Source organism: Hyphomicrobium sp. (assembly GCF_041659645.1).
Lineage (GTDB): Bacteria > Pseudomonadota > Alphaproteobacteria > Rhizobiales > Hyphomicrobiaceae > Hyphomicrobium_B.
This window is the reverse complement of sequence record NZ_JBAZXX010000001.1, coordinates 171295-632667: the sequence shown is the minus strand read 5'-3', so window position 1 is coordinate 632667 and position 461373 is coordinate 171295. Positions and strand designations below refer to the sequence as shown.

Annotated in this window: 406 protein-coding genes, 5 tRNA genes, 2 other RNA genes, 4 pseudogenes and 1 riboswitch (2 of these 418 cut by a window edge); of the genes and pseudogenes, 201 read left to right on the top strand and 216 right to left on the bottom strand. The window is 59.7% G+C overall.

Annotation, left to right across the window (positions count from 1 at the left end; genetic code table 11):
* The 5 genes from WC811_RS02875 to WC811_RS02855 form a co-directional block, all read left to right on the top strand.
* Positions 1–677 carry the 3' portion of an SDR family NAD(P)-dependent oxidoreductase gene (locus tag WC811_RS02875; protein ID WP_372640775.1) on the top strand. 37 nt of this gene lie to the left of the window's left edge, so the window shows 677 of its 714 coding nt (coding positions 38–714); its start codon lies off the left edge, out of view; its stop codon occupies positions 675–677.
* 13 nt (positions 678–690) lie between these two features.
* Complete coding sequence (locus WC811_RS02870) at positions 691–1479, top strand: creatininase (protein ID WP_372640773.1); 789 nt, start codon at positions 691–693, stop codon at positions 1477–1479.
* A complete protein-coding gene (locus WC811_RS02865) occupies positions 1476–2069 on the top strand; it encodes a DUF1989 domain-containing protein (protein ID WP_372640770.1) in 594 nt (197 codons plus the stop codon). Before WC811_RS02870 ends, WC811_RS02865 begins: the two co-directional genes overlap by 4 nt.
* On the top strand, positions 2066–2944 hold the full coding sequence (locus WC811_RS02860) for a dimethylarginine dimethylaminohydrolase family protein (protein ID WP_372640767.1): 879 nt from the start codon (positions 2066–2068) through the stop codon (positions 2942–2944). The genes WC811_RS02865 and WC811_RS02860 overlap by 4 nt, the downstream gene beginning before the upstream one ends.
* A 230-nt stretch (positions 2945–3174) precedes the next feature.
* Positions 3175–4458, top strand: a complete 1284-nt coding sequence (locus tag WC811_RS02855) for a diguanylate cyclase (protein WP_372640765.1) — start codon at positions 3175–3177, stop codon at positions 4456–4458.
* 15 nt (positions 4459–4473) lie between these two features.
* Here WC811_RS02855 and WC811_RS02850 read toward each other — a convergent pair whose 3' ends face one another.
* Positions 4474–4728 carry a hypothetical protein gene (locus WC811_RS02850; protein ID WP_372640763.1) on the bottom strand — a complete coding sequence of 85 codons (255 nt, stop codon included), beginning with the start codon at positions 4726–4728 and terminating at the stop codon, positions 4474–4476.
* 288 nt (positions 4729–5016) lie between these two features.
* Here WC811_RS02850 and WC811_RS02845 point away from each other — a divergent pair, with 288 nt between their 5' ends.
* Positions 5017–5244, top strand: a complete 228-nt coding sequence (locus WC811_RS02845) for a hypothetical protein (protein ID WP_372640761.1) — start codon at positions 5017–5019, stop codon at positions 5242–5244.
* 17 nt (positions 5245–5261) lie between these two features.
* Here the strand turns inward: WC811_RS02845 and WC811_RS02840 are convergent, their stop codons facing one another.
* On the bottom strand, positions 5262–5459 hold the full coding sequence (locus WC811_RS02840; RefSeq protein WP_372640759.1) for a hypothetical protein: 198 nt from the start codon (positions 5457–5459) through the stop codon (positions 5262–5264).
* 390 nt (positions 5460–5849) lie between these two features.
* Between WC811_RS02840 and WC811_RS02835 the strand changes: the two genes are divergently transcribed.
* Positions 5850–5996, top strand: coding sequence for a hypothetical protein (locus WC811_RS02835; RefSeq protein ID WP_372640756.1), 147 nt, complete (start codon positions 5850–5852; stop codon positions 5994–5996).
* A 93-nt stretch (positions 5997–6089) separates the two neighbouring features.
* On the opposite strand, the gene WC811_RS02830 is transcribed toward WC811_RS02835, so the two are convergent.
* Complete coding sequence (locus WC811_RS02830) at positions 6090–7343, bottom strand: class I SAM-dependent methyltransferase (protein WP_372640754.1); 1254 nt, start codon at positions 7341–7343, stop codon at positions 6090–6092.
* A 159-nt stretch (positions 7344–7502) separates the two neighbouring features.
* On the bottom strand, positions 7503–9008 hold the full coding sequence (locus WC811_RS02825; protein ID WP_372640752.1) for a glycosyltransferase: 1506 nt from the start codon (positions 9006–9008) through the stop codon (positions 7503–7505).
* Positions 9009–9191: 183 nt separating this feature from the next.
* Between WC811_RS02825 and WC811_RS02820 the strand changes: the two genes are divergently transcribed.
* The 3 genes from WC811_RS02820 to WC811_RS02810 all read left to right on the top strand — a co-directional run bounded on the left by WC811_RS02820 (position 9192) and on the right by WC811_RS02810 (position 11923).
* Positions 9192–10034 carry a transporter substrate-binding domain-containing protein gene (locus WC811_RS02820; protein WP_372640750.1) on the top strand — a complete coding sequence of 281 codons (843 nt, stop codon included), beginning with the start codon at positions 9192–9194 and terminating at the stop codon, positions 10032–10034.
* A gap of 107 nt (positions 10035–10141) precedes the next feature.
* A complete protein-coding gene (locus tag WC811_RS02815; RefSeq protein WP_372640748.1) occupies positions 10142–11473 on the top strand; it encodes a glycoside hydrolase family 3 N-terminal domain-containing protein in 1332 nt (443 codons plus the stop codon).
* Positions 11474–11608: 135 nt separating this feature from the next.
* The gene (locus tag WC811_RS02810) at positions 11609–11923 is read left to right on the top strand and encodes a chloride channel protein (RefSeq protein ID WP_372640746.1); all 315 of its coding nucleotides are present in this window, start codon (positions 11609–11611) and stop codon (positions 11921–11923) included.
* A gap of 144 nt (positions 11924–12067) precedes the next feature.
* Here the strand turns inward: WC811_RS02810 and WC811_RS02805 are convergent, their stop codons facing one another.
* Positions 12068–12616, bottom strand: coding sequence for a DUF4440 domain-containing protein (locus WC811_RS02805; RefSeq protein WP_372640744.1), 549 nt, complete (start codon positions 12614–12616; stop codon positions 12068–12070).
* Positions 12617–12912: 296 nt separating this feature from the next.
* On the opposite strand from WC811_RS02805, the pseudogene rpsU reads away from it, so the two are divergent.
* Positions 12913–13197: pseudogene (gene rpsU, locus WC811_RS02800) on the top strand (30S ribosomal protein S21); the annotation flags it as partial.
* Between the two features lie 263 nt (positions 13198–13460).
* On the opposite strand, the gene WC811_RS02795 reads toward rpsU, so the two are convergent.
* The 8 genes from WC811_RS02795 to WC811_RS02760 form a co-directional block, all read right to left on the bottom strand.
* Positions 13461–14282, bottom strand: a complete 822-nt coding sequence (locus WC811_RS02795; protein WP_372640742.1) for an alpha/beta hydrolase — start codon at positions 14280–14282, stop codon at positions 13461–13463.
* Positions 14283–14301: 19 nt separating this feature from the next.
* Positions 14302–15690 carry a YiiX/YebB-like N1pC/P60 family cysteine hydrolase gene (locus WC811_RS02790; RefSeq protein ID WP_372640740.1) on the bottom strand — a complete coding sequence of 463 codons (1389 nt, stop codon included), beginning with the start codon at positions 15688–15690 and terminating at the stop codon, positions 14302–14304.
* 117 nt (positions 15691–15807) lie between these two features.
* Entirely contained in the window at positions 15808–17232 is a 1425-nt protein-coding gene (locus WC811_RS02785; RefSeq protein ID WP_372640738.1) for an NAD(P)(+) transhydrogenase (Re/Si-specific) subunit beta, read from the bottom strand.
* A gap of 71 nt (positions 17233–17303) precedes the next feature.
* The gene (locus tag WC811_RS02780; RefSeq protein ID WP_372640736.1) at positions 17304–17702 is read right to left on the bottom strand and encodes a proton-translocating transhydrogenase family protein; all 399 of its coding nucleotides are present in this window, start codon (positions 17700–17702) and stop codon (positions 17304–17306) included.
* Positions 17703–17713: 11 nt separating this feature from the next.
* Positions 17714–18856: a Re/Si-specific NAD(P)(+) transhydrogenase subunit alpha gene (locus tag WC811_RS02775; protein WP_372640734.1), complete on the bottom strand. Its 1143-nt coding sequence runs from the start codon at positions 18854–18856 to the stop codon at positions 17714–17716.
* Between the two features lie 143 nt (positions 18857–18999).
* Positions 19000–19143 (bottom strand): aa3-type cytochrome c oxidase subunit IV, encoded by a 144-nt coding sequence (locus WC811_RS02770; protein WP_372640732.1) that lies wholly within the window; start codon positions 19141–19143, stop codon positions 19000–19002.
* 183 nt (positions 19144–19326) lie between these two features.
* Positions 19327–21243: a potassium transporter Kup gene (locus WC811_RS02765; RefSeq protein WP_372640730.1), complete on the bottom strand. Its 1917-nt coding sequence runs from the start codon at positions 21241–21243 to the stop codon at positions 19327–19329.
* A 215-nt stretch (positions 21244–21458) separates the two neighbouring features.
* A complete protein-coding gene (locus WC811_RS02760; protein WP_372640728.1) occupies positions 21459–23306 on the bottom strand; it encodes a M3 family oligoendopeptidase in 1848 nt (615 codons plus the stop codon).
* Positions 23307–23848: 542 nt separating this feature from the next.
* On the opposite strand from WC811_RS02760, the gene WC811_RS02755 reads away from it, so the two are divergent.
* From WC811_RS02755 to WC811_RS02745, 3 genes are all read left to right on the top strand, one after another.
* Positions 23849–25357 (top strand): sigma-54-dependent transcriptional regulator, encoded by a 1509-nt coding sequence (locus WC811_RS02755; RefSeq protein WP_372640726.1) that lies wholly within the window; start codon positions 23849–23851, stop codon positions 25355–25357.
* A 450-nt stretch (positions 25358–25807) separates the two neighbouring features.
* Complete coding sequence (locus tag WC811_RS02750) at positions 25808–27922, top strand: murein L,D-transpeptidase (protein WP_372640724.1); 2115 nt, start codon at positions 25808–25810, stop codon at positions 27920–27922.
* A gap of 216 nt (positions 27923–28138) precedes the next feature.
* Positions 28139–29689 (top strand): DUF882 domain-containing protein, encoded by a 1551-nt coding sequence (locus tag WC811_RS02745; protein ID WP_372640722.1) that lies wholly within the window; start codon positions 28139–28141, stop codon positions 29687–29689.
* An 11-nt stretch (positions 29690–29700) separates the two neighbouring features.
* On the opposite strand, the gene WC811_RS02740 is transcribed toward WC811_RS02745, so the two are convergent.
* The 3 genes from WC811_RS02740 to WC811_RS02730 all read right to left on the bottom strand — a co-directional run bounded on the left by WC811_RS02740 (position 29701) and on the right by WC811_RS02730 (position 31801).
* Positions 29701–30630, bottom strand: coding sequence for a LysR substrate-binding domain-containing protein (locus WC811_RS02740; protein WP_372640720.1), 930 nt, complete (start codon positions 30628–30630; stop codon positions 29701–29703).
* Positions 30631–30896: 266 nt separating this feature from the next.
* Positions 30897–31193: a DUF2312 domain-containing protein gene (locus tag WC811_RS02735; RefSeq protein WP_372640718.1), complete on the bottom strand. Its 297-nt coding sequence runs from the start codon at positions 31191–31193 to the stop codon at positions 30897–30899.
* 299 nt (positions 31194–31492) lie between these two features.
* Positions 31493–31801, bottom strand: a complete 309-nt coding sequence (locus WC811_RS02730; protein ID WP_372640715.1) for a DUF1244 domain-containing protein — start codon at positions 31799–31801, stop codon at positions 31493–31495.
* Positions 31802–31978: 177 nt separating this feature from the next.
* Here WC811_RS02730 and WC811_RS02725 point away from each other — a divergent pair, with 177 nt between their 5' ends.
* The 3 genes from WC811_RS02725 to pyk all read left to right on the top strand — a co-directional run bounded on the left by WC811_RS02725 (position 31979) and on the right by pyk (position 35232).
* On the top strand, positions 31979–33274 hold the full coding sequence (locus WC811_RS02725; RefSeq protein ID WP_372640713.1) for a glycerate kinase: 1296 nt from the start codon (positions 31979–31981) through the stop codon (positions 33272–33274).
* 117 nt (positions 33275–33391) lie between these two features.
* The gene (locus WC811_RS02720; protein WP_372640710.1) at positions 33392–33790 is read left to right on the top strand and encodes a DUF1036 domain-containing protein; all 399 of its coding nucleotides are present in this window, start codon (positions 33392–33394) and stop codon (positions 33788–33790) included.
* A complete protein-coding gene (gene pyk, locus WC811_RS02715) occupies positions 33787–35232 on the top strand; it encodes a pyruvate kinase (RefSeq protein ID WP_372640708.1) in 1446 nt (481 codons plus the stop codon). The genes WC811_RS02720 and pyk overlap by 4 nt, the downstream gene beginning before the upstream one ends.
* A 45-nt stretch (positions 35233–35277) precedes the next feature.
* Here the strand turns inward: pyk and WC811_RS02710 are convergent, their stop codons facing one another.
* From WC811_RS02710 to cpdR, 4 genes are all read right to left on the bottom strand, one after another.
* Positions 35278–36015, bottom strand: a complete 738-nt coding sequence (locus WC811_RS02710; protein WP_372640706.1) for a tetratricopeptide repeat protein — start codon at positions 36013–36015, stop codon at positions 35278–35280.
* Between the two features lie 84 nt (positions 36016–36099).
* Entirely contained in the window at positions 36100–36225 is a 126-nt protein-coding gene (ykgO, locus tag WC811_RS02705; RefSeq protein ID WP_372640704.1) for a type B 50S ribosomal protein L36, read from the bottom strand.
* A gap of 200 nt (positions 36226–36425) precedes the next feature.
* Positions 36426–36500 (bottom strand) — tRNA-Val (locus WC811_RS02700).
* An 85-nt stretch (positions 36501–36585) separates the two neighbouring features.
* Positions 36586–36972: a cell cycle two-component system response regulator CpdR gene (gene cpdR / locus WC811_RS02695; RefSeq protein WP_372640701.1), complete on the bottom strand. Its 387-nt coding sequence runs from the start codon at positions 36970–36972 to the stop codon at positions 36586–36588.
* A gap of 284 nt (positions 36973–37256) precedes the next feature.
* Between cpdR and WC811_RS02690 the strand changes: the two genes are divergently transcribed.
* Positions 37257–38156 carry an N-formylglutamate amidohydrolase gene (locus WC811_RS02690; protein WP_372640698.1) on the top strand — a complete coding sequence of 300 codons (900 nt, stop codon included), beginning with the start codon at positions 37257–37259 and terminating at the stop codon, positions 38154–38156.
* Between the two features lie 568 nt (positions 38157–38724).
* Positions 38725–39537: a histidinol-phosphatase gene (hisN, locus tag WC811_RS02685; RefSeq protein WP_372641738.1), complete on the top strand. Its 813-nt coding sequence runs from the start codon at positions 38725–38727 to the stop codon at positions 39535–39537.
* Here the strand turns inward: hisN and WC811_RS02680 are convergent.
* Positions 39534–40502 carry an alpha/beta fold hydrolase gene (locus WC811_RS02680; RefSeq protein WP_372640696.1) on the bottom strand — a complete coding sequence of 323 codons (969 nt, stop codon included), beginning with the start codon at positions 40500–40502 and terminating at the stop codon, positions 39534–39536. The genes hisN and WC811_RS02680 overlap by 4 nt on opposite strands.
* Positions 40503–40770: 268 nt before the next feature.
* On the opposite strand from WC811_RS02680, the gene WC811_RS02675 reads away from it, so the two are divergent.
* The 3 genes from WC811_RS02675 (at position 40771) to WC811_RS02665 (ending at position 47993) form a co-directional block, all read left to right on the top strand.
* Positions 40771–41229: an Hsp20 family protein gene (locus WC811_RS02675; protein WP_372640693.1), complete on the top strand. Its 459-nt coding sequence runs from the start codon at positions 40771–40773 to the stop codon at positions 41227–41229.
* A 546-nt stretch (positions 41230–41775) separates the two neighbouring features.
* Positions 41776–46503: a glutamate synthase large subunit gene (gltB, locus tag WC811_RS02670; RefSeq protein ID WP_372640690.1), complete on the top strand. Its 4728-nt coding sequence runs from the start codon at positions 41776–41778 to the stop codon at positions 46501–46503.
* Positions 46504–46553: 50 nt separating this feature from the next.
* Complete coding sequence (locus WC811_RS02665; protein ID WP_372640687.1) at positions 46554–47993, top strand: glutamate synthase subunit beta; 1440 nt, start codon at positions 46554–46556, stop codon at positions 47991–47993.
* 17 nt (positions 47994–48010) lie between these two features.
* Here WC811_RS02665 and WC811_RS02660 read toward each other — a convergent pair whose 3' ends face one another.
* The 4 genes from WC811_RS02660 to galE all read right to left on the bottom strand — a co-directional run bounded on the left by WC811_RS02660 (position 48011) and on the right by galE (position 52711).
* A complete protein-coding gene (locus WC811_RS02660) occupies positions 48011–48844 on the bottom strand; it encodes an EamA family transporter (RefSeq protein ID WP_372640685.1) in 834 nt (277 codons plus the stop codon).
* Positions 48845–48891: 47 nt separating this feature from the next.
* Positions 48892–50238, bottom strand: coding sequence for a DUF459 domain-containing protein (locus tag WC811_RS02655; protein ID WP_372640682.1), 1347 nt, complete (start codon positions 50236–50238; stop codon positions 48892–48894).
* Between the two features lie 132 nt (positions 50239–50370).
* Positions 50371–51627 carry a lytic murein transglycosylase gene (locus tag WC811_RS02650; RefSeq protein ID WP_372640680.1) on the bottom strand — a complete coding sequence of 419 codons (1257 nt, stop codon included), beginning with the start codon at positions 51625–51627 and terminating at the stop codon, positions 50371–50373.
* Between the two features lie 82 nt (positions 51628–51709).
* A complete protein-coding gene (galE, locus tag WC811_RS02645; RefSeq protein WP_372640678.1) occupies positions 51710–52711 on the bottom strand; it encodes a UDP-glucose 4-epimerase GalE in 1002 nt (333 codons plus the stop codon).
* 201 nt (positions 52712–52912) lie between these two features.
* Here galE and galU point away from each other — a divergent pair, with 201 nt between their 5' ends.
* Positions 52913–53809 carry a UTP--glucose-1-phosphate uridylyltransferase GalU gene (galU, locus tag WC811_RS02640; protein ID WP_372640675.1) on the top strand — a complete coding sequence of 299 codons (897 nt, stop codon included), beginning with the start codon at positions 52913–52915 and terminating at the stop codon, positions 53807–53809.
* A 291-nt stretch (positions 53810–54100) separates the two neighbouring features.
* Positions 54101–55132 carry an SIS domain-containing protein gene (locus WC811_RS02635; protein ID WP_372640672.1) on the top strand — a complete coding sequence of 344 codons (1032 nt, stop codon included), beginning with the start codon at positions 54101–54103 and terminating at the stop codon, positions 55130–55132.
* A gap of 10 nt (positions 55133–55142) precedes the next feature.
* On the opposite strand, the gene WC811_RS02630 is transcribed toward WC811_RS02635, so the two are convergent.
* The 7 genes from WC811_RS02630 to thiS all read right to left on the bottom strand — a co-directional run bounded on the left by WC811_RS02630 (position 55143) and on the right by thiS (position 60766).
* Entirely contained in the window at positions 55143–55595 is a 453-nt protein-coding gene (locus WC811_RS02630; protein WP_372640669.1) for an NfeD family protein, read from the bottom strand.
* Positions 55596–55636: 41 nt separating this feature from the next.
* Positions 55637–56629 carry an SPFH domain-containing protein gene (locus WC811_RS02625; RefSeq protein ID WP_372640667.1) on the bottom strand — a complete coding sequence of 331 codons (993 nt, stop codon included), beginning with the start codon at positions 56627–56629 and terminating at the stop codon, positions 55637–55639.
* A gap of 176 nt (positions 56630–56805) precedes the next feature.
* Complete coding sequence (gene hemH, locus WC811_RS02620; RefSeq protein WP_372640664.1) at positions 56806–57867, bottom strand: ferrochelatase; 1062 nt, start codon at positions 57865–57867, stop codon at positions 56806–56808.
* A gap of 41 nt (positions 57868–57908) precedes the next feature.
* Positions 57909–58964, bottom strand: a complete 1056-nt coding sequence (locus WC811_RS02615; protein ID WP_372640662.1) for a CHAD domain-containing protein — start codon at positions 58962–58964, stop codon at positions 57909–57911.
* 120 nt (positions 58965–59084) lie between these two features.
* A complete protein-coding gene (locus WC811_RS02610; protein WP_372641736.1) occupies positions 59085–59687 on the bottom strand; it encodes a thiamine phosphate synthase in 603 nt (200 codons plus the stop codon).
* A gap of 26 nt (positions 59688–59713) precedes the next feature.
* Entirely contained in the window at positions 59714–60529 is an 816-nt protein-coding gene (locus WC811_RS02605; protein WP_372640659.1) for a thiazole synthase, read from the bottom strand.
* A gap of 18 nt (positions 60530–60547) precedes the next feature.
* Positions 60548–60766, bottom strand: coding sequence for a sulfur carrier protein ThiS (gene thiS, locus WC811_RS02600; protein WP_372640656.1), 219 nt, complete (start codon positions 60764–60766; stop codon positions 60548–60550).
* A 169-nt stretch (positions 60767–60935) separates the two neighbouring features.
* On the opposite strand from thiS, the gene WC811_RS02595 reads away from it, so the two are divergent.
* Positions 60936–64379, top strand: a complete 3444-nt coding sequence (locus WC811_RS02595) for an acyl-[ACP]--phospholipid O-acyltransferase (RefSeq protein ID WP_372640653.1) — start codon at positions 60936–60938, stop codon at positions 64377–64379.
* On the opposite strand, the gene WC811_RS02590 is transcribed toward WC811_RS02595, so the two are convergent.
* From WC811_RS02590 to WC811_RS02580, 3 genes are all read right to left on the bottom strand, one after another.
* On the bottom strand, positions 64338–65336 hold the full coding sequence (locus WC811_RS02590; RefSeq protein WP_372640649.1) for an FAD-dependent oxidoreductase: 999 nt from the start codon (positions 65334–65336) through the stop codon (positions 64338–64340). The genes WC811_RS02595 and WC811_RS02590 overlap by 42 nt on opposite strands.
* 37 nt (positions 65337–65373) lie before the next feature.
* The gene (ggt, locus tag WC811_RS02585; protein WP_372640645.1) at positions 65374–67119 is read right to left on the bottom strand and encodes a gamma-glutamyltransferase; all 1746 of its coding nucleotides are present in this window, start codon (positions 67117–67119) and stop codon (positions 65374–65376) included.
* Positions 67120–67184: 65 nt separating this feature from the next.
* The gene (locus tag WC811_RS02580; RefSeq protein ID WP_372640642.1) at positions 67185–67613 is read right to left on the bottom strand and encodes a cupin domain-containing protein; all 429 of its coding nucleotides are present in this window, start codon (positions 67611–67613) and stop codon (positions 67185–67187) included.
* A 183-nt stretch (positions 67614–67796) separates the two neighbouring features.
* Here WC811_RS02580 and WC811_RS02575 point away from each other — a divergent pair, with 183 nt between their 5' ends.
* Positions 67797–68063: a hypothetical protein gene (locus tag WC811_RS02575; RefSeq protein WP_372640638.1), complete on the top strand. Its 267-nt coding sequence runs from the start codon at positions 67797–67799 to the stop codon at positions 68061–68063.
* A 61-nt stretch (positions 68064–68124) separates the two neighbouring features.
* Here WC811_RS02575 and WC811_RS02570 read toward each other — a convergent pair whose 3' ends face one another.
* The 3 genes from WC811_RS02570 to WC811_RS02560 are packed head-to-tail and all read right to left on the bottom strand — an operon-like array spanning position 68125 to position 74217.
* Positions 68125–71787, bottom strand: a complete 3663-nt coding sequence (locus tag WC811_RS02570) for an error-prone DNA polymerase (protein WP_372641734.1) — start codon at positions 71785–71787, stop codon at positions 68125–68127.
* 11 nt (positions 71788–71798) lie between these two features.
* Entirely contained in the window at positions 71799–73400 is a 1602-nt protein-coding gene (locus WC811_RS02565) for a DNA polymerase Y family protein (RefSeq protein WP_372640635.1), read from the bottom strand.
* On the bottom strand, positions 73297–74217 hold the full coding sequence (locus WC811_RS02560; RefSeq protein ID WP_372640632.1) for an ImuA family protein: 921 nt from the start codon (positions 74215–74217) through the stop codon (positions 73297–73299). Before WC811_RS02560 ends, WC811_RS02565 begins: the two co-directional genes overlap by 104 nt.
* Before the next feature lie 391 nt (positions 74218–74608).
* Here WC811_RS02560 and WC811_RS02555 point away from each other — a divergent pair, with 391 nt between their 5' ends.
* The 3 genes from WC811_RS02555 (at position 74609) to otnI (ending at position 77875) form a co-directional block, all read left to right on the top strand.
* A complete protein-coding gene (locus WC811_RS02555; RefSeq protein WP_372640628.1) occupies positions 74609–75940 on the top strand; it encodes a L,D-transpeptidase in 1332 nt (443 codons plus the stop codon).
* 160 nt (positions 75941–76100) lie between these two features.
* Entirely contained in the window at positions 76101–77069 is a 969-nt protein-coding gene (lipA, locus tag WC811_RS02550; RefSeq protein ID WP_372640625.1) for a lipoyl synthase, read from the top strand.
* A gap of 17 nt (positions 77070–77086) precedes the next feature.
* Complete coding sequence (gene otnI, locus WC811_RS02545; RefSeq protein WP_372640622.1) at positions 77087–77875, top strand: 2-oxo-tetronate isomerase; 789 nt, start codon at positions 77087–77089, stop codon at positions 77873–77875.
* A 22-nt stretch (positions 77876–77897) separates the two neighbouring features.
* On the opposite strand, the gene WC811_RS02540 is transcribed toward otnI, so the two are convergent.
* The 13 genes from WC811_RS02540 to WC811_RS02480 form a co-directional block, all read right to left on the bottom strand.
* Positions 77898–78836: a CysB family HTH-type transcriptional regulator gene (locus tag WC811_RS02540; RefSeq protein ID WP_372640620.1), complete on the bottom strand. Its 939-nt coding sequence runs from the start codon at positions 78834–78836 to the stop codon at positions 77898–77900.
* The gene (locus WC811_RS02535; RefSeq protein ID WP_372640618.1) at positions 78833–79927 is read right to left on the bottom strand and encodes a sulfate/molybdate ABC transporter ATP-binding protein; all 1095 of its coding nucleotides are present in this window, start codon (positions 79925–79927) and stop codon (positions 78833–78835) included. The genes WC811_RS02540 and WC811_RS02535 overlap by 4 nt, the downstream gene beginning before the upstream one ends.
* Positions 79927–80817, bottom strand: a complete 891-nt coding sequence (gene cysW, locus WC811_RS02530) for a sulfate ABC transporter permease subunit CysW (RefSeq protein WP_372640615.1) — start codon at positions 80815–80817, stop codon at positions 79927–79929. Before cysW ends, WC811_RS02535 begins: the two co-directional genes overlap by 1 nt.
* The gene (cysT, locus tag WC811_RS02525) at positions 80817–81653 is read right to left on the bottom strand and encodes a sulfate ABC transporter permease subunit CysT (RefSeq protein ID WP_372640612.1); all 837 of its coding nucleotides are present in this window, start codon (positions 81651–81653) and stop codon (positions 80817–80819) included. Before cysT ends, cysW begins: the two co-directional genes overlap by 1 nt.
* 236 nt (positions 81654–81889) lie before the next feature.
* On the bottom strand, positions 81890–82525 hold the full coding sequence (locus WC811_RS02520; RefSeq protein ID WP_372640610.1) for a helix-turn-helix domain-containing protein: 636 nt from the start codon (positions 82523–82525) through the stop codon (positions 81890–81892).
* A gap of 230 nt (positions 82526–82755) precedes the next feature.
* On the bottom strand, positions 82756–84096 hold the full coding sequence (locus tag WC811_RS02515; protein ID WP_372640608.1) for a porin: 1341 nt from the start codon (positions 84094–84096) through the stop codon (positions 82756–82758).
* Positions 84097–84221: 125 nt separating this feature from the next.
* Positions 84222–84959 (bottom strand): RBBP9/YdeN family alpha/beta hydrolase, encoded by a 738-nt coding sequence (locus WC811_RS02510; RefSeq protein ID WP_372640605.1) that lies wholly within the window; start codon positions 84957–84959, stop codon positions 84222–84224.
* A gap of 244 nt (positions 84960–85203) precedes the next feature.
* A complete protein-coding gene (locus tag WC811_RS02505; protein WP_372640603.1) occupies positions 85204–86238 on the bottom strand; it encodes a sulfate ABC transporter substrate-binding protein in 1035 nt (344 codons plus the stop codon).
* A gap of 265 nt (positions 86239–86503) precedes the next feature.
* On the bottom strand, positions 86504–87076 hold the full coding sequence (locus tag WC811_RS02500; RefSeq protein ID WP_372640600.1) for a DUF3299 domain-containing protein: 573 nt from the start codon (positions 87074–87076) through the stop codon (positions 86504–86506).
* Positions 87077–87102: 26 nt separating this feature from the next.
* Positions 87103–88362, bottom strand: coding sequence for an ABC transporter permease (locus WC811_RS02495; protein WP_372640597.1), 1260 nt, complete (start codon positions 88360–88362; stop codon positions 87103–87105).
* A complete protein-coding gene (locus tag WC811_RS02490) occupies positions 88359–89117 on the bottom strand; it encodes an ABC transporter ATP-binding protein (protein ID WP_372640594.1) in 759 nt (252 codons plus the stop codon). Before WC811_RS02490 ends, WC811_RS02495 begins: the two co-directional genes overlap by 4 nt.
* A gap of 3 nt (positions 89118–89120) precedes the next feature.
* Entirely contained in the window at positions 89121–89705 is a 585-nt protein-coding gene (locus tag WC811_RS02485; protein WP_372640592.1) for a DUF2796 domain-containing protein, read from the bottom strand.
* Between the two features lie 158 nt (positions 89706–89863).
* Entirely contained in the window at positions 89864–90235 is a 372-nt protein-coding gene (locus tag WC811_RS02480) for a hypothetical protein (protein WP_372640589.1), read from the bottom strand.
* A gap of 452 nt (positions 90236–90687) precedes the next feature.
* On the opposite strand from WC811_RS02480, the gene WC811_RS02475 reads away from it, so the two are divergent.
* The gene (locus WC811_RS02475; protein WP_372640586.1) at positions 90688–92412 is read left to right on the top strand and encodes a sensor histidine kinase; all 1725 of its coding nucleotides are present in this window, start codon (positions 90688–90690) and stop codon (positions 92410–92412) included.
* A gap of 70 nt (positions 92413–92482) precedes the next feature.
* On the top strand, positions 92483–92716 hold the full coding sequence (locus WC811_RS02470; protein ID WP_372641732.1) for a PRC-barrel domain-containing protein: 234 nt from the start codon (positions 92483–92485) through the stop codon (positions 92714–92716).
* A gap of 206 nt (positions 92717–92922) precedes the next feature.
* Here the strand turns inward: WC811_RS02470 and WC811_RS02465 are convergent, their stop codons facing one another.
* The 7 genes from WC811_RS02465 to cbiE form a co-directional block, all read right to left on the bottom strand.
* Complete coding sequence (locus tag WC811_RS02465) at positions 92923–93729, bottom strand: response regulator (protein ID WP_372640584.1); 807 nt, start codon at positions 93727–93729, stop codon at positions 92923–92925.
* 133 nt (positions 93730–93862) lie between these two features.
* Positions 93863–94420 (bottom strand): sigma-70 family RNA polymerase sigma factor, encoded by a 558-nt coding sequence (locus WC811_RS02460; protein ID WP_372640581.1) that lies wholly within the window; start codon positions 94418–94420, stop codon positions 93863–93865.
* The gene (locus WC811_RS02455) at positions 94417–94575 is read right to left on the bottom strand and encodes a NepR family anti-sigma factor (RefSeq protein WP_372640579.1); all 159 of its coding nucleotides are present in this window, start codon (positions 94573–94575) and stop codon (positions 94417–94419) included. The genes WC811_RS02460 and WC811_RS02455 overlap by 4 nt, the downstream gene beginning before the upstream one ends.
* A 238-nt stretch (positions 94576–94813) precedes the next feature.
* On the bottom strand, positions 94814–96136 hold the full coding sequence (locus WC811_RS02450) for a cobyrinate a,c-diamide synthase (RefSeq protein ID WP_372640577.1): 1323 nt from the start codon (positions 96134–96136) through the stop codon (positions 94814–94816).
* Positions 96136–96894 carry a precorrin-4 C(11)-methyltransferase gene (gene cobM, locus WC811_RS02445; RefSeq protein WP_372640574.1) on the bottom strand — a complete coding sequence of 253 codons (759 nt, stop codon included), beginning with the start codon at positions 96892–96894 and terminating at the stop codon, positions 96136–96138. Before cobM ends, WC811_RS02450 begins: the two co-directional genes overlap by 1 nt.
* Positions 96891–97277: a cobalamin biosynthesis protein gene (locus WC811_RS02440; RefSeq protein WP_372640572.1), complete on the bottom strand. Its 387-nt coding sequence runs from the start codon at positions 97275–97277 to the stop codon at positions 96891–96893. The genes cobM and WC811_RS02440 overlap by 4 nt, the downstream gene beginning before the upstream one ends.
* Complete coding sequence (cbiE, locus tag WC811_RS02435) at positions 97274–98497, bottom strand: precorrin-6y C5,15-methyltransferase (decarboxylating) subunit CbiE (RefSeq protein ID WP_372640569.1); 1224 nt, start codon at positions 98495–98497, stop codon at positions 97274–97276. Before cbiE ends, WC811_RS02440 begins: the two co-directional genes overlap by 4 nt.
* Before the next feature lie 17 nt (positions 98498–98514).
* Between cbiE and WC811_RS02430 the strand changes: the two genes are divergently transcribed.
* A complete protein-coding gene (locus tag WC811_RS02430) occupies positions 98515–99300 on the top strand; it encodes a cobalt-precorrin-6A reductase (protein WP_372640567.1) in 786 nt (261 codons plus the stop codon).
* Here WC811_RS02430 and cobJ read toward each other — a convergent pair.
* The 6 genes from cobJ to cobW are packed head-to-tail and all read right to left on the bottom strand — an operon-like array spanning position 99270 to position 106962.
* Positions 99270–100028: a precorrin-3B C(17)-methyltransferase gene (cobJ, locus tag WC811_RS02425; RefSeq protein WP_372640564.1), complete on the bottom strand. Its 759-nt coding sequence runs from the start codon at positions 100026–100028 to the stop codon at positions 99270–99272. The genes WC811_RS02430 and cobJ overlap by 31 nt on opposite strands.
* Complete coding sequence (locus WC811_RS02420; RefSeq protein WP_372640562.1) at positions 100025–100768, bottom strand: precorrin-2 C(20)-methyltransferase; 744 nt, start codon at positions 100766–100768, stop codon at positions 100025–100027. The genes cobJ and WC811_RS02420 overlap by 4 nt, the downstream gene beginning before the upstream one ends.
* The gene (locus WC811_RS02415; protein WP_372640559.1) at positions 100765–101394 is read right to left on the bottom strand and encodes a precorrin-8X methylmutase; all 630 of its coding nucleotides are present in this window, start codon (positions 101392–101394) and stop codon (positions 100765–100767) included. Before WC811_RS02415 ends, WC811_RS02420 begins: the two co-directional genes overlap by 4 nt.
* A complete protein-coding gene (gene cobG, locus WC811_RS02410) occupies positions 101391–102662 on the bottom strand; it encodes a precorrin-3B synthase (protein ID WP_372640556.1) in 1272 nt (423 codons plus the stop codon). Before cobG ends, WC811_RS02415 begins: the two co-directional genes overlap by 4 nt.
* Positions 102659–105925, bottom strand: coding sequence for a cobaltochelatase subunit CobN (gene cobN / locus WC811_RS02405; protein ID WP_372640554.1), 3267 nt, complete (start codon positions 105923–105925; stop codon positions 102659–102661). The genes cobG and cobN overlap by 4 nt, the downstream gene beginning before the upstream one ends.
* Complete coding sequence (cobW, locus tag WC811_RS02400; RefSeq protein WP_372640552.1) at positions 105925–106962, bottom strand: cobalamin biosynthesis protein CobW; 1038 nt, start codon at positions 106960–106962, stop codon at positions 105925–105927. Before cobW ends, cobN begins: the two co-directional genes overlap by 1 nt.
* 165 nt (positions 106963–107127) lie before the next feature.
* Positions 107128–107312: riboswitch (cobalamin riboswitch) on the bottom strand.
* Positions 107313–107373: 61 nt separating this feature from the next.
* On the opposite strand from cobW, the gene cobU reads away from it, so the two are divergent.
* From cobU to WC811_RS02385, 3 genes are read left to right on the top strand one after another with little or no spacing between them, the layout of a single operon-like run.
* Entirely contained in the window at positions 107374–107895 is a 522-nt protein-coding gene (gene cobU, locus WC811_RS02395; protein WP_372640550.1) for a bifunctional adenosylcobinamide kinase/adenosylcobinamide-phosphate guanylyltransferase, read from the top strand.
* 3 nt (positions 107896–107898) lie between these two features.
* Positions 107899–108516, top strand: a complete 618-nt coding sequence (gene cobO / locus WC811_RS02390) for a cob(I)yrinic acid a,c-diamide adenosyltransferase (protein WP_372640547.1) — start codon at positions 107899–107901, stop codon at positions 108514–108516.
* Positions 108516–109988: a cobyric acid synthase gene (locus WC811_RS02385; RefSeq protein WP_372640545.1), complete on the top strand. Its 1473-nt coding sequence runs from the start codon at positions 108516–108518 to the stop codon at positions 109986–109988. The genes cobO and WC811_RS02385 overlap by 1 nt, the downstream gene beginning before the upstream one ends.
* Here WC811_RS02385 and cbiB read toward each other — a convergent pair.
* The 3 genes from cbiB to WC811_RS02370 form a co-directional block, all read right to left on the bottom strand.
* Positions 109972–110946 (bottom strand): adenosylcobinamide-phosphate synthase CbiB, encoded by a 975-nt coding sequence (cbiB, locus tag WC811_RS02380; protein WP_372640543.1) that lies wholly within the window; start codon positions 110944–110946, stop codon positions 109972–109974. The genes WC811_RS02385 and cbiB overlap by 17 nt on opposite strands.
* Before the next feature lie 35 nt (positions 110947–110981).
* Positions 110982–112472 (bottom strand): uroporphyrinogen-III C-methyltransferase, encoded by a 1491-nt coding sequence (cobA, locus tag WC811_RS02375; RefSeq protein WP_372640541.1) that lies wholly within the window; start codon positions 112470–112472, stop codon positions 110982–110984.
* 113 nt (positions 112473–112585) lie between these two features.
* The gene (locus WC811_RS02370; RefSeq protein WP_372640538.1) at positions 112586–113386 is read right to left on the bottom strand and encodes a rhodanese-related sulfurtransferase; all 801 of its coding nucleotides are present in this window, start codon (positions 113384–113386) and stop codon (positions 112586–112588) included.
* Between the two features lie 232 nt (positions 113387–113618).
* Between WC811_RS02370 and WC811_RS02365 the strand changes: the two genes are divergently transcribed.
* Both WC811_RS02365 and WC811_RS02360 read left to right on the top strand, forming a co-directional pair.
* On the top strand, positions 113619–113816 hold the full coding sequence (locus WC811_RS02365) for a hypothetical protein (protein ID WP_372640535.1): 198 nt from the start codon (positions 113619–113621) through the stop codon (positions 113814–113816).
* A 119-nt stretch (positions 113817–113935) separates the two neighbouring features.
* The gene (locus tag WC811_RS02360) at positions 113936–114457 is read left to right on the top strand and encodes a hypothetical protein (protein WP_372640532.1); all 522 of its coding nucleotides are present in this window, start codon (positions 113936–113938) and stop codon (positions 114455–114457) included.
* A 6-nt stretch (positions 114458–114463) separates the two neighbouring features.
* On the opposite strand, the gene WC811_RS02355 is transcribed toward WC811_RS02360, so the two are convergent.
* Together WC811_RS02355 and WC811_RS02350 are read right to left on the bottom strand one after the other, a co-directional pair.
* Positions 114464–115162, bottom strand: coding sequence for a Crp/Fnr family transcriptional regulator (locus tag WC811_RS02355; protein WP_372640530.1), 699 nt, complete (start codon positions 115160–115162; stop codon positions 114464–114466).
* 140 nt (positions 115163–115302) lie between these two features.
* Positions 115303–115824 (bottom strand): tetratricopeptide repeat protein, encoded by a 522-nt coding sequence (locus WC811_RS02350; protein ID WP_372640527.1) that lies wholly within the window; start codon positions 115822–115824, stop codon positions 115303–115305.
* 313 nt (positions 115825–116137) lie between these two features.
* Between WC811_RS02350 and WC811_RS02345 the strand changes: the two genes are divergently transcribed.
* Entirely contained in the window at positions 116138–117463 is a 1326-nt protein-coding gene (locus tag WC811_RS02345; protein WP_372640524.1) for an MFS transporter, read from the top strand.
* 29 nt (positions 117464–117492) lie between these two features.
* Entirely contained in the window at positions 117493–117759 is a 267-nt protein-coding gene (locus WC811_RS02340) for a hypothetical protein (RefSeq protein WP_372640522.1), read from the top strand.
* A 213-nt stretch (positions 117760–117972) separates the two neighbouring features.
* Here the strand turns inward: WC811_RS02340 and WC811_RS02335 are convergent, their stop codons facing one another.
* A complete protein-coding gene (locus tag WC811_RS02335; protein WP_372640520.1) occupies positions 117973–119232 on the bottom strand; it encodes a cupin domain-containing protein in 1260 nt (419 codons plus the stop codon).
* A 409-nt stretch (positions 119233–119641) separates the two neighbouring features.
* On the opposite strand from WC811_RS02335, the gene WC811_RS02330 reads away from it, so the two are divergent.
* The 8 genes from WC811_RS02330 to WC811_RS02295 all read left to right on the top strand — a co-directional run bounded on the left by WC811_RS02330 (position 119642) and on the right by WC811_RS02295 (position 128808).
* Positions 119642–119965 (top strand): hypothetical protein, encoded by a 324-nt coding sequence (locus WC811_RS02330; RefSeq protein WP_372640518.1) that lies wholly within the window; start codon positions 119642–119644, stop codon positions 119963–119965.
* 356 nt (positions 119966–120321) lie between these two features.
* Complete coding sequence (locus tag WC811_RS02325; protein WP_372640516.1) at positions 120322–120411, top strand: K(+)-transporting ATPase subunit F; 90 nt, start codon at positions 120322–120324, stop codon at positions 120409–120411.
* A 13-nt stretch (positions 120412–120424) separates the two neighbouring features.
* Complete coding sequence (kdpA, locus tag WC811_RS02320) at positions 120425–122128, top strand: potassium-transporting ATPase subunit KdpA (protein WP_372640514.1); 1704 nt, start codon at positions 120425–120427, stop codon at positions 122126–122128.
* A 23-nt stretch (positions 122129–122151) separates the two neighbouring features.
* The gene (gene kdpB, locus WC811_RS02315; protein ID WP_372640510.1) at positions 122152–124266 is read left to right on the top strand and encodes a potassium-transporting ATPase subunit KdpB; all 2115 of its coding nucleotides are present in this window, start codon (positions 122152–122154) and stop codon (positions 124264–124266) included.
* Positions 124267–124277: 11 nt separating this feature from the next.
* A complete protein-coding gene (locus tag WC811_RS02310) occupies positions 124278–124883 on the top strand; it encodes a K(+)-transporting ATPase subunit C (RefSeq protein WP_372640507.1) in 606 nt (201 codons plus the stop codon).
* Between the two features lie 40 nt (positions 124884–124923).
* Positions 124924–127647 (top strand): ATP-binding protein, encoded by a 2724-nt coding sequence (locus WC811_RS02305; protein WP_372640504.1) that lies wholly within the window; start codon positions 124924–124926, stop codon positions 127645–127647.
* Positions 127644–128333 carry a response regulator gene (locus tag WC811_RS02300; protein WP_372640501.1) on the top strand — a complete coding sequence of 230 codons (690 nt, stop codon included), beginning with the start codon at positions 127644–127646 and terminating at the stop codon, positions 128331–128333. The genes WC811_RS02305 and WC811_RS02300 overlap by 4 nt, the downstream gene beginning before the upstream one ends.
* Before the next feature lie 28 nt (positions 128334–128361).
* Complete coding sequence (locus WC811_RS02295; protein WP_372640499.1) at positions 128362–128808, top strand: PTS sugar transporter subunit IIA; 447 nt, start codon at positions 128362–128364, stop codon at positions 128806–128808.
* A gap of 79 nt (positions 128809–128887) precedes the next feature.
* On the opposite strand, the gene WC811_RS02290 is transcribed toward WC811_RS02295, so the two are convergent.
* From WC811_RS02290 to WC811_RS02280, 3 genes are all read right to left on the bottom strand, one after another.
* Positions 128888–128963: transfer RNA gene (locus WC811_RS02290), tRNA-Phe, on the bottom strand.
* 87 nt (positions 128964–129050) lie between these two features.
* Positions 129051–129275 carry a DNA gyrase inhibitor YacG gene (locus WC811_RS02285; protein WP_372640497.1) on the bottom strand — a complete coding sequence of 75 codons (225 nt, stop codon included), beginning with the start codon at positions 129273–129275 and terminating at the stop codon, positions 129051–129053.
* A gap of 8 nt (positions 129276–129283) precedes the next feature.
* A complete protein-coding gene (locus tag WC811_RS02280) occupies positions 129284–130018 on the bottom strand; it encodes a Maf family nucleotide pyrophosphatase (protein ID WP_372640495.1) in 735 nt (244 codons plus the stop codon).
* A 174-nt stretch (positions 130019–130192) separates the two neighbouring features.
* On the opposite strand from WC811_RS02280, the gene WC811_RS02275 reads away from it, so the two are divergent.
* Together WC811_RS02275 and WC811_RS02270 are read left to right on the top strand one after the other, a co-directional pair.
* Positions 130193–130900, top strand: coding sequence for a Crp/Fnr family transcriptional regulator (locus WC811_RS02275; RefSeq protein WP_372640492.1), 708 nt, complete (start codon positions 130193–130195; stop codon positions 130898–130900).
* A 31-nt stretch (positions 130901–130931) separates the two neighbouring features.
* Positions 130932–132212 carry an adenylate/guanylate cyclase domain-containing protein gene (locus WC811_RS02270; protein WP_372640489.1) on the top strand — a complete coding sequence of 427 codons (1281 nt, stop codon included), beginning with the start codon at positions 130932–130934 and terminating at the stop codon, positions 132210–132212.
* Positions 132213–132236: 24 nt separating this feature from the next.
* Here the strand turns inward: WC811_RS02270 and WC811_RS02265 are convergent, their stop codons facing one another.
* From WC811_RS02265 to WC811_RS02245, 5 genes are all read right to left on the bottom strand, one after another.
* Positions 132237–132743 (bottom strand): UPF0262 family protein, encoded by a 507-nt coding sequence (locus tag WC811_RS02265; protein ID WP_372640487.1) that lies wholly within the window; start codon positions 132741–132743, stop codon positions 132237–132239.
* 6 nt (positions 132744–132749) lie between these two features.
* Positions 132750–134048 carry a histidinol dehydrogenase gene (hisD, locus tag WC811_RS02260; protein ID WP_372640484.1) on the bottom strand — a complete coding sequence of 433 codons (1299 nt, stop codon included), beginning with the start codon at positions 134046–134048 and terminating at the stop codon, positions 132750–132752.
* Positions 134049–134083: 35 nt separating this feature from the next.
* Positions 134084–134557 (bottom strand): DUF2948 family protein, encoded by a 474-nt coding sequence (locus tag WC811_RS02255; protein WP_372640482.1) that lies wholly within the window; start codon positions 134555–134557, stop codon positions 134084–134086.
* Between the two features lie 99 nt (positions 134558–134656).
* Positions 134657–135949, bottom strand: coding sequence for a UDP-N-acetylglucosamine 1-carboxyvinyltransferase (murA, locus tag WC811_RS02250; protein ID WP_372640479.1), 1293 nt, complete (start codon positions 135947–135949; stop codon positions 134657–134659).
* A 115-nt stretch (positions 135950–136064) separates the two neighbouring features.
* Complete coding sequence (locus WC811_RS02245; protein ID WP_372640476.1) at positions 136065–136256, bottom strand: hypothetical protein; 192 nt, start codon at positions 136254–136256, stop codon at positions 136065–136067.
* A 188-nt stretch (positions 136257–136444) separates the two neighbouring features.
* On the opposite strand from WC811_RS02245, the gene WC811_RS02240 reads away from it, so the two are divergent.
* A tRNA-Thr gene (locus WC811_RS02240) sits at positions 136445–136519 on the top strand.
* 137 nt (positions 136520–136656) lie between these two features.
* On the opposite strand, the gene WC811_RS02235 is transcribed toward WC811_RS02240, so the two are convergent.
* The 8 genes from WC811_RS02235 to WC811_RS02200 all read right to left on the bottom strand — a co-directional run bounded on the left by WC811_RS02235 (position 136657) and on the right by WC811_RS02200 (position 145100).
* The gene (locus WC811_RS02235; protein WP_372640474.1) at positions 136657–137181 is read right to left on the bottom strand and encodes a 2,4'-dihydroxyacetophenone dioxygenase family protein; all 525 of its coding nucleotides are present in this window, start codon (positions 137179–137181) and stop codon (positions 136657–136659) included.
* A gap of 12 nt (positions 137182–137193) precedes the next feature.
* Positions 137194–137718, bottom strand: coding sequence for a flavin reductase family protein (locus WC811_RS02230; RefSeq protein WP_372640472.1), 525 nt, complete (start codon positions 137716–137718; stop codon positions 137194–137196).
* Positions 137715–139118 (bottom strand): acyl-CoA dehydrogenase family protein, encoded by a 1404-nt coding sequence (locus WC811_RS02225; protein WP_372640470.1) that lies wholly within the window; start codon positions 139116–139118, stop codon positions 137715–137717. The genes WC811_RS02230 and WC811_RS02225 overlap by 4 nt, the downstream gene beginning before the upstream one ends.
* Positions 139119–139210: 92 nt before the next feature.
* A complete protein-coding gene (locus WC811_RS02220; protein WP_372640468.1) occupies positions 139211–140044 on the bottom strand; it encodes a helix-turn-helix domain-containing protein in 834 nt (277 codons plus the stop codon).
* A gap of 299 nt (positions 140045–140343) precedes the next feature.
* The gene (locus WC811_RS02215) at positions 140344–141468 is read right to left on the bottom strand and encodes an MlaD family protein (protein WP_372640465.1); all 1125 of its coding nucleotides are present in this window, start codon (positions 141466–141468) and stop codon (positions 140344–140346) included.
* A gap of 9 nt (positions 141469–141477) precedes the next feature.
* Positions 141478–142269, bottom strand: coding sequence for an ABC transporter ATP-binding protein (locus tag WC811_RS02210; protein WP_372640462.1), 792 nt, complete (start codon positions 142267–142269; stop codon positions 141478–141480).
* A gap of 4 nt (positions 142270–142273) precedes the next feature.
* Positions 142274–143419, bottom strand: coding sequence for an ABC transporter permease (locus tag WC811_RS02205; RefSeq protein ID WP_372640459.1), 1146 nt, complete (start codon positions 143417–143419; stop codon positions 142274–142276).
* Between the two features lie 25 nt (positions 143420–143444).
* The gene (locus tag WC811_RS02200; protein WP_372640457.1) at positions 143445–145100 is read right to left on the bottom strand and encodes an oleate hydratase; all 1656 of its coding nucleotides are present in this window, start codon (positions 145098–145100) and stop codon (positions 143445–143447) included.
* A 474-nt stretch (positions 145101–145574) separates the two neighbouring features.
* Here WC811_RS02200 and WC811_RS02195 point away from each other — a divergent pair, with 474 nt between their 5' ends.
* Entirely contained in the window at positions 145575–146966 is a 1392-nt protein-coding gene (locus tag WC811_RS02195; protein WP_372640454.1) for an NAD-dependent succinate-semialdehyde dehydrogenase, read from the top strand.
* Positions 146967–147091: 125 nt separating this feature from the next.
* On the opposite strand, the gene WC811_RS02190 is transcribed toward WC811_RS02195, so the two are convergent.
* Positions 147092–147316 carry a hypothetical protein gene (locus WC811_RS02190; RefSeq protein WP_372640452.1) on the bottom strand — a complete coding sequence of 75 codons (225 nt, stop codon included), beginning with the start codon at positions 147314–147316 and terminating at the stop codon, positions 147092–147094.
* A 353-nt stretch (positions 147317–147669) separates the two neighbouring features.
* On the opposite strand from WC811_RS02190, the gene mgtE reads away from it, so the two are divergent.
* From mgtE to folE, 4 genes are all read left to right on the top strand, one after another.
* Positions 147670–149040, top strand: a complete 1371-nt coding sequence (mgtE, locus tag WC811_RS02185) for a magnesium transporter (RefSeq protein ID WP_372640449.1) — start codon at positions 147670–147672, stop codon at positions 149038–149040.
* Positions 149041–149386: 346 nt separating this feature from the next.
* On the top strand, positions 149387–150580 hold the full coding sequence (locus tag WC811_RS02180; protein WP_372640446.1) for an efflux RND transporter periplasmic adaptor subunit: 1194 nt from the start codon (positions 149387–149389) through the stop codon (positions 150578–150580).
* A 54-nt stretch (positions 150581–150634) separates the two neighbouring features.
* Positions 150635–153826 (top strand): efflux RND transporter permease subunit, encoded by a 3192-nt coding sequence (locus tag WC811_RS02175; protein ID WP_372640443.1) that lies wholly within the window; start codon positions 150635–150637, stop codon positions 153824–153826.
* A gap of 188 nt (positions 153827–154014) precedes the next feature.
* Positions 154015–154608: a GTP cyclohydrolase I FolE gene (folE, locus tag WC811_RS02170; RefSeq protein WP_372640440.1), complete on the top strand. Its 594-nt coding sequence runs from the start codon at positions 154015–154017 to the stop codon at positions 154606–154608.
* On the opposite strand, the gene truA is transcribed toward folE, so the two are convergent.
* The 12 genes from truA to WC811_RS02110 form a co-directional block, all read right to left on the bottom strand.
* Positions 154556–155356: a tRNA pseudouridine(38-40) synthase TruA gene (truA, locus tag WC811_RS02165; RefSeq protein ID WP_372640438.1), complete on the bottom strand. Its 801-nt coding sequence runs from the start codon at positions 155354–155356 to the stop codon at positions 154556–154558. The genes folE and truA overlap by 53 nt on opposite strands.
* Positions 155357–155462: 106 nt before the next feature.
* Complete coding sequence (locus WC811_RS02160) at positions 155463–155777, bottom strand: hypothetical protein (protein WP_372640436.1); 315 nt, start codon at positions 155775–155777, stop codon at positions 155463–155465.
* Between the two features lie 76 nt (positions 155778–155853).
* Positions 155854–156789, bottom strand: coding sequence for a methionyl-tRNA formyltransferase (gene fmt, locus WC811_RS02155; RefSeq protein ID WP_372640434.1), 936 nt, complete (start codon positions 156787–156789; stop codon positions 155854–155856).
* Between the two features lie 89 nt (positions 156790–156878).
* Entirely contained in the window at positions 156879–157385 is a 507-nt protein-coding gene (gene def, locus WC811_RS02150) for a peptide deformylase (protein WP_372640432.1), read from the bottom strand.
* A gap of 46 nt (positions 157386–157431) precedes the next feature.
* The gene (locus WC811_RS02145; RefSeq protein WP_372640430.1) at positions 157432–158403 is read right to left on the bottom strand and encodes an NAD-dependent epimerase/dehydratase family protein; all 972 of its coding nucleotides are present in this window, start codon (positions 158401–158403) and stop codon (positions 157432–157434) included.
* 87 nt (positions 158404–158490) lie between these two features.
* On the bottom strand, positions 158491–159855 hold the full coding sequence (locus tag WC811_RS02140; protein ID WP_372640428.1) for an MATE family efflux transporter: 1365 nt from the start codon (positions 159853–159855) through the stop codon (positions 158491–158493).
* A gap of 47 nt (positions 159856–159902) precedes the next feature.
* Complete coding sequence (gene recR / locus WC811_RS02135; protein WP_372640425.1) at positions 159903–160508, bottom strand: recombination mediator RecR; 606 nt, start codon at positions 160506–160508, stop codon at positions 159903–159905.
* 119 nt (positions 160509–160627) lie between these two features.
* Positions 160628–160948: a YbaB/EbfC family nucleoid-associated protein gene (locus tag WC811_RS02130; RefSeq protein ID WP_372640422.1), complete on the bottom strand. Its 321-nt coding sequence runs from the start codon at positions 160946–160948 to the stop codon at positions 160628–160630.
* A gap of 39 nt (positions 160949–160987) precedes the next feature.
* Positions 160988–162808: a DNA polymerase III subunit gamma/tau gene (locus WC811_RS02125; protein ID WP_372640420.1), complete on the bottom strand. Its 1821-nt coding sequence runs from the start codon at positions 162806–162808 to the stop codon at positions 160988–160990.
* A 119-nt stretch (positions 162809–162927) separates the two neighbouring features.
* An RNA gene (gene ffs, locus WC811_RS02120) (signal recognition particle sRNA small type) lies at positions 162928–163023 on the bottom strand.
* Positions 163024–163139: 116 nt separating this feature from the next.
* Positions 163140–164051, bottom strand: a complete 912-nt coding sequence (locus WC811_RS02115) for a prephenate dehydratase (protein ID WP_372640418.1) — start codon at positions 164049–164051, stop codon at positions 163140–163142.
* Between the two features lie 30 nt (positions 164052–164081).
* On the bottom strand, positions 164082–164858 hold the full coding sequence (locus WC811_RS02110) for a 3-deoxy-manno-octulosonate cytidylyltransferase (RefSeq protein WP_372640416.1): 777 nt from the start codon (positions 164856–164858) through the stop codon (positions 164082–164084).
* A gap of 124 nt (positions 164859–164982) precedes the next feature.
* Between WC811_RS02110 and WC811_RS02105 the strand changes: the two genes are divergently transcribed.
* The 8 genes from WC811_RS02105 (at position 164983) to WC811_RS02070 (ending at position 174910) form a co-directional block, all read left to right on the top strand.
* Positions 164983–165543, top strand: a complete 561-nt coding sequence (locus WC811_RS02105; protein ID WP_372640414.1) for a cytochrome c family protein — start codon at positions 164983–164985, stop codon at positions 165541–165543.
* A gap of 152 nt (positions 165544–165695) precedes the next feature.
* Positions 165696–167846, top strand: a complete 2151-nt coding sequence (locus WC811_RS02100; protein ID WP_372641730.1) for an extracellular solute-binding protein — start codon at positions 165696–165698, stop codon at positions 167844–167846.
* A gap of 5 nt (positions 167847–167851) precedes the next feature.
* Positions 167852–169777 carry an extracellular solute-binding protein gene (locus WC811_RS02095; protein ID WP_372640412.1) on the top strand — a complete coding sequence of 642 codons (1926 nt, stop codon included), beginning with the start codon at positions 167852–167854 and terminating at the stop codon, positions 169775–169777.
* Positions 169777–170898, top strand: a complete 1122-nt coding sequence (locus WC811_RS02090) for a microcin C ABC transporter permease YejB (protein WP_372640410.1) — start codon at positions 169777–169779, stop codon at positions 170896–170898. Before WC811_RS02095 ends, WC811_RS02090 begins: the two co-directional genes overlap by 1 nt.
* Before the next feature lie 2 nt (positions 170899–170900).
* On the top strand, positions 170901–172106 hold the full coding sequence (locus WC811_RS02085) for an ABC transporter permease (protein ID WP_372640408.1): 1206 nt from the start codon (positions 170901–170903) through the stop codon (positions 172104–172106).
* Positions 172106–173737: an ABC transporter ATP-binding protein gene (locus tag WC811_RS02080; RefSeq protein ID WP_372640406.1), complete on the top strand. Its 1632-nt coding sequence runs from the start codon at positions 172106–172108 to the stop codon at positions 173735–173737. Before WC811_RS02085 ends, WC811_RS02080 begins: the two co-directional genes overlap by 1 nt.
* A gap of 17 nt (positions 173738–173754) precedes the next feature.
* Positions 173755–174387 (top strand): glutathione S-transferase family protein, encoded by a 633-nt coding sequence (locus WC811_RS02075; protein WP_372640404.1) that lies wholly within the window; start codon positions 173755–173757, stop codon positions 174385–174387.
* A gap of 73 nt (positions 174388–174460) precedes the next feature.
* Positions 174461–174910: a hypothetical protein gene (locus WC811_RS02070; RefSeq protein ID WP_372640402.1), complete on the top strand. Its 450-nt coding sequence runs from the start codon at positions 174461–174463 to the stop codon at positions 174908–174910.
* Between the two features lie 3 nt (positions 174911–174913).
* Here the strand turns inward: WC811_RS02070 and WC811_RS02065 are convergent, their stop codons facing one another.
* Together WC811_RS02065 and WC811_RS02060 are read right to left on the bottom strand one after the other, a co-directional pair.
* Complete coding sequence (locus WC811_RS02065) at positions 174914–175825, bottom strand: NlpC/P60 family protein (RefSeq protein WP_372640400.1); 912 nt, start codon at positions 175823–175825, stop codon at positions 174914–174916.
* Complete coding sequence (locus WC811_RS02060; RefSeq protein WP_372640397.1) at positions 175822–177243, bottom strand: M17 family metallopeptidase; 1422 nt, start codon at positions 177241–177243, stop codon at positions 175822–175824. The genes WC811_RS02065 and WC811_RS02060 overlap by 4 nt, the downstream gene beginning before the upstream one ends.
* 222 nt (positions 177244–177465) lie before the next feature.
* On the opposite strand from WC811_RS02060, the gene WC811_RS02055 reads away from it, so the two are divergent.
* On the top strand, positions 177466–178437 hold the full coding sequence (locus tag WC811_RS02055) for a tetratricopeptide repeat protein (RefSeq protein ID WP_372640395.1): 972 nt from the start codon (positions 177466–177468) through the stop codon (positions 178435–178437).
* A 281-nt stretch (positions 178438–178718) separates the two neighbouring features.
* Here WC811_RS02055 and WC811_RS02050 read toward each other — a convergent pair whose 3' ends face one another.
* From WC811_RS02050 to WC811_RS02005, 10 genes are all read right to left on the bottom strand, one after another.
* Positions 178719–179711: a type II secretion system F family protein gene (locus tag WC811_RS02050; RefSeq protein WP_372640393.1), complete on the bottom strand. Its 993-nt coding sequence runs from the start codon at positions 179709–179711 to the stop codon at positions 178719–178721.
* A gap of 33 nt (positions 179712–179744) precedes the next feature.
* Complete coding sequence (locus WC811_RS02045) at positions 179745–180734, bottom strand: type II secretion system F family protein (RefSeq protein WP_372640391.1); 990 nt, start codon at positions 180732–180734, stop codon at positions 179745–179747.
* A complete protein-coding gene (locus WC811_RS02040; protein WP_372640389.1) occupies positions 180727–182211 on the bottom strand; it encodes a CpaF family protein in 1485 nt (494 codons plus the stop codon). The genes WC811_RS02045 and WC811_RS02040 overlap by 8 nt, the downstream gene beginning before the upstream one ends.
* 13 nt (positions 182212–182224) lie before the next feature.
* The gene (locus tag WC811_RS02035) at positions 182225–183526 is read right to left on the bottom strand and encodes a CtpF protein (RefSeq protein ID WP_372640387.1); all 1302 of its coding nucleotides are present in this window, start codon (positions 183524–183526) and stop codon (positions 182225–182227) included.
* A 15-nt stretch (positions 183527–183541) separates the two neighbouring features.
* Positions 183542–184282: a CpaD family pilus assembly protein gene (locus WC811_RS02030; RefSeq protein ID WP_372640385.1), complete on the bottom strand. Its 741-nt coding sequence runs from the start codon at positions 184280–184282 to the stop codon at positions 183542–183544.
* Between the two features lie 17 nt (positions 184283–184299).
* A complete protein-coding gene (locus tag WC811_RS02025; protein ID WP_372640383.1) occupies positions 184300–185910 on the bottom strand; it encodes a type II and III secretion system protein family protein in 1611 nt (536 codons plus the stop codon).
* A 40-nt stretch (positions 185911–185950) separates the two neighbouring features.
* Positions 185951–186751 (bottom strand): Flp pilus assembly protein CpaB, encoded by an 801-nt coding sequence (gene cpaB, locus WC811_RS02020; protein ID WP_372640381.1) that lies wholly within the window; start codon positions 186749–186751, stop codon positions 185951–185953.
* A 186-nt stretch (positions 186752–186937) separates the two neighbouring features.
* On the bottom strand, positions 186938–187447 hold the full coding sequence (locus WC811_RS02015; protein WP_372640378.1) for a prepilin peptidase: 510 nt from the start codon (positions 187445–187447) through the stop codon (positions 186938–186940).
* Positions 187448–187536: 89 nt separating this feature from the next.
* Positions 187537–187725, bottom strand: coding sequence for a Flp family type IVb pilin (locus WC811_RS02010; protein ID WP_372640375.1), 189 nt, complete (start codon positions 187723–187725; stop codon positions 187537–187539).
* Positions 187726–187930: 205 nt separating this feature from the next.
* Complete coding sequence (locus tag WC811_RS02005) at positions 187931–188101, bottom strand: Flp family type IVb pilin (RefSeq protein ID WP_372640372.1); 171 nt, start codon at positions 188099–188101, stop codon at positions 187931–187933.
* 568 nt (positions 188102–188669) lie between these two features.
* On the opposite strand from WC811_RS02005, the gene WC811_RS02000 reads away from it, so the two are divergent.
* The 4 genes from WC811_RS02000 (at position 188670) to WC811_RS01985 (ending at position 191546) form a co-directional block, all read left to right on the top strand.
* A complete protein-coding gene (locus WC811_RS02000) occupies positions 188670–189176 on the top strand; it encodes a pilus assembly protein N-terminal domain-containing protein (RefSeq protein WP_372640370.1) in 507 nt (168 codons plus the stop codon).
* A gap of 132 nt (positions 189177–189308) precedes the next feature.
* Positions 189309–189926 (top strand): TadE/TadG family type IV pilus assembly protein, encoded by a 618-nt coding sequence (locus tag WC811_RS01995; protein WP_372640367.1) that lies wholly within the window; start codon positions 189309–189311, stop codon positions 189924–189926.
* A 2-nt stretch (positions 189927–189928) separates the two neighbouring features.
* Entirely contained in the window at positions 189929–190609 is a 681-nt protein-coding gene (locus WC811_RS01990; RefSeq protein WP_372640364.1) for a TadE/TadG family type IV pilus assembly protein, read from the top strand.
* Positions 190610–190928: 319 nt separating this feature from the next.
* A complete protein-coding gene (locus WC811_RS01985) occupies positions 190929–191546 on the top strand; it encodes a TetR/AcrR family transcriptional regulator (RefSeq protein WP_372640362.1) in 618 nt (205 codons plus the stop codon).
* On the opposite strand, the gene WC811_RS01980 is transcribed toward WC811_RS01985, so the two are convergent.
* Entirely contained in the window at positions 191506–192465 is a 960-nt protein-coding gene (locus tag WC811_RS01980) for a metal-dependent hydrolase (RefSeq protein ID WP_372640360.1), read from the bottom strand. The two genes, WC811_RS01985 and WC811_RS01980, sit on opposite strands and share 41 nt — an antisense overlap.
* 240 nt (positions 192466–192705) lie before the next feature.
* Between WC811_RS01980 and WC811_RS01975 the strand changes: the two genes are divergently transcribed.
* On the top strand, positions 192706–193617 hold the full coding sequence (locus WC811_RS01975; protein ID WP_372641728.1) for a cation diffusion facilitator family transporter: 912 nt from the start codon (positions 192706–192708) through the stop codon (positions 193615–193617).
* 142 nt (positions 193618–193759) lie between these two features.
* Here WC811_RS01975 and rimO read toward each other — a convergent pair whose 3' ends face one another.
* Positions 193760–195154 carry a 30S ribosomal protein S12 methylthiotransferase RimO gene (gene rimO / locus WC811_RS01970; RefSeq protein ID WP_372640358.1) on the bottom strand — a complete coding sequence of 465 codons (1395 nt, stop codon included), beginning with the start codon at positions 195152–195154 and terminating at the stop codon, positions 193760–193762.
* Positions 195155–195225: 71 nt separating this feature from the next.
* Between rimO and WC811_RS01965 the strand changes: the two genes are divergently transcribed.
* Together WC811_RS01965 and WC811_RS01960 are read left to right on the top strand one after the other, a co-directional pair.
* Positions 195226–196257, top strand: a complete 1032-nt coding sequence (locus WC811_RS01965) for an XdhC family protein (RefSeq protein WP_372640356.1) — start codon at positions 195226–195228, stop codon at positions 196255–196257.
* Positions 196254–196865, top strand: coding sequence for an NTP transferase domain-containing protein (locus WC811_RS01960; RefSeq protein ID WP_372640354.1), 612 nt, complete (start codon positions 196254–196256; stop codon positions 196863–196865). The genes WC811_RS01965 and WC811_RS01960 overlap by 4 nt, the downstream gene beginning before the upstream one ends.
* Positions 196866–197218: 353 nt before the next feature.
* Here the strand turns inward: WC811_RS01960 and WC811_RS01955 are convergent, their stop codons facing one another.
* The 5 genes from WC811_RS01955 to WC811_RS01935 are packed head-to-tail and all read right to left on the bottom strand — an operon-like array spanning position 197219 to position 203391.
* Entirely contained in the window at positions 197219–198331 is a 1113-nt protein-coding gene (locus WC811_RS01955) for a DUF1513 domain-containing protein (RefSeq protein ID WP_372640352.1), read from the bottom strand.
* A complete protein-coding gene (locus WC811_RS01950) occupies positions 198312–199418 on the bottom strand; it encodes an imelysin family protein (protein WP_372640350.1) in 1107 nt (368 codons plus the stop codon). Before WC811_RS01950 ends, WC811_RS01955 begins: the two co-directional genes overlap by 20 nt.
* A 14-nt stretch (positions 199419–199432) precedes the next feature.
* Positions 199433–200599 (bottom strand): di-heme oxidoredictase family protein, encoded by a 1167-nt coding sequence (locus WC811_RS01945; RefSeq protein WP_372640348.1) that lies wholly within the window; start codon positions 200597–200599, stop codon positions 199433–199435.
* A complete protein-coding gene (locus WC811_RS01940) occupies positions 200596–202044 on the bottom strand; it encodes a multicopper oxidase family protein (protein WP_372640346.1) in 1449 nt (482 codons plus the stop codon). The genes WC811_RS01945 and WC811_RS01940 overlap by 4 nt, the downstream gene beginning before the upstream one ends.
* Before the next feature lie 48 nt (positions 202045–202092).
* Positions 202093–203391, bottom strand: a complete 1299-nt coding sequence (locus WC811_RS01935) for an imelysin family protein (protein ID WP_372640344.1) — start codon at positions 203389–203391, stop codon at positions 202093–202095.
* A gap of 217 nt (positions 203392–203608) precedes the next feature.
* Between WC811_RS01935 and WC811_RS01930 the strand changes: the two genes are divergently transcribed.
* From WC811_RS01930 to phoB, 8 genes are all read left to right on the top strand, one after another.
* The gene (locus WC811_RS01930; RefSeq protein ID WP_372640342.1) at positions 203609–204103 is read left to right on the top strand and encodes an Rrf2 family transcriptional regulator; all 495 of its coding nucleotides are present in this window, start codon (positions 203609–203611) and stop codon (positions 204101–204103) included.
* A gap of 236 nt (positions 204104–204339) precedes the next feature.
* On the top strand, positions 204340–205416 hold the full coding sequence (locus WC811_RS01925; protein ID WP_372640340.1) for an ATP-binding protein: 1077 nt from the start codon (positions 204340–204342) through the stop codon (positions 205414–205416).
* Positions 205417–205805: 389 nt separating this feature from the next.
* Positions 205806–206846, top strand: coding sequence for a phosphate ABC transporter substrate-binding protein PstS (gene pstS, locus WC811_RS01920; RefSeq protein WP_372640338.1), 1041 nt, complete (start codon positions 205806–205808; stop codon positions 206844–206846).
* A gap of 87 nt (positions 206847–206933) precedes the next feature.
* On the top strand, positions 206934–207926 hold the full coding sequence (gene pstC / locus WC811_RS01915) for a phosphate ABC transporter permease subunit PstC (RefSeq protein ID WP_372640336.1): 993 nt from the start codon (positions 206934–206936) through the stop codon (positions 207924–207926).
* A 2-nt stretch (positions 207927–207928) separates the two neighbouring features.
* A complete protein-coding gene (gene pstA, locus WC811_RS01910; protein ID WP_372640334.1) occupies positions 207929–208780 on the top strand; it encodes a phosphate ABC transporter permease PstA in 852 nt (283 codons plus the stop codon).
* A complete protein-coding gene (gene pstB, locus WC811_RS01905; RefSeq protein WP_372640332.1) occupies positions 208777–209562 on the top strand; it encodes a phosphate ABC transporter ATP-binding protein PstB in 786 nt (261 codons plus the stop codon). Before pstA ends, pstB begins: the two co-directional genes overlap by 4 nt.
* A gap of 41 nt (positions 209563–209603) precedes the next feature.
* Complete coding sequence (gene phoU, locus WC811_RS01900; RefSeq protein WP_372640329.1) at positions 209604–210317, top strand: phosphate signaling complex protein PhoU; 714 nt, start codon at positions 209604–209606, stop codon at positions 210315–210317.
* A 36-nt stretch (positions 210318–210353) separates the two neighbouring features.
* The gene (phoB, locus tag WC811_RS01895) at positions 210354–211061 is read left to right on the top strand and encodes a phosphate regulon transcriptional regulator PhoB (RefSeq protein WP_372640327.1); all 708 of its coding nucleotides are present in this window, start codon (positions 210354–210356) and stop codon (positions 211059–211061) included.
* Between the two features lie 69 nt (positions 211062–211130).
* On the opposite strand, the gene WC811_RS01890 is transcribed toward phoB, so the two are convergent.
* On the bottom strand, positions 211131–212111 hold the full coding sequence (locus WC811_RS01890; RefSeq protein ID WP_372640325.1) for a zinc ABC transporter substrate-binding protein: 981 nt from the start codon (positions 212109–212111) through the stop codon (positions 211131–211133).
* 188 nt (positions 212112–212299) lie between these two features.
* Between WC811_RS01890 and WC811_RS01885 the strand changes: the two genes are divergently transcribed.
* The 4 genes from WC811_RS01885 to WC811_RS01870 all read left to right on the top strand — a co-directional run bounded on the left by WC811_RS01885 (position 212300) and on the right by WC811_RS01870 (position 215234).
* Positions 212300–212962: a DUF1007 family protein gene (locus tag WC811_RS01885; protein WP_372640323.1), complete on the top strand. Its 663-nt coding sequence runs from the start codon at positions 212300–212302 to the stop codon at positions 212960–212962.
* Positions 212963–213071: 109 nt separating this feature from the next.
* Positions 213072–213461, top strand: a complete 390-nt coding sequence (locus WC811_RS01880; RefSeq protein ID WP_372640321.1) for a thioredoxin fold domain-containing protein — start codon at positions 213072–213074, stop codon at positions 213459–213461.
* A 172-nt stretch (positions 213462–213633) separates the two neighbouring features.
* Positions 213634–214128 (top strand): 5-(carboxyamino)imidazole ribonucleotide mutase, encoded by a 495-nt coding sequence (purE, locus tag WC811_RS01875; RefSeq protein WP_372640319.1) that lies wholly within the window; start codon positions 213634–213636, stop codon positions 214126–214128.
* An 11-nt stretch (positions 214129–214139) separates the two neighbouring features.
* Positions 214140–215234 carry a 5-(carboxyamino)imidazole ribonucleotide synthase gene (locus tag WC811_RS01870; protein WP_372640316.1) on the top strand — a complete coding sequence of 365 codons (1095 nt, stop codon included), beginning with the start codon at positions 214140–214142 and terminating at the stop codon, positions 215232–215234.
* Between the two features lie 31 nt (positions 215235–215265).
* Here the strand turns inward: WC811_RS01870 and WC811_RS01865 are convergent, their stop codons facing one another.
* On the bottom strand, positions 215266–215808 hold the full coding sequence (locus WC811_RS01865) for an SgcJ/EcaC family oxidoreductase (RefSeq protein WP_372640313.1): 543 nt from the start codon (positions 215806–215808) through the stop codon (positions 215266–215268).
* 576 nt (positions 215809–216384) lie between these two features.
* On the opposite strand from WC811_RS01865, the gene WC811_RS01860 reads away from it, so the two are divergent.
* Both WC811_RS01860 and WC811_RS01855 read left to right on the top strand, forming a co-directional pair.
* Positions 216385–216738, top strand: a complete 354-nt coding sequence (locus tag WC811_RS01860; protein ID WP_372640311.1) for a hypothetical protein — start codon at positions 216385–216387, stop codon at positions 216736–216738.
* A 185-nt stretch (positions 216739–216923) separates the two neighbouring features.
* Positions 216924–217052, top strand: coding sequence for a hypothetical protein (locus WC811_RS01855; protein WP_372640309.1), 129 nt, complete (start codon positions 216924–216926; stop codon positions 217050–217052).
* A 201-nt stretch (positions 217053–217253) separates the two neighbouring features.
* On the opposite strand, the gene WC811_RS01850 is transcribed toward WC811_RS01855, so the two are convergent.
* The 4 genes from WC811_RS01850 to WC811_RS01835 form a co-directional block, all read right to left on the bottom strand.
* Positions 217254–218234 carry an HAD family hydrolase gene (locus WC811_RS01850; protein ID WP_372640307.1) on the bottom strand — a complete coding sequence of 327 codons (981 nt, stop codon included), beginning with the start codon at positions 218232–218234 and terminating at the stop codon, positions 217254–217256.
* Between the two features lie 71 nt (positions 218235–218305).
* Positions 218306–219208 (bottom strand): formate/nitrite transporter family protein, encoded by a 903-nt coding sequence (locus WC811_RS01845; protein ID WP_372640304.1) that lies wholly within the window; start codon positions 219206–219208, stop codon positions 218306–218308.
* 2 nt (positions 219209–219210) lie between these two features.
* Entirely contained in the window at positions 219211–219900 is a 690-nt protein-coding gene (locus WC811_RS01840; RefSeq protein ID WP_372640301.1) for a TlpA disulfide reductase family protein, read from the bottom strand.
* 84 nt (positions 219901–219984) lie between these two features.
* Positions 219985–221754 carry an ArnT family glycosyltransferase gene (locus WC811_RS01835; RefSeq protein WP_372640298.1) on the bottom strand — a complete coding sequence of 590 codons (1770 nt, stop codon included), beginning with the start codon at positions 221752–221754 and terminating at the stop codon, positions 219985–219987.
* 59 nt (positions 221755–221813) lie between these two features.
* Here WC811_RS01835 and pyrE point away from each other — a divergent pair, with 59 nt between their 5' ends.
* Positions 221814–222392 carry an orotate phosphoribosyltransferase gene (gene pyrE, locus WC811_RS01830; RefSeq protein WP_372640295.1) on the top strand — a complete coding sequence of 193 codons (579 nt, stop codon included), beginning with the start codon at positions 221814–221816 and terminating at the stop codon, positions 222390–222392.
* A 64-nt stretch (positions 222393–222456) separates the two neighbouring features.
* Here the strand turns inward: pyrE and WC811_RS01825 are convergent, their stop codons facing one another.
* Together WC811_RS01825 and WC811_RS01820 are read right to left on the bottom strand one after the other, a co-directional pair.
* Complete coding sequence (locus WC811_RS01825) at positions 222457–223128, bottom strand: dienelactone hydrolase family protein (protein WP_372640292.1); 672 nt, start codon at positions 223126–223128, stop codon at positions 222457–222459.
* A 130-nt stretch (positions 223129–223258) separates the two neighbouring features.
* Positions 223259–224848: a phosphoenolpyruvate carboxykinase gene (locus WC811_RS01820; RefSeq protein WP_372640288.1), complete on the bottom strand. Its 1590-nt coding sequence runs from the start codon at positions 224846–224848 to the stop codon at positions 223259–223261.
* 469 nt (positions 224849–225317) lie between these two features.
* Here WC811_RS01820 and WC811_RS01815 point away from each other — a divergent pair, with 469 nt between their 5' ends.
* The 5 genes from WC811_RS01815 (at position 225318) to WC811_RS01795 (ending at position 229182) form a co-directional block, all read left to right on the top strand.
* Positions 225318–226022, top strand: a complete 705-nt coding sequence (locus WC811_RS01815; RefSeq protein WP_372640286.1) for a response regulator transcription factor — start codon at positions 225318–225320, stop codon at positions 226020–226022.
* A 26-nt stretch (positions 226023–226048) separates the two neighbouring features.
* Entirely contained in the window at positions 226049–227896 is a 1848-nt protein-coding gene (locus WC811_RS01810) for a stimulus-sensing domain-containing protein (protein WP_372640284.1), read from the top strand.
* Positions 227880–228356, top strand: a complete 477-nt coding sequence (locus tag WC811_RS01805) for an HPr kinase/phosphorylase (protein ID WP_372640282.1) — start codon at positions 227880–227882, stop codon at positions 228354–228356. The genes WC811_RS01810 and WC811_RS01805 overlap by 17 nt, the downstream gene beginning before the upstream one ends.
* Positions 228357–228465: 109 nt before the next feature.
* Positions 228466–228867: a PTS sugar transporter subunit IIA gene (locus tag WC811_RS01800; protein WP_372640280.1), complete on the top strand. Its 402-nt coding sequence runs from the start codon at positions 228466–228468 to the stop codon at positions 228865–228867.
* A 9-nt stretch (positions 228868–228876) separates the two neighbouring features.
* A complete protein-coding gene (locus WC811_RS01795; RefSeq protein WP_372640278.1) occupies positions 228877–229182 on the top strand; it encodes an HPr family phosphocarrier protein in 306 nt (101 codons plus the stop codon).
* Positions 229183–229290: 108 nt separating this feature from the next.
* Here the strand turns inward: WC811_RS01795 and WC811_RS01790 are convergent, their stop codons facing one another.
* A complete protein-coding gene (locus WC811_RS01790; RefSeq protein ID WP_372640276.1) occupies positions 229291–230703 on the bottom strand; it encodes a pilus assembly protein TadG-related protein in 1413 nt (470 codons plus the stop codon).
* A gap of 375 nt (positions 230704–231078) precedes the next feature.
* On the opposite strand from WC811_RS01790, the gene ahcY reads away from it, so the two are divergent.
* The 7 genes from ahcY (at position 231079) to trxA (ending at position 244672) form a co-directional block, all read left to right on the top strand.
* Entirely contained in the window at positions 231079–232488 is a 1410-nt protein-coding gene (ahcY, locus tag WC811_RS01785) for an adenosylhomocysteinase (RefSeq protein WP_372640274.1), read from the top strand.
* A gap of 229 nt (positions 232489–232717) precedes the next feature.
* Entirely contained in the window at positions 232718–235210 is a 2493-nt protein-coding gene (locus WC811_RS01780; protein WP_372640272.1) for an ATP-binding protein, read from the top strand.
* 11 nt (positions 235211–235221) lie between these two features.
* Positions 235222–236769, top strand: coding sequence for a tRNA (adenosine(37)-N6)-threonylcarbamoyltransferase complex ATPase subunit type 1 TsaE (gene tsaE / locus WC811_RS01775; protein WP_372640270.1), 1548 nt, complete (start codon positions 235222–235224; stop codon positions 236767–236769).
* Positions 236770–236794: 25 nt separating this feature from the next.
* On the top strand, positions 236795–237535 hold the full coding sequence (locus tag WC811_RS01770) for a nucleotidyltransferase family protein (RefSeq protein ID WP_372640268.1): 741 nt from the start codon (positions 236795–236797) through the stop codon (positions 237533–237535).
* Positions 237535–240651, top strand: a complete 3117-nt coding sequence (gene addB / locus WC811_RS01765) for a double-strand break repair protein AddB (protein WP_372640266.1) — start codon at positions 237535–237537, stop codon at positions 240649–240651. Before WC811_RS01770 ends, addB begins: the two co-directional genes overlap by 1 nt.
* 2 nt (positions 240652–240653) lie before the next feature.
* Positions 240654–244241 carry a double-strand break repair helicase AddA gene (gene addA, locus WC811_RS01760; RefSeq protein WP_372640264.1) on the top strand — a complete coding sequence of 1196 codons (3588 nt, stop codon included), beginning with the start codon at positions 240654–240656 and terminating at the stop codon, positions 244239–244241.
* 98 nt (positions 244242–244339) lie between these two features.
* Positions 244340–244672 carry a thioredoxin gene (gene trxA, locus WC811_RS01755; RefSeq protein ID WP_372640262.1) on the top strand — a complete coding sequence of 111 codons (333 nt, stop codon included), beginning with the start codon at positions 244340–244342 and terminating at the stop codon, positions 244670–244672.
* 77 nt (positions 244673–244749) lie between these two features.
* Here the strand turns inward: trxA and WC811_RS01750 are convergent, their stop codons facing one another.
* The 18 genes from WC811_RS01750 to aroA form a co-directional block, all read right to left on the bottom strand.
* A complete protein-coding gene (locus WC811_RS01750) occupies positions 244750–245349 on the bottom strand; it encodes a cysteine hydrolase family protein (RefSeq protein WP_372640260.1) in 600 nt (199 codons plus the stop codon).
* Positions 245350–245390: 41 nt separating this feature from the next.
* Entirely contained in the window at positions 245391–245786 is a 396-nt protein-coding gene (locus WC811_RS01745) for a DUF779 domain-containing protein (protein ID WP_372640258.1), read from the bottom strand.
* A gap of 82 nt (positions 245787–245868) precedes the next feature.
* Positions 245869–247389, bottom strand: a complete 1521-nt coding sequence (gene adh / locus WC811_RS01740) for an aldehyde dehydrogenase (protein WP_372640255.1) — start codon at positions 247387–247389, stop codon at positions 245869–245871.
* A 254-nt stretch (positions 247390–247643) separates the two neighbouring features.
* Positions 247644–248993: a folylpolyglutamate synthase/dihydrofolate synthase family protein gene (locus tag WC811_RS01735; protein WP_372640253.1), complete on the bottom strand. Its 1350-nt coding sequence runs from the start codon at positions 248991–248993 to the stop codon at positions 247644–247646.
* Between the two features lie 32 nt (positions 248994–249025).
* A complete protein-coding gene (accD, locus tag WC811_RS01730; RefSeq protein ID WP_372640251.1) occupies positions 249026–250108 on the bottom strand; it encodes an acetyl-CoA carboxylase, carboxyltransferase subunit beta in 1083 nt (360 codons plus the stop codon).
* A 181-nt stretch (positions 250109–250289) separates the two neighbouring features.
* Positions 250290–251120: a tryptophan synthase subunit alpha gene (gene trpA, locus WC811_RS01725; RefSeq protein WP_372640249.1), complete on the bottom strand. Its 831-nt coding sequence runs from the start codon at positions 251118–251120 to the stop codon at positions 250290–250292.
* A gap of 2 nt (positions 251121–251122) precedes the next feature.
* The gene (gene trpB / locus WC811_RS01720) at positions 251123–252364 is read right to left on the bottom strand and encodes a tryptophan synthase subunit beta (protein ID WP_372641726.1); all 1242 of its coding nucleotides are present in this window, start codon (positions 252362–252364) and stop codon (positions 251123–251125) included.
* Between the two features lie 58 nt (positions 252365–252422).
* The gene (locus tag WC811_RS01715; RefSeq protein WP_372640247.1) at positions 252423–253073 is read right to left on the bottom strand and encodes a phosphoribosylanthranilate isomerase; all 651 of its coding nucleotides are present in this window, start codon (positions 253071–253073) and stop codon (positions 252423–252425) included.
* 13 nt (positions 253074–253086) lie between these two features.
* Positions 253087–253326: a hypothetical protein gene (locus WC811_RS01710; protein WP_372640245.1), complete on the bottom strand. Its 240-nt coding sequence runs from the start codon at positions 253324–253326 to the stop codon at positions 253087–253089.
* Between the two features lie 16 nt (positions 253327–253342).
* Complete coding sequence (locus tag WC811_RS01705) at positions 253343–253693, bottom strand: LapA family protein (protein ID WP_372640243.1); 351 nt, start codon at positions 253691–253693, stop codon at positions 253343–253345.
* Positions 253694–253733: 40 nt separating this feature from the next.
* The gene (gene ihfB / locus WC811_RS01700; RefSeq protein WP_372640241.1) at positions 253734–254030 is read right to left on the bottom strand and encodes an integration host factor subunit beta; all 297 of its coding nucleotides are present in this window, start codon (positions 254028–254030) and stop codon (positions 253734–253736) included.
* Positions 254031–254062: 32 nt separating this feature from the next.
* Positions 254063–255028, bottom strand: a complete 966-nt coding sequence (sppA, locus tag WC811_RS01695; RefSeq protein WP_372640239.1) for a signal peptide peptidase SppA — start codon at positions 255026–255028, stop codon at positions 254063–254065.
* 192 nt (positions 255029–255220) lie between these two features.
* Entirely contained in the window at positions 255221–256942 is a 1722-nt protein-coding gene (rpsA, locus tag WC811_RS01690) for a 30S ribosomal protein S1 (RefSeq protein ID WP_372640236.1), read from the bottom strand.
* Between the two features lie 288 nt (positions 256943–257230).
* Entirely contained in the window at positions 257231–259000 is a 1770-nt protein-coding gene (lpdA, locus tag WC811_RS01685) for a dihydrolipoyl dehydrogenase (RefSeq protein WP_372640234.1), read from the bottom strand.
* Between the two features lie 9 nt (positions 259001–259009).
* Positions 259010–260275, bottom strand: a complete 1266-nt coding sequence (locus WC811_RS01680) for a 2-oxo acid dehydrogenase subunit E2 (RefSeq protein WP_372640232.1) — start codon at positions 260273–260275, stop codon at positions 259010–259012.
* A gap of 19 nt (positions 260276–260294) precedes the next feature.
* A complete protein-coding gene (gene aceE, locus WC811_RS01675) occupies positions 260295–262973 on the bottom strand; it encodes a pyruvate dehydrogenase (acetyl-transferring), homodimeric type (protein ID WP_372640229.1) in 2679 nt (892 codons plus the stop codon).
* 465 nt (positions 262974–263438) lie between these two features.
* Positions 263439–264074 carry a (d)CMP kinase gene (gene cmk, locus WC811_RS01670; protein WP_372640227.1) on the bottom strand — a complete coding sequence of 212 codons (636 nt, stop codon included), beginning with the start codon at positions 264072–264074 and terminating at the stop codon, positions 263439–263441.
* Positions 264071–265411: a 3-phosphoshikimate 1-carboxyvinyltransferase gene (gene aroA, locus WC811_RS01665; RefSeq protein ID WP_372640225.1), complete on the bottom strand. Its 1341-nt coding sequence runs from the start codon at positions 265409–265411 to the stop codon at positions 264071–264073. Before aroA ends, cmk begins: the two co-directional genes overlap by 4 nt.
* Before the next feature lie 235 nt (positions 265412–265646).
* Between aroA and WC811_RS01660 the strand changes: the two genes are divergently transcribed.
* The 6 genes from WC811_RS01660 to WC811_RS01635 all read left to right on the top strand — a co-directional run bounded on the left by WC811_RS01660 (position 265647) and on the right by WC811_RS01635 (position 271615).
* On the top strand, positions 265647–266027 hold the full coding sequence (locus WC811_RS01660; protein WP_372640223.1) for a TIGR02300 family protein: 381 nt from the start codon (positions 265647–265649) through the stop codon (positions 266025–266027).
* 94 nt (positions 266028–266121) lie between these two features.
* A tRNA-Ala gene (locus WC811_RS01655) sits at positions 266122–266197 on the top strand.
* Positions 266198–266337: 140 nt separating this feature from the next.
* A complete protein-coding gene (locus WC811_RS01650) occupies positions 266338–268389 on the top strand; it encodes a carbon starvation CstA family protein (protein WP_372640221.1) in 2052 nt (683 codons plus the stop codon).
* A gap of 3 nt (positions 268390–268392) precedes the next feature.
* The gene (locus WC811_RS01645) at positions 268393–268608 is read left to right on the top strand and encodes a YbdD/YjiX family protein (protein ID WP_372640217.1); all 216 of its coding nucleotides are present in this window, start codon (positions 268393–268395) and stop codon (positions 268606–268608) included.
* A gap of 50 nt (positions 268609–268658) precedes the next feature.
* Positions 268659–269756, top strand: a complete 1098-nt coding sequence (locus WC811_RS01640) for a DUF3089 domain-containing protein (protein ID WP_372640215.1) — start codon at positions 268659–268661, stop codon at positions 269754–269756.
* A 41-nt stretch (positions 269757–269797) separates the two neighbouring features.
* Positions 269798–271615, top strand: coding sequence for an ABC-F family ATP-binding cassette domain-containing protein (locus tag WC811_RS01635; protein WP_372640213.1), 1818 nt, complete (start codon positions 269798–269800; stop codon positions 271613–271615).
* Positions 271616–271691: 76 nt separating this feature from the next.
* Here WC811_RS01635 and pqqA read toward each other — a convergent pair whose 3' ends face one another.
* Complete coding sequence (gene pqqA, locus WC811_RS01630; RefSeq protein ID WP_015598624.1) at positions 271692–271781, bottom strand: pyrroloquinoline quinone precursor peptide PqqA; 90 nt, start codon at positions 271779–271781, stop codon at positions 271692–271694.
* A 151-nt stretch (positions 271782–271932) separates the two neighbouring features.
* Entirely contained in the window at positions 271933–272616 is a 684-nt protein-coding gene (locus WC811_RS01625; RefSeq protein ID WP_372640211.1) for a hypothetical protein, read from the bottom strand.
* A gap of 257 nt (positions 272617–272873) precedes the next feature.
* Between WC811_RS01625 and WC811_RS01620 the strand changes: the two genes are divergently transcribed.
* Positions 272874–273317, top strand: coding sequence for an Hsp20 family protein (locus tag WC811_RS01620; protein ID WP_372640209.1), 444 nt, complete (start codon positions 272874–272876; stop codon positions 273315–273317).
* 144 nt (positions 273318–273461) lie between these two features.
* Positions 273462–273752: a DUF1150 domain-containing protein gene (locus tag WC811_RS01615; RefSeq protein ID WP_372640207.1), complete on the top strand. Its 291-nt coding sequence runs from the start codon at positions 273462–273464 to the stop codon at positions 273750–273752.
* Positions 273753–273865: 113 nt separating this feature from the next.
* On the opposite strand, the gene WC811_RS01610 is transcribed toward WC811_RS01615, so the two are convergent.
* On the bottom strand, positions 273866–274840 hold the full coding sequence (locus tag WC811_RS01610) for a complex I NDUFA9 subunit family protein (protein WP_372640205.1): 975 nt from the start codon (positions 274838–274840) through the stop codon (positions 273866–273868).
* A 205-nt stretch (positions 274841–275045) separates the two neighbouring features.
* Between WC811_RS01610 and WC811_RS01605 the strand changes: the two genes are divergently transcribed.
* The 3 genes from WC811_RS01605 (at position 275046) to WC811_RS01595 (ending at position 279724) form a co-directional block, all read left to right on the top strand.
* Positions 275046–275131 (top strand) — tRNA-Leu (locus WC811_RS01605).
* A gap of 310 nt (positions 275132–275441) precedes the next feature.
* Positions 275442–276590: an efflux RND transporter periplasmic adaptor subunit gene (locus tag WC811_RS01600; protein WP_372640204.1), complete on the top strand. Its 1149-nt coding sequence runs from the start codon at positions 275442–275444 to the stop codon at positions 276588–276590.
* Positions 276591–276592: 2 nt separating this feature from the next.
* On the top strand, positions 276593–279724 hold the full coding sequence (locus WC811_RS01595; protein WP_372640202.1) for a multidrug efflux RND transporter permease subunit: 3132 nt from the start codon (positions 276593–276595) through the stop codon (positions 279722–279724).
* Between the two features lie 21 nt (positions 279725–279745).
* Here WC811_RS01595 and WC811_RS01590 read toward each other — a convergent pair whose 3' ends face one another.
* Entirely contained in the window at positions 279746–280915 is a 1170-nt protein-coding gene (locus tag WC811_RS01590; protein ID WP_372640200.1) for an FAD-dependent oxidoreductase, read from the bottom strand.
* A gap of 55 nt (positions 280916–280970) precedes the next feature.
* On the opposite strand from WC811_RS01590, the gene WC811_RS01585 reads away from it, so the two are divergent.
* From WC811_RS01585 to WC811_RS01560, 6 genes are all read left to right on the top strand, one after another.
* Positions 280971–281432: a MarR family winged helix-turn-helix transcriptional regulator gene (locus tag WC811_RS01585; RefSeq protein ID WP_372640198.1), complete on the top strand. Its 462-nt coding sequence runs from the start codon at positions 280971–280973 to the stop codon at positions 281430–281432.
* Positions 281433–281548: 116 nt separating this feature from the next.
* Positions 281549–281743: a DUF4089 domain-containing protein gene (locus WC811_RS01580; protein WP_372640196.1), complete on the top strand. Its 195-nt coding sequence runs from the start codon at positions 281549–281551 to the stop codon at positions 281741–281743.
* A complete protein-coding gene (locus tag WC811_RS01575) occupies positions 281740–283137 on the top strand; it encodes an AtzE family amidohydrolase (RefSeq protein WP_372640194.1) in 1398 nt (465 codons plus the stop codon). Before WC811_RS01580 ends, WC811_RS01575 begins: the two co-directional genes overlap by 4 nt.
* Positions 283138–283144: 7 nt before the next feature.
* Positions 283145–283528: an oxalurate catabolism protein HpxZ gene (gene hpxZ / locus WC811_RS01570; RefSeq protein WP_372640192.1), complete on the top strand. Its 384-nt coding sequence runs from the start codon at positions 283145–283147 to the stop codon at positions 283526–283528.
* Between the two features lie 262 nt (positions 283529–283790).
* Positions 283791–284477, top strand: a complete 687-nt coding sequence (locus WC811_RS01565) for a cysteine hydrolase family protein (protein ID WP_372640190.1) — start codon at positions 283791–283793, stop codon at positions 284475–284477.
* Entirely contained in the window at positions 284474–286054 is a 1581-nt protein-coding gene (locus tag WC811_RS01560) for a regulator (protein ID WP_372640188.1), read from the top strand. The genes WC811_RS01565 and WC811_RS01560 overlap by 4 nt, the downstream gene beginning before the upstream one ends.
* 39 nt (positions 286055–286093) lie before the next feature.
* Here WC811_RS01560 and WC811_RS01555 read toward each other — a convergent pair whose 3' ends face one another.
* Together WC811_RS01555 and WC811_RS01550 are read right to left on the bottom strand one after the other, a co-directional pair.
* Positions 286094–286675, bottom strand: a complete 582-nt coding sequence (locus tag WC811_RS01555; RefSeq protein WP_372640186.1) for a nucleoside 2-deoxyribosyltransferase — start codon at positions 286673–286675, stop codon at positions 286094–286096.
* Positions 286676–286722: 47 nt separating this feature from the next.
* A complete protein-coding gene (locus tag WC811_RS01550) occupies positions 286723–287307 on the bottom strand; it encodes a TetR/AcrR family transcriptional regulator (protein WP_372640184.1) in 585 nt (194 codons plus the stop codon).
* 134 nt (positions 287308–287441) lie between these two features.
* Here WC811_RS01550 and WC811_RS01545 point away from each other — a divergent pair, with 134 nt between their 5' ends.
* The 5 genes from WC811_RS01545 to WC811_RS01525 all read left to right on the top strand — a co-directional run bounded on the left by WC811_RS01545 (position 287442) and on the right by WC811_RS01525 (position 291407).
* Positions 287442–288410 carry an SDR family NAD(P)-dependent oxidoreductase gene (locus WC811_RS01545; RefSeq protein WP_372640182.1) on the top strand — a complete coding sequence of 323 codons (969 nt, stop codon included), beginning with the start codon at positions 287442–287444 and terminating at the stop codon, positions 288408–288410.
* Positions 288411–288816: 406 nt separating this feature from the next.
* Positions 288817–289206, top strand: a complete 390-nt coding sequence (locus WC811_RS01540; protein WP_372640180.1) for a YciI family protein — start codon at positions 288817–288819, stop codon at positions 289204–289206.
* 1 nt (position 289207) lies between these two features.
* Complete coding sequence (locus WC811_RS01535) at positions 289208–290461, top strand: RNA polymerase sigma factor (RefSeq protein ID WP_372640178.1); 1254 nt, start codon at positions 289208–289210, stop codon at positions 290459–290461.
* Between the two features lie 58 nt (positions 290462–290519).
* A complete protein-coding gene (locus WC811_RS01530) occupies positions 290520–290939 on the top strand; it encodes a VOC family protein (protein ID WP_372640176.1) in 420 nt (139 codons plus the stop codon).
* A 96-nt stretch (positions 290940–291035) separates the two neighbouring features.
* Complete coding sequence (locus WC811_RS01525; protein ID WP_372640174.1) at positions 291036–291407, top strand: hypothetical protein; 372 nt, start codon at positions 291036–291038, stop codon at positions 291405–291407.
* A gap of 44 nt (positions 291408–291451) precedes the next feature.
* Here the strand turns inward: WC811_RS01525 and WC811_RS01520 are convergent, their stop codons facing one another.
* On the bottom strand, positions 291452–292735 hold the full coding sequence (locus WC811_RS01520) for a Glu/Leu/Phe/Val dehydrogenase (protein WP_372640172.1): 1284 nt from the start codon (positions 292733–292735) through the stop codon (positions 291452–291454).
* A 132-nt stretch (positions 292736–292867) separates the two neighbouring features.
* Here WC811_RS01520 and WC811_RS01515 point away from each other — a divergent pair, with 132 nt between their 5' ends.
* Complete coding sequence (locus WC811_RS01515) at positions 292868–294526, top strand: alpha-keto acid decarboxylase family protein (protein WP_372640170.1); 1659 nt, start codon at positions 292868–292870, stop codon at positions 294524–294526.
* Between the two features lie 87 nt (positions 294527–294613).
* Positions 294614–295330, top strand: a complete 717-nt coding sequence (locus WC811_RS01510; RefSeq protein WP_372640169.1) for an MgtC/SapB family protein — start codon at positions 294614–294616, stop codon at positions 295328–295330.
* Between the two features lie 26 nt (positions 295331–295356).
* Here the strand turns inward: WC811_RS01510 and WC811_RS01505 are convergent, their stop codons facing one another.
* Positions 295357–296064: a sulfite exporter TauE/SafE family protein gene (locus tag WC811_RS01505; RefSeq protein ID WP_372640167.1), complete on the bottom strand. Its 708-nt coding sequence runs from the start codon at positions 296062–296064 to the stop codon at positions 295357–295359.
* A gap of 46 nt (positions 296065–296110) precedes the next feature.
* Positions 296111–298057 carry a primary-amine oxidase gene (locus WC811_RS01500; RefSeq protein ID WP_372640165.1) on the bottom strand — a complete coding sequence of 649 codons (1947 nt, stop codon included), beginning with the start codon at positions 298055–298057 and terminating at the stop codon, positions 296111–296113.
* Positions 298058–298386: 329 nt separating this feature from the next.
* On the opposite strand from WC811_RS01500, the gene WC811_RS01495 reads away from it, so the two are divergent.
* Both WC811_RS01495 and WC811_RS01490 read left to right on the top strand, forming a co-directional pair.
* Positions 298387–299460: an AraC family transcriptional regulator gene (locus tag WC811_RS01495; RefSeq protein ID WP_372640163.1), complete on the top strand. Its 1074-nt coding sequence runs from the start codon at positions 298387–298389 to the stop codon at positions 299458–299460.
* Positions 299461–299730: 270 nt separating this feature from the next.
* Positions 299731–299877, top strand: a complete 147-nt coding sequence (locus WC811_RS01490; RefSeq protein WP_372640161.1) for a hypothetical protein — start codon at positions 299731–299733, stop codon at positions 299875–299877.
* A gap of 54 nt (positions 299878–299931) precedes the next feature.
* On the opposite strand, the gene WC811_RS01485 is transcribed toward WC811_RS01490, so the two are convergent.
* Positions 299932–300456: an MOSC domain-containing protein gene (locus WC811_RS01485; RefSeq protein ID WP_372640159.1), complete on the bottom strand. Its 525-nt coding sequence runs from the start codon at positions 300454–300456 to the stop codon at positions 299932–299934.
* A 16-nt stretch (positions 300457–300472) separates the two neighbouring features.
* Positions 300473–300943, bottom strand: a complete 471-nt coding sequence (locus WC811_RS01480; protein WP_372640157.1) for a hypothetical protein — start codon at positions 300941–300943, stop codon at positions 300473–300475.
* A 440-nt stretch (positions 300944–301383) separates the two neighbouring features.
* Between WC811_RS01480 and WC811_RS01475 the strand changes: the two genes are divergently transcribed.
* From WC811_RS01475 to WC811_RS01460, 4 genes are all read left to right on the top strand, one after another.
* Entirely contained in the window at positions 301384–302181 is a 798-nt protein-coding gene (locus WC811_RS01475) for a cobalamin-binding protein (RefSeq protein WP_372640155.1), read from the top strand.
* A gap of 134 nt (positions 302182–302315) precedes the next feature.
* Positions 302316–302771 carry a hypothetical protein gene (locus WC811_RS01470; RefSeq protein WP_372640153.1) on the top strand — a complete coding sequence of 152 codons (456 nt, stop codon included), beginning with the start codon at positions 302316–302318 and terminating at the stop codon, positions 302769–302771.
* Positions 302772–303483: 712 nt separating this feature from the next.
* On the top strand, positions 303484–303705 hold the full coding sequence (locus WC811_RS01465) for a hypothetical protein (RefSeq protein ID WP_372640151.1): 222 nt from the start codon (positions 303484–303486) through the stop codon (positions 303703–303705).
* Positions 303706–303829: 124 nt separating this feature from the next.
* A complete protein-coding gene (locus WC811_RS01460; protein ID WP_372640149.1) occupies positions 303830–304135 on the top strand; it encodes a hypothetical protein in 306 nt (101 codons plus the stop codon).
* Here WC811_RS01460 and WC811_RS01455 read toward each other — a convergent pair.
* On the bottom strand, positions 304080–304721 hold the full coding sequence (locus WC811_RS01455) for a TetR/AcrR family transcriptional regulator (RefSeq protein WP_372640147.1): 642 nt from the start codon (positions 304719–304721) through the stop codon (positions 304080–304082). The two genes, WC811_RS01460 and WC811_RS01455, sit on opposite strands and share 56 nt — an antisense overlap.
* Positions 304722–304822: 101 nt before the next feature.
* On the opposite strand from WC811_RS01455, the gene WC811_RS01450 reads away from it, so the two are divergent.
* The 3 genes from WC811_RS01450 to WC811_RS01440 all read left to right on the top strand — a co-directional run bounded on the left by WC811_RS01450 (position 304823) and on the right by WC811_RS01440 (position 307577).
* On the top strand, positions 304823–305395 hold the full coding sequence (locus tag WC811_RS01450; RefSeq protein WP_372640145.1) for a hydrolase: 573 nt from the start codon (positions 304823–304825) through the stop codon (positions 305393–305395).
* Between the two features lies 1 nt (position 305396).
* Positions 305397–306503: an AbrB family transcriptional regulator gene (locus tag WC811_RS01445; RefSeq protein WP_372640143.1), complete on the top strand. Its 1107-nt coding sequence runs from the start codon at positions 305397–305399 to the stop codon at positions 306501–306503.
* A 78-nt stretch (positions 306504–306581) separates the two neighbouring features.
* Entirely contained in the window at positions 306582–307577 is a 996-nt protein-coding gene (locus tag WC811_RS01440) for an aldo/keto reductase (protein ID WP_372640141.1), read from the top strand.
* 78 nt (positions 307578–307655) lie between these two features.
* On the opposite strand, the gene WC811_RS01435 is transcribed toward WC811_RS01440, so the two are convergent.
* Together WC811_RS01435 and WC811_RS01430 are read right to left on the bottom strand one after the other, a co-directional pair.
* On the bottom strand, positions 307656–309269 hold the full coding sequence (locus WC811_RS01435; RefSeq protein WP_372640139.1) for a DHA2 family efflux MFS transporter permease subunit: 1614 nt from the start codon (positions 309267–309269) through the stop codon (positions 307656–307658).
* 53 nt (positions 309270–309322) lie between these two features.
* Positions 309323–310558, bottom strand: coding sequence for an HlyD family secretion protein (locus WC811_RS01430; protein WP_372640137.1), 1236 nt, complete (start codon positions 310556–310558; stop codon positions 309323–309325).
* Positions 310559–310669: 111 nt separating this feature from the next.
* Between WC811_RS01430 and WC811_RS01425 the strand changes: the two genes are divergently transcribed.
* From WC811_RS01425 to WC811_RS01415, 3 genes are all read left to right on the top strand, one after another.
* The gene (locus WC811_RS01425; RefSeq protein WP_372640135.1) at positions 310670–311317 is read left to right on the top strand and encodes a TetR/AcrR family transcriptional regulator; all 648 of its coding nucleotides are present in this window, start codon (positions 310670–310672) and stop codon (positions 311315–311317) included.
* A gap of 218 nt (positions 311318–311535) precedes the next feature.
* A complete protein-coding gene (locus WC811_RS01420) occupies positions 311536–312705 on the top strand; it encodes an HlyD family secretion protein (protein WP_372640133.1) in 1170 nt (389 codons plus the stop codon).
* Positions 312702–314309 (top strand): MFS transporter, encoded by a 1608-nt coding sequence (locus WC811_RS01415; protein ID WP_372640131.1) that lies wholly within the window; start codon positions 312702–312704, stop codon positions 314307–314309. The genes WC811_RS01420 and WC811_RS01415 overlap by 4 nt, the downstream gene beginning before the upstream one ends.
* Before the next feature lie 47 nt (positions 314310–314356).
* On the opposite strand, the gene WC811_RS01410 is transcribed toward WC811_RS01415, so the two are convergent.
* Positions 314357–314584, bottom strand: coding sequence for a hypothetical protein (locus WC811_RS01410; protein ID WP_372640129.1), 228 nt, complete (start codon positions 314582–314584; stop codon positions 314357–314359).
* Between the two features lie 352 nt (positions 314585–314936).
* Here WC811_RS01410 and WC811_RS01405 point away from each other — a divergent pair, with 352 nt between their 5' ends.
* The 6 genes from WC811_RS01405 (at position 314937) to WC811_RS01380 (ending at position 321521) form a co-directional block, all read left to right on the top strand.
* Complete coding sequence (locus WC811_RS01405) at positions 314937–315557, top strand: ribonuclease D (protein WP_372640127.1); 621 nt, start codon at positions 314937–314939, stop codon at positions 315555–315557.
* A gap of 85 nt (positions 315558–315642) precedes the next feature.
* Entirely contained in the window at positions 315643–317598 is a 1956-nt protein-coding gene (gene lptC, locus WC811_RS01400; protein ID WP_372640125.1) for an LPS export ABC transporter periplasmic protein LptC, read from the top strand.
* A gap of 66 nt (positions 317599–317664) precedes the next feature.
* Complete coding sequence (lptB, locus tag WC811_RS01395) at positions 317665–318528, top strand: LPS export ABC transporter ATP-binding protein (RefSeq protein ID WP_372640123.1); 864 nt, start codon at positions 317665–317667, stop codon at positions 318526–318528.
* A 44-nt stretch (positions 318529–318572) separates the two neighbouring features.
* Complete coding sequence (rpoN, locus tag WC811_RS01390) at positions 318573–320108, top strand: RNA polymerase factor sigma-54 (RefSeq protein ID WP_372640121.1); 1536 nt, start codon at positions 318573–318575, stop codon at positions 320106–320108.
* Positions 320109–320337: 229 nt separating this feature from the next.
* Positions 320338–320958 carry a ribosome hibernation-promoting factor, HPF/YfiA family gene (gene hpf, locus WC811_RS01385; RefSeq protein ID WP_372640119.1) on the top strand — a complete coding sequence of 207 codons (621 nt, stop codon included), beginning with the start codon at positions 320338–320340 and terminating at the stop codon, positions 320956–320958.
* Between the two features lie 98 nt (positions 320959–321056).
* Positions 321057–321521, top strand: coding sequence for a PTS sugar transporter subunit IIA (locus WC811_RS01380; RefSeq protein ID WP_372640117.1), 465 nt, complete (start codon positions 321057–321059; stop codon positions 321519–321521).
* 18 nt (positions 321522–321539) lie between these two features.
* Here the strand turns inward: WC811_RS01380 and WC811_RS01375 are convergent, their stop codons facing one another.
* Positions 321540–322337 carry an undecaprenyl-diphosphate phosphatase gene (locus tag WC811_RS01375; protein ID WP_372640115.1) on the bottom strand — a complete coding sequence of 266 codons (798 nt, stop codon included), beginning with the start codon at positions 322335–322337 and terminating at the stop codon, positions 321540–321542.
* A 142-nt stretch (positions 322338–322479) separates the two neighbouring features.
* On the opposite strand from WC811_RS01375, the gene WC811_RS01370 reads away from it, so the two are divergent.
* The 4 genes from WC811_RS01370 (at position 322480) to WC811_RS01355 (ending at position 326205) form a co-directional block, all read left to right on the top strand.
* The gene (locus WC811_RS01370) at positions 322480–323184 is read left to right on the top strand and encodes a glutathione S-transferase family protein (RefSeq protein WP_372640113.1); all 705 of its coding nucleotides are present in this window, start codon (positions 322480–322482) and stop codon (positions 323182–323184) included.
* Between the two features lie 8 nt (positions 323185–323192).
* Entirely contained in the window at positions 323193–324344 is a 1152-nt protein-coding gene (gene queG, locus WC811_RS01365; RefSeq protein WP_372640111.1) for a tRNA epoxyqueuosine(34) reductase QueG, read from the top strand.
* Positions 324341–325210, top strand: coding sequence for an SDR family oxidoreductase (locus WC811_RS01360; protein ID WP_372640109.1), 870 nt, complete (start codon positions 324341–324343; stop codon positions 325208–325210). Before queG ends, WC811_RS01360 begins: the two co-directional genes overlap by 4 nt.
* Before the next feature lie 107 nt (positions 325211–325317).
* Positions 325318–326205, top strand: a complete 888-nt coding sequence (locus WC811_RS01355) for a hypothetical protein (RefSeq protein ID WP_372640107.1) — start codon at positions 325318–325320, stop codon at positions 326203–326205.
* A 2-nt stretch (positions 326206–326207) separates the two neighbouring features.
* Here WC811_RS01355 and WC811_RS01350 read toward each other — a convergent pair whose 3' ends face one another.
* Complete coding sequence (locus tag WC811_RS01350; RefSeq protein WP_372640105.1) at positions 326208–327002, bottom strand: alpha/beta hydrolase; 795 nt, start codon at positions 327000–327002, stop codon at positions 326208–326210.
* 36 nt (positions 327003–327038) lie between these two features.
* Here WC811_RS01350 and WC811_RS01345 point away from each other — a divergent pair, with 36 nt between their 5' ends.
* From WC811_RS01345 to WC811_RS01335, 3 genes are all read left to right on the top strand, one after another.
* Positions 327039–329009 carry a glycosyltransferase gene (locus tag WC811_RS01345; protein WP_372640104.1) on the top strand — a complete coding sequence of 657 codons (1971 nt, stop codon included), beginning with the start codon at positions 327039–327041 and terminating at the stop codon, positions 329007–329009.
* A gap of 202 nt (positions 329010–329211) precedes the next feature.
* Positions 329212–329742, top strand: coding sequence for a translation initiation factor IF-3 (gene infC / locus WC811_RS01340; protein WP_372640102.1), 531 nt, complete (start codon positions 329212–329214; stop codon positions 329740–329742).
* A gap of 132 nt (positions 329743–329874) precedes the next feature.
* Entirely contained in the window at positions 329875–330249 is a 375-nt protein-coding gene (locus tag WC811_RS01335) for a Crp/Fnr family transcriptional regulator (protein WP_372640100.1), read from the top strand.
* Positions 330250–330731: 482 nt separating this feature from the next.
* Here WC811_RS01335 and WC811_RS01330 read toward each other — a convergent pair whose 3' ends face one another.
* Positions 330732–330932 (bottom strand): hypothetical protein, encoded by a 201-nt coding sequence (locus tag WC811_RS01330; protein ID WP_372640098.1) that lies wholly within the window; start codon positions 330930–330932, stop codon positions 330732–330734.
* 268 nt (positions 330933–331200) lie between these two features.
* Between WC811_RS01330 and WC811_RS01325 the strand changes: the two genes are divergently transcribed.
* A complete protein-coding gene (locus tag WC811_RS01325) occupies positions 331201–331611 on the top strand; it encodes a GtrA family protein (RefSeq protein ID WP_372640096.1) in 411 nt (136 codons plus the stop codon).
* 21 nt (positions 331612–331632) lie between these two features.
* Here the strand turns inward: WC811_RS01325 and WC811_RS01320 are convergent, their stop codons facing one another.
* Positions 331633–331980 (bottom strand): hypothetical protein, encoded by a 348-nt coding sequence (locus tag WC811_RS01320; RefSeq protein WP_372640094.1) that lies wholly within the window; start codon positions 331978–331980, stop codon positions 331633–331635.
* Positions 331981–332464: 484 nt separating this feature from the next.
* Between WC811_RS01320 and rpmI the strand changes: the two genes are divergently transcribed.
* The 5 genes from rpmI to WC811_RS01295 all read left to right on the top strand — a co-directional run bounded on the left by rpmI (position 332465) and on the right by WC811_RS01295 (position 338455).
* Positions 332465–332665: a 50S ribosomal protein L35 gene (gene rpmI, locus WC811_RS01315; RefSeq protein WP_372640092.1), complete on the top strand. Its 201-nt coding sequence runs from the start codon at positions 332465–332467 to the stop codon at positions 332663–332665.
* 98 nt (positions 332666–332763) lie between these two features.
* Complete coding sequence (gene rplT / locus WC811_RS01310) at positions 332764–333165, top strand: 50S ribosomal protein L20 (RefSeq protein ID WP_372640089.1); 402 nt, start codon at positions 332764–332766, stop codon at positions 333163–333165.
* A 214-nt stretch (positions 333166–333379) separates the two neighbouring features.
* Positions 333380–334453: a phenylalanine--tRNA ligase subunit alpha gene (gene pheS, locus WC811_RS01305; protein WP_372640087.1), complete on the top strand. Its 1074-nt coding sequence runs from the start codon at positions 333380–333382 to the stop codon at positions 334451–334453.
* A gap of 172 nt (positions 334454–334625) precedes the next feature.
* Complete coding sequence (pheT, locus tag WC811_RS01300; RefSeq protein ID WP_372640085.1) at positions 334626–337058, top strand: phenylalanine--tRNA ligase subunit beta; 2433 nt, start codon at positions 334626–334628, stop codon at positions 337056–337058.
* Positions 337059–337090: 32 nt separating this feature from the next.
* Positions 337091–338455, top strand: a complete 1365-nt coding sequence (locus tag WC811_RS01295; protein WP_372640083.1) for an NAD(P)/FAD-dependent oxidoreductase — start codon at positions 337091–337093, stop codon at positions 338453–338455.
* 55 nt (positions 338456–338510) lie between these two features.
* On the opposite strand, the gene WC811_RS01290 is transcribed toward WC811_RS01295, so the two are convergent.
* From WC811_RS01290 to WC811_RS01280, 3 genes are all read right to left on the bottom strand, one after another.
* Positions 338511–339749 (bottom strand): lytic murein transglycosylase, encoded by a 1239-nt coding sequence (locus WC811_RS01290; protein WP_372640081.1) that lies wholly within the window; start codon positions 339747–339749, stop codon positions 338511–338513.
* 100 nt (positions 339750–339849) lie between these two features.
* A complete protein-coding gene (gene mbfA, locus WC811_RS01285) occupies positions 339850–340809 on the bottom strand; it encodes an iron exporter MbfA (RefSeq protein WP_372640079.1) in 960 nt (319 codons plus the stop codon).
* 165 nt (positions 340810–340974) lie between these two features.
* Positions 340975–341532, bottom strand: a complete 558-nt coding sequence (locus WC811_RS01280; RefSeq protein WP_372640077.1) for a hypothetical protein — start codon at positions 341530–341532, stop codon at positions 340975–340977.
* A gap of 175 nt (positions 341533–341707) precedes the next feature.
* Here WC811_RS01280 and lepA point away from each other — a divergent pair, with 175 nt between their 5' ends.
* On the top strand, positions 341708–343510 hold the full coding sequence (lepA, locus tag WC811_RS01275; RefSeq protein ID WP_372640074.1) for a translation elongation factor 4: 1803 nt from the start codon (positions 341708–341710) through the stop codon (positions 343508–343510).
* A 41-nt stretch (positions 343511–343551) separates the two neighbouring features.
* Here the strand turns inward: lepA and WC811_RS01270 are convergent, their stop codons facing one another.
* Positions 343552–347511 (bottom strand): AsmA family protein, encoded by a 3960-nt coding sequence (locus WC811_RS01270; RefSeq protein WP_372640072.1) that lies wholly within the window; start codon positions 347509–347511, stop codon positions 343552–343554.
* Positions 347512–347756: 245 nt separating this feature from the next.
* Here WC811_RS01270 and WC811_RS01265 point away from each other — a divergent pair, with 245 nt between their 5' ends.
* Positions 347757–350201, top strand: coding sequence for an ATP-dependent helicase (locus WC811_RS01265; RefSeq protein WP_372640070.1), 2445 nt, complete (start codon positions 347757–347759; stop codon positions 350199–350201).
* Between the two features lie 554 nt (positions 350202–350755).
* Here the strand turns inward: WC811_RS01265 and WC811_RS01260 are convergent.
* Positions 350756–351802, bottom strand: a complete 1047-nt coding sequence (locus WC811_RS01260) for a J domain-containing protein (protein ID WP_372640068.1) — start codon at positions 351800–351802, stop codon at positions 350756–350758.
* Positions 351803–352317: 515 nt separating this feature from the next.
* Between WC811_RS01260 and WC811_RS01255 the strand changes: the two genes are divergently transcribed.
* From WC811_RS01255 to WC811_RS01240, 4 genes are all read left to right on the top strand, one after another.
* On the top strand, positions 352318–353778 hold the full coding sequence (locus WC811_RS01255; RefSeq protein WP_372640066.1) for a DUF3754 domain-containing protein: 1461 nt from the start codon (positions 352318–352320) through the stop codon (positions 353776–353778).
* Positions 353779–353801: 23 nt separating this feature from the next.
* On the top strand, positions 353802–354677 hold the full coding sequence (locus WC811_RS01250; RefSeq protein ID WP_372640063.1) for a 50S ribosomal protein L11 methyltransferase: 876 nt from the start codon (positions 353802–353804) through the stop codon (positions 354675–354677).
* A 45-nt stretch (positions 354678–354722) separates the two neighbouring features.
* Positions 354723–356531, top strand: coding sequence for an aminopeptidase P family protein (locus WC811_RS01245; protein ID WP_372640061.1), 1809 nt, complete (start codon positions 354723–354725; stop codon positions 356529–356531).
* Positions 356532–356621: 90 nt separating this feature from the next.
* On the top strand, positions 356622–356801 hold the full coding sequence (locus WC811_RS01240) for a hypothetical protein (protein WP_372640059.1): 180 nt from the start codon (positions 356622–356624) through the stop codon (positions 356799–356801).
* On the opposite strand, the gene ligA is transcribed toward WC811_RS01240, so the two are convergent.
* From ligA to mraZ, 19 genes are all read right to left on the bottom strand, one after another.
* On the bottom strand, positions 356798–358936 hold the full coding sequence (gene ligA, locus WC811_RS01235) for an NAD-dependent DNA ligase LigA (protein ID WP_372640057.1): 2139 nt from the start codon (positions 358934–358936) through the stop codon (positions 356798–356800). The two genes, WC811_RS01240 and ligA, sit on opposite strands and share 4 nt — an antisense overlap.
* 104 nt (positions 358937–359040) lie before the next feature.
* Positions 359041–359925 carry an outer membrane protein assembly factor BamD gene (locus WC811_RS01230; protein ID WP_372640055.1) on the bottom strand — a complete coding sequence of 295 codons (885 nt, stop codon included), beginning with the start codon at positions 359923–359925 and terminating at the stop codon, positions 359041–359043.
* A 221-nt stretch (positions 359926–360146) separates the two neighbouring features.
* Complete coding sequence (gene lpxC, locus WC811_RS01225; protein WP_372640053.1) at positions 360147–361088, bottom strand: UDP-3-O-acyl-N-acetylglucosamine deacetylase; 942 nt, start codon at positions 361086–361088, stop codon at positions 360147–360149.
* A 373-nt stretch (positions 361089–361461) separates the two neighbouring features.
* Entirely contained in the window at positions 361462–363009 is a 1548-nt protein-coding gene (gene ftsZ, locus WC811_RS01220; protein ID WP_372640051.1) for a cell division protein FtsZ, read from the bottom strand.
* A 96-nt stretch (positions 363010–363105) separates the two neighbouring features.
* Positions 363106–364362 carry a cell division protein FtsA gene (gene ftsA, locus WC811_RS01215; RefSeq protein ID WP_372640049.1) on the bottom strand — a complete coding sequence of 419 codons (1257 nt, stop codon included), beginning with the start codon at positions 364360–364362 and terminating at the stop codon, positions 363106–363108.
* An 11-nt stretch (positions 364363–364373) separates the two neighbouring features.
* On the bottom strand, positions 364374–365120 hold the full coding sequence (locus WC811_RS01210) for a cell division protein FtsQ/DivIB (RefSeq protein WP_372640047.1): 747 nt from the start codon (positions 365118–365120) through the stop codon (positions 364374–364376).
* A 254-nt stretch (positions 365121–365374) separates the two neighbouring features.
* Entirely contained in the window at positions 365375–366328 is a 954-nt protein-coding gene (locus tag WC811_RS01205) for a D-alanine--D-alanine ligase (protein ID WP_372640045.1), read from the bottom strand.
* Positions 366329–366367: 39 nt separating this feature from the next.
* On the bottom strand, positions 366368–367336 hold the full coding sequence (gene murB, locus WC811_RS01200; RefSeq protein ID WP_372640043.1) for a UDP-N-acetylmuramate dehydrogenase: 969 nt from the start codon (positions 367334–367336) through the stop codon (positions 366368–366370).
* Complete coding sequence (gene murC / locus WC811_RS01195; RefSeq protein WP_372640041.1) at positions 367336–368772, bottom strand: UDP-N-acetylmuramate--L-alanine ligase; 1437 nt, start codon at positions 368770–368772, stop codon at positions 367336–367338. Before murC ends, murB begins: the two co-directional genes overlap by 1 nt.
* 59 nt (positions 368773–368831) lie before the next feature.
* Positions 368832–369959, bottom strand: coding sequence for an undecaprenyldiphospho-muramoylpentapeptide beta-N-acetylglucosaminyltransferase (murG, locus tag WC811_RS01190; RefSeq protein ID WP_372640039.1), 1128 nt, complete (start codon positions 369957–369959; stop codon positions 368832–368834).
* Between the two features lie 10 nt (positions 369960–369969).
* Positions 369970–371151 (bottom strand): FtsW/RodA/SpoVE family cell cycle protein, encoded by a 1182-nt coding sequence (locus tag WC811_RS01185; protein ID WP_372640037.1) that lies wholly within the window; start codon positions 371149–371151, stop codon positions 369970–369972.
* The gene (gene murD, locus WC811_RS01180) at positions 371148–372563 is read right to left on the bottom strand and encodes a UDP-N-acetylmuramoyl-L-alanine--D-glutamate ligase (protein WP_372640035.1); all 1416 of its coding nucleotides are present in this window, start codon (positions 372561–372563) and stop codon (positions 371148–371150) included. The genes WC811_RS01185 and murD overlap by 4 nt, the downstream gene beginning before the upstream one ends.
* 37 nt (positions 372564–372600) lie before the next feature.
* Complete coding sequence (gene mraY / locus WC811_RS01175) at positions 372601–373683, bottom strand: phospho-N-acetylmuramoyl-pentapeptide-transferase (RefSeq protein ID WP_372640033.1); 1083 nt, start codon at positions 373681–373683, stop codon at positions 372601–372603.
* Between the two features lie 34 nt (positions 373684–373717).
* Positions 373718–375151, bottom strand: a complete 1434-nt coding sequence (locus WC811_RS01170) for a UDP-N-acetylmuramoylalanyl-D-glutamyl-2,6-diaminopimelate--D-alanyl-D-alanine ligase (protein ID WP_372640031.1) — start codon at positions 375149–375151, stop codon at positions 373718–373720.
* Between the two features lie 8 nt (positions 375152–375159).
* Entirely contained in the window at positions 375160–376605 is a 1446-nt protein-coding gene (locus WC811_RS01165; RefSeq protein ID WP_372640029.1) for a UDP-N-acetylmuramoyl-L-alanyl-D-glutamate--2,6-diaminopimelate ligase, read from the bottom strand.
* Between the two features lie 119 nt (positions 376606–376724).
* Positions 376725–378404 (bottom strand): peptidoglycan D,D-transpeptidase FtsI family protein, encoded by a 1680-nt coding sequence (locus WC811_RS01160; protein ID WP_372640027.1) that lies wholly within the window; start codon positions 378402–378404, stop codon positions 376725–376727.
* Positions 378394–378693, bottom strand: a complete 300-nt coding sequence (locus WC811_RS01155; RefSeq protein WP_372640025.1) for a cell division protein FtsL — start codon at positions 378691–378693, stop codon at positions 378394–378396. Before WC811_RS01155 ends, WC811_RS01160 begins: the two co-directional genes overlap by 11 nt.
* A 40-nt stretch (positions 378694–378733) precedes the next feature.
* Positions 378734–379771 (bottom strand): 16S rRNA (cytosine(1402)-N(4))-methyltransferase RsmH, encoded by a 1038-nt coding sequence (rsmH, locus tag WC811_RS01150; protein WP_372640023.1) that lies wholly within the window; start codon positions 379769–379771, stop codon positions 378734–378736.
* Positions 379768–380259 carry a division/cell wall cluster transcriptional repressor MraZ gene (mraZ, locus tag WC811_RS01145; RefSeq protein WP_372640021.1) on the bottom strand — a complete coding sequence of 164 codons (492 nt, stop codon included), beginning with the start codon at positions 380257–380259 and terminating at the stop codon, positions 379768–379770. The genes rsmH and mraZ overlap by 4 nt, the downstream gene beginning before the upstream one ends.
* A 522-nt stretch (positions 380260–380781) precedes the next feature.
* On the opposite strand from mraZ, the gene WC811_RS01140 reads away from it, so the two are divergent.
* A complete protein-coding gene (locus tag WC811_RS01140; protein WP_372640019.1) occupies positions 380782–381618 on the top strand; it encodes a DUF2189 domain-containing protein in 837 nt (278 codons plus the stop codon).
* Positions 381619–381743: 125 nt separating this feature from the next.
* Here WC811_RS01140 and rnpB read toward each other — a convergent pair.
* From rnpB to WC811_RS01080, 12 genes are all read right to left on the bottom strand, one after another.
* Positions 381744–382217, bottom strand: an RNA gene (gene rnpB / locus WC811_RS01135) — RNase P RNA component class A.
* Between the two features lie 199 nt (positions 382218–382416).
* Positions 382417–384639, bottom strand: a complete 2223-nt coding sequence (eutB, locus tag WC811_RS01130; RefSeq protein WP_372640017.1) for an ethanolamine ammonia-lyase subunit EutB — start codon at positions 384637–384639, stop codon at positions 382417–382419.
* A gap of 172 nt (positions 384640–384811) precedes the next feature.
* The gene (locus WC811_RS01125) at positions 384812–385111 is read right to left on the bottom strand and encodes a hypothetical protein (protein WP_372640015.1); all 300 of its coding nucleotides are present in this window, start codon (positions 385109–385111) and stop codon (positions 384812–384814) included.
* A 136-nt stretch (positions 385112–385247) separates the two neighbouring features.
* Complete coding sequence (locus WC811_RS01120) at positions 385248–386078, bottom strand: pentapeptide repeat-containing protein (protein WP_372640013.1); 831 nt, start codon at positions 386076–386078, stop codon at positions 385248–385250.
* A 126-nt stretch (positions 386079–386204) separates the two neighbouring features.
* Positions 386205–387851 carry a phosphoethanolamine transferase gene (locus WC811_RS01115; RefSeq protein ID WP_372640011.1) on the bottom strand — a complete coding sequence of 549 codons (1647 nt, stop codon included), beginning with the start codon at positions 387849–387851 and terminating at the stop codon, positions 386205–386207.
* Positions 387852–387957: 106 nt separating this feature from the next.
* Positions 387958–388728 carry an N-acetylmuramoyl-L-alanine amidase gene (locus tag WC811_RS01110; protein WP_372640009.1) on the bottom strand — a complete coding sequence of 257 codons (771 nt, stop codon included), beginning with the start codon at positions 388726–388728 and terminating at the stop codon, positions 387958–387960.
* A complete protein-coding gene (locus WC811_RS01105; protein WP_372640007.1) occupies positions 388725–389453 on the bottom strand; it encodes a TerB family tellurite resistance protein in 729 nt (242 codons plus the stop codon). Before WC811_RS01105 ends, WC811_RS01110 begins: the two co-directional genes overlap by 4 nt.
* 164 nt (positions 389454–389617) lie before the next feature.
* Positions 389618–389953, bottom strand: coding sequence for a DUF2852 domain-containing protein (locus WC811_RS01100; RefSeq protein WP_372640005.1), 336 nt, complete (start codon positions 389951–389953; stop codon positions 389618–389620).
* A gap of 78 nt (positions 389954–390031) precedes the next feature.
* Positions 390032–390457, bottom strand: a complete 426-nt coding sequence (locus WC811_RS01095; RefSeq protein ID WP_372640002.1) for a DUF2852 domain-containing protein — start codon at positions 390455–390457, stop codon at positions 390032–390034.
* A gap of 150 nt (positions 390458–390607) precedes the next feature.
* Positions 390608–391258 (bottom strand): TetR/AcrR family transcriptional regulator, encoded by a 651-nt coding sequence (locus WC811_RS01090; protein WP_372640000.1) that lies wholly within the window; start codon positions 391256–391258, stop codon positions 390608–390610.
* A 40-nt stretch (positions 391259–391298) separates the two neighbouring features.
* Positions 391299–391958, bottom strand: a complete 660-nt coding sequence (locus WC811_RS01085; RefSeq protein WP_372639998.1) for an extensin family protein — start codon at positions 391956–391958, stop codon at positions 391299–391301.
* Between the two features lie 531 nt (positions 391959–392489).
* On the bottom strand, positions 392490–393263 hold the full coding sequence (locus WC811_RS01080) for an alpha/beta fold hydrolase (RefSeq protein WP_372639996.1): 774 nt from the start codon (positions 393261–393263) through the stop codon (positions 392490–392492).
* Between the two features lie 103 nt (positions 393264–393366).
* Between WC811_RS01080 and WC811_RS01075 the strand changes: the two genes are divergently transcribed.
* From WC811_RS01075 to WC811_RS01060, 4 genes are all read left to right on the top strand, one after another.
* Positions 393367–393609, top strand: coding sequence for a zinc-finger domain-containing protein (locus WC811_RS01075; RefSeq protein ID WP_372639994.1), 243 nt, complete (start codon positions 393367–393369; stop codon positions 393607–393609).
* Positions 393610–393637: 28 nt separating this feature from the next.
* Positions 393638–394828, top strand: a complete 1191-nt coding sequence (locus WC811_RS01070) for an FAD-dependent monooxygenase (RefSeq protein ID WP_372639992.1) — start codon at positions 393638–393640, stop codon at positions 394826–394828.
* Positions 394822–395268, top strand: coding sequence for an NUDIX domain-containing protein (locus tag WC811_RS01065; RefSeq protein WP_372639990.1), 447 nt, complete (start codon positions 394822–394824; stop codon positions 395266–395268). The genes WC811_RS01070 and WC811_RS01065 overlap by 7 nt, the downstream gene beginning before the upstream one ends.
* 85 nt (positions 395269–395353) lie before the next feature.
* The gene (locus WC811_RS01060; protein ID WP_372639988.1) at positions 395354–396037 is read left to right on the top strand and encodes a MarC family protein; all 684 of its coding nucleotides are present in this window, start codon (positions 395354–395356) and stop codon (positions 396035–396037) included.
* A gap of 12 nt (positions 396038–396049) precedes the next feature.
* Here WC811_RS01060 and WC811_RS01055 read toward each other — a convergent pair whose 3' ends face one another.
* Positions 396050–396829 (bottom strand): gamma-glutamyl-gamma-aminobutyrate hydrolase family protein, encoded by a 780-nt coding sequence (locus WC811_RS01055; RefSeq protein ID WP_372639986.1) that lies wholly within the window; start codon positions 396827–396829, stop codon positions 396050–396052.
* Positions 396830–397010: 181 nt separating this feature from the next.
* On the opposite strand from WC811_RS01055, the gene WC811_RS01050 reads away from it, so the two are divergent.
* Together WC811_RS01050 and WC811_RS01045 are read left to right on the top strand one after the other, a co-directional pair.
* Complete coding sequence (locus tag WC811_RS01050) at positions 397011–398195, top strand: acyl-CoA dehydrogenase (RefSeq protein WP_372639984.1); 1185 nt, start codon at positions 397011–397013, stop codon at positions 398193–398195.
* A complete protein-coding gene (locus WC811_RS01045) occupies positions 398192–399403 on the top strand; it encodes a CaiB/BaiF CoA transferase family protein (protein WP_372639982.1) in 1212 nt (403 codons plus the stop codon). The genes WC811_RS01050 and WC811_RS01045 overlap by 4 nt, the downstream gene beginning before the upstream one ends.
* 10 nt (positions 399404–399413) lie before the next feature.
* Here WC811_RS01045 and WC811_RS01040 read toward each other — a convergent pair whose 3' ends face one another.
* Positions 399414–401108, bottom strand: coding sequence for an EAL domain-containing protein (locus WC811_RS01040; protein WP_372641724.1), 1695 nt, complete (start codon positions 401106–401108; stop codon positions 399414–399416).
* A gap of 854 nt (positions 401109–401962) precedes the next feature.
* On the opposite strand from WC811_RS01040, the gene WC811_RS01035 reads away from it, so the two are divergent.
* The 3 genes from WC811_RS01035 to WC811_RS01025 all read left to right on the top strand — a co-directional run bounded on the left by WC811_RS01035 (position 401963) and on the right by WC811_RS01025 (position 406425).
* Positions 401963–403522: a glucan biosynthesis protein gene (locus WC811_RS01035; protein WP_372639980.1), complete on the top strand. Its 1560-nt coding sequence runs from the start codon at positions 401963–401965 to the stop codon at positions 403520–403522.
* Positions 403523–403798: 276 nt separating this feature from the next.
* A complete protein-coding gene (locus WC811_RS01030) occupies positions 403799–406105 on the top strand; it encodes an FdhF/YdeP family oxidoreductase (RefSeq protein ID WP_372639978.1) in 2307 nt (768 codons plus the stop codon).
* Positions 406102–406425, top strand: coding sequence for a hypothetical protein (locus tag WC811_RS01025; RefSeq protein WP_372639976.1), 324 nt, complete (start codon positions 406102–406104; stop codon positions 406423–406425). Before WC811_RS01030 ends, WC811_RS01025 begins: the two co-directional genes overlap by 4 nt.
* A 20-nt stretch (positions 406426–406445) precedes the next feature.
* Here WC811_RS01025 and WC811_RS01020 read toward each other — a convergent pair whose 3' ends face one another.
* Entirely contained in the window at positions 406446–406916 is a 471-nt protein-coding gene (locus WC811_RS01020) for a CreA family protein (protein ID WP_372639974.1), read from the bottom strand.
* Between the two features lie 216 nt (positions 406917–407132).
* Entirely contained in the window at positions 407133–407396 is a 264-nt protein-coding gene (locus tag WC811_RS01015; RefSeq protein ID WP_372639972.1) for a hypothetical protein, read from the bottom strand.
* Positions 407397–407767: 371 nt separating this feature from the next.
* Here WC811_RS01015 and WC811_RS01010 point away from each other — a divergent pair, with 371 nt between their 5' ends.
* From WC811_RS01010 to WC811_RS00970, 9 genes are all read left to right on the top strand, one after another.
* Positions 407768–408628, top strand: a complete 861-nt coding sequence (locus WC811_RS01010; RefSeq protein ID WP_372639970.1) for a hypothetical protein — start codon at positions 407768–407770, stop codon at positions 408626–408628.
* Between the two features lie 89 nt (positions 408629–408717).
* Entirely contained in the window at positions 408718–409116 is a 399-nt protein-coding gene (locus WC811_RS01005) for a translational machinery protein (protein ID WP_372639967.1), read from the top strand.
* Between the two features lie 138 nt (positions 409117–409254).
* Positions 409255–409662 (top strand): Hsp20/alpha crystallin family protein, encoded by a 408-nt coding sequence (locus tag WC811_RS01000; protein ID WP_372639965.1) that lies wholly within the window; start codon positions 409255–409257, stop codon positions 409660–409662.
* A 10-nt stretch (positions 409663–409672) separates the two neighbouring features.
* Complete coding sequence (lon, locus tag WC811_RS00995; RefSeq protein WP_372639963.1) at positions 409673–412096, top strand: endopeptidase La; 2424 nt, start codon at positions 409673–409675, stop codon at positions 412094–412096.
* Positions 412097–412169: 73 nt separating this feature from the next.
* Positions 412170–413132 (top strand): cation diffusion facilitator family transporter, encoded by a 963-nt coding sequence (locus tag WC811_RS00990; RefSeq protein WP_372639961.1) that lies wholly within the window; start codon positions 412170–412172, stop codon positions 413130–413132.
* Positions 413133–413352: 220 nt separating this feature from the next.
* Positions 413353–413487: a hypothetical protein gene (locus WC811_RS00985; protein ID WP_372639959.1), complete on the top strand. Its 135-nt coding sequence runs from the start codon at positions 413353–413355 to the stop codon at positions 413485–413487.
* Positions 413488–414124: 637 nt separating this feature from the next.
* The gene (locus WC811_RS00980; RefSeq protein ID WP_372639957.1) at positions 414125–414655 is read left to right on the top strand and encodes a hypothetical protein; all 531 of its coding nucleotides are present in this window, start codon (positions 414125–414127) and stop codon (positions 414653–414655) included.
* A 195-nt stretch (positions 414656–414850) separates the two neighbouring features.
* Positions 414851–415150: a hypothetical protein gene (locus WC811_RS00975; protein ID WP_372639955.1), complete on the top strand. Its 300-nt coding sequence runs from the start codon at positions 414851–414853 to the stop codon at positions 415148–415150.
* Between the two features lie 308 nt (positions 415151–415458).
* The gene (locus tag WC811_RS00970; protein WP_372639953.1) at positions 415459–415605 is read left to right on the top strand and encodes a hypothetical protein; all 147 of its coding nucleotides are present in this window, start codon (positions 415459–415461) and stop codon (positions 415603–415605) included.
* Between the two features lie 424 nt (positions 415606–416029).
* On the opposite strand, the gene WC811_RS00965 is transcribed toward WC811_RS00970, so the two are convergent.
* Genes WC811_RS00965 through WC811_RS00955 form a run of 3 tightly spaced genes read right to left on the bottom strand, consistent with a single transcriptional unit; the run spans position 416030 to position 418256 of the window.
* Positions 416030–416221 (bottom strand): hypothetical protein, encoded by a 192-nt coding sequence (locus WC811_RS00965; protein ID WP_372639952.1) that lies wholly within the window; start codon positions 416219–416221, stop codon positions 416030–416032.
* Positions 416222–416256: 35 nt separating this feature from the next.
* Positions 416257–416922 (bottom strand): hypothetical protein, encoded by a 666-nt coding sequence (locus WC811_RS00960; RefSeq protein ID WP_372639950.1) that lies wholly within the window; start codon positions 416920–416922, stop codon positions 416257–416259.
* Positions 416919–418256 carry a hypothetical protein gene (locus tag WC811_RS00955; protein WP_372639948.1) on the bottom strand — a complete coding sequence of 446 codons (1338 nt, stop codon included), beginning with the start codon at positions 418254–418256 and terminating at the stop codon, positions 416919–416921. Before WC811_RS00955 ends, WC811_RS00960 begins: the two co-directional genes overlap by 4 nt.
* 288 nt (positions 418257–418544) lie before the next feature.
* Between WC811_RS00955 and WC811_RS00950 the strand changes: the two genes are divergently transcribed.
* From WC811_RS00950 to WC811_RS00940, 3 genes are all read left to right on the top strand, one after another.
* A complete protein-coding gene (locus tag WC811_RS00950) occupies positions 418545–418961 on the top strand; it encodes an SGNH hydrolase domain-containing protein (protein ID WP_372639946.1) in 417 nt (138 codons plus the stop codon).
* Positions 418962–419677: 716 nt separating this feature from the next.
* On the top strand, positions 419678–419998 hold the full coding sequence (locus tag WC811_RS00945; protein WP_372639944.1) for a DUF2853 family protein: 321 nt from the start codon (positions 419678–419680) through the stop codon (positions 419996–419998).
* A 1184-nt stretch (positions 419999–421182) separates the two neighbouring features.
* Positions 421183–421851, top strand: coding sequence for a response regulator transcription factor (locus tag WC811_RS00940; protein ID WP_372639942.1), 669 nt, complete (start codon positions 421183–421185; stop codon positions 421849–421851).
* 106 nt (positions 421852–421957) lie between these two features.
* Here the strand turns inward: WC811_RS00940 and WC811_RS00935 are convergent, their stop codons facing one another.
* Positions 421958–422185 (bottom strand): hypothetical protein, encoded by a 228-nt coding sequence (locus WC811_RS00935; protein ID WP_372639940.1) that lies wholly within the window; start codon positions 422183–422185, stop codon positions 421958–421960.
* Positions 422186–422951: 766 nt separating this feature from the next.
* The gene (locus WC811_RS00930; RefSeq protein ID WP_372639938.1) at positions 422952–424007 is read right to left on the bottom strand and encodes a diguanylate cyclase domain-containing protein; all 1056 of its coding nucleotides are present in this window, start codon (positions 424005–424007) and stop codon (positions 422952–422954) included.
* Between the two features lie 179 nt (positions 424008–424186).
* On the opposite strand from WC811_RS00930, the gene WC811_RS00925 reads away from it, so the two are divergent.
* Together WC811_RS00925 and WC811_RS00920 are read left to right on the top strand one after the other, a co-directional pair.
* Complete coding sequence (locus WC811_RS00925) at positions 424187–424444, top strand: hypothetical protein (protein ID WP_372639936.1); 258 nt, start codon at positions 424187–424189, stop codon at positions 424442–424444.
* Positions 424445–424765: 321 nt separating this feature from the next.
* A complete protein-coding gene (locus WC811_RS00920; RefSeq protein WP_372639934.1) occupies positions 424766–426358 on the top strand; it encodes a Na+/H+ antiporter in 1593 nt (530 codons plus the stop codon).
* Between the two features lie 103 nt (positions 426359–426461).
* On the opposite strand, the gene WC811_RS00915 is transcribed toward WC811_RS00920, so the two are convergent.
* Complete coding sequence (locus tag WC811_RS00915) at positions 426462–427367, bottom strand: hypothetical protein (protein ID WP_372639932.1); 906 nt, start codon at positions 427365–427367, stop codon at positions 426462–426464.
* A 13-nt stretch (positions 427368–427380) separates the two neighbouring features.
* Positions 427381–428820, bottom strand: a complete 1440-nt coding sequence (locus tag WC811_RS00910; protein WP_372639930.1) for a CHASE2 domain-containing protein — start codon at positions 428818–428820, stop codon at positions 427381–427383.
* A gap of 213 nt (positions 428821–429033) precedes the next feature.
* Between WC811_RS00910 and WC811_RS00905 the strand changes: the two genes are divergently transcribed.
* The 9 genes from WC811_RS00905 to WC811_RS00865 all read left to right on the top strand — a co-directional run bounded on the left by WC811_RS00905 (position 429034) and on the right by WC811_RS00865 (position 441604).
* Positions 429034–431952, top strand: coding sequence for a caspase family protein (locus tag WC811_RS00905; RefSeq protein WP_372639928.1), 2919 nt, complete (start codon positions 429034–429036; stop codon positions 431950–431952).
* A 723-nt stretch (positions 431953–432675) separates the two neighbouring features.
* The gene (locus WC811_RS00900; protein ID WP_372639926.1) at positions 432676–433212 is read left to right on the top strand and encodes a hypothetical protein; all 537 of its coding nucleotides are present in this window, start codon (positions 432676–432678) and stop codon (positions 433210–433212) included.
* A gap of 85 nt (positions 433213–433297) precedes the next feature.
* On the top strand, positions 433298–434452 hold the full coding sequence (locus tag WC811_RS00895) for a Rad52/Rad22 family DNA repair protein (protein ID WP_372639924.1): 1155 nt from the start codon (positions 433298–433300) through the stop codon (positions 434450–434452).
* 298 nt (positions 434453–434750) lie between these two features.
* Positions 434751–435812, top strand: a complete 1062-nt coding sequence (locus tag WC811_RS00890) for a glycosyltransferase family 2 protein (protein ID WP_372639922.1) — start codon at positions 434751–434753, stop codon at positions 435810–435812.
* Between the two features lie 513 nt (positions 435813–436325).
* Positions 436326–436937, top strand: coding sequence for a dTDP-4-dehydrorhamnose 3,5-epimerase (gene rfbC, locus WC811_RS00885; protein ID WP_372639919.1), 612 nt, complete (start codon positions 436326–436328; stop codon positions 436935–436937).
* Positions 436938–436960: 23 nt separating this feature from the next.
* Complete coding sequence (gene rfbB / locus WC811_RS00880) at positions 436961–438052, top strand: dTDP-glucose 4,6-dehydratase (RefSeq protein ID WP_372639916.1); 1092 nt, start codon at positions 436961–436963, stop codon at positions 438050–438052.
* A complete protein-coding gene (rfbD, locus tag WC811_RS00875) occupies positions 438052–439002 on the top strand; it encodes a dTDP-4-dehydrorhamnose reductase (protein WP_372639914.1) in 951 nt (316 codons plus the stop codon). Before rfbB ends, rfbD begins: the two co-directional genes overlap by 1 nt.
* Before the next feature lie 5 nt (positions 439003–439007).
* Positions 439008–439877, top strand: a complete 870-nt coding sequence (gene rfbA, locus WC811_RS00870; RefSeq protein WP_372641722.1) for a glucose-1-phosphate thymidylyltransferase RfbA — start codon at positions 439008–439010, stop codon at positions 439875–439877.
* A gap of 257 nt (positions 439878–440134) precedes the next feature.
* Positions 440135–441604 (top strand): glycosyltransferase family 2 protein, encoded by a 1470-nt coding sequence (locus WC811_RS00865; protein ID WP_372639912.1) that lies wholly within the window; start codon positions 440135–440137, stop codon positions 441602–441604.
* Between the two features lie 409 nt (positions 441605–442013).
* Here the strand turns inward: WC811_RS00865 and WC811_RS00860 are convergent, their stop codons facing one another.
* Positions 442014–443075, bottom strand: coding sequence for a rhamnan synthesis F family protein (locus WC811_RS00860; protein ID WP_372639910.1), 1062 nt, complete (start codon positions 443073–443075; stop codon positions 442014–442016).
* 1290 nt (positions 443076–444365) lie between these two features.
* Between WC811_RS00860 and WC811_RS00855 the strand changes: the two genes are divergently transcribed.
* Positions 444366–447281 carry a glycosyltransferase gene (locus WC811_RS00855; RefSeq protein WP_372639907.1) on the top strand — a complete coding sequence of 972 codons (2916 nt, stop codon included), beginning with the start codon at positions 444366–444368 and terminating at the stop codon, positions 447279–447281.
* Positions 447282–447388: 107 nt separating this feature from the next.
* Positions 447389–449455, top strand: coding sequence for a methyltransferase domain-containing protein (locus tag WC811_RS00850; protein ID WP_372639905.1), 2067 nt, complete (start codon positions 447389–447391; stop codon positions 449453–449455).
* Positions 449456–449767: 312 nt separating this feature from the next.
* Here the strand turns inward: WC811_RS00850 and WC811_RS00845 are convergent, their stop codons facing one another.
* Entirely contained in the window at positions 449768–450418 is a 651-nt protein-coding gene (locus WC811_RS00845) for a methyltransferase domain-containing protein (RefSeq protein ID WP_372639903.1), read from the bottom strand.
* Between the two features lie 320 nt (positions 450419–450738).
* On the opposite strand from WC811_RS00845, the pseudogene WC811_RS00840 reads away from it, so the two are divergent.
* The 4 genes and pseudogenes from WC811_RS00840 to WC811_RS00825 all read left to right on the top strand — a co-directional run.
* Positions 450739–451178, top strand: a pseudogene (locus WC811_RS00840) (helix-turn-helix domain-containing protein); the annotation flags it as partial.
* Positions 451179–451509: 331 nt separating this feature from the next.
* On the top strand, positions 451510–452841 hold the full coding sequence (locus tag WC811_RS00835) for a nucleotide sugar dehydrogenase (protein ID WP_372639901.1): 1332 nt from the start codon (positions 451510–451512) through the stop codon (positions 452839–452841).
* 209 nt (positions 452842–453050) lie between these two features.
* Complete coding sequence (locus WC811_RS00830) at positions 453051–454013, top strand: glycosyltransferase (RefSeq protein WP_372639899.1); 963 nt, start codon at positions 453051–453053, stop codon at positions 454011–454013.
* 715 nt (positions 454014–454728) lie between these two features.
* Positions 454729–454947, top strand: a pseudogene (locus tag WC811_RS00825) (transposase); the annotation flags it as partial.
* Between the two features lie 59 nt (positions 454948–455006).
* Here WC811_RS00825 and WC811_RS00820 read toward each other — a convergent pair.
* Positions 455007–456083, bottom strand: coding sequence for a hypothetical protein (locus WC811_RS00820; protein ID WP_372639897.1), 1077 nt, complete (start codon positions 456081–456083; stop codon positions 455007–455009).
* A gap of 93 nt (positions 456084–456176) precedes the next feature.
* On the opposite strand from WC811_RS00820, the pseudogene WC811_RS00815 reads away from it, so the two are divergent.
* A pseudogene (locus WC811_RS00815) lies at positions 456177–456733 on the top strand (IS3 family transposase); the annotation flags it as partial.
* 94 nt (positions 456734–456827) lie between these two features.
* On the opposite strand, the gene WC811_RS00810 reads toward WC811_RS00815, so the two are convergent.
* Positions 456828–458093 carry a hypothetical protein gene (locus WC811_RS00810; RefSeq protein WP_372639895.1) on the bottom strand — a complete coding sequence of 422 codons (1266 nt, stop codon included), beginning with the start codon at positions 458091–458093 and terminating at the stop codon, positions 456828–456830.
* 533 nt (positions 458094–458626) lie between these two features.
* The gene (locus WC811_RS00805; RefSeq protein WP_372639893.1) at positions 458627–458806 is read right to left on the bottom strand and encodes a hypothetical protein; all 180 of its coding nucleotides are present in this window, start codon (positions 458804–458806) and stop codon (positions 458627–458629) included.
* A gap of 538 nt (positions 458807–459344) precedes the next feature.
* Here WC811_RS00805 and WC811_RS00800 point away from each other — a divergent pair.
* Positions 459345–460238 carry a glycosyltransferase family 2 protein gene (locus WC811_RS00800; protein ID WP_372639891.1) on the top strand — a complete coding sequence of 298 codons (894 nt, stop codon included), beginning with the start codon at positions 459345–459347 and terminating at the stop codon, positions 460236–460238.
* A protein-coding gene (locus tag WC811_RS00795) for a sulfatase-like hydrolase/transferase (RefSeq protein WP_372639888.1) crosses the window boundary here: on the top strand, positions 460235–461373 show its 5' portion. 265 nt of this gene lie beyond the right edge of the window; the window shows 1139 of its 1404 coding nt (coding positions 1–1139); the start codon lies at positions 460235–460237; its stop codon lies beyond the right edge, outside the window. The genes WC811_RS00800 and WC811_RS00795 overlap by 4 nt, the downstream gene beginning before the upstream one ends.

The following is a 461373-nucleotide window of genomic DNA, read 5'->3' as shown; positions in this document are numbered from 1 at the left end:
CCGGCGCGGCCAGCGGCATCGGCCTCGCGACGGCGGAACTTTTCGAGAAGAAGGGCGCTCGTGTTGCGCGTCTCGATTTCGCGCCGATAGAAACCGGCTTGTCTTTTCAGGTCGACGTCACCGACGAGATTCAGGTCGCCGAAGCTATCGCCGCCGCCGACAATGAACTCGGCGGAATCGATGTCATGGTCAATTCGGCAGCGATATTCCTCTATGGCCCGCTTCTCGAAACGCCGGTCGCCGAGGCCCGCAGGGTGCTCGACGTCAATCTCATCGGCACGTTCCTTGTAACGCGCGAGACCGTGCGCGTGATGAAGAGCCGGGGTAAAGGCGGCAAGATCATTCTTTTCAGCTCAGAGCTTGCTCAGCTCGGCCGCGAGCATCACGCCGCCTATTGCGCGTCAAAAGCCGGGGTTAGCGCCATGGTGCGCTGCTGGGCGAAGGAATTCGGCCCCGACATCCTCGTCAACGCTGTCGCGCCAGGTCCGACGGACACGCCATTGCTCGATTACGAAAATCTGCCCGAGCATTGGAAGCGGCTTGAATCATCCAATCCGTTGGGACGCATCGGCCAGCCGAAAGAGATCGCCGAAGCGGTTCTATTTCTCGCCGGTCCCGGCTCGAATTTCATGACGGGGCAGGTGCTCGGCGTCAACGGCGGCGCCTCGATGGTTTGAAGGAAGGAAGTCCATGACCGACCGTATCTTTATGAATGAGATGAGCTGGACGACGTACCAGAAACGCGTCGAGGCCGGTGCGCTCATCCTGTTGCCAACCGGCGCCACCGAACAACACGGCCCGCATCTGCCGATGGGAACGGATGCGATGCTGGCGACGGCGGTCGCCGCCGACGTTGCCAAGCGGATCGACGCGATCGTCGCCCCGGTTCTCTCGTTCGGCTACAAGTCGCAACCGAAGATGGGCGGCGGCAATCACTTCTGCGGCACAACCAGTCTCGACGCCGACACGCTCGCGCATGTTCTCCGCGACGTCATCAAGGAATTCGCGCGCCACGGCGTCCGCCGCCTCGTTCTCATCAATGGTCACTACGAAAACATGATGTTCACCATCGAGGGCGTCGACCTCGCGATGCGCGAGCTCGCCTATATGGGCATTCGCGACTTCCAGGTCATGCGTCTCGAATACTGGGATTTTACGAAGCGCGAGACGCTCGAAAAAATCTTCCCCGACGGTTTCCCCGGCTTCGATCTCGAACATGCTGCGGTCATGGAGACGTCTCTGATGCTCCATCACCATCCCCATCTCGTCGATATGTCGGCGCTGCCCGACGACAAGCCGGCAAGCTTCCCGCCATACGACATCTATCCGACGCGCACGGGATGGGTGCCCTGCTCCGGCGTCCTCTCTCCGGCCCACGGCTGTTCCGTCGAAAAAGGCAAGCTGCTCGCCGGCGACTACGCGGTCGGCGTCACCGAGGCCATCCGCAAAGAATTTCCGGGCGTGAAGGAAAAATCATGAGTGAGACGCACCAGGTTCCAGCGCGCCACGGACGCGCCGTCGCTTTGAAGGCCGGACAGTCGATCAAGATCATCAACACCCACGGCCACCAGGTCGTCGATACATGGGCATTCAACGCCGACGACTTGAACGAATTCCTATCCATGGAGCACATGCGCGCCGCGATCGACCGGATCCGTCCGAAACCCGGCGACAAGCTCGTCACCAACAAGCGCCGGCCGATCCTGACTTTCGTGGAAGATACCTCTCCCGGCGTCCACGACACCTTCATCGCCGCTTGCGACATCTATCGCTACCAGGGCCTCGGCGTCGCGGAGTACCACAACAACTGCGCCGACAATCTACGTGAGGGCCTTGCCGGTTTAGGATTGACGCCGCCTGAAGTTCCCTCGCCGCTCAATCTTTGGATGAACATTCCTATCAATCCCGACGGCGGCATCGGCTGGGAAGAACCGGTCTCGAAGCCGGGCGACTATGTCGTCCTGAAAGCCGAAATGAATTGCATCGTCGCGATGTCAGCTTGCCCGCAGGACATCATCTGCATCAACAAGGGCGCGCCGACAGATGCGCACTACGAGGTCTTGGCATGAGCGCGACGACCGTCTCCGTTCCATGGGGACTCGATTCCGAAACCGGCGTGCTCCGCGATGTTCTCCTCGGAAAACCGGACTATTTCGAATGGCGCCCCGTCGGCGCCGTCTCGCGCCAGACGCTCGCTCTGGGTCTGCACTTCGATGCTCAAGCTGCCATGTCCCAGCACCGCGAGATGGTCGATGTCTTCGAGCAAGCGGGCGTCACCTGCCATTGGCTCGATGCACGGCCGGAACTGAAATACGGAGTCTTCGCGCGCGACTCGAGCGTCATGACGCCCTTCGGCGCGGTCATCACGATGTTGCAGACTCGCTTTCGTCGCGGTGACTACGCTCTCACCTTCAAGTTCTATCAAGACGCCGGCATCCCGATCTGGAACATGATCACGGCCGGACACTTCGAAGGCGGCGACTTCATGGTGGTCGAGCCCGGTTTCGTTCTCTGCGGCTACGGCGGCGAACGCTCGGAGAAGGAAGGCGCCGAGCAGATGTGCTCGTGGTTCCGCGCCGAGGGTTGGGAGGCTTACGCCGTGCCGTTCCCGCCGCACTTCGTACACCTCGATGTCTCGGTCGGCTTCATCAACAGGAAGCTGGTCGCCGTCGCACCGGACGCGCAGCAACCCTGGTTCCTCGATCTCCTGAAATCGAAGGGCTATGAGATCCTGCCCGTGTCGTATCACGATGCGACCCAGCTCGGCACGAACATCGTCGCCTTGGGCAACGACCGCGTGCTGTCGACGGCCGCGAACACCGATCTCAATGCCCGCATGCGAGCCCATGGAATTGAGGTTTACAACCCCGATTTGAGAATGTTCACGCTCGGCGGCGGCGGACCGCACTGCCTTTGTCAGGCACTGAAACGCGACCCCCTCTAGGGCGGCATCTCGAAATAATCCGCGAACGGCACAATTCTCGCCGAGGCTGGATCACGGGATACCGGCGGATGAGCGCGGTGGTGGTACGGCGTTCATTTGCCGTTCACCTCGGCCTTCGCCCTCGACTCGTTGATGATAACATCCAGGTATCGCTCTGAAATGTTGCATATAACGAGAACTTAAGGGCTCTAGGTCATTATCGGAAAAGGTTTTTCCGGTATTGTCCGCGAATGATTCTGCTCGACTACAATTCGCTGCTCATGGCGCTCAGTTTTTGTAGCGCCGGCGTGGCGCTGACATTCTTCGTCAGCTGGTTCGTGTCTCAGACGGACCGCGTTCTGATGACGTGGGCGCTCGGCTCGGCGTTCCTGGTCGTCAGCATCCTGACCTACAGCAACTTCATCTCTCGATACTCGCCCGTCATGGGTATCGTATCTTTTTCCGCCCTCGAAGTTGGCTTGGTATTTTTTCTCAGCGCTGCCTGTCAGTTCCGAACCGGCGTGTTGCCTTTCATGCAAATGGTGGCGGTCGCGCTCGTGGCAAGCATCGCCACGACCGCGCCAATGGTCCTCGGGTACGACGGCGTCTGCTACATCGTTTTCAATTTCGCAGCGATGCTCATCCTTTGCGCGACGGGATGGGAATATTGGCGTTGCCGCGCGGAATCGCCGCTTTTGATCACGACGCTGTCGACACTCTATGTGGTTGGCGGCTTGTCGTTTGGACTTTGCGCCTTCGCACTGCTCCAGCGGCAAGAGTTGGTTATGAATCGTGTGCCCGATGATTGGGCTGAAAATTTCAACCTCATTGTCTGCCTTGTCGACACCGCCGCGATTGGCGCGCTGTCGCTGGGCCTCAATCAAATTCGCGTGACGCGGCGTCACAAACGCGATGCCGAAACCGATTCCCTAACAGGATTATTCAATCGGCGGGCGTTCTTCGACCGCGCATCGGACTTGCCGACATCGACGACTATCGTCGCCATCGTTTTCGACATCGACCACTTCAAGCAGGTCAACGACATTCACGGCCACCAATTCGGCGATATGGTGCTGCAAACCTTTGCGAGTATTCTATCTGAAGCCGTTCGCGATGGAGATTTTGCAGCGCGTTTGGGCGGGGAGGAATTCGCGGTTCTGCTTCCCGACGCAACCTTGAAAACCTCGCTGATCGTCGCCGAACGCGTCCGCAAGAAGTTCGCCGAGCGGCGCTTTCTTTCTGACGATAAACTGTTCAGCAGTTCTGTGAGCGTCGGGATATCAAAAGTCGGCGACCACAAAACTTTGAACGATCTGATCGTCCAAGCAGACGCCGCTCTTTATGTTGCCAAGCGCTCCGGGCGCAATCGCGTCATTCTGTTTTCCAGTCCCGAAAGCGTGCGTCGTCAGAAAGAGGGCGCCTCCCCGATCGAATTGGACATCTCCAAAGGCGACCAGGCGAACCTTTTCGGATCGGTGGCCGAAGCCGCTCGCCAGCAATCGCAGCGCAAAGGGCGCTTGACCCGGCGCATCTAAGAAAGTCTCGGCTCGTTATCGCAGTCCACGCGGCGGGGGCGGAACCGGATTTGCGGAATAATATGGGCCGGATGCCGGAACTGGATGCGCAATCAAGCTCGGATTGGTGTCGTACAGCGCCGGGCGCACCGTCCCGGAGACAAACCAAATTCCGAAAGCGAATGCGATGAGCAGCAGAATGATCAGAGCGTCCAAAGCTCCGTCGCCGTCGCGCACATCGATGCCGAAATCAGAGTGATCGTTGCGATTGCCGTCAGAAAAGAGGGCCATGATTTTCTTCTCCGCGTCTCGTCTGCGTTTCGTCCCCGCCTCTCCCTCAGCGTCTGAAACTCTCGAAGCGTCCTCCGGCGATCCGGATCGGATAGCGTCGAGCGCCCTTATAATGTGCTCACTCAGGCGCGCGGCGAAAAGCCCTAATGGCGGCCCCGGCAATTCGAACACCGTTTCCGAATGATTAAAAACAGTCTCATCGCATTCACCACTTGCTGGGCAACGCGGTCAGGGGAACTCAACTTTCGGACGTGCGTTTGCAAATGGACGTAATCCGGAAAAATGCTCATGATCGAAAAAAGTATCGCAGTCAGCAACAATCAGCCAATCAAGCTTTTTGATGCCCAATCCCGCATTGCGCATCTCGAAGCAAAGCTTGAGCAGGCAGATTACCTGCTCGACGAGGCCCTGGGATCATCCGGCGACTACGCGGATATGCTGAGAAAAATGCAAATGGCGCAGCGGACCCTCAAAGAGGCGCTCGGCCAGGATCGCGAGCTAACGAGGTTCGCCTGATCCTCCGCAGCGAATGTTCAGTACGCGTGGGCGTGAAGATCGCACCGCTCTACGCGATAGCGATATGGCAGATCGGAGCAGTAGTGTGCGCCAGCCTTCTCAGCGGCGTCCCGGGATTCGAATGTGGCCCCGATAACTTCCGACGCCCCCCCGAAACAACCTTCATCGTCGCCCCGGCAGGATTCACACCAGACGACCACCTGAAATTTGTCCATCGTTACCCTCGTGATAGTCTTTAGATGAGTGTTTTTAGCTGCAATGCAGCATGACCTCTATTTCCGACTGCGCGCATGAATTCATTATGAACGCGGCGCTGGCCTACCATCTAAATCGGTTGAAAGTTGCGCCGCAGCATCATGCTGAAGCCGGGCGGATCCGAACTCCGCAGCGAGCCCGATTGCGCGTTTCTCCCGCCGTTGCTGGCTCATTCCCCTGAAGAACCGGGCACTTCCCCAATCCGGCGATCGTCGAGAAAGGGCGAAGCGCCGCACGGATCATACGAAAACGCAGGCCAGCAATTCCGTAGCCGCAGCTTGTATGTGCTTTCGAAGAGCCTTATGTCGCTCGCTTCGATTTTGAGAGCTTTTTTAAACTTGGGTTTCTGTATGCAAAAGCATGCCGGGAAAGTTCGTCTTTGCGAAGACGATCACCACGCGTCCGACGGATATCATGTCTTCATCTCGCTGATCTGCGTGGTCGTCGTGATGACCTGCGCCATCATCGTGGCATTCGGCATCGAGATGTTGGCCTAGCCGGATATCCGCAAAGAAGCGACGTTGTCCGACCGCCTTATCGCTTCAGTCGTCGCTTCGCATTAATCTCCGAAACAGGAAAAGCCCGACTTTTTATTCGGCCGCCACGGTCTGGTCCGTCGTCGAACTCTCACGCTCGCGCAGCTTCTCTTCCTCCACGGCGATATAATCGCGCGTGAACGGCACAGCATCAATTTTCTTTGCGAGTTGGATCTGGAAGACCATTAGCCCTCCATACCGAAATCCGGCTTCGCCCGCCGCCAGATAAAATTCCCACATCCGGCAAAAGCGCTCGCCTAAGACTTCCGCGGCCTCCGCCCGACGCGCCATGAACCGATGCCGCCACGCGGCAAGAGTTTCGGCGTAGTGCACGCGCAGGATCTCGACATCCGTAACGATGAGACCCGCGCTCTCGATGGCCGGAAAAACTTCGGCAAGCGACGGCACGTAGCTGCCTGGAAAGATGTACTTTGCGAACCACGGATTCATCGCGCTTCGCCCGTCCATGCGTCCGATCGAGTGCAGCAATGCGACTCCGTCGTCCTTCATGCTTCGGTTGATCGTGTTGAAGTATATTTCATAGTCCTTCAGGCCGACATGCTCGAACATACCGACCGAAACGATGCGATCGAACGTCTCCGAAAGTGCTCGGTAATCTTCAAGGCGAAAGCGAACGCGCGAGCTAAGTCCTCTCTCGCCAGCCCGTCGCTGCGCAACTTTAAGCTGCTCCGGTGACAGCGTCAGACCCGTCACGTCGGCGCCCGCGATGCCCGCGAGGTAGAGAGCCATTCCGCCCCAGCCGCTGCCGATGTCGAGAACTTTGGCCCCTGGCTCAATCAGCAGCTTGGCTACGATGTGCCTCTTCTTCGCAAGCTGGGCCGCCTCCAAATCTTGGTCCGGTGTTTCGAAATAGGCGCACGAATATTGGCGATCGGAATCGAGGAACAACTCGTAGATGCGATCATCGATATCGTAGTGGTGATGAACGTTGTCGCGCGACAGGCGTTCTGAATTCCGCCGCGTCCAGCGGTCGAACGCATTGCGGACCACATGGCGGATATGCCCGAACTGCGGCGGCGTCAGACTGTGGAGATTGCGGCCCAGAAGCTCCAGCAAGTCGTAGATCGAGCCACCCGATACCGTCAGCCGCCCATCGGTGAAGAGTTCGCCGAGCGCCATTTGCGGATGCAGGAAAAGATCGAGGCCGGCCTTGGAATCGTGAAGCGTGACAGTAAGCGGCAAACCGGAGCCGTCTCCCGACGTCAACCGCTCGCCGGTCGGCAGCAAGACCGTCAGGGTTCCGGTCTTGATGCACTGATTCAGAAACGATTGAAGGGCACGTTTCATGGTGACAGGCCGTCAAACACGTTCAAACGAACACTACTCGCCCGACGGTGTTTGGTTCCGACCAAATTACCGGCGGCTACAGGAACTTAACAGATTTACGACGGCTTTTCATCACTAGCCGGCATGCGGCAAATCATGGCGCTGGCGCCACGCGCAACGTTAACGCTTTCGCCGTCTGCGCCGTCGAGCAGCGGCAGGTGACGCCCCCCCGCCGTGCATTGTTTTCTCCCAGAAGAACGGCCTTGAGACGAGGTCGATAACGGCGCGGTAAGCCGCGAACGAGATCGCGAGCCAATACACGGGAAGAAAGATGACCGAGAACAATCGCGCGGCTAGTCCCATTTCCACCGATGTCGCGACGATCAGCAGCGCGGCCGATCCATAGCCCACGATCAAGTTGATGCCGAACAGCCAGAGCAGCGGATGACTGTCGGGCAGAATACGCTCCCCCAGCAGCGCATGATATCCGGCCAGAATATAGAACCACGGATGCGCCAGCATAGAGATCAACATCGCCGAGATCGTCACCTGAAAGCCAGCGAACCTCCAGGCTCCGAGATCCTGCCAAAGCCTGAACGGACGGCGCATATGCACGAGGTACGTCTGCATCCAGCCCTTGATCCAGCGCGTGCGCTGGCCAAGCCAAACGCCCCACCTGACCGGCGCTTCCTCCATCGTCTCCGAGTCGATGATCGAAACCTCATATCCGAGGCGCGCCAACCGAATGCCGAGATCGGCATCCTCGGTGACGTTGAAAGGGTCCCATCCTCCGCACTTCAGCAGCACGTCGCGACGGAAGTGGTTGGACGTCCCCCCTAGCGGGATAGGCAGTCGAAGATAATCGAGCGCCGGAAGCACCCCTCCAAAGAGCGCGGCGTACTCGAGCGTAAACTGCCGGCTTAGAAAAGAATCGTCCGGGTTCGACACGACAAGGCGCGCCTGCACGCAAGCGAGCCTCGGGCCGCCGAGAACGAACGCCAAAGCCGCCAAGCGCAACTGATCGGGATCGGGATGATCTTCCGCGTCGAAAACCGCGACGAGCGTTCCGCGGGCATCCTGCAAAGCGTAATTCAGCGCACGCGGCTTGGTCTTCGGCAATCCCGGCGGAACCGTCACGATCCGCATGTTGGCGTGAAGCCCGGTCCGCAAGAGCGCGCGGCGGGTCGCGGCATCGTCCGCTTCCGTTATGAAAAGAATTTCCAATCGGTCGTGAGGATAATCGAGCCGGCTCATCGCGTCGACGAGCGCCGACACGACGGACGCCTCGCGATAAAGGGGAGCAAGCACCGAAAACGTCGGCAGCCGGTTGTCGTAGCGCCGGTCGAGCCAACCCGGATCAGGTGGCTGCTGTGGCATGCCGACCGCGCGCCAGAGCGCCGCGATCCGTAGCGCTGAGATCATCAAAAATGGAACGGCAATGGTCAGCGACCAAAGCACGAAACCGAAATCATCGAGCAGGAACAATCCGGCGATGAGCACCGAAAGAACTAGGAGCAATGCCGCCTGCTGTCCCGGCAGAAGCGGCGACGCTGCGGAAAAGTCCGGGGCACGGCGGCGCAAATCGTTGACCGCGCGATCAAGTTGGCCAATATCGCGTTGAAAGGGCGGCTGTGGGGGAGCAAGTCCGGGCGGCACGGCATGAGGCGGCGCAACGCGAGGCGGCACGCGAACCGTTCGCGCAGTCGGAGTATTTGACCGAGCCCCCACCATCGCATGCACCCGACCGGCCCCCTCGACGACCGCCATCGTCCAGCCAGAACCGGATTATATGCTCAAAGTGCGTAAAATTAAAAGATACGGAATGGGTGCCGAACGACGGCTCAAGACCTGCGGAGCATTTGCCGAATCATGAAGATGCGTAAGGTCGTTGGCGATGTTCTCCTGGCGATCGTCGTCACCCTCACCATGGCGATCGGATCGACCGCCCCGGTGTGCGCGCAAGACCCGTCCGTATCGGATCCGGCGGCAGCCGCCGCCGCTCTGCCCCGCCGCGTCGTCATCCGATTCCTGACTGACAGCGATTTCCCGCCTTTCGACTTCTATGACGAAGACGGTGTCCTCGTCGGCTTCAACGTCGATCTCGCCCGCGCCATTTGCCTGGAACTGAACACATCTTGCGATATCAAGGTGCGTCCATGGGAAGAACTCATTCCCGCACTCCTAAAGGGCGACGCCGATGCCGTCATTGCCGGACACAAAGTCACGGCCATAGCACTCAAGCAGGTCGACTTCACGGATCGCTACTTCCACATGCCGGGCCGCTTTGCTGCCCAGAAGGACGCCGCTCAAGTCGAGATGACGCCGAGCGGTCTCGAAGGCAAGCGAATCGCGGCGGCTCGCGGAACGCCCCATGAGGCGTTTCTCAAGGCCTTCTTCCACGACAGTCCTCTCGTAATTTATGAAAATGCCGACTTGGCGCGCGAAGGACTGGCCTCGGGCAAGGCCGACTTTTTGTTCGATGACGGCATCTCGCTGGCCTTTTGGCTCAACGGGACATTATCGCGCCAATGCTGTGAAATGCGCGGCGGCCCATTCCTCGAACCGAAATTCTTCGGTGACGGCATGGCCATCGCCGTACAAAAGAACGACCCCGGAATTAGGCTCCTCTTGAACAAAGGCCTCGACCGCGTGCGCGCCTCGGGACGCTTCGAAGAACTTGTCCAACGCTACTTTCCCGTCAGAATTTACTGAGATGAATGACGATGGCCCAGAGTCGGCTCAGAGCCCCGTTGGAAAAAAACAAGCTTAATGTCGTGTCGGCGCCCAACGGCCCGGCATACGAGCTAATTTGACGAGCAATGATTTACACCCTGATCCGTGCAGTTCTGATTGCCGTGTTATCGGCGGCGCTAGTTGTGCCGCCGGGCGGATCGGCCGATGCGCGGTCTGGATATTACAAGTCGGGTTGGCGCAAATATCATAGGCGGTATTCGCCGCGCTATAGCACCCGCAAAAAATCAGCCCGCAATATCGTCGCAATGACGACACCGGCAACCGCGCCGGTTCTCCCTCCACTGCCCGTTCGGCCCCAGAAACTCCTGACACGCGACGAAATCCTGGCGAGCGACCCCGCGCGCCTGCAACGTCTCGGCAGCAGGATCATCGTCGGCTTCGATAGTTTTTCTCAAGTCAAGCCGCTGGTCGAAAAGAAAGCCATCACCGGCATCTTCATCACCGACCACAACGTTCAGGGACGAAAGGCCCAGGATGTCGCGAAGGATATCGAGGATCTGCAAACGATCCGCCGGGAACAAGGCCTGCCACGCCTCATCGTCTCGGCCGACCAGGAAGGCGGCTACGTCTCGCGCCTTTCGCCGCCGCTGAAATGGCAACCGACTCTCGGCATGCTCATCGCCAAGCTCAAGACGGACAGCGAGCGCGAACGCGCCGTCAGGCAATATGCCGATACCCAGGCACGCGAACTCGAACGCCTCGGCATCACAATGAACTTTGGTCCGGTCGTTGATCTGAGGCTCGGCACACCCGACCGCAATGACGGCGAAACCCGCATCTACTGGCGCGCCATCGACGACGATCCTTATCTGGTTGCGAAAGTGGCTGGCTGGTACTGCGATACGCTGACGAAATTCAACATCATCTGCACGCTCAAGCATTTCCCCGGACTCGGACGCGTCGCGCGCGATACGCATGTTACGTCCGCCGACGTCAACGCCAGCCAGAGCCAGCTCGAACTCAGCGACTGGTTGCCGTTCCGACGCGTAATGACGGAGCCGGGCATCGCAACGATGATCGGTCACGTCCGCCTCGACGCCGTTGATAAAACCACGCCCGCCTCGTTTTCCGACACCGTCATCAACACGGTCGTGCGGCCGCGCTTCGAGAACGACGGGCTTCTGATCACCGACGACTTCAGCATGGGCGCTGTCACCAAATCCCGCGACGGTCTGGGCGGCGCCGCGGTCAAGGCTTTAAACGCCGGCGTCGATCTCGTCCTGCTGTGCGCCGTGGACAAGAACTACGATATTATGATGTCGGCCTTGATCGAAGCCGATCGCAATGGCGAAATCTCCCTCGCCCGTGAAAGCGAAACACGCGAACGACTGAAGCGCTATGTCTTCGTCGATGATCGCGATTTGCCGCCGTCCGCGCCAGTCCAAGCTCAACAGTAACGCTGTGCGCCCGCCATCGAGCAATGAGACGTCCGCTTCCCGTCTCATGCGTTCCACGCGTGACAGCCGCCCGGCATAAAATCAGCGACCTTCCGCCCCGACACGATGCAACGCGTCGCACGAAGGAGTTCGCCAATGACCGAGATTGCATTTGGACTTTTCGTTCGCGCCACCGCGCTGATCACGATCATGGTCGTCTTAAGCGCTTGCGCCTGGCTCACTCTAAAAAAGCTGGGTCGTATGCGGCTCGACCAACCCTTTAGCACGACGGACCTGCGCACATGGCCGCTCAGGTTCGCGACTGTGGACGCTGCGATTTACGGCGCCACATTTGCTGCAATCCATACGGCTCTTGGCGACAACACAATTTCGGTCGCGGTCGCGGCGGCCGGATCGACGCTCATCGCTCTGCGCGCTGTTCCCGCATTCATTTCCAGTGCTCGAAAATAGCGCAGCACTGCCGAACTCCATTTCGAACGACCGCCACAAGAAAGGAGGTGTGATCACGTCATGACGCCAGTCGAAGAGCATGCCGGAACTTCCCCCCATCGCCTCCGGTGTGCTCTTCGGCACGCGCCCCTTGTTCGGGCGAGCCTACTGCCGCGGCGACGGGCTTTGCGCTCCGTTGTCGAACGACTCACCGACGCTTCTTGGATCGGCCGCAAGCGAATGACGCACGATTTGCCACGAGTCGCCCACCTGCTTGAATTCAGCCGTATACCGGCCGCCAAGCAGCATCCGCGTCCCCTTACGTTCCCCCGTGACGCGATAGACGACCGGGCCGCTGACGATCGCCTTGCCGCAATCGGCGGCGAGCGAGGACGGCCGGATCGATAGGCTCGGACGGTGCGCGAGAAAATCGTTGTAGTAGGCGAGGATTGTCTCCCGGCCCTTGTAGGTTTTGCCGTCCTTGGTCGCGACCAAGGTTGCATCGTTCGCATACAGTGCTGAAAGCTGCTCGGCGCTGCCGCTTGCGAAGGCGGCGCGCCATCTATTGAGCAATTGGACCATCTGAACGTCGGAAGGCTTTGCACACGGTCCGGACGTCTGTGCGCCGGCTTGTCCAGGGGCGCCCCACGCAACCGCAGTCAGAACAAGACAGAACATTCGAAGCAAAAGCCCGGCTTTCGGGTATCCCTTCACGACCGATCCTTTCCCCGCCAAATCCTTCCAACCCATTCTTAATGTTATGATTCCATCCTCATGTGAAAGCTGGTTGCCGCCGAGGCCGCGACGCCCAGATTTCGCCCGAACCGATGCTCGCCCGATCCCATTTGCGGCGAGGCCGCTACCTTGCGGAAATCCCATTCGGCCGATTGCCAATCTTCACTGTCTTTGATAGAAGGCGACTTAGAAAAAGCGCGGACACCGGCGGAAACGTTGGGAGTCGGTGTTTTTGCGCATTCAACAGACAGAATTTATTCAGAGGATACAACCGCTTGCAGGTTCTCGTTCGCGACAACAACGTTGACCAGGCTCTCAAGGCGCTTAAGAAAAAATTGCAGCGCGAGGGCGTTTTCCGCGAGATGAAGCTCCGCGGTCATTTTGAAAAGCCATCTGAGAAGAGAGCGCGTGAGAAAGCCGAAGCAATTCGTCGCGCTCGCAAACTCGCCCGCAAGAAGCTGCAGCGCGAAGGCCTTCTACCGAGCAAGCCCGTCGTTGCACGTGGCGCCGCTGGCGGTCGTGGCGGCCCTGGTGGCAACCGTGGTGGTTCGGGCGGTGGCTTCAACAGCGGCGGCGGTAGCAGCGGCGGCTTCAACAACGGTGGCAGCAGCGGCGGATTCAACAGCGGCGGTGGAAGTGGCGGCGGCTTCGGCGGCGGCGGTTTCCGCGGCGGCCAGGGTGGTGGCGGCTCTACGGGCGGCAGCGGCTTCTAAGCTGCTCCTCGCCGCAAAGCGATCAGAACGATTTAAGGCTCGCGATTTTCGCGGGCCTTTTTGTTTGTCCGCTTTTTTTGTTGTCCGTCGGCCGTCCGCCGAAGTCTGCACTAACCCGATTTTCTCGGCGGCGCGGCGCGGAGCCTATCGATCCAGGCGTTGACGTAATCGAACGACGGGCCGTCGTGAATAACATGGCCCCCGCCGGGAATGGTCTTGATCTCTTTCGGCTCGTTGGCCGCCGCAAACAATCGCCGCCCCATCTCGACAGGAACCACATCGTCGGCTTCCCCGTGCAGGACGAAGATCGGCACATGCAGGTCGCGGATGTATTTGATCGACTCGTAGCGATCCTTCAGCAGCAGACTGACCGGCAGCCACGGAAACTGATTGGATGCCAGTTCGAGAATAGACGTGTACGGGCTGTCGAGGATCACCCCCTCGACTTTCTTCTTCAGCGCCACCTGGATTGCGACGCCGGTGCCAAGCGATTCCCCATAGAGAATGATGTCTTCGGGACGAACCCCATCCTTCACCAGCGTCTCGTAAGCGAGCTTTGCGTCCGCGACATTGGCGGCTTCCGACGGCGCGCCGGTCGAACCGCTAAACCCGCGATAGGCCAGCATCAACATCCCTCGCCCGTGCTTCAGGTACTTGCGGATGGTTTCGCTTCGAAGCTCCAGCGATCCGCCGTTGCCATGGAGATAAAGCAGCGTCGGTTGCCCAGGACGGGCCTTGCCGTACCACGCAATAAGTTTCTCGCCATCCGGCGTCGGGATGATGACCTCGGAAACACCCGCGAGACCTGCCGCGGCAGGCGATGTTCGCATAGCCTCTGGAAAGTACATGAAGCGCCGTTGCGCGGCATACATCACACCCGCCGCGATCAGGTACAGAACGACCGCTCCGATCAATAGGACCTTGAAAACCAAAAACCCACCCGCGTTTGATCTAGCGCCGCTGGCGGACCAGATACCCAATCCTGTCACCTTCGCGTTCACGAATCCTTTCGAGCGCCGCCATGACGTCGAGACCGTGCAGCGGAATGCCCGTCTCTGCGACGGACTCCTGGTTGAGCTTCATCAATTCGCGATAGATCGGCTCGGCCGTTTTGTGCAGCATCGCGACGACCGCAACGGTCTTGCGCGGCATGTTGATCGGCACGCGCGGAAACACCGACGACAAGACTTCCTTGGCGCTATCCGATAAGTGCGCGGAAAACCGCCCCAGCCTGGACACGAGCCAGATCGCCGTCGTCTCTTCGAAGCGATAGTCGTACTTATCCATCCACTCGAACAGCTTATCCATCGTGAAGTCCTGCAGCCGGATGCCCGCCGTATCGCGGTAATCCTGCCATTCGGCGACGAGATCGAAGCCTGACTCCATGTCGATATCGGCAGGTGCGAACGTCAATTCCGTCGCGACGCCGACGCGGTCGAGAAAGTCCTTGTTCTTGCGCACGATGCGCGTCGGATAGGTCGGCAGCACGAACATGCCGAAGCTGCCTTGCTCGTAAGCGAGCCGGACGAGCTTTGAGCAGAACAGGTTCCGCGTATCGTCTGTCCGCATCGAGAAATCGTAGAGGATGCGCTTGCCGCCCTTGGCGCGCGATGCCGCGACGTAATCGAAAATGGACTTGGCGGCACGGGCCGCGAGATCTGGATCGCGATGACGATAGAGCACGGCGCGAACGATGTTGTGGTCGAGCGCTTTCGCTAACGGATTGATGCTCGCGCCGTCCTCGATCAGGCTCTCGACCATCCAGTGATCGCCCGCCGGATCGATGTAGACGATGCCGATGTGGCTAAACTGACTGTCGACGTCGCCGATCCGCGCGATCGCCGCGCTGTTGTGCGCCGTGCCGCGCACCAAAACGACATCGCCCGAGCGAAAGTGCTGCGCGGCGCCGCTCCGGTAGAACGCATAGTTCACAAGAGTGTTGTTGTCGGTGCCCGTAAATCCGCGAAGCAAATAGCCGCCTTCGTTCGTGCGTGGATGCCCGGTCGTGACCTCTCCGAGCATGTCGGACACGTAGCGCAGCACGCGGAAGACGTCGCGAAACCCTTGCGTCACCTCAGGCGTCATGAGGCCGAGCATCTCGTAGTGCGCCAAGTGCTCGCGCAGCCCGACCCGAAGATCGAATAGCCGGTACATCAGCTGCGGCGCGGCCCGCGCAATACCGACCACGTCATAGTCGGCAAACCGTGCCTTGGACGCCCGCTCGTAAATGAATTGGAGGTTGCGCGCCAAAAGCGCCGAGTTCGTCACCGGCGTCGCGGCGAGAATCTCAATGTGTTCGATATCGTTTTCGAACGACGCAGACGCAACGGGAGCCAACACGGAAAACCCTCAAACCCATCCTGCTCGCGACTATAGCAGACCGATCCGGCTCTGCCCCGAGCCGCAGCAATCGGCAACGAGCTGTTGCCGATCCGCCCCAATACCCCCCGAACTCGGCTAATCGGCGGCGAGAGCCTTAACAATCTCTTCCGTCATTTTCTTGGCATCGCCGAGAAGCATGACGGTGTTGTCGCGGTAGAAGACAGGGTTGTCGATACCGGCATAGCCCGACGCGAGCGAACGCTTATTAAAGAACACCGTTCCGGCTTTCCAGACCTGAAGCACCGGCATGCCGTAAATCGGTGAGGTCTTGTCCTCTTCCGCCGCCGGGTTGACGACGTCGTTGGCGCCGATGACGTAGACGGCATCCGCCTGCGCGAACTCGCTATTGATGTCTTCCAGTTCGAAAACTTCATCGTACGGCACGTTGGCTTCCGCGAGCAGCACGTTCATGTGCCCCGGCATGCGCCCCGCGACCGGATGAATGGCGTATTTGACCTCGACGCCCGCCTTCTTCAGCGCGTCGCCCATCTCGCGCAAAGCGTGCTGAGCCTGCGCGACGGCCATGCCGTAGCCCGGCACGATGATGACCTTCGACGCGTTTTTCAGAACGTAAGCCGCGTCTTCCGCCGAGCCGAGTTTGACCGGCTTCTGCTCCCCGCCGGCAGCGCCGCCCGCAGCGACCGTCTCGCCACCGAATCCGCCCGCGATGACGGACAGGAACTGGCGGTTCATCGCCTTGCACATGATGTACGACAGGATGGCGCCCGACGAGCCGACCAGCGCGCCGGTGATGATCAGAGCCACGTTGCCGAGCGTGAAGCCGATGCCGGCCGCTGCCCATCCCGAATACGAGTTCAACATCGAGACGACCACGGGCATATCCGCGCCGCCGATCGGAATGATGATCAGGACGCCGATCAGAAGTGCGAGCGCGACGACCAGCCAAAACAGCCACGCCGCCCCGCCCGACATGATGAGCGCGTAGATCATCAGGATCAGCAGGATGCCGAGGCCGGCATTAATCAGATGGCGCGACGGCAGCAGGATCGGCTTGCCCGACATCCGCCCCGACAGCTTCAAAAACGCAATAACCGAGCCGGTGAACGTGATGGCGCCGATCGCGACGCCGAGAGACATTTCCAGCAGGCTACCACCCTTGATTCCCGCAGCCGGGTTCGCCGGATCGAGCAGGATGCCGAAAGCCGACGGCGCATAAAGCGCGCTGGCCGCCACGAAGACGGCGGCAAGGCCGACCAGCGAGTGAAACGCCGCAACCAGTTCCGGCATCATCGTCATTGGAATTTCGCGCGCCGTCTTGGCGCCGATGAAACCGCCGATACCGATGCCGAGAACGATCAGAATCCACGACGTCGCCGTCGGCTCCGCGATCCCGAGCGTCGTCAGGATGGCGATAGCCATGCCGATCATGCCGTAGAGGTTGCCCTTCCGCGATGTCGCTGGGCTCGATAGCCCCCTGAGCGCCATGATGAAGAGAACGCCGGCGGCGAGATAAAGGAGTGCGGCGACGTTTGCGGACATTGGTTCGTTCCCGAGCCTGTTATCTGATGCCTGTGGCGGTTCTCATGCGGCGAGCTTCTTGAGGCGTAACGTCAGCCCTCTTTCTTCGGCGGCGCGTCTTTCTTCTTGTACATGGCGAGCATCCGGTTGGTGACGAGGAAGGCGCCGAAGATATTGACCGACGCCATCGTCAACGCGAGAAATCCGAATACCTTGGCGATGCTGCTGTCGGATTCCGTCAGCGAGACGCCGACCGCCAGAAGCGCCCCGACGACGATGACCGACGAAATGGCATTCGTGACGCTCATCAGCGGCGTATGCAAAGCGGGCGTCACCGACCAGACGACGTAATAGCCGACGAAGATGGCGATCACGAAAACCATGAATTCGTAGACCGCCGGACTGACGAGATGCCCGTCCGCCGCGAAAGCCGACGAGGCGCTGAAAACAGTGACCGCGAGCGCTGCGAGCAGAGATTGGATCAAGCGCATGACGAGGCTCCTTATGCCGTTTTCGTCGCGAGATTCGGATGTACGAGCTGGCCATCCTTGGCGACCAGCGTCCCCTTGATCAGCTCATCGTCCCAATTCACCGCGAGCACCTTTTCCTTCTTGTCGATCATCGTTTCGAGGAAGGCAAAGAGGTTGCGGGCATAGAGGCTCGAAGCGTTGACCGCGATCGTCGCCGCGAGATTGAGCGGCCCGAAAATCTTGACGCCGTTCGGCGTTTCGAACGTCGCACCGGGTTGGGTCATTTCCGTATTGCCGCCGCGCTCGGCAGCAAGATCGACGATGATCGACCCTGGCTTCATGCTCTCGATCATCGCGCGCGAAATCAGCTTCGGCGCCGGACGGCCTGGAATGAGCGCCGTCGTGATCACGAGATCCTGGTTCTTGATGTGGTTGGCGACCAGTTCCGCCTGCTTAGCCTGATATTCGGCGCTCATCGGCTTGGCGTAACCGGCAGCCGTCTGCGCCTGCTTGAATTCGTCGTCTTCGACGGCAACGAACTTCGCGCCGAGCGACTGAACCTGTTCTTTCGTCGCCGGACGAACGTCGGTCGCGGTTACCTGCGCCCCGAGCCGCCGAGCCGTCGCGATAGCCTGAAGGCCCGCAACGCCAACGCCCATGATGAAAGCCTTGGTCGCAGGAACCGTACCAGCCGGAGTCATCATCAGCGGTAGCGCCTGCCCGAACATCGAAGCGCCGTCGATAACGGCTTTGTAGCCCGCGAGGTTCGCCTGGCTCGATAGCACGTCCATCGACTGGGCGCGCGTCGTGCGCGGCATGAATTCCATCGAGAACAGCGTCGCTCCGGAACCGGCTAGCGCATCGAGACCATCGCGATCGCTGTACGGATCAATCATTCCGGCGACGATGGCGCCCGGCTTCAACGCCTTAACGTCTTCAACCGACGGACGGCGAACCTTGAGAAGAATATCGGCGCCCGCAAGGGCTTCCGCTCTGCTGACGATCTCCGCGCCCGCTGCTCGATAAGCCTCGTCCGAAAAGCGCGAGCGCAACCCTGCGCCCTGCTCGATGCGAACGAGCGCACCGAGGCCCGTGAACTTCTTGACCGTGTCGGGCGAAACCGCAACGCGCGGTTCGTCGGCCGGTTCACTGGTGACAGCTATCGTTGTAACCATGTCTCGGTCCAATTGATGGCGCCGGCCGAAGGCATATCGGACGGTGCGCTGCGCGGAATGGCCGGAAAAGAAAAGATAAAGGGGCAGTCCATCACCGGCCTGCCCCAACCTGAGATGGCCTCACGGCTTGAGAGCGCCGGGCATCAGACCAGAAAGATCTTCATGCCGATCAGGATGACGGCGACGAAGATGACCCCATACTTCAGGAAGCGCACAAACTCACGGTAGGTCTCGAGGTGCGCTGCGTAGTCCATAGCCGGACTGCCTTTTGAGGTATCGATATCCAAGGTTTCGCTCCCAGTCGTCTGTTCTGCAAATCGGTTCCCAGGTTGGTATCCCAAGACGTGGCGAGCTTCAAGGTGTCGCAGCCTCGGCTTTTGGAAGTTCGCATGACTTGAGTCAGAGGCTTGCGGGCACCGGTTGCGATCGGCCGATCGTAGGTTGTAGCAACGAGGGCGACACGTGCAGGACTAAACCGCGACTTGCGTTCCGACTTCGACGACCCGATCGGTCGGAATCTGGAAGTAGGTCGTCGCATCCTCGGCGCTTCCGGCCAACGCAATGAACAGACGCTCCTGCCAGCGCGGCATCTCCGACTTCGCCGTCATTCGGAGCGAACGCCGCGACAGGAAAAACGACGTCGAGCCGATGTCAATATTACAGTCCTTGCGACGCGCATGTTCGATGATCTTCGGAACGCTCGGCGTTTCCATGAAACCGTAACGCGCGATGATGCGGATGAAATGGTCCGAGACGCGCTCGATCGTCAGCCGCTCGTGGCGAGCGACGCGGGGCGTCTCCTCGGTCCGGATCGAAAGCAGGATATTGCGCTCGTGCATGACGCGGTTGTGCTTCAAGTTGTGCATCATCGACGTCGGCGCCGCGTAGGGATCTCCGGTCAGGAACACCGCGGTACCGGAAACGCGGTGCGGCGGCTTCGCTTCGAGCTTTCGCACCAGCCAGTCGAGATCGGCCTCGTTGCGTTTCGTGACCTTCGCAAGGACGCGCGTGCCCCGGACCCAGGTAAACATGATGATCGCGAGTAGGCACGCGATGGCGAGCGGCACCCAGCCACCTTCAAGCAGCTTTAGAATGTTGGCCGAGAAGAACGCCTGTTCGAACAGAAGCAGCGGAATAACGATCATCGCGACGCGCCACAGCGGCCACTTCCAGCACTTCCAGATGACGAAAAACGCCATCAGCGTATCGATGACCATCGCGGCCGTGACGGACACGCCGTAAGCCGCCGCGAGATTGGACGACGTCCGGAAAGCGAAGATCGCGAGAAGAACCGCGATGAAGAGAATCCAGTTGACCCTCGGCATGTAGATCTGCCCGGCCATGCTTTCCGACGTATGCCGGATTTCGAACCGCGGCACCAACCCGAGCTGGATGGCCTGCCGGGTCAACGAAAATGCGCCGGTAATAACCGCCTGGCTCGCGATCACCGTCGCAAACGTCGACAGGATGAGCATCGGGATCAGCATGAAATCCGGATAAAGGCGATAGAACGGGTTCTCGACCGCATTCGCGTCGTTCATGACGAGCGCGCCCTGACCGAAATAATTCAGCACCAGCGCCGGCATCACCAAATAAATCCATGCCGCCGTGATCGGGCGGCGCCCGAAATGGCCGAGGTCTGCGTACAACGCTTCCGCGCCCGTGCACGCGAGAAAGACGAGGCCCATCACCGTCAGGCCCAGAAAGCCGTGATGGTAGACGAACGAAATACCCTCCAACGGATTGAGAGCCTTGAGGACGTGCAGATTATCGGCGATATGCACGAGGCCGCCAATGGCGAGCACCGCGAACCACACGACCATCACCGGACCAAAAAAACGCGCGACCCGATCGGTGCCGCGCGATTGCATCCAGAACAGAATTGCGAGAACGACGACGGCGACCGGAATGACCGCACGTTCAAACTGCGGCGCGATGAGTGTTAGACCTTCCACCGCCGACAGCACCGAAATAGCCGGTGTAATCACGGCATCGCCGTAGAAGAACGAAGCGCCGGCAACGCCGAGAGCTCCCAAAAGCGGCGCGCTTCGCCGGGCAACCGTTTGGCCCAGCGCCATCAGCGCGAACATGCCGCCTTCGCCCTTGTTGTCGGCTCGGAGCAGAAGAAGAACGTATTTCACCGTGACGACGAATGTCATGCTCCAGAAGATGAGCGACAATACGCCGACCGCCGCTTCCGCAGTGGTCAATCCGCGATGCGATGCGGCGGTAATGGCTTCCTTGAAGGCGTAAAGCGGACTGGTTCCGATGTCGCCGAAGACGACGCCGACGGAGCCGAGCGCCAACCCCCAGAAGTTCTGTTTATGATGCCCCTCTCCAGCGCCGTAATCGGCGGCGGCCAGAGCAGAGGCAGGCGCTTGCGCCATTCAGGCACCTCGACCTATCGAATGAGACTGCAACGCAGCAAAGAGGCGGGCTTCTACTCTCACGTCTGGCCGATGGAAAGCGACAAATTCGCCATCCCCCCGAGTTACAGCCCCCCAAATCCTACAATGCACCTCCAAAGGATTCGTTGCACTGCAGAAAACGACCGCTTTCTGAACCGGGCTCAAGCCCCGGCCTCAGACCCCAATCCCCAGCCTCAATCCATGGTCTCCAGTTCGTCGATCATGCCCTCAATGACTTTGAGGCCCTTGTTCCAAAACTCGGGATCGCGCGCATCCAGCCCGAACGGCGCAAGAAGCTCGGAATGGTGTTTTGAGCCCCCGGCCTTCAAGAGATCGAAGTATTTCCCCACAAATCCAGGGTGCGCCTCGGCGTAAAGCCCGTAAAGCGAATTCACCAGACAGTCGCCAAACGCATAAGCGTAGACATAGAAAGGCGAGTGGATGAAGTGGGGAACATAGGTCCAGAACACCTCATAACCGGGCTTCAGGTCGATGGCCGGTCCCAGGCTCTCCGCCTGAACGTCCATCCAGAAGCCGTTGATCTGCTCCGCCGTCAGTTCACCTTGACGTCGCGCCTCGTGAACCTTTCGTTCGAAGGTATAGAACGCGATCTGCCGCACGACGGTATTGATCATGTCCTCAACCTTGGCGGCGAGCATGGCCTTTTTCTCGCGCGGATCCTTGGTCTCGCCAATGATCGCCCGGAACGTCAGCATCTCACCGAACACGGAAGCGGTTTCTGCGAGCGTCAGCGGCGTCGGCGCCAGAAGCGGACCTTGATCCCGCGCCAGCCACTGGTGCACGCCATGCCCGAGTTCATGCGCGAGCGTCATCACGTCGCGAGGCTTGCCGAGGTAATTCATCATCACGTACGGATGCACTGACGGCACCGTCGAAGCCGAGAATGCGCCCGGCGCCTTGCCGGGTCTCACTGGCGCATCGATCCAGTTCTTGTCGAAGAACTGTTTGGCGATCGCAGCCATCTCCGGCGCGAAACCGTTGTACGCGCGAAGCACGATCTGCTCCGCTTCCGACCATGTGATCGTCCGTTCCGGTTTATCGGGAAGCGGTGCGTTACGGTCCCACGACGCAAGTTTCTCCTTGCCGAGCCACTTCGCCTTCATCGCGTAGTAGCGATGCGACAACAGCGGATAAGCCGCCCGCACGCTCGATACGAGCGCATCGACGACCGGACCTTCAACCCGGTTCGCCAAGTTGCGGCTATCGGAAACGTCTTTGAAGTTGTGCCAGCGGTCGGAAATTTCCTTATCCTTGGCAAGCGTGTTTGTAATCCGCGAGAAGAGCGGCAGGTTGGCCTTGAAAACCTTACTCAAGGCTTCCGACGCCGCCTCACGCTTCTTCCCGTCAGTATCGGACAGGAAATTCAGCGTCAGTTCGAGCGACAGTTGTTCGCCCTCGCCTTTGACGTCGAACCGCAGCGCCGACATCGTCTCGTCGAAGAGCCGGTTCCAGGCCCCGCGGCCCGTCTGGGATTTCTCGGTGAAAAGCGTCTCGATCTTCTCGTCGAGCTGATGCGGCTTTTCCTTGCGGAGATCGTCGAACCACGGCTTGTAGCGCTTCAGACTTTCATGCGTCAGCGCCGCTTGGATGACGTCGTCTTCGATCTGATTGAGTTCAAGCTCGAAGAAGATGAGATCGGTGTAGAGCTTAGTCAGCGCTTCCGAAACGTCGGCATTGAACTTGGCTCGCGCGGGATCCGTTTGATTGAGAACATAGTAGAGACCAGAGAACGACCCGAGCTTGCCCGCGAGATCGGCAAGTTTCTCATAATCCTTGACCGCATTGACGAGCTTGCCGCCATCCTTGGCGAGTTCTCCGAGCCGGCCCTGATACGCCGCCTTGATGCGCGTCGCTTCAGCCGCCGCGGCCTTGAGGTCCCGCTGAATTTCGGGCGCCTCGGGGCCCGAATAGAGATCGCTCAGATCCCACTGTGGCATGTTGCCCAGAGTGTCTCGTTCCTCTGCAAGCTTGGCCGCGGATTGCGGAGCGAGATTGACGTCGGACAAAGGCCACCTGCGCATGAGCACCTCGAAAGTTGGATATTCCGGCCGGTGGCTTAGCACAGGCCGCGGAAAGATAAAATTTGCCGATTTGACGGACCGCGGAGACAGCCAGCATGCCCGCCCGGTCAACTTCGCTGTCCTCAGCGCAAGTCGCCCGCAAATCCGCCGAGCGGGACCTCCCAGAAGAGCGCCCGCCCCGCAAAAATGGCAAGCAGCACCAGCGGAATCAAGGCCACGACGTTGACACGGCGCTGGAGAAAGGCGCCTGCCCGCTTCGAGCCCGTCCCGCCTCGACTTTGGAGAAGCCAAATCGCGGTGCTTGCACGCGGACCGGTCGCACGCTGAACACCTCTACCGAAAAAAACTTTCGCGGGAGTTCAGCCTCTTATGGGTGGTCGCAGAAATTTGCATCAACGTGAAACTATCCGTTTACCGTTGTCGGGCAATCTAATGCTCGTTGCGTAAGTTCCGGGTCACCAAGTGTGTGAAGCTGGGGCAATCGGCTTCCGTTGCTCAGCATCGACCCCCGTGTCCGAGTTTAGAGTAAAAGTTGCGTGCAAATGTCAAAGCGTATTCTCATCGTCGATGACGATCCTGCCCAGCGCCGAATTCTCGAAGAAACAATCAAGCGTTTTGGTTTTGAAACCAAATCTTGCGGTTCGGGAGAGCAGGCCATCCAGGTCCTTGAAGGCCAGGAACGGTCCCTGATCGGCTTGGTTCTCCTCGATCTCATCATGCCCGGAATGGACGGCATGGCCGTTCTCGAACGCATTGGCCGCGTCGCCGGGATGCCGCCGATCATCGTGCAAACCGCCAACGGATCGATTGAAACCGCCATCAACGCGATGCGTCGCGGCGCCGTCGACTTCGTCATCAAGCCGGCTTCCCCGGAGCGGCTCGAAGTTTCGATCAAGAGCGCGCTGAAAATCGAGGCGCTGACGGACGAAATCACGCGTATCAAAAAGACCGCCGACGGCACCTTGACCTTCAACGATCTCGTTCTTCGCGGCGAAGCCATGAAGCGCGTGATCACGCTCGGCAAGCGCGCCGCCGCATCGAATATTCCTGTTCTGATCGAAGGCGAAAGCGGCGTCGGCAAAGAACTCATTGCTCGCGCCGTTCAAGGCGAGAGCGATCGCGTCGGCCGCCCCTTCATCACCGTCAACTGCGGTGCGATCCCAGAAAATCTGATCGAAAGCATTCTGTTCGGCCATGAAAAGGGGTCGTTCACGGGCGCTGTCGATAAACGTACCGGTAAATTCCAGGAAGCCGACGGCGGCACGCTCTTCCTCGATGAGGTCGGCGAGTTGCCGCTCGAAGCCCAGGTGAAGCTGCTCCGGGCTCTGCAGGAAGGTGAGATCGATCCGATCGGCTCCAAGCGGCCGGTGAAAGTCAATTTCCGCCTCATCTCGGCAACCAACCGCGACATGATCCAGCAGGTCAAGGACGGTAAGTTCCGCGAAGACCTCTACTATCGCCTCAACGTCTTCCCGATCTTTGTGCCTCCGCTGCGCGAGCGCGTCGAAGACATCCCCGAGCTTGCGCGTCATTTCATTGCCCGTTTCGCGGCCGAAGAAGGCAAGCGCGTCACCACGATCTCCGATCGCGCGATGCGCCTTCTCCAGTCCTATTCCTGGCCCGGCAACGTCCGCCAACTTGAGAATGCAGTTTTCCGCGCGGTCGTCCTCGCCGACAGCCCCGAACTGATGGTCGCGGAATTTCCCCAGATCGCCGCCCACGTCGACGGCTTCGAAACCGAGATTCCGGCAGCGCCATCGGTCGTCGAAAAGCCGAAGGCCTACACCGGACCCGCCCTACTCGGCGCCGAGAATACGGTTCCCCATACGGTCGAAATGCGGACTTCGGCTTCGGGGAGCTCGCTCGGCATTCAGGCGGTGGCGGAGGACGGCGAGATTCGCTCGCTCGAAGCCATCGAAGCCGACATGATCCGCTTGGCGCTCGGCCGCTATCGCGGACACATGACGGAAGTCGCCAAGCGCCTTAACATCGGCCGCTCGACGCTCTACCGCAAAATGCAGGAATACGGCCTCGAGCCACGCACCAACTGATCTCTTTCAAATCTTCGGGACTGCACGCAAAGCGCGAGAGCGCGGCGACGTGCACGCGGATCCGTGCCCTCGGACCGGTGCGACCTGACCGCACATGACGACGAAATTGCATTCGGGTTGGTGTCCCAGATCACCGGCCCGAATGAGAGAGCGAGCCCCTTCGCCCTCGACCGCAAAAGCCCCGGCTGCATCCGGGGCTTTTGCATTTTTGCGATACCCGTCGCCAAATCTGTCAAAGAGCAATCAATTTGAAACTTTCCGATTTCTATGATGTTGGAAGGGAGCAAATCGGATCGGGGCGCGACGCGCGCCGGGTTTTCGGCTTTCAGCGCGTTTAAGGGCACGAAGCAGCAACAGTTTCGCCACAGCGCTGTGCAATACAGCCATGTCCCGCGATCCGGTTGGTCAGACGAAATGCTGGCGCATATGTATCGCCGGGGAAGTTGAAAGGTGGATTTCGGTATGCGCGTCGCGAAAGTTCTGGCGGTCGGCCTGTTGCTGACGGCCGGCCCGGTTTCAGCAGCATTTGCGCTCGATCCGGCTAACGACCAGCCCAATGGAACCGGCAACGCTTCCGAACCCGCACCCGCAACCAACGGCGCTGCGGAAACCGCTATGGAGCATCAGCCATCGCCGGAGACCGCCGCACCTGCCGCTGCGACTGTGGCGGCTCCTTCACCGGCGCAAGCTCCTGCTCCGCAAGCCAATACGCCGGAAGCGCCGCAACCCAGCAGCACTCCCGATGCCGCCGCAGCAGCACCCGCGACGGAAACAGCCGCGCCCGCAACAACAGCAACGACGGCACCGGAGCCGCCGAAACTCATCGCCGACGATCGGCTCGTCTATCTGCCGGTCGCCGACTACATTCAGAACAACGCCAAGAAGGCATTGGCCGGCACCGATGCCGACGACCGCCAGGTCCTGGTCAAATTCTATACCTCGCGTATGGGCTCGACACTCTGGGTGGACAAGCAGGGCTATACCGCGGAGGCCAAGAACCTGATTGCGGCGCTCCAGGATGCCGACAGCTGGGGCCTGCGTTCGGCCGATTTCAAAATCCCGGACCTGAAGCCAACCGCCACTGGCGACTACAATCCCGATGACCTCACCGCCGTCGAAGCGCGTCTCTCGCTCGAAGCGATGGAGTACGCGCGCGACGCTCACGGCGACCGCATCAGCGATCCTTCGTCCCAGCTCGGCACCTACATCGACCGTAAGCCCGAGCTGCTCGATCGCAAGACCGTCATCGATGACTTGGCCGCGGCGGCAGACAAAGGCGCTTACCTGACGTCGCTCAATCCCAAGCAGGAGCAATTCCGCCGCCTGCGCGAAAAGCTCGCCGCTTTGCGCTCTTCAAAAAAGGAAGCGGAAGCGCTCAAAATTCCTGACGGTCCGCTCTTGAAGCCCGGCCAGAGCAACGCTCAGATTGCGATCCTCCGCAAGCGCCTCAAAGTCACCGCGCCCGCGCTCAAGGACGACGGCACGGCGGTCGACGACACCTATTACGACAAGGCTCTGGCGGAAGCGGTCAAGGCATACAAGGCGAGCAAAGGCATTCGCCCCGAGAACACCACCGTCAGCTCCTCACTTCGCAACTCGTTGAACTCCGGCAACGACGTCACCGAAGCACGCCTCATCGCCAACATGGAAGAGTGGCGCTGGATGCCGGCCGACCTCGGCAATTACTACATCATGGTCAACATCCCGGAATTCAAATTCCGCGTCGTGTCGGATGGCCAGGTTATTCACGAGGAACGCATCGTTTCCGGACGTCCCGATGCGCAATCGCCGATCTTTTCCGAGGCGATGAAGACTGTTGTCATCCAGCCGCGCTGGAATGTTCCCGACTCGATCAAGATCAAAGAGCTGTTGCCCGGCCTCCGCGCCGGCGGCGATCCGCTGCGCCGTCAGGGGCTTGTCGCGGAATACAACGGCCGCAAGATCGATCCGTACAATGTCGATTGGTCGCGCACCGACATTCGCAACTTCAACGTTTATCAGCCTCCGGGCGGCGGCAACGCTCTCGGCGTCGTGAAGTTCTTGTTCCCCAACAAGCATTCCGTCTATCTGCACGACACGCCGAGCAAGAGCCTTTTCAACGAGCCCGTTCGCGCCTTCAGCCACGGCTGCATGCGCGTCCGCAATCCAGTAACTCTCGCCGAGATCATCCTCGGCAAGGACAAGGGTTGGGACAAGGAGAAGGTCGACGATCTCATCAAAAACGGGCCGGAAGAGAACGAGGTTGCCCTCGATCATCCGATCCCCGTCCACGTCACCTACTTCACGGCGTGGGTCGACGACAACGGTGAGGTCCAGACCTTCAACGACGTTTACGGCCACGAAAAGCGCATCACGCTCGCGTTGGCCGGCCGCTGGAACCAGATCGTCAAGGCCGACGAGAAAAAGGTATCGCCTGAAGACATCCCCAACGACGGCTGGCGCAACGATGGTTTCGCCTCGCTGTTCGGCGATGACGATGACGAGTACGATTCTCGCGGCCGCCGCAAAAAGCACAGCGGCGGTGGTCTCGGCAATTTCTTCAAGCAGGTCTTCGGCGGCAACTGATCGCCCCGACGCCGATCGATCGCCAAGCCGGCCGGGCAATCTCGGCCGGCTTTTGCGTATCCGTGAGCCTACCGGCCTTTTTATCGCCCATTCCGAAGCCTTAAATATCCGCACGGGATAGTTACCGGCTCTTAACGGTTCGGGGTTAACCGTTAATGGCCGAGCATTTTGGCCCCAGTCGGGCTCGGGGATATTTTAGTAGGGACGGGGGAATTCGTGGCCGCTCGCCGCTCAGGGCTGGTATTCGGCGTGTTCGCGCTGATGTTGTCCGTGTGTATGCACGCCGACAATATGACGGCGGCTGGACAATCCGACGAGCGCACGATCTCGTTCTACCACATCCACACCCAAGAGCGTCTCACTGTCGTCTACAAAAGGAATGGTCAGTACATTCCCGAGGCGATGGAAAAGATCAATTACATCATGCGCGATTGGCGCAAAAACCAAATCAAGGTCATCGCGCCCGCAACAATCGATCTCGCCTGGGAAATGCACGAAGAACTCGGTTCGAAAGAGCCGATCAACATCATCTGCGGCTATCGCTCGGCCTCGACCAACGAAATGCTGCGCCAGACTCGCGGCGGCCAAGCCAAGGCCAGCCAGCATATCACTGGCAAGGCGATCGACATCACCTTCCCCGACATTCCGCTTAAGAAGATGCGCTATTCCGCGCTGATCCGCGAACGCGGCGGCGTCGGCTATTATCCGACGTCAGGCGTCCCGTTCATTCACGTCGACACCGCCAACGTCCGGATGTGGCCGCGCATGCCGCGCCAGGAACTGGCACTGCTATTCCCCAACGGCCGCTCGAAGTACGTTCCCGCCGACGGACGTCCGATCACACCGGCCGATGTTACGGTCGCGCGGAGCAGATTCGGCGAACTTGCGACGCAGGTTGCCGAGTTCTTCCATGATCGCCAGAAGCCCGGCACCTCCCGGACGATGGTCGCTTCGCTCGAACTCAGTCCGCCGAAAAAGAGCCTCAACGTCGTGGCGTCGCTCGGCCTTGGCGGCCGCGCAAAACCAGCCGACGGCTCATTGCGCCGGAACGTCAATCTGACGACCGAACCCGATCCCGCGCTTCAGCCGCCGGTACGCCCGTTCGCCCCCGCGACCACGGTTGCTTCGCTTGATGCGAACGACGAACAGCCGAGCCTGCTCGCCACACCGAAACCCGTCGATCGCTCGTCGCGCTTCACGCTGCCGTCGAAAGCCGATCGCGGCAAGCTCGACGCTCTCATTGCTTCAGCGGCGTCCATGCCGATGCCGGCGCTCGTCCAAGGGCCTATGCCCGCTGTCCGTCCGCAGAAGGCTCTGGCGGCTGCCGCCATGAATGAGAACAGCAAACCTGCAGATGCGCCGATTGCCCAGGTCGCAAGTCTTGACCCTTCCGCCGGGACCGTCAGCGACATGCATCCGGCAAGCCTCAGCGATTGGGCCCAGGCCCCTGCCTATGATGATGACCATCCGGACGAAATGGACTACCGGCCTTTCCCGCTGGCGCCATTCCTGACCGACAAGCCGATGGCCCGCGACCAGCCGCTCGCACCGATGCAAGCCCCGGATGTCGCTGCCACGCTCGAAGCTTTGGACGATATCGGCGCCATCGCGCCGATGAAGCTCAGGCCCGGACGGCAATTGGCGGAATCGATGTGGTGCGACCAGTTCCAAGGCAAAGCCGTACACGCGGAAGCGCTGAAGGAACTCGAAGATAACCGCATACCGACCGGCATAAAGAGCCGCCAGGTCCAGACCAGCGCCCGCTAAAACGCCGCGTCCTAATCCTGCAAAGCCGCAATACCGCGTTTGAGCGAGACCTGCCCGGCTTCGTTGACGAGCTTTCCCAGCGCTAGAAAATCGGCGCGCCGCGGGCTCGACCGCCGCCACGCAAGCCCGATGGACCGCGACGGCTCCGGATCGACGAAGCGCATCATCTTGATCTCGCGATTGCGGCTTTCGACGCCGAGGCAGATTTCTGGAAGCAGCGTGATCCCGAAGCCCGCCGACACCATCTCCACGATCGTCGACAAACTCGACGCGCCGAACGTATTAACGTCGTCGACTTGCTGCAGGCTGCAATACGTCAACGCCTGATCGCGAAGGCAATGGCCTTCCTCAAGCAGCAGCAGACGATCGTGCTCGACCATTTCCTTCGTCGCGCGGACGCGCCCGGAAAGCTTCCGCGACTTCGGGAGCGCCAGCAAGAACCGGTCTTCGAAGACTGTAAGCGTCTCGACGTCGGGGTTTCGGATCGGCAACGCCAGGAGCAAGACGTCCAGCTTTCCCTCAGCGAGTTCATCGGTCAAAATGTGCGTTTGCGTCTCGCGCACATGCAGCACGAGATCCGGATGGTTTTCCTTGAGCAGAGGCAAAAGCGGCGGCAGCAAATACGGCGCGACCGACGGAATGACGCCGAGCCGAAGCGTGCCCGAAAGAACGCCGCCCGCGTGCTGGGCATAATCGATGAGATTGCGCACGTCGTTGAGAAGCCTTTGCGCGCGAAGGGCAATCTCCTCGCCTTTCGGCGTCAGCTTGACGCCGCTGCGCGTGCGCTCGACCAACGCGATGCCCAGCGACGCTTCAAGATCCTGAATCTGCATAGACAGCGCGGGCTGCGTCACGGCGCACGAGTCGGCGGCGCGGCCGAAATGCTGCTCGCGCGCCAGAGCATCGAAATACCGGAGTTGCTTGAGTGTGACGTGGGCCATCAGAAGGACTAATGCCTAGGACAAGAAATCGCGATTTGTCCTTATCACGCCCGAACGCTACGGTGAACCTATAGACGCTCGGAACCAATCACTTTTCCGCGCGCAAGCTGACGGCGGCCGAAAGGCTGCCATCGCCAGCGCCGCCTGCCCTCAACGCCGAATGGGGTCGGGCGGTGCTGTTTTGGTTTTGAGTTGCGGAGAGAGCCAACCCGCCAGCAGCCGGCTCCTCGCAGGGGAGCAGCCGGCGCCAAAGGAGAGGTCTCCTCCTACTCTGCGGCCATCATCGCGTCGGCCATCGACGTCGTGTTCGGCGCCTGATCCAACATCCCGAGCGCGTGCATGTAAACTTCGAGGATGCTCTCTTCTTCCTGGCGCTCCTCGTTGCTCTTCTTACGAAGGCGCACGATCTGGCGCAGCGCCTTGACGTCGAAGCCAACGGACTTGGCTTCCGTGTACTTGTCGCGAATATCGCTCGCGAGCTGCTTCTTTTCCTCTTCGAGGCGTTCGATCTGCTCGACGAACTGGCGCAACTGATTTTGCGCCGAGGCTTGAAGCGTGCTCATGAAAACTCCTGCTATCCAGTGCCCGCCGACGCTAGCGGCGAGCGTCGGTCACAACAAGGCAGCAAACCCCGCAATCCAAAGGGATAAATTCAGCCGACCATCTTGACGTTGTATATGTCGCGTATCGATGAATTTTGATTCGCGGCGCTGTCTTTATTGCGCCGGTGCCCAACACAAGGCCCGCCCGGCGTCCGGCTCCCCGCAGGAAGTCGCCGAGCGCATTTAAAAGAACCACCGGCGCCCGACACGAGGCCGTCCCAGCGGCCGGCTCGCGAAACGCGAGTCGCTGGGACCAAACATTAATGATCCTTTGGCCGGTTTTGCTCGAAGGCCACCTGCTTATCGGGGGACGCGTCCGTCTGGTACTTGGCCTTCCATTCCTTGAAGGGCATCCCGTAGACGATCTCCCGGGCATCGTCCTTGGAGAGATCCAGCCCCTTGGCCTGAGCCGCGTCCGACATCCACGTCGACAGGCAGTTCCGGCAGAACCCGGCCAGATTCATCATATCGATGTTCTGAACGTCCGTGCGCGACTGTAAATGCTCAACGAGGCGGCGAAAAACCGCCGCTTCAAGTTCAATGGTCGTCTGCGGATCGAAAGTCTTCATGGCCAACTCCCTGACCGGCGGCGCGCACGGGTGTGCCCATACGACATAAGCACCATTACAGCCACCCGAAACCCCCGCCTATGCTGCGGCCTCTGATGCCTTGACGTGCGCGCGGCGTTTGCGCAAACCAGACCCCAATAATGAGATAACAACCAGGCATAGGCCAGTGGAGACGCTATGAAAGACGGCACGAACGGCGGCCTCCGCGCGACTTTGAGCACGCTGTTCGAAACCGCCTATCGGACGGCCCACCCGTCCGTTTGCCTGCCGTCGCACTTGCCCGCCGTTCCCGAAGGCGGCCGGATCATCGTTATCGGCGCCGGCAAGGGTTCAGCCGCCATGGCGGTTGCGGCCGAAGAGCATTACATCGCGGCGGGACAGGCCGACAAAATCTCCGGCCTCATTTCAACGCGCCACGGCTTCGGCCTTCCGACCAAGATCATCGAGATCCTGGAAGCGGGTCACCCCGTTCCCGATGCAAACTCAATCGTGGGCGCCGAACGCGCAATCGCGCTTGCGAAAAGCGCCGGTCCGAACGATCTCGTGCTGTGCCTGCTGTCGGGCGGCGCTTCCGCGATCTGGTCCGCTCCCGTGCCGGGCGTCAGCTTCGAAGCCAAGCAGGCGTTGACCAAACAGCTTTTGAAATCCGGCGCCCCGATCTCGGAAATGAATTGCATCCGCAAGCACCTTTCGGAAGTCAAAGGCGGCAAGCTCGCCGCCGCCGTTTATCCCGCCCGCCTGCTGACGCTCGCGATTTCAGATGTTCCCGGCGACAATCCCGACGAGATCGGCTCCGGCCCGACCGTCGCCGACCGTTCGACACTGGCGGATGCGCGCGCCGTCCTCGCCAAATGGAAAATCACGCCGTCGCCCGAGATCGCAAAAGCCCTTGACGATCCCAAGAACGAGACGCTGAAAACTGGCGATCCCAAGCTCTCCAATTCCAGTTACAAAATCGTGGCCGCGCCACGCGCGTCGATCGAAGCCGCCGCGACAATCGCCCGTGATCTCGGCTACCACGTCATAGAACTTGGAGACGATCTCGAAGGCGAAGCTCGCGAGGTCGCCCGCAAGCACGCGGAAATGGCGCTTGATGCCAAACGCAAGGGCGAGAAGATCGCGATCATGTCCGGCGGCGAGCTGACCGTGACAGTGCGCGGCAACGGTTCCGGCGGCCCCAATCAGGAATACGCTCTTGGCCTCGCGATCGCGCTCGACGGCACGCCGGGCATCTCCGGCCTCGCCGGCGACACCGACGGTATTGATGGCGGCGGCGGCAACGCCGGCGATCCGGCCGGTGCGATGGTTTTCCCCGATACGCTCGCCCGGGCTGCGACAGAAAATCTCAATGCCGACAAGTTCCTGGAGAACAACGACTCCACGGGTTTCTTTCGTCCCATCGGCGGTCTTATTCTGTGTGGCCCGACCCAAACCAACGTCAATGACTTCCGGGTCATCCTTGTCGATCCGTGAAATTCAAGGGACGTTGACGAAAGGCTGGAGCACCGGACCTTCTCCACCTCGAGAATTGGAGCCTCTGACTTGCTATTCCGCGATTCCCTGCGCGCAGTTTCGAGGAACGTCATTTTCTTGCTGGCCCTATGCCTCTCTGCGAGCATCGCGCACGCCGACCTGAAACTCTGCAACGCAACATCGAGCAGGGTCGGCGTCGCGATCGGCTACCAGGACACGACCGGCTGGGCGACCGAGGGCTGGTGGAATATCGCCTCGCAGACGTGCGAAACCCTTTTGAAGGGCGCATTGCCGAGCCGCTTCGTATACGTACATGCCGTCGACTATGACCGCGGCGGCGAATGGGGCGGCAAAAACGACATGTGTACGACGGAAAAATCCTTTGCCATCAGGGGGGTTCTGGATTGCCCAAAACGTGGATATAAGCGCACGGGATTTTTCGAAGTAGATACCGGCGAGGCCAAGGAGTGGACCATCCGCCTCACCGACCCCGGTCAAGGAAAAGCAGAAAAATGAGACGTAACCGGCGGGTCAAAATCGTAGCGACGCTTGGCCCCGCATCTGCTGCCCCCGAAATGGTCGAGCGGCTGTTCATGGCTGGCGTGGACGTATTCCGCATCAACATGAGTCATTCGACGCATGACGGCTCGAAGACGCTCTATAACACCGTGCGCGCCTGCGCCGCGCGCCACCGCCACCCCATCGGCATCCTCGCCGATCTCCAGGGTCCGAAATTCCGCGTCGGCAATTTCGAAGCCGGTCGCGTAAGCGTGCCGACGAATTCCATTTTTACGTTCGACCGCGATGAAACGCCCGGAACGCCAAACCACGTCCATCTCCCTCACCCTCAGATTTTTGACGCGATCCAGCCCGGACACATGCTCGTCCTCGACGACGGCAAGCTCCGCATGCGCGTCATCGAAGCGTCCCATGCACAGATCAAAGCCGAGGTCACGACGGGCGGCATTCTCGCGAGCCGCAAGGGCATCTCGATGCCCGACACGCTGCTGGCGATCAGCCCACTGACCGAGAAAGACAAGGCCGATCTGGCGCACGCACTGAAGCTTGGCGTCGATTGGGTTGCCCTATCGTTCGTTCAGCGCGCCGAGGACGTCCACGAGGTCAGGCGGTTGATCGGCAATCGCGCCGCCATCATGTCGAAGATCGAAAAGCCGTCGGCCGTCTTGGCGCTCGAAGAGGTAATCGCTGCCTCCGATGCCATCATGGTCGCGCGCGGTGACCTCGGCGTCGAAATGCCGGTCGAGAAGGTTCCCGGCATCCAGAAGAAAATCACGCGTCTGTCGCGCGCCGCCGGCAAGCCCGTTATCGTCGCGACGCAGATGCTTGAAAGCATGATTTCCTCGCCGATGCCGACGCGCGCCGAAGTTTCCGACGTCGCGACCGCAGTTTTCGATGGCGCCGATGCAATCATGCTCTCGGCCGAAAGCGCTGTTGGCCAGTTTCCGGTCGAAGCCATCCAGATGATGGACAAGATCGCGATCGAGGTTGAGCAAGATCCTGTCTACGAGCCGATGCTCTACGCGACCCAGACCGAGCCATTGCCAACCGGCGCCGACGCCATCGCCGCCGCCGCGTCCGCCATCGCCGACACCGTGAAGCTTGGTGCAATCATCTGCTACACCGCGACCGGCTCGACGGTTCTCCGCGTCACGCGAGAGCGCCCGGGCATTCCGGTCATCGGGCTGACGCCGATTGAAGCGACCGCCCGGCGCTTAGCGCTCGTTTGGGGTGTTCACACGATCCTGACGGGCGATCCGGAAAACCTCTCACACATGGTGCGTAAAGCCTGCCGCATCGCGTTCGAGGAAGGCCTAGTCAAGGCGCGCGAAGGCATCCTCATCACTGCCGGCATTCCGCTCGGCAGCCCCGGCGCGACGAACATGATCCGCATCGCCTTCATCGACGACTCCGGTGCCCCGATCGCGGAAGAGGTTTAACGACTGTCGGCTCCTATCGGAGCGCGCGGCGTAGGGGCGGCGGGACTAAATCCCCTGCCCTTCGATTTCTTTCTTCAATGCGTCGCGGGCCGTCTCGCCACCCTCGATATTGGGGTGAACCTTGAGAAGCTGGTTGTAGACTTCAAGCGCCGCTTTCTTCTCGCCCATCAGCACGAGGATTTTCGCCATGCCGTCGAGCGCGCGGAAGTTATTCGGCTCGATCGCGAGTGCGCGCCGCAAATCACCAAGCGCCGCGGGGTAATTGTCCATCCGGTATTCGATGTAGGCCCGGTGGCTCCATGCTTCGGCATATTCCGGCGAAAGCTCCACCGCCGCATCGAGAAACGGCAATGCTTTGTCGTTCTCGTTCCGCGACGAGAAAATCTCGCCGCGATCGATCAGCAGATTGGCTGTGTCTCCACCCTGCAACCGCCAGAGCCGTTCGATGGCCGCGCCGATCTCACCGGCTTGGCGGTGGTCGCCCTCCGTCGCGAGATACGCATAGAGATTATCGAGCGTTTTGGAGACGTCCTCAGGCGTCTGCGGCCAGGGCAGCCCCATCATCCCGGGCGGCCCTTTCTGTCGCGCTAAAGCGCCGGGCGAAGGGGCGACAGGGGGGGCCTTTGCGGCGGGAGGCGCCTTCTCGATGGGTGGCCGTTGCTGCGCCGGACCTGGCTCGGACGGGAAAGGCATCGTCTTCAATAGTTCGTCGTCGGCCGCAGCATTTGCCGCGCCGCCCGCAAGGGCCAAAACAACGAGAATGAGTCGCACAGAAAAAATCATGCCCCGAAGTTAATCGAGGCATGTTGCTTGGTCAAAAAGACTCTTCTGAATTCGCCGTAACGTCGCGCACGGAGCGCTGACGTCTTAGCCCTGACGGGCTTTGAAGCGGCGATGCGTCTTGTTGATGATGTAAACTCGGCCTTTGCGGCGCACGACTCGGTTATCGCGGTGCCGCGAGCGCAAGGACTTCAGGGAATTTCTAACTTTCATAACGACACCGGTTAAATATGGGCGCCGGCGGGTCTTACCACCGTCGCACCGAATGACAATTGGGTAGAGCAAGGCTTCTACCCGCGGCAATCCAAGAACACAAGGCTTTTGGCGGGGCAATTTCGCCCTTCACCTCAGGATTCTTTCGGAATTTATCAGGGATCGAAAAATCCGCCGGGAAAGGACCGCCATGGCAGTCCTGGTGGGCACTAGAGGGATCGAACCTCTGACCCCTTCCATGTCAAGGAAGTGCTCTACCGCTGAGCTAAGTGCCCGGAAGAAGCGGCTTCTAGAGGGTTAGCGATACTCAGGTCAAGCCCCGGAACGCCGCAATTCGCCGATTATCGGCGAAAGCCCTGCTTAAGCCGCCAGTAAACGGTCAACTTCCTTCACCAAGTCCTTGAGATGGAACGGCTTGGAAAGGACATGTGCGTCTTTTGGCGGCTGATTTTCGCTATTGAGGACAACCGCCGCAAACCCGGTGATGAACATGATCTTGAGATCCGGATCGATCTCGCTGGCGCGTCGCGCAAGCTCGATCCCATCCATCTTCGGCATGACGATATCGGTGAGAAGAAGCGTGAACGGCTCGGTCTTGAGACGCTCATAGGCCTCCTCGCCGTTTTCGAAGGCGACAACGTCGTAGTTCGCCTTCTCCAACGCTTTGACGAGAAAGCCGCGCATGGAGTCGTCATCCTCGGCAAGCAGGATACGACGGATCGGCAGGCTAGATGGCTTGGCGGTCATGACTACTCTGATGTGCGCGAAAATCCCCAGACGAGGAATACCCCATAACTCGTCGAATGCAAACTTGGCTCAACTTAGGTAAACGGAGCATGAAACTGTGGATAGCAACACACAAGATCGTGGCGAAATACGTATTTACCCCGAAACGCGCTTTACCTCCGCAAGCACCAAGCAAACTCAAACATGCCAAAGTCTTGCATGGACTTCGCGCTGCCCTATAGGCAATGTATCCACTTCCACGACGAAATTTTGCAGCCGGGATCTGAACGAGACAACGACGAGCCATGCCCGACGATAGATCCCACGAAGTCCCGAGCGCTTTTTTCCCGTCCTACGACGTCCTATCGCCTCGGACACAAGGCGTGCCCTTTGTTTTTTCGTCTCCCCATTCCGGGCGGCTATATCCGCCGGAATTCTTGGCGATTTCCCGCCTCGATCCGAAAACGCTTCGCCGCTCCGAGGATTGCTTCGTCGACAAACTCTTCCGCCCGGTCGCAAGTCTTGGCGCACCGCTGATCAGCGCCCGCTTTCCGCGCGCCTACCTCGATCTCAATCGCGAACCCTATGAACTCGATCCCGAGTTGGTCATCGAGCCGTTGCCCGCCCATGCCAACACCCAATCGATCCGCGTCGCCGGCGGATTGGGCACGGTTGCCCGCATCGTCGCCGATGGCGAGGAGATCTATTCCTCGCGGCTAAGCCTCTCGGCAGTACTCTCCAGAATCGAACAGCTCTACTTTCCGTTTCATGCCGAGCTTTCGCGACTCGTAACCCAGACGCGCGAGACGTTCGGCTACGCGGTTCTGATGGATTGCCATTCCATGCCGTCAACGGCGATGGCGCCGGGAGGCGCCCAGCGCCCCGACATCGTCATCGGCGATCGCTTCGGCGCGTCGGCGGATCCGCGTCTGACGCTGCTCGTGCGCGATGAATTCCAGCGCCGCGGATTTAAGGTGCAACTGAACCGCCCCTATGCCGGCGGTTACATAACCGAGCATCACGGCCGCCCGGCGCGCGGAACGCACGCCATCCAGATCGAGATCAATCGCGGTCTGTATATAAATGAGCTGACGTTCCAGGAGAACTCGGGCTACCAGCGCCTCTCGGAGGCCCTGATTGACATCGCCACGTGTCTCTTCAGCGAGGTCCCGGCCCTGCTCGACTATCGCGCGGCGGCTGAGTAAAGCGCGGCGTTTCCCAACTCCCGGATTCAACGCCGGGGTTAACCATAGAAAAAGGGCCGTCCGAATTTCACGAACGGCCCAAGTCTAGGGAGGAAACGCCCAAGGAGGGCTGCGAAGCGCGAGCCAAGCTCACATATCGCACTGCAAAAATTAAAGGTGCAGCGCATCACCAACAAATGCGATTAATGCACATCTGATCATCAGAAAACGCAGGCCTAAATATCGGGATAGGCAATGCCCAGATGCGCCGCAACTCGTGCGCGCAGCGGGTTCCCCAATAAAGAAAGGCCGTTCGAAAGCCGAACGGCCCAAGTCTAGGGAGGAAACGCCCAAATTGGGCAGCAAGAACGAAGAAGCGTGTCAACGCACTTGCACAAGAAGGATGAGCCGCTTCGGACGTCATCGCAATCTCTACGCGTATTGCACTGACACATTGGAGCGTGCATGTAACCAGCTCGCCACAACTTACGTTACTAATATGTATCTGCTTCAACATTGCCCTAATTCGAAGTAACTTCGAATGTCCGTTGGGGCACTAGGCAAATGATTGAAATCACAGGGTGAGCGCGTGTCGGGAAGTGTGCCCGCTGCGGAATTCCAAGCCATCGTCCGCGTGGCACAGGAGCTGGCCGATATTTCAGGCTCCGTTATCCTCAAGCATTTTCGTAAACCGATGCCTGTGGAAAACAAAGCGTCAGGCGGCGCTTTCGATCCGGTGACGAAGGCCGACCGCGGAGCCGAGAAGGCGATCGTGCAGGCGCTGTCCACCCGTTTCCCCGATCACGGCATCATCGGCGAGGAGTTCGGCACGCGCCCGGGCACGAGCGCCTACAAATGGGTCATCGACCCAATCGACGGCACTCGCTCGTTTATTATCGGCTCGCCCCTGTGGGGCACGCTGATCGGAGTGCTGAAGAACGACGAGCCGGTTTTCGGCCTTGTGGATCAGCCCTTCACAGGCGAACGCTTCTGGTCGGGCGACAAGGCTGCCTACCACAACATCCGGGGTGGCCGTCCCGCCCGCATCAAGACGCGCGAATGTCTCCGGATCGAAGATGCCGTCTTTACGTCTACACACCCGGATCTCTTTGAGACCAACGAGCAGATAGCGGCCCTCACCGCGCTCAAATCGAAAGCGCGCCTGACGCGCTACGGCGGCGACTGCTACGGCTATTGTCTTCTCGCGGCAGGCTTCGTCGACGTCATCATCGAGTGCGGGCTGAAACCCTACGACATCGTCGCCATCATCCCGATCGTCGAGCGCGCAGGCGGTGCGATCACGACATGGACCGGTGGCGATCCGTCGTCTGGCGGCGACATCATCGCGACGGGCGACCCTCGCCTCCACGAAGACGTCCTGGCCTTGCTCAACAAGCTCTAGAAGCTTCCCGACGGTGTCGCCTCGATGCCCATATAAGCATCGAAAGCCGCCCAAAATCTCTGCCGAATTGCGTCCGTCTCGTGCAGGATTTCGTGCCGCGATCCCGGCATGAGAATATGCCCGCCCGATTTGAGATCGACGGCGAAATCCTCGATCGCCTGAGTCGAAACGATGTGATCGGCGCCGGCCGCGAACAGCATCATCGGCACGCACACGTATTTCGGGTAATCGGGCCGCGAAAGCATGGCGCAGCTTCTCAGCGCCGCCCGCAGCCAGCCGATCGTCGGCGATCCAAGCGCCAGGTCGGGCGCCGCTTCGATGATCGATTTGATGCGCGACCAGCGAACATAATCCGTCGTCAACCGGTTGGTCTCGAAGTCTGTGAGGTCGTTGGGATGATTGCCGCCACCCTGGACATACGCCGTCGCCAGTCCGAACATCGATGCCGTCGACGCGTAGGCCATGGCCAGCGACCGGGTCGCCCCGAGCATCCGCCTGTGAATATCGATCATCGGCGACATCAGGATCATGCGCGCGAACGGGCTCGACTCGTCCTGCGCCCCGCGCAGCAGAATGTTGCCGCCGAGCGAATGTCCGAGTCCGATCAGCGGCTCCGGCAGCGTCGGCCGGACGATCTCATCGATAAAAATCGCGAGATCACGGTCGTATTCGGTGAAAGCCACCACATGGCCCTTATGCGGGTTCGACAGCATCCGCTCCGACCCGCCCTGCCCCCTGAGATCGAAAATAGCGACGGCAAATCCCCGCCGCCTCAGATCCGCGATCACCTCGAAGTACTTCTCGATGAACTCGCCACGCCCCTGCACGATGCAGACCGTGCCGCGCGCTGGCCCGCGCGTCGCATGCCACAACGCCGCGCGAAGCTGCAAGCCGTCGTAGCCGTCGAAAGCCAGAACATTAGCGCCGCTCGGAACGGGATTGATCGAAAGGGATACGAGTTTCATCTGCCGCTCTTCATGCCCCAGTTGCGAGGCAAAAAATGTTCAAGGAAGAAACGCGAACCAACGCGATAGCACACGATATTGGCGGCCCGTGCGTGACGGCGCACTTATTAACGGCCGGTGCGCGACTGCACACATATTAGCGACATGTCCTCTTGAAGCGGTTTTTCCGCTTCCTACTTTTTGAGTGTGGTTGCCGCGAAGCGGGACCGCACTTGGAAGTCCGAGCCAACCGGCCGGTCTACATGTCGCTTCTCATGGAGGATATGTCATGCGACACGCTGAATTTGCCCCCTTTTATCGTTCCGCCATCGGCTTCGATCGCCTGTTCCAGGCACTTGATCGATCTGCCGGTTTCGACAGCGAATCCACCTACCCGCCTTATAACATCGAACGCACCGGCGAGAACGCATACCGGATCACATTGGCCGTGGCCGGGTTCTCACAGGACGAGTTAAAGATCGAGGTCAAAGACCAGACTCTTTCGATCGTCGGCGAAAAGACCGCGGAGTCCGGCGACAAGACTTTTCTTCATCGCGGCATTGCGGCCCGCGCGTTCGAGCGCCGCTTCCAGCTTGCCGACCACGTCGATCCGACAGGCGCCAAATTCGAGAACGGCCTCCTGCACGTCGATCTCGTCCGCAATGTTCCGGAGAGCAAAAAGCCGCGGACGATTGCCATCGGCGGCGCGGAACCAGTCCAACAGCTTGAAACCAAAGTAGCGGCTTAACCCCGCGTCTCCAGCATAATCTCCAACGGCAGCTGTGCTTCGGCAGAGCTGCCGTTTTGCGTCCGGAAAGCCGGAGCGCGACCGCTGAGAAATTTTGTTGCTCAAGCATCGCTCGGCACTTGCCAAAACGATCATCACAACGCCCGCGTGTTACCGCTTGTGCCGCAGTGTCAAATCTGTAGAATTTGCTAGATAGGTCAACATTGCTGTCCTTTATGCGCCCGCAGGGGCGTCACTTAAGAACAGCGCGGACGTGAGCAATCGGCCGTGGCGTCGCTTTGCGGCCTCTAAGTGGCGGCGTGGGAGACATTCAAGTGATTGAATACAGGATATGCGGTTTGCGGGGCCGTGCAATCGGCGGCGGGCTTCAATCCATGAGCCGCCATCAGGCCATAACGCGCCCTGACCGAAAACGACGGTACCGGGCGTAGTAGTCTTCTATCGACGATATTGCGCGAAGGTCGAAAAGCAAAGCAGCCTTCGACCTGCCACCCTTCCGAATAACGAAGTTTTGAATTTGAGCCATTAGGCCATACGAGGCGAGAAATGAGCGAAGGTTATCTGTCTCCGCTAGAGGACGAGATCGGCACGGGAAGCCGTCCGGCGGCAGCAGGCCTTTTTGACCCGGGACACGAGCAAGACGCGTGTGGCGTCGGCTTCATCGCGAACCTGAAGGGCCGCAAGTCGCACAGCATCGTTGAAGGCGCCCTGCAGATTCTCGAAAATCTCGAGCATCGCGGCGCTGTCGGCGCCGACCCGCTGTCGGGCGACGGCGCCGGCATCCTGATTCAGATCCCGCACGACTTTCTGGCCGCCGAAACGAAATCCCTCGGCTTCGAACTGCCGGAGCCCGGCCAGTACGCCGTCGGCCATATCTTCATGCCGCGCGATGAGCGCTTGCGGGCACACTGCGAGCGCGTCTGGGCGCGCTGCCTCAAGGAAGAAAAGCTTGAGCTGATCGGCTGGCGCACGGTCCCCGTCGAGAATGGTTGTCTGTCGGACATGGTCCGCGACGTCGAGCCGGTGCACCGTCAGGTCTTCGTCCGCCGTCCCGCAGGCATGGCCGATCAGGAAGAATTCGAACGTCACCTCTTTATCGTGCGCAAGGTCGTTTCAAACGCGGTCCACGACGCCTACAAGGGCCGCGACATTGGCCACTACACCGTTTCGCTGTCGACACGCACCCTCGTCTACAAGGGGATGTTCCTCTCCTTCCAGGTGAAGGCCTATTACAAGGACCTCTCTGACCCCCGTCTGGTGTCGGCGCTGGCGCTTGTGCATCAACGCTTCTCGACAAACACGTTTCCGTCCTGGAAGCTGGCCCATCCTTACCGGATGGTCGCGCACAACGGCGAAATCAACACGCTGCGCGGCAACGTCAACTGGATGGCGGCACGCCAGGCTTCCGTGTCCTCGCCGCTCTTTGGCGATGGCATCTCGAAGCTTTGGCCCATCTCTTACGAAGGCCAATCCGATACCGCCTGCTTCGACAACGCCCTTGAATTCCTCGTCATGGGCGGCTACAGCCTTTCGCACGCAGCGATGATGCTGATCCCGGAAGCCTGGGCCGGCAATCCGACGATGGATACGAAGCGCCGCGCCTTCTACGAATATCACGCCTGCCTGATGGAACCGTGGGACGGCCCCGCCGCCATGGCCTTCACCGACGGCCGCCAAATTGGCGCCACGCTTGACCGCAACGGCCTGCGCCCGGCACGCTACCTCGTCACCAAGGACGACACCGTCATTATGTCTTCGGAATCGGGCGTGTTGCCGGTCGAAGAACAGAACATCGTCAAGAAGTGGCGGTTGCAGCCGGGCAAGATGCTACTGATCGACCTTGAGAAGGGCTGCATCATCTCGGATGAAGAGCTCAAGGCCGAGATCGCCGCAAGCCACCCCTACGAAAATTGGCTGAAGCGCACGCAGATCAAGGTCTCCGACCTGCCCCTGCCGACGAAGACAGCCACGACAGCCAAGTCGAACGTCGCGCTGCTCGATCTGCAGCAATCGTTCGGCTACACGCAGGAAAGCATCAAGTTCCTTCTGACGCCGATGGCGGAGAAGGGCGAAGAAGCGACGGGCTCGATGGGCACCGACACGCCGATTTCGGCCCTGTCGTCGAAATCGAAGCTCCTGCACACCTACTTCAAGCAGAACTTCGCGCAGGTGACGAACCCGCCGATCGACTCGATCCGCGAAGAGCTGGTGATGAGCCTTGTCTCCTTCATCGGTCCGCGTCCGAATATTCTCGATCTGCAGGGAACTTCGAAGCAGAAGCGCCTCGAAGTCGATCAACCGATCCTGACGAACGAAGACCTGGAGCGCGTCCGCGGCATCGGCGCCGTCAAGGACAACGACTTCGAATCGATCACCATCGACATCACCTATCCGGCCGACAAGGGCGAAGGCGGTATGGGCCCCGCCCTCGACGGCATCTGCGCCGAGGCGGAAGAGTATGTCCGCGCCAAGGAGTTCAACATCATCATCCTGTCCGACCGGCGCGCCGGTCCGGACCGCATCGCCATTCCGTCGCTGCTCGCAACGTCGGCCGTGCATCATCACCTGATCAAGCAGGGCCTCCGCACCTCCGTCGGCCTCGTCATCGAGACGGGCGAAGCGCACGAGATCAACCAGTTCTGCACGCTCGCGGGCTACGGCGCGGAAGCGATCAACCCCTATCTCGCATTCGAAACGCTCTACACCATGATCCCGGAGCTTCCCGAGGGAACCACTCCGGAAATGGTCAAGAAGCGCTTCATCAAGGCCATCGGCAAGGCCGTGATGAAGGTCATGGCGAAGATGGGCATCTCGACCTATCAGTCCTACTGCGGCGCTCAGATCTTTGACGCCGTCGGCCTTCGTTCGAGCTTTGTCGACCGCTATTTCACCGGCACGCATACGCCGGTCGAGGGCGTCGGCCTCCGTGAGATCGCGCGCGAAACCGTTGAGCGCCACCAGATGGCGTTCGGTGACGTGCCTGTACTCGCGAACGCCTTGGAAGTCGGCGGCGAGTACGCCTACCGTGTCCGCGGCGAAGCCCACATGTGGCGGCCGGTGACGGTTGCCGACCTGCAGCACGCCGTCCGCTCGACCGACAACAAGGATGCGATGGCCGGCCGTATACCGCAGAAATTCCGCGAGTATTCCAAGGCGATCAATGACCAGTCCGAACAGTTGATGACACTGCGTGGCATGTTCCGCTTCCGCTCTCCGGAAAGCTTTGGCCGCAAGCCCGTTCCGATTGAGGAAGTCGAGTCCGCGGCCAGCATCGTGAAGCGCTTCGCGACCGGCGCCATGAGCTACGGTTCGATCAGCCGCGAAGCGCACACCACGCTTGCAATCGCGATGAACCGCATCGGCGGCCGCTCGAACACCGGCGAAGGCGGCGAGGAATCCGATCGCTTCAAGCCGATGGCGAACGGCGACTCGATGCGCTCCGCAATCAAGCAGGTCGCCTCCGGCCGTTTCGGCGTGACGACCGAATACCTCGTCAACTCCGACATGATGCAGATCAAGATGGCCCAGGGCGCAAAGCCCGGCGAAGGCGGTCAGTTGCCCGGCCACAAGGTCGACGCGACGATCGCTAAGGTCCGTCACTCGACGCCGGGCGTGACACTGGTCTCACCGCCGCCGCATCACGACATCTACTCGATCGAAGATTTGGCGCAGCTCATCTACGATCTGAAGAACGTCAATCCGAAAGCCGACGTCTCGGTAAAGCTAGTTTCCGAAGTTGGCGTCGGCACCGTCGCGGCGGGCGTCGCCAAGGCGCGCGCCGACCATGTGACGATCTCCGGCTTCGAAGGCGGCACGGGCGCTTCCCCGCTGACCTCGATCAAGCACGCCGGCTCTCCGTGGGAAATCGGTCTCGCCGAAACCCACCAGACACTCGTCGGCAATCTGCTTCGCGGCCGTATCGCTGTTCAAGTCGATGGCGGCATCCGCACCGGCCGTGACGTCGTGATCGGCGCCCTTCTCGGCGCCGACGAATTCGGCTTCGCAACAGCGCCCCTGATCGCCGCCGGCTGCATCATGATGCGCAAGTGCCACCTCAACACCTGCCCGGTCGGCGTCGCGACGCAAGACCCGGCTCTGCGCGCCAAGTTCTCCGGTAAGCCCGAGCACGTCATCAACTTCTTCTTCTTCGTCGCCGAAGAAGTTCGCGAGATCATGGCCCAACTCGGCTTCCGCAACTTCAACGAAATGATCGGCCAAAGCGATCAGCTCGATAAAGATCGCGCCATCGAGCACTGGAAGGCGCGCGGCCTCGACTTCACCAAGCTGTTCCACAAACCGCACCCGCCGAAGGGCGTCGCGATTTACAACAGCGAGCGCCAAGACCACGGCCTGGACAAAGTTCTCGACGTCACCCTCATCGAACTGGCGAAACCGGCGCTCGAGTTGAAGCGCCCGGTAAAGGGCGAAGTCGCCATCAAGAACGTCAACCGCTCGACCGGCGCGATGCTCTCGGGCGAGGTCGCCAAGCGCTTCGGTCATACCGGCTTACCAGAAGACACCATCTGGATATCCTTCAACGGCACCGCCGGACAGGCGTTCGGCGCCTGGGTCGCGCACGGCGTCACGCTCGATCTGATCGGCGAAGGCAACGACTACGTCGGCAAGGGACTTTCCGGCGGCAAGCTGATCGTCCGCCCCGATCCGAAATCGAGCATCGTGCCCGAAGAAAGCATCATCGTCGGCAACACAGTGCTCTACGGCGCCATCACCGGAGAGTGCTATTTCCGTGGCGTCGCCGGCGAGCGCTTCGCGGTGCGCAACTCGGGTGCGTATGCTGTTGTCGAAGGTACCGGCGATCACGGCTGCGAATACATGACCGGCGGCGTCGTCGTCGTCCTCGGCGAGACCGGACGCAACTTCGCGGCCGGTATGTCGGGCGGCATCGCCTACGTCCTCGACGAAAGCGGCAAATTCGAAAACAACCTCAACAAGGATATGGTGCAGCTCGAAGCCATCACGGCCGACCCGGGCTCGCTACAGAAGCTCGCACAGCAGGGCGGTGACGTCGCGATTGCCGTCAGGAACGTCATGATCGACATGCGCGAGCAGGACGTCGAACGGCTGCACACGCTGATCTCGCGCCATGCTCACTACACCAACTCACGCCGAGCTCAGGAAATCCTGAAAAACTTCGCGGCCTACCTGCCGAAGTTCAAGAAGGTGATGCCGGTCGAATACCGCCGCGCATTGAGCGAGCTGGCCAAGGCCCGCGAGACAAATCGCGAGGCAGAACTTGCGGCAGTAAAGCAATAGCGATCGCTTCGGTATAACGCGGATAGACAGACGAAAGAAGAAATAGACGAATGGGCAAGCCGACTGGTTTTCTGGAAATCGACCGCGCCGACCGCAAGTACCGTCCGGTCGAAGAGCGTCTGCAGCACTATAAGGAATTCGTCGTTCCGCTGTCCGAGCCTGAGACGAAAAAGCAGGCGGCGCGGTGCATGGATTGCGGCATTCCCTATTGTCACAACGGCTGCCCGGTCAACAATCAGATCCCCGATTGGAACGACCTCGTCTACCGTGGCGACTGGAAAGATGCCGCCGAAAACCTGCATTCGACCAATAACTTCCCCGAGGTGACGGGCCGCATTTGCCCGGCGCCATGCGAAGCGGCCTGCACGCTCAACATCGACGACGTGCCGGTGACGATCAAAACGATCGAATGCTCGATCGTTGACCGCGCCTGGGATGAGGGATGGGTGCAGCCGCTGCCGCCCGACAAGAAGACAGGCAAGAAGGTCGCCGTCATCGGCTCGGGCCCCGCTGGACTGGCTGCTGCTCAACAGCTTGCTCGCGCCGGCCACGACGTTCACGTCTACGAGAAGAATGCCCGTCCTGGCGGATTGCTGGTTTACGGCATCCCCGACTTCAAGATGGAAAAGGCCGTCATCGCCCGTCGCGTCAAGCAGATGGAAGCCGAAGGCGTCACCTTCCATTGCGGCATCCACGTCGGCCAGGATCTCTCCGCGAAATACCTTGAATCGAAGCACGACGCCGTGCTGATCGCGATCGGCTCCGAGCAGCCTTTCGACTTCTTCGCCAAGTCGCCGGGCCGCAACCTCGACGGCATGCATTACGCCATGGATTTCCTCCCGCAGCAGAACCGCCGCAACGCGGGCGAGCCGCAGAAGCCGAAGACGAACGAGATCTCGGCCAAGGACAAGCACGTCATCGTCATCGGCGGCGGCGACACCGGCTCCGACTGCATCGGCACGTCTTTCCGCCAAGGAGCCAAGAGCGTGACGCAGCTCGAAATCATGCCGATGCCGCCCGAAAAGGAGAACAAGTCACTCTCCTGGCCACACTGGCCGCTGAAGCTGCGCGTTTCCTCGTCGCAAGCCGAAGGCGCCAAGACCGAGTATTCGATCTCCACCACCGGCTTCTCTGGCGAAGACGGCAAGGTGAAAAAGCTCAACTACACGCGCGTCAACGCCAACCTGCAGCCGATCAAAGGCACGGAAGGCGCGCTCGACGCCGACCTCGTATTGTTCGCGATGGGCTTCTCGGGTCCGGTCGAGACCGACATCGTCAAGGAGTTCGCGCTTCCCGTCGTGCCGCGTGGACGCTTCAAGGGCCTCGACGCGACGGACAAGGACTATAAGCTCGGAACCTCGCCAAAGCTGTTCTGCGCCGGCGATATCCGTCGCGGCCAGTCGCTCGTCGTCTGGGCGATCCGCGAAGGCCGCCAAGCAGCCCACGCCATCGACAAGTTCCTGATGGGCTCGACCGTCCTGCCGCGCTGAAGCGATCGACCGTTGTTTTAGGCAAGACGTAGCGCGACCGCACCAAGACCAATAAGGCCAGCGCCGATCAAGCGCGCTGGCCCAAGACGCTCCCGCAAAACGATCCCGGCGATTGCAGTCCCGAAAAGGATTGACGTCTCGCGGAGCGCCGCGACCATCGCTATAGGCGCCGTCATCATGGCGCCGAGCACGAGCGCATAAGAGAGTACGGTCGCGGCTCCGCCAAACACCCCGGTTCGCCATTGCCTCCGAACAACACCGACGAACGCCTCACGCCTCGCGAAAACCACCCATGCCATCAGCGGAAACCCCGTTAGCATGAAAACCCAGGCAGCATACGCCGTCGGAGACCCTGAGAGGCGCGTCCCGGCGCCGTCGATCAATGTGTAGCTAGCGATCACGATCGCATTGAGCAACGCCAGATAGATACCACGCATATCGCTTGCCTTGCCTTCCTTCACCATCGTTATGATACCGACACAAATCAGCCCGACGCCCATCCAAGCCGGAATGGAGAGCTTTTCTCCGAACGCAGATACGCTCGCGAGCGCCACGAGAAATGGCGCCGTTCCACGCATCAGCGGATAGACTTGTCCCATATCTCCGACGCGATACGCCGAGCCCACCAGCGCAAAATACACGATATGAATGAGGACGGAGGAGGCGATAAACGGCCAGCATGGACGCGCCGGAGAAGCGAGAAATGGAAGAACCATCGCAGCCGTCACGGACGCTGATGCAGCGACCATAATTGTCATAAGCACTTTGTCGTCACCGCTTTTGACGACAGCATTCCATGATGCGTGCAGCGCCGCAGCGAACAATACGATAGCAAAAACCGAAAATGACATCAGCTACGCAGGACTTTTGTTGAGCCGGGGGGCCGCTTGTCGGGCCATCATCCGCGCGGCTGCGGCTCGGCGGGCTTCGCGTCGCTGGTGGTATCGGGCTTCGGCGGCCAAGTCAGGTCGTCGGCCCGCCCCGGTTTCGGCTGAAGGCGTTCGCCTTTGACAAGCAGCCGGAAATACGGCGCCTGCGTCGGTGACAGGCGGCCACGGTCCCTGTTTCCGGACGGCGAAATCGAGCTCATCAAGGTGATGCCGCCAGCGATCTGATCGACCAACATATCCCCGCGCTGGCCGGATGCTTCCCGCCGCGCCATCAGCGCCACGACCGACGCCGGAATGGCGGGACGCACGATCTGGATCGTCTGAGTTTCTTCCCGGCCATTGCCGCCAACGACCCTCAAAACGATTTTGCCGTCGTCTTGCTTCTGATCGCCCGAACCATCGGTTGTTGACGACGCGGACGTACCGCTGAGACCGCGCGCCCGCACGACTGGCGGCGCCGAACCCTTACCCTCAGCCACCGGCGAGGACGGTGCGGGTGTTTTCACGGCATTACCCGGATTGATCTTATCCTGTTCCGCTTCCGCACCGAGCAGCGGAATGTTCCGGTTCGTCTTGGCTTGAATGAGATCGGGCCGCAGCTCTTTCTCGACGAAATGCGCGAGTTTCCGATTACCCGGATCGGTAAAATTCACACCGTCCCTGAGACGCAACAGACGGATGGCGCCCTCAAGGTCCGGGCCGTAAGCCGAGTAGGCGCCGTTTTCATCCGTGAAGCCCTGGTAGGCATCGATATATTTGTAGCCGTTGAGGTAGGCGCGTTCGCGGATCACATCGTTGATGCGCTGCGCCAGATCGTTGGCATCCGAGCGCGCAAGGTTCGGCAGTCCGACCCAATAGACGGCCGCGTTGCGCGTCTTGAATACGCGCATCAGCCGATCGACGCGTCGCGTGTATTCGATCATCCAGGCTTCGCTGCCTATCGGCAGGCGCTTGCCATCCTCTCCCTTGATCGAAATGCGGTCTTCCTGCCCGGTCATCACGACCGCGATATTGAAAGACTGGCTCGCGATCGCCTTTTCAAGGCCCGCGATTTTTGCGTCGAAATTCGGGATGGCGATGCCCGCAATCGGCGTCACCTGCTGCTGGATGTTCAACCTCGCGTCGGTGCCGAAGGCGGCATCGAGCCCCTTGAGTAAGCCCGGCGCGAAGTCGTCGCCGAACACGCTCACTTGATAGACGTCATTGTCTGGAAAGGGAGTAAGGAACGTCCCGACCTGATCGTCGTCCCCAGCTAACGCCGACGGCGCGAAAAGAGCCGGCGTCGCCAGCACAGCCGCCAGCACGACGGCGAGCGCCACGCCCAGGAGGCGGAGATGCCGACAGAAGGCGCTCATGCCGTCAGATGCCTTTCGCGAATTTGAAAGCGGCCAGAAAACCACCCGTAAAATGGCCAGTGCTCAACGATTCCAGCAACCAACATACAGCTTCGGGGCCGACGCTCCAACGGCGCAATCGGCCGGACCTTTTCAGCGCCCCGCGGCCTGCGATTCGGCGTGCGCCAGCACCCTCTCTGACGGCCAGCAATCGATTGAAAGACCGTTGGCCTTCTCATACAGCCCGATCTGTTTGCGCGTATTGGAGCCGATCTTCCCGTCGATCTTGTCCATCGGGTAGCCGAGTTGCTTCAGCCGCGATTGGACACCCTCGACGGTCCGCGTCTTCGGCTGAGAAAACGACTTCCAAGCGGTCACGAACTCACCCCCGCCCCTAATCCGGTCGCCCAGATTACCGACGAAAAGCGCGTAGAGATCCGACGTGTTGTAGAGCCTGATCACGCGGAAATTCTGTGCCGCGAGAAATGCCGGGCCGTAAGCACCCGCAGGCATCATCAGATAGGCGTCCGACGCCAGCTCAGCTTTCGTGAACGGATTTCCGCTCGCCTTCTTGAAACCCATTCTGACCCAGTCGCCGATGGGCCGGGCGTCGGGCGGACCTTCCAGCGAGCAGTCGGCGTGCGGCGGTGCGACCACTTCGTATCCCCAGCGCGCGCCGCGAACCCAGCCTTTGCCTTCCAACTGCTTCGCCGTAAATGCCAGCGCGTCAGCGACCGAACGCCAGATATCGATCTTACCGTCGCCATCGCCGTCGATCGCGAATTTGAGGTATTCGGTCGGCATCGCCTGCGTCAGGCCGACGGCCCCGGCCCACGATGATTTCATATCGGACCGGGGAATGCCCTGCTGCAGCATCACGAGCGCAGCGATCAACTCCTCGCGGAAGCGGTCCTTGCGTTTGCCGGTATAGGCGAGCGTCGCCAGCATGCGGATCGCGTCGTTCGGCGGATGATAGGTGCCGTAAGCCGTTTCGCGTCCCCAGATCGCAACGAGCGTGTAGCGGTCAACGCCCGTCAGCCCCTCGATGCGTTCGAGCGCCGCCTTGTGTTCGGCGAGGAACTTGCGCCCCTGCACGGCGAGGCCCTGCAGATACGATTTCGATAGATAATCGACGGCGGTCTTCGTGAATTCGGCCTGTCCGCTGTTGTCGATCTTCGGCCGTCCGGGAAGGTCGAGATCGGGAATGGTCAAGTCCGGCTCGACGCCCGCGAACGCGGTGTCGAAGGTCTTCCGGCTGACGCCCGCGACCTTCGCGTCCGGCCACAAGCCCTCGATAAAGGCGCTGAACTCCGTGCTGGGTTTCGCAAAAGCTGCGCTGGACGCCATCGCACACACCGCAGCGATCCAGGTGACCGCCAAGATTACGGAATATGGTCTATTCAAGAGCATTGCGACGCGGCTTCCTCGAATGTAGCGAACTCTCGCATCCCACCCTGTGGCGAATGGCGGATTTTCAGGGCGGTTTTGCGGCTCAGTCCGCGATCTCGCCGGCCTTCAACGCGTCGAGCCGCCGTTCCCAGTTAAAAGCCTGCGCCACAATCTGTTCCAGATTGTCATGTTGCGGCCGCCAATCGAGCCTATCGCGGATCTTTGCGGAAGCCGCGACAATGGCCGCCGGATCGCCAGCGCGACGCGGCGACAACAACACTTTAAAGTCCACGCCCGAGACGCGCTTCACGGCTGCAATGACCTCAAGGACAGAATACCCCTTCGAGTATCCGCAATTGAAAAAGTCCGACACGCCGCCCCGGCGCAAATGATGCAATGCTACGGAATGCGCATTCGCGAGATCGCCGACGTGAATATAATCGCGCAGGCAGGTTCCATCTGGCGTCGGATAGTCGATGCCGAAGACCTCCATTTGCGAGCGTTTCCCGAGCGCCGTCTCGCACGCGACTTTGATCAGATGCGTTGCGCGCGGCGTCGATTGTCCCGAACGTCCTTTCGGATCGGCGCCGGCGACATTGAAATAGCGAAGCGCGATGAAGCGGAAATCGTGAGCGCGCGACGCGTCCGACAGCATGATTTCCGTCATGAGCTTCGAGGAACCGTAGGGCGACATCGGCGCGGGCGGAGCAGTCTCCGATACCGGGTTTTCTTCCGGGTTGCCGTAAACGGCGGCAGTCGAGGAAAAAATGAAATTCTTGACGCCGGTTTCTACGGCGGTCGCAATCAGGCCCCGCGATTTAACCGTATTGTTGAGATAATAGCCGAGCGGATCAGAAACCGAGTCCGGAACCACGACCGATCCGGCAAAGTGAATGATCGCATTTACGTTATGGGAAAGGATCGTTTCCCTGACGAGGGCGTTATCTGCAATATCTCCAACCACGAGCGTGGCGCGCCCATCGACCGCCCAGCGAAATCCCGTGGACAGATTATCGATGACGACGACATCTTCACCCGCATCCAAAAGCTCCAGCACCATATGGCTGCCGATGTAGCCCGCGCCTCCCGTAACAAGCACGCTCATAGTTGCAATCGCCCCCCGAGTTCTATACCCACGTCCACGGATGTTTCTGCCCGATGGCCGACCCAGACCTAATGGAGACCGCCTATTTGTGCAAATAGCTCTTTCGAATTCCAGCGCAACAATGGTCTCTCCGTACAAGCATTAAATCTAAATCGTCAGTAATTGAACTTAGAGCGCAACCCTGCGCCCTTGGAGCAGATGATGAGTGCCGTGAAGAAGCCAATTCGCAAAGCCGTTTTTCCAGTCGCGGGTCTGGGGACCCGGTTTCTTCCGGCCACCAAGGCCGTCCCGAAGGAGATGCTAACGGTCGTCGACCGCCCCGTGCTTCAGCACGTCGTGGATGAAGCGCGCGCCGCCGGCATCGAGCACTTCATATTCGTCACCGGACGGAACAAGGGTGTCATCGAGGATCACTTCGACAAACAGTTCGAGCTTGAATCGACTCTCGCCGCCCGCGGCAAGAAAAAAGAACTTGAGGCACTGATGCGCGATCTGCCCCAAGCCGGACAGACGAGTTTCACGCGCCAGCAGGCGCCCCTCGGTCTCGGTCACGCCGTATGGTGTGCGCGAGAACTGGTCGGCAACGAGCCGTTCGCGCTGCTGCTTCCCGACATGCTCCACCACGGCCGCACGTCTTGCCTCGCCGACATGATCGACGCTTATTCTCGAACCGGCGGCAACCTCATCGCCGTCGCGCCGGTGCCGGAAGACCAAACGCATCAATACGGCATCGTCGGTGTGAAAGACGTCAAGGCGAAGGTTTCTTCGATTACTGAAATGGTCGAAAAGCCGAAGCCCAGCACGGCCCCGTCGAACCTGCACATCACTGGCCGTTATGTTCTCCAGCCCGAGGTCTTCGATCTGCTCGAAAAGCAGGAGCGCGGCGCGGGCGGCGAAATTCAGCTGACCGACTCGATGATCGCCATGATGAACGATGGCGAGCAGCCGTTTCATGCCGTGCGCTTCGATGGCGACATCTACGATTGTGGATCGAAGCTTGGCTTCCTGACTGCCAACGTCGCACTAGCACTCGAACGCGCCGATCTGGCGGACGATTTCAGGCGCGACCTGAAACGCCTCATCGGTACGGGCACTTAAACCAGGCCTCGCTTGATTCTGCGCGAGCGGCACGGGGCGAATCATCGTCTTCGGGCCACTCAGCATTGGCCGATCGCGCAAATTTGGTCTCGTCCGCGCGGATCCCACGCGCAGACCTTGGCGCAAAACGCCGCAAAGACGCGTCAACGCCCTAAATTCCGTTGGTTAATGCCACAGCAAAGGCCCTGCGGACTTGCAACCGCTGCAAGAGAACGCGAAAAGTGTTAATGCCGTAGCGACAGCTTCCTTTTGCTGGCGCAGCGGTGCACTTGAGCGGGGGACACAGAGCGGATGCAGAAGGTCATTCCATTCCAGCTGCCTGAAGGCGAGCGGCGAGGACCGGCAAGCGAATCCGACGAAACCACACCGATTTCTTCCGCCCTCCGAACGCTCAATCTCGGAGCCGAGGGCCTCGTTCAACTCGCGCGCGAAGTGGCGGGTCCCATGGCGGCGGCGTTCGACGATGCCGTTCAAAGACTGAAAGCCGTCAGCGGCCGCGTTATCGTGACCGGCATCGGCAAGAGCGGTCACGTTGCTCAGAAAATCGCCGCGACGTTTGCTTCAACCGGAACGCCAGCGTTCTTCGTTCATCCGAGCGAAGCCTCGCACGGCGACCTCGGCATGATCACGCAGTCGGATCTCATCCTCGCATTTTCATGGTCCGGCGAAACCGTCGAGCTCAAGCCCATCATCACGTATTCGCGCCGCTTCGCCGTGCCGTTGATCGCAGTGACGTCGCAGCAAAATTCGGCGCTCGGACAGCAGGCTGACATCGTGCTTCTACTGCCGCGCGTGAAGGAAGCATGCCCGCACGGCCTCGCACCAACGACCTCGACGACCATTCAGCTCGCGATCGGTGACAGTCTGGCGATCGCCCTGCTTGATGCCCGCGGCTTCACCGCCCACGATTTCAAGGTTTTCCATCCCGGCGGATCGCTCGGCGCCAACCTGATGTACGTCGCCGATGTCATGCATCGCGGCGACAGCCTGCCCTTGATCGCAAGCGGCGCTTCCATGTCGGACGCACTCGTCGCGATGACCGAAAAGAGTTTCGGTTGCGTCGGCGTGATCGATGCAAAGGGCAAACTTATCGGTGTCATCACCGACGGCGATTTGCGTCGCCACATGGGACCGAAGCTGCTTCAAACGAACGTCGAAGACGTGATGAGCGCAAAACCGAAGACGATCGCTCCGACGTTGCTCGCGTCGGCCGCGCTTGAACTCATCAATTCATCGCGGATTACAGCGTTGTTCGTGCTCGAAAAGCAAAAGCCGGTCGGCATCGTCCACGTTCACGATCTGCTTCGCGCGGGCGTTGCCTAGCAATCGCGGCTCATATCCGCGAGACGACCAGCACCGTTCCGTCGGTGCCCGTAACTTTGACGTTGGCACCCTTGGGGCCATCTTCGCCCTCCGCCACCCAGACGGTATCGCCGACGCGAACTTTCCCACGCCCGTTGACGATCGCATCTTCGATCGTCACGACGCGTCCTACGTACTGCGTTCCACGCTCATTGAGACCCGGGACGTCAGGTTTCGCAGACTCTTCGCGGCTCTTCTGCCGAACCCAGAACACCACTGCCAACGCGATCAGTGCGAACGCGATGAGCTGCCATTCCCAGCCGATCGGCGCGGCCAACGCAATGACGCCGACGATCGCCGCCGATAGCCCGAACCACACGAAATGCACGCCCGGCACGATGGATTCGAGAACGAGCAGGGTCACGGCCAGCGCGAACCAAAGCCAAGGCCCAAATTGCTCGATCAATCCTGTAACGCTTTGCATCGTCGCCCCTAGCTCGCTGGTAGAGCAGCCCCTTTAACGTCCTATGTCGTAGGCACGGAACCCGAACGCGGCCCCCGCGGGGGCAGTCCCTGCGGCTTCGCGGCTGACCCGTCGCCACCAAACGCCTCGGCGGCGATTGCGGCGATGCCACCGAGCGACCCGATGACAGACGACGCTTCGAGCGGCATCATGATGATCTTCTGGTTCGGCGACTTTGCCATGGCTTCGAGCGCCTTCATATAGTTGTTGGCGACGAAGTAATTGATGGCCTGAACGTTGCCGTGGGAGATCGCTTCCGAAACCAACGTCGTCGCTTTCGCTTCGGCTTCGGCGGAACGTTCGCGTGCTTCTGCGTCGCGATAAGCAGCTTCGCGGCGGCCCTCGGCTTCAAGAACAACCGCCTGCTTTGCGCCCTCGGCCTTCAGAATGGCGGCCTGGCGAAGCCCTTCGGATTCCAAGATCTGGGCGCGCTTTTCGCGCTCGGCTTTCATCTGCCGCGCCATGCTGTCGATGAGATCGCGCGGCGGCGCAATATCCTTGATCTCGATGCGTGTCACCTTCACGCCCCAAGATTCTGTCGCAGCGTCGACGACCTGCAAGAGCCGATGATTGATTTGGTCGCGGTTCGACAGCAATTCGTCGAGATCCATCGAACCCATTACTGTGCGGATGTTCGTCATCGTCAGGTTGACGATCGAATGGTCGAGATTTTCGACTTCGTAAGCGGCTTTGGCCGCATTCAAGAGCTGATAGAATGCAACGCCATCGACCGTGACCATAGCGTTATCGCGGGTAATGACATCCTGACTCGGAATGTCCATCACCTGCTCTTTCATGTTCAGCCTATGCGTCACTCGCTCAAGAACGGGAATGAGAATATGCATGCCGGGCGTCAGCGTGCGTGTATAGCGCCCGAGATTCTCGACGGTAAAATTCGAGCCCTGCGGAACAATCTTGACCGTGGACCAGAGCCCCCAGATCGCTGCCGCCAAAAGAATGAACCCAAAGGACTCAAAACCGCCAAAGCCGGTCATTTCCGTTCTCCATCGCGAGCGAATCAAAATGAAAATAGGAATTCGCCGGTCCGGTTTAAGTCCCGGAAACAAACAATCGGTAAAGATTTGGAAATGTGGCGATATAAGACAGCAAAAAGCGGGAATTGAACGGCAATTAGGATTCAGGAAGGAAAAACCGGCGTCTTGCCCTTGATTTAAACCCAGCCCGAAAGTTCGCGCCGGACCACCGCCTCGATGGCATCCATTCCCTCGGGACTGTCATTTAACGCAAGCAGATAAGCGAATTTCTCGCCGCCATTCGATTCAAAAATATGCCGGTTCTCGCCGTTGAGCTCTTCCAGAGTCTCCAGGCAATCGGCCGAAAATCCCGGCGCGACGAGCGCGATCTTTTTAATTCCCGATTTGGCAAGTCCTTCGATAGTTTTATCCGTATAAGGTTGCAGCCACGGATCATTGCCGAACCGCGATTGGAATGTCGTCAGCCAGCGATCGTCTGCAATTCCCAATGTCTCCCGCAGGAGGCGGGACGTTTTCTGGCAAAAACAATGATACGGATCGCCCGCCGCAAAATATTTCTGCGGCATGCCATGAAAAGTCGCGATGATTTTCTCAGGCTCGAAGTCGAGCTTCGCAAGTTGCGCTCGCATTGATCGCGCCAGTGCATCGATATAAGCCGGATGATCGTGATAGCTCGGTGTTGTGCGGACCGCCGGCTGCCAGCGCATTTTCATCAACGCGCGGAAAGCCTGATCACACGCCGTCGCGGTCGTCGCCGCCGCGTACTGCGGATAAAGCGGTACGAGTAAAATGCGATCGCAACCCTGCTCTTTGAGCGCCAAGATCCGGCTTTCCGTCGTCGGACTGGCATAGCGCATGGCCCAATCGACGACGATGCGCGGATCGTTTCCAAGCCGCTTCGCCAGTTGCTCGGCCTGGCTTCGCGTAATCGTCTTCAGCGGCCCTTCATTTTTCTCGTTATTCCAGATCGTCGCGTAATCCCGTCCTTTGCGGGACGGGCGCGTCGTCAGAATGATGAGATTGAGGATCGGCCACCACTTCCACTTCGGCTCCTCGATCACCCGATCGTCCGACAGGAATTCCTTGAGATAGCGGCGCATCGGCCAGTAACTGGTGCCGTCGGGCGTGCCGAGATTGAGCAGCAGCACACCGACACGACCCAGCGCAACCGGCGGGTGCGCGTCGGGAAGCGCAACGGCTTCGCTCTCAAAGCGTCCCTGTTTCGGAATTTCGTTCATTCGCGCTCCCGATGCCGGCACTCAAATGCGCTCTTAGCAGGTCAGGCCCGGCGCTGCGATGGGGCCGGCGTCTCGGAATCCGTTGCCAATCTCGGCTTCGCCCGTGCCGGCCGTTTCTCCACCGCCGAAGCCTGAACTTCAGCCGCAACCGGCGCACCACCCTCGCCCGCAGTTGCTATTTGGCTCGGCGCGGCCTGAACTTCAAGTCGCGGATCGAGTGGACGGCTGCAACGCCAATAGGCGGCGACGCGGCTGACGAAAGCTTCGGGCTTTTCGGCGAAGAGCCGCTTGCTTCGATATTCGGCCGTGGCGCGCAAAATCTGCTGCTGACGCCGGCAAACGGCGACGGCGGTTTCCTTTTGCTCCTCAGACATCGCCACAGAATGCGAAGCCGCCACTACGAGCATCGCCAGATCGTGATCATCTCCGAGCAGCTGAGAAAGATCCCGCGCCGCGTGCACTCGGACAGCGAATTCGTCCGGCCACGCCTTCGCGAGCAACGACATTTGCCGCCAGTGCCACTGCACCGCCTTGCGCAGGTCGTGAAAATTTTCGTCCGTCGGCTCTTCGTAAGCGTACTTCGAAGCTTTCCGCCCTTGGCGGTAACTTGCCTCAAGACCACCTGCGAGCGCCGCAAAGCCTCGCTTGTTGAACTTCGTGCGCGAAAACTTTTTCGCTTCTTGGAGCAACAGCATGCGCGCCCGCGCGGCGATATCGGCGTCGAGCGCCTCGGCTTCCTCAGGCGCATGCGACCCAAGACTTTCCTTGAGTGGGTCGAGCGCCGACGCGGTGTCGGGAGTTTCGTGCGAAAGCTTGCTGATGGTTTCCAGCATGACGGTCCGGTCGCGTCGCGCGGACAGCAGCTTGGCGATGTCACCGAGCGACTTCGTACGCCGCAGCGCCTTGCCGCTGCCGATGGCATCGGCGGCGAGACGCACGAGCGACCGCAATCTCTTCAACGATTTGCGGCATTCGTGGACGTTGCGGGGGCCGACCTCTGGCCCAGCCAGCTCAGCCAAAGACGCATCGAGCTGTTCGCGCGCAATTCGGCGAAAGCCTTTTTCGACTGGTTCGTTGATCTTGAATCGATACGGCATACGCGGGAACGGCTCTGAACTCGGGATCTAGGTGGAAAACCGATATCGTAAATTCGAACCACACAAAACTGTCATAAACGATCAGCGCACGAGGTCCTGGTTAACACGAAACTAGCCGGATTATCGAGCTTGCAACTGTCGCAACCAATCTTCGATCCGCGCGTCCGGATCGGACGATGTTAAGAAGTCGGTAATGACAGCCAGACTATCGGCGCCCGCATCGAGAACACCCGCCGCCCGTTCAGGCGTCAATCCGCCGATCGCAACGAGCGGCAGAGTCCCGATTTTCCGTCGCCATTCTTTAATTTTATCAAGACCTTGCGGTGCCCATGGCATGGCCTTGAGTTTCGTTTCGTAGATCGGCCCCAACGCCACGTAATCGGGTTCCGCCGCCAGCGCGAGATCGAGTTCCGCCTCGTCGTGCGTCGATACTCCGAACTTGATGCCCGCGAGCTTGATCGCTTCAAGATCGGCGTCACGAAGATCGTCTTGCCCCAGATGGATGAAGCCGATGCCCGTATCGAGCGCGACCTCCCAATAATCGTTGAGGACCAGGGTGCAGCCATTCTCGGCGCAAACGACAGCCGCCCGTTTGGCTTGCGCCGCCACATCGTCCGGGGAAGCATCCTTGATGCGAAGCTGCACAAGCTTGACCCCAAGCGGCACGATGCGTTCGAGCCAGCCGATATCGGGCACGATGGGATAGAAGCGCTCGAGCATGATTTGCGAAGACCTCAAGATGCGCCCGATCAATCGAGATCGAAAAACGGCGTGCCCGCGACAGGCGTTGACGGCACGGCCATATCGCGTGCCGGAATGAGCCCGGCTTCAAAGCCGATGCGCCCCGCCTGGATCGCAGCGGAAAAAGCCGCCGCCATCCGCACCGGATCCGCCGCCTTCGCAACGGCGGTGTTAAGCAGCACCGCGTCGTAGCCTAGCTCCATAGCCAAGGCCGCGTGCGATGGCGCACCGATGCCCGCATCGACGATGAGCGTCACGTCGGGAAAATACGCCCGCAAACTCTTCAGCGCTTGCGCATTCGCCAACCCGCGTCCGCTGCCGATCGGTGCGCCCCAGGGCATGATGACCTCGCATCCGGCCCGCTGCAGTCGCTCGGCAACCGAAAGATCTTCCGTCGTATAGGGGAGTACCTTGAAGCCATCGCGCGTCAACGTTCCGGCAGCCTCGACCAAGCCGAAGACATCCGGCTGCAAGGTATCGTCGTTGGCGATAACTTCGAGTTTGACCCAATCCGTACCGAAAAGCTCACGCGCCATCCGCGCCGTCGTGATGGCCTCTCCCGCGGTTCGGCACCCGGCCGTATTCGGCAGCACCCGCACTCCGAGATCCCGGATGATTTCGAGAAACCGCTCTCCGAGCTTTCCGCCGGCCGCCTCCCGGCGCAACGACACCGTGACGATGGCCGCTTCCGAAGCCTTCACCGCGCCTGTCAGGATAGCCGGCGACGGATAGCCCGCCGTTCCGAGCAACAGCCGCGACGCGATCGCCTCGCCGTAAATGGCAAGACCCTGCGCCGGGTGCAGCTTCTCATCGCGAATATTCATATCGACCGAAAGGCCCTTCTAGCCGCCTTGACGGGCGGAAACGATTTCGACGCGATCGCCGGCGTCCAGCGCCGTCGTAGCACGGCGCGCCTCGGGCACGAACTGCCCGTTGAGTGCCGTTGCGACTGTGGCATCGCCAAGCCCTTGCTCCTCGATGAGTGCCGCCAGAGTACGCGCCGCGCTTTCAGCCTTCCGGCCATTGACGACAAGCTCGATCCTGGCCTCGTGTTGTACCATCGACTTATCTTTTGAATTGGTTGTCGGAAATGGGGAATTTCAACGCCGTTTACCAGAGCTTACGCCGAATTTTTACCGCATATGATCCACAAGGGTCAAAGATCTCTCGCCAATCCGCCGCATTGCTTCGCTGAAATCCCGCCGCCCGCATTTCAAGGACCGTTAGCACATGTTCGCTCGCCTGCTGTCGTCTCGCCGCTTCGCCCCCCTGTTCTGGAGCCAGCTCCTGGCGGCGCTCAACGACAACCTGCTCAAGAACGCGCTCGCGATGCTCGTCGTCTATAAGCTCGCGATGGAGAACGGGCCAGCCTTGGGGACGCTCGCGGGCGCCGCCCTGGTCCTTCCGTTTTTTCTATTCTCCGCGCTCGCTGGACAACTCGCGGACAAATTCGATAAGGCCAAGGTTGCCGCTCGCGTCCGGCTGATCGAGATCCCGATTGCCGTTGTCGCCGCCGCCGGTTTCCTTTTGCCGTCGGTGCCGCTGCTGTTCGTGGCGCTCATTCTGTTCGGAACTCTGAGCGCGTTTTTCGGACCCGTGAAATATGGGCTCCTTCCATCTCACCTTGAGACGAAAGAGCTTCCCTCCGGCAACGCCCTGATCGAAGGCGCGACCTTCATCGCAATTTTAATCGGCACGGTCGGTGGCAATTTCGCGTCCGGTAGCCATGCGGAACTAATTGCCGTCGCCGGTACGATCGTCGTCATTTCCACTCTTGGTTGGCTTTCGGCGCGCCTGATTCCGCCCGCGCCGTCATCCGTGCCTGACCTGAAAATCGATACGAACATCGTCACCTCGACGGTCACTCTGCTAAAGGACCTGCGTCGCGATAAGCGCATCTGGCAGGGCGCGTTGATCACGTCATGGTTTTGGCTTGTCGGGGCCGCCGTGCTGGCGCTCCTGCAAAACCTCATCCCGCAAGTGCTCAACGGCGCGCCTTCCGTCTATACGCTGGCGCTTTTTACGTTTGCCGTCGGCGTCGCTTTCGGTTCGATCGTCGCCGCGCGCGCCAGCGCCAACCGACCCAATCTTGCGCTGGTCCCTATCGGCGCGCTTTTGATGGGACTTTTCCTGCTCGATCTCGGCTGGCTCGCATCGGGAATGCAGCGCGCCGCGACACCGATGACGCCGCTTGACGTTATCTCGTCCGTCAACGGCCTGCGCATGCTCGTTGATCTTGCGGGCGTCGCCGTCGCGGGCGGTCTTTTCATCGTCCCCTCGTTCGCCGCTGTCCAGGCCTGGTCGCCCGTCGACCATCGCTCGCGCGTGATTGCCGGATGTAACGTGCTATCGGCCGCGTTCATGACCGTCGTCGGCTTGCTGATCGCCGCACTGCAATATGAAAAGATCCCCGTCGCTGCTCTCTATGCCGGGCTCGGCATTGCCAACATCGTCGTCGTCGCGCTTGTCCTGCGCGCCTGGGGCACCGAGGGCGTGAAGGACGTCAGCATGTTCCTGTTCAAGACATTCTTTGGTCTCGAAGTGCGGGGCCTGGAAAACCTTCCGAAGGCCGGCGAGCGGGCGATCATCGCGCCGAACCACGTCAGCCTCCTCGACGCGGGTCTGATGCACGCGTTGGTGCCATCGCACACCGCTTACGCCGTTGACACAATGATCTCGCAAACATGGTGGGCAAAACCGTTCCTAAAGCTCGCGCAGTTCTACGCCATCGACCCGACGCGCCCGCTCGGCATGCGCAGCCTCATTCAGGCTGTGAAGGACGGTACGTCCCTCGTCATCTTTCCCGAAGGCCGCCTCACTGTTACGGGCGGCCTGATGAAAGTCTACGACGGCACCGCGATGATCGCCGACAAGGCGGACGCACCTGTCATTCCCGTACGCATCGACGGCCTCGAACGCTCGCACTTCGGCTATCTCAGCAAATCTCAGACGAAAAAGGCCTGGTTCCCGAAAACAACCGTAACCATCTTTCCACCAATCTACCTGAAGATCGATCCGGCGCTTCGCGGCAAAGCCCGGCGTCAGGCGGCGGGCTCCGCACTCCAAGACATCATGACCGACAGCGCTGTCCTGACAACGCCGATCGATCAAACACTATTCGATGCCCTCGTTCTCGCGCACAAAACGCGTGATACCGGCAAACCCGTCATCGAAGATCCGCTCGGCAGCAAGCTGACCTATAAAAAATTGATCGTCGGCGCCCAGGTTCTCGGCGCTAAGATTGCGCCGATGCTCCCCCCCGTCGGATCATCCGTCGGCGTGCTGCTGCCGAACTCAGCGGGTGTCGTCGCGACATTCTTTGCGTTGCAGACGATCGGACGCGTTCCCGCGATGCTGAACTTCTCGGCTGGAACAGCCAATGTCCTCTCGGCCTGCAAGGCGGCGAACGTATCGGTGGTTCTGACGTCGCGCGTCTTCGTCGAAAAGGGACACTTCGAATCCCTTGTCCAGGCAATTGGAGGCGTCGCCCGCGTCGTCTACCTCGAAGACATTCGCGCGACGATCACCTTCGCCGACAAGGTCAAGGGTTTGCTGCAAGGCGGACGTCAGCAGGTCGAGGTCGACTACAACGCTCCAGCCGCAATCCTCTTTACGTCTGGCTCCGAAGGCACGCCAAAAGGCGTCGTTCTCTCGCATCGGAACATCCTCGCCAATTGCGCTCAGACCCTCACTCGGGTCGCTTGCAATGGTACCGACAAAGTCTTCAACGCCCTTCCGGTCTTCCACTCGTTCGGATTGACCGCAGGCGTGTTGATGCCGCTCGTCGCGGGCGTGCCGATTTATCTTTATCCGACGCCGCTGCATTATCGCATCATTCCCGAACTCGTCTATCAGTCGAACGCCACGATCATGTTCGGCACAGATACGTTCCTCTCGGGGTACGCGCGCGTCGCGCATCCTTATGATTTTGCCCGCGTCCGCCTCGTCGTCGCAGGGGCGGAAGCCATCAAGGACCGCACACGCCAACTTTACATGGACCGTTTCGGCGTGCGCATTCTGGAAGGCTACGGCGTCACCGAGACGGCGCCGGTCCTTTCGCTCAACACACCGCTTGCCAACAAAGGCGGTACCGTCGGCCGTCTGTCGCCGCTGATGGACTCAAAGCTTGAATCCGTCCCCGGCATCGAGAAAGGCGGCCGCCTCTTCGTTCGCGGACCGAACGTGATGCTCGGCTATCTTCGCGCCGAGAACCCAGGAGTGCTGGAGCCGCCCGATCACGGCTGGTACGACACCGGCGATATCGTCGAGATCGATCCGCAGGGCTTCATCACCATCAAAGGCCGGGCCAAGCGCTTCGCCAAGATCGGCGGCGAGATGATTTCTCTTTCGGCGGTGGAAGCGCTCGCGGCCGAGCTTTGGCCACAGCACGTTTCAGTCGTCGTCTCGGTCCCCGATCAGCGCAAGGGCGAGCGCTTGCTCCTGCTGACGACGGACGCCCATTGCAAACGCGACGACTTCCAGAAATTCGCACGCCAGAAAGGCGTAACGGAGTTGACGGTTCCGGCGGAAATTCTTGTCGTCGGCAAGGTCCCGCTGCTTGGCTCCGGCAAGCCCGACTACGTCGCGTGCCTGCAGTTGGCGAAGGAAATCGTTGCCGCGAAGTCGGCGTCATCAGGGGCGGCTGAACAGCAGCCCCTCACGCCGGCCGTCTGATAGATATCGTTGAACTTCGCGAGCCATGACCGGCGCGAGCAGGAAACCGTGCCGGTAAGCCCCGTTGACGCGGATCACGCGTCCGCCGCTCTCGACGACGATGCGCGGCACGTTATCGGGAAAGGCGGGCCGTACGCCCGCTCCCATCTCAAGCACGGACGCTTCTCCGAACGACGGATGCAGCGCATAGGCCGATCCTAAAAGATCGAGCGCCGACTTGAGCGTCATCGGACCGTCGTCCTCACGCTCGACGACACTCGCCCCGACGACGAACCGGCCGCCGCCTTGCGGCACCACGTAAATCGGCTGCCGGGGATGCAAGAGCCGGACAGGCCGCGAAAAGCTGATATCCCGCGTTTGGATCAGCACGCGCTCGCCGCGCACTCCCCTGAGCGACGCAAGATCTGCTTGCGCCCCGATCCCCCGGCAATCGATGATCACGCCATCCGTGCGTTCATCCCACTTTGTACCGAGAAGAACTTCGCCGCCCAACGTGCGAAATTCGTCGAGAAGCCAGCCGAGCGCCTTGCGCGCATCGAGATGGGATTCGCCAGCGAAATAAAGTCCGCGCTCAAACCGCCCAGCGAGCGCGGGTTCAAGCTCACGGATGCGCGATGCGTCAACGGCGACATGCCCTTCGGTCATGCTGGCGAACCGCGCAAGATCGCCCGCATCGCGCCCATGTGCCACCACGAGTGTGCCGTTGTCGACGGTGCCGGGATAACCTTCACGCCAGATACGAAGCGCCTCGCGACCGAGATCGCGCACGATGATCGGCGCACCTTCCGCCTCGCATTCCGGCGCGATCATCGCCCCCGCCCAACGGCTCGACGCCTGCGCGAACGGAGTGCTGCTCTCCTCGATCAAGCGAACACGATGCCCTGCGCGCACCAGCATGTAGGCCTGCCAGAGACCGAAAATACCCGCGCCGACAACGCTGATCGATGAATTGTTCAAGCTTGAAACTCTTAGCGGGCTTCTACTTCCATAGACGTCAATCGCCGAGCGCGACACCCTCGCGGCGCGGATCGGCGCCGCCTTCGAGAACATCGCCGCGACGCGCGACCGTGTTGACGCCAGACGTCATCGTCGCGCCGGTAATCGCCTGACCATAGGACGTTAGCTCGTAGGCAGGCCATAGGATCGGCAGCGAAGATTCGATCAGAAATGGGCCGCCCTGGCTGCCGAAGTTGGTCAGCGTCGACGCTTGTTGCGCATTAAGATCCCAGTCGATCATCGCGACAAGCGTCTTCACCACGTAAAGAATGATTTGCGAACCGCCCGGCGATCCTGTCACAATCTCCGGCGTGCCATCCGCACCGAGAACAATCGTCGGCGCCATCGAGCTTCGTGGCCGCTTGCCGCCTTCCACTGCGTTGGCGACGGCGACACCGTTGGCATCGACGGGCATGAAGGAAAAATCCGTCAACTCGTTGTTGAGCAGGAAGCCTTTCGCCCAAAGATGTGAACCGAACGCGCTCTCGATCGTCGCCGTCATCGCAAAGGCATTACCCTCGTCGTCAATGATCGAAACCTGCGTCGTCCCCGGAACTTCATAAGTGGCATCGACGCCGAATGTCTTTTTTGCAAGTCCTGGAGGCAGACCCGCCTCGGCTTTCTGCATCGCCTTGCTGGGATCGATGAGCTTCCGCCGCTCGGCAAGATACGCGTCATCGAGCAAGCCCGACGGAAGCGCGATGCGATCCGGATCGGCGATGTATTTATTGCGGTCGGCATACGCGAGCTTCTCGGCTTCCGCGATGATATGCAGCGCCGGTGCGGTCATCGCCGCCGCCGGACCGTGCACCTGCGGAAAGGGCTCGATGAGTTTCAGCACGGCCCCAACAGTCAAGCCGCCCGACGACGGCGGCCCCATCCCGCAGACTTGGCGTCGGCGATAGCTAACGCAGATAGGCGGCCGCTCCTTTGCCGCGTACCCCATCAGGTCGGCAGCCGTCATGTCGCCGTGAATGCTCTTTGCGCCTTGCACCGACGTGACGATCGCGTCCGCAATATCGCCCGAATAGAAAGCGTCAGGACCGTTGTCCGCGATCGCGCGAAGCGTCGCCGCGTATTCCGGATTCTTCAGCACCCCCCCTTCGGCGCGCGGCTTGGTACCACCTTCGTAGAAATAGTCACGGGCTCCCAGCGCGAAGTTTTGAGGATCGTCGTCGCGCAGCAAAACAGCGAGCCGCGGCGAAACGGCAAAGCCATTCTCCGCGAGTTTGATCGCCGGTTCGAACAGCGTCTTCCACGGCAGCTTGCCGTGCTTTTCATGCGCCGCGTAAAGGGCGCGAAGCACGCCCGGCACACCGACGCTAAGCCCGGAGAGCACGGCATTCTCGAATGCCATCGGCTTACCGTCGCTGGTCAGGAAGCGATCGGGCTTCGCGGCGGCAGGCGCCGTTTCGCGGCCGTCAAACGTCGTCACCGAGCGCGCTTTCGCATCCCAGATGGTAATGAACGCGCCACCGCCGAGGCCCGACGATTGTGGCTCGACAAGACCGAGCACCATCTCCGTCGCAATTGCGGCATCGACCGCCGAACCGCCCTGCCGCAAGATTTCACGCCCGGCCTCCACCGCAGGTGGCTCCGCCGCGACGACCATATGGCGTTTCGCGGTAACGAGAGTTTTCTCGGTTGTTCCCGAAGCGGCCTCGGGCGCCGGCCGGAACTCCTGCGCCGACGCCCCGCCGGCGACAAGAAAACACGAAACAGCGAGCAAAATTCGAAACGTCATTCCATCTCCAAATCGGCCAGCTCCAAGTTGGAGTTTGTCATAGCGCGCTAAAAAAGCGGGCGCGATCAATAAGTCCGCTGCACGAAGCTCTCGGGCGTGCCGTCTTCGGGGTTGACGAAAATGATGTCATTCGGATCGCGGCGCGGTGTGTCGACAGATAGGAATACCATCGGCTCCTCAAGAATATCGGGAAGCGCGTGGATCGTCCCTTTCTCGAAAAACAAAAGCTGCCCCGGCCCGAACTCGGCAATCGCTGTGGCGTCTTTCATCCAAAAAGTCCCGCGTCCCGAAAAAACGTAGAGATATTCGTCGCACGTTGCGCGAAAATGCGGTGGCGTCGGCTTGTAGACGCGAAATACGCGGGCGCTCGCGGCCTCGCGATTCGTAAGATAGCGATCGACAAGCAGGGTCGTAGCGGACGGCGGAAACGAGGCCGCCACCTCGCCGATGTCGAATCGCCCGGTCGAAACGGGCGTCTCGGACTTTTCCGTCATGAACCAAGCTCCATACTTACGGCCACCGCCGATTATGTCGAATGCCTTCGGAGAGGATCGGCAGTGGCAATTCCGGCACGGCCCACAATTCCTTTGTTTATAGCACAGCAAGATCCGCTGTCTTTCGCTCGCGCCTCGACTAGTTTCCCGCCTCGGGAGATCCATTATTTGGAGGGGTGAGAAATGCGCTCGTTGAAACTCGGGTTCGCAGCTGCTTCGATCATATGTGCACTTTCGGCGACGGCTCAAGCCGGTGACTGTATCAAGGTCGCGGCCATCGGCGACGGCCTGACGCACGACCTCGCGGTCATCATGTCGACCCACGGCCTCGCAAATATCATTGAGGCCAAGGGCCGCGCCGGGAAAGGTCCCGTCCACACGCGCTGCGCGCCGGGCACGTTCGGCGAAGAGTGCACCTCCTCGCAGACGGCCTGCACCAGCGGCAAGTAATCGATCGCTTCTGATCGGCAACATCGTCGCGCCAAACCTTTTCGCACCATGATGTTTGCTGTCAGTGGAAATCGCGCGACTTTGGGATGATCCGCACGTTGCGCGGATGGCGCGGCTTCGGCGCACGTGAAAACCGCGGATGAACGCGCTCCCCGTCTTTGCGGCTCGGATGCGCGGAGCCAGGCTCGGGATGCAGGACTTCATCGGCATTCGCGACCGGCACGGTCATATCCGCCGCCCATTCCGAGAGGCGAAGCAGCCAGTCGCTTCTATCGATCAGTCTTGCAGCCACGACGTGGATGATATCCGCGTGCTCTTCCTTCTGCTTTTGAACGCGCCCCTCGATCAGGATCAACCGCGACGTCATCACGACCTTGCGAAACCGTTCGAGCAGCTTCGGCCAGATGACGACATTGGCGATGCCCGTCTCGTCCTCAACGGTCATGAACACGACATTGCCCGAGCCCGGCCTCTGCCGGACGAGCACGACACCCGCCACCCGCACCCGCGCGCCGTTGTTGGCCTTCCCAAGTTCGTCGCACGAGAGCACGCGGTCGCGCCGAAAATCGTCGCGCAGGAACGACATCGGATGCGCTTTGAGCGAAAGCCGCAGCGTCTGGTAATCATTGACGACGTGCTCCGAGAGCGCCATCTCGGGTAGGCGCACCTCAGCTTCCTCGCCTATGTCCCGCGCCTCGCCCCATGCAAAAAGCGGCAGCGGCGGCGCATTGGCGAGCGCTTTCACCTCCCACAAGGCCTGCCGCCGGTCGAGACCGAGCGAGCGAAACGCATCCGCCGCCGCAAGCTTTTCGAGCATGCCCGCACTGCCACGCTTTGCAGCGTCCGAGACTGACTGAAACCGATCTCTAGTCCCGAGCGTCAGCGCTTCCGGCGAAGGCGAAATAAGCGTCGGCATTTGTGCTTTGCGTCGCCTACGCTGTTTTTTCGAAGCGTCCTCCGGAACCTCGTGAACCTCTTTCTCGCTGAGGCCGTCTACGAGACGTAGTCCGAGCCGCAAAGCCGGCCGTCCTCCATCGGGATCGTCTTCCAACGTCGAATCCCAATCCGAAAGATTTATGTCCGCATCGCGGACCTCGACATCATGCTCACTCGCATCCCGCACGATTTGCGCTGGAGCATAAAATCCCATCGGCTGCGAATTCAAAAGCGCGCACGCGAACACATCTGGGTAATGGCATTTGATCCACGCTGAGATGTAGACGAGCAACGCAAAGCTCGCCGCATGACTCTCGGGAAAGCCGTATTCGCCGAAGCCTTTAATTTGCGAAAAGCAACGCGTTGCAAAATCTTCCTCATAACCGCGCGCCACCATCCGCGAGATCATTTTATCTTCCAGAAGCCCGATGGTGCCGACCCGGCGAAACGTCGCCATCGCGCGCCGGAGATCGCTGACCTCTTTGTCGTTAAACTCTGCAGCAACCATCGCAAGGCGCATGGCCTGCTCTTGGAAGAGTGGGACCCCGAGAGTTTTGCCGAGGATAGTTTTGAGTTCATCCTTATCGCCGCCCTTGGGAGATGGATAGTTCACTTCCTCCGTGCCGGAGCGACGCCTTAAATACGGGTGCACCATATCGCCCTGGATCGGCCCCGGCCGCACGATCGCAACCTCGATAACGAGATCGTAGAAGATGCGCGGCTTCAGACGCGGCAGCATGTTCATCTGCGCCCGACTCTCGACCTGGAACACGCCAAGCGAATCCGCGCGGCACAGCATGTCGTAGGTCGGCTTGTCTTCGCGCGGCACGCTGGCGAGCGTGAGCTTTCGCCCATGATGCTTCTCAATCAGCTCGAACGCCTTACGCACGCACGTCAGCATGCCGAGCGCCAGCACGTCGACCTTCATCAGCTTGAGCGCCGCGATATCGTCCTTGTCCCACTCGATGAAGGTACGATCCGCCATTGCCGCGTTGCCGACCGGCACGACCTCAACCAGCGGTCCGCGCGTCAGCACGAAGCCGCCGACATGTTGCGACAGATGCCGGGGAAAGCCCATCAATTGCTGAGCGAGTTTCATGGCGGCAGCGAGCGTCGGATCCGTCGGATCGAGACCTGCGCCGCGGACGTGCTGCGTCGGCGGAACGCCGCCCGCGTGCGTACCCCACACCATCCCTGAGAGCGCCGAGATCGTATCTTCCGACAGTCCGAACACTTTACCCACATCTCGCACAGCCGAGCGCGAGCGATAAGAAATAACGGTCGCGGCGAGCCCGGCGCGATGGCGCCCATAGCGATTATAAATCCATTGAATCACCTCTTCGCGCCGCTCGTGCTCGAAATCGACGTCGATATCGGGAGGCTCGATACGCGCCGACGAAATAAAACGCTCGAACAGCAGATCGACCTCGACCGGATTGACCGCCGTGATGCCGAGGCAATAGCAGACGGCCGAATTCGCCGCCGAACCGCGCCCCTGGCAGAGAATATCCTTCGACTTCGCGAACGCGACGATATCGTGGACGGTGAGAAAATACGGCGCGAAATTAAGGGTGCCGATCAGCTCAAGCTCGTGTTCAACCGTCTCGCGCACCTTGTCGGGAATGCCTCCCGGAAAGTGCACGTCCGCTCCCACCCAGGTCAGATCGGAGAGATGCTCTTGCGGTGTCTTGCCGGGCGGCACCGGCTCGTCGGGATATTCGTATTGAAGGTCGTCGAGCGAGAATTGGCAGGCTCCGACGATATCGAGCGTGCGTTCAAGCGCCACTTCATGCCCGCGGAAAAGCTGCGCCATTTCTTCCGGGCTTTTGAGATGCCGCTCGGCATTGGCTTCGAGCCGAAGACCGGCTTCGCGCAGCGTCGTCTTCTCGCGAATGCAGGTGACGACATCCTGCAACGGGCGGCATTCGTGATGATGATAAAGAACGTCGTTGGTGGCGACTATCGGCGCACCGCATCGCTCACCCAGCGCGGCGAGCGCTGCAATCCGCGCGCGATCATCGCTGCGATACGTATGCGACGCAGCGAGATAGAGCGGCGCGACGCCCACCGCCGCTTTTATTCGCAGCAACGACGTTTCGAGCGCCTCCCTCTCCCCGTAGGGGGCCGCCACCAACTCCGTCGATTGATGCGATCCTTCACTCTGTCCCTCTTCCCGTGAAGAACGGGGAGAGAGAATAGCGGCATTCCCCCCTCCCCTTGACGGGGAGGGGTCGGGGGTGGGGTGAAAGGGTCCATCGTTAAAGCCCCCCACCCCTAACCCCTCCCCGCGAGGGGGAGGGGAACCAGAGCATCTGCGGGTCAATTCGAACGGAAGAATCTTCGCGCCATGAGTTTCCTCTGCGCGAGATGGGAATTGCGCTTCCCGCCAATCCCAATCCTCCGGTGGAAGCGCAATGCAAATCTGACCCTCGGCGTACTTGGCAACGTCTGCGAGGTAGAGCGTGCACTTTCCCTTGTCCGCACGAAGCTGTCCCTCGGACAACAAACGGCACAGCCGTCCGTAGGCTGCTCTATCGCTCGGATAGACAAGCAAGCTTGGCGCATCTTCGAGATCGAGGCGCACCCCGATCACGAGGCGAAGCCCCGGCTCCGTCTCCGTCGGCTTCGCCGCCACATGCGCCCTCACGACGCCCGCGAGCGAGTTGCGATCCGTCACCGCGATCGCCGAAAGCCCCAACTCGATCGCCTGTTCGACAAGATCGTCGGCGTGGGAGGCTCCGCGCAGAAATGAGAAGTTCGTCGTCACTTGCAGTTCGGCGTAACGCATCGGCTCGACCATCACGCAAAGAGCCCATGCAGGAACCACGACGGCCGCTCGCGCGCCTCTTCGCCCTCATAAAGGCCATGCCGGAAGACCCAGTACATGGCTCCTTTCTGATCCTCTATTCTGTAATAATCGCGCGTGCGCGGTTTCTTCTGCCCCTCGTCGGCGTAGAGCGTCAGCCACCACTCCGGCGCGATCCGTTCCGGGCCTTCAGCGCGCACCACGCGACGCTCGACACGCCGCCAGATGAAGCTCTTCGGCGGATCGGCCGGAACGCCCGCCGTCACCTCGATCGGCTCGGGACGCGACAGCAGGAAAGCCGGTCGCTCCAAGCGCTTCGGAGGATAAGGCCAAGGCGGCGCATAAGATGAAACGCGCGAAGCCCCCTCTGCCGCCAGCGTTTCGAGCGCCGGCAAACGGATCTCGGCACGTTCGGGAATGTGGCTGCCGTTCGGGCGCAGCACCGTGATTGCGTCCTGCCCGAAGCGATTGACGAGACGATCGACAAGCTCCGACGGATCGCGAAACGGCGAGCTTTGAGCCTCCATGAACCGCTTCTGCGTCGCGCCGCGCTTGCCAGCGCGCACGGCGTCGAGCCTGAGCAGATCCACCCCGAAGCCCGCGTCGATGTTCGGAAACTTCTCCTTGAGCAGCGCAATCATGTGGCGCGCGTCATGAGACGGCGTGCTCATCGCCGCCGTGATCGTCCCCGCCGTGCCGTCGGCGCGATAGAACGTCAGGCGCAGAACGCGCACACCGAGATCCTTCGCTGCGAGCGCCACAGCCAATTCGACCGCAAGCTCACCCGCGAAAGCCTCCAAGGCTTCCGACGAAATCAGCGGCTCGGCGAAGACACGCGCGACGGAGAGAACCGGCGGCGGTTGCATCGGCCGTCGCGGCTCCTCCTCTTCGCCAAGCACCTGATCGAGCCGCACCAGAACGGCGGAAGCGACATCCGATGAGCGGAACCGCCGCGCCAAGCTATCGCGCGGAATGTCGTAGAGCTGACCAATGTGCCGGAGCCCCAGCCGCTTCAGCAGCAGCACGCGCGAAGCTTCGAGCCGCAATGCTTCGACCGGAAGCAAGCCGACCGCCTCGCGCGTCTCGGAAGCGGGCGTCATCACCCATGCGGCTTCGGGCGGGCAGCCGAACCGGGCGAGCGCATGCGCCGCCCCGAGCGTGTCTGCAAGACCGATCTGCACGGCGACACCGAACGATTGCAGGCGGCGCGCCATGTCGTCGAGCAACGCTTCCTCGCCACCGAAAAGATGCGCGACGCCGGTGATATCGATCCACAGGCCGTCGCGGCCATCGATGTGCCGATTGGGACCGTAGCGGCCGGCCCAGCGCGCAAGTTTCAAAAGCGCGATCCGGTCTTTTTCGGGCTCGGCCAAGCGCGACACGAGATCCGGATGCGCCGCCCGCGCATCCGCGAGCGAGATGCCGGCCTCGATCCCGAGGCGCGCCGCTTCCCCGTTGACGGCCGTGATCGCGAGGCCGTGCGCGCCGCCTTCAATAAGGGCGAACGGTTGGCCCGAAGGCTCCACCGCCGGTTCCGCGCGCTTGAGCCGGAAGATCGGCCACGACGGCAGCCAGATCGAAACGACGCGTTTCATCACTCCACTCCACAAGCATGGCAGGTTGCGCGGCGCTTTCCGGGCGCGCCTTGCAGCGTTCGAGGGCAATCGAAAACCGCGTGGCACCCGGCGCCCGTGAATCGAAGGCATGCGGCGCGCTCGGCTGCCGTTTGACGCGCCATCGCGTTGCCGTCGCCGCGGCAGGTTCAGACGCTGGGTTCGTGACAAGAAGGCAAGGCGTCGCCGCCTCTCCCGCAGCAAGGCTGAGACGGCGAGACGGCGTCAGATCCGCTTCGTCAAGGGCACCGATGACGATGGCCACGCTTTGCGCCCTGAGACTTTCCTCGATCGCATTCAGCGCTTCGCTGGCGCGCGCCGTCTCGACGATGAGGAGGCGCGACGGATCAAGCCCCAGGCGGGCAAAGCCGACCGCTGACGGCGAACCAAACTCGCCCGCAAGGGAGCGCGGCCAACACCATAGAACCCAAGGCTGCACGTTTCCGCCCCGTCCTGCCCCCCTCAGAGCGTCAACCCGGCGAACGGCGAGGCGGGCGGCAAAACCAATCCCAGCCATCCAGTCGGCGGCCGACGCGCCCTCCTTGGTCGAAGGCGCACCCTTGATCTCATGCAGGGCGTTCGGCTCAAGCCCGGCAGGCAGAAGCGCATCTAAAACCGGACAGCCAAGCCGCCAGCCACCTCCTCCACGCGCCCGCCCGGGAGAAGAAAAAGACGCCGGGACGCTCTCAGGGGCCGGTTCGGGAGACGACGCCCGTGATGCCCATGCCCCTCGCCGTGGCGCATGCCGCTCAAGGCTCAAAATACGTGAGCGCAGCCCTTCGATGACGGCATCCTTCACGGCATCCGAGGGCGAGGCCGGCCTGCCACATGTGGTTTTCTCACCCAAAGAAACCTCGTGGTTAATAGAAGCCGCCGGGGAAACGGCTCACGAAAGTCCGCAAAAATGTTCCTTATTTGTTCTATTCTCGAAGCCGCTCCGCGTCAAGCTGGTTCAGACAAAGAACGAACATCGGCGGCTCCGTCATCGAACCGCAACACGCAGTGCAAAAATTTCAAAAACCCCTGGAAAGTCAGCAGCCCGAGCACAATCATTAACGCAGTGTGACTTCCCTGCTCTGCCGAGACAAACGGCACTGAATTATACCGGCTCTTCATTATTCGAAGCACAGGATGACAGTCTCGTTCTGCGCCAAGTTGTTTTTTTGTTTACCAAACCGGAGCATCCCCCGATGAGCCTGCCACGCCGTATCAGCGGATTAGCCGTCGCCGCCCTCATTATGGCTGGCGGGCTGATGTCCGCGTCTTCGGCCAAAGCCGAAGATCTCGTTGATTTCCTCTGGGGTGGCAGCGCCGAATACGGCGGTGGTCGCAGCGTCGTGACGTTCGACCCGAAGTACAAGCCGGGCCAAGTCATCGTTTCGTTCTCCGACCGTCGGCTCTATTGGATCACCAAGCCGGGTGAAGCACTGACCTATCCCGTAGCCATCCCGACGGGCGAGGCCCGCTGGCAGGGCGTGACAAGCGTGACGTCCAAGCGCGTCAACCCGCCGTGGACTCCGACCCCGGACATGGTCCGCAACAACCCGCGCCTGCCGCGTTGGGTGCCCGGCGGACACCCGATGAACCCGCTTGGCATTCGCGCCATGTACCTCGGCACCAGCGCCTACCGCATCCACGGCACGGACGCCCCCTGGACTATCGGCCAAGCCGTTTCGCACGGCTGCATCCGTATGACGAACGAAGACGTGCTCGATCTTTATCCGCGCATTCCGGTCGGAACGCGCGTTACGGTCACTTGGCAGCAATTCTCGACCCGTACGATCTCGAACGGCGAGGGATACCAGCGTTACGGCGACAAAGACTCTAATCCGAGAGCCGGCATCGCGACTCCGGTGAGCACGCAATCGGCATCGGCCGAACCTGCCTCCTCGAACGCGTCGTCCTCAGAGTCTTCGGCCTATTCTTATCGGGCTTACGGCTCGGGCAAGGCGCAGTCGGCGCGGACGGTCTCGAACCAATCCAGCGGCGGCATCGAAAACCTGTTCTTCTGGGATCAGCCGAAGCAATCGACGGCGGCGGTCGAGGCTCCGGCACAAGATCAAGCTTCGCCCGACACTTCGAAGGCTGACGCATCGAATGATCAAGAGCAGGCTTCACGCGACGCGACGAAGGACGACGACAACGACGACATGTTCGCCGAGCAGAACCTGCCATCCAAGAAAAAGACGGTCGCCGAAACCTACAAGCCGGAAGCGTTTGAAAAGCCTTCTAAGAAGGTTCACGAGGCAAGCACCGAGACCGTAGACAAGGGCTCGCTGTCGGAAATTCCGAAGAAGAAGGCAGTCAGCACCGCCGTTCCCGCTAAGAAGAAGCCAACGACGACGGCCGCTTCGCACGTCCCCTCCGTTTCCGATCCCGAGGTCAGCCCGGCAATGGCTGTTCCGGACCCGGTGAAGCCCTCGCCGACGAAGACATCGGAAGTGACGCCTTCAGCCACCAATGCATCGGCATCGAGTGCCGAAGTCGTCCACGTCCAGAAGGCATCCGTCCAGGTGCAATAATCCGGACGGTACGGATATCGAAATTCAGGGCGGCTCCAGAACGAGCCGCCCTTTTTCGTATTCGACGCCCCCAAAATTGCGCCCACCAGACCCTCATTTGGGCTGTGTTGCTTTCCCATGGTCGCGGCGGCTATGCTGATCGCAGTTCCTTATCTGCCCGATGGCGACATTGACCACCCTGCTCGATAGCATCGGCGCGATGCCGCGCCCCCGACACCCTGAGAAAGTCGCGCGCTCCGAGACGCCCGCGCTGCCGAAGCCGAATTGGCTGCGTGTCCGCGCTCCGGGCTCGCCGGGCTACGATGAGACGCGCTCGATCGTCCGCGAGCACCACCTTCACACCGTCTGCGAAGAGGCGGCCTGCCCCAACATCGGCGACTGCTGGCAGAAACGGCACGCGACCATGATGATCATGGGCGGCGTCTGCACGCGAGCATGCGCGTTCTGCAACGTCGCGACAGGCCTGCCGTCCGCGCTCGATAGCGATGAGCCCAAACGTGTCGCCGACGCCGTCGCGAAGCTGGCGCTTGAACATATCGTCGTCACATCCGTGGATCGCGACGACCTGAGCGACGGCGGCGCCGCCCACTTCGCCGAGACCATCCGGGCCATCCGCACGGCCGCACCCGAAACGACGATCGAAGTCCTGACGCCGGACTTTCTCCGCAAGGACGGCGCGCTTGAAATCGTCATCGAAGCCCGCCCCGACGTCTTCAATCACAACCTCGAAACCGTGCCCGGGTTGTATTTAAAAATCCGTCCCGGCGCGCGCTATTTCCATTCGCTGCGGCTGCTGCAGCGGGCGAAGGAAATCGATTCCAGCGTCTTCACGAAATCGGGCATCATGGTCGGCCTCGGCGAAACGCGCGAAGAGGTCTTGCAGGTCATGGACGATCTGCGCTCCGCCGACGTCGACTTCCTCACCATCGGCCAATATCTGCAGCCGACGCGCAAGCACGCCGAGGTCAAGCGTTACGTCACGCCGGAAGAATTCGAAGGGCTGGAACAGGCCGGCCGCGCCAAGGGCTTCCTGCTCGTCGCGGCTTCACCGCTGACCCGATCCTCGTTCCACGCAGGCGACGATTTCCGCCGCCTGAAAGCCGCCCATCGCGCCCGCGTCGCGCCGTAACGCAGCCCGAGAAACCGATGCCGAAGTTTGCAGCCAATCTCTCGCTGCTGTTCAACGAACTGCCGTTTCTCGATCGCTTCGAGGCGGCCGCCGCGGCGGGCTTCGACGCCGTCGAATTCATGTTTCCGTATGAATTCGAGGCCGACGATATCGCCGCTCGCCTCAAGGCCAATGGCCTGCGCCTGGTCCTTTTCAATCTGCCCGCAGGCAATTGGGCGGCCGGAGAGCGTGGCCTCGCGATCTATCCCAATCTCGTTAGCGAATTTCGCGACAGCGTCGACCGCGCATCGAAATATGCGACAGCGCTCGGCTGCTCGCAGCTCCATTGCCTTGCTGGGGTCGCTCCTGGCGGGGCCGACATCCGTGCGATGCGTAAAACCTACGTCGAAAATCTTCGCTATGCCGCGGAAAGACTAGCTAGCGACGGCATCACGCTTCTGATCGAAGCGATCAACACCCGCGACGTGCCGGGCTACTTTCTCGATACGACCGCCAAAGCGGCCGATATCGTCGAAAGCGTCGAAGCACAGAACATCCGCCTGCAATACGACATCTATCACATGCAGATTATGGAAGGCGACCTTGCGCCGACGATCGATAAATACCTGCCGATGATCGCGCACATTCAAATCGCCGATACGCCCGGCCGCAATGAGCCAGGAACCGGAGAGATCAACTATCCCTTCCTTTTCGATCATCTCGATCACATCGGCTACAAGGGTTGGGTCGGCTGCGAATACCGCCCGCTGTCGTCGACGTTCGATAGCCTTGCGTGGTTCCGTGCTTTGAAGCCGAAATCCGTCTGACCAAGCCTCGGCAAGGCGGACGTTACGCGGTTGCTTCGGCCGGAGCAGCCGTACCGGCCTTGACAACTTTCTCCGTCAACGCCGGCGCGCACAGTTCGACGAAGCGATAGGCAAACCCACGCAGAAAACGGCCGCGTCTGAGCGCGATACGTGATGTCGATTTCGGAAAGAGATGCGTCGTATCAAGAAGCTTCAATCCCGTATCGCGAGTGGCGTCGTAGGCCATCGACGCGACGATGCCGATGCCGAGTCCGACCTCGACATACGTCTTGATGACGTCGGCATCGAGCGCGACCATGACAATATCGGGCGTGAGATTTGCCGAGACGAAGGCCGCATCGATCGCGGGACGCCCCGTGAAACCTTCATGATAAGTGATGATCGGCCACTCCGCGATTTTATCGAGCGTCAGCGGCTCGCCGTCATCCAGCGGGTGACCTTTCGGCACGATGACGCCATGGTGCCAGGAATAGAAAGGAAAGGACGCGTGTTCGGGCGTATCTTCGAGCGATTCCGTCGCGATGCCGATGTCGGCCGTCCCATCGCTCAACATCGCCGAAATCTCTTTCGGAGTTCCTTGATGCAAAACGAGGTGCACGTTCGGGAATTCCTTGCGGAATGCCGAGATCGGCCCCGGCAAAGCATAACGCGCCTGCGTATGCGTCGTCGCAATCGTGATTTCGCCGCGATCCGATTTCGCGAATTGATCCGCAAGCCGCTTGATGTTTGCTGTGTCGAGCAGAATGCGATCGACGATAAGCGCCAGCTCCTTGCCGGGCTCCGTCAGACCGAGCAGCCTTTTGCCCCGCCGCACGAAGAGCTCGACGCCGAGTTCGTCTTCTAGATCTTTGATGTGCTTCGAGACGCCCGATTGCGACGTATAGAGCGCGTTCGCAACCTCGGTCAGATTGAAATTCCGGCGCAGTGTTTCTCGAATAATACGAAGCTGTTGGAAGTTCACGGCGCGTGGCTACCATTCTGATTTGAAAAGACGCTCAACTTGCGTCCTCTGAGCTTAACACGTTGTCCGGTCGAAAGGCCCAGCGATTGCAGTTCGGAACCTGAAACTTCGACCTCGAAAAACTCCTTCCGGCCCTCCCGCGCCTCGCCGTTGGCGACAAGTTCGACCCGGACGATCGGTCCGTTGCCGATAATCCGGTTAACGCGCACCGATACGCCATCGTCGGCATTGGCGTCCGCGACGATCTCGGTGTCTTGCGGCCTGCTGAAGGCGATCACCTCCTGACCGTCACTAAACCGGTCGCGATCGATACGAAGTCTCTCGTCGCCGACGTGGACATAGCCGCCCTCGACTCGGCCGCGAAACTCGTTCACCGCTCCGATGAATCCATAAGCGAAAGCCGTAGCCGGCGTCTCGTAGATCTCCTTCGGTGAGCCGATCTGCTCGACCCGCCCCTTGTTGATCAGCACGATCCGGTCCGACACTTCGAGCGCTTCTTCCTGGTCATGTGTAACGAAAATCGATGAAATGTGCAGTTCGTCATGAAGCGTGCGCAGCCAGCGCCGGAGTTCCTTCCGAACTTTAGCGTCGAGCGCGCCGAAAGGCTCGTCCAGCAGAAGCACGCGCGGCTCGACGGCGAGCGCACGCGCCAACGCGATGCGCTGTCTTTGGCCGCCTGAAAGCTGCGACGGAAAGCGGTTCGCGACCCATCCAAGCTGCACCAGATCGAGCAAACGCGTGACCTTGGCGCGGATCTCCTTCTCGCTCGGACGCTCGCGGCGCGGACGCACGCGCAAGCCGAACGCGATGTTCTCGAAAACCGTCATATGGCGGAAAAGCGCGTAATGCTGAAACACGAATCCTACACGCCGCTGACGAACGTCCTTGTCCGTCGCATCGGTACCATCGAGCAGAATGCGCCCGCTATCCGCGTATTCGAGTCCCGCGATCACCCGCAGGAGCGTCGTCTTTCCGCATCCCGACGGCCCGAGCAGCGCAACGAGTTCTCCATCGGGAAAGTTCAGCGAAACGTCATCGAGCGCCTTGAACGCGCCGAACGCTTTGTTGACGCCTTGAACCTCGATACTCATCAGCCTTGCTCCTGGGAAAGGTGTCGCGCGCGCCATTCGACGTAAGTCTTCAGCAGCAGCGTCACGAGCGCCAGAAGCGCAAGCAGAGACGCCACCGCGAACGCGGCCGCGAATTGGTATTCATTGTAGAGAATTTCGACATGCAGCGGCATCGTGTTTGTCTCGCCGCGGATGTGCCCGGAGACGACGGATACGGCGCCGAACTCGCCCATCGCGCGGGCGTTGCATAGAATAACGCCGTAGAGCAGCGCCCATTTGATGTTCGGCAGCGTCACGCGCCAGAATGTTTGAAAGCCGGAAGCACCGAGCGAAATCGCCGCTTCCTCTTCGTCGCGCCCCTGCGCCTGCATCAGCGGAATAAGTTCACGCGCGATAAATGGGAACGTGACGAAGATTGTCGCCAGCACGATTCCCGGCACGGCAAAGATGATCTTGATATCGTGGTCGCGCAACCACGACCCGAACCATCCCTGTAATCCGAAGACGAGCACGAAGACCAATCCAGCAACGACCGGCGACACGGAAAACGGCAGATCGATAAACGTGATCAGCAGATTTTTGCCGGGAAATCGGAATTTCGCCACCGCCCACGCCGCCGACACTCCGAAAATGAGGTTAAGCGGCACCGAGAGCGCGGCCGCTATCACGGTGAGCTCGATGGCCGACAGCGCGTCGGGCTCGACGAGAGCCGCGAAATACGTGTCGACGCCCTTGCGAAACGCTTCGGTGAAGACAGCCGCCAGCGGCAGCAGCAGAAAGACCGTGAAATAGGTGAGGCCGAGCCCGAGCACGACGAACTTCACCCAACCCGAATCCCGTGTTGCCGGATTGGCTTCAAACTTAGCTGCCCCATCGAGGCGCGCGTCGAACGTGGCAGCGACAACGGCCATCAGATTGCCCTCCCGGTGCGGCGAGCCGTCCAGGCCTGCAAGCCATTAACGATCAACAACAGGACGAACGAAATCACCAGCATCACCGACGCCACGGCGGTCGCGCCCTTATAGTCGAACTGTTCAAGCTTCGTGATGATGATCAGCGGCGTGATTTCCGAAACCATCGGAATATTGCCGGCGATGAAAATCACCGAGCCGTACTCTCCGACGGCCCGCGCGAACGCCAATGCAAAACCGGTCAAAAGCGCGGGGAACAATGCCGGAAAAACCACACGTTGAAATGCTTGCCAACGCGTCGCCCCGAGGCTGGCGGCCGCTTCCTCGAATTCCGTTTCAAGGTCTTCAAGAACCGGCTGCACAGTGCGAACGACGAACGGCAAGCCGATGAATGTCAGCGCGACGAGGACGCCTGGCGGGCCGAACGCGATCTTAATTCCAAGCGGATCGAGCAAGCTGCCGATCCAGCCGTTCTTCGCATAAATGGCGGTGAGCGCGATGCCGGCCACCGCCGTCGGCAGCGCGAACGGCAGATCGATCAGGGCATCGACGACCTTGCGGCCTGGGAATGTATAACGCGTCAAACCCCAGGCCAGCAGCAGCCCGAAGACCGCATTGATCGCAGCCGCAAGAAGCGACGCGCCGAACGTCAGCTTGTAGGACGCGACCACGCGCGGAGAAGCAACCGCCGCCCAGAATTCCGGCCACGTCATTGTCGCCGTTTTGATGAAGACCGCCGACAGCGGAATGAGGACGATCAGGGACAGGTACACAAGCGTGAACCCGAGCGACAGCCCGAAACCCGGAAGAACTCTTTTGCTCACGCCCCGCGCCATGACTGCGTCCGCCCTAAGCCAAAACCGTGACGGCAATGACGAATCCGGAGGCCGCGAGAACGCTCGCCCAGGCAAGCGCCGTGCCGACGTTTAGAGTGTTGAAGATCATCGTCTCGCGCCTCCGTTAAAGCGAACAACACGCACACTATGCGAGAGGCACTGCGCCTCTAACCAAGAAGAGCTGCTAAGCATTTTCGATTTCAGAATGAGGGTGGATTGCTCTTTTCGTCGGCGCGTTAGACCTGCCGCCCGCGGGAATGCGTTCCCTCGAAAGAGGTCAAGACGAGGAAGGCTTTCGCGTCGTCGTCGCCAAGATTGAGAAAGCGATGCGTAGTATCGGCATTAAATAGAATTGCGTCGCCGTGGCGGAGCCGCGCCGGAGAATCCTCTCCGATCGTCACCTCGAGGTCTCCCGACACAACCGCGAGGTTTTTCTTACAGCCGGACGGCAAAGGCGCGAAGACTTCATCGTGCCGTGGCCCAATCGTCACCTCATAGATCTCAACACTCTGCGGATCGCCCCATGGAAACAATGCCCTACAAACGAACCCGCCTTCGCTCGACGCGACGATCGTGGCCCTATCGCGCGGAATAATAACCGTCCCGCCGCTTCCCGGATTGGCGATCAGGCCCGCGACCGACACCTTCAGCGCCTCCGCGATTCGCCCAAGGAGATTGATCGTCGGCGCACTTTTGCCAGTCTCGATCTGACCGAGCATGGCCCGGCTAACTCCGGAAATATGGGCCAACTGCTCCAGCGAAAGACCGTGCTTGCGCCGCAAATTCCGGAGGTTTTCACCAACGATAGCCGATAGCTTCGCAGGCAGCCCCTCCGCACTCTGACGAGTCCGATCGTCGTCTTTTCTCGCCATCGCAATCGCCATCACACCGCTCGCAGCTGCCTGAGCCTCTGCAAATACGGATAGCGGAGCGAGGATACCGGCGGAACGAAGAAGAAATGCTGAGCTTATGAGACGCCTGGAATGGCCTGCGAGCTTTGCTCAAGCGGCACTGCGCCTTGAAACCGAAAAGCGAGAAGGAGGACACTTAAGTCCCTCTTCTCGCAGGAGTCTGACGGGAGGGTCAGATGATTGTAGATCGATTAGAAGTTGATCTTCGCGCCTGCAATGACTTGCTGCATCGCCGAAAGATCTGTCGCTGCCGTGTTTTGCGCGCCTCCGACGGTAACGTTGCCATCCACGTGCTGATACACGAGATACATCGTCATCTCAGCAGCCTCAATGTTCTGCGCGGCACCAACCGCCCAGGTGTTGATGCTCGAGCCCTGCGTCTGGATCGTACCGGTAGCTGTAACGTTCGAACCGCCTTCGTCACGACGATATTCGCCGAAGAAATTGGTTTTGCCGAGAGGCAGCCACTTCTGCTCGATACCGCCCTGGACGAGCCAAGTCAGATCATTTTTGTCGACCAGATCCGCATTGACTGTCACAGCTTCCGCACGCGTGTCGTTGTGTTGATTGCCATAGCCGCTGTAGACGTACAGACCGGTAGGAACATGCTGCAGCTGTGCGGCAACACCCCACCACTCGCAGTTCATTCCGTTATAGGGCGCGGACGATGAACCTTGGCAAGGCGTTGAGGCACCGTCGGTCGAGTTGCCATAACCGGCACGGGCGTTGAAGTTGAAGTCGCCGAAGGTCTGCTTGTAAGCGACAAGCATGTCCCAGATGTCGTCCTCGCCCCAGCTGGCAGAGACTGTGAAACCGGCAATCGTCGGCGTATCATAGCGGATGATATTGCGGCGTCCGCTATCTCCCGGCGTAGAGTTGTTGAAGCCGCGCAGCGCATCGCTCCACCGCAACCCGCTCCCGCCGCCGACCTGGCCGCCAGCCTTGTTGCGCAGGAAGAAGTTCTGATAGTAATCAGGCGCGCCTTCGGCGTCATAGAAGTTACGAGTCATCGTCGTGTCGGCGTCGTCCAGCAAATGGTACGTCGTCGTGCTATCCTGGCCGACGGTCACCTTACCGTAGGTGCTGCTCTTCAAATACCAACTGCTCTTACGCACCAGAAGAGTGTTCGCACCGGTCGAACCATCCGGACTGTTTTGATCGAAGCGCGAACTATTGCCGCCCCAGACGCCGATCTCCAGTACATAGCCCGCAGACCAATCCGGCGTAATCTTGGCTTCGCCGACGAAGCGAAAGCGCGACTGCTCAACCGGGTTTGTACCGACATATGCGTTGCTCTCGTGGCCGTCGTCCCACCAGATCACGTTCTCGTTCACCCAGCCGGAAATCGTCAGGCTGACCTTGCGATTTCCTTTACGGGCCGTCGTCGCTTCGAGTTCCGCGACACGCTCCTCGAGATCGGCGCAGCAATCGCCGCCAAGATCAGCAGCAGTCGCGGGCATCGCCCATCCGCCAATCAACAGCGCCGCGGCCCCATACCGCCAAGCACCCTTCAATCCCCACACCCCATTCATCGACTTCAGACCCCCGTCCGTTCGAACAGATTTCGCTTCTGCCTAGCGCTTTGATTTCTAGTGGTTACTTTCGTTAGGAACGCCGTTCCGTGTCAATTATTCAGCAGATGAGATTCCTCCTTCTGTCATAGTGGAGTGGCTATCTTGCAACCCACTATGTTGGCTTCCGGCCCATGCACCGTCCAACCTGCGGCGCGGAGAAGAGCTGCGGCTCCGCCAAGGTCACGGCGGTCGTTTGGTCCGCCCGACCGGGCAAAGGCATACTGCTTACGCGCGAGCGAATGTCGTTGTGGCAACCGCGACTGAGACAGGCTCAAAGCCGCAAGTCTTTCAGACGCCGAACGAAATTCGGCGGCACGGCGCAACCGTTCGAGCAACGCCAGCCCCTCCGGCCAAGGCCCGAATCCAGCTTCGGAATTGATGTGCCCAGCCTCGCCCAGATTGACCAAATCGGCACCCCAAAGGCGCGCCGAGCGCTCGACCGCGTCGAAAGACATCCAACGATCGTTGGTGCTGCCAACGACGACGACGGGAAAACTCAACCGTTTCGTCGGGAGAAATTCAGCCACCCCAAAGTGCTCCGGGTCCGCCGGCGCGACAATCAGCAAGCCGCTGATTCGCTCCGCGTGGTCGCTCGCGGCTTGTACGGCGGCAAGGGCTCCGAATGAATGGGCGGCGATAAAAATCGATCCGCTCGATCGCACAATTTCGCGTCGCACGCGTGCCGACCACTCGGGCAGATGCGGGTCGTTCCAATCGCGTTGCGCGACACGAACACTACCGGCGACGCGATGCTCGAGCCACGTCTGCCAATGGGTCGGGCCGCTCGATCGAAGTCCGGGAACGATAAGAGTTGTCGACATGGGAAACAGTCCTTGAATGCTGAGCCGTGATGGGCTCGCTGGTCGGTCGCTCTGAAAATCCGTGGCTGGTCAGCGAAGCAATTTCGCTGCTCACAAAGGACGCGCCCCACAACAGTTCCCGTGCTCGAGCATTCGTGCCGGCATTGTCTTGGTTTCCATGGCCATCAAGGTCCGTCGATTGATCTGTTTCATGCGCCACCCGTTCCTGGGGAGCGGGCGGCGCATGACTTGAGGTAACGTAGGCTTAGCTCTTGTTGCCGGGCGTATAGATCTGATCGAAGATGCCGCCGTCACCAAAGTGCTTGGCCTGCGCATTCTTCCAACCGCCGAACACATCGTCGATGGTGAATGTCTGCACCGGTGCGAACTGGCTCGCATACTTCGCGGCGATTTTTTCATCACGTGGGCGATAGTAATTTTTCGCCGCGATCTCTTGGCCTTCTTCGCTATAGAGATGCTTCAGATACTCTTCCGCAACATCACGCGTGCCGCGCTTATCGACGACTTTGTCGACGACCGCGACGTTCGGTTCCGCAAGAATGGAGATCGAGGGCGTCACGATCTCGAACTTGTCGGGACCAAGTTCCTTGAGTGAGAGATATGCTTCATTCTCCCACGCGATCAGAACATCACCGATGCCCCGTTCGACAAAGGTCGTCGTCGAGCCGCGTGCGCCAGAATCCAGAACCTTGGTGTTCTTGTAGATCTTTGAGACGAAATCCTTCGCCGTCTGCTCATCTCCGCCGGGTTGCTTCAAAGCATAGCCCCAGGCCGCGAGATAGTTCCACCGAGCTCCACCCGACGTCTTCGGATTGGGCGTCACGATCTCGACACCGCTCTTGACGAGATCCGGCCAATCCTTGATGCCCTTCGGATTGCCTTTGCGAACGAGGAAGACGATGGTCGACGTGTAAGGCGCGGAATTATCAGGAAGCTGCTTGATCCAATCGGCGCGAACGAGATCGCCGTTCTTGTGAAGCGCGTCGACGTCGGCCGCCAAAGCCAGCGTCACGACATCTGCGTCGAGACCATCGATGACGGAGCGCGCCTGCTTGCCCGATCCGCCGTGCGACTGCTTGATCGTAACCGTGTCGCCGGTCTTGTCTTTCCAGTATTTCGCGAAGGCCTGATTATAAGCCTGATAAAGCTCTCGCGTCGGATCGTAGGAAACGTTGAGCAGCGTGATATCTTTGGCGTAAACTAGGCTGGAAAATCCGACCAGCCCCAAGCCCAGCGCGGCGCCAATTGCCGATCTGCGCGTCAGATTGTTGAATGACATTATAGACCTCTCAAGTGTGCGTTGACTTGAGAGCGACCCTATCGAGCGGCGGGTTATCCACGAACGAAGAAGAATTGCTGAGCTTATCAGAGCGGGTTCACGCCGAAACGGCTGAACTACAAAATCAGAATAACTTAGGATCGCAATCCTAAAGAACCCGAATCATAGGATTTCCGTACTGACATCCGGGATATAAGAAGAGCGCTAAAAGAGCTTCGCGCGACTGTCTGGAGACGTTCGCAGCCGCCCGAAGCTCCGCATTTTCCTATTGCTTGCGCGGCACGACGCTATCGGCCGTAAGCGTATATCCCGCATCCGCCAGGCCGGTGAACGCGGCGCTTGTGTTGATCTTACCCGTCACCGTGACCGGATCGAACTGGCCGCCGACCTCGAACCCCTTGTCCGCCTTCACGTAGATGATCTGGTTCGCGGGCGGCGGCGGAACGTGAATGCAAGCGCCCACGAACGGCACAAGCAAAAACTCTTTAACGGTCGTCGAATCGAAATCGAGAGGCACCACGTAGCCACCGATCGAAACATCCTTCCCGTTGAGTTCCGAAACGATCGCGGGCGGCCGGTCATCGCCCGGCTGATGCCGCTTGACGGACATGAACTTGCCTTCGGGCAGCGGCGGCGGCGGCGGTCCCGCATCCGTGACCGGCGCCGATCCGCCAAAGAACGTTTTCGACTTCAGCACGGTATCCGCCGGCATCGTCTTCGGAATGAGATCCGCCCACTTGAGTTGCCGAGGCGCCTCCGCCGCGACGCCCGACGACAGTCCCCCGATGAGTGCGAGGGAAAGCAGCCCCCTCAGCGCCGTTACGAAATATGTTGCCATGTTCTCCTCCTATCGAGGGTTCCATTTCAGATTCTTACCATCATGCCGTCGGCAAGCGAGAGCCGATACGCGCGAAGCGCCGGCAACAGACCGGCAAGGAAGCCCGCGACGACAATCGCGGCCAGCTTCAGCCATTCGTCGGCCCTCGGTGGATCGATCGGTAAACTCAAACCATACGCGTGATCGATGTAAGGTCGCGCCAGATAGAGCCCGACATATAGACCGACCGTGCCGAGAACGACACCCGCCAGCGTCAGCAATCCGCCTTCAGCCGCGAGCAACCCGAGCACCGTTGTTGGCGTCGCTCCGACGGAACGCAGGATTGCCATCTCGCGACGCCGTTCATTGAGCGTCGTCAGGATCATCGTCACCATCCCGAGAAGCGCCGTCGCGACGACCATCGCCGACACGACCGATAGCGCCGTCTCCGCCGTTCCGACGAGGCCCCACAACTCTTGCAGCGCCACGCCTGGCATCACCGCCGAAAGCGGCTCCTCCTGATAGTCGTTGATCCGCCGCTGCACCTTGAACGTCGAGAGTTTCGACTTGAGACCGACCAGCGCCGCGGTGATAGCTCGCGGCGTTAAATCCATCTTGCGAGCTTGGTCCGCCGATATGCTCTCGCCCGGAACCGGAGCGCCGTTCTGCCAATCGATGTGGATCGCTTCGATGGCTTCGAGACTGACATGCACCGTCCGGTCGATCGGCGTTCCCGTTTTCGCGAGAATTCCCGAAACATGGAATGGCTTGTCCTCATGTTCGACGAACGAGATCGAGCCAACGCCATGCGCCACGATGATCTTGTCGCCGACCTTATACCCGAGCTGCTCAGCGACATCCGACCCGATCACGGCATCAAACAAATCCTTGAATGGGACACCCGCCGAAAACGCCATGCTCTGGCCGTGGCGAAATTTGTAATGCGTGAAATAATCCGCGTTGGTGCCAAGCACGCGAAAGCCATGGTGGCTGTCACCCAACGACATCGGCACGATCCACGAAACCTCGGGCATCTTGGCGATGTCTTGATAGCTTTTCCAGGTCACGTTGTTGGTCGCGTTACCGATCCGGAAAACGGAATAGAGCAGCAGGTTGAGGCTGCCGCTCCGGGCGCCGACGATCAAGTCGGTTCCCGAAATGGTGTCGGCGAAGCTCTCGCGCGCGCCGGTGCGAACTTTTTCCACCCCGAGCAGCAGCATGACGCTCATCGCGATTGCCAATACGGTCAGCAGCGCCGTCACCCAGCGATTGAGCAGCGATTGAAATGCAAGACGCACAATCATCATGAGTGGCCACCTCGCTTCGAGACGGCGATATCCTGTAACCGCACGACACGGTCAAAATGCGCAGCAAGCCCCTCATCGTGGCTAACCATGATCACGCTCGCCCCCGCCTTCTCGCTTTGCGTGAAAAGAAGCTTCAGAAAGGCGCCCTCGGTGTTGCGATCGAGCGCCGACGTCGGTTCATCCGCGACGATAATCTCCGGCGCGCCGATCAATGCCCGCGCCGCCGCCACGCGTTGCTGCTGGCCGACGCTTAGGCTCGCGGTGCTGCTCATCGCGATCACCGCCTCATCGAGACCGAGGGCGAGCAGCAAACGCTTAGCGACGTCGTCGATGGATGCCTCGCGCAACGCGTTGGCCCGCCGCAGCTTGGAGAACCGCAACGGCAGCAGCACGTTGTCGATCAACGACGCGTAGGGCAGCAGATTGAACATCTGGAAAATGATGCCGAAGTGATCGACCCGAAACCTGTCGCGTGCGCCGCCGCCAAGCTTCGCCATGTCCGTTCCTGCAATATCGATCCGGCCTTCGTTCGGAACGACGATACCGGCAAGCAGACTGAGGAATGTGCTCTTTCCGCTGCCGGATGGACCAAGCAGCAGAAGTTTCTCACCGCGACGGAGCGCGAATTTCGCGATCGTCAGCGTGAACGGAGACGGCCCCGGCCACGAATATCTGACGTCGGAGAATGAAACCGCGTCGAGAGAGCTTACACCCTCTCGACCAGCTTCCGGTGAAGTCACCACGAGTTCGTTCATCGTCTACATCACGCCCGTGAGATCGAGCGTCGGCTTTGCCCGCGTCATCTGCGCCTGCGTTTGCCCCTTCGTCGTCGTGACATTGACGTTCAGCAGTTGCCCGCCTGCGAAGTCGGTGAAGTATGCCGTCTCCATGCCTGTGACGCTATCCGGCGCCCCGCACGTAATCGTGTACGTGGCGTGGAATTCGGAATGCTGCGGCTCGCCCGGCTTGTCGTCATCGTCGTCTTTCTCACCGGGTTGATGCGTCTCTTTGCGGTTCTCCACATTCGCCGTCTCGGTCTTGCACTTGGCGGCGTCCGGCAGCTTGAACACATTCAGCACATCCGCGAGTTTCGCCTTTGCCTTCTCTACTGCGGCCTTCTGATCGTCCGTCGAAGCAACGTGCTCGAAGCCGACGATATCCATGCCGGGCGCGATCAGTTCCATCTCAATTTTGTTGCCCTCGATCGCAATATCGAGCGTGCCCTGGCCGTGGACGTGCGGACCGAGTTGTCTATGCGCAGCTTCTTCAGCCAGCGCCGGCAACGCGACGAGGATGGCCAACGATGCCAGAGCTGATTTGGCTGTCGATGTGGCTTTCGCCATGAGCGTATTCTCCAAAGGGTTATGCGTCGCCGCACGCAACGGGTGCGCCACGCTGGCCGGTATCCAAGCTGCGGCAGCGGTGCCACCCAGCCTGACCGGCCTTGAGACAAAAATATCCGAATGCAATTGGCGCGGTGGTTGCCGCGCGCTTTCGCTGCTCAACCGAGATCGATACGCGGCGGACCCCGCGCCCGGGATTCGGCCCGGCGCGCGACGCGGAACTGCGGCGGCTCAACGGCCTTCAACCGCACTCCGGTAACCATCGACGGCGTGGGCACACTGAACAAAGCGGGCGTCAGCGACGTTGCTGCGATCGCCGTCGCCCAGCATAGGACGCAGCCGTCGTGATCTTTCTCGAGAGGTGCGCACGGACGCCCCTGCGACGGCGCGCACATGCCGGCGGTTAGCGCCCGTGCCTGAATGCCCGTGCCGCGTGCGACGTGGTGATGGAAATCCGCGACACAGATCTGCACGCCGAACGCTAAGAGCGTCAGCCAAAGCAGCCTGAAGCGGAAGTGGGAGACGAACATCGATCCCCTAGCGTCTTGCCAAGCGCAGAGTTCGGCTGATCTTGTGTCACAATCGTGGCGACAGCGGATGACAAGGCCGCAACAAATGATCCCTGACGAATTCGAAAGCGTAAAATGCCACATCCCTTGGGGCGATGGGAACCATCGGAACGATCGCGCATTTCATTTTGCGGTGAATTCTCGCAGGCCGTCACGGCGATAAGAAGCAAATTGTGAATAACAATCAACCAACGAGGTCGGCCGGACCTCGCCTCGCTCGAGAGCTATCCGATATTTTCTTCCCCCGGGCACCCGCTAGGCGGCTCGCTTATGCCCTTTGCCTAGTCATCCTTCTGCCTTCCCTCAGCTTCGCGGCATACCTGCTCAGGCAAATGCACGCCCAAGAACTGAGCGCATTGCACCAATCCGCCCAAAGCCGCGCTCTTCTGGCGGCGTCGCTCTTCGACGAGCAAATGACGACACTCCTCGGAAGCCTGAAGGATCTCACCGGAACTCCCGCCGAAGCAACCGAAAGTGTCCGATCCGACCTGGACCGGAAAGGCATTCTGCTGCTCACACGGGACGACAATCTCGACCTCCTGTCGCCCGCGAGCGGCGCGGATACCGCGATCGTCAGCTTGGATAGCCCCGCGCGCACTGCGGCAGCCGCCGCTTTCGCGACGCTCGCACCCCAAATCACACGCTACGGCGCCGACGCGAACGGCGGCGTTAACATCTGGATTGCATCGGCTGAAAAGAACGCCAAGCCGGTTCTACTCCAGGCGCGTATCCCTTCGTCTTACCTTGCGTCCGCCTTCAAGAATTTCGTTTCCGATGGGCCCTGGTCGATCGCAGTCGTCGGCAAGGACGGCGAGATCTACGCGCAAACCACGGGCGAGGCCCCAGCGGCATATCACACGGAAGCTGTAGGCAACCCATCTCTCATTGAAGCGTTTGCTTCTACTGCACAATTCGATTGGCGGATCGAAGCCGGATTGCCGTCCGAAGCCGTCGAGCGGCACACCCGGCGAAACTGGATGACCTTCGCGGCGATTTCTTCTTTGCTCGCCTTTGCATCGTTTACGGGGGCGACAATGTTAACATGGAGCCTGTTAGAAGAATCACACTCGAACAATTTGAAACAAGCGCCAAGAATGCCATCGCCCATCGATCGCCGAACGCAAACTCAGCATCCCCCATCGTCCGGCGGCAATCCGGACGGGGATCGCATGCGGGCCGCCCTCAAAGCAGGGAATGTTGGCGTCTGGGAATGGACCGTCCAATCCGGTCTGGTCCATTGGGACGCGGAAATTGCCAACATTTTTGATGGAACTCCAGGCGGCGATAAACAGAACGCACGCAACCTCGTCCGCCATATCGAGCCGCATGATCGCCGCCGCCTGCTGAGGGCGATCAGAACCAGCATCGCTGCTTCAAAACCGCTTGTAGTTGAAATCCGCGTCCGAGCCCGTGACGGCGAGGTCCGCTGGATCGCCGTGCGCGGCGCCGCAACAAAAATGAAGGGCGGCGAACCATCAAGGCTTTCCGGGGTCATAATCGACATCACCGATCAAAAGCTTAATCTCTCGCGCACGGATGCGCTTCTGCGCGAGGTCTCGCACCGGTCCAAGAACCTACTGGCGTTAATCCTCGCCATGGCGCGCTTGACCGCCCGCGACGCAATCAACGTAAAATCGCATTTGAAGGACTTCGCGCTCCGCGTCGCCGGCCTCTCCGCATCGCAAGATCTGATCGTCGCCTCGGATTGGCAGAGTGTCGATTTCGCGACGCTGGCGTCTGCTGAAATCGGCGCCGTGGCCCGTACCGACGCTGGCCGCGTTGCTGTCTCCGGTCCGCCGCTTTTCCTCACCCCCGAAGCCGCCCAAACACTCGGCATGGTCTTGACGGAACTCGCATTGAACGCCGTCGAGCACGGCGCTCTCTCGTCCGCGACCGGTGAAGTTCACCTGTCATGGACATTCCCAAGCGATGATACCGTCTCGATTTCTTGGCGCGAAACCGGCGGTCCGCCGTTCGTCGTCGACGGACCGAATGGTTACGGCAGATCGGTCGTCGAGAGATTTTCGACCCAGGGCCTCAAGCTTGCCGTCCACGCCGCGACGGACCACGACGGCTTCAGATGGACATTGTCCGGCCCCCTCGCCAACATCGGCACCCGCTCAGAAAGACTGGCGTGATCCGTTAAGCTCCATCCGGCCCCCGCACTAAACAAGCAAGGCAGCAGGTGAGCAAAGCACCGCAAGCGTCATCGGCCTTCCGTTCGAAAACACCAACGGCGACAAGTTCGGCGATATCAACTACCTCGTGCTCGACAATGCCGGAAAGATCAGTACGGCGGTCATCGGCGTCGGCGGCTTCCTAGGTGTCGGTGAAAACGACGTCGCCATTCCTTATGGCGGGTTGAGATTCGACAACAAAAATGGTCACCGCGTCGCCGTCAGAGACGCGGCCAAAGAAAGCCTGACGAGCGCCCCGAAATAAGCTTGGACGGAAAAATCCGCAATGCAGAAAATCGAGGATCGCGCCACCGGGCTGACCAACACCGCATCCGGCACCGACACGAAAAGCTCGACGGCCAACTGATGCGTCGAATCACCGGCAATAAATGCCGGAACAAAAAAAAGGGCGCGGACACATCACCGTGACCGCGCTCCATTTCTTTTCGGACGCTAAAAGTCCGCCAATCGTCAAGCCGCGCGTTGACCGGCCTTCTTCGACTTCAAACCAAAGAACAGCGATTGGCTGATCATCGCCTTGACGACTGCGGGCTCGAACGGCTTCGTAATGAGAAATACGGGTTCAGGTTTGGTCCCGGTCAACAACCGCTCGGGAAATGCGGTGATGAAAATCACGGGAACGCTAATGCTCTCTAGAATTTCGTTCACGGCCTCAAGGCCCGAACTTCCATCCGCGAGGTGAATATCGGCGAGCACCAAGGACGGCTTCTTCTTCGCCACTTCATCGACCGCTTCCTGATGCGTGCGCGCAACGCCCTGAACGCGATGCCCGATATCGACCACGAGCGCTTCGAGATCCATCGCAATCAGAGGCTCGTCTTCGATAATGAGCACGTCGGCCGAGAGTTGCTCGGCAATTTCCGCCCCGGCCATTTGCAAGAGTTCCGTCACATGTGCAGGCGTAACATCCAGCACTTGCGCCGCTTCCGCAGTCGAGAAACCCTCGACGGAAACGAGAAGGAAAGCTTGCCTCGGCAACGGCGTTATCGCTTCGAGCCGGCGCTCCGGCAGGGGCTTGTCAAGTTGCGTTGTGTCGTCGGAAACCCGGTTGACGGATAGAGAATTCCAAACTTTCGTGAATGTTCGATACAGCGCCACACGCGGGACGATGGACGTATCGAACGCGCCGGCATCGGCAATCAGCGCTTCGAGAACAGCCGCGACGTAATTATCGCCAGATGCTTGACTGCCTGTCAGCGACCTTGCGTATCGGCGGAGATAAGGGAGATGGGGAGCGATAGAATCGGCAATCGACATTGTACACCTCGTAAGCTCATTGATTGGCGGGACGACGATCGCGCTCTGGAGCACACCGCCATCCCCGTTTGGGCGTTACGTCCGCGAATTGAATCTGAACTCTATCTGGTCGGGCTTCTGGAAAGCTACCTCTTCATCCTCGACTGACAGAGCGCGTAATTCCGGCGAATTCGCTGTTCGGATTGAAAGTCTCGCCCTCTTCGAAACCGAGCGCCTTGTTCAGCGCGACACGCGCACGATTGACCCGGCTTTTGACGGTCCCGACCGCCGCGTTGGTGATTTCCGCCGCTTCCTCGTAAGAAAAGCCTTCCGCGCCGACGAGCAACAAAACTTCCTTCTGGTCGTCGCTCAAGACGCCGAATGCTTTCTTGAAGTCGACGAGATCCATATGGACCTGCTGTTCGGGAAGTACCGACATGCGCTCGGCCATCGCCCCGTCGGCGTCCTCCACCTCACGACGCCGCTTGCGCAGTTCGCTAAAATAGGTGTTGCGCAGAATAGTGAAAAGCCAAGCCTTCAGGTTCGAACCTTTTTCGAAGCTGTCCAGATTGGACCAAGCCTTGACGAGAGTATCCTGCACAAGATCGTCCGCCCGCGTCGGATCCCCGCACAGGGAGTTCGCAAACGCACGCAGATTCGGTACCGCACCGATCAGCAGAGCCTGCAGGCCATCGTCGTCACGCTTCGTCACGACTCTCCTCCCCGCCCCTGCTCTTCCCGCCGCTTTAGCTTTTGCAGCAGGTCGACGAACCGGTCAGGGACCGGCTCGTTGATAAGTTCAATATATGCTTCCCTCAGGCGCTGGCCGATCTGCCCTTGCAGCTCGGTCGGTAAGGGTGCTTGCATCGTGACTGAATCCCCCCGCTTGGGGTCACTGCCGGTGCCCATTGTAAAAAGACCTTAATTGACGGATTCTGTGGTAACTTTAGTTCGTACTCCCGGTTCCCGACAAACCTTCCAGACCTAAATGCGCAACGATCGGAAAAGTTCCGGACCCGAGCCGGCAAGCAATTAAACCACACAATTTCAAATGGCCTGCCACCTCCGGTTGGCGTCTATCCCAACGCCATTTTCGAACAGTAGCCTAATTATCGATGAAATGAAAAAATGATCCGGTTGCGAGGCCCCGGCGGCTTCCACCGTCTTCCAGCAATTCGCCGTCGGAATTCTCCAATTTGAAGAGCGCCGCGTCAGGTGACGCAAGAACGCGCGCGTAATGGAATTCATGGCCTGTCAGAACGTCGCCAGCCGACCCTAACGGGCAGCCCCCGACGAGTTCGGCCCGCCGGTATCCGAGGTTCATTTTCCGCACGGCAAAAGACGTCTCAAGGCCCAAAAGCCCGAGCATCTCGTGTCGCTCGCCATCGCCGTCCACGAGTCCGGCGCCGAGCACCATATACCCGCCACACTCACCATGAACGGGACGTGACCGCGCGAAATCCGAAATCGCCGCCTTGAAACGCCCTGCATTCGCGATTGCGCCCGCGTGAAGCTCTGGGTATCCGCCCGGCAGCCAGACGACATCGGCGGTCGCGTCAGGCGCTTCATCCGCCAGCGGCGAGAATGGCAGTAGCTCCGCTCCGGCTAGCCGCCAGCCGGCAAGAAGATGCGGATAGACGAATGAGAACGCCGCGTCGCGCGCAAGGGCGATGCGTTGCCCAGGAGGGCGAACTCTCGCGCGATTTCCGGAAGCGATGAAACCCGGTGTCGCAAGGCTCAGGATCTTGCCGACATCGATGTTCGCTTCGATGAAATCCGCCAGCGCATCGAGGCGGTTTTCGATCTCGGCCGTTTCCTCCGCTTGCACGAGACCCAAATGCCGCTCCGGCAAAACAACGGCATTCTCACGCGGCAGCGCTCCGACGACCGGAAGACCCGCGCGCTCCAAAGCGTCCGTCGCGAACCGGACGTGCCGCGGGCTCCCGGTCCTGTTCAAGATGACGGCGGCGATCGTCACGCCTGCACAAAAATCGCGAAAACCGCGCGCGACGGCGGCAGCCGTCTGCGATTGCCCGGAAATGTCGAGCACCAGAATAACGGGCCATCCCGTTTTGGCCGCCAGGTCGGCGCTGGCACCGTTTCCCCAAAATCCTGGCCGCGACACACCGTCGAAGAGACCCATCAGCGCTTCGCACACGACGATATCCGCGCCGCTTGCCGCGTCCGACACAATGCCCGCCACCCGATCCCAGCGCATCGCCCAGCTATCGACGTTAAACGACGACCGCCCTGCGGCGACCGCATGAAACGCCGGATCGATATAATCAGGTCCGCATTTGAAGGGCTGAACCTGAAGTCCGCGCCGCACGAGCGCGCGCAGGAGCCCAAGCGTAACGGTCGTCTTCCCTGAGCCCGAACGCGGTGCCCCGATCATGATTCCGGACGGCAGCGTCCAGGTATCCGGCATCACGCGCCGCCTCGAAAACGGCGCCGGTAGTCGACGCTATAAAGCGCGCTCTCGCGAAAATCGTCGCGGCCCAGAGCTTCGCCGACAAGAATCAACGCTGTTCGCTCTGCCCCCACCTCGCCTGTTTGCGCGACAATCGTCTGCAGCGTGCCGCGAATGACCTGCTCGTCCGGCCACGTGGCCCGGTAGACGACCGCCGTCGGACAATCCGGCCCGTAGAATGGCAGCAAGCGGCGAACGACATCCCCAATCACATGAATTGAGAGATGCACAGCTAACGTCGCCCGCGTCGCAGCAAATGCTTCGAGCTGTTCCGACTCGGGCATCGACGACGCCCGTCCCGACGTTCGCGTCAGAACCACCGACTGCGCGACCTCCGGAAGCGTCAGCTCTCGCCCGAGCACCGCAGACGCCGCGGCAAACGACGGCACGCCCGGCGTGATCGTATAGGCGACGCCAAGCTGATCGAGACGGCGCAACTGTTCGCCAAGCGCACTCCAAACCGAAAGATCGCCAGAATGCAGCCGCGCGACGTCCTTGCCTTCGTTCGTCGCCGTAACGATCCGCGCCATGATATCATCGAGCGTCATCGGCGCTGTGTCGACGATTTCCGCCGCCTGCGGACAATAGGTCAGCAGCGCTTGCGGCACGAGCGATCCGGCGTAAAGGCAGACCGGGCATTTTGCGATGAGATCGCGGCCGCGAACGGTAATGAGATCAGCTGCACCCGGACCCGCGCCGATGAAATGCACCGTCATTCCGCGCCCTTTCGTTCGTCAGCCGATTGTGCCGCCGCAATCGTGATATTCCCGGCGATGCGCCGCGCCATGATGAGCTGCGAGCCTGCGCCCGCCCCGACGAGCGCCGCCGCTTCCGCAATCGACGCGACGCCAAAAAGCAAGAGCGTTCGCTCCGAGCGAGTCAGGCAATCTCCGCTTCTCGCCCGCATGGCGTCCAACGCGACGGACCGATAATCAAGGCCCGCCTCGCCGGCTGCATCGCGGACGTGATGTGCGAAGATCGCAACGTCGAACGTCGCGACCACATCGGCGCCACCTACGGCTTCCCGCGCTTCGGCGAGCGCTGTCGCGAAATCATGCTTATGCGCTTGGCTATTAGCGCCGATGCCAATGGCGATCATGCGCCACCCAGCGGTTTTTGCGCGACCCATTGCATGATCGGAAGCGCGGGCCGCCAAGTCGTTCGCGACCCGACCGGCTCCGCGCGCTCGACGCTTAGACGCGTCAGTGTTCCCCCATGGGCATAGTACGCGGCGAGCAAATCGGCTTCGGATTCGATTGTCACCGCGTTGGCAACGATCCGCCCCCCGGGCTTCAGCGCCGTCCAGCACGCCGATATGACTTTGCCTGCCGCGGTTCCGCAGCCGATAAAAATCGCGTCCGGCTGCGGCAATTGCCGAAGCGCGTCAGGCGCCGGTCCGATCTCGATGTAAAGATGCGGCACCCCAAGAGAAATGGCGTTCCGCATCGCCCGAGCCGCCCGATCTTCATCGCGCTCGATACCGATGGCCTTGTTCGATGGATGCGCCAAAAGCCATTCGATCCCGATCGAGCCGCTCCCCGCCCCGACATCCCACAATAGTTCTCCCGCGCCCGGCCGAAGCGACGACAGCGTGACCGCGCGAATTTCGCGTTTCGTCAATTGCCCGTCGTTCTCGAAGTAGCTATCGGGCAATCCAGCGTCGAAGGGTATAGGCCGCGCGTCCGGACCGGCGATAACATCGACGCCGACAATGTTCAGCGGATCGACGTCAACAAAATCGAAAGCTTCGGCTCGCGTCCGGCGAATGCTCTCACGGCTGCCGCCGAGCGCTTCCATCACGATCACCTCGCTCCGGCCATAGCCCACGGCCGTCAGCAGCGAAGCCACATCTCGTGGCGTATCGCCGTTGAGCGCCAAAGCCAAAATGCGGCGCCCCTGATGCAGATGCCGACGAATGAGCGGCGTGAAGCCGTTCATGTTCAAACCCAGCGTCGTCACATGCTGTAACGCCCAACCGAGGCGTGCCGCCGCGATCGAAAAGCTCGACGGCGACGGCACGATCAGCATCTCTTCAAGAGGAATAGACCGCGCCAACGTCGCACCTGCGCCAAACCAGAATGGATCGCCGGACACGAGCACGACGACAGGCGTCCCGCGCCGCGCCAAAATTGTCGTTGCCGTGGCTTCGAGGGGCTTTTCCCATTCCGCCTTGTCGCCGGGCGTGTCTCCGACGAGGTCGAGATGCCTCCGGCCGCCGATAACAAGTTCCGCCGCATCGATCAGTCGAATGGCAGCATCGCTTAACCCTGCGCGGCCGTCCTCTCCGATCCCGACGATGGACAACCAGCGCCCGCTCATGGCATGGGGCTTTCATGATGACGGTGACAACAGGCAGCCCGCTGCGCATTCTGCTTCTCGGCGGAACGACCGAAGCGACGGCTCTCGCCACGCATCTCGCACGCGTTGACGGCGTTCAAGCTACGCTGTCTCTTGCGGGCCGCACGGCCAATCCCGCCGCGAGCGCGTTTTCGGTGCGCATCGGTGGCTTCGGCGGGGTCGAAGGCCTCGCCAATCATCTGCAGCGCGAAAAAATCGATCTTCTTGTCGACGCGACGCATCCCTTCGCCGCGCGCATCAGCGCCAACGCCATCGCCGCGAGCATCGAAACCGGCGTTCCCCTCCTCGCTGTCGAACGTCCGCCCTGGACGCAGGTCGATGGCGACGATTGGATCGAGCATGACGGCATCGAGGCCGCGATCTCCGCGCTGCCCCACAAGCCGCAAGACGTCTTTTCCGGTCTCGGTCGCCAGGCCATCGACGCCCTTCGGCGCGCTCCGCACCATCGCTATCTGATCCGCGTCGTCGATCCCATCGAACTTCCCGCGAACCTTGCGCACGCCAAAATTATCACCGCGCGTGGACCGTTCCACACGGAAGACGACATCAAGATCTTCACAGAGCATCGCATCCGTTACGTCCTTGCCAAGAACGCGGGCGGTAGCGCCGCTTATTCCAAAATCGAAGCCGCACGCAAACTCGGTATCACCGTGCATATGGTTCGCCGCCCCGCGCTCGGCCCGCGCCCGACCGTCGCGACCTCCGACGAAGCCCTGAACTGGATCGAAGCGCTTCATCGAACGCGCTCCGACCTTGGCGTATAGACCCAGGCCCGCCCATCGCCTGACGTCACCTTCCGCGTCGCCTGCGATCCAACCATAACCAGCGTGCGCATGTCGCACGCCATGTCCCCGGCTCCCGCGAGCGTCGTAACGTCGATCTCCTCGTCCGGCCGCCCGACGGCACGAGCGAACACCACGATCGTTTCGTCGGGCAATACCCGGCGCAAAATATCAAACGCTTGGCTGATCTGCTGCGGCCTTGCTTTCGACGCCGGGTTGTAGAGCGCGATCACGAAATCCGCTTCCGCTGCAAGCCGCAAGCGCTTCTCGATTGTGGCCCAGGACTTCAAATTATCCGAGAGCGAGATGGCGCAGAAGTCATGCCCCAACGGCGCGCCGATCCGCGCCGCAGCCGCGAGCATCGCTGTTACACCGGGCTCGACGCGAATATCGACACCGTCGGCTGATGCTGGATTTTTCTCGACAGCTTCGTAAACGGCCGCCGCCATTGCGAAGACACCGGGATCGCCCCCCGACACAACGGCCACGCGGCGGCCGCTAGCAGCCAGTTCCAACGCACGCTCGGCCCTCGCCAGTTCTTCGCGATTGTCGGACGATTCTAAAACCTGCCCCACGCGCGGCGTCAGCCGATTCACATACGGCGCATACCCAAGGACGATATCCGCGCCCGCGACCGCCTCCGTGGCTGCCGGTGTAATCCAGTCCTTCGGTCCGGGGCCGAGCCCGACAATCGTCAATTGCCCGTTCATGCGATGCGCCGTCCGCGACCGCCCGGAAGCAGGATGATCGAGAAATAGGGAACCGCGCAATCACCGAGGTCCGACAAGCGAGCTACGCGTTCGCCCGCCATCGTCCCACGCTCGACGTAGATCGCGTCGTCAAACCTTCCAGCGGTTCGAAGCGCGTCTTTGATTTTCTCGATGTTGTGCCCGACCTTCATGATGACAGCCGCATCAGTTTCCGTGAGATGCTTCGCCAGGACGCTTTCTTCCAGCGTGCCCGGCAAAACCGTCATCACATCGTCGCCATATGTGATAGGTGCCTGCGCCGCGGTCCAACAGCCCGACATACCCGTGATACCCGGAATGACCATCACCGGATGCGTGGCTTTGATACGATCGTACATATGCAGAAACGATCCATAGAAGAATGGATCGCCTTCGCAAAGGAGCGCCACATCGCGACCGTCTTGCAAGTGAGCGACGATCGCATTCGCGCTTGCGGCGTAGAAATCGCGGATCGCCGAAACGTAACCGTCCTCGCGAAAATCGATCTCCGTCGTAACGGGATACTCGAAAGCGGCTTCGATAATATCGGCCCGGATATGCGCGTTCGCGATCGTGCGCGCATGACCCGAGCGCCCCGCCTTACGAAAATGCGCGACAACGGGCGTTGAACTCAAAATACGCGCCGCTTTCAGCGTCATCAGCTCGGGATCGCCAGGCCCCAGGCCGACGCCGAACAATGTCCCGGATTTCACCTCGTTCATTCGGCCTCGCTTGCGAGCGCGTTGACAGCCGCAGCCGCCATGGCGCTGCCGCCCTTCCGGCCTCTGACGATCGCGAACGGAACACGGCCGTCGGCGGCCAGCGCGTCCTTGGATTCCGCCGCGCCGACGAAGCCGACAGGCATGCCGATGACAGCGGCAGGTTTGGGCGCACCCTCGTCGAGCATCTCCAACAGCCGGAACAGTGCTGTCGGCGCATTTCCGACGACAACAACCGAACCCGCAAGCTGCGGCTTCCAAAGCTCCATGGCGGCCGCGGTGCGCGTATTACCGATCGCCGCCGCCATTTCCGGAACGCGCGGATCGCGCAGCGTGCAGACGACGGAATTTTCCGCTGGCAGCCGCGTGCGCGTGATGCCGTCAGCGACCATCATGGAATCGCACAGGATGGGCGCACCGGATTTCAACGCTGCTTCGGCGGCGCAGGCGAACGTCGGCGACATGACGATGTCGCGCGCGATATCGACCATGCCGCAGGCATGAATGATACGTACGGCAACTCGCTCTTCCTGCGGCGACAGATCTGCAAGGTCCGCTTCGGATCGGATGATCGCAAAGGACCGCGCATAAATCGCCGCGCCGTCGCGAATGTAGTCTTGCACCGTCATATCGTGGGCTCCAAGATCAAGCGGGAGATCGCCACGCCGATATCATCGGCATCGATCGTCTCTTGCACGCTCGATGAACTCGCCGAACCGTTCCTGATGATGTCGTAGTGGCCGCCGCGACCGACGAGCGTGAAGTCTGCTTCCGCGCGCCTCGCACAGCCTTTCTCGCACCCCGAGATATGCACCGAACAATCGCGTAACGCGCTGCCAAAAGAGTCTGCGAAGCGTTGCGCGTCCCGGCGCGTATCGGTGCTTGAATTCTTGCACGCAGGCGAACCGGGGCAGACATCCATAGCCAGGCGGACGTCTCCGGCACGCGTGATCAGCCCCGCGGCATCCGCACCGCGAAGCAATTCGTCCGCCCGTGTCGAGTCCAGAGACGGCAGCACTAAAACCCGCTCGGAACCGGCATAGATCTCGTTTGCATTCGCAGCGGCCGCCGCATCGCAAAGCAAATCGAGTTGGGCGGCGACGATGCGTCCAAACGGCAAGCCCGCGCCGACACCGAATACAACGTCGCCGTGCGAGAGCAAACCGACACGGCCGGCATGCTCGCCGCGCTCCGCCACTGACGGAACCGGCGCTTTCAATCCCGCCATCGCAAACAACGTCGCGACGCCGAGGCGAGCAACCGCATCACGCATGCGCCGGAAGCCCGGGTCATTTTCCTTAAGTTCGTTGAACGCAAGCGCAAGGCCCAAAGCCGATTCGACAATATGGTCGCGCAAGATCTCGCAACGAATGTTGGCGGCGCCATCGAGGCTGATCATTAGGCAGTCGCCGTCCGCCGAAACCATGATGTCGGCGTTTCGGCCGCCGACTTGCGGTGCCGCGACGCCCGAGAAGCTGAAGCCGAACTTTCCAGGCAGCGACCAAAGTCGCCGGTCGCGAACCAGGGCATTCTCCAACAGCGTCGCGAGACCACGAATGTCCGCACGCGCCGGATCGAGCCCGCTCAACGGATCGACAACGACGTTGCGCACGGACTCAGCTTCCACAGACGCATCAAGCAATCCAGCTTCGTCGAGCGCCGCGAGGGCATTGTCGAAGGTTTCCTCTGCGACGCCCCTGATTTGCAGATTGCCGCGATTGGTCAGGTCGATTTCACCGGAACCGAAACGCGCCGAAACGGTCGCAATCGCGCGCAGAGATGACAGCGAAAATGCGCCCGCACGCGGCCTCACGCGCACCAGCAAACCATCGCCCGACCGCATTGGCCGAAGCGCGCCGGGACACCAGCCCTTCCGCAAATGTTCCGCTGACGTCATTCTGCCGCCTCGCGCGGCGAAGCCTTTTTGCGGGCGATTCCTTCGAGATCGTTCCGGCGCGGTTGCCAGAGCCCGCGCGCAATGGCTTCCTCAAACCGGCGACGCATGGCGTCGATAGCACCCGGGTTTTCGCGGGCCAGGAACGCCGCAACCGTCGGGTCTCCGAGATAAGCCTCGTAAAGACGCTCGAAGCCACCGCTATCAACCGAATGCGCCGTCGCCGCGAACGCGAAGGCGGCGTCGACGCTTTGCGCCATCTCCGCCCCGCCGCGAAATCCATGCCGCATCTGGCCTTCGATCCAGCGCGTATTCGCCGCGCGCCCATGAATGACCCGCGCGCATTCTTCCTGAAGCGTACGAACGCGCGGCGCTTCGGGGGTCGCCGTATCGCCGTGATAAAGCGCGACACGATCATTGCCGAGAGCCGCAGCGGCTGCTGCGAAACCGCCTTCATGAGCCGCGAAATCGCCGCCGGTCAGAAGATCGATCTCACTGTGATCCTGCACATGAACGAAAGCGTCGGCCGACCTGACGCGGTCTTCAAACTCCCCGCGAGCTACGGTCAAGCTTTCGCCCCTGAATGCAGCTTCGGAATTTTCAATATAAGACCGGCCGAGTTCCTCGCGCTGCCGCCAGTCCCCGCGATCGATGTGCTGCATAACTCCGGCGCCGAAGCTTCCGCCTGCCGGTCCGAAGATCCGATCCAGCCGCGATTCCGCTTTCGCCGCCGCGCGCAACGGATTGTCGCCCGCATCCTCCTGTAGTCCGGCCACGAGCGCCACCGCGCTATCGAAAAGCGCAAGCTGCGCGCCGAACATGTCGCGAAATAGCCCGGAAATACGCAACGTTACATCCACCCTCGGGCGGCCGAGCTCCGCGAGCGCTTCCGTCTCAACACCGGTCACACGATAGGAGCGTTGATCCCAAACCGGGCGAACGCCGAGAAGTGCCAGCACCGTCGCAAGTTCTTCCCCGCCTGTACGCAGCGTCGCACTGCCCCAAAGATCGAGTACGATCGCGCGAGGCCAGTCGCCATGATCGGACAAATAACGATCAAGGATTGCTTTCGCCGCGCGTCGTCCATTCACCCATGCCGTCGGCGTCGGCACGCTGCGCGGATCGACACTGAAGAGATTGCGCCCGGTCGGCAGCACATCGGAGCGGCCACGGCTCGGGGCGCCTGCTGGACCAGGCTCGATGAATCGGCCCGCGAGAGCGCGAGCAATCGCACCGAGCTCCGTCTCGTCGAGCACGTGCAGCCCGTCGCGAATGGCAAGCTCTTTCACGTCGCAGAGAAAGGCGTCGATCCGCATCAGCGCTTCGTTCGTCGCCATCCCGGCTTCGAGCCCGCATCGCTCGGCAATGCCCGCGCGAACAGCGGCATCGACGATCTGGGGGGACAAAACATTGCGCCGCCTAGGATCGAGACCTTCGGCGGACGAGAACTCATCGACGAGCCGCTCGACCTCGCTCAACGGCCCCGACAATCCCGCCTCCGTCATCGGAGGCGGTTTATGCCCGAGCGTCACGGCCGCGATCCGCCGCTTCGCCTGCGCGGCTTCACCCGGATCGTTCACGATGAACGGATAAATCATCGGCAACGCCCCGAGGAGCGCACGCGGGGCGCACACTTCGCTGCCCGCGATGGCTTTTCCGGGCAACCATTCGAGCGTACCGTGCGCGCCGAGATGAATGAGCGCATCAATCTTCGCAACTGTCCGCAGCCAAAGATAGAACGCGACGTAGCCATGGCGTGGTGGCGTCGAAGGATCGTGATACTGCGCCTTGCGATCGAGCGTTTGCCCGCGCTCCGGCTGTAGTCCGATCGCGAGATTTCCCGCAAAGACCGTGCGAAAATGAAATGCGCCATCGACAATGGCATCGTCCTCCGCGGCATCGCCCCAGGCTGCGGCGACGCTCTCGCGGAACGCTGGCGGAAGCGCTTCGAACGCGGCGCGGTACGCTTCGACCGGCCATGACACCGAGCGCGCCGGATCGAGCCGCTCGATCAAATCGCGCGACCCAGCTGGAAGATCGGCGACGGCATAGCCCGCGCTTTGCAAGCACGACGCAATTTTGCAGGCACTTTCGAGGCTATCGAGCCCCACGGCATGGGCGATCTGATCGGGCCGCCCGGGATACGTCGAAAGCAGCAAGCCGACTCGAACCTCGTTACGCGGCGATGCCCTGAGCTTCGCCCAACGCGTAGCAAGATCGGCAACATGCACGACGCTCGGGACATACGGCACATGCCGCAACAGCGACATGCCGAGATCGCGCCCCAGCTCGTCTTCTTCCTTGAATGAGATGATGCCCGCGAACAGGCGGCCATCGAGTTCCGGCAACACGACGTGCATCGCCAGATCCGACGCCCCAAGGCCACGCTGCGATTTTTCCCAAAGTGCGAATGTCGAATTGGCGAGCGCAACCTGAAGAACCGGACAATCAGCGCCGTCAAGTGGCGATCCCTCGGAGCCGTCGCGGGCGGCAAACGCTGTCGCATTCACGATGACGCCGGGCTCGATGCGCCGAAGTTCGTGCTGTAGCCATGCCGCCGCATCCGTGGCCTTCAGGCTCGGCAAATAGAATGCCGTTGCCGCGACGCCTCGATCTTCGAGCGCGTCCAGCAACGCATCGATCGGCGCAACGTCTCCAGCCAGCAGATGCGAACGATAGAAAACCACCGCCGCCGTCCCGATATCGGCCGTCGACGACACACTCGTTCGATAAACTCCGAAACTCGGAATGTCTCGCGGAGCAGGAATTTCGCCGTCAGCGGCGCGCTGTCCCAGCATGGCATTCAGCGCCACGCGCGTATTCTCCACGCCGCCCGCGTCCAACAGCGCTTCGACCCGCGCGAGATCGTCAGACTGAAGCGTCGACAAGGCCGAAAGGCGAATGTCAGGACGGCCGTCACCCGGAACGATCGCGAGAGCAATTCCAAGCTCATGGCATCGCCGCCCCAATTGTTCGCCGCCGTAACGCCAATAATCGAGACCGCCGAGCAACCGCACGAGCACGGCCTTCGTCCCCTTCAGCGTCGTATCCGCGAAAAGATCGACGGACATCGGATGCCGCAATGCGTTGAGATTGGCGATCCGCAAGCTCGGCCGCGCGTCGCCCATCCCACGAGATGCCGCTGCGGCCATCGCCAGATCGGAATCCGAGAACGACAGGAAAACGATATCGGCGGGCGCAAGTCCGAGATCCTGAGGCGCTGCGGCCTCGTCCAGATCACGGCTCTCGCGAACGACGATATGCATCAAGCGGCGCCCGTCAGAGTCCGGGTTATGCCATCGCGATCGAGGCCCTTCTGACCGATCACGACCAGCTTGCCGACGCGGCGCTCTCCCGATTGCCACGCTCGTTCGTAACGCGTGTCGATCCGTTCGCCGACGCCTTGTAGCAGCAGCCGCATTGGCTTGCCGTCGATCGCCGCGAAGCCTTTGACGCGAAGGACGTCGTGATCGTTGGCGATCGCCTTTGCTCGTGCCGCGAGATCGGCCGGTGAGGCAAGTTCCGGCACTTCGACAATGAACGTCTCGAAATCGTCGTGATCGTGATCCGGCTCGTTGTCGTGATGCGATGGCCGCGCCGCGAGATCGTTTTCTGCCGCGGCCGAAAGCCCGAGCAACACATTCGCGGGGACCCGGCCTTCGCGCGTCGCGACGATCTTGATGGCGCGCGGCACACTGCGCCTGATCTCGTCTGAAATTGCAGCCGCGTCTTCCGCTGAGAGCAGATCGGTTTTGTTGAGCACGACGAGGTCGGCGCAGAGAAGCTGATCCTCGTAGACCTCTTCCAATGGATTTTCATGATCGACGGACGGATCCGCCGCGCGTTGCGCCGCGACCTTCGCCGGATCATCGGCAAATCGCCCGGCCTTCACAGCCGGACCATCGACGACCGTCACCACGCCATCGACCGTCACGCGATTTCGAATATCTGGCCATTCGAAGGCCTTCACCAGCGGCTTCGGCAAAGCCAAGCCGGAGGTCTCGATGATGATGTGATCCGGCGCAGGCTCGCGCGCCAGCAACGCTTCGAGCGTCGGTATAAAATCCTCGGCAACCGTGCAGCACAGGCAACCGTTCGTCAGCTCGATGATGTTTTCATCCGGACAGTTTTCAACGCCGCACGAGCGGAGGATCGCCCCGTCAACGCCGACGTCGCCGAACTCGTTGACGATGAGCGCCAGACGCCGCCCTTCGGCATTCTCGATCATGTGGCGCACGAGCGTCGTCTTGCCCGCACCCAGAAACCCCGTGACGATCGTAACGGGCACCTTGCGCGCGCTCATTGGTCAAACTCCTGACGGTTGCGGTTTGACCCAAATGCGCCAAGCCGCATCGTCGCGGCTTCGGCAAGTGAAAAAGGGGTGAAATCCTGAAGGTCTAACGCGCACCGCTGTGCGCCGGATAATTTGACGTCCATCTTAACCTTTCTCGCCCCACCGGCGATGGATTGGAGAGTCTCGAGTGACGGCAGGTCTCCTGGCTCGCGGGTCTTGGCATCCGGCGACCTTCCCGAGCTCGCGCCCAGTGGCTGTTTCGCCCGTGCTAACCGCTCACAGTTGCGGGGGCAGCTGCGGAGTAAATACCGCATTCCCTTTGAACCCTCTTGCGAGGGACCGTCGTCTCAATCGATAAGTGACCGCATAACCGACGTCAATCTCCAAGCGGGCCTCGGCGGTCCGCCTGAAAGTCCCATAATGGTCACATCGCACCTACCGCCGCTGACCCTCGTTCTTGGCGGTGCCCGATCGGGCAAAAGCGCTTATGCCGAACGGCTTTTGACCGGCATCCCCGGGCCTTGGGCCTATATCGCCACGGCAGAGGCGTTTGACGACGAAATGCGCGAGCGGATCAAGCTGCATAAGGGTCGCCGGACCGGCTGGGTTGACCACGAAGTGCCCCTCGATATTGCCGATACATTGGCAAACCGCACGGCTGAGCTTCCGTCCCTCGTCGATTGCCTGACACTATGGCTGTCGAATGTGATGCACGCCGAACGGCCGGTCGCGGGCGCGACGGACGCCCTGATCACCGCGTTGTCCAAGCGGGTCGCCCCCTGTGTGCTAGTCTCGAACGAGGTCGGCCTCGGCATCGTGCCGGAGAACGCCCTTGCGCGAGCGTTCCGTGACGAAGCCGGGCGCTTGAACCAGAAAATCGCAGCCGCTGCGGATAGGGTCGTATTTGTCGCCGCCGGCTTGCCGTTGACTTTGAAAGGTTGAGACGTGACGGGCAATGCCACAATAGACGATGCCGAACGCCACAAAGCCAAGATGGCGAAACGCAAAGCCGTTCAGGACGCCGAGGTCGCATCGAAGTCGATCGAAAAAGGCGTCCTTCTCGTCCACACCGGCCCAGGCAAAGGCAAATCGACGGCGGCTTTCGGCCTCGTGCTGCGCGCGCTCGGACACGGCTGGCGCGTCGGCGTCGTGCAATTCATCAAGGGCGCCTGGCAAACGGGCGAGCGCGACGCGCTGCAACGCTTCGGCGATCAGGTCTCCTGGCACACGATGGGCGAAGGCTTCACTTGGGAAACGCAAGATAAAGATCGCGACATCGCCGCCGCCGCCCGGGCTTGGGCCAAGGCGAAAGAATTGATGGTCGATCCGTCCATTCGCTTGCTTGTGCTTGACGAACTCAACATCGCGCTGCGCTACGACTATCTTCCGCTCGACGACGTTGTCGAAACTCTGCGAAATCGCCGCTCCGATCTCCACGTTGTTGTCACCGGACGCAACGCCAAGCCGGAATTGATCGCGCTCGCCGACGGCGTCACCGAAATGGGCGCGGTGAAGCACCACTTCGCAGCCGGTATAAAAGCCCAGGAGGGCATCGAGTTCTGATGCCCGCCCGCGCGTTGATGTTTTCCGGCACTGGCTCCGATGTCGGCAAATCTCTGATCGTCGCCGGTCTGTGCCGTCTCTTCGCCAATCGCGGCATTCGCGTCGTCCCGTTCAAGCCGCAGAACATGTCGAACAACGCCGCCGTGACGGCCGACGGCGGCGAGATCGGCCGTTCCCAAGCGCTGCAAGCCCGCGCCGCCCGCGTCGCACCGTCCGTCCATATGAATCCGGTGTTGCTGAAGCCCGAAACGGAAACCGGCGCGCAGATCATCGTCCAGGGCAAGATGCGCGGCTCGGCCAAGGCACGTGAATTTCAGTCGAAGAAGAAAGATCTTCTGCCCGCCGTGCTCGAAAGCTTCGAACGCTTGAAAGCGAGTGCCGATCTGGTTCTCGTTGAAGGTGCAGGAAGCGCTTCCGAAATCAATCTTCGCGCCAACGACATCGCCAACCTGGGATTTGCACGCGCCGCCGACGTCCCCGTCGTCATCATTGGCGATATCGACCGCGGCGGCGTCATCGCCAGCGTCGTTGGAACCCGCACCGTACTCGACCCTGACGATGCCGCGATGATCCGCGGCTTCATCATCAACAAGATGCGCGGCGACCCGACCCTTTTTGCCGACGGCATGACGGCAATAGCCCGGATGACGGGTTGGGCGCCGCTCGGCCTCGTGCCGTTTTTCCCCGACGCCCGGAAACTACCTGCCGAAGATGCCCTCGGCCTACGCGATCTCATGAAATCGTCGAAACTGGACGCTCAGACAAAGCTGCGCATCGCCGTCCCGCTGTTGCCCCGCATTTCAAACTTCGACGACCTCGATCCACTGCGCAACGAGCCCGGCATCATCGTCGAACTGACCGAACCTGGCCGCCCCATCCCGGCGGATGCCGACCTCGTTCTGCTCCCCGGCTCGAAGACGACAATCGATGATCTCGCAGCCCTTCGCGCCGATGGCTGGGACATCGACATCAAGGCCCATGTCCGTCGCGGCGGACGCGTGCTTGGTTTATGTGGCGGCTATCAAATGCTCGGAAAGCAGATCGCCGATCCGAACGGCATCGAGGGGCCGCCGAGAACCGTCGAAGGCCTCGGCTTACTCGACATCGAAACTGAATTCGGGACGGAGAAAACGCTCGAACGTGTTTCCGGCACGCTGGCGGGTTCGAACGCGCCATTCGAAGGCTACGAAATGCACGTCGGCAAAACAAGCGGACCCGATGCCTCTCGTCCGATGCTGACCTTTCCCGACGGCCGCCGCGACGGCGCCACATCGCCGGATGGACGCATCGCCGGATGCTACGTTCACGGTCTTTTTTCGTCCGACGCCGCCCGCAAGGCATTGCTCTCAAGCATGGGCGCCGAGCTTTCGCCCGCCAACTACGAAAACGAGATCGACAATATTCTCGATCGCTTCGCCGAGCATCTCGCGAACCACATCGCCATCGACGATCTGCTCAGGCTGGCAAGATAATCGCGAGCAGCAAGAGCGCGCCAGTCATGATGCCCCATGCCGTCGTCGTCAGCCGTAGCGCCGCTCGGACATCTTCCGCCGTTGCGTCGCGCCGACCGTCGCCCATGTAGGCATCCTCGACCCGCGTTTCGCCGTAGGTCTTCGGCCCGTTGAGCTTCAGTCCCAGTGCACCCGCGATTGCACTTTCCGGCCACCCCGCATTCGGCGAGCGATGCTTGGAAGCGTCGCGTGCCACGGTCTCCAGTGCGCCAGCCACCGACGCACCCTGGGTGAAGACGCTGGCAATCGCCAGCAGCACCGCCGTCAGCCGCGACGCTGGCAAGTTGACGAGATCATCCAGCCGCGCCGCCGCCCAGCCGAACGCCTCATGCCGCGGCGTCCGATGCCCGATCATGCTGTCGGCCGTATTGATGGCTTTATAAACGACAAGTCCCGGAAGCCCGAAAATCGCAAACCAGAATACCGGCGCGACGATGCCGTCGGAGGCATTCTCCGCCAAGCTCTCGATGGCCGCGCGGGCGACGCCATGCTCATCGAGCGTCTTCGGATTACGTCCGACGATACGACCAACGGCTTGCCGCGCGTCGTCGAGACCATATTGATCGAGCGACCGCGCGACCGCCACGACATGATCGTAAAGGCTTCGGCTCGCGATCAGCGTCGACGCCAAAAGCGCAATGAAGAACGCGCCAAATGCGACCCGATCGAAAACCTGCTCCACCGTCCAGGCGACTGCACCGGTGACGACGATAAGAATACCGAGCGCTAGAATGCCCTTGTTGCGTCTGACAGTGGCGCTGTCGCTCTCGATATTGAGTTTTCGATCAAGGAGCGAAATCAGACGGCCGATCCACGACACGGGATGGCCGATGCGCTGATAGAGCCAGTCCGGATAGCCGAAGGTCGCTTCAAGAGCGAGCGCTCCGACCACAACGAAAAGTGTTTGCGCTGCACTCACGGCCTTACGCTAAACGATTGCTGCAGCCGGGAAGCTCATTGCCGCCCCGGAATTGCGTCCAACGCCGCAACAATGGCTTCCGCCTGCTCCGCCGCATCCCGGACGGTCGCATACCGCAACGCTTCCCCGACCATCACAAGCACTGGTCCATCGGGGTGCGCCGCTTCAAGCTCCGCTGCGATCGCGCCAATGGTCGAAATGAAAACCCGCTCATCCGGTCGCGTCGCGTTCGCAACCGCGATCGTCGGCGTTTTCGGATCGAGGCCATGCACCAGCGCCACCTCGGTGAGTTCGGCAAGGGTGCGCTTCGGCATGTAGATGATCGTCGTCGCGGCGCCGTCCGCGACCGCGCTCCAATCGATGTCTTGCGGCAGATGCCCGCGACGGTCATGCGCCGTGATGAATTGCAGACGCCGCGCGTGGTCGCGATTCGTCAGCGAAACCTTGAGGCTCGCGGCTGCCCCCTGCGCCGACGTGACACCCGGAACGACGCTGAGCGGAATGCCTGCGTCTTGGCAGGCCTCGATCTCTTCACCCGCCCGGCCGAAAATCAGCGGATCGCCGGACTTCAGCCGTACAACGCGCAAGCCTTCGCGCGCCAGAGACACCATCATCGCGTTGATGTCGGGCTGCTTGCAGGATTGCCGATAACCTCGCTTGCCGACGTCGATCATCCGCGCGCCGGGGCGAACGAAATCGAGAATTGGCTTCGCGACAAGATCGTCGAACAAAACCGCATCGGCGGTTTGCAACGCCTTGAGCGCCTTGAGCGTGATAAGCTCCGGATCACCCGGCCCTGCACCTACCAGTATCACCGAGCCGAGCGAATTGTCAGCCTGCTGCGTGACTTCGGCATCCGCTCGCGACGGGGCCGATCCCGTGTCCCAGTACCGCGTCTCGAAAGGCGTGCGCGGCTGCCAACCGAAGCGCTCAAGTTCCGGATCGAGATGCTCTTCCTCCGGCCAACCCAGCAGCAGATAGCCGACGAGCTTCCACTCCGGCGGCGCATCGAGCGCCTTCGAAACTTCGGCCGGATCGATGATCGAAACCCAGCCAAGCCCAAGGCCGGCTTCCCGCGCCGCAAGCCAAAGCACCGTCACCATGCAGGCGCAAGAATGATCCAGCGTCTCGGGCATCGTCTGCCGCCCGAGCCCATGCCCCTGAAGCGCGTTTCGATCGCAAAAGACTGCGAGATGGATCGGCGCGGCGTCGAATCCGGAGAGCTTCAACCGATTGTAGAGATCGGACTGATCGCCAGCGTAGCCGCCCGCCGACCGCTCGCGCGCCGTCTCGAAATTCTTGACGATGGCCGCCCGCGTTTCGGGCGATCGCACATTGACGATCCGCCACGGCTGGCTGTTGCCGACCGAGGGCGCCAGATCCGCAAGCCGCAAAAGCCGGTCGATGAGTTCGTCCGGCACCGCGTCGGCGCGGAAACGCCGGACATCGCGGCGCCAGCGGACGAGTTGCTCGAGTGAGCCCCGGCCGTTCTGATTAGGATTGTCGTCGGGATCGCGGAAGGTCATCGTCGTAAATGCGTTCGATTAAAAGCGCCCACAGGCCATTCTGACCTATAGCACCATTCCGCGCCTGCCGCGCAAGCGCCAGATTGTCTAGGGGTTTTCTGAGCTTACGTGCCTTATAATCGACAGCGGGAGCAAAGCCTATCGGGGCTATCGCTGTCCTGCTTGATCGGAGAGCCGCATCGCGAGCAGAGCACGTGCTGCCCCTGCCGAACGCCATGCTCCAACGCGACGCGCTCGTCGAAGACGAAGCACTCGCCGCGCCAGAGGCTCTCCTCGGGTGCGATGCGTTCGAGATAACGCAGAATGCCACCGTGCAGTTGGAAGACGTTCGTGTATCCCTCGTGAAGCAGGAACGCGCTCGCCTTCTCGCAACGTATGCCGCCGGTGCAGAACATCGCGATCTTCCGCGTGCGGTCATCTGCCAGCGTACGGCGAGCATAGTCGGGAAATTCGTTGAACGACCGCGTCTGCGGATTGCGCGCGCCTTCGAACGTGCCGACATCGACCTCGTAGTCGTTACGCGTGTCGATGACGACCACGTCCGGATCCGAAATCAGCGCATTCCAATCTTCCGGCTCGACGAGTTGACCTGTCGCGACCGCAGGCTCGGCCTCGGGCACGCCGAAGGTCACGATCTCGCGCTTGACCTTCACCTTGAGCCGCTGAAACGGATACTCGGCGGCCTCGGAAAATTTGACGGCGAGATCGGAAAAACGTGCATCGGCCGTGATCGCCGAAAGCAGCGCTTCAATCGCGCCATCGGTGCCGGACACCGTTCCGTTGATGCCCTCGCCCGCGATCAGGATCGTGCCCTTGATCCCCTGCGCCGCGCACACCTCAAGAAGGGACGCCTGAAGTCCAGACGGATCTTCAATCGAAACGAATTTATAGAAGGCGGCGACTTTAACGGCCACGCGACGAGCTTCCGTCAATTGAGTTTGCATACGGGGAGGAATGCGCCTTCGTCCGCGTTTCCAGACAAAAGACACCCTCCCAATACGGTCCGCGTCCCCGCCACGCAAGAGCCCAACGCCCTAAGCCTCTAAAACTTTAAAAAATGCGGCACATTTCTTGATCCGCATCAACGTATTGGAATGCCCCGCGGGCTACGAAAGAGTTGGAAAATGCCTGATTGGAGCCTTCGGCATGGTGAACCTTCTTCTTAGACCCGTCATGCTCGTGGCTGCAGTCATTGCAGGCTGGTTCGTCGCCCGGGACTCAGTCAACTTTACCGTCATCCAGATGGTCGTCTCGCTCTTCCTGATCACGCTTATCGTGGCCATCGCAGCCTTCTGGGAAACGCTCTCGGACTGGGTGACGAACAAGAAGAAAATCAAAAGCTGAGCACCACCGCTCGAAGGCTTCGCCAGCGAGCAGCGCTTCGGCGTCTCGTTCGCAATTTTTAATCATTCTGTTAGTATCCACGGCCAGACTATACCGCTTACGTCCCGAACGGATGCCCCGTGGATTTGCCAAGCCTCGCTCGCGATATCGACAAATTAGCGACAGCGGACGCTATCGTTGCGGATAGCTACATTCGATACGCGTTCAGAAAAGGCGCACTTTATTTCCTCGCCTGCCTCCTCGCGATGACGAGCCTCGTTCTTCTTGGCTTGGCGCTGTATTGGCAGCTGGAGCAAAGCCTCGGACCGATCGGGGCCGCCACGTTGGTCGGCATCGTCGGCTGTCTGCTCGCGGGCATCGTCGCGGTCGTCGCGACGATTCAGCACCCCGGCCGCGAATTCTCGGTCGCAATGGAAATGCGCAAATCCACCATCACGATGCTGGAGCAGAATGTCGGCTCGGCGTCCGCTGGCGCGTTGATCTATCCGGCAAGCGAGGCCTTGATCAGTTCCGTCATTCTGCCACTGATGGGCACCTTGATCCGAAACCTCAAATCGCCGCGCGGCAAGCCCGCCGAAACACCGGCCGAGCTGAATACAATTGCCGACCCTCAACCTGCGGCCGAGGGCCCGAAGACCTGAAGCTCGTTATTGTCCGGCGAGTTCCGCCAAGCGGTCGCTATCCAAAATGTGAACCTCGGTTCCACGCACAACCTCGATGACACGCATGGTCCGCAGCTTGGTGATTGTCCGGCTGACCGTTTCGATCGTCAGCCCCAACAGATCGGCAATATCGGAACGGCGCATCGACAGCTTGACGACATTTTCGCCGCCCTCAGACGTTGCTCGCGCCGACAGCCCAAGCAGAAAACCTGCCAGCCGTTCCATCGCGCTCTGCTGACCGACCGACACGAGCAAACTGCGAGCCGCCGCAAGTTCGGCCGATACCGCCTTGTAAAGCCGCAGCGCCAACCCAGCATCGCGGGAAGCTTCCTGCTCAAGCGCCGCCGCCGAGAGACAGCGAACCTTCGCCGCGCACGTCGCCTGGGCGTCGAAGATGTGCTCGCGCAGGGTTCCTAACCCGATGTAATCGCCAGGGTAGGCAAATTCGATAATCTGCCGCCGGCCGTCGCCAAGAAGCTTCGAAAGCGCGATCACGCCCTCTTCGATGCGAAAGACATGCGTTCTGGGATCGCCATCGCAGAAGACGTGCTCCTTGGCCTCAATGCGGCGGATCGTGCCGCGCTCGAAACGATCAGCGGATGCCCCGCTCAAAGCGGCAGCACCAGAGGCGGCGATCGGGCCTCCAAAGGAATTGGTCCCGATGATCTGAGAAGCACCCAGCATATCCGTCCTCCTGTATGGCCGTTTGTCGGCGGTACACGAGAAGATCTAGCTGCCGTTCGTCCGCCACATATGCAGTTGGCGTAACGGTTTGTAATAGATTGTAACGGCGAAAAATTTTCCGCAAAATGAGTATGTTAGGGCTACTCTCCGACCAGGGACACCACCCCGAGCCGCTTCAGGCCCTCAGAGGCCGCTTGAAGCATCGGTTCCAATACCAAGGCCGCTCGATAGTCAGCGATGCTGGCGGTTCGATCGCCAAGCATTTCATAAGCGATCCCCCGGTTCAAAAGTGCCGGCGACATATCCGGCGCGAGCGCAATCGCCTTCGAATAGTCGTCGGCCGCCTGCTGCGCCTTTCCCAAATCGAGATACACATTGCCTCGATTGTAATAAGCGAAATTATTGGCGGAGTTTGCGTTGATGGACGACGTGAAGTCCGCAATCGCCTTCTTCATGTCGTTTCGCTGGGCATAGGCGATGCCGCGGTTCATGTAGGCGGTCGAGAGCGGATCCCCGAGCATCGTCCGCGCGATCACCTTCGTGCAACCGCGTATTTGCTGCGTCGGATTTGAGCCGTCGTTGCAGTCCGCCACGGAATCAGCGCGCGCACCGACCGGCAGAAACGCAACAATCGCCAAAACCGAATAAACACCAAACTTCACGCAAACAGCGCCTTGTGACACGGGGCCAGAATTCTCAGAGGTAAAGCGGCCGGAACATTCAAAATATTCAATGCCATGCTGGTACGGCTTACTGGAATATGTGGCACGCCACTGAGACCTCAAGAGCCAGCATCGCTCGGCCTGAATAAAAATTCCATAACAGAACGATAATTCGAATTTTTTGCTTTGGATTAATCCACTGAACGTCGCACACCCCAGTCAGCTACGCCCCTGTCGACAGCGCTTGCCCATAGACGTCGGGTCATCAATCGGAAATAAACCCCGCCGGTGGGCATCGGAAGGGCCAAGACAAATGACGTACGGCGAGGTTGCTGCAAAACGGCCTTTGGCCGCCGGCGATTACAAGACGCTCGTGCTTGCGGCGCTCGGCGGCGCCCTCGAATTCTATGACTTCATCATCTTCGTGTTCTTCGCCAATGTACTCGGCGGCCTGTTTTTCCCGCCCGAGATGCCCGACGCCCTGCGCCAGCTTCAGACCTTCGGCATCTTCGCGGCCGGCTACCTTGCACGGCCCCTCGGCGGCATTGTCATGGCCCACTTTGGGGACTTGCTCGGCCGTAAGCGCATGTTCACCTTCAGTATCGTCCTGATGGCTGCCTCGACACTCGGGATGGGCCTCCTCCCGACCTACGCTCAGATATCCATTTGGGCCCCGATTCTTCTTTTGGCTCTCCGCATCGTTCAAGGCGCGGCAATCGGAGGCGAGGTCCCAGGCGCCTGGGTCTTCGTCTCGGAGCATTTGCCGCCGGGCCGCGTCGGCTATGCCTGTGGCACGCTGACCGCCGGATTGACGAGCGGCATCCTTTTGGGCTCGCTCGTCGCAACGGTCGTCAATCACGTCTACACGCCTGCGGAGATCTCCGGCTGGGCCTGGCGCCTCCCGTTCCTGCTCGGTGGCGCTTTCGGCCTGATGTCGATTTATTTGCGGCTCCTGCTCTCCGAAACGCCTGTTTTTCTCGAGATGCGGGCGCGTAAAGCACTCGCCGCCGAACTACCGTTAAAAGCGGTTATCCGCGATCATCGGGGCGCTGTTATCATCTCGATGCTCCTCACCTGGATGCTCTCCGGCATCATCGTGCTCGTCATTCTGATGACGCCGGCCCTTCTCCAGCATCAGGGCGTGCCGCGCGAAGCGATCCTCTCGGCGAACACCGTCGCCACCTTATTCTTGACGTTCGGCTGCATTGTCGGAGGGCTCATCATCGATCGGATCGGTCCGGCGCGATTTTTCATCTTCGGAGGCGCCCTTCTCGCGATCAGCGCCGGGCTTTTCTACACCAAGGGCGTCGCCGACCCGGCGCTTCTCATGCCGCTGTATGCCGTAACCGGATTTTTCGTCGGCATCGTCGGCGGCGTTCCCGTCGTCATGGTCCGCGTGTTCCCGCCGTCGGTCCGCTTCTCAGGGTTGTCCTTCTCATACAACGTCGCCTATGCAGTCTCCGGCGGCCTGACGCCGGTCGTCGTACCGCCTCTGATGCAGATCCATCCCCTCGCGCACATTTATTATGTGCTGTTCCTCTGCGCGCTCGGTATGGGTGTCGGGCTGTGGCTGCTACGCTCGCAAACGTCCACCAGCCCGCGTGAAGCCCTGGACGTTTCGCCTCGAAACCAAGCGTAAAGCAGTGCGAGGGTAACAAAGAAAACCGTGTGAGCGACGGCAAACCAGCCTATTCCGGCGAATGTCAAATCCCGAGCCCCCGCGAATCCTTCGCCGGTAATCGGCAACACCACCACCGAATTGAGGATCCAAACGGCGAGCGCGTAAAGAAATCCTTTGACGAACGCTCCACCGCGAAGCAACGGCTCCAGAACGAATGCATAGACCAGCGCCATAGCGACGCCGACCGCGCCGTGAAATTCCCACTTGAAAGCGGCGGTCGCTGGCACGTGCAATCCCGTCATTATCTGAAGTAGTCGAAGTAGGCCGCCGTGCGCCGTCGCGAGCGGAATGAAATCCGCAGCCCAAAGCAAAAGTGAGTTGATGACGATCGCGATGAAGCCCGCGAGAACAGCGGAAATTGGTCGTGACATGCGCGCCTGTCTAAAGATAGCCGCCCGCAGTACTGAGACCGCGAGCGACAACTGTCCAACGAATTATCGTGATCGTTCCAATCAAAGTCGACGGCGTTATCCCGGGACCTTTCCCGGAACGATGCCTGGCGCATCGCTCGGGAACTTGGCGATATCCGCAAGATCGAGATTGAGATGCTGCGCCACGAGCGACGGCGGCGTGTGCGTCAACCAATCCGACAGACTGATCTCCTGGTAATCCGGCACCTTGAACACCGCGAGGAACTTTAGATCCGTCTTGCCGACGTTCTGGATAACATGCCCCTGGCTCCTCTTGACGTAACCGACATCGCCCGGCCTGAAATCCGCGGTCTGCGCGCGAGGGCCCGCATCAAACACCGTCATGCGGCCCTCACCTTCCATCCAGTACTGCCACTCGTCGGCATTTGGATGCCAGTGCATTTCCCGGATCGCGCCAGGCTTCAGAATTTCCATCGCCGCGGCAATCGTCTTGGAAACTTTAAAGGTCGAACTATCGGCGAGGTGAAGTTCGCCCGACGGATTTGCCTTCACCGGCTTCGACGCGCCGAGCCGGAACGTGAATGGGTTGGGCGCCGTACCACCCGAAGCAACCGCAGCCTGATCGGCGGACAGCGGTCCCGGTTCCTTGCCTTGGAAGATCCAGAGGTCCTGAAGCGGAATATTCTTGAAGACGTCCTTCGACACTCCGAAGTTCGCGGCCAACAGGTCGGGGGGCGTATGCGCGATCCAATCGCTGAGAAGCAGTGTATTGTATTCCGACTGCTTGCCCTCATCGAAAACGAGCAGGAACTCGGCGCCATCCGGTCCAAGACCTTGCAACGAGTGCGGATAGCCAGCCGGAAAATACCAGAGGTCGCCCGGCCCGACATCATCCACGTAGGCGTGACCTTCGGGATCTAGAACCGTGATCCGGCAACGACCATTGGTCATGATTGCCCACTCGGCCGCCAGATGCCAGTGCATCTCCCGAACGCCGCCCGGTCCGAGACGCATGTTGACGCCCGACACCGCTTCCGAAATCGCGAAGTCGGCTTGCGTCAGCTGTCGCGCCCAACCGCCGTTCTGAATCCGTTTCGCCGCATTGTTGAACGAACCCCAGAACTGCGGCATGCCACCGACATCGGTGGCCGGCGGGCTTTCGAACGAAGGAAACTGACTATTAAGGATCGGGTTCTTCGGACCCGGATCGGAGAGCCCCGCCGGATTGGCGTTGATGGCGCCCTCCGGCGGCTGATCGGGGTTTCCGAATGTTGCGGCTCGAGCCGCGCTCGACGTCGCAAGCGTGCCCGTGGCCGCGGCGATCGCGAGTATGTTCCGGCGAGAGATATTTTCCATGAAGCTATTCTCCTGTCCACGCGATGAAGAGAAACTGCGGTCGTCACCGAGACGGCCGGTCAAACGCTCCGCTTACGTAGGTGGGCAAAACACAACATTCTTTCAGAAACGCCGAGATGGTTTCGAATTTGCACGAACGGCGATCGAAACAATAAAGATCAAATCGACGGAATGGGCTGAGCAGCGATCCCCATCCGCGTCGTCAGCGTCATCGGGAAACATCGACCCGCATTTCTTGTGAAATCGGCGATCTTCCGCAGACGCCATTATACCCACGTATAGGGTCCGGACATCCTTTGTCTCACACTCTAACGCCTAGGTGCACTTCGGAAGAACCTACGTGCGATAGCGAACAGACGGCGCTTGGCTCAAATTCATTTGCAGTTGCTCGGGACCAGGAAGGGACCGGATGCAACGGGAAACAAGGCAAATTCTTTTGGGAGTTATGGCTATGTCAATGAACAAGATCGTTTCGCTCTTTATCGTCTCCAGCGCTCTGGCTTTCTCGGTGATCCCGGCAAACGCAGAATCGCTTTCGGCTCTTGAAAATTCGCAGATCAGCGACCGCACGGTGCCGACCTACTCTGGTTCGACCAGCGGTACGGAAGCCTCGGTCACTGAGCAGGAAGTCGAACAGTTCGGCAACTCTGCTCGCCCGGATGTCGATGCCGGCGCCTCGCACGGACATGATGAATCGCTTGTCAAAATCGAAGACGAGCAGATCCCTCACTAACGAATGACCACACTTGAACGTCACGTGTTAGGAATAGAAGCCCGCCGCTCCTCCCGGCGGGTTTTCTTTTTTCTCCGAGTTCTCCCGCCTGCAGCCGCCCGGCCTCCGAATAGCGTCCCAGACCATGATCCGCCCAGCGACTATGAGATTCCTATAAGGACGTCTCCCCCCTCAACTCGATTTCATATGCGCCGCATGTCACCTAAGCGCGGCCCGCAATCGACTTCGCGCGGGCGTTGAAATCCTCCGAGGAGGAGAATTGAAGATGATGGACATTGTCCTTGTGGCGGGAGGGCTCGGGCTCTTTGCCCTCGCAATTGCTTACGCTTTTGCCTGCGACAGACTGTGAGGCTCCCATGACATTCGACTACACCCTCGCCGGGCTCGTGACAGCGGGCCTGCTTGTTTACCTCGTTTACGCGCTCCTGCGGCCGGAACGGTTCTGAAGGGCAAACGCATATGACTCTTATAGGCTGGATACAGATCGCCCTCTTCTGCGCGGTCGTCGTTGCGCTCGTGAAACCGCTCGGTTGGTACATGACGCGCGTTTTCTCAGGCGAGAAAACCTTTTTATCGCCAATTCTGAGGCCCGTTGAAACGGGCCTCTATAAAATCGCCGGTGTCGACGATCGCAGCGAGCAGGACTGGTTGCGGTATACCGTTTCGATGCTGTTGTTCCATCTCGGTGGTTTTCTCGTTCTTTATGTGATGCTCCGCGTGCAAGGCGCGCTGCCCCTCAATCCCCAGGGCATGACGGGTCTAACACCGGATCTGTCGTTCAACACCGCCATCAGCTTCATCACGAACACGAATTGGCAGAACTACGGCGGCGAGACGACCATGTCGTACCTCGTCCAAATGTTCGGACTGACGCACCAGAACTTCTTATCGGCCGCGTCGGGCATCGTGCTCGCAATGGTCTTGATCCGGGGATTTGCTCGCGCCTCGACGCACAACCTCGGAAACTTCTGGGTCGATGTCACGCGCTGTACGCTCTATGTCCTTCTCCCGATTTGCATTCCCTACACGCTCTTCCTTGTTTGGCAGGGAATTCCGCAAACGCTCGGCGCCTACGTCAACGCAACTACGCTCGAAGGCGCGAAGCAGACGATCGCGGTCGGACCCGTTGCTTCCCAAATCGCGATCAAGATGCTCGGCACGAACGGCGGCGGCTTCTTCAACGTCAACGCCGCCCACCCGTTTGAAAACCCGACGGCACTGTCGAACTTCATCCAGATGATATCGATTTTCACGCTCGGTGCAGCCTTGACCAACGTCTTTGGCCGTATGGTCGGCAATCAGCGGCAGGGCTGGGCCATCCTATCGGTCATGGGCGTGCTGTTCATTGCTGGCGCGGCGGTTTGCTACTGGGCTGAAGCGAATGGCACGACCGGCCTTAACGCCCTCGGACTGACCGGCGGCAACATGGAAGGCAAGGAAGTCCGCTTCGGCATCGTCAGCTCCGCATTGTTCGCGGCCATCACGACGGCGGCATCATGCGGCGCTGTCAACGCAATGCATGATTCCTTCACGGCGCTCGGCGGCATGATCCCGCTGATCAACATCGAACTCGGTGAAATCGTCGTCGGCGGTGTCGGTTCCGGCCTCTACGGCATGTTGATCTTCGTGATCCTCTCGGTCTTCGTGGCAGGCCTGATGGTCGGCCGCACGCCGGAATACGTGGGCAAGAAGATTGAATCGAAAGAGGTCAAGATGGCCATGTTGGCGATCCTGATCCTGCCTCTGATGTTTCTCGGATTTACCGCGATTGCCTGCGTTATTCCCTCGGCGGTCGCCTCGATCGCCAACCCTGGCCCGCACGGCTTCTCCGAGATACTCTACCTCTACACATCGAGCACGGGCAACAACGGCTCGGCGTTCGGCGGCATCACCGGCAACACCTTCTTCTACAATACGACAGGCGCCGTCGCGATGTTCGTTGGCCGCTTCCTGATGATCGTCCCCGCAATGGCGATTGCCGGCGCGCTTGTCGAGAAGAAGAGACTTGCTCCGTCCTCCGGCACGTTCCCGACGACAGGCGGCCTCTTCGTCGGCCTCGTAGTCGGCGTCATCGCAATCGTCGGCGGACTGACGTTCTTCCCCGCACTCGCACTCGGACCCATCGTCGAACACTTTGCGATGACGGCCCACGCCCTGTTCTGATATTTCTCTTCGGAGTTACTGAAATGGATACGTCTATGACGCGCCGGAAAGGCCCGGCGACAGCCATGCTCGACCCCAAAATCGTCATTCCGGCGATCGGGTCAGCCTTCACGAAGCTCGATCCACGGAAGATGATCAAAAATCCGATCATGTTCGTTCTCGAAATCGTGACGATCCTCACGACGATCATCTTTGCACGTCATCTCGCGACCGGCGGAAGCGATCTGCTCTTTACTGCGCAGATTGTCTTGTGGCTCTGGTTCACCGTTCTCTTTGCCAACTTCGCCGAGGCAATCGCCGAAGGTCGCGGCAAGGCACAAGCGGATTCGCTTCGCGTTCAGCGTCAGGAAACGCAGGCGAAACTGATGACCGGGTCGGGCCGAAATTATAAGCAGGTTCCGGGCACATCGCTTAAAGTCGGAGACGTCGTCCTCGTCGAAGCCGGAGATATCATCCCGTCAGACGGCGAGGTTATCGAAGGCGTCGCGTCCGTCAATGAAGCGGCAATCACAGGCGAATCGGCACCCGTGATACGGGAATCCGGCGGCGACCGCTCGGCAGTCACCGGCGGCACGCAAGTCCTGTCCGACTGGATCATCGTACGAATCAGCGCGGCACAGGGCTCGACCTTCATCGATCGTATGATCAAGCTCGTCGAAGGTGCCGAGCGCCAGAAGACACCCAACGAGATCGCGCTCAATATCTTGCTCGCGGGCCTGACGATAATCTTCGTCTTCGCGACCGCGACGATCCCGAGCTACGCGGCATATGCGGGCGGCTCCATCTCCGTCGTCGTGCTCGTGGCGCTTTTCGTGACCATCATCCCGACGACGATCGGCGCGCTCTTGTCGGCTATCGGCATCGCCGGCATGGATCGCCTCGTTCGCTTCAACGTCCTCGCCATGTCAGGCCGAGCAGTCGAAGCCGCAGGCGACGTTGATACGCTCCTCCTCGACAAGACCGGCACGATCACGCTCGGTAACCGCCAGGCAACTGAATTCCTGCCGCTGGCGGGTGTAAGCGAAGCCGAGCTTGCTGACGCGGCACAGCTTGCGTCCCTCGCGGACGAAACGCCCGAAGGCCGCTCCATCGTCGTGCTCGCGAAAGAAAAGCACGGCATTCGCGGACGAGACATCGCCGACATCAAAGCCAAATTCATTCCGTTCACGGCGCAGAGCCGTATGAGCGGTGTGGAATTCGAAGGTTCCTCGATCCGCAAGGGCGCGGTCGATGCAGTCCTTAAATATGTGAGCGGTCCGAATGCATCGCCCACTTCGTCCGGCTCTACCGCGCAGGTTCTCCGTCCTGCCGTCAGCGCCGACGCCGTGCGTGAGATCAAGGCGATCACTGAAACGGTCGCGAAAGCCGGCGGCACGCCGCTCGCCGTCGTCAAGGACGGCCGTCTGCTCGGCGTTATCCATCTCAAGGATATCGTCAAGGGCGGCATCCGCGAACGTTTCGCAGAGCTGCGCCGCATGGGCATTCGCACGGTGATGATCACCGGCGACAACCCGATGACCGCCGCCGCCATCGCCGCCGAAGCTGGCGTCGATGACTTCCTCGCTCAGGCGACGCCGGAAGACAAGCTTCAGCTCATCCGTGACGAACAGGCGAAAGGCAAGCTCGTCGCTATGTGCGGCGACGGCACCAACGACGCCCCGGCACTCGCTCAAGCCGATGTCGGCGTTGCCATGAACACCGGCACGGTGGCCGCCCGCGAAGCCGGCAACATGGTCGACCTCGACAGCAACCCGACCAAGCTGATCGAGATCGTCGAAATCGGCAAGCAGTTGCTGATGACGCGCGGCGCCTTAACGACATTCTCGATCGCCAACGATGTCGCCAAGTACTTCGCGATCATACCGGCGATGTTCGTTGCCTTCTATCCGCAGCTCAACGCTCTCAACATCATGAACCTCGGCAGCCCGCAGAGCGCGATCCTGTCCGCGATCATCTTCAACGCCCTGATCATCATCGCGTTGATCCCGCTCGCACTGAAGGGCGTCGCCTATCGCCCGATCGGCGCCGCGCCACTTCTCCGTCGCAACCTGCTCATCTACGGGCTCGGCGGCATCATCGTCCCGTTCATCGGCATCAAGGCCATCGACTTGGCCGTCAATGCCCTGCATCTCGCTTGAGGTAACTCGACATGCTTAAAGAACTCCGCCCAGCGATCGTCTTGCTTGTCGCGTTGACGATCATCACCGGCCTCGCCTATCCGTTCGCCATGACCGGACTTTCTCAGGCCCTTTTCCCGAAACAGGCCCAAGGCAGCCTGATTGTCCGCGACGGCAAGGTTATCGGCTCAACGCTTATCGGTCAGTCGTTCACCACGGACCGGTATTTTCACGGTCGCCCGTCGGCGACGACCGGCCCAGACCCAACCGACGCAACCAAAACCGTTTCACAGCCCTATAATGCTGCAAACTCGATGGGGTCGAACCTTGGTCCGACGAACAAAATCCTCATCGACCGCGTGACGGCAGACGTCGCGAAGCTCAAGACCGAGAATAGTTCGGCCGCGGTTCCGATCGATCTCGTCACAACCTCGGGCAGCGGCCTCGACCCTGACATTTCGCCAGCCTCTGCCTATTTTCAGGTTCCCCGTGTCGCGAAGGCCCGTAACATGCCCGAACAGGACGTCCGTCAGTTGGTCGAGCGTCACATTGAAACACCGTTCTTGGGGCTGATAGGTGAACCCCATGTCAACGTCTTGGCTCTAAATCTCGACCTTGACGGCTTAGCCGCCCGGTGAATAGTGCGCGGCGCATCGGCGCCGCCAGGAAAGTCATGAGATGCCGGAAGAAAACCGCGCACCAGATCATCGGCCATCGCCCGAAGCGCTCCTAGAAGTCTTGAAGCGCGAGGCCGGTCATCGGGGACGGCTGAAGATTTTTCTCGGGGCAGCGCCCGGAGTCGGCAAGACATACGAAATGTTGCGCACGGCCCGGGCGAAGATGAAGGATGGCGCCGATGTTATCGTCGGCGTCGTGGAAACGCACGGTCGCAAGGAAACGAAGGCCCTTTTGCGCGGGCTTGAAATCATTCCGCCCAGGCAGATCGAATACAAAGGCCAGACCCTCGACGAGCTCGACATCGATGCCGTCATCGCCCGCCGTCCCCAAATCGCGTTGATCGACGAACTTGCACACACGAATGCACCAACCAGCCGTCATCCCAAACGCTATCTCGATGTCGAAGAGCTTCTCAATGAAGGCATCGACGTCTTCACGACGATCAACATTCAGCACGTCGACAGCCTGAACGATATCGTGGCGCAAATCACCGGCGTTCGTGTCCGGGAGACCGTGCCGGATTCAATTCTCGCACGCGCCAACGACGTCGAACTCGTCGACATCACACCCGAAGATCTCATTCAGCGATTGCAGGAAGGGAAGGTCTACGTTCCCGAACAAGCCCGCCTCGCGCTCGAGAACTTCTTCTCGCCGGTCAACCTTACGGCACTCCGTGAGCTTGCGTTGCGCCGGACTGCCGAGCGCGTCGACGAACAACTCGTCACGCAACTCCGCGCCAAAGCCATGTCGGGGCCGTGGGCGGCCTGCGAGCGCGTGCTCGTCTGCATCAGCGAGGATTCACGCTCGTCCGGCCTCGTGCGCTACGCAAAAAGGGCGGCCGACCGCCTCCATGCGCCGTGGACTGCCGTAACCATCGAAACGCGGCGCAGCCTCAGGTTCTCCGAGGCCGAACGCAACCGCGTCGCGGACGCTTTGCGTCTCGCAGAGCTTCTTGGCGGCGAGACCCTGACCATTCCCGGCAGTTCTCGAACCGTCGCCGACGATATCATTGCCTATTCGCGCGCCCATAACGTCACGCAGATCATCATCGGCAAATCGGAGCGCTCGAGGTGGTTCGAAATCCTGAACGGCTCCGTGGTCCACGATCTGGTTCGTCAGTCGGGTGACATCAGCGTCCATGTCATTTCCGGAGAGCAGCTACCGACGGAACCGCCCTCGCCTCAAACGGTGCGGACGGCAAAGGACGAGAGACCGGGCAGCCCACTCGATTATCTTCTCACGTTCGTCGCCATGGGCGCTGCGCTTGCCGTCGCTTGGGTGCTCAAACCTTGGATCGGCGTCGAAAGCGTCGATCTCGTCATCCTGACGGCGATCGTCGGCGTCGCCGTGAAGTTCGGCCTCGGACCGTCTCTCGTGGCAAGTGTCACCGGTGCACTGCTCTATAATTACTTTTTCCTGCCACCGCTTTTTACGTTCACGATTGCCGACGCGAAGAACGTCGCGGCGTTTCTGTCGTTCGTGATCGTCGCGATCATCGTCTCCAACATCGCCGCGCGCATGCGCAGCCAGACAGTCATCGCCGTCAATCGCGCCAGCACGACGGAATCTCTTTACGGGTTCAGCCGCAAGCTTGCCGGAACCGGAACGCTTGACGATGTTCTTTGGGCGACCGTCTTCCAGATCGCATCGATGCTCAAAGTTCGCGTCGTGCTGCTGCTGCCCGAAAACGGCTCGATTGCGGTGAAGGCTGGTTATCCGCCCGAGGACACACTCGATTCTTCCGACATCGCCGCCGCCACCTGGGCCTGGACCAACGACCGTCCGGCGGGGCGCGGATCCGATACTCTCCCCGGCTCGCACCGTCTGTTTCTGCCTCTGCGAACGGCAAGGGGAATCGTCGGCGTCGTGGGCATCGATAGCGACCAGCCAGGCCCTCTGCTAACCCCGGATCAGCGGCGTCTCTTTGATGCGCTCGTCAATCAAAGCGCACTGGCAATCGAGCGCGTCCACCTCGTCGAAGACTTCGAACGGGCGAAGCGCAGCATGGAAACCGAGCGCCTGCGCGCGGCCCTTCTCACATCGTTGTCCCACGATCTCAAAACACCGCTTGCCGCCATTCTCGGTGCGGCGACGACAATGCGGGATTTCTCCGACAAGTTCGATGCCGACGCCCGCGAAGAGCTTCTCTCGACGATCATCGATGAATCCGAACGCCTTAACAGGTTCATCGCCAACCTTCTCGACATGACCAAGCTCGAAGCCGGCGCGATCAGCGCGAAGACGGAATTCCACGACGTCGCAGAAATTATCGACGCAACGCTAAAAAGGGCCAAGAAAATTCTCGGACGGCACAAAATTCAATACAACATACCAACGGCGACCCTGAACGTGAAGGCCGATCCGGTACTCCTGGAGCAGGTGCTTTTCAATGTGCTCGACAACGCGGCAAAATATGCGCCCGAAGGAACGACGATTCAGATCGATGCCTGGCAGGATTTCAATCGCGTCACGATCCAGATCCAGGACGAAGGTACTGGCATTCCTCCCGGAGACTTGGAAAAAATCTTCGACAAGTTCTATCGCGCCAACAAAGCCGATCACGTTCGCGCCGGCACTGGGCTTGGCCTTCCGATCTCGCGCGGCTTCATCGAAATCATGGGCGGCACGATTACGGCCGCCAATCGGTACGACCGGGACGGCGCCTTGGTGACCATAACGCTGCCCGCGCCGACCCAATCCAAAACGCTGGACAACACCGCATGACCGCATCCCCGCTTAAGATCCTGGTCATCGACGACGAACCACCCATCCGCAAGCTCCTGCGGATGGGCCTTGCGACACAAGGCTATCAGGTGATCGAGGCGCCGAACGCGCGTAAGGCGCTCGAGTCCATGGCGCAGAAGCCCGATCTCGTCATCCTCGACCTCGGCCTTCCCGACATGCAGGGGATGGATTTGCTTCGATCCCTCCGCGAGCAGAACGATGCCGTGCCGATCGTCGTGCTATCGAGCCGCGCCGAGGAAACGGCCAAGGTGCAAGCTCTCGACTTCGGCGCTGACGACTACGTTACGAAACCTTTTGGCATCAACGAACTTCTCGCGCGGATCAGGGCGGCGCTTCGTCACCAGCTTCAAGTCCACGGCGAGCGCCCGATCTTCCACCTCGGCGAACTTTCGGTCGATCTGGTGCGAAGAATAGTCAAGGTCGGCGAACGCGAAATCAAACTGTCCCCGAAGGAGTACGATCTTCTCCGCTTATTCGTTCAGCACGCCGGTAAAGTGCTGACGCACAACTTCCTGCTGCGCGAGCTTTGGGACCCTACGGCGGACTCCCAATACGTCCGCGTATACGTTGCCCAGTTGAGACAGAAAATTGAACCGCAACCGAACAGCCCGGAATATATCCTGACCGAAACCGGCGTCGGCTACCGGCTGCGTGTTCCCGATTGAAGTGCCAGTGATGCCCGACAACCCAATAATGAAAATAACCAGCTTCCTCGCGCCAGGCAGCGTCATTCTCGACGTCCGCGCTTCTGATAAGATCGCGCTTCTCCGCGATCTCGCCCAGCGCGCCGCGAATATCGTGCATGTCCCGTCGCAGACGATCGTCAATGAACTCACGAGACGGGAAGAACTGGGCTCAACAGGCATCGGCAGCGGCGTCGCTATACCTCACGCGCGCTTCGCCGGGATCGAAAAGCCTTTCGCCATGGTCGCGCGCCTTAAGCCGCCGGTCAATTTCGACGCCATCGACGGCTTGCCGGTCGACCTCGTATTCTTGCTGCTGATCCCGCTGTCGGCGAATACGGACCATCTGAATGTACTGGCGACCATCTCCCGCAGGCTGCGCGATCGCGCGGCCGTCGATCTGCTTCGATCCAGTAAGGACGAGGGAAGCTTCTATCGCGCGCTGACTGGCGCTTGACCGTCCGGCCGCAAACGCCCGGCTTTGTCCGCTGATATTAGTGAGGTTTTCTGGGTTTCGGAAGCGTCGCGGAGACCAATGGTGCCCGGGGGCAGATTTGAACTGCCGACACTGCGATTTTCAGTCGCATGCTCTACCAACTGAGCTACCCGGGCCTGCCTTCGCGGCGCTAAGCCCGTGCGAAGTAGGGGGTCTTATAGGGGGGTGACCAGCGGGATGCAAGCGCCTCTCGCGCCGCAATTTTACCCCTCGTCGTCATCGTCCCCAGGTGGCCTGCGCTGATCCGCCGACGTCGCGTTGTCGCCCTCATCTTCCTCACGCCCCGCGACGGCGTAGCTGCCCGTAAACCACCGCGCGAGGTCGATGTTGGCGCAACGCTTCGAGCAGAACGGGCGATAAGCTTCGACCGCGGCTTTTCTGCAGATCGGGCAGCGCAGGGGCTTGGCTTCGGGAGGAGATGACGACATGACGGAACTCAATCGCGGTCGACTTCGGCGTACTTCAGCCAGTTATATTGGATCGGAAATTTCTCCGAATTGAGAAGCCCGACGACTTCTGTCAGCGGCAAGCCAACCACATTCGTGTAAGAGCCGATCAGCCGTTGGACGAAGCAACCGGCCAATCCCTGAATAGCGTATCCGCCGGCTTTACCGCGCCATTCGCGCGAGGCGATATAGGATTCAAGTTCCGCCTTGTTGATGTAGCGAAAGCGCACCCTCGTATCGACAATCTTCGTCCGCACCCGGTCATCCGGCGTGATCAAACACACGCATGTCTGAACCTTATGGGTTCGCCCCGACAAAAGTTGTAGGGACGCCATCGCCTCTTCGATATGCGTCGGCTTCATCAGGACCTTGCGGCCCATGGCGACGACCGTATCGGCGGCCAGAATGTAAGCGCCGGCCAGATCGGGGTCGTTGGCGATCTGAGTACGCGCCACTTCCGCCTTTGCTTTTGCCAGCCGGGAAACCAGCGCGCGCGGCATTTCCCCCCGCTTCGGTGTTTCGTCGATCGACGCGGGCCTGAGCGCATCCGGCGTGACACCGACCTGCGCTAGAAGCGTGACCCGGCGGGGACTCGCGCTCGCCAGGACCAACTGCGGTCGCTCAATGGCGGCGTTGGTTTCCGAGCGCTCCCGCGCCAGCGTGCGCCGCAGCGTTTCACGGCCGGGCGCTCCGGCCCTGGCGAAGACGGGCAATAAACTGCTCATGAGGGTCGTTATCATAACCGTGACCACAGGGGATAGAACAAGGGCGACACACGCTGCGCGGACAATGACGTAGGCAGTGCACCCTTAGCAAGACCTACACGCGTTGCAGCGGCGATGAAAACAGGGCATGAATACCGCATTCTTTCACAGACTTTCACAGAATTGATGGCGGCAATGGCTCTGAAATCAGACCCGGCAGATATACTCGCACGAACGCCGCTTTTCGGCACGCTCGACGAGCCAAGCCGAAAGGCCGTCGCCAACGAGCTGCGCGAAGCCGCTTATGAGCCGGGCCAGATCATCTTTTCGCGCGGTCAGGCCGGTTCCGAACTCCATATCGGCACCAAAGGCCGCGTCAGGCTTTCCGTGCTGACGGCCGACGGCCGCGAGCTGTCCTTCGCGCACGTCGAGGCGCCTTCGATATTTGGCGAATTGGCGGTCTTCGACGGCCGCCCGCGTTCCGCTGACGCGACCGCCGTCAACAAGGTCGAAACACTGATGCTGTCGAAAGCCGCTTTCGTCCGGCTGCTCGCGACGCAACCCGCCGTCGGGGAGGCTGCGGTGCGCTTTCTCGCCGGACGCCTGCGCGACGCCGACGAGCAGCTCGAAGCGATCGCCTTGCATCCGATCGAGGCGCGCCTCGCGCGCTTTTTCCTTGCCGCGGTCCGCCAGAAAGATCCCGCAGGCAAAGCCGAGTCGGTTTCACTTCCATTGCCCATTTCACAAAGCGAGCTTGCCCTGCTCGTCGGTGCCAGCCGTCCGAAAGTCAACGCCGCGTTAGGCATGCTTGAATCGGAAGGCGCCATCGAACGCCGAGGCCAGCTCGTCGTGTGCAACATCGCGGCATTGAGCGGCATCGGCCGTCTCGACGACAAGGAATAGCCGCCGTTGCGCCATTCGCCGGACCAAGCGCATGACGATCGTTGATCGGCTAAAGCCGCGTGCCCTGCAAGCGTTGGCTATCGCCTACGCCGGAAAGGCATTGCATGGTTTGCGCGGGTTTATCCGCGGAATTTCCAACCTCGGCATCGGAGGCTATCCGCCGGACATCCAGCGCCGCCTTAAGATCGTGAACGTCTTTTCTGCGCTCGTCGTCGTGACGACCTGCATCTACGCGGCCCAGTTATTGGCCTCGGGCAATAAGGAAATGCTTCCCGCCGTTTACATCAATCTCGGCGTCGCGCTGCTCGTCTCGCTCGTGCCCTTCATGCATCGCTTCAACGAGATCGCTGGCGGTCTTCTGCTGGTCGTCGCCGAATTTTCCGCCCTTATCGGATTCACGGCTTTCTTCGGCAGAATGGGCGGCGCACCTTTGCAATACGTCATTGCCGCGGCCGCTCCGTTCGTCATTTTCGAAGCACGCCGCTTCTGGCTCATCATCGCCATCGTCTCGCTCGCGATGGTATTGCACCTGTTCACGTGGTTCACGTTTCCGATCGAGGCCGCGCAGTTCCGCGCCGACGACAAAACTCTCAACTCACTCTACGTGCAGGGGGCCGTCACCACATTCGGGTTGATCGCGGCCTGCGTCTATTACGCTTTTAATCTGTTCGAGCGCGCCAAAGCCGAAACCGAGACGGTGTTGCGAAACGTGCTTCCCGACAGCGTCGTCGAACGCCTCAAGGCAGCGCCGGGCGAAACCATAGCCGACGGCTTTTCCGACGCTTCGGTAATGTTCGCGGACATCACTGGATTCGTCAGCCTGGCGCGTGCACTCGGACCCGAAAAGACCGTGGCGCTTCTCAACGCGCTCGTCAGCGCCTTCGACGAAATTGCGGACCGTCACGGCGTCGAGAAAATCAAGACGATCGGTGACGCCTACATGGTTGCGTCCGGAGTTCCCATTCCGCGCAAGGACCATGTTCGGGCACTGGCCACGATGGCGCTCGATTTGGTCGAAGCGGTCCAACGTGTTAGCGCGGACGAGAAAATTGCGATCAGCGTCCGCGTCGGAATGGCGTCGGGCCCGATGATGGCCGGTGTCATCGGCAAGAATAAATTCAGCTATGACGTCTGGGGCGACCCGGTCAATCTTGCGAGCCGGCTCGAGCAATCGAGCAAGCCGGGCTTCATCGCGATCTGCCCTGGGTGCGCAAGCGCGTTGCAGGACGCGTTCGTCCTCGAGTCGCGCGGATCGATCGAGATCAAAGGCGTGGGCCAGCAGGAATCCTGGTATCTGATCGGCCGCAAATGAGCGCACCGATCATCCGTTGATGCTTCATCCCTTCCAGTGCAGCGAGCACACCAAGGTGAAAAGCCGCCGCGATGTATCGTCATCGACAATGATCTTCGGCAGCAGCTTCTCTTTCAGAAGCACGCTGCCCTCATCGTGAAGCGCCCGTCGGCTGACATCGATCGCCTGAATGCGTGCCGGCGGCGCCGTTCTGACCGCTTCGTAGTAAGACTCGCAGATCATGAAATAATCTTTGACGATCCGTTTGAGCGGCGTCAGCGCCACGCCTTGCTCGACCGGCTCACCGCCCGAAACACTATCCGACGGGCTAATCGTGAGCAGCAGACGCTCGTCAACCAGCGAAAGATTGAGCTTGTAGGGTCCCGCATCCACGCCATCGACGCGAAACGCGTTCCCGTCCAGGATATCGAAAATCGCGACTTCGCGTTCATGTTCGATATTCGAACTCGTGCGCCCGAGCGATTTCGCATCGAGCGTGATTTCAATGAGGCGATCCCGGCTTTTCTCCGGTGCGTCGACGGATTGGTCCATCAGATTTCAACCTGCTTTTTCGAGCCGGATTTCGACGGAACGGCGGTGTCCTTCGAGCCCTTCCGAGCGGGCCAGCGTCATGGCGGCAGGACCGAGCTTCGCAAGAGCCGCGGCATCGAGCTTCAAAATCGATGTCCGCTTCATGAAGTCGAGCACGCCGAGCCCAGACGAAAACCGGGCGCTTCGTGCGGTCGGAAGAACGTGGTTCGAACCGGAAACGTAATCGCCGATAACTTCCGGCGTTACGCTGCCGATGAAAATCGCGCCTGCATTTCGGATGCGCTTTGCCAGAGCTTCTGCGTCCGCCGTCGCGATCTCCAAATGCTCCGCGGCGATACGATCGGCCAGCGGCACGGCTTCATCGAGCGACCCTAGAATGATCGTCGCGCCGTAAGTGTTCCAGCTCTCACCCGCGATATTTCCACGCGGCAGCGCCGCCAACTGGTGTCCGACGGCCCTCTCGACGGCCAATGCAAAGTCGACGTCGTCCGTCATCAGGATCGATTGCGCGGCGGTGTCATGCTCGGCTTGCGCCAGAAGATCCGAAGCGATCCACTCGGGATTATTCTCTTTATCCGCGATCACCAGGACTTCCGACGGCCCAGCGATGGAATCGATGCCGACCACTCCGAACACTTGCCGCTTCGCAGCCGCGACGTAGGCATTGCCCGGGCCGACGATCTTCACCACCGGCTTGATCGTCTCGGTGCCATACGCAAGCGCCGCGATGGCCTGCGCCCCGCCGACGCGATAGATCTCCGACACGCCCGCGATCTTCGCGGCCGCAAGCACGAGCGGGTTAAGATCGCCGCTCGGCGACGGCACCACCATGACGATGCGCGGCACACCAGCAACCTTCGCCGGCACCGCATTCATCAGAACCGAACTCGGATACGACGCAAGACCGCCCGGAACATAAAGCCCGACGGACTCGACCGCAGTCCAGCGATGCCCAAGCTCGACACCCGCAGCATCGGTGTAACGATCGTCCGACGGCAGTTGTCGCTTGTGATGTTCCGCAATGCGGTCGCGCGCGAACACCAATGCATCGAGCGTTTCTTTCGAGCACGCAGCATACGCTGCATCGACCTCGGCGGCGCTGATCGCAATGCCAACGCTCTTGAGATCGAGCCTGTCGAATTTCTGTGTCAGGTCGATCAACGCCGCATCGCCCCGCGCGCGCACGTCGCTAATGATCACGCGCACGGCGGTGTCGACATCGACCGACACTTCGCGCTTCAAGCCGAGAAGCTCAACGAATCGCGTTTCGAAATCTTTATCGTTGCTCTTGAGCCGCATGGTCATCGGCAATCAGTCCTCGGGAAGCGATCGAAGCGTACTCAGCTTGCGTCCTCGGGATGCTCAGGCGAGCGTTTGGCCGCCCACGCCGCCCCAAGGTCTTTCAATTCGATCTCGATACATTCGACGCCCAGCCGAATGGCCGCGCCACCGGAAAATGTCAACGTGACATTGCCTTCGGGCGAATCCGTGCCGCCCGTCGGCTCAAATGTCACGGCCAAGAGCGCCAGCGCCGCTCTCTTATCCGCGAAATCGAAGCCTTGCATCTTCGCCGAGTTCACGCGCTCGAAACGAACCCCGGCTCTGCGGCGTTCGTAGCCGGCATCGCCGCCTCGTTTGGGCGTCTGCGCCCCATCCAAAGCGTTCGCCCAATCGAAACGATTGGCGATCGCCACGAAGCGCTTTTCCTTCGGCAGATATGTCATCTCGCCGACCCGCAAAACGGCATCCTGCAAATGCGCCGAAACGACTTCGAGATCTTCCGTATCGAAGGCAATGAGCTTGAGGTCCGGCATCGGTATCGAATGTCTCCGCGGGCAAGCGGCCAGCTTGAAGTGCCGAGTGATACAAAGAGGCGCCGAAACCTGCAACGGCAACGGTCAAAACCCCCGCAGTCAGCCGCTGCTCAGCCGCTCGATCTCGGCTCCGCACCCGCTGAGTTTCCGTTCAAGCTGCTCGAAACCACGATCCAGATGGTAAACGCGGTTGATAATCGTCTCGCCTTCCCCCGCGAGCCCCGCGATCACCAACGAGACCGAAGCCCGAAGATCGGTCGCCATGACCGGCGCGCCTTTGAGCGTTTTCACGCCTTTGATCGTCGCCGTATCGCCGTGAAGATGAATATCGGCTCCGAGCCGAACCAGCTCCTGCACATGCATGAAGCGATTTTCGAAGATCGTCTCGCGAATGACGCTCGTTCCCGATGCGCGGGTCAGGAGCGCCATGAGTTGCGCCTGCAGGTCGGTCGGAAATCCGGGGAACGGCTGCGTCTCGACCGAGATCGGCGCGATCCCGCCTCCGTTCCGCACAACCCGCACGCCCGTCGCCGTGGCTTCGACGGAAGTCCCGGTTTCCGCAAGAACGTCCATCGCGGTCTTCAGATCATGAAGCTGCGCGCCTTCGAGCGTCACGTCTCCGCCGGTCGCCGCAACAGCCATCGCGAAGGTGCCGGTTTCAATGCGATCGGGCAGTACCGTATGAATGGCGCCTTCGAGCCGGTCGCGCCCCTGAATGCGGAGAATGGACGTGCCTATTCCCTCGACTTTCGCGCCCATTTTCGTAAGGCAGGTTGCGACATCGCCGATTTCGGGTTCGCGCGCCGCGTTTTCGATCACCGTCTCGCCCTTAGCCAGAGCGGCGGCCAGCAAGACATTGTGCGTCGCCCCGACCGATACCTTCGGAAACACGATACGCGCGCCGCGCAGCCCCTTCGGCGCCCTGGCGACGACATAGCCGCTGTCGATATCGATCTCGGCGCCGAGTTCTTTGAGGCCCATCAGATGCAGATCGACCGGCCGCGTTCCGATAGCGCAACCGCCCGGCAACGATACCTTCGCTTGCCCCATCCGCGCGATGAGCGGCCCGAGCACCCAGAAGCTCGCGCGCATCCGCGAAACCATCTCATAGGGCGCAGTCGTGTCGACGATATCGCGGGCCGTAAGATGGATCGTATCGCCGAGATGCGTCGCCGGTCCCGGGCGCTTGCCGTCAACGGCCAAGTCGACGCCGTGATTGCGCAAAATCCGAACCAGAAGATTGACGTCCGCGAGATTGGGAACATTCTTGAGCGTCAGCCGATCTTCCGTCAGGAGGCTCGCGATCAGCAGCGGCAGCGCCGCGTTCTTGGCGCCTGAAATCGGAATAGTCCCGCGAAGTGACTGGCCACCGACAATTCTTATCCGATCCATGAATTCCAACCGTCTCCATGTGGGAAAAACGCACGAATCGGCCACCTGACCCGAACCCGCGTGAATATCCGTTGCGCATGACTCTCGGCAAGCTGCTTTTCGAGTTGCCGCGAGCCTAGCCCTCGTCATTGTCCGATGAAGTGCCGCCGTGCCCGTCCTCGTCCCCTTTGTGACGGCGCGCCGCAGCCTTGCGACGTTTCAGATTGGCCCGCAACTCTTCCGCGAGGCGCGCCTTGCGTTTCGCTTGCGCCGCGGACAGCTCCGTTCCCGAATTTGCGGGCGGTTTTTGCGGCAAATCCCCGGTCATCGGCTCTTTGCGCACCCCGGATTATGTCGCAGAACTCGCATCTTCGTGCTCCACCGTCTTTCGGTTGGTAGCTTGGCTTTCCGGCTTGCTCGCCGTCAAGCCTTGTGGCAGTGTCCGCCCGCCCGAAGCAGGAGCATTTCCGCCTCGCCATTTGGCGTGCGTAAGTCTCCAACGTGACAAGGCCTTCAGCTGCCGTAGCTCAGTGGTAGAGCACTCCCTTGGTAAGGGAGAGGTCGAGAGTTCAATCCCCTCCGGCAGCACCATCAAAAAACACGCCGCCCGACACCAACGGCGGTCAGGCATCCCCCCAAAAAAATAGCGCCCCGCGAATGGAGCGCTAAAAGTGCGAAGAACAGATCATGCCTTCTGGCGGGCACTTATTTGATCGCCGCTATGATCTCTAGCGCATGAATTGGTTGACGAAGTCCGCGCCGAGGCCAACGGCCTCGTAGTGCTTGCGGCAAGCTTCGATGAGCTGGAAGTTGTCCTCGACAAGAGTGACCTTGTCCTCGTCGTCGATATAGAGCGTCGGCCCTTGAATGAAAAAGACGGTCTGCATCTCATCGCCCGCGTCACACGTGAGCGTGTGGGTCTCTCCCGGCGGTTCCAACACATACGAACCCTCGGTCGCTCTCCATGTATGTTCGAGATACCGCCAGCTTCCCTTCAGCACATAGCCATGCACCGGCGACGGATGGCGATGTCGCGATAACACGCCGCCTTTCTTCACCCTGAGAACCTCTCCGTGAGCGCCCGCGCTCATATCGAAAAAGAGCGGGCGAAACCAGACATTGGGCTCAAGCAACACCCAGATCCGCTCGTCGGTCGGAGGCGGCACGACGAGTTCGGGGATCATCCCGAGATGACCCAACGCTGGAGGATCGAACAAGGTGTAGCCGGGCTTAACCGGAGTTATGAGTGTCATCGCAAAGACCTCCTAGGCAGAACGCGGAGCGGCGGGGATGATGGGATGAAACTCGCCGCGGAAGTACACGAGTGGATTGCCGTCCCGCGCGCGGCGGAGCTTGGCGACTTCCCCGACGACGATCTCGTGATCGCCTCCGTCGTATGTCGCCCATAGACGGCACTCGAAACTCGCGATCGCATCCGGCAGCACAGGACAGCCGAGACATCCGCTGTACCATTCGAGGCCCTCGAAACGATCCGCGACCGGAGCCGCAAACCGCTTGGCCAGTTCGGCATGATCGTGGCGGAGGACGTTGACGCAGAAACTTCCGCTGTCCTTCACTAAGCCGATACTCGCAGCGCCTTTTCGAATGCTGTAGAGAACCAGCGGCGGCGTCAGGCTGACCGGCTGGAAGGACGACGCGGTGAGCCCGAAGCGCGTCCCCGCAGGTGTGGTTCCCGTGATGATCGTAATGCCGGTTGCAAAGCAGCCCAGAGCCTGCCGGAGATCGACCGGATCGTCGGGCGTAACCCAATCCTGGACGGCCATCATCATTCCGCGGCAGCCCTTTTCGTCTGAAGGTCCGTTGAAAGCTTCTCGATGATCCGCCTCTTGCCCGCCTCGTCGAGTTTTTCGAGCTCATTCATCAGAACGGGCTCATCGACCTTCTGATTCCACCAGTCGATGGCTTCGGAACCGAACAGACCCCACTTGCCGACGAGCTGCGCGGTGACCTCGTTGGAAGGCGCCATGATCCAGCCGGCCTTCGAATCCCGCACCAACCGTTCCAGTTCAAGATCGCGCATGTAGCCCCGGCCACCACAGGCCTGCAGCATCTTGTCGGACACCTCGAAGGAGAACCGCGTCGAAAGAAATTTCGCCTTGAAGCACCAGAGCGAAAAGCGGGCGCGCGGCATCACCTTCGGATCTTCGTAGTACATGTCCCAACGGCCGCCGCCGGTCGCGTCGTCCAATGCCTTTGCAACGGAATAGGCATAGAGCCGCGAGGCTTGACCATCCATGATCGCCCGGCCAAACGTGTCCTGGATTGTCGGATAGTCCGCGACGCGACGTCCGTATTGAACGTGCGCCTTGCGCGTCACATGCTTTTTCGCGACGTCGATGCACGCCAGCCCGATGCCGTTATAAGATCCCGCATAGATCAGCATCGCCAACGGATCGATGGCTTCATCATTCGACATCGCCCCGTCGCCGGGCCAGCCAACGATACGATCCAGCGGAATGACCGTGTCGATCTCGACGGGGCCGGACTGATTGCCGTGCATCCCCATCGCGTCCCACTTTCCGGCGGAACCCTTCACTTCGTCTTTGTAAAAAAGGAAGACGGAAAGATTTCCGTAATTGCCGTCGAAGTCCGGGCTCGTCGTTTGCGAGATGTACCAATCGGCGTAGCCAGACGATGTCGTCCACGCGGCCTTCTTATGAACGTGCCAGCCGTCTTCGACGCGCTTCGCGCCCGACGTCTTCGGATACCAGAAATGACCGCCGGTCTCAGGATCGGTGTACGACGCCGTGCCGACCAGACAATCGCTGTCGATCCGGCGCAGAAGCTTCTCGATCTCCGCGTTGCCTTTCGCGCGATACACGAGACCCGCAACGGCAACCATGTGCATCATGTAGATGAGAGCCGTCGACGGACAGCCATATCGCGCGATCGTTTCCGCGATCATCACGATGCCGACGTGATTTTCGCCTCTCGCGCCGTACTCCTTTGGCACGATCGCCGCCAGAAGACGAAGCTTGGCGAGCGCTTCGAGATTGGCACGCGGATAAGCGTTCGTCTTATCGCATTCGATGGCATTCGGTCGCAGAACGTCGTGACAGACCGCGATCAGTTCGCGACGAAGATCCTTTTGATCATCCGTCAAAAACCAATCCGGATCGAATTCCGCGTCCAGCCCGTAGTAAGGGGCGTCACCCCACATTGTCGTCATAAGCGATCTCCAGCGAGCGGCTACACCGCACGTTTCGCGAGATCATTGAGCCCGGCCGAACGAACCGTCTCTCGGAATATTGCTGATTTTCGTCAGGAAATCGCGCGGCGGCGCCATTCGCGCGGCGGCATACCGACATGGTCCAGGAAGACCTGGCCGAAATGGCTCTGGCTATCGAAGCCCACCAGCGCAGCCACGTCGATAATCGTCATATTGCGTTTCACAAGCAGTTGCTTGGCGCGTTCGATGCGCAGGCCGACCAGCCATCGATGAGGGGTCTTCCCGACGGCAGCCTTGAACGCGCGCACGAAATGAAAGCGGCTTAGCCCGGCCGCGCCCGCAAGATCGTCCAGCGAAATGTCTTCCGCCAGCCGATCTTCGATAAGCGCAAGAACACGTCGCAACTGACGGGCCGTCAGCGCCCCGTGATTGCCCGCAACATCTTTTGAGTTGTCTTCGCAATGACGCAGCAGAATCCGGCGCGCCAGAAGATCGGCTGCCATATCGAAGAAAATCGTCGAGATTCTGCCGAAACGCGTCATTTCCTCTGTCAGCGCCAAAATCGTATGCCGCAGGCTCATGTCCGTGAACGCCATGCGATCGGAAATCTCTGCGCGGCCATTGCCGGAATCTGCAGCGACATTCTTTAGAAAATCAGCGTGCAAGAAGACGTGGGCTTCTTCTGTCGGCTGATCCCACCGCCAGATGTTACTGCGCCCCGCGGCCATGATCATGGATTGGCCAGGGAGCACACGGGCCTTGACCTTTGTCCCGCCAAGCCGCGCCTCAATCCGCAACGGTCCGCCGAGCGTGACTGAAATATAGTGGAATGGCAGTTCGGGAGCCTCGACCTCGTCGGCCAGTCCGTCGAAACGATAATGACCGACGGCAAGAACCGGCGACGCGGCAAAGCAATGCTGCGTCACAGGACTTCCGCCGAGCCGGCCGATCCAGGCCCTCGCCGACAGAATGTCGGGATTTACATCACCGGACGAGCCAGGGCTGTCGCATAATTTCAGCATAGCGAAATTATGACCCACAAATTTCGCATGACAAGCCAAAATTTTCAGCACGCCTGATTAAAAAGCAGGATTGGACGTGCGTGACGACCCGGACGTGCGGCGATGGTTGGCGCGCAAGCACGAGCGGGCCGCACCGGATATGGCGGACCCGCAAGGCAAATCGAAGACGTGCATCGTGGAGGAGGCAGAAACCCGACCGGCGCTTAAACCGTTTTGCAGGTCCAGACGACGAGGTCGGTAACGACCTTATCGAAAGCCTGGTTCAGGGCGGCCGAAACGCTCGCTTGATCGGTTATCGTTGCGGGCACGCTGACGTCAAAAAGCCGCGCGCCGAGAATCTCGCCATTTTCCCCAACGATCTTCGCCGAGAATGAAATCTCCGCGGTCGGCGATTCAGAAGTCACAATCTGAAAGCTGCGCAAATCGACGAGCAACTGATAATCGACCTTTAGGCCGTCCGGCTGCCGGCCAAGCACCTTCAGATAACCGGCATTCTCGAAGCTTTGAACAATCCGCGATTGCACAACCCGGCTTAAAGTGTCCGGCCACTTGGCCTGAAATGCCGTCGATCGGTCTCCCGCCGGCGTGACGATGGCGACCTCGTCGTTGAAAACGCTGCCGACGACATCCGGCTCCGGAAACACGAGTTGGCCAGTCGGAATTTTTGCAATCGGCGGAAATGTCCGGACCGGATTCAAATCGATCATGGTTGCGGAGCTTTTCGCCTTTCCGCTGCCCGTCATGCGTTCGAGACCTGCGAGGATTCCATCCACGCGATCGGAATTGCGCGCAAGAACGCCGGAGAAGGTGTTGATGTTTGCGATCAGTGTCTTCAGCGGCTCTTTGTTGTCGTTCACGATCCCGTCGATATCGTGAAGGACGCTTCTCGCGGCCTCCGTCATGTTCTGTCCCGCATCGGGATCGGATGGTAGCAACGGCGGTTGATTGTCGTTGGATTTTGCGGGCGAAGCATTCGCCGCTCCGCCGCGCAACGAAAGCACCGGCGAACTCGTCAAACCCTGAAACTCGATACCCGCTTTGGTGTCGGACCGGACCGGTGTCGAACTGTCGACGGACAAAGTCGCGGTGACAAGCTTGGGATTATCCGAACTGAGTTCAAGGGCCACGATTTCCCCGACTCGGATGCCGTTGAAGAGTACGGCAGAGCCTTTCAGCAGTCCGGACACCGTATTTTCAAAACGAGCCTGATACCGCGTTTGTTGCCTGAGCCCACCCGCGTGATTCAACCAATAGACGAACGCGAAAGCCGCCGCGGCGGTCGCAAGCGTGAACAAACCGATCAGAGTATAGCGAGCGCGAATTTCCATATCGGTGCCTCAACCAGGTAAAGGTTCGTGTGAATGTTCAAGAAGACGCCCGCGCTCGCCGCGGAAGTAGGATTTGACCCACGGGTGTTCGCTGGCCAGCATCGTGGACATTGGGCCGTCCGCCACGATTTTCCCTTGCGCGAGCACGGCGATCCGGTCGCAAACCGCGTGCAGGCTGTTCAAATCGTGAGTGATCATAAAGACGGTCAGGCCCAGTGTTTGTTGCAGCGTCCGGATCAGAGCGTCGAAATCGCCGGCCGAAATGGGATCGAGGCCCGAGGTCGGCTCATCGAGAAAAACGACTTCAGGATCGAGCGAGAGCGCACGCGCCATTGCTACGCGTTTTGTCATGCCGCCTGAGAGTTCGGAAGGAAGTTTGTTCGCGTCCTGCCGCGAAAGCCCGACCATTGCAAGCTTCGTCGCCGCGATCTCGTCAAGCAGATGCTCCGGCAAATGCAGAAATTCTCGCATCGGAAATTGGACGTTCTGCAGAACCGTGAGCGACGAAAACAACGCGCCGTTCTGAAAGAGTACGCCCCAACGCCGTTGCAGAGCGCGACGCGGACCGTCGTCGAGACCATCGAGATTTTGCCCGAAGACCTCGATGGTGCCCGAGCGCTTCGGCAACAACCCGATGATCGTGCGAAGAAGCACGGATTTGCCACTTCCCGATCCGCCGACCAAGCCGAGAATTTCGCCCGACCTGACGTCCAGGGATAGGCGATCGAGAACGTTGCGGTCGCGAAACCCGACGATCAAATCACGGACGCTGATGACGGGTTGCGTGCTGGCTTCTTGCATGTCCTCACATTCCGATCGAAGCAAAAAACACCGCAAACAGACCGTCGAGGACAATCACGAGAAAAATCGACGTGACGACGGATGAGGTTGTCCGCAAGCCGAGCGACTCCGCGCTGCCCCCAACTTTGAGACCTTCCGTGCAGGCGACGATGCCGATGACCAACGCCATAAACGGCGCTTTGATCATCCCGACCTTGAAATGCGTGAGCGAGATCGCTTCCTTCAGCCGGGCGACGAATATTTCGGGACTCATGCCGCCATAGAGCCACGCAACCAGTTCGCCGCCATAGAGCGCCGACATCGCCCCGATGAACGTCAGGATGGGCAAGCCGATGACCAGAGCGATGACGCGCGGCAGAATGAGAACATCCACGGGATCGAAGCCCATCGTCCGCAACGCGTCGATCTCCTCGCGCATCTTCATCGAACCGAGCTCGGCGGTGTATGAGCTTCCTGATCTGCCCGCGACCATGATGGCGACGATCAGAACGCCGATTTCGCGAAGAACGAGAATCCCGACCATGTCGACGACGTAGTCGTCAGCGCCGAATTTCCGGAAATGGAAAAAACCCTGCTGCGCGATGATGCTTCCGATCAGAAATGTGATCAGTATGATGATCGGTATCGCCTGCCACGCCACGCGATCGAGTTGATTGACGGTCGATGTCAGCCGGAAGGTCGAAGGCTTCGCGATGGCGCGGAACGCAGCCGCGCAAACCGCCCCGAGCATGTTCAAAAGCAAGAGCAGACTTTGCCACGCAGCAACCACGGCCGCGCCGATGGCCGCGAGACCGGTAAAGGCGAAGCGAGGTTCTTGGTGCCCGCCGAAACGCTCACTCGTCTGCTGTACAGCCGAGAACAATTCGCCGTAGCGAGCGGAAAGTCCGACGATCGTCAGCTCACGTCCCTTCGCCTTCATCTCTCTCGCCAAGCGAGACAGCTGCCAAGCGCCGAAAGTATCGAAAGCCGTCACACCACCCATGTCTATGGACGCCGCCGGGCGTTGATCGGCGTCGGCCAGAAAGGCGCCAATCAAGCGGTCAAGCTTATCCGCGTTCGGCGCCGTCCAAAGGTTCGACGCGATCATCTCCGTCGATGACGGTTGCTTCGACACGGTCAGAAGAGGCGGAGAAGAAACGTCACTGTCCACAATTGGCGTCCTGATCCGGGAATGGTCAAATGTGGAAATCGTGAAGAGCGGTAAAGGCTCTGAACAGGACGCGGGGATCGAATTCGCCCTTGTAGACCGATGGTGGCCCGCAATCGAGATCAAACAACTTCGCAACAACCGATTGCGCCGACCGGATGGAATATTCGACCGTAAACACGACGTCATCTGGCAATTCGACAAACTGTCCGACGAAGCCAAGACGCCGCCATCCTTCAGGCACGGGATTTGGCCGGTCCCCTTTTTCGCGCCGCAAGAATTGACTTGTGATGAAAGGCATCATGCAGGGTATCGTGGTGGAACTTTCGAGAATGCGCGCCGCCTCGGAACCAATTCCAAGATGGCCCAAAACTTCCGTCAACAGTTCGGCGCCCGAACAGGCCGCCATCGGTTTATCGACGAAGTCGCCGCGCTTATCGACATAGAGCCCGTAACCCCAAAAGACATTCACGCCCTCAGGCTGGCCGGTGAAATGCGGCTGATGCGGCAGTACGATCGACATCAGCCAGCTCGAATCGGCGAACGTGATCAATCCGCCTTCGCCCGGCACGTTGCCGGTAAAATTGCGGACGATGTCGAAGAAAGCCGGGTCACGTTGTGTTGTCGTGAACGACAGCCATTTAGAATCGTCGATGTGGTCGTCGAACGCGGACGGATTACCGAATTCCGGTTTGCCATCGGCGATCTTCTCCCACAATTCCCAGGCGCTTCCCTCGCGCTTTCCGTTGAGCATGGCCGCCGTCGCATTCGTGCCGACGCTCGATGAATCGGTCATCGAGCCCAACGTAACTATCACATAGTCTTCGGTACCGATTGCAATCTCGTCTGTCCGCCCACCTACATTGACGACAATGCTTTCGACGGATTTTCCGCCGCTGCTTTTGCTGAAATTCACATCCGTGACCTTGGCGCCGAAAATGGTCGATACACCACGCTCATCCAACCAAGCCTTGAGCGGACGTACCAGGGAGTCATATTGGTTGTAGTAGGTTCGCATAATCCCTTTGAGCCGATTGAACCCGTCGACCATATGCACGAAGCGCACGAGATAGCGCTTGAACTCGGCAGCGCTATGCCAGGGCTGAAATGCAAAGGTCGTGCACCACATCAGCCAGAAGTTCGTCTCGAAAAACGCAGCATCGAAGTGATCTTCGATGCTGCTTCGCCCGAGGCGCTCCTCGGGTTCCAAGGCCAATCGCTCCAACGTGAGGATGTGTCTTTCAGCGAGACCAAAATCGGGGCCGTCGATTTTATGCCCGTGACGCACGAGCCTGGATTTCGATCCCGTCTTCAGAACCTCGTTCCATTGCAAGATCTCTTGCGTAACGGTCTGGCTCTTATCGAGCGTCGGGATAGAGGAGAACAGATCATACGTGCATTGATACTTACTCTCCATCATGCGTCCACCGCGAACCAAATAGCCGTCCTTCGCCGACCCGGAGCCGTCGAGGCTGCCGCCAAGACGATCGAGTTCTTCCAGGATCGTAATGTTTTGCCCAGAAACACCGGCATCGCGGATCAGGAACGCCGCGGCGGCCAGTGAAGCAATGCCGCCACCAACGAGATAAACCTTGGTGTTGCTGCGGTCGGGGCGCGGATGATCGCCCTCTTCGTCTGCGAGTTGGCGCGAGGTCGTAACCATGAAACCACCTGCTCTCGTCATTGAATCCAGAGAGGGCGACCGCACCGAAAAAATTGGGAAGCCCGATGACGCTCAATAGCATCTGGACTTTTCGGTTGGCTGATCCAGGTCAAAAGCGCGCCGCATATCTTCGAACGCCGCGCCCCCGCTTCCGCGATCAAATGCATAGCAGACCGTCGCAAAACGGGAGAACCGCGACGTCAACGCCGCGAGCCGCTCACAGCCACCACAAAAAATCGCGTTTTATCGCAGCATTTCGCGACTTTTTCAAAGAGCGCGGCCGACACCCCCCGCGCGGACTGACACACCGCAAAAACTTGTTCTGCATCAAGGTCGTCTCCGTCAATGGTCGTATTCCCAAGAACACGAAGCTCAATAACGTCCCCCTCCGCCGGGCAACCGCTTAGTTCATCCCGCACGATCAAAAAAATCAGTCCCGAGAGCATCGGCCGGCCCTGATCGGGAACGCGACACCACCATCTAGGAAGGACAAAGATGAAATTCTCGACGACGAATCCCTACACCGGGGAAGTCCTGAAGACTTTTCCCACCGCCTCCGAAGCCGACATCAACAACGCCATCGAGAAGGCCGACACTGCCTTTTTGGCTTGGCGCGAAACCGCTTTTAGCGAACGCGCCCGGATCATGCAGAACGCGGCCGATATTTTGCGCCGCGACGTCGAGAAATACGCACCCATTCTGACGATCGAGATGGGCAAACTGCTCACCGAAGCCCGCGCCGAAGTCGAACTTTCGGCGCGCATCTTCGAATACTACGCCAAGAACGCCGAAACGCTTCTCGCACCCGAAAAGCTCCCGGTCGCCGACCCGGCCGAAGGCAATGCCACGCTCGTATGCGAACCGCTCGGCATTATTCTCGCGATCGAGCCCTGGAACTTCCCCTATTACCAGATCGCCCGCATCATCGCGCCACAGCTCTCGGCTGGTAACGTCGTTCTTCTGAAGCATGCAGCCAACGTCCCGCAAGCGGCCGTCGCTTTCGAAAGCTTGATGCTCGAAGCCGGGCTGCCGGCCGGTGCCTTCACCAACCTTTTCATCGACCACGAGCATGTCGGGTTTATCCTGAATGACCCCCGCGTCCACGGCGTCGCGTTGACGGGTTCGGAAGGTGCGGGCTCGATCGTCGCGGCGGAAGCCGGCAAAGCTCTCAAGAAGTCCACAATGGAACTCGGCGGCGCCGATGCCTTCGTCGTGCTCGCCGACGCCGACCTCGACAAGACCGCCAAGTGGGCAGTCTTCGGCCGTCACTGGAACGGCGGCCAGGTGTGCGTGTCCTCGAAGCGCATGATCATCGAGGACTCCGCCTACGACGGCTTCATGGAGCGCTACGTCAAGGGCGTGTCCGAACTTCGCGCCGGTGATCCGATGGATCCGAACACGACGCTCGCGCCGCTCTCCTCGCAACGCGCCGTCGATGACCTGAAGGACAAGATCCAGCAGGCCGTCGCCCACGGCGCCAAGGCGATGGAAGTCGGCCCGAGCGTGCCGAACCAGGGCGCCTTCCTGCAGCCGACGATCCTGACGGATATCGGCGAGGACAATCCGGCGCGATATTGGGAGTTCTTCGGCCCCGTCTCGATGATCTTCCGCGCCAAGGACGAAAACGACGCCGTTCGCATCGCCAACGATTCACCGTTCGGCCTCGGCGGCTCGGTTTTCACCTCGAACCCCGCCCACGGGGCAGAAGTCGCCAAGCGCATCTCGACGGGCATGGTGTTCGTCAACCACCCGACGATGGTGAAAGCAGACCTCCCGTTCGGCGGCGTCCGTCGTTCGGGTTACGGCCGCGAATTGCTTGGGCTCGGCATCAAGGAATTCGTAAACCACAAGCTCATTGACGTCGTGGAAATCGACGCGCCGTTCTGAGCCGGCAAGCCTCAATTATCAGACATGGCGCCCCGTGCGAGACCTCTCGTGCGGGGCGTTTTCGTTATGCGGCCAAGATCCAAGACTTCCGCCATCCGAGACTGCGGCCCCAACCCGATCACCGCTCAATTAATTTCTTCGACTTGATAAAGCGGCCGGTACCGGCGCGTGACGACCGTGACACGTTCGCCGTCGCGGAGCGGGCGAAGACCACGCGTCACGAGTTGTATCGTAACGCCGCTGTCGGTCAAAAGCTCGGCATAGTCGCTTCCCCACACCCTGATCGTACCGGTGAACACATGTGTTCCCTGTTCGAGCAGATCCGGAGCGCCTGTTTTGGTGCCGCTCACTTGGTGTCACTCACGTGTCGCGTGCCACATTCGCCAGTCACTATTCAGTTTGCCGACGAAATCTCGTCATCCGCAAGGCCGCAGATCTCATCGTCTGCTGAATTCCACATCGGCCCGACGCTCAACGCGGCAATGCCCGTCGAATTTGCAACAGACCGGAGTGCCTATCTTGACTATTAGATCCGATCAGCTCATGTGAACCGCGCGGTGGTCCGGTTACGACCCTGCGAATCCAAAGGAACCCCAACCCTTGTCTAGCGACAGTAGTCGATTGCCCCAGCCGTCGAGGCTCGTGGACTGACCGTTGGGTCGGCTCCCCACGGTCCGTGCGACGGCGGATCTGAAGGTGAGCCATGGAAAATATCCGCAATGCATCGGGCAACGACGTTGACCCGATTCTTCTGGTGGAATTGCTCGAAGAGCATGACGCCGACATCGTCGCGCAGCTCAACGAGCAAGAGCCCGAAACCGCCGCCTCTATTCTCTCGCAGCTGCCGCTCGACCGGGTTGTAGAAATCTTCGACCGGCCCGAGCTTTCGGGCGCCAGCGACCTACTCCTCGAACTGCCCGAGGAGTTCGCCGGCCACGTCTTGACGGGCATGTCCGCCGACCGCGCCGCCGACTTGATCCGCCAGATGGATGGGCCGGACCAGACCCGCCTTCTCGCCCTTCTCGACTTTGAGGCCGCTCAATCGCTGAAGCTGCTGCTCACCTACCATGAGGGCACCGCCGGCAGCATCATGACGACCGAGTTTGTGAGCGTACCGGCAACCTTCACGGTCGCGGACACTTTGAAGCTCATCCGCGAGGTCGAGCACACGCGCGAAACGGTCTATGCGATATATGTGATCGATCCGACGACGCGTGAGCTCGTGCGCACCGTCACGTTGCGTCAGCTGATCACCGGCGAACCGGATCAACCCATCCTTGACGTCGCCCCGGACCGCGATCCCATCTGGGTCGATCCGGATACCGACCGCGAGGAAGTTGCGCGCCTGATCTCGATTCACGATCTTCTCGCCGTCCCAGTTCTGAACCCACGGCACCGCGTTCTCGGCATCGTGACGGTCGATGACGTTATCGACGCGATCCTCGTCGAGAGTACCGAAGACGTTCAGAAGTTCGGCGGCGTCGAAGGCATAGCGGAGCCATACCTCGAAATCGGCTTTGTCGAGATGATCCGCAAACGCGCCGGCTGGCTCTGCGCCTTGTTCCTCGGCGAAATGCTGACCGCCAGCGCCATGCAGCACTATTCGGACGAACTTGAAAAAGCGGTTGTTCTGACCCTTTTCATTCCGCTGATCATGAGCTCGGGCGGCAACTCCGGCTCGCAGTCGACCTCGCTCCTCATCCGCGCGCTCGCGCTCGGACAGTTGCGGTTGCGTGACTGGTGGCGCGTCGCGCTCCGCGAAATTCCGACCAGTTTCACGCTCGGCGCCATTCTCGGTGTCATCGGCATGGGCCGCATCGCGGTTTGGCAGTTAACCGGCATTTTCGATTATGGCCCTCATTGGCAGCTGATCGCGCTGACCGTCGGATTGGGACTCATCGGCATCGTAACCTTCGGATCGCTCACTGGTGCGATGCTGCCCTTCCTTTTGAAGCGCGTCGGCTTCGACCCGGCGAGCGCCTCGGCCCCGTTCGTCGCAACCCTCGTCGATGTCACCGGTCTGATGATCTATTTCAGCGTCGCGCTGCTCGTCCTCCGCGGCACGCTGCTGTAGGCCCCCAAAAAACCGCGTTGAACGCAAGATCAGGTACGCGGAATAAAATCCGCGCACCTCACATCACGTTCACGCCGGTCGCGCGCGTCATTCCTGCGGCCATGATCCACCTTAGACCTGAACTAAAATCCAAGTTTCGAGCCGAAACGCAAGCGAGGCATTCCCGCAACGGTCGCGCAACCAATTGGGGTTTCCGGGCAATTAGACGCCGCGTAGTCAAGCTCAATAATATTGAACTTCGGATCATGGAGATGCATTTGATGTGCTAATGTCCAGGTACGCTGGCGATCCACGGAATGGGGCGCTCCGGTTCGATCCCTTTCCTCTCGATGCGGAATTCATGATGATGACCATTCAACGTTCACGATACATTCTTCGGCGCGCTCCGCGCATCGCAATCTCCGCGATGGTCGCAGCAAGTTTTATTGGTTGTCACATCTGTGCCGCATCCGCCCAGAGCGCACCTCCCGCCTTCCCCGTGACGGTCGCGCCGCCGCTCTCAAAGCATATCAAGACGTGGGACGAATTCCCCGGCCGCTTTGAAGCCGTCGCCCGAGTAGAGCTGATGCCGCGCGTCAGCGGCTACGTCGATCAGGTCAACTTTAAGGAAGGCACGCTCGTAAAACAGGGCGACCTGCTTTTTACGCTCGACAAACGCCCCTTCCAGATTGCGGTCGAGTCCGCGAAAGCCGAGGTCGCCCGCACACAGGCGCAAGTCACCTTCGCGAAAGCCGATCTCGAACGCGCCGCGCCGCTCGTCGAGTCGAAGGCCCTGAGCGAGCAGGTCTTCGAACAACGCAAATCAAGTCTCGGCGTCGCCGAAGCGCAGGTGATGTCGGCCAAGGCGCAGTTGGACTCCGCCGAACTCAATCTTGAATGGGCGGAAGTGCGCGCCCCGATCTCGGGACGAGTCTCCGATAAAAAGATCGATGTCGGCAACCTCGTCATCGGCGGGCAGGTCAACTCGACGTTGATGGCAACGATCGTCACGACCGACCCCATCCACTTCGTCTTCGACACGTCCGAAGCTGACTATATGCGGTTCGCGCGGTTGCGAAAATCCGGCGCGCTTCCGGCGTCCCGCCTCGCCCCCAATCCCGTCCGCGTAAAACTCGCCGATGAAGCTGATTGGGTGCATGAAGGCACGATGGATTTTGTCGACAACGCTTTCAACCAACGCTCCGGCACGATTCGCGGCCGCGCTCTTCTTGCAAACAAGGATGATTTGCTGACGCCCGGTATCTTTGCCCGTATCGCAGTTTACGGCGGTGATTCCGACGCTCTTCTCGTCCCGGACCCGGCCATCATCTCCGATCAGGCGCGCAAGATCCTCTACACCGTCAACGCCGACAACGTCATCACCGCGACACCGGTGGTCCTCGGTCAGATGTATGAGGGCCTGCGCATCGTCAAAAGCGGCCTCAAAGCCGACGACCGCATCGTGATCGAGGGCGTCGCCAATCCCGCCATTCGTCCGGGAACGAAGGTCGCGCCGACGCAGGGAACTATCACCCCGCCGGATAAGACCGCCCAAAACTGACCCGAACTAAAACTGACGAGACCCTAGCCCTCAGCTTCAACCGCCGAAAGCCAGATGCGCCTCTCTCATTTCTTCATCGACCGGCCGATCTTCGCAGCAGTCGTTTCGATGATCATCACGATTCTCGGGCTCATCTCGGTGCGGCTTCTGCCCATCGCCGAATACCCCGACATCGCCCCGCCGACCGTCGCCATTCACGCCACGTACCCCGGCGCCTCCGCGCAAGTCATCGCCGAGACCGTCGCGACCCCCATCGAGCAGGAGGTCAACGGTGTCGACAACATGCTGTATATCAACTCGCAGTCGACGGGCGACGGCCTGGTGACGATCAACGTCGTCTTCAAGCCAGGCACGAACGTCGACGAAGCCCAGGTTCTGGTTCAGAACCGCGTGGCGGTCGCCGAGCCTCGCCTGCCCGATGACGTGCGGCGCCTCGGCATCTCCGTGCGCAAAGCCTCGCCCGACTTGATGATGGTCGTCCACATGACGTCGCCCGACGGCACGCGCGACCAGCAATATATCTCGAACTACGCCACGCTTTACGTGAAGGACGTGCTGACGCGCATCGACGGCGTAGGAGACGTCAACGTGCTCGGTGCCCGCGATTATTCGATGCGCATCTGGCTCGATCCCGACAAGGTCGCCGCGCGCGGTCTGACCGCGGGCGAGGTCGTCGCCGCTCTCCAAGCCGCCAACCTGCAGGTCGCGGCGGGCTCGATCAACCAGCCGCCAGCGTCGTCCGACGGCGCTTTCACAATCAACGTCAAGACGCTGGGACGACTGACGTCGACCGATCAGTTCGAGAACATTGTCGTCCACGCCGAGCCTGACGGATCGGTTGTCCGCGTCCGCGACATCGCCCGCGTCGAACTCGGCTCCCAGGATTACACCGTCAACGCCTATTTGGATAACAAGACCGCGACGGCTCTCGTCATCTTCCAGAAACCCGGCTCGAATGCGCTTGCCACGGCGGCAGCCGTCAAGGGCGAGATGGAGCACCTGAAAAAGGACTTCCCGCCGGGCGTCGGCTACACGGTGGTCTACAATCCGACCGAGTTCATCCAGTTCTCGATCGATGCCGTGGTGCAGACGCTTATCGAAGCGCTCGTGCTCGTCGTTCTGGTCGTGATCGTATTCCTGCAGACTTGGCGCGCCGCGATCATTCCGATTCTCGCCATCCCCGTGTCGCTGATCGGCACGTTCTTCATCATGAGTTTGGTCGGGATCACGTTCAACACGCTCTCGTTGTTCGGCCTCGTTCTCGCCATCGGTATCGTCGTCGACGACGCCATTGTCGTCGTCGAAAACGTCGAACGCTACATTCAGCAAGGTATGACGCCGAAGGAAGCCGCGCATAAAACCATGGACGAAGTCGGCGGCGCGCTGCTGGCAATCTCGCTGGTCCTCATTGGCGTCTTCCTGCCGACGGCATTCATTACCGGCTTGCAGGGCTCGTTCTTCAAGCAGTTCGCCATCACGATCGCCGCCTCGACGGCAATCTCGCTGCTGGTGTCCTTGACGCTTTCTCCCGCGATGGCCGCCCTCCTTTTGAAGCCGCACGCTACGGGACATGAGCGTCCCAACGTACTTGTGAGGATCCTTGGCGCTCCGCTCCGCTGGTTCTTCGCAGGTTTCAATTGGGCGTTCGGTGCCCTCTCACAAGGCTACGCCTGGCTGACGCGAAACCTGATCCGCATCGCCGCCATTCTCGTGGTTGTGTATGCCGGGCTTCTGTACGTCACGTACGAGCGCCTGTCCTCGACGCCGACGGGCCTCATCCCACAGCTCGACCGCGCCTATTTCATCACCGTCTTCCAGTTGCCGCCGGGATCGACGTTGAAGCGCACCGATGAGGTCGTCCGCCGCGCTTCGGAAATCATCATGCGCCGCCCGGGCGTCGCGCATGCCGTCGAATTCGTCGGCTTTGATGGCGCCACGTTCACCAACGCACCGAACACCGGCGTCGTCTTCGTCGCTCTCGATCCGTTCGAAAAGCGCGTTGCCAGCGGCTTGACGAAAGACGCGATCCTCGGCGATCTCCGCCAGCAGATGGCAGCGATCAAGGAAGCCTTTATTTTCGTGCTTGAACCGCCATCCGTGCCCGGCATCGGCACCGGCGGCGGCCTCAAGGGCTACGTCCAGGACAAGGGCGGCGTCGGCCTCCCGGCGCTTGAGGGCGCGGCGTGGGCGATGGCCGGCACGACCGGCCAAATGCCCGGCTTTACGCAGGCCTTCACCCTGTTCAACGTCCGCACGCCCGAAGTCTACGCCGACATCGACCGGACGAAGGCCGAGCAGCTCGGAGTTCCGATCAGCCGTGTGTTCGAAACACTCTCGGTCTACATGGGTTCGGCCTTCATCAACGACTTCAACATTCTGGGCCGCACGTATCGCGTGACGGCGCAGGGCGATAACCCGTTCCGCCTGTCGCTGCGTGACGTCTCCAATCTGAAGACGCGCAACATCAACGGCGACATGGTGCCGATCGGCTCGGTCGCGACCTTCCAGGACACAACCGGCGCCTATCGCGTGCCGCGCTACAACCTCTATCCCGCTGCCGAAGTCCAGGTTCAGCTCGCGCGCGGCTACTCCACCGGCACGGCCATCGCCGTCATGGAGCAGATCGCCGACAAAGTCCTGCCGCAAGGCTTCGGCTTCGAATGGACTGAGATTGCGCTGCAGGAAAAGCTCGCGGGCGACACTGCAATTTATGCCTTTGGCTTGTCGGTCGTCTTCGTGTTTCTGCTGCTCGCTGCCCTCTATGAAAGTTGGCTGCTGCCGCTCGCGGTCATCCTGATCGTGCCGATGTGCATCTTAGCGGCGATGATCGGTGTGAACATCCGCGGCCTCGATCGCAACGTCCTTGTCGAGATCGGTCTTATCGTTCTCGTCGGCCTCGCGGCGAAGAACGCCATTCTCATCGTCGAGTTCGCGAAGCAGGGCGAAGACAATGGTCTCTCGCGCGTCGATGCGGCCGTCGAGGCGGCGCGCACCCGGCTCCGGCCAATTCTGATGACGTCTCTGGCCTTCATCCTGGGCGTCGTGCCGCTTGTGTTCGCGGAGGGCGCGGGCGCCGAGATGCGACAATCTCTCGGCACGGCCGTCTTCGCGGGCATGCTCGGCGTGACCGCATTCGGCCTGATCTTCACGCCGGTCTTCTATGTGCTCGTCAGGATGCTAGCGCCGCGAAGGCATCCCCAAGCCGACGCGCATCAATCGCCGCCAGCCGACGCTCACACTACGTGAGGGCGGCTGACGACCGGCGAAAAAGGGCAAATTAACTGCCTCCCACCCCGTGGGATCGACAAACGGTCTTCCAAGCACCATCTAGGGGCGGCAACAGATGTTTGCCGTCTCGAATCCGATGGGTCTATAAGGGCGCTCCGCTTGCCCCCGTTAGCCTGATCAATCCTTCATAACAACTCAGTGTTCTCATGGTCTCAGAAAACAAGCCGACGCGCGCCGAAGTCGAGGCCGCCGTCAAAACCATCATCCGCTGGACGGGCGAAGACCCCACCCGCGACGGCCTGAAGGAAACGCCCGCTCGCGTTACCAAGGCCTTCGAGGAATGGTTCCGCGGTTACGACCAGGACCCCGAGGCGATCCTTCAGAAAACCTTCGAGGAAATCGAGGGCTACGATGAAATGATCGTGCTGCGCGGCATTCGCTTCGAGAGCCATTGCGAGCACCACATGGCCCCGATCATCGGCCGCGCCTGGGTCGCATATATCCCGAACGGCCGCGTCGTTGGCATCTCGAAGCTCGCGCGCGTCGTCGATGCCTATGCCAAGCGGCTGCAGATCCAGGAGAAGATGACGGCGCAGATCGCCAACACCATCCAGGAAGTGCTGCACCCCGAGGGCGTCGCGGTCGTGCTCAAGGCCGAGCATCACTGCATGACGACGCGTGGCGTCCACAAGCCCGGCACCGATATGGTGACGAGCCGCATGCTTGGCGCGTTCCGCGACAATCCGATCACGCGTCAGGAGTTTCTGGCGATGGTGACCGAGGATACCCGGACATCCTGACGTCGTCGGGCGGATAATCTACGCCCACGAGATAAAGGCCCGCCGCTGGCGCGACGGTGCCGCAGGCCTCGCGGTTGCGCGCCGCGAGCGCCGCCGCCAGGTCGCTGCGACTCCATTTGCCTTCGCCGACGAGCTTCAAGCTCCCGACCATCGAGCGCACCTGATGGTGCAGGAATGATCGCGCCGAAACCGCGCAGACGATCTCGTCGCCATCGTGCGTGATTTCGAACGTATCGAGCGTCTTGACCGGCGACGCCGCTTGGCATTGCGCAGCGCGGAACGTCGTGAAATCGTGCTTGCCGACGAGCACCTGCGCGGCCTCGTGCATCGCCCCGGCGTCGAGATCCTGCATCGTCCACCACACGCGATCGCGGTCGAGAATGGGCGGCGCGCGGCGCGTCAGCAGTCGATATTTGTAGTAGCGCTTAACCGCGCTGAAGCGCGCATCGAACTCGGTGTCGGCTTCCACACACGCAACGACGCCGATCAGGTTGGGCCGCAAATGGAAGTTCATGGCGTCGCGCACCCGGCCAGGCTCCCACGCTTTGCTCAGGTCGAAATGCGCAACCTGCCCAAGCGCGTGAACGCCCGCATCCGTTCGCCCCGCGCCGCGTACGCTGACGCTCTCTTGCGAGAATTTACGGATCGCATCCTCAAGCAATCCCTGGATCGACGCGCCCTGCGCCTGCCGTTGCCAGCCGACAAAGGCCGTGCCGTCGTATTCGATGGTGATGCGGTAGCGCGGCATTCAAACTCGTTGATGGAAAAAGGCGGTTGCGGCCATCCCTAACCGTTTCAGGCTCGGGCCTCAATGAACGCGGCGCCGCGCCGGGTTTAGGTGGCTACCACGATTGCTATTGCTCGGAAGGCTTCGCGGAGTCCTTGCCCGCTTCGGAATGACCCGACTTCGGCGGCGTCGGGCTCGGCACCCGGTAGAACGCCGCGCCGCGATAAATGAGACTGCCCCGGGAGTCGGCCTGTTCCACCGCCTGGAGATCGGCTTCGGGGGATGCCGGGCGAATAACCCTGACGCCACCCTCGATGGTGACGTCGCCTCCCGGCACGGCCTGCGGAACGATCGGGATTTTGGTGGGCGCGGACTCGGCGGCCATTGCAGCGCTCACCGCGCCAATCACCGCTATCAGACCGAAACAAAACCGCGCAAACATGATCGCTCTCGCTGACGCCAACAGCTTCTGTTGTAGACCCACGAGCGGATCTTTGCAGCCCCCGCCCTGGCTATCATTAATGGGAAAGCCGAGTCCCGGCGGTGAGCCGCGTTCCACGCAGGAAATCCGCCGCCGCCATCGGCTGTTTCCCAGCCCGCTGCAACTTCTCGATCCGGATAGCGCCATCGCCGCAGGCGATCGTCAGGCGATCGTCGATGAGCGTTCCCACTTCGCCACTCCCATCCGTCGCCGTCGCCGCCAGCACCTTGATCCGCTCGCCCTTGCCACCCAGCGCAAGCTCGAACCACGCCCCCGGGAACGGCGAGAGCCCGCGAATGTGATCGGCAACCTCTTTCGCCGTCCGCGAGAAGTCGATGCGCGTCTCACCCTTGTCGATCTTCGCGGCGTAAGTCGCGCCCGCGCTCGGCTGCGGTACGCATTCGAGCTTGCCATCTTCGAGACGTGCCAACGCCTCGACCATCAACTCCGCCCCAAGCTTCGACAGCGCATCGTGCAACTCGCCCGCAGTCATCTCCGGCGAAATAGCGACATCCCGGCCGAGACACACCGGACCGGTGTCGAGACCTTGCTCCATCCGCATGATGTTGACGGCCGTTACCGTGTCGCCCGCCATGATCGCGCGCTGGATGGGGGCAGCCCCTCGCCAGCGCGGGAGCTTCGATGCGTGCACATTGAAACAGCCAAGCCGCGTTGCATCGAGAACGGCTTTCGGCAGCAAAAGACCGTAGGCGACGACCACGGCCGCATCGGCGTCGAGCGCCGCGAAGGCCTCGCGATCGGCTTCGCTCTTGAAGTTGACGGGCGTTCGAACGTCGATCCCGAGAGCGTCCGCGCGGGCGTGCACCGCCGATTTGACTTCCGTCATGCCGCGTCCTGCTGGGCGCGGCGGTTGGCTGTAGGCCGCAACGACACGATGCCCCGCCGCCACGACCGCATCGAGCACGGCCACGGAAAAATCAGGTGTCCCCATGAAGATGAGCTTCAGTGGCATGCGGACCTTTTGGTTTGCGCGAACGACGAACCAATCCCGCGCGTGCGGCCGGCTCCTTGCAGGGGAGTCGCACGCGCCAACAAAAGACTCTAGCTTCGCGTTTGCTTCTTGAATTTCCGGATGATGATATCGCGCTTCAGCCGCGACAGGAAATCGATGATGAGCTGGCCGTCGAGATGATCGATCTCGTGCTGGATGGCGGTTGCAAGCAAGCCATCGGCCGCGAGTTCCTGTTCCTTGCCATGCCGGTCGATGTAACGGACGGTTACCTCCGAAGGGCGTTCGATCTCGACACGCACGTCGGGAATGGAGAGACAGCCCTCCTCATGCACCCGCGTCGTGGAGCCCAGCGCGACGAGCTCCGGGTTCGCCATGGCGAGGGGATTGGGCGGCTCGCCGTCTTCAGCGGTATCGATGACGACGACGCGCTTCAGCACGCCGACCTGCGGCGCGGCAAGGCCAACGCCCGGCGCCGCGTACATGGTCTCAAGCATGTCGTCCATCAGCTTGACGACGGCATCGTCGATGCGCTCGACAGGATCGGAGATCTTGCGCAGCACGGGATCAGGAATGGTGAGTATCGGAAGGATGGCCATGGCGCTGACATATGAAAGGCCGCCGCCGCGGTCAATGGCGTGCGCTCTATACCGGACCGCGGACCTGCATTTTGCCGGTTTGCCGCGCCCCTGCGGCAGCCACGAGGGCGTCGCTCGTGGTTTCTGACGGCGACCAGCCGATCCGTCGCAGCCGGGCGGCGTTGACCACGAGATCTCCGGTCAGCCGATCGGCGAAATCGCCCTTCCCCGCCAGCCGCAAGAGACTCGCGAGCGAGCCCTCGGGAACCGGCAGCAGAAATTCGGGACGTCCGAGCCCGCGCCGCAGGCACCGAATGATCTCAGCCATCGTCAGTACTTCCCCATCGGCGACGATAAACGATGCGTTCTCAGCCGTTTGCGTCTGCAAGACGTATTGGACGGCGCTGATGAGATTCCCGACGCTGACCAGCGAACGCCGGGACTTGAGCGCTCCAAATGGCAGCGGCAACGGCAACCCGGCGATCCGCATCAAGGCCGCCATGTTGCCTTTGACACCCGGGCCGTAAACCAGAACCGGCCGAAGCACCGTCCAACCGGTGGACGACCCTTCGAGCATTTTTACCATAACGGCCTCGGCCGCGAGTTTGGATCGGCCGTAAGCATCGGTTGGCGCCGCTGGCGTCGCTTCCGTCACGATGTCGGGATACGTCACGCCGACTTGCGCCCGGATCGATGACATTAGCACGAAGCGCTTCACGCGAGCGGCGCGCGCCGCCTTGGCCAACTGGCGAGTTGCATCAACATTTATGGCTGTATAAGCGGCGGCCGGCAAATCCGTCCGTGCATGCGATAGCCCGGCGGCGTGAACGACCGCATCGACACCACGAACGAGAAATTCGGCCGCGAACGAGCGCGACATGTCTCCGACGGCGACGCCTTCGACGCGCGGGCTATCGAAGACGATCGGATGCCGCGCCGCCGCACGGACGCTATAGCCCCGCTCCGCCAGCACGCGCACGACATGCTGGCCGATGAAGCCCGATGCGCCGGTCACGAGAATGCGTTGGGCGATACCCACACTCACTCCGTCTGCAAATCGTGGAGAACAGATCGACTCTCACGACGATCTAGGACCGTCTCGTGCAAAAGTACAACGACGCCCGCATTAAAGTCGCATCGTTTCCCCAACGCGCGCGATCAGACGATAACCCGCCCATATAGCGATTAGCCCGAAGGCGACGCCGCCGATCATGTTGCCCGCAAGCACACCCTCCGCGCCGTAGAACTTTCCGCCCCAGATGACGAACGGCACCGTGCCAAGCGTCGCCCGGCCCCAATTCAGAAGCGTCGAAACGCGCGGCCGCCCGAGCGTATTGAAGACCGCATTGGTGATGAAAACCGCGCCAAGAAAAACGAACAACGGCGACAGCCACCGGCAGAAAAATACGATCAGCTGGCGAACCTCGCCGGTCGCATGGAATAACGTCGCCAGCGGATCGGCGAGCACCGCGAGAAGCAGCCACGCGATGCCGGTAAACGCCGCCATCGTCAGCAGCGACAGCGTGTAAGCGTCGCGCATCCTGGTATGCGAGCGGGCGCCGAAATTCTGTCCGAGGATTGGGCCAACGACGCCCGACAGTGCATAGATCGCGCCGAACGCGACCGGAATGATCCGCCCGATGATCGCCCACGCCGCAACCGCCGCATCGCCGTGAGGCGCAATGGCATACGTGATATAGGCGTTGCCGACGGCGGGCGCGATGTTCGTCAGCACGGCAGGCGCCGCGATGCCGGAATACGGCAAGACATCCTGCTTCAGCGTTGAGATCTTTGGCCGCCCCATCAGATCGTGAACGCGAATGACGCCGAAAAGCCCGACACCCATCATGACGGCCCGCGCCAGCACCGACGACAGCGCCGCGCCCTCGATGCCGAAGCCGAGATGGACGATAAAAAACAAATCGAGGATCGTATTGACGACCGCGCCCGATAGCGTGACGTTCATCGCTCGCCGCGCGTCTCCCACCGATCTCAACACCGCTGACGATGTGATGCCGAGCGACAGCATCGGCAGCGTCGGCAGCAAAATTTCGAGATAGAAGCTCGCCAGATCGAGCGTCCGCCCGGTGGCGCCGAGAAGCCGGAGCAACGGCACGATCGCGAACCACAACGCTAGGCTTGCGATGGCCGAGAAGACAAACGCCAGGACATGCGCGTTGGCTGAGAGTCTTCGCGCCCGCACGCGCCGCCCCGCTCCAAGAGCCGGCGCAACGAGAGACGTCGCCGCGATCGATAAGCCAATTCCAATCGACGTCGAAAAGAAGAGAATGGAACTGGCATAGCCGACTGCCGCGACAACCGCCTGGTCTCCAATTCGCGACAGGAAATAGATATTGGCGAGATCTCCGATGAAGACCGCCATAAGCCCAAGCGCACCGGCGGCCGTCATCGCCAGGATGTGCCGCAGAAGCGAGCCCGTGACGAATTTGGGGCTTGGTCCTGCCCTCCGGACGATTTCGACTTCGGCCATTTGCTTGACGTTTCCTGCGGCCGGACGGCGCGCCGCCCAAGTTCTTTTTATACTTTCCGCCGGGCCTTGAACGCGGCGGCGAGCGTGCCATCGTCGAGATAATCGAGTTCGCCGCCGATGGGAACGCCTTGCGCCAGTCGCGAGACGGCTACGTCGATCCCCTGAAGCTGGTCCGAGATATAGTGCGCCGTCGACTGGCCTTCGACGGTCGCGTTCAAGGCGAGAAGAATTTCTTTCACGTCCGGAGATCGCGCCCGAGCAATGAGGTTCGGTATATTGAGCCGTTCCGGCCCGATCCCGTCGAGCGGCGATAGGTGGCCGCCGAGGACATGATACTGAGCCGAAACGACGTTCGCCCGTTCGAGCGCCCACAGATCGCCGACCTCCTCGACGACGACGATCAGACTCGGATCGCGGCGCGGATCGGCGCACACGCTGCACGGCGAAACCGTATCGAGATTGCCGCACACCGGACATTCGGCGATTTTCGCGATCGCCAGCTGCAAGGCGTCCGACAGCGGCAGCAGCAAATCGTTGCGCCGCTTGAGCAGCGCAAGCACCGCCTTGCGCGACGAGCGTGGTCCAAGTCCCGGCAACCGCGCCAAGAGCTGCACCAGCCGCTCAATTTCGGGACCTGCGATTTTACGAGACATGTCTCAGTTCATAATTTCGCGCCGGGCGAACAGCACGGCATTCTTCGTCATCCTCGACCGAACGAGCGAAGCCAATGAAGGTCGAGGATCTAACGCAAGACTCGTGAAGACAGGGAAACTCAAAACAATTTCATTCCCGGCGGGATCGGCAAGCCGCCGGTGATCTCGGCCATCTTCGACTGCATGACGCTATCGACTTTCGCCTTCGCGTCCGCAGCAGCCGCCACGATGAGATCTTCGAGAATCTCGACCTCGTCGGGCTTCATCAGGCTCGGATCGATCCGCACGCGTTTAAGTTCGCCGCGCCCATCGACTGTCACGTGTACGAGCCCGCCGCCCGACTGACCTTCGATCTCGGCCTTCGCGAGTTCGTCCTGCATATCCTTCAGGCGCGCCTGCATTTGGCCCACCTGCTTCATCATTCCCATAATGTCTTTCATATCATCCTCGCGGCAAGCAGCCGAATTTGGAAAAAGTTTTTAGACCGCTTCGCTCTCGCTGTCCGTATCCGTCTCACGCCCAGCAATTCGCCGCACCTCTGCGATCTTCGCATCCGGAAAGGCTTCGAGCACCGCGCGCACCGCCGGATGCGCCTTGAGCGATTCAAGCTCCGCCGCCTCTCGCTCCCGGCGCACCACGCCGACCGGCGAAGCGCCCGCCTCCTTCGAAAGCACGACCACCCAACGCCGCGTCGTCCAGGCATTGAGCTTTTCGCGAAGATCGTTCGCGAGTTCCGCTGGTGCTTCCGGCATCAGGAAGAGATCGATCGATCCCGTAACCGCATCGAATTTGACTAGGCTCACATGATCTTCGAGATGGATTTTGAGCTTCGCGTCGCGCTTTTCGCCCGCGAGCGCCACGACATCGACGAACGAACGCGGATCGGATTTCATCGACCCGCCCACGACCGGCAAATCGGCCGCGCCGTCGCCGTCATCATCGCCGATCGGTTCGCCGTCGTCGAATTCGAAAGCCTCGCCCAGCTCCTCCTGATCGTTTTCCGCGACAGGAATATCGCCGCGCGAATTGAGCGGCCCGCGCTGGTTCGTCGGCGCACCGTCCCCAGGAGCAAGAGCCGGACGTCGCGCTGGCACCGCACCGCCGCCCAAGGCCCGGATCAATTCGTCCGGCGTCGGCAAATCCGACGTATAGGCGAGACGGATCAGAACCATCTCGGCGGCAACACGGGGATTGGGCGCCCGCGCGACCTCCTCGAAACCTTTGACGAGCATCTGCCACGCCCGCGAAAGGTATGGCATCGACAACCGCGACGCGAGGCTCGCGAGCCGGGCTTTTTCTTCCGCAGTCAGAGCTTCGCCCGCAGGCTCTTCGCCGACGGCTTTCACGCGCGCAATCGCGTGCACGGCTTCGGCAAGATCGGAGACGATTTCGGCCGCTTCCGCGCCGTCGCGATGCAACGATTCCAAGCCTTGAATAGCCGCCGCGACATCGCCTTTGAAAAGAGCTTCCGCGAGATCGAAAATGCGCGCCCGGTCGGCAAGGCCGAGCATGTCGCGAACTTTTACCGCCGTGACATGGCCTTCACCCATCGCGATCGCCTGATCGAGAATGGACAGGCCGTCGCGCACCGAGCCTTCGGCTGCGCGCGCGATGAGCTGTAACGCATCCGCGTCCGCGCTCGCGCCCTCAAGACCAACAATCTTCTGGAAATGCTCAGCCAGCACCGGTTGTTCGACGCGGCGCAAATCGAAACGCTGGCACCGCGACAGTACCGTTACGGGGACCTTGCGGATTTCCGTTGTCGCGAAAATAAAGCGAACATGCGAGGGCGGTTCTTCAAGCGTCTTCAGCAGCGCGTTGAACGCGCCCTTCGACAGCATGTGAACTTCGTCGATGAGGAACACTTTGGTGCGCGCGACCAGCGGCGTGTACTGCGCGCTCTCGATGATTTCGCGAATGTTATCGACGCCGGTATTCGACGCGGCGTCCATTTCGAGCACGTCCGGATGACGGCCCTCCATGATGTCTTTGCAGTGGACGCCCAGACCCGGCATGTCGATCGTCGGCTTGTCGTAGCCGGGCGCCTCGTAGTTTAAGGCGCGCGCGAGAATGCGGGCGGTCGTCGTTTTGCCGACGCCGCGCACACCCGTCAGCATGTAGCCTTGAGCGATGCGCCCGGACGCGAAGGCGTTGCGAAGCGTCGTCACCATCGCCGACTGGCCGATCAGATCGTCGAACGTCGCGGGACGATATTTCCGCGCCAGCACGACATACGGCTTCGCCGGCTCGCTAGCCGCAGCGGTTTCGATCTCGTTCGAGTCTGATTTCTTCTTCGCCATTGATCCCTGAAATAACCTTTCGCCCGAAGGGCGAGGGAGCAAAGCGACCCGCGGTAAGCCGCGCCCCCGCGGAGAGCGCCGGATCGCCCTTGCGATCCGAATTGCGCTCGTGAGCGAGTAAATAAGGCTGGCGAACGACCCGACTCCTGATCGTTAGGGCTGCTTCCTTCCGGACCTGACCCGGTTGGCGACGAATTCGTCCGTCGCCAGCCCGTTCCTATAATGGAGCGGCCAGCGAGAAAGTACAACCCTTCCTCGCGTGCGAGCTAACAGCCAAGCAGAGCAGTAAGTCGTCGATCCGGAACGCGAAATTTCCAATAACCCGCGCTGGCTATTCGGCCCGCTTGATCGCGACGAGGCCATTGGCCGCCAGTTCCGCGGCTTCCTTGCGGTAAGGGCTCGCCGGGTAGGTGCCGAGAATCTGCATCTGCGTCGAGAAGAACGACAGTTCCTCAAGCGCAAGTTGCACCGGCCGGTCGACCGGATGGCCTTCGATGTCGGCGAAGAAGCGGGAGGCATTGAACGTCCCCTCCTCCTGGTAGCTTTCGATCTTCGTCATGTTGACGCCGTTCGTCGCAAAACCGCCGAGCGCCTTGTAAAGCGCCGCCGGGACGTTGCGCACGCGGAACAGGAACGTCGTCATGACGAGCCCATTGCCGGGCTCCGCGTCGTCGGGGTCCTTAGCCAAAATGATGAAGCGCGTCGTGTTGTGGTCCTGGTCCTCGATATCGCTTCTGAGGATCTCAAGGCCGTAGATTTCCGCCGCGAGGCGCGAAGCGATCGCCGCCGTCGAAAAATCGTTGCCCTCTGCCACGAGCCGCGCCGAACCCGCAGTATCCGCCTCCGGAACCGGCTTCAGTCCGAGCCGCCTGAGCGTCGTCCGGCACTGACCCAGCGCCTGTGTGTGGCTCATCACCCGCTTGATCGTCGAGAGGCTCGCGCCCGGCTTCGCCATCAGCTGATGACGCACACGCAGAAAGTGTTCTCCGACGATATAGAGCCCGGCTTCCGGCAACAGATGATGGATATCCGCGACCCGTCCCGCGACCGAGTTCTCGATCGGGATCATCGCGTACTGAGCGTCTCCCGTTTTCACGGCCGCGAGCGCGTCCTCGAACGTCGGATAGGCGACGCTTTCATAGTCCGGATACACGTCACGCGCCGCCAGATGCGAATTCGCTCCGGGCTCGCCTTGATACGAGATTTTAAGGGCTCCGGCTTCGGAACCTGAGGATTTGGTCATAGCGGCTCGATTGTCCGGGGAGAAGAAACGTCAGGGTGCGATGAGGCGGCGCGCGCGCTCAAGGTCGGCGGGAGTATCGACACCGAGGGGAACGGTGTCAACGATGGTGACGTCAATCCGCATTTGTGCCTCAAGTGCCCGCAATTGCTCAAGTTTTTCACGCTTTTCGAGGGTCGCGGGCGGCAGCGAGACGAACCGCTCCAGGCTCGCGCGGCGGTAAGCGTAGATGCCTATGTGGTGATACAGCGGCCCGTCGCCGTAAGGTGCCGTGGCGCGCGTGAAATAGAGGGCGCGCAGCCGGTTCTCGCCAATCGGCGTCCCCACCACTTTGACGACGTTCGGATTGGTCCGTTCTTCGTCCTCTGAAATGACGGCGGCAAGCGTCGCGATATCGGTCTCAGCCGACGCCAGTGGCACGATGCAATCCGTGACGAGCGACGGGTCGAGCGTCGGCAGATCGCCCTGCAGATTGACGACGATCTCGGCTTTCTTCGTCGGATCGATTTTACTGATCGCTTCGTGAATGCGGTCCGAGCCGGAGGCGTGATCCTCGCGCGTTATCACCGCTTCCCCGCCCGCCGCTGTGACAGCCGCCAGGATTTCGGCGCTATCCGTTGCAACGACCACCCGACCCGCGTTTGCCTCGAGCGCACGCCTCCAGACGTGAACGATCATCGGCTTGCCATGAATGTCGGCAAGAGGCTTACCCGGCAGACGGGTTGCGTGCATTCGGGCGGGGATGAGAATGAGAGTTTCTTGCGGCACTGCGTTCGAATTCTTTTGTTCGGTGACAAATCGGCCCAACATCGCTATCGACATTCAAACAAAAACGACGACGTGCTTGCAGGGCGGCCGAGCTTATATACTGCAATTTGATCTCGTCACCTTGAATTGCGCGTCATGGGGAAATGACCGTCCAGGGAGTTGACGCATGGAAAGTTTCGAATTCACGAAACTAGCCGGGGCCGTTCTATCGGCGCTGCTTTTGATTTTCGGAACCAGAACCGCGATCGACATGACAGTCGGTCATACACCGGAAAAACCCGGCTACATTCTCCCCATAGCGGCCCCCGCCGAAGCCGCGACACCAGCGGCAGGCGCAGAACCCGCTGCCGCCCCCACGGGCGACGGCGAAAAAGAGGTTTTAGCCTTGCTACCCAAGGCGAATCCCGAAAGCGGCAAGGCCATTTTCAGGAAATGCCAAGCCTGTCATGTGTCGGAAAAGGGTAAGACGCCGACAGTCGGTCCCAACCTCTGGGACGTCGTCAATCGGGCCAAAGCCAGCTATCCCGGATATAAATATTCAGAAGCCATGCAGAAAAAGGGCGGCGAGTGGTCATTCGATCAGCTGGCGCACTTTCTTCACAGCCCTAAGAGCTTCGTCCCCGGCACGAAAATGCTGTTCAACGGCCTTCCCACCGTATCCGACGAAGCCGACGTGATCGCCTATCTCGCGACCCTTGCAGATACGCCGGTTCCCCTGCCAAAATGACGGCGTTTTAACTCGCTATGACTACGAAAGTTTGCGACCTTGCCGGCACTTGGCGGGGTCGTTTTCGTATCCGGCCCGATACTTGTCCCCGCTCGCCGGGGCCATGTTAAACTGATGCGGAAAGCGAGAATTTGAAAGGGACGAAGTCGAATATGCAGATGCGCCTGACGCCGTTCATACTTGCCGCGCTGGCGTTTATGAGTTTCTCGACGCTCCCGAACCTCGCAACCGCCCAAGACGCGCCAACTGCAGAGGCACCCAAGCCGGCCGAAACCGCAGCGCCAGCCGACGCTCCGAAGCCCGCTGACATCGCTGCACCGGCGGAAGCTGCAAAGCCGTCCGAAACCGTCGCACCGGCGGAGGCTCCAAAGCCAGCCGAAGCCGTTGCTCCCGCGGAGGCCCCGAAGCCCGCCGAGATCGCCGCACCGGCCGAAGTCCAGAAGCCGGCGGAAGACCAATGCCATCACGCGATGTCGCTCGTCGGTGACCCGAAATACGGACCCGACTTCAAGAATTTCGATTGGGTCAACCCCAACGCCCCGAAGGGCGGCAATGTCCGTCAGTGGGCCGACGGTACGTTCGATACGCTCAACCCATTTTCAGACAAAGGCGTCAAGGCCGCAGGCCTCGGTCTGATTTTCGACAGTCTGTTTACGCCGAGCCCTGACGAACCATCGACCCAATACGCTTTGATCGCCGAGTGCGCGTCTTACCCCGCCGATTATTCGTCCGTGACGTTCAAGCTTCGTCCCGAAGCAAAATTCCACGACGGCACGCCGATCACGCCGGAAGACGTCATCTTCTCGTTCGAGCAGTTCAAGACGGTCAATCCGTTCTACGCCTTCTACTACAAGAACGTCGCCAAGGCGGAAAAGACCGGCGATCACGAAGTGAAGTTCACATTCGACAAAGCGGGCAACCGCGAGTTGCCGATGATCGTCGGGGAGCTGAATGTTGTCTCCAAGGCCTATTGGGAGGGCAAAGCCGCCGACGGCTCGCAGCGCAGCCTCAGCGCCACGACTGTCGCGCCGCCGCTCGGCAACGGCGCGTACAAGATCAAGTCGGTCGATACCGGCCGTAAGATCATCTTCGAACGCGTGCCCGATTACTGGGCGAAAGATCTGCCCGTCATGAAGGGTCAGCAGAATTTCGACACCCTCGAATTCACTTATTACCGCGACCGCACACCGGCATTCGAAGACTTTAAAACCGGCAACATCGACGTCTGGAACGAGAACCAGGCTGGTGCCTGGGCCACGCAATACAATTTCGACGCGATCAAGAACGGCCTTGTCACGAAGGAGGCCGTCCCTGTGAAGCGCGTCGCGCCGATGCAGGCCTTCGTCTTCAACCTCCGCCATCCGCAATTCCAGGATCGGCGCGTCCGGCACGCCTTCAATCTGCTTTTCAATTTCGAAGAAACCAACAAGAAGCTGTTTTACAACCTCTACAAGCGCGTCGGCAGCTTCTTCGAAAATTCCGATCTGCAGGCGACGGGCCTGCCGCAAGGGCGTGAGCTTGAGATCCTGAACGAGATCAAATCCGAGGTCCCACCCGAGGTCTTCACGACCGAGTACAAGAACCCAGTCAACGATCAGGAAGGCGATTACCGCAAGCACCAGCAGGAAGCTCTGAAGCTTTTCGAAGCCGCAGGCTGGAAGATCCGCAGCGAAACCGTCGATGATCCCCATTGCGGCTTCTGGTGCAAGGCCAAGCAGGCCGTCGGCCTATCGGCGGCATCGACCGCGCGCGTCCTTCGCAACGAGAAGGGCGAGCAGATGACGGTCGAATTCCTCATCAACGGCGATACCTTCGAGCGCATCATTCTGCCTTACGTCCAGAACCTTGAGGTCATGGGCATCAAGGCAACTGTGAGGAACGTCGACGACGCGCAGTACAAGCAGCGCGAAGACAACCGCGACTTCGACATCATCGTCGACAACTTCGGCCAATCGAACTCGCCCGGCAACGAGCAGCGCGATTTCTGGGGCTCGGCCGCAGCCGACAAGCCCGGCAGCCGCAATACCATAGGGATCAAGAACCCCGCGATCGACACGCTGATCGACAAGATCGTGTTCTCGAAAGATCGCGCTGATCTCGTCGCCGCCACCCACGCCCTCGACCGTGTGCTGCTGTGGAACGACTACCTCGTTCCGCACTGGTATTACCCCTACGATCGGCTCGCCTACTGGAACATTTTCGGACGGCCCGACAAACTGCCGTCACAAGGCGCGGCGCTCACACAGGTCTGGTGGTACGACGCGGACGAGGCGGCAGCCGTCCAGGCAGCGAAGGGAAAGTGACCAGGGTGCAAGCATCCCCTCGATTAGGCCGGACGAAGGGGGCAAAGCTCACCTTCGCCGTCGCGCTTACGCTACTGGCGTCAGTCGCCCTCACCGGGGCAGTCGACGCCGAACCGCGCCACGGCCTCTCTATCTTCGGTGAATTGAAATACCCGGCCGACTTCCAGCACTTCGACTACGTCAATCCCGACGCCCCCAAAGGCGGCCGCCTCGTGACGATGGGAACGGGAGACGTCAATACCTTCGACTCGTTCAACCAGTTCATCGTCAAGGGCGACGCGGCGCAAGATCTCGACCTGCTATTCGACAGCCTGATGGTCCGCGCCCAGGACGAACCGGACGCCGTCTACGGGCTTGTCGCGAAATCCGCCGACGTTGCGCCCGACGGCATGTCCGTCACGTTCAAGCTCCGCCCCGAAGCCAAGTTCGCCGATGGAACACAGATCACCGCCGACGATGTGGTCTACACGCTCGGCCTTCTGAAAAGCACGGCGACGCGTCCGCAATACGCCCAGCCCCTCCGAGACGTCACTTCGGCCGAAGCTCTCGATCCCGAGACCGTGCGCTACAAATTCCAGGGCGCGCTCGTCCGCGACTTGCCGGTGCTTATCGCCCAGCTCCCGGTTCTATCGAAAGCCTACTACACGGCGCAGCCCTATGAAGAGACGTCGCTGAAGCCGCCACTCGGGTCCGGTCCCTATCGCATCAAGGCCTTCAACGCCGGCAGCACCATCACCTACGAGCGCCGCGACGACTACTGGGCGAAGGACCTGCCCGTAAACAAAGGCCGTTTCAATTTCGACAATATTCGCCTCGACTATTATCGCGATCGCACCATCGAGCTTGAGACTCTGAAGTCCGGGAACTTCGATTACCGCGAAGAATTTTCGAGCCTCGGCTGGGCGACGCAGTACGACATTGCGGCGGTCCGCGACGGCCGCCTGATCAAAGAACTGCTGCCGGATCGGCGTCCGTCCGGAGCCCAGGGCTATTTCATCAACACCCGGCTCGACAAATTCAAGGATCCGCGCGTGCGTGCGGCGCTCGATCTCGTCTTCGATTTCGAATGGTCGAATAAAAAACTGTTCTACGGCCTCTACAAACGTACGACGAGCTACTTCGAAAATTCCGACATGAAGGCCGTCGGCTTGCCGACGAAGGAAGAGTTGGCGCTCCTCGAGCCGTACAAAGACAAGCTGTCGCCGGACGTCTTCGGCGAGCCCTATACGCCGCCCGTCACCGACGGCAGCGGTAACAACCGCGAAAACCTGAAGAAGGCCCGTGACCTTCTTATCAGCGCCGGATGGAAGCCCGATTCTGAGGGCAAGCTGCGCAACGCCAAGGGCGAACAGTTGACCATCGAGTTCCTCGACTTCGAAGCGATGTTTGAACGCATCACGCTACCCTTTGTAGAAAATCTCAAACGCATCGGCGTCGCCGCGAATTGGCGCCTCGTCGATCCGGCGCAATTCCAGGAGCGCCTGAAGTCGTTCGATTTCGACATCACGACGCAGCGCTTCTCTCTCGGCCTGACCCCGGGCGTCGATTTACGCGCATTCTTTAGCTGCGACGCCGCCAAGGCGCAGGGATCGTTCAATCTCGCGGGCATTTGCGATCCCACTATCGATGCCCTGATCGATAAGGTCGTCGCAGCCAAGTCCCGCGCCGAGCTGACGACCGCGACACACGCCCTCGACCGTGTCCTCCGAGCCGGTCACTACTGGGTTCCCCACTATTACAAGGCCGCTTATTCGGTGGCGTACTGGAACAAGTTCTCGCGCCCGGCCCTCCAACCGAAGTATGATAACGGCGTTGTGGACACTTGGTGGTTCGATGCGAAAAAGGCCGCGGCCTTGAGTTCCGGCAAGCCCGAGGCCCGCCCCACGCCGCAACTCACGCCCGAGTCCACGCAACAACCGGCGAAGAACTGATGGCCGTTTATCTTTTAAAGCGCTTGCTCCTGGTGATCCCGACGCTGTTCGGGATCATGCTGTTTTCGTTCGTCATCATCCAGTTCGCGCCGGGCGGGCCGGTCGAGCGCATGATAGCCCAGCTGATGGGGCAATCCTCCTCCATCGTCAGCCGCATGAGCGGTGGCGGTGGCGATACGCTCGGCGGCGGCTCCATGAACAGCCAGCTCGGCATCGGCGGCGGCGATTCGATCACGTCGAAGTACCGCGGCGCTCAAGGGCTTGATCCCGCCTTCATCAAAAGCCTTGAGAAGCAGTTCGGTTTCGACAAGCCCGCGCCCGAACGCTTCTACCTGATGATGAAGAACTTCCTGACCTTCGATTTCGGCAAGAGCTACTTCCGAGACGTTTCGGTGCTCGAACTCATCAAGGAGAAATTGCCGGTTTCGATCTCGCTCGGCATCTGGATGACCTTGCTGACGTATCTGATCTCCATTCCGCTCGGCATCCGTAAAGCAGTGAAAGACGGCGAGCCATTTGATACCTGGTCGAGCGCCGTCCTCGTGGTCGGCTACGCCATCCCCGGCTTCCTTTTTGCAGTCCTGCTGTTGATCTTGTTCGCTGGATCGTCGTTCTTCCAGTGGTTTCCGTCGCGCGGCCTCTTCTCCGACAACTGGGATCAGCTCTCCTGGTTCGGCAAGACAACCGACTACCTCTGGCATCTCGTGTTGCCGATGATTGCGATGGCGGTCGGCTCGTTCACGGCCATGACCTTCCTGACGAAAAATTCGTTCCTCGACGAGATCCGCAAGCAGTATGTCGTCGCCGCGCGCGCCAAGGGCCTCACCGAAAATCAAGTGCTTTACGGCCATGTCTTCCGCAACGCGATGCTGCTTGTCATTTCGGGATTCCCATCGGCCTTCATCAGCGCCTTCTTCTCTGGCGCTCTGCTGATCGAAACGATTTTCTCGCTCGACGGCCTCGGCCTTCTCTCATTCGAAAGCATCGAAAAGCGCGACTATCCGGTCGTCTTCGCCTCGCTCTACATTTTCTCGCTCGTCGGCCTTATCGTCGGCATCCTGTCCGACTTCGTCTATACCCTCGTCGATCCGCGCATCGACTTTGAATCGCGCGAGGTATGACGATGGATCAGCGAGCCGACGACGCGCCCGGAACGGCATCAACGCCGACCGCGAAACCGACGAAATCCTGGTGGCAGCGGTTCGTCCGCCTTTCGCCCGTCAACCGCCGCCGCTGGGAGCGCTTCAAGGCGCACAAGATCGGCTACCGCTCGTTCCTGATCTTTTCGGTCCTGTTCGTCGTCTCGCTCTTCGCCGAGTTCGTCGCCAATGACCGCCCGCTGATGGTCAGCTACAAGGGCGACATTCTCTTCCCCGTCCTCGTCGATTACCCCGAAGACAAGTTTGGCGGCTTCCTCGCCATCACCGACTACCGCACGCCCGACATCCAGAACGAGATCAACGCCAACGGCTGGATGCTGTGGCCGCCGATCCGCTATTCCTATTCGACGATCAACAAGGACTATCCCGGCCGCGTCGGCGACAACGGCGTTTGCCTCGGATACCCCGCGCCTCCGCCGTGGTCTTCGTCGTTGAAGCTCTGCGAGGCTCCGCCCGACCAGCTCGCCCGCTTCAATGAATTAGGAAACACCAACTGGCTCGGCCTCGACGACCAGGGCCGGGACGTTGTCGCGCGCGTCATCTACGGCTTCCGCATTTCCGTACTCTTCGGCTTGATCCTGACGATCGTTTCGTCCGCGATCGGCATCGTCGCCGGCGCCGTGCAGGGTTATTTCGGCGGCCGCGTCGACCTCATCTTCCAGCGCGTGCTCGAAATCTGGAACTCGATCCCAGAGCTGTTCGTGCTGTTGATTTTGTCGTCGCTGTTTGTACCGGGTTTCTGGACGCTGCTCGGCATCCTGATGATCTTCAGTTGGACGTCGCTCGTCGGCCTCGTCCGCGCCGAATTCCTTCGCGGCCGCAACCTCGAATATGTCCGGGCTGCACGCGCTCTTGGACTTTCCGACTGGCAGATCATGTTCAAGCATTTGCTGCCGAACGCCATGGTCGCGACACTGACGTTCCTGCCCTTCAAGCTCTCCGGCGGCATCGCCGCCCTGACCGCGCTGGACTTCTTAGGCCTCGGCATGCCGCCCGGATCGCCATCGCTCGGAGAGCTTCTGCTGCAAGGAAAAAAGCATCTCGAAGCCCCGTGGCTCGGCATTTCCGGCTTCATCTCGGTATCGATCATTTTGTCGCTCGCGATTTTCATCGGCGAAGCGGTGCGCGATGCGCTCGATCCGCGCAAATCGTTCAGGGGTAAAAGCTGATGGCCACACCGTCACCCCTCGTCGACGTGCGCAATCTCTCCGTCGCCTTTGGCGAAGACGCCAATCTCACGCGCGTGGTCAATGGCGTCTCGTTTCACATCGGCAAAGGCGAAACAGTAGCGCTTGTCGGCGAATCCGGATCCGGCAAGACCGTTTCCGCCATGTCGATCCTGCGCCTGCTTCCGCCCGCCGCCTCTCATCCCTCGGGCGAGATCCTGTTCGGCGGCTCCGACATTCTGAAAATGTCGGGATCATCGCTACGCGAAATTCGCGGCCGCCGCATCTCGATCATTTTCCAGGAGCCGATGACATCGCTCAACCCGCTTCACACCATCGAGAAGCAGGTCGGCGAAATTATCAAGCTGCATCAATTGCTGCCCGAAGATAAAACCCGTGTCCGCGTCATCGAGTTGCTGACGAAAGTCGGCATCCGCGACCCTGAAAAGCGGCTCGGTGCCTATCCCCATGAGCTTTCGGGGGGGCAACGCCAGCGCGTCATGATCGCCATCGCCCTCGCAAATAAGCCAGATCTGCTGATCGCCGACGAGCCGACGACGGCCCTCGACGTCACGATTCAAGCCCAGATCCTCGACCTTCTGAAGTCGCTTCAGCAAGAGATGGGCATGGCGATGCTGCTGATCACCCACGATCTCGGCATCGTGCGGCGCATGGCCGAGCGCGTCTACGTCATGCGTAATGGCGACATCGTCGAGGACGGACAGACCGAACAGATCTTCACCGCACCGCAGCACCCATACACCCGCCATCTTCTCGAAGCCGAACCAAAGGGCGCGCCGCCTGCCGACGACCCTTCGAGCCCCATCGTCGTCGAGACCGAAAATCTCAAGGTCTGGTTCCCGATCAAGCAGGGCCTGCTGCAGCGAACCGTCGACCATGTAAAAGCGGTCGACGGTCTGTCGATGAAACTTCGCGCCGGCGAAACTCTCGGTGTCGTCGGAGAATCGGGCTCAGGCAAAACCACGCTCGGCCTCGCGATCCTGCGGCTGATCTCGTCCGAAGGTCAGATCGCCTACGTCGGCAAGCGCATCGACGCGCTGACGAACAAGCAGATGCGCCCTCTGCGCAAGGAAATGCAGATCGTCTTCCAGGACCCTTATGGCTCGCTGTCGCCGCGCTTGACGGTCGGACAGATCATCGAGGAAGGCCTCCTGATCCAGAATCCCGAGCTCGACGACGACCAGCGCCGCGAGCGCGTCGGCGCCGAACTGAAAGAGGTCGGCCTCGATCCGGGATGCCAGGATCGCTATCCGCACGAATTCTCAGGTGGCCAGCGCCAGCGCATCGCCATCGCGCGCGCCATGGTCCTGCAGCCGAAATTCGTCATGCTCGACGAGCCGACGAGCGCGCTGGATATGAGCGTGCAGGCCCAGATCGTCGATCTCCTGCGCAAGCTGCAAACGACCCACGGCCTCGCCTATCTCTTCATCAGTCATGATCTCAAGGTGGTGCGGGCGCTGTGCAACTACGTCATCGTGATGAAAAACGGAAAGGTCGTCGAGGAAGGCCCGGCGCGCGATATCTTCGAAAGGCCGCAGAACGAATATACCAAAGCTCTGCTCGCGGCAGCTTTCGACCTCAAGGTCGCCTATAAGGGAGCGCTCGCGAGCTAAAAAGGGAGGTTACTCTCATGCCGCCGAAGCTCATACATTATCACGCTCCGAACACACGCTCGTTCACGATCCGATGGCTGTTCGAGGAACTGGGCTCGCCACCGCACGAACTCAAAATTCTCGACATGAAAAAGGGTGAGCACAAAACGCCCGCTTTCCTCGCCGTCAACCCCATGGGCAAAGTTCCGACCGTCACGGCCGACGGCACGCCGGTCACGGAAGTCGGCGCCATCACCATTTTCCTCGCCGACCTTTTCCCGGAAGCCAACCTCGCGCCGGAAGTGAGCGATCCCGCCCGTGGAACCTATCTGCGCTGGATCGTCTTCAACCATGCGGCCATCGAGCCGGCCGTCATGGACAAGGCCCGCAATACCCCGTCCGGCCTGCCGTCGTCGGCGCTCTGCTACGGATCCTATGACGATACCGTGAGCGCCCTCGCCAGCGCAGTCGAACATGGCCCGTATATTCTGGGCGAGCGCTTCTCGGCTGCCGACGTCGTCATCGGCTCGGCCGTTCGATACCTGACGATGTTCAAGCTTCTCCCCGCAAAACCGGAATTTTCGAGCTACCTCGAACGCATGACGAGCCGCGCGGCCTTCAAGAGTGCGCTCGCGAAGGATGAAGAACTGGTCCGCGCCCGCGCTCCCTGAACCTGATCTCCTTTCCGTGCGCGGAGGATCGTCTATTCTTGAGTCTACGATTCGTTGACCGCGAGACTCCGTGATGCTCCCCGATGACGTTTTTCGCGACCGCCTTGAGCACACGCTCCAGGATGTCGAGGCGGCTGTGGCCAAGATGGTCGACTTTGCGGCCGTCGACGTGAGCGTTTCCCAGCGCTATTGGCGAGTCGTTGTCTTGCCGTTCTTCGCCGCCGCCTGCCCCTTCGATCTGATGATCAGAGCCGACCAGAAATACAGCCTCAAGCTCGCCAATGAGACGTTCGAAGACCGCCCCGTCGAGCGCTTCGAGCTGTTTCCGCGTCTCGTACGCGCGATCGAAGCCGGACAGGTTGAGAAGATTTCCAAGCTCGACGCCATGACGGATGCTCTCGTCGCCATCGAGATGCGCGTTTCGTTGGAACCCGGCTGGAATTGGCACGGCGAGCGCAGGCTCGCCGCCGCGACACCGTCAGAGGAATGGCGCACGCATCGTTACCTTCCCTATCGGCGCTGATCCTCACCCCAGGAAAGACGATATCCGCTGCGTATATCCGGCGATCCGTTTGATCGCCGAAATATGACTGCCGGACTTCGAGATTCTCAGCGCCGCCTCGGGTAGCGGCTCGACGGCGGTGAGCATATGGCCGCCATTGGCATGCACCATCAGGATGCCATCGATCATGATACCGACGTGCCCCTTCCAGAACACGAGATCGCCGCGCTCAAGGCCTTCGAGATCGTCGGCGACAAGGACATTATCGCCAAGCTCGGCCTGCTGCATGTCGCTGTCACGCGGCGCGGCGACTCCGGCGGCGTTGAGCGCCGTCTGCACCAGACCCGAACAATCGATGCCGATATGTGTGCGCCCCCCCCAAAGGTAGGGCGTGCCGATGAAGCGTTCGGCAATCTCCACGAAATCGCGCGCGTAGCGTTCGTGCGGCGCGGCATGACGCGCATAAACAAAGCCACCGCTTTCGAGTTCGAGAAAACGCTCGTCGCCTGCCCGCACGGCAATCGGCGCATTGAGCGGCAGATGCATGATCGGCGGCGACTTGATATCGGGCGCGCCGTAAAGGAACGTCCCAAGCGTCTGGATGCGATGCGTCGCGTGAATCGCACCACGGCGGATTGCGTCGGACGGCACATATCCGACATATCCGTCCCGCGCGAGTTGCACCCAACTCCAGCCGTTCGCATCTTCGAAGACCGTAAGACTTTCACCGAAGAGTGCTTCGGTCTCGAAACCGCGCGACGGATCGGGAAGTTTCCGCAGCGGCGTCGTCGACCGCACGACGAAACCCGGCTCTCCGTCAACGTATCGTTCGGCGCGCACGACGCCCTCAAGCGAACGCGCCACGAGATCGGGACGGAAAGCGTTCCGGCGCGGGTCGAGAGCGCCGGCCGGTCGTTGCGAAACTCCAGCAGTCACGACGTCAGCTCTTGCCTCAGTTGTTCCATTACCGCCCTCGCCGTTTGCGGTTCGCCGCCTTTCGGTCCAAGAGGCCGCGCTGCGGGACGCCAGCCATAAAGATCGAAATGCGCGAAACGGCGAGCCTTGCTGACGAACCGCTTCAGAAACAGCGCTGCTGTAATAGCGCCGGCAAATGGCGATTCCCAGACGTTGTTGATGTCGGCAATGTCGCTATCGAGATGCCGGCGGTAACCGTCCCATAGGGGCATTTGCCACAGCGGATCGCCGATCGACGCCGCAAGAGGCGGCAGATTCCGGGCGAGAGCTTCGTCGTTCGTGAAGAACGCCGGCAGGTCCGGCCCGAGAGCCGATCGCGCAGCGCCGGTCAGGGTTGCAAAAACGAAGATGCTGTCCGGCTCATCGGCATCTGCAAGCGTCAGCGCGTCGGCGAGCACAAGACGCCCCTCGGCATCCGTATTGCCGATTTCGACGCTCAGGCCCAGCCGGCTCGCGAGAATATCGCCCGGCCGGAAGGCATCGCCGCCGACGGAATTTTCCGCAGTCGGTATGATCACGCGCAGCCTGCAATTGAGCCGCTGCCCCATGATCATATGCGCGAGCGCGAGTGCCGTCGCAGCGCCGCCCATGTCCTTCTTCATCAGCAGCATGGCGCTCGCGGGCTTGATGTCGAGGCCGCCGGTGTCGAAGCTGATGCCTTTGCCGACGAGCGTGATCTTCGGCGCGCCCAACGGCCCCCAGCTCATGTCGATGAGCCGCGGCTGCCGTGGACTGGCGCGGCCGACCGCATGGATGAGAGGGAAATTCTTCGCCAACAGATCGTCGCCGATGGTCACCGAAATGTCGGCGCCGTGCCGGTCGGCGAGCACGCGCGCGACGGCTTCGAGATCGGCGGGCGCCATGTCCGAAGCCGGCGTGTTGATGAGATCGCGCCCGAGCCAGATGGCCTCTGCCGTATTGATGATGCGATCGGCGCCGGATGTCCCCAGGCGCAGCCGCGCGCGAGCGCCGTTCTTTTCCTTATAGAGGTATCGGGAGAAGGAATATCCGCCGAGCGCCCACGCGAGCGCCGCAAGTTCGGGCTGCTGTAATTCCGAGGCGATGCGATACGTGCTTGCGGGCAGCGCCGCGCTGAGGAGCCCCGCCAAAAGCTCGGACGGCCCGCTTGGCTCTCCCTGCTGGCCATTCCCGACGCCGAATGCGACCGACGATATTTTACCCTCTGTATTCGGAACGAGAACCGAGCGCTTGGCGCTCCCCGAAAAGTTCTGGGCCGCGAGCCACGCCCGCTGCGCCGCATCGAATTCCCCGATGGCCTCGGGGCCGTCGGATCCCACGAAATGGATCGGGATATCGCTCGCCTCAGGGGCTCCAAGCGCAAAGGTTTCCGCCGCCGACCAGGCTGTCGTCTCGACCATTCGTCTCTCGTGCTCTCTCTATCGTTGTATGAACTGAACGGGATTGTGCTCCGGCTGCAAACTGGCGGTCCTGCCAGGCAGGGAGAGCACGGCCATCAAGCGATTTCACCAGCTATCACAGGTCTCCGGCAAACCTTAAGCGTTTGTTGACGCTCGCCCCAGAAACTGACGCTCACATCGCGATTCGCCGAATCAGAAGCGAATCCACCCACGGAGACCGTCATGACGCGTTTCGAGCGCCCCCGCTCACCAGTATCACAGCACATCCCGCGCCTCGGAACCCTTGCAGCCTTGACGACCTCGCTGCTCCTTGGAGCTTGCTCCGCGTCAACATCGATGTTGCCGAGCATCGCCATGAAGCCCAGCGACACGACGACCGGCGCCACCGCCGACAACAGCGCGCCCACCTCCCCTCAAAGCGAGTTGCAGAAGGCAACAATCTACTGGGGTCAGGAATACTCCAAGAAGCCGACCGAATTGCAACCGGCGCTCAACTACGCAAAAGACCTGAAGGCGCTCGGAGAAAAGCAAAGAGCCCTCGCCGTTCTCCAGCAGGCGACCCTCATCCATGGCAACAACCAGGAGCTCGCAGGCGAATACGGCCGGTTGGCGCTCGAGTTGGAGCAGGTTGGCATTGCCAATCAGATGCTGACGATTGCCGACGACCCGGCGAAACCCGATTGGCGGGTCGTCTCGGCGCGTGGAACCGTGATGGCCAAGCAGAGCAAATATGCCGACGCCATTCCATTCTATGAGCGCGCCCTGACGCTCGCGCCGGACAATCCGACCGTGATGAACAATCTCGCCATGGCCTACGCGATGACGGGCGACCCCAAGAAGGCTGAAGGAATTCTGCGCCAGGCGCTCGTGGCCCCGGGCGCGTCGCCGAAGGTTCGCGAAAACCTCTCGCTCGTCCTCGGCCTCCAGGGCCGCTACGACGAATCGAAGGCCATCGCCGCAGGCGTTCTCAACGCCGATGCCGCCTCCTCCAACGCCGACTACCTAAAGCAGATGGTCAAGCTCCAGCCGACGACCGCCATGCCGGACGCCAATAGCTTCGCCAGCAATACGTCCGTGAGCCATACGTCGCCGCGGCTGCAAGTCCAGAACGCGGCGCTCCAGGCCGAGCCGCTTCCCGTCAGTCAAAGCTCTTGGCAGACCACCACCGACGATGCTCCGCCCCTCGCGCACTGAGACATGACCTGCCCACGGATAAAGGACTCGCCGTGCATCGAGTTATGCCGCGGCGGTCCATCCGAAGCCCCCGATCGCTGTCTGATCTCTTCCCGAACCGGCTTTCGCGCGATGATCGCGCGCGCTCTGGGTGTCGATGGCATGGTCGCGGGATAAAACGCGTCGGCTCGACCGTCGTCGCGGCCCACGCTCTCGCCCCAAATAAAAATGGCCCAGCCAGTTGAGCTGGCCGGGCCATACGCGACACTAAAACCAATCCCGAACGACCGACGCGTCGGCGCCTATTTCTTCATATTCATATAGCTGATTGCCGCCGGTCCGAGAATAACGACGAAAAGCACGGGCAGGAAGAACACGATCATCGGCACCGTCAGCTTCGGCGGCAAAGCAGCGGCCTTGCGCTCGGCTTCAGACTGCCGAATTTCGCGATTTTCTTTTGCCATCGTGCGGAGCGCCGTGCCGACCGGCGTACCGTAGCGCTCCGCCTGAGTAAGTGCCGTCGTCACCGCCTTCACGCCAGGAAGCCCTGTCCGCTTTGCGAGGTTATCGTAGGCCTGCCGCCGGTCCTGCAGATAGGAGAGTTCCGCGGTCGTCAGCGACATTTCTTCCGCAAGCTCGATCGACTGGCTCACGATTTCCTTGCCGACCTTTGCAAATCCGGCTTCGACGGACATGCCCGATTGTACGCAAATCAACAGCATGTCGAGCGCATCCGGCCACGCCTGCTTGATGGCCATTTGCCGCTTCTGCACGCGGTTCGAAATGAACATGTTAGGCACGTAATAACCGAGAAGCCCGGCGGCGATTGCCATCACCAAATTGACCATCGGCGAATAGCCGCTGTCATAGACAACGAAAAGATAGAACAGCGCGAAAAAGAAGATAATGATCGGAGCAGCGACGCGAAAGAACATGAAGGCAACGATGTTGGCCTGCCCGCGCAAACCGGCGCGCTTCAGGTTCTCCCGCAATTCTTCATTGTCGAACCGCTCACGAAGATTCAAGCGATTGACGACCTGCTGCATGAACCCTTTCGGCGTCGACCGAAGCCGGCTTCCACTGGCGCTTTGTTGACGATCTTTCGAGGCCATTTCCGCGATGCGCACCGAGCGCATCTTGCTCCGTTCGATGGCCATTTCCCGCATGCGCCGGTTCATCTGGTCCCGTTGCAGCATCGGCAGAGCCACGGTCAAAACCGTTGCGAACACGCAGATCGCGGCCAGCGCCGTCGCAATGAATTGCGGGTTCATAACTGTATTGAGGAATGAATCCATATGCGCGCCGCCGTGCCTATCCGCTGGAAAGAGCTAAAATTTGAAATTGATCATTTTTCTCATCACCAGAACGCCCATCAGCATCCAGGTTGCGCCGCCGACAACCATGAAATGGCCTATCGTGGTCGTGAAGAGAGGCATGATGTAGTCGGGCGTCGAAAGATAAACCATCGTCATGACGCCGGGTGGCAATGATGCCAACACCATTGCCGACGCTTTCGCTTCGGCGGAAAGCGCCTTGACCTTAAGCGCCAGCATTTGCCGCTCGCGCAGCACGCCGGAAAGGTTGGCGAGCGCCTCCGACAAGTTGCCGCCCGCTTGCTGCTGAATGCTGATAACGATCGCCAGAAAGCGAACTTCGGCAAGCGGCAGGCGATCGCACATGCGTTCCAGCCCATCCCCCAGCGAGACGCCAAGCTTTTGCTGCTCGACAAGTTCGCGAAATTCGCTGCCCAAAGGTTCCGGGCTCTCTCGTGCGATGACCTGCATACATTCGTTGAGCGGCAAACCCGATTTGATGCCGCGCACGATGACGTCGATGGCGTTGGCAAGCTGGCCAAGAAATTTGCCCTGCCGACGGGTCGTCATCTTCTTCAGTATCCAGCGCGGTAGTCCGAACCCGCCGACAAATGCCGCAACAATCGCCGCCGCCATCGATTGATGAAGAAGGAATACCACGATCGACGCCGCGAGAACCCCGAGCAGCGCACTCGCGATATAAAAATCGCGAGGCGTTAAGCTCGATCCGGCACGAAGAAGCCGAAGGGTCATCGTGATCTTTTTCTTGGCCTTCTCGCGGACTTCGATTTCCTTGAGCGTATCGGCAACGGACTTCTTTCGGCTGCTCTGAATCTCAGCCGCCACGCTGCCTTTGCGTCCCCGTGTACCGGAGATGCTTTCGATCCGCTTATCCTTCTGGCGATCGTCGGAAAAATACGGATAGGCCACCGCGAAAACCGCGCCCGCGAAGGCCAGCGCAGCGAGAAGCGGTGCAATGAAGAGCGGGAGGTCGATATCAGGCATTTCGATCTCCCATCGGGCTGCCATGTTCGTCCGCGACTTCCGACCGGACGAGCGCATCAGCGAGCCGCTCGGTCTCGTTGTAATATTCCGCGCGCTCCCAGAAACGCGGACGAACGATGCCGGTCGAACGATGCCGTCCGAGAAGCTTGCCGTGCGCGTCCTCGCCGGTTATTTCAAAGACGACCAAATTTTGTAACGTGATCGTCTCTTCTTCCATGCCGAGAACTTCGGTGATGTGCGTGATTTTGCGCGAGCCGTCGCGCAACCGCGACGCCTGAATGATGACGTCTATCGAGCCGCAGATCATTTCGCGGATGGTCTTGATCGGCAGGGCATAGCCGCCTTGCATGATCATCGATTCAAGGCGGCCCAATGCCTCGCGCGGACTGTTCGCGTGCAGCGTTCCCATCGAGCCGTCGTGGCCGGTATTCATGGCCTGAAGCAGATCGAACGCTTCAGCTCCGCGAACTTCGCCGACGATAATCCGCTCCGGCCGCATACGCAGGCAGTTCTTGATGAGATCGCGCATCCGGATCTCGCCTTCGCCTTCAAGATTCGGAGGTCGCGTTTCCAAACGCACGACGTGCGGCTGCTGGAGCTGAAGTTCCGCCGAGTCTTCGCATGTGATAATGCGCTCGTCGTCGTCGATCGAGCCGGTGAGGCAATTGAGAAGCGTCGTCTTACCCGAACCGGTTCCGCCCGAAATGAGCACGTTGCAGCGAACGCGGCCGATGATCTCCAGCACGGTCTTGGATTCCGGCGTGATCGAGCCGAATTTGACGAGCTGCTCGAGCCTCAACCGGTCTTTCTTGAATTTTCGAATCGTGAGCGCGGGGCCGTCGATGGCGAGCGGTGGCGCGATCACGTTGACGCGCGACCCATCTGGCAAACGCGCGTCGCAAATCGGGCTGGATTCATCGACGCGCCGTCCGACCTGACTGACAATCCGTTGGCAGATATTCATCAGCTGTTGGTTGTCGGCAAATCTGACGCCGGTCTTCTGAACCTTACCCGCGACTTCGATGAACGTCACGCCGGCCCCGTTCACCATGATGTCGGAAATGTCGTCCCGCGCGAGGAGCGGCTCCAGCGGCCCGTATCCGAGAACGTCGTTACAAATATCCTCGAGCAGCTCTTCCTGCTCGGAAATCGACATAACGACGTTCTTGATTTGAATAATTTCGCTGACGATGTCGCGAATTTCTTCGCGCGCGGCAACGGTGTCGAGTTTGGAAAGCTGCGTGAGATCGATCGTGTCGATGAGGGCATTGAAGACCGTGGTCTTCACGTCATAGTATTCTTCCGAATGCCGCCGTTGGCTTTCCGGGGCAGGCTCGGCTTTCTTCGCCGGCATGCTCGGAGTCGCAGGCGCAGCTGGCCGTGACGGCGCGGCGGCAGCGGTCGTCGGTTGCGGCTCTGGCGCACGCGAAGCGACGCGTCTGTCCGCTTGTGGCTCGTTCGAACGCCTACCGAACATGAAGGTCAGATCCTCAACGCTTGAGCTTCAGCTTCTCCAAGATCGGCGCAAACGCCGACAAGGCCGAGCTCTGCTTTTCGGCCTTAGCTTCTTTACGTCGCGTTAGCTTCATCGCGACCCCGTGAAACTTCTCGACCGCCTTCGCTTTCGAATTAAACTCTTCGAGCATTTGTCCATTGTTGCTGGCCTGGCTGAAGCTCTCGCAGTCAAAGTCGACAACCGCGAGAACCTTTGAATCAAGAGCCTGCTCGAATTCCTTGACGCTGATTTCCTGGCGCTTCGGCACGTTAGCCATGTTGAGCACCAGATGCGGCCGCTGATCGTTCTTCCGCGACGCCTTTAGCAGGTCGATGATATTCTTTGCGTTCCGGAGGTTTGCGAGATCCGGAACGGCCGTAATGATGATCTCGTCGGCCTGCAGCAGAAGACGTTTCGACCATTGCGACCAGTTATGCGGCAAGTCGATCGCGACGAAAGGCACGTTCTGACGCGCTATATCGATGACCGTCTCGCACGCGTCAGCGGAAAAATCGAAGTCGCGATCGAGAACGACGGGCGCCGCAAAGATGGAAAGACGCTCCGAGCATTTCGTCAGCAACCGATCGAGCAGCTGATCGTCGAGACGCTCTGGCGCCGACAAGGCTTCAACGATGCCCTGCACCGGGTCCTGATTGAAATCGAGCCCGGTCGTCCCGAAAGCCAGATCCATGTCGGCGATCGTGACGTCGGTCTTGAGAAGCTCCGACATTGTCCACGCCACGTTATGGCAGACCGTAGACGAACCGACGCCACCCTTCGCTCCGATAAACGCGAAGACGTGTCCGACGGGATCCGATTCGGGATTGTTATAAAGATTGGAAATGCTCTCGAGCAGCTCCATCGGATCGGTGGGCGCCACGAGATATTCGGCAACGCCACGCTTCAAGAGTTCACGATAGAGCAGCACGTCGTTGTGGCGGCCGACCACGATGACCTTCGTTCCCGGATCGCAGCTCTGCGCAAGCCGATCGAGTTCCCCCACGAGCTGGCTGCCCTGAAGCCCACTGTCGATGATGATCAAATTGGGTGTCGGGCTATCGAGATAATGGGAAATCGCGGCCGCGATCCCGCCCATGTGAATGCTGACGTGGGCTTTTACCAACCGGCGATCTGCCGCCGCATGCTGAAGCGCGTCGGCGATGTTGGGATCATCGCAAAATGCTTGAATGGATATGCGCGGAATAGGACGCGCCCGGTCACTCGGATGAGCGCCGCGCGGCGCATCTTCCTCGAAAAGCGGTTCTTCGGCGTCGGCGGCGCTAGCAAACTTTGACATGTAGCCTCCGAATGATCATTGGTCGGTAGACGTTTTGATGGTCTGCGCTTCATCGCTCGCGCCGAGCGTGCTGCCCTTCACGTATTTTCCGTACATGTCGTCGCGACGGTTAGAGTCACGACTCGTCATCGTGCGCGGTCCGAGCAGATCCGCCGGGTTAGCGACCATGACCGCCAGATTGCGTTGCGCAGCGCAGCCCATGTTTGGATATGGCGTATTCTGATAGGTACGCGCCAAATTCTCCGACCAGTCCTGGCCGCAGTTTGGAGCCTCGGCGACATAACGCATGTAGGACAGCCGCAACGGCGCGTCGCGGCCGGATGCATGATAGGCCTCGACGGCGATGGTCGTTTCCGAATAGCCGGTGTTGATCAACAGTTGCCGCGCTTCGTCCGCAGCCTGCATCGAAGCCCCTTCGTTCGCCGAACCGCCCGGCGCCGAAATCACGATCCGGCTATTTCCCGAATCGGACGCTCTGCTGTGATTGGCAAACTCAAGCACGCGCGCTCGTTGCATCGGCGTCAAGCCGTCGGCGCTCGGGGAGACATGCAAATTGAGCGTCGCCGGTTGCTGCGAAACGAGGATTGGATGGCGCTGCTCCGGATCGACAAGCGTCCAACCCGCAACCTGTGGGCTCGTCGCGCGATCATGCTCGCATCCGCCGCTCGTGACTGAAAGCAATGCAATAGTGAAAATCTTGCCGAGACCAGTTCGTCGTCCGCGAGGGCTGCCGACATTCGTGCTCTTTATCTGCATGACGCGTTCCGCCTCGATTATTCGACAATGAAGCCGTAGTCACCCTTCAGACCGCCGGAGGGCATTCCTTCGCCCTTGCCGTAGATCCGGTTGAGATGACCGAGAAAATCCGCCTTGAGGTCCGTCGCCGGGGCCAAGCCGTCGCCGGGCGTCGCAAGCTGCTGACGCGACGTCGGCTGAACGAGATACGGCGTCACGATCACGACCAACTCCGACTCCTGGTTCTGGAAATCACGGCTGCGAAACAGCGTGCCGAGGATCGGAACGTCCTTCGCACCAGGAAGACCGTCGATGTTCTGCTGCGTCTTGGTATTGATGAGACCGGCCAGCGCCAACGATCCGCCGGACGGCAGCTCGACGACCGTCTTGGCTTGGCGGGTATCGAAGACCGGGTTGTTGGCGATGAAGCTCGAAATATCGCTGACGCTCGTATCAATCTTGAGACTGATGCGGCCTTCGGAAAGAACGACCGGCGTGAAGCTCAACTGCACACCGAACTTTTTGAAGGCAACCGAACTGGTACCCGACTGCGTATCGATGCCGGTCACGTAAGGCACCTCACCGCCTGCCAGGAATTCAGCCGGTTCGCCGGAAATCGCCGTAAGATTGGGTTCTGCGAGCGTCCGGATCAGGCCGTCGCGCTCAAGCGCACGGATCGCAGTCTGGACGGCGTTGCCTCCCGATCCCCACTGCGAAGTGACGCCGCTGTTTCCGAACGATCCGCCGGCGCCGGTATTGAATGTGCAAAGCTGGCTCACGGCGCAACCGGCGCTCGCGGCCGTTCCGATCCCAACCGTGGGAAGGGTGCCAAGTCCCTGCGCGGACGTAATCGGAAACGAGTTGGCCGTTAAAAGCGCGGTCGAAAAGCTGCCAGACTGCAATAAGCCACCGAGATTGATGCCCATTTGCTTCAGCAGCGTGCGCTGGACTTCCGCAACCGTGACCTTGAGCATCACCTGCTCCTCGGCCTCGACCGTCAGCATATTGATCACGGAATCCTTAATCTGATTTGTCTGTCCTTCCGCCAGCGTCACGCCTTCCTTGGCGTTGACCGATACGCTCCTCAGCTGCTGCGAGATGAACTGCCCAGCAATGTCGCCAGCGCGCGTCGAATCGATCGGACTTTTGACGTTGCCGGTCAGGATCACTGTTTGATTGAGCATTTCGACTTTAATCGATGCGCCCGTGATGATGCGATTGAGAAGCGCTTCGAGCCCGGCCGTTTCTCGCTCGACATAAAGCTCCATCGTCGCGAATTGCGCGCCCGACGTATCGAAGAAGAAAGCGTTCGCTTCGCCGTTGCCCTTGGCCAGAAGGAAGACTCGGTTGGAACTCAAAACGACGGCATCGATAACCGCCGGGTTCGAGACCATCACGTCCCGGACCGGCCGCGGAAACTCGAGCAGAACCGATTTACCGAGTCCGATCTTGATGTTCCTTCGAATCGATCCGCCGGTGTCCTGGAGACGGATGAACGACTGATGGTCGTCGCCGGAGTTGTCGCCGTAAGCTTCGGCGACAGCCCGCTGCGGCTGCGCAGCCGCGCCAGAAACCACCAGCCCCGCGCCCATAACGAGCACGGCCGCGCGCAGCACCGCACGCAACGAAAATCTTGTAACAAAGCGCATGAGGTCAATACCTTATGACGAACACTGACTTTTGGATGACTCAGTTCACGCCATACACACGCGATTTCGCGCCATAACGAACAATACGCACGGAATTTTCTTTCGGCCTGGTGAGACCTTGGCCAGCACGTTCCGGATCGGAATTCAAATCGGCGACGCTGCGCAGCGACAACGTGATATCGCCCATCGAATTCGCGAGCGCCATCATCTCGGCTTGGCGCGGCGTCAATTCCAACGTCGCCGTGTTGGCCGATCCGTCCGCCGACTTCTTGCCTTCTTTCGTCTGGATCTGCTGACCGATCGCCATGACACGGACGTTACGGAACAACGTATCCACGACGTTTTGATCCTGGCCGCTGCGATCGCGAAGTCGCCGGATTAAAATGACGTCGACATGGTCGTTAGGCAGAATCAAACTGCCCGCCGCCGTCTCGGCGCGGATCTTGGTCGAGATCGCGCGCATCCCCTGAGGAAGAATGGCGGCGAGAACACCGCCATCGCCCGGCTTGATCAACTTCGGCTTTGTGATCGGCTCGCCAGCCAGCATCGGCGATCGCGCCACGGAGCCCGCTAGCTTCTCGACCATCGCGCCGCTCCCGGCCGTCTTGACGATGTAATCTTTCGACACGGCTTTGGCGGGCCATGTCACCCAGCGAAAGCTGCCTGCAGTCACGATTTCGCCGACGGGAATATCGGTCCCCGCCACGAGCACCTCGGTGCTGTCGACATGCTTCTCAACGGTGATTGGAGCCGCTGGCTTCACGAGCACGCTCGCGACGTAGTACGCGAGACCCGCGGCAACGAGTGCCACAGAAAATCCAATGAGTTGCGCCCGCTTCATCCGTCCCGCAGTCCCCGCACGCGATTCTTCAAAGTGACGATGGCGTCTAAACGTCAATTTGAAGTTAATTGCCGTCCCGGATCGGGGCTGCGGGCTCAAAGTTGTAGAGAACGGTTATCGAAACATGAACGACCACGCCTCGCGGATATGGGGGCCGAGCGATACCGACATTCCGGCCAAAGCCGCTTACGACATCAATGACAGAAAGAGACCCGTCGTCGGGAAGACCGCAAGCGCGCCTGCCGCAATTGCAATGCCATAGGGAATTGGCCCTTTATCGGTGTGGAGCCGTTGCGCCCAACCAGGAAGCGCGACCGCCGTGGCGGGCATCCATTTGCGATAGGCAAGGATCGCAATGGAAAGCGCACCGCCGAAAATCGTGATGAAAAGCAGGTAGTCGAGAATGTGGTCTGCGCCGATCCAGACGCCGCCGGCCGCAATCAGTTTCGCATCGCCGCCACCGAGAAGGTTGAATGCGAAGAGCGTGAACGTCACGGCGAGAATGGCGAACCCGACGGCCAAATTCGTGCCGAAGACGTCCAGGGGCATGCGCGAAAGAAGCGCGACGACGGTGAAACTCCCAACCAGTGCCAGAGGGATTCGGTTCGGAATTTTCATCGTGAAAAGATCGTTGGCGGCGGCAAACGCCATCGCCACGGGAAACACCATCAGAAAAAGCGAAGCCATGGAGGTCATTGGTCAGAGCCCAATTTCATGTCGTAAACGAAAGGAATTTTGCCCGGTCGAAGTGAAAGTCCACCGAAGGCGACAGGACCTGAGCGATGTCATTCTTGGCCGAGCAACTTCTGAGCAATAGAATTGAAAGAGTCCTGCAGGGCCGACGAGATCTGCGTCAGGCTAACAACCATGCAGATGCTGACAATGCCGGCTATCAAAGCATATTCGATTGAAGTTGCGCCGCTCTCGTCACCGAGAAAGTCCAACAATTTGGTCTCTTTCATCGCCGTACCCATGTCTCGACCTCATCGGTGCGCGCCCTCGACCGAACGAGCGCGCCTAACGGTAATGCCGACGCGTTAAGATCTGGTGCTGCCATCAGAAGAGCGCGCAATGTCCGCGAAATTCCACGGCCGTCCAAATCGCGTCATAGAAGCAAAAAAAGCGCCCGGAGACATTGCCCCGAGCGCACGGCAAACGCTTAAATCGGAGCGTTGCGAATTACGGTACCGTGTTGAGCTGCGTAGCGACTGAGTTGAAGGTGGTATTCAGGCTGTCGCGGACGCTGCCGAGGGCGGCGATGATGCCGACAGAAACGATAGCGGCGATGAGGCCGTATTCGATAGCCGTTGCACCCGATTCATCGTTCACGAAACGCGAAACAATAGTCATTCGTACTCTCCCAAAACTGGTCGTTGATGTAGTTGTCCGATCCGTGTCCCCTTGGGTCTTTGCCCAAACTGGGAACTGCCGTGACAATAATCTTCAAATATTAAAGCCGAGTAAAACGCGCATGTATCTGCATAGAAATGTATTAAAGCGGGATTATCCACGCTAAACCGCGAAATAAAATAGGTGTATAATAGCCTAATCCAGTGAATATGTTTATTAATATCACGGAAATTTCCGTAGCAAGACGCGAATATGACAAGTATTTCTACATATATACTATGACAATCGAAGTTTATTCTTCAAAAAGCGCTCAGTAAGTCCCTTCCTTTCGAGACTAAGGGCAACATTGAGCAGCGCATTCAATTCACGCGAACTTCACGCTCCCGCACGAGGATTGGGACGCACACGTACAATACGTACAAATTTATCGATCGATCTGAGATTGACCCTCGCCTGCTTGATGGAGCCCATCCCTGGGCGAAAGCTCCGCCCTGAAACGAGCATTTGCAGATCCTTCACTATTTCCTGAGGTAATGTCGTCGATCGTTATCAAATCGGATGCCGACAGATGCCGACGACCACCAAAACCGCTGTCTTCCCCTACCAATTGCTGAGGACGATCGCGAGCGCCGGCGCTCTCGCGCTCTCTATTATGCCGGCATCCGCTGGAGACTTGATTGTCCGCTACGACCAATCGCAGTTGCTACGGCTTCCACGGCCGGTGTCTGAGATCATCATCGGTAATCCGTCAATCGCAGACGTCGCCCTCCAAGACGGCAACCTTCTGGTCGTCACCGGCAAGACCTTTGGAATAACGAATGTCATCGCGCTCGATGCGGATCATAATGTGATCCAGGATCAGCGCGTGATGGTCGAACGTGACGACAGCCGCGTCGTCAACCTCCACATGGGCAGCCAACGCTATACATACGCATGTACGCCAAACTGCGAGCCGACGTTGACGATTGGCGACGAGAGCGAATTCTTCAGCAACGTCAAATCGGCCAACTCCGCCAAGACGGGGTTTTCTTCGTCCGCGTCGGATAAAGGCAATGCCACGAACAACGCCCAGTAGTTCCCTACCGGCGGAGCGGGAGTTAACGCTTTTTAAACCGTCGAACAAAGAACGAGGTTGCGATAAATACGCTCTTAATCTTCCGCATGTAGCACTGCATACAAATTGATCAGCGGTGCGGAGCGCATTCATATGTCCGTGACGGATCAGCCATCAGTCGGACAGAGATTGATTTCGAGATCCAAGAGATTGTGCCGCTTCGGTCGCGATGACCGAGGCGCGACCGCAGTCGAATTCGCTCTCGTCATCACACCTTTCCTCATGTTCGTTTGCGCGCTGATGGGCTGCACGCTTTTTTTCTTCGTCTCGAATTCGCTCGAAAAAGGTATGGACGAGACGAGCCGCCTTGTGCGCACCGGACAAGCCATAACCAGTAAAATGACCCTCGCTCAGTTCAAGCAAAGTATCTGCGACGGCGCGGGCGGATGGATCGATTGCACCAAGCTACAAGTTTGGGCGCAATCCTGGCCGGACTGGTCCGCGTTGGACCCGGACGACCCCACCGGCCAAAATCCACATGTCTGCGTAGACGCAAATAATACAATCGCGATCAATACCTCAGATGCCAGCAAGCCGATTGCAACTTATTCCGGCGGCGCAAGCGACGTCGTGATCGTGACCACATGCTACCAGTGGGAATTTGCAGCCAACGTGCCATTTCTGCGGCTCGGAAACATGCAGAACGGCACCATGATGATTCAGAACTCCACCGCGTTCCGCACCGAGCCCTACCCAGCAGCGGGAAGTTGAGCATGCGGCTGCTCTGGACCTCTTCGATCGCCGCCCGATTCAGAATCTTTCGCACCGACGTTGCGGGCGTCGCCGCTATCGAGTTCGCTTTCCTCGTACCTGTGCTTCTGGTGATGACGTTCGGAACGATAGAGATGTCGCGCGCCGTTATCGTTCACAAGCGCTTCCAAAGAGCGACGGCGATGGTCGGCGATCTCGTGTCGCGCGAAAAGGATCTCTGGCCTGAAGACAAAGCCATCGCCAGCGTCACGACCGCGGACGCGAAAAGCGCATTGGCAGGCATAATGCTTTCCGCCGAGCACGTCCTGGACCCCTACAGTGTCGATACGCTGCAAATAAGAGTCTATCAGGCGTGGGCAAATGTCAGCACGCCGACGCAGGCTAAGATCGAATGGTCGTACGAATACACGTTCCATACGAAAAGCGCGGCGACTGTTGGTTGCGGTGACAAGATCACATTGGACCAAGATGTACTGTCCGGAAACGGTCGCGCGATCGTGGTGGAAGGGACGTACACGTACACGCCAATACTCGTGAACTTGCTCCCCTCCATCATCAGCCAATCGGCGACGTGGTTCGATAGAATGAGGATGACCCCGCGAGATTCCCCGTCGGTCCTTTATCTGCCCGCCCTGAACAACAATAATACCTGGGACAGTCCCTCGCTCGTCCCCTGCCAGTAACGCCAGAGCGCGTTCTGGCCCCGCGGCGAACGACAGTCCCTCTCCCGCAATAAATAAGAGAACGCTGGTCTAAAAACCGGGGGTTTCACATCCCATTCGTGGGCTCTCATTTGCCCACACGCCAGAGTTTAACCCCGGATGAGCATCGCCTTCCGGCAAAATAGACGCAATTGAGCCGTTGCAATAACTAATATTTCTCCGCGCGAAAGGAATCGTTGGTATTTCAAACTCGGAGTTCTCTATTTCCTTGTGCTGTAATAAACGTCCGCTACAGTAAACCGACCAATTGAAAAACACTGTTTGGGGACCGAGGAAGCCTATGGGACGGAGATCCGTTCACTCGCCGGAGGAATTGAGGCAGCTTATTCTTGATGCGTCTCAGACCATTGTCGAACGCAATGGAATTACAGGCCTTTCGGCACGCGAAATCGCACGAATGATTGGGTATTCGCCTGGCACGCTCTATAACATCTTCGAAAATCTCGACGATGTCCTACTGACACTTCAGGTTCAGTTGATGGGGCGCACGGTCGAACACCTGAAGCACGTTCCCCTCGGCTCCGATGGCGAAAAGAACATCGAAGACTTGGCGTATGCCTACGTCGACTTCGCTCTCGTCAACCGGCGGATGTGGAACCTGTTTCTTGCCCACAACCTGCCGGCCGGTAAAACCGTCCCGGCGCCGTTCCACGACTACACGAACACCCTCGTGGGGATCGTCAAAAGCGCGCTTGCGCCGATCGCGCCAAATATTCCGCGCGAAAACCTCGACACGACCGCGCGTGCCTTCCTGGCCGGAATCAATGGCATCACGGCATTCGCCGCCACGGAAAAGGGCGTGTATCTCACCCCGGCGACCGCGCAGGCTTACGCTAAGGAGCTGACCTCGACGTTCCTCAAGGGCTTGCGTTGCCGCTCGGCCCACGCTCAGGAATAGCTGCAGGCACAGCCTCAGGAGTCTGAGATACGGCGGCAGGCGACGCGGCCTGCCCCGCTCCAATCGCTGCCGGACGAGGTTCGGTGCTCGCGGGCGGCGTCGCGCCGCTTCCCTGATGATTGGCACCCGGATGATCGGCGATGGAACCGGTCGTCATCCCCTCCTCAGTGGTGGTCTGCTTCCGGGCCGCGAAGTGCGGCGTCTCGACAATGCCGAACCACTTGTCGGTCGGCAGCAATCGCCGCTGCAATCCCGACCACATGTCATGCGAGCTCAAGCCATGAACGAAAGTGCTCGTCTGCGGCGACAGCATGATCGCAACGGCTGTCGCTCCCGCCATGGCGGCGGACGCGTACAAATGACGTCTATCGAACAACTTCAGCGCCGTCCCGAACGACGACTTGATGCGCGTATCCATGACGTCGACCGAATAGATCTCGTCGAGCGTCAGGTGCGTGATGTAGCCGACGAACATGAAGGCAGCCGCCAGCCAGGAGACGCCATCCGGCTTGCCCAAGAGATAGCGGAACACGATGGCCGTCACCACCGAACAAAAGACCGCCGCCAGGATCGAATGCCAAATTCCGCGGTGAACGGCCATGCGATGGAAGACCATATGCAAACCGTACCGAACCAACAGCAGCGTCCCGAGCCAAAGCAGCCATAGTTCTGCAATGGAGAACTCCGTGGCGGCATTGAACAGCACGGCGAACGACGCGAAAATCGCCAATCCCGCAAACATCGCCCGGCTTGGCCGCGAATCCTTGAGATCGATATCGGGCAGCACCGAGCCGAGAGCCCCCGCCAACGTCACCGCTACGAGATTCTGAGGCGCCACGACATCGGCGGCGAGCGTAAGGGTTGCCAGCGCCCCCGATACGACGGTGCCGATCGCGATATGGGTTGTGAAATTGGCCATGGGCTCTCCAAACCGCGTCTCGGCTCTCGTCCTGGGATTGAGGGACTTGAGAGTTTTTTGTTCGACTAATGGAGCATCAGATTCGCTGAGCCCCGGCGAGACGCGGAGACGGCGCCGCATGTGGATAAGCCCGACGCGACCACCCTTCGTCCGCGTATCGGCGAAATGACCGGCTCGATTGTGGCGTCACGCATCGGAATGTGCGACCTAGACCTCCGCGCCACCGGAATTCGATTTGCCATGTTTGCGAACGCCCTGAACGACAGAATCTCACGAGTTGCAGCCGCAAATATCGGCGTGGCCCTCGCGGTCGTGTCGTTGAAGTACGTCGCCTATCTCGTGTCCGGATCCGTGGCGCTGTTCTCCGATGCCCTCGAAAGCATCGTCAACGTCATGACGGCGCTGACCGCGTACTTCGCCATTCGGATGAGCGCCAAGCCGCCGGATAGCGATCATCCTTTCGGCCACTCCAAAGCCGAATTTCTCGCCGCGATGTTCGAAGGCGCTATGATCGCCGTCGCAGCAGTGCTCATTCTGATCAAAGCCTATTCGAGCCTCACAGAAGGTGAGACGCTCGAACAATCCTTCCTTGGCCTCGGGATCAACTCCGTCGCAACAATTATCAACGCGGGCTGGGCCTGGGCGCTGATCAAGTGGGGCACCGACTGGCGTTCACCGGCGCTCATCGCCGATGGCCATCATCTCTTTACCGACGTCATCACCTCGGTCGGAGTCATCATCGGCTTGAGCCTCGCGATCCTGACCGGATGGAGCTTCCTCGATCCGCTGATCGCCGCCATCGTCGCCGTCAACATCCTCGGAATGGGCTACCGCATAGCCACGGATTCGATGTCCCGCCTGATGGATCAAGCGGCGAGCCCGGAAATCGAAGCCCGCATCCGCGGCGCCATCGAGGCGAACGGCGTCGGCGCGGTGCAGGCTCACGACATCCGCACGCGTCAGGCCGGACGTGCATTATTCATCGAATTCCATCTCGTCGTGCCGGGCTCGATGACCGTCGATGAAGCCCACGCCATTTGCGACCGGCTGGAAGACTCGATCGAGAAAAATATCGAAGGCTCCGAGGTCGTGATTCACGTCGAGCCCGAATACAAAGCCAAGCCCGAAGACTCCGGCGCCGTCCCGCTTTAGACGTCTCGTCATCCTCGACCGAGCGCGGCAAAGCCCGCGTCGAAGGCCGGGGATCCAGCGTAAGACGTGCCGAAGGCTCAAATTACTGTGTCGCCGACGGGTCCGACGCTTGAACTCGATCGAGAATGACGATTGCGCTGGCTTAAACGGCCCGCACGGCCCAAAGATCGTACTCGTCCGCTTCGATGACTTTGCCACGCACAATATCGCCGGGCTTCACGTCGCTCTCGCCGTTGAGGAACACGTTGCCGTCAATGTCCGGCGCATCCCACTTTGAGCGGCCGATAGCACCGTCCTCGTCGATTTCATCGATGATGATATCGATCGTCGATCCGACCCGCTCCTGAAGCAACGCACCGCTGACTTCCCTCTGCGCCGCCATGAAGCGATGCCAGCGCTCTTCCTTCACCTCTTCCGGCACCGCACCGTCGATCGCATTGGCGGTGGCGCCCTCGACCGCTTCATACTTGAAGCAGCCCGCGCGGTTGATCTTCGCTTCCTTCAGCCAACCGAGCAGAAATTCGAAATCCTTGTCGGTCTCGCCCGGAAACCCAACGATGAACGTCGAGCGGATTGCGAGATCGGGACAAACATCGCGCCAGCGCCGGATGCGCTCCGCCGTCTTGTCTTGCGAAGCCGGCCGCCGCATCGCCTTCAGCACTTTAGGAGACGCATGCTGAAACGGAATGTCGAGATACGGCAAAATCTTGCCCTCGGCCATCAGCGGAATGACATCGTCGACGTGCGGATACGGATACACATAATGCATCCGCACCCACGCGCCGAGATCGCCCAGCGCCCGCGACAGATCGAGAAAGCGCGCCTTGAGCGGACCGCCCTTCCACGCGCTCTCCGCGTATTTGATGTCGAGACCGTAAGCGCTTGTATCCTGGCTGATGACGAGCAGCTCTTTCACGCCCGCATCCACCAGACGCTCCGCTTCCGTCATGACGTGGTTCGCGGGCCGGCTCGCGAGATCCCCGCGCAACGACGGAATGATGCAGAACGTGCAGCGGTTGTTGCAACCTTCCGAAATTTTCAAATAGGCGTAGTGGCGCGGCGTCAGCCGCAAGCCTTCCGGCGGCACGAGATCGACGTAGGGATCGTGCAGCGGCGGCACCGCATCGTGAACCGCCTCGACGACCTGTTCGTATTGATGCGGCCCTGTTACCGCCAGCACACCAGGATGCGCCTCACGAATGCGACCCTCTTCGACGCCGAAGCACCCGGTGACGATGACCCGGCCGTTGCCGTTCATCGCTTCGCCGATGGCGTCGAGGCTCTCCTGCTTGGCGGAATCGAGGAAGCCGCAAGTATTGACCACGACGACGTCCGCGCCCGCATACTCGCGCGCAATCGCATAACCTTCCGAGCGCAGCTTGGTAATGATGCGTTCACTGTCCACGAGCGCCTTCGGGCAGCCGAGCGACACGAAGCCGACTTTGGGCGCGCGCTGTTGCGACTCGCTGGAGCCATGCGCCAGCCGCCGTACCTTCGCGCTTGCCTTCGCCTTGATCTTGACCGAGGGTCTCGCCATCTTCGGGCTTCTAGCCTCGGGGCTCCCGAAGCGCAATCGTGACACTATGGCAACCGGCTGAAGATATCCCCGTGACCGACACCCAAATGACCGACATCGCTGCAAAATCGGATGCACCGATAACCAATCCGCGGGCCGCGGCAAGGGCTTGGCTCGAAGCCGGCCGCCCCGTCGCCATCGCAACCGTGATCGACACCTGGGGCTCGGCGCCTGTCCGCGCGGGCGGTCAGATGGCCATTGCAGACGTTGACGAATTTCAGGGTTCGGTGTCCGGCGGCTGTGTCGAAGCCGATGTCATCGCCGCCGGGCTCGACGTCATCGAGACGGGAAAGCCTGAAACCTTAAGCTTCGGAATCGCCGATGAAACAGCGTGGCGCGCCGGGCTCGCCTGTGGCGGCAAGATCCGCGTTCACGTCTCGAAGCTCGACCCGAAAACCGACATGGACTTTGTGAAGCAGTTGGACGCTGCAGCGGCCGCACGCGCGCCGATCGTCGTCACAACCCGCCTCGCCGACGGCGTCCGCGAAATCCACGACGGCAGAACATCGACCGATCCCGTCGTCACAGAAGCCATCCGCCGCGCTCATAGCGGAGTCGACAAATCCGGCGAGACGTTCGTTCACGCCCTGACACCTCCGCCGCGCGTAATCATCGTCGGCGCGACGCACATCGGCCAGCATCTTGCGACGATGGCCACAGCATCGGGATACGACGTCAAGGTGATCGACCCGCGCACGGCGTTTGCGAGCCCGGCCCGCTTCGATCCGTCCCAGATCATCGCCGGCTGGCCGGAAGATTGTTTCAAGAAGCTCGCCGCCGATCCCTTCTCCGCCATCGCCACGCTGACCCACGTCGATCACATCGATGACGAAGCGCTGACGATCGCGTTGAAGTCGCCGTGCCGGTATATCGGCTCGCTCGGATCACGCCGCACGCATGCGAAGCGCGTCGACCGCCTGAAAGCCGCTGGCTTCACCGACGCCGATATTGCCCGCATTCACGCGCCCATCGGCCTCGACATCGAAGCGGAAACACCGGGAGAGATCGCGACGTCGATTTTAGCGCAGATCATCGCCGCATTCCGCAAAGCTCCTGCTGCGTGACGATCTCGGCCGTCATCTTGGCGGCAGGCCGGTCGTCCCGCTTCGAGGACGGGAACAAGCTTCTCGTCGAGATCGACGGCATTGCAATCGTTCGCCACGTCTGCACGACGCTGGCAGACTCGAACGTCGATGACATTGTCTTGGTGACGTCGGAAGCGCACGGCTCGATCGCCAAGGCCGCGGGCGCCGGACGTTGGCGTATCGTGGAAAACCCGGATGCCCGTGACGGCCTCTCGACCTCGCTACGCGCCGGACTTCATAGCATCGCGAGCGATACCGATGGCGTGCTCGTCGCCCTCGCTGATATGCCGGGCGTCACCACGTCATTCGTGAACATGCTGCTCTCGGCGTTCGTCGAGAATAAAACGTCGATCGTCTTTCCCGTTGCAAGGGACGGCCGCCGGGGACACCCGATCATCTGGCCGAAATCGCTATTCCCCGCGCTCGAGACCGTAACAGGCGACACAGGCGGCAAATCCGTCCTAGCCGATCAGAAGGATTTGTGGCGTCCCGTGCCATGTGAAGACGAAGGGGCGTTCGCCGACATCGATACCCGCGCCGACATTGCCTCGTTCTGCCAAATTCGTCGCGACGATGCTGCTCGGTAAGACGTTAGCCGAACCGCCATTCTTCGAAACGAAAGAGAGCGGAGGCGTGCGAAAATCCTCAGCATAAAATAGCGAAACGCAAGCGATCGCACGTAGATAAATACGAGAGGCCACGGATCCAGATGGCTCACTTCAAAATAGACTTCGGGGCGGAGTTGCTCTGCGGCTATCAGTTCGCGCGCCCACTGGTCCGTGGATCTTGGCATCTTTAATACCCCTACATCGCCCACTTGCGCGGATTGATAGGGTGATTCGCGAGCCTCTCTCTCTTACTTTTCCGCTGTGCCAGACAAACATGCGAATAAACAGCGTACATCGTATTGGCCGCTGAGGATTTCGCCGAGTTCCCGATTTCAAATCCGGCGCAAGTGATTGTCGAACGCGATATCCTGAAGCTCACGCTCGGAAATCGTGCTGGCTTGCGCCGTCTCGTAACGCATGACACCGAAGCCCGATGACGCGGCAAAATCTTGCCTGCCTTCAGGTGCGATACCGCAGACGTCCTTGAGATCGCTTTGTCCGACAACCATCGCCGTCGCGGTATCGACGTAGAGAACGTGCCCCGCCTTTGGCGCGCTCGCCGCGATGAAGCGCCCGTCATTGCTCACCGCCATCGATCCGATGTAGCCCTTGAGATCGTGGCCGCCCTTCACCTGCGCTTCGATCAGCTTCAACGGCCGGTCCGATCCGGCGCTACCGACGATCTGCGGCGGCGTCTCGCTCGGGTTTCCCTCCCATTGACCGCCGAACCAAACGACCCCCTTCACATCCTGAGTGACGTGCCTGATGGAGAGCGACTTCAAATCGCCCGTCATCTCATGCTTGGCGACGAGCTTACCGCTCTCCGCATCGACGAACGTCAGCGACGGCTGCATCGAGTCGACATTGAGATTTTCACGGCCTCCATCTGGCGTCGTATCAAGCCCGCCGTTACCGACCGCGATCGTCTTGCCATCCGCCAGCAGCATGATCTCGTGCGGCCCCATGCCGAAAGTCGAATGCTCGCCAAGCTTCTTGAATCGGCGCTCAACGTCGTAGATTCCGATCACGCCCATGCCGGTCGCGATGTCGTTCTCCGACGCGTACAGCAAGCGGCCGTCGTGCGAAAACGCGCCGTGGCCGAAATAGTGTCGCCCTTCACCCGGCGTGAAGACGTGCGGTGGAATTTTCTTGTCGAGTCCGAACGAAATGGCAAACGCGCCCGGACGCCGCGCAAACACCGCGACCCGTCCCGAGGCGTGATGAATGGCAATGTCGTGCCCGCGCGCCGAAAGCGGGACTTCCCGCAGGATCGCGCCATCGCCACCAAGGAGCAAAATCCCGAACGATCCATTACTCCGGCGCACCGCCGTCACGTAGGTCACGTCGTTGCCGGCCAACGCCCAAGCCGGCCTGAAGGCCGCCGCACCGACGAACGCGAGCGTGCCGAGCATCATCGATCTGCGATCAGTCACCATCGAGCTCATTGAATCCTATCGTCAGTTTTGCCGCCACCGCCAGCCTGTTGGCCACCATGTTGCGCAAGCCGTTCGTGCGGTCGAATACTTCGCGAGGCGCCGGCGCGTCATCCCGTTTGGCATTGGCCGAACGTCCGCCCGCGCCGTCGCTCGCCTCGAGCGCGCGCCAAGTTCCCATCACCCAGTCTTTCATCCACAGTCTGTCGGGCGGCAGCCAACTTTCGAGATCGAGGATATCGTATAGCTCATGCAGCGACGCGACGCTCTCCGTGTAGAATACATTTTGCAATCCCGATTTTTCATACGGCGGCGTCAACCGGATCTTTGTATCGAACTGCGGCTTCACCTGCAGGTCTGCGGTTAGCGATAACCCGACGATCAACGCCTTGACGACCTCGACCGCAGCCTCGCTCTCGTTCTTGTAAGTATCGTTGGCGGGGCCGGGATGAAGCAGCTTGTCAGCCCAGCCATCCGGCTTTTCCCATCCGTCGGCAACTTCCGAGATCAGGCGAACGACGTTGGCGGCAATGGCCCCGGCAACGACGCAGCGGTAATGCGCGGCGTCCCCCGGTCCGAGCGGAACTGCTTTGTCGTGCATCAGCGCTTCAAGCGCCGGAAGCCCCTGCACCGCCGCGCTTTGCTTGCCGATAGCCCCGGGTTGCGCGATCGCCTCGTCCTTGTTCAGGAGCAGAAGCCGCAACTGCCGCGCAACGAACCCGCGCGGATCGGGCCAGAACGAGATCTGCTCGCGACGTCCATTTTCGAGCATCGGCCCGAAGCGCAGAAAGTCGACGCCGACATAAGCCGTGACGACCTTTTGAAAACGCTCTTCAAGGTCCTTCTCGGCAGCCGGAGTACCCGTCTTGCACACGTTCGCGACCGCTTCCGGCAGAGGCGCGACAGCGGCTTTCAGAGCGTCGATATGTGGGATGATGTACGATGTGATCGCCGCCTTCACCATCGCCGCGTGGCTGAAGGGTTCGCTTGGCGCAACGCTGGCAGGCGGCGCCTCGGCAGACCGGATCTCGTCCTCGGTGGGAAGATCGGCGCCGAGCGCCTGGACGGCAAACGCGAACACCGCGAATCCCACAATCATAACCTTACGCACCATCATAACCCATTCACGTAATCGACCAGACGCTTCTTGTCGTCGACCGTTAAAGCCTCGAAAAGAATGCGGCTATGTTCCGCTTCGCCACAGTGTTTTTCGATAGCGTCGTTAACCGTTGCCGCCGATCCGTCGTGAAGATAGCGCCGTTTCTCAGGCGGCAGACGGCCATTGATCAGCGGCGCGGTCCGCCATTCGAACGATTTGACGCCGGGCTCACCGACACCGTCGTCCAGCGCCGGACCCATATCGTGAAGCAGAAGGTCGGTGAAGGCCGGAATTTCGCGCCCGTCTCGCGTCTTGAGGCTAGGCACATGACAAGCCGAGCAGCCGGTTGAAGCGAACAGGGCGGAAGCGTCCCTCAGAGGGCGCGCCCGCAATGTCTTGAGATAGCTCGCGACGACATTGACCATCGCCGACGAAAGTTCGCGCCCATCAAAAAGTGAACTCTCGCCATTGGCCGACGCCAGGCATGCCATTTCGAGCTTGGTGCAATCGCCGTAGGGCAGCGGAAACAGCGGGCTCGACAGGCCGATGTCGAACGCGAACGCGTGCGCCACCTGCTCTTCGATCGAAACCTGCGCCGCCTTCCAGCCATGGCGGCCGATACCGTGCGGCGTCACGTTCACCCGGCCTTTGATAGGACCGCCGCCATGCGCGTTGGCTGCGGCACGCGCCAGAATGTCTTCGTCCGACACATCGTCGAAAGCGGCTCGTCCGAACAGCGGCGGCGCCAGTCGCGCCCCCGCGTGAACGCCCTCCGAGAGTGGCGGTCCATTCAGGTTGTATTTGAAATCGGGTAGGAACCGCGCGGCACCCTCGGGCTTGAGGCCCGGGACGGCATTCGTCTGCAATTCGAGTCCGTAATAGGGATCTGTCGTGCCGTCCGCCTTGCCGAAGCGCACGACGGCGCCCGCGATATCCGGCGCACCGTCATCGCGCGTAACGATGTGCGCGCCTTCCCCGCGCGAATGGCAGCCCGTACATGACCGCGACGTGAAAAGCGGACCCAACCCATCGGTGCCATTGGTCGACGATGGCGCCGGAATCCATTGCCGGTCGAAGAGCGCCTTTCCGACGGCAGCATCCAGCGGATCACTTCGGCCAGGGCTGGACCCGAGACCAGCGAGAAACGCCAGCGCGAGCAGCAGACACAGTCCCCGCGTCACACGACCTCGATGTATCCCATCATGCCCGCTTCTTGATGTTCGAGGATGTGGCAATGAAACATCCATTTCCCGGGAAGACCGGCAACAACGCCAACCTGAATACGCTCGTTTGGAATCAACAGCACTGTATCGCATCGAAAGCGCGGGAGCTTCCGTTTGCTCGAATTCAAGACCTCAAAGGTATGGCCATGGATATGGATCGGATGCGACCGCGGCGTCGTGTTATCGAGTTCGAAGATGTAGCTTTGCCCGGATTTGAGCACCGCGAGTGGCGGCCCAAGGTCGCGGTGATCTTGGGGCCACGACCGCTTGTTGATCGCCCAGAACGTCCGCTTCGCGAGACAAAGCGGCCCTAACTCGATCCCAGGACCCGCGCCGATATCCGCAATGGCCTGTCCCGTCGGCGTGGCGGAAAATTCAAATGGAATGATCTGCGCATTCGCTTCATCGAGCTTCGGAAACGGCATGACTTTAAGCGGCAACGGCTCGAACGCATCGGTCCGCTTGGGCGGCCCCTCGGACTTGAACTCGGCGAGCACGACCGGTTCTTTCGAGTAGTAATCGTAGAGCTTCACCGATTCGCCGGGCGGCGCGGTGCGAAGAAGAATATCGACGCGCATCGCCGTGCCGAGCCGCCAGGATTCGAACGTCATCGGCGGCAAACCGTTGCCGTCGATAGCGATGATCGCGGCTTGCGCATCTTCGAACCCGATCTCGGAAATGCGCATCGGATCGAGATTGTAGAACCGGATGCGAATATTCGCCGACGAAGGCACCGTGATCACCGGCGACGTCGCACCGTTGACCGAGCGGATCGTTCCCGGAGTTCCGCCCTTCGCCGCGCCTTCGTCCGTCGAGAACGGCAGAAACGCCCCGCCCGGTCCGAGGCGCCAGTCCTTCATCAAGAGCACGTATTCACCATCCGATGGCGTGATCTCGTCGCCCTCAATGATCAGCGCACCGATCAGGCCACGCCCGAAATGCTCGGTCGAATTGCAGTGCGTGTGAAAAAAGAACGAGCCGGTATCGGGCGGCACAAACGAATAACGCCCCTCGCCACCGGGCGCGATTGGCTGCTGCGTCAGATACGGCACGCCGTCTTGTGTGTTCGGAATTCTGAGACCATGCCAGTGGATCGACGCGACCTCGCCCTCTCTCGGCAAATGATTTTTGAAAACCGTATCGAGACGTTCGCCGAGCTTCATCCGAATGATCGGAAAAGTCGGGCCGGATTCGAAGGTCCAGAGCGGCAGCGTCTTACCACCGAAACAGGGCAGAGCCGTCGGTCGCTCCGCAAGATCGAAGGCGACCGACTTGACACCATGTGCAATCGGCTCAGCGATGACGTCGCGCGCCAGCGCCTTGTGACTCGTGGCAAGAAATCCGGCTCCCGCGCTTGCCGCGAAAGCCGCGCTTCCCATCATGAGGTCCCGCCGCGTCAGCATACGGACACCTCTCTGGCTGGAACCGTTTGGGATTGCAACGAACCCAACTTATTTCGCCTTGGCGACCTTAGCGGGATCATCGAGGCTGTCTGAACCCTCGATCTTGACCTTGAGGTTCAGCGCCGCGACGACGGCTTCGATCGCTCGCGCCTGAGCGACGAGAGCGTCGACCGCATCGAGGATCATCTTGTTGCCGACATCGTTTCCTGCCGCCAGCATTTGATCGTAGGCCATTTCGCCGGAATCGGCTTTGGTCTTGATCGCCTTGATCTTCCCGAGCGTTACCGCCATGGCCTCGTCAACACGCTTTGCCGCATCCGGCGCCTTCTCGCGCGCAAGCTCCGCGATGCTCGCTCCGCTGACCGGCGTCGCACCGTCGTACTTGCCATTCCAAATCTCCATCATGCCGACCTGGTCGTAATAATGGCTGTTGTGGGTGTTGTCGGAAAAGCAGTCATGCTCTTCCTCGGGGTCATGCAGCAAAACGCCGAGCTTCATGCGCTCGCCCGCGAGTTCGCCGTAAGACAACGAACCAAGCCCCGTCAGGATCGTCGAGAGCTGCGTGCTATCATCGCTGCCCGCCAGCGCCTTACGCGCGGCACCATCCGGCTTCCAGTCGCCGACCATTTCTTCGAGATCGTCGACGAGCAGGCCCGAAGCCGCCTTCAGATAATCGCGGCGACGATCGCAGTTCGCGTGCGTGCACGCCTTGAGATCGTAATCGCTCGCCGGTCGCTCACCCGCGCCTGGGCCGGTGCCGTGCAGGTCTTGTCCCCACAGCAAGAACTCGATCGCATGATAACCCGTGCCGACGTTCGCCTCGACGTCGAGCGCGCTGTTGAGCTTGGCGATGACTGTCTTATCAATCTTGCTGGCGTCGAGCATCTTCGGCCCGAGGCGGATTTTTTTGTTGGCGATGATGTTCGCCGTGTAGAGAGGGTTCTCTTCCTTCGTGTCGCCGTAGCTCGCCGCGTCGACGTAATCGATCAGACCCTCATCGAGCGGCCACGAGTTCACGTTGCCTTCCCAGTCGTCGACGATCTTGTTGCCGAACCGGAAGCCTTCGGTCTGCATGTAGGGAACCCGCGCGACTTTCCACGCCGTGCGCGCCGCCCCGAGCGTTTCCGTGCTCGGCGCTGCCAGGAATGCGTCAATCGCGGTATCGAGATCTTTCGCCTTCGCCAGCGAGTCGGAGTACATGGCCTCGGCCACGTCGCCGTAATTCTTGATGATGTCTTTGGTCGTCGGCGGCGCCGCTATGGCCGGAGCAACCCCTGCGGACGCCACGAATAATGCGGCAAGCGCAAACTGAGTTGCGCAGGCCGATGAAAATGCATTCCTCGACATTCCGGGTCTCCGTAGCAATTGCCGTTCAGCGATCCGCAAGACGCCCGAGCGGAGCCGCCAAGCCCCTATTATTTACCGTGCTGGTATAGAATGCCCGAGGACGGAACTGTCAAGTAAACTCCGATTAGTTCCGCCCCTTGCCACGCTGACAAGATTTGTGAAACAAGGAAGCATAGGAATTTTTCCGTCGCGGCCGCGCGCCTTAGGTAATTCGCATATGCGCTTGACGAAGCAGACCGGCCACGCGATCCGTATTCTGATCGATTGCGCGATCGCCAAAGACCAGCTTGTGAAAGTTGCCGATGTCTCGGACCGTCTGGGCGTCACGAAGCAAAATGTCTTCAAGATCGTCCATATCCTTTCGCACGCAGGCTTTCTGACGGCCGTCCGCGGCCCGAACGGTGGTGTTCGCCTGGCAAAGCCGGCCTCCGTGATCCGGATCGGTGATGTCGTCCGCGCCATTGAGGTGACCCGCGTACAGGTCGAAGGAGGCATCGATCCGCAGTCGAGCGATGCCGATCCCGGCAACATCAACGCCATGTTCGACAATGCCCTGACCGCGTTCATCTCCGTCCTTGACCAGCACACGCTGGCGGAACTCGCCGTAAAGTCCCCAATCGGGTTCCTCGAAACAGTGCCGAACGGGGAAAGCGTGCCCGGCAGCAAGGTGCGCGGCAAGAAACCAGCGGCGCGCGGCGCCCGGCGAACCTGAATTTTGCTGACTAGCTTATGGCGCCCATCAAGATTACTGCACCGGGCATGACCCGTGATAACGATCGCCTAGGTCTCTCCGCGCTCTGCGCCGCAGCGGTTCTTATACTCGCCCCACTGTCGACATGGGCGAGCGGGCCACTTCGCGACGGAATTTTCTTCGCCTGTGGATTGTTTGCGGCCGCTGCCGCGTTACTTGCATGGCCCCGCGCTACGCTTCGCCAAAATGTGGGTGACATGACAGGCAGCGGCTCAAGCTCGGACAAGAATTTGACGTGGACCGATCTCGCCGCGGCGATGCCCGATCCCGCGATCGTCCTCGATGAGTCGTCCGTTATCCTGAATTACAACAGCGCAGCCCACAACCTCTTCGACCGGCTGCGGCAGGGCGTGCCTCTCGAGCATGTCAATCGCGATCCCGAACTCATCGCCGCCGTTTCAGACGCCCTTCAAAACGGCGAGAAGAGAACGGCGCGTCTCGTACCTCGTGGTGGCGCGGGCCAGCGTCTCATTGCGACGGTCGCGCCGCTCGGTGCCGTCGACCAGCGCCCTCCGATCGCGGCGCTGATCACGATCCATGATGAATCCGAGCAGCACCGCCTGCTCGAAATGCGCACCGATTTCATCGCCAACGCCAGCCACGAATTGCGAACGCCGCTCGCTTCGGTGCGCGGATTCATCGAAACCCTGCAGGGTCCCGCACGAAACGATGAGAAAGCGCGTGAAAGATTTCTCGCCATCATGGCCGATCAGGCCGAACGCATGACGCGATTGATCGACGATCTGCTTTTGCTCAGCCGCGTCGAAGAAAAAGCCAACCTTAAGCCGACGGGACGCGTCGATCTCAATGACCTGATGGAAGACGTTACGCGGTCGTTGATGCCTTTCGCCGAGGAGCGAAGCATTACGATCGACGCCGAGCCCGCCGCCGGTCCACTGGTCGCGATGGGCGACCGCGATGAGTTATTCCAGGTGTTTCACAACCTCGTCGAGAATGCCGTCAAATACGGCCGCGACGGCGGTCAGGTGAAAATCTCACTCTTGAAGAAAACCAGTCCGCGTGATGAGAGCTTTCCTGCACGAGCGCTTGTCTCGATCTCAGATAACGGACCGGGCATTGCGCCTGAGCATCTGCCCCGCCTGACCGAACGCTTCTACCGCGTCAGCGCTGAGCACAGCCGCCGCATCGGCGGCACCGGCCTCGGCCTCGCCATCGTCAAGCATGTCCTCAACCGCCACGAGGCCGAACTTTCGGTCCAATCCGTGGTCGGCCAAGGCACGACTTTTAACGTCGCGCTGCCCGCCTACAAATAAAACTGTTATAAATCAAAAGTGTAAACTGTCACATTTCCATAGCTTGGAGTCGTTAGAACGGGCCTTGCGTTGGATGACAGTGTTATGACTGCCGCCGTTGTACAAGCGACCTAGTCCGAACAGCCTAATTCTTCGCACCGCGCGCCTTGGGGAAGGCCGCAGACGCTCCGGAGGAATGTCCTCATCAGGAGCATCTTTTTAGAAGCCGTCGGACCAAACCCGGTCCTCACATCTTAAAAAGACGTTAACGGACAAAATATAACGCATCAAAAACAACGCGTTAACGTTTCACAAAGGCGTGAACTAACTGGACTACAGAGTGCATGTCGGCTTTGCCCGGCAGATGGAGTGGCGAGGCCTACAGCCCCCGTTCAACAAGGAGACCACGAGTGAAACAGTCTATTCTGGCGCTTTTTGCGGCGCTTGCGGCAACCGCCGCAGTGTCCGCTCCCGTTAAAGCCGACATTTCCGGCGCGGGTGCCACGTTCCCGTATCCGATCTACGCAAAGTGGGCTGACGCCTACAAAAAAGAGACCGGCGTTGGTCTGAACTATCAGTCCATCGGCTCGGGCGGCGGCATCAAGCAGATCATCGCCAACACCGTAACCTTCGGCGCTTCCGACAAGCCGCTCAAGGGTGAAGATCTCGACAAGGACGGCCTCGTCCAGTTCCCGACAGTCATGGGCGGCATCGTTCCGGTTGCCAACCTCGACGGCATCAAGCCGGGCGATATCGTCCTCGACGGCCCGACGCTCGCCAAGATCTACCTCGGCGAAATCACCGCCTGGAACGACCCTGCAATCGTTAAGCTCAATCCTGAGCTGAAGCTTCCTTCGGACGCCATCGCCGTTGTCTCGCGCTCTGACGGCTCGGGCACCACGTTCGTTTGGACGAACTACCTCTCGAAGGTCAGCCCGGACTTCAAGTCGAAGATCGGCTCGAACACGTCGGTTCAGTTCCCCGTCGGCATCGGCGCGAAGGGCAACGAAGGCGTCGCCAACAACGTGATGCAGACGAAGGGCGCAATCGGCTACGTCGAATACGCCTACGCCAAGCAGAACAAGCTGGCTTACACGAAGCTCATCAACAAGGACGGCAAGACCGTTGCTCCGGTTATCACGGCTTTCCAGGCCGCCGCTGCCGGCGCTGACTGGGCTTCGGCACCGGGCATGGGCGTTGTTCTGACAGACGAGCCGGGCGCTGAGTCTTGGCCGATCACGAACCCGACCTTCATCCTGATGCACAAGAAGTCGAAGGATGCGGCCGCTGCCAAGGAAGCTCTCAAGTTCTTCGAATGGGCTTACGCCAACGGCGACAAGTCTGCTGAAGAACTCGACTACGTTCCGCTTCCCGACAACGTCGTCGCGGAAATCAAGAAGAGCTGGGCTGAGATCGTCGGCGAAGACAACAAGCCGATCCTCTCGAACTAAGTCTCGGACGTTGAGAGGCGCTCGCTCTGCGGGCGCCTCTCGGCTCGTCCACAAACTGATGCCTTTATACTGGTGCGGAGCGGAAACTTGACCTTCATGACAGATGCGAATTCGCAAGCGTTGGCGGCGGCGGCGGCCAGACGCAAAGTACTCGAAGGTCTTAAGACGACAGACTCGTTCTTCCGTCTGCTCACCCAATCCTCCGCTTATCTCGTGCTCGTCATCCTCGGTGCGATTTTTGTGTCGCTCATCGTCGGCGGCTGGCTCGCATTCAAGACCTTTGGCTTCAGCTTTCTGACGACCGAAGTCTGGAACCCCGTCACCGAACAGTTCGGCGCTCTCGCCCCGATCTACGGAACGATCGTGACATCCGCGATCGCCATGGTCGTCGCCGTACCGATCAGCATCGGCATCGCCGTCTTCCTGACCGAGTTGTGCCCGATGCCGCTTCGCCGCCCCATCGGCATCGCGATTGAGCTTCTCGCCGGCGTCCCCAGCATCATCTACGGCATTTGGGGCCTGTTCTTCTTTGCTCCGGCTCTCCAGCGCTACATTCAGCCCGAGCTGATCGCATTCTTCAAACCGATCCCGATCCTCGGCAGTCTCTTTGCAGGTCCTCCCTACGGCATCGGCATTCTGACCTCGGCCCTCATCCTCGCGATGATGGTGCTGCCCTTCATCACCGCCGTCTGCCGCGACGTGTTCGAAACCGTTCCCCCTGTCTTGAAGGAAGCCGCTTACGGCATGGGCTGGACGACCCGCGAAGTCGTGAGGAATGTCGTCATTCCCTATACGCGCGTCGGCATCATCGGCGGCGTCATGCTCGGCCTCGGTCGCGCACTCGGCGAAACCATGGCCGTCACCTTCGTCATCGGCAACGCCCACCGTATTTCGGGATCGATCCTGGCGCCCGGCACGACGATCTCCGCCACCATCGCCAACGAATTTACCGAAGCCGTCGGCGACATCTATACCTCGTCGCTGATCGCGCTTGGCCTTATCCTCTTCTTCATCACGTTTATCGTTCTGGCTCTCGCGCGCCTCATGCTGATGCGCATCGAGAAAAAGGCGGGAGCATAATCATGGCCTTGGACTTAGCAAAATATCGCCGCCGCAAATTGCGGAGCACGATCACAGTCGCCCTCTGCTGGGGAGCGTCCGCACTCGGACTGACGATCCTGGCAGTGATCCTCGCGACCTTGCTCTACAAAGGCTTGGCTGGCCTGAACCTTCAAGTCTTCACCGAAATGACGCCGCCGCCTGGAGGCGAAGGTGGTCTCCTGAACGCCATCGCTGGCAGCTTGGTGATGTCCTTCATGGGCGTCATCGTCGGCACACCGATCGGAATTATGGCCGGCACGTACTTGGCCGAATATGGCCGCTTCAGCAAAGTGTCGTCGGTGATCCGCTTCATCAACGACATTCTGTTGAGCGCTCCCTCGATCGTGACGGGCCTTTTCGTCTACGAAATTCTTGTCCGCACCATGGGGCACTTCTCGGCAATTGCTGGCGCAGTCGCTCTGGCCATCCTGGTCATCCCGACGGTCGTGCGCACCACGGAAAACATGCTGTTGCTGGTGCCGAACCAGCTCCGCGAAGCCTCATCCGCGCTCGGAATGCCGCAGTCCCTCGTCATCCGCAAAGTGGCATACAAGGCCGCTCGCGCCGGCATGATCACGGGCGTGCTCCTCGCAATTGCCCGCGTCAGCGGCGAGACGGCGCCGTTGCTGTTCACGGCCCTTAACAATCAGTTCTGGAGTAGCGACCTTAATGCTCCGATGGCGAGCTTGCCGGTCGTCATATTCCAATATGCCCTGAGCCCATACGAGGATTGGCAACGCCTCGCCTGGACAGGTGCATTGCTCATCACCGCGGCGGTGCTCACGCTCAGCATTGCTGCACGTTGGTTAAGCTCTTCGAGGACGGTGAAATGAACGTAATGTCAAAAGACGTCGGTACCGGACTGACTGAGAAAATTTCGGTTCAGGACCTTAAATTTTATTACGGCACCTCGTTGGCTCTGAAGGGCATTTCGCTGCCCCTCTACGAGCGCCAGGTCACCGCATTCATCGGTCCGTCGGGTTGCGGCAAGTCCACGCTCCTGCGCGTTCTGAACCGCATGTACGATCTCTACCCCGGCCAGCACGCCGAGGGTAAGATCATGTTCGACGGTGAAAACATCCTCGACATGAAGGACCTGAACCTCCTGCGTTCACGCGTCGGCATGGTGTTCCAGAAGCCGACGCCGTTCCCGATGACGATCTACGAAAACATCGCGTTCGGTCTTCGTCTCTATGAACGCCTGCCGAAATCGGAACTCGACGGCCGCGTCGAGTCCGCCCTCGAAAAGGCAGCCCTCTGGAAGGAAGTGAAAGACAAGCTTCACTCGAGCGGTCTCTCGCTCTCGGGCGGCCAGCAGCAGCGCCTGTGCATCGCCCGCACCGTCGCCATCCGCCCCGAAGTCATTCTCTTCGACGAACCCTGCTCGGCTCTTGACCCGATCTCGACCGCGAAAGTCGAAGAGCTGATCGACGAGCTGAAGCACGAATTCACGATCGCGATCGTCACCCACAACATGCAGCAGGCCGCGCGCGTTTCTCAACGCACTGCATTTATGTACCTCGGCGATCTCGTCGAATTCGGCATCACGCAAAAGATTTTCACAAACCCAACCGATAGTCGGACTCAAGACTACATCACCGGCCGCTTCGGCTAGTGCATGGCGTTGAGGCCCATCAGAATTTCAGGATTACCGCGATGAACGAACATACCGTGAAGTCATACGAAGACGAATTGAAACTCCTCGATCGTCGCATCGCCCAGATGGGTGGCTACGCCGAGAAGCTTCTTGTCCAGGCGATGGATTCGCTCGAACGCCGTGATCCCAAGCTCGCCGAGAAGGCCGTTGCCGACGACGACATGGTCGATCAGCTCGAACGCGAACTGCAAGAGCAGGTGATCGTGATGATCGCCCGTCGCCAGCCGCTCGCTAACGACCTTCGCCACATCATGACCGTCGTCAAGATCGCGGGCGATCTGGAACGCATCGGCGATCTCGCCAAGAACATTGCCAAGCGCGCTCTCACGATCGCAGGGGAAGCCTATCCCAAGCCCCTGATGACCGGCATGCGTCACATGACGGAGATGGTCCAGACGCAGCTCAGAGACGTACTCGACGCCTTGACGTCGCTCGATGCCGAGAAGGCGATGGAGGTTTGGCGTAACGACCAGCAGGTCGACGCCATGTACAATTCGCTGTTCCGCGAACTTCTGACATACATGATGGAAGATCCGCGCAACATCGGCATCTGCACGCATTTCCTCTTCGGCGCCAAGAATATCGAACGCATCGGCGACCACACGACCAACATTGCCGAGAACGTCTACTACCTCGTTCACGGCGTTCCGATCGCCGACGACCGGCCGAAGGGTGACAAGACCTCTTCGACCTTGATCACGCCGAGGCAGTAAGCAAACTTCCCCCGAAAGCAACAATGATCCGATACCATGCCAGCTAAGATTATCGTTGTTGAAGACGAAGCGCCTTTGGCCGAGCTTCTGAAGTACAACCTTCAGTCGGAAGGCTACGACGTCGTGCAAGCCGCCGACGGCGAGGAAGCAGAGCTTCTGCTTTCTGAGCAAAGCTTCGATTTAGCGGTGTTGGATTGGATGATCCCGAAAATTTCGGGGATCGAGCTTTGCCGTCGCCTCCGCAATCGCGCCGACACCCAAAGTTTGCCGATCATTCTGCTCACCGCCCGCGGCGAGGAAGCCGACCGCGTGCGGGGCCTTACGACCGGCGCCGACGACTACGTCACGAAGCCGTTCTCCGTTCAGGAGCTGATGGCACGCGTGAAGGCACTCCTCAGGCGCGCGTCGCCTGAGCGCATGAGCGATATTCTCGTCTCCGGCGAGATCGCGATGGACCGCGGCGCCCACAAGGTCACCCGCGGCGTTCGCGAAGTTCGCCTCGGTCCGACCGAATACCGTATGCTCGAAGTCTTCATGGAAAGCCCCCGCCGTGTCCTGTCGCGAAGCCAGCTTCTCGACCGCGTCTGGGGTCAATCTTCCGAAGTCGACGAAAGGACGGTCGACGTCCATATCGGCCGCCTCAGAAAATCTCTGATCCGCGGCAACGAAAGCGATCCGATCCGCACGGTTCGCGGCGCCGGCTATGTTTTCGACGGCCGTGAAGCCGAAGCCCCGGCGCAATAGGCGAGAATCTCATTCTCGGGCTCGTCCCGAGGATCCATCGATCCATACACAAACGCTAATATGCGCCACTCAGCTCTGCGCCGTAAGACAGTTCGAGAGATTGCGCGCGACACCGCGCATGAGCTCGAAATAGAGGTTAGGGCCAGGCGTCAGCATCTGCCCCTCGACGTCGAGCGCGCCGGATCGCGCGTGCGTTCCCTCAGTCACCGACGCAACGAGATTGGGCTGAAAGTTCGGCTCCGTAAAAACGCAAACCGCGCCAAGCGACGAAATCTTGGCTCGAACCTCCGTCAACCGCTTCGCGCTCGGCGGCACGTCGGGGCTGACCGTAATCGAACCGACCGCCTCTAATCCGAAGTGATGCTCGAAGTATTGCGTCGCGTCGTGAAAAACGATGAACGGCTTGCCGCGAGAGCCCTTGAGTTCGTCCGAAAGCTCGCGGTCTAGTGCATCGAGATCTGCGTCAAGTGCCGCCTCGTTGCGTTTCACCTTATCCGCGTATTCCGGATAGCGCGCCGCAATCGCCTTGGCCGCTATAGCGGCGATCGCCTTGGCGTTCGCGGGATCGAGCCAGAGATGGCCGTCTTTGCCGTCTTCATCATGATCGTCGCGATCATCGTGCGCCCCCGTACCAGCCTCTTCGTGCCCGTGCTCGTGCTTTTCAAACGTCCCACCGTGACGCTGATCGAGAAGTGTCACGCCGTCCGAACCCGCAATCGTCACCACCGTCACGCCGGACGGGAGCGCCGTGACGATCTTCCTCGTGAACGGTTCGAGCGTGTCAGAAACGCGAATGAACACATCCGCCTCGTTGATCGCCCGCGCCGTTGACGGCTTCAGCGTGAACGTATGCGGCGAAGCGGAACCATCGACGACAAGCTGCGGCGTTCCGATCCCCGCCATGAGCCGGGTTACGAGAGAATGAACGGGCTTGATCGTGACGACGACCTTTGGCGTTTCCGCCGCGTAAGCCGTTGTCGCGCCGGCCGCTATCACCATCGACGCCAAAGCAACGAAAGCGTCGAAACTCCGTGCTGGCAAACGGCTCATAGGCTCACTCCGGTCATGCAAAAGAGTATAATATAACCGTCGACGTTCACCGCGCAACTCTACCGGCGAATTGGCCTAGGCCCGTCTAATCGCTCGCGACGTCGCATTCTCGCCACGTTCGATGTGCGTTTCCTAAAATCAACTCCGGGATTCGCCGGCTTGGTACAGCACAGGGTTCGAGGCCGATCTTGCATAAGACCATCAATACCTGTCGCCGTCTGGTGGCCGCTGGGCTCGCGCTTGCCGCGCTCGTCGTGCCGGCATCTGCTCATCCCCACATGTGGGTTACATACGAAATGACGGTCGACTACGACAACGGCGCGGTCACCGGCGTCGATCACGTCTGGAGCTTCGACGACTCGTACGCCGCGATGGCCCTTGAAGGCCTGGATACGAACAACGACGGCAAATACGATCAGCACGAGCTAGAGCCGTTGCTGAAAGTCAATATGGACGGCCTGAAAGAGTTCAACTACTTCACCGTCGCCAAACTCGGCGAAGAGCAGCTGGCATTTTCCGCGCCTTCCGGCGCCCATCTTGAATACGTGAACGGCGTGCTCCGCTTGTTCTTTCATCTGTCGTTGGCGAAACCCGTGCTCGCCGATGCCGATGGGCTGACGTTCGCCGTCTTTGATCCCTCCTACTTCATCGATTTCGAACCAGAGCAAACAAACGCCGTCAAACTTGCATCGGCCCCTGCTGGCTGCTTCGCGACGGTCCTCGATCCGGACGCCGAGAAGCAGGATGAGCAGGCCAAGAAGCTCGGCGCCGCGATGGCCCAACAATTCGGCGCAGGCGTCGTCGGTTTCGGCTCATACAAAACCGTCGCGGTCAGCTGCAAGAAGTCATGACCGTCCCGGTTTGGAGCGACCATTAACTAGTGAGAAAGTTTTCCCACGGCCGCCGGTTCTTAATGAATTAGAAAGCATGGGTTCCTTCGCTCACACGCGGTGAAACTCAATGCGCTCAACCCTTCGCACCCTTCTGATCACCGCGCTGATGTTCGCGCCCGTCGCGACCTCTCGCGCCGACATCGACACCGACGCCGCCATCCCCGGCGGCACGCTCGAACTCGTCGTCGTCGAAGCCGAGGGATGCATTTATTGCAAACTCTTCCGCCGCGACGTCCTCCCCGCCTACGAGGCGTCTGCTCAGGCCAAGGATTTGCCCGTTCGCTTCGTCGACATCAACGATATCGAGGCCGACAACCTGGAATTCAAATCCGGCGTCGACATCGTGCCGACGTTCGTCGTGGTTAAATCGCGTCACGAGGTCGGGCGAATTTCGGGCTACGTCGGCCCGGAAAACTTTTTCCATTCGATCAGCTATCTGCTGGCGTCGGGGCCTTGAGGGCGCCGGAACGCCGCGATACGGCTTGAAGCGGCCTGAAATTGACCGCGACAACTCAATCGAGGCACCATAAGTCCCAAATCCCCCAGGGAATGACACCGGAAACCCTTGTAAACTCCGGCCTGCTCCTGTACCGACGCGGTTTCCGTTTTCGGGGCCTTTGGACGCCATTATGAGCCGGATCAGGCCGCACGTCGGCATTATCATGGGAAGCCAGTCTGACTGGCCGACAATGCAGCACGCCGCCGACATTTTGACCGAACTGGGCGTTCCCTTCGAAACCAAGATCATCTCGGCCCACCGGACGCCCGACCGGCTCTACGGCTACGCCAAGGGGGCCAAGGCGGCAGGGCTTAAGGTCATCATCGCGGGGGCCGGCGGCGCAGCCCATCTTCCCGGCATGACCGCTTCCATGACGATGCTGCCCGTCCTTGGGGTGCCGGTGGAATCAAAGGCGCTCAAGGGCCAGGACAGCCTTTACTCGATCGTCCAGATGCCAGCCGGCGTCCCGGTCGGCACGCTTGCCATCGGCGAAGCAGGCGCCAAGAACGCCGGCTTGTTGGCGGCCGAGATCCTCGCCCTTTCCGATCCCGCGCTCTCGGAACGGCTCGAAGCCTGGCGCCAGCAACATTCGGCGGACGTCGCCGAGACGCCCGTTCAGGGTTGAAGACCACAGCGATGACCGCTTTTCCTCCCGGCTCGACCATCGGCATTCTCGGCGGCGGACAATTGGGCCGCATGCTCGCGTTGGCGGCCGGTCGCCTTGGTCTCAAGTCGCACATCTACGCGCCCGAGGCCGATAGCCCGGCGTTCGATGTCGCCGCGTCTCATACGATTGCCGCCTACGAAGACGAAGCGCAGCTTGCGAAGTTCGCCAAGTGGGTCGACGTCGCAACCTACGAATTCGAAAACATTCCGGTCAGCACCGTCGAATTCCTGTCGGCACGCATTCCGGTGCGGCCCGGTGCGAAGGCGCTTGCCTGCGCCCAAGACCGTATGAACGAGAAATCGCTCGCGCGTGAGCTTGGCGCGATGACAGCCGACTTCTCCGCCATCGACAGTTTCGCCGATCTTGAAAATGTCCTCGACAAAGGCTTCGCGGTTCCGTCCGTCCTGAAGACGCGCCGCTTGGGTTACGACGGCAAGGGTCAAGCGAAAATCCTCGCGCGCGCCGACGCCGAAGCTGCATGGACTGCGATGCGCGATCAACCGTCGATCCTCGAAAGCTTCGTCAATTTCCGCGCTGAAGTGTCCGTCGTTGCGGCCCGCGCGCTCGACGGCACATTCAAAGCCTTTGACGTGACCGAGAACGAGCACCGAAATCACATTCTGCATCGCTCCGTCGCCCCCGCGCCGCTCAACGCCGACGTTGCGGCCGAAGCCGTCGCCATCGCGGAGAAGATTGCGGAAAAACTCGATTACGTCGGCGTCTTCGCAATCGAATTCTTCATCGTTCCGGACAATGGTCACGACCGTTTGTTCGTCAACGAGATGGCGCCCCGCGTCCACAACTCCGGTCATTGGACGATGGACGGCGCCTTGACCTCGCAGTTCGAGCAACACATCCGCGCCGTCGCAGGCTGGCCGCTCGGCTCAACCGGCCTCAACGCTCCCGGCGCCGAGATGATCAACCTTATCGGCGACGATATCCTTACCTGGGAAAAGATCGCCGCTGAGCCCGGCGCATTCTTCCATCACTACGGCAAGAAGGACGCGCGTCCCGGCCGCAAGATGGGCCACGTTAACAGGCTGCTGCCGAAGAAGCCCGCTTAAGACCGAGCCTCACTCCGCGTCCGCGAAAGCATCAAAGCATCGAACTTTCGAACGGCTGATCCAGCGTTCGCTCATCGCCGCCAAGCGTATGCCGAGCGATGCGCCACGCACCATTCTGCAGCGCGAACTCCGCAACGAAGCGGCCGCCGAGAAGATCGCGCGTCCCTTTCCGCTGGCCCGTAACGCGATAGAGAATGAAGCCGTTGACGACTGCCGTATTACAACCCGGCGTAACGCTCATCGAAACGACGGCGGGTTGCGGATGCCGCGCGAGCAACCCGGTGTAATAGTTCCGGATCGCTTTCTTGCCGACCAGAGGCTGCGCCCCTTTCGCGGTGATAAGCGTCGCGTCTTCGGCATAGAAATCGGCAAGCCTTCCTGCCGATCCCGATGCAACCGCCGCATTCCAGCTATCGAAAGTCTGCGAAATCGTCTGCGGTGTCGGCTTAACGCAAGACATCTCATCGGCGCGTGCATAGTGCGCACCGAGAAGCGCGGCCGTGACGAAGACGGTCATATGAAAACGGAAAGCGGCAGACTTTGCGAAGGTGTCGATGTGCAACGATGAAATCATGGCGATACGTTCCTATCCTTCCCTCGAAGGCTTTCCCGTCGCGATTGTCCCAGTCGATCGATCGGCTGTTGTTATGAAAGTGCTTCGCACAAATCCTGATTGCACTGCGCTAAATCAATTGCCCGCATTTGATCTTGTTTTTACGTGCGAGGCCGGTTTCGGTTGCAGGTCGAGCGATCGTTTCGGCAGCGGCCGCGATCGCTTCAACAGCACATCATAGCGATAGGCGTCGAACACGACGCTCTTGGTCGGCACCAGCAAAAAGTAGCGAGACCGCGCCCCGGGCGAACAGAAGTTTTTTTTGCGCAGGCATCTCGACCCATGACGCATTTGCGAATGGCGCGCCGCACACAACCGCACCAAGGCTCAACATCGCATCCCGGCGTTGTATAACGAAGGCGGCAGCGAAATCCGTCGTTTGCAAATGCAATGCCGTCCGATTTATATCTAATTCGTCGTTTGCCGTAGAACTTGGGAACCCCATGGGGCGAACACCGTTGGGGTGTTATTGTCGCGCTGGTGCGCCCCCAACCGCAGCATCCAACGACAAATCACGCCCAAATAAAAGGAGCCACAATGAAACGCATATTCGTGTTCGTGTTGGCGCTGATGGCGATGTTCGCAATGCCGATCGTCGCTGAAGCGAGACACGGAGGCCACCACGGCGGCGGAGGCCATCACATGGGCCATCGCGGCGGCGGCGGCCATCACTTCGGCGGACACCGCGGTTTTCGCGGCGGTCATCACTTCCGCGGCGGACGCCATTTCCGTGGTGGACGGCATTGGAACGGCGGACGGCACTGGCGCGGCCACCGCGGCCATTGGCGTGGTCACCGCCGCTACTGGCACGGACGCTGGTGGGCTTACGGAGTGGGTAGCTGCTGGCGCTGGTCGCCGTACTACGACCGCTTCGTTTGGGTCTGCTACTAACGCGCTCTGAACGCTCAGACGCTATCAAAGGCCAAGACGGCTCCGCTTTTCGCGGGGCCGTTTTTTTAACGACGTACAACCACCCCGGTGGGCGCGCCTCGGCCTCCCCACACTTGACACGGCATCGCGACCATGGCGATTGACGCGAAGACACTTCGAAATTTTGAAATCAGGAGATGCGGGCGATGGATACCAAATCAGCCATTATCGGAGTTCTCTCCGTCGCCGTTGTTGTCCTCGGATATCTCCTCTGGGACGCAAACCAGACGAAGGTGCGAGTCGATCTTCCAGGCATCAAGATTGAGGGGCGTTGATCACTTCGACTAGCAAGTCGTCATCCCGGCGCAGAGTGGGATCAAGTCCGACTCGACGAACCATCTGCCCGCCTAGACTCCGGCCTCCGTCGTGGTGACGGAAGATGAGCGAACCAGACGAAGTCGCGGGTCGATTTTCAACGAGCAAAAGTCATTTCAACGAAACCGTGTTGACACCCATCTTGCCAGCAGATTCTGTTCCTACTTCCGGGTCGAGACTTGCTCTTCACCCAACCCCCGCACCTCTTCCTTCACCCGAATATCCGCGATGATGCGGTCGAGCAGCAGGCATGTGCGCTTGAATAAATCCGAACTCTTGCGGTAATCCGCGCCGGCGTAAAAATCGCAGCGGCCTGCTTTGAAAAGCTCGACGCACTTCGCGGCGCTCTCATGCGGATCATGAACCGCGATCGCGTGGCCGCCGTTCTTCTTCAGCAGCGCCATCGACGGCACGTCCGTGTCGCCATCGCCGAAATAGATAAAGTTCGAAAACGGGATCGGCCGGTCATCTTCGGGCATGTGCACGTTGATACTCTGCCCCAAATCCTCGATGCCTTTGTTGATGCGGAACAGAAACTGCGTCTTGCCGGTGTCGGAAATAACCCGCTTCGGAAACGGCAAATCGTAAGCGTCGAACCAGTATTCGCTCGCGAACACGTTCGCGAAATGCGGATAGATCTTTGTGCCCTCGATGATCTCCGTCAGCCCCGACGACACGAGGTAATGCTTGACCGCGATATCCGCCCCGCCGGAGTGCTTCTTGACGTAGGCGTGCATGGCGTCGAACCACGCCTCGACGCCCGGATAAAGCTCGACGGTCTTTCCCTGCGCGACGAGATCGGCGCGGTCGATGCGCACGTTCTTCTCTTTCGCCTTCTTGTACATCAGGTGCATGTAAGTGATGAGCGGGTCGGCGCGCTCGGCCTTGGCGACGCGCGTGCACTCGGCCCAAAATTCTTTCGGCTCGATGCCGAGCTTCGGCAGGAACGAATATTCCTGCATCGGCTTCGGCGACAGCGTGCCGTCGAAATCATAAACGAGAGCGATGGTTTTCTTATCCGGCGCTGAAGCTTTATTGACGCGCGCAGCCCCACTTCGCGGAGCCGACCGTACGCGCGGACCTGCGTCGACGGCCTCGACATTGCGGCTCTTGACGCCGCGCCCACCAACCCGCTCGACCATCACCGATCTCCGCTCTCGACTTGTAGAGCGGAGGAAAGCCTGATTCGGGTGGCGCAAGAAAGTCTGCGGCCTCAGTCGCCGTTGGGCTCCGCGTAGATTTCCTCGCGAACCTGCGCGTAACTCAGCACCGAGAATAACACCGTGCCCCCAAACACATTGCCCGCAAGCGTCGGCATGAAGAATCGGAATATCGCGGTTTCGAGCGTCACCGCGCCCGTCAGCACCCCGTAAAGCGCCTCGGAACTCCCGGCGACGATGTGCGTGAAACCGAACAGCGCGATCAAATACGTGAGCAGCGTAATGACGAAAAACTCGACGCGCTCCGTCGACGATAAAATCCAGACGAGCGCCGCAATCAGCCAGCCCGCGCCGATGCCCTTGGCAAACATCTCGCCCGGCGAATTTCCCATCACCTTACCGACGATCTTCGACAGTTCGCCCGCGACGTCGGACGGCACGATCGGTAGGAACGCGAGCGCCAGCGCGAAAATCAAACAGCCGACGATGTTTGCCGCTAGTACGATGCCCCACAGCCGCACCATCCGCAAAAACCAGTGCATTTGCTTGCGCGCCATGATCGGCAACACCGCTGTCAGCACGTTTTCGGTGAAAAGCTGCTGATGTCCGAGAATGACAATCAGGAAGCCGACTGCATAACCGAGCTTGGCGACGACCGCAGACCAGGGCGCCTCGGGAAGATGCGCCGCGAGGGCGGCCTCCGTCAGAAACGAAAAACCGATCGAAATGCCGGCCGCAACGCCCGACCACCACAAGGCCGACACCGGGCGCCGAAGCTCGATCTCGCCTTGGACCCGGATGATCTCATAGACGACGGCAGGCCGATGACGCACACCCTCGCGGACTTGCTGCTTTTCCTTGCGGCTGAGTCCAGACCCTGGATGTGAGTCGGACGATTTCGAGGACGTCTCGTCCTGTGCCGTCTCGACTTCATCTTTGGGAGCTTTGCCCGCCATTGTCAGTGCTTGCAATCCGGGCCGTGGACGTGGCCCGGAAGGCCGTGCGCGACGCCATGATCGTGATCATGTCCGTGGTGATGATGATCGTGCCCGTGATCGTGGCTATGATCGTGTCCGCAGCCGCATTCGTCGCCATGCTCGTGATGATGATGCGCTTCCGGATCGACGAGCGCCGCCGCGAGCTTACGCTCGAGCGTAATCGACATCTCGCGCGGACTGTCCTTGTCTTCGATCAGCAGCGCCATCACTTCCGCGCCGAGCCGGAAATCATCGACGGCACCGAGGTAATGCCGGCGCAGCCGTCCCTGCCGGTCGAACAGAAGAAGCGCCGGCGTTCCCTGCAGCTCATAGGCTTTCATCGTCTCTGGCTGGCCGTCTCCGCTCGGCTTGTCGAGCGCGACAGGAATGGTGATGCCGTTGTCGCTGAGGTAGGCTTCGACCTTCTCCGGTGTCTGTTCGTCGAACCGCTCGAACGGCATGTGCAGCCCGAACACCGCCACTTCGCCGTCTTCGAAGGCCCCGCGCAGACGCATCGCCTGCGGTAGCCCGAATTTCAGCGAGCCCGGACAGACTAGCTGCCAGATCGCGACGACGATGACCTTGCCCTTCTCGGCCTTGAGCGTGCGCTTCGATTCTGAGTTGAGCCAGCGCTGTGCGACGATCTCGGGCGGGCGTTCGGGGTTGAACATGCAAAAACAATCCTCGGCTGATTTGACACTTATATAGCATCGCGAAGCCCGGCGTGCAGGGGGCTTGGACGTCCGGGCGGGACTTCAGTCGCAGTCGCCCGATTTCTCAAATCCGATCGGCGCCGCCTTTTCCGAGCACGCAAATTCGGCCGGAACAGCGCACGGTTCGGCGGGATTCGGCGAATAAATGCGAAAATGTAGCGGGCAACCGCGCATCACGTTATAGGCCGAAACGCACGCCGTTGGCGGCGGCAGGGGTTCCTGCGATTTCGATTCCAGTGTCCAATTGGCGCGCTTCGCCCAGCGGTCTTCGATGATCGAAAGCGTCGGCGTCTTGGCTTCCGCACGTTCCGCCAGCGCGTCCGGCGTCTGCCGCGCGGGGGGGATCGCCAGCAGGAACCGCCCCGAAGGCTCGCGATATCCGATCAGGACGGCGCCGTCGTTCGGACACGCCGCAATCGCCTTCGCGATCATCCGCGCCGGCCAGATTTTATCGATGCCCGGCAGAACGACGCCGAGCAGCGTCAGCCCGAATAGCCCTAGCGCTGCGACACCGAGGAAGGCCCAGCGGCGCAACTGCCCCTCGCGGCCGAGACGCCCCGTCCAAATGAACAGACCAGCAATCACTGCAACGAGAAACCAGGCAAACAGGCTTGGCGTCTCTCCCGCGAACGCATAGATGGCCGCAAAGATCGTCAGCGGGAGTGCCGCCAATGCCGTCGGCCAAATTGAGAACCCGCTCCATTCCGGATGCTTCCCCTCGCCGCGTTCGTTCGTAACGACCATCGCGACAGCAAGCGCCAGCGCCGGAAACATCGTCTGCACCATGTAGGTGCCGGGCTTCGATGACAGCGCTTCGAGATAGATGATATAGCCGATCACCCACGCGAGGAGAAAGCGCGGCAGGCGTTGATCGCGCGTCGCCCAGAACCGCTTGAATGCCGTACCGAGCAGCATCGTGCCCGGAAGGAAGCCGAGCAGCATCGCGAGCACGAACGTGCCGGGGAAAGCTCGAAGCTTCATGTCCTGCGCGCCGCCCAGCGCCGCGAGAAACTCGCGCCAAGTCATGCCCGAAAACGCGACGCCGTCCTGATGCGCACGAACCATGATCCACGGCGCGCCAAGCAGAAGCGCGATTGGAACGCCGATGACCGGCCGCAGACGCTTCAGCCACACAAGATCGCGCTCGAAAACATACAGCGCAATGACCGTCACCAAAACGAGGATCGGAACCAGAAGGGCATTGATCAGGACCCCGATGCCGACAGCCGCCCAAAACAAAAGCGCCGTTCCGATAGGCTCCTCGGCATTCGTATAGATGCGTGCCAACGCCAGCATGGCGATCGTCGCCGGTAGCAGCGACAGCCCCTCTGCGATGGCGAGTTGAGAAACGAGCACTGTCAGTGGAGCGACAGCGAAAAGCGCGGCCGCGATCAGCGCCGTCTCCGCCCCGACCAGACTGCGTCCGAGCCAAAAGAGCGCGAGAACCGTCATCATCACCGCAAGGATCGACGGAATCCGATAGACGACGATGTCTCGATCATGAGAATTTCCGGCAAGCCATCGCGCCGCACCCTGCGCCCAGTACGTGCCGATGGGCCGATATTGATGGATGACGCCGCCGAAACGCGGATCTACCCAATCGCCGCGAGCCACCATATCCCTGGTCGTCTCCGACCAAATGATCTCGGTGCGATCGACAGCCGGCAAGCGCATGACACCAGGCAAATAGACGACGAGGCACATCGCCACGAGCGCCAGTGACGGCATCCAAGGCTTTGCCGCCAAAGTCGCCCACCAGTTCCACATTGTGCGCTGGCGCTCCACCACGAATGTCCCCTCGAAACTTGACATGCTTTCGGAACTCGGGTGTTTGCGCATCCAAATGACAAAACGCAAGGGCCAACGTCCGAATGCCAGGAAAATCGGCTGATCACGCCGCCCGCAAGTCGCGGCTTATCGAACTCATCAAATTGCGGTCTTTCCAGGAAGGACCGGAATTCAAGCTGGCATCCGGTAAAACCTCGACTTTTTACTTTAATATGAAGCCCACGATGCTCGACAGCGAGGGCGCCTATCTCGTGGCGTCCCTGATCCTCGATCAGCTCCAAGGCACCGAAGCCGACTTCGTTGGCGGCCTTGAAATGGGCGCCGTGCCGATCGCGTCGAGCGTCGCAGCCGTTGCGTTCACGGAAGGGCGGAACCTGTCGGCGTTTTTCGTGCGCAAGCAGGCCAAGGAACACGGCACGCAGTCGCTCGTCGAAGGATTGGCGAAGGGCGAGAGCATGTCCGGCAAGAAGGTCGTGGTGGTCGAGGACGTAACGACGACAGGCGGCTCAGCTCTCAAAGCCGCCGAGGCATTGAAGACCGCTGGCGCCGATATCGTCCGCGTCATCACTATCGTCGACCGCCTCGACGGCGCGGCCGAGACATTCGCGAACGCCGGCCTGAAATTCGAGCCGCTGCTGACGTTAGCGGATTTTCGGAGCTAGCGAACACGCTGCACGACAACCCCCGACATTAAGCCGAAGATGACAACGACGGCAGCTGTCCCGGCTACCCAATATATGTCTTCAAAAACGCCCCCACTCGCTCCCACGCAAGTTCCGCACAGTGACGATCGTGGACAGAGCGCTGCTCATTCATGAAGGCATGGCTCGCGTCGTAGCGGTAAATCTCGGCCGTCTTGCCAGCGGCTTTGAGCCCTGCCTCGAAGGCGTCGACCTTTGCCGGCGTGATGTAATCGTCGCTGTTGGCGAAGTGTCCCTGCAATGGCACCTTCACGTCGGCGGGCTTCGCAACGGATTCAGGCGGTAAGCCGTAGAACGGAACGACTGCTGAAAATTCCGGTGCGCGCGAAGCGGCGAGTATGGCAACAGCGCCGCCCATGCAAAAGCCCGAGACGGCAACCTTTGGGCTCGAACGCAATAGAAACTGAGCAGCGCCACGCACGTGCTGATCCGCAGCTTCGAGAAAATTCAGCGAGTTCATTTCGCGGCCGGCGGCTTCGGCATCGTGATAGGGAACGACGACGCCGTTGAATAGGTCGGGCGCCAGCGCATCGTAACCCGCAAGCGCGAAGCGATCGCAAAGACCTTTGATCTGATCCTGCAGCCCCCACCACTCCTGGATAACCACAACGCCCGGCGCGTTTGCTTTCCCCGCGAGCGAAAGGTAGCCCTCGGCAGTTTTTCCATCGGGACGGGTGAAAGGAATACGGGTGCCCATGATCTGACGCTCCAGTTTAAGCCGGCGCGCCTTTCTAGGCACCAGGACGCCGATGATCAACGCCCGAGGCGACGCACCATGGCGCCGCATCGGGGACATGTCGCTCGCAACGTCATGAACGGCGCGGAGACTACTCCGCCGCGACCACCCGATTGATGACGGGGCTCGCCTTCATCACGTCGGCATCGACGTAGGCCGCGAACTTCGCGAAGTTGTCATGAAACATCTGCGCGAGTTTTGCGGCCATCGCGTCATAGGCCTTCGGATCGCTCCAGGTCTCGCGCGGATTGAGAATCTTCTCGGAGATCCCATCCATTGCCACCGGAACAGAAAATCCGAAGACCGGATCGATCCTCATCGGCAGCTTTTTAAGTTCGCCCGAGAGCGCCGCATTCAGCAGCCCGCGCGTCACCTTAATTGGCATGCGCGAACCTTCGCCGTACTTGCCACCGGTCCATCCCGTGTTGACCAGCCAGCAATCGACCCCGTGATCGGCGATCAGCTTACGCAGCAAATTGCCATAGACGCTCGGATGGCGCGGCATAAACGGCGCACCGAAGCAGGTCGAAAACGTCGGCTTCGGTTCCGAGCCCATGCCTTTCTCGGTGCCCGCAACCTTCGCCGTGAAGCCCGAAAGAAAATGATACATTGCCTGGCTCGGCGTCAGCTTCGCGATCGGCGGCAGTACGCCGAAAGCATCGGCCGTGAGCATGACGATATTCTTCGGATGCCCCGCCGTGCCAGTCGGACTGGCGTTGGCGATGGCTTCGAGCGGATAGGCCGAACGCGAATTTTCCGCCAAGCGGTTGTCGTCGAAATTAGGCACACGCGTCTGCGGATCGATGACGACGTTCTCCAAGACCGTCGCAAAACGGTTCGAGGCATCCCAGATCTGCGGCTCCGCCGCTTTCGACAGGCGGATCGTCTTCGCGTAGCAGCCGCCCTCGAAATTGAAGATTCCCTTTTCCGACCAGCCGTGCTCGTCGTCGCCCAGAAGCTCACGAGATGGATCGGCCGAAAGCGTCGTCTTGCCTGTTCCCGACAGGCCAAAGAACACCGCGGAATCGCCGTCCTTGCCGACATTCGCCGAGCAGTGCATCGGCATGACGTTTTTCTTCGGCAACAAATAGTTCAGATACGAAAAGACGCTTTTCTTGATTTCGCCAGCGTAGCTCGTTCCACCGATGAGCACGATGCGCTTCGTGAAATTGCACGCGATAACGGTCTCGCTGCGTGTCCCGTGATAGAGTGGCGCAGCCCGAAAGCTCGGCAGATCGACGACGGTGAAGTCGGCCACGAAGTTTTCGAGTTCGCCTGCCGCCGGACGTCTCAGAAGGTGGCGAATGAACAGCGATTGCCAAGCGGTCTCGGTCAAGATGCGCGTATTCAGGCGGTGCTCGGCGTCGGCGCCCGCGTAAAGATCCTGAACGAAGATTTCCTTGTGGCGCGCAAAGCTGACGAAATCGGCGAGCAAGCGATCAAACTGCTCCTCCGACATGTCTTTGGCGTTATCCCACCAGATCGCGCCATCGGTCGCGGCGTCGCGCACGATATATTTGTCTTCGGCCGAGCGCCCCGTATGTTGCCCCGTCTCGACGCCGATTGCACCGCTCTCTGTGAGCCGGCCTTCGCCACGCCGAACGATGAATTCCATCAGCTCGGCTTCGCGAAGATTGCGGCGAACCTTCTGAGACGGCAGGGTCGGAAACAACTCGGTCATAGATTGTTGCCTCATAGAAAAACGCTGGCGGCGCGGAGCATCAGCAAACACACCGGCACAAGCAAAGAATGTGTAACTCGCCCTTATGTGCCGTACAAATTCGGCCGCCCCGGCGGACTTGAGGCGCTGTAGACGGACCAAAGCTACAAACTCAAGCCGTGCTTAGGTCCTAGCTGGATTAGAACCCGCAAAATCCGGTAACAGTATGTTACCGCTCAAATTTTTCCGAACGGTCGTCTTTGTGCGGAACATGGGTCGAATATAGGCGGCAAACAAGCAGAAATATGCACTTGTGAGCATAGAAATCGCCCCCATTGCTTGCCGTCGGCGGTCCACTCGCCTATTCAGGTGCTATTCAGCCTCCGGAGCCCATTGGACGGAGCGCCACAATTGGTACACCATGCCGCCATATGCGCCTTGAGGGGCGCGGCGCGCATCCCGCCGCGGCCGAGGGGCAGAAGAGGAAAAGATGAAGGAAAAGAGCACGATCGCGCTCGTCGATGACGAGCGGAACATCCTGACCTCGCTGCGGATTGCATTAGAGGCCGAGGGGTACAAGGTCCGTACCTACGGAGACGGTGTCTCTGCGCTCGAAGCCCTCACGGAAGAACCTGCCGATCTTGGAATTTTCGACATCAAGATGCCGCGCATGGACGGTATGGAGCTTCTGCGCCGCGTCCGCCAGCAGTCGGCGATGCCGGTCATCTTCCTCACCTCGAAGGACGAAGAGATCGACGAATTGTTCGGCCTCAAGATGGGCGCCGACGATTACATCGCGAAGCCTTTCTCGCAGCGCCTGATCGTCGAGCGCGTCAAGGCTGTATTGCGTCGTGTGGCACCCAAGGACCCGACGCAGACCGAAGACGAAGCCAAGCGCGTGCTCGAGCGCGGCAAGCTGAAGCTCGACCCCGAACGCCATACCTGCCATTGGGACAACAAGCCCGTCACACTGACGGTCACGGAATTCTTGATCCTTCAGGCCCTGGCGACACGGCCCGGCGTCGTCAAGACGCGCGACGCGCTGATGGATGCCGCCTATGACGATCAGGTTTATGTCGACGATCGGACGATCGACAGCCACATCAAGCGACTGCGCAAGAAGTTCAAGCAGGTCGATGACGACTTTGATGTGATCGAAACACTTTACGGCGTCGGCTACCGCTTCAAGGAGTGAGGGGCCGATAAGCCACCGGGGACGGGATGGCACGAGACAGCAACGACATCGCAGCGGCGACGGCGCTCGAAAGCCCCGCAGGCGAAATCGGTGCGCCCGAAGCTGCTAAAACGCGGCCGAAATTCAATGCTCGCGCGTTCCTGCTGCGCGCGGCAACGGCAACGGGCAGCTGGCTGGCGAAAGGCTGGATCGCGCGCGCCATCGGGAAAAACCTGAGGCGCCGCATCCTTCTCGCCAACCTGCTCGGCTTGGCGGGGCTTTTGTTCGCCATGCTGTACCTCAGCCTCCATCATGGCTGGCTGCTGGACGCGAAGGTTGATGTCGTCAAAACAGTCTCGCGTATCGCAGCCGAGGCCATTGCCTATCGCGCCGTAAACGAGCGAGCGATTTTCGACCCCAATCGCATTCCAGAAAAGTCGCCGTCTCGCGCCCAGCGCGACGACGCGTTCGCGGCCCTCGAGTTGCCGATAGATCCGCATCAGGCTGCAATCATCTTGAGGAAGCTCGTCGGTCCAGCCGATCTCAAGGCGCGCATTTATTCGTCCAAAGGCACGCTGATCCTCAACGGCGATACGCTATTTTCAAATGACAACACTCGTGATCCCCCAACTGACGTCAATGACCCCGCACCGCGCTTGAAGAACTTCTGGACGCGCCTGCACTACTGGGTGATCAACAAGGAACTGAAGGTCTATCGCGAGCTCGGAACCGCGAACGGGTTCCTATATCCAGAAGTCAGGAACGCCGCCGTCAACGGCATTGAAACGCCGATTTTGCTGCTCAATCGCCGTGGCCAGCAAATCGTCTCGATGGCTGAGCCGATCAAACGCGGCAATAAGATCCTCGGCGTCCTGCTGATATCGACGAATCCCGGCGACATCGACGATATTCTCTGGGACGAGCGCTGGTTGATCTTGCAGATCGCCGCGATGGCGCTCCTCGTCGCGATCGGTAGCTCGCTCGTTCTCGAACGAACCGTCGCAGGACCGATGCGGCGCCTTTCGGATGCAGCCAATCGCGTGACGCAAAACATCTCCGCACGCGAACAGCTGCCGGATTTGACGAGCCGCCGCGACGAAGTCGGACAGACGGGCCGCGCCTTCGTCGCCATGACGGCGGCACTTTACCGGCGCATCGAAGCAAGCGAGAAATTTGCCGCCGACGTCGCTCACGAACTGAAAAACCCCCTGGCCGCCGCGCGCTCGATGGCCGAGTCAATGGCGTATGCGAAATCAGATTCCGATCGCAACGCCCTCTTACGGGAAATCCAGGCCGAGTTGAAACGCCTGAACCGCCTAATCAACGATATATCGAGCACCTCGCGTCTCGACGCCGAGCTTGCTCGCCAGGAAATGCAGCCAATCGACATTCGCAATGTGCTGGAGGCGATCAACGGGCTGTTCGTCGAAATGCTATCCGACGACAGCCGCAAACTCCGCTTGTTCGTTGAGCCCGGCTCCGCATCGTCCTACACCGTACGCGGCAACGACAGTCGCCTCGGGCAAGTGTTCACCAACCTCATCGACAATGCCCTGTCCTTTTCACCCGAAGGCGCGCCGGTAACCGTTCGCGCCCGGCCCAACGGCAACAAAGTCGAGATCACGGTCGAGGACGAAGGAACCGGCATTCCACAAGACAAGCTTGGTCAGATCTTCGACCGGTTTTATAGCGACCGCCCCCTCACCGATGCCAAACGCGGTAAGAATTCGGGATTAGGCCTCTCCATTTCGCGTGAAATCGTAGCCAGCCACAACGGCGAGATCTTTGCGGAAAATCGCAGCGTGAGCGACCTCCAAGCGCGAAGTGGCGCTCGTTTCACGGTCCTTCTGCCGCTGTCTCCGATCGCGGGAGCCGGGCTTGTCTGGAGAAGTTGAACGCGTTCACGCAACGGCGATCGCACTGGGTCGTCGCGCGGTGCTCATTCGCGGGGCGTCAGGAACAGGAAAATCCGATCTCGCTCTCCGGTGCCTGGCCCTCGGTCCCTCCGCGATCGTCCGGGAACCCATAAACTTCGTGGCCGATGATCAGGTTATACTAAAGCATCAGGGCTCGGAATTGCTGGCGAGTGCTCCCCCGTCCCTGCTCGGCAAGCTTGAAGTTCGCGGCCTTGGCATCCTTGAGGTTGATGCCATCGCCGAGGCAAGCCTCGTGCTTGTCGCTGACCTCGTTCATGATGGCAGCATCGAAAGGTTCCCGGATCCCTGGCCTTTCGCCAGTATCCTGGGCTTCGACATCCCCGTGGTCCGCCTATCACCTTTCGAGAGTTCGAGCCCGGTCAAACTTTTGAAGGCTATCGACATGGCCCCACGGACACGTATCAACTTAAAGGCCTAAACCCGATCCAGAAACCGCTTGCGCAGGCGGCAAACACTTGCCACTTTCCGCGCCAAGCGGCGAAGCTCCAATCGGCATCGCCGAATGGTAGTGAAATGGCCCGTCGCACATGATCGGACTTGTAATCGTCACGCATGGCGGGCTTGCGCAAGAGTTCCGCAATGCGCTTGAACACGTCGTCGGAAAACAAACGGCGCTTGAAACGATCGCCATCGGTCCCGATGATGATATGGAAGCACGCCGACTCGAAATTCTGACTGCCGTCCAAAGCGTCGACGCCGGCAAGGGTGTCATCATCCTGACGGACATGTTCGGCGGCACGCCGTCCAATCTCGCCATATCTGTGATGGACGAGACGAAAGCCGAGGTCATCGCCGGTATCAGCCTTCCGATTCTCGTGAAGCTCGCGAGCATTCGTAGCGAGACGCCACTCGATCAAGCTGTCATTATGGCTCGCGACGCCGGCAAGAAATACATCAAGGTCGCAAGCCAAGAACTCTCCGGCGGCTGAGTGTGAACAATGCCCGAATTGGCCAATAGCTTGAAACCGGAAGCCGTAGTCGTCATCCGCAACGTCAAGGGTCTGCACGCGCGCGCTTCCGCGAAGTTCGTGAAATGCGCCGAAAGCTACGACGCCAATGTCACCGTAACCCATCACGGAAACTCCGTCGGCGGGACATCGATAATGGGCCTGATGATGCTGGCGGCCGGACCGGGGTCGGAACTGCACATTGTCGCCGAAGGTCCGCAGGGACCGGAAGCGCTCCAAGCGCTCGTTCATCTTGTTGAGGCCGGCTTCGACGAGGAATGCGTCGGCGACGCATGAGATCAGCCTCGTATTCGACACCCGGCTCCGCGCAGCGGAGTTGCAAAGCCCAATGAAAAAAGGAACGCCGAAGCGTTCCCTTTCCGTAGTGCCCGATGACCTCTATCCTTACTGCGAGAGATAGAGGGTCGAAATTTTGAGCGCGATATCGCGGAACGCCGCCTTGAGCGCATCGCCCGTCGATGAATTGTAGAAGTGGTCAGCGTCCGTCGCACAACTCGAAAGCGTGTTGATCGCAAGCTGACTGCCGCCGAGTTGGAAGCCGACGGTATAGACCTCGATGCCCTTGGCTTTCATCGCCTTACACTGCGCGACAGCCTGGGCACCGGAACAGTCCGTATTGGCACTATTCTTACAAGTCACCTTAGTGCCGTTGATTGACTCACTAACTGCGTAGCCACCTGAAGTATAGGACGTGTTATATTCGCCGTCCGTCATCAACACGGCAATCTTATTCAATTTTTCGGTGCCATAGGCTGCTGGCGTGCTCGAGGCGGAGGGCCACAAGGAACTCCAGTTGGGCGACAACATATACCAAGCCCATGCCGTACCGATATGCCCGGCGGTGCTACCCGCGGTCTGAAGGCCGCTAATCTTCGACAACAAGGTCGACTTGTTGTTCGTCAGCGGAAGAGCCTCAGCGGCCAATGGCAGATCGCAGGTCGGCGCGATCTTGCTGCTCGATGAACTATGCACCATGACATACTGAGCCGACTTCGGGGCAGCGTCCGTGTACTTCTGGGTTCCCGTACGTTCGACGACACACGGATATTTTGACGACGTCGAATATCCTGTGGCTTTGGTGAAAGCAGCCGTCGGAAGCCGCACGTCATAGGCGAATGGCACGATCGCAATTTTCGATGTGTATTCGCTCTGGTTGTCCCACACGACAATATTGACGAGATCGCTCGCTGCCGACTTCATATCGGTCAGCTTCTGACCGGCCATCGACCCCGTGATGTCGAGCATCAAGCTAACTTCGAGGCTCGTCTCGCCGTTGCCGCCGACCGAGAGTATGGCCTTCGAGTAATCGGAGCCGTCCGCCCGGAGAAGCGGCAGCGACGGAGTGTGAACAAAGGACATGAACGGCGTCGCGATCCGCACATTGCCCAACGTCGACATTGACGTGCCGCCGTCCGTCACGGCGAAGGTGATCGAATCCGAATCGTGAATCACGTCGATTCGATCTTTCACCGCCTGCTGATAGTAGGTCGCGGCGACTTTGAGAGCCGCGGACTGATCTCCGCCGTTCGTCTGCATAGCTCTCGCCCCCGCGAGCACGGCGGCATCGGTCGCGGCGATCGTCTGATTGCGCGCATTGACGAAGCGCGAGTAATCGACGGCAAGCCCGATCATCGCACAGAGAGTTATGATGGTGAGACCGAAGATGATCGCGACGCTACCGCGCGTGTCATCCCGGAATGCGGCCAAACAGGCCCGATGACGAAGTCTGTCCGCCAGAATTTGGCGCACGGCCTGATCGCCGCTTACTACAGAACGCAATAGATACGCGAACTTCATTGCCGGACTCCACCGAAATACTAGTGGCCGACATTGAGGGCGAATAGATTTATAAGAAATTAATGCGCTAATTTTTAATTATTTGTTGGATTAACGCGTAATTACTCAGAAACCATAAATGTATCCAAGATTTTATTCATCAAATCGAGGAATCGATAACCATAAAAGCTTCCATGAACATTCAAAGACTTGCCCGCACCTCACCCCGTAAAGGACATAAAGACTTGCTTATATGTTATTGCGCCGGGTTGGCGACTTCGCTATAGCAGCCCGGACAAACCACGAGTCATGCAACCCATACGGGGCGCAGCGCACGCGCGGTATCTGTGCCCGAAGCGGCCCAGAACACGGCGCAGCTATGAGGAGCACAGCCGCATGAGCACGAAATTCTCCGATTACATCGTCAAGGACCTTGGCCTCGCCGATTGGGGGCGTAAGGAAATTTCCATCGCCGAGACCGAGATGCCCGGCCTCATGGCAACCCGCCAGGAATATGGCGCGTCGAAGCCGCTCAAGGGTGCGCGCATCGCCGGATCGTTGCATATGACGATTCAGACGGCGGTTCTGATCGAGACGCTCGCCGCTCTCGGCGCCGATATCCGCTGGGTATCGTGCAACATTTATTCGACCCAGGACCACGCCGCCGCCGCCATCGCGGCAGCCGGGATCCCCGTTTTCGCCTGGAAGGGTGAGAGCCTCGTCGACTACTGGGACTACACGCGCAAGCTCTTTGAGTGGGGCGACGGCGGCGTTCCCAACCTGATCCTCGACGACGGCGGCGACGCGACGATGTTCGTCCACCTCGGACTGCGCGCCGAGAACGGCGACACGGCTTTCCTCGACACGCCGGGCTCGGAAGAAGAGGAGGTGTTCTTCGCACTCCTGAAAAAGACCTTGGCCGAGAAGCCGAAGGGCTGGTTCGCCGAGGTCGCCAAGGCCATCAAGGGCGTCTCCGAGGAAACGACCACCGGCGTCCATCGCCTCTACGAAATGCAGAAGAAGGGTACGCTTCTGTTCCCGGCGATCAACGTCAACGACTCGGTCACCAAGTCGAAATTCGATAACCTCTACGGCTGCCGCGAAAGCCTCGTCGACGGCATCCGCCGCGGCACCGATGTGATGATGGCCGGCAAGGTTGCGATGGTCGCGGGCTTCGGCGACGTCGGCAAGGGTTCGGCCGCTTCGCTCCGCAACGCCGGCTGCCGCGTGATGGTGTCGGAAGTCGACCCGATCTGCGCGCTTCAGGCCGCGATGGAAGGCTACGAGGTCGTGACGATGGAGGACGCCGCTCCGCGCGCCGACATCTTCGTGACGGCGACTGGCAACAAGGACATCATCACCGTCGACCATGTACGGGCCATGAAGGACCGCGCCATCGTCTGCAACATCGGCCACTTCGATAACGAGATCCAGGTTGCTGGCCTCAAGAATTTCAAGTGGAACAACATCAAACCGCAGGTCGACGAAATTGAGCTGCCGGGCGGCAATCGCATCATCCTGCTTTCTGAAGGCCGGCTCGTGAACCTTGGCAACGCCATGGGCCACCCGTCGTTCGTCATGTCGGCATCGTTCACGAACCAGACCTTGGCGCAGATCGAACTCTTCGTGAATCAGGGCACGTACAAGAACGAGGTCTATACGTTGCCGAAGCACCTCGACGAGAAAGTCGCGATGCTTCACCTCGCCAAGATCGGCGCGAGACTCTCGAAACTGCGTCCCGATCAGGCTGAATATATCGGCGTGAAGCAGGAAGGCCCGTTCAAGGCCGATCATTACCGGTATTGAGCCCTTACGGGACGACCAAATCCGAGCTTATCGCGGCGCCAGGGGAACACTCTGGCGCCGTTTCATTTTCCAGGGACACGCGCTGTGGCGGCCGTCGTCTACGCGCCGCATACTCAAGGTGATTCGCGTCGCAGGACTCGGATCTCCTTGGCGTGTCTCCACCGGCCGGACCGTCAGTCTCTCTACGTAATGGAATTCAATGCCTGCCACGACTCCATCCGGACGACGATTGACGACCAAGCTTCAGCTCGCGCTGCTGCTCGTGGCGGCTATGGCCTTGGTTGCGACCCTGCTCGCAGTATTCATCAGTGGCCGTGGCGTTGATCCCGGTCGGCTCGACGCTCGTCAATTGGCCGTCGTTGGCCTCATTGCCGGAGCGGTCTTCATCGCCGGTCTCATCGTTTGGCATATGGGCAGCGTCGCGCGGAAGGATGCGCAAAAGGCCAAGGCCGAAAGCCAGCATCTTCGCCGCAACCTCGCCGCCGCCGACGCCATCATCCGCGCCGAACCCCAAGTCCTGATATTCTGGGAACAAGGACAAGCGGTCCGCATCGTGTCGCATACACTCACGGGAATACCCGGTCTCCCGGAGCACCATGCCGAAATCCTGCGCTTCGGCCAATGGCTGGAAAGGCCATCTGCGGATGGCCTCAAAACATCGCTCGACAAACTCTTTACTCATGGCATCGCTTTCACCGTCATCGTGAAGACAATGGCCGGGGGAACATTGGAAGCGGAAGGCCGCGCCGCGGGCGGCCGTGCCGTTCTCCGCTTCAAGGACGTATCCCCTTACAAGGCCGAGATTGCCCGCATCGACGATCATCACGCTGAACTCGCGCGCGACATCCGATCGAGCCGCGCACTGCTCGACACGCTGCCCATGCCGGTCTGGCTGCGCGACCCGGCGGGCCAACTCGTCTGGGTCAATACGGCCTACGTCAAGGCCGTGGAGGCCGACAGCGAGCTTGAGGTTCTGGAACGCCAGATCGAACTCCTCGAAACGCGTCAGCGCAAGCAAGTGGCGAAGACCGTCGCGGCAGGCGAAAGCTACAAGGCTCGCATCCATCTTATTGCTGGTGGCCAGCGCAAGCCGCACGACATCGTCATCCTGCCGGTCGAAGGCATGACGGCCGGCGCCGCCGTCGACGTGACCGACATCGAGACGGCGCAAGGAGAACTCGATCGCCAGGTCGCGGCGTATGACCGGACGCTCGATCGCGTCGAAACCGCCGTCGCCCTCTTCGACCGCGATCAGAAGCTCGTCTTTCATAACGCCGCATTTCAGAAGCTCTGGTCGCTCGATCCCGAGTGGCTCGCAACGCGGCCGAGCGACAGCGACATCCTCGACCGCTTGCGCGAAATCGGCGTTCTGCCGGCAGTCGTTAGCCATCGCGATTGGAAAGCACAGATCCTTGCCGGCGCTCGAACGGGCACGCCGCTCGAAGATACGTGGCGCCTAACCGACGAACGCACCATCAACGTCATTGCCGAACAGCGCGCCGATGGCGGCGTAACATACCTCTTCGCCGACGAGACCGACCGCATTGCGCTTGAGAGTCGGTATAACGCCTTTATCGACGTCCAGAGCGAAACGCTCGACAGCCTCAAGGAAGGCGTCGCGGTGTTCGGCACCGATGGACGGCTCAAACTGTTCAATCGCGCGTTCTGCGACATCTGGCAGATCCCGACCCGCAAACTCAACGAAAAGCCGCACATCGGCGAGATCATCGCCGCCGTCGAGACGCTCCACCCCGACGCCGGAACGTGGATGCGCATCGGCCGCGCGGTGACAGCCTTCCAGGACGAACGCGAATCCTTTTCGGGGCAGATGGACCGCACCGACCATTTCGTCATTGATTATGCGCTGATGCCTCTACCGGACGGCGCCACGCTGCTGACATTCGCCGACGTCACCGACGCCAAGCTCGCGGAACGTGCCCTCGTCGAGCGCAACGAAGCTCTTATCGCCGCCGACAGCCTCAAATCCAATTTCATCGGCCATATCTCGTATGAACTCAGAACGCCGCTCCAGACGATCAACGGCTTCTCTGAATTGCTCGCGGACCCATTGTTCGGCGAGTTGAACGCTAAGCAGCGCGAATATCTCGCCGACATCATGTTCTCGTCGAAGACTCTCCTGGCGATCATCAACGACATTCTGGACCTCACGACCATCGAGGCTGGCGGCATCGAGCTGAAGCTCGCCCCGGCCGGTGTTCGCTCCATCTTCGACGCGGCGATCCTCGGCATCCGCGAACGCGCTGTCCGCTCGCGTCTCACAATCGACATCGCCGTCGCCGACGACGTCACCGAAATCATGGTCGACGAGGCGCGTATGCGCCAAATCCTCTATAACCTCCTGTCGAATGCGGTCGGCTTCTCGAACGTCAACGGCACCGTTCACCTCGCCTGCTGGCGCGAAGACGGCATGATCAACTTCCGGATCGACGATGAGGGCATCGGCATTCCGAAAGACCAGATCGGGCGCGTCTTCCAGCGCTTTGAAAGCCGCAGCCGGGGCTCCGAACACCGTGGCGCCGGTCTTGGCCTTTCAATTGCCAAAAGCCTCGTAGAGCTTCATGGCGGCACCATTGAAATCACGTCGGAAGAAGGCCGTGGCACCCGCGTCATCGTCCGCATCCCCGAGAATCCCGTCGCCCGTCTGGCGGGCGACACGGACAGCAGCACAGACCGGCTGGCGGACGGCTCCCGCGCGGCGTAAATACGGGCGCAATGACACATTCGGCAGTTTTATTCCCTGACCTGACGGAAGGCGACGTCTCGCGGCTGGCGCAGGAAATCGCGTTCCTCGTCCAGCCCGGCGACACCCTCGCCCTCGAAGGCGATCTCGGCGCCGGCAAGTCGACGTTTGCCCGCGCCCTCATCCGCGCTATCGCGGGCGATCCGGAGCTTGAAATTCCAAGTCCGACCTTCACGCTCGTGCAAGCCTACGAAAGCCCCCGCTTCGAGATTGCTCATCTCGATCTCTACCGCCTGTCCGACCCGGCCGAGATCGACGAACTGGGGCTCGACGCCGCCCTTGCTCGCGGCATCGCCATCGTCGAATGGCCATCGCGTGGCGATGGCCGCGTCCCGGCTGACCGGCTAACGGTACGCTTCGACGAAGCGGCATCCTTTGACCGGCGAAACGTCAGCATCGTCGTAGCGGTCGCTTCGGCGGCACGCCTCAATCGCTTCGCGGCCATCCGCTTGTTTCTGGAAAAAGCCGGCTGGAGCAACGCGTCGACGGCATTCAGCTATCTTCAAGGCGACGCCTCCCCGCGCCGCTATGCCCGCCTCGTCAAGGCCGATGGTTCCCGCGCCATCCTGATGGATTCGCCGCGAACGCCGGACGGCCCGCCGATCCGCGACGGCAAATCCTACAGCGCCATCGCCCATCTCGCGGAGAGCGTGAAGGCTTTCGTCGCCATCGGTCGCACGCTCGAAACCGCGGGACTTTCCGTACCCCACATTCTGGCGGAGGACTTGGCCGAGGGCCTGCTGCTGATCGAAGATTTCGGCGACGAAGTATTCGGTGCCGAAGTCAAGAAAGGCCGTGACCAAGCCTCTCTTTGGAAACGCGGCGTCGATGCGCTCGTCGCCGTCCAAAGCGCGCCACCGCTCGAACGCATTCCGCTTTCGGACGGCTCCGTCTTCGAATTGCCGGTCGCCGACCATGGCGTTCTCGAAATCGAGACCGAACTGCTGCTCGATTGGTATTGGCCCGCCCTACGCGGAAGCCCTGCGCCCCAATCGGCACGCAATGAATTCAATACGCTTTGGAAAGCGATTTTCGATCGCGTGCTCGCCCAACGGAAGACGTGGCTGCTGCGCGATTTCCATTCTCCCAACCTCATCGCGCTCGATGACCGTAAGAGCCCGCGCGATGTCGGCATCATCGATTTCCAGGACGCGATGATCGGGCCGGCCGCCTACGATCTCGTGTCGCTCCTCCAGGATGCCCGCCTCGACGTGCCGGAAGACTTGGAAAAGCTGTTGCTGGCCCAGTATGTCGCGGCCACGGCCAGCCGCGATCCCTCGTTCGATGAAGCCGAATTTGCCTTCAGTTATGCCGCCCTCGGCGCCCAACGAAATACAAAAATCCTGGGTATCTTCGCCCGTCTCGCGATGCGGGACGGAAAAAAGCAATATCTGGCCCACCTGCCACGGATCTGGGGGTATCTCGAACGGGATCTGCAGCATCGGGATCTCGCGCCCCTCAGGGCATGGTATGACGAGAACCTGCCTCGGAGCCTGCGCGCAGAAGCTCTGAATATCTAACCCGAATTCCGGAGACGCATCTGACATGACGTCCGCCAAGCGCCCAACGAGCGCATTCGTCCTGGCTGCCGGCAAAGGCGAACGCATGCGCCCACTGACGAGCGTAATCCCTAAGCCTCTCGTCCGGCTCGGCGGCAAACCTCTTATCGATCATGTGTTCGACCGCCTAAAGGCTGCGGGCATCAAGCGCGCCGTGGTCAACGTACATTACCTCGCTGACGAACTGGAAAAGCACCTCGCCCATCGCCAAGCGCCGAAGATCGTCATCTCCGATGAGCGCAAGCAGCTTCTCGATACGGGCGGCGGCGTTCTCCATGCACTTCCCAAGCTTGGGAATGGACCGTTCGTCATCCATAATTCGGACTCGGTCTGGATCGAAGGCTTGGGTTCCAACCTCGACCGTCTGCTCGACGCCTGGGACGAGAAGACGATGGACAGCCTGATGCTCGTCGCCCCCCTCGCGGCCAGCATTGGCTACGAGGGCCTCGGCGACTTTCAGATGGACCCGATGGGGCGTCTAACGAGACAGTCGGGGTCAAAGATGGCGCCGTTCGTATTCGCCGGCGTTTCCATCGCGCACGCGCGTCTGTTCGATGGCGCCCCTGAAGGTCCGTTTTCGTTGAACAAGCTTTGGAACAAAGCCATCGACAAAGAACGCCTCTACGGCCTCCGCCTCGAGGGCATTTGGATGCACGTCGGCACGCCCCAAGCGCTCGCCGAAGCAGAATCTGCTCTCAAGCAACCACTGACGACGAGTTCCGATTGATGGCGCCGCACATCTTCACTCTGCCGCTCGGCGTGCCGTTTCTCGAAGCGCTTGCCCGTGCGATTTTGAATGGAGATCTTCCGAAGCCCGGCGGCCAGAAGCCCGATACTCTATCGCTGCCGAAAATCACGCTTCTTCTCCCGACGCGCCGCGCCGCGCGCGCCGCACGCGATGCTTTTCTATCGGTTGCTAAAACACGCGCGCTGATCATGCCGCGCATCCAGCCAATCTCCGAGGGCGACGGCGACGTCTCGTTGATCTCGAACCTCCTCGAATTCGGCCCCTCCGGCATCGACGCGCTGGAGCAAACGCCCGCGATCAATCCACTCGACCGAATGCTCGTCTTGATGCAGCTCGTCGCCCGCTGGCGGCAGACGATGGCCGAAGCTTCGACGACCTCGACCAAGACGGCGCTTGGCTCGACGCCCGCGCAAGCCGCCCAGCTCGCCACCGAACTTGCCAAGCTGATGGACGACATCGAGCGCGAGAACGTCTCGCTGTCCGGCATTCAGTCGCTCGTGCCGGAAACCTATTCCGAGCATTGGAAGAAGACCGTCGATTTCCTCAAGATCGTCACTGAGTTCTGGCCCAACTTTCTCGCAGCCAACGATCTCGCGTCTCCGGAAGCGCGGCGCAACGCCTCTATCCTTGCCGAAGCCGAACGGATCTCGAAGCTGAAGCCCGAGGATGTCGTTATCGTTGCGGGCGTCACGGGCTCCATTCCGGCAACCGTATCGCTGATGCGCGCCGTCGCAACGCACGTCTCCGGCGCCGTTGTCTTGCCCGCGCTCGACACGACTCTGGACGATGAGAGCTGGAACAGGATTACGCCCGGCCATCCCGAACATCCGCAGTTCGGCTTGAAGACGCTGCTCGACGAACTCAGCGTCGCCAGAAGCGATGTGCAGGAATTGCCGGGAGTGGAGATCGACGCCACGCGCCGCACCCGCTCGGCCTTCTTCAGCGAAGCGATGCGTCCGTCCGCAACAACTGATCGCTGGCATGACTTCACGGCGCGCGCCGACAAAGGCGGCCTCGCCAAAGCCCTATCCGGCGTCGCTCTGATCGAAGCACCGTCGGCACAGGATGAAGCCGAAACTGTCGCCCTCATTCTTCGCGAAGCCATCGAAACGCCGGGGCGGAAAGCCGCTCTCGTCTCGCCGGACCGGCTGCTAGCGCGCCGCGTCGCCATCCGCCTCGAAGCCTGGGGCATCCTCGTCGACGATAGCGCCGGTCGCCCCTTCGCGAAGACCGTTCCGGGAGCTTTCCTCGCGCTCGTCATCAATGCCGTCGTCAGCGACTTCGCTCCCGCCGAAACGATGGCGCTCCTTCGTCATCCGCTCTGCCGGATCGGCTTCAAGACATTCGACATCCGCCGTTATTCGCGCGCTTTGGAAATCGGCGCTTTCCGCAGACCGTACCTCGGTCGCGGCATCGAAGGCGTCATCGCCGCTCTCGACCACGCCGACCTCGACGAAGACCGGCGCAAGCACACAGCTGCCGAACGGCTTTGGCAAGAAGACATCGATGGCGCCCGCGTCGTCGTCGACAAGATGGCGGAGGTGTTCAAACCCCTGATCGAATTTTACGCCGCCGACGATAAGCACACGCTCGCCGACTTGGCACGCGCCCATGCCGCCGCCGCTGAAGCTCTCGCAACGCTTCCGGAAGAAGAAGGCGAGGCTTCGAACCTGCAGAACCCCCTATGGCAGGGCGAAGCCGGAGAAACCGCGACGCGCTTCTTCACCGAACTGCTGAAACCCGAAACACCCGGCATCGAAATCCGCGCCGCCGATTACGCCGATCTTTACGCCACGCTTCTCGCCCGCGAAAACGTCCGCCAACGCACGCACGTCCACCCGCGCATTTCAATCTGGGGGCCATTCGAAGCACGCCTGCAACAGCCCGACGTTCTGATCGTCGGCTCGCTGAACGAAGGCACATGGCCGGAAGCCGCTGAGCCGGGCGCCTGGCTGAACCGGCCGATGCGCGTCGAGCTTGGTTTGCCATCGCCCGAAGAGGAAACCGGCCGCGCCGCCCATGACTTCGTATCGCTGCTCGGCGCCGAGACTGTCTATCTCACCCGCGCTGAAAAAGTCGACGGCGTACCGACAGTGCCGTCGCGTTGGCTGATGCGCATCACCGCCCTCCTCAAGGGCATGGACTTGCTGCCCGTGCTCGAAGCGGAAAAGCCGTGGCTCGCTTGGGCCCGCGCCCGCGACTGGATCGATCCCGCAAATCGCCTCGTCATTCAGCCCCCGGAGCCCCGGCCGCCTGTCGACATGCGTCCGCGAAAGTTGAGCGTAACGGAGATCGAACGCTGGACGACCAATCCCTATACGATCTTCGCGCGCCACATCTTGAAGGTCGATCCGCTTCCTGAGCTCGGCGCCGCACCGGACGCGAGCCTTCGCGGCGGATTGGTCCACCAAGTGCTTTCGGATTTCGCAAAGGAATATCCCAACGCGTTGCCGCCGAACCCTCGTGCCGAACTCGAACGCATCGCGACCGCCGTGCTCGAAAGATTCACCGGGCACCCGCGTATCGCAGCCTTCTGGTTGCCGCGCCTGAAACGCTTCCTCGACTGGTTCGCAATGACGGAAGCGGCGCGGCGTCACGGCGTCGACTCCATCATCGCCGAAACCTCCGGCCGCCTCGTCCTGGACGTGGCCGGAAAGCCCTTCACTCTGACGGCACGCGCCGATCGCATCGACGACAAAGGCGCGTCGATCGTCATCACGGATTACAAGACCGGCGCCGCCCCGAGCGACACTGCGGTAAAATCCGGGCGCTCACCGCAGCTTCCACTCGAAGCCGCCATCGCCCTCAGCGAAACGGGCTTCCCGCACCTCGTTGGCCGTTCCGTCGAAGCCTTACGCTACATCCGCGCCTCGGGGAGCGAACCTCCGGGCGAAGAACGAACGGTCAAATCCGACGACGTCGCGGCATTGGCCGCCAGCGCGCGCGCAGGCCTCGAACAGTTGATCGCGACGTTCGACAATCCCGAGACGCCCTACCGCGCCATTCGCCGACCAAGATATAATTACGATTACGACGCCTACGCCCATCTCGCGCGCGTCGCCGAATGGTCCGCCCACGTCGAAGACGAGGCCTAGTGATGAACCTCGAAGTAAAAAAAATTTCGGTCGAAGACATTCAGCGCGAGACCAACAACAACCAAAGTGCGGCCTCGCATCCGCAAAATTCCGCCTGGGTCAACGCCAACGCCGGAACCGGAAAAACCCACGTTCTCACTTTGCGCGTGTTGCGTTTGCTGCTCGCCGGTACACGCCCCGAGCGCATCCTCTGCCTCACCTTCACGAAAGCCGCCGCCGCCGAAATGTCGAAGCGCGTCTTCGACCGCTTGGCGGGTTGGGTAACAATGGCGCAGGACACGCTGCGCGCCGATCTAACCAAAGTCACCGGCGAACGCGTCTCGGACGATCTGATCGCCCGCGCCCGCACGCTCTTTGCCCACGCCATCGAAACGCCAGGCGGCCTTAAGGTCCAGACGATCCACGCCTTTGCCGAACGCCTGTTGCAGCGCTACCCTCTCGAAGCCGGGGTGCCGCCCGATTTCAAGATCCTCGACGATATCGCCGCGCGCGACCTGAAGGCCGATGCGATCGAAGCGACGCTGACTCAGGCGACCAGCGCCCCGAACGCCCCGCTCGGTAAGGCCCTCCAAGTGATCATCCGCTATGCTGCGGATTCCCAATTCGATCAGCTCATCTCGAAAGCCGTGGAAGAGCGCAAATGGCTTGAGGCGGCGGCGCACACCGAGCCGCGAGAATTCCTCGACGAACTGACCGCGATGGACGCATTCCTGCGCCAGCAATTGAGTGCGCGCGCGACCGGTGCCGTCGCCGACATTCACTGCGAATGCGCGAACGTCCTTTCGAGCGACGACATCCGCGAACTGAGAGAGTTGCTAGCGACAGGAGGCAAAACGGACGTCGGCCACGCCGCGAAACTCTCTGCCGCACTTGCCGATCTCGATCATCGCCGCAAGGCCGATATCCTCGGCGATTACTTTCTCATCGATAAGGGAGAAGACGTCCGCAAAAGCCTGATGACCAAAGCGCTCATCCAGGAAAAGCCCGGACTTCACGACCGCTGCCAGCGAGCGCAACAAAACTTCTTCAAGCTCTCGCAGGAATTGCGTGCACTAACCCTCGTCGAAGCCTCTCTCGCCCTCTATCAGCTCGCCGGGCACGTACTGAGGTGCTACGCAGCGGCGCGGAATTCAGCGGGCGCCCTGGATTTCGACGATCTCATTTTAAAAACCCGCGACCTCCTGACCAGCGAGAACGGTCAGGCGCAGTGGGTGCTCTTCAAGCTCGACGGCGGTCTTGATCATATCCTCGTCGATGAAGCGCAGGACACGAGCCCCGAGCAATGGGACATCATTTCCGCGCTGGCGCGTGAGTTCTTCTCCGATATGGGCGCGGGCGCCGCGACGCGGACCGTATTTGCTGTCGGAGACGAGAAGCAGTCGATTTACTCGTTCCAGGGCGCCGCTCCCGAGAAGTTCGCCGAAATGGGCCAGCGCTTCTCCGACCTCGCGCAAAACGCCCAACGCACGTGGAAGCGCGTTCCTCTCACGCTTTCGTTCCGCACCGTTGCCCCTGTCCTCTCCGCCGTCGATCGCGTCTTCCTTGATTCCGTTCGGACGCCAGGATTGACCGCCGACAGCGGCAGCATCTCGCATGTCGCGAACCGCATCGGACACGCGGGCCTCGTCGAAATCTGGGATACGGAAAAGCCCGAAGATGCCGTCGACGCCGATCCTTGGCAGCCGCTATCGGACACGAAAGAGCAGTCCCCCGCCAATCGCCTCGCCGAGCGTATGGCGGAGACGATCAAATCCTGGATTGATAGCGGCGAACGGCTGCTCTCGGAAGATCGCCCGATCACTCCCGGCGATATCCTCATCCTGGTGCGCAAGCGCAATCCGTTTGCGGTGCCGATGGTCGCGGCCTTGAAGCGCCGCAACATTGCCGTTGCCGGCTCCGACCGGATCAAGCTCATCGAGCAGATCGCCGTGCAGGATCTCATGGTGCTCGGCGACTTCCTGACCCTGCCCGAAGACGATCTAGCGCTCGCGACCGTGTTGAAAGGTCCGCTCTTCGGCCTTGATGATCACGACCTTCTCGCCATTGCGCATGGCCGTGGACAAAAGACGCTCTGGAAAGCGCTTATCGAGAAGGCGGCTGACAAACCTGAATTCGCATTCGCGGCTGAAACGCTACGACGCTGGCGCGCCAAAGCCGACTTCACGCCGCCCTTTGAATTCTTCTCCGGTCTGCTCGAACGTGATGGCATGCGCGCGAAAATGCTCAACCGGCTCGGACCGGAAGCCGCCGACGTTATCGACGAATTTCTCGGCCTCGCATTGTCCTACGACGAACGCGATCCGCCTTCGCTGACGCAATTTCTCGCCAAACTGCGCGCCGCGAACCCTGAGGTGAAGCGCGATATGGACCACGGCCGCGACGAGGTTCGCGTCATGACCATTCACGGCGCCAAAGGCCTCGAAGCGCCGATCGTATTTTTACCCGACACCTGCACGACATCGTCGGGTGAAGACGCGACCTCGCGACTTGTGAAGCTTGGCGACGTTACTCGTCCGGATGGACTTTCGGAGCCGATCGTCTGGGTCGTCAAGGGCACATCTGGCGTGCCCGCCGTCGCCGCCGCCCGCGCGGCAAAGGAGACGCGCGATGCCGAGGAGCGCAATCGCCTTCTCTACGTTGCAATGACGCGCGCGCGCGATCGTCTCTACGTCGCGGGCTTCGAAAGCAAGCGCGGCCCCGCTCCGGGTTGCTGGTATGAGGTCGTGTCGGATGCGCTTGTTCCCGGCATGACGGAGATCGTGCTCGAAGATGGCCGAAAGATTTGGCGGACGCAGACGCCTCAGGTTTCCGGCCCCGAGAAACCGAAGCGTGAGAGAGATGCCGAGCGCGAAGCTATTTCACGGCCGGAGTTCGCCAACGCGCGCGCGCCAGCGGAACCCAAACTCTCGGTGCCTCTTGCGCCGTCGCGTCTCGAACCTTACGCGCCCGATGTCGAAGGCGAGCCGGCTGCTCCCCCGAAGCGCGACGCGGCGACGACAAACGACAGCCCATCTCCCCTCGCGGTCGGCGGCGCGAACCGGTTTCTGCGGGGCACGATCACGCACGCGCTTTTGCAGCATTTGCCCTCGATCGAGGACAGCCGTCGCGCGGAAATCGCAATGGCCTTCGTCGAGCGGCGCGGTGCCTTGCTGCCGGCAAAGGTTCGCGCCAGCGTCGTCAAAGAAACCCTCGCTGTCTTGCGTGATCCGGCGTTCGCCGCGATCTTCGGACCCGAGAGCGTCGCGGAAGCCCCGCTCGCCGCCGTCATTCCAAGGCCGTCAGGCAAGGGACCGGCGCTCGATCTCTCGGGCCAGATCGACCGCATTGCGATCACCGATCACGAGGTCCTGGTCGTCGACTACAAGACGAACAGGCCGCCGCCAGCGGAAATCGGCCAAGTTGCAGACGCCTATCTTTATCAACTCGCGGCCTACCGCCTCGCCCTGCGTGAAATCTACCCCGATAAGGTCGTCCGAGCCGCCCTGCTCTGGACGGATGGCCCGCGACTCATGGAAATTCCCCCGGACGTCCTTGATGGCTACACTACCCGCCTTTGGGATCTGAACTTGGGGAGCCTTGACGCTGTCTGAGCCAATCCCTACTTGTGGGATCGGTTTTTCTTATTGCGCGCAACCGCGGCAGACGGGTACGGCCGATACAAACCGGCCCGGAAATGGAGAATAATCAAATGTCTAACGCAGTGACAGATGCCAGCTTCGAAGCCGAGGTTCTGAAATCCAGCGAGCCCGTCCTCGTTGACTTCCATGCCGAGTGGTGCGGCCCCTGCAAGGCCATGGCACCGGCTCTGGACCAGGTTGCCAAGGAAATGACCGGCAAGGTCAAGGTCGTTAAAGTCGACGTCGACGCAAACCCGCAGGTGACCGGCCATTACGGCATTCGTGCCATGCCGACACTGCTGATCTTCAAGGGCGGCAAGGTCGCCGCCCAGCACACCGGCGCGATCGTTCAGAAGAAGAAGCTCGAAGACTGGATCAATTCGAGCGTGGCGGCTGCCGTCTAAGCCGCAGCTTCGGATTTGGAATGAGAAAAGCCCCGCGTCATGTGGGGCTTTTTGTTTGTGTGAACAGCCGGATGCGGTCAGTCCGAGATGCTATCCGTCGCAGGCACCACCACCGCGAAAATATCGTTCAGCGCCGCCAAGCTCGCCTCATGCAAGTCTTTGGCTGAAATGTCGCCGCCCGACGGATTGGGAAGCGATCGCGTCGCCGTGGCATTGCCGACGACCGTCACGCGATAGCCGTTGTTGAACGCGGCGCGAGCTGTCGAATTTACGCATACGTGGGTCATGAATCCGGCAAGCGCGACGTCCTCGACGCCATAGCTTTTGAGCAGATCATTGAGGTTCGTTTTCTCGAACGAGCTGGGGTAATTCTTCACGACGATAGGTTCGCCCGCTCGTGGCGCCACCACATCCGCGATAGCGCCAATCCGGTCGTGAACATCGTAGGGCGTTCCGGCGCCCGCATCGTGCTGAATGTGAATGACCGGCCGCCCAGCATCGCGATAGCGCTGCAAAAGGCTCCGGCATTCAATGAGCGCGGGCTCGACCCCGTCCAGCTGCATCACACCTTCGCGATACGTATTCTGGCAATCGATCAAGACCAGCGCCGAGGTCCCGATGCTCGCTGGCGTGTATCCCATACCGGTAATATCGCGCAGTGTCCTTGAAGCAGTCATCGGCTTGTTTCCTCCGATTTGGCTGAGGCGAGCGGCGTTACTCAGAGTGGCGGATGTTCGACGCCCGTCGGCGGCGGGCCGAGCGCATCGAGCTCATCGTTCTCGGCATCCGTATAGATGCGCGAGCGGGTCAGAAAGCGAACGCCTTCCGGACTTTCCACGGAAAAGCCCGATCCGCGCCCCGGTACGACGTCGATGATCAGATGCGTATGCTGCCAGTATTCGAATTGCGAGCGGCCCATGTAGAACGGCTGACCGCCGATCTCGCCCATGTAAATGTCCTGCGCGCCGACCTTGAATTCGCCGCGCGGATAACACATCGGCGCGCTGCCATCGCAGCATCCGCCGGATTGATGAAAGAGCAACGGGCCGTGAATGCCTTCGAGCTTCTTGATGAGAGTAAGCGTGTCGGGCATTGCCGTGACGCGATGGGTCATCTGAAAATCTCCTGGCGGTGAAGAAGAAAAGGGCACGCACCGGATGAGCGGCGCGTGCCCGATCTCAAACGCTAACCGCGCATCAGAAGAAGCCAAGCGCCTTGGGGCTATAGCTGACGAGCATGTTCTTCGTCTGCTGATAGTGATCGAGCATCATCTTGTGCGTCTCGCGGCCGATGCCCGACTGCTTGTAGCCACCGAACGCAGCGTGCGCCGGATATGCATGATAGCAGTTCGTCCACACTCGGCCCGCCTTGATGGCGCGGCCCATGCGATACGCGCGCGTGCCGTCACGGGTCCAGACGCCCGAACCGAGTCCGTAAAGTGTGTCATTGGCAATCGCGAGCGCTTCGGCGTCATCTTCGAAGGTCGTGACGGAAACAACCGGCCCGAAGATTTCCTCCTGGAACACGCGCATCTTGTTGTGGCCTTCGAGCACGGTCGGCTCGACGTAATAACCACTGGCAAGCTCGCCACCGAGGCTCGCGCGACGACCGCCGGTCAGAACGCGCGCGCCCTCACCCTTGCCGATTTCGATGTAGCTCAGGATCTTCTCTAGCTGATCGTTCGATGCCTGCGCGCCGATCATGGTCGAGGCGTCCATCGGATGCCCTTGCTTGATCTTGACGACACGTTCGAGTGCCCGCTCCATGAACTTCTCATAGATCGAACGCTGGATGAGCGCGCGGCTGGGGCAGGTGCAGACTTCGCCCTGGTTCAGCGCGAACATCGTGAAACCTTCGAGGCACTTGTCGAAGTATTCGTCGTCCGCATTCATAACGTCGGCGAAGAAGATGTTCGGCGACTTGCCGCCAAGTTCCAGTGTGCACGGAATGATGTTTTCCGATGCGTACTGCATGATCAGGCGGCCCGTCGTCGTCTCGCCCGTGAACGCAATCTTGGCGATACGCTTGTTCTGCGCCAGCGGCTTCCCTGCTTCGACGCCGAAACCGTTGACGACGTTGATGACGCCTTCGGGAAGAATATCGGCGATCAGCTCCATCAGAACCATGATCGACATCGGCGTCTGCTCGGCAGGCTTCAGAACCACGCAGTTGCCAGCAGCGATCGCGGGGGCAAGTTTCCACACCGCCATGAGCAGCGGGAAGTTCCACGGAATGATCTGCCCGACAACACCGAGCGGCTCGTGGAAGTGATAGGCGACGGTATCGTGATCGATCTCGGCGATAGAACCTTCCTGCGCGCGGAGACAGCCGGCGAAGTAGCGCCAGTGATCGATGGCGAGAGGCACGTCGGCATGCGTCGTCTCGCGGATCGGCTTACCGTTGTCGATGGTTTCGACAAGAGCCAGGATGTCGAGATTCTCTTCCATCCGGGTGGCGATTTTCGCCATGACGCGGGCACGAGCTGCGGGCGATGAATTGCCCCAAGCGTCTTTCGCTTTATGCGCGGCGTCGAGCGCGAGTTCGATATCCTCGGCCGTCGAACGCGCGACCTCGCAAACCTGTTGGCCCGTGATCGGCGTCACGTTTTGGAAATACTGGCCGCGCACAGGCGCGACCCACTTGCCACCGATAAAATTGTCGTAGCGCGACTTGATGATCTGCCGGCCTTTTAGCTTATCCATAGCTACGTGCTGCATGTTTCATCTCCTCCGAAATGACGCCTGATTGGCGGTCTAGTTTTTTCTTGATGGTGTTCTGTATATCGCGGGTCCTTCGAGTCCCAGGCCTCCATTCGTGCTGATAGGCAACGGCCGGAATGCAGCGAGCGAATTGCAGACCGATATAGCCCCGCCAACCTAGCGCATTTTATGGCCTTCCGAACTCAAAATCACCGAACTCGGACCGCTCGCTTTGACTTTGCGCAAAGCGGCATAGACCGCCTGCACCAATCCTATTCGAGGCCTTCTTGAAGTGAAAGGACATGGCCGGCCAAATAAAGCGAGCCGCAGATGAGAACCCGCTTCGGTCCGGCGGAAAGCCCGGCGATTGTGTGCAGTGCATCAATCACATTTTTGCGATCAAGCGCTTGCATCCCAGCCCCCCGCGCGACCTCCGCGAGATCTTCCTCACTATGGGGAGCTTCGTGCGCACCGGGGATCGGAACCGTGTAGATGGCGCGGACAAGCCCGCGGAACGGCGCCAGGAAGCCCAGCGCATCTTTCTGCCCCATCATCCCGACGATGAGATAAACGGGCTTCGGTGATTTCTCGTCGAGCGTCGCGAGCGTGTCGGCGAGCATATCTCCCGCTGCCGGATTATGACCGCCGTCGAGCCAAAGCTCCGCTTCTTCTCCGAGGATGTCGGGAAGCGGACCCGACGTCAGACGCTGCATCCGCGCTGGCCATTCAACCGTGCGAAGACCCGTCTCGATCGCCTGCTCGTCGACAGCAAGAGCCGAAACCTTTTCGCCCAGCGTCAGCGACGCCACGACGGCGGTTCCGGCATTGATGATCTGATGCCTCCCGATCAGCGCCGGCAGCGGCAGATCGAGAAGACGGTCGTTTTGCTGGACGATGAGACGTCCGGCCTGCTCGTATGCATCGTAATCGCGGCCCCAAACGGTCAACGGCGCTCCAATCACGCGAGCACGCGTCTCAAGCACCGTCAGCACGTCATCCGTCTGTTGCGAGACGATACCGGGAACGCCCCGCTTGAAAATACCGGCTTTCTCGAAAGCGATCTTGGCGAGCGTCGGTCCGAGTTTTTCGGCGTGATCCATCGAGATCGGTGTGATGACGGTCAGCGCCGGATTCGGAATGACGTTCGTCGCGTCGAGTCTGCCGCCAAGCCCGACCTCGAGCAGCAGGACATCCGCCGGTCGCTCCGAAAACGCCAAGAATGCCGCTGCCGTCGTAATCTCGAATTGAGTGATGTCGTCGCCGTCGTTCACGGCATGAACGCGCATCAGGATATCGACCAGAAAATCCTCGTCGATTGCGCGCGCTATCCCATCGTCGCCGGCAAGCGCGATCCGCTCGTGAAAGCGAACGAGGTGCGGCGAGGTATAAACGTGCGCGCGTTTCCCGGCCGCTTCGGTGAAAGCGCGAAGGTAAGCCGTGACGGAGCCTTTGCCGTTCGTCCCCGCGATATGAACGACGGGCGGGAGCTTCTTTTCCGGATGCCCGAGTTTCGCAAGCAGACGTTCGACCCGGCCGAGCGAAAGATCGATCAGCTTCGGGTGCAAGAGCATCATGTCGGCGAGGAGCGAGTCGCTGGTTCGCCGTGTCGTTGACGAGGACATATCCGTGGGCCCCGCAAGTGTTTTGAAAAAGCTTAAGCGCTCCGCGGCGCGTCTTTCGAAGTTCCCGATGAACTTGCGTCGTCGCGCTTCGGCTTGTCGCCCTTGCCGGGATCGAAACGCTGGCTATTCGGCACGACCTCGGGTTCGATCACGCCGCCTGTCTGACGCGCTGCCGTCTCGACAACGCTGCTGTCGACCTGCGAGCCGTTGACGTAAGGCTTGCCGTTCATCTTGCGCGCGTCTTTCGACGTCGTCGCCTGCACGCCGCTCATGAGCAACCGGCACACCCGCGACAGTGTCTCGCGAAGCTGATGCCGATGAACGACCATATCGATCATGCCGTGCGAGAGTAGATATTCCGCACGCTGGAACCCATCGGGCAACTGCTCACGGATTGTTTGTTGAATGACGCGCGGCCCGGCAAAACAGATAAGCGCGCCGGGCTCAGCGATGTGGATGTCACCAAGCATGGCGTAAGACGCCGTGACACCGCCGGTCGTCGGATCGGTGAGGACGACGATGTACGGCAGATGCGCGTCCCGAAGCCGCTGCACCGCAATCGTAGTGCGCGGCATCTGCATGAGCGACAGGATGCCTTCCTGCATCCGCGCGCCGCCCGAAGCTGCGAACAGAATGAAAGGCGTCTTGAGCTCGACCGCACGCAGCATACCGGTGATGATCGCTTCGCCAGCCGCCATACCGAGCGAACCGGCCATGAACCTGAAATCCTGCGCGGCCGCGACGACCGGTAGGCCGTCGAGTTGACCTTCGCCGACCAAAATCGCGTCCTCGAGCTTGGTCGCGGCCTTCGCGTCTTTCAGGCGGTCGGCATACTTGCGGCCGTCACGGAACTTGAGGGGGTCTTGCTGGACGGACGGAACGGCAACCGTGCGGTATTGACCGTCGTCGAACAGATGCTCCATCCGCTGCTGCGAACTCATGCGCATATGATAGTTCGAGCCAGGCACCACGAACTGGTTCGCCTCAAGGTCTTTATAAAAGACCATCTGGCCGGACTCCGGACACTTGACCCAGAGATTGTCCGGAACCTCGCGCTTCGCCGTCGACAAGAGCCCGCTGATCTTAGGGCGGACGACGTTATTGATCCAATTCACGTCCTGTTGGCTCCTCGTAAGCCGCTGCAAGGTGTGCATACCGCGTCAACGTGCGGGCACAATGGCACCCCTTTCGCACTCCGCCCGTTTCTTAGCGCTTTACCGCGGACCGGCGCTAGGACGCTGCCCGGAAATGGGGGTGCAGAAGACGCTATCCAATAGAGCTTATCCGCGAAAAACGCTAGTCGGCGCTTAGTGCCGAGCTTAATTCACGCACCAGTTCCGAAACGCCTTTCCGAGTGCTGTCCGTTGGCTCGCCCTTTGATCCCAAAGACTTTTCTATTGTCGAGACGATGGCCGAGCCGACGACGACGCCATCCGCTCCCTTGACGATTGCCCGCGCCTGCTCGCCGCTGCGGACGCCGAACCCGACGACGACCGGCAGGGGAGTCTCGGCTTTGATCCTCTTCACCTGATTATGAACATCGTTCACTATAGGGGCGGCAGCGCCGGTTATGCCGGTGATCGAGACATAGTAAACAAAGCCCGACGTGTTCTGCAGGACCGTCGGTAACCGCTCCTCGTCCGTCGTCGGGGTGGCGAGCCGGATGAAGTTGAGCCCGGCCTTGAGGGCGGGCAGGCACAGTTCGTCGTCGGCTTCGGGCGGTACGTCGACGACGATCAGCCCATCGACACCCGCCGCCTTGGCATCCGCGATGAACCGCTCGTTGCCGTAGACGTAAATCGGATTGTAGTAGCCCATCAGCACGATTGGCGTCGCCGTATCGCTGGCGCGGAAATCCCGGACGATCTCCAGCGTCTTGATCATGTTCTGACCGGACTTGAGCGCTCGCTGTGACGAGGCCTGAATGGCCGGTCCGTCGGCCATCGGATCGGAAAACGGCATACCGAGTTCGATGATGTCGGCACCCGCCTCGACGAGATCGTCGAGGATCGCCCTGCTCGTACCGAAATCCGGATCGCCCGCCGTCACGAACGTGATGAGCGCCGGACGCTTCTTTTTCTTCAGCGCCGCGAAGCGCGCATCGATGCGTGTGCTGTGGGTGGTCATCGTCAGATCTTCAGTCCCAGATGCTTCGCGACTGTGTCGAGATCCTTATCGCCGCGCCCCGAAATATTGACGACAAGCAGATTGTCCTTTGGCAGGGTCGGCGCGAGCTTCACGACGTATGCCAATGCGTGACTAGACTCCAACGCCGGAATGATGCCCTCGAGCCTGGTGCAGAGTAGTAGGGCATCGAGCGCTTCCTTGTCGGTCGCTGGGACGTAGGTGACGCGCCCGATATCCTTGAGCCAGGAATGCTCAGGCCCGACGCCCGGATAGTCGAGGCCCGCCGAGATCGAATGTCCTTCGAGGATCTGCCCGTCGCTGTCCTGCAGCAGATAAGTGCGATTGCCGTGCAGAACGCCGGGCGATCCGCCGGTCATCGATGCAGCATGACCGTTAGCGACATCGACACCATGACCGCCAGCCTCAACGCCGTAGATCGACACATCCTTGTCGTCGAGAAACGGATGGAAAATGCCGATGGCATTCGAACCGCCACCGATGCAGGCAACGAGCGTATCGGGCAGACGTCCTTCCGCTTCCATCATCTGACTGCGCAGCTCGGTGCCGATGATCGATTGGAAATCGCGGACCATCGCCGGATACGGATGCGGCCCCGCCGCCGTTCCGATCAGGTAATAGGTATCGCGCACGTTCGTCACCCAGTCGCGCAACGCTTCGTTCATCGCGTCTTTGAGCGTGCCCGCACCGGACGTCACCGGATTGAGCTTAGCGCCGAGCAGCGTCATGCGCGCGACGTTCGGCGCTTGCCGCTCGACGTCGGTGGCGCCCATGTAGATTTCGCAGGTCATGCCGTATTTCGCGCAGACCGTCGCGACCGCAACGCCATGCTGACCCGCACCCGTTTCGGCGATGATGCGCGTCTTGCCCATGCGGCGCGCCAGCAGAATCTGGCCGAGGCAATTGTTGATTTTATGCGAGCCGGTGTGGTTCAGCTCTTCGCGCTTGAAATAGATCTTGGCGCCGCCGAGTTCAGCCGTCATCCGCTCGGCGTGATAGAGCGGGCTCGGCCGGCCCGCATAATGCAGATTGAGATGATCGAGCTCGCGCCGAAATTCCGGATCAGCCTTCGCGACATCGTAGGCCCGCTCAAGGTCGAGGATCAGTGGCATCAGCGTTTCAGCGACAAAGCGGCCGCCAAAGATGCCGAAAAAGCCCTTATCGTCAGGGCCTGTCGCGTAACTATTGAGAGCGGCTTCCGCCGCCTTTTTCGATATGGTCGCCATTTTGATCGCCATGTCGGCCTCGTTCTAGCCCCTTGCCGCGAAACCGGCTGGGGCAGGTCTAAGTCTGCTTAGCGGTCTTTGCCACGTGAAGAAAGCGACGGATCCGCTCCGGGTCTTTTACGCCAGGAGCCATCTCGACGCCGGATGAAACATCGACCGCAGCAGGATGCATCTGCGCGATTGCCTCGGCGACGTTGTCGGGGTCCAAACCACCGGACAGCATGAACGGGATGGAATCCGAAACGCCTTCCAAAACCGACCAGTCGAATGTTCGCCCGTTGCCGCCTGGCAGATCGGCACCAGATGACGCTTTGGCGTCGAACAGAATGACGTCCGCCACGCCGACGTAATCGCGTGCCTTCGACGCGTCTTCCGCTGTCGCGACCGGAATGGCCTTGATCACTGCACGCCCGAACTTCCGCTTGATCTCGGCGACTCTTTCAGGCGTCTCGCCACCGTGAAGTTGGAGCGCATCGGGCGCTACTTCGTCGACAATCTCTTGCAGCGTCTCATCGCTGGCATCGACCGTCAGCGCCACAATCTTCACCCTGCCGCGCGCGAGCCCGGCGAGCGCCTTGGCGCGAGCGATTTCAAGATGGCGCGGACTCTTCGCGAAAAAGACAAGTCCGATGTAGTCGGCGCCGCCCGCAATGGCCGCATCCAACGCTTCAGGCGTCGTTATTCCGCAAATTTTCGCGATTGGGCTCATAGAATTTCATAAATTACGCTGCGGGATTACCAGTGAGGCGGCGCTTTTGCCAGCGCTTCAAGGCGATGAAGGTCCACACACCTTCGACCAACCCGAACGGCCACGCACCCTGAAGAAATCCATAAACGGAGCCCATCGCGCACGCGACCGAAAACCCGAGGATGCACCACGAGCTGCTGTCCTCGAACGTATAGAACAAAAGCATGAGGCTAACGGCGACGAGGCCGAAAAGCGTAAGCGCATCGAATGTCATTGAACGTCTCGTGTGGTCAACGGCCGGAGATCGCTACGGTCTGGCTTGAAGCGGCTGACGAAATTTCCCGCTCGCGGGCCAATCGATCAGCTTCCGCCTGCCATCGCGCGGCGCGGCGGCCTTGCGAACGCGCGGTCTGTCGCCAGCGACCCTGTCCCATCCACGTCGCGACACCGCCGAGGATCACGCCGACGACAAGCGCCGCCATCAGGTAGATGTAAAACGGCAATTCGATCGACAGAGCCGGCGTCTCAGGTCGGAACGGATCGAGGATCAGGTCTACCGGCTGACGATTGGAAACCGCAATCGCCACCAGGATGATGCCGAGCGGAAAGCCGATAAGCAGCGATAGAACACGCCTGAACATGATCAGCCTTTCTTTAACTTTCGATAAGCGGCGGCGTCGCTCAGTGCGTACTGCCGTTGAGTTTATTCAACTTGTCGCGAAGTTCCTTGCCGGTCTTGAAGAACGGCACGAACTTCTCGGCCACCGCGACCGTCGATCCCGTGCGCGGATTTCTTCCTTGCCGCGACGCCCGATGTTTCACCGTAAATGCGCCGAAACCGCGAAGCTCGACGCGATCACCGCGCGACAAAGCATCGACGATCTCGTCAAAAATGACATTCACGATGCGCTCGACATCTCGGTGGTAAAGATGCGGATTGGCAGTCGCAATTTTTTGCACCAGCTCCGATTTGATCACGTTTCGCTCCCCAGCTCGGCGACCATTTCTCGTTATTTTTCAGAAGGGTGCCAAACTGAGAGGAGACCGTCAAGCCCGAGCGTTGAAATCGTCCGATCACGAAGCAAAAAATTCGCTGCATCTGCCGCCGATTGCCCGAACAGCCATCCGGCAATGCCGGCCGACATGCCCGCAAAGCCGTAACTCCCTGTATTTCCAGGCTTCCAGTCGGTGATTTTAGCGTCCTCGGGGACACCTTTGGTATCCTTCAACCATTTGACGGCCTCGTCTTCGCCGCCGAGTTGATCGACCAACTTCGCCTGCAACGCCTCGCGGCCGGAGAAGATTTTACCGTCGAGCAGGCCCGGAATGTCGGCCGCCTTGACGCCGCGACGCGTTTCCACCAGGCCGACGAACCATTTAAAGCCGTCCGCAACCATATCCTCAGCGACTTTCTTACTGGCATCGTCGAGGGGCTCGAATGGCGACGGCGACGCCTTGAGCGGGCCGCTTTTCACTTCGTTGACCTTGACACCGATCTTATCGAGCAGCTGCACGAATTCCGGCCACTGCACGATGACACCGACTGAGCCTGTGATCGAATTCCCGCGCGCCACGATGTGGTCGGTCGCTAGCCCGGCGATGTAAGCCGCAGACGCCGCAACTGTGCCGAATTCCGCAACCACCGGCTTCTTCTTGGCAAGGGCGCGGATGCCTTCATACAGAGCTTCGCCGCCCGTCGTCGTGCCGCCAGGGCTGTTCACAAAGAGAACGACGCCCGCAACGGTGTTGTCGTCGGCAATGTCCTTCAGCATCTTGAGCTGTTCACGGTCTTCCGTGATCGTGCCCTCGATCGTGACGCGGGCAATTTGCTTCTCCCCGGCCAGAGAGGCGAATTTGCTGCTGCCGAACGTCAGGACGCCGATCGCGACTGCGACAGCGGCAAGTCCAGCGCCGCGCCAGATCGAGACCGAACGGCGAAGCCGGCGGCGATCGAGAACTGTTTCCGTTTCAAGCATTATGGAGCCTCTCCCTCGGCACACAGCTGGGAAAACCGGGGGGTTACCAGCAGGGGCGCGTTCTGGCCGCGACCGTAGGCAAGGATTGGCCTGTGGGCAACGGGGCACGCGGTTGCGTCTCGTAGAAAAGTTAAGCGCGCGGCAATGTTTGCCGCGCGCTCATTAATCTTTCAGTCACAACCGTTTCCGGCCTTATTCGCCGTCTTCGGCGCCCTCGCGCTTTTTGATGGCAGCCTTGAAGATGTCGCCGAGCGAGGCGCCCGAATCGGACGAACCGTACTGGGCGACCTGTTGCTTCTCTTCCGCAAGCTCAAGTGCCTTGATCGACATCGCGATCCGGCGTGCAGCCTTGTCGACGGACAGAACCGCCGCATCGACCTTATCGCCGACATTGAAACGCTCCGGGCGCTGCTCAGAACGGTCACGCGAGAGATCGGCGCGCTTGATGAACGACGCCAGTTCGCTGTCTGAGATCTTGACCTCGATGCCGGCCTCGCTGACCGACGTGACGGTGCCGGTTACGGCATCGCCCTTCTTGTACTTCGCCATCGCATCGGCCGGATCGCCGGCAAGCTGCTTGATGCCGAGCGAAATACGCTCCTTAGAGCCGTCGACATCGAGCACCACGGCTTTGACGTTGTCGCCCTTCTTGTAGTCCTTGATGACCTCGTCGCCGGCCTTCTGCCAGTCGAGATCCGACAGATGCACCATGCCGTCGATGCCGTTGTCGAGACCGATGAACAGACCGAATTCCGTGATGTTGCGGATCGGGCCTTCGACGATCGAACCCTTCGGGTGCTGGCCGAGGAACGAATCCCACGGATTTTCCTGCGTCTGCTTCAGGCCGAGAGAGATACGGCGCTTCTGCGGATCGACTTCGAGAACCTGAACTTCGACCTGCTGGCTCGTCGAAACGATCTTGCCCGGGTGCGTGTTCTTCTTCGTCCAGCTCATTTCCGAAACGTGGATCAGGCCTTCGACGCCCGGCTCCAGTTCAACGAACGCGCCGTAATCGGCAATGTTCGTCACCGTGCCCTTCACCTTCGCGCCGATCGGGTACTTGGATTCGATCGACGACCACGGATCGGACTGAAGCTGCTTCATGCCGAGCGAAATACGTTGCGTTTCCGGGTTGATGCGGATGATCTGCACCTTCACCGTGTCGCCGACGTTAAGAATCTCGGACGGGTGGTTGACGCGACGCCACGCCATATCCGTGACGTGCAGCAGGCCGTCGATGCCGCCGAGGTCGATGAACGCACCGTAGTCGGTGATGTTCTTGACGAGGCCGTCGATGATCTGGCCTTCCGCGAGACGCGCGACGATCTCGGTGCGCTGCTCGGCGCGGCTCTCTTCGAGAACCGAACGACGGGAAACCACGATGTTGCCGCGACGACGATCCATCTTCAGGATCTGGAACGGCTGCTGCTGATGCATCAGCGGTCCGATGTCGCGAACCGGGCGGATATCGACCTGCGAACCCGGAAGGAACGCCACGGCGCCGTCGAGATCGACCGTGAAGCCGCCCTTGACCTTGTTGAAGATCACGCCCGTGACCTTCTCACCCTTTTCATAGAGACGTTCGAGGCGCGTCCAGCTTTCTTCGCGGCGGGCCTTGTCGCGCGAGAGAACCGCTTCACCGAGCGCATTCTCGACGCGCTCCAGGTAGACCTCAACCGTATCGCCGACCTTGAGTTCGCTCGGCTTGCCGTTGATGCCGAACTCCTTCATCGCGACGCGGCCTTCCATCTTGAGGCCGACGTCGATGATCGCCATGTCTTTTTCGATGCCGACGATCTTGCCCTTTACGACGGAACCTTCGAACAGGTCGTCCTTGGCAAGGCTCTCAGCGAGAAGGGCGGCGAAATCCTCACGCGAGGGGTTGAATTCTTTGCTAGCGACTTCAGCGGACATTCGTTCTCCAATATTAACGACTGCGTGCCCGGCTCGATGACCGGACGAGTTGGGGTTGAGGTTTGAAGCGCCAATAGGCCGACCCGCGCGAACGCGGAGCCTGAGCTAACGGCACTGATGTCTGGATGTATGATGTCGCCGTGATGGGCCGCAGCCCTACCGGTCAAAATTCGGAACCCGCTTTGCAGGCCCCAACCGGCTGATCTTCCTCATGACCAACCCGACGGCGACGTCGAATTGCGTTGGATATATCCAACCCCCCCCCGGAACGCAAGGGCCGCAAAGTCCCTAACCGCGCCCTCGGGGCGGTTTTGGCGGCATGAGATCGGTACAAACCCCCTCCGCGACCTCCGCGGCCATGCCGACGGACTCCGATAATGTCGGATGCGGGTGGATCGTCTTGCCGATATCGACCGCGTCGGCCCCCATTTCGACGGCCAGGCAAATCTCGGAAATCAGATTTCCTGCCTCCGTCCCGACGATGGCGCCGCCGATGATCCGCCCGGTTTCTTCATCGAACAGCAGCTTCGTGAACCCCTCGTCACGGCCGTTGGCGATGGCCCGGCCCGACGCCGCCCACGGAAACACCGCCTTCTTGTAGGCAATCCCCCGCGCCTTAGCCTCCGTTTCGGTGAGCCCCGCCCACGCAATCTCGGGGTCGGTATAAGCGACCGATGGGATCTGCTGCGCGTCGAAGAAACTTTTCTTACCCGCAGCGTTCTCGGCCGCCACATGCCCCTGATGCACAGCCTTGTGCGCCAGCATCGGTTCGTCCGCGATATCGCCGATCGCGTAGATGTGCGGCACGTTCGTCCGCATCGCCTTATCAACCGGAACGAAGCCCCGCGCCGAAACCGCGACGCCCGCGTTCTCCGCCACGATCACTTTTCCGTTAGGCTTGCGACCGACAGCCACCAGGACGAGGCCATAACGCTGCGGCTCGGCCGGTGCATTCTCGCCTTCGAACGTGACATAGATTCCGTCTTTTTTTGCCTCGGCTGCAACGACTTTCGTCTTCAGCATCACGTTGTCAAAGCGGCGCGCGTTGACCTTCTGCCAGACATTAACGAGATCGCGGTCCGCGCCGGGCATCAATCCATCGAGTAATTCGACGACGTCGAGACGCGCACCGAGCGTCGAATACACTGTCGCCATTTCGAGACCGATGATGCCGCCGCCGATCACGAGCATCCTGTCCGGAATTTGCCGAAGCTCCAGCGCTCCGGTCGAATCGACGATGCGCGGGTCCGACGGCATGAAGGGCAACGCGACCGCTTCCGATCCCGCCGCGATGATAGCCTTTTCGAAGCGAACCGTTTCTTCATGGCCGTCGTCAAAGCGCACCTTCAAATGATGCGCGTCCGCGAACGTGCCCGTGCCTCGCAACGTCGCGACCTTGCGTGCCTTCGCAATCGACGCCAACCCGCCGGTCAACTTGCCGACGACGCCATCCTTGTGAGCCGCGAGCTTTTTCAAATCGATCGTCGGCGTGGCGAACGTGACGCCGTGTTTGCCCATCGCGGCAGCGGCATCGATGATGAAAGCCGTGTGTAGAAGCGCTTTCGACGGTATGCAGCCGACGTTCAGGCAAACGCCGCCGAGCGCCGGCCAACGATCGACGAGGATCGTCTTCACGCCGAGGTCTGCCGCGCGAAACGCCGCCGAATATCCGCCCGGCCCGGCACCGAGCACCAATACCTCGCACGCGTGATCGGCGTCGCCTGAAAATTCCGCCGCCGAAACAGGCGCGACAGGCAAATCCTTTTCCTTCGTAGGCAAACCGTCGTCGGACTCAGCTGGGCTCTCAACCGCCGAGCCTTCACCGGCTTCGAGCGTTAAAATCACGCTGCCTTCGCTCACCTTGTCGCCGACCTTGACGAGAAGTTCGACAATTTTTCCGCCCTCTGGCGCGGGAACGTCGAACGACGCCTTATCGCTTTCAAGCGTGATCAGCGCATCTTCCGGCGCGATCGTTGCACCCGCCTTCACGTGCACTTCGATGATCGGCACATCTTTGAAATCGCCGATGTCGGGGATGCGGATCTCTTTCTTGCTCATGTCCTCGGCCTACAAAACCAATTGCCGGACATCGGCAAGCGCATCGCAGATCTTTCGCAGGAAGCGCGCCGCCAGCGCCCCGTCGACCACGCGATGATCGTAAGACAGACAGAGCGGCAGCATCAGTCGAGGCTGGAACGTCGATCCATCCCACACCGGCTTCATCTGCGCCCTGACGGCGCCAAGAATGGCAACCTCCGGCGCATTGACGATCGGCGTAAAACTCGTGCCGCCGATACCTCCGAGGCTCGAAATCGAAAACGTCGCGCCCTGAATGTCGGCGGGAGTAATTTTGCCATCGCGCATGCGCGCCGACGCGGTTGTCAGTTCCTGGCTGAGTTCCAGAATGCCTTTGCGATCAACATCTTTGATCACGGGCACGACAAGCCCATCCGGCGTATCGACCGCCACGCCGATGTTGTAGTAACGCTTCAAAATCAATGCATCCTTGCTCGGTGCAAGCGACGAGTTGACGTCCGGAAATTCCTTCAGCGCCGAAACCGACGCCTTGAGCAGGAACGCGACGAGCGTAACGCGATAGCCCTTCGGCTTTGCCGTCGCGTCGAGTTCTTTCCGGTACTCTTCAAGATCAGTGATATCCGCATCGTCCGAGTTGGTGACGTGCGGAATGTTCAGCCACGCCCGATGGAGATGCGGCCCCGCAAGCCGCTTCAGCCTCGACATCGGTTTCGTTTCAATCGGCCCGTACTTCGCGAAATCCTGCGGCGGAATTTCCGGAATGCCCGTCGTCGCGCCACTCGAAGGGCCGCTGCCCACGATGAACGCCTTCACATCCTCCTTCGTAATGCGGCCTTTGTCGCCCGTGCCCTTTACCTTCGTCAGATCGACATCAAGCTCGCGCGCAAGCCGTCGCACCGATGGGCTCGCATAAACCGAGCCGAACTCTGCGGACGGCAGCGCGCTGTCATCCAGCGGCTCGCTTGAACGCGACTTTTCTGACGCCTTCGATGTCTTCTCCGGAGTCTCGGACATCGTGCGACCATTGCGGTTGAGCACTGGCTCCGACTTGCCGCCGCCCGAGGTATCGAGTCGCAGGATAGCGCTGCCTTCACTCACCTTATCGCCGATCGCGACGAGAATTTCCGCGATCCTGCCCTTGGCGGGCGACGGCACGTCCATCGCCGCCTTATCGCTTTCGAGTGTGATCAGCGGATCTTCGGCATTCACTTCGTCCCCGGCTTTCACCTGGATCTCGATGATCGGCACGTTTTCGAAATCACCGATGTTCGGAACTTTGACGTCGACGAGCGGCATGGATCGAACCTGTGCGTTGTCAGCTGTGCGCCGGGTTGGGCTTATCGGGATCGATTCCGTATTTGGCGATGGCTTCCGCCACTTTGATCGACGGAATCTTGTTTTCATCCGCCAGCGCCTTGAGCGCGGAAATCGTCACGAAGTGGCGGTCGACCTCGAAAAAGTATCTGAGCGTCCGGCGATAATCTGACCGTCCGAAGCCGTCTGTTCCGAGCACGGAATATCGGTTCGGCATCGATGGGCGGACCTGATCGGCATAGAGCTTCATGTAATCGGTCGACGCGATCACGGGGCCTTCGCCGCGCTCTGATATCTTTTGCGTCACGTAGGGCACGCGTGGCGTCTCGGTCGGATGCAGCAAATTCCAGCGTTCCGCGTCGCGGGCTTCGCGGGCAAGCTCCGTGAAACTCGTGACGCTCCAGATGTCCGCCACCACGCCCCAATCGTCCTGCAGCAGATCCGCTGCCGCGATGACTTCACGCAAAATCGCGCCCGAGCCCATGAGCTGAACCTTGTGCCCCTTCGCCCCCTTCGGCGCCTCGCGGAAGAGATACATCCCCTTGATGATCCCATCCTCGACACCGTCCGGCATCGACGGGTGCTCATAGTTTTCATTGAGCAGCGTCAGATAGAAGAAGACGTCTTCCTGGTCCGTCAGCATACGCTTCAGGCCGTTTTGAATGATAACGGCGACCTCGTAATTGAACGTCGGATCGTAGGAAACGCAGTTCGGCACTGTAGCAGAGAGCAGATGACTGTGGCCGTCCTCGTGCTGGAGGCCTTCACCGTTGAGCGTCGTGCGCCCGGACGTGCCGCCGAGCAGGAAACCGCGCGAGCGTTCGTCACCCGCGGCCCACGCGAGATCGCCGATCCGCTGAAATCCGAACATCGAATAGAAAATGTAGAATGGCACCATCGGCACGTCCGACGTCGCGTAGCTCGTCGCCGCCGCGATCCATGACGCCATGGCACCGGCTTCGTTGATGCCTTCCTGAAGCATCTGACCGGACTTGTCTTCCTTGTAGAACATCAGCTGGTCGGCATCCTGCGGCTTATAAAGCTGCCCGACCTGACTGAAGATGCCGAACTGCCGGAACATACCTTCCATACCGAACGTGCGACTTTCATCCGGCACGATCGGCACGATGCGGTGGCCGAGTTCCTTGTCACGCATCAATGCCGTGAGGATGCGCACGAACGCCATCGTGGTCGAGATCTCGCGGCCGTCCGAGCCCTTGAGCTGCGACTCGAACAGCGAGAGCGGGGGAGCCGTAAGGGAAGCCGACGACTTGCGCCGCCGTTGCGGCAGATATCCACCGAGCTTGTCGCGCATCGCGTGTAGATAATCGTCCTCCGGAGACCCCTTCGGGAATCGAATGAACGATAACTTATCGATCTGTTCGTCGCTGACCGGCACCTTAAAGCGGTCTCGGAATTGCCGTAGCGTACTGACGTCCATCTTTTTGGATGAGTGCGCCAGCATCGTCCCCTCGCCCGCCGAGCCCATGCCGTAGCCCTTGACCGTCTTGGCGAGGATGCAAGTCGGCTGATCCTTGTGCTCTATCGCGTTGGCGTAAGCGGCATAAACTTTAGACGGATCATGCCCGCCGCGCGTCAGCCGCCAAATCTTTTCATCCGACCAGTCTTCGACCAGCGCCGCCGTTTCCGGATAGCGGCCAAAGAAATTCTTGCGAATGAAAGCCCCGTCGCGCGACTTGAAAACCTGATATTCGCCGTCGACACACTCTTCCATCAACTGGCGCAGCTTGCCTGTCGTGTCGCGTGCCAGAAGCTCGTCCCACTGCGAGCCCCAGACGACCTTGAGAACGTTCCATCCAGCACCGCGGAAATTGCGTTCGAGTTCCTGGATGATCTTGCCGTTGCCGCGCACCGGCCCGTCGAGCCGCTGTAGATTGCAGTTGATCACGAAGATCAGATTGTCGAGCTTCTCGCGGCCTGCGAGCGAAATGGCGCCGAGGCTTTCCGGTTCGTCCATCTCGCCGTCGCCGCAGAACACCCAGACTTTCCTGTTCTCGGTATCGGCAAGGCCGCGTGCGTGCAGATACTTGAGAAAACGCGCCTGATAGATCGCCATCAGCGGGCCAAGGCCCATCGAGACGGTCGGGAATTGCCAGAAGTCCGGCATCAGCCAGGGATGCGGATACGATGATAGTCCGTGCCCGCCGACTTCTTGCCGGAAGTTCAAAAGCTGATCTTCGTCGAGCCGGCCTTCAAGAAAGGCGCGCGCGTAAATGCCCGGCGACGAGTGCCCCTGAATGAGAACGAGATCGCCGCCGTGCTGTGCGGACGGAGCATGCCAGAAATGATTGAAACCCGTTTCGTACAACATCGCCGCCGACTGATAGCTCGCGATGTGGCCGCCAAGCTCGGCCGAATCCTTATTTGCGCGAAGCACCATCGCGGCAGCATTCCAACGAACAGCGGACGCAATCCGATGTTCAAGCTCGCGGTCGCCCGGAAGCTTGGCCTCGTCCGCGACGTGGATGGTATTGATGTAGGCCGTGCTCGACGCAAAAGGGATCGCCGCCCCGCTCGCCCGCGCACGCTCCACAACCTCGCCGAGGATGTCGTCGGCGCGCTCCGTCCCTTCGTAGGCAATGACGGACGAGATCGACTCCCGCCAGTCCTGGATCTCGAGATCCTCGGCCTTCAGCGGCTTTTGCTCGTTCTTGCCCATGGCATCCTTTGCTCATCGCTTCGCTCGACGATCCTGTCGAATGAGAGTCCGTGACAACGGGCCGGTTCGCAACAGTCGGAGTCAAAGACGCTTACCACAAACGCCCAGGGACCGCTCCAGCATCCAAAGTGAATTTGGTTATGAAGACCTTCATTTACGACCCGGCAATCCCCTGAAAGTCCAGCCATTCGGCTCGCTGCCCCAAGCCGCGTCGATGCCCATGCGTCCCTTGTCATCCTTAGGTCTACATGCAGACGGTCTCGAAACGGTGTTAGCACCGGTTGCAATCTTCGAAGTGGTGGGAAACGCATTCCCTTTGGCCTATCGCGACGTCGCGAGCTCAGGCACGCTCTCGAAAGACCAAGTTCCCGCGAAAGTCGAGACTGCGGCTGCTTTGACGTCGCAGGATTCCGGTTGGCGGAATAAATCTCGGCATGTGAGGCGGGCGGCCAGTCCAGCCAGCCTTCACGAGCCCGCTATTCTCTCGTGGATCAATCGCATCACCGCCTCGAATGCCTGATCGGCATCAAGTTCAGTCGTATCGAGGTGGAGGGCGTCGCTGGCGGCCAGCATCGGCGCCGCGGAACGGCCGCTATCGCGCGCATCTCGCCGGCGAATATCGGCGAGCAGGTTGTCATACGTCACGTCCTCGCCGCGTCCCATGTGCTCAAGGAAACGTCGCCGTGCTCGCGCCGCGTCGGATGCGGTGACGAAAACTTTGACGCGAGCTTGGGGACAAACGACCGTACCGATGTCGCGGCCATCGAGCACTGCGCCACCATCCTGCAAGGCGAAGGCGCGCTGGTAATCGAGGAGCGCTGCCCGAACCTCGGGAATCTTCGCGACGATCGACGCGGCATCTCCGGCCTGTGGCCCGCGCAACGCCGGATCATCAAGCGTCCCGGCAACGATAGAACGCGCCATCGCCTCAGCCACGGCAACGTCATCGAGATTTCCACCGCCCGCAAGCACATCTCGCGCCACCGCCCGATAGAGCAAACCGGTGTCGAGCCAGGGCAGGCCGAAATGCATCGCGATGCGCCTTGCGAGCGTTCCTTTGCCGGACGCGGCAGGACCGTCGATCGCGATGATCAATGTCATCTGCCAACCTCGTCGAAACGCGCTCCGAGCATCTCCATGATTGGTCGGAACTCGGGAAAACTCGTTGCGATCATGGTCGCATCGTCGACCACAATCGGCGCATCGCTCGCAAGTCCCGCGGTAAGGAATGCCATCGCAATGCGGTGATCGAGATGTGTCGCGACGATGCCGCCGCCCTTGAGAGCCCCGATGCCAACGACCGTCAGCGTATCGCCGTCGACGTGCACGGTCGCGCCGTTCGCTGCGAGGCCAGCGGCCGTTGCTTGTAAACGGTCGCTCTCCTTGACCTTCAACTCCGCCAGTCCGTCCATGCGCGTTTCCCCTTCGGCGAATGCCGAGATCGCCGCCAGCACGGGGTATTCATCGATCATCGACGGCGCACGATTGGCCGGAACGCGAACGCCCTTGAGGCGCGAAGCCCTGACGCGAATGTCCGCAACCGGCTCGCCGCCTTCTTCGCGCACGTTCTCGAACGTCACGTCGCCGCCCATTTCCTGCAGCGTCAGATAAAGCCCTGTCCGCGTCGGGTTGATCAGCACACCCTCGATCGTTATGTCGGAACCCGGAACGATCAGCGCCGCAGCGGTAAGGAACGCAGCCGACGACGGATCGCCCGGAACCAGAATATCCTTGCCCGAAAGCTCGGCATCGCCGTCGACGGTAATATGCGTCTCTTCACCCTTGGCTTCGGTCGCGACGGCAGCGCCGAAATGCCGGAGCATCCGCTCGGTATGATCGCGCGTCGGTTCACGCTCGATGACGGTCGTTTTCCCCGCGGCATGGAGCCCTGCAATCAGAACGGCGCTCTTCACTTGCGCCGACGGAACGGGAAGCCGGTAGACGATCGGCATCAGTTCGCTCGTGCCGCGCAGCGTCAGCGGCAGCGTTTCCTTGCCGGGTTCGAGGATTTCAAGGCCCATCTCGACCAGCGGCCCCAGCACCCGGCGCATCGGCCGCCGCGACAGCGAAGCGTCGCCGGTCATCGTCACGGTCATCGGATGTCCCGCGAGGACGCCCATCATCAGCCGCGTTCCAGTGCCGGAATTCCCGAAATCGAGCGGCCCGTCCGGCGTCCGCAGACCGCCGACGCCCCGCCCCTTCACTTCCCAGATATCGCCCTGCTTCTCGGCGATGGCCCCCAGCGCCACTACGGCCCGCGCGGTATTGATGACGTCCTCGGCTTCGAGAAGGCCCTTAATCCGCGTTGTGCCGGTTGCGAGCGCTCCGAAAATCAGCGCCCGGTGCGAGATCGATTTATCGCCCGGAACCCGGACACGGCCCTTGAGCGGGCCGGCGCGCGAAGCGGAAAGTGGTTGTGATATCGATTCAGCCTTCAAGGCAGACGTTCCAAGCCGTTAAAAATCGGAGCACGCAGCGCATTTTCCGGGAGTTGAGGGCCTGGATAGACACTGTGCCGCGACGCTCTGTCAACGGCACCCGCGGCTCCAGGTCAAGGGGCTCAATCAGAGACGACCTTGACGCATCCCCGCTTCCACCCACTTTTCGTTTTGACAGGCAGCACCGCCTATGGCAGACGGGCTGCCTTGTTTTCCGAGAACCGAGGCACGGCCAATGGCGACCAAGCAAGAGCGCGGGACGAAGCGCACCTGTCAGAATTGCGACGAGCGCTTTTACGATCTGGGGCGCGAACCCATCATTTGCCCATTTTGCGGCACCAAATACGTGATTGCATCGTCTCCGGCGGCTCTCGCGGCTCTGCAGGCCGAGCAGCGCGAGCTTGCGGCCAAGAAAGCCAAGAAGCCGGTGGTCAACGACGACGCAGACGGCGAATTGCCCGCAGTCGAGGGCGAAGAGGCGCTCGCGGACGTCGAAACCGATGATGCCGCCGGCACCGAGGACGATGAGACCTTCCTCGAAGAAGAAGAGGAAGAGGGCGGCGATGTTTCCAACATCATCGGCGGCCCGGCGGGCGAAGGCGACGAAGAGCCCTAGTAAAACCGTCGAACGTCCTTGCAGTTTTGGCGAAGACGACTTATCAGGCGGAACTTCGGCGGGATCCAGCCCCCGCCGCTCTAGAATTGGTTTAGGGGCCATAGCTCAGCTGGGAGAGCGCTTGCATGGCATGCAAGAGGTCAGCGGTTCGATCCCGCTTGGCTCCACCAAATTTTAGATTTGACTGCCTTTAAGTATCGCCGAAGTCGCCGCAGCCCGGACGACCGCTAGCCACCCTCGACAATTTATGTAGTCTTTCCGCTCACTGCGACTTGCGAAGCATAATCGCAAGCGCCATGGGACGGAAACGATGATCAATTTGGGCTCCAAACTCGTTTGGGCTGCTGTCACCATACTCGGCGCTGTTTCGCTTGGCATCGTCGCGTTGTCACGCGGCGAGACGATCAACGCCATCTGGATCGTGACGGCTGCCATTTGCTCCTACGTGCTCGCCGACCGCTTCTACGGGCGCTTCATCGCGGACAAAGTGCTGCGCCTCGATCCCACTCGTTCGACTCCCGCTCAGCGCTTCAACGACGGCCTCGATTATTGCCCGACTGACAAAACCGTCCTGTTCGGCCACCACTTCGCGGCGATCGCGGGCGCCGGCCCCCTCGTCGGACCGGTTCTCGCCGCCCAGATGGGATATCTGCCCGGAACGCTTTGGCTGATTGTCGGCGCGGTTTTCGCAGGCGCCGTCCAGGATTTCGTCGTGCTCTGGGCTTCCGTGCGGCGCGACGGCCGCTCGCTCGGCGAAATGATCCGCAGCGAGCTAGGCGAGGTTGCAGGCACCATCGCCATGATCGGCGTCTTGATCATCATGGTGATCCTGCTCGCCGTGCTCGCGCTCGTCGTCGTCAAAGCACTGATACACAGTCCTTGGGCGACCTTCACCGTGGCGATGACCATCCCGATCGCCGTGCTCATGGGCGCCTACGGCCGCTACGTCCGGCCCGGACGCATCGGCGAGATGTCACTGATTGGCCTCGTGTTGCTGATGGCGTCGCTCGTTTTCGGCCGCCACGTCGCCGCAGACCTGACCCTCGCGCCGTTGTTCGATTATTCAGGCGAGCGGCTTTCGATGATGCTGATCGCCTACGGCTTCATCGCCTCCGTACTTCCCGTTTGGGCGCTTCTGGCGCCCCGCGACTATCTTTCGACCTTTCTGAAAATCGGCACGATCGTCGGATTGGCGCTCGGGATCTTCATCGTTCTGCCAGACCTGAAAATGCCTGCCGTAACGAAGTTCGTCGACGGCACCGGACCGGTCTTCTCCGGCAATCTCTTCCCGTTCCTGTTCATTACGATTGCCTGCGGTGCGATCTCCGGCTTTCACGCCCTTATCTCATCTGGCACCACGCCGAAGATGCTCGACAACGAGTCCGATGCTCGCATGATCGGCTATGGCGCGATGCTGATGGAAAGCTTCGTCGCCATCATGGCGATGGTCGCGGCGACGACCCTCGACCCCGGCGTTTATTTCGCGCTGAACAGCCCCGCCGCGCTCATCGGCACATCGCCCGAAACTGCGGCAGCGGCCATCTCCGGCTGGGGCTTCGCCATCACGCCGGAAGCACTAAGGCAAGTCGCATCCGACGTCGGTGAAGCAAGCATTCTTTCACGCACTGGCGGCGCGCCGACACTCGCCGTCGGCATGGCCGAAATTCTCTCGAACGCTGTCGGGGGCAAAGCGCTGATGGCCTTCTGGTATCACTTCGCCATCCTGTTCGAGGCGCTATTCATCCTGACGACCATTGACGCCGGAACGCGCGTCGCCCGCTTCATGATCCAGGATCTCATCGGCACCGTCGCACCGGCCTTCAGATCGACCAAATCCTGGACCGCCAATATCCTCGCGACCGCTATAGCAGTCTCAGCCTGGGGTTATTTTCTCTACCAAGGCGTCGTCGATCCGCTTGGCGGCATCAACACGCTCTGGCCGCTGTTCGGCATATCCAATCAGATGCTCGCCTGCATCGCACTGGCGCTCGGCACGGTGGTCCTTTTCAAGATGAAGCGCGAGCGCTACGCCTGGGTGACGCTCGCCCCCGCGACGTGGCTCGGCATCTGCACGCTGACCGCCGGTTGGCAAAAGCTGTTCAGCGATAATCCTGCCATCGGCTTTCTCGCCCACGCGGAAAAATTCGAAGCCTCGCTGGCAGCAAGCCAAATTCTGGCGCCAGCCAAATCGATCGCGGACATGCATCGCATCGTCTTTAACGACTACGTCAACGCCACGCTGACGGGTATCCTCGTAACATTGGTCATCGTAATGGCCGCCTTTGGCGGGGTCGCAATCTGGAAGGCACTCGCCGATCCCAGTATCTCGGCACGCGAATCCGCCATTATCCCCGCGGAGTGATTTATGCGTCAGACCAAAACCGACTCGCTGCTCAAATTCGCCCGCAGCCTCGCGAAAACAGCACGATTGATGGTCGGCGTCCCCGACTATGACGCTTACGTCGCGCACCGGCGCTCGCGCCACCCCGGCGAGCCCGTCATGAGCTACGAAGACTTTTTCCGCGAACGGCAGTTAACTCGCTACGACGAGGGCAGCGGTAAAATCAACCGCTGTTGTTAATGACATTTCCCCGTGCAAATAACTGTATGTTGAGCACGGGGGAGGCAAACATGAGGTTCTGGCGCGGTCTTGTTGGACTTCTCTTGCTGTGCCTATCGCTGCCGCCGGTCATGGCCGCAGAATTGAAACTGCGCCCGCCGGCGAAACCATTCTCAGCATACCCCATACCGCCTGCTCCCGACTATGCGGACCGAGCAAGTTGGGCGGTTTGGCCTGGCAAGCCAAGCTCCGCAGATGTCATTCCGTCAGGAATCGACGGCACGATCCCTCGCGCTCCGAAAGCCGATGTATTCTTCATCCATCCGACGACGTTCCTCGACAATTCGTCTTGGAATGCAGCGTTCGACGCGGGTGGCTTTACAGAAACTCAGCTTGACCAGGGCGTTCTTCGCCATCAGGCGAGCGCCTTCAACGGATGTTGCCGAATCTACGTTCCGCGCTACCGGCAGGCGACGCTCAGCGCGTTCCTCACTCCGAGTGATGATGCAAATAAAGCTTTCGACCTCGCGTATTCCGATGTTCTGCGTGCGTTCGATTACTTCATCGCTCACGCCAACAATGGCCGTCCCTTCATTATCGCGAGTCATAGCCAAGGTTCGTTGCACGCGACGCGGCTGCTGCAAGACCGCATTCTCCGAAATCCCAAGCTGAAGAGACGTTTGGTCGCCGCGTACATCATCGGGGCGTCGTTGCCCGAAGCGGTGAACGTCGGAATTCCCGTTTGCGAAAGTGCCCGCGAAACGGGCTGCATCGTCGATTGGAATACGACCGCGAACCACACCATCCTGGCGCTTGGCAGCCGACGCATGATCACGTTCTACGACGGAAAATACAATCTCGTCGGCAGCGAGAGGTGGCTATGCGTGAACCCACTTTCTTGGGACCGCAAAACCGTTTCGGTGCCATCGGCGAACAAAGCGGCGCTGCCGAGCGGCAAGCCCGGAGAGCCGCTGCTGCCCGTCGTCGCAGGCCTCACCGGCGCCCGCTGTGACCGCGACAGATTGGTCGTCAGCATTCCCGTTTCGAAGCGAAAAGGCTTTCGCGACCCAATGAGCGTGTTCGGGAGTTACCACAACCAGGATTACAATCTTTTTTACGGTAGCATCCGCCAGAACGCGATCGATCGTGTCACGGCCTACACGAAGTAGTTGAGGTTGATCGGCCAGCCGCTTGCCGCTACGAGGGGGCCATGGCACCTCCTCTCATTACCCTCAAGGACATCAACCTGACGTTCGGCGGCACGCCGTTGCTCGAAGGCGCGGAATTGACGGTCGCGCCCGGCGATCGTATCTGCCTCGTCGGCCGCAACGGTTCCGGCAAGTCGACGCTTCTGAAAATCGCGGCGGACTTGGTCGAGCCCGATCGTGGCGAACGCTTTGCGCATCCCGCCGCCAGCATACGCTATCTGCCGCAGGAAGCGGACTTCACGGGCTTCGAGACGGTCCGCGCCTTTGTCGAAGCTGGCCTCGGCCCGACCGACGATCCTTATCAGGCGGAATATCTCCTAGCCGAGCTTGGCCTGTCAGGAGATGCCGATCCGAGCAGTCTCTCAGGCGGCGAAGCTCGCCGTGCCGCTCTGGTGCGCGTGATCGCGGCCAAGCCTGACGTTCTGCTTCTCGACGAGCCGACGAATCATCTTGATCTGACCGCCATCGAATGGCTTGAAGCAACGCTCCTCAAAAGCCGCTCCGCCCTCCTGCTGATCAGCCACGATCGCCGCTTTCTCGAAACACTGTCGCGCGCGACCGTCTGGCTCGATCGCGGCAAGACGAGGCGTCTGGAACAGGGCTTCGGCGCTTTCGAAGATTGGCGCGACAAGGTGCTCGAAGAGGAAGAAATCGAGCGACATAAGCTCGACCGCAAGATCGTCCGCGAAAACCAGTGGATGCACGGCGGCGTCACCGGGCGGCGAAAACGCAACGTACGACGCGTCCGTGAATTGCGTGCCATGCGCCAGGAAGTTCGCGAGCAAAGGCATGTCGTCGGCAGCGTTCGCCTGGACGCCTCGGAAGGAAGCCTCTCGGGGAAGCTTGTCGTCGAAGCGACCGGCATCGGCAAAAGCTATGGCGAAGCCGACATCATCTCCGGCCTCGATCTTCGCGTCATGCGCGGCGACAGGCTGGGGATCGTCGGCCCGAACGGTGCCGGCAAGACGACACTGATCAAATTGCTGACAGGCGAGATTACGCCGGATCGCGGCACCATCCGCCACGGCGCCAATCTCGAAATCGTGGCGCTCGATCAGCGTCGCGACGAACTCAATCCGAATTGGACCGTCACGGACGCGCTAACGGGCGGGCGCGGCGATCAAGTCATCATCAACGGCAAGGCCCGCCACGTCGCGAGCTATATGCAGGACTTCCTTTTCCTGCCCGAACAGCGGCTCTCGCCGATCCGCGTCCTCTCCGGCGGCGAGCGGGCGCGGCTGATGCTGGCGCGCGCGCTTGCAAAGCCTTCGAACGTTCTCATCCTCGACGAGCCGACGAACGATCTCGACCTCGAAACGCTCGATCTGCTGCAGGAACTGCTGTCGGATTATCCAGGTACGCTTTTACTCGTCAGCCATGACCGCGATTTCCTCGATCGCATCGTGACGAGTGTATTGGCGCCCACCGGGAATGGTCATTGGACTGAATACGCCGGCGGATATTCCGATATGCTCGCCCAGCGCCAAGGCGATGAACTGCGAAAGGATCAGAAACCTTCCGCCGCCGCGGCATCGCAAAAAACGTCCAGCTCGAACGCCGCCACCGCGCCTGCAAAGCAGAAATTGTCATTCAAGGACAAGCATGCCCTTTCGTCACTCCCGGGCCAGATTGCCAAGCTCGAGTCGGAAATCGAAAATCTAGCTTCAAAGCTGACGGACGCCGACCTCTTTACACGCGATCGTGAAGCCTTCGACAAAATCAGCGCGCGTCTGCAAGAAGCGCAGCAACAGCTCGAAACCGCAGAAACACTTTGGCTGGAACTCGAGGAAAAGCGCGAATCCATCGAAACCACCGGCTGAGCGTCGCGCCAATAAAAAGCGGCGGGCGAGAACCTCGACCGCCGCTCAAGTTCGATCTAAGTCGACATCATCTCGTTTAGATGACGTCGATCTCAGCCGGGAGATAGCTCGTCACTTCGAGACCAACTTCCTGCTCGCGAACTTCAGGCTTCGACCACGTCTTCATGGGTTCCTCCAAGAGTGATTAGTCCACGCTTCACAACGGGAGCTTCGTATATCTGTCAAATAAGAGGGGCCAATCGTATTTACGATACCCACTCATAAGCGCGCCTAATAACAATATAACACTTCGCGCCTGCGAATGATTATTTCGAGCCTTATTGTTTCGCAGCCCATTGATCTTTCACTTCATCGCACCGCTTCGTAATGAACGTGTTCACTTCTTCGACAATAGAACCCGAGAGGATGTTCACGGTATTGTCAGCGGCCGTCGCCGTCCAAAGCGCGCTCTTGATCAGGGTTGGAGCTTCGATCTTACCCCAGTGCGCCACGGCTTTAACCGCCTTGCCGTTCTCGAACATCACAGTCGGCGTCAGTTCGAATGAGAAATCGGTCGCCCCACTCTTCTCGCTCGCGATCGAGCACGTCACGGTGTTCTTGGCGAATTGGATTTCTGCCTTGGGCTCGGTCATCGCCTTCACGAGGTCCTGACGCTTGATGCTCAGATCCGTAGAGCAATGCGCTCCGTCATACGGCCACGACACCTTGACCTTCCCGACGAGCTTCACGAGCTGCTCTTTCCGCCAGCTCTTCACCACATGACAGGCGATGTCGCCGACAGACGCATCTTTCGAATGAAAGGCCCGGCACAGGTCGACCTTGCAGGCTTTTCTCGCCTCTTTCTCGGCTATCTCCTCCGGCGTCAGCGGACCGTCCGGATCGCCGAGAACCGAGCCTGAATCCGACGCCGGTTTGGCCGGCTCTTCGGCAACCGCCGGCTGGATCGCCAAAAGGGAGAGAAAAGCAAAGGTCGAGGCAACGAGGGCGGAAACCGACTTCATGATGTCCTCACGCGGAAACGGAGCTAAACGGCCGTGCCTATTGGCGTCCGAGACGGGCAGCACTAAGGCGGAATTCCGGATTTTCCTTCTTTTTCGCAGCCTGAGGCGCCCGCGACACGCCTGCCCCATCCTGCAGCTTGAAGAGCGGTCACCGGTTCCCATATCTTCATCAAATCGCCGGGCAGTTCTGACGGCGAGGCGGATGGCCGAAAGGCATTCGGAAAAAGGAAGTTGGTCGCTTGCTTAAGGACCTTCAAATGACGCGTTTAACGGCACTTTCGAACCCCCTGCTCCTGGGATTTGAGGAAATCGAGCGCTTGGTCGACCGCGCCACCAAAGGTGGGGACGGTTATCCTCCGTACAACATCGAAAGGATCGCCAAGGATGGCGAGTCCGGAGAACTCTTGCGTATCACCCTGGCGGTGGCCGGGTTCACGCGCGGCGAGCTTGAGATCACGCTCGAAGACAAGCAGTTGACGGTTCGCGGCAAGCAACAGGACGACAAGGCTCGCGACTATCTCTACCGGGGCATCGCATCCCGGCAGTTTTCGCGGACGTTTGTCCTCGCCGACGGCATTGAGGTCAAGAGCGCCGAACTCGCCAATGGCCTGCTAGCCGTCGATCTTCAACGACTTGAACCGGAACGCCTCGTACGGCGAATTGAGATCGGGACGACCCAGCCAATCAAAAGCCGCCCCTGAGCTGAGTCTTTCACGTCACAGCGCCGGCGACCGAATCGTCGGAGGATCGGAGCAGACGAGCAGATCGGGAGGCCCGCTTAAAAAGGCCATGAATTCCCGGACTAGCTATGAGAGCCCGGCCTCGACACAAGGAGGAAGAGCGTCATGAATACCAAGACCACTACGGCTAAAAGCACCGACATGCACGACATCATCGCACCCGTCATGAGCGAACTGGAACTCGCTCGGCTTGGCGGTGGCGAGGTGGCTTACATCAAGACGTTGACCTCGGCCGAAGCTCTGGAGATGTTTCCCCAGATCGAAGGCTTGCCGAAGGGCATCGCCCTCTTCTCGCTGCACGCGGCCGACGGTACGCCAATTGCGCTGACCGACACGCTGCAAGCTGCGATCGGACACGCTGAGGAAGATGAGTTGTCGATCGCACCGCTTCACTGACGACCGCCGCACGCATGGCGCTCATCGTCGGCCGAACTCGGTGATTTTTGGAGAGCCGCCCAATCAAGTGGGCGGCTCTTGGTTATTTTACGTCTCCGAACGCGCAGCCCCAATCACGGATGATAGTGAGCGTACTGGCCCTTCGCCTTGAAGCGCTCCAAATAGGCGGGAACAATCCCGTCGATCGATGCGGGCCGCGCGACATCGAGCGCCGCAATCGTCCGGCCGTCACGCTTCGCCTCCTCGGAGACGACGTTATCCGATTGCAACAACCGGACCTGATCGACGGTCATCGGCCGAAGCGCGTTCGGCAAGGGCGCCGTCAGCGCGGCCATCAGCTTTGCCATCCAGAACGGAATGGGCAGCAAAAGCCGCTTCCTATCGGAATATTCGAGCGTCGCCTTGAGAAGATCCCGGAAGCTCGACACCTCGGGACCGCCGATCTCGTACACCGTGCCCGAATCTCCGGTGCCGGTCGCGGCAGCGGCGGCCGCATGTCCGACATCACCGACGAACACCGGTTGAAACTTCGTATGGCCCCCGCCGATGAGCGGCAAAAATGGGCTGATCCGCGCCATCGCCGCGAACCGGTTGAAGAACTCGTCTTCCGGACCGAACACGATCGAGGGACGAAGCACGATGGCCGACGAAAACGCGGCAAAGGTCGCCTCCTCGCCGAGAGCCTTCGTCTGCGCGTACTTCGCCGCCGAATTCTTATTGGCGCCGATAGCGGAGATGTGAACGAGGCGCGCAGCACCCGCTTCCTTCGCGGCCTTCGCTACCCGCCCGGCGCCGTCGGCATGGACAGCCCCGAAGCTCTGGGCGCCCGTCGGCGCCAAAATCCCGACCGCGTTTATGACGACGTCCGCGCCCTCGACGGCCCGCGCGACCGAATCCGCAAATCTCAAGTTCGCCTGCACGGGATAGATTTGCCCGACGACGCCCATGGGTTGCAGATAGCCCGCGAGATCCGGCCTCCTCACAGCCGCGCGGACGCGATAGCCCTTTCGCGCCAACGACCACACGATATAACGCCCGACGAACCCGGAACCACCGAAAACCGTCGCCAGCTTGCCGTTCCCTGCCATTCGAAACCTCGCTGCAGCCACCAGGCGGGATTGAGCCGCCAGACTCGGATCTAGCCTCACATCTAGCGAGCCCAAGCGACGCTGTGAAGCATGCCAAGTGGCGCTGGCCCGGCATCGAACCCGGCAAATGCGTCCTCAAGACCTCGTAGGCCTACATCGGCACGCAATTGACTTCCGCGTCCGTACAATTTACCTGACAGGCCAAGCCCAGATGGCGGAATTGGTAGACGCACTGCTTTCAGGTAGCAGCGCTCACAAGGCGTGGAGGTTCGAGTCCTCTTCTGGGCACCATAATCGACCCATTGTCGCTAGTTCCGTCGTGTTATCGACGGACTAGTTTAGGCTCCGCAATTTGCGGAGCGTCCTACCTGACCAGTTACATCCGGAAGTTCCATTAGGCCCGGGACGCACCCACCTCCATTGGAGGGGCTTCACGATTTCGTAAGCGCGTCCTACGCCCCTAAATTCTGATCCGTAAATCGACCAAATCGGCACCGCCTCATCGACGGAAAGCGAAGCGCCGGTCGTTGGCCATTACGGTGCCAGATCTGTCGAGCCAGTGAGGCGCGTTCGTTTGACGGTGTTACGTTCGGGGGGATCGATGGCACGCATGCACTGGGGACTTTTCGCCGCCGCGGCCGTGGCAGCACTGGCATGGTGGCAGGGTGGTCCGTTGTTATCGTCCTTGAAGGGCGGCAGTGCCTCCACAAAGCAAGGCGCTGCGAAGTCTGGACCGATACCGGTGACCGTAACGGAGGTCAAGCGCGCGGACTTTCCGGTCTACCTGCTTGGCCTCGGGACGGTACAGCCCTATCGGACCGTCACCATACGCAGTCGCGTCGACGGCCAGATCACAAAAGTCTCATTCAAGCAGGGCCAGATGGTGAAACAGGGCGATCCGCTGATCGAGATCGACCACCGGCCCTATCAAGCGGCCCTCGATCAAGTCAAGGCGAAGAAGCAGCTCGACCTGGCAACCCTCGCGAATGCCCAGAAGGACCTTGAGCGTTATCAAAAAGCAGGAACTCTCGCCAATTCCCAGCAGCAGATCGATACACAAGAGACGCTCGTCGCGCAGCAACAAGCGCAAATCGCCGGCGACGACGCAGCCATCGAGAGTGCGCAGACGCAGCTCGACTATACGACTATCGCATCTCCGCTCACCGGAAAAATCGGATTTCGCACAGTGGATCCCGGCAACATCGTTCACGCTGCCGACCAGACGGGCATCGTCTCAATTGTCCAATTGTCACCGATCTCCGTTGTGCTGACGGCTCCTGAAGAAAAAATACCCAAGATCAATGCAGCGCTGGTAGCCGGAGTCGTGCCCGTCGATGCTTTCACCTCCGACGGTCTAAAGACACTGGCGCAAGGCCATCTCGCCTTCATTGACAATTCGGTGGCGGCGGCGACCGGCACCATCGGCATGAAGGCGACGTTCCAGAATGACGATCAGGCCCTCTATCCTGGCTTATCCGTCGCGGCGCAGACGCTGATTGAAACGCTGAAACAAGCCGTCGTCGTACCGGAGGGCGTCGTTCAGCATGGCCCCGACGGTCTATTCGCCTTCGTTGTCGGAGCAGACAATACCGTCTCGGTGAAGCCCATCAAGGTCGGCCATACCGGCGTCGGCGAAGCGGTCGTCAGTGACGGTCTCACCGAAGGGCAAAAGGTCGTCTTGGACGGCCAATATCGCTTGGTGGCGGGCTCCAAGATCCAAGCAACCGAAGCGACGGCGGGCGTGAACTGACCATGGCGATCAGCATCTCCGAGCCATTCATTCGCTATCCGATCGGAACTTCGCTTTTGATGGCGGGGATCGTCTTTGTCGGCATCATCGCTTATCCGAAATTACCGGTGTCGCCGTTGCCCCAGGTGGATTTTCCGACCATCCAGGTCACCGCGACATTGCCCGGCGCCGATCCGAGCACGGTCGCATCGTCGATCGCACAGCCGCTCGAAACGCAGTTCGCCCAGATACCGGGCGTGACGCAGATGACATCGTCGAGTTCGCTCAACTCGGCGTCGATTACAATTCAGTTCGATCTCGATCGCAACATCGACGCCGCCGCCAACGATGTGCAGTCGGCCATCAACGCAGCGGGCGGGCAGTTGCCGAAAAATTTGCCCAACCCGCCGAGCTATCGGAAGGTCAACCCGGCCGACTCTCCCATCCTTCTGCTCGGCGCGACTTCCGACACATTGCCGCTGACCGAAGTCGACGACAACGTCGAGGCCAAGCTCGCCCAAACGATCAGCCAGATTGCCGGCGTTGCACAAGTCTCGATCGGCGGGCAGCAGAAGCCGGCCATTCGCGTTCAACTCGACCCCGCCAAGCTCGTCGCTAAGGGCTTGTCGATGGAGGACGTTCGGGCGGCGCTCGCGGCGCAGACGGTCAATACCGCCAAGGGTTCGATCAACGGCGACAAGCGCGCGTATACGATCTACGCCAATGACCAGCTGCCGAATTCCAAGGATTGGAACGACGCGGTCATAGCCTATCGCAACGGCATGGCGCTGCGTGTCAGCGACGTCGGAACGGCTGTAACTGGTCCGCAGGATTCGAGACAGGCGGCCTGGGCCGACGGCAAGCGCGGTGTTTTTCTCGTCATCTTCAAGCAGCCCGGCGCCAACGTCATCGAGACTGTCGACAGGATCATGACGGCGCTGCCGAAGCTCTCCCTGGCTATGCCGCCTGCGATCAAAGTCTCAGTCTTGAGCGACCGAACGCAAACGATACGCGCCTCCGTCCACGACGTGCAGTTTACGCTCATGCTGACGATCGCCCTCGTCGTCATGGTCATCTTCATTTTCTTGCGCAACTTCTGGGCGACGGTCATTCCAAGCGTAACTGTTCCTTTGGCGCTGCTTGGCACCTGCGGCGCGATGTGGCTCGCCGGATATAGTCTCGACAATCTGTCCCTCATGGCGCTGACGATCTCGGTCGGATTCGTCGTCGACGACGCCATCGTCATGCTGGAGAATATCACCCGCTATATCGAGGAAGGCGAGACGCCGATGGCCGCCGCCATCAAAGGCTCGCGCGAGATCGGCTTTACGATTCTCTCTATCAGCATATCGCTGGTTGCCGTGCTCATTCCGCTGCTTCTGATGGGCGGCATCGTCGGTCGGCTTTTCCGCGAATTTTCTGTCACTCTGGCGATGACGATCTTCATTTCGGCATTCGTATCGCTGACGCTGACGCCGATGATGGCGTCGCGATTTCTAAAGAGCGAGCACGACCAAAAGCACGGCCGGCTCTACCAAATCAGCGAAAAATGGTTTGACGCCCTGCTCAACGGCTACGCGCGCGGACTCGACGTCGTTCTGAAATACAGGTTCGCGACGTTCTGCGTGTTTCTCGGCACGCTCGTGCTCTCGGTCTATTTGTTCGCAATTATTCCGAAGGGCTTCTTCCCGCAGCAGGACACCGGTTTGATTACCGGTCAGTCCGAGGCGGCGCAGGATATTTCCTTTGCCTACATGGTGCGGCACCAGCAGATTCTCGGTGATATCGTCCGCAAGGATCCCGACGTGGCGCACGTGGCAATGTCCATCGGCGGTAGCAGCGCCCTAAACTCCGGCCGCATGTACATCACCCTCAAACCCGGCGAGGAACGGCATGCGTCCGCCGATCAGATCATCGCGCGTCTGCAAGCTCAACTCGCGAAGGTGGAAGGCGCCAAGCTATTTCTACAGGCGTCGCAAGACCTGAATGTCGGCGGTCGTTCGTCGAAGACCCAGTATCAGTTCACGTTGCAAAGCTCGGACCTCAACGAACTCAATACCTGGGCTCCGAAACTCCTTGCAAAAATGAAGAGCCTTCCCGAGCTACGCGACGTCGCCACGGACCAGCAGACCAACGGAACGACTCTCACAGTCACCGTCGACCGAAACCAGGCCGCCCGCTATGGCATCACGCCTGATCTCATCGATGCGACGCTCTACGATGCCTTCGGTCAAAGACAGATCGCGCAGTATTTTACCCAAATCTCGACCTACGAAGTGATCATGGAAGTCTTGCCGCCGCTTCAGGGTGACGTCGGCACGCTCCAGAAGATTTTCCTCACCTCCCCGACCACCGGCGGACAGGTTCCGCTTTCCGTTTTCGCAAGGTGGACGACGGATAACGTCAAGCCGCTATCGATCAGCCACCAGGGGCAGTTCCCAGCGGTCACGTTGAGCTTCAATCTCGCGCCCGGGGTAGCCCTTGGCGAAGCTACGGCCGCCGTTGCTCTGGCTGAAGCCGAGATCGGACTACCAGCGACGATCAACTCGACGTTCCAAGGCAATGCGCAGGCGTTCCAGGCTTCCCTTTCGACGGTGCCGATGCTGATCGTCGCGGCGCTGATCGTTGTCTATCTCATTCTCGGAATGCTCTATGAGAGCTACATCCACCCATTGACGATACTTTCGACGTTGCCCTCGGCGGGCGTCGGCGCCATCGCAACCTTGATGCTGTTCGGTTTCGACTTCAGCTTGATCGCCCTGATCGGCATCATCCTGTTGATCGGCATCGTGAAGAAAAACGGCATCATGCTCGTCGATTTCGCGATTGCGGCTGAGCGCGATCTTCAGATGAGTCCAGTCGACGCCATTCGCAGGGCGTGCCTGCTACGCTTCCGGCCCATTCTTATGACGACCATGGCAGCGCTCCTCGGCGGCGTGCCGTTGATGCTCGGCACGGGGACGGGCTCGGAAATTCGCCAGCCGCTCGGGTATGCGATTGTCGGTGGTCTTCTCGTCAGCCAGATACTGACACTCTACACCACGCCCGTCATTTATCTCTATCTCGAAAGTTTCTCGCGCTGGCTAAGCGGGTTCTCTTCCTCTCCGCCCGCCGGAGAAGCTCCAATCGAAGGCGGACTACCGTCCAAGCACTAAGGCCTCGGACTTCGATTGGAATCAGTGGCGACTGTCTCTCAATACGGCCTCTATGTGCCCCATCCGCTCCCGATACATCGCGAGCGTCTCCGCAAGGCTATCGTGCGATAAGAATGTCGCCGCGGCATCCGCCGATTCCCTCGCCGATTCTTCGACACGTTCGAACATGTCGTTCTCGAAGGCGGTGACCGACGTGAACACATCCGTTCCGTCGACAAGCCGTTGCGCGAGGCACGCCGCGTCAAGCAACGCCGCATTGACCCCTTCGCCACCGAACGGCGGCATCACATGCGCGGCGTCGCCGATCAGCGTCAACCCCAGGCGATGGGTCCAACGATGACCGGCCGGCAACGCATGAATTTGCCGCGCGACGATGGTATCGTTAGCAGCGCGGAACAGGTCGGTGATCTCTTCTGCGAAGTCGCCGAACTCACGCAACAGTTCCGTACGGACCAATTCGGGTGAGGCGAAATCGAAGCGCCGCTCAGCCCAGTCGGCGGGCACGCGGAAAATCGCATAACCGCGCACATGCGCATGACCGTTGCGTTGTGCGATGATCTCGCGACCCTCGCCGATAACGCCGACCTTGCCGCGACCGACCAGTTTGGACAACGCGGGAAAGCGCCGATCGATATCGTCGATGCCGAATTCTATGAATGTCAGACCGGTATATTGCGGCTTGTATGGCGACAGCAACGGGCGCACGCGGGACCATGCGCCGTCCGCGCCGACAACGAGATCGAACGGTCCCTCGCTGTGGTCGCCGACGACGATAGTCCACTTACCCTCTCCGGCGGGCGACACGTCGCGAACGACGCTATCCCAACGCACGCAACCGGGCGGCAATGCATTCAGGAGAAGATTGCGCAGTGCCGAACGATCGATCTCTGGACGCTCGCCGGCGCCGGTTTCCTCGTATTCGAAATGCACGTGTCCGTTCTGATCGAGAAGCCGATCACCCTGGTCCTCGTAGCGCGCCACCTTGAGGAACGCCTCGGAAAGGCCGGCGCGATCGAGCGCGAGCAGCCCTGACTCCTCATGCAGGTCGAGCGTGCCACCTTGGGGCCGATCAAGCGCATGAGCATCGCGCTCGAACACCGTGGAGGCGATGCCGCGGCTATGGAGGATGCACGCCAGAGCCAGACCGCCCGGACCGCCGCCCACAATAGCGATGCGTGGATGGTTAGACATGAGGTTCGCTCCATGATATGTTAATAGGTACCTATCAACACAAGCATAGCTACCTATGGACCGTCAACTCAAAACCAGCGACTCCCCAAATCCGCTGCGCATCCTCGGACACGCCTATCGCACCTTCTCGCGTATCGTCGACGCTCAGTTGCGTGAACTCGGCCTTGCCATGAGCCAGTTGCCCGTCCTCATCGTGCTCAAGCAGGGCAAACCGCTGCCACAGGCGGAACTCGCACGAATTGCCCGCGTCGAGCAGCCGAGCATGGCGCAGCTGCTCAACCGCATGGAACGTGATGGACTCGTCGAGCGTCTCGCCGATCCTGAGGACAAACGAAGCCGTCTTATCTCGCTGACCGAACGCGCGTCGCGGCGCATGCACAAGGGCAAGGCGATTATGGAGGCGACGGTGAATATCGCGCTACAGGGTTTCAGCACAGCCGAAATCGAGCAACTCGACAAACTGATGCAGCGGATCGACGAAAATCTCGAACGGGCCGCCGAAGAAGGCCATTACTGAGATTTGCCCGCTTTAAACAAAGAAGCGGTGACTCGCAGGCGAAGCGGCCAATCGTCCACTAGACCCGCAGGACGATCGGTCTACGCTCGTCCCCGCAAATAACGCCGGGATGCCCCATGACGTCCGACGAAACCACGCGCTACCTCATCGCCGCGGCTGCCGCCGTCGAGATCGACATCAAGCCGGAGTGGATGCCAAACGTCGCCAGATTTTTCGAGATCGCTCAGGGCATGGCGGCGGAGGTCATCGCCAGCGGGGCGCTCACGGATGCTGAGTCGGCCGCCGTGTTCACACCTTGGGAAAAAGAATGAGCAGCGCGGCCCTGCCGACGAGCGCGCTTGCGATCTCTGCCGCCATTCGCTCAGGCAGCTTGTCGGCGACGGACGTCACGCGCGCGGCTCTCGACCTTGTGTCGGCAAGGGATGGAGAGATCGGTGCATTCACTACCGTTACGGCGGAGCGCGCTCTCAACGAGGCGCAGGCGGTCGATCGTCTACGCGCCGAGGGCAGCAAGCTTGGTCCTCTCGCGGGAGTGCCCTACGGGGTCAAAGATCTTTTTGACATAAAGGGCCTATCGACGCTTGCGGGTTCAAAGATCAACCGCACGCGTCCGCCGGCCGACGCAGATGCCGTCCTTATTCAACGCATGACAGCGGCCGGGGCCATACTTCTCGGCGGCCTCAACATGGGAGAATTCGCCTACGACTTTACCGGCGAGAATGCGCACCATGGCCCATCGCGCAACCCGCTCGATACCAAGCGAATGTCAGGCGGATCGTCAGGCGGATCTGCCGCGGCCGTCGCTGCGGGCTTCCTTCCTCTATCCCTGGGTTCCGATACGAACGGCTCCATCCGGGTGCCGTCGGCGTTTTGCGGACTTTATGGCCTGAAGCCGACGTATGGACGATTACCCCGAACGGGAACGTTTCCATTTTGCGATAGCCTCGATCACCTTGGTCCCTTCGCGCGCACCGTTGGCGACCTCGCCCTTTGCTATGACGTTCTTCAGGGCTGGGACGGCGGTGATGTCGCGTGCGTCGACCGTCCGAGCGAACAGGCGTCTCAGGAACTCGCAAAGGGCGCCACTGGTCTGAGAACCGCGGTCGCCGGTGGCTACTTCCGTCGCGGCGCCGACCCGAGCGCTATCGCAGCGGTCGATCGGGCCGCCCACGCCTTGGGCGCCAGCGAGGAGATCGACATCCCGGATGTCACTCGAGCGCGTGCTGCGGCCTTCCTGATTACCAACGCCGAAGGCAGCGCGCTGCATCTCGATAATCTGCGCCACCGCGCCGAGGATTTCGATCCCGATACGCGCGATCGCTTTCTGGCCGGCGCGATGCTGCCCGCAAGCTGGTATATCGCGGCTCAAAGGTTTCGCCTCCAGTTCGAAGCCGCGATGCGCAAGGTCTTCAGCGAATTCGATATCCTGCTCGCGCCTTCGACGCCCTTCAGTGCGCCGTTGCTCGGCCAGAAAACGATGATGCTTGGCGGCAGCGAGGTTCCGCTGCGCCCGAACATCGGCATATTCACCCAGCCGATTTCTTTCATCGGGCTTCCGGTTGCAGCCGTTCCCGTCCGCGTCGACGGCCCTATGCCCTACGGCGTGCAGGTGATCGCCCGTCCCTGGCGCGAAGATCTTTGCTTGCGCGCCGCAGCCGTCATCGAGGCGGCCGGCGTTGCACACATGACACCGTCTTCGCTTTGAGGGACCGATGGACATCAACCGACCGCACGTGCTCGCCGAAGTAAATGCTCTGTTCGATACCTACGAGAGCGCGCTCGTCACGAACGACATCGCGACTCTTGACGGTCTCTTTTGGGAAAGTCCTCTGGTCGTCCGCTACGGAAACGGCGAAAATCTCTACGGCATCGATGCCCTTCGCGCCTTCCGCGCCGCGCGCGCGACAGGCGACCTTGCGCGCAAGCTGACGCGCACCGTGATCACGACGTTTGGCCATGATTTCGCGACGGCCAACACAGAATACCAGCGCCTCGGCTCGGGCCTCATCGGCCGGCAATCGCAGACATGGTGCCGCCTCGCGCCGGGTTGGCGGATCGTCTCGGCGCATGTGAGCTTTCTGCCACCGCCTCAATAAAAATCCGCACACGCTGCCCAATGGCAAAGCACGCACAATCAGGGCTGTGACGTTTTTGTGCACGCCTCGGCAGAGCATCGCCATTGGCGCTTACCACCGGAACAACAGCCAATACTGATATTTGTCAGCATTTCCGCGCCTTCCATTGAACACGCGCGACGTGCGCTGCGAGGCACGCGCGCGTTGGCATAGCTCTTGTACTTCCTCACTCAGCTCGCGCCCGCTTCCGAATTTGTCGGCGCGCGAATGTCGGGAGGAAAACATGGTCCTGATCGCGGCTGAGCCGGGAGATCTCGAGATCGATCTCGGAAAAACCGCTGTCGTCCTCATCGATATGCAGCGGGATTTCCTCGAACTCGGCGGATTTGGAGCCGCGCTCGGCAATGACGTCTCGCAACTCGCGGCGTGCGTCGAGCCCTGCCAGCGGCTTTTAGCGGCCGCGCGCAAAGCCGGTCTCCTCATTGTTCATACCCGCGAAGGTCATCTTCCCGATCTTTCGGACGCGCCGCCCTCTAAGGTCGAACGCGGCGCACCGTCGCTGCGGATCGGCGATCCCGGTCCGATGGGCCGCATCCTCATTCGTGGCGAAGCGGGACACGACATCATCCCGGATCTTTATCCTGCAGCTGACGAGATCGTGATCGACAAGCCCGGTAAGGGCGCATTTTACAACACGCCTCTCGGCGAACTTCTGAAAGACAAGGGCATCGCCAATCTCCTCGTCGGCGGAGTGACCACGGAAGTCTGCGTCAACACCACGATCCGTGAAGCGAACGACCGCGGATACCGCTGCATCGCCGTGTCCGACTGCTGCGGCTCCTATTTTCCCGACTTCCACGATATGGGCCTCGCGATGATCAAGGCCCAAGGCGGCATCTTCGGCTGGGTCGCCAATTCCGGCGACGTCATAGCCGCAATCCAAAACACGACGAACGGGAGCACGTCATGACGAGCGCAAGCGAGACTTCGAAGCTGCCCCTCTGGACGCCCGGCGATTGGAACGCGTATTTCGGTTTCGGAACCAACATCCTCGTCAACATGCTCGTGCTGACGGGCCTACTGCAGTTCGTCATCAAGATGCCGCCCGACATCATCTTCCATCGCATTCTTCCGGCGATGGGGCTGATGATGTTCCTATCGACAAGCTACTACGCGTTTCTCGCCTACAGGCTCGCCAAGAGGACGGGCCGCACGGACGTCTGCGCGCTGCCGTCGGGCATCAGCGTGCCGCACATGTTCGTCGTGACGTTCGTCATCATGCTTCCGATCACGTTGACGACGGGAGATCCGATCAAAGGCTGGGAGGCTGGGCTCGTCTGGGTCTTCTTCCAGAGCTTCATGCTGATGATCGGCGGCTTTATCGCACCCTATATTCGTCGAATTACGCCGCGCGCGGCCCTGCTCGGAACGCTTGCCGGCGTTTCCGTCACCTTCATCTCGATGCGCCCGGCGCTCGAAATCTTCATGACGCCGTTGATCGGCATCGTTTGCTTCGCCATCATTCTCGTGGCCTGGTTTGGCCGCATGAAATATCCAAAGGGCATTCCTGCAGGCCTCGTCGCCATTGCCGCTGGTATGCTGATCGCGTGGGGTTCCAACCTGTTCGGGCTCAATATCGGCGGAATGAGCATCGACAAAGTCGGGGCGGCATTCGCAAACGCCGGTTTCTCTTTTCCCGTGCCCGCGGTCGACCACGTCTTCAATGGTTTTCAATTCATCGGCATCATTCTGGTGACGGCTATTCCGTTCGGCATTTACGATCTGGTCGAAGCCATGGACAACGTCGAAAGCGCGGAAGCTGCCGGCGATCATTTTCCAACCACGCGGGTGCTGACGGCTGACGGCGTTGTCAGCCTCATCGGTTGTTTGATGGGAAACCCGTTCATCAATGCAGTTTACATCGGCCATCCCGGCTGGAAGGCCATGGGCGGCCGCATCGGCTATTCGTTCGCGACCGGCGTAACCGTGCTCGTATTGGCTTGGTTCGGGATCATCTCTCTGCTTTCGGCGCTGATCCCGCTCGTCGCCATCTCGCCGATCCTGCTCTACATCGGCATGTTGATCGGCGCCCAATCTTTCCAGACGACGCCCACGAAGCACGCGCCGGCCATCGTGCTCGCGTTGACGCCGCACCTTGCAGCATGGGCGAAGAACCAGATCGACGGTGCGCTCGGCGCGGCCGGGACCAACGCGCACGCCGTCGGACTCGACAAGCTCGGCCAGACCGGCGTTCTCTATCACGGACTCGAAGTCATGGGCGGAGGCGCAATTCTGACGGGGCTCATCCTTGGCGCGATCGGTGTCTTCATTATTGAGCGTGATTTCCTGAAGGCGGCGGCGTTCGCACTCGCCGGAGCGGTGATGACGTTCTTCGGCTTCATGCACGGCGAGTCCGTCGGCATTGCCGTAACGCCATCGGTCGCCGCCGCTTACGCCCTGGTCGCCGCTTTCCTGTACCTCTGCTCGCGGAGCCCGCTGCCCGCTGCTGAGACCGAAGTCGCAGGCGAGGCCATCGCGGCGGAATGAACAGGCGATTTCATGCGTTGATGAGTTAGCGCCCCGCCGTCACTCCCTTCGCGAGTCTCGAAGCCCCGCGAGTTCATGTAGACACATCAGAAACCCGGCCAAGGAGGTCAACTCTTCTCCGGCTGGGACACTGATTTGCTGGACGCAAAAGCCAGCATGATCCACCGCCCCAACCATCATCAGGTTATCGGCCATATCGAAGCGCTCGACCGACGTACCCACGCTGTAGATTTCGAGAAGATCCGAGCGGCCGTGTTCGTAGTAACGGGCCGAGCGATCATGAAAGAGCGACGTTACGTGCGTGTAGCCCAGCACCGGCTTACCGTTGGCTGCCATGTAACCCATCTCAAAGGCCGTGCCGGGATCCATGCTCACGCTGCGGAACGGCGTCATGTTGGCGATGACGGCATCGCAGCGCTGCATGTGCGCAAGATTGCCGCGATAGATCGCGACGCCCTGCGCGAATGACGACAATCCCTCAAGGCTCGGCTCACCGTCCATCGGCGACACGCCTTCAAAGCCGAATTCGGCGCACATCGCTTTTTTCGCATCGAACACCGGCTTGCCGAATTCCGGAAGGAAGACCTCGGGACCAGCCAGATAGATCTTGAAGTTCGGCACGGTACCTCCCCTAGCGCGCTTAGTCCTCGAACGCAGCGCGGTGCCCCTCAGCGGCGCGTCGAAATTCCCGCGATGAGAATGTCGACGAGACCTTTCGCTGCCTGCGTACCCGTCGGGCCTGTAGCGATCGTCGCGACGCCCGCCAGCGCGCGTAAGAGGTCGAGCGGTTCGATATCGAGGCGAATATCGCCGCTCGCAATGGCACGATCGACGAGCATCGCGATCGCCTTTTTGATCTGCACACCCGACGTCGCGTAAAGATCCGACGTCCCCCCAACCAGCGAATTGAGCGCATCCGCCATCCCGTGCTTGACGGCCATATAGTCCACGCACAACAGCAGCCATTCACGCAATGCGTCTACGGGAGCACGTTCTTCCGCGAGACGCTTGGCTGCCGCCATGATCTGCTCGCTCTCGTTGCGGTAGACAGCTTCGATCAACGCATCGCGAGTGGGATAATGGCGATAGAGCGTCCCTATCCCAACAGCGGCGATCCGCGCGATCTCCTCGAGGCTAGCGCCGGAGCCTTTTTCCGCAAAAGCGATCTTCGCCGTCTCGAGAAGGCGGACACGATTGCGCTCGGCATCGGCGCGAACCTTCCGGGCGGCGGTTGGATTATCTTTTTCGCTCACGTGTAAATGTCTCTTGATAAACGGAGGCATCCTCCGTATGTAAGCGGAGGCACCCTCCTTTTATGCCAAATACAGTCGACGAGCAAGGTTTCGCCGCTGGCGGAGGCGTGCGTTGAATGACCAGGGAGATTGTTATGACCACAACATTCGGGGCGACGTCCACCACCGATGAGGTACTTCAGGGTGTTGATCTCAGCGGCAAACGCGTCCTCGTAACGGGCGTATCTGCTGGCTTGGGCGTCGAGACTGCGCGAACGCTTGCCGCCCACGGCGCGAAAGTCGTCGGGGCCGCGCGCGATCTCGCGAAGGCGGAGAGGGCAACGTCAGAGGCTCGCGCCGGGGCCGCAAACGGCGGCAGCCTTGAGCTTATCGAACTTGATCTCGCATCGCTCAAGAGCGTGCGGGCTTGCGCGGATGCACTCGTCGCGGATGGGCGCCCATTCGATGTCGTAATCGCCAACGCCGGTGTCATGCGAACGCCCTTCGGACACACTGAAGATGGCTTCGAAACGCAATTCGGAACCAACCATCTCGGGCACTTCGTTTTCGTGAACCGCATCGCCTCGTTGATCGCGCCGGGCGGACGGCTCGTGAACGTCTCGTCCGCGGGCCACCGCTATTCCGATGTCGACCTCGACGATCCCAATTTCGAGCGTACGCCTTATGAGCCGATGGTGTCCTACGGCCGATCCAAAACAGCCAACATCCTGTTTGCGGTGGAATTCGACCGACGCCACAAATCGCGCGGCGTTCGAGCGACCGCGCTTCACCCTGGAGGAATCCCGACGGAACTTGCGCGCCATATGGAACCCGGTGAGATCGAAAGAATGTTAGAGCAGATCAACGCTCAAGCCGCGACCGAAGGCCAGCCGCCCTTCCAATGGAAGACAGTCTCACAAGGTTCCGCAACGTCGGTATGGGCAGCTTTCGTCGGACAAGCCGACGAAGTCGGTGGCCGGTATTGCGAGAATTGTCACGTCTCCTCGGTGACCGACGGCACGATCGGCATCATCAGTGAAGGCGTGCGCCGTTACGCACTCGATCCCGAACACGCCAAGGCGCTCTGGGCGAAGAGTGAAGAGATGGTTGGCGAACGCTTCTGATCGCCCTGAGTTCACCACCGGCGCGAGCGGCAGTTCGACCCCTCATGGTCGAGCTGCTGCTCGCGCGTCATTCGCGGACGCACGCCTCCAACCGGCTACAGCGTTCGCGCCAACGCTTCGGGCTGATCGGCGCATTGGTCCCAGCCCTGATGGAAGCCCATCTCCTCGTGCTTTTTCCTGTCGTCCTCGCTCCAATGCCGGACGGTTGCGACGTTTATCCGCCGGCGCTTCAAGAATCCGATTTAAAATGAGTTCGCGGGCAATCGTTGACGTGGACATTTCCGTGCTGCGGAACTAGGACGTCGCCGAAACCGCTGAACCGACATTAAGTCAGCGAATTTTTCTCGTGAGCATGTCGGACCGGCCAACATTGAAACGTCCTGGAAAAGACGCAAGAGGAGACGCAATGCTCTACACCCTGCTTTGCTATAACAAAGAAGACGTCGTGTGGTCCTGGAGCAAGGAAGAAGACGAAGCGGTCATGAACCGGCTCGGCGTCGTCCACGAAAGGCTCGTGAAGGAGGGGAAGCTCGGCCCCGCGCTGCGGCTATTGCCGACGACCACCGCCACCACCCTTCGCGGTCCCGACATGGTCATCGACGGCCCCTTCGCCGAGACAAAGGAACAGCTCCTCGGCTTCTATGTTATCGATGTACCAGATCTCGAGGCTGCCCTAGCCATTGCGCGCGAACTTTCCGCCGCCAACCCGACAAGCGTCTACGAGATCCGCCCGGTGGCGCTCTATCTGCCGGAAGCCCGCGCAAACCCACCTACAGATCGCGTCAAGGCGTATTGAGATGAACCAAGTCATCCATGACCCGGCCTGGATCGACAGCACGCTGATTGCCGCTCGGCCCCAGGCCGTCAGCGCCCTGCTTCGCTACTTTCGGGACATGGACGCGGCTGAGGAGGCCTATCAAGAGGCTTGTCTGCGCGCGCTTAGAAACTGGCCTCAGAACGGGCCACCGCGAGATCCGGTAGCGTGGCTCATTCTCGTAGGGCGGAACGCGGCGCTTGATGGAACGCGCCGTCAAAGCCGGAACGTCGCGTTGCCTCCCGACGAACTAATCTCCGATCTCACCGACGCCGAAACGCCGCTCGTCGACCGTCTCGATGACTCACACTATCGCGATGATGTTTTGAGGTTGCTGTTCATCTGCTGCCATCCCGAACTCGCCGCAACGCAGCAAGTTGCATTGGCCCTGCGCATCGTCTCGGGACTTTCGGTTGCACAAATCGCACGCGCTTTTCTGACGAGCGATGCCGCGATGGAGCAGCGAATCACGCGTGCCAAGGCCCGCATCGCAAAGGCGAACGTACCGTTCGAGACGCCGGGACCGATCGAACGCGGCGAACGGCTCGCAGCCGTCGCGACGATGATTTATCTGCTCTTCAACGAAGGCTATACGGCGGGCAACGATCCCGCACGAGCTTCGCTCTGCGACGAGGCGATCCGGTTGGCGCGCTTGCTTTTGCGGCTGTTCCCGACCGAGCCTGAGATCATGGGATTGACCGCGTTGATGCTCTTGCAGCAATCGCGTTTGTCCGCGCGCTTCGACGATGCCGGTGAGGTGATCCTCCTCGAAAACCAGGACCGGGCGCTCTGGAACGCGAAGCTGGTCAACGAGGGCATCGCGCTTTTGGATAAGGCGATGCGCAACAACCGGCCAGGTCCCTATCAAGTCCAGGCGGCTATCGCCGCGACGCATGCCCGCGCACCCGAATTTACCGAAACGGACTGGGCCGCGATCGACGCGCTCTACGCGGCGCTCGAACGGATGCAGCCCTCACCGGTTATTACGCTGAACCGCGCCGTCGCGACCGCGAAGCTTCATGGACCCGAAGCCGGTCTCGCAATGATTGCTCCGCTCGAAAAAGCCCTGTCTGGATACTTTCACTATTTCGGCGCCAGAGGTGCCTTCCTGTTGCAACTCGGCCGAACCGCCGAAGCTCGAACGGATTTCGACCGCGCGATAGCCCTGGCCGGAACGCCGGCTCAGGCATCCCACATTCGCCGCCATCTGGATCGCCTTATGCAGGACCAAATATAAAATTTTTTCGAAAGCACTGTCGGACCGCCTTGCACCCGCCCGTCCTTGGGACAGCCAAATGGAGAGCATCATGTCCAACAACGTCACTCCGCCAGTGAAGGGCGGCGCCATTGTCTATCTCGGTGTCGATGGCGCGGTAAAAGCTGCGGACTTCTACCAAAAGGCATTTGCCGCCGAATTGGCGATGCTCTATCCGCCCGATGACAAGGACCGGACGATGCACGTTCATCTCTACATCAACGGGACATCCGTGATGATGGGGGATTTCTTTCCCGAGCAGGGACACCCACCCGTGGCGCATGCAGGGTTCAACATCATGCTTAAGGTCAACGACGCCGACGCCTGGTACGACCGTGCTATCGCCGCGGGCTGCACGCCACTCATGCCAGTCGCCAACATGTTCTGGGGCGACCGATACGGCCAGGTGAAGGATCCTTTCGGAGTAACGTGGGCAATCAACGGTCCCGTGAAGCCCTAATCCCGCACGGCATCGAATTCACCGCGACGATCTAGGTCTGGGCAGTGGCTCGCCACCGCTCCATCTCACCGATCGCAGTTCGAACCACCGGATAACATGCAAAGGAGTGTCGATTTGAAAAGCTACCTCGCTGTATTCCTTGGCAAGCCTGAGGCGATGGAGGCTTGGAAAAAGCTGCCCGATGCCGAACGCAAGCAGCGCGAGCAGGCAGGCATCACGGGATGGCACAAATGGGTTTCCGAGCACAAAGACTCGATCGCCGAAATGGGTTCGCCGCTCGGCAAGACGAAGCGGACGGACAAGGATGGCGTTTCCGACACGCGCAATGAACTCGGAGCTTGGACAGTCGTGAAAGCAAATTCTCAGGATGAGGCCGCGAAGTTATTCCTCAACCATCCGCACTTCACGATTTTTCCGGGCGACCGGGTCGAGGTCATGGAGTGCTTGCCCATTCCCGGAAGCCAATAATCGCCTGATCCGGCGCACTCTCGATCAAGCGCGAAAGCCGGGCCTCATGGATAGAGGCCCCGCACCTGCCGTGCATCAAGAATTCGCCCGCAAGCGATCACATACGTCGCCGTTCGCAGCGAAATTTTATAGTGATCGGCACAGGCCCAGATCTTACGTAGTGATTCAACCATGAGCGTATCGAGGCGCGCATTAATCTCGTCTTCGCTCCAAAAGAAACTTGAGAAATCCTGGACCCATTCGAAATAGCTCACCGTCACGCCGCCAGCGTTGCAGATAACATCCGGCACCACGAGGATGTTGCGATCGGCTAGAATATCATCCGCTTCGGGAAGCGTCGGACCGTTGGCGCCTTCGAGGACAAGCTTCGCCGTTGTGATGCGAGCGCGCGCCGGAGTCATCTGCGATTCAAGCGCCGCCAAAATCAGTATATCGCAGGGCGTTTCCCAGAACGCGTGATTATTGGCATGCGAGCCGCCGATCCCTTTCTCCGGATGCATGTTTTGCGATAGCGACCGAACATCGATGCCGCCCTCATCGATGAGAGTGCCCCACTGATCCTGTATAGCGACGACCTTCGCACCGTGGACCGCAAAAAGTTCAGCGGCTGACGATCCGACATTGCCAAAACCTTGTACTGCGACCCGAGCTCCGTTGAGGTCCAAGCCGATGCGAGAGGCCGCCGTTCGGCCGGTCACGAAAACTCCGCGCCCCGTCGCCTTGACGCGCCCGAGCGAACCGCCGAGATGAAGCGGCTTCCCCGTCACGACGCCGGAAGCCGTAAAGCCCACTTGCATCGAATAGGTATCCATCATCCACGCCATCACCTGCGCGTTCGTGTTGACATCAGGCGCGGGAATGTCCTTTTGAGGCCCAATGATAATGCTGATCTCGCTCGTGTAGCGGCGCGTGAGTTTTTCCAGTTCGGTCGGCGACAGAGCAAACGGATCGACACGCACGCCACCCTTTGCGCCGCCGAACGGAAGATCCATTGCCGCAGTCTTGATGGTCATCCACGCGGCAAGCGCCATTGTTTCTTCGAGCGTGACCTGCGGATGAAAGCGGAGGCCGCCCTTACCCGGTCCCCGCGACAGATTATGCTGCACGCGGAAACCTTCGAAGTGGCGGACGGAGCCGTCATCCATTTCGATCGGAACGTCGACGATCATCGCGCGCTTGGGGTGCTTGAGCGTCTCGACCCAGCGCGCCAGATTTTTCAGATACGGCGTCACACGATCGACCTGAGCAAGATAGGTTGTCCAAGGACTCTGCGCGGCTAATCTTGCGTACGATAATGGTGGCGAGGTCTTTTCGGCTGTATTGTCCATGAGCTTCTTATGATTGTTAGCCTATGAGGCGCCTGCCACCCCACACTCCAAAATCTATCACCGCCGACATGATCGTGCAGGGCATATTTGGGCGGATGTCATATATTCGCAGTGCGAAGAGGGATTTCAGGCATGTCGACGACGGTGGCCAATTACCTGATCGGCCGTTTGCAGCGGGCAGGCGTCGAGCATGCCTTCGGCGTTCCTGGTGACTACGTCCTGACATTCATGGACCGGCTCATCGCGTCAGGCGTCGAATTTGTCGGAACCTGCAATGAGCTGAATGCCGGTTACGCCGCCGATGCTTATGCTCGCATCCGCGGCATCGGATGCATCGTCGTGACATGGGGCGTCGGCGGCTTCAGCGCAATGAACGCTGTAGCAGGCGCTTATGCCGAGCAAGTGCCGCTCGTTGTTCTGGTCGGCGGCCCGCGCACAAATCAGCGGCGTTCGTCGACGCTGCTTCATCATGGCGTCGGCGAATTCTCGACCATGCAGCACGCTTATGCCCACATCACCGTCGCCTCGGTTCTGCTTGACGATGCCGACGATGCTCCACAGCAGATCGATCGCGCACTCGCGCGCTGCCTAGCCGAAAAACGCCCGATCATGATCGAAATTCCGGTCGATATCGTCGATCAGAAATGCGAGCCGTCGCGAAAGCCGGCAGCATCTGGCGTGCCGACCTCAGATCGGGACTCCCTGAGCGAAGCACTCGATGAAGTGACGGCCCTCCTCTCTGCGGCGAGGCGCCCCGTCATTCTCGGCGGCGTCGAACTGCATCGCTACGGTCTGATGCAGCAGTTCATGCGCCTTGTCGAGGCGAGCAAACTTCCGATCGCAACGACGCTCCTCGGAAAGACCGTTATCTCCGAACTGCACCCGCAGGCCATCGGCGTGTACGAGGGCAGCATGTCTCGAAAGGAGGTCCGCGACATCGTCGAAAGCAGCGACGTCCTGCTCTGCCTCGGAGCTTGGATCAGCGATATCAATTTCGGCGTATACACGGGCAAGCTGGAAGGACGTCAATTGATCCTCGCGAATTCCGGCCGCCTGAAGATCAGCCAGCACGTCTACGAGCAGGTTTGGATCGGGGATGTCGTCGAGGGCCTGGCGGATCGCCTGCCTGCAGCAGGACTTTCGCATCCGCGCTTCGAAAGCGTTTCGCAACGCGCGACGAAGGCTCCGGCAGCCCGCCCTGGCGCGAAATTGACCGTCAGTTGGGTCATGAGCCGTGTCAACGGTTACATCGGCGACGACACGACCGTCATCGCCGAAACGGGCGACAGCTTATTCGCCGCCGCCGATCTTGTGATGCACCACGACGTCGGCTTTATCGGCCAGGCCTTCTATCTGTCCATCGGTTACGCACTTCCGGCCGTTCTTGGAGCATCGATCGCCGACCCCGGACGGCGCGCGCTAGCGCTGATTGGCGATGGCGCCCTGCAAATGAGCGTCCAAGAGCTGTCGTCTCTCTGCCGCCGCAACATCCCCGCGATCCTGCTTGTCATGAACAACAACGGCTACACCACCGAACGCGTCATCCACGAAGGGCCGTATAACGATATCCAACCGTGGAATTACCACAAGTTGCCCGACGTCTTTGGCGGCGGCTGGGGGCGTCGCGTCTCGACGGAGGACGCATTCGAACAGGCCTTGACCGAAGCCCGCGAGCGCAACGAAGGGCCGGCGGTGATCGAAGTGATGCTCGACGAATTGGATATGTCCGACGCTCTTAAGCGACTCGGCGCCGAGCTTTCGCCCGACAAGAAGCAGACCGAGAGCCGATAAAAAGCACCAAGTGTCATACGACTGGCATATCCCGCGCGGATGTACGTCACGTACTCCCCGCCATCGACGATTCCCAACCGGACAAACATGCGCTTTATCGAGACTTTCCATCTCGCGCCCTTTCTCGACACGGTGGTGAGCTACGTCACGGCGTTTATATTAGGGACCTTGATCGGTCTCGAACGCCAGTTCCGCCAGCGCAACGCGGGCCTGCGAACGAACGTCCTCGTTGCCATTGGCGCAACCGGCTTCGTCGACCTCGCCCAAGGGCTAGCAGGTGATGAAGCCGCTGTGCGCGTGATCGCCTATGTCGTCTCCGGCATCGGCTTTCTCGGCGCCGGCGTCATTATGAAGGAAGGACTGAACGTCCGCGGGCTCAACACCGCCGCCACCTTATGGTGCTCCGCCGCCGTCGGAGCCTACGCAGGCGTCGACAAGGTTGCAGAAGCCACCCTGATGACCGTCTTCATCATCGTCTGTAATACGATGCTGCGTCCGCTCGCCAGCGCCATCAATCGCATCCCGATCAAAACGGAAAGCATTGAGGCCACGTATTCCGTCCACGTCACGACGGAAACGAAACATGTTGACGTCGTTCGAGATGCACTGAAGAGCGAACTCAAGTCCGCCAGCTATCCCGTTGCCGAAATCGAGGTGATCGAGCGTCGCGACGGCCAGAACGAGATCATCGCGACACTCGCCAGCACCGAACTCGATCCCACCGATTTGGACGGAATTGTCGAACGTGTGCGCAAGCAGCCGGACGTCACCCACGCCTCCTGGACCGCAAGCACACAGTCTTGACGCAGACCAACTGAACTCGGCGCGACCTAGCCGGGAAAGCAAAGATTCGTCAGAGAATGGGCGGGAAAGACGGCGCTCGCCATTCCGAAAACCGCAACGAGCGTTCCGAGCAAAGCCTTCATGCGCGGCGGTCGCACGAGCCCGCCGGAGCCTCGAACAGCGCGAACGGATCCATAAGCCGCCAGACTGACGGCGGGCGTTGTCGCAAGCGCAAAGCCGCTCATGAACAACGCGCCATTGATGGCCGATCCGGCGACCATCGCCATCATCAACGCGTTGTAGACCATACCGCAGGGCGTAAGCCCCCAAAGCATTCCCGAGACCATGGGAATATTCCGCACCGCCCCCGATGGAATCCGTTGGCGGATACGACCGAACATGCCGCCCGCCAGTCTCGCAAAACCCTGTTGGGGCAGAACGCCTGCCATCGAAAGTCCGACGATGACAATGACAGCCGCGGCCGCGACCCGCACGACCGGCTGCCAGCCGGCGAGATGAAGCAAACCGGCAAATGAAGATCCCGCCGCCGCAACGATCGCTCCGCCGGCCGCATACGTAAATGCGCGGCCAGTTTGAATGCTCGCGAGCGCCCGCAACTGTGACGCGGGCGTCGCGTCATTGGGACTGGCGGCAAGAAGCAACGACGATGCGATGCCGCCACAAACACATGAGCAGTGAATACTTCCCGCAAGTCCCATGGCGAAGCCACCGACCATTAAGGCCGTACTGTCCATCGTGGTTCTCCAAAAAGCTCATCCGAGCATTGGAAGACGCGCGCGCCTAAGCGTCGTGCGTATCTGCGTAGCAGCTTGCGGCATTGACCGCAGGGGACAGATTGATTGCTGGATTGCCGTCGAAGAAGCCGTACGGCATCAGCTTGAATCCCGCTGAAATGCACGGCTGAACGGGAAAGTCTTCCGGCCGCACCGAATGATGCAGCCCAAAGACATGCCAGAGCACGAGATCGGCATTCTCGATCGGACGATCTTTCGCGATGAAAGCCTTGATGTCTCCCGAGCCATCCGAGTGATTCATGAATTCACCGGCCGGAAAGCGCTCGGCGGAATCGTACGCCGTGACCCAAACGTGATTTTGCGTGAACGACGCGCGCTTGCCCGAATAGGACTCGGGCTGAATGAATGATGTCAGGCAATCCGGCGCGTCGAGCTTGTAACCGACCGGTGTCCCCGCCCTGTTGAGCTTGTTCGGATTGACGACCTTCCAATACCGATGCGTCGCCAAGTTTGCGCGCCGTGCTGCCTCGCTCTCGCTTTTCAACACCGTCTCTTCTTCATAGAAGGCGTTGCCGTAGGGGTTCGCATCGCCTGCTGGCTCAGCATAGGTATTGCATTCGACGAAACTGTTCTTGTCGCCGTCGACGCACATCTCAAGCCGCGCGCACAAGACGTGCTGATGGATCTGACCGACGACGCCCGGCGCAACTTCGTGGCCATACTTACCCGGCTGGCCCGGCAGGCAACCCGTCGTATTAATAATGCCGGTTGCCTTCAACTCGAACTCGATTTTTCCATCAAGAAAGAGATACCAATAGAGCGCATACTCGTAGTTCCCGACGGTGCAGATCGACGACAGAACAAGCTTCGCGCCACGACGGATTTCAAAGCGTTCCGTGCGGAAATCCGTGTGCTTCCACAGTAGACCGGAGTCTTCCTCGTGAATGCAGATGGCCTTCTTGATCGTCCACGGTTCGCCGTCGCGCGTATTGAGATGCACGTCGAGATACTTGATGACGCCGAGGCAATCGCAACCAAGTTCGAGTGAGTTCGCGAGCTTCCCGATGCCGTATTCGCCGATATCGAAGACGTGCTTGCGGAAATGTCCCGCATCCGGCGAACCGTAAGGCACGGTCATTTCCACGATCGAAGCCCGGCGAACGATGGGGCGGCCGTTGAACCGGAGATCGTGCAGCGTGAGGGATTCACGCGTATTGAATCCAATGCTCAACGACCAATTCCGCCAGGTCAGCCGATTTCCTTCAATTTTGAAATTGACGCCTTCCGGCTGAACGACATCGATCGGTTTGGCTGGCGGTTGAAACTCTTTCAGGAACTGCCGTTCGTAGTTGTACTCCGCCATCGGGATCGGCGTGACGCCATAATCGTCGACGCGAATGACTTCGCCGCTGTTGATATCGATGACCGCGTTCAGCCCCTCGATAGGATGAGCATAGAAATTTTCGAACTCCCGGAGACGCAGCCAGCAGAAGATGTGGCAGAGATGGCGCCCTTCTTCTCCTGGGATATCGAAGCTTCCCGCCGACCACGGATCGACGCAAACCTTCGACATATCGGTAATGCCACGTTTGGCGCAGCCGGCGATGAATTCGGGATTGGAGCGAACGATATCCTCGATCGATAAGAACTGTTCGAGTTGTATCATTGGCCGCATGTCGGGGAATTCCTCCCGCGAAATCACCTTCTCGGTCTCAAGCGAGACGACAAATTTGGTAACGCCGATCGTCGCCGAGTTGGAAGCGTTGACAGCAGCGCGCCGCTCGACGGGCTTGCCCTCTTCATAAGCCTTGAGGTCCGCTTTGGTCGGCTCTTCGAGCCCGATCGCCTCAAAGCACGTATTTGGTCCATAAGGCGCCACAGCCTTTATGATTGCGGCGGCGCGTCTAATCTCTTCAGGCGACAGGGGCTCCAAAGGGTGCGGAGCCAATGAAGGCCTGTCCATCACGGTCGTCGAGCAGCAGGTTTCCGACATCGATAGGGACTCCTGAACGTTGGAGCGCACCAGTTCATGGGCGCACGGCCAAAACCGAATAAAGCTGTCAACCGCGGACAGCCGAGACGACCAAGCTCTTGCCTTTGGATCGTCCGATGTTGCGCAGCTTAGACCCCGTCGGCCGCCCTGTAATTGATAGTTGGCGCCAAAAATACGAATGCGCACGATGCCACGCTCGCTCGCACTTGAGCGACCGCGTTTCGCGACTGAAGCACCGAGTTCAACAGAGGGATGCAGCCGCCGCAGGGATATTGGTATGCTTCTTGCGGTCGATCATGACTCACGAAGGTTCGTTTGAGTGGGCTTGCATGCATTCGTCAGGCGTCATCGCGACGTCCATCATTGACGGCGTCGTCTCCATGATCGACAGCCGCGGCATGGACCCTGGAACGATCTCGGCGCGCGTCGGCATCGCCGACGACGGCCTGTTCGGTCGCTCGTCCTTTCTTCCGCTCTCGACGTTCACGACATTGCTTGAGATGGCGGCTTACCAAACAAACGATCCGGTTCTCGGCATAAAGCTCGGAAAGAACTTTAATTTCCGCAGCTTAGGACCGACCCCAGACCTCGTTTCCAGCGCCCGGACCATCGGCGAGGGCGTTGCCAAATTCGCGGAATATTTTCCCACCATGCAAAGCAACACGCATTGCACGTTGGAAACCAACGGCGGGATCGCACGCCTCAGCTATTCCATCGTCGATCGCACCGTTACGCATCGCATCCAAGACGCGAACTTCTCCGAAGCCGTTTTCTACTCAGTGCTGCAGGCATCGCTCGGAGAAGATTGGCAGCCGCTGTGCCTAGAGTTCGAGCATTCCGCTGGCTCAAATCTCGCCAGCTACACGACGCATTTCGATTGCCCTCTGCACTTCGGCGCCCGCCATAACGCTATACTGTTTCCCGCTTCCGATCTCGATCGCTCGGTGCGGTCGTTCGATCTCTCGTTACACCAGCGATTGGACCGGGAGCTTTCCGAATGCCTGCGCTCAAATAAACTTGGGCTCGATCTTACGAATAGCGTCAAGGCATGGATCAGCGCCAACCTTTGCCGTTCGACCAGCATCGACATCTGCGACGCCGCCAGCGATTTCGGCATGAGCGTGCGGAGCTTCCAGCGAAAACTCTCGGACGCCAGCCTAAGTTACGCAGATCTCCGCAACGCGGTCCGCACCGAAATCGCCAAGGCTATGTTGGCGTTCACCGACCGCGCCATACCCGAAATCGCCGCCGACCTCGGCTACAGCGAAACCAGCGCATTCGCGCGAAGCTTCAAGAGTTTTACCGGCGCAACTCCGGCAAAATTCCGCGTTCACGCCGTCCGAGACAAAGAGAGAGAAAAAACCAGTGAGTTTTTCACCGGCGTCACGCTGACGAGTCACTGACAGCCAACCGCTCGTGCGCCCGCAATATTTTCAATCGCGGCTCGGGCGGCATCGACAAACCTGGGCCTTGACCTGCGACCGGGCAAAAACCTTCGATTTGGAGCTATATAGAAGCGCCCGGTGGCTTCTCGGCCCGTGCTCCTCCTAGCGGCCGGTTGCAGTCGAGGCACCTGGCCGAAGCGGCGCTCATAACAGAGTCACAATTTCTTAGTCGAATAGGAACAAGTTGAAGGCGTTCGAGTTTGCCTCTCAACTGCTCCGGAGACGCCTATGCCCTACTCGTTCTATGCCGTACTCAACGTATTGCCCCAGATCGCTGCTGCCGCATTTTTGCCGATTCTCGGCATTGCCCTGGTCAGCTATCTCATCATTTTGACGCGTCCACAGCAGCCGCGTGAGCCGGCCCGAATCGACTGAGCCGCACAAGCTTCGACCGTTACCGATGGAGCCAACCGTACCCGGGTAAGGTTGTCACGCCGAACCGGCGCCGGTCTCATCGTCCGTGCGCTCGACCGAAGCGCCGACCCGAACTTCGCCACCCGCGACAATTCGGGCCGTCAGCCCGCCCCGCCCTCGAACGGCATTATAGCCCCCCGGCCCGAGATTGGCTTCCATCTGGCTGCAAGGCGCGCACTCGCCGCTCACCTGCAGAACCACCGGCCCGATCCGGATGCTCCGCCCTTTCAACGCATTCAAATTGATCCCACGGGTCACGAAGTTTCGCCGCAACAATTCGGGTGAAACCTCCGGCCGGCCCATGAACGACGCGATCGCCGCCAAATCTTCGGCGGCGATCAATGTGACTTGGCGTGCCCCGTCTCGCTCCGTCCGATAGCGGTCTCCCTCAATTCCCTGCTTCGCCAACAGTTGCGCCGACTCCGGCGCGATCATCGGCGCATTGCGGGAAGGCCGAAGTCCGATCCAGACGAGCGTCCCCGGCCCGACCGGGCCGGAGAGCAACTTAGCGATGATTGATTGAGGAGGCAGTGACGGCAATTGCGCTCCAGCGGGCTTAGTTCTTCTGGGGTTCGGCCGACTTCGTGAGCTCGTTCCACTTATCGCCGAGCTGCTTCTTGAGATCGTCGATTTTCTTTGACGCCTCTTCGGTCTTAGCCGAGTAAGCAGCGCGAGCGGCAGTGTAGTCGGCGTCGGAAACCTCAAACTCCGTCATGAACGGACAGCCGCCATGCGAGAGGTTCGGAGCCGCGTAGCGAACGCGGGTCGTACCGGGAGCCGCACCCGGACCGACCTTCATGATCACGGCGTCCTTTTCCATATGGCACTTGTCGCCCTTGGCGAGCTTCTTCATGTCGACGGTGACGAACTTGCCACCGTCGTTCAGCAGCGTCACGTCCATCGCGCTCGGCATGAACGCGAGTTCGACGCCGCTATCGGCGCTCGTGGCGGTTTCAGCATAAGCGGCTGGAGAAAGCGCCAGCAACGACGCGCCGATGAGAAGAAGTGATTTTGTGGTCGATTTCATTTTCATATTCCTTCCGCTGTCCGAATAAACGGCCAGAACCTTTGACTGATCGAAGATGTATTCTTGATGAACCGTGATGGCACACGATTTGACGCCAACTCAATTTGTACAAATATCCGAGACTTCGTTCTCCGGTACGCCCGGCCAGTCTCTAAAGGCTTCCGGCGGATTCCGCCGCACGATAACAGCGAACCCGCCGGATTGTTCCCAGTCTTCTGGCGGACATCCTGCAATATTCGCCGTCTGCCCGCCGACGCCTCCAAACCGCCATGATTGCGCAAGCAGCCGAACCTGATCGGGCAGCTTTTCCCTCGCGCGCCGCCCTGCTATTCTGCCACTCAGTCGTCACAGAGCGTGAAAGATCGAGAGGCGCATCGCGCTTTGGCCGGTCGCTCGCCGCCCTGAGTGCGCAACACTCCGCACCGCGCCAACGGATATACATGCGCACATTTCCTGCTCGCCGACTGGTCTGTCTCACGGAAGAAACGGTCGAGACGCTCTATCTCCTCGGCGAGCAAGACCGGATCGTCGGCGTTTCCGGATACGCCGTTCGCCCTCCCGAGGTACGCCGCGAAAAGCCCCGAGTCTCCGCATTTACGTCGGCGGACATTCCTAAAATCGTCGCTCTGAAACCAGACCTCGTCCTCGCGTTCTCCGACCTTCAGGCCCCCATCGCCGCCGATCTCGCACGCGCCGGCCAAGCCGTCCATATTTTCAATCAGCGGGACCTCGCCGGCATCTTCGCGATGATCCGAACACTCGGCGCGCTCATCGGCAGTAGCGAAAAGGCCGAGCATCTCGCCCAGTCGCTAGAACGACGCATAGACGCGGTCAAAATCGAAACAAGCGCACGGAAATACCGCCCGCGCGTCTATTTCGAGGAATGGGACGATCCGCTTATCACCGGCCTCGGCTGGGTCTCTGAACTCATCGAGATCGCGGGTGGCGATGACATTTTCCCGGAAAAACGCCGTGAGGCAGCCGCCAGAGATCGCATCGTATCATCCTCGGATGTCGTGTCCCGCGTCCCCGAGGTCATTCTCGCATCGTGGTGCGGGAAAAAAGTGAGGCCGGAGAAAATTCTGGCTCGCGAAGGCTGGAGCGCGATTCCCGCCGTCGCCGGCAACATGATTTTCGAGATCAAATCGCCGATTATCCTCCAACCCGGTCCCGCGGCGCTGACCGAGGGACTCGACGCAATTCGCGTTGCATTAGGCCGCGTTACCAGCCGCAATTAGTCATATTCAAAGATAACTGCGCCAAATCCCCTAAGACGATCTTTATCACGGCGTCGGAACGACCCTGGTCGGTCCGGAGTAATCTGTTAGATTGGGTGTGGGGGCACCCGCGTTGATGTTTTGTGTCTGGTGCCATGTCTGATCGCGTTTACGCTTCAATATTCTACATTGCCTTGATTGTCGGCAGTTCGTGGACTGCTGTCACAGTCGGCGAAGCCGTTACCCGCGAAATGCTGACTAATTTTGCTCTCCTTCCACCGCTGAATGCGCGTCCGTCGCGCGTCGATACCTTCCTGGCCCTACAGGAACAAACGCCGGTCACTCAAACTGCAAAAGAACCTTTGATCCCAACCGCGCCGACTTTGACGATCGGCGCGTTGGCAAAAGGGATGGATGCCGCGGAGCAAACGGCCACCAATCAAGACGATGCGGAAACCAAGGCCGCTGATGCCGCCTCCGTTACGGTCGAAATCAAGGCGCCAAAGCCACGCGTCGCAGGTTGGGTGAAACGCCTGCCCAAGCGCGCACTCTCGGTGTCGGAAGAAACTTCAAGCCACATTATAATGCGGACATTGCGCGCTGAGATGTGATTTCCCCCTTCGCCGCCCAAACTCCTGACGCGTCACCACTCGGAATTAGGAGAAAAGTGGTGGGCACCCGGCGGGGGAATGAGGGGGGATGGCCGAGTGCCCACGCTTAAGCCTCATTCCGGGGGGAGGACATGAGGTATACAGACAATATCAAATAAACGAGAGCAATGGGTTAACGAGCGTCGTTTTGTCTGCAAACAGCGTTTATATTGAGCCACTAATAGGAGTTATAGTGGATCTGTATTGTACTTAAGAACAAATAAGCCACTCAAATTGGTCCGCCTCTCCAAACGCCGAGCGGTCCGAGCGCGGGGGTTAGACGTCATCCCTGTGACGGCGGTCGACCAATACGAACGGCATTCAATCCCATATCCATTTCGCCTATCAGCTTCCCTGTATTGCCATCGCACGGATCGTTTCGGTCATACCGCCCCGCGGCGCCGCCTCGATCGCGGAAAGCTCCCCGGCATATCTCGCGACGGCCCAAGAGAGAGTGCAAAGCGCTGCCTTCGATGCCCCCGCGTTCGAATGAAACGCGGCCCATCACGCTTTTGAAACAGAACCACCCTGGACGCGCCGACGCGCGAGAGCGAAATCGGAACCGTCCCGACGCACATTCTTCGAAGCGTCATCTCGGTTGTGGAGATCAGGTTAGCTCCGCTTTCTGCGCTGCCACAAATCACCTAGCGTAGAAGGAAGGGGGGTCGTGCTCATGAATGCAAATCTTGCCTCGCTCTTCCAACGCGAAGCCACCGCGCGCTTGAATGCCGCCGAGCACGAACTCGTCGCGTTCACCCGAACCTGTCGCGGCAAAGTCGTCGACCTTTACGAAATGAACCGCATCCGCCAGCTCCGCGAGCGCGTCGACACTGCGCGATCTCGACATTTACGCTGGACGCGATACCGCTTCCTGGCGGAATCCGGCGTCCACTGACGAAATGGCGCAGAATTAGGCGGCAAATCCAGGTGTTTGTCTAAATACCGATCAGGAATTTTTGCGTCCTTGATGTAGAATCGGGTGTGTGCTCACCGATTCGCGTTCCCAAGGGACGGCCGACGTGACACTGGTCATCGTCTTTATAGGCGCTATTTGTGACTATTACTTCGGTGCCGTCGGCGCCGTGCTCGGTGCTTTGGTTGTCATCGCATCGCTTTCCAGAACCAGAGCAGACGTTCTCTTTCCTTCACTACTGATGATCGGTTTGTCATGGGCCGCGGGCGAACTGGTGGCGGACAGTTCGGGTGCCATCACCGCCGTGATCCTGGCAACCGCATTGGCGCTTTGGCTGGAAGGCGGAGGAAAAATCTTTACGCTTGGCAGCCGGCGTCCTCAAATATCTTCAAGAGATAGTGCCGGGTCATAACACGCAGTTCCGTAAGAGCGGATGGCCGAACGCCGTTTCCGATTTCCTTCGTCAACGCTCCCAAGGATTTCATGTTCTGCAGCAAGATCGCGGCAACGTCCTCGGCCTGAGCCCTTCTCAGCTTAGGGCAACGCTTGAGAAGCGTTTGGGCGATCCGCTTTCGAACCTCGCGGCGGAACTCCTGCCGACGGGCGGACAATTCCGCACTTCCGTCCAACAACGCCACGATCGTCTGGCTCTCCGAGCGCAGATCCCCGAGCACGTTGAGCAAAGCATCCGCCAGCATGGCGACCGAAAGTGTGTCCGCTTGTTGATCGATCGCGTCGAATACCGCTCCAACCCGCGCATGGAACCGTTCGATGAGCGCATTCGCCAAGACGTCCTTGTTGGGAAAGAAGCGATAGAGCGAGCCGATCTGCGCTCCGGCGCGCGCGGCAACTTCGGCCATCGTCGTGCCGTCGTAGCCTTTCTCCGCAATAACCGCCGCCGCCGCTTCGAGCAGCGCCGCCACGCGCTCTTGCCCCGGCCGCCTCTGTGGGCTCAACGCGGTGCGCTCTTGCGTCTCTGTTGACTTATTTGAGGACATACTCAATTATCCGGTTAACTTGAGCCTACCCTCAAATATCACAGAACTCGCGGTCCGGCCATCCCAATGCCGTCGGCCCACGATGCGAAAGGCTTCCGCAGATGCTTCAACTCGATCCCAAAACGACGGCGCTGGTCCTGATCGACCTTCAAAAAGGGATTGCATTGCGCCCGCTCGCACCGCGCCCCGGAACGGAAATCATCGATCGCGCATCGGAACTCGCAAAGCGCTTCAGATCCGCGGGCGCGGCGGTCGTTCTCGTCAATGTCGCCTTCGCCAAAGATTTCGCCGATGCCGTGCGCGTACCCGTCGATAGCCCCATGCAGTTGCCGCCGGACGGAATTCCAGACGATTTCAGCGAACTCGTCGTTGGCCTGGCCATGGCGACAGATATCCGCGTGACGAAGCGCCAATGGGGCGCGTTCTACGGCACCGAACTCGACGTCCAGCTTCGCCGGCGCGGTATTAAAACGATCGTCCTCGGCGGAATAGCAACCAACATCGGCGTTGAATCGACGGCCCGCCAAGCCTGGGAGCGCAACTATGAGATCGTCATCGCCGAAGACATCACTTCAAGCCTGTCGGCCGAGATGCACGCTTTCTCCATAACGACGATCCTGCCCCGGATAAGCCGCGTCCGCAAAGTCGCCGACATCACTTTGGGATCGTGCTGACTTGGCAAGCGAACGACCGGAAACGCGCCCCTCGCTGCTGGCAACGGCGTCCCTCCCGCTCCAGTGGCTGGTGCTGGTGGCGCTTTCGTTCGCATTCTCCACGCTAATCGGGGCGACCGGACTTCCGGCCGCCATCCTGCTCGGCCCGATGATCGCGGCCATCATCGTTGAAACGAACGGCGGCCGCGTTCGCCTCCCCTCGGCGGCACGTCTCTTCGCGCAAGCCCTGATCGGATGCATGCTCGGCACGGCCGTCTCTCCCGAGCTCGTCACAGCATTCCTTAAGGAATGGCCACTTCTCCTCTCGATCATCGTGCTGATCGTGCTTGCGAGCACCACGATCGGATGGATCTTGGCCAAATCGCAGATCATACCTGGAACGACAGCGGTCTGGGGTCTCTCGCCCGGCGCCGCAACGGCCTCGATACTCATGGCCGGCGCCTACGGAGCCGACATCCGCCTCGTCGCTTTCATGCAGTATTTGCGCGTCGTCATGGTGGTAGCGACGGCATCGGTCATCACCCACTTCTGGGTGAACGTGCCAGCTGCAGCACACCAGGCAATTTGGTTTCCGCCAATCCATCCGGGACCATTCGCCGAGACGATGGCCTTGGCGCTGTTCGGAGGCATCGTCGGATTCGTCCTGCGCTTCCCGGTGGCCGCCCTGCTCGTGCCGATGTTCATCGGTGCGACGCTGCACGGCGCCGGTCTGATGCAGATCGAGCTGCCTCACTGGTTGCTCGCCTTGTCTTATGCCCTTCTCGGTTGGATGATCGGACTGAACTTCACGCGCGAAATCCTTGTTCACGCGATGCGCACGCTTCCACAGGTTCTTCTTTCGATCGCCGCGCTCATCGCGTTCTGCGGCGGTCTGGCGTTCATCCTCGTCGAAGCCCTCGGCATCGACCCGCTTACGGCTTATCTCGCAACGAGTCCCGGAGGCGCCGACTCCGTCGCCGTCATAGCGGCATCCGCCAAGGTCGATTTATCTTTTGTCATGGCGCTCCAGACCTTGCGCTTTTTGATCGTCCTCGCCATAGGTCCCGCCATCTCACGCTTCGTTGCGAACCGGTTGCAGCAGAGGCTCGATATTGACGCTTCTCAATAACGGCCTGAGGGCGTAATGGGCCGCGCATGTCTTCGGCGTCGCTGACCTCACCTTGAAATCAAAACCCAAGAGGACTTCATGGAATACGTCAAGCTTGGCCACACGGGCCTTGAAGTGTCGCGCATCTGCCTCGGCTGCATGAGCTACGGACAATCCGACGGCGGCGTCATGAAATGGACCTGGACCCTTAGCGAGGAAGACAGCCGTCCTTACATCAAATCGGCTCTCGAAAAGGGTATCAATTTCTTCGACACCGCCAACGTCTATTCCCACGGCGAGAGCGAGCGCGTTCTTGGCCGTGCCATCCGCGACTTTGCCAAGCGCGACGAAGTTGTCATCGCCACGAAAGTCAATTCACCGATGCGCGCGGGGCCGAACGGTAAAGGCCTTTCGAGAAAAGCGATCTTCGCCGAAATCGACGACAGCCTGAAGCGCCTCGGCACTGACTACGTCGATCTCTACATCATTCATCGCTATGACTACGAAACGCCGCTCGAGGAAACACTCGAAGCCTTAGACGAGGTCGTCCGATCGGGAAAGGCCCTCTATCTCGGCGCTTCGTCGATGTACACGTGGCAGTTCATGAAGGCCGTCGGCCTGCAACGCGCTCATGGCTGGGCGCAATTCATCTCGATGCAAAACTACTACAATCTTCTCTATCGCGAAGAAGAGCGTGAGATGCTTCGTCTCTGCTTATCGGAAGGCATCGGCGTGACACCTTGGTCACCGCTCGCACGCGGACGTCTCGCGCGCGCTTGGCAGGATGAGCCCCAAACTGAGCGTGCCAAGAATGATCCGTTCGCCCAACGGCTCTATACAAAGACAGCGCAAATGGACAAACCTGTCGTCGATCGCTTGATCGAGGTCGCGAAAGCGCGCGGAGAGTCTCCTGCTCAGGTCGCGCTTGCCTGGATGTTGCATAAACCCGCCATCACGTCTCCGATCATAGGCGCGACCAAGCCTCAGCAGCTCGACGATGCGATCAAGGCCGTTTCGATCAAGTTGTCGGACGAAGAGATTGCGCGGCTCGAAGAATTGTATGAGCCGCATCCGGCGACGGAAGCTTTCGCATAGCGCAACGAAGTCCCAATCGACGCGATGCGCAACACCTGCAAGGCGCTGCGCATCGGTGTGCGGCGTCGGATCGAAACGTCAATGCGCGGCGGCAGTCGTGCCGGACTTGGCCTTGCGTGCAAGCAGCAAGACAACGGCCGCGATTGACAGCATCACACCGATGACTGCGAACGTATCGCTGAACCCCATGATCAGCGCCTGGCGCTTCACGATGTTTCCCAGCGCCACGATCGCCTGATGCTTTGCCGTTGCGGCATCCGAGACGCCGTGCGCCATGAAATAGTTCGTCATCTCGTCGATCCGCTGCCGCACGTTATCGCGATACACCGTGACCGACTGGCCGATAATGTTCGAATGGAACTGTTCACGCTTGGTGATAATCGTCGCAAGCGACGCAGTACCGACCGCACCCGCGAGATTGCGAAGCATGTTGAACAGGCCCGACGCGTTGGCCGCGTCCTTCGGCGCGATTTCCGCCGTCGCGATTGCCGTCAGGGGCGTCAGGATCAGGGCCTGACCGATAGCGCGCACGATATTCGGTATGAAGAGCTGATCGCCGGAATAGTCGAGCGACATGTCGACATTCATGAAGCAACTCGCCGCGAACAGCGCGATGCCGACAACGCCGATATAGCGCACATCGAAACTTTTCATCAGCCGTGGCACGAACGGAATGATCAGAAGCTGCGGCAAGCCGGTCCACGCGAGAACATTGCCGATCTGCTCGGCGTTATAGCCCTGCACCTGACCGAGATACTGCGGCAGCACATAAACCGTGCCGAACAGCGCGAAGCCGACGAGCATGTTCGCAATCGTCCCGAGACCGAAATTTCGGTTCTTGAGCAGCCGAAGGTCGACCAGCGGCTTCTTCACAACCAGTTCGATCCAGACAAAAGCCGTGAGAAAAACGACGGCCGTGACCGCAAGCTTGACGATGAACGGCGACCCGAACCAGTCGTCCTTATTGCCTTCTTCCAACAGCGTTTGCAGCGAGGAAAGGCCGATCGCCATCGTCACGATGCCCGCCCAGTCGCCCTCCTTCAGAAGGCCGAGCTGCATCTTTTCTTTTTCAAGCGTGAACAATAGCGCGACAATCATGATCGCGCTTGGAATGGTGTTGATGAAGAAAATTGTCTGCCAGCCGTAATTCTCGGTCAGATAGCCGCCGATCGTCGGGCCGATGGCGGGAGCGAACGTCACGGCGAGTGCGAATAGCGCAAGTCCGATGGGCTGCTGCGGCTTCGGCAGCCGGGTCACCACCATCGTGAACGCCATCGGAATCAGCACGCCTCCCGCGAAACCCTGTAGACCGCGCATCGCGATCATCTCGCCGAGATTGTGCGCGAAGGCGCACGCCATCGAAAACATGGCGAAGAGGAACGTGCTGACGATCATATAGCGGCGGAACGAGAACACGCGGCTCAGATAGCCGGTCAAGGGAATGACGACGATCTCGCCGATGAGATACGATGTCGAAATCCATGCGCCGTTATCCGCACCAGTCCCGATGCCGCCTTCGATATCGAGCAGCGACGCGTTGGTGATCTGGATATTCAGGATCGACATGAACGCGCCGATCATACCGGCGACAACGGCGATCCACGTCGTCAAGCTTGCTTTGTCGCCGGCGCCCGCCGGCACCGAACGCGAAGACGTGGCGCCGGATCCTTTTGTATCAGCGATGCTCGCCATAGCCGTCGACTCCACATTGTAGCCGCGCTCTCGCGAACGCGGCCACCAGAGGATTATTCCGTTGCGACCGACGCCACATGCTCAGTCTTTTTGGTCTCGATCGTCGGATAGACCGACATCCCGGGCCGGAGCTCACCCGCAAAAGGGCTATCCGGATCAAGCGTGATCTTCACGGGAATACGCTGCACGATCTTCGTGAAGTTGCCGGTCGCGTTATCGGGTGGCAGCAGCGCGAACTGCTGGCCGCTGGCCGGGGCCAGACTATCGACGTGTGCCGGAATCTCGATCCCCGGATAGGTGTCGATCTCGACACTCACGGGCTGACCGGGGCGCACGTCCTCAAGTTGAGTCTCTTTGAAATTGGCAACGATATAGGCGGCGTCCATCGGCACCACCGCCATCAGCTGCGTGCCCGCCTGAACATATTGACCAATGCGCAGCGTGCGGTTACCGACCACGCCATCTATTGGCGAGACGATCGTCGTATAGGAGAGGTTCAATTCGGCCTGATCTTGAACGGCTTCGTCGTGAACCAGTGTCGCCCTCGCCTGCGCGACTTCCGCCTTCAAAATGTCGACCTGCTTCTGGGCCGTCGTCAGCGCGCCGGTGTCGCGCACGATCGACGCACGTGCAGCCGCGATCCGGGCAGTTGCCTGCTGGGCATTCTGCACGCTGCCGTATCCCGTCGTGGCCAGATGGCTGTACCGTTCGCTGTCCTGCTCCGCGAACGTCTCGTTGGCCTTGTCGACGTCGACCGTCGCCTTGGCACTGGCGATCACCGACTGTTGCGTATCGAGCGACGCCACCTTGTTGTCGACCACCGCCTTGGCACCGAGGACGTCGGCTTTCGCCTGTTCGAGCGCGACCTTGAAATCCCGGTCGTCGATGCGCGCCAGTGCTTGCCCGGCTTTCACGCGCTCGTTGTCGTTGATGAGAACCTGCGTGAGATACCCAGACACTCGCGGCGCGATCGTCGTATTATCCGCTTGGACGTAGGCGTCGTCGGTCGAAACCTGGAAGCGCCAGACGCTCCAATACTCCCAGCCGAGATATCCGGTGGCAGCCAAGACTGCCAAACTCGCTCCGGCGATCAGCGCTTGGCGCACCCCCCGCCGAGGCCCGGGGTCTGCAGCCGCTTCCGCCGGATCGCTCTGGGGAGCCGCAGCCTCCCGAGGCACCGGCTCGCGCTGTTCGGCCACTCGATCGCTTTCCGGATGCCGGACGTAAGGCACTGTTTCACCTTCCGAAATCTGCCTATCAGGCGTTAACGTCTTCGAATGGAGGCTCATCGGATTGCTCCCAAAAAAGATGCCGCGGCACCGGTCGCGACAAATTAGAAACCTATTGTTTTCCAAAATAGGAAGTACTATGTGGTTGTCAAGCGAATTTGGAAAATGGTTATGGGATTAAATAGTGCTATCCAGAAAAGGTCCCGCGGTCGGCCACAAGTCCGGCCGGACAACGAGACGCTGAATCTGCTCGTTGAAGCTGCAACCGTTGAGTTTCAGGCCAATGGGTTCGCTTCGACGACGATGGGCAATGTCGCCCAGCGCGCAGGTATATCGACCAAAACGATGTACCGCCTGATCCCCTGCAAGTCCGACCTCTTTAAAAAGGTGATGTCGGACCGCATCGGCAAGTTCATGCTCGAAGTCGATCCGGTCGATCTCGACAAATACGAGCTGACCGAAGCCGTCGAGCACATCCTGACGTCTTTCGGCTCTTTGACGCTCAGCAGCGAGACGATCGCGCTGCTGCGTCTCGTCATTGGAGAAAGCGAGCGGTTTCCTGAACTCGCCGCTGCTTTCCACGATATCGCGGTCGTCCAAACCACCGATGCCATAGCCGCCTGGCTCGAACGACAACGCGGACGCGGGTTACTCAAAATTGACGATCCTCACACGACCGCATCCGCCTTAAGGGGCATGATGACCATGGATCTCCAACGAACGGTCATGCTTGGCCTGGCTCACGTCCCAACACCCGAAGAAATCGAAGCAAGAGCAAAGTTCTGCGCCCAGCTATTCGTCGAAGGCTGCCGCGCCTGAAGGGCGCGAAACGAGGTCGGCCGAAACGCCGCGCCTTGGCAGTCAAAAAGCGCAGTGCGTTTGCGAAATTTTGGGTCTTCCCTTCCGCGCCGAGATGATGCAACGAGCCAAGGCAGCGTCGTTGTAATCGCGCCTAAGCGATAGCCCGCCGCCCGTGTCGACACGGTTTTCTGTCCCAACCGCGATAGTGTTACGCTGGCGAACCCTAAGGGAAATCTATGACCGACAGCCCGGCCGGCGAACAGCAACCCGCCCCAACATCGGCAACGCGCCGTCCGACGCCGGCTTGGGTTTTCACAACATTGCGCGTGCTCGCCGTCGCCCTCGCTGTCTATCTCGTCTGGTACATCGCCGGCCACTGGGACCGTTGGACCGGCGCCGCCCGCTTCGAAACGACGGATGACGCTTTCATCTCGGGCGACGTCACGCCACTTGCCGCCAAGGTCTCGGGCTATATCGAGTCGGTCGCCGTCAAGGATTTCCAGCCGGTCAAACGGGGCGATCTGATCGTCCAGATCGATCCTGCCGACTATAACGCCGCCCTCGTACAGGCGCAGGCAAACGTCAGCGCGGCGCAGGCAAACTTGGCCAATCTCGCCAACCAGAAAGACGTTCAGCGCAGCTTGATCCGGCAGGCTGAAGCGACAATCGATGCCACGAACGCCGATCTCGATCGCTACAATCTCGAAACCACACGTCAGAACAATCTTCTAAAGTCGGGCATAGCCGGCACGCCGCAAGGCGTCGAACAGGCCGAAGACAATTCCAAGCGCACGGCCGCCCAGCTCGAACTCAACAGAGCGCAGCTCACGCAGCAGAAAGCCATCCTTGCGAGCCTTGATGTCGAGCAGGTGCAGCTCGAAGCCCAGGTGCGTGCCGCAAAAGCTCAAGCCGCCCTCGCGCAGAACAACGTCGGTTACACGCGTATCGTATCCCCCGACAACGGCCTGGTCGGCCAGCGCTTGGTGAGGCCGGGCCAGTTCGTAAATATCGGCACGCAAGTGATCGGAGTCGTGTCGCTGCCCGGCATTTGGGTAATCGCGAACTACAAAGAAACGCAGATGACGAACATCCGGCTCGGTCAGCCGGCAACCGTACACGTCGATGCCTTTCCCGATCTGCAACTGACGGGTCACGTCGACAGCTGGTCGCCGGGAACCGGCAGCACCTTCGCGCTGCTTGCTCCCGACAATGCGACGGGTAACTTCACCAAGGTCGTCCAGCGCGTACCCGTCAAGATCGTCCTCGACCACCATCCGGCGCTCGGAACGTTGGTGCGGCCCGGCATGTCTGTCGAAGCCACGATCGATACCGGAACCACGCCGCCGGAGAATGCGGCCGCCCCAATGTCCGGGACGCCCCAGATCCCGTCGGATCCAGGCAAATGAGCGCCGCCGCCGCGACTTCTCCCGTAACGATCACCGTTTCGTCGGGCGGCGCGGCGCAGACGACCGCACAAACACCTCTCCTCTCGTCACGCCCCTACATCGGTCTTGTCGGTGTCTTGCTCGGTGCAATGATGAGCACGCTCGGAAGCCGCACGACGACATTTGGCCTCTCTGACCTGCGCGGCGGACTGCACGTCGGGTTCGACGAGGGCGCCTGGATCACGACGAGCTTCGGCGTCGGACAGATGCTGATCGGCGTCGCCTCACCATATCTCGGCGCCATCTTCGGCGTTCGGCGCATTCTTTTGATGGGCATCATCGTCTTCTTCATGACGAGCCTGCTTGCACCCTTGTCACCTAATCTCAACGCATTTCTTTTGATGCAATTCCTCGGCGGCGTCGGTTCCGGAACCTTCATCCCGCTGACGGTCAGCTATATCCTTCGCAACCTTCCGAAGGGCCTCGTCATCTACGGCATCTCGATCTACGCGATGAATTCCGAGCTTTCGCAAAACGTCGCCGCCTCGCTCGAAGGATGGTACACTGACAATCTCTCCTGGCACTGGATCGACTGGCAGTACTGTATCGCTCTGCCCATCATGTATTTCTGCATCTGGTACGGAATGCCCGTCGAGAGCGGGTTGAGCCGACGGCTACGCGACCTCGATTGGCCCGGAATTTTCTACGCCGGCGCGGGCTTCGGTCTGCTCTATGCGGCCCTCGACCAGGGCAACCGCCTCGATTGGCTGAACAGCGGCTTGATCGTCGGATTGCTCGTCGGCGGCGGATTGCTCACGGCGCTTTTCATTGCGCGCGAACTCATATCGCCGAGCCCCTTCGTTAACATCAGGGTCATCGTCAAAGAGAACCTCATTCCACTGTTTCTGCTGCTCGCCGGGTTCCGTTTCATTATTCTATCCACGGCCTACATCATCCCGAGCTATCTCCAGACCGTACAAAACTTCCGCGAGTTGCAAGTTGGCTCGGTATTGCTATGGATCGCACTGCCGCAGTTCGCGATCGTCCTGCCGCTCGGATGGGTCCTGAACCGCTTCGATGGGCGCTACGTCCTCGCGCTCGGCAACCTGATGATCGGCATTGCCTGCCTGATGGGCACGGGCCTCACGAGCGAGTGGGCAACCGAGGATTTTCTGCCGTCGCAAATTTTGCAGGCGCTCGGCCAATCGTTCGCGTTGACCAGCCTCATTGTGCTCGTCATCAAATCGATCTCACCCGCCGACGCCCTGACGATTGGCAGCCTGCTTCAAATGACGCGATTGTTCGGCGGCGAAATCGGCACGTCTTTTATGCAGACATTCGTTCGCGTGAGAGAGCAGATCCACTCAAATCTCATCGGTCTGCACGTCGACGGCTCGACGGTCATGACCGTCGACCGTCTGACGACCTATCAGAACGTGCTCGGGGAGCACTCTGCCGATCACGCCGTCACCGCCGGACGCGCCACGAAATTGCTTGGCACAGCCGTCGCTCAGCAGGCCGCGGTCTATTCATACATCGATGGGTTTTTTGCAGCCGCCATAGGCTCGGCCATCTGCCTTTTCTTGGTAGCCCTGGTGCAAAAGCCGAAAAATCCGGTGTTTTGAAATGCGAACCCGACGGTCTGGGACCACCGGCTAAGGCCCGCCGCGCACTACCGCGCGTGTTCGGCTTCGACCGCTTTCAATCGCGAAATAGCGCTGGCCCTCAGGCGATCAGGGTCGAATTGCCCCGCGTTTGCAAGCGCGATGACAGTCTTGGCTATCCGCTCCCGCCCCTCATCGTCGCCGACACCGACGCCGAGTTCTTTGCAGGCAAAATCGAAGGTCGACTGCAGAACCGTGACTTCGGCGCTATCGAAGCTTCCAAAGGTCCCTGTCATGTGTACTCGCTCGCGCAATCAGGCAGGCACGGGGCGCGCTCTCTTGGATCAGCGCCCAGACTGCATGGCTATGACGGCCATAATATACGCGCGGTTAGATCACCAGGCTAACACATTCTGAATGAACGGCACCCGTAATGGTTGATATCATCGTGATCATGCCATCAACCCTGCTTGCTATGCTCGCCAGCCGAATGCTACAGACCTACCGCGCTTTGAGCGCTCGAGCGCATAACAACATCAATCGATTAGCGTCCAAAGACTGATGCCCTCCAGGCTTCTCCAGGGTTCTGGACGCCAATGGAACTCTCCGTTTCGTGAGAGCCGCGGCGGCGGACCGGTGAAAGACATCATGACCGTATCCAAGATCAAACTTCATCACGGCGACTTGCCAGCCGGACTCTTGTTTCCCCACGGCGTCGCGATTGATACCGAAACGCTCGGGCTCAACCCGCATCGCGACCGTCTATGTCTCGTGCAGCTTTCGAGCGGCGACGGGACGGCGCATCTCGTCAAATTCGACGGCAAGAGTTACGGCGCGCCGCGCCTGACGGCCCTCCTTGCAGATCCCGCCATCCTGAAGATTTTCCACTTCGCCCGCTTCGACATCGCCGTTTTGAAGCAGTATCTGGGTGTGGAAACGACACCGCTTTACTGCACGAAAATCGCGTCCAAACTGGCGCGCACCTACACCGACCGTCACGGTCTCAAGGACCTCGTCGGCGAGTTGCTCGGGATTGAGCTTTCCAAGCAGCAGCAGAGCAGCGATTGGGGCGCACCCGAACTTTCCGAAAGCCAGATGTCGTATGCGGCGAGCGACGTCCTGCACCTGCATGCGCTCAAGACGAAGCTCGATACGATGCTCGCCCGCGAGGGGCGGGCCGATCTTGCCCAGTCCGCATTTGGCTTCCTGCCGACTCGCGCCCGGCTCGACCTCTCAGGGTACGAGCACGACGACATATTTGCCCACTGAGACCCAGCGAATCCGGCCAAGGCCGAACAGGTCCCAAAGTCTCCCCAATTGCAGGCGAGATTAGAGGATCTTAGGGGGAATTGGCATGGCCAGCATGGCTGCCACGGGGACATCGGCCGCAGGAAACGGACGGGCGCGGACGTCCGGCATCGTCATTGCCGGCGATAGAACCAAGAGTCGCCAGATTGCGCACCGGCACTCCCGCCGCGTCCGCATATTGAAGATCGCGCTGCCGCTCACCGCCGTCGCAACGACGGTCATCGCCACGATGAACATTCTCGAAAATGCCGGCGTCGGCCCAGTGCTTCCGCCCATCGAGATCCCGAAGATCGTTGCCGACAACTTGAAGATGCACAACCCGCACTATCAGGGCTTCAACGCCGACGGCGGCCACTATTGGGTCAAGGCCGCAACCGCACAGCAGGATCTCAAGACGCTCACCGCCGTTCACCTCGACGGCATAACGGGCGAGATGACCGATGCGAAAAAGCAGAAAACGTATCTCACCGCCACACGCGGCCTCTTCGATAACAAATCGAATATCCTCGAACTCTACGACTCGATCGATGTCACGGGAGACAGCGGCCTCAACGCCAAGCTGACGCGCGCGACAGTCCAGACCAAAGAAAACATCATTACATCCAACGAGCCGTCGACGATCCTCATGGGCGCCGGACAGATCACCTCCAATCAATTGACGATCCGCCAGAAGACCAAGGAATACACGTTCCTCGAAAATGTCCGCACCCACATGCAGCCGAAGGAGCCTGCGCCCGCAGCGAACGCTCAGACGGCGCAGAACTCGGCGCTTCCATTCGGCAAGCCCGGCCAGCCCGTCGACGTCGCATCAAACCGCCTCGACATCGATGACGTCAAGAAAACCGCGATCTATTCGGGCCAAGTCGTCGCGATTCAGGACGGCGCGACGATGACATCGCCGGAAATGACCGTCACATACGAAGGCGCAGTTGCGCCCGCTGGCAAGTCCGATACCAAGGCCAGCGACGAAAAGAAGACCGCCGCCGACGCTTCCGACACGTCCGGTACGAAGGTCAAGCTGATCGTCGCCCGCGACTCCGTCGTCCTGAAACAGTCGAACGGCGAAACGGCAACGAGCACCTCGGCGGTGTTCAACACCGTCTCAAACACAGCCGTCCTCGAAGGCGACGTCGTCCTGACCCAAGGCGACGATCGTCGCGCCGTCGGCGATCGCGTCGATTACGACCAGACCGCTCAGACCATGACCCTTATAGGTCCCGTGGTTGTCACGCAGGGCGCCAACATCCTCAAGGGCCGCCGCCTCGTCTACAATCGCACGTCGCAAAAGATGCAGCTCTCGGCGCCCGCGAACATCATGGGAAGCGCATCTCCGGGCCGGATCACCGCGCATTTCGTCAGGGCCTCCGCAAAAAGCTCTCCATCCCAGTCCGGCGATGAGGAAGGCGGCGATGGCATGTCGTTTGGCGCAGCCTTCAAGACCGATCCCAATTCGCCCTACGACGTCGTCTCCGACAATCTGGATGTCGACGACAACGCTAAAACCGCGATCTTCACCGGCAACGTCTCAGCCGTGCAGGGAGTCGTGACGATGCGATCGCAAGAATTGACCGCATTCTATACCGGCAGCGCCGGGATGGGCACGACGGGCAGCGCCGGAGCAACCGGAGCGGCCGCGTCTCTCACGCATTTAACCGCGCGCAAAAAGGTTGTCGTCGTCGCCAAGGACGGCCAGACCGCAACCGGAGACTGGGCCGAAGTGGACGTGAAGAAAAATCTCACAACCCTCGGCGGCGCCGTCGTGCTGACACAGGGCAAGAACGTCGTCCACGGTACAAAGCTTGTCATCGACATGAATACGGGTGAAGCCACGATCAAGACCGAGCCGACTGCGACAAGCAGCGGCGCCGTCGTCAGCGAGGGCGACGGCCAGGGTGGTGGTCAAGTCTTCAAGGCCGAGCGCCCCAGCGCCGTTTTCTATCCGGGACAGTTGAAAAAATCGAAAGTTCAAGCCGAAGGCTGGCAGGTCCGTACGTCGCCTTGACCGCGCCGCAGAGTTGGACACAGTGCTGGCGACAACGGAGCATGCCGAGAGACGGCGAGGTATTTGGTGTTTAAGGCTCTACCAATTCGCCTGAAATCGAACGGCAAGGCGCCGAGCGGATCGAGCAGCTATGTCAACGGCAATGGCACCGGCGCAACACACGCCGCAGCGCCGCCGGAAGATCCTCATGCGATTGGCGCCGACGGCTGGCTGACCGCCTATGACGTAAAGAAATCCTACCGCAAGCGAATGGTCGTCAAGGGTGTCAACCTTGCGGTCGGGCGCGGCGAATCCGTTGGTCTTCTTGGGCCGAACGGCGCCGGTAAGACGACGGTTTTCTACATGATTACCGGCCTCGTCGCGGCCGACGAGGGGCGCATCACGATCGACGGCGAAGACGTGACCAAGCTGCCGATGTACCAACGAGCCCGGCTCGGCGTCGGTTACCTCCCACAGGAAGCCTCGATTTTTCGCGGCCTGACGGTCGAGCAGAACATCATGTCCGTGCTCGAACTCATCGAGCCCAACCGCAAGGCGCGCAAAGAGCAACTCGACAGCCTGTTAGAGGAATTTTCCATCACACGGCTCAGAAAGTCGGCGGCGATGGCCCTCTCGGGCGGCGAACGTCGGCGCTGCGAAATTGCCCGTGCCCTTGCCTCCCGGCCCTCGTTCATGTTGCTGGACGAACCGTTCGCCGGCATCGACCCGATCGCCGTGGGCGATATTCAGCAACTCGTTCGCCACTTGACCGAACGCGGTATTGGTGTGTTGATCACGGATCACAACGTTCGTGAAACATTAAGCCTCATCGACCGCGCTTATATCATCTACGACGGTCAGGTTCTGACACAAGGCAAACCTTCTGAAATCATATCGAATGAAGATGTGCGGCGAGTCTATCTTGGCGATATGTTCGTTAATACCGGTTGAGTATTGGTGGCTCCGGAATCCTAGTAGCGGGGCAACGAAGTAGCGTGGCGCTTTCAGCAAAATTAGAGCTGAGACAAGGCCAGCAGCTGGTCATGACACCGCAGCTGCAGCAGGCAATCCGTCTGCTTCAACTGTCGAACCTCGAACTGACCGAATTCGTAGATACCGAGCTTGAGCGCAATCCGCTGCTTGAGCGCGAAGAGTCCCCCGGCACGAAGCCCGCCGACGAGCCCCCCACCGAACGGCAGGATGAGCACGGCACCGCATCCGACGACAGCTGGCTCGATCTGAGGGAACCCGTTCGCGACCACACCGGCGGCCTCGATGTCGATTTCGGAAATGTGTTTCAAGAGCCGGGAACCGGCGAACCTGGCTCGCCGTCAGGCGCCACATCCGGCTTGAGCTGGGCCAATGTCACGCAAAGAATGCACAATGGCGGCGATGGCGACAGCGACCTGGAAGACTTCGTCGCCAACCAGGTTTCGCTCCGCGAGCACCTGAGCGCCCAACTCCCGCTGACCGTCACCGCCCCCGTCGAGCGGCTCATCGCCCAGTATCTTGTCGATCTCGTTGACGAGGCGGGCTACATTCCCGCCGATCTTGAAGCCCTTTCGCAGCGCCTTGGCGCCTCACTGGAACTCGTCGAAAGCGTCCTCGCCAAGCTCCAGACGTTGGATCCGCCCGGCATCTTCGCCCGCTCGCTCGCGGAATGCCTCGCCCTCCAGCTCAAGGATCAGAACCGCTACGATCCGCTAATGGCTGAGCTTCTTGCCAACCTTGATCTGCTCGCCAGCCGCAACATCGTGGCGCTGAAAAAGGCGATCGGCGTCGACATGGACGAGCTCGCCGACATGATCCGCGAGATCAAGCGCCTCAATCCTAAGCCCGGTCTGAAATTCGGTTCGGTGCAGCTACAGCCGATCGTTCCCGACGTCATCGTCCGCGCGGCATCTGATGGCGGATGGCACGTCGAGCTAAATAGTGACACTCTGCCGCGGGTCCTGATCAACCGCACCTACTACACGCGGATCGCCCGGACGGCGACCTCGGAGAAGGACAAGGGCTATCTCTTCGACTGCCTCCAGACCGCCAACTGGCTCGTCAAAAGCCTCGACCAGCGAGCCCGGACCATCCTAAAGGTCGCCGAGCAGATCGTGCGCCAGCAGGACAGCTTTTTCATGTATGGCGTGCAGCACTTGCGACCGCTCAACCTTAAGGTGATTGCGGACGCCATTTCGATGCACGAATCGACCGTCTCGCGCGTCACATCGAACAAGTACATCGCGACGCCCCGAGGCATTTTCGAGCTAAAATACTTCTTCACGTCGGCCATCGCCTCAGCGGCCGACGGGGAAGCTCATTCCTCCGAATCCGTCAGACACCGCATCAAGCAGCTCATCGATGCCGAAAGCGCCGGTGACGTGCTCTCCGACGATCAGCTCGTCGACCGCTTGAAAGGCGAGGGCATCGATATCGCCCGCCGGACCGTCGCCAAATACCGCGAAGCGATGCGTATTCCCTCCTCCGTGCAGCGCCGCCGCGACAAGAGACTGGTGGAAAGCCTCGGAGGGATGGCTTGACCCTCGGTGACGCTAACCAAATGAACACGCAACATTTTTTCGCGAAATTTTGTTTCCCAAGCGTGATTTGACAGAGGCATTTCCGGGGCCTATCCCTGAAAACGGAACACCGGGGTGAAGTGTCGGTCACACTTTCCCCACGGATGCTACGACTAGGTGGCTCGGAACCTCGGAGCAGATTGCGCCCGGTAACGGACGTGCTCCTCGGCAGTGCAGAACAGGCATCTTCATGACCATTAAAATCACCGGTAAGAACGTAGAAGTCGGCGACGCCTTTCAGGGCTATGCGGGCGAAAAGATCCGCGCGGTTCTGCAGAAATACCTCGCACGCGAAGTCGATGGACACATTCGGCTGGAGCGCGAGCGCGAGGTCTTCAAGACGACATGCTCGGTGCGCCTGACGAATGGGCTGCTCCTCGAAGCGCACGGCGAAGGCGCGGACGCCTATGGCAGCATCGATTCAGCCGCTCACCGCCTTGATATGCGAGTCCGGCGCTACAAAGGTCGCGTTAAGCACCATTCTTCGGCAGCCGCGGCAGCCCGGCGAAAAGTCGATGTTGAGGCCCGCGATTACATCGTCAGCCTGAACGACGACGAGGAACCTCCGCACGACGAGGCGAATCCCCTTATTATTGCGGAAGGGCAACGAAATATCAGCCATATGACGGTAAGCGAGGCTGTGTTGCAGCTCGACTTATCGGAAGCGTCCTTCATGATTTTCAAGAACGCCGCCCATGGGGGAATCAACGTGGTTTACCGGCGGAATGACGGAAACATCGGATGGGTCGACGCCGATTTGCCTCTGGGGGCGAAACCGAATGGCGCATCGGCGCCGAGGCACACGGACTGAGTGTAGGCTTAACTCTTGCATAACACCGCTGTGGACCCCGCCCGGCATCAGGTGCGGAGGGACACAATGACGGCCATTTCATCGTGGATGGAACTCTGATGAACATCGAAGACATGCTCGCCGCCGATGCGATCATTCCGCGTCTTGAGGCGGATGATAAGAAGCAGGCGCTTCAGGCCCTGGCCACAATGGCCGAGGCCGCCACGGGCGCCGGCGCCCCGGATATCTACGCCGCGCTCGTACAGCGCGAGCGGTTAAGCTCCACGAGCCTCGGCCGGGGCATCGCGATCCCGCACGTCAAGCTTCCGGCGGTAAAGGCGATCACCTGCATCTTCGCGCGTTTGGATCATCCCATTCCGTTTGAAAGCCACGACGGAGAACCTGTCGATCTCTTGTTCTTCCTGCTGGCGCCCGAGGGCGCCGGGGCGGATCACCTCAAAGCTCTCGCGCGCATTTCCCGCCTCGTCCGCGATCCCGCGACGCTCGACGGCCTGCGCAACGCCAAGGATGCGGAAAGCCTCCGCGGCGTCCTGGTGAAGCCGATAACGTCTCACGCCGCTTGATCGCCGCGCGATAGCCTTTTAGTGCAACACGGCCAGCGCGCCCAATCCGATGCCGCCGACGAGGATGCGCCACCATCCGAAGAACGACAGTCCTCGCTTCGAAATGAAATCGAGCATGTAACGGACGACGATAACGCCGGTGACGAATGCGGCGATAAAACCGAGCACGATGTGGCTGACGTCGCCCGGCGTTAAAATCGACCAGTTTTTATAGAGGTCGTACGCGAAAGCCCCCGTCATCGTCGGCATCGCAAGGAAGAACGAAAACTCGGCGGCGGTACGTTTGTCGGCCCCGAGCAGCATGCCGCCCACGATCGTCGAACCCGAACGCGATACGCCGGGGATCATCGCAAGACATTGCACAAACCCGATGATGACCGCTTTCAAAGGCGGGATGTCCATCACGTCGACATACTGCGGTTGATACTTCATCCGGTCGACGAACAGCAGAATGATGCCGCCAATGACGAGAGAAATACAAATGATCAGCGGCGATTCGAACAGAAACTCCTTGATGAATTTATGTGCCGCCACGCCGATGAAGACGGCAGGCAGAAACGCAAGCAATATGGCGAATACGAAACGACGGGTCCTCGGATCGCTCGGAAAATCCAGCGCCAGTTTCCACAGCTTCGCCGCGTACACCGTCAACAGTGCGAGGATCGCGCCGAGCTGGATCAACACTTCGAACGTGCGTCCGGAAGACGTCACGCCCAGAAGCCGTTCCGTCAGGAGAAGGTGCGCCGTCGAGGAAACAGGCAAATATTCTGTTAGCCCCTCGATCAACCCGAGCAGCACGGCCTGCCAACTTTCCATTCGCCCATCCCCTTTCGAGCCCGTCAAAACGGGCGAGCGTTAGCAGAATTTCCTGCACCGCCAAAGAGGTCGTTTAGCCGAGTTGCCATCGAATCGACGAGACCGGGTGTATACTGGCGCACGTCATCAGCACAGGAACGCTATGCCTTTGCGCCTCACGCAATATCGACTTTGTCCCCGATCCCGGTCCATTCGCTTGGCGCTGGCCGAATATCGCCTCGACGTCGAGCTGCTCGACGAAAAGCCCTGGGAATGGCGACAGGGCTTTCTCGCCAAGAACCCGGCTGGCGAGATGCCGGTTCTCGAATCCGACAACGGCCTGACGCTGTGCGGCGCCTATTCCATTTCCGAATTCCTCGCCGAGGATATTTCCCTCGTTGCCCACGGCACGGCAGCCGCTCCGCCGATGCTCATTCCCGGCAGCCGCGAGGACCGCGCCGAAGTCCGCAGGCTGATTGATTGGTATCACGGTAAATTCGACCGTGAAGTCACCCGCGAGCTGCTGATCGAAAAGGTTTACAATTCCATGCGCCCGTCGGGGCCGATTGCGCCAGATCCGAGCATCCTGCGGGCGGTCCGCGCCAATCTCAAATATCACCTGTCGTATACCGGGTTCCTCGCCGACTCCCGCCGCTGGCTATCGGGCGACGACCTGAGCTTCGCCGACCTCGCGGCCGCCGCCCATATTTCGACCTGCGACTATCTTGGCGAGATCCCTTGGCGCGAATATCCGACCGTCAAGAACTGGTATCAACGTATGAAATCCCGGCCGTCTTTTCGCGCTTTGCTGGGCGATCGCGTCCCCGGGACGGCGCCGCCACTTGCCTATTCCGATCTCGATTTCTAAATGGCTGTATGTCCGAAGCCTCGCTCGTCCGTTCCGATCTCAGCCAGATGCTCCGCGCCGAAGCAAAGAAGCTTGGGCTCGACGCCGTTGGCATTGCGCGCCTCGCCGCAGATGCGAACCTTCCCGGAAGGCTCGCCCACTTCCTGAACGAGAGCCGCCACGGCGACATGGATTGGATGGAAACGCACGCCGACCGGCGCGGCGATCCCTTGCGTCTCTGGCCTGACGCCAAGAGCGCTGTCGTCTTCGGCCAATCGTACGCCCCGCCCGACAATCCGCTGGATGCACTCGACCATCGCTCGAACGCGGCAATTTCCGTCTACGCCAAAGGCCGCGATTACCACGACGTCCTGAAAAAGCGGATCAAGTCTCTGGCGCGCATCTTCGCCGAAAGCTCGGGCGCCGAAGTCAAGGTTTTCGTGGACACTGCTCCGCTGATGGAAAAGCCGCTCGCGGCGAAAGCGGGCCTCGGCTGGCAGGGCAAGCACACCATTCTCGTATCGCGCGAGCACGGCAACTGGCTCTTCCTCGGCGCCATGCTGACGACCGCCGAACTGGAACCAGACGAAAGTGTGTCGGATCACTGCGGCTCGTGCCGGCGATGCCTCGATATCTGTCCGACGAACGCTTTTCCCGCGCCCTACCAGCTCGACGCCCGTCGATGCATCGCCTACCTGACGATCGAGCACAAAGGGCACATCGCCCCCGAATTTCGCGTCCCGATCGGCAATCGCGTTTTTGGTTGCGATGATTGCGCCGCTATCTGTCCGTGGAACAAGTTCGCGGGTGCCGCGACCGAAATCAAATACGCAGCGCGGCCCGAAACCGACAACCCACCGCTTGCCCAACTTCTGGCTCTGGACGACGCGGCGTTTCGTTTGCGCTTCGCGGGCACTCCGATCAAGCGGACGGGACGCGACCGCGTCGTGCGCAATGCACTGATCGCGTCGGGCAACTCAGGCGACCGCGCGCTCCTCCAGCATATCGAACCGCTGCTCGGCGACGGCTCGCCACTCGTCCGCGCAATGGCGATATGGGCCTCGCGCCGCCTCGCCGATGCGCGCGAACTTCATGCTCTGCAACGCCGCTACCAAGATCTCGAATCCGATCCGGAAGTCGCCACCGAATGGATCATGCCAATGGAGGAACAAGGAGCATGAGCCGACTTTTCTGCTTCGGACTGGGCTACTGCGCCGCTGAACTCTCGCGTCGTTTGCAAAAGCAGCAGTGGGAAATCGCGGGCACGACATCGCGCCCCGACAAGATTCCGGCGCTGAAAGCTCAAGGCTTCGAGCCGTACCTCTTCGACGGATCGTCAGCCCCCGCAGACATCTCCGGCGCGCTGAAGTCCGCGACCCATGTGCTCCTCTCCATACCCCCGAACGCAGAAGGCGATCCCGCCTTCCTCCATTTCGGCAACGCCATCGCCGCAAGCCCGTCGATCAAGTGGATCGGCTATTTCTCGACTGTCGGCGTCTACGGCGACGCCCACGGCGATTGGGTCGACGAGAAAACCGCAACGAAGCCCGGCACCGAGCGCGGATTGCGACGCCTCAAGGCCGAAGCAGCCTGGACCGAACTCGCGAACAGCAGCGGACAATCGCTCGTCATCTATCGTCTGCCGGGCATCTACGGCCCTGGCCGCAGTGCCATCGACCAACTGAAAGCGGGCACCGCCAGACGCGTCTTCAAGCCGGGCCAATTTACAAACCGCGTCCACGTCGCCGATATCGCGACAGCCGTCGAAGCGAGCATCGATCTTGCGCCCGGCACACACATTTTCAACGTCACCGACGACTTGCCGGCACCACCCCAGGACGTCATCGAATACGGCGCCGAATTGCTTGGCGTTCCCTGCCCGCCCGCGACCGATCCGAGCGACGAAGCGTTGTCGCCCGCCGCGCGCAGCTTCTACATCGAGAACAAGAAAGTCTCGAATGCGCGCATGAAGGCGGAACTCGGCGTCGAGCTTGCCTATCCGACTTACGTCGAAGGCCTGAAGGCAATCGCGGCTCTCGCACCGTGAGTTTTTTACGGATCGTCACACGATCTCCGCCATTCCGCCAAAATGGAGAATAATGATCTCGCCGCACCTGTCGCCGATTTCGCGACGTGCAGAACGGCGAGACCCCCATGCAGATCAAAGCGCTCCTTGTCGCGACAGCAGCGGTAACGATGTCCGCTCTCGCCGCCCATGCGGATACAGTCGACCCAGCGCAGGCTATCGCGCAAAAATTTTCCGAATCGACCATCGAGAAACCAGCCCCTCCGCAGCGGCTTTTCACCAAACCCGGCTCCGATTACGAAGCCGACATGCTCGAACGCGCCCGCGCCGAAGCACTTGAGCGTCAGCAACGGGAAGCCCAGCAGACGACGGCGACATTGGCGGCGACACCGGTGGTGGTCGTCGCACCCGCGCCTCCAGCGCTTTCTCCGCCCGCGCAACTTCCGCCTCCGCCGACGAAGCTCGCCGCTTTGCCGCCAAAACCCGTAGCCGAACCTCCGGAAGTCCGCCCCGAAGCGCCAAGACCAGTGACAGCGGCAGCCACCGTCCTACTGGTGCTCGATCCCGAGGGTGGAGGTCTCGGAATCAAGCCCGATCCAATCATTTGCATCGACAATCGCTGTTGGCTCTCGAACGGCATCACCTCGCCCGCACGCGAAATGCCTCGCAACCAGGCCGTCGCCCTGACCGGCACCGACGACATGACGGCGGATTCCTGCAGCGGCAAATCCGGATGTGTCTATCGCAATGTCACGGTCGATCCGTCCGCCCGCATCGACGTCATTGAGGTCGGCGAAGGTGGCGGCGCATCCGCGGGAGCCTATACCCTCGCCGCCGACAGAAGCTGCCGCAAGGATGGCGACTCCTTGGCTTGCGACAACGGCCTTGCGACGCAGAATTTCCGCATCTGGGTCGTGCCCGAAATAACGGCTGAAGCCGCAGGCGCATCGAGCCTTGAGAACGCCGTCGCGGAAGGTCTTCCCGATACGGACCTCACATCCGCGAACGACAGGTAGCGCTAGAGAAGTGCCGCGAGTTCCGAGAACAGCAGGTAGAGATCCTGCGGTCGCGACAGCCGATGCTCGCCATCTGCGATCTCGATCAGCTTGACCTTGTCGCCCGTAAGAAAGGTCTTAAGTTCTTGCGTATGGGAAGCGGGCACATCGGCATCTTGAAGCCCCTGAAGAATGACGACCGGACGTCCCGGATCGAATGGCTTCCGCGCGAGAAGATGTTCGCGCCCCTCTTCAATGAGCTGGCGCGTGATCATGTACGGCGACGCATAAGCGGAAGGTTGCCGAAAAAAACCGTCCGCCATGATCGCGTGACGCGTGTCGTCGGGGAATCGCTTCCACATCAATTCTTCCGTCATGTCCCATGCGGGCGCGATCAGCAGAAGCGCCTTGATGCGCGCCGCATCCTGGGGGCGGTCTCTGAGAAGCTTCCGCAAAAGCAAAAGCGAAATATATCCGCCCATGCTCGACCCGATGATGATCTGCGGGCCTTGGGTCAGCTTGGTAAATATCGCCTCAGCTTCCTCCAGCCATCGGCCGATGGTGCCAGTTTCTATGGCGCCCGATGAACGCCCGTGCCCCGAATAATCAAATAGCGTGGACGAAAGTCCACGCGCGGCGGCCCATGCCGCAACGGCGGTTGCCTTCGTCGAGCCCATGTCCGACATGAAGCCCGGCAGCCAAAAAATCCCAGGATTACCTGCGGGATGCGCAACAAACGCGACATTGCGGGCTTCTGCTCCAGTTCCGACAGGTAGCAATTGCGGTTCGGAGCTTGGAATTTTATAGGAACTGGCCATCGTTGATCCCAACGAATTCGAATTTGATGAGCTGAAATGAACAAGTCACTGACGGTGCTGCAAGTCATTCCGCGCATGCGAGCGGGCGGCGCCGAGCTGGGATGCCTGCAAATTGCCACAGCTTTGGTCCAAAGTGGGCACCGTGCGCTCGTCGCTTCCGAGGGGGGACCTCTTGTCGATCAGCTTGTCACCGCAGGTGCAGAGCATATCGTTTTGCCGTTGGCAACGAAGAACCCTCTCGTGCTCGCGCAGAATGCTTCTAAACTCGCCGGCATCATTCGCCGTGAAAACGTCACGATCATCCATGCACGCAGCCGCGCTCCCGCCTGGAGCGCGCTCTACGCCGCGCAGCGTACCGGAATTCCTTTCGTGACAACGTACCATTCAGAATATTCCGAGAAGGGCTGGCTCAAGAATTTCTATAATAGCGTCATGGCACGCAGCGATACGGTCATCGCGGTGTCCGATTACATGGCCCATCTGATTCGCACGCGGTATCGCACGCCCGAGGATCGGATCGCCATCATCCATCGCGCCTTCGATGCAAGCGTATTCGATCCGTCTAAATTGACGCCGGACCGGTTGACGGCCGTCCGCCAACTTCTCGATGCCGACGGAACCAAGCCGGTGCTGATCCTTGCCGGACGGATCACGCCGCGAAAGGCGCAGCATCATCTCGTCTCCGCGCTCGGTCTTTTGAAACAACGCGGCGCACCGGATCTCGTCTGTGTTTTGGCGGGCGAGATCGAGAAACCCGCTTTCAAGACCGAACTCGAAGCCCTCGGCGAACGCGAGGGCGTCGCTCATCAATTGCGCTTTCCCGGCCACGTCCGCGACGTCGCCGCCGCCTACGCCATCAGCGACATCGCATTGAACATCTCCGAACAGGAAGGTCTGCCGCGCGTCGCCATCGAAGGCCAGGCGATGGGCGTGCCCCTCATCGTCTCCGATACGGGACCTGGCCGCGAGGTCGCTCTTACCGAACCCGACGTACCGGCCGGTGAAGCGAGCGGACTGCGCGTCCCCTACGCCAATCCCGAAGCCCTTGCCGATGCGATTACCAAAATGCTCAGTTGGTCAGCCGACGAACGCAAAGCGATGGGAGCACGTGGCTCCGTTCAGGTGCGGCGGCGCTTTACTCTCGACCAACTCAAAACCAAAACCCTCGCAGTGTACGACCGCGTCACGACCGGACGAGCAGCGCCGCAGCGAATTGCAGCGAATGGCTCGAAACAGCGCCTCCCGATTTCCTGCTTCATCATCGCGCTCAATGAAGCCGATCGCATTGAGGCCACCATCGCGTCCGTCCGCGATTGGGTTGATGAGATCATTGTCATCGATTCAGGCAGCACCGATGGGACCACGGCGATATCCAAAGCCGCCGGCGCACGTGTAATCTTCAATACTTGGCCCGGATTCGGTCAGCAAAAGCGCTTCGGCGAAGAGCAATGCCGCAACGATTGGGTGCTCAACCTTGATGCCGACGAAGTCGTAACGCCTGCGCTCCAACGATCGATTGAAAACGTCTTCGACAGCGGCAAACCCGAACGCAGCGTCTACGGTATGGCAGTCAAGATCGTTTACCCCGGCTGGACCAAGCCACGAGTGTTCGCCAATGATCACTATTGCCTACGGCTCTATGACCGCCGGCGCGTGCGGTTCGCGAATTCGACCCTTTTCGATTCCGTCGACCCAAAGAACGAAAAAGTGGGCAACCTCAACGGCACGGTCTATCACCATTCGATCCGCTCACTCGACGATCTGGCACGCAAGTGCGACGAACGGGCTACCTATAATGCATTGAATTCAAAACAGAAATCACCACTTGAACTGGCTATTCGGACCGTCACCGAGTTTCCGGCCAGCTTCCTGAAGTACTATATTGGCCGCGGGCATTTCACGGGCGGACGGACCGGACTGGGCTTTGCCAGGATCACCGCCTACTACCGCTGGCAGCGAATTCTGCGTATGCGTAGAAACAGCAATTCATCCATCCAAGTACTTTGACTTTTGCCTGCAAGACACTGCCTCTGGAATTAGGCATGGAACCATCCACGTTTCGCCTTTCCATAGTCAAATGAGCTTGACTTTTGGCGCTGAGTTTCGAACTCTGCGCAGCGCGAAACTCTGGTCCCAACCGGAGCTATGTGTTTTTTAGCGACGAAAAATAACTGAAACAGCAAAAGGAGCTTGTACCATCCGTAAACCAATGCGACCCGAGCCTCAGAGCCGGGAAAACTCAGGGCCCCGCATCAACGATCAAATCCGGGCCCGGGAAGTTCGTCTCATCGACGAGACAGGACAGAATGTCGGGGTGATATCAAAAATCGATGCGCTTGCTCGTGCCGAGACCGCCGGACTGGATCTCGTTGAGATCTCGCCTGACGCTGAGCCTCCCGTTTGCAAGATACTCGATTTCGGCAAATTCAAATTCCAAGAACAGAAGAAAGCCGCCGAAGCTCGCAAGAACCAGAAGATCGTCGAGCTCAAAGAAATCAAAATGCGCCCGGGCATTGATGATCATGACTACGACGTCAAGATGCGCGCCATTAGGCGGTTCTTCGACGAAGGCGATAAGGTCAAGATCACCTTGCGGTTTCGTGGCCGCGAAATGGCTCACTCGCAGCTCGGCATGGCGGTTCTGCAGCGCGTGAAAGCCGATACCGAAGCTATTTCCAAGGTCGAAAGCGAGCCCCGCTTCGAAGGCCGGCAAATGGTGATGGTGCTTGCTCCCAAATAAGCGGATTGCGGCGGGGTAACTTGCCCCGCCTCGGCTGGCTTCGGCCGGGTCTATCGACGTCCTATTCCTTGCAGACGCACACGGACGGTTCTAGCTTCATTCGAGGTTCCCCCTGAGCCTCGGAGACGCCGCATGGGCGACGATCAATCGTTCGATTTCTCGATTTTGGAGCGCATTGGCGCGCCCTTTCGCCATTTCGATGCAGGCGAAAAGATCTTCCTCGAAGAAGATGCCGCGAATGCCATGTATATGGTGCGCTCCGGGCGCGTCGACGTGATTACCTACGGCACCGTTCTCGAAAACGTCCGCTCCGGCGGTATCTTCGGTGAAATGGCGCTGATCGACGACGAGCCGCGAAGCGCTGCTGCGATTGCCTCGGAGCCGACGGAGGTCGTCGCCATCGATAAGCCGACGTTCCTCGCCGTCGTCCGGGACGACCCGCAATTTGCCTTGATGGTCATGAGCCTGCTCGCCATTCGCTTACGGCGGATGAATAAGCAGATCTGAGAAAACCATTCTGACGAAACCGCCGGCGGCCAAGTGCTGCCGCCGCCGATTTCAACGTATCAAAGACCTTAGCAGCCGTGGTTCACCATGCAGCGGCGATGGCGCCAATTGCCCCAACCCCAGCGACGCGCGCAAATATGGCGCCACCGCCCACAATACGGGCGATAATAAACGGTCGTCGCCAACGACTGGTCCGCCGCAATTCCTGTAAGCGGTGCGACCGTCGCAGCTTGCGAACTCGATGCGGCGGCGGATAATCCAATCGCGACAACAGATACTGCCAAGAGTGGTGCAAGACGCATGTTCGTCTCCGTTGCTATTTATCATCTGAGTGGATTGCACGCGGACGAAGCGTGCGACCACAATTTCCGTTCCGGCTGCTGAATATTGACTGAATGCCAGCACGGCACCGCGGATATGATCGCTTCAAAATATATCGAAAGGCGCCGCGATAATTGCTGCGCCTGCGAACGGGGCGATCCTCAATCGAGATCGACGAGCCCCATCGCCCCGAGCGAAATGAACGTTGCAATCATTGCGATACCGACCACCACGACAAGCGCCGGATAGAAGGCCGCGAAAACCACTCCGGCACGCCAACCGGTTGCGGATCGCAGGCTGATGGCGGCTGTCGGCAACGCCGCGACGAACAGAATGGCAACGACGAATGGATCGAGTTTCATGACCGAACTCGCAACAAAAGCCACTGACAAGAATAATTAGAGTCTGTCACCTTCACCCACGCGCACCACCCACGAAGGGCGAATTAGGCGCAATAAGAGGCAAATTCCTTCGCCGTCCGGGCGGGGCAGACGGGATCGAAATCCTCAACATCGTTTTAAATAGCGCTCGTGCGAAGGCTGTGGAATTTGCCACCCGAGGCAAGTGGTCGACTTGCTGCCAGTCTTCGAATTGACCATCGTTCGCCGGCAACGACGAAAGTCCTCGATAATGAATCCCAAGCTTCGTGAAGCGCTGCTCTACACAGGCGTAAACTTGAGCGCGACTGTCGTCGATTACTCGATCTTTCTGACGCTCACGCACCTCTTCGGGTTGCCCATCATCCAGAGCATTATTTCTTACGCTCTAACGGCAATCGTGAACTACGGACTGACGCGGAGATTCGTTTTTCGCCACGGTTTATCACCCAAATCGGAACACCGCCGGTTCCTCGAATTCGCCGCGACGACCGTCGGCGGGGTCGTTATCACCGCGCTCGTGATCTGGCTGACAGTCCACGAAATGAACCTGCCGCCGATCGAGGGTAAAACCATCTCGCTGCTGGTCTGCTTCGTATCTCTCTATTACGTGCGGACCCGCATCGTGTTCAGCAAGAACACGGACGGGCCCGCCGTCGCATAACCCGAAGCCCGCATCGGACCCTTAAAAATTGACGTGCTGGATGACGTAACTTCCCGCAGCCGCGATGATACCGGCGAGCAGCACGAACGGCAGCACCGACACCAGAACCATCAGCAGCTCGACGAACGCTTTGAAGATCTGTTCCGCCGCGCGCCAGAGCTGGAAGAAGCCGCGATAGAGCACGTAGATAATCGCGATCACAGCGATCGCCAGCACTACGATCTTCCAGACCGGCAGCGCCTGCCAATTTGACTGAAAGATCGTGAACATCTGGCCGAACGACCATTGCCAGACCAGGTCCACGAACTTAAAAATTGCCGTAATGCCCTGCTGGAGCAAATTGACGATCTGATCGATAATTTGGCGCACGCCCCGTCTCCCTCGCATTTTTGCGATTTACCAACGCATTAACCTTGTACTTGGTTCGGATGTAACGACCGCGATTTTCATGATCCGAATGCGAAAAGGCTCCGCGCGTTGCGAAAATCACAACGTTGGATGTTGTGATTTCCCCAGTACTTCCCTATAAACCGGCTCAGAGCCGCCCGGCGAGGCATGCCGTGGCGGTTCTTATGCTTTTGAAAATTAAGCGGAAACCGCAAAAAGCATCCCTTCGCAGGACCGGCAGCTTCGCAGCTGCCGAGAGTGCGGACGCCGAAAGGCATCTGCACTTGGGCTCGGAAACGAGCCAGGGCACTGAGCGCCTCCAAGCTCGCCTCCGCACTTCGGACCTTTAGGTCCGAGGCCGCAAAGGCGGCCCGGCGCCGAGCGCCACCCCCGCGGAGGGCCAGGATGTGAAGCGCGCAAGCGCAAACGTCCGGTGCGGCCCGTGAGCGAAACAAGGACAAGCAAAATGCCTAAGATGAAGACCAAGAGCGGCGCGAAGAAGCGCTTCAAGATGACCGGCACGGGCAAGGTAGTTGCCGCCCAGGCCGGCAAGCGTCACGGCATGATCAAGCGCACGGCGAAGTTCATTCAGAAGGCACGCGGCACCGGTGTGCTGAACGCTTCTGACGCCAAGATCGTCAAGAAGTACATGCCCTACAGCCGTTGAGTCTTGCCCGCCGCGTGCGGCCGGCTCCCCGAAGGGGAGTCGCACGCGGCCAACAAAGACTCATTAAATCTTGAAGTTCGAATTCTAGGAGCAATCCCATGGCCCGCGTCAAACGTGGCGTTACCGCCCACGCCAAGCACAAGAAAGTTATCAAGGCCGCGAAGGGCTTTTACGGCCGTCGCAAAAATACGATCCGCGTCGCTAAGCAGGCGGTGGAGAAGTCGCAGCAGTACGCTTACCGCGACCGTAAGCGCCGTAAGCGCAATTTCCGCGCCCTCTGGATCCAGCGCATCAACGCTGCTGTCCGTGAGCACGGCCTGACCTACGGCCGCTTTATCAACGGCCTCACGAACCTCGGCATCGAGGTCGATCGCAAGGTCCTCTCCGACATCGCGATCAACGATCCGTCGGGCTTCAAGGCGCTCGTCGACAAGGCCGCGGCTGCTGCCAGCTCGCCTGTCGCCAAGGCCGACGAAGACAAGGTCAAGAAAGCGGCGTAACGCACACCTCCTGTCATCCCGGCCGAAGCCAATCGCGCGCCAGCGCGGTTGCGCGGAGCCGGGACCCAGCGCTCCAGGCGAAGATCGGGCTCACGAATATGGGTCCCGGATCGCCGCGCGGAGTTGAACATGCGCGCCGGGCCTGCCAAACAGAGGCCGCGCGCCGTCCGGGATGACAATTGGTGCATGCGGCGCGCCCCGGACGAGGTTTCTAATGAGCACTTCTGACGATCTCTCCAAACTCGAAAACGATCTCTTGGGTGAGATCGCAGGAGCCAGCGACCTCGCCGCGCTCGACGCCGTGCGCGTGTCTGCCCTCGGCAAAAAGGGACGCGTCTCCGAGCTGATGGGCAAGCTCGGCGGCCTTCCCCCGGAAGAGCGCAAAAGCTTCGGCCAGACCGTCAACACGCTGAAGACAAAAGTTGCAGAGGCACTAGACGCCCGCAAAACCGACCTCGAAGCCTCCGCCCTCGACGAGCGTCTCAAGACCGAACGCGCCGACGTCACGCTGCCTGTGCGCCTCGGACCCGTCGCCGAGGGCCGTATTCATCCTGTCTCCCAGGTTTTGGACGAGGTCGTCGAGATCTTCGCCGACATGGGTTTCTCGGTGGCGGAAGGTCCCGACATCGAGACCGACGAGATGAACTTCGACAAGCTCAACATCCCGGCAGATCATCCGGCGCGCCAGGATCACGACACGTTCTATTTCTCGCCGAAAGTCGATGGTTCGCGTCTGCTTCTGCGCACGCATACCAGTCCCGTGCAGATCCGCACGATGGTCTCGCAGAAGCCACCGATCCGCATCATCGCTCCGGGCCGCGTCTATCGCATCGACAGCGACCAGACCCACACGCCGATGTTCCATCAGGTCGAAGGCCTCGTCATAGACGAGACGACCCACATGGGACACCTGAAGTGGGTGCTGCAGGAATTCTGCAAAGCATTCTTCGAAGTCGACGAAGTGAAGATGCGCTTCCGCGCTTCGCACTTTCCCTTCACGGAACCTTCCATGGAAGTCGACATCGGCGCCGAAGCCATCGGCAAGCCGGGCCAGTGGCTCGAAATTTTGGGCTGCGGCATGGTCCATCCGAACGTGCTTCGCAACTGCGGTCTCGATCCTGAGAAATATCAGGGCTTCGCCTTTGGCGTCGGCCTCGACCGCTTGACGATGCTGAAGTACGGCATCCCCGACCTGCGCTCGTTCTTCTCGGGCGACCTGAAATGGCTGAGCCACTACGGCTTCTCGATGCTCGACGTCCCAACCCTCGGCGGCGGCCTGTCGTCTTGATGAGACCCGCCAATCACATCGTCATTCCCGGCCAAGCGCGCGCCGCGTGTGCGTCGCAGGTCGAGAATCCAGCGCAAAATGTGCCGAAGGCCCACGATTGCGTCTGCGACAAGTCATATGCTGGATCCCCGAATATCCTCGCCGGGGCTCAGACGTTCGAGGATGACGAAGCATGAAATTCACGTTCTCTTGGCTGAAAGATCACCTCGACACGGACAAGTCCGTCGACGAGATCGCAACGACGCTGTCCGCGATTGGGCTCGAAGTCGAAAGCGTCGAGGACCCGGCCAAGTTGCTCGGACCCTTCAAGATCGCGCGCATCGTCGAAGCCAAAAAGCATCCGAACGCCGACAAGCTTCAGGTCGTTCAGGTCGAGATCGCCAAGGGCCAACCGCTGATGGAGGTCGTCTGCGGCGCCCCGAACGCGCGCGCCGGATTGGTTTCCGTCTTCGCGCCCCTCGGCACGTATATTCCGGGCTCCAAGATCACGCTGGAGAAGAAGCCCGTCCGCGGCGTCGTCTCGAACGGCATGATGTGCTCGGCCGCCGAACTCGAACTCTCCGAGGACAGCGACGGCATTCTCGATTTGCCCGCAGACTGGGCCGACAAGGTTGGCGAGGCCTACATCGACCTCGCCGGACTGAACGATCCGATTCTCGAAGTGAAGCTGACGCCCAATCGCCCCGATTGCACGGGCGTGCGCGGCATCGCCCGCGATCTTGCTGCAGCCGGAATGGGAACGCTCAAGCCTGAGCCGAAGCTCGCGCCGCTCAACGAAGCGTTCGATTGCAAAATCCAGGTCAAGCTCGAGTTCACACCCGAAACCGCAAACGCTTGCCCCGTCTTCGCCGCGCGCACGATCCGGAACGTCAGCAACGGCGCTTCTCCGGACTGGATGCAGAACCGGCTTAAGGCTGCGGGCCTTCGCCCAATCAACGCCCTCGTCGACGTTACGAATTACATTTCGCTCGACCGTGGCCGACCGCTGCACGTCTACGACGCCCAGAAGATCAAGGGTACCCTGCACGCTCGCCTCGGAAGAAACGGCGAGAAATTTCTTGCGCTCGACGGCAAGGAATACACCGTCGACGACACGATGTGCGTGATCGCCGACGATACCGGTCCGTTGGGTCTCGGTGGCGTCATGGGTGGCGAAAGCACAGGCTGCACGCCGGAGACCAAGGCCGTCCTCATCGAGAGCGCGTGGTTCGATCCCGTCCGCACCGCAGCGACCGGCCGCAAGACCGGCCTCGTGACAGACGCCCGCTATCGTTTCGAGCGCGGCGTCGATCCGGCGTCGGTACGCCCCGGCCTCGATCTCGCGACCGATATGATCTTGAAGTTCTGCGGCGGCGAAGCGTCGAAAGCCAAAGTCGCGGGCAAGGAGCCGATCGCGGAGCGCGTCATCCCGTTCAACTACGCGCGGGTCGAAAAGCTATCCGGCGTAAAGCTTACCGAATCAGAGATCTCCAATACGCTGAAGGCCCTCGGCTTCACGATCTCGGGTAAGCCGGACGCTGGAAAAATCGCCGTCCCGACGTGGCGGCCCGATGTCCACGGCGCGGCCGATCTCGTTGAGGAAGTCGTGCGCATCGCCGGTCTCGATCGCATCCCGGCAACGCCTTTGCCGCGCGCCGATGGTATCGCGCGCGCTGTACTGACGGATAAGCAGAAGCGAGCCCGCCGCGCCCGACGCCTGCTTGCAGCGCGCGGATACGTCGAAGCCGTAAACTGGAGCTTCATCCCGAAAGCGGAAGCAACGCACTTCGGCGGCGGGGCTCCGGAACTCGACCTCGCCAATCCGATCTCGGTAGAAATGTCGTCGATGCGCCCCGGCTTGCTGCCGGGACTGTTGACGGCCGTCACGCGCAATCGCAATCGCGGCAACGACGATGTCGCGCTGTTCGAACTTGGCCAAGCCTACCGCGGCGAAAAGCCCGAGGATCAATATATGAGCGCCGCCGGTGTCCGCGCCGGAACTTCGCATCTGACTGGCTCGGGACGCCATTGGAGCGGTAGCGCCGCGCCGGTTGGCGTATTCGACGTCAAAGCCGATGTCTTCGCTGCTCTATTTTCTCTCGGTGTCGATCCGAGCAAAGCACAGATTACGCGTGATGCCCCCCATTGGTATCACCCCGGCCGTTCCGGAGCGTTGAAGCTCGGCCCCAAGACCGTGCTCGCGTATTTCGGTGAGATCCATCCCGCGACGCTGAAAGCACTGGATGTTGAAGCGCCGGTGTCGGCATTCGAAGTTTTCCTCGATGCCCTCCCGCCGGAGAAGAAAAAGTCGCGCGCCAAACCGCCGCTTGCCGTTTCCGATCTTTTGCCGGTCACGCGCGATCTGGCATTCATCGTTTCAAAAGACGTCGCGGCGGGCGACATCGTGAAAGCGGCTGCAAATGCTGATAAAAGCTTGATCCGAGGCGTGGCAGTCTTTGACGTGTTCGAGGGCGGCAGCCTCGCAGCGGAGGGCAAAAAATCGGTCGCCATCGAAGTGACGATCCAGCCTGCGACTGAAACCCTCACCGATCAGGCCATTGAAACGATCACGCAAAAAATCATTACGGATGTAAGAAAGACGACAGGCGGCGATTTACGCTCTTAAGGCCGCCGTCATGACATGCGCATGAGGCCCAGATGAATTCGCTCTCCCCCGCGACGACAACTCCAGCCGATAGTGCGACGAAGGACAAGATCTACCGCATCGTAATCGTCGGCGGCGGCGCCGGCGGTTTGGAACTCGCGACCCAGCTTGGCAACAAGCTCGGCCACAGCGGTAAAGTCGAAATCACTCTTGTCGATCGCGCGCGCACGCACATTTGGAAGCCGCTCCTGCATGAAATCGCGGCCGGCAGCATGGATACCGGCCGCCACGAACTCGCTTACCAGGCTCAGGGCCACTGGCACGGTTTCCGCTATCGTTACGGCGAAATGATCGGCCTCGACCGCGCCAACAAGCGCGTCCACCTCGCTGCGACATTTGACGAAGACGGCCGTGAGATTACGCCCGACCGCTGGTTTCCCTACGACACGCTGATCATCGCGATCGGAAGCATATCGAACGATTTCCGCACGCCTGGCGTCAAAGACAACGCCATCATGCTCGATACGCCCGAACAGGCAGAGCGTTTCAATCGCCGCCTGTTGAATGCGTGCGTCCGCGCCTACGCCCAGCCCGGGCCGGTTCGTCCGGGTCAGTTGCATGTCGCGATCATCGGCGCCGGAGCGACGGGCACCGAGCTCTCCGCCGAGTTGCACCACGCAGCGCGCGGCCTCGTTGAATTCGGACTCGATAAAATCGACCCCGAGAAAGACTTCAAGATCACGCTGATCGAAGCGGCGTCACGGATTCTTCCTGCGCTCCCCGAGCGCCTGTCAGAGGCAACGACGGATATTCTGGAAGGCATCGGCGTCGAGGTTCGCACCGGGAGTGCCGTTACGAACGTGACGTCCGAAGGCGTGACGCTGGCCAACGGCGATTACATTCCCTCGGAGCTTGTCGTCTGGGCGGCCGGCGTCAAGGGCCCGGACGTCATGTCCAAGCTCGACGGCCTCGAAGTCAGCCGCATGAACACGCTCGTCGTGAAGCCGACGCTGCAAACGACCGTCGACGACAACATTTTCGTCATCGGCGACGCAGCCTATCTGGTTCCCGAAGGCCAGACGACGGCGATCCCGCCCCGCGCCCAGGCGGCGCACCAGGAAGCGAGCCACCTCGTCGCTCAGATTCAGCGCCGTATGAAGGGCGAGACGAAGCTCGAACCCTTCAAGTATCGGGACTTCGGATCGCTCGTTTCGCTTGGAAAATACTCGACAGTCGGAAACCTTATGGGCTTCATCGACGGCAAATCGATCCGCATCGAAGGCTGGTACGCGAAGATCATGTACCGGTCGCTTTACAAGATGCACGAGGTCGCCTTGCACGGATACGTCAAGGTTTTCCTCGATACGCTGTCGCGTCTGCTGACGCGCCGCACCGAACCGCAAGTTAAGCTGCACTAATAAAAATTGCGCCGACGAGCATGCAGAACGAATCCCGCCGGCGCGATATTACGGACTAGCTCCGCTCTTTGAGCGCCGTAAGCAGGTCGGCGGTCGGATAGCTGTCGGCCGGCAATCCGAACTTAACCTGCATGTCCTTCACGGCCTTGCGCGTCCCGGCCCCGAGCTTGCCATCGATCTCGCCGACGTCAAGACCACGGCGCTTCAGAAGGCTTTGAAGCTCTTTGATCTGCTCATAGCTGAGGGACACGACGTTGCCGCTCGCCTTGGTGAGGTTCGGCGCTCCGGCCATGCGCGCGGCGAGATGAGCCGCCGTCAAGGCATACGTCAGCGATTGGTTCCACTGCGTGTAAACATCGAAATTCGGATAGGCCAGGAACGCCGGACCATTCCGTCCCATCGGTAGAACCAGCGACGCCTGAAGATCGTCGGAAGGCAGATTTTCTCCGACACCCTTGACGCCCCAAGCCACCCATTGCGAACGCGGCAGCTTGATCGCAAGATCAGCCTTCTCCCAGGGAAGATCTTTCGTGATCTGAACCTGCTCGATCCAAGGTTCGCCGCGCTTCCATCCCATTGAAGAAATGAAGTTCGCCGTCGATCCGATGACGTCGGCATTATCGCGGATGAGGTCGACGCGCCCGTCGTCGTCGTAATCGACGCCGTAATTCAGATAGTGTTGCGGCAAGAACTGGGTCTGGCCAAGTTCGCCCGCCCACGAGCCGATCATCTGATCGGGCGTGAGGTCGCCCCGCTCGACGATTTTCATAGCCGCTTTGAGTTCGCCGCGGAAGAAATCGCCGCGGCGGCAATCCCATGCCAACGTCACGAGCGAGCGCAGCACCGGCAAGTTGCCCATGCCGCCGCCGAAGTCGCTTTCAAGCGCCCAAAATCCGGTGATGACGGGACCCGGCACGCCGTACTGTTGTTCCGCGCGATCGAAGATATCTTTGTAGCGCTTGAGGAACGTCTTCCCCGTTTGCTCGCGGTTTTTCGTTGCCAGCTTGAAATAGAAGTCGATGAACGTCTGCGAGAAGAAGCCCTGCTTGCGGTCGCGGGCGATCGTGCCCTGGTCGGGCGTCATCCCGCCGATCGTTTCTTCGATCGTCTGCGGCCGAATACCCTCCGCGATCGCCTCACGCTTGAAATCAGCGAGCCACTGACTGAAGGGCACGGTGTTCTTGCAATTGCGCTTGTTCGCAGGTGGCGGTGGAGTGTTTTCAGCTTGAACGCCCGGAGAGAGCCCCACAAGCATGAGGGATGCCATCGCTGAAACGATAAAACCTGCGCGCATGGGGGGATGCCTTCGGCCGTTGACTGCGCCGGCACTTTGCCGACAGTCAGGACAGCGTCAAGAGACTATGGCCTGAATGAGGCCTTTTGAGCATTCGCGCCTACGCGCTGCCGATCAGAATGCCCACCGCAAAGACGATGAGACCGCCAACGACGACTTCCAATGCCGCCCGCCAGAACTTCCTTTGCATGAAGCGTGAACGGATGATCGCGATGATCCACAATTCGATGAACACCACGCCGATAGCGACCGTCGTCGCCGTCCGAAAGTCCGAAATGAGATAGGGCAACGTGTGGCCAAGGCCGCCGATCGCGGTCATCACGCCCGTTACCGAACCACGCAGCCACGGATTGCCGCGCCCCGAAATCTGACCGTCGTCGGAGAGGGCTTCCGCAAACGCCATCGAGATTCCCGCGCCGACGGACGCCGCAATGCCGACGAGAAACGTCTGCCATGTATTATGGGTCGCGAACGCCGCGGCGAAAATCGGCGCCAACGTCGAAATTGAGCCGTCGATCAGCCCGGTCAACCCCGGTTGCACGTACTGCAACACAAACGATCGCTGCGCTGCTCGCTCTTCGTTCGTCCGGGCTTCCGGTGTTAGTTCAACATCCGCGATATGCTGGGCGATGCCGATGTGCTGGCTTTCGGCTGCCATGAGGTCGCCCAGCAGCTTGCGAATTTCGGCGTCCGACGCAGTCTTGAGAGCGGTCGCGTAGAATTCTCGCGTCTCTTCCTCGATCTCTTCGGCCTGACGACGAACTTTCTCGATGCCGAGCGGCCGTACCATCCAGATCGGTTCATGCCGAACGAGGCCTGAAACATCCTGACGGCGGATCAGCGGAATGTGGTCTCCGAACTTGCGCCGAAAAAGTTCGATCAGCCAACGCCTGTGCTCGTTCTCTTCCGCCCCTAGCTCGCTGAAGATCTTCGCCGACGCCGGATACTCCGCGCTAAGGCCCGCGGCATAATCGGCATAGATACGGCTGTGCTCCTCCTCAAGGGATATGGCGAGAGCCAGGATCTCACGTTGATCAAGTTCGTTGAACCGGCGCGTCAAAGCTCACCCCAATAATTAGAATTATTCTAATATAGGGCATCGAGACATATTTCGGCAAGTGACTGCCGTCGTGCGGCAAGCGCCGGGAACTGCGCCATAAACGACAGCGCCGGCCTATGAGGACCGGCGCCGAAAATCTCCGAGGGATGCGTTTCGCTTAGAAGTTTAGCGCGAATTTGGCTTGTTACCTGGCTTCATGGCGTTCTGCTGGGCTTCCGTCCAAGTAGAGATCGCCTGCTGCCAGCTCTTCTGCCACATATCGGCCGCCTGCATCCAGAACTGCATAGGATTGGTCGCGCCGGAGAAGTCCGGCATGCCCGGGAAACCGGCGCCGCCCGCGCCTGGGAACTGCGGACCGCCCGCGCCGAAGCCCGGCACGCCCGGGAAATTAGGGAAATTTGCGAAACTCGGGAACTGGTTCGGCATGCCGGCCGCCTTGACCTGCTTTTCCCAGACGTCCATCACCTGATCGACCGCCTGCAGCTGAAGTTTGGAAGCGCTTTGCATCTGCTTACGGCTGAGTTCGACAAAATCAGTGGGCCAACCGAGCGATTTTGCAGCCTCGGCCATCTTGTCGAAGACCGCATTACTGTTTTTCTCACTCATTTCGGCCAGCTCGGCGCGCCAGTTCGACATGGCGTCGAAAGCCTGGACAACCGCCTTCTTGGTATCCTCCCCGAGCTTCGTAAATGCCGGGTTTGCCTCGAACGGTGAATTCGCCATATCGCTTTCTCCAGAAATACTGCTCGGCATCGAGAGTATGGATGAATTTTTGCACACCCCTCACCCACTTGCCAGCCAACTTATAGACCATGCGGCGATCAAAATGGCTCGGAACCCGGGTTAAAGCCTTAACGCCCCTTTTGCCGGTGAGTTCCGGGTGCTATGAGCCCGCCCCATGACAGCCACTTCACACATTCGCAATTTTTCGATTATCGCCCACATCGACCATGGAAAATCGACGTTATCCGATAGGCTGATCCAGCTCTGCGGCAACGTCTCGAACCGTGAGATGAAAGAACAAATCCTCGACTCGATGGACATCGAGCGAGAGCGCGGTATCACGATCAAGGCCCAGACCGTCCGCCTTGACTACAAGGCCAAGGACGGCGAACTCTACCAGCTCAATTTGATGGACACGCCCGGCCACGTTGACTTCGCCTACGAAGTCTCGCGCTCGCTCGCCGCTTGCGAAGGCGCCATTCTCGTCGTCGACGCCAGCCAAGGCGTCGAGGCGCAGACCCTCGCCAACGTCTATCAGGCCCTCGACAACAATCTCGACATTCTCCCCGTGCTGAACAAAATTGATCTGCCTGCGGCCGACGAAGAGCGCGTAAAAAAGCAGATCGAGGACGTCATTGGCATCGATGCTTCCGACGCCATCGGCGTCTCGGCGAAAACGGGCCTCAACATCGAAGCCGTCCTCGAAGCGATCGTCGAACGCCTGCCGCCGCCGAAGGGCGACGCCAAGAAACCGCTGAAAGCCATGCTCGTTGATAGCTGGTACGATGCCTACCTCGGCGTCGTCGTCCTCGCGCGAGTCATCGACGGCGTCATGAAGAAGGGACAGCGCGTCAAGCTGCTCTCGACCGGCGCCACCTACCAGCTCGAACGCGTCGGCATTTTCCGCCCGAAGCAGGAAATGCTCGAACAGCTCGGCCCCGGAGAGATCGGCTTCTTCACGGCCGCGATCAAGGAAGTCGCCGACACCCGCGTCGGCGATACGATCACGGATGAAAAAAACCCGACCGCCGAACCGTTGCCGGGCTTTAAGCCGGCGCAACCAGTCGTCTTTTGCGGCCTTTTCCCAGTCGACGCCGCAGACTTCGAAGATCTGCGCGAAGCAATGGGCAGGCTTCGCCTCAACGACGCCAGCTTCTCGTTCGAAACGGAAAGCTCCGCCGCTCTGGGCTTCGGCTTCCGCTGCGGATTTCTCGGCCTCCTCCACCTCGAGATCATCACCGAACGTCTTGAGCGCGAGTTCAACCTCGATCTCATCACGACGGCACCGAGCGTCATCTATCATCTGCACATGAACGACGGCTCGATGATCGAGATGCACAATCCGGCCGACATGCCGGAAGTCGTCAAGATCGACCATATCGACGAACCATGGATCGAAGCGACCATTCTGGTCCCCGACGATTATCTTGGCGCTGTGCTAAAGCTTTGTCAGGATCGCCGTGGCCGCCAGAAGCAACTGACCTACGCCGGCTCGCGCGCCATGGTCGTCTACGAGCTGCCGTTGAACGAAGTCGTGTTCGATTTCTACGACCGCCTGAAAAGCGTTTCGCGCGGCTACGCATCGTTCGACTACCACATCAAGGATTACGAAGAGGGCGACCTCGTCAAACTTTCGATCCTCGTCAACTCCGAGCCGGTCGATGCGCTGTCCATCATCGTCCACCGCTCGCGTGCCGAAAGCCGTGGCCGCTCGATGTGCGAAAAGCTCAAGGAGCTTATTCCACCGCATCTGTTCCAAATTCCGATCCAGGCCGCGATCGGAGCCAAAGTCATTGCGCGCGAGACAATCAAAGCCCTGCGCAAGGACGTGCTCGCGAAATGCTACGGTGGCGACATCTCCCGTAAGCGGAAGCTGCTCGACAAGCAGAAGGCGGGCAAGAAGAAGATGCGGGAATTCGGTAGGGTCGAAATTCCGCAGGAGGCGTTCATCAATGCCCTCAAGATGGACGACAACTGACCCGCGCCGCTCTGGCGGAAACAGTTATCCCACCGAGCGGCCTACTGAAATCCGCCTAACGACTTCATGACTTCGTCGGACGACGTTCGCCGCTTCACCGGCCTCGCCGCCGCCGACGTCGACCGCGCAACTTGCGGCTTCACGACCGGCGTGGGTTTTGCCACCTGCAGCCCCGTCGCCGGATCGATCACGATTGGCTGACCGGCCGCGTTCTGCTCGCCGTTCCCGGCGCCGTAAGCTGGCCCGGTCGAATTCTGCGGTTGCGGCTCGATTGTCGAGCGATTTGACGACTGCGCGTCAGCGGGAGCCGGAGCGGGCTCGGTCCCAAAATAGTAATCCGAATTGCCGTTTGTCCCGGGAGGCGAATTCGCCGTTCCTGCGGCTTCCGGAATGACCGGCGGCAATGGCGCAGGCTGTGCCTTTTGCTGCGCAGCCGCGCGCTCGGCAGCTTTACGCTTTCGCGCCGCTTCCTTCTCAAGACGCACCCGATCCTCGTCCGCGCGCCGGGCCTGTTCCAGTTCCTCGACGTTGCGTTCCATTTGCCGAACGGTGAGTTCCCGCTGCAGATCTCCAGCGTCCGCATTGACCGTTACGGTTGCGAGATGGTCGAGCTGGCCGCCGTACAGAACGATCGCCGGCGGCAGCGATCCCTTCGTTGCCGACGGAGCGTGATTGGCCGGCGGCCGGATGACAGATGTCAGTTGGAAAACCACGCTCATGCCGAGCGTCGGAAGATCGACCGCCGCCGTTCCCTCCACTTGGCCGTCGGCGCCTTGAAAATCGATATTGCTGAGCTTCAGCGCGCCGTCGGAAACCGAAATTGCAAAATCGCGATTGCCAAGCGGCATTCTTGACGATCCGGCCGCCGCGACGAGCGCATCTCCGATCGCATGGGCGTCGTTAGCAATCCTGCCGATAAGCACGTCGTTGACAACGTCCGCAACGGTCGACGGTAACGGCCCGGACATCTCCGCATCCGTGAGCCTCGCCGTGCCTGAGCCCGTCATCACCGCGATAAGACCCGCCGGGCTTTGTGCCCGTGCCTCGGTCTGGAACTCGAATGTCCCGAAACCCTTGCCGCCCGCATTGATCGACGCAAGCTTCGCCTGATCAAGTTTCAATGCCGACGCCAGCGTGACGCCGTTCGATACCTTTTCGAGGCTTACTCGTCCCGTAAGCTGTCCGCCGGCGGCAACCGCATTGAGATCGCTGACCGTCAGCTTTCCAGGTGCAAGTGCGACCGTCATCGTCCCGTTGCTGGTCGCCAAGCCACCGCTCACCGCCAACGACTTGAACCCGACCTTCAGCGTCGCGGTTGTATTTCCGAGCGCCGCGAAGTCGAAAAGTCCCGCTGGCCAAACCGGTTGCACATCCGCGCCAGCCTTGTCGCCGCTATTGCCGGTTCCACCGCTCGCGGCCGTTGCCTCCGGCGAGGGCGCGTCGGCAACCGCCAAAAGCAGGCCGGGAACCGTGACACGGTCGGCGAGAATATCACCATCGATACGCATCGCGGCGACTTCCGGCGTCACCCTGACTTGACCTGAGAGCTTCGATGTCCCGAATAAAAAATCCCGCGAAGCGATGGTCCACGTCCCATTGTCACGTTTGACATCCAAGGCACCGCGCACGGCAACGCCATCGGCGCCATCCGGCAACGACAGCCCCGCGATGGCCAAAGCCTCGTCTCCTTGGGCGGCTTTGATATCGAGTGCGCCATTCAGCGCCAGATCGGATTTTTCCGGCCATCGCGCCTGCCCGTGAAATCGCATATCGAAATCTTGCGACGAGATTTCGATCTGCGACACTGACCCGGATGCCAACGTTCCGGCAGCGATCAGCGATGCCCGTGCCGGCTGTGCGGCCTGCCCCGAAGCCTCGCGCCCCTCGCGTCCGATTGTTGAAAGAAGACCAGATAGCGACGACGCGTCGAGCGTCGCTTGCACCCGGCTCGGATGTGTCTTCCACCCGTCGAAACCGCCGTCGAACTCCACCTGACCATCAAGCTTCGAGCCGTCGAGCAAGCCGTCAAACGTCACGTCGGTTGTCTTTGGCCCCCTAAGGCCGAGACGAACTAGCCCCGCGATCTTCCCCGCTTTCAGTCCCTTGAAACGATCCTCTCCGATCGCATTCAGAAGACCGGTTTTGCGAATGAGGTCTTGCATGGCGTCGGGCGTCGACCCGACGAGATCGTAGGCGAAAGTGCCGACTGGACTGCCATCGCGCGTCTCGATGCGTCCCTCAAGCCCGATCGCCAGCCCGCTCTCCGTCGTGACCTTCGCGACCGGCAAACTCACCTTCTGGCCTTCGATTAAGAAGGACACGTCGACGTCGCGATAGGAGTCCTCGCCATTGGTCATCCGGCCGGCGATAACGCGAAGGCGAACATCGCCGGGCAAATCCGCCTGTGGATCGCCATCGTCTTTCTGTGACGTTAGCCCGAGCGATTTTCGGAATTCGACGCGCAGCGCGCCCGCGATCTTCGGAAAAACTTCTCGCGTATCGAGATCAGCGGCCTGGAGCGTCAAATCGGTACGCTCGCGGTCGCCATGCGTGATCTTGAGTTCGCCCGCGAGAGGCCGCCCCGAAATATCCCCCGAAGCCTCGGTGAGGAAAAATCGCTTATCATCGATGTCGAGTTTGCCTGCCGCCGAGTAAGGCCCGTCCGCATTCACGTCGATCGGGATGCCCGATTTATCCGCCCACGCCTTCAGCCGGCCGAAACTGCTGCCGCCGATGAATCCATTCCCGACGAAGCTGAATTTTCCAGCCTCACTCTTGAGATCGCCGGCAAGATCGAGCCGCGATCCGCCCGGCAGGCTCACCTTGAAGGTCTTAAGATGCGTGACGTTGCCTTGCCGGTCGGCGTCGATCGAAAGACCGCCCGCATTCTCGCCGCCGATTTTGACTTGCTCGAGATTGATCTTCACCGAAGCCGTGCTGTCGCCCGCAGCCGATTGCATGAGACCGAGCGCAAGTTGCTTCAGCTTCGAGAACCCAGCACTGCCTTTCCCCGCCCCGGCCAGCCAATCGACGTCGAGCCATTTCGAGTTCAGAGAAACATCGAGGCGCGGCGCCCCCGACCACGTCGCAGCCGCCGACCCGGAGACCGTTTGAGGCGCGGCGGCATTATCGAGCGCGAGCGAAAGATTCTCGAACTTCGCGCCCTTCGCATCCGCCGTGACATCCGCTTTGATATCGATCAGCGGCGGCGGGTCTTTTCCGTCCTGCGCCATCGTCGGACTGCCAGGCACCTGAACTTTGCCGGACCACCGTCCCTTGAACGACGTCTTATCTGAGAGATCGTGAACCCGGCCGTCGAGGAGGAAGACATTCGGCGAGCGATCAGCCCGAGCCGAAAGCTTAAGCGTGAACGCCCCATCGCTCGCCGGGATGTCGGTCGCGAATTTAACGTCGTGCTCGGCGCCTCCCCACGAAGCCGATCCTTTGTATCGGAATGGCCCTCTAAGGCCGTCGGCGGAAAACTCGCCGTCGATACCGTCGACCATCGCGATCTTCGCCGAGGCCGAATTATAGACCGATATCGCGCCGTCCGTGATTCGCACCGACCGCAGCGCGACGTCGCGCGGAACGAACGGCAAATCGCCGGGCTTCAATTCGAGCCGCGTCCAGTTGCCGACGCCCTTGTCGTCGACGGCGAGACTGAGAACGGGCTTTTCAAGCTCGATCTGGCTCGCTTCCAAGACACCGCGAAGCAGTGACGGCCCCGAAAGCCACATCGTAAAGCTATCTGCGCGGACGAACGGCTCACCGGTCTGTCCCGTCACGCTGGCGATGCGGATCTTCTCGAAGCGCACGTAAGGAACGGGCAGAAGCTTCAGATTGACATCCCCGCCGACGCGAACGTCGCGGCCGAGAACCTTCGACGCTTCCTCCTCGAAAACGCCGCGATAGCTGTTCCAATCGACGAAATTCGGCACGGCAAACAGCGCCGCGAGAATAGCGACGAGAAGCCCGCCAAGAAATAATAGCCCATTGTTCATGAACGTCTCTAGCAGCCGCGCTCGACACGCAAAGCACACCGGCGGGCGCGATCGGAGCGGCGCCCTACCGCACGCACCTGTATGACACGGCGATACGCCAGTCTGAACCCGAAATTTGGCACATTTCCAGGCGTTTGACCATTTCTGGGCCAGATTTCAGTTTGCTGTTGCTAGAACCCTTGATCAACCCGCGTCGCAGCGCCGCCCCAGTTGTACGATCAGCCACTGTGGTTTACCTGAGTTCGATGACCTCGACTCAGAAGCCGGATGCGAACGGCGGCGGAAATTTTCCGCACGATGATGACGATCCGCCATTCGATCTTCCCGACGCCCCCGCCGCGAAGCCGCGCGAGAGTGTGAAAAGCGGCGTGTCGATTTCCGCGCGCGCCGTCGCGGCCTCTCACGGTCAGCCGACCTATCTTGACGGCCTAAATCCTGAGCAACGCGACGCCGTCGAGACGACAGATGGCCCGCTTCTGGTGCTTGCGGGCGCCGGGACCGGCAAAACACGCGTCCTGACGACCCGCATCGCCCATATTCTGGCAACGGGCCGGGCTTATCCTTCCCAGATCCTGGCTGTGACCTTCACGAACAAGGCCGCCCGCGAAATGCGCGAGCGGATCGGATCGCTGATCGGCGGCTCGCTCGAAGGGATGCAATGGCTCGGAACGTTCCATTCCATCGGCGTCAAGATTCTTCGTCGCCACGTCGAACTGGTCGGTCTGAAGCCAGGCTTCACCATTCTCGACGATGACGACCACGTCCGCCTGTTGAAGCAGGTGATCGAGGCGGCCGGGATCGACAAGGACCGCTGGCCCGCACGCCAGCTCGCGAACCTGATCGACGGCTGGAAAAACCGTGGTCTGACGCCCGACAAGATTCCCGCAGGAGAAGCGGTCTCGTTCGCGGCAGGCAAAGGCGCGCAGCTTTATGCCGCCTATCAAGCACGGCTCAAAGATCTCAACGCCTGTGACTTCGGCGACCTACTGCTCGAATGTATACGTCTGTTCCGCGAGCATCCCGACGTCCTCGCCGATTATCATCGCCGCTTTCGCTATATCCTCGTCGACGAATATCAGGACACCAACGTCGCCCAATACTTGTGGCTGAGGTTGTTGGCGCAAGGGTGCCCGAACATCTGCTGCGTCGGTGACGACGATCAATCGATCTACGGATGGCGCGGCGCCGAAGTCGATAACATCCTGCGCTTCGACAAGGATTTCCCTGGCGCCAAGGTCATCCGGCTGGAGCGCAATTACCGTTCGACCGCCAACATCCTCGCGGCCGCGTCCGGTCTGATCGCCAAAAACACCGACCGTCTGGGCAAGACGTTGTTCACGGACGGCGACGCCGGCGCAAAAATCAACGTCGCCAATTTCTGGGACGACGAAGCCGAGGCGCGCGCCATCGGCGACGACATCGAAAATCTGCAGCGCGCCCACGAATCCTTGAACGACATGGCCGTGCTTGTTCGCGCCTCCTCCCAGATGCGCGCCATCGAAGACCGCTTCATCACGCTCGGCCTTCCTTACCGCGTCATCGGTGGCCCGCGCTTCTACGAGCGTCAGGAAATCAAGGACGCAATCGCCTATCTCGATGTCGTCGCAAACCCATCGAACGACCTCAAATTCGAGCGCATCGTGAACGTGCCGAAGCGCGGCCTCGGCGACACGACGATCAAACGCATTCATGAGTTGGCGCGCGCTCGCGCGATCCCACTTTATCAGGCCGCGCGCGAGATCGTCGAAACCGATGAACTGACACCACGGGCCAGAAAATCTCTATTCGATGTCACCCAATCATTCGAGCGGTGGCGTGGAAATCTCGATCGCATGCGCCACACCGACCTCGCCGAACTCATTCTCGATGAGTCCGGCTATACGGCGATGTGGCAGGCCGACAAAAGCCCGCAATCTCAGACCCGTCTCGAAAACTTGAAAGAACTTGTCCGCTTTATGCACGACTTCGACACGCTTCCGGGCTTCTTGGAGCATGTGTCTCTCGTCATGGACGCCGACCAGGGAAACGACGGCGATCGCGTCTCGCTGATGACCTTGCACGCGGCGAAGGGCCTGGAATTCGGCATGGTCTTCCTGCCGGGCTGGGAAGAAGGCCTCTTTCCGCATCAGCGATCGCTCGATGAAAGCGGCAAGTCGGGCCTCGAAGAAGAACGCCGCCTCGCCTACGTTGGCCTGACCCGCGCGAAACGCCGGGCCAAGATTTCCTTTGCCCAGAACCGGCGCACTCATGGCCTCTATCAATCCGCGCTGCCGTCGCGCTTCGTCGACGAGTTGCCGGAAGCGACTGTCGAGGTCGTCGAGAGCGAGATGCCCTACGGCGGCCGGCAAAACCCCTTCGGCTTCGGTGGTTCGTTCGGTGCGAGCCGGTTCGACCGGGCTGGCGCCGCCGAGCCGTTCAAATCGAGTTATAACACTCCGGGCTGGCAACGCGCGCAGCAGTCCTGGAGCAGAAGCGATCAGAAGAAGAAATCGCGCGGGCCGATGACGCTGGAAGGCGAGTTGGTGGCGGCCTCGACGGCCAACGCCCCGTCCTTCAAATCCGGCACGCGGGTGCGCCATGAAAAATTCGGCGACGGAACCGTGACAACCGTCGACGGCAACAAGCTGACCATTGATTTCGACGACGGCTCGACCAAGCGTGTCGTCGCAAGTTTTGTTGACGTTATATGACGAAAGAGCTATAGTTAATGCTCGGACGGCGTCCAACTCTCGCCGCCAGTTTCTTTATATCGCCGTAATTTTCAGGCAGGTTCTCCACAGCTCGTTGAGCGTGGGGGTTCATCAGCTGTGGCAAGCCTTTGCGGTGTCGGAACGTCACCGGCCGGTTACGCATGTCTTGCGCTGTAAACGTCTGAAATAAAATGCAAAAAAATTTGCGGGGACGTGAAACCGAAGCACGGATTCTTGGTTGGGGAGGATAGAGTCCTTGAAAGGAGCTATCCATGAGCACTTACCGCTTCCCTCTGAGGGGTAAGATTGGCGTCGTGCGTAAGGACGGGGAAGTTCTGACGCGCCGCGTTAGTGTACAGCGTGATTTGAGCCGGGCGAAACGCAGGAATTACGAATTGTCCGAGATGCAACAGCCGTTGACCGAGGAGGAGATCCGTAATCTCCCGGTTGCACATCGTATTTCATCTTGAAGATCAAAACCAGCGTATCAGGACTCAAGTAAGCGGCATCGCCTTCGCAGCGGTGCCGTTCGTTTTTCTGAGCATTCTCACGCTTCAGGCCGCAGCCGCCGTTTTCGTTTTCAATAAATCCCACGCAGCATTGACCTGTTTGATCCGCTGCTCGCGATAGCGGCGGTCGGCTTCGTCTCGTCCGTGATCGGGATGCCAGGACATCCGCAAGGCATCGACGATCTTTTTCACGGCTGCATCGGGAGCATCGGGATTGAGCCCGAGAATGCGATACGCTTCGAAGACCGTCGACGGCACATCCGGCTCCGGCCCTGACGCACGCATCTCCTCCGACGCCGGCATCGCGCCTTGTGCGATCCGGCCGATGCGATCGAGATCACGCATCACGGCGCGGATCGCCGATCTCAACCGCTCCGAGTCGAGTTGCCCTTCCTTGCGCGCCAGATCCGCAACGCGATCGTGCAAGCCGTCGAGTTCCGACGCCAGGACATCGCGCAGCAACAGGTCGTGGGGAAGCATCGAAATCAGAAACTCGGTTTCGTTCAGCCTCGTCCGGACTGGCGCCAGAACTTCCGACGTCTCGCCATCGCCGCTTGAAGCGGCCGGCGCCGGCCGCCAATTCTCGAAGCCCCGCCGAAACGCCGCGAACGGAGCCGCCGCGAAATCCCACATGCGCGCCCCCGGCGCCTCCGACCCCGCGCCTGTTGCAGCCGCCGAAAATTCGAAGACCGCGAATTGTCGCCGTCGCACCAGAAACAGGCACGCGACCATCAGCGAAGCGAGAAGCGTCGAGATTACGCCCGCAACCTTCAAAGCATTGCCGGAACTCGATGGCGTCGTAACCGGATCGACAACTGTCACCCAGCGCGCCGCCACTGGCTCGGGCACCGGCACCAGCGCAGCCGGCTCGATGACGGCTTCGCTCGACAGCATCTCGGACGTCACTCGCGGGATCGTCGTCTTCGCACCGAAGCCCGGCAGGATGAAGCGGCCCTTAAGCCGGCTTACCGGCGCATAACCGGCCGGAACCCCGGTCGGCATCGCAACTCCGATAGTCCGTGCCGAAGCCGCGACCTTCGCCCAAGGGACACGTTGCCCCCCACATTCCAGGATGAACTTATGAACCATCATGGTTTCGCACGTCCAAGCCGCGGACGAGGCGCACGCCGTGAAAGGTTGGTCCTCTCGCGATCCGATGATCCGGTAAGTGGTCATGTCTGAAGGAGAGAGGTGCGGAGCACCCCTTTCCATTGTGCAAGTGTAAGGTAGAACGAGCTCGTCTGCCTCGACGACGCCGCTCGCCAGGGCCATGCACACAGCAAAGCCCAAGGCCAAAAAACGCAAAGCCCCCATTAGTTGCGCCCCCGCAAAATCCCCTCTAGTGCCGCATATTCATGATCTTAGCCAAAGATCGGCATCACTGTGGCAACAGAGCAAGATATAAACGCAATTTATACAAGGCGTGCGCGTAATTAATGGTGCATAATCAACCTCTAGCATCAAGATGACGCGCCGCCCGCTGGGCAACACGCGCGCCATTTTTCGGCGACGAAGACCTGCCACCCTCGACAAAATCTTCGGCGACTCGATATGAAGTTCGCGGGGCAAGAAACTGGGATTGAAAAGAAAGTTCGGGGGAGAGAACAATGGCGTCGGCGGACCTCTCGACTGGGCGAATGCATCGGAAACAAAGCCTGTATGAGCGTTTTTCCGACCTGACCGATTTCGACGCCCGGCCGGCCGAGGTTGCCGAAGACGCACCGCGCGAACCCATCGACATTTTGGCGCCTGACGAAAAGCGCAAACGCGAGCGCTTTATTCCCGTCACTCGCTTCGCTCTCCTCGACCGCCTGACAAAGGTGCATCTCTGGCCGCCGGGACAAGCCGCCGATGCGCGCCGGTTTTTCCGCTATCTCGACTATTGGCGACAGCAGCAATACTTCGCGATGCTGCTCGAACTTGATCAGAACTACGAGGCGTTCTCGCCCGACAGCGATTTGCTGATGACGCGCAGCTTCTCCAGTGAAGACCGCGAAGCCCTGAAACACCGCATCTTCGAGGGCGTTGAAAGCCTTCTTATACGAGCGAATTATGAGCGGATCGATCCGAGCGACGTCGAAGTCATCCTGACGCGCGACAGCCATTACGGCCTCGATCTCTTCGTCGACATGCAGGCCTTCGAGCGGATCGCCATTTATTATCGCGGCGCCTCGAACCGCCGGTACGAGCGGCGGAGCCTGCGAAAGTTTCTCAGCACGGAAGAATTCGACGTGCCGATCTTCCAGCGCCTATTCCTCATGTTCAAACTGAAGACAGCGGAAGCACGCGTTGAAGAAGTCATGCGGGAGAAGAAGCTCTCGCGTGAAGCCGCGGAAAAGTGGGTCGATCGTCGCCGTCAGAGCCTCCCTCCCGGGATCAGCGACAAGAACATTTATCTGAAGCTCTTCAAGAATATCCCGCGAACCGACATCGAGATGGTGTTTCCGAACACCCAGGTTCGCTTTCGATCCATGGACAAGCTGCGCCTTGGCGTTACGGCCGGCGGCGGCCTTGGCATGGGCGCGGTCGGCGCGGCAGGCAAGCTTGCGCTTCTATTGAGCAACCCGATCGCGGCCTTGGGCGCACTTGCCGGTCTCGGCGGTATCGCCGCCCGCCAGGCCATGGGCTTCCTGAACCAAAAGCAGCGCTACATGGTCGTAATGGCGCAGAACCTCTATTTCCACACCATGGCCGACAATCGCGGCGTCATCCTGAAAATCGCGGCGCGCGGCGCCGAGGAAGACGTGAAGGAAGAAATGCTGCTTTACAGCGTCCTCGCCAAGGAGCACGCAACCCGCGCCGATTTGCCGTCTATCGACCTCGCGATCGAAAACTATCTGACACGCACATTCGGCGTGAAGATCGACTTCGAGATCGACGACGCCCTTGATCGCCTGATCCGTGACGGGATCGTTACCGAAAGAGCCGACGGCACTTTTGTCACCTTGCCGCCGGCCGAGGCGGCGAAGCACATCGACGCCAAATGGGACCTGTTCCTCGATCATCTGCCTGATCCGATCAGTTCGGAAGGCTACGAATTCGAGGGCAAACACGTCCCCAACCGTTAATGTCCCCCAACTCTTAACGTCCAATGGCATTCAGAAAATTCGCAGCCCGTTTCTCCGACCGCTCGCTCGCCTACGCGACCGGCAACGCAGCGCAAGACCTTCTCGAACCGCCGCCCGACGCGCTGACCGTCTTCGAAGACGGCCCAGACCTCTGGCGCGTCGAAGCTTACTTCGACCTTGATGCCGGCGACCGCGACCTCTCAGCGGAACTGGCGCCGCTCATCGAATGGCCGCTACCGCCGTTCGAGATCGAAACCGTCCCTGATCTCAACTGGGTCGCGATTTCGCAGGCAGCACTTCCTCCCGTTCCCGCCGGTCGCTTCACCATTCACGGCAGTCACGACAGCGGACGCGTCGCTCACGGACCGAACGCCATTTTGATCGACGCTGGCGAAGCCTTCGGCACAGCGCATCACGCGACGACGCTCGGATGCCTTCTCGCCATCGACCGCCTGACGCGCGCCCGCTCGTTCAAGAATATGCTCGATCTCGGTTGCGGCTCGGGCGTGCTGGCCATCGCCGCCGCGAAGGCGATGCCGCTGACGCGCATCATCGCCGCCGACATGGACCCGCAGTCCGTCAAAGTCGCGACCGAAAACGTCCGGCTGAACGGCGCGGGCCGCCGCATCGCCGTCGTCGTTGCGAGCAGCATCGGAAACCCGAAGATCCGCACGCGTGCGCCGTTCGACTTCCTGGTCGCCAACATCCTGGCCGGACCTCTGATCGGCCTCTCCCCCTCGATCTCGCAAGCCGTCGTCCGCGGCGGAACGCTGGTGCTTTCGGGCATCCTCATACCGCAGGCGCCGGAGGTGATCGCAACCTATCTGGCTCACGGCTTCGCTTTGAAGCGCCATGACCGCATCGTCGGCTGGTCTACGCTGACGTTCAACCGGCGTTGAAATCGGTCATTGCCCGCCCCCAATCCCGCGCTTAGAACCTCAGCCATGCTGCAAACATTCCATTCCCTGTCCGAGCCGGAACGCGTCGCCGAACGCGTGAAAGCGCTTCGCGTTTATATGGCGAAAGCGAAGATCGACGCCGTTCTCGTGCCGCGATCTGACAAGCACCAAGGCGAATACGTTCCCGCCAGCGCCGAGCGCCTCCAATGGCTAAGTGGATTTTCGGGCTCGGCCGGCATCGCCGTCATCGCCAAGAAGGCGGCGGCGCTGATGATCGATGGTCGCTACACGGTGCAAGCGGCAGCCGAAACCGACACTAAGGTTTTTGAAGTCTCTCTGCTCCCGCGCGGCAAACTTGCGGATTGGCTCGCCGCGAATGTTGGCAAGGGCGGCATGATTGGTTTCGATCCCTGGAACCACACCGCTGGAGAGATCAATCGGCTGACGGCCGCGCTTGCGCCGAAGGGCATCAAGCTCAAGGCGCTCCCCAAAAACCCGATCGACATTCTGTGGGGCGAGAACCGTCCGAAGCCGCCGCACAACCCCGTCATCGCCCAGCCGATCGGCTTCGCGGGCCGGACGTCGGCGGACAAGGTTTCGGAATTGCAAGCGCGTCTCAAGAGCGAGGGCCAGAGCGCGGTCATCCTGACGTTACCGGATTCGATCTGCTGGCTGTTCAACATTCGCGGCAGCGACGTCGCCCACAATCCGGTCGTGCTCGCGTTCGCTATCGTACCCGTGAGCGGCAAAGCCGAACTCTTCATCGCACCGGACCGGCTCGACAGCGAAGTCCGCGCCGAAGTCACGCCGGTCGCCAAGCTTCTTGCCCCTGCAATGCTCATCGAGCGGGTGAAAGACCTCAAAGCCAAGGGCCAGCGCGTCCGCCTCGATCCCGAGTCCGCCGCCTATTGGTTCGAACAAAAGCTCGGCGCCAAGCTCATCGCCCGTGGCCAAGACCCGTGCATCGTTCCGAAGGCGATCAAATCCGACGCGGAAGTCATCGGTAGCCGTGCGGCCCACGTTCGTGATGGCCACGCCATGGTTCGCTTTCTGGCATGGCTCGACGATTGGGCTTCCGATGGAACGCTCGACGAAATCACCGCCGTGCAGAAGCTCGAAGAATTCCGCCGCGACACCAACATGCTCCGCGACGTGAGCTTCCCGACGATTTCGGGCTCCGGCCCCAACGGCGCCATCGTGCATTATCGCGTCAGCGACGCGACCAACCGGCGCGTGAAGCCGGGCGAGTTGTTCCTCATCGACAGCGGCGGACAATATCAGGACGGCACGACGGATATCACGCGCACGATTGCAGTTGGCGAGCCGACCGAAGACATGCAACGGCATTTCACGGCCGTTCTCAAAGGTCATATCGCGGTCGCGACTGCACGCTTCCCGAAAGGCACGCGCGGCATCGATCTCGATCCGTTCGCGCGCCGCGCGCTTTGGCAAATCGGCGCCGACTTCGATCACGGAACGGGGCACGGCATCGGCAGCTACCTCTCGGTCCACGAGGGACCGCAGTCCATCTCGCGCGCAGGCATGGCGCCGCTGCATCCGGGCATGCTGATTTCAAATGAACCCGGTTACTACAAGGTCGGTCAGTACGGCATCCGCATCGAAAACGTCGTGCTCGTTACGCTTCCCGAGACGGTCGATGGCGATCGCGAAATGATGGCGTTTGAAACGCTCACTCTCGCGCCGATCGACCGGCGTCTCATCCTTCCCGAGATGCTCGAAAAGAGCGAGCGCGATTGGCTCAACGGCTACCACAAGCACGTCTTCGAGACGCTTGCCCGCAACCTCGATCTCACGACGCGCAACTGGCTGAAGCAGGCGACGCAGCCGGTTTGAGCAAATCGCAATGCTGTATCGTCCGTGACAGCGCTCCAACTATCGGGTCCTTACCTCTCTCCTCCGTCCACGGCATCAGGAGAGATCGCAATGTTCGAAATCTATGAGTTGAGCGCCGCACCGCATTTGCCCGAGTCATTCAAATCCAGCCTGGCGGTCGCGAGGCCCGAAAACCTGTTCGCGCTGCTCGCCCAAGCCTCCGAGGGAGATGAGAGCATCGAAGTGAGAATGCGCAACGGCGAGATCTTCATCGCGCTGACCGCGAGTTAATTCCCGATGAGCGCCAGCCAGCCATCTTCGTCGAGCACTGTCACGCCGAGCGCGCGCGCATTGTCGAGCTTGGAACCCGCGTCCGCGCCCGCGACGACATAATCCGTCTTCTTCGAAACAGAACCTGAAACCTTCGCGCCGAGCCGCTCGGCCTGCGCCTTGGCTTCGTTGCGTGTCAGCTTCGTCATCGTCCCCGTGAAAACCACCGTCTTGCCGGTGACCGGCGACTCTTTCGTCTGCGTGCGGACATAAGGCGCTACCCTGACTTCCTTCAGCAGCGCCGTGACCTGCTCCAAGTTGTGCCGCTCACCGAAGAAATCGACGAGCGCGTCGACCACCGTCTCACCGATACCCTCGATGTTGTCGATATCGCGATAGGCGTCGCTGTCCTTGCCATCCTTGATTGCGGCTTCAACCGCCACGCGCAGGGCTTCCAGAGTGCCATACGCTTTGGCAAGATCTTTCGCCGTCGTTTCGCCGATATGCCGAATGCCGAGCGCAAATAGAAACCGGTCGAGCGTTACCTCGCGGCGAGCATCGATCGCCGCAAAGAGCTTGCGGACCGATGTCTCCTTGAACCCGCGAACTTTCGTCAACGGTTCATCCGACGCACGGTCGTGGGCTTCGAGCGTGAAAATATCTGCGGGCGATTTGATGCGGCCGGTATCGAAGAAGAACTCGATTTTCTCAGTCCCGAGCCCCTCGATATCGAAGGCATTGCGCGACACGAAATGCTTCAAGCGCTCCTTGACCTGCGCCGGGCAAATAAGACCGCCCGTACAGCGGCGGACGACATCCGCCTTTCCCGCTTCCTCATCATTTTCACGCACCGCATGACTGCCGCACACGGGGCAAACGGTCGGAAATACATACGGCTCCGAACCTTTTGGACGCTTATCGAGAACAACCTCGACGACTTGCGGAATAACATCTCCCGCGCGCTGAATAACGACTGTATCGCCTATGCGGATGTCCTTCCGCGCGATCTCATCCTCGTTGTGAAGCGTCGCATTCGAAACGACGACGCCGCCGACCGTCACGGGCTTTAGCTTCGCAACCGGTGTCAACGCGCCCGTGCGCCCGACCTGAATGTCGATCTTCTCCAGCACCGTCGTCGCGCGTTCGGCCGCAAACTTGTGCGCGATCGCCCATCGCGGCGAGCGCGAGACGAAGCCGAGCCGCTCCTGATAGTCGAGCCGGTTCACCTTGTAGACGACGCCGTCAATGTCGTAACCGAGCCCGGCCCGCTTGCTCTCGATATCGCGATAGAATTTGATGAGATCGTCGGCGCTCGTCGCTGTGCGCATCAGCGGATTGACCGGCAACCCCCATTGCTCGAAAGCCGCGACGACACCTGCCTGCGTATCGGTGGGCAGTTTCGAAACAGCTCCCCAAGCATAAGCGAAAAATCTGAGCGGTCTCTTCGCGGTGATCGACGCATCAAGCTGCCGGAGCGAGCCGGCGGCTGCATTCCGCGGATTGGCGAAGATCTTGTCGCCGTTCTCAGCCTGAGCGGCATTGAGAGCTTCGAAATCCTTGTGTCCAAGATAAATTTCGCCGCGAACATCAATCAGCTCGGGAACAGTCTTGCCCTTGAGCGTGTGCGGTATTCCGTGAACCGTCTTGATGTTTGCCGTGACGTTCTCGCCTTCCGCCCCATCGCCGCGCGTCGCGGCCTGGACGAGAATGCCATTCTCGTAGCGGATTGAAATCGAGAGCCCGTCAATCTTTGGCTCCGCAGTCACTTCCAAAACATCGTCGCCGCCGAGCATCAGAAAGCGGCGCACGCGCTCGACGAAATCGATGACGTCCTGATCTTCGAATGCATTGCCAAGCGACAGCATCGGTACGTCGTGGCGGATCTTTCCGAATGCCGCGACCGGGGCAGCGCCGACCTTGACCGTTGGGCTATCTGCGCGCTGAAACTCGGGATGCGCTTTTTCAAGTTCATCGAGACGCCGACGCAACGCGTCGTATTCGGCATCCGAAACCTCTGGCGCGTCCTGCCGGTAATAGAGTTCGTCGTGATGCGCAATTTCGGCCGCCAGCCGCGCGATTTCCGCCTCCGGCGTTTCGCTAGCCTTGCGCACTCGCGTACCGCTCTCGCGCTTTTTCTTCGATTTCGTATCGGGCATCGCTATTTCGGTAACGACAGACAGGTCAAAGTCGGCGCCGCAGATCGCGACGGCGCTTCAAGAATTAGCACAATGTGAAAGATCTGACAGGCTCAGCCTAAGGCTCAACCGCTGCCAAGACTGAGGCTCGGCATGGAAATCTTGGGCACCGAGAGCTTAGGAACCGCATTCCAGGTCTTGCTCACCCAGGATTGGGAGTCTTCCCGAGGAACCAAGCCGCCGGATGCCAACAGCGAATAGGAATCCTTGTACCACCGGCTGTCCGGATAGTTATGACCCAGCACCGCCGCCGCGTTCTGAGCTTCCTTAGTGATGCCCAGCGCCATATAGGCCTCGACGAGCCGCGCAAGCGCCTCCTCGACATGGGCAGTGGTCTGGTAGTCGCTGACGACCGTCTTGAAGCGGTTGATGGCACCGACATAGTTGTGCCTATCGAGATAATACCGCCCGATTTCCATCTCTTGAGCCGCGAGATTATCATTGCAAATGCGGATCTTGTTGTCCGCGTCGCGCGCAAACTCGCTGTCGGGATACCGCTCCTTCAGGATCTTCAACTGCTCAAGCGCCTTGCGGGCAGCGGTCTGATCGCGATCCGCCTTGTTCATCTGGTCGAAATAGGCTTCCGCGATAATGTGGTGCGCCATGGGCGCTTCCTTCGTACCGGGATGCAGCGCGACGTAACGCTCGGCGGAGGCGATGGCCTCGGGCGCCTTGCCGCCGCGATAATAAGCGTATGCCGCCATAACGATGGATTTACGTGCTTCCGGCGAATAGGGATGCTCGCGATCGACGGCTTCGAACTTCTGCGCGGCGTCGTCGAAGTTGCCTTTGGTCATCATCGCGTCAGCATCCGCGAACATCTTCGAGGGCGGATCGGGATTAAGCACTGCGCTGTCGATCTTCGGGCCGCCGCAGCCTGCCAGCGCGAGCGAAACCAGCACCGACACCGTGCCCAAAGCTCTTACAATTTGTCGTGTCGAAATCATCATGCGCCGCGCTGCTTCCTACAGAGGCCGGAGCACATTCAACGCCAGCCCGCACTTCTCAACGTCCGCAAGCGGATAGCACCCGGAGGCTCGTTCCGAAAGATGAATCGCCAGCAGCGCATTGTCTGCCAACAGTCCATATCGCCAAGGGTATCGTCAGAATGTGGTGCATTCCGGGCCGACGGAGCGAAGCCTCGCCGGCCGCATCAGGAATAGTCTGCGGCTTATTCCGCTGCGACAACGGTTTCCGACACGATCTGGATCGGCGAACGGCTTGCGCGTGTGCGCGGTGCCTGTGCGAATTCCCAGTTCGACGCGTCGGCGAACAGCGCCTGAAGAACCATCGAGTTCAGCTTGTGACCGCCCTTGTATGAGCGATACGCACCGAGCAATGGCATACCGGCAAGCGCGAGATCGCCGACGGCATCGAGCATCTTGTGACGGACGAACTCCTGCGGATAGCGGAGCCCTTCGCGGTTCATGACCTTGCCTTCGCCGATTGCGACGGTGTTGGTCAGGTCGGCACCGAGTGCAAGACCGGCTTTCCACAACTTCTCGACGTCACTCATGAAGCCGAACGTCCTGGCCCGCGAAATCTCATGACGGAAAACACCGGGGCTCATCTCATACTGCAGGCGCTGGCGTCCGATGACGGGTGTGTCGAAGTCGATTTCGACGTCCATGCGGAACCCGGCATGGGGTTCAAGCGTACCCCAGCAGCTACCTTCTTCAACACGGACTGGCTTTAGGACTTTGATGTATTTGCGCGGCTCTGAAAGCTCGCGAATGCCGACCCGGTCAATGGCGTCGACGAATTCCGCCGAGCTGCCGTCCATGATCGGAACTTCTTTGCTGTCGATCTCGATATAGACGTTGTCGATCGAGAGACCACGGAGCGCCGCAAGAAGATGTTCGACGGTTCCGACTGTTGTTCCGGCGCTGTCGCCGATGACCGTACAAAGTGTAAGATTTTTGACGTTGGCTACGTGTGCCGCGATTTCCGAGACGACCCTTCCTCGTTTCGTAACGAGAAAGCGGAGCCCAGTATCAGCCTCTGCTGGATGCAGTGTGAGTGATACCGGAGCTCCGCTGTGCACCCCCGTGCCTGTCAACTGGATCTCGCGGGCAAGCGTGGTTTGCCGCGCACCGATGAATCGATTCGACATACAGCGCCGTCCCTCATTCTTTGGCGGGCCGCTGCTCCCCAGCATTAATGCGGCCTACCACCCCCTGACCTACCTCGAAGACCTTCTGATTCTTCCAGAGCTTTCCAGCCTTATTTCGGCCGTGTCCGCTCTGATCAAAGGTTCATCACAAGTGGTCGATGCACAAAAGCTAACTGCTTCGCGAAACACCGACAAATCACGCTTTCTTACATTGTGTTACGCTTTGGCAACCATTCTTGACGTTCCGGCAGTCTTGATGCAGCCGTATTTTGATCCCGCTTCACGCCAAAAAAATCGCCCTCTTTCACCACGCTTTTATCACGATCAAAACCGCCGGCAAACCGCTTGCGAGGAAGAGTGCGCGCGCTCCGCGCTACCTCCGTCCGAGACCGGCGATTCGTCCCAAAAAGCCCGGTTTTCTTTGCTCTTCTGCATCTCTACTGCTGGCGCGAGGACCACCGCCTTGGCGTGCGTTCCACTCTTTTTGTGCCTGCGGCGGAAACTCCTCGATCCCCGGAACCCGGCGAGATGCGCGCTGAATTTCAGTGGGCGCTTGCGGCTCGAATCGCTGGTCGTAAATTGGTGCTCCGCCCTCTGCTGGAAGCGGCGGCGTACGTAACAAAGCGTTCCCCGAGAGTGCAGGAAAATTTTCCAACCCGTCTTCTATCGTGACATTTCCTGGGGCAACCCAGCTGTCGCGGCTTGCGCGCGGTGCTTCGCTGTGGACAGGACCGGCAAAATTCTGCGGCAATTGCGCGGGCGAAGCTTGCAAAGCTTCAGCGAGACGGCGCTGGAGGTCGCCCGGCGGCGCGGGAACCATGGCGGGATTCGCGGCATGCAGTTTCGGCGCAGGCTGATGCGGTTGTGACATTCCCATGACATGACCGGCGTGGGCCACCGGGCTCTGGCGCGCGGCCTCGTAAGCCGCCTGCTGCGCGTTGTTATACTCAGCCGCCCGGTTGTTCATGCCCGATGCCACGATCGAAACGCGCAACCGGTCTCCGAGCTGCTCGTCGAATGTCGCGCCAACGATGATATTGGCCTCGACATCGACTTCCTGCCGGATGCGGCTTGCCGCCTCGTCGACCTCATAGAGCGTCATGTCGCGGCCGCCCGAGATTGAAAGCAGAAGGCCCCTGGCGCCGCGCAGCGTCACGTCGTCGAGCAGCGGATTGGCGATGGCTTCTTCCGCCGCCAGGATCGCGCGCCGCTCACCCGTCGCTTCGCCGGTGCCCATCATCGCCGTCCCCATACCGCTCATGATCGTGCGGACGTCGGCGAAATCGAGATTGATGAGGCCTTCCTTGAGAACAAGCTCGACGATGCAGGCGACGCCCGAATAGAGCACCTGGTCCGCAAGCACGAAGGCTTCAGCGAAGGTCGTCCGCTCGTTCGCGATGCGGAACAAGTTCTGGTTCGGAATAACGATAAGCGTATCGACGAGATGCCGGAGATTCTCGACTCCCGCTTCCGCGATGCGCATGCGCCGCGCGCCTTCGAACTGGAACGGCTTGCAAACGACGCCGACCGTCAGCGCGCCAAGTTCACGCGCAATCCGCGCGATCACCGCCGCCGCGCCCGTGCCCGTGCCGCCGCCCATGCCAGCTGCGATGAACACCATATGCGCGCCCGCGATATGTGTTCGCAGCTCTTCGAGCGCTTCTTCCGCGGCCGCTTCGCCGATCTCCGGCCTGGCGCCCGCGCCGAGCCCTTCCGTCAAGTTTATCCCGAGCTGAATGCGATATTCCGCGCTTGAAGCTTCGAGCGACTGCGCGTCGGTATTCGCAACCACGAACTGCACGCCCTGCAAACCAGCGGCGATCATGTTGTTGACGGCGTTGCAGCCCGCGCCACCAACTCCGATGACGGTGATCCGAGGCTTGGCGTCGACCAGCTTCGGCAATTGCAGCTTGATGCTCATAGCGTCCCCGAAAATGATAGTTGGGCGTTGGACACGATTGTCTCGGCCTCGCACGCCACCTGCTTCGACGAACTCACTTCTGTCTTCGACACGTCTTTAAAACCCGCGTTTAAGCCACGTTCCGACGCGACCGAGATATCCCTGCGTCACGGTCTTGCGGCCGCGCGCCATATTGAGTTCGCCGTCTCCGCGCGCCGCCACGATCGCAAGCCCCGAAAGGGTCGCAAGCTGCGGCCCGGATAGACTTGCGGTGAGACCCGGTAGCTCCGTCGGACGACCAACCCGCACCGGGCGGCCGAATTCGTTCGCGACGAATTCAGGCAATCCGATAAGTTGGCTGGCACCGCCCGTCAGTACGACCTTCTCTCCCACGTAGCGGCTCGCCGCATTGAGCGCCAAACGCTCGCGCACGAGCCCCATGATCTGCTGCACGCGCGGACGGACGATATCCGTGAGCCGCGCCTTGCTGGTTTCATAGCTTCCATCGTCCTCTTCTCCGGCGATCGGATAGGAGAACGACTCGTGCTCGTCGGACTGGGCATTGAGGAGTGTGCCATAAAGCGTTTTGATTCGCTCGGCTTCGGCAAGTGGCGTCTGCAACGCCTTCGCGATATCGTAGGTGATATGTTGGCTGCCGACCGGAATAACGTCCGTGCCGGTGAAGCGGCCATCCGCGAACAGCGCAATCGACGTCGTTCCGGCCCCAAAATCGATGCATGTCACACCAAACTGGCGTTCTTCGGGTGTCGTCGCCGCAAGCGCGCTTGCGTAGGGCGACGCGACGAGGCCGTCGCAGCTTGCGTAGCACCGGTCGATGAGCACCAACAGATTGCGCAACGGCGCTTCGTCCGCCGTGACGGCATGAAGCCCCGCCGAAAGCCGCCGCGCCGAAAGCCCGAGCGGATCGCGCACGCCATGCGCGCCGTCGACCTCATAGCCGAGATGGTTGAGATGTATCAGCGTCCGGCCGTTGCGCTCGGCGTAGCTCTCGCCGGCCGACATGAGCCGTTCGAGATCTTCCGGCGTTACGCTGCCCGTTTCGACGTCGGTCCGCGCCGTGCAATGAACGGAAGAAATCCGCCCCGCCGACACCGACAACGTAAAGCCGCCAACGGACGTCCCTGCCGCCCGCTCGGCTTGGCTGATGACACCGCGAACGACGGACTCCGCTTCGTCGAGATCCGTCAAAACGCCGGCTTTCACGCCCTTTGAACGCTGCATGCCCAGTCCGGCGAGCCGCAGCAGCGGCTTTGAACCGCCCGCGACGTGTTCGGCAACGACAACGGCGGCGACTGTTTTACTCGTGCCGATATCGAGAAGCCCGAAAGTCCTATAGGTCCGGCGCTCTGCCATCAAAAGCCTCCCTACTGGCGTGCCGAGGCGACTGACGTCATCCCGGCACCTGTGAGGGAAGCAGTCGGTCCCGATGTGGACGTCGCCGGGCGCATCGCGATCCGGCCTGGCGTGCGAACATCGATGATCATTGGCGATCCTGTAAGTGCGGCCTGCACCTCGCGCGCGTTCGCGATCTCTTGGAAGCCTTCGATCTCGCGATCTGCGGCAAGGTCGAGCGCCGTTCCGTTCTTAAGCACGACGCGCCACCGGCGCTCCGCAACGCGCTCGCCGTAGGCGTATTGCCGTTCGAGCCGCGGATATTGGCGCAGAGCCGAAAGCATCAGGATGGCTTCTCCGTCGGCGCCCGCACCGACGACACGCGGCAAATTCCACGTGCTCGCGGCCGGCATCGGCCCAAGCGTGCGCCCCGTCGCATCGACGAGATAGTTCGTCTCGCCGCGCGTCCACACGAAAGCCGGTGTCCGCTCGCGGATGACCACGTCGAGCGTGCCCGGATAGATGCGCGTGATCTGCGCGGTCTCGACCCACGGCACCCGCTCGATACGCTTCAGCGCCGCATCGGAATCGAAGGCCGCGAACGTCTTTACGTTCGGCAGATCCAGCGCATCGAATACATCGGAATCGGCGGTGTAATGCTGGCCCGAAACATTCACCTGATCGATGCCGAACCCCGCCGCGATCATCAGGGCGTCGGCCTGCGCCGTGACGTCGATGGCCTTCAGTTTGTCGAGCGGCAGTACAACGGCAGCAGCCACGACCGCCGCCGCTATCGTCGCCGCGATGGCGGACGGAACAACCCAGCGCCGCCCGCGCCGCGACCTCCGAAACCGTCGCTCACCGCGTGGAATTTGTAATTTCTTGGTCACGCGCCTGGAAACAGTCGCCGTTGTGGCGCCCCGCCCGCGCGTCGTCGGTGTTTCCTCCCGCGAGGGCGTCACCCATCGAGCAGCCTCCGGTCCCGGCGTTGGCGCATCGTGTGCAGCCCGCCACCAGAACCGATGCTTGCTCTCTACCTGTTGCAACTCGCGTCCTCGACCATCCATCGGACGAGGTTGCCGAACGACCATCCGGCATACCCCGCCAGCTCGGGCACCAGGGAAGTCCCCGTCATGCCCGGCTGCGTATTGACTTCAAGGCAGATCAATTCGCCCGTCCCGCCGGCCGTGTCGTCGTAGCGGAAGTCGGCCCGCGATACGCCGCGACAGCCCAAAGCTTGATGCGCCCTTAACGTTAAGGAGCGGACTGACTGGTAAACATCTGGTAAAAGTTGTGCAGGCAGCTCGTGCTTTGAGCCGCCGGGTGCGTATTTGGCCTCATAGTCGTAGAACTCGAGGCCACGCAGCGGCACGATCTCGATGATATCCGTCACAAAATCGCCGATAACAGCGCAGGTCAGCTCCCGTCCCGCGATATAGCGCTCGACCATCACGATCTCGTCCAGGGCGCCCCCGGCAGCGATGGAATTGGGTGGTCGCTCGGCGCCCGGCGGCACGATGACGACGCCGACGCTAGACCCTTCCGTCAGGGGCTTCACGACGTAAGGAGGTGCCATGACGTGCGCCTCCAGCGCCTCTCCCCGGGTCACCAGCTTGGCCTCCGCCACGGCAACGCCCGAGAGCTTCATGATGTCCTTGGCTCGCTCCTTGTGCATGGCGAGCGCGGAAGAGAGCACGCCCGAATGCGTATAGGGCATCCCGAGCAGCTCCAGCACGCCCTGGACGCAACCGTCCTCGCCGAATTTGCCGTGCAGCGCGTTAAAGCAGACGTCCGGCTTCAACTCCTGCAATTTGCTTGCGAGATCGCGGTCGACGTCGATCTCCGTCACCGTATAGCCTTCCTGCAGCAACGCTTCGCCGACGGCGGCACCCGAATTCAAGCTGACGTCGCGCTCGGCGGAAAGCCCGCCCTTCAAAACGGCGACGTGATTGCGCGTACGCTTCGGGACCGGGCCGAGTGTGTTCATGGCTGGCTCGCTTGCAAGATGGCTGTCATTTGAGGTTATTCAGTTCTGTTCGGCGCGCTCGGCCGCCAGCGCTTCCCCGACCGGGCGGCCAAGATTTGGAATGCCGAGACGGATGATTTCCCACTCGAGTACGATCCCCGACGTTTCGCGCACCCGCGCACGCACCGTCTCGCCGAGCATTTCGACCTCTTCGCCGGTCGCCTGCTTATCGTTGATCAGGAAGTTGCAGTGCATCTCGGAAACCTTAGCACCGCCGACACGCAGTCCTCGGCAGCCCGCCTGATCGACAAGCTTCCAGGCGCTGTTTCCCGGCGGGTTCTTGAATGTCGATCCGCCGGTGCGATCCTTGATGGGCTGGTTCTTCTCGCGATATTCCGCGACCTCATCCATCTCTTTCAGAATATCGGCAGGATCTCCCGGCTCGCCCGCATACGTCGCTTCCGTGAAAATCCAATCCTTCGGGATTCCGGCATGGCGATATGTGAATTCCATATCGGCCAACGATAAAACGTGAACAGTGCCGCTCGGATCGACCGCGCGTGCGCCGATCAAACAATCCTTCGTCTCGCGCCCATGCGCTCCAGCGTTCATCCGCAGCGCGCCACCGATCGATCCCGGAATGCCCCGATAGAAAGCCAGACCGCGAATTCCGGCATCCGCCGCCGCCCGCGCAACCTTCACATCTGGAACGGCCGTCCCTACGCGCAGCCGATGCCCGTCCTCGACTTTGATTTCCGAAAAGCCGCGGCCGAGGCGAATGACGACACCCGGCACGCCGCCGTCGCGAACCAGCAGGTTGGACCCAAGCCCAATCACCTGAACAGGTACATCGCGCGGCAGATGCTTCAGGAAATACGCGAGATCGGCTTCGTCGGCCGGCATGAACAATACTTGCGCCGGACCGCCGACGCGAAACCACGTAACATCTGCGAGGGAAGCATTCGCGCTGAGTTTGCCACGCAGCTCGGGCATCGCCGTCTTGAGATTAGTCGTGATGTCCGGGAACATCAGCCCGCGCTCCCCGTCCGCTTCGGCTCCTCCGCGAGCCACGCGGGCAACGCGTTCGCCCATTCGGTCGAATTTCCGGCGCCAAGACAAATAACGAGATCGCCGGGCCGCGCCAACTTCCTGATCGCAGGCGCGATAAGGCTCGGATTGTCGACCGCCTCCGCCGGGCGATCCCCGATAGTTCTGATGCGCTCGGCGAGTGTACGGCTGTCGATACCCGCAATCGGGCTCTCGCCCGCCGTATAAAGCGGCGCAACGATAACGCTGTCGGCGTCCTTGAAGCAGGTCGCGAATTCATCGAAGAGATCGCGCACGCGCGTGTAGCGATGCGGCTCGACGACGGCAATCACGCGGCCTTTCGTGCCGCCGCGCGCCGCCGCGAGCACGGCTGCGATCTCGATGGGATGATGGCCATAGTCGTCGTAGATAGCGACGCCGTTCCATTCGCCAGTAAACTGAAAGCGGCGCTTGACGCCCGAAAATCCGGCCATCGCCGCCTTGATCTTGGCATCCGGCAGACCGGCATGGGTCGCGACCGCGATAGCCGCCAGCGCATTCAGCGCGTTATGCGCGCCGGGAACGGGAACCGACCAGCCTTCGAGAACCCGCGCACCACCTTTGACGCTTGCCGCCAGGCTCGCATCGAAATGCGTCGTGTTGCCGACGATGTGGACTGACTGCAGCCGAAGATCGGCATCGCTGCTCTCACCGTAAGTCAGCAGACGACGGCCATCAGCGCGGAGGTTCAACCGCTGCACCATCTCGCGCACGACGGGATGATCGATGCACGCGACCGCAAGACCGAAGAACGGAATGTTGCGCAAGAAAGCTTCGTATTCCCGGTGCATCGCCTCGACCGAGCCGAAGTAATCGAGATGCTCCGGATCGATGTTAGTGACGATGCCGATTTCCGTCGGCAGCCGCGTGAACGTGCCATCGCTTTCGTCGGCTTCAACGATCATCCACTTGCCTTGGCCGAGCCGCGCGTTCGAGCCCCAGGCGTTGATGATGCCGCCGGTGATGACTGTCGGCTCCTCGCCCGCTTCCGTGAAAATATGCGAGAGCAACGACGTCGTCGTGGTTTTGCCGTGCGTGCCGGTGACGGAAATCGTCGAATAGAGCCGCATCAGTTCAGCCAGCATCTCGGCGCGGCGGATGATGGTCAGGCCCTTCTGGCGAGCTGCGACCAACTCCGGGTTCAGCGCCTTGACCGCCGTCGAGATCACGACGTAGCGAGCGCCGATCAGGTTCACCGGATCATGGCCGACGAAAACGCGAATGCCCTTGGCGCGGAGCCGTTTGACGTTGGCGCTCTCTTTCTGGTCGGATCCCTGAACGGTGTAACCCTTGGCCACCAGAATTTCGGCGATCGCGCTCATGCCGATACCGCCGATGCCGATGATGTGGAAAGGCCCGATGTCGCGCGGCATTTGCATGGACGGAAGCTTCCTCGATGTCTCTATCTCGTGCGACGGCTCGACAACATGCAGGTCCCTCAATGGTCACGCCCCATACCAGATTTACGCCCTTCCGCTAAAGCCAGCGTAAAGTCGGCCAAATTCCGGACGGCATCCGGGCGTCCCGCGGTTTTAGCGGCCTTGGCCGCCGCTGCAAGGGCGTCGGGCGCCAGCAATAGCTTTTCCAATTCGTCCGCGAGGCGTTCCGGCGACAGGTTTCGCTGTTCGATGCACCACCCGCCCCCAGATTCGGCAAGGCGGCGGGCATTGTTGAGCTGGTCGTTGTCGAGCGCGTGCGGCAAAGGCACCAGAATTGAGGGCCGTCCGACCACGGTCAGTTCCGCGACGGTCGACGCGCCCGCCCGGCAGATGACGAGATGCGCCGCCGTCATCCGCGCCGGCAGATCGGGGAAAAACGCCGCGATTTCCGCGCTAATGTTGGCTTCCGAATAGGCTTCGCTCACCCGCTCGATGTCCTCCTCGCGCGCTTGCTGAATGACGCGCAGGCGCTTGCGGATGGGATCGGGCAGCGCAAAAAGCGCGAGCGGCACGATATCGGAGAAAAAACGCGCACCCTGGCTGCCGCCAAAAATCAGAAGCCGGATGACGCCATCGGCCGTCGGCGCCTCATAGGGGCGAGCCGCCGCGTCCATCACCGCTTGGCGAACTGGATTGCCGGTCAGCACCACTTTTTCAACGAGCGAGCCTTCGAGAAACTTCGTCCGTTCGAACGATGTCGCGATGGCCGTCACGCGCTTCGCGAGCAGCTTGTTGGCGCGGCCGAGCACGGCGTTCTGTTCGTGAATGGCCGTCGGAATCCCGCGCAGCCGGGCAGCGACGAGCGGCGGATACGTCGGGTAGCCGCCGAAACCGATGACGGCTGCAGGCTTCACGCGTCCGAGGATCGAAAAAGCCGCCCGCGTTCCGCGCGCGAGCATCAACGTCGTTTTCGCGACGTCGGCCGGCGAGCGCGATGCTAACGTCGCCGACGGCACCTGATAGACTGTGCGCGCAGGAAATCCGCCGCCGTAGCGATCGCCGCGCATGTCCGTCACGAGATCGACGACAATACCGCGGCGTTTCAGCTCTTCAGCCAGAGCGAATGCCGGAAACAGATGTCCCGCTGTCCCGCCTGCGGCAAGCATAATCGATCGCGCGCCCGCCATTACCGCTCGCTCATGTTGATGGAGTTTGTCCCCCGAGTTGTACCTCGTCAATGGCCGGAATCCATCGCGGCTTTTTGAGGCGCTGTGGATCTGGCCGCCACCGCGTCAGCGCGAGCAGCATTCCCGCGGTAATCGAAAGCGCGAGCATCGAAGAACCGCCCGCTGAAATAAACGGCAGCGTCATGCCCTTCGGCGGCAGCAAACCGATATTGACGGCCATATTGATCAACGATTGCAGCCCGAAAACGAGGGCGAGCCCCTGAATAGCGAGTCGGTCGGCAGCGTTTGGCTCGCTCGCCGCCCGCCGCAGCGACCGCGCGACGATAAACCCGAATACACTGAGCAGCGCGACGCAGGCGATGGCGCCATATTCCTCACCGATCACGGCGAAGATGTAATCGGTGTGCGCATCGGGAAGCACCGACTTGATCACGCCTTCACCCGGGCCACGACCGAATAGGCCGCCTTCGGTGAACGATTGGATGGCCCGCCCAGCCTGCGAGCTTTCCAGCGGCGCCGAGCCGAAGAACTTATCGAACCGCGCATGCACATGCGGGAAATAGATGTACGCCATCCCCATACCGGCGCTGCCGAGGATAACCAGGAGTCCAGCGCCGATGACCGGCAATCCCGCGAGCAGATAGATGAGCCCCGCTGTCGTACTGATCAGCACGGTCTGCCCGACATCCGGCTGCGCCACAAGCATAGCGCCGAAAACGGCCCACAGCGCCAAGCCGAAAGGCAGCGCCGGCATATCGCTGCGCGCCTCCGCTTCACCGAACAACCATGCGATGATGACAATGAAAGCGGGCTTCGCAAATTCCGATGGCTGGATCGAGTAGCTGCCGAACGTCAGCCAGCGCTGCGCGCCATTGATCTCGGTGCCTGAAAAAATCACTACGGCCATGCCGCCGATGGCGACGAGGAACAACACCGCCGCCAGCCGCCGGACGCTTGCCGGGGAAAAAAACGAAATAACGATCATCACGATCGTGCCGAGAGCAGCGAAAAACACATGCCTTTCCACGAAATAATAAGTCGGCAGTCCCTTCTTCAAAGCCACCGCAGGCGACGCTGCAACCGACAGCACGACGCCGATGGCGATGAGCGATAGAAGCGCGGCCAGAAGTCCGCGATCGATCGTGAAAGACCATTCGGCAAGGAGACTGCGATCGGCACGCGAGAGCTTCATGGCTTTGCCCGCATCTCGATGCCCGGAAGCGACGCGACGAGGCCACGGAAGCTATCGCCGCGCACCTCGAAATTACGAAATTGATCGTAACTCGCGCACGCGGGCGACAAGAGCACTACGGGCTCGGGCCCGTCGCTCAGCCGCGCCGCATCCGATGCCGCCCAAACAGCTTCATCGAGCGTACCGCTGCGCTCGAACGGAACTTTACCGTCGAGTGTCGCCGCAAAGTCATCCGCCGCCTCGCCGACCAGATAGGCCTTCGCTATTCCGCCGAAGTAGGGCGCTAGGCTCGAAATGCCGCCCGCCTTTGCCTTCCCGCCGACGATCCAATAGATATCGCGCGGAAACGACAGCAGCGCTTTTTCCGTGGAATCAGCGTTCGTTGCTTTGCTGTCGTTGACGAAGATCACTTTGCCGATACGGCCGATCTCTTCCATCCGATGCGGCAATCCGGGGAACGACGACAGCGCCCCCTGCCAATCGAGATCGCTCGACCGGCCCAGCAAGGTCAGACACTCACGCACCGCCGCGACCGCGGCCAGTGCATTTTGTCCGTTGTGCTTGCCGCGAAGCGTCGCGACACCTTTCAGCGACCCGAGTTTCACCGCCAGGCCTTCGCGGTTGCTGCACACGATTGTATCGTCAAGCAGGCTGTAGCCCGGAGCGATTGATTTCTCCGCGCTGAACGCGACGACCGGCCCGATGCCGATGCGCCGCCGCAACATCGCGAGGCCAAAGTCGTCGTCGATGCCGACGGCCGCGATATCGGCGCCAAGAACGACGCGTTCCTTGATCTCCGCGTAATGCTCGATTGTCCCGTGTCGGTCGAGATGATCCAGCGTGACGTTCAGCATCACGCCGACCGTCGGACCGAGCGTCGGCGTCAAATCGATCTGAAACGACGACATTTCAATAACGTGAAAGCGGCCGGGCTCGGGCGGATCAAGCGTCAGGATCGGACGCCCGATGTTGCCGCCCATCTGAACATCCTGCCCGGCATGGCGCAAAATATGTGAGATCAGCGCCGTCGTCGTCGATTTGCCGTTGGTACCCGTGATCGCGATGAATGGCGCGCCGGGCGCATGCAGCGCCCGCTCCCGCGCGAAAATCTCGACATCGCCGATGATCGCGACCCCGTTCTCCTCCGCGCGTTTGACGGTCCAATGCGGCACCGGATGGGTCAGCGGCACGCCCGGTGCCAGCACCAGCGCGGCAAATCCCGACCAGTCGGCGACGCTCAAATCAACGAGCGGAATGTCTTTCGCGATCGCGGCGTCACGCGCCGGAACGCCGTCGTCCCAAGCCGAGACGATAGCGCCACCATCGCGCAGCGCTTCGGCCGCCGCGATGCCGGACGCACCGAGGCCGAACACTGCGACCGATTTTCCTTCAAAAGACGTCGCGCGAATCATTGAGTTCAATCTACAGCAAGTCGCGTCGTTTGGAGCCCTAGCGCAACTTGAGCGACGAAAGGCCGATCAGCGCCAGGATCACGGAAATGATCCAGAAGCGAATGACCACGGTCGATTCCTTCCAGCCCTTTTGCTCGTAATGGTGATGCAGCGGCGCCATTTTGAAGACCCGCTTCCCCGTCAACTTGAACGACAAAACCTGGATGATGACCGACAGCGTTTCGAGCACGAACAGACCGCCGACGACCGCCAGCACGATTTCGTGCTTCACCGCCACCGCGATGGCGCCGAGCGTGCCGCCAAGCGCCAGCGAGCCCGTATCACCCATGAAAATCATCGCGGGCGGCGCGTTGAACCATAAAAAGCCGAGCCCGGCGCCGATCAGCGCACCACAGATGACGGACAGTTCGCCCGTCCCCGGCACGTGGTGGATTTGCAGATAGCCGGCGAATTTGGCGTTGCCCGAGAGATAGGCGATCACGCCGAACGTCGCCGCCGCGATCATCACCGGCACGATCGCCAGTCCGTCGAGCCCATCCGTCAGGTTCACGGCATTACCCGCGCCCGCGATCACCAAAACGGCCATCAAAACGAAGAACGGCCCGAGATCGATGACCAGCTCCTTGAAGAACGGGAACGTCAGATCCGTATCGAGCCCCTTCGGACTGAGCTTCATCAGCGCGAAGCCTGCGACCGCCGCAACCAGCAATTCTAGCGAAAAGCGTATTCTGCCCGAGAACCCGGCCGTCGACCGCTTCGTCACTTTCAAGAAGTCGTCATAGAAACCGATGGCGCCGTAAGAAAGCGCGACGCCCAGAACGACCCAGATGTAGCCGTTATCGAGTTGCGCCCAGAGCAGCGTCGAGACAGTGACGCCGGCGAGGATCATCAACCCGCCCATCGTCGGCGTGCCGCGCTTCAGAAGATGCGTTGCCGGTCCGTCGTCACGGATCGGCTGCCCCTTGCCCTGCTTGACCCGCAACAGATCGATAATCGCAGGACCGAACATCAGCACGAACAGCAGCGCCGTGAAGATCGCGCCACCGGTCCGGAAGGTGATATAGCGAAAGACGTTCAGCGCGCTGATCTGATCGCTGAAATTGACGAGTTCGTAGAGCATACCGCGCGAACTTCCCCCTGTATGACCCAGCCGCTTATGCGGCAGGCCCGTCCTTCTCGAACTGTTCCGTCCCAAACCGCGTCTTCAGCGCCGCCACCACTGCGCCGAGGCGCGTCCCGTTCGACGCTTTGATCATCACGACATCGCCCGCCCTCAGATGACTGGCCAGCGCGGCTTCGAGCGGCGGTGAGGTCAGAGAGTAACCGCCTTTCTTGGTCGCTGGTAGGGCATCGTAAAGGCCCTTCATATGCGGCCCGCAGGCAAAAACCAAATCGACATCTGCGGCATCGACGGCACTTTTCAGGTCTGTGTGTAGCACCGGCGCGTCGCTGCCGAGTTCCAGCATGTCGCCGAGCACCGCGATACGCCTCACATACTTTTGCCGCGGAACCGCACCGAGCGTCGCGAGGGCGGCTTTCATCGAGGCGGGATTAGCGTTGTAGCTCTCGTCGATCAGCAGCGCTTCCCCGCCGCCGACATAAAGTTTGCTGCGCGCGCCGCGTCCACCCGGAGGCGCGAGATCGGAAAGGGCGGCCATGGCGCCGCCGACATCGGCGCCGATAGAGTACAACGCCGCCGCGACCGCCAGGGCATTTTCCGCGATATGCCGCCCCGGCATCGCCAGATGCACGGAGAGCGTCTCGCCCGCGAGTTCGACAGCCATATCGCAGCCATCGTCGGACGGACGAAAATCCAATCCCCGAACGTCGGCATTTGCGTCGAAGCCGAACGTCACCGGCTTGGCGCCGCAGGCTTCCGCGATTGCCTTGAGGCGGCCTGCAAACGGATTGTCATATTTGATGATCGCCGACCCGCCTGGCAACAGACCTTCGAAAATCTCCCCCTTTGCATCTGCGATCTCCGCGACCGATGGGAAATGCTCAAGGTGGACGGCCTCGACGGTCGTTATAATCGCAGCGTGCGGGCGAACCATCTTCGTCAACGGCCGGATCTCGTCCGCATGATTCATGCCGATTTCGAAAACACCGAACTGCGTGTCGGCCGGCATCCGCGCCAATGTCAGCGGCACGCCCCAATGATTGTTATAGGATTTCTCCGACGCGTGCGTGACCCCGAGCCGCGAAAGCGCGGCGCGCAGCATTTCCTTCGTACCGGTTTTCCCAGCGCTCCCCGTCACGCCGATGACGCGTGCGTCGGATGAGAGCCTGTCGCGCGCCGCCCGCCCCAAGGCAACGAGCCCGGCAAGAGGATCGGATACCCGAAACAGAACGCCGTCGCTCGCCTGCCGCGAATAATCTTGGCCGACCAGCGCCGCTCCCGCTCCGGCCTTGAACGCGGCAGAAACGAATTCGTGCCCATCACGCACATCCTTGAGCGCTACGAACAGATCGCCGGGCTGCAACGTCCGCGTATCGATCGACACGCCCGAAACCGCGACGTCAGCGCCGCCGTCGGGATCGACGCCCAAAGCGATGCTCAATTCCGAGGAAGACCAGCGAGGGTTCATCACATGCATCAGCCCGTCAGCGCCTTCGAAACCTCGTCGTGATCGGAAAACGGGATGATCCGATCGCCGATGATCTGGCCGGTTTCGTGACCCTTTCCGGCCACAAGCACGACATCGCCGGGCATCATCATCGCAACCGCCGTCGCAATGGCTTCCGCCCGGTCGCCAATTTCGCGCGCGCCAATCGCACCGACTAAAATTTCCTTGCGAATTTCGGCCGGTTGCTCGCTGCGCGGATTGTCGTCGGTCACAATCGTGATGTTCGCGCGCTCGACCGAAATACGACCCATGATCGGCCGCTTGCCCTTGTCTCTGTCGCCACCGCAGCCGAACACCGAAATGAGGCGTCCCGTCGCGAACGGCCGGCAAGCGTCAAGCGCAGCCGCCAGCGCTTCGGGCTTGTGCGCGTAATCGACGATGGCCAGACCGCCGTTCCGTTCGCCAATGATTTCGAGACGCCCCGGCACGCCTTTGAGCCCACCGAGCGCCCTGAGCACCTCAGCCGTGTCTTCGCCGACCGCGATCGCAAGGCCTGCGGCCACAAGCGCGTTCTCGACCTGATACGCGCCGACGAGAGGGAGATCGACCTCATAGGATTTACCGCCAGCAGTAACGCCGATAATCTGCCGAAAACCATCTCGCGTAAGTGATGTGCGCGCCAACGCGTCGCCGCCGGTCCCGACCATCATCACACGCAAACCATGCGCTCCGGCCGCCGCCGCGACATCCTTCGAGTAAGCCCCGTCGGCATTGATGACCGCAGGCTGTCCCGGCTTCAGAAGCTCGGTAAAAAGTCGGAGCTTCGCACTCAAATAATCTTCGACCGTCGGATGATAATCCATGTGATCGCGGCCGAGGTTCGTGAACGCCGCAGCCTTGAGTTCCACTCCATCCAGCCGATGCTGATCGAGCCCATGCGAGGACGCCTCGAATGCCAGATGCGTGACGCCTTCTTCGGCCAGAGCCGCAAGCGCCGCGTGCAGCGTCACCGGATCCGGCGTCGTGAGAGATCCGTAAACCGCGCCCGACGGCTTCACGATGCCGATCGTGCCGACGGATGCCGCCTTGTGGCCGAGCGCTGTAAAGATTTGCCGTGTGAAATCCGCGACCGAAGTCTTGCCGCTGGTGCCCGTTACGGCGACGGCGCATTCCGGTTGCCGCCGCGCAAGCTTGGCCGCGATCTTCGCCAAAGCCGCGCGCGGATTGTCGACCTCGATCAGTGCGACGCCATCGGGCACGCGGACGTTCTTGTTACGGCCGACGATGACGACGACAGCGCCGCGCGCAATCGCTTCGGGAACGAAATCGGCGCCATCGGCCTTCGCGCCCGGCAACCCGGCAAAGATCGCCCCCGGCCCGACGGCCGCGCTCGCGGCGGTAATTCCGGTGACGGAAATGTCGTGTGCGCCCGGCGGCGGCTCGATATCGGCGGGAAGCACCTCACTCAGCCGCATGTCCCCGCCTCGCTGCCCCCCAAAATTGCCGACCTACCGATCAATCACGGCCGACTTATGCATAGGCCCGAAACTTGATAGGAGGCGGCGGCGAAGCCGTCAAATCCCCAGCTTCGAGGTCATTGGCTTGCCGCAACAGCCTCCGGCGCAACCCCAAGCTGAGCGGCGATGCGCGCGATCAGCTCCCCCGTGACGGGCGCGGCGTTCACACCAGCCGTGCGACGCCCGCGCGTCGCCTCCACGCCCTTTGGCTCGAACAAAATGACGAACGTCAGATACTGCGGATCGTCCGTCGGGAACGTTGCGAGAAACGACGAGATCACCGAATTCGACGTGTAGCCGCCTTTTCCGGCGACATCCGCGGTTCCGGTCTTGCCCCCGACCCGATACCCCGGCACATCGGCCTTGCCGCCCGTGCCGTCGCGATTGACGACATTGAGGCGCATGAGGTGCGCCATAAGGTGGGACGTATCCACGCCGACGACGGCTTTTCCGTCCGCCGTTCCGGCATCGAATTTCCGCAAGAATGTCGGATGCACCGTCATGCCGTTGTTCAAGATCGTTGCCGCCGCCACTGCAAACTGCAACGGCGCGACAGCAATGCCATGCCCGAACGCGGCCGTGATCGTCGAAATCCTGTTCCAGCGAGGCGGCAATTGCGGCGCGGCGAGCGGGCCTTCTTCCGTCTGCATCTGATCCAAAAGACCGAGCTTCTTCAGGAACGCCTGCAGTTTTTCCGGCCCCGCTTCGAGCGCCAGCATACCGGCGCCGACATTCGACGAATGCGTATAAACTTCCGTGACGGTCAATGGCCGGTTCGCGGGATGAAAATCCGTGACGGTGAAACGCCCCGCTTCGAGCGGTTGACGCACATCGAGCAGAGTGTCCGGCCGCGCCAGCCCTTCATCGAACGCCATGGCGAGCGTCAACGTCTTGAACACCGAGCCAAGCTCATAGGTGCCCCCTGCCATACGGTCGATGTGCTTCTTATCGAGCGCCTCTGTCGGCCAGCTCGGGTCGACGCGCGGCAGCGACGCGCTGGCAAGGATCTCACCGGTCTTGATGTTCAGGACGACGCCCGCCGCGCCATCCGTCTTGTAGCGCCGCCCCGCATCGTCAAGCTCATCTTCGAGTGCGTGCTGTACCCCGATATCGAGCGACAGGCGAACCGGCGGCCGGCTCGAAAGCACAGCCGAATGGACGGGATCGACTCCGACCTTATCGTCGATATAACGCTCGATTCCCGCCACGCCGCGATTGTCGACGTCCGTGTAGCCGAGCACATGCCCGGCCATCATGCCGCCGGGGTAGGCGCGCTTCAGCTCATAACGAAACGAAATGCCCGGCAACCCGAGATCGTGCACTTTCTGCGCGATGCCGGGCGAAACGCCCCGCCGAACCCACATGAAGCGCCGAGACTTGTCGGCAAGATCGCGAAGCAGTTGCTCGCCGTTAAGATCGGGCAGCACCGTCGAAAGCTTCTCGACGACTTCATCGCGGTCGATCACCAGACCCGGATCGGCAAAGATCGATGGCGCTTCGAGGTCGGTCGCAAGCAGCCGCCCATTCCGGTCGACGATATCCGGCCGGCTGAAGCTCGTCGCCGAGACCGGTTCCGACACCGCCAGCGTGATGTCGGTGTGACGCGGCACCGTCAATAGCAAAAGCTGCGCTGCGACCCCGGCGAAAGCTGCGAACAGAACAGCGTAGACAATCCGTTCCGAAGCCCGGCGCGAGCCGCGAGACACGATCTGTGAACGTCCCCCAATCACGGTCAACTGCTGCCCCTCAGCGGCCATTGACGCCATCCTGGCGCCCATTGAGTTCGGAAACTTCGCGTCCGTTTTGAAATTGTTCGGGCTTTGGCGACGCGAGACCGAGTTGACGCGCGAGACCGTCGATCCTATCGGGCCGCGCCAGCACGCCGCGCTCGGCTTTGAGCACCGCAATGTCGCTGCGCGCTTGATCCGAAAGCCGCTCTCTTGCCTGAACCTCGGCCTCAAGGCGGCGTGTGTCGTAATTCAAAGCGTAAAGAAGCAGCGCACTCGAGACCGCGAAAAAGAAAGCCGTAATATTCAACAGACGCATTTTGATACACTTCCTGTTGAGCTTGTCCCCAAGCTGCGCATTACCGGCGGTGTTCAGGCACTCCCATCGCGCCCATATCTAAAGGCCACGCCGCTGCGTCGGTGCGGACGGCGGCCCGCAAACGTGCTGACCGGGAACGAGGGTTCACTTCCAATTCACCTTTAGAAGGTGTTAACGGTCGCGAGTTAACAAGTCGGAAACTTGGGGACCCGGATTTTATCAATTCCGGCGGCAAGTGTCGCGAACCGCCCGGCGTCTTGCCGCTGCGCTCGGTCAGAAATTTTTTGACGATCCGGTCTTCGAGGCTGTGAAAGCTGACCACGACGAGCCGCCCGCCTGGCTTCAGCACGCGTTCCGCCGCCGCCAATCCATGCGCAAGCTCGCCAAGCTCATCGTTGACGAAGATGCGCAGTGCTTGAAACGTCCGCGTCGCCGGATGACGGCCGTCGACCTTCCGGCCGTGAAAAACCCGCAGGACGATATCCGCGAGTTCGAGCGTGCGCGAAAACGGCGTCTCATCCCTCCTCTTGACGATGGCCCGCGCAATGGCACGCGAGCGATGCTCCTCGCCGAACGTGTAAATAACGTTCGCGATCTCTTCGTCTTCGGCCGTATTGAGGAAATCGGCGGCGCTCATCCCCGACGACGACATGCGCATATCGAGCGGGCCGTCGGATTGAAATGAAAACCCGCGCTCGGCGTCGTCAAGCTGCATCGACGAAACGCCGATGTCGAGCACGACGCCGTCGACCAACTGACCCGGCAGTTCCGAGCCGACCGCGTCTTCCATTTGACTGAAAGGTGTTTCGGCGATCTTCAGGCGTCCGCCGAGCTGCGCGACCAGCGCCGCGGAATCGCGGATGGCGTTCGGATCGCGATCGAGCGCCAGCACGGAGCATTCGGCCGCGCCGAGAATTGCGCGCGTATAGCCACCCGCACCGAACGTCCCATCGATGTAGATTTCGCCGTCCTTCGGCGCGAGCGTTTCGAGAACTTCCGAGACGAGCACGGGAATGTGGCGCGGATGCTTGTCAGCAGGCCCCAGCGAGGCTCCCTCTGCCCCGCCACCGCGCGTCATTCCCGTGCTCCCTCGTTGCCGTCGTCATCCGACGAACGGCCACCCGCTGCAAAAAGCTTTCGCGTCACTTGAACTTTGCTGCGTGCTTCTTTCCGGCGTTCTTCGAAGGCTTTGGGTTCCCACATCTGGAACTTGTCACCAAGGCCAACAAACGTGACGGCGGTGTCCAGGCCGGCGTGGACGCGAAGGCCTTCAGGAAGGACGATGCGGCCGTCGCCATCGATCGTGAGAACCTGGACGTCGCCATAGAGTGCGACAGAGAGCTCGTCTCGCTCATCCGAATAGTCCGGCAAGCCCGCGAGAAGCCCGTCGATTTTCTTTGCAAGTCTTTCGCCGCCAGCATCGAGGGCAGCAGCATCGAGCGAGGGGTAGCAGTAGAGTCCGCCCGCGTAACCGTCGCGTTCGAGAACGGCACGAAACGAGGCTGGAATAGAGACCCGGCCTTTGGCGTCGATCTTGTTTGTGAATGTCGAGACAAAGCGATCCATCTCCCAGCTAACGAATTTCGCCCTCCAACTCGTTTACTGAAAAAACGCCTTCGTCTTTTGTCCGGCCCGGACGCCGGAGTTCGCTTGGGGTGCTGCGCGCAGATCGCGTGTCGCCCGAAGCGATGGAAGTGAGAGAAAGGGACCGTGGCGGTCGCCTGAATTTGGGCCCTCTACCAAACCCCGCGCCCAGCCACGGATTCCTGCCCGGTGCGGACGGGCACATATGGGATCGCATGGGATTAGATGGTCGTCAACGGATTATTAAGGATATTTCGTGGTCAGAAGTGGAATTGTCACCGTCGATCCACAGCCGGCTCGCCTCGCGCACCCCATCCGAAAGTCGGATCGCGACGCAAGCGACTGAGAACCCAGAGATTTTTGGCAAGCGCGGCGAAGGCTCACGGAGACCTGATTGGCGGGCAACCAACGGCGCGCGCATCATGACCGCACGCGAGACGGGGCACACGGTCATCCAGTGCCATGGCGAAAGCGGCCATCGGCACATTCTAAGAAGGTGCCGCCATGACAAATATCACTGGTACCACGCAGTCCCACCCCCACCCGGACATCCAACTGCGATGGCCCGCCTCCGTCCTCTGGCGCGACGGCGATCCGCAGGTTCGCACCATCACAACCGCCGACGTCTGGACATCCTTGCGAGAGGGCGTCGACGATTTCCGCGCGATGCCGACGCACGTGGTCTTCGCATGCATTCTCTATCCGGTCGTCGGTATCGTTCTCGCGAGGCTGCTGTTCGGCTACGAAATGCTGCCGCTCCTGTACCCAATGGCAGCGGGCTTCGCGCTGCTCGGGCCGTTCGTGGCCATCGGGCTTTATGAGCTGAGCCGCCGCCGCGAGCTGGGTCTCGATATCTCGCCTGCACGCGCCCTCGACGTCCTGCATCGGCCCGGCATCGACGCGGTCTTTACGCTTGGTGCCGTTCTGGCGCTGGCGTTTGCCGGATGGCTCTATCTCGCGAACGTGATGTACACACAGATCATCGGCAGCGAGCCAACGTCTCTTTCTGACTTTTTCCAACAAGTGATGGGGACAGACAGAGGCACGCAATTGATGGTCACCGGCAACCTCGTCGGATTTATTTTCGCGCTGTTGGTGCTGGTAACGAGCGTCGTGTCGTTCCCGATGCTGATCGATCGTGATGTCGGTGTCGGCGCGGCAGTCAGAACGTCCGTCCGCGCTGCGCTAGAAAATCCGATTCCCGTGGCGCTTTGGGGCCTGATCGTCGCATCCGGGTTGTTGCTCGGCGCGTTACCGTTGCTGATTGGCCTGGCGATTGTTCTGCCGATCCTCGGCCACGCCACCTGGCATCTCTACCGCAAGCTCGTCGTCAAGGAGTAGACATCGGACCCGCGGGCCTACACCACTCACGTCACGGCCGCGAAGGCGGCCGTCTACGACGACCGTAACGGTGACGAATGTCCTACGGTCATGGCCGCCTACGCGGCCATGACGGTAAAGAAAGAAATACCAGCCGGCCTGTAAGCCGGGTTCTGTCTGGAGGCAGCCCAACACCGGCTTGCCGAGTGTTGGCCAAAAAACCTCCGCGACGGCCATTCATCTGGGACGCCTGTTGCCAGACGCCTCGTGCATTCAACCCGGGTGGGTAGCGTAAGGACGCGCCTTGCGTCTGCGGTTTCCCGCTCCGCGCGCCCACCCCTATTTGAACTTGCTCCCGGTGGGGTTTGCCCTGCCACTTCTGTTGCCAGAAGCGCGGTGCGCTCTTACCGCACCTTTTCACCCTTACCTCAGACCGCCCGAAGGCGGCCCGATCGGCGGTATGTTCTCTGTGGCACTTTCCCTGGGGTTGCCCCCGGCGGCCGTTAGCCGCCACCGTGTCCTATGGGAGCCCGGACTTTCCTCCACCGAACGTTTGCTCACGAGCCTTTAGAGCCCGCTTCGCCACAACGAAGTCCGGCAGCGACCGTCCGGCCGGCTGGTGAGGCGAGATAAGCGACGAGCAGGCGAAAAGGTCAAGGGGTGAACGCCCTTAACATCATCCTCGGACGCGCGCGCATCGCAAGCGTGTCTGGGGATCCAGCGAAAAACTGCCGAAGGCGCAATATCGGGTCTTCGACAAGTTTTGTGCTGGATCTCCGGCAGTCATTCGCTGGACTCATTCGGCCGAAGATGACGAAGTTACACCCCCATCGCCGCTCGCATATTGTGCGAGCGGTCGTGAATCGCGCGCTCCAGGCGATTACCCGCCGCTTTCGACGTCAGGATCTGATTGACGCGCTCGGCAATTTGCACGGCCGCGTCCGCAGGTTTCAAACCGCCCGCATAGATATTCGAAATCACCGTATATTCGTAACGCACATCCGGATTGCCGCTGAACGTCTCGGCCGCTTTCTTTGCGTCGTCGTCGAGACGATAGGCGATGTAGGCCGACATGCTGCGCGACGCGAGCGCATCTCCACCCGGCCGCTCGCCGATCAAGTTGATGACGATCTTCGGCTTCAACGCGTCGCCCAGCGCTTCCGCGAGCTTCACGCGGCCGTAAGGCGCGAGGATCGGCTTGCCAGCTGAAACCCGCTGCTCCCTGAGGCCATCGAGAAGCGCCGGCAACAGATCCGGAATGTTGTGATGCACCGCTTCCGCCGACAATCCGTCCGACACGATGATCTGCACGTCGACGCTCTCCGGCGAGAGTTCGGCAATCATGTCGTCGGCCGGCTTGGCGCCGCGATCGGGATGGCTCAGATGCGCTTCTTTGCTTTCCGCCGACGTTTTCACGCGGCGGAAATCGATGCCGCCGAGACGCTCCGGCGTAACCTCGGCATAGATTGCTTCGCGCGCCGCCGCCAAGTTCGCCTTGATGGCGCGTGAGACCTGTTCGGTCGGTCGCGGACCGGCGCTCTCGAAGCCATAAGCCGCCGGAAGGTTCTTGCGCAGCCGCTCGAACTCTTCATCCGAGCAGAAGATTTTCGGATTGCCCCAGTTCGGCCCGCGCTCGACGTCGCCGTCTTCGTTACGCACGAAAATGCCGCGCGCAATCGTCCATTCGAGAAACTCCGGCGCCGGAGTCAGCCCATGGATTTCGCGCATGGTTTGATCGTCGTGCCCACAGGTGTCGAAATACGCGAGCATGCGATCGATCGAGAGATAGACGTCCATGAAATAGTTGGCGCCCGCAGCCGTCAGCAGCTCGGCCGCGATTTGCTGGCCTTCCATCGTGATCTCGGAATGCAGCGTGTAGCACGGGGCCATTCCCATCGGCAGGCCGAGAAGCTTGCCCATGAAATGGTCCTGCAGGTTCGACACGATCATCTCGAAGTTCGAGCGATGCGTCTCCGGTCCGATGAAGCCCGTGACATTGTTGACCATGAACGGATCGTAACGGCGCGCGAGCCCATAGCAGAGCGCTTCCGTCGTCGTCATGTCGATACCGTTGTGCTTGCCGTAGGTCAGTTCGCTGCCCTGCCCCGTCTCGAAATACATGAACTGATCGGCTTCGCGTGCGAGCGGCCCGTGCTTCGCCATCGTCGTATAAGCTTGGTCGAGAACATCGGCGGTGCAGTCGAATTCCTCGATCAGCGTTCGGTCCGTTCCCGCCAACGACTGGAACATGATCTCGACCGGCGCGCCATTTTCGAGACACGCAATCTGCGTCTTGACGTGCGAGAGCACGCAGATCTGCGTCGGCGCCCCCGTCTCGCGGCGAAGCTTGTCGAGATGCTGCAAAGTCTTCGTGATGTTCTCGACGGTATCGATTGCCGGATTGAGCCCGAGCAGCGCGTCGCCCGAGCCCATCGATAGCCCGGTATAGACCAGCGCCGTCATGGCATCGAGATCGTCGGTTGGATGGTTGGGTTGCAGACGCGACGACAGGGTGCCGGGCGCGCCGACCAGAGTGCGCGCCTTGCCGGAACGCTTCAACTTCTTCGCCGCGTAAACGAGTTCGTGCACATCCATCAGCTTCGCGATGGCCGCCGCCATGACGCCCGTCAGCGCGCCGCCGATGCGCTTTGCTTCCGCGGCTTTCGCCCGGAGCAGCATGTTCTTGACGTCGCCAAGCGTCTTCGATGCGATTTCCGCGAAGGCGTCGTGATCGATATCGTAATTGATCCGCATAACGGAATCGACGCGGCCCTCGTTATCCGTAAGCGGCCGGTCATAGACATGCTGAAGCGTCAGACCCGAGAGGAGCGCCCGCGCCGCCTCCCGCTCGACGTCATCGCGCGCCGAAAGCCCGCAATTGCGATCGCCCGCCTTGTCGATGTCGGCCGCGCCGAGCAGCGCCTTCAAACCGCGAAAGCTGTAGGTTTTGTCGAATAGGGAGAGCTTGTAAAGCTCATCCTCGCGAGGCTCGGGAACCTCGATCTGCCGCCACGGCTTGAGTTCGATCCTGAGTCCGGCCATGTGCATCGCCCTCGCTGCTCATTCGGCCGAGAACATAGCACGACGACAACGCCGTCTCAGACGTCGTCAATAAATTCGAGGCCGATCGGGGGGATCATAGCGAAGTTCGTGGGGCGCAAGTCAAGTTCCTATTAGTCAAATTCCGCAAATGCCGGAAAAGACGTCTGGATGCCTACTGGCGAAGCTGGGCCGCGCGCCTTGCGACCTCTGTCGGGCTCACTTCGCCCTCTTCGACCAAGGCATTGATGCACCGCGCCGACAGCTTCTCTCCCACCGCTTTCATGCACTGGCGGACTTCGGGGCTATTGGAAGAATACTGGCTGCAGAAGGCGTAGTAATCACGCGAGCAGGCAAGCTTGGCGTGAAGGCTGACCGCGTTTGCGCCGGTCGTCGAAACAATTGCAATCGCGACCAATCCGGCGGCAATCGATGCACACGAACGCAAACGGAAAATTCCGCTTAGCTTCAGCATTTCAGCACCCTGGCTCGACATGAGGTGCCAAAAGACTGGCAACAAACCCTTTAACAAGGGTTAACGTCGGTTTGCGATTTGTCTAAAAATGATCCGACGTCAGCGACCCGTCGGCGTGCCCCCGCGCGGCTCGCGGCTATCGAAGCGCCCTGTCGAGATTGACGGCTTGATCGAGACCCCGTGCATGCGCGATTCCGATTGCGCCGACAAAATTTGCGCCATCCAGATCCGCGTGTGTGAAGTCAGCTCCGGAGATATCCGCGCCCGAGAAATCCGCGCGCGACAGGTCCGCACCGCTGAAGTTCGTGCCCTTGAGTTCCGCACCGTTGAACTTGGCGAACCAGAGCACGGCGCGCTCCATGTTGGCGCCATCAAGTCGGGCACCCGAAAAATCGCAATACTTCAGGACGTTGCGATACGCGGTCGCGAGCGTTCCCTCTCCCGGCCGGCCTTCGAGCGGATAGAAATTCGCCCTCGTCAGATTGGCGCCCCGGAAATCCGAGCCGGACAACTCAGCCTGAACATGCGCATCCGTAAGGATTGCCCCGGTGAAGCGCGGCGCATCCTGCGTGTTCGTCGACAGGTCCGCATAAATCGTCGGACGCAGGATCGTTGCGCCCGTCAGGTTTGCGCCGGAAAGATCGGCGCGCATCAGAACCGAGCGATCAAGTCGTGTGTGCGAAAGATCGGCTCCCTTCAAGTCCGCGCCGGTAAAATCCGTTCCGTAGAAGTCGGAATTCGAAAGGTTGGCGCCTTTGAAATTGAGTTGCGCCAAATCGAGATAGACCAGGAACTTACCGGAGAGATCGGGCCGCACACCGGGCTTCGCCTGAAACAGCAGCGTCGTGACGGCCCGGGCGCTCATATCGGCGTTTTCCGGCACCGGGCCGAGCGGCTGATCCGCCATTGCCGTTGCGGAGCCACCAATGAGGGCCAGGAACGACAGCAGAGCGAAAATGCGAACCATGCTCAAGCTTTCAAAGCATCTTTGCACCCCGATCATGCATGAGTCCGGGTAACCCGTGGATATCATTTTCGTCGCGGCCGGCGGCGAAATCGTCGCGTCCCCGCGGCGCCGCGCTACGTTATTTCATTATGGCGTGAGCGATCCGTACGCCTTACGGGGCCGGTTTCGGCACACAGCAAAGAGATCAAGCGACGGATCGTAAACGCGCGTCGCAACATTCATGATCCCAAGCGCGGAATGAAAAAGATTATCCTGGCTGACGCGCTGGCCCGTATGGTTCACCATGCACGTCTGATCGACGCCGCGACCTTCCCGAAGCGTCGGCGACAGCCAAACGACCATCGGCACATGAATTTGCGCTTCCGGTGCGATCGCATACGGCATGCCGTGAAGGTACATGCCGTGCTCTCCGAGGCTTTCGCCGTGGTCGGAAACATACAGCATCCCCGCGTCGACGCCGTGGTTCGCAGCGTCCGCGAGCACGCCGATCAGTCGCGCAAGAACGTGATCCGAATACACGATCGTATTGTCGTAGGCGTTGATGATCGACGAACGCTCGCAACGGCTGAACTGCGCATCTTTGCAGGCTGGCGCAAAGGTTTCAAACGTCGGCGGATAGCGCTTCCAGTAAGCTGGTCCGTGGCTACCCATCATATGCAGAACGATGACGGTATCGTGCTGGAGCGCTGCGATGCGCGCATCGAGTCCATCGACAAGAATATCGTCGTAGTTTTCGGTGCTCGGAAAGAACGTCGGAACCTTATGTCCCGTGAGCGTCTCTGTTTCGACGCGTGCGCAAACGCCTTTGCAGCCCGCCTGATTTTCCCGCCACAAGACATCGACTCCTGCGTGCTTGAAGATATCGAGTAGGTTTTGACGCGCTTCCGCCTTCGCATTCGAAAAGGCATCATGGCCAAGCCCCGAGAACATGCACGGCACCGACTGCGCGGTATCTGTCCCGCACGAGTATGCCTTCGGGTAGTTGATGAGGTCCGGTATTTTCGACAGCCCCGGATTGGTCGGCCGCTCGTAGCCGTTCAACGCAAAATGATCCGCACGCGCTGTTTCTCCGACGACGATCACGAACAAGGATTTGCGGACGGTGTTCGGCGCTATTTGGCGCGCGTCCTGGCCGTAAACAGCCACCGCCTTGACGCGTTTGCGTCCCTCGGAGCGCCAATACGCGGTAAGTGCCGAGATGTAGTTGACCGGCGTCAGCATCATCTTGAGTTCGCGATGCTCGCGGCCGAGCGAAAGAACATTCCCCCAGACCGGCAAGATCATCGCTACGCAAGCGACGAGCGCAACGGACGCGTAGGCAAGTTTCGCCAGCATCTCGTCGCGCCATGATCGCTTCGTCCACGGCACGAGACAGAACAGCACCGCCGGTGCGACGCCCAGGAAAAGAATGTAGCCGATCAGCTCCCAACTTATGAGGTCGCTCGTCTCGCGCGTGTCTGTCTCCAACACGTTGCGAACCATTTGCGCGTCGATGACGATGCCATACTCGCCCATGAAGTATGACGCAGCCGCCGTCACCGGCAGCAAAATGAGAACGACGACGCGAAGAAGCGGCTTCAGCGAGAATGCCAACAGCACGACATAAGCGAGCAGCACCGTCACGGCAGCCGCCGCCACGGTGAACAACCAGTCGCCGAAGCTATGCGGCGCAACGATATTCAAAAATTTATGCCAGAACGGCTGGTTCAGAACCAGCGCGATATATACGGCAATGATAAGCGCCAGAATTTCTGGGCGCCGCGGTTTGAGCACTGCTTATCTTGCTCCGTCGTCTTCACTGGGGATTTCCGCCATTCTGGCGGCGCGCGGCGAAAATCGTCAGCGCACGATTTGCATCAACATGACCGGCGGCGTCCCGTCAAGCGGCCGCGCGCCGGCGCGACGCCTCGACCACTTTCTCTAGCGTGACTTCCGTCGAGCGGTCGAGCCGTCCGTCGACACGGCGCGGCCGAAAATGCAATTGAAATGCCTTCAAAACTTTTTCCGTGTCCGCATCGAGCGTGCCGCTGGCTTCGACGTCGTAACCGAAAACGGCAAGATTCTTCTGCGCGCTCAAAACAGCAGAACCCTGAGTACCGGGGCCGAAGCCCGGATCATCGGCGCGAACTGGCAACGGACGGACCCAGAGCCCAACGCCCTCTTTCGCGAGGTGAAGCCAATTGAATTTCTCGCCCGGATCGATCTTCCGCCCCGGCGCTACGTCGGAGTGCGCGAGAACACTATCGGGCGAAATGCGGTGTCGACGGACGATATCCTGAGACAGCGCGACGACCGCCCGCATCTGCTTTAGAGGAAAATCCGGATACCCGTGCTGATGCCCGGGGTTCTGAATCTCGATGCCGATCGAGTGCGAGTTGATGTCCGTCTCGCCACGCCAATAAGAAGCGCCGGCATGCCATGCCCTGAGCTCTTCCGGCACGAGCTGCGTGATGTGCCCGTGCTCATCGACGACGTAATGGCAAGAAACGCCGCTCTCTGGTCGCGCCAGCCAGTCGATCGCCTTCGCCGCCGACGACATGCCCGTATAATGCAGAACGAGAAGCGACGGCTTGGCATCCCCACGCCGTGGCTCGCGGTTGTGTGCCGGACAAACGGCATGCGCGAGCGGCGTATCCGTCTCGAACGTCACGGCGTGGATTCCAGCGCGCGTTCCGCACGCTGACCACGCTCCTCCAAGATCGCCTCGTAAGCGGACGTGATCGCGGCGAGTCGACGCCCAGCGCCGGCCAGGAACTCCGGCGGCACACCTTTCGAAACGAGTGAATCGGGGTGATGACTTTTCACAAGCTCGCGATATCGCGCCTTGATGTCCTTGTCGGATGCCACCGGCGAAATATGCAGCACCTCGTAGGGGCTGTCGGCATCGATGACGAACCCTCGGCGAACGCACCGAAACTCTCCCTTGCTCAAGCCGAAGATCTCGGCGACATGGGCGAGATAGCGATCCTCGTCGGGATGCAAGACGCCATCCGCGCTTGCGACATGAAACAGGCACTCGAGCACGGAAACCTTGATGTCCGGTTGACCTTCAAGAATGTGCGCGATCTGGGCCGCGTAGGCCTCGTATCCGGCGACGTCGCGACTCGCGAGTTCGTAAAGCTTGCGAACGTGGCCGCATTCGCTTTCCGGCACTTGGAATTGCCGCTTGAACGCTTCCGCCTCGATCGGCAGCGAAACGCCGTCAGCCTTGCTCATCTTGGCGGCGAGCGCGACGACGGCGATTGTGAACGCCACGCGCGATTGCGCGGGCGTGCTCGCACTGTCGAACCCGAACGCTTCTTTAATGTGATCGATCGCGGAGCGCACGCTTCCGCCGTACGCCACAACAGCGTGCTTCAAAAATTGCCAAGCCATGACCGTCCGTGAATCTTTCGCCTCGAACAAGCCCGTCCGCCGCGACGGCTAACGCCTGAACATAGCCGAGCCTCACCCTTAACACCCCTAAAATAACGGCAACATAGGGAGAAAAAGGCGAATTTCAGCTATGCAGAGAGGGTGTGGCAACGAGCTTGCCGAAATCACGCAGCTGGGCCGCTTTCTGCTCGTCGCGATTTCAGGAATGCCTCGAACGCCGCGGCATCCGCCGCCCGCCGCAATCCGTCGAGATATTTGCGGAATTCCTCGGCTTCGAGTTCGAGCTTTCTGACCGTCGCCTGCCGGTAATCGTCGAAAGCTCTATTCTTCGTGCTGCCCGAATTTCCCGCATTCGATGTCGTTCTCTTGGCGCACAGACCTGCGCGGCCGCGGCGAAATACCTTCATCAAGACCATTGCCCCAATGAACAGCAGAACGAAGCCGACGACGTGGAACATCACGAAAAACGGGAGAAAGAAGAGGTGGTGAAGATGAAACATCGCTTCCGCTCCGCTTGTGGGGACTGAGTGGTAAAGCGACAGGGCAGCCAACGGCCGCCCCGCGCATAGTTCGGAAAATCAAGTCGTCGCGCCAGTATTGGGTTCCGGACGATCGCGCCGCTCGGACACGAACTGGTCGAACTCGGATTTGTCCTTCGCCTGCCGCAGGCGGTCAAGAAACGCTCTGAATTCGCGCTCTTCCTCTTCAAGCCGCTTCAGCGTTGCCTCGCGATAGTCGTCGAAGGCTTTGTTGCCGCTTGAATAAGTGCCTCTACCGAAGTTTCGCATCTCACCATCGATGCGCGACCGCGCCCTCTCGAAGTGCTCCCCGAGCCGGCTTCCACACCGTCCCCGACCGTGCCAACCGCAATTCATGCGTCCACTCCAAAGCATATAGGCCAGGATGACAGCCCCAACCGGCCAGAAGACGATGAATCCCAGGATCATCGCGGCAAGCCACGCGGGCCGGCCGAAATCATCCAGAGTCTGAACCACTTGCGTCATTGCCACCCTCTCCTTGTTTCAGGATGTAAATGTATTTTACATTCACATAGGTGGGTCGGCAAGAGGCGAGTTCAAGACCTGCGCGAGCGGCTTTTGAAAATTGCGCCAGCCCATCCCTGGACAGCAGGCGCCGCCCGCCGAGAACGCCGCTCAACCGACGTTGGCTTTTCTGATCCCCAAGCCGTCGAGATAGATCAGCACCGCGGCATCGAGCAGATCTTCAGGCGTCATTGGGATCGGACGTCGCGCTTCGTCGCCCCGCGTAAACAAAGACGCGATGCCGTGTGTCTCCGCCCAGATGTGCAGCGCCATCATCATGACAGGCGGACGCTTGCCCTCGGGCGCCGTTGCGACCAACGCCGCGCATGCCTCTTTCAGCACCTCGAACGCCCGGTCGCCCGCGACATGCAGATCCGGAAAGGCGGAAAAGGAAAGACCCGTTTCGAACATCGCGGAATATTGCGCCGGCTCCTGCCGCGCAAAATCGAGATAGGCGTGGCCGACACGCTCCAAGGCCTTGAATGGATCGGGTGTACCGCCCGCCCACGCCTGCTTCAGCTTCGCCTCGAACACTTCGAACGCCCGCCGCGCGACGTCGGCCATCAGCGCGTCGCGGTCGCGATAATGGCGGTACGGCGCCGCCGGACTGACTCCAGCCGCGCGTGCGGCTTCCGCAAATGTGAAGCCCGCCGGCCCCTTCGCCGCAATCAAATCGAGCGCCGCCTTCATCAAGGCTTCGCGCAAGTTGCCGTGGTGATAGCTGCGGCGGTGGCCGCGCGGCGGATCGTGATCCCAAGTCATGGGGCGCTTCTAGCGGATTTACGCGCACTCTGCACGCGGCCTACTTGCAGATACGCATCAACCCGTCGCGACCGTGGTGCGCGAGGTCGAGATGGAAATGGTCGCTGTGCAGGCTGTTGTAGTTCGGACCGAGCACCGTCGTAAAATATTCGCACGAACCATCATGCACGACCCGCAGAAAGGCACGCTCGGACGACGTTCCGTTCCAGCCGCGCTTCACACTGATCGTCCGCCCGTCTGCCAGCTTGAAACCGCCGATGTCCACGGCATTCGCGTAAGCGTGCTCCGAGATCATCGCCCCCTCGACACTGTTCATCGGCCGGCAGGAATACGAGGCCAGCACCGTCAGGCCGACGAGTTCCTGGCGGAATTGATAGCGCACCGCCGGCTCGACGACTTCTCTTACCCACCGGTCGATCTGCGGAATCATCGGACAGCGAAGTGATGCCGCCGGTTCAAGCACGACGCGGCCGTTATCGGCGGCGGACATCTCAAATGGATTTTCCGCTCCGCAGACGCTCGGGCCGCCAAGCGCCGATCGCTCATGCACGAACGCCGTCTGCCGCACAACGCCCGACGCGAGGCAGGCGCGTTCTTCCGGCGAACGCCACGGATCACTTCGAACCTGAAAGTCCGGCCCCGTCGTTCCGCAGCCCCAAAGCAAGCCCAGTCCCGAAAGCATCAGGACGGCCGTGGGCACAAGAACTCGGATACGACGCGGAACCATAATGATGGGAGTAAGCAGCGTTAACGTTAACGCCCGGTTAAGGAACGGCGAAAACTGCCAAGATCGCCCATCATTGCTGGCGTTTCCGACTGATTTGGGCCGCTACCTGGGCGAAGCAAAGGCGGACCAGCGGCGCCCCGGCGGCAATGATTCGTGTGGCCTTCAAGATGCGCTCGGCCGCATCATTAGAGTTATCCACAGGCAAATAAATCCCGACATACGCCTGAGATCGCCTCGTCATTGAGCGCGTCTAATTGGCAAGCGCCCCCGGAGGTGCGGGCCGGCTCGAACTCGTATCTCGTACGAGACCGGAAAATGCACCATCCCGCGTCTTCGATCGGACTAGTACCGCGTACCGGTCCGAAGACGCCCCGCGGGGTATGCAAGCACTCGCCCGAGGTCTTTGGACCTTGGCGGGGGCGTGTGCCCTGAGGACCCTGAGTCCGGCTTCGCGATCAATCCCCCGTGTCAGCCAGGTTCATCGGCCCCCAGGCGCACCGTTTCCTATGCCGGCGCGGTCGCCCCGCTTTCGAAAAACGCCAGCGCTTCGGCCTTGAACGTGCGATCGCCGACGGCGCGATTGTGGTCCTTGCCCAAAATCGTAAAGGCACGCGCCCCTGGAATGAGCTTGGCGAGTTCTTCCGCCGACCCACCGATGACGTCTTGATCCCCGACCGCCACCAGGACCGGCACTGCGATCTCGCTGACCATCTCGGCCGTGATCGGCGCGCGTGACGACCGGATGCACGCCGCAAGAGCCAAAAGATCGCTTTTCGTTTGCTCGGCGAAAGCACGAAATGTTCGCGCCGCCGGATTTGTGACATCGTCTATGCTCGACGCTTCGAGCGCCCGCGCGATCGGCCCGGTTCCTGCCATGCCGCGCACCATGTTGATGCCGAGGCCGCCGAAGATAACTCGCGCCACGCGATCGGGATGCGTCAGCGCCAGGAATGCCGAGATCCGCGCGCCCATCGAATAGCCGATGACATGAGCGTGCGGAACGCCGACATGATCAAGCAGGCGCCGGGCATCCTCAGCCATTAACGGCGCTCCGTAATCGACAAGTTCGTAAGGCTTCTGGCTTTCCCCATGGCCTCGGTTGTCGAGCGCGATGACCCGGTATCCAGCCTTGGTCAGAAACGTCACCCAGCCGGTATTGCCCCAGTTCGTCTCGACGTTCGACGCAAAGCCGTGAATGAGCAGAACCGGTGGCTTGTCGCCGCCCCCGCCGGTGTCGAGAAATGCAATGTCGACCCCGTCGCTATCGAAATGATCCATGCCACTGCGCCCAATTCTCCGAAAGTTTTTTATGTCCCCTACCATCCTCGCCGCCACGAGGATATGGTGCGCCGGAACATCTCCCAATGCGGAAGGGTGAAGCATGGCCGGAGCAGCAATCCCGCACTTTGCCAACGACGTTGGCGCTGAGCGTATCTTCGTCGGCGTCAAAGAATTTAATTGTATGGGCGCCCGGGCTCCCTTCGATCACCCGCACGTCTACCTCGACATGGGCCAGGACAATCAGATTCTCTGTCCCTATTGCTCGACGCTGTACATCTACGACTCTCGTCTGAAGGCCGATGAGAGCGATCCCAAGGACAGCCTCGTCGCGGACGCCGCTTGACTTGTAACGACGCCTCGGAAGCCGCGTGATGGCCCCCGCTCGCTTGAGCGCGGTAATCGCGGGCGGAGGGATCGGCGGCCTTGCCGTCGCAATCGCCCTTGCCCGTCGCGGCATCGAAGTCCGCGTTTGCGAACGCCGCTCGGAATTTCCGGAAGAAGGCGCCGGCATTCAAATCGGCCCCAACGGGTCGCGCATCCTTCAAGACCTTGGCGTTGCCGAATTCCTCGCCGACAAAGTCGCAACCCCTGACGCTCTCGTCGTGCACGATGGTGCGTCGGGCCGCGAGCTTGCGCAACTTCCGCTCGGCGCATGGATCGCGAAGCGCCACGGCGCCCCTTACTGGACGGCTCACCGGCGCGACCTGCACGTCGCTCTGCGGACGCACGCCGAAAACGATCCTCGAATTACGTTGGCCCGCGCGAGCGAGATCGTTTCCTACGCGAGCGAACCGGACGGTATTGCCGCGATCGGCGCCAATGGCGAAGTGCTGAACGCATCCTTTCTTGTTGCAGCAGACGGCCTGTGGTCGACGTTGCGAGGGAGTATCAGCGGCAGTTCGGCAAAGCCCCATCCGCTCGGAAAAATCGCATTTCGCAGCGTGACGGGCGCGGGAAATTTACCGTCTGAACTTGTACGCAACGCCGTGCATATCTGGCTTTCGCCGGGAGCTCATGCCGTCCACTATCCCGTCAACGGCGGCCGTGACATCGCGCTGGTCGTGATCGTCGACAATGCGTCGGCGGCTGAAGGCTGGGATGCCCCCGCTGCCGCAGACGCCGTCAAAGGAAAAATCAAAAGCTTCGCGCCGCCCCTGCGATCGCTTGTCGAAAGCGCACAGCAATGGAGGCAATGGTCGCTCTACCGCATGCCGCCGCTTCCCCGCTGGACTTCAGGCCGCGCAGTGCTCCTGGGCGATGCCGCCCATCCAATGTTACCGTTCCTCGCGCAAGGCGCGGTGATGGCCCTCGAAGATGCCGTGACGCTGGCAGCCGAAGTCGCCGCTTCAAACGGTAATCTCGAATCCGCGCTTCACGATTACGAACGCCAACGCCGCCAGCGCGTCACCAAGGTTGCCGAAGCGTCGGAGCGCAACGGCCGCATCTATCATATGCGCGGCCCCGCCGCGCTCGCGCGCAACACGGTGATGAAAGTGCGATCCCCCGAACGCGTGATCGCGGGATTCGATTGGCTATATGGCTGGGAGCCGCGATCATGTTGACCCGCCTGGCATCGCTTCTGTCGCGGCGCGGCAACATCGTGACCCTCGGCGTGCAAGGCATCATCGTCGACGAGGCCTCGCGCGTGCTTCTCATTCGCCACGGCTATCGTCCCGGCTGGCATTTCCCCGGCGGCGGCGTCGAGCGTGGCGAGGAAATCGAAGATGCTCTCGCGCGGGAAGTTTTCGAAGAGACCGGCGCGATCATTGTTCAGCCGCCCCACCTCGTCGGGATCTATTCGCATTTCGACAACTATCCTGGCGACCACATCATTCTTTTCCGGATTGACCTCTGGCGCCGCGATGTCGTGCCCGAGCCCAACGCCGAAATCGCCGAACACGGCTTCTACGCGCTCGACGCCTTGCCTGAAGGGGTGTCAGCCGGCACGTCCCGGCGTCTGCAGGAAATCTTCGGAGGAGCCGAGCAATCGAGCGTGTGGTAGCTCCGCTTTGGCCGCACTATCGCGCCAACGGTTTCGACGTTAGAAGATCTTCCATGATCTCCCCCGTTTTACGCAAGCAAGAGCTATGCCCTACCTGACCGGCATCATCACGAGTTTCCTCGTTGCCTTTCCGGCACTGTTCTCGATCGTCAATCCGTTCGGCGGCGCGCTGATCTACAGCCAGATCACGATCGGCCGCACGCACGCGGAACGCCGCGCCCTGGCTTGGCGCGTCGCGACCTACTCAGCCATCGTCATGCTCGTCTCGCTGCTGATCGGCGCTACTCTGATGAGCTTTTTTGGCGTCAGCATCGATGCGTTACGCGTCGCGGGTGGAACCGTCGTCGCCGTTTCCGGCTGGCGGATGCTCTATAACCCGCAGGAAACCGAAGACCGGAAACAAGACCAAGCATCCGATGCCAACCGCGCAACGGCATGGAGCAGTGAGGTCGCCTTCTTTCCTCTGACCATGCCGTTCACGACCGGACCCGGCACCATATCTGTCGCAATTGCTCTGAGCGCCAACAGACCCCGCGAGGCGGCTGAGCTTCTTCCATTCTTCGCCGGCATCTGCGGCGCCGCGATCATTCTCGCCGTCATCATCGGCGCTTGCTATTCCTCCGCCGACCGTTTGGTGGCGCTGCTAGGCCCGGGACGGGCGCGGATTCTGACGCGGCTGTCTGCATTCCTTCTGCTTTGCATCGGCGTGCAAATTCTGATCACCGGCATCCAAGGCGCGCTTGTCAGCGTCCTCTCCACCGCACACTGACGAGAACGCGTTTCAACCAGCCTGGCGCGCGTCCTCCGCGACCCGGTCGGCGGCTTCCTTCATCGTTGCGCCGCGAAGCAACAGGCCGAACCAAGCGAACAACTCACGAGAATCGGGATTGTCCGCAACCCGCCATTCGGGATGCCATTGCACCGCCAGAATGCGCTCGCCCGACACGGGGCGAATGCCTTCGACGACCCCATCGGCACTCGTCGCCTCAACGGCCAGCTTATCGCCGAGATCGCGAATACCCTGGAAGTGCGCGGAGTTGACGGTAATGGACGGCGCCCCCATCACCCGCTCCAATACGCCCTTGAACGCAAGATCGACGCGATGCTCAAGCGCGAACATGCCGTCAAGCGGCAAGCCGGGTTCGGTATGGTGAACCTGCTCGCGGCCAGCTTCGGCAAGGTCGGGTCTGAGCGTCGCGCCATACGCAACCGCGATTTCCTGAAAGCCCCGGCAGATGCCAAGCACTGGACGGTCTTGCTCAACCGATTCCGCGATCAGCCGGAACGCCATTCCATCACGGCCCGGATCAAATGGCCCATCGCCGGGATCGGTGCTGCGATACAGATTCGGCGCAACGTTCGAGGGGCTTCCAGTCAGCAATATGCCGTCCAGGCGGCTGAGGATCGAGCCCGCGTCCATGATGTCGGGCATCGACGGCACAAGCACGAAATCCGCCCCGACGAACGGCGCGGCTTTCAAATACCGCTCTGCAACAGCCTGGATGGGATCCTCCGGGTTGCGCTGGCAGCAAATGACGCCGACGAGAGGCCGCTTGGACATGGTCGATGATCCTTGAAGGACGATGCAGGGTGTCCGCCCATATGGCATTGCGGGATCCTCCGGGCAATGGACTGCGCCGCCTCAGAAGACCAAATCGAACCAATTCGTGCTTCCTATTTCCTATCGGCTGAGCGGCCCATAGAGTGGCGTCGAAATTTGAGTGCCTATCAAGGAGCGCTACGTGGCAGCCGGTTCATTCATCTGGGACGATCCCCTTCTGCTTGAAGATCAATTGTCGGAGGATGAGAAACTGATCCGCGACACCGCGCGGGCCTTCGCTCAGGACAAGCTGCAGCCCCACGTCATCGAAGCCTACGCGCGGGAAACGACTGACCCCGGCATCTTCCGCGAGATGGGCGACCTCGGTCTGCTCGGACCGACGCTTCCGGCTGAATACGGCGGTTCGGATTCAAACTACGTCGCCTACGGCTTGATCGCCCGCGAGATCGAACGCGTCGATTCCGGCTACCGCTCGATGATGAGCGTGCAGTCCTCACTCGTGATGCATCCGATCTACGCCTACGGCAGCGAGGAGCAGCGCCAGAGATATCTGCCGAAGCTCGCAAGCGGCGAATGGATTGGCTGTTTCGGCCTGACCGAACCGGACGCCGGGTCCGACCCCGGCGGCATGCGGACCAGAGCCGAAAAAATCGACGGCGGCTATCGGCTCAGCGGCTCCAAGATGTGGATCACCAACTCCCCGATCGCCGACGTCTTCGTCGTCTGGGCGAAGTCGGCCGCGCACGGCGGCAAGATCAGAGGCTTTGTTCTCGAAAAAGGCATGAAGGGACTTTCGGCGCCGAAGATCGCCGGCAAGCTGTCGCTTCGCGCATCAGTTACGGGCGAGATTGTCATGGACGGCGTCGAAGTTCCCGAAACCGCTCTGTTGCCGAACGCCGAAGGTCTGGCGGGTCCGTTCGGATGCCTCAACCGCGCGCGCTATGGCATTGCCTGGGGTGTGCTCGGTGCCGCCGAATTCTGCTTCCACGCAGCGCGGCAATACACGCTTGACCGCAAGCAGTTCAATCGCCCCTTGGCCGCGACGCAGCTTGTCCAGAAGAAGCTCGCCGACATGGAAACCGAAATCACGCTCGGCCTTCAGGCGGCGCTGCGGGTCGGCCGGCTGCTTGACGACGGCCAGATGGCGCCCGAGATGATCTCCCTCATCAAGCGCAACAACTGCGGCAAGGCCCTCGATATCGCCCGCGTCGCCCGCGACATGCATGGCGGCAACGGCATCTCGGAAGAATTCCAGGTGATGCGCCACATGCTGAACCTCGAAACGGTCAACACCTACGAGGGCACGCACGACATCCACGCTCTGATCCTCGGCCGCGCTATCACCGGATTGCAGGCCTTCGCATGACGACGACCGCCGCACCGAAGCCGCTCGCGGGCATCCGCGTGCTTGAGCTTGCGAGAGTGCTCGCCGGACCCTGGGCCGGACAAACGCTCGCCGATCTCGGCGCTCACGTCATCAAGGTCGAACGCCCGGACGGCGGCGACGATACGCGCGCCTGGGGTCCGCCCTTCATCGCCGACGGCGACGGTCCCGGCTCGGCCGCGTATTTCCATTCGACGAACCGCGGTAAGATGTCGGTCGCCATCGATTACGAAGATCCGGCCGGCCGCGAAGCCGCGATCGCTCTCGCCCTGCAAGCGGACGTCATCATCGAGAACTTCAAAGTCGGTGGTCTCGCCAAATACGGCCTCGACTATGCCGCGATCAAGTCCGGCAACCCCGGCGTCATCTATTGCTCGATCACCGGCTTCGGCCAATCGGGTCCCTACGCCCCCCGCGCCGGTTACGACTTCATCGTGCAGGGCATGGGCGGCATCATGGACCTGACCGGCGCCCCCGACGGCGAGCCGCAGAAAATCGGCGTCGCCTTCGCCGATATCTTCACCGGCGTCTACGCCACCATCGGCATCCTTGCGGCGCTCAATCGCCGCAACGCGACGGGCGACGGCGCGTATATCGATATGGCCTTGCTCGATACGCAAGTATCGGTGCTCGCCAATCAGGCCATGAATTATCTGGCATCCGGAAACGCACCGCGCAGGCTCGGCAACGCCCATCCCAACATCGTGCCCTATCAGGTCTTCGAGACCGCCGACGGTCCCATCATCATCGCGTGTGGAAATGACGGACAGTTCACCCGCGTCTGCGACCTGCTCGGTCTTCGCGGCATCGCGACCGACGACCGCTTCAAAACGAACGCCCGCCGCGTCGAAAACCGCGCCGAACTCATCCCGCTGATCGAAGCCGAGACTTTAAAGCGGGCGCCGAACGACTTACTCTCAGCGCTCGAAGCCGCAGGCGTTCCCGCCGGGCCGGTCAACAGGATTGATCAGGTGTTCGCCGATCCCCAAGTCGTCGCCCGGAAATTGCGCCAAGACCTGGCAAGAGCGGACGGATCATCCGTGCCGACGGTCCGCAGCCCGATTGTCATGGACGGCGAGCCCTGCGTCGCCGCCACACCGAGCCCGAAACTCGGCGAGCACACCGCAAGCATTCTCTCCCGCCTAGCCGCCCACGATGATCCGTGGTCAGTCCCCGCTGAAAGTTTCTGAGTTGCCGAAATCAATGGCGGAGAATGCCGTTCACACCTTCTGCGGACCGATTCCTTTTACCAATCTTCCGGGCTCCAGGCCTCATGATAAGAGTGTAGCTTTCGGCCGGCAGCGGTTTTCCGAAGAGATAACCCTGCGCCTCATGGCATCCGATTAGCCGCAACATCGCCAGCTGTTCCTGGGTTTCAACGCCCTCCGCCACGACGCACAATCCCATCGCACGACCGAGCCCGACCACCGAGTTGACGATAGCCGCGGCATCGGAGTTGTGGACCATATCGCTCACGAAGCTGCGATCCACTTTAATGCGATCGAATGGAAACGACCGCAGCGTGCTAAGCGACGAATATCCGGTGCCGAAATCATCAATTGCGACGCTGACGCCAAGACCCTTCAATCGCCGCAATACCGATGAGGCAGTGTCAGAATCTTGAATAAATAGGCTCTCCGTCACTTCTAATTCCAGCCGCGAGGCTTCAAGGCCTGTATCGGCAAGCACATCCATCACCAGTTCGACAAAATCATTCCGCACAATTTGTGCGGCCGACACGTTGACGGCGACTCTGAGCTTTTCGCTCCATTGCGCAGCCTCTCGGCAAGCTCGCCTCAGGACAAACTCGCCGATCGCATGAATAGCGCCGTTCGCTTCCGCGACAGGAATGAATTGCATGGGCGAGATGAGACCATGCTCAGGATGATTCCAGCGCAGCAGCGCCTCGAACGCTCCGACAGAACCTGACTTGGAGTCGACCTGCGGCTGAAAAACGACTGAAAGCTCGCCATGCTCGACCGCGAGATCGACATCGCGCTCCAGGGAACGCCGTCGCCTTTGCTCCAACTCCATCTGGGGTTCGAACAGTGCGTAACCGCCGCCGTTTCGCTTCGCACGAAGAAGAGCGGTCTCCGCATGCTCAAGCAATTCCTCCTGCTCGTTTCCGTCAGCAGGAAAATTCGCAACCCCAACCCTCACGTCGATCATAATATCTTCGCCGCTTTGGAGACGACGTCGTCCACGCAATGCGGAAACGATCTCTTGCGCGAATTGCTCAGAATCGAAATCTTCTCCGCCCGCGGTTTTCACGAGGAGAAATTCGTCGGCCCCCGCGCGCACGATAAGATCGCAATCCGTCTCCATGGACCGCAGGAGCTGGGCGACCTTGACCAGCACCATATCCCCGACCACGCGCCCATGAAGGTCGTTGACGGCGCGAAATTGTAAAAGATCGACATGATAGATGGCGACCGTCCGTTGCGTTTCGCTGGCGCGCTGAAGAACGATCGCAAGGCGGCTCTTGAGCGTGACCCGGTTTCCAAGACCCGTTAGCGGATCGAAGAACGCGAGATTGCTCAGCCGCGCCCGTGCGTCCGAATTCTCGATGGCCATCGCACAGAAATTCACGCACTCGGCCGCGATCAAACGCTCTAAAGCGCTGGCACCGCGTTTATCGCGGAAATAGAATGCGAAAGCACCGAGCACGCGTCCATCGGCGGCCTCGATCGGGCAAGACCAGCACGCGCGAAGCCCGTAAGGGAGAGCAACGTGTTCGTATCCCGTCCAAAGAGGGTCTGCTTCGATATCGAGGACCTCGACCGGCCGGCGCGAAAAAATCGCCGTTCCGCACGAACCAACATGAGGCCCAATGCGGACGCCCGTGATCTCCTTCGGATAAACATCCGGGAGAGACGGCCCAGCGAGAAACGTCATACGATCATCATCGTCGACGCCGGTAATAGAGCAGATGATCTCAGGTGCCAACGATTCGACCCCGAGACAAAACGTTGTCAGCACATTGAAAAGAGATTCGCCCAGCGCAATGCCAACAAGAAGCTCCTGCTGGAGAGCGCGCAGTCTGACTTCGATATCCTTAGGATCCGGTATGGCTTGTACTCCGGTCATTGCCCGTGGGTAATCATAAAATTTGACCGCCATTCCGCTCGCGGCCGAAAGGATCAGGGCTTGTTTGATTATCGTTCATTGCAAAATCCGTCGAAAGACCTAAGCGACCGAACATCGCAATGGTTCCGCGAATACCGGTTTGATAGTGACCGATTGGCTAATATTGCCGTCAAGTTGAAAGGCGAGAGGCGAAAAAATCCAAATCGAGCGCTCGACGTGTCGTATTCCGAGACGTGGATCAGGAAAGAATTAATACTCATTATCGGACGGGGAATTGTTATCGCGATGCAACAAATAGCGATCGGGTCGGAGGGCAATTCGCCAATTCCAAACCTCCCTGAGCGCATATGACTTGGCGGCGATCGCGCAAAGGCATGGGTATCGTCTCGCTTCGCCGGAATGATGCCATTTTAACGGACGACGAAGCGTCGTCTTCGTGCCTACGTCCCGCCCGTCTTAATATTGCCAAACTAACTCCCTGCCACTGACCAAGGCTGCCATCAAATGGCGGCTCACGGAACGAAATCGGCATCTTGGGCGCTGTCCGACCGACAAAGGACTTGGCGTCGCCGCGAAGTTGAAATAATCGCCTACGGACCGATATAAGCCGTCGTAGCTCTCGCCATCCCACCCTCACCTGGTCTCATAAGAATATGCCCTTCATGATCGACCGTCGACACGTTTTAGCCGGCGCTCTCACGACCACCGTGGCGGCTTGGACCACATCGGCCAAGAGCGATACGCCCGTCGGCGCCGCTACGCTCGGGCCGCCACAACCATTTTCGTTCGATGCCCTCAAACAGCAGGCTAAGGCGCTTTCCCAGTCCGCCTATGTCCCTCCGCCCCAACCGGACGCATCCGATCCCTTGCGCGGCATGGCGTTCGATACCTTCGCCCAGGCCGTCTACAAGCCCGAGATGGAGTTGTGGCACGGCCAGCCGGGCGCTCAGACGGTGCGGCTCTTTCCGCAGGGCCGCTTCTACGCGGAACCCGTCCGGATCTATGTGCTGGAGAACGGCTCGGCTCGCGAAGTCGTCTACAGCCCCGACTACTTCAACATGCCTGCCGACCATCCGCTGCGCACGCTGAAGAATGCCGGATTTGCGGGCTTCCGCCTGATGAGCCGAGGAGGCGTCAGCGACTGGCTCGCCTATCTCGGAGCGTCGTACTTCCGCGCCTCCGATCCGAACGATCAGTATGGCGGTTCGGCCCGCGGCCTCGCCATCAATACCGGCAAGCCTGAGGAATTCCCTCGGTTCTCGAGCTTTTGGCTCGAACAGAACGGCAGCGGCCTGAACATTTATGCGTTGCTCGAAAGCCAGAGCGTCACTGGCGCCTACCAGATGAACAGCCGGCGAATCGAAGGCGGACAGGCCGGCGCCCTGCAAGATATCGAATGCGAACTCTACTTCCGTGCCCCCGTCGATATGTTGGGCATCGCCCCGCTGACGGGCATGTACTGGTACGGCGAGAATTCTGGAAAATTCCGTGGCGATTGGCGCCCCGAGGTTCACGATTGCGACGGCCTGTCGATGTGGACCGGCACCGGTGAACGCATCTGGCGGCCGCTCTCGAACCCGCCCCGCATCGTGACGAACAGCTTTGTCGACGACAACCCAAAGGGCTTCGGACTGATCCAGCGCGACCGCAACTTCGACAACTACCAAGACGACAGTCTGTTCTACGACCGTCGACCAAGCATGTGGGTCGAGCCGATGTCGTCGTGGGGCAAGGGCGCCGTCAATCTCGTCCAGCTTCCGACGACCAACGAAACCGAAGACAACATGGTCACCTTCTGGACCCCCGCAGAAACTGTCGTCGCTGGCACCGTGATCAATGCGAAGTACCGGCTGTTTTGGGGCGTCGATTCCCCACCCGCCGGAGACGTCGCGCGCATCGTCGCGACGCGCGTCGGCATCGGCGGCCTCGGCGGCCGCGATCTAGACCTTCGGCACATCAAGCCCAACGCCAAAAAATTCATGATCGACATCGAAGGCAAGGTTCTCGACGAACAGACCCGGTTCGGCGGCACAAAAACCGTGGTCACGACCACGAACGGCACCATCACGGGCGTTGAAGCGTTTCCTGTCGTCGGCACCCGCCGATGGCGCATGATGTTCGACCTCAGCGACCTTAATGGCCAACCCGCCGACTTGCGCGCCTACCTCGCTAAAGACGGCGAAGCCCTGAGCGAAACCTGGATCTATCAGGTCTTTCCCTGAACGGCGGGCCTGCCAATCGCGACGTCGCTTTTCCGTGACCACATCAGAAGTGCCACGGCCGCGCGATGAGCGCGGGCGTCTTCGTGCAGATGTGCCCCTATAGCAGCAGAGCGTCGTTTTGAGGCACACCCTTGCCCAATTCTTACGCGCTAAAACCCTGAAAATGCTCCGGATATACCGTTTACGCATAACGGTTATTCCGCCACCGTGCGTTGCAGAAAAGGCCCATTTCGCACATGCACAATAGACTTGGCGGCGATCGTTGGAAAAGGCGCGATGGGCAAACCAGAATTCATTGGCAAGAAGTCGAAAGCGGCTGGCGGCTGGGGCGCACTGAAGAGCTGCGGGAAAAAGCTTCTCGCAAGCGGCGCGCCGTTGTCCGGTGCCGTGACGATGCTGAAGGCCAATCAGCCGGACGGTTTCGACTGCCCTGGCTGCGCATGGGGAGACCCCGCTCACGGCTCATCGTTTGAGTTCTGCGAAAACGGCGTGAAGGCCGTCGCCTGGGAATCGACGGACAAACGCGTCCATCCGGATTTCTTCAAGGCCCACACGGTCACCGAGCTTCGGAAATGGACCGACTACGACATCGAGCGCGAGGGACGCCTTACGAACCCGATGCGTTATGACTCGGCGACTGACCGCTACGTCCAGACGACGTGGGCCGAAGCCTTCTCGGAAATCGGTCAAGTGCTGAGAGGCCTCGATAGCCCCGACCGGGCTGAATTCTATACATCCGGCCGCGCCTCGAACGAGGCCGCCTACATCTACCAGCTCTTCGTGCGGGTCTACGGCACGAACAATTTCCCTGACTGCTCGAACATGTGCCACGAAGCGAGCGGTGTCGCGCTCGAACAGGCCGTCGGCATCGGTAAGGGCTCGGTCCTGCTTGAGGACTTCGAAAAGGCCGACGCCATCTTCGTTATCGGCCAGAACCCCGGCACCAACCATCCGCGCATGCTCGGCGACCTTCGCCGGGCGGCAATTCGCGGCGCCAAGATCGCCGTCTTCAATCCCGTGCGGGAAAAAGGCCTCGAACGCTTCGCCGACCCGCAGGACAAGCTCGAAATGATCACGGGCGGCAGCACCGCGATCGCCAACGAATATTATCAGGTCCGCCTCGGCGGCGACATGGCCGCCGTCCGTGGCATGTCGAAAGCGGTGTTTGCACTCGATGACGCCGCGGTCGCCGCCGGTCACGCGTCCCTGCTCGATCGCGCATTCCTGAAGCAGCACACAGCCGGCTTCGAATTCTATCGTGCGGCCGTCGACGCAACGAGCTGGGACCAGATCGAAAACCAGTCCGGCATGACGCGCGAGCAGATCGAAGGCCTCGCAAAGATCTACGTCGAATCGACCCGAACGATTTGCACCTGGGCGATGGGCGTCACCCAGCATCGCCACTCCGTCGCGACCATCCGCGAAATCGCAAACTTCCTCTTCCTGCGCGGCAACGTCGGTCGCCCCGGCACCGGCCTCTGCCCGGTACGCGGCCATTCGAACGTGCAGGGCGACCGTACGGTCGGCATCAACGAGAAGCCGCCGAAGGATTTCCTTGATGCCCTCGAAAAAGAACTCCGCATTCCGATGCCTCGCCAGAACGGGCACAATGTGCTCGCCGCCATTGGCGCCATGCTGGACGGCTCGGCTCAGGCATTCATCGCGCTTGGTGGCAACTTCGCGCGCGCAACGCCCGACAGCCCCCTGATCGCGAAAGCTATGATGAACCAGAAGCTGACGGTCAACATCGCAACCAAGCTCAATCATTCGCATCTGCTGCCGGGCGAGGTGAGCTATGTGCTCCCCTGCCTCGGCCGCACCGAAGTCGACCGCAACGCCGACGGCGTCGCCCAGATTGTCACGGTCGAAGACTCAATGGGCATGGTGCATGGCTCCGGCGGCATCAACCGCCCGGCTTCGCCCGAATTGCGCTCCGAGATCGCCATCATCGCCGGCATCGCTGAAGCGACCGTTGGTTCCGAGATCGTCGATTGGAAGGGCCTCGCCCATCATTACGATCGCATCCGCGATCTGATTGAGCGCACCATCCCCGGCTTCCAAGATTTCAACCAACGCGTACGCAAGCCGCGTGGCTTCCGTTTACCGAACGGGCCTGCTGAGCGCATCTGGACGACGCGCTCGGGCAAAGCCACATTTTCAAGCTCGGAACTGCCCGACCAGACCGAACATCAGCGCGCTTTGGGCGAGCATGGTACGTTTGTGCTTCAGACGTTCCGCTCGCACGATCAATATAACACCACGGTCTACGGCCTCGACGACCGCTATCGCGGCATCTACGGCGAGCGTCGCATCGTATTCGTCAATCCCGACGACCTCGCCGAGATCGGCGCCAATTCCGGCGATCGCGTCGATATCATCGGACTGCACGAGGACGGCATCGAGCGCATCGCCGAAAGCTTCCGCGTCGTACCCTATGAGCTGCCCCGAGGCTCGGCCGCAGGTTATTACCCAGAGCTGAACGTGCTTGTGCCGATCTCGACCGCAGGCGAACTCAGCGATACGCCGACGTCGAAATCGGTTCTCGTGACCTTCCGCCTGTCCGAGCAAGCTCAGGCGGCATGAGTTCGGAGCCCGCGAACGAAATCACTGAAGATCAGTTTCTCGAAGCGGTTTCCGCGATCCGCTTCGTCGCGCCGGATCTCTCGCCGATCGGCGCCGCCATTCTTGCCGCGATCCACTTTGGTATCGCTAAGGACAGCCGTTCCTTTTCGCTCAAGCTCGGTATCGAGCACGCATTGGTCCTTCGCGAGATCACCGCTCTCTCCAGCCTAGAACTTGGACTTATCGAGATCGTCAGCCGAAGCGCGCGCACCCAGCGCACGCAGATCGCACTTGCCGCGAAAGGCAATGATCTGATTTCGCGTGCGCCGATCGCAAAATAGTTGGATCGCTTTGACAGACTTCAGCGGCCGTTCCACGGCATGATCGGAACCGTCGAAATGGCGTTGTAGGGCGAGCCGTCAACTACGCGATCGCTGATCGCAACGTAGACCAGCGTATTGCGCTTCTTGTCGACCGCCCTGAAAACGTGCGTGTGTTTAAAGAACAAGGACGTGCTTTCCGAGTAGACCTTCTCGTCGTCGGCAAGCTTCGAAATATCGACACTGATCGGTCCGACCTGCCGACAGGCGATCGAGAACCGCGATGGATCTTCAGCCAGACCGAACGTCCCTTTAAGACCACCGGTCTTGGCCTGACTGATATGGCAGGCGACGCCTGGAACCTTGGGATCGTCGAAAGCGCTGATGCAGACTTTGTCATTGGCGCCGACCAGCCGAAAGGTCGTGCTGATGCAGGCTATGTCATCCGCCTTTGCGCCGGGGGAAAACAGCATCAATAACCCCGACGCAGCCGCCAACCAAATATATTTCATCCGAAGTCTCCATCCCACCGATCATCAAAGCGCGACCGTCGGAGCATGAAGAAATGGCCATCGCGAGAGCTTGGCGCAAGGAGCGTTGCGCAGCCCTCTGCGGTTAGTCAGAGGCGATCGAATGCGATCCCGAATCGACAGCCCACACGACGCCGCCATCGCCAGCGGCCTTCATCTGTGGATCGCCAATTCGGGTCAGAACTGAGTTTGAGGGCGTTACTTGCGATCCTTCAGATACCGAGCGGGTACTTCACCGGCATCGACAAGCGCCTGCACGCATTCGGTGGAAAGCACCCGGCGATTGCTCTCGAAGCATCTGCGAAGCTCAGAGCTACCCTGCTTGTATTTCGCGCAAAGACTTCCGTAGTCGGCCGAGCACGCATCCTTCACCCTCGTCGAATACGCGGAGGCGGACGTGTTCACGATCGCCACAGCGCTTGCCGCCAGCACGACGTTCAGCACTATTCTGCTTTTCTTCATTACATCCTTCCCGATGACAACGCCCAGCGCCGACACTAATAAACCGATCTGCCAATGCCACGACACCGGCATCGATGCCAACTATTTTAACTAAATAGAGCGTAATGCGGCACTTGGCGCGAACATCCGCTGCAGCCCTTCTTTATGCCACATCCGGCTTTGAGTCCGCGTCCTGTCGGCACTTGCAACCCTTTTCTAAATAACCATATTTTCGCCGCGAAGCTTCTTCGCGTTGCTGTCCGCCGGGAAGCCTTTAAGGTCTGTGCCTTAGCTGTGGTTGGTTAGAATACAGGTCCACAAGATTGCGGAACATGTTTGCGGTAACGATTGGGATGGATGTCGGTCGACAGTTGCGATCGCTGCGGCGCGGCATGCGTGCCCCTGCGGTAGTTTTCGCAATTTCTCTTCTTTCGAGCGCGAACGCCTACGCGGTCAGCGATAGCGTCAAGAACGCCTGTAGAAACGACTACTTTCAGCATTGCAGCCAATACGCCGTCGGAAGCGACGAACTCCGCCAATGCATGCGCAATGTCGGGGAAGACCTATCGACGCCATGCCTCGTGGCGCTTGTCCAAGAGGGCGAAATCACCAAAGCGGACGTCGAGCGTCACAACGCTGCAAAGGATGCGGCGGGAAAGAAGAAATCCGGCGAACTCGCGAGCAGGGACTCCGACGATCCCAAAGACGTAAGCGCCAACTCCGCGAAAAAGTCCAAGGCCGCGAAAAAGAAAAATCCGTCGAAAGCGACCGCAGCAGCCGAAGCTTTGGATCCCGCTGCAACGCAAAGCGGGGAAGCCGAAAAATCGGTGAAGACCGCCAAAACGCATAAGACTGGGACGAAAGCCGAAACCTCCCAGACGACGTCGAAGAAAAAGGGCAAGAAATCCAAACTCACGTCTGCCGCCGATGTGGATCCGGCGGCGGCCCAAGGCAGCGAAGCCGCAAAACCGGCGAAACTCGCCAAAACGCATAAGGCCGGTGCAAAAGCCACGACAGCCAAGACAGCGTCAAAGAAAAAGGCCAAGAAATCCAAGCTCGCGCCTGCTGCGGCGGCCTCCGCGACCCCCGACCCAACTGCTACACCGTCAGTGGGCAAAAAGCCGGGACACGCCAAGGCGAAAGCCGGGAAAAAGAAGAAAGGCACTGCGACAGCCGCTAAAACCAAGAAGACCTTAAAGAAGAAGAGTCCGATAAAGCCCGCGACAAAACCCGCTGACGCTCAGACGCCCTGAGGGTTTTGACAAAGCGCAAATGACCGCCGCGCATGACAGGCGATCCTATGAAACAAACTTTCCCGCAAGCCCGTTCATTTGGAGAGCCCATGTCAGGCCATTTTCACGCTGTCGTTTGGATCGATCACCGCGAAGCCCGCGTTTTTCATTTTAGCGCGTCTGAAGCCGACGAGATCGTCGTTCACCCGCAGCATCCGACGAAGCACCTCCACCACAAGGCGAACACTATCGGTAGCGGACACGCCCCCGAGGATCACGAGTTCCTGCAAAGCGTCGCCAATTCCATCGCCGACGCAGGCGCCATTCTCATAACCGGCCCCTCCAGCGAGAAGACAGCGCTCGTCAATCATATCGGCCATCATGCTCCCGCGCTGAAAGCGAAGATCAAGGGCGTCGAGGCAGTGGACCATCCGACCGACGGCGAAATCCTCGCGCTCGCGCGCAAGTTCTTCAAGGATGACCATCAGGAACCGCCCCGCGTCGTCTAAGGCGAGAACGCATCGCCGTCTGTCGCAATAGGGTAGCCTTTCGCACGTCGCCCCCTGGCGACAGACCGGCATCGCGCCTAGATTTGCTCGGGCCGCCCCAAAGCCCGATCGACCCGATCCGCAACGGAAAGAATAACCATGGCGAACAGAGACCCGATGAGCTGGATGTTATCCGAAGCCGTCGAAAGCCTGACCCGCGCCGAGCGCATGCACCGCCAGTTCTTCCGGCTACAGCCGTCCGGACCGGCGAACGAGCCGTCGTGGGAACCTCCCATCGATGTGCTGGAAACAGACCGGGAGATTCTCGTCTTCGTCGCGTTGCCGGGCGTCGATCCCGATAACGTCACCGCGTCGATCGAGAATGGCGTGCTGATCGTATCGGGCCGCCGTGTGTTGCCGCGAGAATTGCGCGATGCCGTCATTCATCGTCTCGAACTTCCCCAGGGTCGTTTCGAGCGCCGGCTTCAGCTACCCGTGGGCCGTTACGCCGTCCGGCAGTTCGTACAGAACGGCTGTCTTGTCTTTTCACTGACCAAGGCCGGTTGAGGTATTCTTGATGATGACACTCGGTGACTCAAACGCGCCCAAGCCGGAAGACACGGGAACGGCAAACCGCAGCGCGGCAGCGAACATCACGCTTCCGTCGGACGCGCTGATTCTCGTTCCCGTTCGCAAAGTCGTTCTCTTCCCCGGCCTCATTCTCCCGATCACGATCGGCCGCGAAAAATCGATTTCCGCTGTCCAGCAAGCCGTGCGCGAAGAACGCCAGATCGGCATCATCCTGCAGCGGGACCCGGAAAATAACGATCCCGGCCCCGATGATCTCCACCGCGTCGGCACACTCGCGAATATCGTGCGCTACATCGCGGCGCCAGACGGCAGCCATCACATCGTCGTGCAAGGCGTTCAACGCGTCCGCATCCTGGATTTCCTGCCCGGCACACCGTTTCCGGTTGCCCGCGTCGTCAACATCCCCGAACCCGAAATACGCTCGACGGAAATCGAAGCGCGCTTCCGCAATTTGCAAGCCCTGGCGCTCGAAGCCGTGCAACTTCTGCCGCAAGCCCCGCCGGAACTGATCGCGACCATCCAAGGCGCGACGTCGCCCGCGTCCCTCGCCGACCTCGCGGCCGGTTACATGGACATCACGCCTACCGAAAAGCAGGCGATCCTCGAAACCGTCGATCTCTCAACCCGCATCGATCGCGTGTCAAAGCTGCTTGGCGAGCGCATCGAAGTGATGCGCCTGACGCAGGAAATCGGCCGTCAGACGAAGGCCGCGTTCGACGACCGTCAGCGCGAAGCCGTTCTGCGCGAGCAGATGGCCGCCATCCAGCGCCAGCTCGGCGAAGGCGACGGCAAATCCCAGGAAGTCGCCGATCTGACGGAAGCGATTGCAAAGGCCAAGATGCCGCCCGAAGTCGAGCAGCAGGCGAAGAAGGAGCTCGCCCGCTATCAGCGGATGCCCGAGGCAGCCGGCGAAGCCGGAATGATCCGCACCTACCTCGATTGGCTGATCGAATTGCCGTGGAGCCTGCCCGAGGAAAAGCCGATCGACATTGCCGAAGCCCGGCGCATCCTTGATGAGGATCACTTCGGCCTCGAAAAGATCAAAACCCGCATCATCGAATACCTCGCGGTGCGTAAGCTCGCGCCCCAAGGAAAGGCGCCGATCCTTTGCTTTGTCGGACCTCCGGGTGTTGGCAAAACGTCGCTTGGCCAGTCGATCGCCCGCGCCATGAGCCGCCCTTTCGTCCGCGTCAGTCTCGGCGGCGTTCACGACGAAGCTGAAATTCGCGGCCATCGCCGCACTTACGTCGGCGCACTGCCAGGCAACATCGTCCAGGGCATCAAGAAGGCGGGTGCGCGCAATTGCGTGATGATGCTCGACGAAATCGACAAGATGGGCCGCGGCGTTCACGGCGACCCGTCCGCTGCAATGCTCGAAGTCCTCGACCCCGAGCAGAACGGCACGTTCCGCGACAACTATCTCGCCGTTCCGTTCGACCTGAGTCGCGTCGTCTTCATCGCCACCGCGAACATGCTGGACACGATCCCCGGCCCCCTGCGCGACCGCATGGAGATCATTAGTCTCGTCGGCTACACGGAAACCGAAAAGCTCCAGATCGCGCGCCGCTATCTCGTGAAGCGCCAGCTCGAAGCCAATGGACTGAAACCCGAGAACGCCGACATCGATGACAGCGCCCTAAGCGCCATCATCCACGGCTACACGCGCGAAGCCGGCGTCCGCAGTCTCGAACGCGAGATCGGCCAAGTCTTTCGCCACGCCGCCGTCCAAATCGCGGAAGCCAGCACCGCGCACGTCCACATCGGCGTCGACGACGTTGCAACCGTTCTCGGCCAACCGCGCTTCGAAAACGAAGTTGCGATGCGCACAAGTGTGCCCGGTGTTGCCACTGGCCTCGCCTGGACTCCCGTCGGCGGCGACATTCTCTTCATCGAGGCGACGCGTACGCCCGGTCGAGGCGCTCTGATTCTGACGGGCCAACTCGGCGACGTCATGCGCGAGAGCGCTCAGGCGGCAATGACGCTCGTCAAGAGCCGCGCCACCTCGCTCGGCATTGATCCTGCAATCTTCGAAAAGAGCGACATTCACGTCCACGTTCCCGCCGGAGCGACACCGAAGGATGGCCCTAGCGCCGGCGTCGCGATGTTCATGGCGCTCACCTCACTGTTGACCAACCGCACGATCCGCAGCGATACCGCGATGACGGGCGAAATCTCGCTGCGCGGCCTCGTGTTGCCGGTCGGAGGCATCAAGGAGAAGGTCGTCGCGGCCGCCGCAGCCGGCATCACGCGTGTCATGCTGCCCGCCCGCAACCGGCGCGACTATGACGACATTCCCCAAGATGCACGCGAGCGCCTGGAATTCGTCTGGCTCGAAAGCGTCGATCAAGCTTTCGCGGCAGGGCTTGACGCCGCCCCCGCCGATCCGGCGACCGCCAATGTCGATGCCTGATGCCTCGTTGCGGCGGGCCCACCACGCAGAAAGAATTGAAATCGCGGCCAAGCTCTAGCAATCATACCGACGCATGAGCGAAACCGCGCTTTCAAAAAGAGTTGTCTACTCCGCTCTCGTCGGCAATCTTCTCGTCGCGGCCACCAAATTTATTGCCGCCGCCGTGACGGGAAGCTCATCGATGTTGAGCGAAGCCGTGCATTCCCTCGTCGATACCGGTAACGAGGGGCTGCTGCTTTACGGCTACTTTCGTTCGAGCCGCCGCCCCGACGATACCCACCCGCTCGGCTATGGCCGCGCGCTCTACTTCTGGAGCTTTATCGTCTCGCTGCTGCTGTTCGCGATCGGTGCGGGCGTGTCGCTCTACGAGGGCGTCAATCACATCATCGCTCCCACCCCCATCACCGACCCGACCGTCAACTACATCGTCCTCGCAATCTCCGCGGTCTTCGAGGGAGCGACATGGTGGATTGCGCTCAAGCGCTTCGGAAAACTCAAGGGCCGGCGCGGGTATTGGGAAGCCGTGCGCGACAGCAAAGACCCGCCGTCGTTCATGGTGTTGTTCGAGGATACTGCGGCGCTGATCGGCATCGCCATAGCAGCTGCGGGCAATTTCGCGGCCCAGCATTGGGACATCTCCGCAATCGACGGCGTCGCTTCGATCCTCATCGGCATCGTCCTCGCAATCGCCGCGACGGTTCTCGCACGCGAGAACAAAGCCTTGCTGATTGGCGAACGTGCCAGCGACGACGTGATCAAATCTATTCTGGCGCTCGCGATCAGCGAGCCGAGCGTCGACGGCGCCAACGATGTCTTCGCGGTTCACTTAGCGCCCGATCAGATCCTGGTCGCGTCGAGCCTCGAATTTTCCGACGAACTGCGCACGCCCCAGATCGAGGCCGCCATTGTCCGGCTCGAAGACCGCATCCGAAAGAAGCACCCCGAGGTCATCGCGCTTTTCGTCAAACCGCAAACCCGCCGGACATTCGAAACAATGCAGGCCGCACGCTTTGGTGATCATGAGAGTTCGCATTAGCGGAGTGAAATAACTTTCTACCACGCTCCATTTCCTCGCCCTCCAGAGTCGTCCTTGCCAAGACCGCCGGAACGGCGTGGGCGACTGCCCGAAGTGCAAGCCAGATGGGTGCTGGATCTGGATACCGAGCCATATCTCCGCATCGGGCACTCCGGAGATTTCGGCGGGCTTATGGTCTGGAAGCCGGTCCAATAGTGCCGCCACCCCAAGAAGAAGACGAATGCAAATCTTGACCGCGATCGGGCTGAACGCGGCGATAGCGACCGCCACGACCAGTACCGAAGCCCTCAACCCATCCGGGGAGGGCGGCTACAGTGTCCAGAGGGACAAAACGACGGCCAAAACGCTCTCCTAGGGACAGAAATTTGGACATAAAGCGACCAATCAGGGACAAACCAGAATGTCCAATCGGCAATTTTGGACGGACAATTGGACATGAGAAAAAACAACGAGAAACGATTCAAGATTTTGAAAACATTTACAAAATAAGAATAATTTCGCATCCTCAAAAAACGGCGCCAGGTCCCTATTTTGGAAATATCATTTTTCATCTCTCTTCCATTCAATGACCCTTCGCCCTCTTCCCTCTGTTGCGCGACGTGGACCAAACATCGACAGAACTGCCAATGCGCGGATTATGGTTAATTAACCATATCCGCGGCTGTAGGCGGAAGTCAAAGACATGCCAGAACGGGCTGAGGTTTTCCGACCCTGGTAGTCTCATTCGACATCGCGGCATCAGCAACGCCTGACATTGCCTGGTGGGGCGACTTGAGAACTCTTCGCGAAGGAAACCAGTCTGGCTTCCCTCAGCCGACGCGACGGCCCTCTGCGATGAAAACAGCAAGTTCGCCAGCGAAGTCGGGTGCCTGTGCGGGCATGCCATTAATATGCTGATGAGATTTATTTGCGAGAATAGATATCATTGCAGATCTTGGGGGCTGTCAGTGTCTATATCCGGCGACAGAATAAAAAAAGCGACGCGACGCTCAGTGAAATCGCGTGCAAATTCTCTCTTCTTTAGAACAGAGACTCGGATTGCGAAGTCTCTTCTGCGGCTCAAGCCGAAGGCCAAAGATTTTTGTTCGTCTGACGACGACGCCGCTGCATACGCCGCGTTTCTCATGGACATGAAGAAGAAACATAAACCTGAACTGCCACGCCATTACGAATTGGTCGAGCGCGCAGCAGAACTAAGGTGGCGACTGCGAAACATCCCCATTTGGGAAAAATCTTTTTTCGATGCGATGAGGTACGCACTTAACCCGGATGCGGCGTCCGTTCCTAACGTCGAAAAAGACGTGATGCCGGTATTGGAAATGTTCCTTCGAACCGGCGCGCTTGAAAAAATAGCAAAATACGAAGCGCCACTCAGAGAGCAAGTCAAAAAAACCGACGTTGAGCTCGAGGCGCTCGCGGAATGGCGCTGCTTTCATAGCCTCGACCGCGGCAGTATCGACTCACCTGTATCAGAGCCTCTAGATTGGGAAGAAGCTGTCGGAGTCGATAGACAGATCCCTTAAGTCGTGCCGGCCCTCGGTTTTCGCGAACCCTTGCAATGCGAAAAAAGGGAAGTGGCACAGCAGAATGCGCACCAATCCGGATTGGTGCCGTAGAGCCTGTTTGTCATCTGATTGCCCCTCACGTCCATTGCATTCTCATCTTGACGCCTGCGTGACATCATCCGCTACGAATGCGCAGGACCATCAGGAGCTGAGTTGAGCTTTACTGCCGTGCTCAAGCCACCGGGAACAATTTCATGCTTTGGGCGTCATGGATCGTGGGTCGACGGAGCGTTCAACAAGATGCCATTCCCAAGGGGCGTGATCGACAACGATAATCTTAATATCATGCAGCTGGCGATGGACCTCTGCTGCAAAGAGCTCGCCATTGCAGAGACGGATGAGGACGGGAGGGATAGAGTGGCGCTCCTCGTCACTGGCTTCATGCGCGCAGGCGAACACGATCTGGATCGCCTAAAGAGCTATGTCATCGGCCAATTTAAAATCCCGCATTGAGACGTGATCGCTTCGAGTCAGATGAAGATCAACGAGGACGCCCCAGGTGCGCGGGGAGCGTAAGTCCTGGGGCGTCCTGCCATTGCCGGCATTCGTTGCCAGTCGCGGCGCGTAGAACAACGCCGCTTAAGCGAATAACATTCGATCTTGAGCGATGTTTCCGATTACGCCGCGGGGAGTTCACCGGGAAAGACATGCGCTGTCTTGTCGAGCTAGCGAGAGCACTACCGGGCAGACTCTCCCGCCGTTTCACGTGGGAGTAGAAATTCCGCATACGGAATAGGATTCCTGGGGAGGACGCCAATGGAATGGTTCATTTCGCGGGCTGGCGAGAATTTGGATCATTTGCATTTGAAGCACTCGTCGCCGCCGCAAAAGACGGCACTCTTGAAAAAAAGGAGGACCAAATTTGGCGACAGGGAATGCTGAAATGGGAGACCGCGCTTACCTGGTGATCGACCGCGTGTTGAGGAGGATGGAGAGGAAGGCGACAACCACCTCTTCTCGCGAACAGAGAAGATAGCTCCTCCTTAACGGCCGAGGTGTTTTGCGATTGCTTCTTCGGTTTCTGCAGGGGCAAAAAGCATCTCCTATATGCCGTCCAATTCGTGAGATCCCGAGGTGGACATGCACGGAGGTTGCGCGTCTCAAAAAACTTTACGAAGGCGGCACGCCGCGAAAGGAGATCATTGAGGCCATTCCTTTTGTGACGGGCTGAGGGCATCTCCAAACTCAAATTCGGGATCAAGGATTCTATCGAAAAAACTTTCGTTTCAAATCTACTGGATTTCCTATTCTCGATGCCATCCGCGAGCGGGCTCTCCAGATGAAACTCAGCATGACAGATCTCGACGAGATGGCTGGCACAAGACGATATTTTCAGTCCGGCGTATCCAGCCGGCCCTTTCCCATCTCGATCGATCTGAGCGCCATCCTCGCCCAATAATAGGCATCCTCTGGAAGGGCGGGATCGAGCATAGCGCTCGTCAACTCTTCTCGCGTCATATCAGAATGAACGGCTATCCGCCCATCGGGATAATAGAACTCGATCCGGCTCGGAGTGACGTACATTGCTCATTACTCAGATGATGATGGAAGCAAGGGCACTATTGCTCGAGCGCGAGCACGTTCGGTGAAAAAAGGAATGAATAGAAAAGATGATAAACGGCGTCCTTGTAGAACAGCTTCGACGCTTGCTCTGGCAGAGAGCCCACCGTTTTTTGCCCGTTGTAGTCTGCAGCGATCGCGGAAATAGACGCTTGGTTCAACCGCGCGAGGTCAACGCCCCTCGTGGCCGCGATATATCTAAGAACCTGCTTACCAATAGCGAAATTACTACACGAGTTTACGAGCAAACGGACCAGATTGCCGCGATGTTCTTCGGGCTTTACATCGTTTGACCCGAAAGCACGGGTCGCCTTTTCCGCCGTACTGAGACGTATTTCACCGCTGCCCAGCGACCAGTCTGGCACCGGCAGCCTTAGCGCCACGAGCGAAAGTGCAAGCTGATCCTTGATCATTCGTTCCGGCCATGGCCGCGCATACGCCTCAACGGTGGCGATCGCGGACATCAGGGCAGTCAATTCTCGGTCATGCGGCTCAGCGGCCGAATTGCAGGGCCGCGGTTGATATCCGCTGCTTAACAAAGCTTCACTGAAACGCGATGCGTCTCCACCCGAGGCACCGATTAGGGCGTCGCGCTCGACCTCTGCAAACCCAATTGCGCCGAGCATGAGCGAACCTGTCACGGCGATAAATAGAAGGATCTTCATCCGCCAAAATGGGTGCCGGCGAAGGCATTGCTGACATAGAAAAGGATGTTGACCATGATGCCCACTGTGAAATCTCGCGCGAGGCTCCATGAGAAGGCACTTTCATTCACCTCATCCGGGTTTCTGCCAGCCCAATTCGGCGGGAGGCGCCGATGCAGGAGGGCGCCTAATTGGGCCGCGAACCTCGCCACGAAAATGAACGACAAGACATACAAGATGTACATCGCGATAAAGATGTCGCGCTTGTCTTGCCAGGTGTAACTGACGACGCGATCCCACATCAGTATCACCGGCCACGCGAGCAGAAACGCCGACAAACCTGCCGTGATCGCCGCCGAACCGATCTCCTTTGTGCCGAAGACGAGACCGATAAAAAATCCAAAGATCAAAACGGGACCGATCCGAACAAGAATAGCTATGGCATAAGGGAAAATACCCTCCGACACGATTGCCTTATCGATCGACGATGCGTCAGCCGAGAGATCGACGTTGCCACGCTTCAACGACGCACGAAGTTCCTGCTTAAACGCATCATCGACCTGTCCCAGGTAATAGCCAATGATACCGTCGTTCGCATTGTCCTTGTTATATGCGTTAGCGGTGATTTCATCGAGCTTGGCTTTGGTGATAGGGGCGAAGGCGAAGTTGCTGAAGCGCGCCGGAAACTTGTCGCTTGTTTCTAGGGCTGCTTTTGCAGCGGCAGCTGTCAGGGTCGGATCCAGCTTTGAAGAGGCAGCTCCGGCATTTTGATCTCCCTCATTTTGGCTGCCCGCCGGGTCCGGAGGCAGGGCGGCGGAGAGCGCCGCCGGGCCCGCAAGAGATGGCGCAATCTCGCGGAACCTCCTTTCAACATCGTTTGTGTATTGGTCGACGATCGTGTCCTGAACCTTTCCCGTCGCAGTCGCTGCCTCAATCGTTTGCTGAATTCCCAACGGATCGAATTTCGGTGAAGCGAAATCATTGAGCTTGAAAGCCATGTCTCTTCGGATTGCAGCGTCGTTATCGTAGGCCGCTCGAAAAATGGCTTCCTGGTTTTTCTTGCCGTAGTCATCGGTGGGCGCGCTTTGGGCTGAAGTGCTGCACTGGAGGTCCGCTGAATAGCCCGGATGTTCGGTTTGATATTTCCCCACGATTTGGCAGAGACGGGAATAGCTCACTCCGGGCGGCTCCACGATAAAGGGCGAGGCCTCAGAACTAGCCAGCGATGAAAAGCGAAAATAAAAACGCTCGGGGAGCAAGGACGTCAGCTTGATGGCGGAAATGATGAAAATTGCTCCGAATATTAAGATCGGCGCGCTGATGTGCGATTTCCAAATATCCCCGACCCAGGCCATGTTCCCTCCCCCTGCGTTTCCCCCTGCGAGCAGCTTAGGCTCGATCTGCGCCGCATGTTGACACGGGGATTATATAGCGATCATTACAGCAGAAAAGACCGACTACGCGATTGCAAACATGATGGCGAAGTCTCCAGACTGAAGACGCTGTTATTGATGGCCCCGCAAACGCTTATTTATTCGCCTTGCATTTCTGCCGCAAAGTAGACGCCGGCGGATTCAGCACCGCATCCAACCCGTAAAACGCCTCGGCTCGTTCGCGCATGCGCTTACAAAATCCTTCGCGTAATGAGCCACGATTTTCGCATTCGCATCTACCTGATCCTCAAAATTGAGAACAAGGCTACTGCAATGATCACCTTTGCGGAGCGAGCGCGTCACGTCGCGTGGGGTGATCCGATGCCCGAAGAACAGACCATGACGCATTTTTCGGACCGGGAAAAGCGAGTGTTGCCACTTCTCGCCCGCCTTGCTCAAAGGCCAAACATCCGCGTCGTATATCCGCATCTTACTTTTTGCGACGATGTCAGCTGTCGTTATTCAAAAAGCGGACGCCCACTTTACAGCGACAGCAATCATCTCAATGCTGCCGGAGCGGCCGAACTCGGCAACATGTACGCCGACCTTTTCGCTGCGCCCAGGCTCATATCACTCCACAGTAGTTTGAATGTGCTCGGCGTCGACCGCCGCGATCAGGTCAGCTAGCCGCGCGCCCGGTCATAGAGCGGAAAAGGAATAAGCAGGACGCCCTAGAGCTGGAATAGGTCGAAGGCGCAAAGGGAGTCGTCCGACTTACCGTACGCGATCAGGCTTTTGAAGCGGGGCAAGCCATCGTCAACGCAGGCGGCCAGCTCGGCGTCAATGATCGCCTGCCGCCGATGTCTCTCCCAGCACAGGCAGGTTCCACGTTGCATGGTGGACTAGGCGAATGGTGCGACAAGCTCGGGCCAATCGCCCGCTAAACTTCGCCGATTATCAGTTGACACTCGTACATCACCCACATGCCTCGAGGCAACGACACGGCAAAATCACTCGCTGCCGGAAGTCACCGGCGGGGTTACGGCTGCATCGGATATTAGAGGTCACGCCGCCTCAGACTTATCCGTAGCGTCGCCCATTTCGGCGCTCCCTGTCAGATTCCCGAAGGGATGACCGCGTTGGTGAGCGGCATTGCGATCAAGCGCTGCGGCAAGCTTCTCCATCTCTTTGATCAGCTTCGACGAACCACGCCTCCGGCGGCTTGACGATTTTCGCGGTCTTGGCATCGCTAGATCCCCTCTTAGAGTTCAACGCGACGCAACGACGAGACTTTAGCACAGTCCCCTGAGAGGGGGCTTTCAAAATACCCTCCCCTCTCGATGACGGAACCGATCGACAGTTATGGCGCATACGTCCTATTAGCTCTACCAGAAGGGGGAGCTATGCCGGAAAACTGGAGCGCCGATGTCCGACGGTATGTGCCGTATCCCGATCAAGCCGCCATCAACGGCCTCGTGGAGTATCTCGGGGCTGGGCTCAAGACGAGGCAGGAAACTCGGGTGTCTTGCGGCGACCTCGCGGAGAGGGAGCGGATTCGGGACAAGTTCCTCCGGCAGACACTCGGAATTGGCGACCACGTGAGCTTACTCGATCGCGCCATCATAGCAGCATGCGATCGCATGAAGGATGACGCCTACAAATCCCGCGTCACGTTCTATTACCTGCTCGCCGAAAAGTACGGAAAGCTGGCCCTGTTTCATTGATCCTTCGAGTTGCGTCTTTGCGATACGGACAACTAAAGGGATTTCCGCTCACCCGTCCGAGGCCGAAAGTCGGCGACTTGCCCGCGAAACACCATCCGCACGTGAACAAAGCGCCACTATTACGGTTGACAATTGCGATCAGAACCCACGACGCAATTATAACATGACGCCCTCGGAAATTCCTGTTTTTATTGGATTTTCGGGGCAGTTCTCAGCCGACTGCTATTTCGTGAGAAGTAGAAAAAGCAGCGATGCAGGTGACCAACATGGCGATGGCCTCGGCGGCCACCTTCCGAGCTTATGGATCTTTAGGCGTCCGAGCCTTTGCGGGCCCGAATTCGAAAATCCTCATAATTTGGGTGCTTCTTTAGATATTCGTGAGCGGACTTTTCCAGGTCGCGGTACGCGGTTGCGTCAAACCCTTTTTCCGTTGGGTCTGTCACAAGATCTGTCTCAATCACAAATATTGCTCGGCCTTCGGTATCGATTATCTGACGCGTCCGTTTGATATGCTTGTGTTGCACGCTGGCGCTCCATGGTTTTCCGCTGAGCATAGCAGGGAGTTCGCCGAAAGGTGCTTGGCTCGGTCGAAAACTTCAGCGCAAAAAAAGGCGTCAGCGGGGGGAGCTGACGCCGGGTGCACCGGGGGAGATGCACATGGCCTCGATTGGGGGGACGGGATCCGAGGCACGGTCCTTGTACGCATTATGGCGCCAGGAACGGCGCCCAAAGCGCCTAAAATTTGTCCGCATACGTCAATTTGCAAAATCGATGGGTAACTGGCAGCTAACTGAGCGATTTCCGATGCGTATCGTTGGGATATTGATCTCTCCATATGCCGCACGCACGGCTCGAAGGGATGGCGATTTCTGTTTCGCGGGGCGCATTAAGAGCCGCCGTTGGCTGGCGACAGCGCCTCCAGATGCTGAACGCTCCAGGTACACACGAACAGAAAGAGTAGCGTCCGATCGCAGTCTTACCGGCTCTGGTCCGGATCGGGGGAATATATAAGATGACGGTCAAAGCCTGTTTTTTTGATTGTTCCGTCAAAACCTCAGCCCGCGTCGGAAACGGCGGGGGATATCTATGGCACTCAAACTTCAGTTGATCCCATTACCATCTGGGCACCTTTGTTTTTCATGGTACTAGTCAATTGGTTTCCTCCGGCTCGTCCAGGATTGCGCATGAAAAGCGATGCTTCAGAACTCCTAGACCTTTCTACCTATACTGTACTCGTATCGCCGACCGGGGATATCTTGGACATTCGAGCCCATCATCGGGCGGGCAATGCCGAGGTCGCCAAGCTTAAGGGGCGTGTTTATTCAAACGAGTGCTCAGCGCGCTACCGCCCGGCGATCAAGGGAGTACTCAACCGCGAGCGTTCGTTGCTTTCTGCAGTCATGCCGCCGCCAACACTCGGAATTGATGCGTGGTTTGCTGTCGTAGGCGTTCCCCTCGGGGCATCACCAGATGGGGGAGCCCTATTTATTCATATGGATATTTCGCCATGGATGGCGAAGTCAGCCGGCAAGTCAGTGCCGCCAAAAAAGATCAGCATGGACCTTCTTCAACAGGCCATGGCAACAACATTCATCGGCGATGGGCCGGAACTCTCGCGAGCGTACACATCGAAAAATACTTACGACGGGATTGAAAGTCTAACGGCTCGCCAACGCCAAGTGCTTGAACTGATCGGCACCGGCAAGACCAACATTGAAATTTCAGAAGCTCTGTCCTGCTCCCTGAATACCGTGAAGCGACACGTGACCGCCGTTCTGCAGAAGCTTAAGCTGCCCAACCGTACACGAGCGGCCATGATCGCCCACCAACTGGAACGCCCGTCCAAAATTTGAATACGACGCCGTTAGGATGCACCCTGCCCCGGATCGATCATAATCAGGCACCCGCGGGTTCGGCTTGGTTTCCTGAAACAGTTTGAACTGCTCTTTTGGGTCTAATTCAGGAGCCGTTTTCTTCGACATTTTTTGAACCACGCGATTTATCGAGAAGGCTTTCGATCTTACGGGTATTTCGCATGAGAGCATCCTTGGCTTCGATGAAAGCCGCCGATTCTACGCCACCTGCCGCTGCTGCGACGGCCGTCCGTCTTGCCAGTTGATCGTGCTCCCGCTGTAGTTTCGTCAACTCTGAAGCTTCGTAAGGGGTCAGGGAAACTCGTTCAATCATTACAACTCAACTGCTGCGGTCTAACTCTGGTTCTTCGCGTTTGGGCATTTGATTGAGTTAACCCATCATTGGACGGGGAGATAGCATTCAGTATCGTATTCATTCCCAGATCTTCCAAAGGACGCCTCCCGAGCTTTCGCCGGAAGGCAGTTGCGTGTAGGCGTACGAATGACGCTTCCGTTCCGGCCGGGGAAGATCGCGCGCTGCAGCTCAATCGACGTGGTTCGATTGTGGCGCACCCCGAAGAGCCGCCGGATGGCTTCGACATTGCGAGTCTGGCTGTGAAGATTACACATGGTTCGATCCGGCTCCCTGCGCCACGCTCCAAAGGCGGACGCCTTCAGCTTCGAGATCCTTGATCGGCCGGTCAAACGCCGCGGGAGAAAAGGGTAGATCGAGGCACGATGATTGAATGGTTGGTGTCTGGCGTTATCACCAGCATCCGACCTGTGGCGTTGAATGAGCGCACTGGTTCTCAACGCGAAGTTTAGCAGCATTTGCATGGACGACGCGTTTGTCGGACGGCAACCGGTAAGTCGCCTCGACGGCCGTATGATTATTCATGAAATGCCGCCGGCGCAGGTCTTCCCGGTTCCCGGCCACGTTGACGCTTCGAACCTTGTGGCCATTGTTTTTGAGACGCATATCTAAGTCGTCAACCGACACTCTCAAAGCACATGAAAACAAGGGCTATGAGATATGGATACCTACAGCGAGTTTGTGCAAACGATTATCGCGATAGCGCTAGTCTGGCTTTCCGTTCGGCCTACGCGGACTTAAAATCGACGATCGGCTGATAAAGCAGCTCGAGTTGACCGTCGTCCACAGCGCGGCTCAAATCCACGTCTAACGAGCTTTTGTTCGAGGTCTGTTCGATCCATTCGAAAAAGGCGAAGTCGTTTCGACCTTTGCGTTTTGTTCGATAGAGAGCCAAATCGGCGGCCTTCAAAAGGTCCTCTGCGCTGCGACCATGTTGGGGAGCCAGCGCGATACCTATGCTGGCGCCAATGACCACCCTTTGGCCAAGGACGAAATGGGGCTCATTCATGGAGCGCAGCAATCGCTGCGCCAATTCCTCGGCCGTATTCCATTCCTCGACGCCAGCCTGAAGAACGACGAACTCGTCGCCGCCCAGGCGGGCTACGACGTCGCTTTCGCGCACTGATGCCAACAGTCGTTTGGCGACGCTCTGCAGGAGCGCGTCTCCTGCAGCATGTCCCAGCGTGTCATTGATCTGCTTAAATCTATCGAGATCGATCCAATGCAGCGCGAAACCCGTCGTAGGTCTCAGATTTTGCAAAGCGCGATCTAGTGCTTCGCCAAAATGGGTTCGGTTTGCAATTTCAGTAAGTGGATCGTGGTGCGCAAGCCAACTGATTTGTTGTTCGGCCTTGCGCCTCTCGCTAATGTCCTCTTGGACATCGACCCACCCGCCAGTGGTAAGTGGCTTGTTGGTAACGAGCACAATGCGCCCGTTCTTCAAGTTCTGAATATGGCTGAACGTCTTGCCATGTCCGATTTCCTCGAGATGGCGGTCGATCCAAGCTCGTTGGCTGGCAAGCTCCTCCGGTCCGTCTTTTCCTGTTTCCATTTTAACGTAGTAACGCGCAAGGTCAGCGAGTGATGTTCCGCGCTTTGTGAGCGCGTCGGGGAGTTCGTAAATTTCCCGATAAGCGTTGTTGCAGACGATCAGTCGCTGGTCGGAGTCGAACATCGACAAGCCCCGAGCCATGTTGTTTAGCGCAACATCGAACCAACCGTTGAGTTGCTCAAGCTCCTTTTCGCGTTTGGAAAGCTCTTCAAGAGTCGTCTTCAGCTCCATCGCCGTTTTGTAATAATCGACCGACGGCTCAGACAGGGGTGAACCGCAACTTTCGCCTTTCGGTGACACAGCGCTTACGGGGCTATCGTTAGTGCTCATTTCGCTTGTGTCCTAATCCCCCCTCTTATCGATCCACTGTAGAGATGGGATATCACGGCGTGCTTAATTCCCGGGCATCAATGCCGGAAAAACTGAAACACCAAGGTTTCAGTGGTGAACAATTGGTTAAGCTAGCTGTTTGCGTGAGCTGTTTTTCGCAGAATGTCGCATTGTTCTCACATTGCTGCGTTGGCTCACGGTTGAAAATCTTGCTGAACGGAACTGACGCGCCGAATCCGGCAGATCGTGAAGCTGCACTGCACATCATCAAAGAAAATATTGGGAACGACTTTTTCTTCAAGGGCACCCTCGTGCTCGCGAGCTCTTCAGTCGCCTAGCGCATTGCGCAAGCCCCGACCGCCACACGAGGCGACGAACGACGCCGGAGCTTCGATATTCCCTATCGGATGCGAAAGACCAAGCCCGCGCTCCTTCTTCGCTGGCCCGGCCCAGCGCTGCCAGATGCGGAGGAAAGCGAACAGCCGCCCGTCCTCGTCGCCATTGACGACGAACCAATGCCGCTGAGCGGGGTTGCCGCCATCGGGCTCGCAGTAGGACGATGCAGGAACGAGGTAACGGCGCCACTCGAATGATTGCTATAGTTCATCAGTTGAAACATCGGTACCAAAGTCCCGCCAATCGCAGACGGGGACAAGTGCATGACCAGCCTACACATCGTCGTTGTTTGCCTCTCCCTGCTCACGCTCACCTGCATCGCGTCACTTCTTCAGCGACTGATCAAGGTTCCGCTGCCCTTCCTGCAGATCGGAGTTGGCGTGGTCGCCGCGTTGCCGCCGATCAATTGGCAGGTCCCTCTCGATCCGGAAACATTTTTTCTCCTGTTCCTTCCGCTTTTGCTGTTCGGCGATGGGTGGAGGCTGCCTCGCCGCGGCTTGATGAGCATGCCGTGGGCAGTATTCGGCCATGCAGTCGTCCTCGTTCTGCTGACGACAGCGATCGGCGGGTATGTCCTCCATTGGCTCGTCCCTGAGATGCCCTTGTCGGTGGCCTTTGCCGTCGGCGCTCTCGTATCGCCAACCGACGCCGTTGCAGTCGGGGCGATAACGCGAAACCTGACGGTGACACATCGCATGAAGCATTTGCTCGAAAGCGAGGCGTTGCTCAATGATGCCTCGGGACTCGTTGCCATGCGCTTAGCCATTGCCGCTACACTGAGCGGCAGCTTTTCTCCCCTTCACGCAGCCGGAGAGCTTCTCTGGGTAGCAACCGTCGGCATATTGATCGGCGTGGGGCTTTCAATGCTTTATCACCAGATCCATCGGCGTGTGCTCGTCGGCGTTGGTGATGCGACGCTGCAGACGGTTTTAATGGGCCTGCTTCCCTTCGCGGCATTTGCCCTCGCGGATGAGGTCGGAGCCTCGGGCATTCTTGCCGCCGTCGCAGCGGGCATAGCCGCCAGCCGCCTCAGCCTTCTGGAGCATGCGCACTACACGGCGCGCATCATGACGGGCGCGACGTGGGACGTTGTGAGCTTCTGCTTGAACGGCTTAATTTTTGTTCTGCTGGGATTACAGCTGCCCGGACTGATTGGAGCCGGCCCCTCCGGCGTCGATCTTGTAACAAGTCACGAGCGATTGGCCATTCTCGACGAGATCGCGCTTCTAACTCTCGCACTCATCGTCATCCGCTTTGTGTGGGTATTGGCTTCGATCGGCTTAAGCCGCCTGACGAATGCGAGGCGCGATTCAATCGGCTGGCGTGACATCACCGCTTCCTCGATCGCAGGCGCCCGCGGCGTCGTCACATTAGCCGGCGCTCTGAGTATCCCGCTGGTCACACTAGACGGCACCCCCTTTCCCTATCGCGATCTGGCGATAACAGTGGCCGTCGGCGTCATCCTGCTGTCACTGCTGATCGCCGCCGTGGGGCTTCCGTTGCTGCTGCGGGGGCGTCCCGCCGAGCGCGAATCCGATGCGGAGCTGGTTAGGGCGAGGCGTGTGGCGATAGACGCCGCGATCAACGCCATCGAGAAGCACCACTCGGGAGAAGAAGAGCGTACGAAGTTTCTAATTTCTGCATATCGAGGCCGATCGATGTCGCTCGATAATCCACGCGACGCAGAAGACCGGGGGGCATGGCGCGACATATATCGCACCGCTCTTCACGCGGAGCGACGCGCTATTCAGAAGCTTCGGGCGGCCGATACCATCGACGATACGGTTGCCCGGCAGCTCTTTTCCGAGTTGGACCTGCTTGAGGCTGCCCTGATGCTCCGACCCCTTCGCCCGTAAATCGGGAACACCTGTCTTGGAAGAGAGTTGTCTTCTCACATTACGAGAGGGAGGAACTTCCTCATGCCGGCGAGATCATCTGCATTTTCGAAGCGGAAGCGCTTCAAGGAATCTGCCCGTCGCGAATTTGATTGAGCATAGAGCGTGCCGGCGGATAGCTCGATGACACAGGCGCGAGTTCGCGGGCGCTTTCGAGAACAAATTCGCCATGGCCGCGATCAAGCAAATCCGTTGCCCTTAAGAATGGCCCGAGCTTGCCTAGCGGCGCAACGTCGGCAAGGTCAGCCTTCCAGGCGATCGGCTTTCTCGCAACCATCTGCGTCCAAGTGGTGTGGTCGCCAGACGTGAGCGCTAATTGGATATCGCCATCCGCTCGACCGATCTGGATCGTCGCTTCTCGAACGCACTCTGCGGGTTTCGTATTTGCGCATACGACGGTTTGTGAAAGCTGCTTGCCCTGTGCCGCAACCGTCAGCGTGAATGGCGGTATGCCGCCGCTCCACCCCAGCCACAACGGCTTATCGGACGCATCCGATATCACGAGCGGGCGGCGCAAATTGGGAAGGACAGAAAGCGCGTTGTCATCGCCGCGAGACAAGGCGTTTTCCAACTTCGATTCGTCCGATGATGGTGAGTTGATCCATCGATAGGCCGACGCCAGTCTCGGCCACAATACTTGAAGGAGCGACCATTCCTGAGCTGGCAACTCTCCCTTCGGCGGCTTGAGTTTGATCACCTTGTCGGCCGCGACGAGGATCTCAACGAAGGTATCATTCGGGTTCGCGCCCTCAGCAAAATTTATTGTGTCTCCTTCGTAGACGATCTCGTTTTCCTTGACGGCGTACGGTCGGCCTTCGCGATCAATCGAAAACAGCCGCTTACCTTTTACGGCTTCACGCGGCGAAAAATCTATGACGATCCCGACGACAGATTTCTCGGCGGCGATTACGGTTCCCGCCAACAGAAGTGCTGAGCCGACCACCGCCAGCAACGATATACCCGAATGCATTCCACGCCGTGGCTCACGCATCTTCTGCCTCACCTATTTTCTTATGCCCATGGCGGAGCAACGCACGAAATCCCTCGCCTTTGAAAAAATCGACAGCAATCTCGACCAAAGATTCGATGGCCAAGAATACGCCTAGAAGGCCAAACGCCTTGCTCAAAACATTTATCGCATCAGATGCACTGAGCGCAGACGTGGCAAGTGAAAGCCAGACGTAACTCAACGCCAGGATGAGGCCGGCCGCGGGGAGGGCGCGAAAAAACTTGGCGATCCAGATAAAGGCGACACCCAGTCCAAGTGTAAAAGCGACGGTCGCAAAAACTGCAGGCATCGTATCGAGCACGACGGGGGCGACTGCGATTGAATTTGCAATCACGGCTGCGCCCGGCATCATCCCCAAGGGGGTTGCGAGCTTGTCGGGGCCGTAACTCGCACCGATGACGACGACCCTGTTATCAAACGATGTTTCCGCGACCTGATTTTCGAGCAGGCTTTCGGCGCGAATGCGCTGATATCGAAATTCGTTGGTCGACATCCAGTCTGAAACGCGGGCTTGTGCCGGGCCGCCGATGATGAACGGAAGAAGCTCCTGATAAGGCCCTTTGTTTGCTGGCCACGTTTTCTGACATTGGCCTGTGACTTGAAGGTCCGTCTTGCCGTGCTGCTCGAGATATTTTGCGAGGCAGGCTAGGCCCGCCGGATGGGCACTAGCGAGAGCTGAAGCCACAAGTCCTGGAGACGGGAGCAATATTGGCGATCCCTCTCGGCATATGGCCTCCCACCGCCGCCAACTTCGGACAACGCCATCCTTATCCGGAGCAAAGACACTAGCGACCCAGATGACGTTCGCCTTACCGGCAGTCCTTGAGGCAAACGACGTAGTGCCATCTCCGGTGGACTTAGTTCCTGCTTCTTGGTTGTCGATCCCGGCGCATCTCTGCTCCGCGCACTCGCCCGCTTCGCAATCGAGAGGTTGCAATGATCGCGTCAGAAGCAGGGGCGGCGCATCCGGGGGATATCTGGCAAGATAATCCAGAAGCGGTTTATCGCTTGCATCCAACGCTCCGCCCGAGAGATCAAAATCGACGAAAATAAGCTTCGGATTCTTGTCCTTTTGATCCAGGAGCTTTTGGACGATGGCAGAGATTTTCTCGCGCGGCGTTGTCCGCGTGGCGGGACTCCATTTTTCGACGGCCGCCGCATCGACATCGACAAACGTAACGGGCAATCCGCCGGTCGACATGCCTCGATTTGGCATCGTGTCGCGCAGTTGCCTGTCATAACCGAAATTAATATTTAGCAGTTCCGGAATTTTACTGAGCGTTTCCCGGCTGAAATAGAATGCTGCGAAGACCGCTAAAATTCCTGCCAAGAAGGTAGCTAGACCGAACGGGAGATTCGATACGAGCGATTCCAGCGAAATGCGCCCCGGCTCGGACGTGCGACCCTCTTCCATTCCAATTCCCCTGGTTTCCACCAATGCCCGCGCGGCACACAGCCATAGTCATTGAACCGAGTATTCGGGATCTTTATCATCGGTTTGCGTCAACGGGGAACAGGCATGTGCGTTCAGGGCAACTTTCTTCGCGCCGTCGGGCTGCTTTGTCTACTGGTCCCAAGCCTCTCTGTCCGCGCCCAGGCGAGTGAATCTGGTTCGGCTGCATCTACGGTGAAAAGCTTGATCGCCGGCGGCTGTCTCGCTCCGGCCCAGACCGATCCCTCCGGAAACGAATTGGCTCAGGCAATTGCCAATTGCCCCCCGGTCGACCCGATCTTCCGGATCGAAAGCGGCGTCAATACTGCCAAGATCAATCGCCTCTCGGCTGACGACAAATGTAATATCTTCGCGACGGCCAGCGAGGACAAGACGGCGCGTGTCTATCGGGCCGATGGCAGCCTCCTCAGCGTTCTCAGACCTCCAATCGGACCAGGAAACGGCGGCAAGCTACGTGCGGTAGCGGTGTCTCCAGACGGCCGGTTCGTCGTGACAGGCGGCTGGGACGTGGCCGTGCAGCGATCGAGGAGGCCGCAAACGCTCGGGGGAACCACCGACAATGCCATATATATCTTCGATCCCAACAACGGCGCGTTGCTGAAGCGGATCGGGAACTTTCCCTACGACATCAAAAACCTCATTTTCTCGGCTGACGGAAAACGATTGGCGGTGACGATGGGCGGCAACGTGTACGTCTTGGAAACCGAGGGATTCAGCGAGGTCTTCCATGACGGCGCTCTGGGTGACATCCCGTATGGCGCCGCGTTCGGCCCCGATTATTCCCTCTACGTTTCCAGCTTCGATAGTACGATCCGCAAGTATAGTCCCAAGGGCCGATTGCTCGCATCCAAGCGCTTCAAACAATATGGCCGCCTCTACGGCCTTGTCGCTGATCCTTCGGGCCAGTATCTGATTGCGTCTTCGATCGATGTTCCGGGCGCCCCTTCCATTGACACCGCATCGATGAAGGTCGTCGGTCAGCTTGATCCAGCCGGACTTCCTAATGCGCCGCTGGCCGTTCTGACGGCCTCGGTCGACGGCAATGTCGCGGGCGGAGGCGGCTTCATAAACACGAATACCGGCGTCAGCGTCCTGCGAATTTGGCACCCCGGACAAACGTATTCTGATCTGCAATTGAAAAACGACACCATCTCGGCGATTGCGGGATGTGGCTCGGGCTTTCTGATCGCGACCTACGGTCAGACGCTCATGCGGGTTGATGCGGCCGGCCAGACCCAATGGCAACTCCAATCAGCAAACTACGACGCCTACGAAAAGAAGCACTCGGCATTCCTCGCGTCCGACCATGCAGATCGCCTATGGTTCGGGCTCGGAGTCGGCGCGGACGACCCCGTCGAGTTCGATCTACTCAACGAGCGACTGTTTCGGAGCCCGGTGGCGGGCAACGCGTTGCACCCGTCCATCGAAAATTTGCTTCCGGTAACCGGGTGGGATGCATCGATCGATCCGAGATTGGGCGGCGTTCCGCTCTACCACGATGTCGACGAGACGTTCCGCTCGATGGCGCAAATTCCGGACGCCAGCGGATTCGTCCTCGGCTCCGAGTTCCAGCTTTGGCGATATGACCGTTTCGGTAAAGTTACGTGGCAATATAAGCCGCCGGCGCCGGCCTATGGAGTGAACGTCTCGCGAGATGGCAAGCTGCTCGTTGCGGCATACGGCGATGGTACGGTCAGATGGCATCGGTTGACAGACGGTGCGGAGCTTCTGGCCCTTTACGTGGACCGGAAGACCTTGGCATGGATCGCCTGGACGCCGACTGGATATTTCATGTCATCGCCGGGCGGAGATAACCTTGGCGGCTGGCATATCAATCGCGGCTTCCGCCAAGCCGCCGACTTCTTTCCTATGTCTCGCTTCCGCGAGCAGTTCTATCGGCCTGACATCGTGAAATTAGTATTGGCCAAACTGGACGAAGGCGCCGCCATCGAAACCGCGAACTCCGTGTCGAACCGTAAGCCGGCGGCGCTCAATCCCGACGTATCGGCGCTTCTTCCGCCCATAATCTCGATCACATCTCCGGCCGATGGCGCGCATGAGCGGCCAGGAAACGTTTCAATTGACTACGAGTTGCGCTCGCCGTCTGGCGACCCTGTCGATTCCGTGGATGTCTTTCTCGATGGACGGCCGACCGACGTGCACCAGTCGCCGACGAAAACGGCAGATACCGAAGCCGTGAAGGGAAAGATCGACGTTCCTATCCCAGATGGGGCATCCGGTAGAATTGAGGTCGGGCTGGTTGCCAGGGCGGCAAACAGAAAAAGTGTCGTCGCAAAACTTTACATCGAAGTCGATGCCACACCGGTGCAGGACGATCTTTTGAAACCCAAGCTGTTCGCGCTCGTAGTCGGCATCAGCAATTATCAAATTTCGGGCATTAAGCAGCTGCAGTTTGCTGCGAAAGACGCGCAGGATTTCGGCAATCTTCTGAAACGTCAGGAGAACGGGCTTTACGGCTCTGTCGAAGTGAAGACTCTAACCGATCAGGAAGCGACGACGGGGAAAATAAAAGAAGGTCTCGCTTGGCTATCGGATCAGGTTACGCGGCACGATGTCGGCGTCGTCTATCTCGCGGGGCATGGCGAAACGGACGCGCACAATCGGTTCTGGTTTCTGACAGAGGATACGGACAAAGAGCACGTCGCGGCCACAGCGCTTTCAAGAGAAGATATCGATGTCACGCTGCAGTCGTTGAGAGGCCGCGTGGTTGTCTTTCTCGACGCCTGTCATTCCGGCGATGCGGCTACGGGTGGAGGGCAAAGTTCGGTCGACACCAACGCGCTCGTCAGTGAACTGACGGCAGTCGGCCAGGACATGGTTATCTTCTCTTCATCGAGCGGGCGCGAAGTCTCGTATGAAAGCCCGGATTGGAAGAATGGCGTCTTCACCAAGGCCGTCGTCGAGGCCATTGCCGAGGGGAAGGCAGACCTTTTCAAAACCGGGCGCATTACGTCATCCCTTCTCGATGCATACGCCTCGAAGCGGGTCGGCGACCTTACGGGCGGACGCCAACACCCGCTCATGTATCGCCCACGGGATTCCGCCGATTTTGATATCGCAGTCGTCCGCTAATGGCCCTTAGCGTCAATTGCCAGATGTCTGCCTTTGAGTGCGTTGCAAACAAGATCGAGTCCTGTCGGACCGACGCCGGTCGCGTACTTCTTGTGAAGGCGTGTAAAAACGCGCCCGAACTGCCGAAGCATTGTATGATTTCCACGATACTGAGGGGATCGGATGAGGCTATCTCCCTGGTCACCCAGTTCGATACAGGCAACGATGGCCGATTTTGCAAAATGGAGGCCTCTGTAGGCATCGTTGGTATCCGCCGAACGGCCTCTACAGAGCGCTGCGCTTGCCGTCCAGTCAGCCGACGCTGGCGGTTCCCGCATTCCCAAATGTAGCCACTCGGATCCTGAGTGATCGTTACGCCCGGTCGTTCATTCCGGGTCGTCGTGACGCTCCTCCGAGACAATCCCGAACGCGGAACCTGCCGATCAAAAACACGCCCTGAGTTGTCTTGCCGACATGGGCGAAAGCGTCAGAAACCTTCGGTCGTCGCGCATTGTTTTATTGCCGCCTCGTATCAACGTCCCAACAGCACAGGCGATGTTGCGAAAGCGAATTACCATCCAACAACGCGCATGTTTGTTGGCATCGTTGAACGCCCAAACGTTTGCAGGAAGCTCGAGAAATATCTGGAGCAAAAAACAGAATAATAATTCGCATTTTCAATGACTTATGTCGAATTTCTCGTACGATTTTCGGAACCTCACAATTCAAATGGAGTGTTCGAAAATGAGCAATCGGAATGAAATCGAAATCGATTTAATGGCGAGCCTCGCGGGGCACGGACTGCTCGCAGTGGCGAAGAACCTGCGCCAGATCGAAGACGAATACCCCGAGTATTTCGCCTTGATCGCAAAACTTTTAGGCATGGAACGCGGGGACGCGGCCGCTCTGGCGCGTGTGGATCGCACCTACAAAGAGCTCGAACTCGAAGACGCTCGGATGACCGCGCTCGGATGGCCGAAGCTTGTGGTCTTGAGCGATTACCTGTCCTTCAGCAACCGACAACAGCTTCTCGAACTTGCCGAGAAGGCGACGGCGAAAGAACTCGCAAGAATTCTCAATCAGCAACCCGCTGGGACCAAGCCGGTCGTCTTCTACTTTTCAGACGCACAGTTCGATGTGCTCGAAAGAGCCATTCTGGCTCACGGGGGCGCACGACGGCGGCGCCCGCAAGATGGGCTGTCCGGCAAGGAAGAGGCGCTCGTCAAGGCACTTTTGCCACCAACGGATCGCGTGGTCGTTCCGCCGGCGAAAAAGTCCTGAAACGCAGGGCGACCTCCAATCCCGCACGTCGTCGAGCCCAATCAATCCGCCGCCGCGCGGCAAAGGCTTTCTCGAGGAAACACGCATGACTTTTTCCGACACCCAGACGAAGCTTCTCAAAGCCAAACTCAAGAGACGTCACGTCAAGACGCGGGACGTGAACGGCGAAACCCTCTCCTACGTCGAAGGTTGGCACGCCATAGCAGAAGCAAATCGAATCTTTGGCTTTGGGCATTGGGACCGCCAGACGCTTCCCGCTCATTGTCACTGGACGCTCAATCAATCGGGGCAGACCATTTGCTTCTATTCGACCAAGGTCCGCATTTCTGTGCGGGCAGGAGAAGGTTTGACCGTGCGGGAAGGACTTGGCACCGGGTGGGGGCGATCACCACAGCCGGAAGTGGCTCATGAGATGGCGATCAAGTCTGCCGAGACCGACGCCACAAAACGGGCTCTCGCAACCTTTGGCAATGCCTTTGGCCTGGCGCTGTACGACCGTCGGCAGTCTCAGGTTACGAGATTGCGAACAGCCGGAGGTCGGACTCGGCCCGAACCCGAACTTGTGGTAACTAGCCTTGATGGCAAAGAGACGCTGTTTTCAGACCCCGAAGCCTTCACCAGCGAAGTCCTGCGCCAAGCCGACGAACTCACGTCGATCGATGAGCTCTATGCATTCTGGGCATCGAATGCCGGAGCGCTCAAAACGCTCAATAGAGACTTTCACGACAGCGAACGGACCGAACGGATCATCAACACGCTTAAGGACCGAGCCCGTCAAATTGCCCGGGAAACCCCTCCAGGAAAAGAGGTGTCGGATCGACTTTCCGCGATCTCGAATGAACCGTCGACCAGTTCTTACCTTCTTCCAAAAGCAAAGCGCATCCGCGACCGCGCCCATCTTGCCTTTGTCGCGACACAGCCCTGTTTGATCTGCGGCCGCCAGCCGACACAGGCGCACCATTTGCGCTTCGCGCAACGGCACGGATTGGGTCACAAGGTATCAGACGAGTTTACCGTCTCCCTCTGCGTGACGCACCACGACCAGCTGCATCGCTACGGCGACGAACGTGCGTTCTGGACCAGTCACGGAGTGCCGCAGCCTTTGCAACACGCAGCCAAGCTGTGGAAACTATCTCACCACCCCGGCGAGACAAAAGGTGTGGAGTTCGATCCCGATACCGAGCAGGAATTCAACGAACCGACTCTAAGGAGACATTCCCAGCAAACCGACAAGCAATGAAAACGGCCAGTAGCCTGACAACAACAATCTTCGGAATCTCGCTTTTCGCTACGATCATTGCAGGCTACCCGTCAGATTTGTCAGTGACGATATGAAATTGCGTTTCACAGCGACAACCTAAATCATCGCCCCGCAAGCGTTTTGGGGTACTTGGCAGGCGGTGGCGCATTGCTGTAAAGATCTTGGCAACGTGACATTTCAAAAATGGTGCCTTCGGTGCGCCGAGTATCGACGTCCGGAACAATTCATTGTTGACCTCGCTTCCGCTTGATAAGGTTCAAGCGGGGAGGTGGGCGCTATGAACGAAATTTTGTCAGTTATAATGCCCGTCCATAACGCGGAACCATATTTGGCCGCAGCGACGGAAAGCGTTCTTGAACAAGACTTGTCGCCCTTCGAACTCATCTGCATCAATGACGGTTCGACGGATCGCTCCGCTGACATCCTCAAAAGTTATTCTGACCGTGACAGCCGCATTCGAATCATCGACCGAAACCGTCAGGGTCTCGTTGCGTCATTGAACGATGGCCTCAAAAATGCAACCGCACCTATCATCGCTCGAATGGACGCAGACGACATATGTCTGCCAGGTCGCTTTGCAAAGCAGTTTACATATCTTACTCAGAACCCTGACGTCTGGGTGGTCGGGACTGGAAGGAAATTGATCGACGGCGAAGGTCGAGAATTTCACACTCCGACTTTGGTGCAAGGAGAAGCGGCTGTTGCTGCAGAGTTGGAACGAAGTTGTGCAGTGTGCCATCCGACGATCATGATGCGGCGGCAGCCCATACTCGATCTTGGCGGGTATCGCGAGGCGTTTGCTCACGCCGAAGATTACGATTTATGGCTAAGAGTCGTAGAGAAAGCCAAAATAGATAATCTACCGATTGACGGCATCCTGCACCGAATCCACGGTGAGAGTGTTTCCGAGAAGCACAAAATTCAGCAACGTGTCTCCGCGGCCCTCGCACAAGCCTGCCACAAGGCACGGATACTAGGCGGCCCCGATCCTTCGGCAGCGATGACAGCCCCACCAGATCTTTGGTCCGATGAATTATTGGATGCACTTATACCCGAGCACATCACTTTCTTTCGCTCGATGCTTATCCTCTTCAACCCCGCCGCACCGTATGAACGTAAGCTGTCAGCGGTTCGCACGGTCGAAAACGCTCCAGCTCAAGTCAAAAAGCAGAATAAGAAACTTCATCAAGAAGCACTCATTTTCGCCGCCAACCACCACCGTGGAATCGATTTCTTCAAACTGCGCTCGCTCGCGGCCGCTGCTCGCATGCACCCAACCCGGTTTTTCAAATCCGCATTTGCAGCCCGTCGCCAAATTGTCGCGCCGGCTTCAGTTTAGCCCATTTTTATTGGACTGGTTTCCTTTGACCGAGACCTAAGCAAACCCAAAGCCCCGGCCATCATCGTCACATTCGACAAATCCGAGAAAATCCGCAAGGCGATTGAAGTACAAGAGTCACGCAGCACGGGAGGCGAACGTACTGGTCGGCGCACGGCTCGAGGCCTATCGCGATCTCGACATGCGCCAAGCCAAGGAATCGATGCCACGCTATCCCTTGAACAAGTCAGAAACTGCCGGCCCTTACGCAGAGCGAAAATTCAATGAATCTCGCTTGAGGAAACACCCGTCACAAAAATGATAAGCTTTGAGGAGCGTCCCGGCACACATCGTCGCCCACAGCGTTGAGATATCAATTACTCAGCTACGAGATCCCGGTTTCCAAAAGCCTTTGGGCCGCGACCCGCCGCAAGATCCCACTTGTCGGGCTTAGACTGCTTCCTTGCCTGCACAGCATTTGCCAGAAGGAACCCGATTGCGGTAGCATCTAACATCGGCTACTCAAAGCGATCGATGCTCGGGCAAGTTGAATGCATCTCATACGTCAATATTGAACTTTCGGATAACTTTGTGACACAGATTACTCGACTCGATATTCCTGACGTTCTGCTGTTGGCAACAAAGAGATATCCGGACACGCGGGGATATTTTACCGAACTTTACAATGCCAAAACTCTCGCTGAAGCGGGAATCGACGATAAGTTCGTTCAGGATAATCTTTCGCTCTCCGCTATGAGTGGCACCATCCGCGGCCTCCACTTTCAGGTGCCGCCATATGCGCAGTCGAAGCTCGTGCGTGTTAGCAGTGGCCGCATCCTGGACGTTGCTGTCGATATACGCCCAGCATCTTCCACGTACGGCCGTCACGTCGCCGTAGAGATATCGGCCGACAACGGTCTGCAGATTTACATTCCGGATGGATTTGCTCACGGTTTTTGTACCTTGGAACCGGACACTGTAGTCGTCTACAAAGTATCGAGCTATTATGCTCCAGGGGCCGAAGCGGGCATTCTATGGTCGGATCCGCAATTGAAAATCGATTGGCCAGTCACTGCCAAACACGCGATCATTTCGGACAAGGATGCAGTTCTGCCTTTGCTGAACGATCTCTCCCTGAAGTTTTAATTCGTGCTATCGGACAGATCCTGATGAGAGTCATAGTCACGGGCGGCGCCGGCTTCATAGGTTCAGCGCTTGTTCGATATGTCGTCGGCGATCGGGGCTGGGACGTCCTGAATGTCGACAAGCTAACATATGCCGCCAATCTGCATTCGCTCTCGTCGATTTCCAGCAACTCGAATTACCGTTTCGTCCAAGCCGATATTTGCGACATCGATGCCATCCACCGCGTATTCGCTGATTTCCAGCCCGATGCCGTGATGCACCTGGCGGCGGAGAGCCATGTCGATCGGTCGATCTCGTCATCTGCGGAATTCATCAAGACCAATATCCTCGGCACCCATGTCCTTCTCGAAACAGCGCGGCGCTACTGGGATGAGTTGCCATCTGGGCGACGCGCATCGTTCCGATTTCTCCATGTTTCGACCGATGAAGTTTACGGCAGTCTCGACGACGGCGGCTTTTTCCGTGAAAGCACGGCTTACGATCCAAGATCTCCCTATTCCGCCAGTAAGGCCTCATCCGATCATCTCGTTAGTGCTTGGCACGAAACCTACGGCCTGCCGACGCTGATAACGAACTGCTCGAACAACTACGGGCCCTATCATTTCCCAGAAAAGCTGGTCCCGCTCATTATTCTCAATGCGCTCGAAAACAAGCCATTGCCGGTTTACGGCGACGGCCGGCAAGTCCGCGATTGGCTATATGTCGAAGACCATGTAAAGGCCCTCGTGACCGTGTTGGAGCGCGGACGGATTGGTGAAACCTACAATGTGGGCGGCCGGGCACCGACCGAAAACCTCACCGTCGTCGAGCGCATCTGCGATCTCCTCGACGCTCACGTGCCGAGTGATTCAGCGCGGCGAAAACTGATCACGTTTGTTGCCGATCGGCCGGGGCACGATCGGCGCTACGCCATCGATCCAACCAAGATCGAGACGGAACTCGGTTGGCGAGCTGAAAAAACATTCGATACTGGGATCGCAGCCACGGTGGAATGGTACTTGAACACCGCTTGGTGGTGGCGCCCTTTGCGCGAGAACGTCTATTCTGGAACGAGACTTGGCTTGCTTGATAAGTCTGCGCTCGTCGAAACCGAACTTTCGGAGAGTTCCGAGTGATGACGTCCCGCAAGCAACGCGTTCTGATCATCGGCCAGAACGGCCAAGTCAGCCGCTCTCTATACGAGGTGTTGAGTGCGTCCGGGCATCACGTTGTCAAAATCGGTCGGCCGGACGTTGATCTTTGCAATCGGGCTTCCGTGGCGCAGGCGATCCGCGCGACCCGTCCAAGCATCGTCGTGAACGCTGCAGCTTACACGGCTGTCGATCGTGCCGAAGACGAGCCCGAGGCCGCTTTCGCGACAAATGCGACAGGCGCACAAGCCGCAGCCGAGGCTGCCGCCGAAGCCGGGGCAGTGATCATTCATTTCTCGACCGATTATGTCTTCGACGGAACGAAACGAAAGCCTTACGTCGAAACCGACGCGGTGGCACCCGCCGGAGTATATGGCAAGAGCAAACTCGCGGGTGAACGTCTCGTCGCCGCAGTCAACGCTAAGCACATCATTCTACGCACGGCCTGGGTCTTCAGTCCGTTCGGTTCGAACTTTGCGAAGACAATTCTACGCCTCAACCAAGAACGCCCTGAGATCAACGTCGTCGATGATCAGCACGGCAATCCTACTTATGCTCCCGATCTCGCCGAGGTGGTTCGGCAAATCATTGGCAGTCTTGGCGCGTCACCATCAGATCCAGAAATCTTCGGCACGTTCCACGCAGTCAACAGCGGTGAGACGACGTGGCATGCCTTCGCCAGCGCAATCATCGACGGCGCCGCGCAGAGAGGAGGGCCACGCGCTGCGATTCTTCCGATCGCAACAACCGAGTACCCGACAAAAGCCCTTCGTCCCGCCTATTCCGTGCTTTCGACCGACAAACTCGCGGACGTCTACGGCATCCGCTTTCGGCCTTGGTCGGAAGCCTTATCGGACGGGCTCGATCGGCTCATCGGTCCGCTTCGCGACGAAACAACACAATGTCTGCAACAGGATGTCGGTCAATCAAGATGAGCACGTTGAAGGGGATCATTCTGGCCGGTGGCAGCGGCACGCGGCTTTACCCGCTGACGCTGGCGATTTCGAAGCAATTGCTTCCCATCTACGACAAGCCGATGATCTATTACCCATTGTCGACGCTCATGCTGGCGGGCATTCGCGACATTCTCATCATAACGACGCCGCACGACCAACCGCTGTTCAAAAATCTGCTCGGGTCAGGCGAGCAGTTTGGGGTTCGCTTGAGTTACGCCGCGCAGCCGGCACCTGAGGGACTAGCGCAGGCGTTCATCATCGGCCGCGATTTTATCGGCAGTGATCGTTGCGCTCTCGTTCTCGGCGACAACATTTTCTATGGTCACGGCCTCGTCGATATGCTGCGTAATGCGGCTTCTCGCGAACGCGGCGCAACGATCTTTGCCTATGAAGTTGCCGATCCGGAGCGTTATGGCGTCGTTACGTTCGATGCGTCCGGAAAAGCGCAATCTATCGTCGAGAAGCCGAAGAATTCCAAATCGAGATGGGCAGTGACCGGAATCTATTTCTATGACGAGCAGGTGGTCGAACTCGCGTCGCAGGTGAAACCGTCAGAACGCGGTGAACTCGAAATCACGACCCTGAATGAGATGTATCTCTCACTCGGCGCTCTCCACGTCGAAAGAATGGGCCGAGGTTTCGCTTGGCTCGACACGGGAACATTTGAAAGTCTGATGGACGCCGGCAATTACATCGCGACCGTCGAACGCCGCCAGGGCCTCAAAATTTCATGCCCAGAAGAAATTGCAATCCATATGGGCTTTCTAACGCCAGCCGAAGTGTCGGCGTCGCTCGGCCGTCTAGGCAAGAGCGCTTATGCCGAATACGTCCGGCGTGTCCTGACAATCGACTGACCCATCGCGCGTCTTCTGTGGGCCTACGATGCAATCGCGGCCATTGATCTTCTTGGCCGATTTTCTTGGAAGTGTCTTCAAAATTTGGTTTCTATTCTCAAGCCTCACGCGACACCCCGAAAGTTTGGTCGGAAGGGTACAAGACATTCGATAAAAGAAAATTTTCGCGGACCAGCAGGTTGACGATCGTGATACGTATCACCTCATCGATACAACGCCTTATCAAATTGCCCGCGCCCGTTTGGACGCTCAGGCCCTTGCAGAAGCTTGCAAAGGCGTCGGCCTTCTTGCGTCATCCCCTGAACGCTCGCAAGCGAAAAGCTTATCGTGCTCAACGTCTCGAGGCGTTGGAACTCGGCAGTTATATTACTCTACGCCCACAGCCAGACCCAATATTTCGGGCGCTTAATCCTCAAATCCATAGCCCAACAGTCGGCCCGACCGACGGACACGCAGAACAGCCAAAAACAAGCCACCCCGCGATCTCTGCGATCATTCCCAATTACAACCATGCGCGCTTTCTCGAAGAGCGCGTTCGCTCAATTCTCGACCAAAAACTCGGTGTCAGCGAGTTGATCATCTTGGATGATGCATCAACGGACAATAGCAAGGACGTCATTCAGAAAATTGCATCTGCACTGCCGTTTCCCGTCACCACTGTCTTCAATGAAACAAACTCCGGCAGCATCTTCAGCCAATGGAACAAAGGCCTGAATCTCGCCCAGAACGAACTTGTCTGGATTTGCGAGAGCGACGATAGCTGCGATTCCAATTTTCTTCAGGAACTCGCATCATACTTCAACGACCCAAGCATCATGCTGGCATTTGGACGTGTTGATTACATCGATGCGGACGGCAACCCGATTCGCGAAAAGAACGATCACCTGGATCTCTCTACTTTTTGGCGAGAACCACGAATCGCGAGTGCTTATGCCTGGTTCAATGGCCCATTCGGCGCGAAAAACGTCATAGCAAATGTAGGCGGCTGTATTTTTCGGCGCCAGCGCATCAGCTCGGACCTCCTATCCGAACTCTGCACATATACGATCTGCGGTGACTGGTTCCTTTATAGCAATTTGGCTCGAGGAGGTCGCATCGCATACGAGCCGGGTGCACGGTCTTATTTTCGGCTGCACGGCAAGAACAGTTCCGTCGCCGCTCTCAAGGGCGCAGCGTTTTATGAGGAGCACATCAGGATAAGCAACGCTCTCCGCAAACACTACGGCATCCAGGCGACGACGCTTCGCCTGTTGCTACAAAACGCCTGGACGCAGTGCACAGCGAACCTAGGAGAACAGGCAGCGAGAATGTTTGCACGCCGCAATCCGCTCAGTGAAATTCTAAGGTCGAAGCGAAGCATTCAACATATCCTCATAACAATGCCCGAACATCTCAGCCTCGATGCAAAGACGCTCATAATTCGGAATGCCAACGAGCTTTCGTCGGGGGGTACCGACGTCACCTTGCTCGTTCATGGAATCCTTGCGGATGCGCCGCGCGGAGATTTCTCCCCGAGTATTCCGATATTATCCCACGACGTCCTTAATAAATTAGGATCACTCCAGTTTCTCAGAACGTTTGGAGTTAGCCTCGTGATTTCTAATGCACCAGAGGCCGACGATGATCTTCTACACGGCTGCCGTCACCTCGGCGTTTCGTACTCGCAGGTATCTTCGAATGTACCAGAGATCGCTTTTAACGCCCAGTTTCGAGGGGAAGGCTGCTGAAACAAGCGCCCTTGGGCTTGAACGCACGGTCAAATAGACTACGCAATATAGATGATTGTGTCGCGCAGCACTGGCTCAATATCGCCGATTACCTCACGCTTCGCTCGACACCGAACTCCAGCGCCCGAGGTCTTACCTGCCGACCATGGATGCATGTTTATCTACGCGATCATTGGCTCCTTCGTCCTCCACACATAGGCTCCGTCCAATCGAGGCCAAGGGCTTAAAGACCTTCAAACGTGAGAGCCACCCAATGGGAGAAGGCCATTCCCCGGTCAATGCTGGACGAGCGAGCTTGAAGAAAAAATCCAGAATATTATCCATCAATAGATGCTATAGCAGCCGTTCAAAAAGTTGACTGATGTGTTTAAGTAAGATGGAGTTCCTTCATAAAAATAATGGCAATCGCTTAGTCCCCGGGCACCTGCGGTATAACCGGAATAAAAACTTTTTCCCGTGCTTCCTTTATTGAGGCTAAAGAAGTTATTCGAATTAAAGTATCTCCAGGAACGGCCAAATACGGCTTGGAGATCTTCCGCCATTCGAGATTTGCTACTTCGCAGGAGTATAGTATTACCCTCTCGATGGCGTGCGCCAAGGTGCCGTCTACTTGGCCAGCCTCGAGGTCAAAATCATCAAACGTCAACCCGAGGTCAAGTATTGGCTTTATTGCATTGGACCGCCCCCAAAACATCGAACCAGAAGGGAATTCAATTCGATTATTCCCCAGACTGAGGGTCAATCCGAAGCGCGCGAGGATGGGCCTAATTTTAGCAGCATTACGCCCCCAACTCATATACGGGCGTATCGGTTTGTACGTCGCGGGAAATACGATTCCAATTTTAGGATCCTGCAATAGTGTAAGTATCGAAATTATTATTTTTGGTGACCCCAACAACGTTTCCAAAAAATATCCGCGCCACCCCGCCAGCTTGGCCCCTGCACGCGCAGACTGCTTTGTATGTAGATGAACAAAAATATTGTATCTTTCGTAGACATCCGCAAAGGTCACAAATTTCGGAGCTACGTCGCGCCCACGGTTCGGAACAATTCTTATGTCTATCGAGCCTTTAAACTGACCGAAAAAGCGAAGTTTTATCTCTTCGGCTTTTTCAGCGCTGTCGGTCGAGATAAAAAAATCCGCATCGCAAGGAATATTCTTGAAATATTGCATGAATTCATCAACGAGATCAACATAAAAACAGTGAAATATTACGGCCACTCGATCGACCGAAAGTGTCGAGGAAAAATCAAATGGAACGACGATTGCGGCTTCACCGCCGTGCTCCATTACAAGCGGACCCCCAGTTCGCGATATCAGATAGCGTTTTCTTTTTTTTGCACTCAGGGGATATCGCCACAGCGCTTTAAGTTTAATAACCAATTGAAAATAAAACTCAGCATAGCGTCCGCAGGCTTTGCGAATATCGTTTAAGCCAAGATCGTTTCGGTAGAGAGCGCTAACACTCATATACCTCAAAATTCTCATGCCAATGTTATTTAGCAAAGGCATATGTTTCCGCGACGCAACTTGAGTTGCTGATTGGATTCAAAAATACCTTAATGTATGTCAATTTCTAATAGCAATACAAATGGGGCCACTAGCCATTATTCCGAAATGAGATTCTTTAGCCGAACCTTCGCGAATTTTCCTACGTTCGTTAAAGCCGCATAGAAACCGAAAACATCCCTCAATTTCCACTTGGATTATGCTCAAAGCAGCTTGGGCCACAAGCCTTTTCTAGCGATTTTTTGGGGACCGTCGTCTCAAGCTCGCCGCTGTGGCATGCCAGTTGGCTCGTCAATGATAGGCGGGTCGACTGCGCATTTGGCCGCGGTCTCCTTCGCGCGAGCACCGGTGAACCACCGACGCCTTCGTTTAGATTGCCTGTAAGAAACCTTTAGCCGACCCGCCGAAAGTTGCCCGATGAGGCAGTATAGAGTGCGTCGCATCGGTCGGTGCGAAGAAGGTGTCCACCGGGCCATGCTCACCTGATAGAAAACGGCTACATCGAGAGCTTCAATGCCTGGCTGGGAGGTGAATTTCTAAAAGGGGAAGTAATGCATTCGTCCCGCGATGAGTAGATTGTATGCGGGGCTGGCATCGATATTACGATGCCGTTCGGCCCAACGTATCGTTCGACTACAATCATAATCGACCTCTTGCGAGCCTCAATGACTTGACGCCGGAAGCGATCGCTTCCTAATTAGACCGGCACAAACAAACACATGAAGGCCACGCTAAAGATGCGGCGAAGCCCAACTTAGGCAGAGGTGGGGATGAAAGTTATAGTTATATGCAGAGCTCGCATTATCGGCTCGGCCGTCGTTCAACATTTTACGCACGACGTGTCCAGCATACTGAACTCCGAGAACCGGCCACGTGCGGCTGATTACCCCCTCCTTGGCACCAGACAAGAAAAAACGCAACACTGTCGCCGAGGCTTGTGAGATGGACGCTTCAAAATCGATCCTCTGGGAATTTTTCGACTTGATGCCGTGACGCATCTCACGGTCAAGAGCCACGGCGATCGTACGATGACTTCAATCGCTGAGTTTATAAAAGCCAAGATCGGCGGAGCCCATGCTCCCCTTGAAGCCGGACGGCGAATAGCCTTTCGTCGGATCGTCATAAAATTTTCCGAATATTGTGTATCGGCAGACGAGGTCTACCGCGTCATCACCAACAGTGACTTGGTCCTATATCAACGCTGCGGAGATGACCGCTTCTAAGCCAGCCATCAACGCTAGGTATAGTTAGATGACATTTCAACAGATCGCTGAGAAAATTCCGCTCACTCGCGCTGCGCTGTGGACGCCCGACTACCAAGTGCAGTCGGCCTGGTTTGAACATGCTCCTTTTGCCTTCTGGCTAATGGACGTCCTTCGCCCAAAAACTTTTGTAGAGCTCGGGACGCATTCCGGATTTTCGTATTTCTGCTTCTGCCAAGCTGTGGAGCGACTGCACATCCCAACGTCGTGCTGTGCGATTGACACCTGGAAGGGAGACGAACATTCGGCGCTCTACGGCGAAGAAGTTTTCGAGGCCGTAAAACACCACAATATGATTTTTACAAACTTCTCAAGGTTAGTTCGGTCAAAATTTAGCGACGCGCTTTCGGAGTTTGCTGACAAAAGCATCGACTTACTGCATATTGACGGGCGCCACTTTTATGAGGACGTCCGAGAAGATTTCGAAAGCTGGCGCGCCAAGCTCACTGATGACGCAGTCGTTTTATTCCACGACACTAACGTTCGAGAGCGAAATTTCGGCGTATGGAAATTTTTCGACGACATTAAGGCAAATCACGCGACGTTCGAATTCGTCCACGGATACGGCCTCGGCATAGTCGCGGCCAAAAATCCCCCTGTTGCTCTGCAATCGCTATTCACCTCCGACGCGAAAACCGCGGAAGATTGGCGTCTGATATTTTCGACGTTAGGTGCGCAAGTTACGCGGGAATGGCAAAGTCAAGAATACAAAAGCCGGTTACTGCTACAGGACCTCGAATTGGCGCGAACGCGAGAGAAACTCGACCGCGTGCTAGGTCAAATCGATCGCATGACCGAGGAGAAAGCCAAAGTAACTAGGGCACTATCCCGAAGAGCTTTTCAACTTCGAAAAGGTGCCCCTAACCTGAAAAGACTTTCACTCAAAATTCAGTCCCGACTATTGCCTAAACAATTTAAGGAAAACGCAATAAATTCATCAATTTTCTTTGATCCGGATTGGTATAGGACAACATATCCCGACGTCGCGGCCAGCAGGGTGGATCCGGCCAAGCATTATATTGAGTACGGTGCGACGGAAGGCCGTGATCCAGGGCCGTTTTTTTCTACTCAAGGATATATGATCAATAATCCCGATGTGAAAAGGCGAAATGTCAATCCGCTTCTGCATTTTGAGCGGCGTGGATGGATAGACCGGCGCGAAGTATTTACGAGACTTGAAATCGGCCTGACCGCTTCCGCGCGCCATGCAATTGCAAACCATCTAGCCGATCTTGATCTAAAACCCCTTATTTCGGTTGTTATGCCCGTTTACAATACTCCAGAATCATTTCTTCGGGAAGCAATCGATTCGGTGATTCGACAGTGTTATCCGAACTGGGAATTGTGCATCGCTAACGATGCCTCCCCGAGCCCGTTAATTGCTCCTCTCCTTAATGAATTTGTCAAAGCGGACTCCCGCATCAAAGTTGTCCACCGAGAGAAAAACGGCCATATTTCCGAGGCGACTAATTCGGCTCTGAAATTGGCATCAGGGGAATTCATCGCACTGATGGACCATGACGATGTTTTAAATGAAACCGCGTTGTACGAAGTAGCCGTCGCAATTAATGCAAGTCCGAGCGTTGATATTATATATTCTGACGAGGACAGCATTGATGAAAACGGCCGGATACACGGCGGATATTGCAAGACGGATTTCAACCCAGAGCTTTTACTCGGCCAGAACATGGTGAGTCACTTAGGCGTTTATCGACGAAGTCTCATGGATAAAATTGGGGGCTTCCGGAAGGGGTTCGAAGGAAGTCAGGATTACGACCTCATTCTCCGGGCATGGGCCCAAACAACTGCGAGAAAAATTTGCCACATCCCAAGCTTTTTATACCATTGGCGTCGAGGAAGCATTGCACCGAGCTTCTCAGAAGCTCAGCTGGAAAAATGTACCACGGCCGCACGCAAAGCCATTCAAGAGTATTTGGATATTGAGGGTGAAGATGCAAGGGTAACCGCGGCGCCGGGCGCCGAAAACTTTTCACGCGTTATTCGACGCGTTCCGTCGCCAAAGCCGCTCGTTTCCATTATTATTCCGACAAAGGATTGCCATCACCTTTTGTCTACTGCGGTTGACGGGGTTCTGAATGGTACAAATTATCCTAATATCGAAGTCATCATCGTTGACCACGACAGCGAGGAAAAGAAGACAATTTCTCTCTTTGAGAAACTCAAGCGGGATTCGCGCGTAAGAATTATACGGCACAGCGGCCTATTTAATTATTCAGCCATGAATAACGCAGCTGTTCGCGAAGCAAAAGGCAGCATTATCGCGCTGCTGAATAACGACATTGAGATCATCGGAGCGGATTGGTTAAATGAAATGGTGTCCCACGCCATACGCAGAGAGATCGGTGCGGTGGGCGCGAAGCTGTTATATCCAGATGGTCGAATCCAGCATGCTGGTGTTGTGATCGGCCTTGGCGACTTCGCTGGACATGCCTTTCATTTCGCTCCGAAAAGGGAGCTCGGATATATGGGGCAAGCCGTGCTGACGCGTGCTGTTTCTGCGGTCACGGGAGCCTGTCTCGTTGTTCGAAAATCCATTTATGAGGAAGTTGGAGGATTGGACGAGCAAGAACTTCCCGTAGCATTCAATGATGTTGATTTCTGTCTGAAAGTCCAGGAACGGGGCTATCGAAACGTTTGGACACCCTTCGCTGAATTGATTCATCACGAGTCCGTAACTCGAGGCGCCGAGTCGACGCCGGAAAAACGCGAGCGTTTTCGTCGGGATTGTGAATTCATGCGGAAGAAATGGCCCGATGTATTCGCAAATGACCCGTTTTACAACCTGAACCTCGCTCTGAATTCTTCGAATTACGAAAAGGCGCGTTATTCACGCCGGCTCAAACCCTGGTCCCGCTATTTGAAGGAAGACGAGTCGACGAGTTAACGGAAAGAATTTCACTTCACGTCTGGAGCGAGCTATCCGCAATTCCCCGTTGGGGCTTAGCGGGGGTTCGCAGGAACTGGGTCCGCACAACATATAGGTGCATCGATATGTCATCATTTGATGAGGAAGCTTATCTCACCGCAAACCCAGATGTAGCTGCTGCAGTTAGTTCGGGCGCATTGGCTTCGGGAGCTGCGCACTATGCAATGTTCGGGGTGAGTGATAGGCGCGCATTGAATTTGCGGATGCGTCCAGCTCCCTTAAAACTGCCGTTTCCTAAGGGCGCTAAGGCTACGCGCCGGGATAAAATTTTGGCGAACCTCGATTTATCGGAGTTGAAGGGTCTCGAAATTGGCGCCCTCGCATCCCCTTTGGTGTGGCCGGAGGAGGGCGATATTTTTTTCGTCGATCATGCCGATACTGACGATATTCGCGCCAAATACGCCAACGATCCGTCCGTCGACAACGACAATATCGTACAGATAAATGCCGTTTGGGGTTCACAGACACTCAGCGAATGCATAGGGATCGACAACAAAGTCGATTACGTCGTTGCGTCCCACGTCATCGAACATGTCCCCGACCTCATCACGTGGCTCGCCGAAATCCGCTCAATTCTAAAGGCCACAGGATCGCTGCGCCTAGCGGTGCCTGATCGAAGATATACTTTCGATTTTTTGCGGTTTGAAACGCGAATTCATGACGTGCTGGATGCCTATCTTCGGCGGGCGCGAGCCCCGACTCCGCGCATGATTATTGAACATTGCACCTACATTCGTGTGGTTGATTGCGCTGCCGCTTGGAACGGCACTCTCGATATCCAAAATTTGCGGCCACATAGCTCAACAAAGCTCGGTATTGAGGCGGCAAAAGACTCTATCGTAAATGGAACATATCACGATTCTCACTGTTGGATTTTCACGCCGATAACATTCGCCGAACTATGCAAAGAGATGGCGGAGTTAGATTTGCTAACTTTTGCCTGCGCTCATTACATCGAAACGCCGCGGAACGAATTGGAATTCTACGTTCATATGGTGCCCAGCGACGATAAGAATTCCATTATTGAGAGCTGGGAGCGAATGAAGAAATCGCTTCTCGAATCGGAAACCTACCAGAAATCCCCGCAAAACATGGGCGCGCCGATGAAATCGCAAGAATCGAAAGTAATCGTCTCTTCTAAGCGCGAAAATATACTAAATTACATTCCGGGCATTCGGGGCTCGAAGCGGAAGTTAAAAAGAATTTTCCGCTGGGAAAGATTAAAGCGCTACGCTGCGCAACCATGCGATGCATTAACAATGCCAGTATTGGCCAATGATGTAACTGGCCTGATTGAGCCTCAAACAAATAGCGCTCCTCAAACATTGCCGCACACGAAGAAAAACTTCTCTGGCGGCTATGTCAAGTCTGCGCCTTCGGCGCAGAACGTTATTGATATGTTTAACGACGATTGGTCATCGGCGATGCCGACGGACTCAACACTTGTTGCTAAACCAGGATTTGCAAATCTTTTTGAAGATGGACGGATTCGCTGGGCCGAAGAGATATTGGGCGGCTTCGTAGACAAAAGCCTATTAGAGCTCGGACCTCTGGAAGGAGCGCATTCTTATATGCTTCAGAAAGCGGGCGCACGATCAGTAGTTGCGGTCGAAGCCAACACTCTCGGTTTTTTAAAATGTCTATGTATCAAGGAGATCTTCAATCTCGACCGCGTCCAATTCAAGCTAGGCGATTTTAGCTTGTTTCTCGACACGGTAGATACAAAATTCGACGCCGTCATAGCCAGCGGCGTCCTTTATCATATGACCGATCCGATTGGGCTACTTTCAAAGATTAGCAAAGTTACGGATAAGCTGTATGTGTGGACTCATTACTATGATGAAGACGCAATCCGCGCCTCGGGACAGTTAGGTTACTTTAAAGACTACGAAGTAATTTCTTCTCTTGGGAAAGAAGGCATCGGCGCTAAGCGCTACTATCGGGACGCATTGCAATGGAACGGATTTTGCGGTGGTAGCGAACCGTATGCGATTTGGTTGACAAAAGACACCATCTTGAATGCTGCGAGGGAGCTAGGCTTAAATCAAATCGACATTACGTTGGATCACCCGAACCACCCGAATGGGCCATCTTTTGCGTTTTGCGCTCAACGCAGAGTACGCGAAAGTTAAGGGGGCCGGCAATCGCGGTTATGGGTTATGCTGCTCTCCTACAGTATTCTCCGCACAGCAGACAAAGGTGTCAAACGGATGAATAATCTTGAGCCTGAGAACCAGCGCTTGCCCAAAGTGGTACCCAATCTGACACTCGACAAGCTCGTCTTGCGGAGGCCACCAATAGAAGACGATCAGTCATGGCTGGAATTGGATTAGGGGGACGCTGGCCCGCTGCCCCTATCCGAGCCACTCATATTCCGTTTTTTCAAAGATGACATTGCGGTATCGTTTCTATTTCCACATTTTGATAATGTCTTAGTTTGAAATTCAGAGGGAGGCACGTCCAATTTGCGGAGCAAACTTTGCCGTATGTCGTCCTTTTTCGAAGACAACGACGCTGTCATAGAAGTGCATCGAGAGCGTTGACCTCGTGAAATCTGTCGGCTTCAGAGCGTCCCGCGTATGATCGGCGTTAAGGTCATCGATAAGTGTCTTGCATTTCTCTATGAATGTATCCGAACGGCATAAACCGCCCTCATATTCGTTCCAATATGCGGTGTGTAAATCTTCGACCAAATATACACCGTTGCGGTCCACCATCGGATAAAGAGCTTCAAACGACGCTTTGACGTCGCGCATGATGTGGCTGCCGTCATCAAGCACGACGTCCGGTGGTCCGAATTCACTGACGACCTCGGCGAGAAATTTAGTGTCCGACTGGTCGCCGATACGGATATTTATCTGGTCATCCGCAAACTCGATGCAGCGCGGATCAATATCCAGCCCAACAACCCTTGCGTGTGGCCCGAGGTAGCGCTTCCACATCTGTAGCGACCCACCTTGACCGCAACCGATCTCTATGAACACTACGTCGGCGTTGACGAACCGGCTGAAGTGTCGCTCGTAGATCGGAAAATAGTGCTTCCATTTATGGATGACGCGCTGCTCGTTCGTCAGAAATTCGGACCACAGACTCATGTTTGCAAGTTGCCCCTCTTTTCTGGTACTTTTCTGAAGCCTGGGCTTCGGTGTCTCTTGTCCGCCCCGGACCTCACCCCATCTTTGGTGCGTCCGTCATGTGATAATTCGGGTACTAGCGCCGCTCCCGAGTTCGACCGGGGGCATCGGTCATTTAATCTGAATTTTTTATTGAAATCAAAGATGTTGTTTCCTTCGGGCGTCTATCTGCCGGCGTCGAGCACGGGTTCCCTCTCGATGTCATTGATCGGTGAATAATCGGAGAGTATCAGCACCATCGGCACCTCATCGGATCGGCCATCCCGAGAAAATCGCAACCCGGCATTCTGCCGGGCTCGTTCTATCGCTGGTATGATCGCTATCCATCGGGCGGCGTTGAAGCCTCGCAAGACAAGCCGTCGAAGCCGTCGGGAATATGGAACCGCATTCCTGATGAAGTTCGCCGGGGCATCATCGACATGGAGCTCGATGAGCCCACTTTGTCGCCGCGTGAACGGGCGACCCGGTTCGCCGATACGAGCGCTACTTCCTCTCGGAAGCTTCTCTTTATCGCCTCCTCAAGACCCACGACCTCATCATCAGCCCGGCATTCATCGTCATCACGGCCGCAGATGAGTTCAAGAACAAGACGACTGCGATCAATCAACTCTGGCAGACCGACTTCACCTATCTCAAGGTCATCGGTTGGGGCTGGTTCTATCTCTCAACCATTCTCAACAACTTCTCGCGTTACATTCTTACAGGGGGATTGCTTACCACTCGCTTTGCAGTCGCGGCTTTCAGTGCGACTCGGCGCCTCCGGCCGCATTGGCATCGACTGCCACAACGGTGTTTCCCTCAACGGGAACTCATTGCACTGGAGTCAATGGGAAGTGGGTGACCGACGCACCGCACTAACGGGGGGCGCCTCAGCAGCTTGAGAACTTTAGATCTCACAACTTCAACGCCGAGCAAGAATGCGAAGTAGAAACCGAAAATCCTCCGTTCAGGAATGTTCTCCACAACCTATCAACAAAGTTGATAAAACCGACGGTTGCTGATCCCGCTGGAATCCTTTGGGATGACATTAGGCGGCGGCCCAGGAGCAGACCTTGAACCTTCACCAACCACAAAAATATCTTGAGGCCAGCGAACTGCTTCACGGCAATTCGAAACTGAAAATTGCGGTCATAGGCCTCGGGCACGTTGGCACAGTAACTGCTGCTGCGATGCTTCGCGACGGTCACCATGTCATCGGAGTTGAATGCGACGACCGAATTCTGGTCAATGCGGGCGTCGGCAAACCGTCTTTTCGAGAACCGCACGTCGACGCTCTCATCGGCCAGGGCCATGCTGACGGTCGGTTTTCCGTCACAAATGAAACTGGCGAAATAGTCAATTCCGATTTGGTATTCCTCTGCGTCGGTACGCGCGGGCTGCAGCATGGGGACCTAGACTTATCAGAGGTAGTTACAGCGGTCAGAGCGTTAGGTGAAACAATTCATTTGCGACGTGGTGATCTTGAACCGCTTTTATTGGTTGTAAGGAGCACGATGCTCCCGGGGTCCATGAGCGATGTCGTGATGCCGGCTTTGATTTCATCAGCGGACGAAGCTCCAGGTGGTCGGTATGACGTCGCTTATCTGCCAGAATTCAGTCGCGAGGGTAGCGCAGTGGCAGATCACTACGATGCATCTCGCATCGTAATCGGCGAACGTCGGCCGGGATGCGGAAAGCTCTTACTTCGTCTGTTCGAAAACTTTGACGTCGAAAAATTCCTGACCAGCTTCGAGGTGGCCGAGCTTGCGAAGTTCGCGGACAACAGTTTTCACGCTCTAAAGGTTGCTTTCGCCAACGAAATTGCGCGTTTCGCCGTTCGTGCAAAGGCGACGCCAAGCCAAATTTTCGACATCTTTCTTGCCGACCAAAAGTTGAATATTTCTGCTGCATACCTTCGCCCCGGGATGGCGTTCGGAGGCCCTTGTCTTCCGAAGGACGTGCGCGCGCTAGCCTTACGCATGGAAGCGACAGGAGTTTCCGCTCCTCTTATGAGCAGCATCCTGCGCAGCAATGACTCGCACCTGTTCTTTCTGATCGAGGAGATTGAAGCGAGAGTGAAGCCGGGCTCTCGCGTACTACTCGTAGGTTTGAGTTTTAAACCCGCCACGGACGACGTGCGAAACAGCCCGCTCGTGAAGCTCGCAAACGAGCTGTTGGATCGAGGCTATAACCTCCACATCTACGATCCAGATTTTATCTGCGACCATGGAGTCGATCTTTCTACGGTCAAAAGTCAGCTTCCGGCAGATCTCGCTCATCGGCTTCTTAGCGAAATTTCTTTGTCTGAAGATTGGGATTTGGTGGTCGTCGCAAAGGCAATTTCTCAATTGCAAAGTCGTATCAAGGCATTTGTGCCGACCTTTAGAATTGATCGATTTGAATGAAACGAGGGCGCGTTCTTGTCGTGGACCACAGCACGCCGACTCCCGATTTAGATAGTGGGTCAGCGAGCACCTTCTCTTATCTGCAAATATTATCCCGAGCAGGATATAAAATAACTTTCGCTCCCAACGATTTGAAAGCACGATCCCCGTACACGCAGGCGCTCAGGAAACTCGGGATCCGGACCTTATCTGCACCACTATGGAAGTCGATGGACCGGGTTTTCCGCAAGATCGGACCTAAGTCAGATATTATATTGCTGTACAGGGCTCCGACGGCAGCGCCGTTGTTCGACAAAGCGAGGCGAGCCGCGCCAAATGCGAAAATCATTTTCCACGCGGTTGACCTTCATTTTCTTCGCATGCAACGACAAGCGGAACTGACCGGTAATCAAGACCTGGCGAAAGCAGCCACGCAAACGCGGGTAGCAGAACTAGATTTGATGCAGAGAGCAGACGCGGCAATCGTTGTGAGTGCATCAGAGGAAGAGTTAGTACATCAACTCGTGCCGGGAGCTAATGTTCATCACATCCCAATTCTGCGAGAAACGCCTCATATACCTTGGAACCGTCAATACGAAAACCGGATTGGATTGCGAAAAATTTGTCGGCTCTACAGGCGAGCCTTGGCGCCCGATCCGATCAGGCGAGATCTGCTGTTTATAGGAGGATTTCTCCATTCACCAAACATTGATGCCGTAGAGTGGTTTGTTGGTGAGATATGGCCCAAGCTTCTCAGGCACGGCTTTCAAGACCGCTTCATTATAGCTGGCTCTCACATGCCAAATAGCATCACGCAATTAAACTCTGAACGGATTATCGCGAAAGGATACGTGCGAGATTTAGCACCGCTGTTTGCTGCAAGTCGGCTAACCGTCGCGCCGTTGCGCTACGGCGGAGGTGTTAAGGGAAAGATTGTCAGTAGCCTTAGCTATGGTGTTCCGGTCATTGCGACCTCAATTGCGGCGGAAGGGATGGGCTTAACGCATGGGAGTGATGTGCTCGTCGCCGACACTCCGGATCAAATTTCTAACCTAATCATGGACGCCTATTACGACAACAACGTTTGGCAGCGAATTTCTGCTAATGGATACGACGCCTTTATGGACCGTTTTTCTCAACCCTCTGGGACCAAGAAAATTATCGACCTCTTCGAAAACGTTCGGCGAAAATAATTACTTGATAGCGCCCGCGATTGACTTAGATCCGATGAGCGGGCGGTCCACTTCATTTCATCTTTGACAAACTTGAAGATCGAGGCAGGCGGTCGACGTCGTGACGGCGATCAATGTTCTGGAGCACGTATCGAATGATCGTAAGGACACCGCGCTACGTGGCGTGAATCAATCCGCCAAAGTCAAATAGCATCTATAATGCCAGCTTCACTGGCGCGCAGAAGCCCTAGTTTCATTTTGAAAAAATTTCCGACTGAGTTTCTTAAAAAGATTACCGAGCTTCCTTCTCCTTTTGGGCCGCGCCTCCCGAACTCCCATTTCATAATCACTACAAGTGTCGGCAATCCGAATAACGGTTTCTCTCAGAGTGGACGTAATATCGTCGAGAGATTGACACTGACTGCCAATTCCTAAATCCTGCACGTTGCAATCCGGAAACCAGTACTGTGAAAGGCAACCATTAAAGTATCGCCCATTAATTTCTCGATTAATTTCGCTGAAGCGTAATTCTATATCGGCTCTTTCTTGTCCACTTATTGAGACATTCAAGGACGCGCCGCAGGGAATATGTGCGGAAATAAGCTCTCTCAATTTTTGAGCGCGCCGCCATCCATCCTGAGAGTTGATCCTCCCCCACTGAATTTAGTCCGTCTCGAAGTATGGATTTTCCCCCGAGGGGGACGGATACGGCGAAGAGAAATTACGAGCCGGAAAGATCGTCTCGAAGCTGCGTCGGGCAGATGTGCTCATCGCGCAAGGCAGCAAGATTCCGAATGTCGTGCGGACGCTCGGCGTGACGCAGGTGACGTACTACCGCTGGCGGCGCAAGTTCGGAGGTCTGCAGACCGATCAGGTGAAGCGCATGAAGGACCTGGAGCTTGAGAACCGGCGTCTTCGCGAAGCGGTGTCTGACTCGACGCTTGATAAACTGATCCTGGTGGAGGCCGATCAGAGCCGATTGGCAATACTCCAGCAGAGTCAACCTGACGCTAGCTAAGCAGTTCGCAAGACCCGTCTAGTTGGCAAATTGCCTAAGAGATAGTCCCTGGCTTGGCAAAAGCGGCCTGCAATGGTTCGGCGGCGCGCCTTAGCGTCCAGTCGCTGGCACCGTACCTCGAGTTTTTTGCACTTCTCGCTTACTTCCAGAAGTTTGCTATTTAGTCTTTGCACCTCGCGCCTGAGCGCCGTTCGATCCAGCGTTTCAAAATCTGGCAGTACGGTCGCCTCACAGGGGGATGGTGGCGGAGTCTCGCTTAGTTCTCCTAATAGTATTTTTTCCGCGGAGCCTATCCGGACAAGTTTGCGGTTGACGACCGTCTCAACACAACGACAAAACTCGGCTTGAGTGAGCTTGGATTGGACAATCTCACCAAGCGCGCGATAGAGATATTCCGGATCGGAGACGAACCGAGGAAAAGAGAGAAATTTAATTGGAACTTCACGTCGGGCCAAGGGCTCAATCAAGGTGTACAATGAGTGAGCCAATATCCGCGCTTGATCCAGCGGTTCCAAGGAGTGCACCACTCCGCCCGGAACTGCCCCCCAATCTTTCCACGGATGTTCCAAAAAAGAATCGGGAGATCCACGCCTATAGCGGTGTTGTAACTCCAGAACTATTCGACTCGCAGCAGCATCGGCAAGATTTCTTATCGGAACCAAAACAGCATCTAATTGTATATCGGGGCAGTTCAACATCTCTTCGATGAATTGATAGCTCCACGGAGACTTCACTACATACGGCTGATCGTCACCGGCGAGAGGTAGGCTTTCGAGGCCGGCGTTAGCATCTTCGTCCCAAAACGTCCCTCCGGGGTGTCGCGCCAATTCCGTTTCAAACCCGCAAGCATCGAAAATGCGTACCAGCAAGCTCGTACCGGCACGTCCAGTTCCGGCTATCAAAAGATGGCTCCGCAATTCCAAACTCCTGAGCGATGGCGCACGCTTCAAAAAAGGGTCCGCCGCGGTACCTACGGCAAGCTGAGAGACGGCTATCCGTCCTGCGTTGAGGTGTCCAATATCCGTCGCCGTGCTGTCGGGGTCTACGGGTTCGGCATCGGTCATCCACATCATTTGGTGGCTTTCTGCTGCTTCTCTGAAGACGGGCGGCTGCGCTTCTTGCGCTCCTTCGTGCCGACAGGCCGAGTAAGCGTTGCTCTGTCCCTTCGCGTCGGGTCCGATCTGACGCTTGATAAACTGATCCTGGCGGAGGCTGCCAAGGGAAACTTCTAAGCCCCGCGCGCCGCCGCGTTTGTATTGACCATGTTCGACGTGAACTTCACGTCTCCGAGTGTCGTACCTGCGCGGCGCTCGGACAGCATCGGTCGACGCACCGCAAGGCGCCCACGGGGCGTGACGACGAAGAGCGGCTCACCGCTGATATCATCGAACTGGCTCGTCAGTGTGGGCGTTACGGCTATCGCAAGATCGCCGCTCTGCTGCGCCATGCCGGTTGGCTCATCAACGACAAGCGGGTCGAGCGCACCTTGCGGCGGGAGGGGCTGAAAGTTCCCTACAAGCAACCCAAACGCGGACGTCTGTGGCTGGCGGACGGCTCGTGCATTCGGCTACGCCCGGAATACCGGAACCATGTGTGGTCTTACGACTTCGTCGAAGATCGGACACACGAGGGGAGGAAATACCGCATGCTCAACGTCGTCGATGAGTTTACGCACGAGAGCCTGGCGATCAGAGTTCGGCGTAAACTCAGGGCAGAGCAGGTTCCGACGCGAAATAGGATGTGGTGTGAATCAATCCGCAGCCCGATTTGATTCAAGCGTATGGCGCAAAGGCCAAATAGCGTCCACGATTCCGGTCTTACGGCTGCGCGGTAGCTCTAGAATCACTTTGAAAAAATCTCCGTCTGAGCCGCTTTAAAAGCTTATGAAGCTTCCTTCTTCTTTTGGGCCGCACCTCCCGAAGTCTCATTTCGTAATCGCTACACGTGTCGGCGATACGAATAACGGTTTCTCTAAGAATGGACGTTATGTCGTCGAGAGATTGAGAATGACTGCCAATTCCTGGATCCTCCGCGTTACGATCCGGAAACCAGTCGTGTGAAAGGCGACCATCAAAGTATCGCTCACTAATCTCTCGATTAATTTCGCTGAAGCGCAATTTTATGTCGGTTCTTTCTTGTTCACTCATCGAGCCATTCAAGGACTCGCCGCAGGGAATGTGGGTCGAAATGATCTCTCTTAATTTTTGTGCCCGCCGCCATCCATTTTCAGATTCATGAAATTGGGATAGCCCGCAATTGACGTAGCTGAGAACTTGCAGACGCTGAGAATCAAATGACTGGTTTTCATCGTTCTCAAATTGTGCGCGCGGCAGCTCAATCTCCAACAGTTCACAGAAATCCTTGCGGATATCGCCGCCAATAAGGCGCGAGCGGTTGTATTCCCGCACGATAATGTTGGAGTCGCCAAATATGGAACCCCATAACTTGAGAGGCTCGAGATGGTTGAAGTACCGATTTTCAGGCGTAACATCGCTGGCGTTGAACGCCTTTGTTCTGCCGCAACGGACGCCCGTTGACCACGCGGCGAGTGAGAGATCGGACGGCTCACGGATGTAGTAGATAATTTTGATATCGTCAGTCCGCAAGGCAGCGCGCAGCATCGTGAGTTGATCGGCTTGAGTGAGCCGAGAAGAGAAATGCTCGCACGATAGAATAACTGGTGCGTCCGTCGATTCTACTAGACGCGTGAGCGCGCCAAGAACAAGCGGAAGCGTGCGCTGCCTTTTCTCACTTACAAACTCAACTCTTTGGCCAACCAAAGATGCGGCAATTGGAAAATGCGCAATGCTTTCAAAACAAATATTATGAGCTTCGCAAGGATAGAAGAAGCCAGCCTTCTTCAGCTCCGACGTGTTCCGAGTAAGGAAACGCTGGAGCGTCGTTGTGCCGGTTTTCTCGCCACCAATGTGTATGAATATTTGCCTGCTCATCGGCCCACCCTTCTTCGAAGGATGGCAGTCAATAGGCAAATTGGCATAGGCAAAAAGCCAGTAATCAGCGCGAGATCCACAGCTTTTTGGCGAACGTCTTGCCACATCGAGGGCAGTATGAGTAGCGGTCACTCCACCACGTTACAAAAACCTTTGACTACCGAACGATGATGTTCGTGCAGGCCCGCTCGCGCATGCTCAACGTCGTCGATGAGTTTATGCATGAAAGCCTGGCGATCAGAGCACGGTGTAACTCAATTCGATGGATGTCATCGACATACTGCGAGCTGCTCGACGAGCGCAGCGATTGGGACATATTCGTTCAGGCAATGGATCGGAGCTTATCGCCGAAGCCGCGCAGAAATGGATCGCAGTCGTCGGCGCGATGACGGCGGATATAGCGCCAAGCAGTCCTTGGGAAACGGGTAGCTCAAGACCTTTAACGCCCGGCTCAGAGACAAACTGCTGAACTGAGAAATCTTCTGCTTGCTCCGCCAGATCATCGCATGACACTCTGCACCGGAGTCCGACGGTACAATACTATCCTATCGGTTTGTCGTCGTTGCGACAACGCAGCCACGATCAGCTCCCGGCTTATGCTGTTGTGAGCTGGCGTATACGAACAAACTTCAAAAAAACAAAGATACTTTTTTCTGCGGGAGCACCTATTTGCTTGCGTTGAGCGCGCGCTCCTGCTCGATATCGTTGACCGGTGAATAATCGGAGCGCATCAGCTCCATCAGCACTTCATCGGATCGGCCATCCCGAGAAAATCGCGACAGCTGATATCGGCCGCATTCGCGAAAACCGCATCCGCGATAAAGCTCAATCGCGGAGTTTGACATGAGTAAATCGTTTACAGCCGGAAATTCCCCTCACTTCACCGCAATGGGCGCGGCTGCAGCGACCGAGGCTGCTGTCTAATTCCGGTCAGTCTTCAGAAATCGCCACTAAATGAACTTGTGGCAGAGGAAGACCGTCAGCGCCGCTAGAAAGATAATGGCTACGAGAAATCAGTCGGGTTAGGGAAATCGGAGTTGGTCAAAGCCGACACCGTTAAGTCGCCACCTCAATGGCTTAGTCGAGTAAGTCATTGAGGTGGCGGTGAGGATAAAAACGCCGGCGGCGCGTAACGCGGAGAAAGCGGCAAGAAATGGCATCAGGCTTCGGTGCGGGAACCGCAGGTGACGATTTGGGGCCAATTCAACCACTAGTCGAAGTGGGTCTTACGGCATGTCGGGAGACAACATTCACGTGGAAAACAGCGGACAGACGCGCGCCGACACTAGTGGCCGTCAACGCCAATAGGTTATGTGAAAGAATATCCTGGACTATTTCAGCCGCGTCGAAGGCTGTTGCTCAATCAAGGCCTCTTAGCCTTTCATGAACATCTTTGGTGTGATCTCCGTCCGGAACGAAGAGCGCTATCTGCCGGGCTTTCTGTTTCATCTTGCGCCGTATGTGAATGCTATAATCGCGCTGGACGACTGTTCGAGTGACGCCACAGCGGACATCCTTCGCTCGGAGCCCAAAGTTATATCGGTGCTGCGCGAGCACCGGTTGAGCCCGGCCCATGCCCATGAAGTCTCAAATCGCCATCGCCTCTTGACCGAGGCAGCGCGACTGGGAGCAGATTGGATTCTGTGCGCCGATGCCGATGAGAGGTTCGAGGAAAGGTTTCTGCGACGATTGCGGGTCGAGGCTCGCATGGGCGATGAGCGCGGCGAGCCTGTTCGTCTTTTGCAACTAGTCAATCTCTGGAATTCGCGGAATCATTATCGCGCCGACGGGCTGTGTCAGCCGCGCTGGAGTGCCCGCATGTTCCGTTTGCCCCCCACGATCACGCTGCGCAGCCCGGGGATGCATCAACCTTGGTTTCCGCAGGAATTGCAACACGAGTCCCGCGCTAACATGCGCGCCAATCTTTATCATTTGCGGATGATTGAACGGCAGGATCGGGTTGCGCGCTTCGAGAAATTTTCCATGGTCGATCCCGACAGCCGCGACCAGGCCGTAGGATACCGCCATCTCATCGACGAAGCAGGACTAAAGCTCAAAAGAATCTCGATGGGCAGAGGATATATCGATCTGGCTGAGGGAATTGGAGCCTTTGAGAACCCGATTCCGTCACGTGGGCGGTCATTTTTTGGCTGGCGAAAGCCAGCCAGACTGCAAAAGCCAGTGGAACCAGCGAAAAAATCGGAGCCAGAGATTCCGGAACTCCTCGGCTTCGATTTCAACGCGATATTTGCCGACCGGAGGCACCGAAGTTCATGATGTCCCTTCGCCCATCCGCCACACGGCGGAAAAACCTTCTGGTCTTTCATCTCGAAAGTGTTGCTTGGCAGAGGCTGTCAGCCTTTCCTGAAGCGTTTCCGCACTTGCACCGTCTGATGGAAACATCCCGCGTCTACCGATCGTATTTCTCGTCGGCGACCTCGACGCAGATGGCCATTTCGGCCTTTATGCACGGCAACGATGGCGAACTCGACGCTGCATCGGGTGTTTCGCGCCCTGCGGGCGACACGAAGAGCCTGTTTCTCGCGTTGGCGGAGACGGGATACAAAACCTCCTTCTTGTGCGCTAGCGCAATTTCCAAGGCGATGCTTCCGCTGCTTTCTGCCAGCGTGCCTCCCGTCTGGAGCACAAACGATTTTAGTGATCTCCTGGCGCAATTCGATCAGCGCGTAGAGGGGACACCATTCGCCATCTATATGTGGAATCTCGTGCCCCATATCGCAACCGACCTTGCGCTCGCGCCGTATGCCTCGTGCCTTGAGGACCTTATAGGTGGCGCGTGCGCTGTCACCGACACTCTTCTGGGTATGGTGCTCGACATCCTTCGCCGCCGGGGTCTCCTAGAAGAAACAACTATCATCGTCTATGGCGATCATGGCGACGATCACTGGACACATGGTTTCAAGAACGGCTTGCTGCATGGCCTGGAACCATTTACCCCTTTGGTGCATGCGCCACTAGTGATCTGCGATTCGGACGTGCCAATTGGCGCCGACAACAGGCTGGCGAGCACCGTCGATCTTGCGCCAACCTGCCTCGACCTTCTTGGTCTTTCTGGAATCGAAACGCGGTATCCCGCCGGGAAGAGCCTGACGGGCACGCAAATGCGATATGTCGCCTTTTCGCAGAACTTCACCGCAAACCAACCCGATTCGGCGGAACTCGACGTGCGAAAGTGTTTTGCTGCCATAGATCGGTCACACGCTCTATTGGTCAGCTCGCGCGGTCTCGAACTCTATGCCTACAAACTCGATCCGGGTAACCACAGCAACCTGCTGAATCATTTCGAACTGACTGATGACGGTAGGCTCCGCCTACAGGAACTACAGCAGAAGCCGCATCCGCATTACGATACCATTCGGCACATGTGGCAGAGCAACAATGCATTGCAGGA

Bases quoted from the DNA above. Each gene is read 5' to 3' on its own strand.
- WC811_RS02870 (WP_372640773.1), top strand. From the start codon at position 691: ATGACCGACCGTATCTTTATGAATGAGATGAGCTGGACGACGTACCAG.
- WC811_RS02865 (WP_372640770.1), top strand. From the start codon at position 1,476: ATGAGTGAGACGCACCAGGTTCCAGCGCGCCACGGACGCGCCGTCGCT.
- WC811_RS02860 (WP_372640767.1), top strand. From the start codon at position 2,066: ATGAGCGCGACGACCGTCTCCGTTCCATGGGGACTCGATTCCGAAACC.
- WC811_RS02855 (WP_372640765.1), top strand. From the start codon at position 3,175: ATGATTCTGCTCGACTACAATTCGCTGCTCATGGCGCTCAGTTTTTGT.
- WC811_RS02850 (WP_372640763.1), bottom strand. From the start codon at position 4,728: ATGGCCCTCTTTTCTGACGGCAATCGCAACGATCACTCTGATTTCGGC.
- WC811_RS02845 (WP_372640761.1), top strand. From the start codon at position 5,017: ATGATCGAAAAAAGTATCGCAGTCAGCAACAATCAGCCAATCAAGCTT.
- WC811_RS02840 (WP_372640759.1), bottom strand. From the start codon at position 5,459: ATGGACAAATTTCAGGTGGTCGTCTGGTGTGAATCCTGCCGGGGCGAC.
- WC811_RS02835 (WP_372640756.1), top strand. From the start codon at position 5,850: ATGCAAAAGCATGCCGGGAAAGTTCGTCTTTGCGAAGACGATCACCAC.
- WC811_RS02830 (WP_372640754.1), bottom strand. From the start codon at position 7,343: ATGAAACGTGCCCTTCAATCGTTTCTGAATCAGTGCATCAAGACCGGA.
- WC811_RS02820 (WP_372640750.1), top strand. From the start codon at position 9,192: ATGAAGATGCGTAAGGTCGTTGGCGATGTTCTCCTGGCGATCGTCGTC.
- WC811_RS02815 (WP_372640748.1), top strand. From the start codon at position 10,142: ATGATTTACACCCTGATCCGTGCAGTTCTGATTGCCGTGTTATCGGCG.
- WC811_RS02810 (WP_372640746.1), top strand. From the start codon at position 11,609: ATGACCGAGATTGCATTTGGACTTTTCGTTCGCGCCACCGCGCTGATC.
- WC811_RS02785 (WP_372640738.1), bottom strand. From the start codon at position 17,232: ATGTCCGCAAACGTCGCCGCACTCCTTTATCTCGCCGCCGGCGTTCTC.
- WC811_RS02780 (WP_372640736.1), bottom strand. From the start codon at position 17,702: ATGCGCTTGATCCAATCTCTGCTCGCAGCGCTCGCGGTCACTGTTTTC.
- WC811_RS02775 (WP_372640734.1), bottom strand. From the start codon at position 18,856: ATGGTTACAACGATAGCTGTCACCAGTGAACCGGCCGACGAACCGCGC.
- WC811_RS02765 (WP_372640730.1), bottom strand. From the start codon at position 21,243: ATGGCGCAAGCGCCTGCCTCTGCTCTGGCCGCCGCCGATTACGGCGCT.
- WC811_RS02760 (WP_372640728.1), bottom strand. From the start codon at position 23,306: ATGCGCAGGTGGCCTTTGTCCGACGTCAATCTCGCTCCGCAATCCGCG.
- WC811_RS02755 (WP_372640726.1), top strand. From the start codon at position 23,849: ATGTCAAAGCGTATTCTCATCGTCGATGACGATCCTGCCCAGCGCCGA.
- WC811_RS02740 (WP_372640720.1), bottom strand. From the start codon at position 30,630: ATGGCCCACGTCACACTCAAGCAACTCCGGTATTTCGATGCTCTGGCG.
- WC811_RS02735 (WP_372640718.1), bottom strand. From the start codon at position 31,193: ATGAGCACGCTTCAAGCCTCGGCGCAAAATCAGTTGCGCCAGTTCGTC.
- WC811_RS02730 (WP_372640715.1), bottom strand. From the start codon at position 31,801: ATGAAGACTTTCGATCCGCAGACGACCATTGAACTTGAAGCGGCGGTT.
- WC811_RS02725 (WP_372640713.1), top strand. From the start codon at position 31,979: ATGAAAGACGGCACGAACGGCGGCCTCCGCGCGACTTTGAGCACGCTG.
- pyk (WP_372640708.1), top strand. From the start codon at position 33,787: ATGAGACGTAACCGGCGGGTCAAAATCGTAGCGACGCTTGGCCCCGCA.
- WC811_RS02710 (WP_372640706.1), bottom strand. From the start codon at position 36,015: ATGATTTTTTCTGTGCGACTCATTCTCGTTGTTTTGGCCCTTGCGGGC.
- ykgO (WP_372640704.1), bottom strand. From the start codon at position 36,225: ATGAAAGTTAGAAATTCCCTGAAGTCCTTGCGCTCGCGGCACCGCGAT.
- cpdR (WP_372640701.1), bottom strand. From the start codon at position 36,972: ATGACCGCCAAGCCATCTAGCCTGCCGATCCGTCGTATCCTGCTTGCC.
- WC811_RS02690 (WP_372640698.1), top strand. From the start codon at position 37,257: ATGCCCGACGATAGATCCCACGAAGTCCCGAGCGCTTTTTTCCCGTCC.
- WC811_RS02680 (WP_372640696.1), bottom strand. From the start codon at position 40,502: ATGAAACTCGTATCCCTTTCGATCAATCCCGTTCCGAGCGGCGCTAAT.
- WC811_RS02675 (WP_372640693.1), top strand. From the start codon at position 40,771: ATGCGACACGCTGAATTTGCCCCCTTTTATCGTTCCGCCATCGGCTTC.
- gltB (WP_372640690.1), top strand. From the start codon at position 41,776: ATGAGCGAAGGTTATCTGTCTCCGCTAGAGGACGAGATCGGCACGGGA.
- WC811_RS02665 (WP_372640687.1), top strand. From the start codon at position 46,554: ATGGGCAAGCCGACTGGTTTTCTGGAAATCGACCGCGCCGACCGCAAG.
- WC811_RS02660 (WP_372640685.1), bottom strand. From the start codon at position 48,844: ATGTCATTTTCGGTTTTTGCTATCGTATTGTTCGCTGCGGCGCTGCAC.
- WC811_RS02655 (WP_372640682.1), bottom strand. From the start codon at position 50,238: ATGAGCGCCTTCTGTCGGCATCTCCGCCTCCTGGGCGTGGCGCTCGCC.
- WC811_RS02650 (WP_372640680.1), bottom strand. From the start codon at position 51,627: ATGCTCTTGAATAGACCATATTCCGTAATCTTGGCGGTCACCTGGATC.
- galE (WP_372640678.1), bottom strand. From the start codon at position 52,711: ATGAGCGTGCTTGTTACGGGAGGCGCGGGCTACATCGGCAGCCATATG.
- galU (WP_372640675.1), top strand. From the start codon at position 52,913: ATGAGTGCCGTGAAGAAGCCAATTCGCAAAGCCGTTTTTCCAGTCGCG.
- WC811_RS02635 (WP_372640672.1), top strand. From the start codon at position 54,101: ATGCAGAAGGTCATTCCATTCCAGCTGCCTGAAGGCGAGCGGCGAGGA.
- WC811_RS02630 (WP_372640669.1), bottom strand. From the start codon at position 55,595: ATGCAAAGCGTTACAGGATTGATCGAGCAATTTGGGCCTTGGCTTTGG.
- WC811_RS02625 (WP_372640667.1), bottom strand. From the start codon at position 56,629: ATGACCGGCTTTGGCGGTTTTGAGTCCTTTGGGTTCATTCTTTTGGCG.
- hemH (WP_372640664.1), bottom strand. From the start codon at position 57,867: ATGAACGAAATTCCGAAACAGGGACGCTTTGAGAGCGAAGCCGTTGCG.
- WC811_RS02615 (WP_372640662.1), bottom strand. From the start codon at position 58,964: ATGCCGTATCGATTCAAGATCAACGAACCAGTCGAAAAAGGCTTTCGC.
- WC811_RS02605 (WP_372640659.1), bottom strand. From the start codon at position 60,529: ATGAATATTCGCGATGAGAAGCTGCACCCGGCGCAGGGTCTTGCCATT.
- thiS (WP_372640656.1), bottom strand. From the start codon at position 60,766: ATGGTACAACACGAGGCCAGGATCGAGCTTGTCGTCAATGGCCGGAAG.
- WC811_RS02595 (WP_372640653.1), top strand. From the start codon at position 60,936: ATGTTCGCTCGCCTGCTGTCGTCTCGCCGCTTCGCCCCCCTGTTCTGG.
- ggt (WP_372640645.1), bottom strand. From the start codon at position 67,119: ATGACGTTTCGAATTTTGCTCGCTGTTTCGTGTTTTCTTGTCGCCGGC.
- WC811_RS02580 (WP_372640642.1), bottom strand. From the start codon at position 67,613: ATGACGGAAAAGTCCGAGACGCCCGTTTCGACCGGGCGATTCGACATC.
- WC811_RS02575 (WP_372640638.1), top strand. From the start codon at position 67,797: ATGCGCTCGTTGAAACTCGGGTTCGCAGCTGCTTCGATCATATGTGCA.
- WC811_RS02570 (WP_372641734.1), bottom strand. From the start codon at position 71,787: ATGCGTTACGCCGAACTGCAAGTGACGACGAACTTCTCATTTCTGCGC.
- WC811_RS02565 (WP_372640635.1), bottom strand. From the start codon at position 73,400: ATGAAACGCGTCGTTTCGATCTGGCTGCCGTCGTGGCCGATCTTCCGG.
- WC811_RS02555 (WP_372640628.1), top strand. From the start codon at position 74,609: ATGAGCCTGCCACGCCGTATCAGCGGATTAGCCGTCGCCGCCCTCATT.
- lipA (WP_372640625.1), top strand. From the start codon at position 76,101: ATGGCGACATTGACCACCCTGCTCGATAGCATCGGCGCGATGCCGCGC.
- otnI (WP_372640622.1), top strand. From the start codon at position 77,087: ATGCCGAAGTTTGCAGCCAATCTCTCGCTGCTGTTCAACGAACTGCCG.
- WC811_RS02535 (WP_372640618.1), bottom strand. From the start codon at position 79,927: ATGAGTATCGAGGTTCAAGGCGTCAACAAAGCGTTCGGCGCGTTCAAG.
- cysW (WP_372640615.1), bottom strand. From the start codon at position 80,817: ATGGCCGTTGTCGCTGCCACGTTCGACGCGCGCCTCGATGGGGCAGCT.
- cysT (WP_372640612.1), bottom strand. From the start codon at position 81,653: ATGGCGCGGGGCGTGAGCAAAAGAGTTCTTCCGGGTTTCGGGCTGTCG.
- WC811_RS02520 (WP_372640610.1), bottom strand. From the start codon at position 82,525: ATGGCGAGAAAAGACGACGATCGGACTCGTCAGAGTGCGGAGGGGCTG.
- WC811_RS02515 (WP_372640608.1), bottom strand. From the start codon at position 84,096: ATGAATGGGGTGTGGGGATTGAAGGGTGCTTGGCGGTATGGGGCCGCG.
- WC811_RS02510 (WP_372640605.1), bottom strand. From the start codon at position 84,959: ATGTCGACAACTCTTATCGTTCCCGGACTTCGATCGAGCGGCCCGACC.
- WC811_RS02505 (WP_372640603.1), bottom strand. From the start codon at position 86,238: ATGTCATTCAACAATCTGACGCGCAGATCGGCAATTGGCGCCGCGCTG.
- WC811_RS02500 (WP_372640600.1), bottom strand. From the start codon at position 87,076: ATGGCAACATATTTCGTAACGGCGCTGAGGGGGCTGCTTTCCCTCGCA.
- WC811_RS02495 (WP_372640597.1), bottom strand. From the start codon at position 88,362: ATGATGATTGTGCGTCTTGCATTTCAATCGCTGCTCAATCGCTGGGTG.
- WC811_RS02490 (WP_372640594.1), bottom strand. From the start codon at position 89,117: ATGAACGAACTCGTGGTGACTTCACCGGAAGCTGGTCGAGAGGGTGTA.
- WC811_RS02485 (WP_372640592.1), bottom strand. From the start codon at position 89,705: ATGGCGAAAGCCACATCGACAGCCAAATCAGCTCTGGCATCGTTGGCC.
- WC811_RS02480 (WP_372640589.1), bottom strand. From the start codon at position 90,235: ATGTTCGTCTCCCACTTCCGCTTCAGGCTGCTTTGGCTGACGCTCTTA.
- WC811_RS02475 (WP_372640586.1), top strand. From the start codon at position 90,688: ATGACGACACTCCTCGGAAGCCTGAAGGATCTCACCGGAACTCCCGCC.
- WC811_RS02465 (WP_372640584.1), bottom strand. From the start codon at position 93,729: ATGTCGATTGCCGATTCTATCGCTCCCCATCTCCCTTATCTCCGCCGA.
- WC811_RS02455 (WP_372640579.1), bottom strand. From the start codon at position 94,575: ATGCAAGCACCCTTACCGACCGAGCTGCAAGGGCAGATCGGCCAGCGC.
- WC811_RS02450 (WP_372640577.1), bottom strand. From the start codon at position 96,136: ATGCCGGATACCTGGACGCTGCCGTCCGGAATCATGATCGGGGCACCG.
- cobM (WP_372640574.1), bottom strand. From the start codon at position 96,894: ATGACGGTGCATTTCATCGGCGCGGGTCCGGGTGCAGCTGATCTCATT.
- WC811_RS02440 (WP_372640572.1), bottom strand. From the start codon at position 97,277: ATGATCGCCATTGGCATCGGCGCTAATAGCCAAGCGCATAAGCATGAT.
- cbiE (WP_372640569.1), bottom strand. From the start codon at position 98,497: ATGAGCGGGCGCTGGTTGTCCATCGTCGGGATCGGAGAGGACGGCCGC.
- WC811_RS02430 (WP_372640567.1), top strand. From the start codon at position 98,515: ATGACGGTGACAACAGGCAGCCCGCTGCGCATTCTGCTTCTCGGCGGA.
- cobJ (WP_372640564.1), bottom strand. From the start codon at position 100,028: ATGAACGGGCAATTGACGATTGTCGGGCTCGGCCCCGGACCGAAGGAC.
- WC811_RS02420 (WP_372640562.1), bottom strand. From the start codon at position 100,768: ATGAACGAGGTGAAATCCGGGACATTGTTCGGCGTCGGCCTGGGGCCT.
- WC811_RS02415 (WP_372640559.1), bottom strand. From the start codon at position 101,394: ATGACGGTGCAAGACTACATTCGCGACGGCGCGGCGATTTATGCGCGG.
- cobG (WP_372640556.1), bottom strand. From the start codon at position 102,662: ATGACGTCAGCGGAACATTTGCGGAAGGGCTGGTGTCCCGGCGCGCTT.
- cobN (WP_372640554.1), bottom strand. From the start codon at position 105,925: ATGCATATCGTCGTTCGCGAGAGCCGTGATCTGGACGAGGCCGCAGCG.
- cobW (WP_372640552.1), bottom strand. From the start codon at position 106,962: ATGAGCGCGCGCAAGGTGCCCGTTACGATCGTCACGGGGTTTCTGGGT.
- cobU (WP_372640550.1), top strand. From the start codon at position 107,374: ATGGTCACATCGCACCTACCGCCGCTGACCCTCGTTCTTGGCGGTGCC.
- WC811_RS02385 (WP_372640545.1), top strand. From the start codon at position 108,516: ATGCCCGCCCGCGCGTTGATGTTTTCCGGCACTGGCTCCGATGTCGGC.
- cobA (WP_372640541.1), bottom strand. From the start codon at position 112,472: ATGACCTTCCGCGATCCCGACGACAATCCTAATCAGAACGGCCGGGGC.
- WC811_RS02365 (WP_372640535.1), top strand. From the start codon at position 113,619: ATGGTGAACCTTCTTCTTAGACCCGTCATGCTCGTGGCTGCAGTCATT.
- WC811_RS02355 (WP_372640530.1), bottom strand. From the start codon at position 115,162: ATGCTGGGTGCTTCTCAGATCATCGGGACCAATTCCTTTGGAGGCCCG.
- WC811_RS02345 (WP_372640524.1), top strand. From the start codon at position 116,138: ATGACGTACGGCGAGGTTGCTGCAAAACGGCCTTTGGCCGCCGGCGAT.
- WC811_RS02335 (WP_372640520.1), bottom strand. From the start codon at position 119,232: ATGGAAAATATCTCTCGCCGGAACATACTCGCGATCGCCGCGGCCACG.
- WC811_RS02330 (WP_372640518.1), top strand. From the start codon at position 119,642: ATGCAACGGGAAACAAGGCAAATTCTTTTGGGAGTTATGGCTATGTCA.
- WC811_RS02325 (WP_372640516.1), top strand. From the start codon at position 120,322: ATGACATTCGACTACACCCTCGCCGGGCTCGTGACAGCGGGCCTGCTT.
- kdpA (WP_372640514.1), top strand. From the start codon at position 120,425: ATGACTCTTATAGGCTGGATACAGATCGCCCTCTTCTGCGCGGTCGTC.
- kdpB (WP_372640510.1), top strand. From the start codon at position 122,152: ATGGATACGTCTATGACGCGCCGGAAAGGCCCGGCGACAGCCATGCTC.
- WC811_RS02310 (WP_372640507.1), top strand. From the start codon at position 124,278: ATGCTTAAAGAACTCCGCCCAGCGATCGTCTTGCTTGTCGCGTTGACG.
- WC811_RS02305 (WP_372640504.1), top strand. From the start codon at position 124,924: ATGCCGGAAGAAAACCGCGCACCAGATCATCGGCCATCGCCCGAAGCG.
- WC811_RS02300 (WP_372640501.1), top strand. From the start codon at position 127,644: ATGACCGCATCCCCGCTTAAGATCCTGGTCATCGACGACGAACCACCC.
- WC811_RS02295 (WP_372640499.1), top strand. From the start codon at position 128,362: ATGAAAATAACCAGCTTCCTCGCGCCAGGCAGCGTCATTCTCGACGTC.
- WC811_RS02285 (WP_372640497.1), bottom strand. From the start codon at position 129,275: ATGTCGTCATCTCCTCCCGAAGCCAAGCCCCTGCGCTGCCCGATCTGC.
- WC811_RS02280 (WP_372640495.1), bottom strand. From the start codon at position 130,018: ATGAGCAGTTTATTGCCCGTCTTCGCCAGGGCCGGAGCGCCCGGCCGT.
- WC811_RS02275 (WP_372640492.1), top strand. From the start codon at position 130,193: ATGGCTCTGAAATCAGACCCGGCAGATATACTCGCACGAACGCCGCTT.
- WC811_RS02270 (WP_372640489.1), top strand. From the start codon at position 130,932: ATGACGATCGTTGATCGGCTAAAGCCGCGTGCCCTGCAAGCGTTGGCT.
- WC811_RS02265 (WP_372640487.1), bottom strand. From the start codon at position 132,743: ATGGACCAATCCGTCGACGCACCGGAGAAAAGCCGGGATCGCCTCATT.
- hisD (WP_372640484.1), bottom strand. From the start codon at position 134,048: ATGACCATGCGGCTCAAGAGCAACGATAAAGATTTCGAAACGCGATTC.
- WC811_RS02255 (WP_372640482.1), bottom strand. From the start codon at position 134,557: ATGCCGGACCTCAAGCTCATTGCCTTCGATACGGAAGATCTCGAAGTC.
- murA (WP_372640479.1), bottom strand. From the start codon at position 135,949: ATGGATCGGATAAGAATTGTCGGTGGCCAGTCACTTCGCGGGACTATT.
- WC811_RS02245 (WP_372640476.1), bottom strand. From the start codon at position 136,256: ATGACCGGGGATTTGCCGCAAAAACCGCCCGCAAATTCGGGAACGGAG.
- WC811_RS02235 (WP_372640474.1), bottom strand. From the start codon at position 137,181: ATGACACTCATAACTCCGGTTAAGCCCGGCTACACCTTGTTCGATCCT.
- WC811_RS02230 (WP_372640472.1), bottom strand. From the start codon at position 137,718: ATGATGATGGCCGTCCAGGATTGGGTTACGCCCGACGATCCGGTCGAT.
- WC811_RS02225 (WP_372640470.1), bottom strand. From the start codon at position 139,118: ATGACGACAATGTGGGGTGACGCCCCTTACTACGGGCTGGACGCGGAA.
- WC811_RS02215 (WP_372640465.1), bottom strand. From the start codon at position 141,468: ATGGAAATTCGCGCTCGCTATACTCTGATCGGTTTGTTCACGCTTGCG.
- WC811_RS02210 (WP_372640462.1), bottom strand. From the start codon at position 142,269: ATGCAAGAAGCCAGCACGCAACCCGTCATCAGCGTCCGTGATTTGATC.
- WC811_RS02200 (WP_372640457.1), bottom strand. From the start codon at position 145,100: ATGACGAGAGCAGGTGGTTTCATGGTTACGACCTCGCGCCAACTCGCA.
- WC811_RS02195 (WP_372640454.1), top strand. From the start codon at position 145,575: ATGAAATTCTCGACGACGAATCCCTACACCGGGGAAGTCCTGAAGACT.
- mgtE (WP_372640449.1), top strand. From the start codon at position 147,670: ATGGAAAATATCCGCAATGCATCGGGCAACGACGTTGACCCGATTCTT.
- WC811_RS02180 (WP_372640446.1), top strand. From the start codon at position 149,387: ATGACCATTCAACGTTCACGATACATTCTTCGGCGCGCTCCGCGCATC.
- WC811_RS02175 (WP_372640443.1), top strand. From the start codon at position 150,635: ATGCGCCTCTCTCATTTCTTCATCGACCGGCCGATCTTCGCAGCAGTC.
- folE (WP_372640440.1), top strand. From the start codon at position 154,015: ATGGTCTCAGAAAACAAGCCGACGCGCGCCGAAGTCGAGGCCGCCGTC.
- truA (WP_372640438.1), bottom strand. From the start codon at position 155,356: ATGCCGCGCTACCGCATCACCATCGAATACGACGGCACGGCCTTTGTC.
- WC811_RS02160 (WP_372640436.1), bottom strand. From the start codon at position 155,777: ATGTTTGCGCGGTTTTGTTTCGGTCTGATAGCGGTGATTGGCGCGGTG.
- fmt (WP_372640434.1), bottom strand. From the start codon at position 156,789: ATGCCACTGAAGCTCATCTTCATGGGGACACCTGATTTTTCCGTGGCC.
- def (WP_372640432.1), bottom strand. From the start codon at position 157,385: ATGGCCATCCTTCCGATACTCACCATTCCTGATCCCGTGCTGCGCAAG.
- WC811_RS02140 (WP_372640428.1), bottom strand. From the start codon at position 159,855: ATGGCCGAAGTCGAAATCGTCCGGAGGGCAGGACCAAGCCCCAAATTC.
- recR (WP_372640425.1), bottom strand. From the start codon at position 160,508: ATGTCTCGTAAAATCGCAGGTCCCGAAATTGAGCGGCTGGTGCAGCTC.
- WC811_RS02130 (WP_372640422.1), bottom strand. From the start codon at position 160,948: ATGAAAGACATTATGGGAATGATGAAGCAGGTGGGCCAAATGCAGGCG.
- WC811_RS02125 (WP_372640420.1), bottom strand. From the start codon at position 162,808: ATGGCGAAGAAGAAATCAGACTCGAACGAGATCGAAACCGCTGCGGCT.
- WC811_RS02115 (WP_372640418.1), bottom strand. From the start codon at position 164,051: ATGACCAAATCCTCAGGTTCCGAAGCCGGAGCCCTTAAAATCTCGTAT.
- WC811_RS02110 (WP_372640416.1), bottom strand. From the start codon at position 164,858: ATGTTGGGCCGATTTGTCACCGAACAAAAGAATTCGAACGCAGTGCCG.
- WC811_RS02105 (WP_372640414.1), top strand. From the start codon at position 164,983: ATGGAAAGTTTCGAATTCACGAAACTAGCCGGGGCCGTTCTATCGGCG.
- WC811_RS02100 (WP_372641730.1), top strand. From the start codon at position 165,696: ATGCAGATGCGCCTGACGCCGTTCATACTTGCCGCGCTGGCGTTTATG.
- WC811_RS02090 (WP_372640410.1), top strand. From the start codon at position 169,777: ATGGCCGTTTATCTTTTAAAGCGCTTGCTCCTGGTGATCCCGACGCTG.
- WC811_RS02085 (WP_372640408.1), top strand. From the start codon at position 170,901: ATGGATCAGCGAGCCGACGACGCGCCCGGAACGGCATCAACGCCGACC.
- WC811_RS02080 (WP_372640406.1), top strand. From the start codon at position 172,106: ATGGCCACACCGTCACCCCTCGTCGACGTGCGCAATCTCTCCGTCGCC.
- WC811_RS02075 (WP_372640404.1), top strand. From the start codon at position 173,755: ATGCCGCCGAAGCTCATACATTATCACGCTCCGAACACACGCTCGTTC.
- WC811_RS02070 (WP_372640402.1), top strand. From the start codon at position 174,461: ATGCTCCCCGATGACGTTTTTCGCGACCGCCTTGAGCACACGCTCCAG.
- WC811_RS02060 (WP_372640397.1), bottom strand. From the start codon at position 177,243: ATGGTCGAGACGACAGCCTGGTCGGCGGCGGAAACCTTTGCGCTTGGA.
- WC811_RS02055 (WP_372640395.1), top strand. From the start codon at position 177,466: ATGACGCGTTTCGAGCGCCCCCGCTCACCAGTATCACAGCACATCCCG.
- WC811_RS02050 (WP_372640393.1), bottom strand. From the start codon at position 179,711: ATGGATTCATTCCTCAATACAGTTATGAACCCGCAATTCATTGCGACG.
- WC811_RS02045 (WP_372640391.1), bottom strand. From the start codon at position 180,734: ATGCCTGATATCGACCTCCCGCTCTTCATTGCACCGCTTCTCGCTGCG.
- WC811_RS02040 (WP_372640389.1), bottom strand. From the start codon at position 182,211: ATGTTCGGTAGGCGTTCGAACGAGCCACAAGCGGACAGACGCGTCGCT.
- WC811_RS02035 (WP_372640387.1), bottom strand. From the start codon at position 183,526: ATGTCAAAGTTTGCTAGCGCCGCCGACGCCGAAGAACCGCTTTTCGAG.
- WC811_RS02030 (WP_372640385.1), bottom strand. From the start codon at position 184,282: ATGCAGATAAAGAGCACGAATGTCGGCAGCCCTCGCGGACGACGAACT.
- WC811_RS02025 (WP_372640383.1), bottom strand. From the start codon at position 185,910: ATGCGCTTTGTTACAAGATTTTCGTTGCGTGCGGTGCTGCGCGCGGCC.
- cpaB (WP_372640381.1), bottom strand. From the start codon at position 186,751: ATGAAGCGGGCGCAACTCATTGGATTTTCTGTGGCACTCGTTGCCGCG.
- WC811_RS02015 (WP_372640378.1), bottom strand. From the start codon at position 187,447: ATGACCTCCATGGCTTCGCTTTTTCTGATGGTGTTTCCCGTGGCGATG.
- WC811_RS02010 (WP_372640375.1), bottom strand. From the start codon at position 187,725: ATGGGTACGGCGATGAAAGAGACCAAATTGTTGGACTTTCTCGGTGAC.
- WC811_RS02005 (WP_372640372.1), bottom strand. From the start codon at position 188,101: ATGACTATTGTTTCGCGTTTCGTGAACGATGAATCGGGTGCAACGGCT.
- WC811_RS02000 (WP_372640370.1), top strand. From the start codon at position 188,670: ATGCCGACGACCACCAAAACCGCTGTCTTCCCCTACCAATTGCTGAGG.
- WC811_RS01995 (WP_372640367.1), top strand. From the start codon at position 189,309: ATGTCCGTGACGGATCAGCCATCAGTCGGACAGAGATTGATTTCGAGA.
- WC811_RS01990 (WP_372640364.1), top strand. From the start codon at position 189,929: ATGCGGCTGCTCTGGACCTCTTCGATCGCCGCCCGATTCAGAATCTTT.
- WC811_RS01985 (WP_372640362.1), top strand. From the start codon at position 190,929: ATGGGACGGAGATCCGTTCACTCGCCGGAGGAATTGAGGCAGCTTATT.
- WC811_RS01980 (WP_372640360.1), bottom strand. From the start codon at position 192,465: ATGGCCAATTTCACAACCCATATCGCGATCGGCACCGTCGTATCGGGG.
- WC811_RS01975 (WP_372641728.1), top strand. From the start codon at position 192,706: ATGTTTGCGAACGCCCTGAACGACAGAATCTCACGAGTTGCAGCCGCA.
- rimO (WP_372640358.1), bottom strand. From the start codon at position 195,154: ATGGCGAGACCCTCGGTCAAGATCAAGGCGAAGGCAAGCGCGAAGGTA.
- WC811_RS01955 (WP_372640352.1), bottom strand. From the start codon at position 198,331: ATGAGCTCGATGGTGACTGATCGCAGATCGATGATGCTCGGCACGCTC.
- WC811_RS01950 (WP_372640350.1), bottom strand. From the start codon at position 199,418: ATGATTGTGGGATTCGCGGTGTTCGCGTTTGCCGTCCAGGCGCTCGGC.
- WC811_RS01940 (WP_372640346.1), bottom strand. From the start codon at position 202,044: ATGCTGACGCGGCGGGACCTCATGATGGGAAGCGCGGCTTTCGCGGCA.
- WC811_RS01935 (WP_372640344.1), bottom strand. From the start codon at position 203,391: ATGTCGAGGAATGCATTTTCATCGGCCTGCGCAACTCAGTTTGCGCTT.
- WC811_RS01930 (WP_372640342.1), top strand. From the start codon at position 203,609: ATGCGCTTGACGAAGCAGACCGGCCACGCGATCCGTATTCTGATCGAT.
- WC811_RS01925 (WP_372640340.1), top strand. From the start codon at position 204,340: ATGACAGGCAGCGGCTCAAGCTCGGACAAGAATTTGACGTGGACCGAT.
- pstA (WP_372640334.1), top strand. From the start codon at position 207,929: ATGGCCTTGGACTTAGCAAAATATCGCCGCCGCAAATTGCGGAGCACG.
- pstB (WP_372640332.1), top strand. From the start codon at position 208,777: ATGAACGTAATGTCAAAAGACGTCGGTACCGGACTGACTGAGAAAATT.
- phoU (WP_372640329.1), top strand. From the start codon at position 209,604: ATGAACGAACATACCGTGAAGTCATACGAAGACGAATTGAAACTCCTC.
- phoB (WP_372640327.1), top strand. From the start codon at position 210,354: ATGCCAGCTAAGATTATCGTTGTTGAAGACGAAGCGCCTTTGGCCGAG.
- WC811_RS01890 (WP_372640325.1), bottom strand. From the start codon at position 212,111: ATGAGCCGTTTGCCAGCACGGAGTTTCGACGCTTTCGTTGCTTTGGCG.
- WC811_RS01880 (WP_372640321.1), top strand. From the start codon at position 213,072: ATGCGCTCAACCCTTCGCACCCTTCTGATCACCGCGCTGATGTTCGCG.
- purE (WP_372640319.1), top strand. From the start codon at position 213,634: ATGAGCCGGATCAGGCCGCACGTCGGCATTATCATGGGAAGCCAGTCT.
- WC811_RS01870 (WP_372640316.1), top strand. From the start codon at position 214,140: ATGACCGCTTTTCCTCCCGGCTCGACCATCGGCATTCTCGGCGGCGGA.
- WC811_RS01865 (WP_372640313.1), bottom strand. From the start codon at position 215,808: ATGATTTCATCGTTGCACATCGACACCTTCGCAAAGTCTGCCGCTTTC.
- WC811_RS01860 (WP_372640311.1), top strand. From the start codon at position 216,385: ATGAAACGCATATTCGTGTTCGTGTTGGCGCTGATGGCGATGTTCGCA.
- WC811_RS01855 (WP_372640309.1), top strand. From the start codon at position 216,924: ATGGATACCAAATCAGCCATTATCGGAGTTCTCTCCGTCGCCGTTGTT.
- WC811_RS01850 (WP_372640307.1), bottom strand. From the start codon at position 218,234: ATGGTCGAGCGGGTTGGTGGGCGCGGCGTCAAGAGCCGCAATGTCGAG.
- WC811_RS01845 (WP_372640304.1), bottom strand. From the start codon at position 219,208: ATGGCGGGCAAAGCTCCCAAAGATGAAGTCGAGACGGCACAGGACGAG.
- WC811_RS01840 (WP_372640301.1), bottom strand. From the start codon at position 219,900: ATGTTCAACCCCGAACGCCCGCCCGAGATCGTCGCACAGCGCTGGCTC.
- WC811_RS01835 (WP_372640298.1), bottom strand. From the start codon at position 221,754: ATGTCAAGTTTCGAGGGGACATTCGTGGTGGAGCGCCAGCGCACAATG.
- pyrE (WP_372640295.1), top strand. From the start codon at position 221,814: ATGCCAGGAAAATCGGCTGATCACGCCGCCCGCAAGTCGCGGCTTATC.
- WC811_RS01825 (WP_372640292.1), bottom strand. From the start codon at position 223,128: ATGGGCACCCGTATTCCTTTCACCCGTCCCGATGGAAAAACTGCCGAG.
- WC811_RS01820 (WP_372640288.1), bottom strand. From the start codon at position 224,848: ATGACCGAGTTGTTTCCGACCCTGCCGTCTCAGAAGGTTCGCCGCAAT.
- WC811_RS01815 (WP_372640286.1), top strand. From the start codon at position 225,318: ATGAAGGAAAAGAGCACGATCGCGCTCGTCGATGACGAGCGGAACATC.
- WC811_RS01810 (WP_372640284.1), top strand. From the start codon at position 226,049: ATGGCACGAGACAGCAACGACATCGCAGCGGCGACGGCGCTCGAAAGC.
- WC811_RS01800 (WP_372640280.1), top strand. From the start codon at position 228,466: ATGATCGGACTTGTAATCGTCACGCATGGCGGGCTTGCGCAAGAGTTC.
- WC811_RS01795 (WP_372640278.1), top strand. From the start codon at position 228,877: ATGCCCGAATTGGCCAATAGCTTGAAACCGGAAGCCGTAGTCGTCATC.
- WC811_RS01790 (WP_372640276.1), bottom strand. From the start codon at position 230,703: ATGAAGTTCGCGTATCTATTGCGTTCTGTAGTAAGCGGCGATCAGGCC.
- ahcY (WP_372640274.1), top strand. From the start codon at position 231,079: ATGAGCACGAAATTCTCCGATTACATCGTCAAGGACCTTGGCCTCGCC.
- tsaE (WP_372640270.1), top strand. From the start codon at position 235,222: ATGACACATTCGGCAGTTTTATTCCCTGACCTGACGGAAGGCGACGTC.
- WC811_RS01770 (WP_372640268.1), top strand. From the start codon at position 236,795: ATGACGTCCGCCAAGCGCCCAACGAGCGCATTCGTCCTGGCTGCCGGC.
- addB (WP_372640266.1), top strand. From the start codon at position 237,535: ATGGCGCCGCACATCTTCACTCTGCCGCTCGGCGTGCCGTTTCTCGAA.
- addA (WP_372640264.1), top strand. From the start codon at position 240,654: ATGAACCTCGAAGTAAAAAAAATTTCGGTCGAAGACATTCAGCGCGAG.
- trxA (WP_372640262.1), top strand. From the start codon at position 244,340: ATGTCTAACGCAGTGACAGATGCCAGCTTCGAAGCCGAGGTTCTGAAA.
- WC811_RS01750 (WP_372640260.1), bottom strand. From the start codon at position 245,349: ATGACTGCTTCAAGGACACTGCGCGATATTACCGGTATGGGATACACG.
- WC811_RS01745 (WP_372640258.1), bottom strand. From the start codon at position 245,786: ATGACCCATCGCGTCACGGCAATGCCCGACACGCTTACTCTCATCAAG.
- adh (WP_372640255.1), bottom strand. From the start codon at position 247,389: ATGCAGCACGTAGCTATGGATAAGCTAAAAGGCCGGCAGATCATCAAG.
- WC811_RS01735 (WP_372640253.1), bottom strand. From the start codon at position 248,993: ATGTCCTCGTCAACGACACGGCGAACCAGCGACTCGCTCCTCGCCGAC.
- trpA (WP_372640249.1), bottom strand. From the start codon at position 251,120: ATGACCACCCACAGCACACGCATCGATGCGCGCTTCGCGGCGCTGAAG.
- trpB (WP_372641726.1), bottom strand. From the start codon at position 252,364: ATGGCGACCATATCGAAAAAGGCGGCGGAAGCCGCTCTCAATAGTTAC.
- WC811_RS01715 (WP_372640247.1), bottom strand. From the start codon at position 253,073: ATGAGCCCAATCGCGAAAATTTGCGGAATAACGACGCCTGAAGCGTTG.
- WC811_RS01710 (WP_372640245.1), bottom strand. From the start codon at position 253,326: ATGACATTCGATGCGCTTACGCTTTTCGGCCTCGTCGCCGTTAGCCTC.
- WC811_RS01705 (WP_372640243.1), bottom strand. From the start codon at position 253,693: ATGTTCAGGCGTGTTCTATCGCTGCTTATCGGCTTTCCGCTCGGCATC.
- sppA (WP_372640239.1), bottom strand. From the start codon at position 255,028: ATGCTTGAAACGGAAACAGTTCTCGATCGCCGCCGGCTTCGCCGTTCG.
- rpsA (WP_372640236.1), bottom strand. From the start codon at position 256,942: ATGTCCGCTGAAGTCGCTAGCAAAGAATTCAACCCCTCGCGTGAGGAT.
- lpdA (WP_372640234.1), bottom strand. From the start codon at position 259,000: ATGAGCAAGAAAGAGATCCGCATCCCCGACATCGGCGATTTCAAAGAT.
- WC811_RS01680 (WP_372640232.1), bottom strand. From the start codon at position 260,275: ATGCCGCTCGTCGACGTCAAAGTTCCGAACATCGGTGATTTCGAAAAC.
- aceE (WP_372640229.1), bottom strand. From the start codon at position 262,973: ATGGGCAAGAACGAGCAAAAGCCGCTGAAGGCCGAGGATCTCGAGATC.
- cmk (WP_372640227.1), bottom strand. From the start codon at position 264,074: ATGACATTGATCATCGCGATCGACGGTCCTGCCGCGTCCGGCAAAGGA.
- WC811_RS01660 (WP_372640223.1), top strand. From the start codon at position 265,647: ATGGCGACCAAGCAAGAGCGCGGGACGAAGCGCACCTGTCAGAATTGC.
- WC811_RS01650 (WP_372640221.1), top strand. From the start codon at position 266,338: ATGATCAATTTGGGCTCCAAACTCGTTTGGGCTGCTGTCACCATACTC.
- WC811_RS01645 (WP_372640217.1), top strand. From the start codon at position 268,393: ATGCGTCAGACCAAAACCGACTCGCTGCTCAAATTCGCCCGCAGCCTC.
- WC811_RS01640 (WP_372640215.1), top strand. From the start codon at position 268,659: ATGAGGTTCTGGCGCGGTCTTGTTGGACTTCTCTTGCTGTGCCTATCG.
- WC811_RS01635 (WP_372640213.1), top strand. From the start codon at position 269,798: ATGGCACCTCCTCTCATTACCCTCAAGGACATCAACCTGACGTTCGGC.
- pqqA (WP_015598624.1), bottom strand. From the start codon at position 271,781: ATGAAGACGTGGTCGAAGCCTGAAGTTCGCGAGCAGGAAGTTGGTCTC.
- WC811_RS01625 (WP_372640211.1), bottom strand. From the start codon at position 272,616: ATGAAGTCGGTTTCCGCCCTCGTTGCCTCGACCTTTGCTTTTCTCTCC.
- WC811_RS01620 (WP_372640209.1), top strand. From the start codon at position 272,874: ATGACGCGTTTAACGGCACTTTCGAACCCCCTGCTCCTGGGATTTGAG.
- WC811_RS01615 (WP_372640207.1), top strand. From the start codon at position 273,462: ATGAATACCAAGACCACTACGGCTAAAAGCACCGACATGCACGACATC.
- WC811_RS01610 (WP_372640205.1), bottom strand. From the start codon at position 274,840: ATGGCAGGGAACGGCAAGCTGGCGACGGTTTTCGGTGGTTCCGGGTTC.
- WC811_RS01600 (WP_372640204.1), top strand. From the start codon at position 275,442: ATGGCACGCATGCACTGGGGACTTTTCGCCGCCGCGGCCGTGGCAGCA.
- WC811_RS01595 (WP_372640202.1), top strand. From the start codon at position 276,593: ATGGCGATCAGCATCTCCGAGCCATTCATTCGCTATCCGATCGGAACT.
- WC811_RS01590 (WP_372640200.1), bottom strand. From the start codon at position 280,915: ATGTCTAACCATCCACGCATCGCTATTGTGGGCGGCGGTCCGGGCGGT.
- WC811_RS01585 (WP_372640198.1), top strand. From the start codon at position 280,971: ATGGACCGTCAACTCAAAACCAGCGACTCCCCAAATCCGCTGCGCATC.
- WC811_RS01580 (WP_372640196.1), top strand. From the start codon at position 281,549: ATGACGTCCGACGAAACCACGCGCTACCTCATCGCCGCGGCTGCCGCC.
- WC811_RS01575 (WP_372640194.1), top strand. From the start codon at position 281,740: ATGAGCAGCGCGGCCCTGCCGACGAGCGCGCTTGCGATCTCTGCCGCC.
- hpxZ (WP_372640192.1), top strand. From the start codon at position 283,145: ATGGACATCAACCGACCGCACGTGCTCGCCGAAGTAAATGCTCTGTTC.
- WC811_RS01565 (WP_372640190.1), top strand. From the start codon at position 283,791: ATGGTCCTGATCGCGGCTGAGCCGGGAGATCTCGAGATCGATCTCGGA.
- WC811_RS01560 (WP_372640188.1), top strand. From the start codon at position 284,474: ATGACGAGCGCAAGCGAGACTTCGAAGCTGCCCCTCTGGACGCCCGGC.
- WC811_RS01545 (WP_372640182.1), top strand. From the start codon at position 287,442: ATGACCACAACATTCGGGGCGACGTCCACCACCGATGAGGTACTTCAG.
- WC811_RS01540 (WP_372640180.1), top strand. From the start codon at position 288,817: ATGCTCTACACCCTGCTTTGCTATAACAAAGAAGACGTCGTGTGGTCC.
- WC811_RS01535 (WP_372640178.1), top strand. From the start codon at position 289,208: ATGAACCAAGTCATCCATGACCCGGCCTGGATCGACAGCACGCTGATT.
- WC811_RS01530 (WP_372640176.1), top strand. From the start codon at position 290,520: ATGGAGAGCATCATGTCCAACAACGTCACTCCGCCAGTGAAGGGCGGC.
- WC811_RS01525 (WP_372640174.1), top strand. From the start codon at position 291,036: ATGCAAAGGAGTGTCGATTTGAAAAGCTACCTCGCTGTATTCCTTGGC.
- WC811_RS01520 (WP_372640172.1), bottom strand. From the start codon at position 292,735: ATGGACAATACAGCCGAAAAGACCTCGCCACCATTATCGTACGCAAGA.
- WC811_RS01515 (WP_372640170.1), top strand. From the start codon at position 292,868: ATGTCGACGACGGTGGCCAATTACCTGATCGGCCGTTTGCAGCGGGCA.
- WC811_RS01510 (WP_372640169.1), top strand. From the start codon at position 294,614: ATGCGCTTTATCGAGACTTTCCATCTCGCGCCCTTTCTCGACACGGTG.
- WC811_RS01505 (WP_372640167.1), bottom strand. From the start codon at position 296,064: ATGGACAGTACGGCCTTAATGGTCGGTGGCTTCGCCATGGGACTTGCG.
- WC811_RS01500 (WP_372640165.1), bottom strand. From the start codon at position 298,057: ATGTCGGAAACCTGCTGCTCGACGACCGTGATGGACAGGCCTTCATTG.
- WC811_RS01495 (WP_372640163.1), top strand. From the start codon at position 298,387: ATGCATTCGTCAGGCGTCATCGCGACGTCCATCATTGACGGCGTCGTC.
- WC811_RS01490 (WP_372640161.1), top strand. From the start codon at position 299,731: ATGCCCTACTCGTTCTATGCCGTACTCAACGTATTGCCCCAGATCGCT.
- WC811_RS01480 (WP_372640157.1), bottom strand. From the start codon at position 300,943: ATGAAATCGACCACAAAATCACTTCTTCTCATCGGCGCGTCGTTGCTG.
- WC811_RS01475 (WP_372640155.1), top strand. From the start codon at position 301,384: ATGCGCACATTTCCTGCTCGCCGACTGGTCTGTCTCACGGAAGAAACG.
- WC811_RS01470 (WP_372640153.1), top strand. From the start codon at position 302,316: ATGTCTGATCGCGTTTACGCTTCAATATTCTACATTGCCTTGATTGTC.
- WC811_RS01465 (WP_372640151.1), top strand. From the start codon at position 303,484: ATGAATGCAAATCTTGCCTCGCTCTTCCAACGCGAAGCCACCGCGCGC.
- WC811_RS01455 (WP_372640147.1), bottom strand. From the start codon at position 304,721: ATGTCCTCAAATAAGTCAACAGAGACGCAAGAGCGCACCGCGTTGAGC.
- WC811_RS01450 (WP_372640145.1), top strand. From the start codon at position 304,823: ATGCTTCAACTCGATCCCAAAACGACGGCGCTGGTCCTGATCGACCTT.
- WC811_RS01440 (WP_372640141.1), top strand. From the start codon at position 306,582: ATGGAATACGTCAAGCTTGGCCACACGGGCCTTGAAGTGTCGCGCATC.
- WC811_RS01435 (WP_372640139.1), bottom strand. From the start codon at position 309,269: ATGGCGAGCATCGCTGATACAAAAGGATCCGGCGCCACGTCTTCGCGT.
- WC811_RS01430 (WP_372640137.1), bottom strand. From the start codon at position 310,558: ATGAGCCTCCATTCGAAGACGTTAACGCCTGATAGGCAGATTTCGGAA.
- WC811_RS01425 (WP_372640135.1), top strand. From the start codon at position 310,670: ATGGGATTAAATAGTGCTATCCAGAAAAGGTCCCGCGGTCGGCCACAA.
- WC811_RS01420 (WP_372640133.1), top strand. From the start codon at position 311,536: ATGACCGACAGCCCGGCCGGCGAACAGCAACCCGCCCCAACATCGGCA.
- WC811_RS01415 (WP_372640131.1), top strand. From the start codon at position 312,702: ATGAGCGCCGCCGCCGCGACTTCTCCCGTAACGATCACCGTTTCGTCG.
- WC811_RS01410 (WP_372640129.1), bottom strand. From the start codon at position 314,584: ATGACAGGGACCTTTGGAAGCTTCGATAGCGCCGAAGTCACGGTTCTG.
- WC811_RS01405 (WP_372640127.1), top strand. From the start codon at position 314,937: ATGACCGTATCCAAGATCAAACTTCATCACGGCGACTTGCCAGCCGGA.
- lptC (WP_372640125.1), top strand. From the start codon at position 315,643: ATGGCCAGCATGGCTGCCACGGGGACATCGGCCGCAGGAAACGGACGG.
- hpf (WP_372640119.1), top strand. From the start codon at position 320,338: ATGACCATTAAAATCACCGGTAAGAACGTAGAAGTCGGCGACGCCTTT.
- WC811_RS01380 (WP_372640117.1), top strand. From the start codon at position 321,057: ATGAACATCGAAGACATGCTCGCCGCCGATGCGATCATTCCGCGTCTT.
- WC811_RS01375 (WP_372640115.1), bottom strand. From the start codon at position 322,337: ATGGAAAGTTGGCAGGCCGTGCTGCTCGGGTTGATCGAGGGGCTAACA.
- WC811_RS01370 (WP_372640113.1), top strand. From the start codon at position 322,480: ATGCCTTTGCGCCTCACGCAATATCGACTTTGTCCCCGATCCCGGTCC.
- queG (WP_372640111.1), top strand. From the start codon at position 323,193: ATGTCCGAAGCCTCGCTCGTCCGTTCCGATCTCAGCCAGATGCTCCGC.
- WC811_RS01360 (WP_372640109.1), top strand. From the start codon at position 324,341: ATGAGCCGACTTTTCTGCTTCGGACTGGGCTACTGCGCCGCTGAACTC.
- WC811_RS01355 (WP_372640107.1), top strand. From the start codon at position 325,318: ATGCAGATCAAAGCGCTCCTTGTCGCGACAGCAGCGGTAACGATGTCC.
- WC811_RS01350 (WP_372640105.1), bottom strand. From the start codon at position 327,002: ATGGCCAGTTCCTATAAAATTCCAAGCTCCGAACCGCAATTGCTACCT.
- WC811_RS01345 (WP_372640104.1), top strand. From the start codon at position 327,039: ATGAACAAGTCACTGACGGTGCTGCAAGTCATTCCGCGCATGCGAGCG.
- infC (WP_372640102.1), top strand. From the start codon at position 329,212: ATGCGACCCGAGCCTCAGAGCCGGGAAAACTCAGGGCCCCGCATCAAC.
- WC811_RS01335 (WP_372640100.1), top strand. From the start codon at position 329,875: ATGGGCGACGATCAATCGTTCGATTTCTCGATTTTGGAGCGCATTGGC.
- WC811_RS01330 (WP_372640098.1), bottom strand. From the start codon at position 330,932: ATGAAACTCGATCCATTCGTCGTTGCCATTCTGTTCGTCGCGGCGTTG.
- WC811_RS01325 (WP_372640096.1), top strand. From the start codon at position 331,201: ATGAATCCCAAGCTTCGTGAAGCGCTGCTCTACACAGGCGTAAACTTG.
- rpmI (WP_372640092.1), top strand. From the start codon at position 332,465: ATGCCTAAGATGAAGACCAAGAGCGGCGCGAAGAAGCGCTTCAAGATG.
- rplT (WP_372640089.1), top strand. From the start codon at position 332,764: ATGGCCCGCGTCAAACGTGGCGTTACCGCCCACGCCAAGCACAAGAAA.
- pheS (WP_372640087.1), top strand. From the start codon at position 333,380: ATGAGCACTTCTGACGATCTCTCCAAACTCGAAAACGATCTCTTGGGT.
- pheT (WP_372640085.1), top strand. From the start codon at position 334,626: ATGAAATTCACGTTCTCTTGGCTGAAAGATCACCTCGACACGGACAAG.
- WC811_RS01295 (WP_372640083.1), top strand. From the start codon at position 337,091: ATGAATTCGCTCTCCCCCGCGACGACAACTCCAGCCGATAGTGCGACG.
- WC811_RS01290 (WP_372640081.1), bottom strand. From the start codon at position 339,749: ATGCGCGCAGGTTTTATCGTTTCAGCGATGGCATCCCTCATGCTTGTG.
- WC811_RS01280 (WP_372640077.1), bottom strand. From the start codon at position 341,532: ATGGCGAATTCACCGTTCGAGGCAAACCCGGCATTTACGAAGCTCGGG.
- lepA (WP_372640074.1), top strand. From the start codon at position 341,708: ATGACAGCCACTTCACACATTCGCAATTTTTCGATTATCGCCCACATC.
- WC811_RS01270 (WP_372640072.1), bottom strand. From the start codon at position 347,511: ATGAACAATGGGCTATTATTTCTTGGCGGGCTTCTCGTCGCTATTCTC.
- WC811_RS01265 (WP_372640070.1), top strand. From the start codon at position 347,757: ATGACCTCGACTCAGAAGCCGGATGCGAACGGCGGCGGAAATTTTCCG.
- WC811_RS01260 (WP_372640068.1), bottom strand. From the start codon at position 351,802: ATGATGGTTCATAAGTTCATCCTGGAATGTGGGGGGCAACGTGTCCCT.
- WC811_RS01255 (WP_372640066.1), top strand. From the start codon at position 352,318: ATGGCGTCGGCGGACCTCTCGACTGGGCGAATGCATCGGAAACAAAGC.
- WC811_RS01250 (WP_372640063.1), top strand. From the start codon at position 353,802: ATGGCATTCAGAAAATTCGCAGCCCGTTTCTCCGACCGCTCGCTCGCC.
- WC811_RS01245 (WP_372640061.1), top strand. From the start codon at position 354,723: ATGCTGCAAACATTCCATTCCCTGTCCGAGCCGGAACGCGTCGCCGAA.
- WC811_RS01240 (WP_372640059.1), top strand. From the start codon at position 356,622: ATGTTCGAAATCTATGAGTTGAGCGCCGCACCGCATTTGCCCGAGTCA.
- ligA (WP_372640057.1), bottom strand. From the start codon at position 358,936: ATGCCCGATACGAAATCGAAGAAAAAGCGCGAGAGCGGTACGCGAGTG.
- WC811_RS01230 (WP_372640055.1), bottom strand. From the start codon at position 359,925: ATGATGATTTCGACACGACAAATTGTAAGAGCTTTGGGCACGGTGTCG.
- lpxC (WP_372640053.1), bottom strand. From the start codon at position 361,088: ATGTCGAATCGATTCATCGGTGCGCGGCAAACCACGCTTGCCCGCGAG.
- ftsZ (WP_372640051.1), bottom strand. From the start codon at position 363,009: ATGAGCATCAAGCTGCAATTGCCGAAGCTGGTCGACGCCAAGCCTCGG.
- ftsA (WP_372640049.1), bottom strand. From the start codon at position 364,362: ATGGCAGAGCGCCGGACCTATAGGACTTTCGGGCTTCTCGATATCGGC.
- WC811_RS01205 (WP_372640045.1), bottom strand. From the start codon at position 366,328: ATGAACACACTCGGCCCGGTCCCGAAGCGTACGCGCAATCACGTCGCC.
- murB (WP_372640043.1), bottom strand. From the start codon at position 367,336: ATGTTCCCGGACATCACGACTAATCTCAAGACGGCGATGCCCGAGCTG.
- murC (WP_372640041.1), bottom strand. From the start codon at position 368,772: ATGCAAATGCCGCGCGACATCGGGCCTTTCCACATCATCGGCATCGGC.
- murG (WP_372640039.1), bottom strand. From the start codon at position 369,959: ATGGCGGGCGCGCGATCGATTATGCTTGCCGCAGGCGGGACAGCGGGA.
- WC811_RS01185 (WP_372640037.1), bottom strand. From the start codon at position 371,151: ATGAAGCTCTCGCGTGCCGATCGCAGTCTCCTTGCCGAATGGTCTTTC.
- murD (WP_372640035.1), bottom strand. From the start codon at position 372,563: ATGATTCGCGCGACGTCTTTTGAAGGAAAATCGGTCGCAGTGTTCGGC.
- mraY (WP_372640033.1), bottom strand. From the start codon at position 373,683: ATGCTCTACGAACTCGTCAATTTCAGCGATCAGATCAGCGCGCTGAAC.
- WC811_RS01170 (WP_372640031.1), bottom strand. From the start codon at position 375,151: ATGAACCCTCGCTGGTCTTCCTCGGAATTGAGCATCGCTTTGGGCGTC.
- WC811_RS01165 (WP_372640029.1), bottom strand. From the start codon at position 376,605: ATGCGGCTGAGTGAGGTGCTTCCCGCCGATATCGAGCCGCCGCCGGGC.
- WC811_RS01160 (WP_372640027.1), bottom strand. From the start codon at position 378,404: ATGGCCGCTGAGGGGCAGCAGTTGACCGTGATTGGGGGACGTTCACAG.
- WC811_RS01155 (WP_372640025.1), bottom strand. From the start codon at position 378,693: ATGCGTCTGTTGAATATTACGGCTTTCTTTTTCGCGGTCTCGAGTGCG.
- rsmH (WP_372640023.1), bottom strand. From the start codon at position 379,771: ATGACGCGCGGTGGCGGGGCAGAGGGAGCCTCGCTGGGGCCTGCTGAC.
- mraZ (WP_372640021.1), bottom strand. From the start codon at position 380,259: ATGGATCGCTTTGTCTCGACATTCACAAACAAGATCGACGCCAAAGGC.
- WC811_RS01140 (WP_372640019.1), top strand. From the start codon at position 380,782: ATGACAAATATCACTGGTACCACGCAGTCCCACCCCCACCCGGACATC.
- eutB (WP_372640017.1), bottom strand. From the start codon at position 384,639: ATGGCCGGACTCAGGATCGAACTCAAGCCGTGGCGGCAGATCGAGGTT.
- WC811_RS01125 (WP_372640015.1), bottom strand. From the start codon at position 385,111: ATGCTGAAGCTAAGCGGAATTTTCCGTTTGCGTTCGTGTGCATCGATT.
- WC811_RS01120 (WP_372640013.1), bottom strand. From the start codon at position 386,078: ATGGTTCGCATTTTCGCTCTGCTGTCGTTCCTGGCCCTCATTGGTGGC.
- WC811_RS01105 (WP_372640007.1), bottom strand. From the start codon at position 389,453: ATGGCTTGGCAATTTTTGAAGCACGCTGTTGTGGCGTACGGCGGAAGC.
- WC811_RS01100 (WP_372640005.1), bottom strand. From the start codon at position 389,953: ATGTTTCATCTTCACCACCTCTTCTTTCTCCCGTTTTTCGTGATGTTC.
- WC811_RS01095 (WP_372640002.1), bottom strand. From the start codon at position 390,457: ATGACGCAAGTGGTTCAGACTCTGGATGATTTCGGCCGGCCCGCGTGG.
- WC811_RS01090 (WP_372640000.1), bottom strand. From the start codon at position 391,258: ATGACTTGGGATCACGATCCGCCGCGCGGCCACCGCCGCAGCTATCAC.
- WC811_RS01080 (WP_372639996.1), bottom strand. From the start codon at position 393,263: ATGGATCATTTCGATAGCGACGGGGTCGACATTGCATTTCTCGACACC.
- WC811_RS01075 (WP_372639994.1), top strand. From the start codon at position 393,367: ATGGCCGGAGCAGCAATCCCGCACTTTGCCAACGACGTTGGCGCTGAG.
- WC811_RS01070 (WP_372639992.1), top strand. From the start codon at position 393,638: ATGGCCCCCGCTCGCTTGAGCGCGGTAATCGCGGGCGGAGGGATCGGC.
- WC811_RS01065 (WP_372639990.1), top strand. From the start codon at position 394,822: ATGTTGACCCGCCTGGCATCGCTTCTGTCGCGGCGCGGCAACATCGTG.
- WC811_RS01060 (WP_372639988.1), top strand. From the start codon at position 395,354: ATGCCCTACCTGACCGGCATCATCACGAGTTTCCTCGTTGCCTTTCCG.
- WC811_RS01055 (WP_372639986.1), bottom strand. From the start codon at position 396,829: ATGTCCAAGCGGCCTCTCGTCGGCGTCATTTGCTGCCAGCGCAACCCG.
- WC811_RS01045 (WP_372639982.1), top strand. From the start codon at position 398,192: ATGACGACGACCGCCGCACCGAAGCCGCTCGCGGGCATCCGCGTGCTT.
- WC811_RS01040 (WP_372641724.1), bottom strand. From the start codon at position 401,108: ATGACGTTTCTCGCTGGGCCGTCTCTCCCGGATGTTTATCCGAAGGAG.
- WC811_RS01035 (WP_372639980.1), top strand. From the start codon at position 401,963: ATGATCGACCGTCGACACGTTTTAGCCGGCGCTCTCACGACCACCGTG.
- WC811_RS01030 (WP_372639978.1), top strand. From the start codon at position 403,799: ATGGGCAAACCAGAATTCATTGGCAAGAAGTCGAAAGCGGCTGGCGGC.
- WC811_RS01025 (WP_372639976.1), top strand. From the start codon at position 406,102: ATGAGTTCGGAGCCCGCGAACGAAATCACTGAAGATCAGTTTCTCGAA.
- WC811_RS01020 (WP_372639974.1), bottom strand. From the start codon at position 406,916: ATGAAATATATTTGGTTGGCGGCTGCGTCGGGGTTATTGATGCTGTTT.
- WC811_RS01015 (WP_372639972.1), bottom strand. From the start codon at position 407,396: ATGAAGAAAAGCAGAATAGTGCTGAACGTCGTGCTGGCGGCAAGCGCT.
- WC811_RS01010 (WP_372639970.1), top strand. From the start codon at position 407,768: ATGCGTGCCCCTGCGGTAGTTTTCGCAATTTCTCTTCTTTCGAGCGCG.
- WC811_RS01005 (WP_372639967.1), top strand. From the start codon at position 408,718: ATGTCAGGCCATTTTCACGCTGTCGTTTGGATCGATCACCGCGAAGCC.
- WC811_RS01000 (WP_372639965.1), top strand. From the start codon at position 409,255: ATGGCGAACAGAGACCCGATGAGCTGGATGTTATCCGAAGCCGTCGAA.
- lon (WP_372639963.1), top strand. From the start codon at position 409,673: ATGATGACACTCGGTGACTCAAACGCGCCCAAGCCGGAAGACACGGGA.
- WC811_RS00990 (WP_372639961.1), top strand. From the start codon at position 412,170: ATGAGCGAAACCGCGCTTTCAAAAAGAGTTGTCTACTCCGCTCTCGTC.
- WC811_RS00985 (WP_372639959.1), top strand. From the start codon at position 413,353: ATGCAAATCTTGACCGCGATCGGGCTGAACGCGGCGATAGCGACCGCC.
- WC811_RS00970 (WP_372639953.1), top strand. From the start codon at position 415,459: ATGGTTCATTTCGCGGGCTGGCGAGAATTTGGATCATTTGCATTTGAA.
- WC811_RS00965 (WP_372639952.1), bottom strand. From the start codon at position 416,221: ATGTACGTCACTCCGAGCCGGATCGAGTTCTATTATCCCGATGGGCGG.
- WC811_RS00960 (WP_372639950.1), bottom strand. From the start codon at position 416,922: ATGAAGATCCTTCTATTTATCGCCGTGACAGGTTCGCTCATGCTCGGC.
- WC811_RS00955 (WP_372639948.1), bottom strand. From the start codon at position 418,256: ATGGCCTGGGTCGGGGATATTTGGAAATCGCACATCAGCGCGCCGATC.
- WC811_RS00950 (WP_372639946.1), top strand. From the start codon at position 418,545: ATGAGCCACGATTTTCGCATTCGCATCTACCTGATCCTCAAAATTGAG.
- WC811_RS00945 (WP_372639944.1), top strand. From the start codon at position 419,678: ATGCCGGAAAACTGGAGCGCCGATGTCCGACGGTATGTGCCGTATCCC.
- WC811_RS00940 (WP_372639942.1), top strand. From the start codon at position 421,183: ATGAAAAGCGATGCTTCAGAACTCCTAGACCTTTCTACCTATACTGTA.
- WC811_RS00935 (WP_372639940.1), bottom strand. From the start codon at position 422,185: ATGATTGAACGAGTTTCCCTGACCCCTTACGAAGCTTCAGAGTTGACG.
- WC811_RS00930 (WP_372639938.1), bottom strand. From the start codon at position 424,007: ATGGAGCTGAAGACGACTCTTGAAGAGCTTTCCAAACGCGAAAAGGAG.
- WC811_RS00925 (WP_372639936.1), top strand. From the start codon at position 424,187: ATGCCGGAAAAACTGAAACACCAAGGTTTCAGTGGTGAACAATTGGTT.
- WC811_RS00920 (WP_372639934.1), top strand. From the start codon at position 424,766: ATGACCAGCCTACACATCGTCGTTGTTTGCCTCTCCCTGCTCACGCTC.
- WC811_RS00915 (WP_372639932.1), bottom strand. From the start codon at position 427,367: ATGCATTCGGGTATATCGTTGCTGGCGGTGGTCGGCTCAGCACTTCTG.
- WC811_RS00910 (WP_372639930.1), bottom strand. From the start codon at position 428,820: ATGGAAGAGGGTCGCACGTCCGAGCCGGGGCGCATTTCGCTGGAATCG.
- WC811_RS00900 (WP_372639926.1), top strand. From the start codon at position 432,676: ATGAGCAATCGGAATGAAATCGAAATCGATTTAATGGCGAGCCTCGCG.
- WC811_RS00895 (WP_372639924.1), top strand. From the start codon at position 433,298: ATGACTTTTTCCGACACCCAGACGAAGCTTCTCAAAGCCAAACTCAAG.
- WC811_RS00890 (WP_372639922.1), top strand. From the start codon at position 434,751: ATGAACGAAATTTTGTCAGTTATAATGCCCGTCCATAACGCGGAACCA.
- rfbC (WP_372639919.1), top strand. From the start codon at position 436,326: ATGCTCGGGCAAGTTGAATGCATCTCATACGTCAATATTGAACTTTCG.
- rfbB (WP_372639916.1), top strand. From the start codon at position 436,961: ATGAGAGTCATAGTCACGGGCGGCGCCGGCTTCATAGGTTCAGCGCTT.
- rfbD (WP_372639914.1), top strand. From the start codon at position 438,052: ATGACGTCCCGCAAGCAACGCGTTCTGATCATCGGCCAGAACGGCCAA.
- WC811_RS00860 (WP_372639910.1), bottom strand. From the start codon at position 443,075: ATGAGTGTTAGCGCTCTCTACCGAAACGATCTTGGCTTAAACGATATT.
- WC811_RS00855 (WP_372639907.1), top strand. From the start codon at position 444,366: ATGACATTTCAACAGATCGCTGAGAAAATTCCGCTCACTCGCGCTGCG.
- WC811_RS00850 (WP_372639905.1), top strand. From the start codon at position 447,389: ATGTCATCATTTGATGAGGAAGCTTATCTCACCGCAAACCCAGATGTA.
- WC811_RS00845 (WP_372639903.1), bottom strand. From the start codon at position 450,418: ATGAGTCTGTGGTCCGAATTTCTGACGAACGAGCAGCGCGTCATCCAT.
- WC811_RS00830 (WP_372639899.1), top strand. From the start codon at position 453,051: ATGGACCGGGTTTTCCGCAAGATCGGACCTAAGTCAGATATTATATTG.
- WC811_RS00820 (WP_372639897.1), bottom strand. From the start codon at position 456,083: ATGATGTGGATGACCGATGCCGAACCCGTAGACCCCGACAGCACGGCG.
- WC811_RS00805 (WP_372639893.1), bottom strand. From the start codon at position 458,806: ATGTCAAACTCCGCGATTGAGCTTTATCGCGGATGCGGTTTTCGCGAA.
- WC811_RS00800 (WP_372639891.1), top strand. From the start codon at position 459,345: ATGAACATCTTTGGTGTGATCTCCGTCCGGAACGAAGAGCGCTATCTG.